This is a genomic window from Acinetobacter sp. 'aerobic (ED)' (assembly GCF_904886855.1).
Lineage (GTDB): Bacteria > Pseudomonadota > Gammaproteobacteria > Pseudomonadales > Moraxellaceae > Acinetobacter > Acinetobacter courvalinii.
Genome location: NZ_CAJHGI010000001.1, coordinates 1 through 461,373 on the forward strand (window position 1 = coordinate 1; position 461,373 = coordinate 461,373).

At 42.3% G+C, this 461,373-nt stretch carries 435 protein-coding genes, 2 tRNA genes, 2 pseudogenes and 1 riboswitch (1 of these 440 only partly in view); of the genes and pseudogenes, 233 read left to right on the top strand and 206 right to left on the bottom strand.

Annotation, left to right across the window (positions count from 1 at the left end; genetic code table 11):
* Positions 1-103: 103 nt before the first annotated feature.
* The 15 genes from gspL (at position 104) to ahpF (ending at position 16,691) form a co-directional block, all read left to right on the top strand.
* Positions 104-1,243, top strand: coding sequence for a type II secretion system protein GspL (gspL, locus tag JO943_RS00005; protein WP_005229816.1), 1,140 nt, complete (start codon positions 104-106; stop codon positions 1,241-1,243).
* Positions 1,243-1,722 carry a type II secretion system protein GspM gene (gspM, locus tag JO943_RS00010; protein WP_005285055.1) on the top strand — a complete coding sequence of 160 codons (480 nt, stop codon included), beginning with the start codon at positions 1,243-1,245 and terminating at the stop codon, positions 1,720-1,722. Before gspL ends, gspM begins: the two co-directional genes overlap by 1 nt.
* A 431-nt stretch (positions 1,723-2,153) precedes the next feature.
* Positions 2,154-3,161, top strand: coding sequence for a quinone-dependent dihydroorotate dehydrogenase (locus tag JO943_RS00015; RefSeq protein ID WP_202739628.1), 1,008 nt, complete (start codon positions 2,154-2,156; stop codon positions 3,159-3,161).
* A gap of 1 nt (position 3,162) precedes the next feature.
* Complete coding sequence (locus JO943_RS00020; protein WP_005229822.1) at positions 3,163-3,756, top strand: CvpA family protein; 594 nt, start codon at positions 3,163-3,165, stop codon at positions 3,754-3,756.
* Positions 3,757-3,780: 24 nt separating this feature from the next.
* Positions 3,781-5,319: an amidophosphoribosyltransferase gene (gene purF, locus JO943_RS00025; RefSeq protein WP_005229824.1), complete on the top strand. Its 1,539-nt coding sequence runs from the start codon at positions 3,781-3,783 to the stop codon at positions 5,317-5,319.
* A gap of 101 nt (positions 5,320-5,420) precedes the next feature.
* Positions 5,421-7,310, top strand: a complete 1,890-nt coding sequence (locus JO943_RS00030) for a M48 family metalloprotease (RefSeq protein WP_165569296.1) — start codon at positions 5,421-5,423, stop codon at positions 7,308-7,310.
* A 124-nt stretch (positions 7,311-7,434) separates the two neighbouring features.
* Entirely contained in the window at positions 7,435-8,235 is an 801-nt protein-coding gene (locus JO943_RS00035; protein ID WP_032867200.1) for an undecaprenyl-diphosphate phosphatase, read from the top strand.
* 108 nt (positions 8,236-8,343) lie between these two features.
* A complete protein-coding gene (locus JO943_RS00040) occupies positions 8,344-9,141 on the top strand; it encodes a PaaX family transcriptional regulator C-terminal domain-containing protein (protein WP_005229829.1) in 798 nt (265 codons plus the stop codon).
* 125 nt (positions 9,142-9,266) lie between these two features.
* Positions 9,267-10,250 carry a fatty acid desaturase family protein gene (locus JO943_RS00045; RefSeq protein ID WP_202739629.1) on the top strand — a complete coding sequence of 328 codons (984 nt, stop codon included), beginning with the start codon at positions 9,267-9,269 and terminating at the stop codon, positions 10,248-10,250.
* 63 nt (positions 10,251-10,313) lie between these two features.
* A complete protein-coding gene (locus JO943_RS00050; RefSeq protein ID WP_005285065.1) occupies positions 10,314-10,736 on the top strand; it encodes a PaaI family thioesterase in 423 nt (140 codons plus the stop codon).
* A gap of 174 nt (positions 10,737-10,910) precedes the next feature.
* Positions 10,911-11,882: a putative solute-binding protein gene (locus JO943_RS00055; RefSeq protein WP_227614394.1), complete on the top strand. Its 972-nt coding sequence runs from the start codon at positions 10,911-10,913 to the stop codon at positions 11,880-11,882.
* 175 nt (positions 11,883-12,057) lie between these two features.
* Positions 12,058-12,834, top strand: coding sequence for a hypothetical protein (locus JO943_RS00060; protein ID WP_005285071.1), 777 nt, complete (start codon positions 12,058-12,060; stop codon positions 12,832-12,834).
* A 12-nt stretch (positions 12,835-12,846) separates the two neighbouring features.
* Positions 12,847-13,971 carry a toxic anion resistance protein gene (locus tag JO943_RS00065; RefSeq protein ID WP_202739631.1) on the top strand — a complete coding sequence of 375 codons (1,125 nt, stop codon included), beginning with the start codon at positions 12,847-12,849 and terminating at the stop codon, positions 13,969-13,971.
* Positions 13,972-13,999: 28 nt separating this feature from the next.
* On the top strand, positions 14,000-14,914 hold the full coding sequence (locus JO943_RS00070) for a hypothetical protein (protein ID WP_202739632.1): 915 nt from the start codon (positions 14,000-14,002) through the stop codon (positions 14,912-14,914).
* A gap of 211 nt (positions 14,915-15,125) precedes the next feature.
* On the top strand, positions 15,126-16,691 hold the full coding sequence (gene ahpF, locus JO943_RS00075) for an alkyl hydroperoxide reductase subunit F (protein WP_047432685.1): 1,566 nt from the start codon (positions 15,126-15,128) through the stop codon (positions 16,689-16,691).
* A gap of 47 nt (positions 16,692-16,738) precedes the next feature.
* On the opposite strand, the gene JO943_RS00080 is transcribed toward ahpF, so the two are convergent.
* From JO943_RS00080 to dnaE, 5 genes are all read right to left on the bottom strand, one after another.
* On the bottom strand, positions 16,739-18,763 hold the full coding sequence (locus JO943_RS00080) for an alpha/beta fold hydrolase (protein ID WP_202739633.1): 2,025 nt from the start codon (positions 18,761-18,763) through the stop codon (positions 16,739-16,741).
* A gap of 124 nt (positions 18,764-18,887) precedes the next feature.
* Positions 18,888-19,787, bottom strand: a complete 900-nt coding sequence (locus tag JO943_RS00085) for an ABUW_2363 family tetratricopeptide repeat lipoprotein (protein WP_005229843.1) — start codon at positions 19,785-19,787, stop codon at positions 18,888-18,890.
* A gap of 112 nt (positions 19,788-19,899) precedes the next feature.
* Positions 19,900-20,712, bottom strand: a complete 813-nt coding sequence (gene cysE / locus JO943_RS00090; protein WP_005229844.1) for a serine O-acetyltransferase — start codon at positions 20,710-20,712, stop codon at positions 19,900-19,902.
* A complete protein-coding gene (locus JO943_RS00095) occupies positions 20,705-21,544 on the bottom strand; it encodes an RNA methyltransferase (RefSeq protein WP_199950151.1) in 840 nt (279 codons plus the stop codon). Before JO943_RS00095 ends, cysE begins: the two co-directional genes overlap by 8 nt.
* Before the next feature lie 13 nt (positions 21,545-21,557).
* Entirely contained in the window at positions 21,558-25,121 is a 3,564-nt protein-coding gene (gene dnaE, locus JO943_RS00100) for a DNA polymerase III subunit alpha (protein ID WP_202739634.1), read from the bottom strand.
* A gap of 215 nt (positions 25,122-25,336) precedes the next feature.
* On the opposite strand from dnaE, the gene JO943_RS00105 reads away from it, so the two are divergent.
* Positions 25,337-26,239 carry a tetratricopeptide repeat protein gene (locus JO943_RS00105; RefSeq protein WP_032872060.1) on the top strand — a complete coding sequence of 301 codons (903 nt, stop codon included), beginning with the start codon at positions 25,337-25,339 and terminating at the stop codon, positions 26,237-26,239.
* Between the two features lie 38 nt (positions 26,240-26,277).
* Here the strand turns inward: JO943_RS00105 and JO943_RS00110 are convergent, their stop codons facing one another.
* Complete coding sequence (locus JO943_RS00110; protein WP_032872062.1) at positions 26,278-27,708, bottom strand: pyridoxal phosphate-dependent aminotransferase; 1,431 nt, start codon at positions 27,706-27,708, stop codon at positions 26,278-26,280.
* A 241-nt stretch (positions 27,709-27,949) separates the two neighbouring features.
* Between JO943_RS00110 and msrB the strand changes: the two genes are divergently transcribed.
* The 4 genes from msrB to JO943_RS00130 all read left to right on the top strand — a co-directional run bounded on the left by msrB (position 27,950) and on the right by JO943_RS00130 (position 30,420).
* On the top strand, positions 27,950-28,369 hold the full coding sequence (gene msrB, locus JO943_RS00115; protein WP_004771736.1) for a peptide-methionine (R)-S-oxide reductase MsrB: 420 nt from the start codon (positions 27,950-27,952) through the stop codon (positions 28,367-28,369).
* Complete coding sequence (locus tag JO943_RS00120) at positions 28,366-28,854, top strand: glutathione peroxidase (protein ID WP_005229853.1); 489 nt, start codon at positions 28,366-28,368, stop codon at positions 28,852-28,854. Before msrB ends, JO943_RS00120 begins: the two co-directional genes overlap by 4 nt.
* Before the next feature lie 66 nt (positions 28,855-28,920).
* The gene (locus tag JO943_RS00125; RefSeq protein WP_202739635.1) at positions 28,921-29,724 is read left to right on the top strand and encodes a helix-turn-helix transcriptional regulator; all 804 of its coding nucleotides are present in this window, start codon (positions 28,921-28,923) and stop codon (positions 29,722-29,724) included.
* Positions 29,725-29,796: 72 nt separating this feature from the next.
* The gene (locus tag JO943_RS00130; protein WP_202739636.1) at positions 29,797-30,420 is read left to right on the top strand and encodes a LysE family translocator; all 624 of its coding nucleotides are present in this window, start codon (positions 29,797-29,799) and stop codon (positions 30,418-30,420) included.
* A gap of 43 nt (positions 30,421-30,463) precedes the next feature.
* Here the strand turns inward: JO943_RS00130 and JO943_RS00135 are convergent, their stop codons facing one another.
* The 3 genes from JO943_RS00135 to JO943_RS00145 all read right to left on the bottom strand — a co-directional run bounded on the left by JO943_RS00135 (position 30,464) and on the right by JO943_RS00145 (position 35,356).
* Complete coding sequence (locus JO943_RS00135) at positions 30,464-33,616, bottom strand: efflux RND transporter permease subunit (protein WP_202739637.1); 3,153 nt, start codon at positions 33,614-33,616, stop codon at positions 30,464-30,466.
* Position 33,617: 1 nt separating this feature from the next.
* Entirely contained in the window at positions 33,618-34,808 is a 1,191-nt protein-coding gene (locus JO943_RS00140; RefSeq protein ID WP_202739638.1) for an efflux RND transporter periplasmic adaptor subunit, read from the bottom strand.
* A 95-nt stretch (positions 34,809-34,903) separates the two neighbouring features.
* On the bottom strand, positions 34,904-35,356 hold the full coding sequence (locus JO943_RS00145) for an Lrp/AsnC family transcriptional regulator (RefSeq protein WP_005229861.1): 453 nt from the start codon (positions 35,354-35,356) through the stop codon (positions 34,904-34,906).
* 152 nt (positions 35,357-35,508) lie between these two features.
* Between JO943_RS00145 and JO943_RS00150 the strand changes: the two genes are divergently transcribed.
* Both JO943_RS00150 and JO943_RS00155 read left to right on the top strand, forming a co-directional pair.
* The gene (locus JO943_RS00150) at positions 35,509-36,126 is read left to right on the top strand and encodes a LysE family translocator (RefSeq protein ID WP_150953587.1); all 618 of its coding nucleotides are present in this window, start codon (positions 35,509-35,511) and stop codon (positions 36,124-36,126) included.
* A 192-nt stretch (positions 36,127-36,318) separates the two neighbouring features.
* Positions 36,319-38,523: a TonB-dependent receptor gene (locus tag JO943_RS00155; RefSeq protein WP_202739639.1), complete on the top strand. Its 2,205-nt coding sequence runs from the start codon at positions 36,319-36,321 to the stop codon at positions 38,521-38,523.
* A gap of 45 nt (positions 38,524-38,568) precedes the next feature.
* On the opposite strand, the gene dapC is transcribed toward JO943_RS00155, so the two are convergent.
* From dapC to JO943_RS00175, 4 genes are all read right to left on the bottom strand, one after another.
* Complete coding sequence (gene dapC, locus JO943_RS00160; protein WP_202739640.1) at positions 38,569-39,738, bottom strand: succinyldiaminopimelate transaminase; 1,170 nt, start codon at positions 39,736-39,738, stop codon at positions 38,569-38,571.
* 25 nt (positions 39,739-39,763) lie between these two features.
* Positions 39,764-42,427, bottom strand: coding sequence for a [protein-PII] uridylyltransferase (glnD, locus tag JO943_RS00165; RefSeq protein WP_005229869.1), 2,664 nt, complete (start codon positions 42,425-42,427; stop codon positions 39,764-39,766).
* A 24-nt stretch (positions 42,428-42,451) separates the two neighbouring features.
* The gene (gene purT, locus JO943_RS00170; protein WP_171070947.1) at positions 42,452-43,669 is read right to left on the bottom strand and encodes a formate-dependent phosphoribosylglycinamide formyltransferase; all 1,218 of its coding nucleotides are present in this window, start codon (positions 43,667-43,669) and stop codon (positions 42,452-42,454) included.
* Positions 43,670-43,790: 121 nt separating this feature from the next.
* Entirely contained in the window at positions 43,791-44,180 is a 390-nt protein-coding gene (locus JO943_RS00175; RefSeq protein WP_202739641.1) for a tautomerase family protein, read from the bottom strand.
* A 186-nt stretch (positions 44,181-44,366) separates the two neighbouring features.
* Here JO943_RS00175 and JO943_RS00180 point away from each other — a divergent pair, with 186 nt between their 5' ends.
* Positions 44,367-44,831 (top strand): hypothetical protein, encoded by a 465-nt coding sequence (locus JO943_RS00180; RefSeq protein ID WP_202739642.1) that lies wholly within the window; start codon positions 44,367-44,369, stop codon positions 44,829-44,831.
* Between the two features lie 64 nt (positions 44,832-44,895).
* On the opposite strand, the gene JO943_RS00185 is transcribed toward JO943_RS00180, so the two are convergent.
* The gene (locus JO943_RS00185) at positions 44,896-45,213 is read right to left on the bottom strand and encodes a hypothetical protein (protein ID WP_032869199.1); all 318 of its coding nucleotides are present in this window, start codon (positions 45,211-45,213) and stop codon (positions 44,896-44,898) included.
* 203 nt (positions 45,214-45,416) lie between these two features.
* The gene (locus tag JO943_RS00190) at positions 45,417-46,121 is read right to left on the bottom strand and encodes a Crp/Fnr family transcriptional regulator (protein ID WP_202739643.1); all 705 of its coding nucleotides are present in this window, start codon (positions 46,119-46,121) and stop codon (positions 45,417-45,419) included.
* Between the two features lie 106 nt (positions 46,122-46,227).
* Here JO943_RS00190 and JO943_RS00195 point away from each other — a divergent pair, with 106 nt between their 5' ends.
* The 7 genes from JO943_RS00195 to JO943_RS00225 all read left to right on the top strand — a co-directional run bounded on the left by JO943_RS00195 (position 46,228) and on the right by JO943_RS00225 (position 53,681).
* Positions 46,228-46,761 (top strand): DUF962 domain-containing protein, encoded by a 534-nt coding sequence (locus tag JO943_RS00195; RefSeq protein WP_202739644.1) that lies wholly within the window; start codon positions 46,228-46,230, stop codon positions 46,759-46,761.
* A 263-nt stretch (positions 46,762-47,024) separates the two neighbouring features.
* Positions 47,025-49,889 carry a type VI secretion system Vgr family protein gene (locus tag JO943_RS00200; protein WP_202739645.1) on the top strand — a complete coding sequence of 955 codons (2,865 nt, stop codon included), beginning with the start codon at positions 47,025-47,027 and terminating at the stop codon, positions 49,887-49,889.
* Positions 49,886-51,529, top strand: a complete 1,644-nt coding sequence (locus JO943_RS00205; protein WP_202739646.1) for a glycoside hydrolase family 19 protein — start codon at positions 49,886-49,888, stop codon at positions 51,527-51,529. Before JO943_RS00200 ends, JO943_RS00205 begins: the two co-directional genes overlap by 4 nt.
* Positions 51,526-52,236, top strand: coding sequence for a hypothetical protein (locus tag JO943_RS00210; RefSeq protein ID WP_202739647.1), 711 nt, complete (start codon positions 51,526-51,528; stop codon positions 52,234-52,236). The genes JO943_RS00205 and JO943_RS00210 overlap by 4 nt, the downstream gene beginning before the upstream one ends.
* Positions 52,233-52,769: a hypothetical protein gene (locus JO943_RS00215; RefSeq protein ID WP_227614376.1), complete on the top strand. Its 537-nt coding sequence runs from the start codon at positions 52,233-52,235 to the stop codon at positions 52,767-52,769. The genes JO943_RS00210 and JO943_RS00215 overlap by 4 nt, the downstream gene beginning before the upstream one ends.
* A 35-nt stretch (positions 52,770-52,804) precedes the next feature.
* On the top strand, positions 52,805-53,119 hold the full coding sequence (locus JO943_RS00220; protein WP_227614378.1) for a lysozyme inhibitor LprI family protein: 315 nt from the start codon (positions 52,805-52,807) through the stop codon (positions 53,117-53,119).
* Between the two features lie 37 nt (positions 53,120-53,156).
* Positions 53,157-53,681: a hypothetical protein gene (locus tag JO943_RS00225; RefSeq protein ID WP_032868804.1), complete on the top strand. Its 525-nt coding sequence runs from the start codon at positions 53,157-53,159 to the stop codon at positions 53,679-53,681.
* A 119-nt stretch (positions 53,682-53,800) separates the two neighbouring features.
* Here JO943_RS00225 and ychF read toward each other — a convergent pair whose 3' ends face one another.
* The 7 genes from ychF to JO943_RS00260 all read right to left on the bottom strand — a co-directional run bounded on the left by ychF (position 53,801) and on the right by JO943_RS00260 (position 61,427).
* Entirely contained in the window at positions 53,801-54,892 is a 1,092-nt protein-coding gene (gene ychF, locus JO943_RS00230; protein WP_005229883.1) for a redox-regulated ATPase YchF, read from the bottom strand.
* Positions 54,893-54,986: 94 nt separating this feature from the next.
* The gene (locus JO943_RS00235; protein ID WP_009515246.1) at positions 54,987-55,646 is read right to left on the bottom strand and encodes a methionine ABC transporter permease; all 660 of its coding nucleotides are present in this window, start codon (positions 55,644-55,646) and stop codon (positions 54,987-54,989) included.
* Entirely contained in the window at positions 55,627-56,697 is a 1,071-nt protein-coding gene (locus JO943_RS00240; RefSeq protein ID WP_202739975.1) for a methionine ABC transporter ATP-binding protein, read from the bottom strand. The genes JO943_RS00235 and JO943_RS00240 overlap by 20 nt, the downstream gene beginning before the upstream one ends.
* Positions 56,698-56,708: 11 nt before the next feature.
* On the bottom strand, positions 56,709-57,539 hold the full coding sequence (locus tag JO943_RS00245; RefSeq protein WP_199972654.1) for a MetQ/NlpA family ABC transporter substrate-binding protein: 831 nt from the start codon (positions 57,537-57,539) through the stop codon (positions 56,709-56,711).
* A gap of 27 nt (positions 57,540-57,566) precedes the next feature.
* Positions 57,567-58,979, bottom strand: a complete 1,413-nt coding sequence (locus tag JO943_RS00250; RefSeq protein WP_202739649.1) for an LLM class flavin-dependent oxidoreductase — start codon at positions 58,977-58,979, stop codon at positions 57,567-57,569.
* The gene (locus tag JO943_RS00255) at positions 58,979-60,202 is read right to left on the bottom strand and encodes an SfnB family sulfur acquisition oxidoreductase (protein ID WP_202739650.1); all 1,224 of its coding nucleotides are present in this window, start codon (positions 60,200-60,202) and stop codon (positions 58,979-58,981) included. The genes JO943_RS00250 and JO943_RS00255 overlap by 1 nt, the downstream gene beginning before the upstream one ends.
* A gap of 13 nt (positions 60,203-60,215) precedes the next feature.
* Positions 60,216-61,427 (bottom strand): SfnB family sulfur acquisition oxidoreductase, encoded by a 1,212-nt coding sequence (locus JO943_RS00260; RefSeq protein ID WP_202739651.1) that lies wholly within the window; start codon positions 61,425-61,427, stop codon positions 60,216-60,218.
* A gap of 359 nt (positions 61,428-61,786) precedes the next feature.
* Between JO943_RS00260 and JO943_RS00265 the strand changes: the two genes are divergently transcribed.
* Positions 61,787-62,557, top strand: coding sequence for a glutathione S-transferase family protein (locus JO943_RS00265; RefSeq protein ID WP_202739652.1), 771 nt, complete (start codon positions 61,787-61,789; stop codon positions 62,555-62,557).
* 457 nt (positions 62,558-63,014) lie between these two features.
* The gene (locus JO943_RS00270; RefSeq protein WP_004771770.1) at positions 63,015-63,485 is read left to right on the top strand and encodes an Lrp/AsnC family transcriptional regulator; all 471 of its coding nucleotides are present in this window, start codon (positions 63,015-63,017) and stop codon (positions 63,483-63,485) included.
* Positions 63,486-63,529: 44 nt separating this feature from the next.
* Here the strand turns inward: JO943_RS00270 and JO943_RS00275 are convergent, their stop codons facing one another.
* Together JO943_RS00275 and JO943_RS00280 are read right to left on the bottom strand one after the other, a co-directional pair.
* Positions 63,530-64,279: a YebC/PmpR family DNA-binding transcriptional regulator gene (locus tag JO943_RS00275; protein ID WP_005285173.1), complete on the bottom strand. Its 750-nt coding sequence runs from the start codon at positions 64,277-64,279 to the stop codon at positions 63,530-63,532.
* A 142-nt stretch (positions 64,280-64,421) separates the two neighbouring features.
* The gene (locus JO943_RS00280) at positions 64,422-64,967 is read right to left on the bottom strand and encodes a 1-acyl-sn-glycerol-3-phosphate acyltransferase (RefSeq protein WP_032873151.1); all 546 of its coding nucleotides are present in this window, start codon (positions 64,965-64,967) and stop codon (positions 64,422-64,424) included.
* A 278-nt stretch (positions 64,968-65,245) separates the two neighbouring features.
* Between JO943_RS00280 and JO943_RS00285 the strand changes: the two genes are divergently transcribed.
* Both JO943_RS00285 and JO943_RS00290 read left to right on the top strand, forming a co-directional pair.
* Positions 65,246-65,322, top strand: a tRNA-Ile gene (locus JO943_RS00285).
* A 246-nt stretch (positions 65,323-65,568) separates the two neighbouring features.
* Positions 65,569-65,970, top strand: a complete 402-nt coding sequence (locus tag JO943_RS00290) for a hypothetical protein (protein WP_202739976.1) — start codon at positions 65,569-65,571, stop codon at positions 65,968-65,970.
* Between the two features lie 457 nt (positions 65,971-66,427).
* On the opposite strand, the gene JO943_RS00295 is transcribed toward JO943_RS00290, so the two are convergent.
* From JO943_RS00295 to JO943_RS00315, 5 genes are all read right to left on the bottom strand, one after another.
* Complete coding sequence (locus tag JO943_RS00295; RefSeq protein ID WP_032868923.1) at positions 66,428-66,721, bottom strand: hypothetical protein; 294 nt, start codon at positions 66,719-66,721, stop codon at positions 66,428-66,430.
* A 353-nt stretch (positions 66,722-67,074) separates the two neighbouring features.
* Complete coding sequence (locus JO943_RS00300; RefSeq protein ID WP_199972662.1) at positions 67,075-68,091, bottom strand: fimbrial protein; 1,017 nt, start codon at positions 68,089-68,091, stop codon at positions 67,075-67,077.
* The gene (locus JO943_RS00305) at positions 68,088-70,661 is read right to left on the bottom strand and encodes a fimbria/pilus outer membrane usher protein (protein WP_227556569.1); all 2,574 of its coding nucleotides are present in this window, start codon (positions 70,659-70,661) and stop codon (positions 68,088-68,090) included. Before JO943_RS00305 ends, JO943_RS00300 begins: the two co-directional genes overlap by 4 nt.
* 63 nt (positions 70,662-70,724) lie before the next feature.
* Entirely contained in the window at positions 70,725-71,459 is a 735-nt protein-coding gene (locus tag JO943_RS00310; RefSeq protein WP_032868925.1) for a molecular chaperone, read from the bottom strand.
* Between the two features lie 80 nt (positions 71,460-71,539).
* Positions 71,540-72,073 carry a fimbrial protein gene (locus JO943_RS00315; protein ID WP_032868926.1) on the bottom strand — a complete coding sequence of 178 codons (534 nt, stop codon included), beginning with the start codon at positions 72,071-72,073 and terminating at the stop codon, positions 71,540-71,542.
* A 500-nt stretch (positions 72,074-72,573) separates the two neighbouring features.
* Here JO943_RS00315 and JO943_RS00320 point away from each other — a divergent pair, with 500 nt between their 5' ends.
* Both JO943_RS00320 and JO943_RS00325 read left to right on the top strand, forming a co-directional pair.
* Complete coding sequence (locus JO943_RS00320) at positions 72,574-72,921, top strand: hypothetical protein (protein WP_005229912.1); 348 nt, start codon at positions 72,574-72,576, stop codon at positions 72,919-72,921.
* A 135-nt stretch (positions 72,922-73,056) separates the two neighbouring features.
* The gene (locus tag JO943_RS00325; protein ID WP_202739653.1) at positions 73,057-73,269 is read left to right on the top strand and encodes a hypothetical protein; all 213 of its coding nucleotides are present in this window, start codon (positions 73,057-73,059) and stop codon (positions 73,267-73,269) included.
* 45 nt (positions 73,270-73,314) lie between these two features.
* On the opposite strand, the gene bioB is transcribed toward JO943_RS00325, so the two are convergent.
* A complete protein-coding gene (gene bioB / locus JO943_RS00330; RefSeq protein ID WP_202739654.1) occupies positions 73,315-74,304 on the bottom strand; it encodes a biotin synthase BioB in 990 nt (329 codons plus the stop codon).
* A gap of 79 nt (positions 74,305-74,383) precedes the next feature.
* The gene (queG, locus tag JO943_RS00335) at positions 74,384-75,508 is read right to left on the bottom strand and encodes a tRNA epoxyqueuosine(34) reductase QueG (RefSeq protein ID WP_202739977.1); all 1,125 of its coding nucleotides are present in this window, start codon (positions 75,506-75,508) and stop codon (positions 74,384-74,386) included.
* 23 nt (positions 75,509-75,531) lie between these two features.
* Here queG and JO943_RS00340 point away from each other — a divergent pair, with 23 nt between their 5' ends.
* Complete coding sequence (locus JO943_RS00340) at positions 75,532-77,025, top strand: NAD(P)H-hydrate dehydratase (protein ID WP_202739655.1); 1,494 nt, start codon at positions 75,532-75,534, stop codon at positions 77,023-77,025.
* On the opposite strand, the gene ruvC is transcribed toward JO943_RS00340, so the two are convergent.
* A complete protein-coding gene (gene ruvC / locus JO943_RS00345; RefSeq protein ID WP_005229920.1) occupies positions 77,022-77,567 on the bottom strand; it encodes a crossover junction endodeoxyribonuclease RuvC in 546 nt (181 codons plus the stop codon). The genes JO943_RS00340 and ruvC overlap by 4 nt on opposite strands.
* A gap of 320 nt (positions 77,568-77,887) precedes the next feature.
* Here ruvC and JO943_RS00350 point away from each other — a divergent pair.
* The 10 genes from JO943_RS00350 to JO943_RS00395 all read left to right on the top strand — a co-directional run bounded on the left by JO943_RS00350 (position 77,888) and on the right by JO943_RS00395 (position 84,247).
* Positions 77,888-77,964, top strand: a tRNA-Met gene (locus JO943_RS00350).
* A gap of 189 nt (positions 77,965-78,153) precedes the next feature.
* A complete protein-coding gene (locus JO943_RS00355) occupies positions 78,154-78,387 on the top strand; it encodes a hypothetical protein (RefSeq protein ID WP_005229922.1) in 234 nt (77 codons plus the stop codon).
* Between the two features lie 107 nt (positions 78,388-78,494).
* Positions 78,495-78,704 (top strand): cold-shock protein, encoded by a 210-nt coding sequence (locus JO943_RS00360; RefSeq protein ID WP_004661816.1) that lies wholly within the window; start codon positions 78,495-78,497, stop codon positions 78,702-78,704.
* Positions 78,705-79,182: 478 nt separating this feature from the next.
* Positions 79,183-79,392: a cold-shock protein gene (locus tag JO943_RS00365; RefSeq protein ID WP_004771798.1), complete on the top strand. Its 210-nt coding sequence runs from the start codon at positions 79,183-79,185 to the stop codon at positions 79,390-79,392.
* 478 nt (positions 79,393-79,870) lie between these two features.
* A complete protein-coding gene (locus JO943_RS00370) occupies positions 79,871-80,083 on the top strand; it encodes a cold-shock protein (RefSeq protein ID WP_005229924.1) in 213 nt (70 codons plus the stop codon).
* Between the two features lie 528 nt (positions 80,084-80,611).
* A complete protein-coding gene (locus JO943_RS00375) occupies positions 80,612-82,030 on the top strand; it encodes an NAD(P)/FAD-dependent oxidoreductase (RefSeq protein WP_202739656.1) in 1,419 nt (472 codons plus the stop codon).
* Positions 82,031-82,210: 180 nt separating this feature from the next.
* Positions 82,211-82,372, top strand: a complete 162-nt coding sequence (locus JO943_RS00380; protein ID WP_005229928.1) for a hypothetical protein — start codon at positions 82,211-82,213, stop codon at positions 82,370-82,372.
* Positions 82,373-82,544: 172 nt separating this feature from the next.
* Positions 82,545-82,901 carry a hypothetical protein gene (locus JO943_RS00385; RefSeq protein WP_227614380.1) on the top strand — a complete coding sequence of 119 codons (357 nt, stop codon included), beginning with the start codon at positions 82,545-82,547 and terminating at the stop codon, positions 82,899-82,901.
* A gap of 152 nt (positions 82,902-83,053) precedes the next feature.
* Entirely contained in the window at positions 83,054-83,488 is a 435-nt protein-coding gene (locus JO943_RS00390) for a DUF333 domain-containing protein (protein ID WP_005285230.1), read from the top strand.
* 186 nt (positions 83,489-83,674) lie between these two features.
* Positions 83,675-84,247 carry an FxsA family protein gene (locus tag JO943_RS00395; RefSeq protein ID WP_005285233.1) on the top strand — a complete coding sequence of 191 codons (573 nt, stop codon included), beginning with the start codon at positions 83,675-83,677 and terminating at the stop codon, positions 84,245-84,247.
* A 46-nt stretch (positions 84,248-84,293) separates the two neighbouring features.
* Here JO943_RS00395 and JO943_RS00400 read toward each other — a convergent pair whose 3' ends face one another.
* The gene (locus JO943_RS00400; RefSeq protein ID WP_202739657.1) at positions 84,294-84,476 is read right to left on the bottom strand and encodes a hypothetical protein; all 183 of its coding nucleotides are present in this window, start codon (positions 84,474-84,476) and stop codon (positions 84,294-84,296) included.
* Positions 84,477-84,718: 242 nt separating this feature from the next.
* Between JO943_RS00400 and JO943_RS00405 the strand changes: the two genes are divergently transcribed.
* Positions 84,719-84,976 carry a hypothetical protein gene (locus JO943_RS00405; RefSeq protein ID WP_005229937.1) on the top strand — a complete coding sequence of 86 codons (258 nt, stop codon included), beginning with the start codon at positions 84,719-84,721 and terminating at the stop codon, positions 84,974-84,976.
* Positions 84,977-85,029: 53 nt separating this feature from the next.
* Here the strand turns inward: JO943_RS00405 and metK are convergent, their stop codons facing one another.
* Positions 85,030-86,196: a methionine adenosyltransferase gene (metK, locus tag JO943_RS00410; RefSeq protein ID WP_004771809.1), complete on the bottom strand. Its 1,167-nt coding sequence runs from the start codon at positions 86,194-86,196 to the stop codon at positions 85,030-85,032.
* A 383-nt stretch (positions 86,197-86,579) separates the two neighbouring features.
* Between metK and tkt the strand changes: the two genes are divergently transcribed.
* On the top strand, positions 86,580-88,568 hold the full coding sequence (gene tkt, locus JO943_RS00415) for a transketolase (RefSeq protein ID WP_199950180.1): 1,989 nt from the start codon (positions 86,580-86,582) through the stop codon (positions 88,566-88,568).
* 182 nt (positions 88,569-88,750) lie between these two features.
* Positions 88,751-89,023: a hypothetical protein gene (locus JO943_RS00420; RefSeq protein ID WP_202739658.1), complete on the top strand. Its 273-nt coding sequence runs from the start codon at positions 88,751-88,753 to the stop codon at positions 89,021-89,023.
* A 169-nt stretch (positions 89,024-89,192) separates the two neighbouring features.
* Here JO943_RS00420 and JO943_RS00425 read toward each other — a convergent pair whose 3' ends face one another.
* A complete protein-coding gene (locus tag JO943_RS00425; RefSeq protein WP_199972683.1) occupies positions 89,193-89,603 on the bottom strand; it encodes an OsmC family protein in 411 nt (136 codons plus the stop codon).
* Positions 89,604-89,828: 225 nt separating this feature from the next.
* Here JO943_RS00425 and JO943_RS00430 point away from each other — a divergent pair, with 225 nt between their 5' ends.
* Entirely contained in the window at positions 89,829-90,407 is a 579-nt protein-coding gene (locus JO943_RS00430) for a YceI family protein (RefSeq protein WP_202739659.1), read from the top strand.
* A 136-nt stretch (positions 90,408-90,543) separates the two neighbouring features.
* On the opposite strand, the gene JO943_RS00435 is transcribed toward JO943_RS00430, so the two are convergent.
* Positions 90,544-91,221 carry a LexA family protein gene (locus tag JO943_RS00435; protein WP_202739660.1) on the bottom strand — a complete coding sequence of 226 codons (678 nt, stop codon included), beginning with the start codon at positions 91,219-91,221 and terminating at the stop codon, positions 90,544-90,546.
* 136 nt (positions 91,222-91,357) lie between these two features.
* Here JO943_RS00435 and JO943_RS00440 point away from each other — a divergent pair, with 136 nt between their 5' ends.
* The 5 genes from JO943_RS00440 (at position 91,358) to JO943_RS00460 (ending at position 95,074) form a co-directional block, all read left to right on the top strand.
* Positions 91,358-91,762, top strand: coding sequence for a hypothetical protein (locus JO943_RS00440; RefSeq protein ID WP_202739661.1), 405 nt, complete (start codon positions 91,358-91,360; stop codon positions 91,760-91,762).
* Between the two features lie 162 nt (positions 91,763-91,924).
* Positions 91,925-92,473 (top strand): hypothetical protein, encoded by a 549-nt coding sequence (locus JO943_RS00445; RefSeq protein ID WP_032872198.1) that lies wholly within the window; start codon positions 91,925-91,927, stop codon positions 92,471-92,473.
* A 202-nt stretch (positions 92,474-92,675) separates the two neighbouring features.
* Positions 92,676-93,890 (top strand): hypothetical protein, encoded by a 1,215-nt coding sequence (locus JO943_RS00450; protein ID WP_202739662.1) that lies wholly within the window; start codon positions 92,676-92,678, stop codon positions 93,888-93,890.
* A 179-nt stretch (positions 93,891-94,069) separates the two neighbouring features.
* Positions 94,070-94,465: a hypothetical protein gene (locus JO943_RS00455; protein WP_005229953.1), complete on the top strand. Its 396-nt coding sequence runs from the start codon at positions 94,070-94,072 to the stop codon at positions 94,463-94,465.
* A 60-nt stretch (positions 94,466-94,525) separates the two neighbouring features.
* Positions 94,526-95,074, top strand: a complete 549-nt coding sequence (locus JO943_RS00460; protein ID WP_202739663.1) for a hypothetical protein — start codon at positions 94,526-94,528, stop codon at positions 95,072-95,074.
* Positions 95,075-95,156: 82 nt separating this feature from the next.
* Here the strand turns inward: JO943_RS00460 and JO943_RS00465 are convergent, their stop codons facing one another.
* Both JO943_RS00465 and JO943_RS00470 read right to left on the bottom strand, forming a co-directional pair.
* On the bottom strand, positions 95,157-95,663 hold the full coding sequence (locus tag JO943_RS00465; RefSeq protein WP_202739664.1) for a GNAT family N-acetyltransferase: 507 nt from the start codon (positions 95,661-95,663) through the stop codon (positions 95,157-95,159).
* Between the two features lie 139 nt (positions 95,664-95,802).
* Positions 95,803-96,336, bottom strand: a complete 534-nt coding sequence (locus JO943_RS00470) for a lecithin retinol acyltransferase family protein (protein WP_199972699.1) — start codon at positions 96,334-96,336, stop codon at positions 95,803-95,805.
* 170 nt (positions 96,337-96,506) lie between these two features.
* Here JO943_RS00470 and JO943_RS00475 point away from each other — a divergent pair, with 170 nt between their 5' ends.
* Positions 96,507-97,244 (top strand): phosphodiester glycosidase family protein, encoded by a 738-nt coding sequence (locus JO943_RS00475; RefSeq protein WP_005229960.1) that lies wholly within the window; start codon positions 96,507-96,509, stop codon positions 97,242-97,244.
* Positions 97,245-97,288: 44 nt separating this feature from the next.
* Here the strand turns inward: JO943_RS00475 and JO943_RS00480 are convergent, their stop codons facing one another.
* The 4 genes from JO943_RS00480 to putA form a co-directional block, all read right to left on the bottom strand.
* Positions 97,289-97,516: a hypothetical protein gene (locus JO943_RS00480; protein ID WP_004653128.1), complete on the bottom strand. Its 228-nt coding sequence runs from the start codon at positions 97,514-97,516 to the stop codon at positions 97,289-97,291.
* 249 nt (positions 97,517-97,765) lie between these two features.
* The gene (gene trmA, locus JO943_RS00485) at positions 97,766-98,851 is read right to left on the bottom strand and encodes a tRNA (uridine(54)-C5)-methyltransferase TrmA (RefSeq protein WP_005229962.1); all 1,086 of its coding nucleotides are present in this window, start codon (positions 98,849-98,851) and stop codon (positions 97,766-97,768) included.
* 83 nt (positions 98,852-98,934) lie between these two features.
* Complete coding sequence (locus tag JO943_RS00490; RefSeq protein ID WP_199972703.1) at positions 98,935-99,417, bottom strand: GrpB family protein; 483 nt, start codon at positions 99,415-99,417, stop codon at positions 98,935-98,937.
* A gap of 119 nt (positions 99,418-99,536) precedes the next feature.
* Positions 99,537-103,298, bottom strand: a complete 3,762-nt coding sequence (gene putA, locus JO943_RS00495) for a trifunctional transcriptional regulator/proline dehydrogenase/L-glutamate gamma-semialdehyde dehydrogenase (protein ID WP_202739665.1) — start codon at positions 103,296-103,298, stop codon at positions 99,537-99,539.
* Between the two features lie 120 nt (positions 103,299-103,418).
* On the opposite strand from putA, the gene JO943_RS00500 reads away from it, so the two are divergent.
* Positions 103,419-103,910 (top strand): Lrp/AsnC ligand binding domain-containing protein, encoded by a 492-nt coding sequence (locus tag JO943_RS00500; RefSeq protein WP_005229968.1) that lies wholly within the window; start codon positions 103,419-103,421, stop codon positions 103,908-103,910.
* A 43-nt stretch (positions 103,911-103,953) separates the two neighbouring features.
* On the opposite strand, the gene putP is transcribed toward JO943_RS00500, so the two are convergent.
* The 5 genes from putP to JO943_RS00525 form a co-directional block, all read right to left on the bottom strand.
* Positions 103,954-105,450, bottom strand: a complete 1,497-nt coding sequence (putP, locus tag JO943_RS00505; protein ID WP_005285301.1) for a sodium/proline symporter PutP — start codon at positions 105,448-105,450, stop codon at positions 103,954-103,956.
* Positions 105,451-106,107: 657 nt separating this feature from the next.
* A complete protein-coding gene (gene gcvH, locus JO943_RS00510) occupies positions 106,108-106,482 on the bottom strand; it encodes a glycine cleavage system protein GcvH (RefSeq protein WP_005229972.1) in 375 nt (124 codons plus the stop codon).
* 87 nt (positions 106,483-106,569) lie between these two features.
* The gene (locus JO943_RS00515) at positions 106,570-107,595 is read right to left on the bottom strand and encodes an AraC family transcriptional regulator (protein WP_202739666.1); all 1,026 of its coding nucleotides are present in this window, start codon (positions 107,593-107,595) and stop codon (positions 106,570-106,572) included.
* A 128-nt stretch (positions 107,596-107,723) separates the two neighbouring features.
* Positions 107,724-108,164 (bottom strand): MaoC family dehydratase, encoded by a 441-nt coding sequence (locus tag JO943_RS00520; RefSeq protein WP_005229976.1) that lies wholly within the window; start codon positions 108,162-108,164, stop codon positions 107,724-107,726.
* Positions 108,164-110,011 carry an ABC transporter ATP-binding protein gene (locus JO943_RS00525; protein ID WP_202739667.1) on the bottom strand — a complete coding sequence of 616 codons (1,848 nt, stop codon included), beginning with the start codon at positions 110,009-110,011 and terminating at the stop codon, positions 108,164-108,166. Before JO943_RS00525 ends, JO943_RS00520 begins: the two co-directional genes overlap by 1 nt.
* A 195-nt stretch (positions 110,012-110,206) precedes the next feature.
* On the opposite strand from JO943_RS00525, the gene JO943_RS00530 reads away from it, so the two are divergent.
* The 9 genes from JO943_RS00530 to JO943_RS00570 all read left to right on the top strand — a co-directional run bounded on the left by JO943_RS00530 (position 110,207) and on the right by JO943_RS00570 (position 115,886).
* On the top strand, positions 110,207-110,401 hold the full coding sequence (locus tag JO943_RS00530; protein ID WP_202739668.1) for a hypothetical protein: 195 nt from the start codon (positions 110,207-110,209) through the stop codon (positions 110,399-110,401).
* Between the two features lie 94 nt (positions 110,402-110,495).
* Complete coding sequence (locus tag JO943_RS00535; RefSeq protein WP_202739669.1) at positions 110,496-110,801, top strand: hypothetical protein; 306 nt, start codon at positions 110,496-110,498, stop codon at positions 110,799-110,801.
* Between the two features lie 316 nt (positions 110,802-111,117).
* Positions 111,118-111,447 (top strand): four-helix bundle copper-binding protein, encoded by a 330-nt coding sequence (locus tag JO943_RS00540; protein ID WP_079281804.1) that lies wholly within the window; start codon positions 111,118-111,120, stop codon positions 111,445-111,447.
* A gap of 261 nt (positions 111,448-111,708) precedes the next feature.
* On the top strand, positions 111,709-113,571 hold the full coding sequence (locus tag JO943_RS00545; RefSeq protein WP_202739670.1) for a phage capsid protein: 1,863 nt from the start codon (positions 111,709-111,711) through the stop codon (positions 113,569-113,571).
* A 206-nt stretch (positions 113,572-113,777) separates the two neighbouring features.
* On the top strand, positions 113,778-114,110 hold the full coding sequence (locus tag JO943_RS00550; RefSeq protein WP_005229988.1) for a hypothetical protein: 333 nt from the start codon (positions 113,778-113,780) through the stop codon (positions 114,108-114,110).
* Between the two features lie 108 nt (positions 114,111-114,218).
* Positions 114,219-114,503 carry a hypothetical protein gene (locus JO943_RS00555; protein ID WP_199950199.1) on the top strand — a complete coding sequence of 95 codons (285 nt, stop codon included), beginning with the start codon at positions 114,219-114,221 and terminating at the stop codon, positions 114,501-114,503.
* Between the two features lie 81 nt (positions 114,504-114,584).
* Entirely contained in the window at positions 114,585-115,034 is a 450-nt protein-coding gene (locus tag JO943_RS00560; RefSeq protein ID WP_202739671.1) for a hypothetical protein, read from the top strand.
* A gap of 141 nt (positions 115,035-115,175) precedes the next feature.
* A complete protein-coding gene (locus JO943_RS00565; RefSeq protein WP_005229994.1) occupies positions 115,176-115,457 on the top strand; it encodes a hypothetical protein in 282 nt (93 codons plus the stop codon).
* A gap of 177 nt (positions 115,458-115,634) precedes the next feature.
* Positions 115,635-115,886 carry a hypothetical protein gene (locus JO943_RS00570; protein WP_032868964.1) on the top strand — a complete coding sequence of 84 codons (252 nt, stop codon included), beginning with the start codon at positions 115,635-115,637 and terminating at the stop codon, positions 115,884-115,886.
* Positions 115,887-115,920: 34 nt separating this feature from the next.
* Here the strand turns inward: JO943_RS00570 and JO943_RS00575 are convergent, their stop codons facing one another.
* From JO943_RS00575 to JO943_RS00620, 10 genes are all read right to left on the bottom strand, one after another.
* Positions 115,921-117,171, bottom strand: coding sequence for a mechanosensitive ion channel family protein (locus tag JO943_RS00575; RefSeq protein WP_199972712.1), 1,251 nt, complete (start codon positions 117,169-117,171; stop codon positions 115,921-115,923).
* 118 nt (positions 117,172-117,289) lie between these two features.
* Positions 117,290-117,829: a DUF2058 domain-containing protein gene (locus tag JO943_RS00580; protein WP_005285344.1), complete on the bottom strand. Its 540-nt coding sequence runs from the start codon at positions 117,827-117,829 to the stop codon at positions 117,290-117,292.
* Positions 117,830-117,832: 3 nt separating this feature from the next.
* Positions 117,833-118,513: a YoaK family protein gene (locus JO943_RS00585; RefSeq protein ID WP_202739672.1), complete on the bottom strand. Its 681-nt coding sequence runs from the start codon at positions 118,511-118,513 to the stop codon at positions 117,833-117,835.
* A 6-nt stretch (positions 118,514-118,519) separates the two neighbouring features.
* Positions 118,520-119,722 (bottom strand): serine/threonine transporter SstT, encoded by a 1,203-nt coding sequence (sstT, locus tag JO943_RS00590; RefSeq protein ID WP_032868968.1) that lies wholly within the window; start codon positions 119,720-119,722, stop codon positions 118,520-118,522.
* Positions 119,723-119,919: 197 nt separating this feature from the next.
* Entirely contained in the window at positions 119,920-121,620 is a 1,701-nt protein-coding gene (locus JO943_RS00595; RefSeq protein ID WP_202739673.1) for a SulP family inorganic anion transporter, read from the bottom strand.
* An 85-nt stretch (positions 121,621-121,705) separates the two neighbouring features.
* Entirely contained in the window at positions 121,706-122,017 is a 312-nt protein-coding gene (locus JO943_RS00600) for an ArsR/SmtB family transcription factor (protein ID WP_005285354.1), read from the bottom strand.
* A 562-nt stretch (positions 122,018-122,579) separates the two neighbouring features.
* Positions 122,580-123,146 carry a TetR/AcrR family transcriptional regulator gene (locus JO943_RS00605; protein WP_202739674.1) on the bottom strand — a complete coding sequence of 189 codons (567 nt, stop codon included), beginning with the start codon at positions 123,144-123,146 and terminating at the stop codon, positions 122,580-122,582.
* Between the two features lie 478 nt (positions 123,147-123,624).
* Positions 123,625-124,137, bottom strand: a complete 513-nt coding sequence (locus tag JO943_RS00610; protein ID WP_202739675.1) for a hypothetical protein — start codon at positions 124,135-124,137, stop codon at positions 123,625-123,627.
* A gap of 25 nt (positions 124,138-124,162) precedes the next feature.
* Positions 124,163-125,218 carry a linear amide C-N hydrolase gene (locus JO943_RS00615; RefSeq protein ID WP_202739676.1) on the bottom strand — a complete coding sequence of 352 codons (1,056 nt, stop codon included), beginning with the start codon at positions 125,216-125,218 and terminating at the stop codon, positions 124,163-124,165.
* Between the two features lie 209 nt (positions 125,219-125,427).
* Entirely contained in the window at positions 125,428-126,588 is a 1,161-nt protein-coding gene (locus tag JO943_RS00620) for a cupin domain-containing protein (protein WP_202739677.1), read from the bottom strand.
* A 192-nt stretch (positions 126,589-126,780) separates the two neighbouring features.
* On the opposite strand from JO943_RS00620, the gene dnaX reads away from it, so the two are divergent.
* The gene (gene dnaX, locus JO943_RS00625; RefSeq protein WP_202739678.1) at positions 126,781-128,802 is read left to right on the top strand and encodes a DNA polymerase III subunit gamma/tau; all 2,022 of its coding nucleotides are present in this window, start codon (positions 126,781-126,783) and stop codon (positions 128,800-128,802) included.
* Between the two features lie 49 nt (positions 128,803-128,851).
* Here the strand turns inward: dnaX and JO943_RS00630 are convergent, their stop codons facing one another.
* From JO943_RS00630 to JO943_RS00640, 3 genes are all read right to left on the bottom strand, one after another.
* Positions 128,852-129,295 carry an acyl-CoA thioesterase gene (locus JO943_RS00630; RefSeq protein WP_202739679.1) on the bottom strand — a complete coding sequence of 148 codons (444 nt, stop codon included), beginning with the start codon at positions 129,293-129,295 and terminating at the stop codon, positions 128,852-128,854.
* Positions 129,292-130,452, bottom strand: a complete 1,161-nt coding sequence (locus tag JO943_RS00635) for an iron-containing alcohol dehydrogenase (protein ID WP_202739680.1) — start codon at positions 130,450-130,452, stop codon at positions 129,292-129,294. The genes JO943_RS00630 and JO943_RS00635 overlap by 4 nt, the downstream gene beginning before the upstream one ends.
* A gap of 323 nt (positions 130,453-130,775) precedes the next feature.
* Positions 130,776-131,033: a PAAR domain-containing protein gene (locus JO943_RS00640; protein ID WP_202739681.1), complete on the bottom strand. Its 258-nt coding sequence runs from the start codon at positions 131,031-131,033 to the stop codon at positions 130,776-130,778.
* Between the two features lie 296 nt (positions 131,034-131,329).
* Between JO943_RS00640 and JO943_RS00645 the strand changes: the two genes are divergently transcribed.
* From JO943_RS00645 to arsB, 3 genes are read left to right on the top strand one after another with little or no spacing between them, the layout of a single operon-like run.
* Complete coding sequence (locus JO943_RS00645) at positions 131,330-131,653, top strand: ArsR/SmtB family transcription factor (protein ID WP_199947916.1); 324 nt, start codon at positions 131,330-131,332, stop codon at positions 131,651-131,653.
* Between the two features lie 5 nt (positions 131,654-131,658).
* Complete coding sequence (locus JO943_RS00650; RefSeq protein ID WP_202739682.1) at positions 131,659-132,132, top strand: arsenate reductase ArsC; 474 nt, start codon at positions 131,659-131,661, stop codon at positions 132,130-132,132.
* A 7-nt stretch (positions 132,133-132,139) separates the two neighbouring features.
* Positions 132,140-133,192, top strand: coding sequence for an ACR3 family arsenite efflux transporter (arsB, locus tag JO943_RS00655; protein ID WP_202739683.1), 1,053 nt, complete (start codon positions 132,140-132,142; stop codon positions 133,190-133,192).
* 214 nt (positions 133,193-133,406) lie between these two features.
* Here arsB and JO943_RS18470 read toward each other — a convergent pair whose 3' ends face one another.
* Positions 133,407-133,742: a hypothetical protein gene (locus tag JO943_RS18470; protein ID WP_227614383.1), complete on the bottom strand. Its 336-nt coding sequence runs from the start codon at positions 133,740-133,742 to the stop codon at positions 133,407-133,409.
* Positions 133,743-134,289: 547 nt separating this feature from the next.
* On the opposite strand from JO943_RS18470, the gene JO943_RS00660 reads away from it, so the two are divergent.
* Positions 134,290-134,739: a BLUF domain-containing protein gene (locus JO943_RS00660; protein WP_032872253.1), complete on the top strand. Its 450-nt coding sequence runs from the start codon at positions 134,290-134,292 to the stop codon at positions 134,737-134,739.
* A gap of 39 nt (positions 134,740-134,778) precedes the next feature.
* Positions 134,779-135,246 carry a BLUF domain-containing protein gene (locus JO943_RS00665; RefSeq protein WP_032872255.1) on the top strand — a complete coding sequence of 156 codons (468 nt, stop codon included), beginning with the start codon at positions 134,779-134,781 and terminating at the stop codon, positions 135,244-135,246.
* 46 nt (positions 135,247-135,292) lie between these two features.
* Here JO943_RS00665 and JO943_RS00670 read toward each other — a convergent pair whose 3' ends face one another.
* The 4 genes from JO943_RS00670 to JO943_RS00680 all read right to left on the bottom strand — a co-directional run bounded on the left by JO943_RS00670 (position 135,293) and on the right by JO943_RS00680 (position 137,221).
* On the bottom strand, positions 135,293-135,553 hold the full coding sequence (locus JO943_RS00670; RefSeq protein WP_005285392.1) for a hypothetical protein: 261 nt from the start codon (positions 135,551-135,553) through the stop codon (positions 135,293-135,295).
* A 214-nt stretch (positions 135,554-135,767) separates the two neighbouring features.
* On the bottom strand, positions 135,768-136,562 hold the full coding sequence (locus JO943_RS00675) for an alpha/beta fold hydrolase (protein WP_202739684.1): 795 nt from the start codon (positions 136,560-136,562) through the stop codon (positions 135,768-135,770).
* 142 nt (positions 136,563-136,704) lie between these two features.
* Positions 136,705-136,830, bottom strand: a complete 126-nt coding sequence (locus JO943_RS18595) for a hypothetical protein (RefSeq protein WP_005285396.1) — start codon at positions 136,828-136,830, stop codon at positions 136,705-136,707.
* Positions 136,831-137,050: 220 nt separating this feature from the next.
* Complete coding sequence (locus JO943_RS00680; protein ID WP_202739685.1) at positions 137,051-137,221, bottom strand: hypothetical protein; 171 nt, start codon at positions 137,219-137,221, stop codon at positions 137,051-137,053.
* Positions 137,222-137,642: 421 nt separating this feature from the next.
* Between JO943_RS00680 and JO943_RS00685 the strand changes: the two genes are divergently transcribed.
* The 7 genes from JO943_RS00685 to JO943_RS00715 all read left to right on the top strand — a co-directional run bounded on the left by JO943_RS00685 (position 137,643) and on the right by JO943_RS00715 (position 143,412).
* Positions 137,643-138,152, top strand: a complete 510-nt coding sequence (locus JO943_RS00685; RefSeq protein ID WP_202739686.1) for a low molecular weight protein-tyrosine-phosphatase — start codon at positions 137,643-137,645, stop codon at positions 138,150-138,152.
* Positions 138,153-138,165: 13 nt separating this feature from the next.
* The gene (gene murB / locus JO943_RS00690; protein WP_202739687.1) at positions 138,166-139,200 is read left to right on the top strand and encodes a UDP-N-acetylmuramate dehydrogenase; all 1,035 of its coding nucleotides are present in this window, start codon (positions 138,166-138,168) and stop codon (positions 139,198-139,200) included.
* 8 nt (positions 139,201-139,208) lie between these two features.
* Positions 139,209-140,342: a YdcF family protein gene (locus JO943_RS00695; protein WP_202739688.1), complete on the top strand. Its 1,134-nt coding sequence runs from the start codon at positions 139,209-139,211 to the stop codon at positions 140,340-140,342.
* Entirely contained in the window at positions 140,342-141,370 is a 1,029-nt protein-coding gene (locus JO943_RS00700; protein ID WP_005230055.1) for an alpha/beta hydrolase, read from the top strand. Before JO943_RS00695 ends, JO943_RS00700 begins: the two co-directional genes overlap by 1 nt.
* 81 nt (positions 141,371-141,451) lie before the next feature.
* Positions 141,452-141,970, top strand: coding sequence for a DUF4124 domain-containing protein (locus JO943_RS00705; RefSeq protein ID WP_202739689.1), 519 nt, complete (start codon positions 141,452-141,454; stop codon positions 141,968-141,970).
* A 59-nt stretch (positions 141,971-142,029) separates the two neighbouring features.
* Positions 142,030-142,758 (top strand): hypothetical protein, encoded by a 729-nt coding sequence (locus JO943_RS00710; protein ID WP_032872263.1) that lies wholly within the window; start codon positions 142,030-142,032, stop codon positions 142,756-142,758.
* Positions 142,759-143,412, top strand: coding sequence for a hypothetical protein (locus JO943_RS00715; protein ID WP_202739690.1), 654 nt, complete (start codon positions 142,759-142,761; stop codon positions 143,410-143,412). It begins immediately after the preceding gene.
* Between the two features lie 56 nt (positions 143,413-143,468).
* Here JO943_RS00715 and JO943_RS00720 read toward each other — a convergent pair whose 3' ends face one another.
* A complete protein-coding gene (locus tag JO943_RS00720; RefSeq protein WP_005230063.1) occupies positions 143,469-145,139 on the bottom strand; it encodes an FMN-binding glutamate synthase family protein in 1,671 nt (556 codons plus the stop codon).
* Between the two features lie 294 nt (positions 145,140-145,433).
* Here JO943_RS00720 and JO943_RS00725 point away from each other — a divergent pair, with 294 nt between their 5' ends.
* The 3 genes from JO943_RS00725 (at position 145,434) to JO943_RS00735 (ending at position 147,307) form a co-directional block, all read left to right on the top strand.
* On the top strand, positions 145,434-145,886 hold the full coding sequence (locus tag JO943_RS00725) for a hypothetical protein (protein ID WP_202739691.1): 453 nt from the start codon (positions 145,434-145,436) through the stop codon (positions 145,884-145,886).
* Positions 145,887-146,042: 156 nt separating this feature from the next.
* Positions 146,043-146,522, top strand: a complete 480-nt coding sequence (locus JO943_RS00730; protein ID WP_202739692.1) for a hemerythrin domain-containing protein — start codon at positions 146,043-146,045, stop codon at positions 146,520-146,522.
* A 239-nt stretch (positions 146,523-146,761) separates the two neighbouring features.
* Complete coding sequence (locus JO943_RS00735; protein ID WP_005230070.1) at positions 146,762-147,307, top strand: glycine zipper domain-containing protein; 546 nt, start codon at positions 146,762-146,764, stop codon at positions 147,305-147,307.
* 164 nt (positions 147,308-147,471) lie between these two features.
* Here the strand turns inward: JO943_RS00735 and JO943_RS00740 are convergent, their stop codons facing one another.
* Together JO943_RS00740 and JO943_RS00745 are read right to left on the bottom strand one after the other, a co-directional pair.
* The gene (locus JO943_RS00740; protein WP_005230071.1) at positions 147,472-147,939 is read right to left on the bottom strand and encodes a hypothetical protein; all 468 of its coding nucleotides are present in this window, start codon (positions 147,937-147,939) and stop codon (positions 147,472-147,474) included.
* A 247-nt stretch (positions 147,940-148,186) separates the two neighbouring features.
* On the bottom strand, positions 148,187-148,369 hold the full coding sequence (locus JO943_RS00745; protein ID WP_005230073.1) for a hypothetical protein: 183 nt from the start codon (positions 148,367-148,369) through the stop codon (positions 148,187-148,189).
* Between the two features lie 325 nt (positions 148,370-148,694).
* On the opposite strand from JO943_RS00745, the gene JO943_RS00750 reads away from it, so the two are divergent.
* From JO943_RS00750 to JO943_RS00770, 5 genes are all read left to right on the top strand, one after another.
* Positions 148,695-148,856 carry a hypothetical protein gene (locus JO943_RS00750; RefSeq protein WP_005230075.1) on the top strand — a complete coding sequence of 54 codons (162 nt, stop codon included), beginning with the start codon at positions 148,695-148,697 and terminating at the stop codon, positions 148,854-148,856.
* A 91-nt stretch (positions 148,857-148,947) separates the two neighbouring features.
* Positions 148,948-149,139, top strand: coding sequence for a hypothetical protein (locus JO943_RS00755; RefSeq protein ID WP_032869019.1), 192 nt, complete (start codon positions 148,948-148,950; stop codon positions 149,137-149,139).
* Between the two features lie 58 nt (positions 149,140-149,197).
* A complete protein-coding gene (locus tag JO943_RS00760) occupies positions 149,198-149,464 on the top strand; it encodes a hypothetical protein (protein ID WP_032869020.1) in 267 nt (88 codons plus the stop codon).
* A 273-nt stretch (positions 149,465-149,737) separates the two neighbouring features.
* Positions 149,738-150,166, top strand: coding sequence for a hypothetical protein (locus JO943_RS00765; protein WP_032869021.1), 429 nt, complete (start codon positions 149,738-149,740; stop codon positions 150,164-150,166).
* A 58-nt stretch (positions 150,167-150,224) separates the two neighbouring features.
* Complete coding sequence (locus JO943_RS00770) at positions 150,225-150,452, top strand: hypothetical protein (RefSeq protein WP_005230079.1); 228 nt, start codon at positions 150,225-150,227, stop codon at positions 150,450-150,452.
* A gap of 71 nt (positions 150,453-150,523) precedes the next feature.
* On the opposite strand, the gene JO943_RS00775 is transcribed toward JO943_RS00770, so the two are convergent.
* The 4 genes from JO943_RS00775 to JO943_RS00790 form a co-directional block, all read right to left on the bottom strand.
* The gene (locus tag JO943_RS00775) at positions 150,524-151,201 is read right to left on the bottom strand and encodes a DUF421 domain-containing protein (RefSeq protein ID WP_005230081.1); all 678 of its coding nucleotides are present in this window, start codon (positions 151,199-151,201) and stop codon (positions 150,524-150,526) included.
* A gap of 101 nt (positions 151,202-151,302) precedes the next feature.
* On the bottom strand, positions 151,303-151,623 hold the full coding sequence (locus tag JO943_RS00780) for a hypothetical protein (protein ID WP_005285422.1): 321 nt from the start codon (positions 151,621-151,623) through the stop codon (positions 151,303-151,305).
* Between the two features lie 94 nt (positions 151,624-151,717).
* The gene (locus JO943_RS00785) at positions 151,718-151,924 is read right to left on the bottom strand and encodes a hypothetical protein (RefSeq protein ID WP_005230085.1); all 207 of its coding nucleotides are present in this window, start codon (positions 151,922-151,924) and stop codon (positions 151,718-151,720) included.
* A gap of 242 nt (positions 151,925-152,166) precedes the next feature.
* On the bottom strand, positions 152,167-152,643 hold the full coding sequence (locus tag JO943_RS00790) for a CinA family protein (protein WP_005230088.1): 477 nt from the start codon (positions 152,641-152,643) through the stop codon (positions 152,167-152,169).
* Positions 152,644-152,873: 230 nt separating this feature from the next.
* Here JO943_RS00790 and JO943_RS00795 point away from each other — a divergent pair, with 230 nt between their 5' ends.
* Both JO943_RS00795 and katE read left to right on the top strand, forming a co-directional pair.
* Entirely contained in the window at positions 152,874-154,283 is a 1,410-nt protein-coding gene (locus JO943_RS00795; protein ID WP_032869229.1) for an iron-containing redox enzyme family protein, read from the top strand.
* Positions 154,284-154,293: 10 nt separating this feature from the next.
* Entirely contained in the window at positions 154,294-156,483 is a 2,190-nt protein-coding gene (katE, locus tag JO943_RS00800; RefSeq protein WP_320407882.1) for a catalase HPII, read from the top strand.
* Between the two features lie 57 nt (positions 156,484-156,540).
* Here katE and JO943_RS00805 read toward each other — a convergent pair whose 3' ends face one another.
* The 3 genes from JO943_RS00805 to JO943_RS00815 form a co-directional block, all read right to left on the bottom strand.
* Positions 156,541-157,509 carry a methyltransferase gene (locus JO943_RS00805; protein WP_202739694.1) on the bottom strand — a complete coding sequence of 323 codons (969 nt, stop codon included), beginning with the start codon at positions 157,507-157,509 and terminating at the stop codon, positions 156,541-156,543.
* Between the two features lie 54 nt (positions 157,510-157,563).
* Positions 157,564-158,442: an SDR family oxidoreductase gene (locus JO943_RS00810; protein ID WP_202739695.1), complete on the bottom strand. Its 879-nt coding sequence runs from the start codon at positions 158,440-158,442 to the stop codon at positions 157,564-157,566.
* A 147-nt stretch (positions 158,443-158,589) separates the two neighbouring features.
* On the bottom strand, positions 158,590-159,018 hold the full coding sequence (locus JO943_RS00815) for a hypothetical protein (RefSeq protein WP_199972738.1): 429 nt from the start codon (positions 159,016-159,018) through the stop codon (positions 158,590-158,592).
* 378 nt (positions 159,019-159,396) lie between these two features.
* On the opposite strand from JO943_RS00815, the gene JO943_RS00820 reads away from it, so the two are divergent.
* A complete protein-coding gene (locus JO943_RS00820) occupies positions 159,397-160,518 on the top strand; it encodes a KGG domain-containing protein (RefSeq protein WP_202739696.1) in 1,122 nt (373 codons plus the stop codon).
* 258 nt (positions 160,519-160,776) lie between these two features.
* Here the strand turns inward: JO943_RS00820 and JO943_RS00825 are convergent, their stop codons facing one another.
* Positions 160,777-161,991: an iron-containing alcohol dehydrogenase gene (locus JO943_RS00825; RefSeq protein ID WP_202739697.1), complete on the bottom strand. Its 1,215-nt coding sequence runs from the start codon at positions 161,989-161,991 to the stop codon at positions 160,777-160,779.
* A gap of 548 nt (positions 161,992-162,539) precedes the next feature.
* Between JO943_RS00825 and JO943_RS00830 the strand changes: the two genes are divergently transcribed.
* Positions 162,540-162,740, top strand: coding sequence for a hypothetical protein (locus JO943_RS00830; RefSeq protein ID WP_227614385.1), 201 nt, complete (start codon positions 162,540-162,542; stop codon positions 162,738-162,740).
* A gap of 46 nt (positions 162,741-162,786) precedes the next feature.
* On the opposite strand, the gene JO943_RS00835 is transcribed toward JO943_RS00830, so the two are convergent.
* Positions 162,787-163,020, bottom strand: a complete 234-nt coding sequence (locus JO943_RS00835; RefSeq protein ID WP_005285444.1) for a hypothetical protein — start codon at positions 163,018-163,020, stop codon at positions 162,787-162,789.
* Between the two features lie 186 nt (positions 163,021-163,206).
* Between JO943_RS00835 and JO943_RS00840 the strand changes: the two genes are divergently transcribed.
* The 3 genes from JO943_RS00840 (at position 163,207) to hppD (ending at position 166,419) form a co-directional block, all read left to right on the top strand.
* Positions 163,207-164,172, top strand: a complete 966-nt coding sequence (locus tag JO943_RS00840; RefSeq protein ID WP_202739699.1) for a 5'/3'-nucleotidase SurE — start codon at positions 163,207-163,209, stop codon at positions 164,170-164,172.
* Positions 164,173-164,183: 11 nt separating this feature from the next.
* Positions 164,184-164,828 carry a hypothetical protein gene (locus tag JO943_RS00845; RefSeq protein WP_199972743.1) on the top strand — a complete coding sequence of 215 codons (645 nt, stop codon included), beginning with the start codon at positions 164,184-164,186 and terminating at the stop codon, positions 164,826-164,828.
* A gap of 535 nt (positions 164,829-165,363) precedes the next feature.
* Positions 165,364-166,419, top strand: coding sequence for a 4-hydroxyphenylpyruvate dioxygenase (gene hppD / locus JO943_RS00850; RefSeq protein WP_005230119.1), 1,056 nt, complete (start codon positions 165,364-165,366; stop codon positions 166,417-166,419).
* 65 nt (positions 166,420-166,484) lie between these two features.
* Here the strand turns inward: hppD and JO943_RS00855 are convergent, their stop codons facing one another.
* The 4 genes from JO943_RS00855 to fahA all read right to left on the bottom strand — a co-directional run bounded on the left by JO943_RS00855 (position 166,485) and on the right by fahA (position 170,025).
* Positions 166,485-167,264, bottom strand: a complete 780-nt coding sequence (locus tag JO943_RS00855; protein ID WP_150953777.1) for an IclR family transcriptional regulator — start codon at positions 167,262-167,264, stop codon at positions 166,485-166,487.
* Positions 167,265-167,533: 269 nt separating this feature from the next.
* Positions 167,534-168,082: a VOC family protein gene (locus JO943_RS00860; protein ID WP_005230124.1), complete on the bottom strand. Its 549-nt coding sequence runs from the start codon at positions 168,080-168,082 to the stop codon at positions 167,534-167,536.
* Between the two features lie 19 nt (positions 168,083-168,101).
* Positions 168,102-168,734, bottom strand: a complete 633-nt coding sequence (gene maiA, locus JO943_RS00865) for a maleylacetoacetate isomerase (RefSeq protein WP_005230126.1) — start codon at positions 168,732-168,734, stop codon at positions 168,102-168,104.
* The gene (gene fahA, locus JO943_RS00870) at positions 168,721-170,025 is read right to left on the bottom strand and encodes a fumarylacetoacetase (protein ID WP_005230128.1); all 1,305 of its coding nucleotides are present in this window, start codon (positions 170,023-170,025) and stop codon (positions 168,721-168,723) included. The genes maiA and fahA overlap by 14 nt, the downstream gene beginning before the upstream one ends.
* Positions 170,026-170,378: 353 nt before the next feature.
* On the opposite strand from fahA, the gene JO943_RS00875 reads away from it, so the two are divergent.
* Positions 170,379-171,767: an amino acid permease gene (locus JO943_RS00875; RefSeq protein WP_032872289.1), complete on the top strand. Its 1,389-nt coding sequence runs from the start codon at positions 170,379-170,381 to the stop codon at positions 171,765-171,767.
* 294 nt (positions 171,768-172,061) lie between these two features.
* Positions 172,062-172,997: a dihydrodipicolinate synthase family protein gene (locus JO943_RS00880; protein ID WP_202739700.1), complete on the top strand. Its 936-nt coding sequence runs from the start codon at positions 172,062-172,064 to the stop codon at positions 172,995-172,997.
* A gap of 72 nt (positions 172,998-173,069) precedes the next feature.
* Here the strand turns inward: JO943_RS00880 and JO943_RS00885 are convergent, their stop codons facing one another.
* Positions 173,070-173,984 (bottom strand): DMT family transporter, encoded by a 915-nt coding sequence (locus tag JO943_RS00885; protein WP_202739701.1) that lies wholly within the window; start codon positions 173,982-173,984, stop codon positions 173,070-173,072.
* Positions 173,985-174,404: 420 nt separating this feature from the next.
* On the opposite strand from JO943_RS00885, the gene JO943_RS00890 reads away from it, so the two are divergent.
* The 6 genes from JO943_RS00890 (at position 174,405) to JO943_RS00915 (ending at position 179,609) form a co-directional block, all read left to right on the top strand.
* Positions 174,405-175,088, top strand: a complete 684-nt coding sequence (locus JO943_RS00890) for a GntR family transcriptional regulator (RefSeq protein WP_005285464.1) — start codon at positions 174,405-174,407, stop codon at positions 175,086-175,088.
* Positions 175,089-175,275: 187 nt separating this feature from the next.
* Positions 175,276-176,208 carry a 4-hydroxyproline epimerase gene (locus tag JO943_RS00895; RefSeq protein ID WP_202739702.1) on the top strand — a complete coding sequence of 311 codons (933 nt, stop codon included), beginning with the start codon at positions 175,276-175,278 and terminating at the stop codon, positions 176,206-176,208.
* A complete protein-coding gene (locus tag JO943_RS00900; protein WP_202739703.1) occupies positions 176,205-177,308 on the top strand; it encodes an NAD(P)/FAD-dependent oxidoreductase in 1,104 nt (367 codons plus the stop codon). The genes JO943_RS00895 and JO943_RS00900 overlap by 4 nt, the downstream gene beginning before the upstream one ends.
* Positions 177,309-177,539 (top strand): 2Fe-2S iron-sulfur cluster-binding protein, encoded by a 231-nt coding sequence (locus tag JO943_RS00905; RefSeq protein ID WP_009515608.1) that lies wholly within the window; start codon positions 177,309-177,311, stop codon positions 177,537-177,539. It begins immediately after the preceding gene.
* Complete coding sequence (locus JO943_RS00910) at positions 177,539-178,801, top strand: FAD-dependent oxidoreductase (RefSeq protein WP_202739704.1); 1,263 nt, start codon at positions 177,539-177,541, stop codon at positions 178,799-178,801. The genes JO943_RS00905 and JO943_RS00910 overlap by 1 nt, the downstream gene beginning before the upstream one ends.
* A gap of 46 nt (positions 178,802-178,847) precedes the next feature.
* Positions 178,848-179,609 carry an AraC family transcriptional regulator gene (locus JO943_RS00915; protein WP_009515404.1) on the top strand — a complete coding sequence of 254 codons (762 nt, stop codon included), beginning with the start codon at positions 178,848-178,850 and terminating at the stop codon, positions 179,607-179,609.
* Positions 179,610-179,651: 42 nt separating this feature from the next.
* Here the strand turns inward: JO943_RS00915 and JO943_RS00920 are convergent, their stop codons facing one another.
* A complete protein-coding gene (locus tag JO943_RS00920) occupies positions 179,652-180,926 on the bottom strand; it encodes a DcaP family trimeric outer membrane transporter (protein ID WP_202739705.1) in 1,275 nt (424 codons plus the stop codon).
* 252 nt (positions 180,927-181,178) lie between these two features.
* On the opposite strand from JO943_RS00920, the gene JO943_RS00925 reads away from it, so the two are divergent.
* Complete coding sequence (locus tag JO943_RS00925) at positions 181,179-181,979, top strand: inositol monophosphatase family protein (protein WP_202739706.1); 801 nt, start codon at positions 181,179-181,181, stop codon at positions 181,977-181,979.
* Between the two features lie 46 nt (positions 181,980-182,025).
* Positions 182,026-183,348: an MFS transporter family glucose-6-phosphate receptor UhpC gene (uhpC, locus tag JO943_RS00930; RefSeq protein ID WP_202739707.1), complete on the top strand. Its 1,323-nt coding sequence runs from the start codon at positions 182,026-182,028 to the stop codon at positions 183,346-183,348.
* A 310-nt stretch (positions 183,349-183,658) separates the two neighbouring features.
* Here the strand turns inward: uhpC and abaF are convergent, their stop codons facing one another.
* From abaF to JO943_RS00945, 3 genes are all read right to left on the bottom strand, one after another.
* Complete coding sequence (abaF, locus tag JO943_RS00935; protein WP_202739708.1) at positions 183,659-184,951, bottom strand: fosfomycin efflux MFS transporter AbaF; 1,293 nt, start codon at positions 184,949-184,951, stop codon at positions 183,659-183,661.
* A 170-nt stretch (positions 184,952-185,121) separates the two neighbouring features.
* Positions 185,122-186,702, bottom strand: a complete 1,581-nt coding sequence (locus JO943_RS00940; protein WP_202739709.1) for an aldehyde dehydrogenase (NADP(+)) — start codon at positions 186,700-186,702, stop codon at positions 185,122-185,124.
* 190 nt (positions 186,703-186,892) lie between these two features.
* The gene (locus tag JO943_RS00945; RefSeq protein ID WP_202739710.1) at positions 186,893-188,464 is read right to left on the bottom strand and encodes an APC family permease; all 1,572 of its coding nucleotides are present in this window, start codon (positions 188,462-188,464) and stop codon (positions 186,893-186,895) included.
* Positions 188,465-188,819: 355 nt separating this feature from the next.
* On the opposite strand from JO943_RS00945, the gene JO943_RS00950 reads away from it, so the two are divergent.
* A complete protein-coding gene (locus JO943_RS00950) occupies positions 188,820-189,989 on the top strand; it encodes an MFS transporter (RefSeq protein ID WP_202739711.1) in 1,170 nt (389 codons plus the stop codon).
* 1 nt (position 189,990) lies between these two features.
* On the opposite strand, the gene JO943_RS00955 is transcribed toward JO943_RS00950, so the two are convergent.
* Positions 189,991-191,481: an amidase gene (locus tag JO943_RS00955; protein ID WP_202739712.1), complete on the bottom strand. Its 1,491-nt coding sequence runs from the start codon at positions 191,479-191,481 to the stop codon at positions 189,991-189,993.
* A 202-nt stretch (positions 191,482-191,683) separates the two neighbouring features.
* Here JO943_RS00955 and JO943_RS00960 point away from each other — a divergent pair, with 202 nt between their 5' ends.
* On the top strand, positions 191,684-192,163 hold the full coding sequence (locus tag JO943_RS00960; protein ID WP_032869232.1) for a hypothetical protein: 480 nt from the start codon (positions 191,684-191,686) through the stop codon (positions 192,161-192,163).
* Between the two features lie 47 nt (positions 192,164-192,210).
* Here the strand turns inward: JO943_RS00960 and accC are convergent, their stop codons facing one another.
* From accC to JO943_RS00985, 5 genes are all read right to left on the bottom strand, one after another.
* Positions 192,211-193,575: an acetyl-CoA carboxylase biotin carboxylase subunit gene (accC, locus tag JO943_RS00965; RefSeq protein ID WP_005285498.1), complete on the bottom strand. Its 1,365-nt coding sequence runs from the start codon at positions 193,573-193,575 to the stop codon at positions 192,211-192,213.
* Between the two features lie 17 nt (positions 193,576-193,592).
* Positions 193,593-194,015, bottom strand: coding sequence for an acetyl-CoA carboxylase biotin carboxyl carrier protein (accB, locus tag JO943_RS00970; RefSeq protein WP_004771941.1), 423 nt, complete (start codon positions 194,013-194,015; stop codon positions 193,593-193,595).
* A gap of 27 nt (positions 194,016-194,042) precedes the next feature.
* The gene (gene aroQ, locus JO943_RS00975; protein ID WP_009515629.1) at positions 194,043-194,492 is read right to left on the bottom strand and encodes a type II 3-dehydroquinate dehydratase; all 450 of its coding nucleotides are present in this window, start codon (positions 194,490-194,492) and stop codon (positions 194,043-194,045) included.
* A 725-nt stretch (positions 194,493-195,217) separates the two neighbouring features.
* On the bottom strand, positions 195,218-196,240 hold the full coding sequence (locus JO943_RS00980) for an ABC transporter substrate-binding protein (protein WP_202739713.1): 1,023 nt from the start codon (positions 196,238-196,240) through the stop codon (positions 195,218-195,220).
* Positions 196,241-196,831 carry an ANTAR domain-containing response regulator gene (locus JO943_RS00985; protein ID WP_004771946.1) on the bottom strand — a complete coding sequence of 197 codons (591 nt, stop codon included), beginning with the start codon at positions 196,829-196,831 and terminating at the stop codon, positions 196,241-196,243.
* A gap of 534 nt (positions 196,832-197,365) precedes the next feature.
* Here JO943_RS00985 and JO943_RS00990 point away from each other — a divergent pair.
* From JO943_RS00990 to JO943_RS01010, 5 genes are all read left to right on the top strand, one after another.
* Positions 197,366-198,718, top strand: a complete 1,353-nt coding sequence (locus JO943_RS00990) for an MFS transporter (protein ID WP_376746133.1) — start codon at positions 197,366-197,368, stop codon at positions 198,716-198,718.
* A 28-nt stretch (positions 198,719-198,746) separates the two neighbouring features.
* The gene (gene nirB / locus JO943_RS00995; protein WP_202739715.1) at positions 198,747-201,293 is read left to right on the top strand and encodes a nitrite reductase large subunit NirB; all 2,547 of its coding nucleotides are present in this window, start codon (positions 198,747-198,749) and stop codon (positions 201,291-201,293) included.
* 11 nt (positions 201,294-201,304) lie between these two features.
* The gene (nirD, locus tag JO943_RS01000; RefSeq protein ID WP_202739716.1) at positions 201,305-202,924 is read left to right on the top strand and encodes a nitrite reductase small subunit NirD; all 1,620 of its coding nucleotides are present in this window, start codon (positions 201,305-201,307) and stop codon (positions 202,922-202,924) included.
* A gap of 316 nt (positions 202,925-203,240) precedes the next feature.
* On the top strand, positions 203,241-206,021 hold the full coding sequence (locus tag JO943_RS01005; protein ID WP_202739717.1) for a nitrate reductase: 2,781 nt from the start codon (positions 203,241-203,243) through the stop codon (positions 206,019-206,021).
* A complete protein-coding gene (locus JO943_RS01010) occupies positions 206,018-206,626 on the top strand; it encodes a molybdenum cofactor guanylyltransferase (RefSeq protein ID WP_202739718.1) in 609 nt (202 codons plus the stop codon). Before JO943_RS01005 ends, JO943_RS01010 begins: the two co-directional genes overlap by 4 nt.
* A gap of 15 nt (positions 206,627-206,641) precedes the next feature.
* On the opposite strand, the gene JO943_RS01015 is transcribed toward JO943_RS01010, so the two are convergent.
* Complete coding sequence (locus JO943_RS01015; RefSeq protein ID WP_202739719.1) at positions 206,642-207,796, bottom strand: YbfB/YjiJ family MFS transporter; 1,155 nt, start codon at positions 207,794-207,796, stop codon at positions 206,642-206,644.
* A 258-nt stretch (positions 207,797-208,054) separates the two neighbouring features.
* Between JO943_RS01015 and JO943_RS01020 the strand changes: the two genes are divergently transcribed.
* Positions 208,055-208,954, top strand: coding sequence for a LysR family transcriptional regulator (locus JO943_RS01020; RefSeq protein ID WP_202739720.1), 900 nt, complete (start codon positions 208,055-208,057; stop codon positions 208,952-208,954).
* 110 nt (positions 208,955-209,064) lie between these two features.
* On the opposite strand, the gene JO943_RS01025 is transcribed toward JO943_RS01020, so the two are convergent.
* Positions 209,065-209,514, bottom strand: coding sequence for a hypothetical protein (locus JO943_RS01025; protein WP_005230165.1), 450 nt, complete (start codon positions 209,512-209,514; stop codon positions 209,065-209,067).
* A gap of 598 nt (positions 209,515-210,112) precedes the next feature.
* Between JO943_RS01025 and JO943_RS01030 the strand changes: the two genes are divergently transcribed.
* From JO943_RS01030 to JO943_RS01045, 4 genes are all read left to right on the top strand, one after another.
* A complete protein-coding gene (locus JO943_RS01030) occupies positions 210,113-210,328 on the top strand; it encodes a hypothetical protein (RefSeq protein ID WP_202739721.1) in 216 nt (71 codons plus the stop codon).
* A 169-nt stretch (positions 210,329-210,497) separates the two neighbouring features.
* Positions 210,498-210,947 carry a hypothetical protein gene (locus JO943_RS01035; protein ID WP_005230167.1) on the top strand — a complete coding sequence of 150 codons (450 nt, stop codon included), beginning with the start codon at positions 210,498-210,500 and terminating at the stop codon, positions 210,945-210,947.
* Between the two features lie 344 nt (positions 210,948-211,291).
* The gene (locus JO943_RS01040) at positions 211,292-212,746 is read left to right on the top strand and encodes a SulP family inorganic anion transporter (protein ID WP_202739722.1); all 1,455 of its coding nucleotides are present in this window, start codon (positions 211,292-211,294) and stop codon (positions 212,744-212,746) included.
* Positions 212,747-213,188: 442 nt separating this feature from the next.
* Positions 213,189-214,379, top strand: coding sequence for an MFS transporter (locus tag JO943_RS01045; RefSeq protein ID WP_202739723.1), 1,191 nt, complete (start codon positions 213,189-213,191; stop codon positions 214,377-214,379).
* Between the two features lie 60 nt (positions 214,380-214,439).
* Here JO943_RS01045 and JO943_RS01050 read toward each other — a convergent pair whose 3' ends face one another.
* On the bottom strand, positions 214,440-215,876 hold the full coding sequence (locus JO943_RS01050; RefSeq protein WP_202739724.1) for a trehalose-6-phosphate synthase: 1,437 nt from the start codon (positions 215,874-215,876) through the stop codon (positions 214,440-214,442).
* Positions 215,864-216,724 carry a trehalose-phosphatase gene (gene otsB, locus JO943_RS01055; protein WP_202739725.1) on the bottom strand — a complete coding sequence of 287 codons (861 nt, stop codon included), beginning with the start codon at positions 216,722-216,724 and terminating at the stop codon, positions 215,864-215,866. The genes JO943_RS01050 and otsB overlap by 13 nt, the downstream gene beginning before the upstream one ends.
* Positions 216,725-216,977: 253 nt before the next feature.
* On the opposite strand from otsB, the gene JO943_RS01060 reads away from it, so the two are divergent.
* The 9 genes from JO943_RS01060 (at position 216,978) to JO943_RS01100 (ending at position 225,769) form a co-directional block, all read left to right on the top strand.
* Positions 216,978-217,166: a hypothetical protein gene (locus JO943_RS01060; protein ID WP_202739726.1), complete on the top strand. Its 189-nt coding sequence runs from the start codon at positions 216,978-216,980 to the stop codon at positions 217,164-217,166.
* Positions 217,167-217,642: 476 nt separating this feature from the next.
* Positions 217,643-218,518 (top strand): MaoC/PaaZ C-terminal domain-containing protein, encoded by an 876-nt coding sequence (locus JO943_RS01065; protein WP_202739727.1) that lies wholly within the window; start codon positions 217,643-217,645, stop codon positions 218,516-218,518.
* A 26-nt stretch (positions 218,519-218,544) separates the two neighbouring features.
* Positions 218,545-220,821 carry a molybdopterin-dependent oxidoreductase gene (locus JO943_RS01070; protein WP_202739728.1) on the top strand — a complete coding sequence of 759 codons (2,277 nt, stop codon included), beginning with the start codon at positions 218,545-218,547 and terminating at the stop codon, positions 220,819-220,821.
* Positions 220,822-221,110: 289 nt separating this feature from the next.
* Complete coding sequence (gene moaA / locus JO943_RS01075; RefSeq protein ID WP_202739729.1) at positions 221,111-222,142, top strand: GTP 3',8-cyclase MoaA; 1,032 nt, start codon at positions 221,111-221,113, stop codon at positions 222,140-222,142.
* A 24-nt stretch (positions 222,143-222,166) separates the two neighbouring features.
* A complete protein-coding gene (locus tag JO943_RS01080) occupies positions 222,167-222,418 on the top strand; it encodes a MoaD/ThiS family protein (RefSeq protein ID WP_202739730.1) in 252 nt (83 codons plus the stop codon).
* Positions 222,419-222,420: 2 nt separating this feature from the next.
* Entirely contained in the window at positions 222,421-222,936 is a 516-nt protein-coding gene (locus tag JO943_RS01085; RefSeq protein ID WP_032869059.1) for a molybdenum cofactor biosynthesis protein MoaE, read from the top strand.
* Between the two features lie 17 nt (positions 222,937-222,953).
* Positions 222,954-223,877, top strand: a complete 924-nt coding sequence (gene moaCB, locus JO943_RS01090) for a bifunctional molybdenum cofactor biosynthesis protein MoaC/MoaB (RefSeq protein WP_202739731.1) — start codon at positions 222,954-222,956, stop codon at positions 223,875-223,877.
* Positions 223,877-225,106: a molybdopterin molybdotransferase MoeA gene (locus JO943_RS01095; RefSeq protein ID WP_202739732.1), complete on the top strand. Its 1,230-nt coding sequence runs from the start codon at positions 223,877-223,879 to the stop codon at positions 225,104-225,106. The genes moaCB and JO943_RS01095 overlap by 1 nt, the downstream gene beginning before the upstream one ends.
* A gap of 180 nt (positions 225,107-225,286) precedes the next feature.
* Positions 225,287-225,769, top strand: a complete 483-nt coding sequence (locus JO943_RS01100) for a winged helix-turn-helix transcriptional regulator (RefSeq protein ID WP_009515465.1) — start codon at positions 225,287-225,289, stop codon at positions 225,767-225,769.
* Here the strand turns inward: JO943_RS01100 and JO943_RS01105 are convergent, their stop codons facing one another.
* Positions 225,770-227,161, bottom strand: a complete 1,392-nt coding sequence (locus JO943_RS01105) for a PLP-dependent aminotransferase family protein (protein WP_202739733.1) — start codon at positions 227,159-227,161, stop codon at positions 225,770-225,772. It abuts the gene before it with no gap.
* Positions 227,162-227,283: 122 nt separating this feature from the next.
* On the opposite strand from JO943_RS01105, the gene JO943_RS01110 reads away from it, so the two are divergent.
* Complete coding sequence (locus JO943_RS01110) at positions 227,284-228,147, top strand: DMT family transporter (protein WP_202739734.1); 864 nt, start codon at positions 227,284-227,286, stop codon at positions 228,145-228,147.
* 6 nt (positions 228,148-228,153) lie between these two features.
* On the opposite strand, the gene JO943_RS01115 is transcribed toward JO943_RS01110, so the two are convergent.
* The 4 genes from JO943_RS01115 to tusD are packed head-to-tail and all read right to left on the bottom strand — an operon-like array spanning position 228,154 to position 229,563.
* Entirely contained in the window at positions 228,154-228,465 is a 312-nt protein-coding gene (locus JO943_RS01115) for a TusE/DsrC/DsvC family sulfur relay protein (protein WP_199948067.1), read from the bottom strand.
* A 39-nt stretch (positions 228,466-228,504) separates the two neighbouring features.
* Positions 228,505-228,789 (bottom strand): hypothetical protein, encoded by a 285-nt coding sequence (locus tag JO943_RS01120; protein WP_202739735.1) that lies wholly within the window; start codon positions 228,787-228,789, stop codon positions 228,505-228,507.
* Between the two features lie 11 nt (positions 228,790-228,800).
* Positions 228,801-229,151: a hypothetical protein gene (locus JO943_RS01125; RefSeq protein WP_202739736.1), complete on the bottom strand. Its 351-nt coding sequence runs from the start codon at positions 229,149-229,151 to the stop codon at positions 228,801-228,803.
* A 43-nt stretch (positions 229,152-229,194) separates the two neighbouring features.
* Positions 229,195-229,563 (bottom strand): sulfurtransferase complex subunit TusD, encoded by a 369-nt coding sequence (tusD, locus tag JO943_RS01130; protein ID WP_005230196.1) that lies wholly within the window; start codon positions 229,561-229,563, stop codon positions 229,195-229,197.
* A 67-nt stretch (positions 229,564-229,630) separates the two neighbouring features.
* On the opposite strand from tusD, the gene JO943_RS01135 reads away from it, so the two are divergent.
* The 4 genes from JO943_RS01135 to JO943_RS01150 all read left to right on the top strand — a co-directional run bounded on the left by JO943_RS01135 (position 229,631) and on the right by JO943_RS01150 (position 234,409).
* Positions 229,631-230,638, top strand: coding sequence for an SDR family NAD(P)-dependent oxidoreductase (locus JO943_RS01135; protein ID WP_202739737.1), 1,008 nt, complete (start codon positions 229,631-229,633; stop codon positions 230,636-230,638).
* A 114-nt stretch (positions 230,639-230,752) separates the two neighbouring features.
* Positions 230,753-232,147: a class II fumarate hydratase gene (gene fumC, locus JO943_RS01140; RefSeq protein WP_005230200.1), complete on the top strand. Its 1,395-nt coding sequence runs from the start codon at positions 230,753-230,755 to the stop codon at positions 232,145-232,147.
* Between the two features lie 119 nt (positions 232,148-232,266).
* Positions 232,267-232,758, top strand: coding sequence for a hypothetical protein (locus JO943_RS01145; RefSeq protein ID WP_202739978.1), 492 nt, complete (start codon positions 232,267-232,269; stop codon positions 232,756-232,758).
* A 137-nt stretch (positions 232,759-232,895) separates the two neighbouring features.
* A riboswitch (glycine riboswitch) is annotated at positions 232,896-232,985 on the top strand.
* A gap of 179 nt (positions 232,986-233,164) precedes the next feature.
* Complete coding sequence (locus JO943_RS01150) at positions 233,165-234,409, top strand: D-amino acid dehydrogenase (RefSeq protein WP_202739738.1); 1,245 nt, start codon at positions 233,165-233,167, stop codon at positions 234,407-234,409.
* Between the two features lie 52 nt (positions 234,410-234,461).
* Here JO943_RS01150 and JO943_RS01155 read toward each other — a convergent pair whose 3' ends face one another.
* A complete protein-coding gene (locus tag JO943_RS01155) occupies positions 234,462-235,109 on the bottom strand; it encodes a hypothetical protein (protein ID WP_202739739.1) in 648 nt (215 codons plus the stop codon).
* A 98-nt stretch (positions 235,110-235,207) separates the two neighbouring features.
* On the opposite strand from JO943_RS01155, the gene ispF reads away from it, so the two are divergent.
* Positions 235,208-235,699, top strand: a complete 492-nt coding sequence (ispF, locus tag JO943_RS01160; protein ID WP_202739740.1) for a 2-C-methyl-D-erythritol 2,4-cyclodiphosphate synthase — start codon at positions 235,208-235,210, stop codon at positions 235,697-235,699.
* Here the strand turns inward: ispF and JO943_RS01165 are convergent.
* From JO943_RS01165 to glnL, 5 genes are all read right to left on the bottom strand, one after another.
* Positions 235,687-236,211: a protein tyrosine phosphatase family protein gene (locus tag JO943_RS01165; protein WP_032872355.1), complete on the bottom strand. Its 525-nt coding sequence runs from the start codon at positions 236,209-236,211 to the stop codon at positions 235,687-235,689. The genes ispF and JO943_RS01165 overlap by 13 nt on opposite strands.
* 145 nt (positions 236,212-236,356) lie before the next feature.
* Positions 236,357-237,277, bottom strand: a complete 921-nt coding sequence (gene argF / locus JO943_RS01170; RefSeq protein WP_005230210.1) for an ornithine carbamoyltransferase — start codon at positions 237,275-237,277, stop codon at positions 236,357-236,359.
* A gap of 112 nt (positions 237,278-237,389) precedes the next feature.
* Positions 237,390-238,031 (bottom strand): TetR/AcrR family transcriptional regulator, encoded by a 642-nt coding sequence (locus JO943_RS01175; RefSeq protein WP_202739741.1) that lies wholly within the window; start codon positions 238,029-238,031, stop codon positions 237,390-237,392.
* A 138-nt stretch (positions 238,032-238,169) separates the two neighbouring features.
* Positions 238,170-239,663 carry a nitrogen regulation protein NR(I) gene (glnG, locus tag JO943_RS01180; RefSeq protein ID WP_005230213.1) on the bottom strand — a complete coding sequence of 498 codons (1,494 nt, stop codon included), beginning with the start codon at positions 239,661-239,663 and terminating at the stop codon, positions 238,170-238,172.
* Positions 239,650-240,759: a nitrogen regulation protein NR(II) gene (gene glnL, locus JO943_RS01185; protein WP_005230214.1), complete on the bottom strand. Its 1,110-nt coding sequence runs from the start codon at positions 240,757-240,759 to the stop codon at positions 239,650-239,652. Before glnL ends, glnG begins: the two co-directional genes overlap by 14 nt.
* A 328-nt stretch (positions 240,760-241,087) precedes the next feature.
* On the opposite strand from glnL, the gene rimO reads away from it, so the two are divergent.
* The 12 genes from rimO (at position 241,088) to lpxA (ending at position 253,427) form a co-directional block, all read left to right on the top strand.
* Positions 241,088-242,431, top strand: coding sequence for a 30S ribosomal protein S12 methylthiotransferase RimO (gene rimO / locus JO943_RS01190; protein WP_005230215.1), 1,344 nt, complete (start codon positions 241,088-241,090; stop codon positions 242,429-242,431).
* A gap of 52 nt (positions 242,432-242,483) precedes the next feature.
* Positions 242,484-243,212, top strand: coding sequence for a UMP kinase (pyrH, locus tag JO943_RS01195; protein ID WP_004772000.1), 729 nt, complete (start codon positions 242,484-242,486; stop codon positions 243,210-243,212).
* A gap of 77 nt (positions 243,213-243,289) precedes the next feature.
* Positions 243,290-243,844 (top strand): ribosome recycling factor, encoded by a 555-nt coding sequence (gene frr, locus JO943_RS01200; protein ID WP_004653307.1) that lies wholly within the window; start codon positions 243,290-243,292, stop codon positions 243,842-243,844.
* 4 nt (positions 243,845-243,848) lie between these two features.
* Positions 243,849-244,598: a polyprenyl diphosphate synthase gene (gene uppS, locus JO943_RS01205; RefSeq protein WP_005285589.1), complete on the top strand. Its 750-nt coding sequence runs from the start codon at positions 243,849-243,851 to the stop codon at positions 244,596-244,598.
* A gap of 2 nt (positions 244,599-244,600) precedes the next feature.
* Positions 244,601-245,425, top strand: a complete 825-nt coding sequence (locus JO943_RS01210) for a phosphatidate cytidylyltransferase (protein WP_005230217.1) — start codon at positions 244,601-244,603, stop codon at positions 245,423-245,425.
* Entirely contained in the window at positions 245,426-246,622 is a 1,197-nt protein-coding gene (gene ispC, locus JO943_RS01215; RefSeq protein WP_199972777.1) for a 1-deoxy-D-xylulose-5-phosphate reductoisomerase, read from the top strand.
* Positions 246,623-246,627: 5 nt separating this feature from the next.
* Positions 246,628-247,983, top strand: coding sequence for an RIP metalloprotease RseP (gene rseP / locus JO943_RS01220; protein ID WP_202739742.1), 1,356 nt, complete (start codon positions 246,628-246,630; stop codon positions 247,981-247,983).
* 34 nt (positions 247,984-248,017) lie between these two features.
* On the top strand, positions 248,018-250,531 hold the full coding sequence (bamA, locus tag JO943_RS01225; RefSeq protein ID WP_199948088.1) for an outer membrane protein assembly factor BamA: 2,514 nt from the start codon (positions 248,018-248,020) through the stop codon (positions 250,529-250,531).
* A gap of 44 nt (positions 250,532-250,575) precedes the next feature.
* Positions 250,576-251,076 carry an OmpH family outer membrane protein gene (locus JO943_RS01230; protein WP_202739743.1) on the top strand — a complete coding sequence of 167 codons (501 nt, stop codon included), beginning with the start codon at positions 250,576-250,578 and terminating at the stop codon, positions 251,074-251,076.
* Positions 251,077-251,079: 3 nt separating this feature from the next.
* Complete coding sequence (gene lpxD / locus JO943_RS01235; protein WP_202739744.1) at positions 251,080-252,150, top strand: UDP-3-O-(3-hydroxymyristoyl)glucosamine N-acyltransferase; 1,071 nt, start codon at positions 251,080-251,082, stop codon at positions 252,148-252,150.
* Between the two features lie 6 nt (positions 252,151-252,156).
* The gene (fabZ, locus tag JO943_RS01240; protein WP_004772011.1) at positions 252,157-252,642 is read left to right on the top strand and encodes a 3-hydroxyacyl-ACP dehydratase FabZ; all 486 of its coding nucleotides are present in this window, start codon (positions 252,157-252,159) and stop codon (positions 252,640-252,642) included.
* On the top strand, positions 252,639-253,427 hold the full coding sequence (gene lpxA / locus JO943_RS01245; protein ID WP_005230223.1) for an acyl-ACP--UDP-N-acetylglucosamine O-acyltransferase: 789 nt from the start codon (positions 252,639-252,641) through the stop codon (positions 253,425-253,427). Before fabZ ends, lpxA begins: the two co-directional genes overlap by 4 nt.
* 42 nt (positions 253,428-253,469) lie before the next feature.
* Here the strand turns inward: lpxA and JO943_RS01250 are convergent, their stop codons facing one another.
* Positions 253,470-254,408: an AraC family transcriptional regulator gene (locus JO943_RS01250; RefSeq protein WP_202739979.1), complete on the bottom strand. Its 939-nt coding sequence runs from the start codon at positions 254,406-254,408 to the stop codon at positions 253,470-253,472.
* A gap of 189 nt (positions 254,409-254,597) precedes the next feature.
* Here JO943_RS01250 and JO943_RS01255 point away from each other — a divergent pair, with 189 nt between their 5' ends.
* Positions 254,598-255,842, top strand: a complete 1,245-nt coding sequence (locus tag JO943_RS01255) for an alkane 1-monooxygenase (RefSeq protein ID WP_032872372.1) — start codon at positions 254,598-254,600, stop codon at positions 255,840-255,842.
* Between the two features lie 158 nt (positions 255,843-256,000).
* Complete coding sequence (gorA, locus tag JO943_RS01260) at positions 256,001-257,353, top strand: glutathione-disulfide reductase (RefSeq protein WP_202739745.1); 1,353 nt, start codon at positions 256,001-256,003, stop codon at positions 257,351-257,353.
* Between the two features lie 820 nt (positions 257,354-258,173).
* On the opposite strand, the gene JO943_RS01265 is transcribed toward gorA, so the two are convergent.
* From JO943_RS01265 to paaZ, 4 genes are all read right to left on the bottom strand, one after another.
* On the bottom strand, positions 258,174-259,373 hold the full coding sequence (locus JO943_RS01265; RefSeq protein WP_032872381.1) for an acyl-CoA dehydrogenase family protein: 1,200 nt from the start codon (positions 259,371-259,373) through the stop codon (positions 258,174-258,176).
* Between the two features lie 15 nt (positions 259,374-259,388).
* Positions 259,389-260,675, bottom strand: a complete 1,287-nt coding sequence (locus JO943_RS01270; RefSeq protein ID WP_202739980.1) for an acyl-CoA dehydrogenase family protein — start codon at positions 260,673-260,675, stop codon at positions 259,389-259,391.
* Between the two features lie 268 nt (positions 260,676-260,943).
* Positions 260,944-261,234 (bottom strand): DUF1330 domain-containing protein, encoded by a 291-nt coding sequence (locus JO943_RS01275; protein WP_199948093.1) that lies wholly within the window; start codon positions 261,232-261,234, stop codon positions 260,944-260,946.
* An 87-nt stretch (positions 261,235-261,321) separates the two neighbouring features.
* Positions 261,322-263,424, bottom strand: a complete 2,103-nt coding sequence (gene paaZ, locus JO943_RS01280) for a phenylacetic acid degradation bifunctional protein PaaZ (RefSeq protein WP_202739746.1) — start codon at positions 263,422-263,424, stop codon at positions 261,322-261,324.
* 265 nt (positions 263,425-263,689) lie between these two features.
* Here paaZ and paaA point away from each other — a divergent pair, with 265 nt between their 5' ends.
* From paaA to JO943_RS01340, 12 genes are all read left to right on the top strand, one after another.
* A complete protein-coding gene (gene paaA, locus JO943_RS01285) occupies positions 263,690-264,628 on the top strand; it encodes a 1,2-phenylacetyl-CoA epoxidase subunit PaaA (RefSeq protein ID WP_005230232.1) in 939 nt (312 codons plus the stop codon).
* A gap of 34 nt (positions 264,629-264,662) precedes the next feature.
* Entirely contained in the window at positions 264,663-264,953 is a 291-nt protein-coding gene (gene paaB, locus JO943_RS01290) for a 1,2-phenylacetyl-CoA epoxidase subunit PaaB (RefSeq protein WP_005230234.1), read from the top strand.
* A gap of 12 nt (positions 264,954-264,965) precedes the next feature.
* A complete protein-coding gene (gene paaC / locus JO943_RS01295) occupies positions 264,966-265,721 on the top strand; it encodes a 1,2-phenylacetyl-CoA epoxidase subunit PaaC (RefSeq protein WP_202739747.1) in 756 nt (251 codons plus the stop codon).
* A gap of 16 nt (positions 265,722-265,737) precedes the next feature.
* On the top strand, positions 265,738-266,238 hold the full coding sequence (gene paaD / locus JO943_RS01300) for a 1,2-phenylacetyl-CoA epoxidase subunit PaaD (protein WP_009515472.1): 501 nt from the start codon (positions 265,738-265,740) through the stop codon (positions 266,236-266,238).
* A 23-nt stretch (positions 266,239-266,261) separates the two neighbouring features.
* Positions 266,262-267,323, top strand: a complete 1,062-nt coding sequence (locus tag JO943_RS01305) for a 2Fe-2S iron-sulfur cluster-binding protein (RefSeq protein ID WP_202739748.1) — start codon at positions 266,262-266,264, stop codon at positions 267,321-267,323.
* Between the two features lie 10 nt (positions 267,324-267,333).
* On the top strand, positions 267,334-268,107 hold the full coding sequence (locus tag JO943_RS01310) for an enoyl-CoA hydratase-related protein (RefSeq protein ID WP_202739749.1): 774 nt from the start codon (positions 267,334-267,336) through the stop codon (positions 268,105-268,107).
* Complete coding sequence (paaG, locus tag JO943_RS01315) at positions 268,107-268,898, top strand: 2-(1,2-epoxy-1,2-dihydrophenyl)acetyl-CoA isomerase PaaG (RefSeq protein WP_202739750.1); 792 nt, start codon at positions 268,107-268,109, stop codon at positions 268,896-268,898. The genes JO943_RS01310 and paaG overlap by 1 nt, the downstream gene beginning before the upstream one ends.
* A 2-nt stretch (positions 268,899-268,900) precedes the next feature.
* Entirely contained in the window at positions 268,901-270,439 is a 1,539-nt protein-coding gene (locus JO943_RS01320) for a 3-hydroxyacyl-CoA dehydrogenase (RefSeq protein WP_202739751.1), read from the top strand.
* A 12-nt stretch (positions 270,440-270,451) separates the two neighbouring features.
* Positions 270,452-271,663: a 3-oxoadipyl-CoA thiolase gene (gene pcaF, locus JO943_RS01325; RefSeq protein ID WP_202739752.1), complete on the top strand. Its 1,212-nt coding sequence runs from the start codon at positions 270,452-270,454 to the stop codon at positions 271,661-271,663.
* Positions 271,664-271,710: 47 nt separating this feature from the next.
* Positions 271,711-273,000 (top strand): phenylacetate--CoA ligase PaaK, encoded by a 1,290-nt coding sequence (gene paaK, locus JO943_RS01330; RefSeq protein WP_005230251.1) that lies wholly within the window; start codon positions 271,711-271,713, stop codon positions 272,998-273,000.
* A gap of 62 nt (positions 273,001-273,062) precedes the next feature.
* A complete protein-coding gene (locus JO943_RS01335; protein ID WP_005285641.1) occupies positions 273,063-274,028 on the top strand; it encodes a PaaX family transcriptional regulator C-terminal domain-containing protein in 966 nt (321 codons plus the stop codon).
* Entirely contained in the window at positions 274,009-274,608 is a 600-nt protein-coding gene (locus JO943_RS01340) for a gamma carbonic anhydrase family protein (protein ID WP_202739753.1), read from the top strand. The genes JO943_RS01335 and JO943_RS01340 overlap by 20 nt, the downstream gene beginning before the upstream one ends.
* 122 nt (positions 274,609-274,730) lie before the next feature.
* Here the strand turns inward: JO943_RS01340 and pobR are convergent, their stop codons facing one another.
* Complete coding sequence (pobR, locus tag JO943_RS01345; RefSeq protein WP_202739754.1) at positions 274,731-275,546, bottom strand: IclR family transcriptional regulator PobR; 816 nt, start codon at positions 275,544-275,546, stop codon at positions 274,731-274,733.
* Between the two features lie 142 nt (positions 275,547-275,688).
* On the opposite strand from pobR, the gene pobA reads away from it, so the two are divergent.
* The gene (gene pobA / locus JO943_RS01350; protein ID WP_202739755.1) at positions 275,689-276,894 is read left to right on the top strand and encodes a 4-hydroxybenzoate 3-monooxygenase; all 1,206 of its coding nucleotides are present in this window, start codon (positions 275,689-275,691) and stop codon (positions 276,892-276,894) included.
* Between the two features lie 84 nt (positions 276,895-276,978).
* Here the strand turns inward: pobA and JO943_RS01355 are convergent, their stop codons facing one another.
* A complete protein-coding gene (locus tag JO943_RS01355) occupies positions 276,979-278,352 on the bottom strand; it encodes an ABC1 kinase family protein (RefSeq protein WP_202739756.1) in 1,374 nt (457 codons plus the stop codon).
* 193 nt (positions 278,353-278,545) lie between these two features.
* Positions 278,546-278,851 carry a hypothetical protein gene (locus tag JO943_RS01360; protein WP_032872430.1) on the bottom strand — a complete coding sequence of 102 codons (306 nt, stop codon included), beginning with the start codon at positions 278,849-278,851 and terminating at the stop codon, positions 278,546-278,548.
* A gap of 167 nt (positions 278,852-279,018) precedes the next feature.
* Between JO943_RS01360 and ybaK the strand changes: the two genes are divergently transcribed.
* Positions 279,019-279,486, top strand: coding sequence for a Cys-tRNA(Pro) deacylase (gene ybaK / locus JO943_RS01365; RefSeq protein WP_202739757.1), 468 nt, complete (start codon positions 279,019-279,021; stop codon positions 279,484-279,486).
* 98 nt (positions 279,487-279,584) lie between these two features.
* Here ybaK and JO943_RS01370 read toward each other — a convergent pair whose 3' ends face one another.
* Positions 279,585-281,813, bottom strand: a complete 2,229-nt coding sequence (locus JO943_RS01370) for a TonB-dependent receptor (protein WP_202739981.1) — start codon at positions 281,811-281,813, stop codon at positions 279,585-279,587.
* A 495-nt stretch (positions 281,814-282,308) separates the two neighbouring features.
* On the opposite strand from JO943_RS01370, the gene JO943_RS01375 reads away from it, so the two are divergent.
* The 20 genes from JO943_RS01375 to JO943_RS01470 all read left to right on the top strand — a co-directional run bounded on the left by JO943_RS01375 (position 282,309) and on the right by JO943_RS01470 (position 307,172).
* Positions 282,309-284,093 carry an IucA/IucC family protein gene (locus tag JO943_RS01375; protein WP_202739758.1) on the top strand — a complete coding sequence of 595 codons (1,785 nt, stop codon included), beginning with the start codon at positions 282,309-282,311 and terminating at the stop codon, positions 284,091-284,093.
* On the top strand, positions 284,086-285,519 hold the full coding sequence (locus tag JO943_RS01380) for a lysine N(6)-hydroxylase/L-ornithine N(5)-oxygenase family protein (protein WP_202739759.1): 1,434 nt from the start codon (positions 284,086-284,088) through the stop codon (positions 285,517-285,519). Before JO943_RS01375 ends, JO943_RS01380 begins: the two co-directional genes overlap by 8 nt.
* A gap of 22 nt (positions 285,520-285,541) precedes the next feature.
* Positions 285,542-286,981 carry an MFS transporter gene (locus JO943_RS01385; RefSeq protein WP_202739760.1) on the top strand — a complete coding sequence of 480 codons (1,440 nt, stop codon included), beginning with the start codon at positions 285,542-285,544 and terminating at the stop codon, positions 286,979-286,981.
* Between the two features lie 10 nt (positions 286,982-286,991).
* On the top strand, positions 286,992-288,833 hold the full coding sequence (locus JO943_RS01390) for an IucA/IucC family protein (RefSeq protein ID WP_202739761.1): 1,842 nt from the start codon (positions 286,992-286,994) through the stop codon (positions 288,831-288,833).
* 8 nt (positions 288,834-288,841) lie between these two features.
* Positions 288,842-290,758: an IucA/IucC family protein gene (locus tag JO943_RS01395; RefSeq protein ID WP_202739762.1), complete on the top strand. Its 1,917-nt coding sequence runs from the start codon at positions 288,842-288,844 to the stop codon at positions 290,756-290,758.
* Between the two features lie 6 nt (positions 290,759-290,764).
* Positions 290,765-291,526 (top strand): (2Fe-2S)-binding protein, encoded by a 762-nt coding sequence (locus JO943_RS01400; protein ID WP_202739763.1) that lies wholly within the window; start codon positions 290,765-290,767, stop codon positions 291,524-291,526.
* On the top strand, positions 291,523-292,140 hold the full coding sequence (locus JO943_RS01405; protein ID WP_202739764.1) for an RraA family protein: 618 nt from the start codon (positions 291,523-291,525) through the stop codon (positions 292,138-292,140). Before JO943_RS01400 ends, JO943_RS01405 begins: the two co-directional genes overlap by 4 nt.
* 93 nt (positions 292,141-292,233) lie before the next feature.
* On the top strand, positions 292,234-294,525 hold the full coding sequence (locus JO943_RS01410) for a TonB-dependent receptor (protein WP_202739765.1): 2,292 nt from the start codon (positions 292,234-292,236) through the stop codon (positions 294,523-294,525).
* An 81-nt stretch (positions 294,526-294,606) separates the two neighbouring features.
* The gene (locus tag JO943_RS01415) at positions 294,607-294,900 is read left to right on the top strand and encodes a hypothetical protein (protein ID WP_202739766.1); all 294 of its coding nucleotides are present in this window, start codon (positions 294,607-294,609) and stop codon (positions 294,898-294,900) included.
* Position 294,901: 1 nt separating this feature from the next.
* Positions 294,902-296,425: a PepSY-associated TM helix domain-containing protein gene (locus JO943_RS01420; protein ID WP_202739767.1), complete on the top strand. Its 1,524-nt coding sequence runs from the start codon at positions 294,902-294,904 to the stop codon at positions 296,423-296,425.
* On the top strand, positions 296,422-296,754 hold the full coding sequence (locus JO943_RS01425) for a hypothetical protein (RefSeq protein WP_202739768.1): 333 nt from the start codon (positions 296,422-296,424) through the stop codon (positions 296,752-296,754). Before JO943_RS01420 ends, JO943_RS01425 begins: the two co-directional genes overlap by 4 nt.
* 147 nt (positions 296,755-296,901) lie before the next feature.
* Complete coding sequence (locus JO943_RS01430) at positions 296,902-297,540, top strand: GNAT family N-acetyltransferase (RefSeq protein ID WP_202739769.1); 639 nt, start codon at positions 296,902-296,904, stop codon at positions 297,538-297,540.
* 234 nt (positions 297,541-297,774) lie between these two features.
* Positions 297,775-299,085 (top strand): MFS transporter, encoded by a 1,311-nt coding sequence (locus JO943_RS01435; RefSeq protein ID WP_005285688.1) that lies wholly within the window; start codon positions 297,775-297,777, stop codon positions 299,083-299,085.
* A gap of 342 nt (positions 299,086-299,427) precedes the next feature.
* Positions 299,428-301,557, top strand: coding sequence for a bifunctional mannitol-1-phosphate dehydrogenase/phosphatase (gene mtlD / locus JO943_RS01440; protein ID WP_202739770.1), 2,130 nt, complete (start codon positions 299,428-299,430; stop codon positions 301,555-301,557).
* Positions 301,558-301,822: 265 nt separating this feature from the next.
* Complete coding sequence (locus tag JO943_RS01445; protein ID WP_202739771.1) at positions 301,823-302,446, top strand: 2'-5' RNA ligase family protein; 624 nt, start codon at positions 301,823-301,825, stop codon at positions 302,444-302,446.
* Positions 302,447-302,448: 2 nt separating this feature from the next.
* On the top strand, positions 302,449-302,967 hold the full coding sequence (cobU, locus tag JO943_RS01450) for a bifunctional adenosylcobinamide kinase/adenosylcobinamide-phosphate guanylyltransferase (protein WP_202739772.1): 519 nt from the start codon (positions 302,449-302,451) through the stop codon (positions 302,965-302,967).
* A 1-nt stretch (position 302,968) separates the two neighbouring features.
* Positions 302,969-304,039 carry a nicotinate-nucleotide--dimethylbenzimidazole phosphoribosyltransferase gene (gene cobT / locus JO943_RS01455; RefSeq protein ID WP_202739773.1) on the top strand — a complete coding sequence of 357 codons (1,071 nt, stop codon included), beginning with the start codon at positions 302,969-302,971 and terminating at the stop codon, positions 304,037-304,039.
* Entirely contained in the window at positions 304,029-304,634 is a 606-nt protein-coding gene (locus JO943_RS01460; protein ID WP_202739774.1) for a histidine phosphatase family protein, read from the top strand. Before cobT ends, JO943_RS01460 begins: the two co-directional genes overlap by 11 nt.
* A gap of 111 nt (positions 304,635-304,745) precedes the next feature.
* Positions 304,746-306,329 (top strand): histidine-type phosphatase, encoded by a 1,584-nt coding sequence (locus tag JO943_RS01465; RefSeq protein ID WP_202739775.1) that lies wholly within the window; start codon positions 304,746-304,748, stop codon positions 306,327-306,329.
* 99 nt (positions 306,330-306,428) lie between these two features.
* Positions 306,429-307,172, top strand: a complete 744-nt coding sequence (locus JO943_RS01470) for an adenosylcobinamide-GDP ribazoletransferase (RefSeq protein ID WP_202739776.1) — start codon at positions 306,429-306,431, stop codon at positions 307,170-307,172.
* A gap of 60 nt (positions 307,173-307,232) precedes the next feature.
* On the opposite strand, the gene JO943_RS01475 is transcribed toward JO943_RS01470, so the two are convergent.
* From JO943_RS01475 to JO943_RS01495, 5 genes and pseudogenes are all read right to left on the bottom strand, one after another.
* Positions 307,233-308,696: a PepSY domain-containing protein gene (locus JO943_RS01475; protein ID WP_202739777.1), complete on the bottom strand. Its 1,464-nt coding sequence runs from the start codon at positions 308,694-308,696 to the stop codon at positions 307,233-307,235.
* A gap of 3 nt (positions 308,697-308,699) precedes the next feature.
* Positions 308,700-310,811 (bottom strand): annotated as a pseudogene (locus tag JO943_RS01480) (TonB-dependent receptor).
* Between the two features lie 75 nt (positions 310,812-310,886).
* Positions 310,887-311,390: a hypothetical protein gene (locus JO943_RS01485; RefSeq protein ID WP_202739778.1), complete on the bottom strand. Its 504-nt coding sequence runs from the start codon at positions 311,388-311,390 to the stop codon at positions 310,887-310,889.
* A gap of 128 nt (positions 311,391-311,518) precedes the next feature.
* Positions 311,519-312,610 (bottom strand): 3-deoxy-7-phosphoheptulonate synthase, encoded by a 1,092-nt coding sequence (locus tag JO943_RS01490; protein WP_005285707.1) that lies wholly within the window; start codon positions 312,608-312,610, stop codon positions 311,519-311,521.
* Between the two features lie 118 nt (positions 312,611-312,728).
* On the bottom strand, positions 312,729-313,616 hold the full coding sequence (locus JO943_RS01495) for a sulfite exporter TauE/SafE family protein (protein WP_202739982.1): 888 nt from the start codon (positions 313,614-313,616) through the stop codon (positions 312,729-312,731).
* A gap of 214 nt (positions 313,617-313,830) precedes the next feature.
* Here JO943_RS01495 and JO943_RS01500 point away from each other — a divergent pair, with 214 nt between their 5' ends.
* Complete coding sequence (locus JO943_RS01500) at positions 313,831-314,205, top strand: hypothetical protein (RefSeq protein WP_202739983.1); 375 nt, start codon at positions 313,831-313,833, stop codon at positions 314,203-314,205.
* 36 nt (positions 314,206-314,241) lie between these two features.
* The gene (locus tag JO943_RS01505; protein WP_202739779.1) at positions 314,242-314,430 is read left to right on the top strand and encodes a hypothetical protein; all 189 of its coding nucleotides are present in this window, start codon (positions 314,242-314,244) and stop codon (positions 314,428-314,430) included.
* A gap of 55 nt (positions 314,431-314,485) precedes the next feature.
* Here JO943_RS01505 and JO943_RS01510 read toward each other — a convergent pair whose 3' ends face one another.
* From JO943_RS01510 to JO943_RS01520, 3 genes are read right to left on the bottom strand one after another with little or no spacing between them, the layout of a single operon-like run.
* On the bottom strand, positions 314,486-314,764 hold the full coding sequence (locus JO943_RS01510) for a DUF1634 domain-containing protein (RefSeq protein ID WP_202739780.1): 279 nt from the start codon (positions 314,762-314,764) through the stop codon (positions 314,486-314,488).
* On the bottom strand, positions 314,761-316,320 hold the full coding sequence (locus JO943_RS01515) for a PepSY-associated TM helix domain-containing protein (RefSeq protein WP_202739781.1): 1,560 nt from the start codon (positions 316,318-316,320) through the stop codon (positions 314,761-314,763). The genes JO943_RS01510 and JO943_RS01515 overlap by 4 nt, the downstream gene beginning before the upstream one ends.
* Before the next feature lie 2 nt (positions 316,321-316,322).
* Complete coding sequence (locus JO943_RS01520; RefSeq protein WP_202739782.1) at positions 316,323-316,616, bottom strand: hypothetical protein; 294 nt, start codon at positions 316,614-316,616, stop codon at positions 316,323-316,325.
* 248 nt (positions 316,617-316,864) lie between these two features.
* Between JO943_RS01520 and lpxB the strand changes: the two genes are divergently transcribed.
* Positions 316,865-318,043 carry a lipid-A-disaccharide synthase gene (gene lpxB, locus JO943_RS01525; protein ID WP_009515397.1) on the top strand — a complete coding sequence of 393 codons (1,179 nt, stop codon included), beginning with the start codon at positions 316,865-316,867 and terminating at the stop codon, positions 318,041-318,043.
* Positions 318,044-318,085: 42 nt separating this feature from the next.
* Here lpxB and JO943_RS01530 read toward each other — a convergent pair whose 3' ends face one another.
* Positions 318,086-318,955, bottom strand: coding sequence for a DUF2797 domain-containing protein (locus tag JO943_RS01530; protein ID WP_005230343.1), 870 nt, complete (start codon positions 318,953-318,955; stop codon positions 318,086-318,088).
* Positions 318,956-318,993: 38 nt separating this feature from the next.
* Here JO943_RS01530 and JO943_RS01535 point away from each other — a divergent pair, with 38 nt between their 5' ends.
* Positions 318,994-319,455 carry a DUF6231 family protein gene (locus tag JO943_RS01535; protein ID WP_202739783.1) on the top strand — a complete coding sequence of 154 codons (462 nt, stop codon included), beginning with the start codon at positions 318,994-318,996 and terminating at the stop codon, positions 319,453-319,455.
* Between the two features lie 150 nt (positions 319,456-319,605).
* A complete protein-coding gene (locus JO943_RS01540) occupies positions 319,606-320,226 on the top strand; it encodes a YidB family protein (protein ID WP_005285721.1) in 621 nt (206 codons plus the stop codon).
* Positions 320,227-320,319: 93 nt separating this feature from the next.
* Here JO943_RS01540 and JO943_RS01545 read toward each other — a convergent pair whose 3' ends face one another.
* From JO943_RS01545 to speB, 3 genes are read right to left on the bottom strand one after another with little or no spacing between them, the layout of a single operon-like run.
* Positions 320,320-321,825 carry a purine-cytosine permease family protein gene (locus tag JO943_RS01545; protein WP_202739784.1) on the bottom strand — a complete coding sequence of 502 codons (1,506 nt, stop codon included), beginning with the start codon at positions 321,823-321,825 and terminating at the stop codon, positions 320,320-320,322.
* A 52-nt stretch (positions 321,826-321,877) separates the two neighbouring features.
* Positions 321,878-323,194 (bottom strand): MFS transporter, encoded by a 1,317-nt coding sequence (locus JO943_RS01550; RefSeq protein WP_202739785.1) that lies wholly within the window; start codon positions 323,192-323,194, stop codon positions 321,878-321,880.
* A gap of 54 nt (positions 323,195-323,248) precedes the next feature.
* Positions 323,249-324,211 (bottom strand): agmatinase, encoded by a 963-nt coding sequence (gene speB / locus JO943_RS01555; protein ID WP_032872497.1) that lies wholly within the window; start codon positions 324,209-324,211, stop codon positions 323,249-323,251.
* A 135-nt stretch (positions 324,212-324,346) separates the two neighbouring features.
* Between speB and JO943_RS01560 the strand changes: the two genes are divergently transcribed.
* Positions 324,347-325,264, top strand: a complete 918-nt coding sequence (locus tag JO943_RS01560) for a LysR family transcriptional regulator (protein ID WP_376746148.1) — start codon at positions 324,347-324,349, stop codon at positions 325,262-325,264.
* Between the two features lie 53 nt (positions 325,265-325,317).
* On the opposite strand, the gene JO943_RS01565 is transcribed toward JO943_RS01560, so the two are convergent.
* From JO943_RS01565 to JO943_RS01580, 4 genes are all read right to left on the bottom strand, one after another.
* Positions 325,318-326,409 (bottom strand): porin, encoded by a 1,092-nt coding sequence (locus JO943_RS01565; protein ID WP_005230350.1) that lies wholly within the window; start codon positions 326,407-326,409, stop codon positions 325,318-325,320.
* 253 nt (positions 326,410-326,662) lie between these two features.
* On the bottom strand, positions 326,663-327,076 hold the full coding sequence (locus JO943_RS01570) for an HIT family protein (RefSeq protein ID WP_009515446.1): 414 nt from the start codon (positions 327,074-327,076) through the stop codon (positions 326,663-326,665).
* Positions 327,077-327,171: 95 nt separating this feature from the next.
* The gene (locus JO943_RS01575; protein WP_005230352.1) at positions 327,172-327,441 is read right to left on the bottom strand and encodes a YARHG domain-containing protein; all 270 of its coding nucleotides are present in this window, start codon (positions 327,439-327,441) and stop codon (positions 327,172-327,174) included.
* Between the two features lie 707 nt (positions 327,442-328,148).
* Positions 328,149-328,526: a hypothetical protein gene (locus JO943_RS01580; protein ID WP_202739786.1), complete on the bottom strand. Its 378-nt coding sequence runs from the start codon at positions 328,524-328,526 to the stop codon at positions 328,149-328,151.
* Between the two features lie 403 nt (positions 328,527-328,929).
* Here JO943_RS01580 and JO943_RS01585 point away from each other — a divergent pair, with 403 nt between their 5' ends.
* The 5 genes from JO943_RS01585 to JO943_RS01605 all read left to right on the top strand — a co-directional run bounded on the left by JO943_RS01585 (position 328,930) and on the right by JO943_RS01605 (position 331,357).
* A complete protein-coding gene (locus JO943_RS01585; protein WP_202739787.1) occupies positions 328,930-329,190 on the top strand; it encodes a hypothetical protein in 261 nt (86 codons plus the stop codon).
* A gap of 388 nt (positions 329,191-329,578) precedes the next feature.
* Entirely contained in the window at positions 329,579-329,773 is a 195-nt protein-coding gene (locus JO943_RS01590) for a hypothetical protein (protein WP_202739788.1), read from the top strand.
* A gap of 69 nt (positions 329,774-329,842) precedes the next feature.
* The gene (locus JO943_RS01595; RefSeq protein ID WP_032869159.1) at positions 329,843-330,082 is read left to right on the top strand and encodes a hypothetical protein; all 240 of its coding nucleotides are present in this window, start codon (positions 329,843-329,845) and stop codon (positions 330,080-330,082) included.
* Positions 330,083-330,425: 343 nt separating this feature from the next.
* Positions 330,426-330,626 carry a hypothetical protein gene (locus tag JO943_RS01600; RefSeq protein WP_005230359.1) on the top strand — a complete coding sequence of 67 codons (201 nt, stop codon included), beginning with the start codon at positions 330,426-330,428 and terminating at the stop codon, positions 330,624-330,626.
* A gap of 137 nt (positions 330,627-330,763) precedes the next feature.
* Positions 330,764-331,357, top strand: a complete 594-nt coding sequence (locus JO943_RS01605; RefSeq protein WP_032872503.1) for a lysozyme — start codon at positions 330,764-330,766, stop codon at positions 331,355-331,357.
* Positions 331,358-331,398: 41 nt separating this feature from the next.
* Here JO943_RS01605 and JO943_RS01610 read toward each other — a convergent pair whose 3' ends face one another.
* The 3 genes from JO943_RS01610 to JO943_RS01620 all read right to left on the bottom strand — a co-directional run bounded on the left by JO943_RS01610 (position 331,399) and on the right by JO943_RS01620 (position 332,898).
* Entirely contained in the window at positions 331,399-331,833 is a 435-nt protein-coding gene (locus JO943_RS01610) for an N-acetyltransferase (protein WP_202739789.1), read from the bottom strand.
* A 109-nt stretch (positions 331,834-331,942) separates the two neighbouring features.
* The gene (locus JO943_RS01615; protein WP_032869162.1) at positions 331,943-332,260 is read right to left on the bottom strand and encodes a DMT family transporter; all 318 of its coding nucleotides are present in this window, start codon (positions 332,258-332,260) and stop codon (positions 331,943-331,945) included.
* 194 nt (positions 332,261-332,454) lie between these two features.
* A complete protein-coding gene (locus JO943_RS01620) occupies positions 332,455-332,898 on the bottom strand; it encodes a BLUF domain-containing protein (protein WP_005285742.1) in 444 nt (147 codons plus the stop codon).
* 496 nt (positions 332,899-333,394) lie between these two features.
* On the opposite strand from JO943_RS01620, the gene JO943_RS01625 reads away from it, so the two are divergent.
* Both JO943_RS01625 and JO943_RS01630 read left to right on the top strand, forming a co-directional pair.
* Positions 333,395-333,676 carry a hypothetical protein gene (locus JO943_RS01625; protein WP_202739790.1) on the top strand — a complete coding sequence of 94 codons (282 nt, stop codon included), beginning with the start codon at positions 333,395-333,397 and terminating at the stop codon, positions 333,674-333,676.
* A 75-nt stretch (positions 333,677-333,751) separates the two neighbouring features.
* Entirely contained in the window at positions 333,752-334,300 is a 549-nt protein-coding gene (locus JO943_RS01630) for an isochorismatase family protein (protein ID WP_202739791.1), read from the top strand.
* Between the two features lie 81 nt (positions 334,301-334,381).
* On the opposite strand, the gene JO943_RS01635 is transcribed toward JO943_RS01630, so the two are convergent.
* Both JO943_RS01635 and JO943_RS01640 read right to left on the bottom strand, forming a co-directional pair.
* Positions 334,382-335,254, bottom strand: coding sequence for an NAD(P)-dependent oxidoreductase (locus JO943_RS01635; RefSeq protein ID WP_202739792.1), 873 nt, complete (start codon positions 335,252-335,254; stop codon positions 334,382-334,384).
* A gap of 3 nt (positions 335,255-335,257) precedes the next feature.
* Positions 335,258-336,343, bottom strand: a complete 1,086-nt coding sequence (locus tag JO943_RS01640) for an alpha/beta fold hydrolase (protein ID WP_202739793.1) — start codon at positions 336,341-336,343, stop codon at positions 335,258-335,260.
* Between the two features lie 135 nt (positions 336,344-336,478).
* Between JO943_RS01640 and JO943_RS01645 the strand changes: the two genes are divergently transcribed.
* From JO943_RS01645 to JO943_RS01660, 4 genes are all read left to right on the top strand, one after another.
* Entirely contained in the window at positions 336,479-337,666 is a 1,188-nt protein-coding gene (locus JO943_RS01645; protein ID WP_005230372.1) for an O-succinylhomoserine sulfhydrylase, read from the top strand.
* Between the two features lie 12 nt (positions 337,667-337,678).
* Entirely contained in the window at positions 337,679-338,008 is a 330-nt protein-coding gene (locus JO943_RS01650) for a YbaB/EbfC family nucleoid-associated protein (protein WP_004772118.1), read from the top strand.
* Positions 338,009-338,079: 71 nt separating this feature from the next.
* Positions 338,080-338,676, top strand: a complete 597-nt coding sequence (gene recR / locus JO943_RS01655; RefSeq protein WP_005230374.1) for a recombination mediator RecR — start codon at positions 338,080-338,082, stop codon at positions 338,674-338,676.
* Between the two features lie 297 nt (positions 338,677-338,973).
* Positions 338,974-340,116, top strand: coding sequence for a ribonuclease D (locus JO943_RS01660; protein ID WP_202739794.1), 1,143 nt, complete (start codon positions 338,974-338,976; stop codon positions 340,114-340,116).
* A 24-nt stretch (positions 340,117-340,140) separates the two neighbouring features.
* On the opposite strand, the gene JO943_RS01665 is transcribed toward JO943_RS01660, so the two are convergent.
* The gene (locus tag JO943_RS01665) at positions 340,141-340,875 is read right to left on the bottom strand and encodes a class I SAM-dependent methyltransferase (RefSeq protein ID WP_202739795.1); all 735 of its coding nucleotides are present in this window, start codon (positions 340,873-340,875) and stop codon (positions 340,141-340,143) included.
* 170 nt (positions 340,876-341,045) lie between these two features.
* On the opposite strand from JO943_RS01665, the gene JO943_RS01670 reads away from it, so the two are divergent.
* The 7 genes from JO943_RS01670 to aroC all read left to right on the top strand — a co-directional run bounded on the left by JO943_RS01670 (position 341,046) and on the right by aroC (position 347,306).
* A complete protein-coding gene (locus tag JO943_RS01670; RefSeq protein ID WP_005230383.1) occupies positions 341,046-341,351 on the top strand; it encodes a YcgL domain-containing protein in 306 nt (101 codons plus the stop codon).
* The gene (locus tag JO943_RS01675) at positions 341,344-341,730 is read left to right on the top strand and encodes a hypothetical protein (RefSeq protein ID WP_005230385.1); all 387 of its coding nucleotides are present in this window, start codon (positions 341,344-341,346) and stop codon (positions 341,728-341,730) included. The genes JO943_RS01670 and JO943_RS01675 overlap by 8 nt, the downstream gene beginning before the upstream one ends.
* 35 nt (positions 341,731-341,765) lie before the next feature.
* A complete protein-coding gene (locus tag JO943_RS01680) occupies positions 341,766-342,617 on the top strand; it encodes an AAA family ATPase (protein WP_009515407.1) in 852 nt (283 codons plus the stop codon).
* A 12-nt stretch (positions 342,618-342,629) separates the two neighbouring features.
* Complete coding sequence (locus JO943_RS01685; protein WP_005230389.1) at positions 342,630-343,817, top strand: vWA domain-containing protein; 1,188 nt, start codon at positions 342,630-342,632, stop codon at positions 343,815-343,817.
* 42 nt (positions 343,818-343,859) lie between these two features.
* A complete protein-coding gene (trpB, locus tag JO943_RS01690; protein ID WP_202739985.1) occupies positions 343,860-345,065 on the top strand; it encodes a tryptophan synthase subunit beta in 1,206 nt (401 codons plus the stop codon).
* A 125-nt stretch (positions 345,066-345,190) separates the two neighbouring features.
* Positions 345,191-346,201 carry a 50S ribosomal protein L3 N(5)-glutamine methyltransferase gene (gene prmB / locus JO943_RS01695; RefSeq protein WP_009512939.1) on the top strand — a complete coding sequence of 337 codons (1,011 nt, stop codon included), beginning with the start codon at positions 345,191-345,193 and terminating at the stop codon, positions 346,199-346,201.
* Positions 346,202-346,214: 13 nt separating this feature from the next.
* Entirely contained in the window at positions 346,215-347,306 is a 1,092-nt protein-coding gene (gene aroC / locus JO943_RS01700) for a chorismate synthase (RefSeq protein ID WP_005230392.1), read from the top strand.
* Between the two features lie 110 nt (positions 347,307-347,416).
* On the opposite strand, the gene JO943_RS01705 is transcribed toward aroC, so the two are convergent.
* A complete protein-coding gene (locus JO943_RS01705; RefSeq protein WP_005230393.1) occupies positions 347,417-348,646 on the bottom strand; it encodes a GGDEF domain-containing protein in 1,230 nt (409 codons plus the stop codon).
* A 297-nt stretch (positions 348,647-348,943) separates the two neighbouring features.
* Between JO943_RS01705 and JO943_RS01710 the strand changes: the two genes are divergently transcribed.
* A complete protein-coding gene (locus JO943_RS01710) occupies positions 348,944-349,690 on the top strand; it encodes a TenA family transcriptional regulator (protein ID WP_199972844.1) in 747 nt (248 codons plus the stop codon).
* 106 nt (positions 349,691-349,796) lie between these two features.
* On the opposite strand, the gene JO943_RS01715 is transcribed toward JO943_RS01710, so the two are convergent.
* The 3 genes from JO943_RS01715 to JO943_RS01720 all read right to left on the bottom strand — a co-directional run bounded on the left by JO943_RS01715 (position 349,797) and on the right by JO943_RS01720 (position 353,137).
* Positions 349,797-352,025 carry a phosphocholine-specific phospholipase C gene (locus JO943_RS01715; RefSeq protein ID WP_202739796.1) on the bottom strand — a complete coding sequence of 743 codons (2,229 nt, stop codon included), beginning with the start codon at positions 352,023-352,025 and terminating at the stop codon, positions 349,797-349,799.
* A 26-nt stretch (positions 352,026-352,051) separates the two neighbouring features.
* A complete protein-coding gene (locus JO943_RS18600; RefSeq protein WP_265102652.1) occupies positions 352,052-352,186 on the bottom strand; it encodes a hypothetical protein in 135 nt (44 codons plus the stop codon).
* A gap of 252 nt (positions 352,187-352,438) precedes the next feature.
* A complete protein-coding gene (locus tag JO943_RS01720; RefSeq protein ID WP_202739797.1) occupies positions 352,439-353,137 on the bottom strand; it encodes an NAD(P)H-dependent oxidoreductase in 699 nt (232 codons plus the stop codon).
* 128 nt (positions 353,138-353,265) lie between these two features.
* Between JO943_RS01720 and JO943_RS01725 the strand changes: the two genes are divergently transcribed.
* The 5 genes from JO943_RS01725 (at position 353,266) to JO943_RS01745 (ending at position 361,770) form a co-directional block, all read left to right on the top strand.
* Positions 353,266-354,282, top strand: coding sequence for a helix-turn-helix domain-containing protein (locus tag JO943_RS01725; RefSeq protein ID WP_202739798.1), 1,017 nt, complete (start codon positions 353,266-353,268; stop codon positions 354,280-354,282).
* A gap of 317 nt (positions 354,283-354,599) precedes the next feature.
* The gene (locus JO943_RS01730) at positions 354,600-355,763 is read left to right on the top strand and encodes a DNA cytosine methyltransferase (RefSeq protein ID WP_265102653.1); all 1,164 of its coding nucleotides are present in this window, start codon (positions 354,600-354,602) and stop codon (positions 355,761-355,763) included.
* A 32-nt stretch (positions 355,764-355,795) separates the two neighbouring features.
* The gene (locus JO943_RS01735) at positions 355,796-358,771 is read left to right on the top strand and encodes a sensor histidine kinase (protein ID WP_202739800.1); all 2,976 of its coding nucleotides are present in this window, start codon (positions 355,796-355,798) and stop codon (positions 358,769-358,771) included.
* Between the two features lie 11 nt (positions 358,772-358,782).
* Entirely contained in the window at positions 358,783-360,594 is a 1,812-nt protein-coding gene (locus JO943_RS01740; RefSeq protein WP_202739801.1) for a response regulator receiver domain, read from the top strand.
* Between the two features lie 6 nt (positions 360,595-360,600).
* Positions 360,601-361,770: a restriction endonuclease gene (locus JO943_RS01745; RefSeq protein WP_202739802.1), complete on the top strand. Its 1,170-nt coding sequence runs from the start codon at positions 360,601-360,603 to the stop codon at positions 361,768-361,770.
* Between the two features lie 145 nt (positions 361,771-361,915).
* Here JO943_RS01745 and JO943_RS01750 read toward each other — a convergent pair whose 3' ends face one another.
* From JO943_RS01750 to JO943_RS01765, 4 genes are all read right to left on the bottom strand, one after another.
* Positions 361,916-362,152: a VF530 family DNA-binding protein gene (locus JO943_RS01750; RefSeq protein WP_003651786.1), complete on the bottom strand. Its 237-nt coding sequence runs from the start codon at positions 362,150-362,152 to the stop codon at positions 361,916-361,918.
* A 525-nt stretch (positions 362,153-362,677) separates the two neighbouring features.
* Positions 362,678-364,843 carry a TonB-dependent siderophore receptor gene (locus JO943_RS01755; protein WP_202739803.1) on the bottom strand — a complete coding sequence of 722 codons (2,166 nt, stop codon included), beginning with the start codon at positions 364,841-364,843 and terminating at the stop codon, positions 362,678-362,680.
* Positions 364,844-364,996: 153 nt separating this feature from the next.
* Entirely contained in the window at positions 364,997-365,377 is a 381-nt protein-coding gene (locus JO943_RS01760; protein ID WP_202739804.1) for a Fur family transcriptional regulator, read from the bottom strand.
* 141 nt (positions 365,378-365,518) lie between these two features.
* Complete coding sequence (locus JO943_RS01765; RefSeq protein WP_202739805.1) at positions 365,519-367,510, bottom strand: TonB-dependent receptor plug domain-containing protein; 1,992 nt, start codon at positions 367,508-367,510, stop codon at positions 365,519-365,521.
* A gap of 498 nt (positions 367,511-368,008) precedes the next feature.
* On the opposite strand from JO943_RS01765, the gene dsdA reads away from it, so the two are divergent.
* Complete coding sequence (gene dsdA, locus JO943_RS01770) at positions 368,009-369,334, top strand: D-serine ammonia-lyase (RefSeq protein WP_202739806.1); 1,326 nt, start codon at positions 368,009-368,011, stop codon at positions 369,332-369,334.
* Between the two features lie 75 nt (positions 369,335-369,409).
* Here the strand turns inward: dsdA and JO943_RS01775 are convergent, their stop codons facing one another.
* Complete coding sequence (locus tag JO943_RS01775; protein ID WP_202739807.1) at positions 369,410-371,236, bottom strand: DUF1302 domain-containing protein; 1,827 nt, start codon at positions 371,234-371,236, stop codon at positions 369,410-369,412.
* Between the two features lie 214 nt (positions 371,237-371,450).
* Entirely contained in the window at positions 371,451-372,044 is a 594-nt protein-coding gene (locus JO943_RS01780) for an RBBP9/YdeN family alpha/beta hydrolase (RefSeq protein ID WP_202739808.1), read from the bottom strand.
* Between the two features lie 300 nt (positions 372,045-372,344).
* Here JO943_RS01780 and JO943_RS01785 point away from each other — a divergent pair, with 300 nt between their 5' ends.
* On the top strand, positions 372,345-373,361 hold the full coding sequence (locus tag JO943_RS01785) for an AraC family transcriptional regulator (protein WP_202739809.1): 1,017 nt from the start codon (positions 372,345-372,347) through the stop codon (positions 373,359-373,361).
* Positions 373,362-373,436: 75 nt separating this feature from the next.
* On the opposite strand, the gene JO943_RS01790 is transcribed toward JO943_RS01785, so the two are convergent.
* The 12 genes from JO943_RS01790 to JO943_RS01845 all read right to left on the bottom strand — a co-directional run bounded on the left by JO943_RS01790 (position 373,437) and on the right by JO943_RS01845 (position 386,061).
* The gene (locus JO943_RS01790) at positions 373,437-374,441 is read right to left on the bottom strand and encodes a YeiH family protein (RefSeq protein ID WP_202739810.1); all 1,005 of its coding nucleotides are present in this window, start codon (positions 374,439-374,441) and stop codon (positions 373,437-373,439) included.
* A complete protein-coding gene (locus tag JO943_RS01795) occupies positions 374,434-374,760 on the bottom strand; it encodes a Rieske (2Fe-2S) protein (protein WP_070075411.1) in 327 nt (108 codons plus the stop codon). Before JO943_RS01795 ends, JO943_RS01790 begins: the two co-directional genes overlap by 8 nt.
* Positions 374,761-374,765: 5 nt before the next feature.
* Positions 374,766-375,413: a DsbA family oxidoreductase gene (locus tag JO943_RS01800; protein ID WP_202739811.1), complete on the bottom strand. Its 648-nt coding sequence runs from the start codon at positions 375,411-375,413 to the stop codon at positions 374,766-374,768.
* The gene (locus JO943_RS01805; RefSeq protein WP_202739812.1) at positions 375,410-376,750 is read right to left on the bottom strand and encodes an MFS transporter; all 1,341 of its coding nucleotides are present in this window, start codon (positions 376,748-376,750) and stop codon (positions 375,410-375,412) included. Before JO943_RS01805 ends, JO943_RS01800 begins: the two co-directional genes overlap by 4 nt.
* A 121-nt stretch (positions 376,751-376,871) precedes the next feature.
* Positions 376,872-377,924 (bottom strand): 3-keto-5-aminohexanoate cleavage protein, encoded by a 1,053-nt coding sequence (locus JO943_RS01810; RefSeq protein ID WP_202739813.1) that lies wholly within the window; start codon positions 377,922-377,924, stop codon positions 376,872-376,874.
* 60 nt (positions 377,925-377,984) lie between these two features.
* Positions 377,985-378,833: a TauD/TfdA dioxygenase family protein gene (locus JO943_RS01815; RefSeq protein ID WP_199972864.1), complete on the bottom strand. Its 849-nt coding sequence runs from the start codon at positions 378,831-378,833 to the stop codon at positions 377,985-377,987.
* A gap of 11 nt (positions 378,834-378,844) precedes the next feature.
* Positions 378,845-379,831 carry a quinone oxidoreductase family protein gene (locus JO943_RS01820; RefSeq protein WP_202739814.1) on the bottom strand — a complete coding sequence of 329 codons (987 nt, stop codon included), beginning with the start codon at positions 379,829-379,831 and terminating at the stop codon, positions 378,845-378,847.
* A gap of 368 nt (positions 379,832-380,199) precedes the next feature.
* Entirely contained in the window at positions 380,200-381,093 is an 894-nt protein-coding gene (yddG, locus tag JO943_RS01825; protein WP_413814521.1) for an aromatic amino acid DMT transporter YddG, read from the bottom strand.
* Between the two features lie 160 nt (positions 381,094-381,253).
* Complete coding sequence (locus tag JO943_RS01830; RefSeq protein WP_202739815.1) at positions 381,254-382,054, bottom strand: SDR family NAD(P)-dependent oxidoreductase; 801 nt, start codon at positions 382,052-382,054, stop codon at positions 381,254-381,256.
* 150 nt (positions 382,055-382,204) lie between these two features.
* The gene (locus JO943_RS01835; protein ID WP_005230450.1) at positions 382,205-383,368 is read right to left on the bottom strand and encodes a zinc-dependent alcohol dehydrogenase; all 1,164 of its coding nucleotides are present in this window, start codon (positions 383,366-383,368) and stop codon (positions 382,205-382,207) included.
* Between the two features lie 293 nt (positions 383,369-383,661).
* The gene (gene gltS / locus JO943_RS01840; protein ID WP_202739816.1) at positions 383,662-384,882 is read right to left on the bottom strand and encodes a sodium/glutamate symporter; all 1,221 of its coding nucleotides are present in this window, start codon (positions 384,880-384,882) and stop codon (positions 383,662-383,664) included.
* Positions 384,883-385,161: 279 nt separating this feature from the next.
* The gene (locus tag JO943_RS01845) at positions 385,162-386,061 is read right to left on the bottom strand and encodes a LysR family transcriptional regulator (protein WP_005230452.1); all 900 of its coding nucleotides are present in this window, start codon (positions 386,059-386,061) and stop codon (positions 385,162-385,164) included.
* Positions 386,062-386,169: 108 nt separating this feature from the next.
* Here JO943_RS01845 and JO943_RS01850 point away from each other — a divergent pair, with 108 nt between their 5' ends.
* The 3 genes from JO943_RS01850 to JO943_RS01860 all read left to right on the top strand — a co-directional run bounded on the left by JO943_RS01850 (position 386,170) and on the right by JO943_RS01860 (position 389,169).
* Entirely contained in the window at positions 386,170-387,537 is a 1,368-nt protein-coding gene (locus JO943_RS01850) for an MFS transporter (protein WP_202739817.1), read from the top strand.
* Positions 387,538-387,633: 96 nt separating this feature from the next.
* Complete coding sequence (locus JO943_RS01855) at positions 387,634-388,275, top strand: SOS response-associated peptidase (RefSeq protein ID WP_005230456.1); 642 nt, start codon at positions 387,634-387,636, stop codon at positions 388,273-388,275.
* Between the two features lie 540 nt (positions 388,276-388,815).
* Positions 388,816-389,169: a hypothetical protein gene (locus JO943_RS01860; RefSeq protein WP_005285847.1), complete on the top strand. Its 354-nt coding sequence runs from the start codon at positions 388,816-388,818 to the stop codon at positions 389,167-389,169.
* Here the strand turns inward: JO943_RS01860 and JO943_RS01865 are convergent.
* From JO943_RS01865 to JO943_RS01885, 5 genes are all read right to left on the bottom strand, one after another.
* On the bottom strand, positions 389,156-389,626 hold the full coding sequence (locus JO943_RS01865) for a BLUF domain-containing protein (RefSeq protein WP_202739818.1): 471 nt from the start codon (positions 389,624-389,626) through the stop codon (positions 389,156-389,158). The two genes, JO943_RS01860 and JO943_RS01865, sit on opposite strands and share 14 nt — an antisense overlap.
* Positions 389,627-389,766: 140 nt before the next feature.
* Positions 389,767-390,411, bottom strand: coding sequence for a glycosyltransferase (locus JO943_RS01870; protein WP_005230462.1), 645 nt, complete (start codon positions 390,409-390,411; stop codon positions 389,767-389,769).
* Positions 390,408-391,007 (bottom strand): class I SAM-dependent methyltransferase, encoded by a 600-nt coding sequence (locus JO943_RS01875; protein WP_202739819.1) that lies wholly within the window; start codon positions 391,005-391,007, stop codon positions 390,408-390,410. Before JO943_RS01875 ends, JO943_RS01870 begins: the two co-directional genes overlap by 4 nt.
* The gene (locus tag JO943_RS01880; protein WP_227614389.1) at positions 391,000-391,776 is read right to left on the bottom strand and encodes a PIG-L deacetylase family protein; all 777 of its coding nucleotides are present in this window, start codon (positions 391,774-391,776) and stop codon (positions 391,000-391,002) included. Before JO943_RS01880 ends, JO943_RS01875 begins: the two co-directional genes overlap by 8 nt.
* Positions 391,764-392,777 carry an acyl-CoA/acyl-ACP dehydrogenase gene (locus JO943_RS01885; protein WP_202739821.1) on the bottom strand — a complete coding sequence of 338 codons (1,014 nt, stop codon included), beginning with the start codon at positions 392,775-392,777 and terminating at the stop codon, positions 391,764-391,766. The genes JO943_RS01880 and JO943_RS01885 overlap by 13 nt, the downstream gene beginning before the upstream one ends.
* A 262-nt stretch (positions 392,778-393,039) precedes the next feature.
* Here JO943_RS01885 and JO943_RS01890 point away from each other — a divergent pair, with 262 nt between their 5' ends.
* Positions 393,040-393,273 (top strand): DUF2171 domain-containing protein, encoded by a 234-nt coding sequence (locus JO943_RS01890; RefSeq protein ID WP_005230470.1) that lies wholly within the window; start codon positions 393,040-393,042, stop codon positions 393,271-393,273.
* A 113-nt stretch (positions 393,274-393,386) separates the two neighbouring features.
* On the opposite strand, the gene JO943_RS01895 is transcribed toward JO943_RS01890, so the two are convergent.
* The 3 genes from JO943_RS01895 to JO943_RS01905 form a co-directional block, all read right to left on the bottom strand.
* Positions 393,387-394,319, bottom strand: a complete 933-nt coding sequence (locus JO943_RS01895) for a lauroyl acyltransferase (RefSeq protein ID WP_202739822.1) — start codon at positions 394,317-394,319, stop codon at positions 393,387-393,389.
* A 274-nt stretch (positions 394,320-394,593) separates the two neighbouring features.
* Positions 394,594-396,264, bottom strand: coding sequence for an SEL1-like repeat protein (locus tag JO943_RS01900; RefSeq protein ID WP_202739823.1), 1,671 nt, complete (start codon positions 396,262-396,264; stop codon positions 394,594-394,596).
* Between the two features lie 328 nt (positions 396,265-396,592).
* Complete coding sequence (locus tag JO943_RS01905) at positions 396,593-397,765, bottom strand: benzoate/H(+) symporter BenE family transporter (RefSeq protein ID WP_262753647.1); 1,173 nt, start codon at positions 397,763-397,765, stop codon at positions 396,593-396,595.
* Positions 397,766-397,859: 94 nt separating this feature from the next.
* On the opposite strand from JO943_RS01905, the gene JO943_RS01910 reads away from it, so the two are divergent.
* Positions 397,860-398,429, top strand: a complete 570-nt coding sequence (locus JO943_RS01910; protein WP_202739824.1) for a helix-turn-helix domain-containing protein — start codon at positions 397,860-397,862, stop codon at positions 398,427-398,429.
* Positions 398,430-398,458: 29 nt separating this feature from the next.
* On the opposite strand, the gene JO943_RS01915 is transcribed toward JO943_RS01910, so the two are convergent.
* Positions 398,459-399,133, bottom strand: coding sequence for a YjjG family noncanonical pyrimidine nucleotidase (locus JO943_RS01915; protein WP_199972873.1), 675 nt, complete (start codon positions 399,131-399,133; stop codon positions 398,459-398,461).
* A gap of 174 nt (positions 399,134-399,307) precedes the next feature.
* Entirely contained in the window at positions 399,308-400,564 is a 1,257-nt protein-coding gene (gene mhpT, locus JO943_RS01920; protein WP_202739825.1) for a 3-(3-hydroxy-phenyl)propionate transporter MhpT, read from the bottom strand.
* Positions 400,565-400,727: 163 nt separating this feature from the next.
* Between mhpT and JO943_RS01925 the strand changes: the two genes are divergently transcribed.
* Positions 400,728-401,162: a hypothetical protein gene (locus tag JO943_RS01925; protein WP_202739826.1), complete on the top strand. Its 435-nt coding sequence runs from the start codon at positions 400,728-400,730 to the stop codon at positions 401,160-401,162.
* A gap of 87 nt (positions 401,163-401,249) precedes the next feature.
* Here the strand turns inward: JO943_RS01925 and JO943_RS01930 are convergent, their stop codons facing one another.
* From JO943_RS01930 to JO943_RS01975, 10 genes are all read right to left on the bottom strand, one after another.
* A complete protein-coding gene (locus tag JO943_RS01930) occupies positions 401,250-401,699 on the bottom strand; it encodes a YbaN family protein (RefSeq protein WP_199972876.1) in 450 nt (149 codons plus the stop codon).
* Positions 401,700-401,724: 25 nt separating this feature from the next.
* Positions 401,725-402,324 (bottom strand): biliverdin-producing heme oxygenase, encoded by a 600-nt coding sequence (locus tag JO943_RS01935; protein WP_150953153.1) that lies wholly within the window; start codon positions 402,322-402,324, stop codon positions 401,725-401,727.
* Positions 402,325-402,356: 32 nt separating this feature from the next.
* On the bottom strand, positions 402,357-403,271 hold the full coding sequence (locus tag JO943_RS01940; RefSeq protein WP_202739827.1) for an energy transducer TonB: 915 nt from the start codon (positions 403,269-403,271) through the stop codon (positions 402,357-402,359).
* A 9-nt stretch (positions 403,272-403,280) separates the two neighbouring features.
* On the bottom strand, positions 403,281-404,771 hold the full coding sequence (locus JO943_RS01945) for a surface lipoprotein assembly modifier (protein WP_376746234.1): 1,491 nt from the start codon (positions 404,769-404,771) through the stop codon (positions 403,281-403,283).
* 77 nt (positions 404,772-404,848) lie between these two features.
* Complete coding sequence (locus JO943_RS01950; protein WP_005230513.1) at positions 404,849-405,640, bottom strand: Slam-dependent surface lipoprotein; 792 nt, start codon at positions 405,638-405,640, stop codon at positions 404,849-404,851.
* A 188-nt stretch (positions 405,641-405,828) separates the two neighbouring features.
* The gene (locus JO943_RS01955; protein ID WP_320407883.1) at positions 405,829-408,990 is read right to left on the bottom strand and encodes a TonB-dependent receptor; all 3,162 of its coding nucleotides are present in this window, start codon (positions 408,988-408,990) and stop codon (positions 405,829-405,831) included.
* Positions 408,991-409,185: 195 nt separating this feature from the next.
* Entirely contained in the window at positions 409,186-410,196 is a 1,011-nt protein-coding gene (locus JO943_RS01960; RefSeq protein ID WP_202739828.1) for a FecR family protein, read from the bottom strand.
* Positions 410,197-410,715 carry a sigma-70 family RNA polymerase sigma factor gene (locus JO943_RS01965; protein ID WP_032872596.1) on the bottom strand — a complete coding sequence of 173 codons (519 nt, stop codon included), beginning with the start codon at positions 410,713-410,715 and terminating at the stop codon, positions 410,197-410,199.
* A gap of 297 nt (positions 410,716-411,012) precedes the next feature.
* Positions 411,013-413,421 (bottom strand): TonB-dependent hemoglobin/transferrin/lactoferrin family receptor, encoded by a 2,409-nt coding sequence (locus JO943_RS01970; protein ID WP_413814522.1) that lies wholly within the window; start codon positions 413,419-413,421, stop codon positions 411,013-411,015.
* Between the two features lie 107 nt (positions 413,422-413,528).
* Positions 413,529-414,221, bottom strand: a complete 693-nt coding sequence (locus JO943_RS01975; protein WP_202739829.1) for a type 1 glutamine amidotransferase domain-containing protein — start codon at positions 414,219-414,221, stop codon at positions 413,529-413,531.
* Between the two features lie 89 nt (positions 414,222-414,310).
* On the opposite strand from JO943_RS01975, the gene JO943_RS01980 reads away from it, so the two are divergent.
* The 3 genes from JO943_RS01980 (at position 414,311) to JO943_RS01990 (ending at position 416,863) form a co-directional block, all read left to right on the top strand.
* Positions 414,311-414,730: a MerR family transcriptional regulator gene (locus JO943_RS01980; protein ID WP_202739830.1), complete on the top strand. Its 420-nt coding sequence runs from the start codon at positions 414,311-414,313 to the stop codon at positions 414,728-414,730.
* A gap of 112 nt (positions 414,731-414,842) precedes the next feature.
* Positions 414,843-415,646: a type 1 glutamine amidotransferase domain-containing protein gene (locus tag JO943_RS01985; RefSeq protein ID WP_202739831.1), complete on the top strand. Its 804-nt coding sequence runs from the start codon at positions 414,843-414,845 to the stop codon at positions 415,644-415,646.
* Positions 415,647-415,825: 179 nt separating this feature from the next.
* Positions 415,826-416,863, top strand: coding sequence for an acetoacetate decarboxylase (locus JO943_RS01990; RefSeq protein ID WP_202739832.1), 1,038 nt, complete (start codon positions 415,826-415,828; stop codon positions 416,861-416,863).
* Between the two features lie 309 nt (positions 416,864-417,172).
* On the opposite strand, the gene JO943_RS01995 is transcribed toward JO943_RS01990, so the two are convergent.
* Both JO943_RS01995 and JO943_RS02000 read right to left on the bottom strand, forming a co-directional pair.
* Positions 417,173-418,411, bottom strand: coding sequence for an NADH:flavin oxidoreductase/NADH oxidase family protein (locus JO943_RS01995; protein WP_202739833.1), 1,239 nt, complete (start codon positions 418,409-418,411; stop codon positions 417,173-417,175).
* A gap of 173 nt (positions 418,412-418,584) precedes the next feature.
* Complete coding sequence (locus JO943_RS02000) at positions 418,585-419,415, bottom strand: alpha/beta fold hydrolase (protein ID WP_202739834.1); 831 nt, start codon at positions 419,413-419,415, stop codon at positions 418,585-418,587.
* Positions 419,416-419,841: 426 nt separating this feature from the next.
* On the opposite strand from JO943_RS02000, the pseudogene JO943_RS02005 reads away from it, so the two are divergent.
* The 3 genes and pseudogenes from JO943_RS02005 to JO943_RS02015 all read left to right on the top strand — a co-directional run bounded on the left by JO943_RS02005 (position 419,842) and on the right by JO943_RS02015 (position 423,104).
* Positions 419,842-420,737: pseudogene (locus tag JO943_RS02005) on the top strand (acetoacetate decarboxylase).
* A 35-nt stretch (positions 420,738-420,772) separates the two neighbouring features.
* The gene (locus JO943_RS02010; protein ID WP_202739835.1) at positions 420,773-422,017 is read left to right on the top strand and encodes a saccharopine dehydrogenase family protein; all 1,245 of its coding nucleotides are present in this window, start codon (positions 420,773-420,775) and stop codon (positions 422,015-422,017) included.
* A gap of 97 nt (positions 422,018-422,114) precedes the next feature.
* Positions 422,115-423,104 (top strand): NAD(P)H-quinone oxidoreductase, encoded by a 990-nt coding sequence (locus JO943_RS02015; protein ID WP_202739836.1) that lies wholly within the window; start codon positions 422,115-422,117, stop codon positions 423,102-423,104.
* A 58-nt stretch (positions 423,105-423,162) separates the two neighbouring features.
* On the opposite strand, the gene JO943_RS02020 is transcribed toward JO943_RS02015, so the two are convergent.
* Positions 423,163-424,140 (bottom strand): NAD(P)H-dependent flavin oxidoreductase, encoded by a 978-nt coding sequence (locus JO943_RS02020; protein ID WP_202739837.1) that lies wholly within the window; start codon positions 424,138-424,140, stop codon positions 423,163-423,165.
* 279 nt (positions 424,141-424,419) lie between these two features.
* On the opposite strand from JO943_RS02020, the gene JO943_RS02025 reads away from it, so the two are divergent.
* Positions 424,420-424,722, top strand: coding sequence for a DUF3817 domain-containing protein (locus tag JO943_RS02025; protein ID WP_005230555.1), 303 nt, complete (start codon positions 424,420-424,422; stop codon positions 424,720-424,722).
* A gap of 70 nt (positions 424,723-424,792) precedes the next feature.
* Here JO943_RS02025 and JO943_RS02030 read toward each other — a convergent pair whose 3' ends face one another.
* From JO943_RS02030 to JO943_RS02045, 4 genes are all read right to left on the bottom strand, one after another.
* The gene (locus JO943_RS02030; RefSeq protein WP_202739838.1) at positions 424,793-425,824 is read right to left on the bottom strand and encodes a M20/M25/M40 family metallo-hydrolase; all 1,032 of its coding nucleotides are present in this window, start codon (positions 425,822-425,824) and stop codon (positions 424,793-424,795) included.
* A gap of 185 nt (positions 425,825-426,009) precedes the next feature.
* Positions 426,010-427,473: an indoleacetamide hydrolase gene (gene iaaH / locus JO943_RS02035; protein WP_202739839.1), complete on the bottom strand. Its 1,464-nt coding sequence runs from the start codon at positions 427,471-427,473 to the stop codon at positions 426,010-426,012.
* A 68-nt stretch (positions 427,474-427,541) separates the two neighbouring features.
* On the bottom strand, positions 427,542-428,273 hold the full coding sequence (locus JO943_RS02040) for a response regulator transcription factor (RefSeq protein WP_202739840.1): 732 nt from the start codon (positions 428,271-428,273) through the stop codon (positions 427,542-427,544).
* Positions 428,274-428,399: 126 nt separating this feature from the next.
* Positions 428,400-429,419, bottom strand: coding sequence for an AraC family transcriptional regulator (locus tag JO943_RS02045; RefSeq protein WP_199972894.1), 1,020 nt, complete (start codon positions 429,417-429,419; stop codon positions 428,400-428,402).
* A gap of 114 nt (positions 429,420-429,533) precedes the next feature.
* Between JO943_RS02045 and JO943_RS02050 the strand changes: the two genes are divergently transcribed.
* From JO943_RS02050 to cueR, 4 genes are all read left to right on the top strand, one after another.
* Positions 429,534-431,066: a flavin-containing monooxygenase gene (locus JO943_RS02050; protein WP_202739841.1), complete on the top strand. Its 1,533-nt coding sequence runs from the start codon at positions 429,534-429,536 to the stop codon at positions 431,064-431,066.
* Positions 431,067-431,909 (top strand): SDR family NAD(P)-dependent oxidoreductase, encoded by an 843-nt coding sequence (locus tag JO943_RS02055; RefSeq protein WP_202739842.1) that lies wholly within the window; start codon positions 431,067-431,069, stop codon positions 431,907-431,909.
* Between the two features lie 295 nt (positions 431,910-432,204).
* Complete coding sequence (locus JO943_RS02060; protein ID WP_202739843.1) at positions 432,205-434,691, top strand: heavy metal translocating P-type ATPase; 2,487 nt, start codon at positions 432,205-432,207, stop codon at positions 434,689-434,691.
* 11 nt (positions 434,692-434,702) lie between these two features.
* Positions 434,703-435,161 (top strand): Cu(I)-responsive transcriptional regulator, encoded by a 459-nt coding sequence (gene cueR, locus JO943_RS02065; RefSeq protein WP_202739844.1) that lies wholly within the window; start codon positions 434,703-434,705, stop codon positions 435,159-435,161.
* Between the two features lie 98 nt (positions 435,162-435,259).
* Here cueR and JO943_RS02070 read toward each other — a convergent pair whose 3' ends face one another.
* The 5 genes from JO943_RS02070 to JO943_RS02090 form a co-directional block, all read right to left on the bottom strand.
* Positions 435,260-435,448, bottom strand: a complete 189-nt coding sequence (locus tag JO943_RS02070; protein WP_004653564.1) for a heavy-metal-associated domain-containing protein — start codon at positions 435,446-435,448, stop codon at positions 435,260-435,262.
* Positions 435,449-435,553: 105 nt separating this feature from the next.
* Positions 435,554-435,895 carry an ISC system 2Fe-2S type ferredoxin gene (gene fdx / locus JO943_RS02075; protein ID WP_202739845.1) on the bottom strand — a complete coding sequence of 114 codons (342 nt, stop codon included), beginning with the start codon at positions 435,893-435,895 and terminating at the stop codon, positions 435,554-435,556.
* A 107-nt stretch (positions 435,896-436,002) separates the two neighbouring features.
* Positions 436,003-436,314 (bottom strand): DUF305 domain-containing protein, encoded by a 312-nt coding sequence (locus JO943_RS02080; RefSeq protein WP_202739846.1) that lies wholly within the window; start codon positions 436,312-436,314, stop codon positions 436,003-436,005.
* Between the two features lie 282 nt (positions 436,315-436,596).
* Positions 436,597-438,801, bottom strand: a complete 2,205-nt coding sequence (locus JO943_RS02085) for an OsmC domain/YcaO domain-containing protein (RefSeq protein ID WP_202739847.1) — start codon at positions 438,799-438,801, stop codon at positions 436,597-436,599.
* 247 nt (positions 438,802-439,048) lie between these two features.
* Complete coding sequence (locus JO943_RS02090; RefSeq protein ID WP_202739848.1) at positions 439,049-439,921, bottom strand: LysR family transcriptional regulator; 873 nt, start codon at positions 439,919-439,921, stop codon at positions 439,049-439,051.
* A gap of 89 nt (positions 439,922-440,010) precedes the next feature.
* Between JO943_RS02090 and JO943_RS02095 the strand changes: the two genes are divergently transcribed.
* The 3 genes from JO943_RS02095 to JO943_RS02105 all read left to right on the top strand — a co-directional run bounded on the left by JO943_RS02095 (position 440,011) and on the right by JO943_RS02105 (position 441,803).
* Positions 440,011-440,910: a DMT family transporter gene (locus JO943_RS02095; protein WP_202739991.1), complete on the top strand. Its 900-nt coding sequence runs from the start codon at positions 440,011-440,013 to the stop codon at positions 440,908-440,910.
* A gap of 85 nt (positions 440,911-440,995) precedes the next feature.
* Positions 440,996-441,355 (top strand): ArsR/SmtB family transcription factor, encoded by a 360-nt coding sequence (locus tag JO943_RS02100; RefSeq protein WP_202739849.1) that lies wholly within the window; start codon positions 440,996-440,998, stop codon positions 441,353-441,355.
* Positions 441,333-441,803 (top strand): SRPBCC family protein, encoded by a 471-nt coding sequence (locus JO943_RS02105; RefSeq protein WP_202739850.1) that lies wholly within the window; start codon positions 441,333-441,335, stop codon positions 441,801-441,803. Before JO943_RS02100 ends, JO943_RS02105 begins: the two co-directional genes overlap by 23 nt.
* Positions 441,804-441,865: 62 nt before the next feature.
* Here the strand turns inward: JO943_RS02105 and JO943_RS02110 are convergent, their stop codons facing one another.
* The 6 genes from JO943_RS02110 to JO943_RS02135 all read right to left on the bottom strand — a co-directional run bounded on the left by JO943_RS02110 (position 441,866) and on the right by JO943_RS02135 (position 449,547).
* A complete protein-coding gene (locus tag JO943_RS02110; protein WP_202739851.1) occupies positions 441,866-443,029 on the bottom strand; it encodes a hypothetical protein in 1,164 nt (387 codons plus the stop codon).
* Positions 443,026-444,363 (bottom strand): TolC family protein, encoded by a 1,338-nt coding sequence (locus tag JO943_RS02115; RefSeq protein WP_202739852.1) that lies wholly within the window; start codon positions 444,361-444,363, stop codon positions 443,026-443,028. Before JO943_RS02115 ends, JO943_RS02110 begins: the two co-directional genes overlap by 4 nt.
* Positions 444,360-445,946: a GH3 auxin-responsive promoter family protein gene (locus JO943_RS02120; protein WP_005230586.1), complete on the bottom strand. Its 1,587-nt coding sequence runs from the start codon at positions 445,944-445,946 to the stop codon at positions 444,360-444,362. The genes JO943_RS02115 and JO943_RS02120 overlap by 4 nt, the downstream gene beginning before the upstream one ends.
* Complete coding sequence (locus JO943_RS02125) at positions 445,943-446,731, bottom strand: hypothetical protein (protein ID WP_199948509.1); 789 nt, start codon at positions 446,729-446,731, stop codon at positions 445,943-445,945. Before JO943_RS02125 ends, JO943_RS02120 begins: the two co-directional genes overlap by 4 nt.
* Positions 446,732-446,917: 186 nt before the next feature.
* Positions 446,918-448,465 carry a DHA2 family efflux MFS transporter permease subunit gene (locus JO943_RS02130; protein ID WP_202739853.1) on the bottom strand — a complete coding sequence of 516 codons (1,548 nt, stop codon included), beginning with the start codon at positions 448,463-448,465 and terminating at the stop codon, positions 446,918-446,920.
* Positions 448,466-448,485: 20 nt separating this feature from the next.
* Entirely contained in the window at positions 448,486-449,547 is a 1,062-nt protein-coding gene (locus tag JO943_RS02135) for an HlyD family secretion protein (RefSeq protein WP_202739854.1), read from the bottom strand.
* 720 nt (positions 449,548-450,267) lie between these two features.
* On the opposite strand from JO943_RS02135, the gene JO943_RS02140 reads away from it, so the two are divergent.
* Positions 450,268-451,140, top strand: a complete 873-nt coding sequence (locus JO943_RS02140; RefSeq protein ID WP_202739855.1) for a bile acid:sodium symporter family protein — start codon at positions 450,268-450,270, stop codon at positions 451,138-451,140.
* A 54-nt stretch (positions 451,141-451,194) separates the two neighbouring features.
* Here the strand turns inward: JO943_RS02140 and JO943_RS02145 are convergent, their stop codons facing one another.
* The 8 genes from JO943_RS02145 to atzF form a co-directional block, all read right to left on the bottom strand.
* The gene (locus JO943_RS02145) at positions 451,195-452,196 is read right to left on the bottom strand and encodes a 2-dehydropantoate 2-reductase (protein ID WP_202739856.1); all 1,002 of its coding nucleotides are present in this window, start codon (positions 452,194-452,196) and stop codon (positions 451,195-451,197) included.
* Between the two features lie 155 nt (positions 452,197-452,351).
* The gene (gene hchA, locus JO943_RS02150; protein ID WP_202739857.1) at positions 452,352-453,227 is read right to left on the bottom strand and encodes a glyoxalase III HchA; all 876 of its coding nucleotides are present in this window, start codon (positions 453,225-453,227) and stop codon (positions 452,352-452,354) included.
* A 108-nt stretch (positions 453,228-453,335) separates the two neighbouring features.
* Complete coding sequence (locus JO943_RS02155) at positions 453,336-454,340, bottom strand: NAD(P)H-quinone oxidoreductase (RefSeq protein WP_202739858.1); 1,005 nt, start codon at positions 454,338-454,340, stop codon at positions 453,336-453,338.
* Between the two features lie 4 nt (positions 454,341-454,344).
* Positions 454,345-455,223 carry an AraC family transcriptional regulator gene (locus tag JO943_RS02160; protein ID WP_032872661.1) on the bottom strand — a complete coding sequence of 293 codons (879 nt, stop codon included), beginning with the start codon at positions 455,221-455,223 and terminating at the stop codon, positions 454,345-454,347.
* A 171-nt stretch (positions 455,224-455,394) separates the two neighbouring features.
* Positions 455,395-455,898: a hypothetical protein gene (locus JO943_RS02165; protein ID WP_202739859.1), complete on the bottom strand. Its 504-nt coding sequence runs from the start codon at positions 455,896-455,898 to the stop codon at positions 455,395-455,397.
* A gap of 123 nt (positions 455,899-456,021) precedes the next feature.
* A complete protein-coding gene (locus JO943_RS02170; protein WP_202739860.1) occupies positions 456,022-456,714 on the bottom strand; it encodes a GntR family transcriptional regulator in 693 nt (230 codons plus the stop codon).
* 6 nt (positions 456,715-456,720) lie between these two features.
* Positions 456,721-460,326 carry an urea carboxylase gene (uca, locus tag JO943_RS02175; RefSeq protein ID WP_202739861.1) on the bottom strand — a complete coding sequence of 1,202 codons (3,606 nt, stop codon included), beginning with the start codon at positions 460,324-460,326 and terminating at the stop codon, positions 456,721-456,723.
* A gap of 19 nt (positions 460,327-460,345) precedes the next feature.
* Positions 460,346-461,373, bottom strand: the 3' portion of a protein-coding gene (gene atzF, locus JO943_RS02180) for an allophanate hydrolase (protein WP_202739862.1). The gene runs 811 nt beyond the window's last position; only the last 1,028 of its 1,839 coding nucleotides appear in the window; the start codon falls outside the window, past its right edge; its stop codon occupies positions 460,346-460,348.

Sequence of the window (461,373 nt, forward strand, 5' to 3'; positions counted from 1 at the left end):
GGTTTACAATAAAAAGATGGATAAAAAGATTAAGTGTTGGAAAGTATAAACACCAAATCTACACCAAATTTATTTAAGTTATTAATTTTGTTGGTTTAAATTTATGCTGTATTTATGGATGCCCGAAACCAATGGAACATGGTATTGGTCGGCTGGGGAAAACTGGTTGCAGGCAGACAGTCTTGAGCAACTGATTCAAGACTTGCAGGCGCATAGCGGAAAAGAGACTGTGGTTTATTTTCCAAGCCGTCATGCGCAGATGTTGCAACAGGCGATGACCAAGGTACATTACAAGCAACTGGGTCAAGAAGGGATTAAATATCTTCTGGAAGAGTTTGTAAGCTTGCCGATTGACCAGATGAAAGTGGTCCATCATTTTCAGCAGGATCAGGTCAGTATTCTGGGGGTAGCACAGTCAACTATTGAAACCTGGCAACATGCACTTAGTCTGTTACCTGTCCAGATCAGTGCCTTCTTGCCTGACTTTTTGATTTTGCCTGAACCCGCACAGCATGAAGTGGTGCTGGTCAATCTCTATGATCAATTATTGGTCAGGGAAAATGCATGGTTGGGGAACTCGGTGGATGATCTGGGTTTATTTCTTGAGTTCCAGCCAGCTGAAACGCAGTTTAAGTTTGCCAATTTAAATGCTGCCCAGATGGACAGTCTGGCAACGGCATCCAGCAAAGACCAGCGCACGGAATTCAGTTATCAATTTCAGCCGCTGTTAAAAGCAAAACAGCATCCGTTTAATGTTTTGCCGAAGTCAAAACATGCCGAAACCCAATGGTCGGGTTATTGGAAAGCTGCAGCGGCAGTACTGTTGGCTGTGATCGTGGTGCAACTAGGCTATGATGCCTTACGCTGGTCGAAACTGAAAAAAGTCGCGGATCAGACCGCTGCTCAAGCCATTGACCAGTATAAATACTGGTTCGGCGAAAATATCAGGGTCACTGAACAAAATATCAAGAGCCAGTTTGAAAGCCAGTTACGGATGAGTCAGCTGGGCGATACTCAGGCACTTTCATTGTTGAGTCGTGTCGGGCCTATCCTGATGCAAAAACAGATTGTGGCCCAGCAAGTCAGCTATGAGGCTTCAACACTGGCCATGTCACTCAAGGCAAAATCGGCAGAAGATCTGCAAGGGTTGACCCAGCAATTAAATCAACAAGGTTTTCAGGCTGAGTTAGGTAATGTGCAGGCGGACAGTGTCGGCGCAATCGGGGTGGTAAAAGTAAAATAATGAAAGCACTAACACGTTTACAAAACAGCTTCGACCAGAAAATTGAAGCGCTTAATGACTATCTGCAAGGTTTATCTGTACGTGAGCGCGTGATGGTTATTTTTACGACCATCTTTGTGATCGTGACTGTGATTGGTTTTTCCTTGTGGAAAATGCACGCTTTGGCCGACCAACAGCAAAAACGTTTAAATGAACTCAAGGATCTGACCGTCTGGATGCAGAGTAATGCTGCTACCATGAAGCCTGCCAATGATCTTGCACTGTCCGCTGCGGACAAGATTCAGCGTACCGCGCAGCAGCAGGGCCTGGCTGTCTCCTCCCAGCAAAATGGGGAGCAGATTCAACTGGTGGCAGAACATCAGAACTATGCCGTTTTAGCTAACTTTTTAATGCAGTTGTCACAAATGGGTATTAGCATTCAAAAAATGGATATGGTGTCAAACAACAATCAGATTAAATTGACTGCAACAGTGCAATAAGATCAGGGTTTTGGATTTTTTACACAGTATGAGGGCTCAGCCTGAATGCGTAGCCTTTTTGTAATACATGGTCTTTCTGAGCAGGCGACACGGGAACTCAATCATAAACCGTAAACAAAGTCAGGGAAGGTCGGTTGTATGAGGAATAATACTGCATAGCTTCCTGTCTAGAGTAGATGGGCATATCTTTTCCTGAATATAAATAGGTTGTTGGGACTAAAGCAAAAAATCAGCAAACTGGCTTATAAAGTTTGCCAACGGGGTCTCCTTATCTACATTTGAGGTCTCGTTTGAATGGTTTTGTAGAAGTCAGGCAATATATGGCTGAAATGTCACCAGACCTTAAAAAATAACCCTATGTCAGGCATGGTGTTTTGATACGCCTATGCCTATAATATGCCTACTTGAAAAAACAGTAGACTGTGATTGGTATGTTATATTCATTGGCTCGCCCTTTGTTGTTTACTTTAGCGCCAGAGCGTGCACATGAACTTACACTTTCAATGTTGGATAAAGCCCATAAAATTGGCTTCATGCATCAGAAAGTAGCAGCAAAACCTGTGACATGTATGGGCATTGAATTCCCGAATCCTGTAGGTCTTGCCGCTGGTTTGGATAAAAATGGTGCGCATATTGATGCTTTAGCAGCTTTAGGCTTCGGTTTTATTGAAATTGGAACCATTACCCCACGTCCACAAGCAGGTAATCCTCAACCGCGTTTATTCCGTATTCCTCAGGCAAAAGCCATTATTAACCGTATGGGTTTTAATAATGATGGTGTGGATAAACTGATCGAGAATGTCAAGGCGGCAAAATTTAAAGGTGTGCTAGGCATCAATATTGGTAAAAATGCCGATACGCCTGTTGAAGATGCAGTTTCTGATTATCTGATCTGTCTCGAAAAAGTTTATAATTACGCTTCTTATGTTACGGTGAATATCTCATCGCCAAATACCAAAAACTTACGTAGCTTACAAAGTGGTGACGCACTGACAGAGTTGTTACAAACATTAAAAGATCGACAACTAGAGCTGGCAAATCAATATAATCATTATGTTCCTCTGGTGCTTAAAGTTGCACCTGATCTCACTGCAGAAGACATTGATTTTATTGCAGCACAATTATTGCAATTCAAGATCGATGGTCTCATTGTGACCAATACCACGCTGGGCCGTGAAGGCGTCGAAAACCTGGAAAACGGTAATGAAGCGGGTGGTTTGTCTGGTGCGCCTGTATTTGAGAAAAGTACCGAATGTTTGCGTCAGTTTGCGCAAGTACTTGCGGGTCAGATTCCTTTGATTGGTGTCGGCGGTATTCTGGCAGGCGAACATGCGGTTGCGAAACAACAGGCAGGAGCGAGCCTCGTTCAGGTCTATAGCGGACTGATTTATACTGGTCCAACCCTGATTAAAGATTGTGTTAATGCGATGACATTGTGAAATGAACACGCTTGATATCATTATTCTGGTCATCTTGCTCATTGGAGGGCTGAACGGTTTGCGCCAAGGATTTATTAAAGCCTTTGCCAACTTGATCGGATGGATATTTGCATTGATCATTGGAGCAAAATACGCTGTGTTATTGGCCCCTGCGATGAGCAGTCTGAGCCAAGACCCGGTTGTGCAAAAAATTGCAGCTTTTGCTTTTATCGTATTGATCATCGTGGTGTGTACCTGGATTGTTTCGGCATTACTCAACGGGCTCTTGAAAAGTTTAAAACTGGGCCCATTAAATCGTTTAGCAGGGGGCGCTTTTGGTTCGCTCAAAGGCCTTTTGATTGTGCTGATCACCATGCAGGGGCTTGGACCATGGGTTGAAAGCTCACCGCACTGGAAACAGTCTAAATTCGTACAAATTTTATTACCTTACGCACCTTTGGCAACTGAAATGTCCAAAGATGCGGCAAATCAAGCCTTACATCAAATGACATCCGAAGGTGCGCTATTACATCGCCCTTCACCAGAAATGGACGAATCGGAGCGCGCATCAGTCACTGAGCGTTCTGATCATTCGACGAAAAATCCTTTTTATTAATCGCTAGCTTGTCGCGAGGTTGCTATGTGTGGAGTTGTTGGGATAGCCGGTAAATCACCAGTGAACCAAATGTTATTTGATGCCTTAACGATGCTGCAACATCGAGGACAGGATGCCGCAGGGATCGTAACCTGCCACCAAGGGCGTTTATTTCTCCGCAAAGATAACGGTATGGTACGCGATGTATTTCATACCCGTCACATGCGTGCATTGCTTGGCAACTACGGGATTGGACATGTGCGTTACCCAACCGCAGGTTCATCCAGCAGTGCTGAAGCACAGCCGTTTTATGTAAACTCTCCTTACGGGATTACCCTTGCACACAATGGTAACCTGACCAATGCCGCAGAAATTCATGATGACCTGTTTAAAACAGATTTACGTCATATGAATACGGATTCCGATTCAGAAGTCCTGCTCAACGTATTTGCACATGAACTGCAAAAGCTTCGTACTTTAAATCCAACTCCGGACGATATTTTCCACACCGTTTCTCGCGTACATGAGCGTTGTAAAGGTGCTTATGGCGTGGTTGCCATGATCACAGGCCACGGTCTGGTCGGCTTCCGTGACCCGAATGGTATCCGTCCGCTGGTCTACGGTTCTCGCGAAACTGAGCAAGGCACTGAATATATTATCGCTTCTGAGTCAGTTGCGATTACCGCACTCGGTTTTAAAGTTGAGCGTGATATTGCCCCAGGTGAAGCGATTTTCATTGATGAAAATGGTCAGTTGTTTAGCAAGCAATGTGCTGCAAACCCAGAATATCGTCCATGTATTTTCGAATACGTGTATTTTGCACGTCCAGATGCCACGATCGACGGCATTTCCGTGTATAAAGCCCGCTTGAAAATGGGTGAGAAGCTGGCGTACAAGATTTTGAAAGAATGGGGCGAGCAGCACGATATTGATGTGGTGATTCCAATTCCGGATACCAGCCGTACTTCCGCTTTAGAGTTGGCGAATATTTTAGGGGTGAAATTCCGTGAAGGGTTTATGAAAAACCGTTATATCGGACGTACCTTTATTATGCCAGGTCAGCAACAGCGTAAAAAATCGGTTCGTCAAAAACTGAATCCGGTCGAACTTGAGTTTAAAGACAAGAATGTATTACTGGTCGATGACTCGATTGTACGTGGCACCACCTGTAACGAAATTATCCAGATGGCACGTGATTCGGGTGCGAAGAAAGTATTCTTTGCTTCAGCCGCGCCAATGGTGAAATATCCAAACGTCTATGGTATTGATATGCCAGCCAAGGCTGAACTGATTGCATCAGGACGTACCGTGGAAGAAATCCGTGAAAATATTGGTGCAGACCGTCTGGTTTTCCAGGATCTGGAAGATTTAAAAAATGCCGTGCGTACCAGTAAAGTGCCAGATCTGACTGAATTTGACTGTTCAGTATTTGATGGTATTTATGTCGCAGGTGGCATTGACAAGGCTTACCTTGATAACCTTGAGCAAAAACGTAGCGACTCTGCCAAAAATAAACTGGATAGCTATATCGATGTGAATATTGATGCCGCTTCGGTAGATTTAACCGGTATCAAAGAAATGTAAACCTTTTGGTCCATAGAAAAGCGGGAATTTCCCGCTTTTTTATTTTATGATAGCGGATACGGAAGTCCTTAATAGAAACAATGTAATCAGGAAAATTTACATTGAGAGAAATGAGCCATTACTTAATCGAAAATAAGAATATTGCATGGTCAATGAGCTTTTGTTGGCTGGCAATGTTATTGACCGTTTTTATTCTTAATCTAATTTTAGGTTTGGTGGTTCATTTTTTTGATTATACCCAGCCCATCTGGTGGCATGCGCTCAGCCCCTATTTCATTTTATTGCTGATTTGTGTGCTGTTCTGGTCGGTCGGCGCAGAATTATATGTACTCCGTGAAGGTGGGCATTCACTTGCCAAGCAATTAAAAGCCAGACGTCTGGTATTTGATGAAAGTACACCGGAAGAAAGTACGGCATTAAAAATTGTCGAGCAAGTTGCCAAAAGTTTTTCCATCGATCCTCCTGCTGTCTATGTATTACCGGATGAAGTCGGGGTAAATGCCTTAACCGCAGGCTTCAGATCACAGGATATTGTAATTATCCTGACCTGGGGGGCTTTGCAAAATCTGGATGAACTGGAACTGTATGGCTTGCTCAGTTATGAGTTTAACCAGATTCTATCCGGTGAAGCCGTCGAAAATACCAAGCTGAAGCTGTTATACAGTGGCTTAACCACATTTAGCCAATGGGGCAGTAAGCTGGCTCAGGCGGGTTATAGTCCCTATGCAACCTCTTATCGCAATAAGTTTGAAACCATTTTTGTCGCAATAGGGGGCGTGATCTGGCTGATTGGTAGTTTAGGTATTTTGATTACTCGTGCAATTAAATATCTTACCTTGAGTGGGCGAACCTTTCGCAATGATCTCAAGACCATGCGATTGATGAATAATAATGCCAATATTCAAACCTTATTACGGATTTACGTGCATCATTCCGGTTCGCAAATTCATAGCGCCTATTCTGAATCCATTTCACATATGTGTTTTGCCAATTCATTGAGCCCGCAAAGCTGGATGAATATTCATCCCAGCATTAAAGATCGCATCTATGAATTGAACCCGACCTTATTGCAAGATTTACAGTTGGAAAATCTCAGAAAACTGCGTAATCGTCCTTTGTTTAGCCTGTTTCGTTCGCTGGAAGAAGAAACCACCGACATTACCACGCCGTGGAGCTCACCGCAGCCTTTGCCGCTATTGCGTTTATCGCCGATTAGTTTTGCCTTGAACGATGCGATTAAGCCGCTTAACCCAGAGATACGTAAAAATAAGAAACGCCCTGAATTGATTCAGCGCGCCATGCAAACCGCAACGGGTTCGCGTGAGGTGATGGTGGCGATTTTGATGATCCGTCAATATCGCGAATTTATTCCACAGGATGCACCGGTCAGCCATGCCATCGTCGATGCCTTACTGAATCTGGATGGCCGTATCCATGTGCAGATTTTCCATGATGCCTGCAAGAATATTGGGCACATGCCAGCCAGTATCGCCCGTCAATTTCTTACCAAGCTGGCCTGTATTATTCAGGAAGATGGGGAAGTGGGCTTGCTGGATGCTTTGTTGCTGGAACGCGTCAAACATGAACTGAATTTAATGCCGGCCCATTTACCTGCGGCTTTTGAAGATGTGAAATCCCAGATTGTGCATTTGATTGATGCCTTGCTGCATGTTCAGCAAATTAACAGTCCGAATCAGCTTGAGGTACGGGAACGTATCTTGCAATTGCTGTTGACTGAAGATGAAATGCAAACTTATGCCGATATTTCGGATGAGCCATTGGATCTGGCGGAAATCCTGAATGACGTGTCAGGGTTATTATTGCGCGATCGTCTTAATATTTTGTCGATTGCAGAAAGATGTCTGTGGAACGACCGGATTATTACCCAGGATGAGCTGGATGTTTTAGAGCTTTTATATTGGCGTCTGGGTTTTGATACACATGAAGTGGTTGAGCAAATGCAAAAGAAAAATAGTCTGATGATTATTTAAAAGACATTCGCTTGCACGTGTTTTTTTGATAAAAACGTTACGTGACAAACACATAAAATGCTGCCATTTCAAGGTAAGCTTGCCATTTATTTTTATTCTTGTATTACCTGCTTTTGAGTAATTTATGGAACATATTGAAATTTTAAAAGCCTTGTTTTTAGGCTTTATTGAGGGTTTAACCGAATTCCTGCCCATTTCAAGTACCGGTCATTTGATTTTATTTGGTCATATGATCGACTTTCATTCCGATGATGGTCGGGTGTTTGAGGTGGTGATTCAACTGGGTGCAATTCTGGCGGTGTGCTGGTTATATCGACAAAAGATTTTTGACCTGATCAAAGGATTTTTTAGTGGCGATGCAGAAGCACGGCATTTTGCTTTTAGCGTTTTACTGGCATTTATTCCAGCGGTGGTGATTGGGGTATTTGCAGTCGATTTTATTAAGAGTGTCCTGTTTAGTCCGCTGGTGGTTGCAGTCGCTTTAATAGTTGGCGGTCTGATCATTTTCTGGGTGGAATCGATTAAGTTTGAGCATAAAACCACCGATGCAACCAAGATTACTTATAAGCAGGCATTTCTGGTGGGTTGTGCGCAATGTGTGGCCATGATTCCGGGAACTTCGCGTTCAGGTGCGACCATTGTTGGGGGGATGTTCTCAGGCTTGTCTCGTAAAGCCGCAACCGAATTTTCATTCTTCTTGGCGATGCCGACCATGTTGGGCGCAGCGGTATTTGACTTGGCACGTAATGCGGATGTATTGACACAAGACAATATGCTGAATATTGCGGTGGGTTTTGTGGCGGCCTTTATCTCGGCACTGTTTGTGGTCAGCGCCTTGGTAAAATTTGTTGAACGCCATACCTTACGTGTATTTGCCTGGTACCGTATTGTACTCGGTATTATTTTACTGTTTGTTTTCCTATAAATAATAAAAAACTCTTCCTTTTGGCACATGCCAAAAGGAAGATTCTCAGTTAAGATTTCAATCTCTTATATCTCATCTTTCATATTTCCAGATCGGTTCAACTGCAACATGACAATAGCTAAAATGAATGCGCGTGATTTAATAATAGATTTACTACTGGGCTTACAAGGTGGTGCAATTTCAATTAAGCAGATTATTGTGGCGGCCAGACTATTTGACATTAGTGAGAACAGCATTCGCGTCGCAGTGACCCGCTTGTCCAGTGATGGTGTGATTGAAGCAATTGAGCGCGGTATCTATCAGTTTACGGTGCAGTCGCATGAATGGGCTGATGTCATGCTAAACCGTAAACAAGGCATTAAACAGACCAAGAACTGGAATCATCAATATCTGGCAGTATTAACCGGAGCGTTAGGGCGTGTTGACCGTACCGCTTTAAATCGGCGTGAAAGAGCACTCAAGCATTTTGGTTTTAAAGAGCTGGAACAGGGAATTTATATTCGTCCGGATAATCTGGCTATTGGTTTTGATGCGCTTTTTTCCGAACTGAAGTCTTCGGGGTTGGAAGAGTCTGCCAAGATCTGTCAAATCAATCATTTTGATGCGACAACTTTAGCGAATTTGCCAAAACTCTGGGCAACCCAGACCTTAAACCAGAATTATGAAAAATATGCCCAGATGATTCAGCAGTGGTTAGCGACTGTATCGCAACTCTCCTTAGAGGATGCTGCTCGAGAGTCTTTATTGCTTGGGCGACAGACCATTTCTTTATTGATGAATGATCCCTTATTGCCAGAAGATTTTGTAGATGTGCAACTGCGCCAGCAATTCGCTGCAAGTGTACAACAGCTGGATCAGACCGGACTGGACGCATGGCGCAAATTTTATGAAAGCCATGTCGAGTAAATTCTGATTACAAATATTACGATTATTTTAATTTTAATTTATTGACAGAAATATTACCAAGTTTAGAATAAAAATATAAATTGTGTAGTTTTATAAAAATAGACAGCTCCAGGCAGGGTAAACAGATGAATACACGTGTTGCAATTAGTGACTTATTCAGTAGAGAGGAAATTACTGAACTCACAGCAAAATCAGATTTGCATGGCGGTTGGGCGGTGTTCTCGACCTGGGCCGTGATTGGCGGAACTTTTGCTGCCGTAGCCAGTTCATGGCAATATTTGCCCGCTTGGGGTAAATTACTGATGTGCATAGCAGCACTGGTCATTTTGGCAGGGCGTCAGCTGGCCTTGGCGATTATCATGCATGATGCCTCACATCAAAGCCTGTTTAAAACCAAATGGCTGAATAACACATTCACTGACTGGTTGTGCGCGCGTCCGATCTGGAATGATTTACATAAATACCGTGCCCATCACATGCGCCATCACAGCAAAACCTCGACAGTAGATGATCCCGATCTATCACTGGTTGCGGGTTTTCCCACCTCTAAGAAATCATTGATGCGCAAATTTATGCGTGACTTAACCGGAGTGACCGGATTTAAGTTTGCGGTCGGTCGTGTGCTGATGGATATTGAGAAAATGGAGTGGACAGTTTCCAATGACCGTCGCTGGATTTCTCAGGAAGGCAAACACTGGACTGATTATCCCAAAGTCTTTTTAAAGAATAGTGGTGGGGCAATTGCCACCAATGCCGCGCTATTTTCAGCATTATGGGCGGCAGGTCATCCTAAACTTTATGCATTGTGGGTGGTGGCCTATTTAACCCCATTTCCTTTATTTCTCAGAGTCCGTTCAATGGCAGAGCATGCTGGCATGGAGACCAGTCACAGTGCCTTAACCAATACCCGGACCACCAAAGCGGGCTTTCTGGCACGCGCCTTGGTTGCTCCGATCAATGTGAACTATCATAAAGAACATCATTTGATGGCAGCGGTACCTTACTTTAAACTGCCAAAAGTGCATCAAATGCTACGTGAACGTGGACATGTGGCTGAACCGCCAAGCTATTGGCAGGTATTAAATCAGCTTTCCAGCCAGACGGATTAAATGAGCGTGACAAGCATGTCAGTTTCAATCAGGGATCAAACCACAGGAGCAAGGGAAGAACGCATGGCAGCAACAAAAGACCAAATCATGGGATTTCTGGCACAAGAATTTCCGCAAGCGCTAATGAAAAGTAGCATTGAGGAAATTACACCCAGAGGAGCACAGCTGCTTTATCGTGTCGATACAGGTGATTTACGGCCTGGTCAGACGGTTTCTGGGCCGACCTTAATGCTGGTCGCGGATTACGTGCTGTACATTGCCATTTTGGGACATTTAGGTCTGGTTGCGATGGCCGTGACCACCAATATGACTATTAACTTTTTTCGTAAACCAAATGGCAATCGCGATATCCGAGCGGTGTGCAAACTCATCAAAGTTGGTAAAACCTTGGTTACGGGCGAAGTCTGGTTATATTCACTGGATGATGAAGAACCTGTCGCCCATGTGATTGGCACTTATGCACTGCCACAAAAATCATCTGACTGAATAGCTAGAACGGGCCAATGAATCAGCTGATCTGAAGGATCTACTCGGTTTTTATTGACTGCAAATCACTTAAAAAAATAAAACATGTCATAGGATCATGCAGCTCAATCAGGTGTGATCAATAGATAACCAATCTGATTCGGGAAGAACGGAATGATCATTAAAAACGGTTTGATGGCTTTGGCATTGCTAGGATGTGCAGTCGCTACACAGGCCAAGCAAACAGTGTGTGTATTCGATCCTGTGGGTAAATCGGGCGATGCTTTTGCATTGGCAAAGGATTATGCGCTTGAAGCCAAGAAATGGGGGGCTGATATCGATTTACGTGCTTATGTCGATGAACGTGTGGCTGCAGAAGATCTGAAGGTCGGGCAATGCGATGGGGCGATTATCAGTGGCTTACGGGGGCGACAGTTCAATAAATATGTCGGTTCTCTAGATGCGATTGGTGCGCTGACCGATTTAAAAACGGCAATTTTAGCCTATCAAATTTTGTCCAAGCCCCAAGCTGCAAAAAGCATGATCAATGGACCTTATGAGATTGCCGGGCTTGGTACCATTGGGCCTGCTTATCTGTTTGTTTCTGACCGTAGTATCAATACCTTAGCTAAGGCTGCCGGAAAGAAGGTCGGGGTATTTGCCTATGACGAGGCACAGCCGAAGCTGGTGGCTCAGGTCGGTGCCCAAGCGGTTTCAGTTGATGTGACCAATGCCGGTGCCAAATTCAATAATCACCAGATTGATATTGTGCCTGCACCGATTGTGGCCTATAAGCCTTTTGAACTTTATAAAGGTTTAGGCGATAAAGGCGGCATCGTAAAATTTCCGCTCACACAAATCTCGGCAAATTTTATTATTCGCAAGGATAAGTTTCCGGCAGGATTCGGGCAAAAGTCACGAGAATGGGTGGCAGGTCAATTGGGCCGTACCTTTAATATAATCGCCAAATATGAGAAGGAAATCCCAGCCAGATACTGGATGAATATATCCCCTGAAGAGCAGGTGAATTATATGAAAATGATGCGTGAGGCACGTATTTCCCTGACCAAGGCCGGGATTTATGATCCGAAAATGATGAACTTCTTGAAGAAGGTGCGTTGCAAGCAAAATCCAAATAGTTTTGAATGTGCACTGAATGATGAATAAATCATGAATTAAGCTTGTTAGAATCCTCTTTATTGTTTGTAATTTAGAGGGTTTTTGCTTTCTAATCAGGCCATATATTTTAAAAAACATAACAACAATGCTGTAGGCGAAACTGTCAGAACATGCTACAACTAAAGCTGTCCAAATTTATTTGTACCCACGATTTTTAACTTATATGACGATACCGCCCGACTTGATACCTTTATCGCAAATTGAGTCAAATCAAGAACATATTTTAGCGATCAAGCGTAATGATTTAGTGCCTTTGCTGAACGATCCACATCGTTTAAATCATTATGCAGATCATTTGGTACAAGCCCAGAGTGTTTTGCTCAATGGGGTTGATCCCAAACTGAATCAGCAATTGAGCGAAGTGATTAGCCAGATTATTCAGCAGCTTTCGCTTTCAAAAAAATATCTGGGTGGACGTCGCTTCAATGCATTGCAAAAATGGTTGGGGATTGATGTCGAATATGATGCGGGTCAAGTCAAATATCTCAAAGATTTAGATCGTCTGATTCATGAAGCGAATCACCTGAGTCAGCGTTTGCAGATAGAAATCCAGAAATCGCAGTCACGTCTGCAACAGGCATTGGGTTTGCGTGAGCAGATGGCAGCCTATATTCAGGCCGCGGATGAGTTTTTAAAAGAATATCCTCAATTTAGCAAGCAGCAAGTGCTGGACCATTTTGTCGAGCGCCTGTCAAAAAAAGTGAATACGCTACAAACCTTACAGAGCAGCAATGATATTGCGATGAAGCAGATGCAATTGTCCCAGCATTTGTCGTTTAGTCTGTTAGACCGTTTTAAGGAAGCGCAACAGGTGTTAATTCCTGCATGGCAATATCATTTGAAGCAAAGTCGTGAGTCCGGGTCATCGTCGACCATTGAGCAACTGGACAAGAGCCGAGAAAACCTGATTCAAAATTTGAAAAAATCATTACAGAAATAAGAGGGGAATACCATGTCAGATTCAGAACTTAGCAAAGTAGCTCATGAACTTGAACTCAAAACCGAGCAACGTTTCGAGCAGCTTAACCTGAAAGAGCTGGGTTTACAGCCACACGACTTAGCCGAGGTGATGGATGCGCATAAAGAGCTGGCAGAGATGAGTCCGACTGTTGTGGCGGAATATGGCAAAAATATTGCCAACAAGACCTCGACCTATACGGATGAATTGCTGAGTCTGGTGCAGAATAAAGATTTGGATAACACCGGTCAAAAACTCAATGAAGTGGTGCAGGTCGCCCAGCAGCTGAATACGTCTAGCATTCTGAATAAATCAAAAAGCTCGGGTTTTTTGGGCGGTCTACTCAGCAAGTTTAAAAGCGCCAAGCAAAATTTTGATCAGCATTTTAATACTACCAAAGAACAGATTGATGTGTTGGTTAAGGAAATTGAAAGCTCGCAATCTGGCTTGAAGGCACGGGTTGGTACGCTCGATAAAATGTTTGATGCCGTACAGGATGAATACAAGCAGCTAGGTGTGTATATCGCAGCAGGTCAGTTGAAGCAACAGGATATTCAGCAGCAGATTTCGGCTTTGACGGCTCAAGAGCAGGACCAGCAGACCACACAACAGATTTATGATCTGAATCACTTAGCCAATAATCTGGAAAAACGGGTCAGTGATTTACAGGTGTTACAACAGTCTGCGATGCAAACATTGCCCATGATCCGCATTATCCAGTCGAATAACCTAATGCTGGTCGATAAATTCTATGCGATTAAAAACATCACTTTACCAGCTTGGAAAAACCAGATTAGTCTGGCAATTTCATTGCAGGAGCAAAAGAATAGCGTACAGCTTGCCAAAGCCATTGATGACACCACCAATGAGTTATTACGCCGTAATGCAGAGTTACTTCATCAAAACTCGGTTGATACGGCTAAAGCCAATCAGCGTTCAGTGATTGATGTGGAAACCCTTGAACATGTCCAAAACACCCTCATTAAAACAGTAAATGATGTGATTCAGATCCAGAAAGAAGGCATGCAGAAACGTGCGGAAGCCACGACACGGTTACGGGCCTTACAGGATAGTCTGAATCATCTGGTGCTGGAGAATAGCCAGCCACCTCAATCTTGATACGATTAATTTTTTGAAGGAAAGATCATTGTCACCGATAGACGATTTTAGTGTACAGCCGCTTGGCCAGCGTTTAGATGTGTTAAAAAAACGTCAGCGTCATTTAATGATCTGGTTTTTTCTAAGCAGTACTCTGGCGCTTGTTACCATTGCATCGCTATTTTTTCAAAAAGAATTGATCTATCGTTTCTTCGATCTTTCCATGCATGTTCAGGTACTCGATTTGCCTTATCATGTCCAGGAGCTTGTTCCTTTCAAGCAACCTGTCGATTATTTATTTAATTTACTGTCATGGGTCGGCTGGCTGTTCCTGAAAATCCTGGTTTCATTTGTTGGGGCATTTTTTCTGGTCAGCTGGGCAAAAAAACTCAGGTTTTTTCAGCAGCGTTTTCAGGCTTGGACGCAACGCTTTCTGGCATGGATCATTGCATTTATCTTACTCTGGTCTGGTTTAAGCTACATTCAATATGACTGGAAAGATGAAACCAAACAGGCTTATCAGCAGTGGATGAGTTATCAAAATAATATTGTGGAAAGCCAGATTGCTCAGGATTTGCAACAAGCCGAAATTTCTTCGACTGAAAAAGCGTATGTGCTGGCCCAAGTGGCCTTATTGCATCAGCCCGCCGATCGTAAGACCGCCAATGTCTATATGAATCAGCTGATTGATGCAGAAAAGAATGATCCGCTTTTATTTAAAAAATACGATTTTAAAGCTGAGCAGTTGTGGGTCATGCAACAGCAGCTTTACGGTAAAAGCATTACCGCACTTACACAACCGCTGGATTTACGGGCCCAGCAAGCTGAGCGTATTTCTCAGATTGTGAATGTGATCTTGTGCGGAATCGTTATTCTGGTTTTGGCTTTAACTGCCATTTTGTACATGCTCGCCAAGCATTTAAAAAATCGTCGCAATCGAATTAGTCAAAAGCTTGAGTATTAATCTGTTTTTATGTTCAGAACGCCTGACAGCGTACCGCACCGCGTTAACCTTCGGCGTTGCCGTAGTATGCTGTGCCGGTCGATTTGTTTTTGATAGATTTATTCGATTGAACTCATAAAAACATACTGTTTTACCTATTTATCATTTTTACGTAATATAGCCTTATTGAATGAATTGACCGATTTAAAAGTCTTAGGGTTTGGAGAAATACATGTTAGATCAAAATATCAAAACTCAATTAAAAGCTTATTTAGAACGTTTAGAAAGTCCGATCGAACTGGTTGCTGCTTTGGATGACTCAGACAAAGCAGAGAAAATCAAAGAACTGGTGACTGAAATCGCAGAACTTTCTGATCAGGTTACGGCGCGTTTTGACGGTTCAAACGCTCGCCGTCCTAGCTTTGGTGTCGCCAAAGCAGGCGAACAACCGCGTGTGTTCTTTGCTGGTTTGCCAATGGGCCATGAGTTTACTTCTTTGATTCTGGCATTGCTGCAAGTGTCTGGTTATGCGCCAAAAGTCTCTGATGAAGTTTTAGCCCAGATCAAAGGCCTCAACCTGACTGCCAACTTTGATGTGTTTGTATCACTAAGCTGCCACAACTGTCCAGATGTAGTGCAGGCACTCAACCTGATTGCAATCAACAACCCGAATACCACGGCAACCATGATTGATGGTGCTTTCTTCCAGGATGAAGTGGAAGAGCGCAAAATCTTGGCCGTACCAATGGTGTTCCAGGACAATGAACATATCGGACAGGGTCGTATGACTTTGGAAGAAATCGTGGCCAAGTTAGATACCAATTCTGCTGAGAAAGATGCAGCGGCCATCAATGCCAAAGATGCATTTGATGTGTTGGTGATTGGTGGTGGTCCTGCCGGCGGTACTGCGGCAATCTATGCCGCGCGTAAAGGCATCAAGACCGGTATCGTGGCTGAACGCTTTGGCGGTCAGGTGATGGATACCATGGACATTGAAAACTTCACCACGGTACAGAAAACTGTCGGTCCGAAGTTCGCTCAGGACATGGAAGCACATGTCCGTGAATACGGCGTGGATATCATGAACCTGCAACGTGTCAGCAAGATCACAGGCGCAGATCAAACCGCCAACGGTCTGGTTGAAGTTGAACTGGAAAATGGTGCCAAGCTTGAATCGAAAACCATCATTCTTTCCACCGGTGCACGCTGGAGAGAGATGAATGTGCCGGGTGAAGCAGAATACCGTACCCGTGGTGTGGCTTACTGCCCACACTGTGATGGTCCTTTGTTCAAAGGCAAACGTGTTGCAGTGATTGGCGGCGGTAACTCGGGTGTAGAAGCAGCGATTGACCTTGCCGGTATTGTTGAGCATGTCACATTGGTTGAATTCGATACCAAACTTCGTGCCGACCAGGTGTTGCAAGACAAGTTAAACAGCTTGCCAAATACTACCGTGATCATGAATGCATTGAGTACCGAAGTGGTCGGTGACGGTGCTCAGGTGACAGCATTGAAATATAAAGACCGTGCTACTGATGTTGAACATACAGTTGAGCTGGCAGGGATCTTTGTACAGATCGGCTTATTGCCAAACACTGACTTCCTGAAGAACAGTGCGGTTGAGTTGAGCAACCGTGGCGAGATCGTGATTAATGATCGTAACGAAACCAGTGTCAAGGGTGTATTTGCCGCAGGTGACTGTACCACTGTGCCGTACAAGCAAATTATCATTGCTACCGGTGAAGGTGCCAAAGCCTCACTGTCTGCCTTTGATTACATGATCCGTTCAGGTGTCTAAATAATCTGATAAAAAAGCCCCAATGATTTGGGGCTTTTTTATTGGGTTTAGTTTTTAGTCGGTTTATATAAGCCATGATCAACCAGATGTTCACGTAAAATACGGCGAAGTTCCAATACGGCTTCAGGTGTTTCCTGAATGGAGTGGCCACCGGTGAAAATCTTTTCCGATACCGCACCATCCAGATGGGCACTTTTATAAGGCACAATGCCATCGGTGATAAGCTCTGGATCATTGCTTTTGGTGACATTTCCCATAATGGAATGGAAAACCAGCCCTTTTTCTGGCGGAATGGTAGCCGTTAATTCCATAAATTTGGATTTTTTACTCAGATCACTTGGGCCATTCTGGATCACGTCATTGGTCAGGGTTTTGACAAACTCCTTAAGGTCCATGTCATCGCTGGTAAGTGTATCTGCCAAAGTGGTCAAGAACGTCGCAGGGAGCTTGATAATCTTTCGGGCTGCCAAGGTAAACCAGCGATCGGCATAATCTGTACCACGATGCGGGGAGGCCAGGAAAATGGCACGATCAAAATTGGCAATCGGTTCCATTTTCAGTCGCTCGCCAATCACCGGATGTTTGCGCAAACGTGCCTGCTGGCGGCTATTCATCATGGTTAGAGCCTCTTTGGAAATATCCGCATTGCTCACTAAAAGCCGGCTGATAATCCCACCCATACTATGACCGATTAAAACTGCATCCTGTGCAGCTGCATCTTTCGGGTTCAGTGAAGCAAAGGCTTGCTTTAACAGGGCATAGATTTGAAAACGGCTTTCCAGAATCGGCATATTGGTGGAGTAGAACACTTGCCAGACCTGATAATGCTCACGTAATACAGGGTCGCCCATAATATCGTTAGTCACTGCAATCCAGGCTTCAGGACTACTGGCCAGACCATGCACCAGTACAATCACTTTCTTATTTGGATTATAAGGTTCAAGCATGTAGAGATGCGGCATGGTCAGATGCTGATCGCGGTCAATCAGGGTCAGGTAGGCAGCAGTGCCTAAGTTATTTTCAGCCAGCCAAAGCCCATAAGGTGCAGAGAAATTGGCCGCCAGTGAATATTCTTTTCCAGCAATACTTACTTTCTCGACACTATAGGGATCATAAACTTTGACTTCAAAGTTTGGATTATTTAAAACATCATTAATCGTTGCAGCTGCATTCTTAGGTTGAGCAATAATGGTGGCAGCCAGATAACGGGCTTTATGAATGTTCGGGTTAACACCATTGGGGTAGTCAAAGCTTAACGGATCAAGAATATATTTATTGTCTCCGTGGGCAGTATTCTCTGAGGAAGGGAATACCGCAACGAAATCCGAGCCGAAACCATCCCGACGGTTAATCGCTCTTAAGCCGGAAAAGTTCATGTTATAGCTGGAAATAAACTTTTCAAGCTGCATGTTTTGCAAGCGCTGATAAGACTGGATATCAATTGTATAGGTACTTTTACCAATTTTAATGGTCGGGGTAATGGTTTTAGCCGGATTTCTTAAGCTATGGACATTGACCAGTTTGGTCAAGGCCTGATTATAGAAATCCCGGATCTGAACTTGTCTGTTATCGAAAATACGCTCTTGCGGCTGGCGAGCAGTTTTAAATAAATAAGCATAACTATAACGGATGCTCTTATCGAGGGCTTCAAGCTCTTGATCCAGACACTGTTCATAGGTTTTCTGAATTGTTTTTTGTTCTTCTTCACCCTTATGTTTGCTGAGCTTGCTGACTTTACATTCAGACGAGTCAGACAGATTCATCGCTTTGGAAAGGTATAATTCACTGGCAGTCGATAACAGCTGCTCATCCTGAATCTGCGGAATTTTATGCAGATCTGCAATACATTCATCTGGGGTCTGCATGCAGACTTTTGCTTCTTTGCCTGACATTGACAACACATTGAGACTGGCTTCGCTCAATTTCTTCTGGGTCAGAATACTATTACGCTCGTTCGCAATCGTGACATTCAGGTCTTGCTGTTTCAGACTGACAACTTGGCAGCCACTCATTACCATCGCACTGAGTAGGCCAATCGCAAATAAACGTTGATTCGGGGTAAATGCTAGCATTATAAATCAGCAAGTTGGCTGGGAGATGATAGCTATAATACGAAAATCGAATGTTTTTTCAATCATCCATAAAAAAATAGACTGTACACGACAGTCTATTTTTTACTACAGCATGGGCGAGTAATTAGTTCAATACTTGCCACACATTCCAGCGTTTTCCAGATTCAACTTCCTTGATCAGACGATCAGTGACTTCAGCTTCATCTGGGTAATTGATTTTGTAGTTCTTTAAGGTTTGAAGCGCATTTTTCTTTTGCTCTAACCAGAGGTAGTTGTTGGCAGCAGAAAGATAAGCTTCCTGAACACCGCCTTTCATCGCCTTATCTAAATAAGGAATCGCTTCACGTTGACCGCCACCTTCAGACAGGCCAAAACCGAACCAGAAGTTTGTTTCAGCATCATTCGGGTTCATTGCCAGAATACGTTGCGCATAATTCAATGATTTGGTGGTATAAGCGGTACCCAAATCCATATTACGTGCCATTACACTTGCTTTAAAAGCACGTGTCAGAACGTCAATAGACGCATTTGGTTTTTCTGCCAAAGCATCCAGTTTTTGCGTGGTTTCTTTTAACTTGGCTTCATAGCCCTTGCGTTCTTGACGATCAGGGAAGCGAGGTGGATAGTGACGCGCTTTACCTTCAACCAGTTGTAAGAAGTCATCAATCTCGGTCACGTCGACTTCGTTTTCACCAGCAAGAACCGCATATTTAACATTACGTTGTTTACTGTCGATGGTCGGAACGATCAGTTTATTGATATCTAGTGTGGTTGTTTTTGACGGATCATTCTGTAATGACACCACCATTTTAGTCACAGGCTGGGCTGCAGCATCTTTAAGTGCAACTTCAAAGCTTGGCGGCGCATCATATTTGATTGGATTTAAAGCATAGAACGGTGCGGTTGGTTCTGGCTCTTTGAATACAAATGGCTCAGAAGCTTTATCTTTTTTGACAGGGGCGACGCCACAAGCGGTTAAAAAAGAAGTTGAAAGTACAAGTAATGCCAAAGGCTTAAAATTCATGCTTACATCCATTAATTTTAGTTAAATGAGAAGTAGATCGTTGGTTTCACCAGTCTAGGAAAAGCAAAACCAACTTGCAATGATAAGCTTGTTACATTTCTTATATATCTGCTTATGTTGCCGAAGTTTTGTTCTGTGCTTCGCACTCGCGTCTAACTTCTTCAATAATTTTCAGTTCTTCTTTACTCAATGGTTGATTTTTAGAACTTTGCGGAGCGAAACTCGGATCCAGTTCTGACAGGCGCTGACATAGCACATTCATCCGCTTTTCATTTTTTTGCATACGGTCCAGAAGGACACGAATACCTTCTAAAATAGGATCAGACTGATCCTGAGTGGTGGCATAAGGCTGGAAGCCAATACTTTCAGCATAGTCACGGCGACTGACTTCATCCTGTTCAACCTGACTTTTATCTTTGAAGATATATCGGGCAGGGTTACCAACCGCAGTCACATTTTCAGGCACTTCTTTCGTTACGACAGCATTTGAACCGACTTTGGCACCTTTATGCACGGTAAACGGTCCCAGAATTTTTGCGCCAGCACCCACCACCACACCATCTTCCAGCGTCGGATGGCGTTTGCCTTTATTCCAGGTGGTGCCGCCTAAGGTCACACCATGATAAAGCGTGACATCATTACCAATTTCAGCGGTTTCACCAATCACCACACCCATGCCGTGATCGATAAAGAAACGTTTGCCAATTTTTGCACCCGGATGAATTTCAATACCTGTAGCAAAGCGGCTAAATGAAGAAAGCAGGCGAGCCGTACCCTTATATTCTTTTTTCCACAATTCATGTGCCATACGATGCATGATCAGCGCATGGATACCCGGATAGGTGGTCAGCACTTCCAGCGTGTTTCGAGCCGCAGGATCACGCGCAAACACAGCCTCGATATCTTCTTTAAGCTGTTTAATCATTTGAACGATCCTCCGTGTTTGTCTTTTTCCATGAACCATTGGCCAGTGCCTGAACGCGACTGAAAATGCCGCGTAATAAATGATACTCCATACGATCTAATTGTATCCTGCCAAATAAACGACGCAAGCGTAATGGCAATAAACGCGGATTATTCGGGTCCAAAAACTCGATTTCAGTCAGCATTTTTTCCAGATGAGGATAGAATTCTTCCATCTGTTGCTGTGTCACCAGCGGTTCATCCCATTCCATGCTTTGCTGTTGTTTCAGTTGCATATGGTCATCTGGTGTATCTGTAACTTGAGTATTTTGTTCAAGTGCAGCCATTCTCAATTCATAACAGACCACCTGAATGGCTTGTGCGACATTCAGCACCCCATACTCAGGATTGACTGGAATGGTTAAGTGGTAATTGGCCAAGGCCAGTTCTTCATTGGTCAGGCCACGATCTTCACGACCAAACACGATGGCAATATGTTGTGCTTTGCTTGCCGCCTGTAAGGCTTCTTTTGCTGCAGGGCGAACATCGAGCAATGGCCATGGAATAGTACGACTACGGGCACTGGTGCCGAATACAATATGACAATCCTGAATGGCCTGTTCTAAAGTCTCAACAATTTCAATCTGTTCAATCAAATCCTGTGCACCCGCTGCCAAAGCATCAATATCGGGATGTGGATAGGTTTTCGGTGCAACCAGTACCAGCTTGGACAGGCCCATGGTTTTCATTGCACGTAAAGCACTACCAATATTGGCGGGTAGGGTGGTATTGACCATGACAATACGGACATGATCCAAATGTTTGGACACGTTATTTGAGTCAAACTGGTTCATATAATATCCAGAATTAAGAGTATTGAGAGACTTCTGCCTGATAGAGATCAAGCGCTTCATCCATTGACATATTATCCGGCGGCGGTGCGATATTTGCCACTTTCGGCGCTTCAGCCACTCTGGCCGCTTTAGACTTCACCTGATATTCGATCGCAATGGCTTCTTTACCGAAATAATCACGCAGCTTGCTGAGCAACTCATCCAGTGGTGCAACTTTCCATTGTGGACCGAGGTGTAACTCGGCGGTTGCAAAGCTCTGGTCCAGCTGGATGTGCAGTCCGATATGCTGGCACATATCCACATTACAATAAGGTAGAAGAATGGCCTGCAAATCTTTCGCCAGCGTTTTGCTCATCAGCTCTTGAGCCAGTCGAACCTGAATGCTTTGGGCACGTTTCTGGCGAATTTCATTCAAACTGAATGCCTTACTTAAGCGTGCCATTGGACGGTCAAAACCTTCACGTTCGTAGATTTCACCTTCAATCACCACCACTTGTTCTAAGCGAACCACCTCTTTATAGCGCTGGAAGCGCTCATGGTTGCAACTGATTTCGACACGGGCTGTACCATCATCCAGTGTGATCATAATGCGGTTCGGGAAGTTGGCAATATCAACCACTAAACCTGCAAAAACAGTGGTCACACCACGACGGGTCGGGGTCAGTTCATTCAGTTTTGCTGAAATGAATGATTTTAATTCAGGACGATAGACGTCAATCGGGTGACCTGTGAGATAAAGTCCAAGCGTATCTTTTTCACCTTTAAGACGAACTTCGTCTGACCAAGGTTTCACGGGTTTGGCTGGTTTACGTTGAACTTCTTCAACTTCACCAAACAAGTCCATAATTCCTGTTTCACGGTTACTACGTGCTTGCTCGGCTGCCTGTACGGCTTCTGGCAATTGTGCCATCAAGCTGGAACGTTCAATGCCGAGACAATCCAGCGCACCCGCACGGATCAGGGCTTCCAGAGTCCGTTTATTGATCTTTTTCAGATCAATACGATGACAGAAGTCGAATAAGTCCTTATACGGACCTTCGTTAATGCGTGAGTCGATGACCGATTGCATGGCCTGCTCACCGACACCTTTAATGGCACCCAGACCATACACAATGGTGGCTTCATCGCTGGCATGGAAATGATACAAAGACATATTCACTGAAGGTGGCAGTACTTCCAGTTTGTTATTACGGCAGTCATCAATCAGGAACACGATACTGTCGGTGTTCTGCATTTCCGAAGATAAAACCGCCGCCATAAATTCAGCAGGATAATGTGCTTTTAACCAGGCCGTGTGGTAGGCAACCAGAGCATAGGCTGCGGCATGCGATTTGTTAAAACCATAGCCTGCGAACTTTTCCATATAGTCAAAGATATGGTTGGCGGTGGCTTCATCAATATCTTTTTTCGCAGCACCTTCAATAAAGATCTGGCGCTGTTTAACCATTTCTTCAGGTTTCTTTTTACCCATGGCACGACGAAGTAAGTCTGCGCCACCAAGGGTATAACCTGCACAGAACTGTGCAGCCTGCATCACCTGTTCCTGATAAACCATAATCCCGTAGGTCGGTTCCAGCACGCCTTCAAGTAGCGGATGAAGATACTCAAATTCCCCACCATGCATACGATGGATAAAGTCGGGAATCAGGTCCATCGGACCCGGACGATACAAGGAAACGAAGGCAATAATTTCTTCAAATTTGCTTGGTCGTGCTTCCTTCAACATCTTTTTCATGCCGACGGATTCAAACTGGAATACCGCAGTGGTATTTGCTTCAGCAAATACCAGATAAGCATCTTTATCGTCTAAAGGGACATTGGAAATATTCAGTGGTGTCTCGGATTTAATCCGTTTATTGATATTCTGTACGGCATCTTCAATGACCGTCAGGTTACGTAAGCCCAAAAAGTCGAACTTAACCAGACCCGCGGCTTCAACATCGTCCTTATCATATTGTGCAACACGGTTGGTCCCATCAGGATCACACAGCACTGCTGAATAATCGGTAATTTTACCCGGTGCAATGACCACACCACCGGCATGTTTACCGGTATTACGTGTAATCCCTTCCAGTTTGAGTGCCATTTCCCAGATTTCGGCAGCATCATCGTTGTCCGGATTGGACGGGTTGGTGACGATATCCTTGAGCTGCGGTTCCATATCAATGGCAGTGGCCAGATCGACACCCAGTGGCTTGGTCGGTACCATTTTGGAAATGCGGTCAGCCAGACCATAAGATTTACCCAAGACACGAGCGACATCCCGGATTGCACCTTTTGCCGCCATGGTACCGAAGGTAGCAATCTGTGAAACCGCTTGACGACCATAATTTTGTGCCACGTATTCAATTACACGGTCACGGCCTGCAATACAGAAATCGACGTCAAAGTCGGGCATCGAGACACGTTCCGGGTTTAAGAAACGTTCAAACAGCAAGTCATAACGGAGTGGGTCAAGATCGGTAATTTTTAAGCTATAGGCCACCAGTGAGCCTGCACCTGAACCACGGCCCGGACCAACAGGCACACCATTATTTTTGGCCCATTGAATGAAGTCCATGACGATCAGGAAGTAACCCGGGAATCCCATCTTGAGAATAATGTCGACTTCATATTTGATTCGCTCATCATACGGTTTGCGAATCTCAGCCCAGTCTTCGTCACGTTCAGCAACTGGATAAAGTACATTTAAACGTTCTTCTAAACCTTCACGAGACAAATGCTCGAAATAGGTGTCGATGGTATAGCCATCTGGAATCGGGAAATCAGGTAAGAAATAAGTCCCGAGCTGTAAAGCGACATTACAACGTTTTGCAATATGGTAAGTATTTTCAATCGCACTCGGAATGTCTGAAAACAGCACAGACATTTGTTCGCCCGTTTTAAAATATTGTTCAGGGCTATAGTTTTTGGGGCGTTTAGCATCGCCAAGGACATAACCATCTGCAATACAGACACGCGCTTCATGCGCGTCAAAATCTATTTGTTCGACAAAGTGAACATCGTTATGGGCAACAACACCAATCTGATATTTGGCAGCTAGTTTGACCGCTTGCTGAATAAAATCTTCTTCACCGACACGTTCAGTACGGGTTAAGGCCAGATAGACCCGATTACCAAACTTCTCAATCCATGCTTCCAGTAAAGGTTCGGCTTTTTGTGGATTGGAAGAGCAGAGCATTTTGCCCACATCGCTATGTTGACCCAGCATGACAATCAGGTCTTCAGCCTGTTCAAGTATCCACTCTTTTTGTACGCATGGAATACTTAACTGTTGGCCTTCGATAAAACCGCGAGACACAATTTCAGTCAGGTTACGCCAGCCGGTATTGCTCATGGCCAGCAGGGTGGCACGATGTTCGGCATCGTTGAGGCGAATGACACTGCCTAAAACCGGTTTAATGCCTTTTTTTAGGCAGGCTTCGTAAAATTTTACTGCGGCATGCAGGTTGGATAAGTCTGTGAGTGCCAGCGCAGGCATCTCATCTTTTACGGCAGCCTTGACCAAATCAGGTATGCGAACAATCGATTCCGTGATCGAGAATTCTGTATGGATACCGAGATGAACAAACCGCATAGAAGGACTATCCTTTTTCAAACCAACGCATAGTTTAGCATGCAAACCGAAAATGGCATGCTTAATATTTTGGCAAACCGTATCTTTGCTTTGTTATTTCGCTGAAAAGATAAAAATTAGTTTTTGATTTCCTTACATATATCAATATCGATTTACATCATTGGTTTTATCGCTAGAATGTGATCGCATAAAAATATAGCAATATGAGTTAGATAATGAGATTTAAAAATATTGTGCTTGCAATATTGTTGACCAGCAGTTGGGTAAATTTAACTTATGCCGATGACGCGCCAGCCCGACAAGCTTTAATGGTACAGGCTCAGTCTGGTGATATGAATGCGCAATATGAGCTGGCCAAAGCCTACTATTTTGCTGAAGGCTTAGAATGGAATTATGATGAAGCCTTGACGTGGTTTAAAAGAGCTGCTGCACAAGGAAATGCGGATGCAATGTACCAGGTCGGTTATATGTATGATCTGGGAGAGGGTATTGAAGAAGATAACCTGACTGCCATGAAGTGGTATGTCCAAGCTGCAGAAAAAGGGCAATTACGAGCACAATATAGTTTGGGTTATCTTTATCTTTCTGATGAAGACGGGGTGGTAACCAACCTTAAAAAGGGCGTGGAATGGATTGCGCGAGCAGCAGATGCCGGATTTGATGTGGCTCAGACGACGTTAGGGCGTATGTATGAGGCAGGGCTGAAAGGTCTGCCGCAAGATCTTGGGAAGGCAAGACACTATTTACAGTTGGCTGCTCAGCAAGGTGACGCTACGGCAATGAATGCCTTGGCCTTTTTTTATATTGAAGGGACAGGAGGCGTCGAGAAAGATAATAAAGAGGCTTTGCGGTTATTTAGCTTGGCTTCTGAGGCATCCGGTCTTGCTTCTTTTAGCGCAGGACTGATGCATGAGTATGGTAAAGGAACCATTAAAAACTATAAAAAGGCAGCCGAGTTTTATGAACGTGCCTTAGAGCAGGATAATGAAGAGGGCTGGCAGGGACTTGCGCGTCTATATAAAACTGGTGGTTTCGGTCTGGCCAAAAACCTGAAAAAATCGCAAGAATATGAAAGGATATGGCGAGAAGCTCAAAGCGAGAACAATGCATCGGAATAAATATAAAAAATCCCCCTTTACTGAGGGGGATTTTTTTATTAACGCATTTTTGCCAGGAAGCGACCGAGGCGATTGATCGCTTCGCGCAGCTCATTTTCAGCTGGCAGGAACACCACACGGAAATGATCTGGCGTTGGCCAGTTAAAGCCGGTGCCTTGTACCAATAATACTTTTTCAGCTTTTAACAGATCCAGCATCAGTTTCTCGTCATCTTCAACTGGATAAACCGCTGGATCAAGTTTAGGGAAGCAGTACATTGCGCCATCAGGCTTCACACAGCTGAGGCCGGGAATTTCATTCAGCATTTCCCAGGCAATATTACGCTGCTCATATAAACGTCCACCCGGGCGAATCAAGTCATTAATCGACTGATAACCGCCTAAGGCTGTTTGAATTGCATATTGTGCTTGGTGGTTGGCACATAAGCGCATTGAAGCCAGCATATCCAGACCTTCGATATAGTCTGCAGCACGTGCTTTATTGCCTGTAATTGCCATCCAGCCCGCGCGATAACCGGCAATCCGGTAAGCTTTGGACAAGCCATTGAATGAGATACACAACTGCTCGCCCGCCAATGCTGCGACAGCGACATGTTCAATGCCGTCATACACGATTTTGTCGTAGATTTCGTCAGCAAATAAAATCAGGTCGTGCTTTTTCGCCAATGCCACAATTTGCTCTAATACATGGCGTGGATAAACTGAACCGGTCGGGTTGTTCGGGTTGATAATCACGATACCACGAGTATTCGGCGTGATTTTGCTTTCCATATCCGCGATATCTGGATACCAGTAGTTCTCCGAATCACATTTATAATGAACTGCGGTACCGCCAGACAGATTTACCGCTGCCGTCCATAATGGATAGTCGGGCATCGGTACCAGCATTTCATCGCCATCATCCAGCAGACCTTGCATGGCCATCACGATCAGTTCGGACACGCCGTTGCCAACATAGACATCATTCACATGCATATCGAAGATGCCTTTCTGCTGGTAGTACTGGCAGATGGCTTTACGTGCAGGGAAGATCCCCTTTGAATCGGTGTAGCCAATCGCATTCGGCAGGTTTAACGCGACATCATTAATAATTTCTTGAGGGGCTTCAAAGCCAAACGGGGCAGGATTACCGATATTCAGTTTGATAATCTTGTGTCCTTGCTCCTCCATTTCATTGGCGGCTCGTAGTACAGGTCCACGGATGTCATAACAAACATGCTCAAGCTTAGATGATTTTTTAATTTCTCGGCTTGATGGATGAGACTGGGGAACAACTGTACTTTTAGACATAGCAGGATTCACTTTTGCATATCGGTATAAATAACTTTTAAAGGTTTCCACTGTGACCAGATTGAGATCATGCTGATCTCTCAGCAATTCAACAATCTTTTCATGGGTAAAACCCGATTGTTGATATTGTCTGATGGTTGGTAATAAGTTCTGGAACACCACACTTTTCTTCTGAGACATTTCTTGTCCTATACAACCGTGCGAAACAAGAATATCACTATATTTGCTCACGCAAAAGACAATATTGTTAAAATTTGCTTACTTTGAATATTTAAATTGCTTTCTTTTTGCTATTTCTAGGTTTGGATGCTTAAACTTCAACAAATTATACGATCTGAGACTAGAGTTTTTTTTGCGAATGGCGTAAATATAAAATCTGATCATCAAGATATTTTTAACATCAGAATAAAAGGTGCAGGTTATGGGAAAAGTGAATAAAACAGACCGAGAATGGCAAAGAGAGTTATCCGCAGAAGAATATCGCATCACCCGTCAAAAAGGCACTGAACCGGCATTTACAGGACAATATTGGAATAACAAGCAACATGGTACCTATGTGTGCCGTTGTTGTGGTGCGGAATTGTTTTCTTCCGATACAAAATACGATAGCGGCTGTGGCTGGCCAAGCTTCTTTAAGCCGATTGATAGTGTTGCAATAGAAGAACATGAAGATTTATCGCATGGTATGGTCAGAACAGAAATTGTCTGCCATGATTGCGATGCACATTTGGGCCATGTGTTTGAGGATGGCCCACAGCCGACAGGACTGCGTTATTGCGTGAATTCGGCATCATTACAACTTAAAACAGATGAGAAGAATGACGAGGAAACTTATCCATGAGTAACATTTATCAGTTTGAAGCTGAGTTGTTAGAGGGAGAAACAAAAGCGCTCGCTGATTATAAAGGCAAGGTCATGCTGATTGTAAATACTGCAAGTAAGTGTGGCTTTACCCCGCAGTTTGCCGGATTAGAAAAACTTTATGAAAAATATAAATCTCAGGGACTTGAAGTATTAGGATTTCCTTGCAATCAGTTTGGAGGACAGGACCCGGGGACCAATAAAGAAATCGGGACCTTTTGCCAGCGTAATTATGGTGTCAGTTTTCCCATGTTTGCCAAGGTAGATGTCAAAGGACCTGAAGCCCATGTGATTTTCCGTTATTTAACCCGTGAGGCAAAAGGGCTTTTGGGTAGTCGTAATATCAAATGGAATTTCACCAAGTTTCTGGTTGGCCGTAATGGTGAGGTGTTGGAGCGTTATGCCCCAACCACTAAACCAGAGGCCTTAGAAGCAGATATTGAAAAAGCTTTAGCGCAGAAATGATCGGGATACCGGTTAAAGGTATAAGTTATTTTGAACTCAAGCGTTGAGTTTTGGCGCCATCCTGACATGCCGTACGTTGAAACACGTAGGGCATGTCAAAGCCGGATCTGTTATAAATCTCATAGCCATCCTACCTTTTCAATCGGGGCTGTTGATGCGGGGCAGAGTCATTTTTCCAGTTCTTTTGCTTCCGAACAGTTGATTCAGGCGGGTAGCATCGTGGTTATTCCAGCCCATGTAGAGCATGCTTGTAATCCTTTACCGCAACAGGCTTGGAGTTACCAGATGATGCATCTTGATGCAACATGGTTCGCTGGGCTGCTTGATGAGCTTCAACAGGAAATGGATCTGCATTTGGATTTAAATACCTCCTATGTGCCGCAATTAAGACCCACGATTCTCCATGACCTCCATCTTTACACTGCATTTACTGCATTAAATCAGCTGTTATTTGATCCTCAGATTTCACGCTTGGAAAAAGAACAATATTTGATTAACACCTTAACCGAAATGTTAATACCGAATTTTCATTGGGAAAATATTGGGGAGGCAGGTTATTTTCAGTCCTATTTACCCTGTTTGATTGAGTGTCTGGCGAGTGATATTGAGGATTTATCGCTCCAGCAATTGGCTGATGAATTACAGATCAGCCGCTATGCACTGATCCGGCTGTTTAAACAATATTTGGGTTTAACCCCCCATGCTTACCAATTAAATCAAAAAGTCAATCAGGCGCGTTTACGTTTGCGTCAGGGCTGTGATCTGGCCCAGCTGGCACATGAGTTAGAGTTTACGGACCAAAGTCATTTTCATCGTGTATTTAAACAATATACGGGGGTAACCCCAAAACAATATGCTAAAAAATCTTAGTGCTCGCAATTTTATACAAGAATAAAGCTTTAAGCTTTTTTAAGCTGACTCTCCTTTATCTGGAGAGAGGCTATGGAGCTATTTTTAACCATTGTTGTGACGCATTTTATTGCTTTGCTGACGCCTGGGGCTGATTTCTTTTTAATTTTAAAAACCTTGATGCAAAGCCAAATAAAGGCAGCACGCTTGACGTGTATGGGGATTGCATTGGGGAATGCCATTATTCTGCTGGTGATTTATAGCAGTCTGTTCTTGCTGGGCAAAGTCAATACCGAACTACTGGTCGTCATGAAATGGTTGGGTGTGCTTTATTTTGCTTATCTGGCAGTTCAATGTTTTCGCGCTGCACGTTCTGCACAGATATTGACTAAAGCCGAACCGGAACATGATGCTCGACTACCAAAACAAGCACCGTTCAGGCACTTTTTACTGGGTTTAGGTTCAAGTCTACTCAATCCCAAGAACCTGATGTTTTATTCGGTGTTGGTGATCCTGATCTATCCTCAATACAATCTGATGCAAAATATTCTGGTCTGTGGCTGGATGGTGGGCGTGGTGCTGATCTGGAATCTGGCGATGGTGAAATTGATGAGCGCAACCATGTATCTGTCATGGTTAAATCAGCAGATGCATTATTTGTATTATCTGGCAGGGGGCAGTTTTATCTTTTTTATGCTGGCGCTGATATTATCCTGAACATAAAAAAGACGATCATTTGACCGTCTTTTTTAACTCCGACCTATTGAGAGGGTTCAATCGATGGAGGCTGGGTTTTCCTGAAACTGTGGATTTTGCGATTAATATCATCAATAAAGGTATACACCACCGGAATCACCAGTAAGGACAAGAAGGTACTGGTAATCAAACCGCCAATCACCGAAATCGCCATCGGTGCACGGAAACTCGGATCAGTGCCAATGCCTAAGGCAATCGGCAACATCCCTGCACCCATGGCCAGCGTGGTCATGATAATCGGACGTGCCCGTTTATGGCAGGCATCCAGCAAGGCATTGAAGCGGGAGTAATGTTTTTCATCTCTGGCAATAATGGCGTAATCCACCAGTAGAATCGAGTTCTTGCTGGCGATCCCCATCAGCATAATCAGACCGATCAGGCTTGGCATCGAAAAACTGCTTTTCGCCAGTAGCAGCATCACAAATGCACCGCCAAGCGACAAAGGTAAGGCCACCAGAATGGTAATCGGTTGCAGGAAGTCTTTGAATAACAGCACCAGCACCACATAGATACACAATACGCCGGTTAACATGGCCAGTCCAAAGCTTGAGAACAGTTCCTGCATGACTTCGGCATCACCAATATTGGTACGTTTCACCGTCGGTGGCAGATTCTTCATGGTGGGGAGCTGGTCAACTTTTGCGGCGATATCACCCAGCGGCTGATTATTCAGCTCGATGGTAAAGTTGATGTTGCGTAGGCGGTTAAAGCGGTCAATCTGCGATGGACCACTTTCAATATTGACATCGGCAATGGTACCTAACATGACAGGGCCATGACTGCCTTTGACCATTAAGCGTTTCATCAATTCCTGATCCTGGCGTGCGGATAGCGGTAGCTTGATCACCACAGGAACCTGACGTTGCGACAGGTTTAACTTGGCCAGATTCTGGTCGAAATCACCTGCCGTCGCGATACGCAAAGTCTCTGCAATATCATAGGTGGTGACGCCTAAATCGGCTGCTTTGGCAAAGTCTGGACGAATCACCAGTTCAGGACGAATCAGGGCAGCACTTGAAGTGATACTTCCTACATTGGGAACAGTTCGTAATTCACGCTCAAGACTCCGTGCGGTTGCCATGAGTGTATCTGGATCATCCCCAGACAGTGCGATCTGGTATTGGCTATTGTTACCTGCAAGCCCGACCTGTATACGTGCACCAGGAAGTGGGGCAAGGCGTTGGCGCAGTTCATCTTCAATGTCTTGCAAACTGGCACTACGGTCAGAGCGTTCGGTGGTCTGAATTGTGAGGGTGGCTTTACGCGGTTCACTCGATGCGCCACCTGAAAATGGATCTGATCCTGCAGCACCGCCACCAATGGTGGTATAGATACTTTTGATTTCAGGATGGTCTTTAATCAGGTTGCGTGCATATTCGGCAGTTTTAAGCGTATCTCCAAATTGAGAACCGGGGGTTAGCTCCAGACGAACCTGTGTTTGCCCGGTATCCGGTGGCGGCACAAATCCTGTCGGTAATAAAGGAATCAGCATGACCGAGGCAATAAAGAAGGCAATTGCACCGCCTAAGGTGATCCAGCGGTGATTGAGACACCAGGTCACCAGACGCATATAACCACGCATGACTTTGCCATCTTTGGCGCGGTCTTGGGCTAAACGGGCTGTGCCTTGATCTGCCGCCGTTTTGGCATCTGAAGTATCGTCCTGCTGTTCAACTTTGCCGATCCACGGTTTCAGGATATAGGCAGACATCATCGGGGTAAGCAAACGTGCAACCAAGAGGGAAGCAAAAATTGCCAATGCTGCAGTCCAGCCAAACTGAACAAAGAATTTTCCTGCAATACCACTCATAAAGGCAGTCGGCAGGAATACGGCAATCAGGGTGAAAGTGGTTGCAATCACGGCCAGACCAATTTCATCGGCAGCTTCCATCGCAGCTTCATAGGGGGTCTTGCCCATGCGCAGATGCCGTATGATATTTTCAATTTCTACAATCGCATCATCGACCAGAATCCCCACCACCAGTGACATGGCCAGTAGTGTTACGGTATTGAGGGTAAAGCCAAAGAAATACATGCCGATCATGGCAGGTAAAATGGACAATGGCAGGGCAGTTGCGGCAATAATCGTGGCACGCCAGTCACGTAAGAATAACCACACCACCAAAATCGCCAGAATAGCGCCTTCATACAGCAGCGACATTGAGCCTTCGTAATTGTCAATCACAGGATTGACGAAGTTAAACGCTTCGGTGATCTTGATATCCGGATGTGCCGTTTTCAGTTTATCCAGTGCTTCAGCGACACCTTTTTGAACATCAACCTCACTGGCCCCTTTACTGCGGGTAATTTCAAAACCAATGACGGGCTGTCCATTTAACAATGCAGCTGAACGTCTTTCGGCAATCCCGTCACGAACCGTGGCCACCTGATCCAGACGAATATGCCGACCATCACTTAAGGCAATATCCATTGCACCAATTTCATCTGCTGTCTTGACCGTGGCAATGGTCCGAATCGATTGTTCACTGCCCCCAATTTTGGTTTGGCCACCGGAAGCATCTTGCTGGACTAAACGCAGTTGACGGGTAATATCGGTCGCCGTTGCATTCAGTGCCAAGAGTTTTTCAGGATCAAGTTCAACATCAACCTGACGTGTCACACCGCCAACACGTGCCACTGCACCAACCCCTTTGACCTGAAGCATGGCACGGGCAATGTCGTAATCCACAAACCATGACAGTGCTTCTTCATCCATTTTTGGCGACTGGATGGTATAAGTCAGAATCGGAGAGCCAGACAGGTTAATCTTGCTGACAATGGGGTCGCGTAGATCAGCGGGTAAATCGGAACGAACCTGCGACACTGCATTACGCACGTCATCCACCGCTTCCTGCAGGGGCTTTTCCAGCTGGAATTCTGCGGTGACCGTCACTACACCATCCTGAATATTGGTGTACTGGTTTCTGAGTCCTTGCAGGGTGGCAATCGAGTTTTCGATTTTACGTGCCACTTCGGTCTCAAGTTGTGGCGGCGCAGCACCGGGAAGGGCTGCGGTGACCGTGACCATCGGCAATTCAATATCAGGGAACTGCTGGATCTTCATCCATTTAAAGCATAATAATCCAGCCAGACCCAGCATGATAAATAACAGAATGCCGGGAATAGGGTTACGGATCGACCAGGCAGAGAAATTCATATCATTTCTCCTGTGTGGCCACGAGCTGTTTGGTGAGTGGTGTGTCTGGAATATCTTTGGCAATACTGACCAGATCACCATCTGCTAAGAAACCTGTACCAGAAGACACTACTTTGACATTCGGAGCCAAATCTAAAATTTCGACCCGATCGCCCAGACGGCGTCCCACACTGACTTTCTGTTGAGTCACACGATTGTTGTCATTGACAATAAACACATAAGAAAAACCATCACGTAACAACAGCGCAGTTTGCGGAACGGTTAATGCGGCTTTCTGGCCTAAATCAAATTCACCTTTAACAAACATGCCCATGCGTACAGCCTGCGTGGTTGGAATATCCACATACACCAGTCCATAACGGGTCTGTGGATCAATCACGGGTGCGATCATTCTAACTTTACCTGTCACGGCAGGTTGAGCTGGATCGGGTGAAATGATATGCGCTGTCATGCCTTGTTTGAGCTTATACAAATCAGAGGTGGTCACTTCTGCGCGCCATTCCAGACGGTGGTCGCGAATCAGGCGGAACAGTTCCTGTCCGGTTTGTGCCAAAGAACCGACCGTGGCAGTACGTGCCGAAATGACACCATTGTCAGGCGAGACCACTCTGGTTTGAGCTAAACGTAACTGATTACTTTCAATCTGTGCCTTGGCTGCATCCAGCTTGGCTTGCGCAGTGGATTGGGAGGTTTGATATTGGGTGGCTTCCTGAGCCGAGATTGCACCTGTATTTTTGAGTTGCTGAATACGTCTATTATTGGTCATGGCATCGGCAAGCACTGCCTGTGCTTCGGCATAACTGGCTTTCGCTGCGGCAAGGTCGGCACGAATGGTGTCGCTGTTAATCTCTGCCAGAACCTGACCACGTCGTACCTCATCACCGACATTGACATTGACCTGAGTCAGACGCTGGCCTGAGAGTTCGCTGCCAATGACTACTTCTTGCCATGCCGCAATATTGCCATTGGCGGTAAATGTCTGTTTCCAGTTTTGCTGTTGAGGTGATACCACCGTAACGGTCAGCGCAGCTTTTTGTGCAGTCGTATCGGCATTTTTTTGCTGATTCGTCGCTGTAGATTTTTGAGCAGTTTTAGTCTGCCAAACCACAATTACAATAATTAAAAGTACAACCACGATTGCTAAAATGAGCCAACCCTTTTTCTTTATTTTCTTGGGATTTTGAGAAGTCATCTTTCCATAGTCATCAAGTCTTGATGGCTAATAAGTATAGTGTGAGTTTATTCACATTGATACATTTTAGGTTCACCCAAGAGGATAATGCCTTTTTATAAAGGCAGAAGCCGGTTAGACACCACATTTTTCATGACAATGGTTGAGGTCAGGCGTTGCACATTGGGTAGGGCGGAGAGGCTGTCATCATAGAGCTTCTGGAAACTTGCCAGGTCTTTTGCAACCACATGCAGTAAATAATCCGGATTGCCAAATAAGCGCTGTGCCTGAATGACATTGGGAATGTCGATGACTTTTTCTTCAAAGCTGGATAGGGCGGTTTTATCTCCGTCTTTTAAGGTCACAAATATAATTGCCGAGAAATTAAGGCCGATTTTTGAGGCTTCAAGATCGGCATGATAGCCTTTGATCACGCCACTTTCTTCCAAAGCTTTGACGCGACGATGACAAGGAGACAGGCTTAAACCGATTCGTTCGGCCAGTTCTGTGATAGATAATCGTCCATTGGCCTGTAGTTCAGCAATAATTTTCTTATCAATGCGGTCCACTTGGAAGAATCTCCCTGTTGGCTTAAAAGAAATAGAAGTATTTAGAATAACATTTTCACCATTAAAGCATATCCTTTCTCAACAATCTTCACCGAATGGTGAAAAAGAAGGCGATTAAAAATAGCGTTAACGATGCAGGAAGGGCTTGGCGTATGGAACTTAGTGTGATTTTTGCATTCTGGTGTGTTTCGATCTTATTTGTGCTAACACCTGGTGCAGACTGGGCCTATGCTATCCTTGCGGGCATTCAAGGTAAATTCGTACTGAATGCCGTGACGGGCCTGATCTTGGGGCATTCTATCGCCATCTTGTGTGTGGCCGCTGGGGTCGGTGCATTACTCCAACATTATCCGATACTGTTAACCACGATGACGATCTTAGGTGCCTGTTACTTATTATGGATGGGTGCAAATTTATTACTTCATCCTGCTACCATTTCCAGTGATCACGAAGAAACGCAAACACTCGATTCGGCACGTTCGTGGTTACTAAAAGGCGTGGGGATTAGTGGATTAAATCCTAAAGTCTTGCTGTTGTTTTTTGCTTTATTGCCACCGTTTATTCATCCGGAAATGAATTTTGCACCGACTACCCAGATTATGTTACTGGGCATGATTCATCTGTTGAGTTGTGCGGTGGTTTATGTGCTGGTGGGAATTGCCGCCAATAAATTGTTGGCAACGCGCCCACAGGCTGTAAAAGTTGTGAGTCGGGTTTCTGGTAGCTTGATGATAGGCATTGCAGTCATCTTATTTGTTGGGCAAATTTGAAAGCATAGGACGCTTTGAACTGAAAATCAGACATTAGAATTTATATTGATTGAATTCAGTCTGTTAATTTTAATAGCCTTAAATCCGGAAAAATCATGAAATTATGGAATGGCACATATAGATAAAAAATAGTGTAAATCGTATTAATTCTCATTTATTATGCGGTTTTTTTAAAGCCGGCTGAAATAAATCATGGGTAGAAAACTTAAACCATTAGTATTGATGATGACATGCGCTTCGATGGGGACAACGGCCGTTTTTGCAGATGAACTACAACAGGGGCAAACAGCGGATGCAAGCGTGACATTAAATACAATTCGTATTACTGCCAGTGCGGATGCATCAGCAGACGGTTTAATGGAGCCTTTTGCGGGTGGGCAAGTTGCCAGTGGTGGTCGGGTCGGGATCTTTGGTAATCAGAAGAATCTGGCTACACCATTCAACTTAACCAGTTATACCAATGATTATATTCAGTCCAAGCAAGCCAAAAGTGTAGGGGATGTCTTAAAGGCTGATCCAAGCGTTCGTGTTGGGCGTGGTTTCGGAAACTTTCAGGAATCCTATTACATCCGAGGTTTTAATTTAGGCTCGGATGATACGGCTTATAATGGTCTGTATTCGATTCTGCCACGCCAGTATATTCCAACCGAACTATTTGAACGTGTCGAAGTGCTTAAAGGCGCTTCATCTTTCTTAAATGGGGCGATGCCGGGCAATGGCGGAATTGGTGGGGCAATTAATCTATTGCCGAAACGTGCAGGTAATGAACCATTAAACCGTATAACAGTTGGTACGGATTTTAACGGTGGCCAAATTGCCAGTGATATCTCGCGTCGCTTTGGCGAAAACCAAGAGTTTGGTGTACGTGTAAACACCGCTTATCATGGTGGCAATACCAGCGTTGATGATGAAAAAAACTCATTAGGTCTGGCTGCAATTGGTCTGGATTACCGTGGTGATCACCTGCGTTTATCAGGAGATATGGGCTATAGCAATAATCGTTTAACTGCGACACGGCCTAATATTTCACTTGCAGGTTTGACTGAAGTACCTGCTGCAATAAAGGCGAGTCGTAATTACGCACAAAAATGGACCTATTCCAACGAAGAAGATGTGTTCGGTAGTTACCGGGCAGAATATGACTTGAATGATGCAGTAACCGCTTATGCAGCTTATGGTTTCCGTCATGGCGAAGAACAAAATCGTCTGGCAAATCCGACTTTAACCAATGCCTCTAATGGTGATGCGAAATATTCACGCTTTGACAATGGCCGCGTTGATATGGTGAATACCGGTGAAATCGGTGTGCGCGGTAAATTACAGACAGGTTCTATCCAGCATAATCTCGTATTATCAGGCTCCGCATTCCAGCAAAATACCCGTAATGGCTGGGCCATGAGTGGAAGTAACACCACCAATATTCTTCATCCAGATTATAGCAATGCACCTGAATTGACGATTGGTAATCCAGAGCGTGTCAATGATCCTAAGCTTGGCACACGTACCCGCCTAAGAAGTATCGCGATTGGGGATAATATTTCTGCGCTTGATGATAAGCTGATTGTGATGCTTGGTGCACGTTATCAAAAGATCATGCAAGAAACTTATAACTATCAGACCGATGGAAGTAAAATTAATCCAGCCTATAATGAGGCGAAATGGACGCCTGCTTTAGGTGTGACTTATAAACTGACGCCAGAATTTTCTGTCTATGCAAACTATATCGAATCATTGGCGAAAGGGTTAAGTAATACCACTGCGGATGCAACCACTACACTTAAACCTTTTGTTGCCAAGCAAAAAGAAATGGGTGCTAAATACGAAAATGATCGTTTAGGTGCGAGTATCAGTTTATTTGACATTAATAAGCAGCGTGGTGTCTTGCAAGATGGGGTATTTAGTGATGCAGGTGAATACGTACACCGTGGTGTCGAACTAAATACCTATGGCAAGCTGACTGATTCGATTACGGTATTAGGCGGTGCGTCGTGGCTACATGCCAAGCAAAAAAATACAGGATCTGCCTTATATGATGGCAATAATGAAGTTGGCGTACCAAAGTTCCAGGCCAATTTAGGTGCTGAATGGGCATTGCCAGTTCCGCAAGAGATTTCCCTAAATGCACAATTGACTTATACAGGCTCGACTTATGCAAGTCTGGACAATAAGTTAAAAGTGAATGACTGGACGACGCTGGATATCGGTGCAAACTATAAAACCCAGCTTGGACAAACCCCAACGACGTTCAACTTTAAAGTCAATAATGTCTTCAATAAAGACTATTGGTCTTCTGTAGGTTTATCTGACAATATCAATAGCACTGCAAACACCAATAATGGTTATGTGGTTGCAGGTCTACCGCGTACCTTTATGCTCAGTGCAAGTTTTGACTTCTAATTTATAGCGCTAAAAAAATCCCCGAATATTCGGGGATTTTTTTATTTATAGAATGGCTTTGAGGCGTTTCACCACTTCTTCACACTGACTCAAATCTGCAACCAGTGCCATACGCACATGGCCTTCACCCGGATTGCCTTGTTCTGTTTCACGAGACAGATAACGACCCGGCAATACTTTAATATGCGCTTTTTCCATCAACATCTTGGCAAAAGTTTCATCATTATCCACTTTTAACCAGTAATAGAAACCCGCATCCGGTTTTTGTAATGGCAATACATGACCGAGTTCTGACTGGAATAAATCAAATTTGGCACGGTATTGCTGACGGTTTTCTTCAACGTGCGCTTCATCATTCCAAGCTGCAATTGAAGCCAGTTGATTTTGTACCGGCATGGCAGCGCCGTGATAAGTACGGTATTGCAAATAAGGTTTTAATAAAGCCGCATCACCAGCAACAAAGCCAGAGCGCATGCCCGGCAGGTTTGAGCGTTTAGAAAGTGAATGGAACACGATACAGTTTTTATAATCGTCACGGCCCATTTCGGCACAAACTTCGAGTAGACCAACCGGAGCCTGATCAAACCAGAGTTCTGAATAACATTCATCTGATGCAATCACAAAATCATATTGATCAGACAGGGCAATCAGCTTTTTAAACTGTTCTTTTGACAGTACAGTACCCGTTGGATTGCCGGGAGTGCATACAAATAGTAATGCTGTTTTTTCCCACACTTCCGCAGGAACAGCATCGAAGTCACCTAAGTACCCATTTTCTTCGGTGCAATTAATAAAATAAGGCTTTGCACCTGCCAGTAAGGCTGCCCCTTCATAAATCTGATAGAACGGATTTGGCATCACCACGTAAGGTGCATCTTCACGCTTAATCAAGGCTTGTACAAAAGAGAAAATCCCTTCGCGTGTGCCAGAAACGGGCAGAATATGATCCTCTGCACTGATCTGGTTCAGTTTAAAGCGATTGCTGAGCCATTGTGCAATACTTTGGCGCAGCTCTGGTAAGCCTTTACTGTTTGGGTAGGTCGATAAATGGGCAAAATTATCAATAATTGCCTGCTTCACAAACTCTGGCGCCGGATGTTTCGGTTCACCAATTGACAGAGGAATCAACGGTAAATTGGCAGGTTGTATCTCTTTAAACAGTTGGTTTAACTTTTCAAAAGGATAGGGATGCAATAACGACAAGCTAGAGTTCATTTAAACAGTTACCAAACAATAAAATTTAAGATGGATTACAAATTTGATTTGATGCTTCGTCTAAAGCCGCTTTGAGGGTTTCCACAAAAGTTTTGACTTCTTCATCGCTGAGCAAGACACCATTTTTCTTGGTGACAAAGAAAATATCTTCTGCACGTTCACCCAAGGTGGCAATTCTGGCCGAATGGATATCCAGGCCTTGCAGCATGAACAAGCCACCGATACGCGCCAGCAGTCCGGGTTGATCCAGTGTGGAAATCTCGACCATATGTTGCTGTAAGGTCGGGTTCAGCACGATATCCACGGTATTTTGTACATCAAAGTGACGTAAATGACGTGGGATACGGCGTTGCATGATCCCCGGATACTGGTCGGAATGACTTAAGGCATCGACCAGAGCGGCTTTCACTTTGCGTTCACGTTCTGGGTCAGTCAACAAGGTGCCAAAACGATCCAGTACCAGATAAGTGTCCAGGCTGAATGAGGTTGAGGCGGTAATAATACGCGCGTCCTGAACATCCAGATTCATACGGTCTAATACGGCCACCGTTGTGGCAAATAGGTTGGGCTGATCACGGGTATAAATAAAGATCTGCACCGCATCATCTGCTGCATTACGATGCGCACGTAATAACACCAAAGGTTCGGGATTATCGCCGTGTTGCAGAATGGCTTGGGTATGCCATGCAATTTCATTGGCTGATTCTTTGACGAAGTATTCATCGCCCAGCTCTTGCCAGACTTTCTCTACTTCAGCAAGGGAGAAGTCATTGACCAGAAGTTCGCTGGCCGCAAATTTGGTGTCTTCAATCAGCATTTGATAGTCGACTGGACGACCCAAGCCCGAACGGATGACATCACGTGCATAGGTATACAGCTGACGCATCAATGAGGCACGCCATGTATTCCAGAGTTTAGGATTCGTGGCATTAATGTCGGCCACCGTCAGGGTATAGAGATAATCGAGATGCTCCATATCACCGACTTTTTCAGCAAAGTCTTTGACTTCATCCGGATCGGAAATATCTTTTTTCTGAGCCGTCAGTGACATCAACAGGTGATTGTTGATCAGCCATGCCACCAGCTTGCATTCACGTTCGGTAAAACCATGCGTGCGACAGAATTCAATGGCATCGATCGCGCCGAGTTCACTGTGATCACCGCCACGGCCTTTGGCAATATCATGGAAAATCGCAGCCATATACACGATGTCATGGCGGGCAATACGCTGGAACACGGAACTGACCACCGGAAATTCTTTGGCAAATTCAGGTTCTTTGAAGCGGCTTAAATTACGGAGTAACAATAAGGTATGCGCATCGACCGTATAAATATGGAACAGGTCGTATTGCATCAAGCCGGTGATCTGTCCAAATGCGGGAATGTAATTGCCCAACACACCGTAACGTTTCATTGCCACCATGGTGTTATACAGATGCGGTGAACGGATAATCGACATGAACAGGGCCTGATGTTCCGGATTATCGCGGAAACGCTGGTCAATCCGTTTGGCAGCCAATACCAGCAGACGCAGGGTACGGGCACGAATCCCGGTAATTTCAGGACGATTTGCCAGCAGATAGAATAATTCCAGGATGGCAATCGGTTCTTCTGAAAAAACTTTATGATGCTGAACCGCAAGTTTGCCGTCGACAATTTTAAAGCGTTCATTAATGTCGATAATGTGGCGTTCATAATCCGGCAGACGAGGCGTAATCACCGATTCATTGAAATAGGCCAGTAGCATTTCATTCAGGGTGGAGACCTGTTGCGCGGTACGGTAATAGCGCTTCATAAACTGTTCAACGGCAAAATTAACCGGTTGACCTTCTTCACGCACATAGCCAAATTTTGCGGCAATATCGCGTTGGTATTCAAACAACAGGCGGTTTTCATCACGTTTGGCTAGACGATGTAACTGGGTACGGATTTCCCATAAAAAGCTTTCTGCTTCTTCAAGTACCCCAAGTTCAAACTCGGTAATAAAACCTAAATGCACCAGATCATAAATGCGATTGACACGGAAATGACGTTTGGCAATCCAGCCGATCTGGTTGATATCGCGAATACCGCCCGGGGCATTTTTAATATCAGGTTCCAGATTGCTTTCCGTGTTGTTGTGTTGTGCGTAGCGTTTGGCCTGTTCAGCCATTTTGGCATCATAGAAAGTTTGATCCGTCCATGTCTGTGCCACGATACGACGCGGCCACTTTGCCAGTTGCGGATTGCCTGTAATGAGACGTGCTTCAATCAGCGTGGTCGCAACGGTCAGGTCATTAATCGCCTGTTCGACACAGTTTTGAATGGTCCGAACGCTAATGCCGGGTTTGAAATTACCGACATCCCATAAAGAAGAAATAAAGGTTGAAATGAGTTTTTCTTGTTCTTCACTGATTTCATCCTCAGACAAAATCATGATATCGGTATCTGAATAGGGCAGCATTTCATGACGGCCATAGCCACCCACGGCAAAGAGTCCCAATTCAGTCTGGTTTAAACCTGCATGATTCCATAGAAAGATCAGTGCTTCGTCAATCGAGTCGGAACGCGCACCAATCACTTCACGAATGGGTTGCCCATTTTCATAACTCTCCTGTAATTGCTTTTCTACATCCGTTCGCCATTGATTAATGGCTTGAATATCATGATGACTGGTGACGTAGTTCAACAAGGGAGATGTATTGATCATGAAAATGGGTCTACTCAATTCAGGTTAAGAGTTAGTGTGTACGCTCACTTGGTCTGCGGCATGTTGGGCCAATTCACGCGCAAGATCTGTGGTCTCAGCACGTGCAGTGGCAACACCCATACGACGGCGCTTAAAACCTTCCGGTTTTCCAAATAGGCGTAAGTCTGTATCTGGATTAGCTAAAGCAAGATTCAAGCCAGCAAAGCTGAGATTTTTGGCATCCACACCCGCATAGATGACTGCACTTGCCGCCACACTGTGACGGGCAGTGTTCACAGGCAAACCTAAAATGGCACGGGCATGCAGTTCAAATTCGCTTTGGAATTGTGAAGCCAGCGTCACCAAACCGGTGTCATGTGGACGAGGGGAAACTTCACTGAACCAGACTTTATCGCCCTTAATGAATAACTCAACCCCGAAAATACCACAGCCACCTAATGCAACAGTGACTTTATTGGCAATACGCTTGGCTTCTTGTAGCGCAGCAGGCGTCATCGCTTGGGGCTGCCAGCTTTCGACATAATCACCTGCATCTTGACGATGTCCAATCGGATCACAGAAATGCGTTTCAACTTCGCCTGTTTCCGGATTTTTGGCTCGGACAGTCAGTAAGGTAATTTCAAAATCGAAATCAATTTGCGATTCAATAATCACGGTACCCTGATTCACGCGGCCGCCTTGCATTGCATACTCCCAAGCGGCATCCACCTCATCGAAGCTTTTTACACGAGACTGGCCTTTACCAGAAGATGACATCACCGGTTTAACAAAGTTTGGATAACCAATATCGTCACAGGCAGCGCGGAAACTTTCTAAAGTGCTGGCAAAGCGATAAGCCGAAGTCGGGAGGCCAAGCTCTTCAGCAGCTAAACGACGAATCCCTTCACGGTTCATGGTCAGGTTGACCGCTTTAGCCGATGGGATAACCGTAGCCGTTTTATTTTGTTCAATTTCAAGCAAGACTTCAGTGGCAATCGCTTCAATTTCAGGAACAATCAGGTTCGGTTTGATGTTTTCAATCAGTTGTTTTAATTCGGCTGGATCGGCCATATTCAGGGTATAAGCATAATGAGCGACTTGCATGGCAGGCGCATGATCATAACGGTCTGCAGCATGAACTTCGACACCCAGACGTTGTAAAGAAATCACTACTTCTTTACCCAGCTCTCCAGAACCTAACAGTAAAACCTTAAATGCAGAAGATTGAAGTGGAGTTCCAAGAGTGACGCTCATGCGAATAATCCTATCCTGAGTAATTTGTGTTTAAGCATAGCAGAACTTTTTACGGAATTAAGCCCATATATCACAAAAAAACCTGCTTTTTGTCAGACAAAAATAACGGTTAAACAGCCCTTTGATTGATTTAGACATTGACTTGGTAATTTAGTTTTAATTCATCAGCATGTTGTCCACGAATGCCCCAGTTCACTTTGGGTGTCTCAAAAATGGTGATTTCAACGTCGTGGGGAGAGATTCCGCAGTGATGTTGAATATAAGTAAAAAGTAACCGGATTAAACGTTTTTTTGCTTCATTGCTGCGGCCTTCAAACATGGAGATTTCAATAATCAGGTAATTTTCACTGCGATCTTGCGGATAAATAAAATCACTGGTCGCAAGACTGATAAAACGCTGAAATTTCTTTTCGACGGGGTAGTTCAGCCCATCTACCAGCGCTTGATGAATGGCATGGGAAAGCTGGTTTCTAAACTGCTCAATGGTTTGTTGTAATGCATAAATTTTAACTTGCGACATGAATGTTTTGCTTCCTGATGTATTGTTTATTTGACTGATCACAATATAAAGCAAATAGGTCGCGAGAAAACCATGCCTCTGCATTGAATCAGCCCGCGTGCTATGCGTGATTAAAATGTCACAATGATTGAGAATTATTCCCAAATTGACTAGCATAATGGCCTTATGTTTCATCGGCGATCTGATATGACGAATCTAAATACGCGTGTAACAGCAATTCTGTTGTGTAGTGCCTTTTTATTGGCAGCTTGTGGTAACTCAGGCGATGAACCAAAACAGAAGGTAGAGATCAAGCCAGCGCCAAAACTGAATAATGATGCAACCAGCTATGCCAATGCCGCATGGAAACTGATTAATGAAATTGATCCAATTGTTTATAACAAGCAAACGGCTGAAATTGAAGAGAAGGTCAGAAAGCCATTACGCCAGCTCAGTACCGATTGGCGGATTAATGTCAAAATGACCGATTCGGTGACTGAAGGGAAATATGCGTTGTGCCGTAAGGCATTGACCAGTCTGGATACCTGGGCGCGTGATGTTAAAGATAAAGACAATGTATCTGCCCAAAAGCAGACAGACTATGAGCGTGATAAAGCACAATGTAAAGATGCGATTGATAATCCGGCTTTAGGGAATACCTCTCCTAAATAAGCAGATAGAGATAAAAAAGCGAGATCATTGATCTCGCTTTTTTATGGTTAAAGTCATCAAACGGTTATGAGGTTTTGACTGTTTTTGCGGCTTCTTGTTTAGCTTTGCTTGCTGTGGTGCTGGCTACTTTTTTCGTATCTGTTGCTGCCTTCATTGCATCATGTTTGGTCGTATCTTTCATTTTCGTCATGTCATGTTTGGCGGTTTGAGTGGTTTTGGTTGCTGCTTTCTTGGTTTTTACCACACTTGTTGCAACACATTTACCACCTTTGTGATTTGGTCCTGTACCGCCCTGGAGTTGAGTTCCTTTCGGGCAGGCAAATGCGCTAGCGCTAAGTACGGTAAATAAGCCTGCTGTTAGAATCGTTGCAATTTTTCTCATGATTGTCATCTGCATCGGGTAAGCGATAGTGCTTAGGCTTAATGTAAGCGTGTTGATGAGAGGAAAGCAGACTGATTTTGTGAAATATTTTAGAGCATGCGTAGCATTTTATAGTGAGAGTTTGTCTTTTAATTTAGGTTTAAGTTTAAAAGCATATTGCAAAAAATGCGGTGCTTATCAATTTAAAATACAAAAGTTCAGGTTTACTCTTTTAGATAACCGACCTTTGCCAGTTTCCTGAGACCTTCTAAATCGAGTACTACAATTTTTTTAAAGCCCAACTGAATCACACCTTGCTTTTCAAACTGATTCAGTTCGTGATTGATGGTTTGTCTGGAAACGGTCAGCATATTGGCCAGCTGGTCCTGTGAGATCTGAATGTTAAAGTCCTGAATCGATGAACGGTTACCATAACCTTCCAAAATGAATAACAGCCGCTGCGCCAGACGCTGGCCAATACTTTGGGTTTGAATCGCAATATGTTCTAAAAATACATAGCGTAATTTTTGACTGGTGAGCAGGGCAAAGTAATACCAGTAATAGGGGTTTTGTAGCAAGAAATCATGAAGTGGCTGTGCAGGTATTTGCAGTACCACACTTTTCTTCAATGCAATCGCGTCATGCGAGCGGGGTTGCCGGTCAATCAGGGAAATTTCGCCAAACCACATGATCGGTTCAGCAATTGCAGCGATGGCTTCGTTACCATTGACATCGATATAACCCAGACTAATCGAGCCTTCCAGCACGCCATAGACCCCATCAAAACGATCTTGTGCGCTAAAAACAGCCGCATTTTTCTCAACAGTGTATTTTTTGCCATGTTCAAGAATAAAATTTTGAAAAGGCTCTGCTAAGTGGCTAAACCATGCGTTCTGTTTTAAATGCTGAATATAAAGCGGGTCTAACACGATTGTTCCTTGTTTAAAAAGATATCCATTTGTCAGCTACGTGACAACTTGCTCACGCTATTTGTTATAGATTAACAGCATAAACGAATGATATGAGGAAAGAAAAATGACAAATCTGGAACGTCTACTCAGCCAGTATGCAGCTTATCATCTGGATCGAAATAATATTGTGACCCATTTTGTAGGTATTCCTTTGATTGTTTTTTCTATTTTGTGTTTAACGGCACGTGCAGGTATCGAAATTTCTGGCTTTTCAATCACATTAGCCATGCTGCTTATCGTAGTCAGTAGTATTTACTATATTTCACTTGATAAGCTGTTTGGTGGCCTGATGTTGATTCTTTTTGTCTTGGCTTATCCCTTGGCCGTAAAAATTGCGACTTTATCGATGTGGAGCTGGCTAGGGGCCAGTATCGGTATTTTTGTGGTGGGCTGGGTGTTCCAATTCGTGGGGCATTATTTTGAAAAGAAAAAGCCTGCTTTTGTTGATGATGTGATTGGTTTAGCCATTGGACCGTTATTTGTGCTGGCTGAATTCGTCTTCTTGCTTGGCTTTCGTAAACCGTTACACCAGCGGATTTTAAAAGAAGCCCACATCAAGCGTGCTGAAATGGATATGAAGCCGCAGACAGTTGCTTAAGCAAATAGATCGCTTTATACAATTCAAACCTGAAAGTTAGACAGAAATTGTCTAACTTTCAGGTGTTTTTTAGATTTTATGTATTTTAATTTTAATATGCTTGATCGCTTAAAAAATCAAAAATGATCTCGAAGGGCCTATTTATCTCTGTTGAATAGAATAAAGGCATAAACTGCTATTTAATATGATCTAAAGTGGTAAATAAAACACTGTTCCCTCATTTAAAATAAACAATTAAATCGTTTCATATAAAAAATATTAGGATGAAATTAAACAATATTGAGTATCTATTAGAAAAAATAGGACTAACCACCCAAAAGCGTGCGCTGCATATTCAGTTTTCAAATCCGAATTTAAATACAAAGGTATTCCTGCAACGTATTGATGGTCAACACCAACTCAATGCTGGATTCAAGGCAGAGCTGATCTGCCTATCCACGGATGCGGCCATTCCCCTGAAACGATTTATCGGCAGCCAAGCAGCGGTTGATATGGTGACGGATCAAGGTCAATTCGCCCGCGTCACAGGGATCATTACTCAGGCACTGCAAGGGCAATCGGATGGTAGCCTGACGCTGTATAAGCTCACTTTAGAAGATCCAACCGCGCTATGGAAACAACGCCGTAACAGTCGCGTATTTATGAATAAGTCTGCGGTTGAGGTTATAGAAATATTGTTCCGTGAGTGGCAGCTACGTAGTGCTTTATTTGCTTCCAGTTTAAGTCTTGATTTGAGCGGGCTCACAGGAAACTACGATATTCGGCCATTTATGATGCAGTCGAATGAGCTGGATAGCGAGTTTATTCAACGGTTGCTCTGTTCGGAAGGAATTAGCACCTTAATAGAGGAAGCAGCGCTTACTGTTCCGAATAGCAATCGCCCGATCCAGCCACAAATACTTCGCCTTATTGATGACAATGGTCAATACCAAGCTTTAGACCGAAGAACAATTCGTTACCATCGCAGCAATGCCACGGAACAATATGACAGCATGACCAGCCTGAGGGCTCAACATCGCCTACAGCCAACCGCTGTACATATCCAGCGTTGGCAAGCTCATGCACTGGAGCAAGAAGATGGTGCGGGCAGTGTTCAAACCAAACATCAGCATAGCCAAGACCATGATGCAGCTTCCCTTGCACTCGAAGATGCATGGCATTTCAGCCCGGCATGGATGCAGGATCTCAACGGTGAAGATGGCGCAACTGAGTCGGGCAATGCGCAGATTGAAAAACTCACCCAGAACCGAGTGCACTATCATGATCTGCAATCAAAACATTTTGTCGCCCATACCACCGTTCGCGACGCGCATGTCGGATACTGGTTTGAGCTTGCAGAACATCCTGAAATTAATCTGCACCAAAGCGGTGATCAGCAATTTCTGATTACAGCCAAACAGTTTTATAACCAGAATAATTTGCCGAAAGACTTAAAACAACAGATCAACCAGTTATTAACCGAAAGTGACTGGCATATTGAAGATGGTCAGGAACGTCAGGCGAATCAACTGACCCTGCAGCGCCGTAGTATCAAAATCGTACCTGAATATCATCCCTTCATGCATAGACCGGCTGCTCATCCCATGCGGGCAAAAGTGGTTGGGCCGGAAGGTGAAGAGATCCATGTGGATGAGTGGGGACGGATTAAAGTTCGCTTCCTGTTTACCCGTGCAGAGGATCATCAGCATGATGGTGGCGCAGGCGCCAATGATAATGATACCGACTCTGCCTGGGTGGATGTGCTGACGCCTTGGGCTGGTGAAGGTTATGGGGCACGCTTCTTGCCACGCATTGGCGAGATTGTGGTGATCAACTTCTTTGATGGCAATATTGACCGACCATTTGTTGTTGGACGAATTCATGAAGCCCATCGCAGTCCGACTAAATTCGATCATATAGGCAAGCTGCCTGACACCAAGAAACTGGCAGGAATCAAGTCCAGAGAATACCAAGGTAGCGGCTTTAACCAATTGAGATTTGATGATACTCAGGGGCAGATCAGTGCCCAACTACAAAGTAGCCATGCTGCGAGCCAACTCAATCTCGGCAAGCTTAGTTATCCGAAAGACACGGCTGAAAGCGATGACCGTGGCGAAGGATTTGAACTACGGACGGACCAATGGGGCGCTGTGCGTGCAGGTGAAGGTTTATTATTTTCGACGCACAAGCAAGAGCAGGCGCAAGGTGAACATCTGGATGCACAACCTGCCAAGCAGCAGCTCGAAGACAACCTCAGCAATGCGATAGCACTGAGTGAAGTGGCCAAACATCAGCAGACCGATGAAATTGAATCATTAGCACAACTCAAAGAATTCGCTGCACAGATTGAAGCAAAGATTGCCAAGTTCAATAAGGCGTTGCTGTTACTGAGTTCACCCGATGGCATTGGTTTGAGTAGCCATGCAGATATTCATGTTTCAGCGGATGGTCAGATCAATCAAATTGCGGGCGAGAGTATTAACTTGAGTACACAAAAAAACCTGATTGCCCATGCACAAAACAGGATCAGTTTGTTTGCTGCCCAAACAGGTATTAAACAGGTTGCGGCGAAGGGGAAGTTTGAAGTCCATGCACAAACGGATGGCATAGACTTGTTCTCCAAACAAGGCATTCAAATTATTTCGACTGAAGACCGGATTGAAATCATCAGCCCCAAAGAAATTGTATTTACCGCAGGGTCCTCACAAATCAAGCTGAATGGTTCAGGGATTTTCCCAACTACAGGCGGCAAGTTTGAGGTGAAGGCGGGACAGCATCTGTTTGAAGGTGGGGCGAATATTGTGGTTCCAAAATTGAGCCTGCCAACAGCCAAGACACTGTTTAGCAATCAGGTGAGCTATAACTGGAATATAGAGTCTGAAGGAAAAAAAGAAATCTTTATTTTAGACCGAAAGAGTAACAACCTCATAAAAACAAAAATGGATCAACTTGATTCTGAAAATAAAGTGAGTTCACTACGCTTCTACACACCGCAAACAACCGACTTTACAGCACTCATCTTTAATTCAGATCTTCCACGCTTAAAGCTGGATCTGCCTGATAGTGAAAATATTGATGAACTATTAGAAGAAGCACTTTATGAACAAGAAAGTGATGAAAGAGATACGGAAGAGGATGCCGACCAATGAGTAACTTAGTCACCATTACAGCCAAATTTTATGATAAATCTGGACAGTCTTTTGGTCACTTGGATGTTCAGTCTCGATATCAAGGTTCCTCTAAAGCCAATACTCAAAAAGCTGATTCTAATGGTTTATTTGTTTTTCAGGCATCTCCACACAGGAAGGTGGAATTATTAGCCAAACCGCAGAATCAAAAAGATTATAAGGTATTCAAAACCATAGATTCCTCTATTACGTCGTCAGCAGAGAATCCAGTTAAAGTTCAACTGCCTAAAACAATAGAGGAATATAAACAAAGTAGACAGCCTTCGTCAGCTAAAGGAATTGTAAGTACATTTTTTAAAGTAGTGGATAGTAATGGGAAAATTATGAAGAATTTCCCTGTTCAGTCCAGACCGAAAGGAAAAGGAAACTCACCAGATAAATTCACTGATGATCAGGGAATTGTAGAGGTGAAGTCTTCTCCTAATCGGGATATAGAAGTTTTAGTACTGACATCCAGTGATCAATTTGTCTTAAAAAGTTCTATGAATTCTGGTAATGGGAATGAGGAGCCGATCCTCATCAAACTGGATGAACCATATGCAAAATTTTTAAGTAGCTCTATGATCAAGATTTTAGATCGGGATGGTAATGACTACGTTATAGAGAAAACGAATGTAGAAATGTTAATTGTCGAGAGTGGTAGAAAGCAGTTGTATAGTATCTCGAATGGGAAGTTAGCTCTACAAAGTATGGTCGGGCAAAAACTGGAATTTATCGTATATAAACCTGATGGTAAACCATTGAAACCTCAGCCTTATATGGCGACACGAATAAAAAATAATCCTGCTGAGTTACATTTGGATGTTGATGTAACTAAGGGAACGACAGCAGCTAATGATCCAGAGATCAATAGAGCAATTCAAGGCAAGGTATTATGTAAAAAATGTGGGAAATCTCTAAATATTGATCTTGATTTTATAAAAGATATAGCTCCTAAAGCTAAACCTAATTTTCAAAAAGCATTACTTTTATTACCTATTTATCTTAAAAAATATTCAAGTAATACTTGTAAAGATCTAGTACATATTTTAGCGCAGGGGAAAATTGAAACACAGGATTTTATTGCACTTATCGAAAGCATGAAATATACAAAAAAATCTTATACAGGGAAGTCACTGTATAATATGATGAAAACTAATTTTGAGAATGCATTTAAGAGGCATGGGATGGATAAATATAGTTTGGAACAAAGATATAAATATGTGGAAGACAATTTTATATCTAATGATCCAGCTATAGCACAATTTCTATATTCAGTTCCAGAACATCCAAATAAGAATTATAGAGGTAGAGGGCTTATTCATTTAACTCATTTTTCTACTTATGTAAAATGTGCAAAAGAAACAGGGTTAGATATAGAAAATAATCCGGAATTATTACAATATGATTTTAATGCTGCGATTGAGAGTGCTACATGGTTTTGGAATGAAAATCGTATTAATAAAATAACTACTTTAGATAATGATAAAATAGATGATGTGCAAATTACAAATAAAATTACAGTAAAGGTGAATATTGGAATGAAGCAAGCAACAGAAAGGAGAGTGGCAAAAATAAAAATAGCAAATAAATTTATAAATAAATATGGAGAGTGTAAGTGAAATATTTCATTATTTTATTGTGTTTTGTTTCTATAATTTCATGTGCAGATGATAAAAATTGTACTAGTGTGAAGAAGAATTTTAGTGATTATAAGAATGAGGAAGTATATGATTTAGATTTTTATATAACTGATTGTAAAGGTAAAAGTAAAAAAGTAGATACTTTTGGTTATTTTGGTGATGTGCCTAAAATAAACTTTTACTTTTTTGAAAATATAGGTTCAATTAACAGGTTGTTTGTGTCTACTTATGTCTATACTAATATATATGAAGAAAATCCGAAGTATATATATCAAAATGGTAAATATAATTTTATTTATGTCTATGATTGTAATGGTTTAAATTGCAAAAAGAATGAAAAAATTAGTAATTTTTTTGGGAACGGAGGGAACTTGGTAAATGTAAATGGTTACAAGATTGTTAGCAATTACCCTTATGATTCTATAGTAAAAATTAAAGAAGAAGTAAATTCTAATTTATTTAAGAAATGGTTGGCTAATCAATTAAAAAAAGGGCATATTTTAAATAAAACAAATATCTATCAAGAAAATGGAGTTAATTCTAAGAAATTAGGTTATCTTATTCAGGGTGATGAGTTTTTTATTAAAGATATAAGCTTAAGATGGTTTAATATAATTTATAAAAGGAAAAATGGTGAGAAAATAGAAGGTTGGATAGATTGTAGAGATACAGACTTATGTTTATGAAAAGATTTCGTATGCATTTTCTGTTTATTTTAATATTTTTATTCTGTTATAAGAATGCATCGGCAAAAGAGCACTGTCATGTTGATGAAGAGGTAGCGTTAAGTATTTTTAAGAAAAATGATGCTAAATTTATATCAAATAATTGTGAGATAGCACTTGATAATCAATATGTTGAAAGTTTTTTAATTATACAAAACAAGAAATTGTTTCTTAATAGAGTTAAAGGTCGAGTAGGGAATGGTGAAGGTGCTGAATTAGTTGCAGTTAGTTTGTATAGAAAAAAAAGCAAGTTGCCGGTATTGATAACTTTATACTCAGAAACTTATTGTTGCTATCCTCAGCCTAGTGGAAAGCTATATAAAGTTGATTTATATAATATTGTTAAAAACGGAAACAATATATCCTTGAAACCGATTACTGATATTTTGGGTGATAATAGTTCAGGACTTGAAGGTGTTTCTGATGACTATATGCACTTTAAATTTAAAGATATTGCTTCGATTAAGAAATGGCTGGATAAGAATTATAAATGAGATTCTTTATTGGATTGTATTTAGTATGGTTGGCCATGTCTGCCTATGCAGATAAAGATGTTGTTACTTGTAAACCTGATAGTACTTTTTTTAATGATATATTGAATTGTTATTTAATTGAATACAAAGAAAATGACAAAGAGCTAAACTCAGTTTATAAAAATAAAATATCTAAACTTTCCAAAAATGAAAAAGAAAAGTTAAAAACATCCCAAAGAAACTGGGTTAAGAAGAAAGAAAAGCTATGTATGGCAAATGAAGATGGATTTGGACGAGAAAGTCATTTTGAAGCTATAGCATGCCAAACTGAAATGACAAAAGAGCGGATTTCATTTTTAAGAAAATATTAAATTTGAAATTAATATGCGGACAATATGGAATCGTTAAATGAAAAAGAACCTTATGCATTTTCTGTTTATTTTAATATTTCTATTCTGTTATAAGGATGCATGGGCAAAAGACCAATGTCATATGCAACAAGTCATAGATTTGAGTATTTTTAAGAAAAATGACTATAAATTATTTAATTATACGTGTTCATCGGAGCAAGGTGAGACCTTAAAAAATTATATGGGAAATTCAAAAAAGAAGTTTCTTGTAAATAAATATTTTGATTTTGCTGCTAAAGAAAGTCCTAAGCTTTTAGCCGTTAGTATTTATAGACCAAAAATGAAGCAAATCCCATTACTTATAACTCTTCACACATCATATTATTGTTGTACCCCTCAAATAGAGGGTAGTTCTTATGAAGTTAATCTTTATCAGATAGATAAAAATATGAAGTTAACAGAGTTAACAAGCCTACTAGGTGAAGATTCAGTAGGTTTTGAAGGACAGGTAGAGGGACGGGTTTATTATAGATTCAAAGACATTGCTTCTATTAAAAGATGGCTTGATAAAAATTATAAATGAGATTCTTTATTGAATTATTATCTATAGGCATTGATAAAGTGTTTATTTAACATGAATATTTTAAATAAAAAAACCGCCAATAAATTCCTCATTGGCGGTTTAGCTATCAGAACACTGACTTAAACGTTAAAACGGAAGTGCAAGACATCACCGTCCTGAACGACATAGGTTTTACCTTCCAAACGCCATTTACCTGCTTCTTTAGCACCATTTTCACCGTTGAATTGAATGAAGTCATCATAGGCAACACATTCAGCACGGATAAAGCCTTTTTCAAAGTCAGTGTGAATCACACCAGCTGCTTGTGGCGCAGTTGCACCCACTTTAACTGTCCAGGCACGAACTTCTTGTACACCCGCAGTGAAGTAAGTTTGTAGACCAAGCAGTTTATAACCAGCACGAATTACTACGTTTAGACCTGGTTCTTCCATACCCATTGCTTCAAGGAATTCAGCACGATCTTCATCTTCAAGCAATGAAATTTCAGCTTCGATCTGGTTACAAAGTGGCACAACAATCGCATTTTCTTCAGCAGCGAGCTTTTGTACTGCTTCAAGATGCGGGTTGTTTTCAAAACCGTCTTCAGCTACGTTGGCAATATACATCGTTGGTTTAAGGGTCATTAAACCAAAACCACGTACTGCTTTACGCTCATCATCAGAAAGGTCAGCGGCACGTGCCGGTTTACCTTCATCAAGTAAAGGCTGGATTTTTTCTAGAACTGCTTTGGTTGCAAGCGCTTCTTTATCGCCACCTTTTGCCGCTTTAGTTAAGCGTAACAATGCTTTAGCAACGGTATCAAGGTCGGCTAGTGCAAGTTCGGTATTGATGGTTGCAATATCATCTAATGGATCAATTTTACCATTTACGTGAATGACGTTCTCATCTTCGAAGCAACGGACCACGTGTGCAATCGCATCTGTTTCACGGATATTGGCAAGGAACTGGTTACCCAAACCTTCACCTTTAGATGCACCTGCAACCAGACCGGCGATGTCAACGAATTCCATCGTGGTTGGTAAAATACGTTGTGGTTTTACGATTGCAGCAAGTTTATCCAAACGTGGATCTGGTACGGGTACGATGCCTGTGTTCGGTTCAATGGTACAGAACGGAAAGTTTTCAGCAGCAATCGCTGCCTTTGTTAATGCATTAAATAATGTAGATTTACCTACGTTTGGCAGACCAACAATACCGCAATTAAAACCCATGAAACCACTCACAAATGTGTAATATAAAAATTGCTGCTGATTTTACATGAAAGCCATGACAAAGTCATGGCTAGAGTAGAGGATCCATTCGGGCTTAAACTTTGCGTTTATCCAGTTGTTGGGCAATGTGATCGCCAGTGGCCTGCACCAACATGACCAAAACGATGAGGACCAAAATCACAGCAAGCATCACTTGCATATCAAAACGCTGGTAACCATAACGATAGGCAATATCGCCTAGACCGCCTGCACCTATTGCACCGGCAATGGCAGAAGAGCTGATCATGGTGACAATAGTCACGGTAAAACCTGCGATAATTCCGGGTAATGCTTCCGGGAGCAGCACGTGCCAAAGAATCTGCTTGCGATTACAGCCCATTGCTTGTGCTGCTTCAATCAGCCCTTGATCGACTTCGCGTAGGCTGACTTCGGCAATACGGGCAAAGAACGGAATCGCGGCGATAGTCAAAGGTACAATTGCGGCGAGCACACCATAACTGGTGCCGACGATCCAGCGGGTAAATGGAATCAAAGCCACCATTAAAATCAGGAAGGGGACTGATCGAGTGATGTTAATGATCCAGCCTAAGGACTGATTGATTCTCCTGGACGGATAAATGCCAAAATCGGCGGTGCTGACCAGAATCAAGGCAATCGGCAAACCAATCAAAAAGGCGAGAATCGCAGAAACACCAACCATAATCAGGGTATCGGTGGTGCCTGTCAGTAACAGATCAATGAGTTGATTGTACATAACCGATCACCTCAAGTTGTGTTATGGCTGGATGTTTTGCAAATTGGGGGCTGTTCAGATCAAATTCGAGATTGCCAATCCCAATGACTAAGCAACCAATGCTATGCTGCTGAATAGTATCAATCTGACTGTAATACACCTGAACGGGGCTGTTAAATCCATCCAGTAATTCATATAAATTAGGCACCGATTTCGATTCACTGACATATTTCAGTTTTAAAAGCTGATGGGTACTCTGAGGCAGAATGGTTGGGCTCAGTTCAAAAGGTAAATTTACCTGCTCAAAATTGAGTAATTCCTGTGTGATCTGTTGTTGCGGATTGGAAAATACCGACCAGACCTGCCCTGACTCAACGATTTCACCCTGATCAATCACGACCACCTGATCACAAATCTCCTGGATGACCTGCATTTCATGGGTGATCAGGACAATGGTTAAACCAAGATCCTGATTAATCTGTTTCAGCAAAGCCAAAATATTGGCGGTACTTTCCGGGTCGAGTGCAGAAGTGGCTTCATCACAGAGCAGGATTTCAGGTTGCGACACCAAAGCACGTGCGATACCGACACGTTGTTTCTGTCCTCCCGACAGTTGCGAGGGATAATCATGTCGTTTTGCATCCAAACCTACCAGTGTCAGGACATCACTGACCCGTTGCTCAATCTCAGCCTTGTCATAAGCTGCGATCCGCAGTGGTAGAGCCACATTTTCCCACACCGTTTTGGCAGACATTAAATTAAAATGCTGAAAAATCATGCCAATTTTCTGTCTGGTCTTGATCAACTCGGCATGGCTGAGTTCAGCAATATTTTGCTGATGAATCAGGATGCTGCCGGTATCAATTGACTCCAGCCCGTTTAAGGTACGCAGCAGGGAAGATTTACCTGCTCCGCTTTTTCCGATAATTCCGACAATCTGTGCTTTGGGAATATCGAGATGAATGTCTTTTAAGGCATGTAAGCGTTGGCCCTGTACATCATAAAACTTGTTTAAACCGCGTATTTTCAGATGTGGAACTGAAAAATCGACTTGTGAACCAAAACTCACCATCATTGTTCTCCTTATTTCCAGCCAGGGAACCACAAGGTTGGACCGAAATCGCTATCCAAGGCCGCTTTCACTTTTGGCGAGTTTTGATAAATCTCGACAAATTTCTGTAGCTTGTTGTCTTTGTCCTGATAGTCATCACGCACCACAAATAAAATCGCATAACGCTTATTGGTGTTGTCATCAAACAACAAGGCACTTTCAGGATCAGCCGTTTTGGCCAAACGTAAGTAGTGTGGATAACCAAAAGCGAGATCAACATCGTCAATGGCACGTGCAGTTTGTGGTCCTTCAACTTCAGTAAATTTCAGGTTCTTCGGATTTGCGGTAATGTCTTTCAGTGCTGAAAGATGATTATTGCTGTCTTTCAGTTCAATTAACTTGGCTTGCTGTAAAAGGAGTAATGCGCGCCCCTGATTAACGGGATCATTCGGAATGGCCACAGTGGCGCCATTTGGCAGTTCCTCAAAGCTTTTATATTTTTTTGAATACAGTCCAACATGTGACGCCGCACCCGCAGCAAATGACTTTAACTTAAAGCCAGTTTCTTTAATGGCATTATCCAGAAAGGGCTGATGCTGGAAAAAGTTCGCATCAATATCGCCATGACTTAAGGTGATATTCGGGGTATTCCAGTCGGAAAACTCGACCAGTTTGACATTTAATCCCTGTTGTTTGGCTTCATCCGCTGCGACTTGAAGCGGATGAGCAAAAGAAGGACTTATTCCAATCACCAGTTCACTATTACTGCTTTGTCTGTGTTTATTCCAGATCAATAAGGCAATAATCGCAACAACAACGACCAGGCCAATACCGAGCCATTTTTTAGAGGCTGTTTGAGCCATATATTTCTCCAATTCTTTTCTTTAATGTTAAGCACTAATTTCTTCAATTATTTTTAGGGTATCTGTGTTGTTATGCGATCTACATCGGAACTGATCGGCAGGATGGCTGGCAGCTAAATGGTCCCCTTGGGCAAAAAGCTTATTGCGTAATGAACCTGTGGCATATTCAGTTTTATAACGTCCACGTTGTTGTAACTCTGGAATGACCAGCCGAATGAAATCATGGTGTGATTCAGGTGCAACCGTACGCGTTAGGTTAAAACCATCAATACCGGTCTGATCAAGCAGATCAATCAGGTATTCTGCAACCTCAGCACCACTGCCAACAATGAGCGGATAGCGTCCACCCAGCACATGTTGGGCTTTTAGATCATTTTTGCTGATGCGCTGTTCTTTAAATTTCTCATTGACGGAAGCAATGCTATTGCTCTTTTGATACGGAATCGCTTCATCATCTGCAAACTTGGCAAGATCAATACCGACTGAACTGGCATAATGTGCTAAACCTGCTTCTGGGCTGGCATATTGACGATATTCAGCCAGTTTTTGCTGGGCAAGTTCATGTGTTTCAGCCACAACCACGGTAATGCCGACAAAGATTTTAATTGCATCTTCATCTCGACCTTGTTGCTGTGCTTGTAGTCGTATTTTATTGACTTGCTGACGAATCTTTTCGGGTTGATCACCGCCAATAAAAATACATTCTGCATGACGCGTGGCAAATTGTAGTCCTTTCGGTGAAGCCCCAGCCTGAAAAAGTGTTGGTGTGCGCTGTACCGACGGCGCAACCTGAAATACCCCTTGGCTTTGGTAATATTGCCCTTGATGATTGATCGAGTGGACTTTATTGGGGTCAGTAAAAACGCGTTGTTGTTTATCTTTCTTTAAGGCGTCATTTTCCCAGGAACCTTCCCAATATTGATAGCAAAGCTGTAAGAACTCCTCGGCTTGATCATAACGCGCATCATGATCTTTTAAGCCTTTTTGTCCGATCAGGCGTTCGGCACTGTCCAGATAGCCAGTGACAATATTCCAGCCCAAACGACCTTGGGTTAAATGATCGAGACTCGCAAAACGCCGTGCAAATTGATAGGGCTGCTCATAGCTGAGATTGACCGTAACACCAAAACTCAAATTCTTTGTGACCAAAGCCATGGCTGAAATCAGGGTAGAAGGGTCATGGCTTGGCAGTTGGATCGATTCTTTCAGGGTCAGCTCGATACCATTCTGATAGACATCATAAATACCGGTAATATCGGCGAGGAATAGGCCATCAAACAGACCCTGTTCCAAGGTCTGTGCCAATTCAGTCCAATAATACAGCTCATTAAAGCGATGTGACTGATCACGCGGATGTGTCCATAGGCCATGATTGATATGACCGACGCAGTTCATATCAAAGGCGTTCAGTAAAATTTTCTTTGCTGTGGTTTGCGTCATTACAATGTCCCCCGACGTGGAGGCAGAATGTCATTCAATACATAATTACCGATGAAGTAATATTTCCAGCGTGCAGCATCATGCAAGGTATGTACACGCGCATTACGCCAGTGACGGTCCAGCCCATCGGCACGTTGACTACCACGACTGCCCGCCAGTTCAATCAGTTTCGATGAGGCCTTTAATGCAGTTTCGCTACTATGCGCACGAACTTTGGCAACATCTATTGAGGCTTTGGCTAAGCTTTCTGGATTGAGCTCCTGTTTGGCAGCATCAACAGATCGAGCCGCCTGTTTGAGCAGTAATTCGCTGGCTTTAACATCGGTTGCCACACGACCAAGCTCAGACAGGGTTAAGGGATCTTGCGTAGCGGAATCAATATTGGCATCAATCCAGGGGCGAGCGACACGCACGCGTTGCAAGGTTTCCTCAAAGGCCGCACGGGCAATCCCGACTTCAATTGCGGCATGCATGATTTGCGCAAATGGGCCGACCAAAGACAGTTGCTTAAAGGCAGTATCAAACGGAATCACATCCTCTTTGGCAACGTAGACCTGATTAAACTTGACTGTGCCGCTGCCTGTAGTCCGTTGCCCAAAGCCAGACCAGTCATCAATTAGCTCCAAACCTTGACTGTCTCGTTGTACAAAAGCCAAAAATTCATTACCTGTTTCATCCACCACTAAGGTTGGAATACGATGGGCAAACAGGCTACCCGTACAATAAAACTTTTCTCCTTGAATCAGATAACCATTTTCGCTTGAGATTAAGGTGGTCTGTTTATGTGCTGAGGTGCGGGTTTTAAACTCAGCCAGCGCATTACCAAACCGTGCACCTTGTAATACTTCCTGATAGAGGCGCTGCTTTTGTGATTCGGTACCGGTATTGCGTAATACTTCCAGTGCATAAAAATGGTTTTGTGGAATTTGACCGATTGAACCATCCGCACCACTAAATAGGGCAATCACTTTGGCAACGGTAAGACTGGAAACCTCTGCACCGCCATACTGTTTAGGTACAGTAATCGCCCATAAACCTGACTGGCTATACGCTTCGATTTCGGTAAAGGGCAAGTCCCGATTGGCATCACGTTCAACCGCAGATTGTTTAAATTGCTGACTGAGTTGTGTGGCAATCTCCAATGCTTCTGCATCGCTTTGAATGATATGTGCCGCTTTTAGATGCGGCTTGGCAAAACCTTGTAATTCTTGATATGAGGTCATGGTGATTTTCTCCTTAAATCCAGGCATGGCGGGCAGGGTGAGTACCATTCAGGTAATAGTCACCAATCGCATGGAATTTCCAACGCACAGGATCGTGTAGGGTATGCACACGGGCATTGCGCCAGTGCTGATCAAGATTATGTTGGCTCAGGCTGGCTCGGCTACCGCCAAGTTCAAGTAGTTTTTCGGAGATGTGCAGGGCCGCATCATTGGCATAGATTTTTGCCTCCGCGACCAAAATCGAAGCGCGGGCGGCTTGCTCGGCAGAAATCTCAGTGACTTGATCCAGTTCATCCAGATATTCTGCTGCCTCATCCAGCAATAAAATAGCTGCATCGAGCAGGATATTGAGCTTGCCGACCTCTTGCAGGGAGTAATGTTCCTCACTGGCTTTTTCTACGCCTGCATCAATAACCGGACGCGCTTTACGCACGCTGGACAAGGTATCATCAAAGGCAGCCTCGGCAATGCCCACATCAATCGCGACTTGCAACAGTTGAGAATAGGCACCACGGACATTTGGAGTATCCGCGATAATGCGTTCATCAAAAAATAAGGTCGGATCAGCGATGACGTTGTGAAGTTTTACTGTTCCACTGGCTGTGGTGCGTTGCCCAAAGCCATTCCAGTCATTAATGACCTCAACGCCCGCCGCATGTCGGTCAATGATCGTCAATACGGTATAACCATCTGGATGTAAGGCACGAATCGCTAACCAATCTGCAAAACTGGTGCCAGTCGAGTAAAATTTTTCCCCGTTTAAAAGATATTGACCATTTTGCAACGTTAATGTGGTTTGAATCGCTTTGGTATCTTTAGCGTTTTTTTCAGGCCCGCCATTGGCAATCCGTTTACCTGCAAGAATTTCATTATAGATAAACTGCTTTTGGGCATCTGAACCGGTGATATTGATAAAATTGAGTAGCCCGAACTGGTTTTGAGGAATCTGTCCGACATTGGCATCGGCTTTACTTAAAATACGGAACACGTGGGCCAAGGTTTTATTGGAAACAAAAGCCCCACCATACTGCTGTGGTACACGGATACCACCAAGACCCTTTTGGCTAAACTGGATGATTTGTTCTGTGGGTAATATACGGTTTTGATCACGTATATTGCGCTCTTCTAAGGCAAAGTCAGCAACTTGATAGGCAGCATTAAGGGCCTGCTGATCATTTGAAATCAGTTGTATTTGCGCGTGGATCACTGATTGATTACTGGACATGTGAGCACCTCTAATAGATAAGAGGAACTTTACAAAAGTTTTACTTTTCCACTAAACCATCAGTTATGGCTTAATTATCACAATAATTATTAAGCATTTTTTATGAGAAAAATAACAGAAAAATAGATATGTAATGTTGATTAAAAACAGATGCTTAGTCGTGTTTGATTTTTTATTGCTCAAAGGGAAACCGTATTTTCTATGAAAGAAATGAATAATCTCAACAGGAATATTTATAAAGCAAACTCGCCAAAATTAAAAAAGATCGAGCAAAAAGGACATTGTATTCATTGGCTTTTACTTCTAAAGTATGAAAAACCTTATGTTTGATCGAGTAGAAAAATAAATCTGGAGAGTCTATGCGGGTTTTATACCAATTTCCTTTATCTCACTATTGTGAAAAAGCTCGCTGGTTGTTAGATCATAAGGAATTGGACTATGTTGCACATAATTTGATTCCTGGTTTTCATCGCGCCTTTACCTTCCTTAAATCGGGGCAGTATTTACTGCCGATGTTGAAGGATGATAAACACTGGATTGCTGATTCAACGCAAATCGCTTTATATCTAGATAGTACCTATCCTGAACATGCATTACTCAGACGTGATGAACAATTGCGTGAACAGGCCTTGGAGATTGACAAGCTGGCTGATGAGCTGGGTGTACATGTCCGGCGCTGGTCTTTGGCGCATGCCTTGTCAGTGGGTGATCATCCACTTGAAATCATGATGGGGGAACAGGGCTATTTACGACAGTTTGAAAAAATTTCCAAGCCGATCTTAAAAAGTCTGGTGTCAACCAATTATAAGTTAAGTCCTGAAAAAGTAGCGCAATCCAAGTTACGCATGACCGAGCTGATTACCGATCTTAACCAGCGTCTGATTGATAATCAAGGGCGTTATCTGGTGGGTGACCGTCTGGGGCTGGCTGATATTGCAGTCTGTTCAATTCTCGCCCCTTTACTGATGGTCAAAGGCACCCCTTGGGAACTGGAGAATGATGATGTTGAACAGTTCAGTGGTGAGTTGAAACAATATTATGACGATTTGTCCAATTTACCGATTGGACAATATGTACAGCGTATTTATGCCACGGAGCGTAATGCACGCGTCGATTGGCGTGGGTTATAAGTAAATGATGCTGTAAAAAAGCCCTGATGCAATCATCGGGGCTTTTTTTGAGAAAGAAAATAGAAAAACTGTCAAAAAAGTAAAAAATTATTGGTGAATAAAATTAATTTTTAAAAGAAAATTCGTTTTAAGCTGAAAATAGTAGAAATTATTGCCAAATTTACTTTAAAAAAACTGAAAAGAGGGAAATAATTATAAAACGGCTTTGTTATCTTATGTTTCAGGGTGTGATGGGGATCGAAACGAGTTGTTCAGCTATTGGGAGATCAGTTGAACAGTTGCTCAAAAGGTCTTGTTTCGGCTTTGAGACAAAGATAAACCACAAGTTTATCGGAATCATGTTTGCGTTATCCATGCAGCATTGTCAAAAGTTAAACGAATGTTTTCCCTTGACCCTTAAAAATTACTGATCGTAAACAGTTCCGTAAAAACCGAGATAACACATGAGGACTGTAAAATGGAATTGGACCGTTTTGATAAACAAATTCTTGAAATTTTGACCCATGAAGATGTCAATCTGAATGAGCTATCAGAACGTATTAACCTTTCGGTTAGTTCAGTGCATAGACGCATTAAAAATCTGATCGAATCACAGGTCATGGGACAACTCAAACGAGAAATCAATTTTAATAAACTGGGCTTTAGCCTACATATTCTTTTGCAGGTTTCATTGAGCAAACACGATAGTGAAACTTTTGATAAATTCTTGCAGGAACTAGAAGATATTCCGGAAGTGACCAACGCATTCCTGGTGACTGGACAGAGCGCTGATTTTATCCTGGAACTGGTGGCCCGCAATATGGATGACTATAGTGAAATTCTATTACGCCGTATTGGAAAGATCGACAGTGTGGTGGCACTGCATTCCAGCTTCGTGATTAAGGAATATAATGTCTTTAACTGTTATAAACTTTTAAACAAGCTATAAAAAAATGCATCTAAACAGATGCATTTTTTACTCGGCAGAAAGGTTTAGGCATCAAGTTGCGCTAAAACCTCTTCAGAGAATTCAACGTTGGTATACACGTTTTGAACATCATCAAGGTCTTCAAGCATATCAATCATTTTCATGATTTGTTTAGCTTGATCAATATCGGTGATTTCAGCTTTAGTCGATGGGCTCATCACAACTTCAGCGTTGTCAGATTTTAAACCTGCAGCTGTAAGTGCATCCTGAACGTCACCAAAGCTTTCTGGGCTGGTAATTACCAAGATACTGTCTTCATCAATCTCGATATCGTCAGCACCTGCTTCTAAAGCAACTTCCATGACTTTATCTTCTAAAGACACATCGTCAAAAGAAATTTCACCACGTTTGGTGAACAGATAAGCCACTGAACCATTGGTACCCAAGTTACCATTGGTTTTTGAGAAACAGTGACGAACATCTGGCACGGTACGGTTCAGGTTGTCGGTCATGGTTTCAACAATAACAGCCACACCGCCAACACCATAACCCTCATAGGTTACTTCTTTTAAATCATCATTATCTTCGCCGCCAGCACCACGCTGGATCGCACGGTTAATGGTGTCACGTGTCATATTGACTGAAAGTGCTTTTTCGACAACAGCACGTAAGCGTGGGTTGCTTGCAGCATCTGGTCCGCCTAAACGCGCAGCAGTTACGATTTCGCGGATGTATTTAGTAAAAACCTTACCGCGACTTGCATCTTGTTTAGCTTTACGATGCTTAATATTGGCCCATTTAGAATGACCCGCCATGGAAGTAACTCCAAAAAATTAAAACTCAAAAAAGTGCAGGAATATTAGCATAGCCAAGGTTTTGTTGAAAACTGCCCGAACTGATATTCAAAATTTAAAATCTTGCTCAAGTATCAAAGATTGAACAAATAGACAGGGTCCATTAGCTAATTTTTACATCTATGTCGTATTCCGCATACAGTGCTTTGATCTTTTCCAGATCCTGTTGCAGTTCGGTCGGATAGATTTTACCCAAAATGCCGCCTTGCTTGGTTCGGGCATTGGCATACATCAGAATGATCGGCACATTGGCTGCTTTGGCGATATGCCAGAAACCGGTACGGATCGGTTTACGCGCTTCACCATCTTTAGCACGGGTTGCTTCCGGTGCAATCACCAGATTAAAACGATCATTCTGGTTAAATAGCTCCACCATTTGCGTGACAATATCTTTACTGGCTTTGCGGTCTACAGGAATACCACCTAAACGTTGTAAAATTGGTTTTAATGGACCTTTAAATAATTCTTTTTTAATAAGCGTATGAATTTTAATCTCTAAAATTTCAAATAAAGCCAGAGAAAGGATGGTATCGAGATTAGAGGTATGCTCAAAACCGATAATGACTTGTTTATTCTCTAAGATTGCTGGATCAACATTATATGTCCAACCTGTTGCTTTAAAAATAGATTTTCCTAAAAACTTTTTCATATCCATGATCATTGGCTGTGCGTGGTCGCAGTTTAATACGAGTTTTGAGGAAAATACATATCCGAAAACACCAGATAACAGCAATTTGGATGGCTTTAAAATGATCAAAACAGTGCAATATTTACTTTACTCATTATAGGGAGATCAGATAGAATCAGCGCAGTTTATGATTTTTAACACTTTTTTAGGTGGTTTGATAAAATCATCTGCTTGTAATTGAAGTTAAATTTGACTAAGATCAGGCAGCATTCATCATATCAATATGATTGAAATATATAGGGCCTATAGCTCAGTTGGTTAGAGCAGCGGACTCATAATCCGTTGGTCCACAGTTCAAGTCTGTGTGGGCCCACCATATATCAAGCACTTACATGTATTAACTGTAAGTGCTTTTTAATGTCTAAAAATTAATGGTCGCAATAGAAATAAAACAACAGGGCAAGACCTGTAGTATCTTCTTGAATTATCTTAAGACTATATAAGTCCCATCATAATTATGCTCAGGCGGATATATTATCCTTTGTCATATTTCATTATTTTTGATATCTTATAGTTTTTATTCTTATAGATTATTAAAGTGAAGAATGTCTTAGCTTTCACCATGATGTTATGTTTATTTGGGTGTGAAAGTTTGGAAGATTATAAGAGTAAAGACTCTAATATAATGACGGAGTTTGATTCTTATATTATTGAGAATGATAATCAAAAAAATGTCAGGGATTTGAGTAAAAGCTCTTCTTATATTCGAAAATCTGAAATTAATTTAAATAAAGAAAAACTGATCCAAAAGTGCAAAAAACTTGTGCTTGCCAACGTGATAAAGAAAAAAAGCGTGAGTTTTAACGATAATTTGCGTGGGAATTATTATATAAATCAAAAAAGTGGAGACGTATATCTTTATCTGGAGTTCTGCGCTGAAAATGAGCTGGGGAATGCACAAGAATTTAAAGGCAAATGTATATTTTCAATAGATGGCCAGACTCAAGTGAGTATTTTTGAGTAGAATCGCGCTTGAAGACTTGTATATGGTTTAGCATTGATCGCAGAGTAAAATATCGTGAGAAATAGATCAGAGCATCCCAGCTATTTCTTGAGCTTAAAGGACTAAACTAAGTAAGGGAATGCCATATTGTAGAAGAGGAAGGCTACAAAAATTGTTTAGATCAGTTGTACTAAAACCGCTGAGCTATATGATTGCTTGGGATTTGTTAAAGTATCCGCCATTTTTGCTTTCTATCTTCAATCTACCCAAGTAAGAACGTGGAGAGTAGATGTCTGTTCGTTATGCCCGCAACTCAATCAGACTATTGAATAGCACATTTTTCCTGCTGATAAAAATGCAATAAATAAATTTTAGGCATTGAATTATCATTTAAATCTAAAAGTGTTTTTGATTATTAAAAAGATGTGAATCTGTTATTAACGTTAACTGAATCACATCTTGATAATAAATATATTAACTAGTAGTAGTTTGCAATAATAATAGCGTTTTTATGATCTGGAAGTTGCTCGAAGCTAATCTCAGTCATGGTGTTTTTTTGAGGTGAAGTATTTAAATCGCTTAATGAAATAGTTTGGGATTCAATTTTTTGCCGTAACATGTTCAATTGTTCGCATTCATTGATTTGCAGTTGTTGAGAACAGGTATCTTCTACAATACTTCCATTCAACTGGATTGTGCTTGCAGCATAACTCACCGAAGCAAATGCCATTAATGATAAAAGTAGGGCAGATTTATAAATATAGTTATACATATTTATTGCCTTTTATAAATGTATTAAGTATTAATTAACATGGAATTTATTATTGGGGCAATATTTAAATAAATTTTTAATTAAATATTTATTTAAAGTGTGATCTATTTAAGGTTTTATTTTTAAATTGATAATTAATATAATAAATTGATTTTGTTAATTCTGTCACATATTTTTATTATAATGTGGATTTAAAAAATTAGAGTAATTTGCTTAATTTTAGGTATATATAAAAAGGGATTTGATTACTTAAACATGGAAGTGTTACAGGGACAGATGCAGTTAAATGATGCGTTGCTATTGCATATAGAATAAAAAAGCCTCTTTGGGGGAGAAGAGGCCTGGTAAAAAGTTTAATCGTATTGGATGGTTACGGTTGCCATGGCTCGCACAGTACCAGCAGTGACATTGGTTGCTGTTTGATAGTACCGAGCAGACAAAGGAATGTTGTATTGTACAGTCTGGTTGGAGTTGACTGTACCGACATCTAGTTTTTCACCTTTGCGAATGACCTGATTTTTATTTTGATATTTCCAAAGTAATTGAACGCCAACACCATTGGCTTTGGTTGAGTTTGGTGCTGTATTGGACATGACTTGGTTATTGGTACCATCTTGTGGAAAGTCAAAATCTAAACTGATTTGGTTCTTCTCTTCATATCCGGTTGGATTTTTACCTCCATTACACAAGATATTTAAGTCAAAGCTTTGCTCACCTTGGGTTGAACCGACACCCGTAAAACCTGATTTCATCACAGTAGGAAGCTGCACAACTTTATTGATATTTCCCTGTAATTCACAAGATGAAGAGGCAATGGTAATGGCATTGGCAAGTACTGTACTCGTCAAGAAAGGTCGTGTGGCATATCCTTGTATATAGTAACTACTGTATTGGCCTGGAACTAAGGCACCAGAGCCTGTCTGTTCGGCGATTTTAATAATTTCAACGACAAAATAGCCAGGGGCTAAGTTATATGTTGTCCCATATCTTAACCCACCCCGTGTATACGGATAATAGCCAGAGAAATTACTGGCATTTTCAGCTTCTCGGTACAGACGGATACCAATACCTGGAATATTGGTGGTGTAAATACTATTGCCGAGCGGACTTAAGGGATAAGCTTGATTAAGTTCTGCAATTAGACGATCACTTGAATCACAGCGATCAGCACGGGTTCCTTTGTCCGTGATAGCAAAAGTTGCTTTACGCAAAATTTTGCCAACCTCATCACTTGGACGTACCACAACTCGGCCAACTGACATTTGTACATCATTCGGCGTGTAGTTATACAAACGACACGCCGCATTTGCTTCACTGTAAATGCCTAGGCCTGCGGTAAGCAAAACACTATTTAAGAGTAATTTTTTCATTTGCATACGGCCTCAGACATGATCATGCTTTGCTGATCTTTAGAAATTTGTGCGCTAACATCATAACTGAAGTGGCACTGTTCATTGGCTTCTTCGCCCCATTTTACATACAAATCGCCTTTTGGCTCTTGGGTACGTAAATACACCATGCTGCCTTGGGCAACAATACCAACAGATTCATCTTTAGCGTTAAAAACTTGCGATGCAAACGGTAAGCTTTCACCTGTTGCTGTTTTGGTATTGATATAGATGGCATAGCCTTTCTTGGTCGAGAAATCAACTTTTGCAATCGCACCCGCAAATGGGGCAATACGTTGGCTGGTTTCTTCCAATTCGACATTGGTTGACATTTCTTGCGGATCAAGTGTGATGTCATTCAAACGGTAAGGTGTGACATAAGGAATCACGGCATAACCAGCCTTATTTACACTGAGTCCAACAGTATTGTTGACTTTGGCACCTGCAGCATCTGGTGCATAGACCAGCACCATAGTTTGCCCTTGTTCCGGGCCAAACAGGATACCTTTTTCATGTGCAACGATACTGCCACTTACACTGAGCATCGCCTGTTGATAAGCATCAGCGATGCTATATGAACCGCCTACGGTCGCAAAGTTCGTGCGATAACGGCTGTTCACGTTAAAGCTCGGGTTTTGTCTATCTTGATGAGATACAGAAGCACCGTAGTTAAAACGATCACCGACCATTCCGCTCATACCCACGGTACGGCTGTTTTCAGACGCGGTCGCATTGACGTTGACAGAGCTCTTTCTGAAATTAATCGGGAAAGAAAGGGTCATCAAATATTCAGTATCACGGGTTTGATTTCTTGAACCGTATTCAATCTCACGATTGGTCGCAGAAAGACCATAGGTCAAACCATGGTAATTATTGCTGTAACCGATTTGATATTGGCGACTGGTCTCATTACGGTTCCAGTAATCATTCCAGGAACCGACCATATAAACATTACCCCAGCCCTCAGGCAGGCCTTGGTTCAGGGTAATCTGGAATTCACTGCGTTGTTTACCTACCGCAAAGGTATTCACACCTTTATCTTCAAGGTCACGAATGAGCAGGGCATCACGTAATTTATAATAGTTTTCCGTCGAATAACGATAGGCTGCCAAGGTTAAGTTGGTATTGGTCGGTGAGATCAGTTTGCTATAGCTGAGACGGAAACTTTGTCCGGATTGTGAACCTTGCTTGTCAAAGTCAGTATTGGACTGGGTCACGTCAAAAGAGACCGCACCAATAGGTGTTGCTACCGCGGCACCTAATAGTAAGGCACTGTAGTCTTCAGCCAGTTGAAAGCCGGTATAGCCAGTCAAGTAGTTGTTAATACCACGTTGGTATTTACCTTGCGTCACCCACGGCGTTAAATCAATATCACGATCACGAAATTCACCGGCAGTGATCGAGTAGCGGCTGAGTCCGGGGCGTAGCATTTGCACAACAGACGCATAAGGAACCGCTAGCTTTTGTATTTCACCATTCGATTCAATAATCGAAACTTCAAGTTCACCACCAAAACCTGTCGGGTAGAGATCATTGATTTCAAAGCTACCTGGTGCAACCGTAGTCTGGTAAATCAACTGACCCTGTTGACGAACTTCTACTTTCGCGTTGGTTTTGGCATTACCACGAATACGGGGCGCATAGCCGAGCATACTATTCGGCAGCATGCGGTCATCGCTCGAAAAATCTAGTCCGCGATAACCGAATGAGTCAAATAACTCACCATTGGTAAAGCTATCACCTAAGGTTAAAACCCCACGATATTGAGGAAAGGCACGTTGTAAATAAGTGCTGGTAGACTCGTAGTTTGATTTCTTCTTATTGGTTGGGTCTAGTTCACTTTGAGCACCATCTTGCCATTGCCACTGACCGTTATGGCGAAGTTGCCATCCTGCAATGTTTGCACCCGCTGTAATCGCCATAAAGGCATTGGTAGTCTCTTTATTATCATTTAAACGGTTAAAGGTTTTGTAAGCACTACCGCTATACGATAAAAATCCGGCATTAACACCACGATCCCAGATACTTGGGTCTACATAGCCTTGGGCATTTTTTTGTAATGCAATTTGTGGAATCGAAATGTCGATACGCAGGCGTGAGGTATCGAAATCGTAATAGGCATTTTCAATCCATTCTTCGATTTTATAGCATGCATTTGGCGCATTCGATTCAGTACGGTTGACCAGAACTTCTTGCTTTACACCATATTCAAGTAAAGAACCTGAAGTAAAACAGGTAAAAGCATTCTGGTTCTGTTCAGATGAACGAAACATCATTCTTCTTTTACCGAACCAGTTGCCATTGATGTAGACATCAACGTTATATTCACCCGGTAAAACAGGGTTGCCGTATTTAAAGCGGGAAATATCGACTTTTTGCGCATCACCGATTAAAAAAACAGAGTCGAATTCCGCTTCCATGGGTGCTGCTTGTTCTGTTGTCTGTTCTACTGCATAAACAGCCATAGGCAGCGTTACGGTGATTACCCCTGAAGTCAGGTAATAACAGATACGACGCTTCAAGAATTTAGCTGTTGCATTTTTCTTTGACATAATCGGTTCGCCTATTCAATGATAGGTACAAAATCATTTATGGATTGGGAATAAATTTATTTGTTATTGAAGCTTGATCTGGTGTTCGATACGACCGCCATAATCATTAATGCTGACATAGCTCATCTTTTCAGTATTTCCCGTTTTTAACTGGACTTTGTCTTCTGAAAAAGGTGCAAGCATTAAACCTTTGGGTAATAGATCCACCGGCTTTCCTGCATTTTGCTGGTAAATCGCCGTCATAGTGACGTGAAACGGTGTTGGATTTTTTACAATCAGCGTTTGTCCGCTTTTAATCCATTGCAATTTTTCACCTGCAAGATTGGCATCAGTTTTAATACTCGCCGGGCGATAGAAAAATTTAATGCGTGAACGAATCGCAAGCTGTAAAAAATTATCAGGAACAGCATCTTTGCTATTCGCTGTTGGTCGTGGTGGAATATCCAGAACATTCAGCCAAAAAACGGTTTCTTGTTTTTGATTTAACTGAGCTGCATTAGGTAATGCCGTAATACGAAGGGATTGACTCTTCGTTGGATCAACACGCGAAATCGGTGGGGTAATCATAAATGGAACTTTTGACTGGTCCGGTGTACTTTTAGCATCACCTTCATCAATCCAAGCCTGAACAAGGGATGGTTTAGAACCGTTGTTACTCACTTGCAAAGTTACTTCACGTGCATCAGACGGGTAAATCACACGAGTGCCGTGCAAAATAATTTCTGCATGGGTATGAGTTGCGATAAATGCTGATGATAGTGTTAAACCAAGCAAAAAATTGTAACCGTTCAGTGCCATTTAAATTTACTCTATGATTGCGTGAAATTTACAATTGCGAATTCCTAGAAGTCTAGAAACCCGCAAAGTCTACCAATAGATTATTGATAAATAATTGTATATTGAACTGAAGTGTTTACTTCACCAGCAGATGAAGCGCCAGTTGCATAATATTCAGCATAGTAGTTAAGGTCAGCAGTACCGCCTTCTACCACATCAACCCATTGAGAGTTTGCTTGAGCACCGTTACTGCCAGCAGCAAGTACTGGAATAACTTGGTTGTTGCTACCTAAAAGTTGAACATCAACGTTTTTAGCACCAGCAGCGTTTTGGTTAAGTAAACGGCCAGTGTTAAAATCAACAGTTGCACCTGGCTCGAAGTAAGTCGCAACTTTACCCGCTGAACATTTATCTAGGTTGATTTGGAATGGGGTACGACCAGCAACATCACCTGATTTTGCAAGTGTTTGTTTAGATACAGTTGGAAGTGTTACGGTAAAGTCTTTACCTGCTGGAGTTACGATGTCACAAGTTTTGTCTGTCACTAGACCATTAATTGTAATCGTTCCATCAGCAGCTTGAGCGTTAGCAATACCTACAACTGAAAGAGTAGCGATCAAAGCAAGTTTTTTCATAATAATTTCTCGAATACATCAGCTAAAAGTTTGAATTAAAATTACTTTTCAGTTGAATTTTTGCGCTGAACAAGTAATGCGCAAAATATATCGCAATTAATTTAAAAAGTGCAAATTACGTCACATTTTAGGTATTTTTTTAATCTAAAATTCCGATTTAAAATAAGTTTATGATATAGATTATATTTTCATATTTTATAGAGTAAAAATTCAATTTTTTTAATCATTTTTTTTAATATTTCTAAAGATTGATTGATTTTTCCTTTAGAAAAAAACAACAGATTGTTTATTTTTTATACAGAATTATGGGGCTAGCTGAAAAATGCTTTGCCGAGAAAAAATGTAAAACAAATACTTTTTTGTAGTTTTTGATTAACAATTTTGAAGAAAAATGACAATCCGTTAACAAAATATGCGTACTGGTTTTAAGAATTTTTTAAGGTTCAATCTTTAGTTTTTTAGTCATGATTAGATGAAAAAAACCTCAAGAGGAGCTTTCAATGAACATGCTTTATACCCATAAACCGAATTACTATTTCTTTGCCCATAAATTGGTTTTATTTCTGGAAAGTCATTTGAAAAGCCATCCGTTGGAAAAACAAACCAGCTTTAATCTGCAAACCATCTATGATCTGTTTGGTCACGACCGTGCGTCAAGTACGACCAATCTGGAAGGGATTTTAAATATTGCCGATGAATATGTGCTTGAAACAGATGAAGGGCAGCAGTCATTGATTCGTTCGTATCACGTCCACTTAGACAATCACGTGTTGACTCTGGAGTTTAACCCGAAAGCAGTTGATAGTTTGAAATCAGGTCAGACGATAGTGAATCCAAAGGCTGCTTAAACCCAAGCTTAAAACGACCAAGCCTTATTGAGACATTTAGCGAGCATTGATATCGCTAAATGTCTTTGACTTAGCTGATTTAAAGCTGTCTATTCGCTATGATAGCGTCATGTATTCAATGATTAGATTGGCTTAATGAATAAGGATTTTACATCAGAGACCTATACTGTCGATGACAATATGGCAGACACAATGACTTGGTTGGTGCATCATCAGGAGGTTTTCGATTCATTACATTTTGATGTGCATACTCAGGAACTATCAGTTTCACATGCAGCAGGCGTGGATATTATTCGAGTCGGCATGTATCTAACTGCCAAGTATGGCATTCTGGTGACATCCATCTGATTTTTCATCTAAAAAAAGCCTTGTCATTTGACAAGGCTTTTTCATTTATGCACTCATGGCATCGATCGAAAGTTCTGCAACGGTCGGTTTTGGCTTTTCTGCGGTTAAACCTAATTTAGCAAACAGGATCTGATCTTTGCCTTCGCCGGCATTTGGTGTGGTTAATAATTTGTCGCCAGAGAAGAGCGAGTTTGCACCCGCCATAAATGCAAGTGCCTGATCAGAATCACTAAGAGATTCACGGCCTGCTGAAAGGCGGATATAACTGTGTGGCATGATGATACGTGCAACTGCAATGGTACGGATCCATTCAGTAACATCCAGTTTTTCGACATCAGCAAGTGGCGTACCTTCGATAGGGACCAGCATGTTGATTGGCACTGATTCAGGATGGACAGGCATGGTTGCCAGTTCATGTAATAAACCAATACGGTCATTACGGCTTTCGCCCAACCCAACAATACCACCACTACAAACTTTCATGCCTGCTTGACGAACGTGATCTAAAGTATCCAGACGATCATCAAAAGTACGCGTGCTAATAATATGAGAATAATATTCGCGGGAAGTATCCAGGTTGTGGTTGTAATAATCCAGACCCGCATCTTTTAAACGCTCGGCTTGTGACTGGTTCAACATACCTAAGGTCATACAGGTTTCAAGGCCTAATGCTTTTACTTCACGTACCATTTCAAGCACATAAGGCATATCACGTTCATGCGGATTACGCCATGCAGCGCCCATACAGAAACGTGAAGAGCCTGATTCTTTGGCAGACTGTGCTTCACGAATGACTTTATCAACCGCAATACGTTTTTCAGCTTCTAATTTTGAATCGTAATGCGCCGATTGCGAACAGTATTTACAATCTTCAGGACATTTACCCGTTTTAATTGAAAGAAGGGTACTGACCTGAATCGAGTTGGCCTGGAAATGTTGACGATGTACGCTTTGCGCTTCAAAAACTAAGTCTAGAAAAGGTTGATCATATAGAGCTTGGATTTCATCACGAGTCCAGTCATTACGTAAGGTCATTGTTATATCCATGATGATTGATGACAAACATTGAGACTAATCATACAGAAATCGTGCCAAAGCCAAAGGGCAAAAAACATCATTTTTCTATTTGCGGCATATCGGCCTGTTGCAATTGCTGTTGAATTGCCCAGTCAATATGCACATTGACAATCTCGTCGTGCCACGTTTTTGCATCTTGCAAGGCCGTGACAATTTCAGCTGAGTATGGAGCATTTCCAAGGCCGATTGCAATATTACGTTTAAAGGATTGATAGCCGGTACGGCGGATCGGGCTACCTTCGGTATTGGCAAGAAAAGTGGCTTCATCCCAGCGCCAGATCTCCAGCAGGCTGATATTATCCAGACTGTGCCTTGGATCAAAATCCGGAATGGAGGCAGTTTTGGCAAAGCTGTTCCACGGGCAAATCAGTTGACAGTCATCACAGCCGAAAATACGGTTACCAATACCCGAGCGTAATTCTTCAGGAATGATGCCTTTATATTCAATGGTTAAATAAGCGATACATTTTCGTGCATCCAGCATGTAGGGCTCAACAATGGCTTGGGTGGGACAAATGTCGATACAGGCGGTACATGAGCCACAATGTGCAGTTGCAGGTTGGTCGAAAGGTAGTTCCAGTGACGTAAACAGTTCGCCTAAAACAAAGAAAGAGCCTGATTTTTTATGAATGAGTAGGGTATGTTTCCCGGTCCATCCCATACCTGCACTTTCAGCCAGCGATTTTTCAAAGATCGGAGCAGAGTCAGCAAAGGGGCGCGATTCAAAATCCCCGACTTTTTCCCTGATCCGCGTGGCTAAAGTCTTTAGCCGTCCACGCATGACTTTGTGATAATCACGGCCCCGTGCATAACGCGCAATAATGGCTGAATTTGGTTCAAATGGAACGTAACGGGGCTTCGGTGATGCCACAAGATAGTTCATGCGCACACAAATAATGCTTTTTGTACCGGGCACAAGTAAGGTTGGATCTGCACGTTTTTCCAGATTTTCTTCTAAATAGTGCATGTCTGCATGGTATCCGCGTTCTAAATATTCTTTAAAACGCGGCATTTGATCTTGAGCATCTGGTTTGGCAATGACACAATCAGAAAAACCCAAATCCAAAGCTTGTTGTTTAATCCAAGCCTTCAGTGCTTGTGGATCGAGCTGCTGTAGTTCAATCTTTTGAGATTGCGTCTGAGATGAAGAGGTTGAAGCCATAAACCAAGAATGAGGGAGAGAACATGCAAGCTGTAGTTTACCATAGCCAGAGTATCCAAGCATGGGAACAGCGTTGGTTTGCTCAGCAAAATTCATCATTAGGGCTTATGCAGCAAGCCGCTTGGGCGATCTCACAGCAGTTAATTCCGCAATTTAAGTCAAAGAAAATTCAAAAGATCGCAGTTTGGTGCGGACAAGGCAATAACGCGGGAGACGGCTACTATATGGCTGCCTATCTGAAGCAGCAGGGAATAAAAGTGACCGTGTTTGCGACAAAACTCGGACAATCAGCGGATTTACAACAAGCTGCAGATTATGCGCAGTCTTATCAAGTCGATATTCAAACCATCGATTATGTATTGTCAGAAACAGCAGTCCGTCAAGAAATTCCAGGTTTTGATTGTCATATTGATGCCTTATTTGGCATTGGCTTGAATCGGGAACTCGACCAACATTGGCAAGAGATTATCCAGCTCTTTAATGCCCAGGCAGGGTTAAAAATCTCGATTGATATTCCGAGTGGTTTGCAGGCCAACATAGGCCAGGCTTTACCTGTTGCGATACAGGCAGATCAAACTTTTACAATTTTGGGTTATAAGGCTGGCCTATTCACAGGTCAAGGCAAGCAATATGTTGGCGATTTACAGTTAGTCAGCCTGATTCCGCCAGATACGCAATTAAAAGCGCTGGCTTATCTGTCTCCCGAAACAGTGATCTTGCCCAAGCGGCAAGCCTTTGGACATAAAGGCAGTTATGGCCATGTATTGGTGGTAGGCGGTCATGCCGATATGGGTGGCGCCGTTATCATGTCGGCTGAAGCGGCTTTTCATGCTGGAGCTGGCAAAGTCAGTGTAGTCTGTCATGCCAAACACCATCAAGCTATTCTGGCACGTTCACCTAATATTATGATTAGAGACATCAATAGCTTAGATCAAGAACAGATTGAGCAATTACTTGAACATGTCGATGCGGTAGGTTTGGGGATGGGCTTGGGGAGGGATCAATGGGCTGAACAAATTTATCAGCAATGGTTTGTGCGACTGAATCAAAATTCTCATTTAGACGTGGTACTTGATGCCGACGCGCTCTGGTTTTTGGCAAAAGATCCACAAAAGTTAAATAATCATGTTTATGCCACCCCGCATCCCGGTGAGGCGGCGACCTTGTTAGGTTGTAGCGCCAAGGAAATTGAACAGGATCGCATTGCAGCAATTCAGCAGTTGCAACAAAAGTACGCTGGTCAATGGGTACTTAAAGGCGCGGGCAGTCTCATTTTAGAGAAAGAATTAGTCATTTGTACCCAAGGCAATGCGGGCATGGGTACAGGTGGAATGGGTGATGTACTGGCAGGCATGATTGCCAGTTTAAAAGCGCAGTTCCATCAGCAGATTGCTTTGCATGAAATCGTGAGCTTACATGCACAGGCAGGCGATCTGTTGGCTGAAAAGGGGATGCGCGGATTACAGGCACATGAAATGGGCAAAATGATTTATCAGGTAGTCAATCAAAATGACTAACGGCGTCTGCTGCTGACACGGCTGCGGCCACGAGCCATGCCACCTAATGCATTAAGCACAGCCATTTTGCTCATACTGCCCGAAGCATGGGCATGGCAAATGGCGGCAGCTAGGGCATCGGCAGCATCAGACTGTGGTTTGATACTCAAATTCAGTAAACGCATCACCATCATCTGGACCTGTTCTTTATCTGCTGCGCCGTAACCGACCACAGACTGTTTAATTTGTCGTGCGGTATATTCAGCCACCTGTAAATCCAGATTAACTAGAGCGGCAATTGCAGCACCACGTGCCTGACCGAGTTTCAATGCCGAATCAGGATTCTGCGCCATAAAGACTTGCTCTACCGCAGCTTCAGTTGGGCCATGAAATTTAACAATCCGTTCAACCCCGGCAAAGATACGTTTTAAACGTTCTGGCATTTCTTGGGTTTCGGTACGAATGGTGCCTGCATCGACAAAACGTAGTTTATTGCCATCTTTTTCGATAATTCCGTAACCTGTTAAGCGTGAGCCGGGATCAATACCAATAATTAATGACATGTCGAACTATAACAATAAAAGATTGTTGATATTGTTACATAGCAGGCTTTTCGATGCATAATATTTTTGTAGGATTTTGAATTATAACAAAATAGCAGATTTATTAAGCAAATTCGGTTTGTTCGGTTAATTATCCTGCAATTCGGTCTCATTTCAACAGTTCGATCGATATGGCTTAATCTGAGGGGATTTTGATCAATTTGTGTTTAATTTGAGCGTTAGAACGTAAATTATGTGATTTTTCTAAAAAAAATTTGCATTGTGGGGGAGATGGGCGTATAAAGCATCTCATTGATCGAAGATGTTGATCAATATGTTGTTGCGGGATGGAGCAGTCTGGTAGCTCGTCGGGCTCATAACCCGAAGGTCGTTGGTTCAAATCCAGCTCCCGCTACCACTTTTAAAGTTAATTGAATATTAGCTCTGTGATTATTGAGTTGTTGTTATCTGAAAGATTAGACAGCAATTAAGTTAGCTGAAATAACCCTAAAGAAAGCTAAAAATTATTAGATTCTAGAATTGTAGTTTGCCTCTCTCCATATATCTAGCGTTATAGTAAATCCAAATCGATCACTTGAGCTCAGGAATGAGTGATTTTGTGTTGAAAATTATTAATGAATGGCGTGTAGCCAAAGCCAGCAATGGCAATGAAATTTGTGTGCAAATTATCCCGATGAAACGTCAGCAAAATACGTTGGATGGTTTCAAATGGGTAGAAGTTGGAAAGAAAATCCAGCTAGAGTCAGGTCGGGAAATCGATTTTAATCTAGATGGTAAAAGCTTCTATACCGATGTTAATCAGCTTTATCGATTAACATAGATGATTTACGCACTTGAAGTATCTATTGGTTAAAGATAGATTGAGTTAAATCAATATTAATAATTTGATTTAACTCATAAATGAACAAAGTTTAAAGGTTTAAAAGTATGTCTGATACAGTTACTGGTACTGTTAAGTGGTTTAACGAAACTAAAGGTTTTGGTTTCATTCAAGCTGATTCTGGCCAAGATGTTTTTGCTCACTTCAGCGAAATCCAAAGCAATGGTTTCAAAGTATTAAACGAAGGCCAACGCGTTTCGTTTGTACTTGGTCAAGGTAAAAAAGGACCACAAGCAACAACAATTAAAGTTATCTAATAAGATTGCTTGAAAATGAAGCTCACTTTAGGTGGGCTTTTTTTATATCTGAACAAATTGCCGTTTGGGTCTTTACCCATAGCTGTGCTGAAGTGAATTGTAGGGCTAAAAGTTGAATTTTGCATAAGAAACCAGGCTTAAATTTAAATCTTGATGCAAAAAAATATTTTGAGCAGAAAAAACAAAAATATTTTTTATTTGGCTAAATCTCAGTTTTTAGATGCTAGATCGCTTAGCCTCTACAGGTAATTTTTTGATTTAGCAATGAATGTTATTTACAAATGATTTGGTTTATTAAAGTCCAACCTCATCTATTTAGGGGATAAAACTATCTATACTTCTCTCAATCTACTATCTCGTATGGCTTAAAGTTTGGTATGCTTGCAGTATCTGTCAAATAAAGATAGATTAAGTTAAATCATGATTAAAAAATTTTGATTTAACTTATAAATGAACAAATTTTAAAAGGTTTAAAAGTATGTCTGATACAGTTACCGGTACTGTTAAGTGGTTTAACGAAACTAAAGGTTTTGGTTTCATTCAAGCTGATTCTGGTGAAGATGTTTTTGCACACTTCAGCGAAATCCAAAGCAAAGGTTTTAAAGTATTACAAGAAGGCCAACGCGTTTCTTTCGTACTTGGTCAAGGTAAGAAAGGACCACAAGCAACCCTTATCACTGTTATCTAATTTTTAGACCAGTAAAAAAAAGCTCACACACGTTGTGGGCTTTTTTGTGAAGAAAAATAGTGTGGAGTGAACGGTCTCAGCATTTGCTAATAGGCTGCTTGCTTCTATTTGCACGCTAAAATTCGATGAAATAATATGTTAAGAATTTATATCATTATTTTAAGGTATAATTTTTAAAGCAAAACAGGCTTATAATTATTTGAAATGTATTATAAAAGTTATAGGGATGGCGGTAGGAGAATCGCTGTGCCGATCAATAAATCAGGCTATCTTGGTGTGATCAATAAATATTCATTGTGCCTAAAAAGTAAACTGGTGTATAGTAAATTACAACGAGAAGAATAACGCTGCTGATTCAGTAAATCTTGCATTTCATCATTTGAATAAACCTTTCGTTTTATCAGATCTAATCTCAGAGTTTATGATTCCAAGTTACGTGCTAGCAAGCACTCCAAAATTTATTAAATAGGTTAAATATATGTCGAATACTGTGACGGGTACAGTGAAATGGTTCAACGAAACCAAAGGTTTTGGCTTTATTCATGCTGATTCTGGACAGGATGTTTTTGCTCATTTCAGCGAAATCCAAAGTAGCGGTTTTAAAGTTTTACATGAAGGTCAACGTGTGACATTTACCATTACCGATGGTAAAAAAGGCCCACAAGCAACAGGGATTACGGTTGTTCCTTAGAACACTAAAAAACTATATAAAAAAAGCTCACCTTCGTGGGCTTTTTTTGTGTCCCTATTTTTGCATTGCTTTAAATTAAATATTTAATTATTTTGAGTTAAGCGCCTATTTTTGTCATAAAACAACTTTTTTGTGCAAAATTTGTGCTAGTCAGGACTACGACTTTTTGCTAATTTTATTGTGTTAATTTATTAGGCAAATTAACAAGTGCAGTACATTTAATGAGCGTTAGGGTTATGGAAAACTTGGAGTCGTATGCTCAAGGGTTTGAGCAGGAAGTTCATGTACATTGTAAAAGATCTTTAGGCACGTTGTTGTTTAGCTTTATGGTTCTAATTGCAACCAGCCTATAGAAATGAAAAGCACCTTCGGGTGCTTTTTTAATGTTTTAAAAATTGTCGCCATAGCGCTTTTCTAGAGAATAAACTATCAAAAATATTGAAAGATTCTGGTTTTATTAATCACTGTTTTGACGGTAACCTTATCTTATTGTGAAGTAAGAAAATTTATTTTTTGGGTGAATTTCAAATGTTTAACGGTATTAATAAACCAATCCATTTAGATGATGTGGTCTTTAAGGAAAGTAAAGCATCTCAAAATTCGAATGAGTGGAGCTGGGTCAATCCTAAGCATGGGGAATTTGAACATCCAGCCAATTATTATGAGAGTTCTTTGGACGACTGGCATATCTTTGATGCACTCAATTCGGACCAAGTATGTGATGTTGTGGTGATTGGTGGGGGCTTATTGGGCGCTTCGGCAGCATTGCATTTGTCGGAACAGGGCGTGGATACGATTCTGGTGGAGAAAAACCGCATCGGTTCATCTGCATCTGGCCGAAATGGTGGGCAACTCACACCTGGTTTGGCCCGTTGGGAAGCTGAAGAAATGATCAAGCGTTTTAACTATGAAGATGCGAAAAAGCTTTGGCATTTTACCTCTACCGAGGCAATGTCATTAATTGACCAGATCAGTGAAAAATATGATGTTGAGCTGGCGCGTAAGCGTGGACATATTACCGCTGCGGTACATGAAGGGCATCTTATTGCTTTGACGCAAGGCGCAGACGCCAGAAAGTATTTAGGTGAAAACAACACCACGGTGATGGGCGAATATGAACTGAAACAATTGATTAAATCTGACCTGTATAAAGGTGGACTGGTCGATGATTTGGGTGGTCATATCCAGCCGTTGGCTTTAAACCGTGCTTTGATACATGGCTTTTGTAAAAATGGCGGTCAAGTATTCGAGCAGACCGAAGTATTGTCTATTTCTGAGCAGGCTGACGGGGTCTATGTCAATACGAGCGGCGGTACCATCAAAGCGCGTAAAAGCGTTGTGATTGCCGTGCATCATAATGCTTTTAAATTGCTGCCTGAGAAAAAACAGACAGCGGTTCCATTTTATACTTATATTGCGGTGACCGCACCTTTGGAGGTGCCGTTGACCGAGTTATTACCTCAGGATCATCCGGTCTATGATACGCAGTTGCAGATTGACTATTATCGTGGCGTTTCGAAAAACCGTTTATTATTTGGGGGGCAAGGAACCGGCACCAGCTGGAGCGTAGGGCGTATCAATCAGTATTTGCTGGGCCGAACTCATAAAGTATTTCCGCAGCTCAACCAGGTAGAGATGGACTTCTGCTGGAGTGGTGTCAGTGATCTGACCGTAAACGGGGCGACGGATAACCGTAAATTTGGAGAAAAATATCCAATTTATGCAGTGCACGGCTGGAGTGGTCATGGTGTGGCTCAAACCGTAAGGATCGGTAAGGCCATTGCGGATGATTTTTCTGGTTTAAATACCGATTATGCAATGCTCACCAAAATCCAGCATAGCGATATTTTATTTGGGCGTTTGCTGGCACCGCTGGCGATTCCAATGTCAAAAGGCTGGTATGGTATGACAGGCATGTTGAATCCCGGGAAAATGGTCTCTTTCTAAATATTGATCTATCTTGTCCCTAAAAAGTGCCTCTTATCTAGAGGCACTTTGCATCTTGGTTTTGTAATGTTGGGCTATGGAACAGGGCCGTATAAAAATCCATTAATGAATCTGGCTAGATTTTATGCTTTAGTAAAATGCACTGGGTGTGCTAGGCTTGATAAAAAAAGAGATCAGCTCATGGATATCATACAAGTCAAAGATTTTCCGGCATTCACTGGCTATACTGAAGCGATTCTGGCAATGGACGCGTGGATTAATACGCGACCTTATTTCTATATCATCAAAGAGCACTATTTGGTCGATGAGGCGATTCGGTTGGAATATATTATTATCCAATAATCATAATCAGGATTTGAGAAAAAGGAGATTCTGTTTTGAATCATGATGCAAGAATAGATTCATTCTGGGAGGATGTGAACATAGCTGATCAAAACAAAGTGACGTATTTGTTAGAAATGTTTGAGGTGGTGTTCAGCAAAATGAGACGGATACACTTGAATTTGTAGTCGATGTGGCATTTAAAATAGAGAATCTGGAAATCAGAGCTTCGGCACTAAATCATTTATTATTGTTGGATGGACATGACCAGCACCAAATGATAACCAAAGAATTGCAAGGTCTTGCTCATCCATCAAGCGTCGCAATTATTGCCAGAATCCTTGAACAGGATTTTAAGCGTTTTGAATATACTGCTTCTGACGATGGTGTTATTGCAAAATGGTTTAGTCATGCTTTAGCAGATATTGGTACGCTAGATGCAATGGCTGTGTTAAAGCGCTATGCACAAAGTCAAAATCAAGACATTGCGCAGGAAATGCAATATCGCTTAAGAAAAATAGCAAATAAACAAAAAATTATAGGCAGATGAGTAGGCCGGAAAGTTAAAGCCTTTAAAAGGCTTATAAGTACTTTTAAAAAATTATGAATCGAATATAAGTTTGCATCTTGTTTCAAATCATTGACATAAAAAGTTAAGTTATTTTGTTATCTTTGCTTTTTCACTTTATCAGAATTCAAATTATGAAAAAGATCTTACTTTTAGGTGCAATTGTGGCTTCATTAGCAGCGTGTTCAGCAACTCCAAATAAAGATATGACGCCACCAAAAATTGGTATGCCTAACCCAGCAAGTAAATTCTGCGTAGACCAGGGTGGACAACTGGAAATCCGCAATGAAGCCAATGGTCAGGTGGGTTATTGCAAATTACCAAATGGCCAGGTGGTTGAAGAATGGGAACTGTTCCGTGCAAGCCAGCCAAAATGTATCGCTGACGAAGCAACCAAGTTAATCGGTCAGTCGGGTTTAACAGAAGCACAGATTAAACAAAAAACCAAATCTGAAATTGTTCGCAGTGTGGGTCCAAACCAGCCTGTTACCATGGATTACCGTGAAAATCGTGTGACCGTAACGATTGATCCTCAATCGAAGAAAATTACCCAAGCAACTTGTGGCTAATTTTTAAAGACGCTTTGGGCTCTCAATTAGATCAAATTTAATTGGGAGCTTTTTTATACAAGCTTTTTTACAAGACTTGATAAATTTGAAAATGTACCCATCATTAACTTTATTGGGTTTATTTTATTTGTTGTGTCAGGATTGATTCATCAATATTGCACAAGGTTTTAATTTTAGAGATTTGACATGAATCTACTTCTTATCGTGGTATTTGGCACAATTGCCGAGGTTTTAGTCTGGATTGGCGTGGGTGACCTCGTTGGAAGTATGTGGTATGTCTTTTTCTGGTTCATCATCGCATTCTTTATTGGTTTAAACCTGTTGCGTTCAAGTGCTTCAACGATTATGCCGCAATTACAGCAAATGCAGATGACAGGTCAGTTGGGTGGTGATCCTGCTGTTACCAAGAAACTGGCACTTGCGATGGCAGGTTTCTTATTGATGATTCCTGGTTTGATTTCTGATGTGTTGGCAGTATTGGTCTTGATTCCACCAGTTCAAACCGCATTCCGCAATGCCTTGATGAAAACTATGGCCAAACGTCAGCAAGCCATGATGGATAAAATGATGGGCGGTATGGGTGGCATGAGCGGTGGTGCAGCAGGGCAAAATCCGTTTGCTGATCTAATGCGCCAGATGCAAGATATGCAAAACCAGCAACAAGGTGGTGGTCAGCATCGGGACTCAACCATTATTGATGGTGAAGCACGTGAAGTAAAACCGGATCAGAAGCAAATTGAATTTAAAGATGTGAATTAATTCATTTCATTTTTATAAAAAGCACACTTTATTTGGTGTGCTTTTTTTATGTTTGATCTTTGGAGGTGGCTGGATCGGGTGATTCTGGATTGGTAGACGTAGCTGTTTCTTTGGAAGGCGGCTGATATTGGCTCGGTGGCAGGGTGGTCACCTCGTTTTCTGACTGTTGGTACTTGCGACTACGATTGGCGCGTTCGCGAAATCCACCTTTATTGATCAATTGGGCCATGCGTTACTCCACACTGCGTAAAATCTTATTTTATCAAATTACATGAAAGATCAAAATAAAATGAACAGCTTAATCATTGAGTCAAACTTAAGATTCTAATCAAATTGTCATAAAAATTTGTTAATTTGAATGTGTAGGTCAGAAAACGTGATTGAATTATGGTTTTTTTTCTCATAGGATAAAAGTGTGACATATGAGTATTTGTTGTAAAAAGAAAATAAAAAAATAAAGAGGAGGTATGAATGATGTTATATCAATATCATTGTGCATGTTGTGACAAGGTCGTTGCATCAACAGATAAAGAGTGCCCTTATTGTGGTTCTCAGCATATTCGCAGCCCGTATGGCATGTGGATGTTTTGTGTTGCTGCCTGTCTGGCAGTGGTGGTTGTGATTAAACTTGCACATTTATATAGTCAGCATCATCAAGAAGATCAGCCAGTGCAAAGCAATTCGCTACTGGAGATGTTCAAACAGGACAATACCAATTCGAATAAATAATTTCTGGGGCAATAAAAAAGCTCGCCATGGCGAGCTTTTTTACAGTAGCGGAATTACAGTCCAGCAGCATCCTTAAGGATGTCAACTTTATCGGTTTTTTCCCAGGTAAATGCAGAATCAGAACCTTCACGGCCAAAATGACCATAAGCTGCTGTTTGCTTATACATAGGTTGAATCAGATTCAACATACGGGTAATGCCGTATGGACGTAAGTCAAAATGTTCACGTACAAGTTGAACAATCAGCTCATCCGATACTTTACCGGTATTAAAAGTATTGATTGAAATCGAAGTCGGTTCAGCAACACCGATTGCATAGCTGACCTGAATTTCACATTTATCTGCCAAACCAGCTGCAACAATATTTTTTGCTACATAACGGCCCGCATAAGCAGCTGAACGGTCAACTTTTGATGGGTCTTTACCAGAGAAAGCACCACCACCATGACGCGCCATACCGCCATACGTATCTACAATAATTTTACGACCTGTTAAGCCACAGTCACCTACAGGACCGCCAATGACGAACATACCTGTCGGGTTGATATGGAACTTCGTGCCGGCATGGAACATTTCAGCAGGAATGATCGGTTTAACAATTTCTTCAATCACAGCTTCTTTTAACTGGATTTGAGAAATTTCAGGATCATGTTGCGTTGATAATACAACTGCATCTAAACGAACTGGTTTGCCATTTTCATAAGCAAAGGTCACCTGGCTCTTCGCATCTGGGCGTAACCACGGTAATGCACCTGAACGGCGTAATTCTGCTTGACGCTCCATTAAACGGTGTGCATAAGAGATTGGAGCAGGCATCAGCACATCAGTTTCACGGCTTGCATAACCGAACATCAAACCTTGGTCACCTGCACCTTGATCTTCTGGCTTCTGGCGATCAACACCTTGTGCAATCTCAGGAGACTGTTTACCGATCATGTTGATCACGGCACAAGTTGAACCATCGAAACCTAAATCAGAATGGTGATAACCGATTCCATTGACGGTTTGACGTACAATCGCTTCAAAGTCCACATTTGCTGTCGTTGTGATTTCACCAGCAAGAACAACCGCACCTGTTTTTACTAATGTTTCACAAGCGACACGCGCATACGGGTCTTCTCTTAGGATTGCATCTAAAATTGCATCGCTAATTTGGTCAGCCATTTTATCTGGATGACCTTCGCTTACAGATTCTGAAGTAAAAACAGCATACTCGCGCATGAACGTCCTATCATTGGTATTTTCAAAAAGACAGAGTATGTTACATCGACTTGGCGCATAGGACTAGCACAAGCTGACTAAAAAGCGTGAATTTATTTCATTTTCATGATGTTTTTATTGATATGTGTATCAGGGAAATTGATATTTATAGTTTTTGATATGAATAAATCTGTAATTTACTGTTTAAATTTTTTACAAGAAAGCACAGGCGCCGCCTATCGTATGAACATTTACACATTTAATGTTAAATGATTGCGTGAAAAACAAGAAATATCGTGTATTGGACTTTACCCCTTGGCGTTTTTTTAAGACAATAGTCTCAGTTTTTGAAAGATGATTTCTCATCTTCTCTCATCTTATTTGATTTAATCGGATTCTGACTTATGACAACCCCTTTAAATGAACGTCGTATTGCAAACGCAATTCGTGTCTTGGCAATGGATGCTGTGCAACAAGCAAACTCAGGGCATCCAGGTGCACCAATGGGGATGGCAGATATCGCTGACGTAGTTTGGCGTGAATTTTTAAATCATAACCCGACCAACCCGCAATGGGCGAACCGCGACCGTTTTGTGTTGTCGAATGGTCATGGCTCAATGTTGCAATATGCCTTATTGCATTTGACTGGTTATGATTTATCTATTGAAGATTTAAAACAGTTCCGTCAATTACATTCTAAAACACCGGGCCACCCTGAATATGGTTATGCACCTGGTATTGAAACTACAACTGGTCCATTGGGTCAGGGGATTGCCAATGCAGTCGGTTTTGCGCTGGCTGAAAAAACGTTGGCTGCACAGTTCAACAAAGATGGCTTAAATGTTGTTGATCACTTCACTTACTGCTTCCTTGGCGATGGCTGCTTGATGGAAGGTATTTCTCACGAAGTATGTTCACTTGCAGGCACATTAGGTCTGGGTAAGCTAATCGCATACTACGATGACAATGGTATCTCGATCGATGGTGAGGTTGAAGGCTGGTTCAGCGATGATACCGAACAACGTTTTAAAGCTTATGGTTGGCAAGTGCTTCGTGTAGATGGTCATGACGCTGATGCAATTCGTCAAGCCACTGTAGAAGCGAAAGCTGAAAGCAATAAACCAACTATCATTATCTGTAAAACAGTGATTGGTTTGGGTTCACCAAATAAACAAGGTAAAGAAGACTGTCACGGTGCACCACTCGGTAAAGACGAAATCGTTTTAACCCGTGAAGCATTAGGCTGGAAAGAAGATTCATTTGTTATCCCAGAAGATGTTTATGCAGCTTGGGATGCAAAAGCAAAAGGTCAAAGCTCTGAAGCAGCTTGGAATGAATTGTTTGCTCAATACCAAGCAAAATATCCAACTGAAGCAGCAGAATTATTACGCCGTATCAATGGTGATTTACCTGCTGAATTTGCTGCTCAAGCAGATGCTTTCATTGCTGAAACCAATGCTAAAGCTGAAACCATTGCAACACGTAAAGCAAGCCAAAATACGCTACAAGCGTTCGGTCCATTACTTCCTGAATTATTAGGTGGTTCGGCTGACTTGGCGGGCTCTAACCTGACACTTTGGAAAGGTTGCCAAGGCGTTCAAGAAAACCCAGCGGGTAACTACGTGTACTATGGTGTGCGTGAATTCGGTATGACTGCAATCGCGAACGGTGTGGCTTTACACGGTGGTTTCGTTCCTTACGTTGCAACATTCTTGATGTTTATGGAATATGCGCGTAATGCAGTACGTATGTCTGCATTGATGAAGCAACGTGTGATTCATGTGTATACGCATGACTCAATCGGTTTGGGTGAAGATGGTCCTACGCATCAGCCAATCGAACAAATTGCATCATTACGCGGTACACCAAACTTAAATACTTGGCGTCCATGTGATACGGTTGAAGCAGCTGTTTCTTGGAAATCTGCACTTCAACGTAAAGAAGGCCCATCTGCGTTAATTTTCTCTCGTCAAAACTTGCCATTCCAAGCACGTAATGAAGCTCAAATTCAAAACGTGGCGAAAGGTGGTTATGTACTTGCTGAAGAGAAAGGTGAGTTGAAAGCAATCATTATTGCAACAGGCTCTGAAGTTTCATTGGCAATGGAAGCATATGCACAACTTGAAGGTGTGCGTGTCGTGTCTATGCCATGTGCCGAAGAGTTTATGAAGCAAGATGCTGCATATCGTGAAGCGGTATTGCCTGCGCATATCCGTGCACGTGTAGCGGTTGAAGCGGCTCATGTAGACTACTGGTGGAAGTTTGTTGGTTTAGACGGCAAAGTGATCGGTATGACCACTTACGGCGAATCTGCGCCAGCAAAAGACTTGTTCCAGTTCTTCGGTATTACCACTGAAGCGGTTGTTGCTGCAGTTAAAGAATTGACTGCTTAATTGAATTAAGTGGTATAAAAAAGCGTCCTGATTCAGGGCGCTTTTTTTATGATGTGACACAGGAGTAAAAAGAAAAATGAGACGATTTGCTTGGTTGAATATAGTTAATTAGTTTAATTAATTATATTGAATCTATATAACCTAATGAAAATATCAATAATCCGTCGGAGGAAAATAATAATATGAATTTATTCGAAGCTTTAGTACAGATAGAAAAATATTCTGATGAAGAAACAATTTACTCAGCAAAACCATGGTCACTAAATTCAGAGACAATCATTATGATTGAACCAGATGAAGGGGGGCTCGAATTTACAGTGGATGGACGAGTATATAGTTACTTTCTAGAGATTTTCTTAGTTAAAGAGCTTTTAAGTGATTTAGCTGCAGAAAATTGCCTGTCTGCGGAAGGAATGGTATTTCGTATCATTCAATATGCTTATAATGATGCATAATTTTTTAAAAGCACACTAGCGAAAGTGTAGTTATCCTCAACTAAGGCAACATATTCTTTAAACAAAGTTGACTCTAGGTCGCAATTCTAGACCGGTTTAGGCCTAACCTGTTCTTGTGAAGAGAGGACTTGCTGAAACCTAAATTGACAACAAGTCTATTGATATAAGTTTACTCAATATTTAATTCACTCTGAATTGAAATATTTGAGGTCAATAATTTATGAATCGGGCAGCTTTCCGCAACTTTTAACAAACGTTTGTGCTGGTCTTCGGTAAATTCACCTTTTAAGATAATTTTACGTTCAATATTATTTTGACCTGATTCCGGTTCACCATTGGGATTTAAGGCTAAATCCACCTGCACATGCTCAAGCTTGATGCCTTTGTGATTGGCATACATTTCTAAGGTAATGGTCGTACAGGCACCTAAAGCCGAAAGTAACAGCTGAACTGGGTTCGGTGCAGTATCTTGACCGCCTTTATCGGCTGGCTCATCTGCATACCAGCTATGTCCAGAAGAATCTGTCAATGTAACGCGATAAGGTGTTGAAGTACTGAGTGCTTGAGCTGTATGTGTCATATTCTACCTTGTTGTTTATCTTTGAGAATTTAAATCTATATATGAACTGATCTTGTTATTTCTCAGATCAATTGTCGAGTAGCGGATAGTCTTATGATAGGCGTTTTACATAATAACTGTAACGCTTTTATTGTTGCATGGATGAAACATATCGTTTTATAAAGACTAGTGAATAAAAATACTTGATCTATACACTAATGGTTATATCAAACAAGGATACCAAAAATGCAATTTAAAACATTAAGCCTCGGTTTAGCAGTCGCTTTAGCTAGTTCTATAACGTTGGCTGCACCAGTCGATTATAAAATTGATCCAACACATACTGCGACCGTATTCAGCTGGAACCACTTTGGTTTCTCTACACCAAGTGCAAACTTCACTGATATTCAGGGTACAATTAAAGTTGATAATGCAAAACCTGCAAACTCATCAGTTGAAGTGACGATTCCTTTAAGCAGTGTCAATACTAATGTGCCTGCTTTGGACAAGGAGTTTCAAGAAGAAGCATGGTTTAATGCTGCAAAATATCCAAACATTACTTTCAAAAGTACTAAGGTAGAAACCAAAGACAAGAAACACTTTAAAATTACAGGTGATTTGACTGTGAAAGGTGTAACTAAACCTGTGGTATTAGATGCTGTACTGAATAAACAAGGCGAGCATCCAATGGCAAAAGTACCTGCAATTGGCTTTAATGCAACGACCAGCTTTAACCGTTCAGCATTTGGTATTGGAAATTATGTGCCTAATGTGGGTGATAAGATCACTGTGAATATTACAACTGAAGCAACTGCTGCAAAGTAATATCGAAATTGATCAAAAAGCCTGAATGACCAGCTCATTCAGGCTTTTTTATTTGCTTATTATTCATGTTTTATTATTAGTTTTCTAATATTTATTTATTATCAGAATACTAATTTTTTATACTAATACGTGACTATTAACTGTGTTTTATCTTTGAACGACGTTTGGATTGGTAAATATAACGAATCGAGTCGACCACTTCACCCACGAAAATACATTCTTCATCCAAGGGAATAATATTCGGTTTAAATTCCGGATTAAGCGCCTGTAAATATCTCGAATTATCAGGCTCGATCACCAGTTTCTTGAAGGTGGCATCTTCATGTTTTCTCACCACAATCATGTCACCTGACTGCATATCACTATACTGAACGGTTGGATCAACCAGAATGTAATCACCTTCATGAAATACAGGGTAATTACTTAGACCTTGAACTTTAAGGTAAAAACACTGATCACAATCATCGGGTAGTGGTAACCATTCTTCAACCTGAGCCATATCAACAGCTTGCACATTGGTAAAAATACCGGCTTGTACCCATGACAATACTGGTGCCATCTTGGCCTGAACCGGAGAAATATTAATTGCATGTTCGGGCTGGGATGGATCTGGATCGGCTTGTCCTTGACCAGTTTGCAGCCAGTAAGCATCGACACCTAAGTATTTGGCGATAGAGGGAAGATGCGAGGATGAACTCACTAATCCTGTTTCCAGTTGACTCAAAGCGGACTGGGTTATTCCGACAGCGGCAACCACATCTTTTTGAGACTTCTTTGCTCTTTTTCTAGCTTCTTTGAGCCTATCTTTTAGCATTTCAATCGACCTGAATATTATTAAATTCAGAATATTAGCAAACTAATGTGAAGTCAAATTAGTATTCTTATTGATTTAATATTAGTTTGCTAATATTATGGTCATATTACTTAAATTTCAATGTGAGAGGTGGCGTATGAGCAAAGCAATAACTCCAAACATGCATATCAAACAAAACTTAAATGCTGAAATTGAAGCCTGGTTGGCAAAAGGCAATGCAATCACCCAGATTCAAACTAAATTTCAGCCACGAAGAGTGGAATACAGTAAAAAACTAAAAGCAATGCGACTGGAAGATGAGCAGAAACAGCTCAAAAAACAAAAGCGTATCGACAATCAAGCAACGCAGCAACAGATTACGATGCTCAGCAACTGGCTCAATCAACACAAGGGTAGAGCCAAGGCCTTGGTTGAAGTGCTCGGCTGTGCGCATAGCTATATTTCTCAAATCAAGAGCTTTACCCGGCCATGTAGCAAGAGCCGATTTGAAGAAATCAAACAGGCCATGCACTGTGTGGAGCAAACAGAAAAATATCATTAGTTCAAAGATGGAAAGAGACAGCAAGGTAGCGTCAGGTCGTAAATAAAGTCATTGAATGCTAAAGCAAGCATGAACATGATAATTCAAGATGGTAAAGGATCTATTACTTGAGGGACAACATAGATCATGCCAGAAAAATAAATAATGTGATGAGGTGAAAATATGAATGCGATGGTAACTAAATTTGAAAAATTTGAATGGTTAACACATGGTTTAACGGTAAGTTCTCCAGGTTTTGATCCTTATGTGCGTGGCACAGGCGAGCGTTTAAGCTATCAGGATCGTTTAGGTGCGATTGCTGCAATGGATACGCAGTTGGCCAAGTCCGTGACCGCATTGATTGTGTTTGAAAATAAGTCAGCTACAGATTATGACTATGTCCGTCAGCATTTGGCAGATATTTTTATTAAACAGGCTGAACGAGATAAAAAGCGTGAACCAGAACGGATTGCCATGTATCACTTGGCCTGGTTGGTATCTCGAATGGTGCTGGATTTCGTTTTAAACCCGGAACTGGAAGAAAATTACACAGCGAAAGGACGTTTGGCCTATGCTGGAATTCATCGCCATCAACTTAATGTAGAGAGCTATCGAAAGACCTGGAAAACTTATGAAAATCTGATGGTTAAAGCATTAGAGTCAGCTATTGAAGAAGCAGAAATCGTGATTGAACAATATCGTAAAAACACTTACAAAAATATGCATAACTAAGGATTCCATTATTTCGGAAAGCACGCTATAGTTTTACTATACTGGTCGTATTAAAGATTAAATATGACAAAGCTTGAAGCTCATCAATAGATGGGCTTTTTTGTTGCCTAATGAAAACTCGGTTCCGTCATGGAGACCGAGTTTTTTATGTCTAAAACCTGGAATTGGTTTGAAATTTATAAAGAATTTGAGGTATTTGAAAATGAAGAGTACAAATAATATTAGCTATTTAAACCAAGATTTAACGCGTTTTTCTCCCGCTGCTATTGTCCCGTCTTGTATGCAGATCACACCAGATGCGGGGGGTGTGTCCTTAATGGAATCTAATCCATATCTAGGTACCTTAACAGTAGTCGAAGATATGCAGGAACCCGCTCTTAGTTATGATGATTATCAGCTCATCCAGTCAGGCAATATGCTTGCTGTGTCTGAAGCTAGATTTATACCGGATATTGCGCTCATTCGACCTGTCCGCATGCAGGGTCTTATTGCACCGCTACAGGGCAATCGTGATTACAAAATCAGCATCGGTGAACAGGCAGAAACTTTAATCCTTTTTAAACACGGACAAGATCATGTCACGATCAGTATAGAGGGCAAAAGAGTGTCAATGTTCAGTAGTACTGATTTACCCATCACCCTAAATGATTTTAATAAAATCGAGAATCTGGTGATTCGGGTAACAGCAAACGCTGTACAGTTGTTAAAAATCAATGATAAGACTGTCCATACACAGGCCTATCATTTAGATATGGATTTCGAATATGTGCAACTGGAGGCAACTGAACTACCTTATGATCTGTCCAATGTCTTTATCCAGTTTGGATGGGCCGAACAACTCACCAAGGCACCGTTCTTATCGGCCTATTTTCAGGTATGTCAGGGGAAATTTTCCTTGAGTAACTCAAATGCATCTCAGCATGCTTTTATGCTTGCTGGACTTGCCTATCCACCAGAAAGAAAGCTGATTGCTGATCAGGTGAAACAGGGATTTGTCATTTACAGTTTGTTTGTGGATGAGAAGTTCACGGTGATATTAGGGGATTATGGCAGTATGGATAATGTCACTTTTACGCAAGATGAGCCTTGTTTAAATCCAGTTGTCACTTTTGAAATCACAGGCAAGCATTCGATGAATGTCTATATTGATGGAAAACTGATGGGGAGCTGGGTTTCAAGTCATGGATTAGAGTTACCAGAATTTTATCAAGTTATTGCATTGGATGGACTGACTCAACTGGATTTTGACTTAAGAGCAGCCTATGCAGCAGTTGGAAAAGAGATCTATGCTGTAAACACAAACAATGCAAAAAATTATGACACAGTGCATAAATACAAGCTTTCGCCTAAGCGAATGAGAACAGGTCATTATTTACCTTTTTCTCATTCGCAGTATTTGCCGCTTTATCCATTGTGACTTTTTTAATGAGTTGGCCTCCCACACGGGAGGTTTTTTTATAGATAAAACATGTGCTGTGATAGGAAGTGAATAACAAGAGTGATGACTTCAACAAGGATAAGTCGGCTGCTTGATAAAATTATCTTATTTAAATAATGCCCTGCATCGCTCAGGGCTTTTCTTTTTGGAGGAGGAAAATGGTAGACCTCGTTTCAGCGGGTGCAGACATTGCAGCCGCAATAAAATCTTATGGTGTGTTTTTTATTATCTTGATGGCACTCACTTTCATGCTTTTGGCCTGGATTGTTGTTGTGATGACACGGTTGCCAAAATCTAGGCGTGAGTGGGTGGTTTCATTAATTTCTACTTCGGTCGGAAGCATTGCGGGTGGTGGTTTTGTGATTCAGCATTTTGATTTGCAAGACTGGAGTAAGAATATGTTTGGCGCATTTGCCCTGGGTGGCTTGTATTTCCTATGTGGCTTACCTGTGTGGGCACTCATTCGCTGGACTTTTAACTACATCAACGCAAGAGAGGATTCAACGATTCTAGATGTTGCAAGAGAAGTAAAAGACTTTAAAGACAAATTTTAAATAATAACTTCAGTTCAATGCCGCCTTCGGGCGGTTTTTTATTATAAAGAGGAAAAGAACATGACAATTACACAAGATGGTTTTGATATTTTACGCGAAAAATTTGGCAAGTTGGCACAATCTCAGGTCGATGGCATTAACTTTCTTGTCTCGGTACTGGCTGAAGATACGGCCATTATAACCACGCAGGCGGCTTATATCTTGGCAACGGCTTGGCATGAAACAGCGAAAACCATGCAGCCAGTGATCGAGTACGGCTCTGAAAAATATCTAAAGTCTAAGCAATATTATCCCTATATTGGTTATGGCTACGTGCAACTGACATGGTTGGCAAACTATAAACGCATGGGCGATTACTTAAAAATTGATTTAGTCAAAAATCCAAAATTGGCTTTACAGGCTGATATCGCGGCCCGTGTCATGATTGTCGGTATGAAAAAGGGCATGTTCACAGGTAAAAGACTTTCTGATTACATCAATCAGCATAAAAAGAATTATGTGGGCGCACGCTATATTGTCAATGGAACAGATAAAGCTGAACTGATTGCGAGCTATGCCGAAATCTTTGAACAGGCTTTAGAAGCTTCTGAAGAGCTTGTTTGTGATTAAGTGACTATTCAATCTATTCGCTTTGGAATTCTATAATCACAAATAAAAGCGCTCAGCTTTAACTGAAGCTGAGCGCTTAAGACTATGCGGTCGCATTAAATGCTTCTGCATAAACCACATCGCCGTGAGGCATTTTATCCGTGAAACAAAGGATCTGGAAATACACTGAAGGAACACCTTGCAAAACAAGTTCTGGCTTCGCTTTAAAGCCGAAGCGAGCATAATAGTCAGGATCGCCGAGTAAAACACAGCCAGCAGCTTTTAACATTTTCAATTTGTCTAAACCCGCATGGATCAGTTGAGAGCCAATCCCTTGATTTTGAAATTCAGGTTGTACAGAAACAGGGCCTAAACCGTACCAATCCGTTGTTCCATCCGAGATCGAAACAGGAGAAAACGCAATATGCCCAATAATTTGGCCTTCATATTCAGCGACTAGCGATACGGTCAATTGTTGAGAATTGCGTAAAGCATTCACAATAAACTGCTCTGTATGACTGGAGTATTCTATATCTTTGAAAGCCGCTTGAGTGAGTTTAAAAATATGGGGAATATCAGATGGTTGTTCATTTCGAATCGATATATTCATTATGATCTCTTGCGGATTGTTGAACCAAAAGCTTGAGCTTAATTTAAGCTGGAATGATTTGGTGATGGGTACGAGATAGCTTAAAGGGAACAGTTAAAAATCAATAAGGTACTCTACCTACAATGTTTTAAAAATCATTTTATTTCTTGGAATGCTTTTCTTTGAGCTGTAAGTAAGCTGGAACCGATTTTTTGGCTTGATGGCGCAGCAGTATTTTAATGTATAACACGATTGCAAAGCATGCAGTTGCTACAGTAAGCATCAACCCATTCATATAACTCATGACCGAGCTGACATAACCGATCGTGGCTAAACGGCGTTGCATGCGTTCGACCTGAGTACTGGATTCAACACCAGTAATCGCCCAGGTACATAAGTGTTCACAGTTGTTAATGATGAGATGGTAGTGATTTTCATGCATGCGTGAGCGCATACGCCGTACTACGGTTCTGGCCTTGTAGCGCGGGGAGTGATAGTCCCTGATATAAATAGGCTTTCCTCGCGCAAAACGCTGGATAGAGGTCATTTCAATCGGATGCTTTTTAAAGATATGGGCAAAACCGGAATAATGAATGACTCGGCCACGTCCTGCATAAATGCCGTGGTGACTATAACCAAAGTGTTTTACGATCAGATGGGCGCCAATTGGAAAGCGCGGATGTTTTTGCTGCATGTTGATACAAGGTTATTGTATTTACACGCTTATTTTAGTGAAAAAATGTGAATCAATCGAGCTTATTTATGCACTCAATCCGATGATTATGTGTGGAGTTTGTATCCGTCATTCAGCATGATTTGCTGTTGTGAGAAAATAGCCAGATCTCATCTTAAATATATCGAATAATGAAAAGCTGGTTACTGTTCGCCTTTACATTTTTAGCTGTTCCTTCCGCATATGCGATGCAGCAGCAAGCCATTCAATTTAATCAAAACAGCTACGATGTCATTAAAGTCGACCATCTGGATCAACTGGAATTATTTTTAAAAAATCCTGAAAGCAATCACTACTATCAAAAGTTTGCAACTTTACAAAAAGCATTACCGGCTTGTGCCCAACTCAATTTTGCCATGAATGCGGGAATGTATCATGCTGACTTTCAGCCCGTCGGATTATATGTCGAACAGGGCAAAGAGCTGCGTCAGTTAAATCAGGCGAAAGGTTTTGGTAATTTTTTTATGCAACCGAATGGAGTTGTGGCGTGGAATGATCGCCGTGCCGTCATCAAAACCACGACTGATTATGCACATTCAGGTTTTCAGGCACAGTTTGCGACCCAGTCAGGGCCGATGCTGGTCTATCAGGGTAAAATCAATGATCAATTTTTACCAGACTCAACTTCACTTAAAATCAGAAATGGGGTGGGCATAAAAAATAATGAGCTGTATTTTGTGATTTCACAACAACGGGTGAGTTTTTACCAGTTTGCGCAGTTTTTTAAGCAACAGTTGAAAATAGATCATGCGTTATATCTGGATGGGTCGATTTCAAGTGTGTATTCAACACAGAGCAAACGCCATGATAAGCGATTTAATCTGGGACCGATGGTGGCAGAAGTGAATCGGGAACAGTGTAAATCTTGATGACACCCTCATCTCCTGATTTTAAGGAGATGAGGGGCTTATTTTTATTGAATCGGTGGTTTGATCATCGCAAGTAATTCTTTGCGGCTATAACCCCGAGAAATCAGTACTTTCTTAATGCCTTTAATGACATCCTCATCTGTTGCTTTGACTAAAGCATCGAGTAGCTGTTCATTGGTTTTGCAAGAACAATCGTTTTCCACGCAAGAAGTCTGGTTCTTGTGTTCGTTATATTGTTCGTCTGCATTGAACAATTTTTGCCAAAAACTCATAGAGCCTTCATTAACAACCTAACATAGCTCGAAATATAGCCACTTTAAAATAAAATACAAGTCAGCTTAAGTGATAAAAGCAGCAGTTGAACTTCAATTTTTTCGATGAGTCTGCTCATCTCAAACGAAATTATGACGGTATCATGACTTGACCTTTGAAAAATATCACTTTTTTATCCCTATACTTTGAGCAAAAATAAAGGGTTATTGAAACCCTTTATAATTTATTGTTACGTTGAAATAATTTGTTTAAATCTTCTCAAGTAAAACACCCGACTCAACATGATGGGTAAAAGGGAACTGATCGAACATAGCGAACTTCACAATGCGATGGGTTTGAGTCAGTGTGTTGAGGTTGTCATGCAGGGTGTCCGGATTACATGAGATATAGAGAATACGCTTGAATCCCTGTAGCAGTTTCAGCGTTTCATCATCAATGCCTGCACGTGGCGGATCGACGAAAACTGTATCGAAGTCATAGCTTTGAATATCAATTTCAGCTTCTTGCAGGCGTCTAAACTCACGTTCGCCCTGATACGCTTGGGTAAACTCTTCCGCAGATAAACGCGCCACCTGAATATTCTCAATCTGGTTTTGCTCAATATTCCATTGCGCCGCATAAACCGAAGATTTTGCCAGCTCAGTGGCAAGGACACGATTGAATTTTAAAGACAACGGTAGGGTAAAGTTACCATTACCACAATACAATTCTAAAAGATCTTGTTGAGATCCTTGTGCAGCATCACATGCCCATTCCAGCATATACTGGCACACTTGTGCATTCGGCTGGGTAAAACTGCTTTCAATTTGTTTGTATTTAAAAGTACGACCATGAACATTGAGCTGCTCAACCACATAGTCATCGCCAATAATCACTTTTTGGCCACGGCTACGGCCCATGATCTTGATATTCAGTTTTTCTGCTAACGTTTTTGCTGCCGTTTCCCATTCTGCATCCAGTTTACGGTGATAAATCAGCGTAACCAGCATTTCTCCGCTTAATGTTGCAAGAAAATCCGCTTCAAAAATACGTTGCGATAGAATCGGTACTGCTTTTAATTCTTCTAATAGACGCGGCATCAAGTCATTGATGCTTTGATCTGCAATCGGAAACTCATCTACACGAACAACTTCTTTTTGCTTTCCATCTTCAGCACGTTCAAACATGGCATAGAACAGATCATCTTCGGTATGCCAGAGACGGAATTCGGCACGCATACGGAAATGTTGTTCGGGCGATTGAAACACTTCTAAAGCTGGTGGATTGAACGGGGCAAATTGTGCGGTGATTCGTTCAACTTTCTCTTGAAGTTGCTGCTGGTAAGAGATGGTCATAAACAAGAAAACTATAGGTGAAATCTAAACAGGAATGGTATCAAAAAAAGTGCTACAAGGTGCAGGGAAATTATCAAATTTGCTTATTTGTAAGCTGGATGGGGATTCAGCACATTCTGTATAAATAATGCTTTAATCTGACGATACTGCTCTGGTGAAGTACCTGAACAACTTTGTTTGAGTTGATTGTATTGCTGAACCAGCTCTGGGTGACGTTGTAGTTGATCCCGAAAAGTAAGAAAATTTTGAAATTCCGAGCCCGTCACAACGATTTGCAAGGCGACATCATGCGCTTGTGACTGCAGCATACATAGCTCATGGGTACGTAATGTATCAGGCTTTTCTTTAAAATTAAGTTGTTGTAAATCTTTAATGGCATCTAAAAACTGTTGAGCGGGGACTTCAATATAAATATCCAGATCACCCTTTGAAATTGTATTGGGGATCGCGGATGAGCCAATATGTTCAACAATGGCAAAAGGGATAAGCTGCCTGATCTTTGTTTTATAATCTTCAAAAAGCTGGTCACAGTGAGGTTGATATTCAGTAGCGGGGAAAAATTGCATCTCCAAGTTCTCATTTTTATAATTGCAATAAAGATCAACTAAAACATATTAAAAAACCCGAACCATGTAAACATGATTCGGGTCAGTGAGAGACTTAATATCTCTCGAAAAGGCGAATATTAGTCTTCAGATAAAGTCATCAAGCTTGCGTTACCGCCAGCTGCAGCTGTATTCACGCTGATGGCACGTTCAATCACAAGTCGCTCTAAAGGAATCTGCTCATTGGCTTGCAGCTGGGTAATGCCAACAATCGCACCTGAACGGGCAGCAACTTTAGTTTGCAAATCTTGCAACTGTTCAACAGAACCATGATGAAGCACGGCATCAAAGGCATCTTTTTCAACACTTGAAATCACAGTGATTGCGTCCAAGACATCTTTTGGTAAAGACGCTTTGTGTTTTACCAAGAATGCATTGTCTTTCAATACCGCAGCTGTACTGCTCACTGCGAAAATCGCAAGCAATTGTTGAAGCTGGCTAGCATCATCATTGGCAATCGAAAGCACACGATGACGAGGCAGGATAATGTACTGGTTACTTTCGCCAGTCGGACCTTGCAACTCGTAGAATTTACCTACGCCAAATGCTGGAATTGTCGGTACTGCTTGAGCCATGTGTTGTTTTGCCCAAGCCAGCAAGCTTTGGTAAGCCACATTGGATACGGCATCAAACTGAGAGATTTCAGCTTTCACCGCAAATGGGGTTGCCAATACTTTCTCTGAACAATGCTCCATCAAACGGTACATATAAAGTGGACCACCAGCTTTCGGACCAGTACCAGACAAGCCTTCACCACCAAACGGTTGTACACCTACCACTGCGCCGACGATGTTACGGTTGATGTATAAGTTACCCACTTCAGCACGTTGAATCACCGTATTAATGGTTTCATCGATACGGGTATGTAGACCCATGGTCAAGCCGTAACCTTTGGCATTGATACGATCGATCAACTGCTCAAGTTCACCGTACTTATACGTGATGATGTGTAGTACAGGACCAAATACTTCACGCTCAAGGTCATCAAGGTTTGGTAATTCGATTGCTGTTGGCGGAACGAAAGTACCTTGTGCAAGTGCCTGTTGGCTTGCAGCATCGTTGAACATCAATTGATGAACAGGGTAACCCTTAGATTTCATCTTTTGAATGTGCGTATCGATGGTTTGTTTCGCTTCAGTATCGATCACAGGACCAATGTCGGTTTTTAAGATCGCAGGGTTGCCGACAATCAACTGTTGCATCGCACCTTTCAACATTTTGATGACGGTTGCAGCGCTGTCTTCTTGTACACATAAGATACGAAGTGCAGAACAACGTTGACCGGCACTGTCGAATGCAGAACTGACAACATCGAGAACCACTTGTTCAGTCAGTGCAGAAGAGTCTACGATCATCGCATTTTGACCACCGGTTTCCGCGATTAACGGAATAGGTTGACCATTTGGAGATAAACGTTTTGCCACCGTTTTTTGCAAGATTTTTGCAACTTCAGTCGAACCTGTGAACATGATGCCTTGGATGCGGTCATCCTGGCTCAATTGCGCACCGACTGTTTCACCACGGCCTGGAACAAGCTGTACAGCGCCGTGTGGCACGCCAGCTTCCCAAAGCATTTGCACCGCTTGTGCTGCAATGAGTGGTGTTTGTTCAGCCGGTTTGGCAATAACACAGTTACCGCTTACCAATGCAGCTGCAATCTGACCAGAGAAAATTGCAAGAGGGAAGTTCCATGGGCTGATACACAATACGGTACCTAATGGCTTCACCTGTGCATTTGCAGGCAGGTTTTCAATTTGAGTTGCATAATAGCGTAGGAAATCGACCGCTTCACGAACTTCTGCAATCGCATTGGCATAGGTTTTACCACTTTCGCGGCAAAGTAAAACCATCAACTCTTGAATACGGGCTTCCATCAAGCCAGCAGCACGTTTTAAGCAAGCAGCACGCTCAACTTTATCAGTTACAGCCCAACTTTGTTCAGCTTGTACCGCAGCTTCTAAGGCCAGTTGTACATCAGCGCTGGTTGCTTCATTGACATATCCGACAACTTTACTGTTTTGTGCAGGGTTTGTAATTGCAAGCGCATTACTTTCATCGTGTACTGCTGATTCAAAACCAAGTAAAGGGCCACTTTTCCAAATCTGGTTACGTAACTTCTGTGCGGTCGCATCCAAGTCTGCTAATGGTTGATCATTATTGAGATCAAAGCCACTTGAGTTTGGACGTAATGGATAAAGATCATGCGGAAGCGGAATCGCTGGGTGTTTTAAACCAAGCTGACCTTCATCTTTCGCTGAAGTTTGAATATCTTTGATTGGAGATTGAATTAAATCTTCAACTTTTAAAGTTTTATCCGCAATACGGTTGACGAATGAAGTGTTGGCACCATTTTCGAGTAAACGACGAACCAAGTAAGCCAATAAAGTTTCATGGTTACCTACAGGTGCGTAAACACGACATGGCACACCAAGCTTATTGTCTTCTTTAGAGCCAACCACTTGCTCGTACAATGGCTCACCCATACCGTGCAAGCATTGGAACTCGTATTGGCCAGGGTAATACTTGCTTGGATCAGCCAAGTTGTAAATCGTTGCAAGTGATTGTGCATTGTGCGTCGCAAACTGCGGATACACTTGATCTGGAGCAGCAAGTAATTTTTTCGCACACGCAATGTAAGACAAGTCAGTGTGAACTTTACGGGTAAACACAGGGTAGTCGGTCATGCCATCGATTTGCGCTTTCTTGATTTCGCTATCCCAATACGCACCTTTCACCAAACGGATCATCAGGCGTTTGTTACTGCGTTTTGCAAGATCAACGATGTAATCAACCACATAGAAACAGCGTTTCTGGTAGGCCTGAATCACGAAACCAATACCTTTCCAGTTGGCAAGTTTCGGTTCGAAACATAGGCGTTCAAGCAATTCAAGCGAGATTTCCAAGCGCTCAGATTCTTCAGCATCGATGTTTAAACCGATATCGTATTGTTTTGCCAAGCACGCCAGTTCAAAAACTTTGTTGTAAAGTTCATGATGAACACGGTCAATTTGCGCACGTTGGTAACGTGGGTGCAATGCAGAAAGCTTGATTGAGATACCGGGGCCGTCATAGACACCACGACCGTTCGATGCTTTACCAATGGCATGAATGGCTTGGGTGTAGTCGTTGTAATAACGCTCAGCATCATGTTCAGTTAGGGCAGCTTCACCCAACATGTCGTATGAGTAGCGGAAACCCTTGTGCTCAAATGGTTTCGCATGTTCAAGCGCTTCGCCAATAGTTTCGCCGGTAACGAATTGCTCGCCCATCATACGCATAGCAACGTCAACGGCTTTACGGATGATACCGCGACCACTGCGTGCCAAGAGGCCAGTTAAGACACTTGATAAACTGGTTTGCTTCGGCGTTTCCATCAACTTACCAGTTAACATCAAACCCCAGGCAGCGGCATTGACGAACATCAGGTTACTTTGACCAACGTGTTCTTTCCAGTTGCCTTGGTTGATTTTGTCACGGATCAATAAATCACGCGTTGCAGTATCTGGAATACGAAGCAAAGCTTCTGCCAAACACATCAGTGCTACACCTTCTTGTGAAGAAAGTGAAAATTCTTGAAGTAAACCTTGAACGATACCAGCTTTACCCGCTGAACTTTTACGCTCACGCAAATTGTGCGCTAAGCTAAATGCGAGCTCATAAATTTTATGGTCAAGTTCAGGGGAAATGTTGGCTGCTTCAGCAAGTACAGCGACTGCTTCAGGCTCTGCACGGCGCCATGCCGTATTGATGCGTTGCTCAAACTCACTTTTTTCTTTAAATTCGGTGATATAACCGTCTGCGTGAGCTGTGTCCATTTGTGCGGGAGTATCCAATGTATTCATGCTAAATTCCAATAACAATCTCTAAAACATATTGAGCAGAGAGGTTTAGATAATTTATGATTACAGAATAAATCCCGAGTAACTCACTATAATTTGCTTATTTTTTAGAGGAAAATTCAGTTGAATGGCCCTATTTATACATTAGATCGAACTGATCTGAAAATTCTGGATATTCTTCAAACAGATGGAAGGATTTCCAATAGTAAATTGGCGGAACTCGTTAACCTGTCACCGACTGCAGTGATGGCGCGCGTGCAGAAATTGACGAAGGATGAGTTTATCTTGGGGTATGAGGCGAAACTGAATCCGAATAAGCTCAATGCCAATTTTCTGGTCTTTGTGGAAGTGCTGTTGGATAAGACCACACCGCATGTACTGGATGATTTTATTGACGCAGTCACGCAGTATCCTGAAATCGTGGAATGTCATATGGTCAGTGGCGGTTTTGATTTTCTGATTAAATTGCGTAGCGCGGGGATGGAGGAATTCCGTCGCATTGCAGGACAGATTTTATGGCAGTTGCCAGGGGTGAAGGAAACCCGTAGTTATCCGGTGATGCAGGTCGTGAAAGACAGCTCGAAAATAAAAATTAAATCACGGACAAAATTTTAAATAAAAAAAGGGGCTCGAAAGCCCCTTAAATTTTTCAGCAAAATTATTTCATTTCGCGTGCATAAATTTCATCAGCTTGTTCGAAGCGGCTGGTTACAGCAGCATTTGGCGCTTTACCAAGCAAGCTCACCACCACAATACTGATCAAGGCGAAAACGAAGCCCGGAATAATTTCGTAGATGCCTGTAGCACCGAAGAAGTTTTTCCAAAGGATAACGGTTACAGCACCCACAACCATACCTGCCAATGCGCCGTTCAGGGTCATACGCTTCCAGAACAATGAAAGAATAATCAATGGACCGAATGCTGCACCAAAACCAGCCCAGGCGTAAGCAACGAGACCAAGCACTTTACTGTCTGGGTTCTGAGCAAGCACCAGTGCAAGCATTGCAACTGCAAGTACCATGGCACGACCAATCCAAACCAGTTCTTTTTGTGACGCGTTTTTACGGATAAAGCCTTTGTACAAATCTTCAGTTAACGCACTCGAACAGACCAGTAACTGACAGCTCAAGGTACTCATGACTGCCGATAAAATTGCAGCAAGAATGACGCCTACAACCCAAGGGTTGAATAAGATCTTGGTTAATTCCATGAACACAGTTTCAGGGTTAGCTGTTACTGCTGCCGCAAATTCAGGATGCATTTGGAAGTATGCAATACCGATAAAGCCTGAACCGACTGCACCCGCCAAGCATAAAACCATCCAGGTCATACCAATACGGCGAGCCGCTGGAATTGATTTCACAGAATCAGCAGCCATGAAGCGAACCAGAATGTGTGGTTGACCAAAATAGCCTAAGCCCCATGCAGCTGCAGAAAGAATCGCAACAACACTTAAGTTTGTCGCAAAATCAAAAGCATGTGGGCGAACACTTTCAACAACAGCGGTAAATTCTTCCATGCCGATACCTAAAGACATGTAGGTCACAATTGGCAGGAGTAATAATGCGAAAATCATTAAGCCAGCTTGGAAGGTATCGGTCCAGCTGATCGCAAGGAAGCCACCGATACAAACATAGCCGATGGTTGCAAATGCACCGATCCATAATGCTGTGCTATACGGCAATTGGAATAATGTTTCAAACAAACGTGCGCCAGCGACCATGCCAGAAGCACAATAAATTGCGAAAAATACCAGAATAATCAATGCAGAAGTGACGCGTAAGATTTTCTTCTGGTCATCAAAACGACCAGTAAAATAATCAGGTAAGGTGAGGGCATTGTTTTGTACTTCGGTATGGACACGTAAACGCCCAGCCACCAAATACCAGTTCAGCCATGCACCGATAATCAAACCGATCGCAATCCACGATTCAGATAAACCCGTTAAGTAAATAGCGCCAGGTAGGCCCATGAGTAACCAACCGCTCATGTCTGATGCACCCGCAGATAATGCGGTTACAAAACTGCCTAAACTTCGGCCTCCAAGAATATAATCATCAAGATTTTTAGTAGAAAAATAGGCGTATAAACCGATGCCAAGCATGGCCAGGATATACACCACGAATACAACAACTGTGGGATTCGAAAAATTCATAATGGATGCCTGTCCTTACATATCCATAATTTGCAATCACAACTGAATAGCTAAAAAAATGAATGACTATTCTTGGGATTGATAAGGTCACAGATTCAAGCACAAATGATTTTTAAAATACTGTTATGTTTATGTATTTTATTTGTATATTTTATGTAATTTAAAATAACTCTATGAATATTAATTTTTTTATTGAAAAAAGCGCGTTTTTTTTCATCAAAAATGCTCGGGTTGATGATTGAAATTTACGCACAATGTTTTCAAAAGTTACAATTTATAAAAAGTACAGATGTAGATTAAATTGAAGCAGTCAAAAACTAGGCAAAAATATTGACACATGATGTTACAAAGGTAATCAGCCAGAGAAATTTGACATTAAAAAAATATAATGTTGAGCCCTTTTCTACACAAAAAAGTAGCAGAAATTTTGATTATTTATTTATCGAATTTTCAAGATGACGGCTTGGCTAGAAAAGAAAAAATGATTCAGTCAATTGTCCGGAAAGAGGGTTGAAGGATTAAGCTGTGACTTGATCGGATTTGTGTCGTCAAATTCAGATTTTAGACGCAAGTATGAGCGCTGCAAGGTACGACTACGTGCATTCATTTAAAAAAACCCGGTCAAATTAGCCGGGCTTTTTCTCAAGATCTATTCGATTATAAACCTGATTCGTATTCACTATTTGAAAGTAGTTTTTCTACATCTGCGATATTGTCCGGTTTGATCTTGTAAATCCAGCCTTTGCCATAAGGTTCATCATTGACAAAATCAGGATCATCTTCAAGATCGCTATTCACTTCAACCACTGTACCTGAAACAGGTGCATGAATATCTGATGCAGTTTTGACTGATTCAACAATACCGGCCTGTTCAGTTGCCGTGACATGACTGCCCACTGCTGGGGTTTCCACGTAGACCAAATCACCCAACTCATCTTGTGCATGGTCGGTAATACCAGTCACAACGAGGTCACCCTCGATTCTTACCCATTCATGCGTACGTGCATATTTCAATTCTGCTGGATGATTCATGACAACTCCTTAACAATCTGTCGTATCATTTTTATTTGGTTTATACATGCTTTTCAATAAAAACAAAAGCTTTCGCCGTTGAACTTATTATAAGTATGGATCTTTGCGCCAGTTACTTGGGCTACGGCCACTCCAGCGTTTAAAGGCACGACTGAAGTTTGCCACGTCAGAATAGCCAAGCTCATCTGCAATCTGTTCCAGACTATAATCGGTGCGGGAAAGCAGGGAGGTGGCATGACGATAACGTACTTCATCCACTAAAGTGGAAAAAGAAGTACCTTCTGCTGCCAACTGACGCTTCAAGGTACGGTCGGACATATGCAAACGTTCAGCCACACTTTCGATACTGAGATAATGCTGTTCTGAATTGGTCAGAATATCCCGCACCCGCATTGCTAAACGCCGACGTTCGCCCAGTGCTGATAGTTCTGTTTCACACTGGTTAATAGCAATCTGGCTGGCAATGGGATCGGCATTGACCATTTTCAGGCCCAGATATTTTTTATCAAAGCTTGAGATTAAATGCGGTTGATTAAAACGAATGCTGCTGCTGAGTTTGTCCCGATATTTTTCAAAGTCTGCCGGTTCAGGGAAATCCAGATCTACCTCACCACTTAAATCTTCTATTCCGGTAAGCGCTCTGGCCATGGTCATGATGCCAATGGTCAGACCTAGAATAATTTCGGTGCGCAACGGTTCGACTTCGATATCACACTGCAGTTGTAAAGTGGCTTTAGGGCCGAAGGTCGAAAAATATAGCTGTAGAAAGGGTAGACGTAATTGAATAAAGCGGCTGGCCAGTGCAATGGCATCGGTAATATCATGCGCCGTCATAATGGCATAACCGATAAATCCATGAATGGAAATCCGCATTTGCGTACCGAGATGAAAACCCAGTGTACTTTCACCAGTCAGGCGCAAAGAATGCTTCACCAGTTCATTGGCAATCGGTGTTGGAATTCGATAGTTCGGATCAGCCAGCTGTTCACTCGTTAAATGAAATGGAGCAAATAAAGTTTCATCGCTATATCCCCAGCGAGAAACTACATCCAATAGCAATAAGCCATAGACGCCTGGTATTCCTTGATCTTGACGAGTTGTGCTTGTTTTCATGGGCTTTCCGTGGCGCTCATCAATTTTGCCAATATCTTTTAAACATTAAAGTCTTAAACATCTTTACATGAAATAAAATAATCAATCATAAAAATTGTTGGACAAAACAGTCATTGAATGTCCAAGTCTTAAGCTGCTTTTCTAAACACCAAAATTTTAGTTGTCGATATTAATAGCACATCACCGTGCTGGTTCAAAGCTTGGGTTACGTAGCTGACGATACCGCGATCTGGTTTGGTTTTAGACGGAACGATTGCGGTAATTTCAACTTCAACGTGAATTTTATCTCCTGCACGTGTTGGTCTTGGCCAGCGTAAACTCGATTCTGTTCCCAGTAAGCCGCCAGCAACCGGAAAACATTCCGTCCAAAGTCGCATGGTGACGGCTGAGGTGTGCCAGCCACTTGCTGCCAATCCCTGAAAAATAGGGTGTTGCGCAGCAGCTTGCTCATCGGTATGAAAGGGTTGTGGGTCGTATTGATTGGCAAACTGCTTGACTTCTTCTAGTGTCATTTCATATTCACGGCTGATGAAACGATCGCCAATATTAAGGTCTTCTAAATACAACATTATTCTGTGTCCTGCGTTACCCGTTGTTCAACCAAAAAACCGCCTGTCTGGCGTTTCCACAGTTGAGCATATAAACCATCTTGAGCAATCAGCTCCTCATGTGTGCCTTGTTCTGCGATTTTGCCCTGATCCAGCACAATGAGACGATCCATTTGAGCAATAGTAGATAAACGGTGGGCAATTGCAATGACCGTTTTGCCAACCATCAAGTCATTTAAACTGCTTTGAATTGCGGCTTCGACTTCGGAATCAAGGGCACTGGTGGCTTCATCCAATATTAAAATCGGTGCATCTTTCAGGAAAACCCGTGAAATGGCAATACGTTGACGTTGTCCACCCGACAGTTTCACCCCGCGTTCGCCCACATAAGCATCAAAACCAACACGACCTTTCATATCTGTTAGCTGCGGAATAAACTCTTCCGCTTTGGCTTTTCTGACCGCCTGTTGAATTTCAGCTTCAGTTGCATTCGGCCGACCGTATTTAATATTTTCAGCGACGGTACGATGTAGCAGCGAGGTATCTTGCGTTACCAAGGCAATATTGGCACGTAAACTATCTTGGGTCACATCATGAATATTTTGACCGTCAATCAAAATACGACCTTGGTTGATGTTATAGAAGTGCAGCAGCAGTTGAATCAGTGTCGATTTCCCGGCACCGGAACGACCGACAATCCCAATTTTCTCACCCGGTTTGATGGTCAGGTTAAAATGATCAATGACATTCTTCTGGTTATAAGCAAAGCTGACATCTTCAAAACGAATCTCGCCGTGCTGTACCTGTAACTCAGTGGCATTTTCCTTGTCCTGAATCTGGACCGGTTTGCCCAGAGTTTTCATCCCGTCCTGAATGGTACCGACATTTTCAAACAGCATGGTAATGTGCCACATGATGAATTCGGCCAGACTGTCCAACTTCAATACCATCGCTGTGGTTGCAGCAATCACCCCGATTGCTGCCTGACCTTGTGTCCAAAGCCAGACCGAGGTTCCAATCACACTAATAAACAGGAATGCGCTGAGTACACGAATACTGATCTGGTATTTCACCCCCAGACGCATTTGCTTATACACCGTCACCATAAATTCCTGCATCGACTCTTTGGCATATTGGCTTTCACGACCCGCATGAGCGAAGAGCTTTACTGTCTGGATATTGGTATAGGCGTCGGTAACTCGACCGGTCATGACAGAACGTGCGTCGGCCTGTTGCTGGGAGATTTTGCCAAGTCGTGGAATAAAATAGCTGGCAATACCAATAAATAAGGCTAACCATAAAATCAGCGGCACAATCAACACCGGCGAAATTGCACCCATGACCAGACTAATGGTCACAAAATAGACCAGTACATAAACCAGCATGTCCCCAAGAATCATCCAGAATTCGCGTACCGCCAGTGCAGTCTGCATGACTTTGGCAGAAAGACGTCCAGCGAAATCGGTATGGAAGAAGTCCAGGCTTTGTTGCAGTAATAAATTATGGAAACGCCAGCGCATACGCATTGGAAAATTACTGAATAATACTTGGTGTTTAATAATCGATTGCAGGCTGACAAAGAAAATATTGGCAAACAGAATACTGATCAGAATGGTTAAGTTCTGTTGATTGGTTTGTAAAAAGGTGCTGGGTTGACTTTTGGTGAGCCAGTCGACCAATTTACCAATATAGGAAAAGAATAAAGCTTCAAAACATGCTGCTGCGGCAGTACATGCAATCAGTAAAAATAGAAAAGGGCGAATGCCTTGAGTCGATTGCCAAACGAAAGCAAAAAAGGTCGTAGGTAATGGTTTGTTTAAGTCTTTGGTGGGGTATGGATCGACTAGCTTTTCAAACCATCGCAGCATTTCGGTTTCCTCTAATATCAAGTACTAATTCAGCTTGTTCTGTAGCATAGCAGAAAATCAGCAATAGAGAGGAGAAAAGCTCAGGTGCAAGGATGGGTGCTTATTGTGATGTATCGGTTGTATAAAAGCAGGTATCTTGATCGAAATGCTAGGCGTATACTGATGAAGTGTACTGACAATTATATAGGATCAAAAATGCTGATTAAATTTGCAGTTCGATTCATGGGTGTATTGTTGAGTGTATTGGCGTTGGTGGCCATGGCCATCCATTTCTTCTTTTCAAGTCATTTAACAACCGATTTATGGATCATTATGGTCCCGGTGATCTTGGGTATTCCGATGCTCACTTCGGTCGTGATTGCCAAAGATGAAGAGTTAAGCCTGCATTAGTCATACCAATTTAATACTATAAAAGTCCATCAAAAGGTGGGCTTTTACTGTTTTCTATGCGATAACAGGTGTTCCAATAATAAAGGAGTCTAAAGTGGTTATTTCCCAAATCATGACACGTTTAGATCAAGAATATGATTTATTCCTTCAGTCCCAAAGTTATCAGGCGCACAAGAATAGTGAGATAGCGCTTAAAGCCTTGTTCTTTAGCGAAGCGCTAAAAACGCTCAAATATCCACACAGCGATGTGGTTGCTTTAGGCGGCGGGAGCTATAAATTTATTAATTTTAATCATTTTGAGTTGAATGTAAATTTATTCGATACTCCGCAGTTTAAGAATAAAACAGGCTTTATCCACTGGCTTTCAGACACCTTGCACAAAAATATTTATGGGCACTGATTATTTTTTTATAGAGTGACCCGGCTTAATATAAAGCGCTCATCTTCATTGCTGATTTTGAGCGTTTTTTATCCGCATAAATAAAATAATCCCATAGAAAAAAACGCCCGGACTATTCTTAATTTTTTCCGCAGATATCTACCGCATATAGCGACTGCTTCTTTCGCTGAAAAGTCAGATCGAGAGACCTTTGCTTCATTCGATTACTTAAAAAAACATGGCTTACTTTTTATAACCGAATCCTTATGTTTTGCAGCACTTTATCTGATTAGCTTATTTAGTAAGCATTTTTGATGATTTAGCTAAGGAGAATAAGATGGACTCTATCCAGTTTTCAGATTGCGCCAAAGCTTGTCTGGTTTGTTCATTGGCCTGTACCACTTGTGCATCCGCCTGTTTACAAGAAGAAAAAGTCGAAATGATGCGGGAGTGCATTACCCGATGTCTGGAATGTTCGGATATCTGTATGTTATGTGCCAAAGCTCATCAACGAGAATCAATCTTTCTGGCGGATATGTGCCAGATCTGTGCAAAAATATGTGACTGGTGCGCTGAAGAGTGTATCAAACACGCTTCTGAACATTGTCAACAGTGTGCCGAAACCTGCCATCAATGTGCCATAGAATGTAGACGAATGGCGGCTTAAGCTGTTCACTGTCTAGCTTGAGATAAGCAGCTTATTTGAGCTGCATATAACAATACCGGGCTGGCAAGGAAAGGTATCAAAATAAGGCTGTTGTTGGAAAGCTTATCAATAGATAAGCTTTTTTTTATGCATTCAAAAATTCAAGTTACATAAACTCTATGTAAGTGCTGGGTTTTTGATCAATGATTACCGATACAAACAGCCAAAAATAACAAGATTACTTAACATGAAAACTTAATTATTAAATGAGAGCATTAGCAAATGACGAATAACTTTGAAAAAAAATTTAAAAAATCTCCTAGCGTAACTGTTACAACTTCGAGTATTGATCGGTTTAGCCCAAAGTTTTGGCGAGTTGATGGCCCGCAAACCATGTCTTTTGCCATTACCAATTTTGCTAACGGTTTTGAAGCCTTTTTCCGTTCCCGCACTACTACTGACCTGGTAGGGATTAGTTGGGATTCTTATGATGCAAAAGATCATCAGTTTCTTGGCTATGAGACCAAATATGATTACAGCGGTACGATTTGGGATTTTGATATTGAATTGTCGGCCAGTATGCCAACGTTAAATAATCCCGCTTTAACCCCGACCTTGACTGTGCAATATTATGAAAATGGAGTAGATAAGGTCGCCTATATCGTGCTGTTTAATTATGCCGATCAGCCTGCTTCACGATCAGCCCATATTCATATCAATTGGGATAGCGTCAAGGCGGGCTTCTCTGCAACAGATCCATTTCCTGTTAGTAACATTCAGCGTATTTCTTTCTCTGGATTTACCCTGAGTTATAACGGGCATTCAACCCTGCCATTAGCACAGGCAGAAGAGGGGTACATTCGGGTAACCAACTCCGTAACTACCGGCCCGAATGCCAAGCTGGCTTTAAATCGGGTCTCAGTACCTGCGCATGAGTATGGCCTATGTACCAGTTATGATGATCATTATGATCTCAACCCACAGCGACTGGTCGATAATATGGCGGCTTTGGGTTATCACGGTCTGATCAATCACTATTGTGGCATGTCGAAATATCCTGAAATGGCATGGAATGCTGATATCAATAAATGGCAGATTCCTGATCCGTTACTCAGCAATGCCAACGTCGTTAATCCATGTACCCGAAAATGGCACGAACATTTTGCCCAGGCACTCCATTGTGCCGATATGCAGCCTATCTTTGGGGTGAGCTTTGAAATGTATTCCTTGGGTGCCAATGAATACTGGGCTCAGCGGGACTGGAATAATAATCTGGGTCGAACAGGCTATGAGCCACCAAGTTACTTCTTTAGTCCATGTGATCAAAATGCGCAGGCTTATTTACATAAAGCCTTTATTGAGTTTGCCGATACCCTGGTTGCCAGTGGCTGTGAAGTGAATATGCAGATTGGCGAACCGTGGTGGTGGTATAACCAGGGTACAGATCTGCCATGTGTCTATGATTACCCAACCAAACTGGCTTTTAATGCGGATACCGGTTTATATGCGCCAGATCTGGGCACCATTTATGAAGCGATGAACAAGACCGGAACGCCGTATGATCAGTTTAAAAGCTGGTTAAGAAACAAGTTAGGGCAAACCTGTCAGGATATTCGGTCGGTGGTTAAGACCAAATACCCACAGGCAAAAGTATCTCCGCTGATTTTCTTCCCGACCATTCGCACCCCAATTGAAACTTTGGTGACGGATATCAATTATCCACGTGAATATTATGCCTATCCGAATTTTGATTACCTGATGACGGAAGCTTATGACTGGATTTTAGAAGCGCGTTTGGGATTAGCACATCAGGCTGTGGCTGAAATTCCAACTCAGGATTTGAACTATCCGGAAGATAAGGTTGCGTATCTGGCTGGGTTTGTGCCTGACTCGTCCATTGCACATTTATATGGATTTGACGCGAGTAAACCTTACCAAATACCGATCTGGCAGCGTATCTTTGGTGATATGCAAAATAATCAATCCTTGGGACTGATGAAACAGTTCATCTGGGCCTATCCTCAGGTTATGGCCGATTCAGTCACCATTGATATTGCACAGGCTCCAAACGGTTTCTTTGTAGGTCAGAGCTTATATTCCCCAATTAGTGACGATACGCCGTATCCACCTGAAATTTATTTATAAAATTAATCTCATAACGAAAAAGGCTTTGAGCTGCAAAGCCTTTTTTTGAGATAGATGAATGACAAATATAAATAGAATGGAGCCAACAAAAGCCGAAGACTAAACTTTACGAAATAGACAAGAAACTGAAAACGAAATTGTCACTTATTCAAATGAAAACTGATATACACTCACTTGTATTACTTTCCAGAATTTAAAAGATCCTTATGAAAAACAAGATTCTATTCTTTGGTTTGATTACAATCCTTTTTACAGGTTGTAATAAGCAGCCTGAAGTAAAGAGTGAAAAGGCTCAGGAAAGCTTCGAGAGCGTAGACAATAAAATTTCCGAGTACATGGATATTCTGGATAATCCTGACACACCTAAACAACAGCAGACCCAAGTGCTTTGTGAGGACTATCCGAAGTTATATGAATCGAAATATATTCCAGCCTTGTTAAAGGTGGCACCAAAAGATTACACCAAAGAAAAATTGATGAATGATTTGAAGATTTCGACAGATTACTATGCTGAAAAGCTGGATATCATCTGTAAATAAACAATAACGAACTGCAATAAAAAAGCTCCAATATGGAGCTTTTTCTCTGCATAAAATTTGATATATTCACCTCATAATGAGAACCATTAGACTTATTCAGGGGACAGTATGAGCGAAACCCAATCCCATTTGAGGGAAAGCACAACCAATACCTTTATTGCTTGGATTGTCATGATATTAGGTTGTATCGCTGGCCTTGCCTTTATTGTACTCTTTGGGCAAATCGAAGTCAGAAATGAGAATCTGGATATTGTTCAAGTCTGGTCTGGAAAAATTATTGCTGTTGGGCTCGGCATTATTATGAATGGATTATTGTTTGGGTATTTGCTGCTTAAGGTGAGTAGTATTTTGCAATATTATGAGCAAAGAAAAATAACAAACATTGCAGACTAAATGCGATCCGTATACAAACCATAGAAATTTACCATCATTTACACATGCTATATCTACCTCTAAATGTTGGGGGAGATATTTATGTGGACAATAATAATTACGCTGGTCATTGGTTTATTGATCATATTATTTGCCAGAAAATTTCAAAATAATGAGAGTTTATCTACCTCTGCTTCAGAAGATGCCTCATTTGTTGATAATGTCTTATATACGTTCGAGATTGTGAGTGAATCTTCTTATCAGACAAATTTAAAAACAATTGTAGAAAACATAGCTCCTGCATCCAAATTGATTGAAGTCGCGGCAAGAGTGTTGTCTGAACCTTCCAATCCATCTGATCGGCATGCCATAAGGGTGGACGTTCAAGGTTTAACGGTCGGTTATCTCAATAGTCAGGATGCAAAGCAATTGGCTGGGCATAATATTGATAAAAAAGTGTCAGCAGCAATCACGTCTCGAAAACAAACTAATCCTGACCAGATAAATTACACGGTAAAACTTGCTTTAAAACAGTTAGATGATTTGCGTTAAGCTGTACTCATCAATCAAGCTGCATACAGAATTTCTTGATATGCGCCAAAATATGTCGTTTAGTTCAATTTTAACACTTGAAAAAGTGGAAATAGAACATATTATATTTTTTTCTTATTCTGATATCACAGGCGGAATACAGTGAACGAAGAAATTTTGTTACCTGCATCAAGAGCTACTGCAATTTCAAATGCCAATGTTAAAAAATTAACTGTAGATAAAATTCTCTCCAAGATTTCAAGTACCATTAAATTAAGAGCCAATGACGGCGATCGCGATGCCTTACAACAATTTTCCAAGCATGAAGTCAGTAGTGAGGACGCAGACATCGTAGTCTCTGAGTTAAAAGCCGCAGGTTACCGCGTGTTTTTGAATCCTAATTTTACCAATACCAATATCCAGTTTCAGCTTGAGTGGGACTGAATAAAAAGAGCAAAAAAGCCCTAAATTTTTAGGGCTTTTTTTATGTGATTTATAAAATATTGCTGGTTATATAATGCGAGATAGGAGCCTGAGTTCATTGAGAAGATAAGATTCTTTTATCCTAAAATGTTAATAAAATATGATTATAATGTTGAAAATAGGCCATAGAGCAGAACAATGAGCTTAAAAGGGGTGATGCTTGTAATTTTGGGGATCCTATTATTATGTATGGGCTACCTGTATCTGGATTATAGACAAACAGGAGGCTATCAGCGCAATAGTGATGGTTATTATGGTTATTCCTTTCCAGCGGACAATGGCTTAAAGAAGGTAGAAGATTGTAAGCTGGCAAATACCGAATACCCCCGTGAAGCACCTGTGTCTAAAGAATGGATGGAAGGGTGTAAGAAGTACTTCGAAATCCATTAAAAAAGCACCCGAAGGTGCTTTTTTAATATTTTATTTAAACTTTGTTTTCATGCTCTGGCGTAAGTAATTGAAAATCATGACCTGATGGTGCTTGATAAATTCTCAGACCAAACTCCGGAATAATCGCAATCAGATGATCGAAAATATCTGACTGGATGGCTTCATAAGCGGCCCAGGCAATGGTATTGGTAAATGCATAGATCTCTAATGGCAGACCTTCGCTTGTTGGCTGCATTTGACGTACCAGAATGGTCTGGTTTTGTGCAATGCCTTGATGCTGACGTAAATAAAATTCAACATAAGCACGGAATGTACCGAGGTTGGTTAAGCGACGCTGGTTATAACGCGACTGGTTACTCAAGTGATTATTGAACTCTTCAATTTCAGATTTCTTAGCATCCAGATATTGATCAAGTAATAGAAAATCTTTTAGCTTTTGCTGTTCTTCATCACTCATGAAGTGAACGCTACTTTGATCGAGGAAAAGAGAGCGTTTAATACGACGACAACCTGACTCACTCATACCACGCCAGTTTCTAAAGGTATCTGTCACCAGTTTGTTGGTGGGGATGGTGGTAAAAGTCTTGTCAAAGTTCTGTACGGTCACCGTATGTAATGACATATCAATGACATCGCCATCCGCATTTAAAGATGGCATTTCAATCCAGTCCCCGATACGTACCATGTCATAAGAGGCAATCTGTACGCTGGCAACTAACGAAAGGATGGTGTTCTGGAATACCAGCATCAGCACTGCGGCCATGGCACCAAAACCGGCAAGCAGGGTAAACACATCTTTCTTGAGGAAAGTTCCCAAGATCATCAAGCCACACACCACAAACAGGATCAGCTTAACCAGTTGTAAATAGCCTTTGATGGGTTTGTTTCTTGATTTTGGATTGCGTTGGTAGATCAGGTTAAAAATATTTAAAGCTTCACTGACCGTAAGGGCAAGTGTAAGGAAAATGAATGCTTGCGCGCCCATTTGTACCAGACTTATGATTTTCGCAGGCAGATGAGGAATCGTGCTGATACCATTCATGATGACGATGGCAGGAACAATATTTGCAAAACGGCGGGAGACACTGTGTTGTGCAAATATAGATTGGTTTGGAGACTTAAATTTTGTAATTAGATGGCGAATGCCACGAACAATAATTCTTTTCGCAATAAAGTTCGCAAGTGCTGCAAATAAAATTAAAACAGCTAAGGACAATATCATCTCAAGCCAGGGATAATGACTTAACTCAACCCGAATATCACGGATAAAACCTAAATAATCCAAACGAATACACCTTACATTTCTTTTAAGACAGAATTGTAAGGTGTATTTGATATTTATAATAATCTGATCACAGTTTATATACGTTCTGTAAGGCGTTTTTACATAACGCCGTGGTGTTTTACCACATCAAGTCATCAGGAATGACATAAGCTGCGTATGGATCTTCCTCATCGGTGGCCTGATCATTGTTTTCGCTATTGTTATTCACCAAGATAAAACCTGACATTTTCTGGTCAATCTTGTCAGCCAGTGCTTTAGGCAGATAAGCATAACTGTCCTGATCTTTGGCAATCACCAGTGAACCTGAAACAAGTGCGTTATAAACCTGTTGTGAAAGATAGACTTTCTTGATTTTGCCTTCATCAATAAATTGATAGGTCACATCACCCTTAATATCCTGTACTTTATGCTGCTTGATCATCTGGATAATCGAAGCTTTTAGGGCTTTCTCTTCCAGAATCTTTTGCTTTTCCAGATTCAGCGCCTGATCTTTGGCTAATTTTTCTTGTTTGGCACGATCAATCTCCGCCTTAAGAGTTGCATCATCATTTTGTCCGGTCCGTTGCCCGTGTTGAGCCTGTTTGGTCAGTTTTTTCGCTTTTTTATTATCCACCAAACCAGCTTTTAATAATTGGGCCTGCAATGCATTTTTAACCATAATTCAATCCAGATGTGAGTTTGATGAAGAACGAAAATAAAAAATCCAGTATGTCATACTCATCCCCAGACTTAAGCCGGCAGGGATGAGAAAACTATTTAATTTTAAATAAGGATAAAGTGCACTCGCAATGAGTCCACCCAATAAAAAACCGATAAAGATAAGCAGATGTAGAAAAATCCGGCGTTTTTCTACATGTAAGCCACGGGCTTTATATCCTAAAGCCAGACCTATATCGGTGAGAACGCCAGAAAGGTGCGTTGTCCGGATAATCGCACCTTTGTAGTGACTGACCATGGCATTCTGCACGCCCATGGCTACACACGCCCAGAGCAGGCCATAACGGGGGAAGTAAGGCAGCAACAACCAAGTCAGGAACAAAAAGATAGCCACTAGGCTGAGAGAAAGGCCGTAACGACGACCAAAGGCCAGATTGCCATTTCCCAGAATTAGGCCACTATAGAATGACCCTGTGATAAAGCAGAGAATGACTAGGCTGAGATAGATAAAATGTTCAGGCTGCCAGTCCAGCAAACTCATGGCCAAAATGCTGACATTGCCTGTCATGTGTGAAACAGATTGATGCAACACGGTAAATAAGCCTAAAACGTTTACCATTCCGGCATTCAGTGCAAGAAAAAAAGCACCAAGTTGAATCCAGTTGGGTAAACGTTGAAGTGGCATATATACCTATGGGTTTTGACGGTCTCTAAAATCTACAGCAGCGGTAAAGAGGACATCGGTTGATGAGTTTAGCGCTGTTTCTGTTGAATCCTGCAATACACTGATAATCATACCAATCGCAACGATCTGCATTGCAATTTCAGATGATATACCAAACAGGCTACAAGCAACAGGGATCAGGAGCAAAGAGCCACCCGCAACGCCTGAGGCACCACAGGCAGAAATAGCAGCAACCACAGATAAAATAATCATGGTGCTTAGGTCAACAGGAATACCCAAAGTATGCACGGCCGCAAGGGTAAGTACCGTAATGGTCACGGCAGCACCTGCCATGTTAATGGTCGCACCGAGTGGAATAGACACACTTGCAGTGGCTTCATGTACACCCAAACGGTGAGCCAGATCCAGATTCACCGGAATATTGGCTGCAGAGCTACGGGTAAAGAATGCGGTGATGCCACTTTCTTTGAGGCAGGTAAATACCAGCGGATAGGGATTGGCTTTCATAGTAATCGCAACCAGGATCGGGTTGATCACCAGCGCGACAAACAACATGGTCCCAATTAACACGAACAGGAGATGTGCATAGCTTTGTAATGTCGCCAAGCCTGCATCGGCAAAGGTCACCGCAACCAGACCAAAAATACCGATTGGGGCAAAGCCAATCACGGTATGAATGATCTTATTCACCGCATCGGCCACATCAGTCAATACCTGTTTGGTGGCATCCGAACTATGACGTAAAGCCAGGCCTAAGCCGATTGCCCATGCCAGAATACCAATAAAGTTGGCTTCACCAATGGCTTGAACAGGGTTGGCAATAAAACTTAAAAGTAAATTCTTTAAAATTTCTGCCAGGCTACCAGGCGCCTGAAGTCCACTTTCAGCAGGTAAGTGTAAAAACAGCTGGCTTGGGAACATGATACTTGCAGCTACCGCACTAAATGCAGCCAACAGCATTCCCACCAGATACAACACCAGAACAGGTCTGATATTAGAGTGCTGTCCGATCTGGAAATTTGCAATCGAAGAAAGGACTAAAACAAAAACTAAAATCGGTGCAACAGACTTTAATGCTTTAATGAATAATTCACCCAATAAACTTAAATAGGGTGTAAAGTTAGGAAAGAGCAGAGCTACTCCGATCCCTAGAAAAATAGCGATAATAATTTTGCTAACTAAACTCAAGCGAGACAATACATTAAACATATAAAGGCCTTATAAACCTATGCACGGTTTAAGGTTAAACAAGCGCGGTATTCTATACCTAAGAACCGTGAATAATAAAATTTTTTTTGCAATTCAATTACTTTAAAAATATTGAAAAAATTAAGACAATGTTTTTAAAAAAAAATTAGGAAAACATAACACATCCTTTTGTATAAAAAATAATCCGGTAAAATTGTTTATTCTACAAGCATATCAGGCGAAAGTGTTTGTATTGCTTGATAATGTGATAGAAAAATCTGGCCTGTGAGTTGCGTGGTCAGTTCAGATTTAACCAAGCGATCCATCACAAAACTTTTCACTTCTGACAAATGCAATTGAATATTTAACTGTGCCAATTCACGGTTAAGATCTTCCAGCATTTCTAAAGCACTCAGGTCAATATTGCTAATACTTGAGCAATTGATCACCACATGTTGTAGATCTACATTTTGACTGACTTCTGTAATCACATGACCTTTTAACACATGCGCGTTTAAAAAAGTCAGATTTTCATCTACCCGAAAAGCCACCACGGTTGGGGTCGTAATGACATCATAGCGTGACACATTTCTGAAATGCTGGGTCCCTTCAATCAGACCAATCACTGCAATATGCGGTCGGCTAATTTTCCAAAGTAATAGAACAAAGGTTAAAATAATACCAATAATCAATCCTGTCGAGATATCAATACAGGTGACGCCAAAAAATGTTGCCCACATGGCGAGACCATCGGCTTTTGAATATTTCCAGGTTTCAATAAAAGGGCTCAGGCGAACCAGTTTCCAGATGGAAACAAAAATGGTTGCAGCCAGCACAGCTAAAGGTAAATTCTGGAAAAACCCCGTAAAATATAAGCTCACAGCGATCATGAACAATGAAGAAAGTACACCCGCAATCGGGGTCTTTGCACCTGCATCGGCATTGACCACAGTACGGGATAAGCTGCCCGATACCGCAAAACCGGAATTTACACCAGCAACGATATTTGCCAGACCTAAAGCAATCAGTTCCTGATTACTATTTAAATCATCGCGTTTTTGCAAAGCGGTGGCCTGAGCAATGGCCAGTGATTCAACAAAACTAATCATGGCAATCATAAAAGCGCTTGGTAACAGTTGCTGGACTAAACTGAGGTTCCATGTTGGAAACTGTAAGCCGGGTAAACCTGTCGGAATAATCCCTACGGTTTGAATGCCCAGATTATTTTCACTCCAAAGGCTGAGTAAGATAATGGAGCCGACGACCAGAAGCAGAGGCAGGACTTTGTTGAGGAATTCCGAGCGGATAAATTTGGGAAGCAAAAAAAGTAACAATACCGAGAGCAGGCCAAAGCTCATTCCTGAAACTGTGATCCGGTGAAAATTTTGAGATAAGCTCAGGATAAATTCTGGAATATTTGTGGCTTGTAGCGGAATATCGAGCAGAAACTTGAGCTGTCCCAATGCAATTAACAGGGCCGATGCAATGATAAAACTCTGAATCACCGGATGACTAATTAACTGGATTAGGAATCCGAATCGTAATAGCCCCAGAATCATCGAAATGATGCCCACCAAAAGCGCTAATAAGCAGGCAGCTTCTATATAAGCGGTAGAGCCCACGGGAAATAATGGATTTAATGCAGCAAAGACCATCATGGAAATAATGGCAACGGGGCCTATGGACAGCGTGGTACTGGTTCCGGTAAAGGCATAAACAATCATGGGCAATATACTGGCGTATATTCCCATAACCGGTGGCAACCCAGCCAGCATGGCATAGGCCATACCTTGGGGTACCAGCATTGCCAGCACAATAAGCGCGGCAATTAAGTCCGACTTAAAGCTTGAAAACTGATATTCACTTAGCCATTTTCGTGCAGGAAAAAGTCTGGAAACATTTTGGTTGAACAATTTCATGCATCATAGTCTAAATCATAAATTCATATATATTATGCAGAAAAAATGCTAAAGAAACTGATGCTGATTGTATTTTCCTCAAAAATTATGCTTGAGGGCAATAATGTTCATACAAGGTATTTAAAATTGCTTTTAATTTCGGATCGAGAATGGAGTAAAAAATTTGTTTACCATCACGGCGGGTAGACACTGCATTGCTTTTCCGTAGCATCATTAGCTGTTGAGACAGGGTAGGTTGGAAGATTTGCGTAATCTCCTCAATCTGTGAAACATTCAGCTCTTGTTTAGCTAAATGACACAAAATAATTAACCGATCGGTATTGGCGAGAGATTTAAGTACATTGACGATTGTACCTGCTGATTCTCTCATTGCGTCGATTTCAAAATCCTTTTGCATACTTACACTCGTTACGTTACAGCCGTGGCTAGTATAAAGTCAGCATAGGAGAAAATTGTAGTAAAACTGCATAATTGCAATGGTTTTTAATGAAAATACATATAAGTAAAATTGATAAAACAATTCAAAATGTGGTGCTTTTCTTGATTCTTGAGAATAGTGTGCTTTAGTTATTTTTATGGTGATTAAATGTGGTTTTTGTCGCATTTTGAGAATCAGGCCAGTTTTTTAGGCCAAGCTATTCTTTAGTTAAACTGTAAAATAAAATTAAGTGCTTAATATATTTAATAAATATAAAAATATTGAAAAAAAGATTGTGCTTTAATAGAAAGTATATATAATAGAAAACAAGACAGAACGATCTGTCTGCATAAGAAGGATTGGGAGTGCGAAAGTACAACCGCCAGAGGGTAATAATACTTATTATTCTTTTTACACTCAGACGCAAGCGTGAGCCACAATAATAATTATAAATCACGCTTTATTTTTTTCAATTCTTTATTCAGATTCTGCTTAAATTTAATGAATGATTATCCCCTTATTCATAAAGGGATAACCAGGCTTATGCAAATTCTTTTTCAAAATTGATCAGATGCTCAACACGTTTCCAGTATTCATTCATCTCAACGGAATGTCTGTTGACATGGGCTTGAATCGTCATCCCATCCAGAATACTGACAATCAGCGTGGCGAGATGAGTCGGATTGTGAATTTCGAGATTGGTCAGCAAGTTTTGCACCAGTGCAGTTAACCAGATCTTGTATTGGGTTGCAGGTTGCAAGGTCGATGGATAGATTTTGATGACTTCTTCTAAAGCTTTCTGGAACATGCATCCATTGAAGTCTTCACTATTGAACCATGCAGCATACCATTGAAAAATCGCCTTAAGCTGGCTCAGGTAATCTGACTGGTCACACTCCGCCAAAGTTGCATTCAAAGAGGCCTGAAGGTTGATATTACGTTGTATCAGACACTCTTCAATCAGCTTTTCCTTTGATGGAAAGTATTTATAAAAAGTCATCTTTGCAACGCCAGATTCACTGATAATACGATCGACGCCAATCGAGTTGTAACTGTGCGAATTAAAAAGTCTTAATGCAGTGTTAATAATATCTTCTTTTTTTGACATATAACGCCTCAAGTTAGCCCATCACCAAGAGCACCAAGTTGCATTTCATCATGCAATTTTCGCTGGGATTCTACATGGTATTTAAAAAATATCATAGGGAAAAATAATATTATTTATTTAATTGATCCTTCAGGCTTTCTTTTCAAGGGCAGTATAAAAATTAAAGATATGAATATTTAAGAAATAATCTGGAATTAGTTTATTTAGACGAAGTTTTAAATAAAATCAGGGAGAGTAATGAATGGATGATAATTCATCTAATTGTTTTTACAAGATATGTGCTGTGATGCAAATAATCTTTATCGTTTGGAAAATAATGAGAAGAGTTTAATTGTTGTTTGCTATGGCTTATTTAATTCTCATAGAGATCTTTTTGAAAATTGATTCTAAATCCGGATTTTTAATAAAACTGTAATATTTAAAAGTCAGTTATTTTAGTTAAAATAAATAACTGACTTTAATCGTATAATTTTCTTTTTTACGATTTGTTGGTAGGCGCTGATAGACCAGCGATCAACTTGACAAAATTTTGATAGAGCATTGATGGTTGGTTTGGCGCATAAACTGAACGCTGAATATTTCCTTTGTCGGTTTCGATTGAAAGCTCGACCTGTTGAGCTTTGCTGAGTTCATATAGAAACGAGCTTGGAACAATAAAACTATTTGAAGAGCGTCTTGGAATCAGGCGATTAATATTTTTCTGCTGGGTTGGGCTAGTCGCCGGATATGAAAATGCTTTGCCATCAAGCAGGAAGGTAATTGCTTTAATATCATAGTAGTCATAGCTGCTGTTGAGCACCGTTTCAACTCTTAATTGCTGTTTCTGCTGCTGATCCCATTCCACAAAAACATTGGGGCAAAGTTCGTTGGTTTTACAGTTTAAAGAGCCTGCTGTCGCCAAATTACCTGCTGATTGTGTCGCAGACTCGGGCAAGGTCGAGCATCCGCTCATCACAAGACAAAGGCTCAGTAAACTTAAGGTTTTTTTCATGTTTTTCACTCTCTAGGGTTCAGTGTTAATGGTGTAGTTGTGGACCAAGAAACTCAAATGGTTTTGATATTTTAAATTGATTGGTGGCATCACCAGCAAAGGTATTTTGTTGATCTTTTCCAAGATCAAGTTTACGCGTTAAACCATCTTTAAAGTTGATTTTCTTTAAATCTACCCAGAATACATTGGGGGAAACCGCAGATTCAAAGAAGTAAAGTTGCTGTTTATGGTCCGCGACCGTTCTCCAGCGGGTAGAAGAAATATTCGGTTCTTCTGCGGTATTTAGTCCATAAGGCACGGAGGCATTACGGATGACACTAAATACCGAGGCAATGGCATCTTTAGGATTGTCATTTTTGGGAATGGCATTGATATAAAAAGAGGTACGGGCAAAACGGTCAGCTGCGCGGTTAGTACCAGGTAGCATCACGGTTCCACCAATTTGCTGCCAGTAGCTGTTTAATGCAAGTTGCTGATCAAAGGTGGGTGAATTGGTCATGACCTGATATTTTTTATCATGATGAATTACTTGTTTGCCACCAATGTACTCAATGATTGCACTGTCTCCGGTCTTATCTGAAATGGATAAATGCAAGGTAGCAAGACGCTGTTCACCCGGCACACTGTCGGTAATCAGGTCAAAAGGTTGTTTTTCTAAAGCGCTGACAGCCTCTGCGACAGTCGCATAATTGTCCAGCACATATTGCGCCCAGGCAGAAATGCTCAGCTGCGGTTTACTCGAGTGTTTGGTATCGGGATATTGAGACTCAACCAGCCATAAAACATTAGCGACCAATCCGGCTTCATTCATACCGTCTGTAGTGGAAATATCATAGCCTGTGGCAATCACGCTGCCATACTTGGCTTTCCATTTCAGCGATTTAGGGCCGGCATTGCTGTCTCGAACTACGCCACTGGGTAAAATCCACAGGTTGGTACCCACATCCACTTTCCAGTCCATCGATCGGGCAGTAATAATATGATCATTATTTCCGAGATAAACCGCACGGGTACAGGCATGGGTGGTTTGCAGGATCAGGGAAGTGGCGAGAAAAGAAAAACCTAATATTTTTTTAAACACAAGTGATACTCCTTGCAGTTATATAAGCATGATTTCTATTCAATATTTTTTGTAATGAATTAATTTGAGTCTATTTAAAAAACGACTTTATTCAAGCAGTAAAATGTAATCAATATAAAAAGTAGGGATTTATTTTAGGGGCTTTCGTTGGCGTCGCCCGAAAGAGAAAAGGCTTCTCTATCGGGCCAGAATATTTGAGGAGATATGGATTAATTTGGCGGTAATAGCATTACAATGGCATTGTTGAGCAAGAGTGCGATATCTTCCAGAATATCCGCTTCATTAAAACGTTCATCCAGTAATAGGCTTTCACCATCTGCAATTTGTTTTAAATAAGGCATGAACGCTGCCGAGATACAAACCGTATCACCATTGGCCCAAAACTCGAAAGAATCGCCCTGTTTTCGGTAAAGCAATCTTGAAGCAGGTTCCAAAATGATCTGGTAATCTGCACCAATCACTTCAGCTACATCATTCGCATCTACTTCTTCAGGTTCCGGAATGTTATTTGGATAGCTTGCTTCACTCATGTAGGCCATGATGGCTGCATCAAACTCGGGTGCTTGAGTGAGGTAGTCTAGGAGTTGGGTTTTTAAATAAGCAAACTCAGTGCTATTAATTTCACCTAGATGTGCTGTCTGTTGACGTGAGATATCTGCCAATGGATTCTTGAGCAGGGTGTTTTCTGCAAATTTATCGCTGACCTGATCAATCATTTCAGAAAGATTTGGCATACGGAAACCAAAGGAAAAGGTTAAGCAATCATCTTCAGCAACGCCGTAATGTGATAGACCGGGTGGGACATAAAGTAAGTCGCCTGGCGCAAGTACCTCATCAAAATGCACATCCATGTCAGCCAAAAGCTTTAATGGCTGGTCAGCAATGAACTGGGTTGATTCGTCACACATCTGACCAAGTTGCCAGCGACGGTGACCGTGACCCTGGATCAGAAACACATCATAAAAATCGAAGTGTTTTCCAACTGAACCGCCTTTGGGCGCATAAGACACCATGATGTCATCACGACGCCATTGCGGGATAAACGGAAATTTTTTCCATAACTCAGCAATATCGAAGGAGTAATGATCAACAGCTTGAACCAGTAGTGTCCATAGATTAGGTAATTTCTGGAAGTCGCCTTTGGTGAGTGGTGAAGACTTCACATGCCATTCATTTGGATTCTTGTTTTTTTGACGAATCAGACGGGCCGTGACATGTTCTTCCAGCGCCAGCTCTTGTACGTCCGCTGGTTCTAATAGGCCAATAATTTCAGGCATGGCATTACGAACCAGTAAAGGTTTTTTTTGCCAATATTCATTAAGAAACTGTTCTGCGGTAATGCCGCCGAGTACCGCTAAAGATTGAGACATGGGAAATGAAACCAACAACATTTAAATTGGTGTGTATTGTCCCTTGAGTTGAAAGTTGGTGCAAGTCTTGTATGAAAGTGATGAAAACCACAGAAAAGATCAGATAAAGTACTTAATCTTGATCAATTGAACGCGTATTCGTTCACAGTCTTTCAAAAAAACAGTATGCTTAACAGGCGAAAAGGAGCATACATGTATCAAGTACTGGCAAGAAAATACCGTCCACGTAATTTCAATGAGTTAGTGGGGCAAAACCATGTTTCTCGTGCGTTAACCAGCGCATTGGAACGCGGTCGTTTGCATCATGCTTACTTGTTTACAGGAACGCGTGGCGTGGGGAAAACCACGATTGCCCGTATTTTGGCCAAATGCTTAAACTGTGAAACCGGTGTCACTTCGACGCCGTGTGAAGTATGCACCACATGTAAGGCGGTGAATGAAGGCCGCTTTATCGACTTGATCGAAATCGATGCGGCATCACGCACCAAAGTGGAAGATACCCGAGAGTTACTCGACAATGTTCCTTATGCGCCAACGCAAGGTCGTTTCAAGGTCTACCTGATCGATGAAGTGCACATGCTTTCAACGCATTCGTTTAATGCCTTGTTAAAGACCTTGGAAGAACCGCCTGAACATGTCAAATTCCTGTTCGCGACCACAGATCCACAAAAATTACCGATTACCGTGATTTCGCGTTGCCTGCAATTTACCTTGCGTCCGTTAGCTGTCGATGAAATTACTGAACATTTAACCGCAATTCTGAATAAAGAACAGATAGACGCGGATCAGGATGCGATTTGGCAAATTGCCGAGTCTGCCCAAGGCTCCTTACGTGATGCCTTGTCATTAACAGATCAGGCAATTGCCTATGGTCAAGGCGCAGTCCATCACCAAGATGTCAAAGACATGTTGGGCCTGATTGACCGAACCATTATTTACGACCTGATTCTGGCGATTCATCAAAATCAGCAAGCGCGTGTGAGTCAGCTACTTCTACAATTTAGACAGCAAGCTCTCGATGTGTCTCTGGTGCTGGATCAACTAGTTTCAACCTTACATGAACTGGCATTGTTGCAATACTTGCCAGATCTTGCGCTGAAGTATAGTGAAGAAATCAATCAGAAAATTTTACAGCTTTCTAAGACAGTTTCCGCTCAGGACTTACAGCTTTATTATCAGATTGCATGCAAAGGGCGGGCAGAGTTACAGCTGGCAGTGACGCAAGAGCAAGGCTTTGAAATGACAGTGTTACGCTTATTGGCATTTAGACCGATGAGCTTGAATGAAGTCACTGTAAGTGCAACGCCTGTTACCCAGATTGCAGCAGAAGTTCAGCAACCAGTACAACATGTAAATACAGAAAATCAACTTGCAGTTCAGCAAGAAGCGGTTAATGCTGAACCTGAACCTGAACCTGAACCTGAACCTGAACCTGAACCTGAACCTGAACCTGAACCTGAACCTGAACCTGAACCTGAACCTGAACCTGTTGCGCAAAAACCAGACAACAATCTGATGGTGTTTGATGCAGAAGCGGGTCAGTTGATCGGACTGGAAACTTCAGTACAGACAGAAATCGTTCAATCGAGTATTACCGATTCGGAAGAAGTTCTGATTTTCCCGGTTGAAGAAAATGTTGAAACTTCTGCTCCTGTAGATGAGCTGCAGCTTGAACCACAACCTGTAGTGGAAGCAGAGTCTTCAGTTGCTGTTATCAAGCAACAGGTTGTAGACACTGTGGTTGCAACAACCACAAGCGTAATGACTGCTGCTCCAGCAATATCAGACGATTTAATGCCACAAGACATTCTCAAGCTGCGTGAGCAGACTTTGGAGGGCGAGTGGAATCTGGAAAAATGGGAATACTGGTTTAGAACCAGCCAGCTTTCACCTGCCGTACAGGAGTTGGCACAGCACGGTGTGATGCAAGGGCAAATTAACGGCACCTGTGTTCTGGTGATTCCTCAGGAGTATGAAGGCATGCTGTCACAGTTACAGCATGGTCTGGAAGATGCCTTAAAAGCGCAATGGCCACAAACCCATTTTAATGTGCAATACGGTGCAGTGGACTCAAATACGCCGTTGTTGATGCAAAATCAACGTAAGCAAAAAGCCTTTAATCGTGCTGTCGAGTTGTTACATCAAGAACCTACAATTAAAAGTCTGGTAGAAACTTTTGATGCGGAATTGCACAATATTCAATTGAAGCCTTAAGTTTTAATAAAAAGGCAAAGCTTAATCGCTTTGCCTTTTTATATTAACTTTATTCACTAGGCAGCAAGTATTGCTCGAGAACTTCCCGCATTTTCTCTGGAATGGCAGTACTTTTTCGATTTTTACGATCAACGAAGACATGCACAAAATGACCTTGAGCAGCCGCTTGTGGCTGACCCTGCTTAAAAATCGCCAGCTCATAGCGAAGTGATGAATTTCCTATTTTGCCAATCGCCACACCCACTTCAATGATTTCCGGAAATGAGAGTTCCTGTAAAAAGCTACAAGCCGAATCGACGACCAGACCAATAATTTCACTGTTGTGAATATCAAATCCGGTTTTTTGAATCAGGAATGAATTGGCAGCGGTATCGAAATAACTATAGTAAGTGACATTATTGACGTGACCATAGATATCATTATCAGCCCAACGGGTCTGGATTGGGAAAAAGAATTTAAATTGTTGCCGGGTTTTTAAAACGGGTTTGCTCATGCATAAATCGCCTGATAAATCTGTAAAGCATCTTGTTCGGTCATTTCTCTTGGATTATTTTGCAAGAGGCGGGTTTGTAGCATGGCATCTTTCGCCAATTGGGCCAGTTTGGCCTCTGGAACATCCAGATCTTTTAATTTCAGAGGCAGGCCACTTTGGTCTAAATGATTCTGCATATGATCAATAAACAGGTCACATAAGCCATCGGTACATCCCGTACTTCGTGGATCTAACAGTTGCATGAGCTCGGCATAATGTTGTTTGGCTTTGGGCGCATTGAATTTTAACACTTCTACCAGAACCAACGCATTGGTATGCCCATGCGAAAGATGAAAATGTCCACCTAATGGATAAGCAAGCGCATGCACTGCGCCAACGGGTGCATTGGCAAAAGCCTGACCTGCCAGCATTGAACCTAGCAGCATATTCTGGCGTGCTTCCAGATCGGCACCATTCTTGAGGACTTTCGCCAGATTCTGATTCAGTAATTTGAGTGCATTCTTCGCCAGCATATCGGCATAAAAGTTTTTCTTAATATTCGAGGTATAGGCTTCAATCGCATGCACCATGGCATCGATACCTGTTGCCGCCGTGATATGGGCAGGGAGTCCTTGTGTGAAAGTAGCATCTAAAATGGCAACATCGGCATAGAGAATCGGAGAAACCACGCCCATTTTGGTGGTGGCTCCTGTGGTGACAATCGAGATGGGAGTCACTTCTGAACCGGTACCTGCCGTGGTTGGAATCAAGATAAGAGGTAAGCGCGGCGCTTTTGCCTGATTCACGCCATAGATTTCACTGAGCTGCTGTTGCTGCGCTGGATGTGCAAGCAAAGCGATAATCTTGGCCACATCCATGGAACTGCCACCGCCAAAACCTATGATGACATCGATCTTTTCCTGTTTGGCAAAATCCACGGCTTCCAGAACAATATGTTCAGGTGGATCGGCCTGAATATCTGAATAGATGAGATATGCCAGATCAATTTCTTTTAAAATCTCAAGAATAGGTTGATGCAACTGATGCTGAATCATGCCGGCATCGGTCACGATCAGGGCATTATGATAGTTGTGTTGGGTTAAAATATTTTTAAGTTCTTGTATCGAACCTAGCCCCGCAATGATGTTGGGAACGGTTTGAAATTGAAACGGGTTCATACATACATCCTTATTTTTTCATCATACATACATCATTTTTTATAATGTGACTCTAGGTCATTGCTCTAATAAATTAACATAAGATGCGTTTGAACAGTATAATTTTAAGCGCTATCGGTCTTCCCGAATAAGGGAAGGGTTTTATAAATTTATTATTTTAAGTAATTGAAAAATATATATTTTAGTCTTATGTTTGTTTCTCTGATTGAGAAACTGACTGGTTTGAATAAAAAGTAGTCTATTCGATAAATGAGAGCGATAAGCGCATCTTGTTCAGGATCTTGCTTGGTCGTGAAATTGAGAGAGGTATCAGCGCCTTTACATCAAGATGAGGCATTTTCAAGCTGAAGCAACTTACAACCGCAAGAGAGTGAGTCATGAATACGAGCAACCGATCGGCCACCAAGCTGAGTTGTAGCGTCACCTGTAATAATGATAGATACACAACTGTGTTTGGGGCAGGTTGCCTCATCGCCAATACAGGCAATCGCATGGCCGTTGATTGAAAAGTTTTGATTGCCTGTGATGACTTTACCGCCACCAGTTGTAGGACACCCTACAACGATATATTGCGTTGGCATAATAAACTTTACTCACAGTGGCAATTTTCCACGGCATATTATCAAATAAATATAGACAGTTCTGTCTATTGACCAGCCAGTCTAGAACATTCTGATGCGAGTAGGTTTGAGGTTGATGGACTGTAATCGGGTAAATAGCTGAGATTTAATCATTTAACTTTTTAAAAGAACATAAATTTAAAAAATTAATGTTAAGCAGTGGGCATTTTATGAAAGCAAAATATTTTAGTTTAAATGAGTTGTTTATATATATGGATATGCGTATATTTATATGAAAGTATGTATTGAGCTTAAAAATGAATCAAACTGATTTTTTTAAATGCCTTTCAGATCAAACCCGCTTGAATATTTTGAGGTTAGTTGTTGCTAAAAACAGTATTTGTGTCTGTGAACTCACAGAACAACTTGAACTGAGTCAACCAAAAATTTCTCGACACTTAGCCCTATTAAGAAACCTTTCCATATTGCTAGACGAAAGAAAAGGGCAGTGGGTGTATTACAGCTTAAATCCGGATCTGCCTGAATGGGCAATGTCTGTTCTAAGCATTATTGCGAATCAGGAGGGTGAGAAAATGATGAATACAAACGTTAATTCGCCTCTTTTAATTCAATGTGAGTAAACATAATGAATTTTTTATTTCTATGTACCGGTAACAGTTGCAGAAGTATCCTTTCAGAAGTTTTATTTAACCACCGCGCAGCTGATGGTTGGAAGGCATTCAGTGCCGGCAGTAAACCATCCGGACAAGTTCATCCCCTAACAATCGAAACGCTTGAGAATATGGGACTTTCCACACAGGGATTGTGGAGTAAAACCATAGATGACTGTGAGCAATATCAAGCTGATGTGGTCATCACAGTTTGCGATGCAGCAGCACAGGAAGCTTGTCCGCTTTATTTGGGTGGGGCAATCAAAGCTCATTGGGGCTTGGTTGATCCTTCACATTTGGATTTACCGAAAGAACAAAAGCTAAAAGCATTCCAAGTGACTGTGGATCATATCAATCGTCGTTTAGATGCTTTATTCGCACTGGACACAGCAAATATGACACGCCCTGAATTGATTTCCGCAATTAATCACATCTCAGATATTGAATGAGAATCTCATGGGTCAACCCAGATTATCATTTTTAGATCGTAACCTTACGCTATGGATTTTCATTGCCATGGCAATAGGGATTGCGATAGGTGTGTTGTTCCCACAAGCTTCCGTTACTTTGGATCAAATGAGTGTGGATTCAGTCAATATCCCGATTGCAATAGGGTTAATTCTGATGATGTATCCACCTTTGGCCAAAGTGGACTATGCCGCTCTACCACAGGTCTTTAAAGACAAGAAAACATTGACACTCTCCTTGGTACAAAACTGGGTGATTGCTCCTGTTTTAATGTTTTTATTGGCTGTCCTTTTTTTGCATAGTTATCCTGAATATATGACCGGCTTAATTCTTATTGGATTGGCACGTTGTATCGCCATGGTTCTGGTATGGAACGGTTTGGCCTGTGGTGATCATCAATACGTCGCTGCCTTGGTGGCTTTTAATAGTATCTTCCAGATTTTATTCTTTAGTACATATGCTTGGTTGTTCTTGACGTTGTTACCACCTTATTTTGGTGTGGCAGGACAAGTGATCAATGTTGATTTCTGGACAGTCACCCATGCGGTATTCGTGTATTTAGGAATTCCATTTTTCCTTGGCTTTATAACACGATTGACTATGGTTCGAGCTAAGGGCTTAGATTGGTACCAAAATGTCTTTTTGCCTAAAATCAGTCCACTGAGTTTATTGGCTTTATTGTTTACGATTGTGGCGATGTTTAGCTTGAAAGGTGGGGAAGTTGTGAGTCTGCCTTTAGATGTCATTCGTATTGCGATCCCGCTCACAATCTACTTTGTGATGATGTTCTTTATCAGCTTTTTTATGAGCAGGTGGATGGGGAATGACTATGCTAAAACCACAGCAATTTCGTTTACTGCTGCTGGGAATAATTTTGAACTGGCTTTGGCTGTCGCAATTGCTACCTTTGGTTTAGCTTCGCCAGTTGCTTTTACCACGGTGATTGGCCCACTAGTGGAAGTGCCTGTGCTGATTGCATTGGTTAGCATATCGCTCTGGTTAAGAAAAAAATATTTTAACGGGGATGAAAACATAAATTAAGGACTTTAAATTCATTGTTTAAACGCTATTTTCAATCTTATAAGAGCGTTTTGATTTTAATTATTGATGTTCAACAATTCGCCCCATCTACATGGATTTTTATTTAATTTATCTGTATACATACACCACTTCTATTGGCTGCGAAGTAGCGGGTCTTTATCCATCTTTAGCTAATCTTAGGGTAGACGGGATCGTGATTGACATGTGGATAAATTTATAAGCTATTGGTCTTATAAAACGATATGAGGACATCTTTCTTGAGTTTCGGCATTACAAATTCAATTAAAATGCATGTCGAGAGTGAAGTTAAAAGCATCCAAAAAACTTCTAATGAATCAGTCAGTAGGAATAATAGCGAGTAATATGCAAACACACATAATAAACTGATGGCAATATGCTTAAAATACAGAGTAATAAAAACTGAATATAGAACAGATGAAAATAATAGATTGAAGTTTTTATTCATTCCGATTTTATCAAACAAGATGATCAATACAGAAATAACGATTACCGAAACAACAAAAATAAAAAAATTCTTGATGATATTCATCGTTTTGCCTCTATTGCTGAGCATAAGGAAATCCCTACCTTTAAGGTCCTCATCTCAAAGGTAGGGCGTGGGTCTACACCATTATTTAAAGTAAGCCTTTATATGGGTTTTTATCGTTTAAAATGATCATGGCTATTATCTTAAACTCAATAAAAATAATGGATTATCGAAATGCTGGTGTATGAGAAAATTATAGGGATTGGAAAATGGATCGGTATAAGCTTTGGCGTACATGATTATGAGAAATATCGTACACTTGATTAAAAAACAACCATAATGTTTCAGCAAATATTCATTAATTCATAGTGAAATCAATTTTTTATTTTTAATCGATAAATTTCAAAAAATAATCGATTAATATTTTTTAACAGAAGGCTGGTATATGACATACAGAAAGCTGGAAAAAATAAAAATAGCATTAAAAAACAAAAGCCTGTATGGTGGTTATTAAGCTTTGTATACGTGGACATAAAACACTATAACTCCCTCATTTAAGTGAATTATTTGTCTATCTCCCTTTAATTTTTTAGATGTGAGCACGTCCCAGATGGAATTCGTTAGAGTTTTATATGCAAGTAAGGCGACAAATATCTATCCTGACCTGAAACAGGATTTATTAACAATTCTTGATACAGCAGTTGATTTTAATTCTCGTAATGATATTACGGGTGTTCTTTACTATGGCCATGGATATTTTGTTCAATGCTTGGAGGGGCGTAAAAGTAAAGTAGATGAACTTTTTTATCAGAAAATTTTAAAAGATGATCGCCATAAAAACTGCGAAATTTTGTTTTATCAAAAATGCGATTTCGGACTATTTAAGCACTGGAATATGAAATTTGCACCCATCAATAAAAGATTGAGTGATTTTTTCCTGGAACATCATAGAGACGATTTTAATCCATTTTTACTGACCACAGACTCAATATCTTCATTCATAACGCTTCTTGCTGCCGAATATGCAACCGAACCCTATGCCTTTGAGTTAAACGATTAAAAGTCAATTGATTCATAGCATGCAATAGGTGAGAAAAATATGAAAATTCAATTGTGCTATGCAAGTTCACGACAAGGTCTGGCTGACGATTTGATTGATGATCTCAGTAATATCCTGACCAAGGCCAGAGACTTTAATGCAAAAAATCTGGTGTTTGGAGTACTGTATTATGCAAATAATGCATATTTCCAATGTCTGGAAGGAGAAGACTTTATTGTTTTACCTCTATTTGAAAGCATCAAAAGAGATCCAAGACATCAGGATGTTGTTGAATTTGAAATCAAAAAAATTAGGAAGTACAGCTTTAAGAACTGGTCGATGAAGTATGTTCAAAAAAGCTCAAAGGTCGATATTTTCTTTCATGGTTTAGGCTGCGAAGAATTCATGCCTTCAATGCTGAATGAGCAAAATGTGCAGGGCATGCTAGAAGCACTTCTGCATGAAAATCAAAGTTATATTCGTAAAAGAGTAGGACTAAACCAGCGCGGTATTCATCCTTATCTTTAAGGTGATTTTTATTAAAAGCCGGGAAGTTTCCGATCAGATAGAGGGTTCAAGAATAACGGACCTTATCTGTCGGGTCGATTTCAATCACTTTGTAAAACTTGTTTTTATAATGAATGACTTTATTGAGATAAGCATTGTCCAGCTCTTCCCAGATATGGAAATTGAAAAATTCTGCTGTTTCAGCATAGATCCATAGCCAGGTTGAGACTTTGCTCTTTTTGGCAGAATCATAAACTGAATCTTGAACTTTCCGGAGTTTATGTAATTTTAATTCTTCGTCCTGAAGAACAACGGCTTTAATCTTCAAAAATAACACCTTTAACAATAGCTGAGCTGCTTAGTTTGTATTTTATACAATTCAAACGGCTGCTCACATTTCAGAATGTAAAGTTAATCTAATAAAAGTTAATGCTACACACTATTTTATGCTGCACATACTTTAATAGATCAGATCAAGATTCATCATTGCTAGTGTGTAGTCAGTCATTTGATGTTTTAACTCTAGATTCTGTTTGAACTGATCATGAATCCTGAGTGAGGGTGTTAAGGAAATTATTTAGGACCTGATTGACCTGTTCGGCATGGGTCAGATTCGCTGCATGCCCAGCTTCCGGAATCACGGCCAGTTCTGAATTTAAGCGTAAAGCCATATCTTTAGCGCGGTCTAGTCCAATTGCGATATCGTTTTCTCCATGAATAACAATTGCGGGCAGCTTAAGCTTTGCAATATCTTCAGAAATATCTTTGCGATCTAGCAGCGCATTAAAGGCAGCGGCTAAATTATGCGGTTGCCAGCTTTTCCACTTTTCCTGCCATACAAATCTTTCAGGTGCATCTGCTCCGAGTATGACACGGGCGATAAAGTCAGCGATATCTTGCGTCAGGCCATGATCGATCCACTGCTCAAACAAAGGTTTGTAATACATTAATTTTTCAGGGTCTTCTAACTGGGCCTGTGTATCTATCAACACCAGAGCACTTACCCGATCACGATGCTTTAAAGCACAGCGCAGTGATAGATAACCGCCCTGGCTCATGCCAACAAGGATGGCTTTCTGTATATTTAATTCATCCAGAATAGCAACCAGATCATCTGCCGAATCATAGTAATTGAATGCTTCAATTGAATCACTGGCTGTTTGACCATGCGCTCTTTCATCCCAGGCTATACAACGGTATTTATCTTTAAAGAATTCAATCTGCTGATTGAACATTTCATTGTCCATCAATAAACCGTGGGAAAATATCAGGGTGATCGGATCGCGGCCTGAATCTGTATAGTATAACGATTGGCCATTGTGTATCAGCTTTGGCATGGTTAATTCTCTTGGTGGCTAGATCATATATAAATAAATGAAATTTATGCTTTGATTGTCTTTTTTGATTTTGACGAGTGGTAAAAGCCCTCTAATGAGGGCCTTTACTGGCTGTGCTGAGGTTGTATATTAATTTTAGATGTTAGTGGCCACAGCTAAAGCCACAACCACCGCCGCGAATCGTGTCATGCTTCGGACTGAGATCAGTTGCCATTGCACCAGTAGAAATTGCCAGTAATGTAGTGAATGTAAGCAGTATCTTTTTCATGGGAAAACCCTCAAGTTTAGATTTTTAAAGTAATAATTAGATTTATAAAAAGGTATAAATCATGTGATATATATTGCAATTAAAATGAAATTGTATTGTTACATTTTATGGTAATTGATGATTGGGTTTGTATACAGACCTGTATGTATATTTAATGATTTAGTCAGGGCTTTACTTCAACTTTAATCTTATAAATGCAAGAGCAGGACATTTTTAGTACTTATCTTAGATAGAAACCAATTGCCAAGCTCAATACGCTGGGCAGCATACATAAAAAGCTCATGGCTTTGGCTTCCTGGATATTTGTTATGTGCTTAGCAAATAGATGCGGTCCAAAGATCATTCCGGACAAAGCCAGAATAAATCCAATAATAATTAAAAATGCTGACATCTCTGTTATATCCTTTAAGTTTTTTCTGATCAAAATAAGAACTCAAAGACCTAGCCTTATTTGGCTTAACTCAAGAGATATTTTATGAGCATAAAAGTGATTTCTTGAGCTTTCAGATGAGCATACCCGATCTTTAGAAATAAAATTGGTTGATCTGTCTGGTGATTATGAATGGCTTATGCAGACTGGTTGATTGCGATTGTGTATTACTCATTCCGAAAAAGAACATATTCATACAGAATATTCAAAAGAGATCAACACTATTTCCTTTCAAATCAACGCAATTTTTGACAGAATAGCCTGAGATCAACGTGGTCAACTCATGCAGAATCACATTGAACAGGTTTGCCTTTATTTTGCAGGAATTTTGCATGCAATATTTTAATCTCCTTATACAACAGTATGTTGGAATGTATAGCTAATGACAGCACAATATAAGGTGTTATGTGTCTGTTTAGGTAATATTTGCCGATCTCCCACTGCAGAGGCAATTCTCAGACATTATTGTCATGCCCATGGCTTGGACGTGGTGATCGATTCGGCAGGCACCAGTAATTATCATCCCAACAAGGCACCTGATGCACGCAGTCAGCAACATGCAATGCAACGTGGTTATGATCTGTCAGCATTGCGTGCAAGACAAATCCAGTTGAATGATTTTGTGGAGTTTGATCTGATTCTGGCAATGGATCATGAGAACTTTGATGATATTCAGGCACTCATGCAAAAAGCAACCCAGCAATTTGGTGCAGCGCAGATTCGGGCAAAAATTGCCTTGATGAGTGAACATGATCCTCAATTTGGCCAGCAGGCAGTTCCAGATCCTTATTATGGCGGTACAGACGGTTTTGATCGGGTACTGGATCAGTGTGAATCGAGCAGCAAAGCATGGGTTGATATTTTTAAAAAGCAATTAAAAGCAGGGTTATAGGATTTAATTTAACATGCAAGTACGACAGCAGGTTTCGCTTAAGCGTTTAAATACATTAAATCTTAATGCTATTGCTTCACATTATGTCCAGATCAATCAGGCCGATGACATCATTGCAGCGCTGGATTTTGCTGAGCAGCACGGGCTCAATGTGCTGGTACTGTCTGGCGGAAGTAATGTATTACTGCCACAGCATATACAGGCCTTGGTGGTTCATTTGAATATTCAGGGTATTGAAGTCGTTGCTCAGGATACCGATACGGTTAGCGTTAAAGTGGGTGCAGGTCAGGTCTGGCACGACTTTGTTTTATATAGCACCGAGCAGCAGTGGTTCGGTTTACAAAATCTGGCTTTGATCCCGGGTCTGGTCGGTGCCTCGCCAGTCCAGAATATTGGTGCTTACGGGGTTGAAGCCGGAGAGTTTATTGACTCTGTTCAGGTTTACGATCGTCAACTGAAGCAGTTTGATTCGATTCCGGCTCAGGCATGCCAGTTTGCCTATCGTCATAGCATTTTCAAAGATGATCCTAACCGTTACATCATTGTGAGTGTCACTTTTAAATTACTGAAAAAAGCAGATCTCAGATTGAATTATGGGGATTTAAAACAGGCAGTAGGTGAACAACTCAGTGCAGAAAATTTGCAAAATCAGGTCATCCTGATTCGTCAAAGCAAATTACCCGATCCTAAAGAATTCCCAAATGTGGGCAGTTTTTTCAAAAACCCGGTCTTGTCGCAAACCGAATTTGACAAAATTACTCAACAATTTCCAAACATACCGCATTATCCACAGCCGAACAGCAATGTTAAAGTGGCAGCAGGCTGGTTGATTGACCAAACAGGCTGGAAAGGTAAGCAATTAGGGCCAGTTGGCATGTTTCATAAACAGGCCTTGGTCTTGGTCAATTATGCCGACGCCGCACTCACTGATGTACAAAAAACCTATCAGGCTGTACAAAGTGATGTAAAACAAAAGTTTAGTATTCAGCTAGAGCCTGAACCTGTGTTATATAGTGAATGTGGTTTGATTCAAGCCCATCGTGGATGAGGAGATTTATGGCTAAAGTGCATTGGATGGTCAGTTTAGTACGGGTAATTACCATACTCTTCGTGCTATTGGGCTGTTTTGTACTTTTTTTATATTCGCCTTTTTATTCACAACTGGTGGTGAAAGGGCTGAACCGCTTTGTGCCTGTCGACGTGAATGAAGTCGCTGCACAAAGCCAAAAGCCGGCCGCTTTGAGTGAGCATGAGACTTTGGAACCGGGTTCGAATCTGTGGATTGCGCGCCAAGCCTACCTCAAGCTGATGGAAAAGTCCTTTCAGTCTGAACAATCTGAAGATTTAAGACTAATTCAGGCCCGTTATAAATTGCTTCAACAGCTGATTGCTGAAGAGCAGGAAAAAGAAAGTGCTGAAGAAAAGAAGCAGCCAGCTATTCCATTGATGGGGGAGCGAGCTGATCAGGATCAGGCCAGTTCAGCGGTGACCATCACTACACCATTAGACTTTTTACAGTGGAATACCTCGGACAATCAGGCGCTGATGGGTAAATATATGGCTTTTCTTGAGACCTATCCTATTGAGTTACCCGTCAATGAAGAGGATAAGGATGAAACCAATAAAGATCTGGTTGAGCTGAAAAAGAATAAAGACGGTGTATCTGAACCACAAAATATGTCTCAGCCCAATGCAATTGTGGTGCTGGGCGGTGGTTTAACACTCGGCGCGAACGGTAAAGATATTGTGGTCAACAATTACACCCGTTTGCGTCTGGAGAAAACTCTTGAAGTCGAAAAGCAATATGCTCTACCAATTGTCTTGAGCGGCGTTGAAGCTCCCTATATGCAGGCATGGCTCAAAGAGCGGGGTATAGAAGCCAAGCTACTTGAAAATAGAAGTATGAATACCTGTGAAAACACCAGATTCAGTTCGTTATTGCTGCAAAAGAAAGGCGGAGCGCCAACGGTGATTCTGATTACCGATGAATATCATATGCCGCGTACCCGCCGTTTATTTGCCTTAAGCGGTATTGAAACTGTTCCTGTGATTGCCCCTATGCCAACCACCTTGACCGACTGGCGTCCGAGCGAACAAAACTATGATCACAGTCGCCGAGCGAACTACGAAATGCTGGCTACAATTCGTGATATGTTGATTGGTTCAAGTGATTGTCGAGAGATACCCTAATGTCCAATATTCCATTTTTAAATCCGACAATTCTAAAACAACTGGATTTACCTGTACCAAATCGGGAAACCACGCCGCAGGTGCTTGAACCCTTGGATTTATCCGTTATTGCTGAACCCTCTAAACCCTTACAAGCCTATCGTAAACTCTATGGTTTAAATGTGCTGGATTGCGAGCATTGGCAGGGTTATGTGGAAATGCCGTTGTTCCGTTTACATGTACAGGTGTTCCAGCCGAAGCAGCAAAAGATTCAGGGTACTGTTTGCCTGTTGCATGGTTATCTGGAACATAGTGGCATCTATCAGCCGATTATCAAGGAAATTCTGGATCAGGGCTTTAGCGTGCTGACCTATGATCTTCCTGGGCATGGGCTGAGCAATGGTTCACCGGCCAGTATTCAAAACTTTGATCATTATCAGCAAGTCTTGCATGCAGTCTATGATGCAGTGCGTGGCGCCAGACAATTACCGAAGCCGTGGCTGGGAATCGGTCAAAGTACGGGGGGTGCCATCTGGATGCATCATTTACTAGAATTTGCTGAACGGCGTGAAGACCCGATTGTTGATCGGGTGCTATTGCTTTCTCCGTTAATTCGGCCTGCGAAAACGGCATGGTGGCATAACTCGGTCGGGCTGGGCATTATTCGCCGTATCAAGAGTCAGGTACCACGACATTTCCGTCGTAATAATCATAATCCCGAGTTTTTGCGTTTTATCCGTTTAACCGATCCTTTACAGCCTCGTATGATGGGTATGGACTGGATTCTGGCGATGTCGAAATGGATGCTGGAAATGGAACAGCGTCCTGCTTGCCGTATTCCGGTATGGCTGGCGCAGGGAGCGCTCGATCAAACTGTGGACTGGCGTTATAACATTGAATACATCCGCCGTAAGTTTAGACTACAGACCTTGTTGATGTTGGAAGAAGGCTCACATCAGCTGATCAATGAACGGGCAGATATTCGTGCCGCACTCACAGGGCTGATTCCGGCATTTTTGCATGCCAAACCTAACCATTATTATTATTGATTTCGCTTTTTTAGCCATTATTTAAGTGATAGAATCTCGAATATTATAAAAATATCAATGAATTAGATATTCGGGGAAATCATGAAAAAAGGTACATTAAGGGGTTTTTGTGTCTTGATTCTGCTCGGTACTACCTTTCCGGCTGGTGCCCAAGAGCTGTATAAATGTGTAACCCATCAGGGTACAGCCTATCAAAGTCGGCCATGTGCGATTCAGGCAAGCCAGAAAACAGCATGTACCGGTTCGGCGGCTGATGGCTTTAGCGGTGATTGCCGTCAGCTGCAACAACAACGGCAGCAAGCCATCACGCATGAGAACAATGCTTATACGCAGGATCTGGCAAGCAATACAACCAGAACAGTGACCTCTAGATCCGAATTTCAAAAAACCATACTTGAGTTCAGCCAATGTAAACAACGCATTCAGGCATTGCAGAGATTCGCCCGTTATACAGATCGACCAGCGCTATTACTGGAAAATAATCCTCAGCGGTATGCCGCAAGCGTGTGTACTGAAGATGGGGGAATTTATCTCAGTTGCATTGCCGCTACCAATACTTTGGTGACGCAGACCAGTTCCACCTGTTCAATTAAACGTTAATGACGTTTTGATCTTAAAGTAATTTATTTTCACATATTAAAATAACAAGGAAATGCGCAATGAGAGCAGCATTGATTTTAATTGGGATAATTTTCGCCGTTTTCTTTTTGTTAAATCGTTGTTCACAGCACGAGTTAACATCAGGACAAGTTGTACAGAACAATCCAGTTGAACAACGTCAGAACCTTCTGGATCAGATTGTTTTACTACAACCGCTTAAACAACATGCAATTAAAGATTACGAAACGATTCAGCAAACGGCCAATGCGGCCGTTCAACCCGAAGAAATGCTGGCTGCAGTCAGCAGCACCTTGTGGTGGAAGCTTCGAGAAATAGTTGAAAAGCAGGCAGATGATGAAGGGCAACGGTTATGGACAAAAGCTTATTTACAGCAACTTTATGATGCCAAACGCAAGGGTAATTGCTTTCCTATCGCATTTCCGCTGTATGCTAAAACCACAATCGATGAACGAAGAAATTTACTCAGTATTGCTACGCAGCAACAGACTGCTGCCGCCCTGAATTATATTTTAACCCATCAAGGTTCACGTTCAGTGGTCGATCGTATGCAAGCGCCACCAGAATGGACTGAAATTGCAGAAAAGTTAAGACAGGATTATGCGGCTGATGCCGATCTGCTCAATGCCGGTGAGACTGCACCAGACAAAAATAAACAGTGTGAAGTCGTGATACGAACGTTCGAATATATTTTGTCTTTACCTGTGGAAAAACAAGGCCCGGTGATTCGCTGGATGCTGGATCGTCATATTGCAGTGAGTGTATTTTAAATGCAAAGATTTGGTAAAAATGCTCATCTCAATTTGCATATGAATTGGATTCGAATTTTATTAATAGTGAGTATCAGCGTCATTATCACCGCATGTGGTCAGGTGAAGCATGCGCCTAAAGCTGGAGAATATGGCGAAAAGCTGGTGAACTCGTTCCTGCTCACCCCGAGTGAGATTCAGGCCTTAAACAAGGCAGTCGTTGATCCTCCAAAAGACACCTTTAAAAGACCGAATGTCGGAATCAGCTTTCAGGCTGATGCAGCCCAAAATCCTTATCGTTTTGTGCTGGTTGTGAAAGGTAGCACCCTGCAAGCCGGAGAAACCGTGTTGAAGTGGATCGGGGGTGTTCAAAGTGAAAGTTCAAATGGCTATCATCCTGAAGTCTTTCAAAGCAATGATTCGCATCATTACGATGCAAATGAGCCGGTGTTGCTGGTGGTGAGCTCAGATCCATTTTCAGTAAGTGAGTCAAATAACGGAAGCAATTATGCGGTGCATGCTGAATTGATGGAAGCCTCAAACCTGCAGTTCCAGTCTGTAGAAGTACAAATCTGGCAGGGTAAGGGCTCACAATACAACTGGACTGCTTATCTGAAATTTCTGCTGATCCTGATGCTTGCAATCTTTGGCATTTATCGCTTGATTAGTCGGTAATTGATTTTTATACAAGCCATAAAAAAGCCACTTTACAGTGGCTTTTTTTACATAGATTAGAAATGATTTGGGTCGGCAAGTTTCCACATCCGATAGTAGAAATTGTCTTCATCTTTCAAATCGCCCAGCAACAACTCGTTTTCTTTTAAGAAGAAATGGATCTGTGCATAGTTTTTAATTTCACGATCATTCATACGTTGGGCTAAATGGTGTGCCTTGATTTCTGAAGGGTGATTTAGGCCGGCAGCTGCAATCATTTCAGAAAGAGCATGCAGGGTATTTTTATGGAAGTTAAAAACACGTTCGGCTTTACTTGGTACATCCAGTGCTTTTTGACGGTCTTTATCTTGGGTGGCAACGCCAACTGGACATTGGTTGGTATGACAGCTTTGTGCCTGAATACAGCCTACCGCAAACATGAAGCCACGAGCAGAATTGACCCAATCTGCGCCCAAGGCAAAAGTGCTGGCAATATCAAAGGCACTGATCATTTTACCACTGGCACCGATCTTGATCTGATCACGTAAACCGGCACCGACCAGGGTATTATGTACAAAACGCAAACCTTCTCTTAACGGTGTACCAATATAGTCGCTGAACTCGATTGGTGCGGCACCGGTACCGCCTTCTGAACCATCAACCACCACAAAATCAGGAACAATTTTAGTTTCCAGCATGGCTTTGACAATGCTCATAAATTGCCACGGCTGTCCGATACATAGCTTAAAGCCAACTGGTTTACCACCCGACAGTTCACGAAGCTGCTGGATAAAATGCATCATTTCAATCGGGGTGTTAAAGCTTGGATGCTTAGATGGTGAAATACAGTCATGCTCACGCGAAATACCACGGATTGCAGCAATTTCCTCAGTAATCTTATGCTTTGGCAAAATACCACCATGACCCGGTTTTGCACCTTGAGACAGTTTCACCTCGATCATTTTGATCTTCGGATTTTTTGCCTGTTCAGCAAATTTTTCCGGTGAAAACAGACCTTGTGGAGTACGGCAGCCGAAATAGCCGCTGGCAATTTGCCAGACAATGTCACCACCATTTTCTAAATGATAAGGACTTAAGCTGCCTTCGCCTGTGTCATGATAAAACTTACCCAGCGCGGCACCTTTATTGAGGGCACGAATTGCATTGGCACTTAAACTGCCAAAACTCATCGCAGAAATATTCATAATCGATGCGCTGTAGGGCTGGCTACATTGTGCATTACCAATCTGTACGCGGAAGGTCGCTGGATCAGAGGGAGGGCAAGGTGCAATCGAGTGAACAATAAAACGGTAATTTGGATCATACACATCAATGATGGAACCAAAGGGTTTATCTGCATTCTCATTCTTGGCACGTTGATAGACCAGACTACGTTGCATGCGTGAAAAGGGTAATGCATCCTGGTCGGACTCAATAAAGTACTGTCGGATTTCCGGGCGGACATCTTCAAAAATAAAGCGGAAATGCCCAAGAATCGGATAGTTTCTTAAAATGGCATGTTTCTTTTGTAATAAATCATGCAGGCCGACCAGGCTGAGTAAACTGCTTACCAGCCAGAGTCCGTTTAATAAGGTGTCTGAAATAAAATAATAAATACTATGCGGGGTATAAATTGTTTTGAACCAGGTAATACTTAAAGCAATGAAAATACAAAGAAACCAAACAGAATGTCTTGAAAAGAAAGTGTTAAGTAATTTATGTCTTATCGCTTGTGCTGGACTAGCCATTGGCAGGAGATTCCTAAAAATAAAGCAACTGACAAACGATGCCAAGAACCTGCCTGAACCACAAGTAACGAATTGTTAGATATGAGAATTATTCTCTTATAAAATAAGTGCGATACCTCTTTATTTGAAGATAAAACGCAAGCTTTAGTAAAGCTAAGATGACTTATTTATGACAAAATATGAATCTGTAGCAAAGCAGCAATAAACAACACAATAAATGTAAGAATGATTACAAATAGAAAAACTGAATTTTAGATAATAAGCAAGAATACAAAAAAGTGGAGGACCCTCGAAATGCCACAATATTTGCGTATTGCTGAAAAAGTTTATAAGAACCTTAAAGACGAAAAAAAGTTTACGCAAGCCCCAGTCGAATATATCAATGATTTACTCAAACAAATCCGTAAAGAGCTGAAGGGTACCGATATGAAGCTTATTTACAATTTTATTGAGTTTAATTCTGGTTTTAAGAACCAGCTTATAGATGGTTACCTGAATATCGATGTCAGTCTGATTCCAAATTATAAATATCAGGATGAATATGTGCTCTGGCTGGCAGGATTTATTGAAAAAATTACCGTCGGTGGGAAAAAAAGGATTCCTCCTATCGTCGATAATATTCCGCCCGAATTTACCGTGACTAGTGATCTCAGGCAGATCGATGTGATAAGCACAGATAAAAACAGTGAGCAAATTATCTCCTATTTTAATAGTGGAGATTTTCTAAATGGCTTCAATCAACACTAACTTAAGTGTTACGATCATCAAGGAGTATTGAATCCGTTCAGTACTCCTTTCATACATAAAAATCAGTTCCAGATAAGAAATAAAGTAAACTTGTAGAATTTTATATCTGGCTGATTTTTAGTGTAAATTTTTCACTATAGCCCAAAGAGACCAACAATGCCAAAACGTGAAAAAGTATTAACCATATTTGAAGCTTTACGAGAAAGCCATGAAAAGCAAAGAGAGTTTTCTGAAAAGTTAGTGAAAACTTCGGGCGATAGCCCTGAAAGAAGAGAGCTTTTTGATTTATTAAAAAATGAACTATTTGCTCATGCGGTTGCTGAAGATCGCTATCTTTATATTCCATTAATGATGTCTAATGCGGGGCTGAATATTACGTGTCATGCTTTAGCAGAGCACCATGAAATGGATGAGTTGCTCGAACAGCTTACAGAGACCGAGTTTAGTAATCCGGGATGGCTGGCGATTGCCAAGAAATTATCTGAAGTGGTTCATCATCATCTTAAAGAGGAAGAACATAGTTTTTTCCAGCAAGCGGGTAAAATTTTAGCAGATGATCAAAAACTGGAGCTGGCAGAAAAATATCAGGCCGAATATATAAAATATTTAAACAAAGACAAAGATAGTCTGACCTAAATGTAAAAAGTTAATATATGAAGACCCTCTTTATGAGGGTTTTTATTTCATTAAGTTTCTCGATCTATTTCAATATATTTCCTGCTTTACTTTAAATCATCGTCATTAACTTAAAAAAAATTCTTATAACGGTTTTTAACAAAGAAGTTATCTAGTCTAAAACTGTAAAGCGTACATGAATTGAAACTTCTATTTAAGCATAAGGTTTCAAGTAAATTATTTTTTTAAGGAGAATAACCATGACAAATAATGACCAATATGATCGTGAGCGTATTAAGAACTCATCTGATGAAGTAAAAAAAGAATTAAATGCTGATCCAATTACCGGTGAACCAGGTTCGCATCCGGTTGGAACAGGTGTTGGGGCAGCAGGCGGTGCGGTAGCTGGTGCCGCAATCGGTAGTGCAGGTGGTCCTGTGGGTACACTGGTAGGAGGTGCCGTAGGTGCCTTTGTTGGTGGTTTAACCGGTAATGCGGTGGGTGAGGCGATTGATCCGACTGTAGAAGATGCCTACTGGCGCGAAAATTACCTGAATCAGCCTTATTATAATGAGGCCAAAGCCAAGTATCCTGATCTGGACTATGATCGTGATTATCGTGGCGCTTATCGTGTGGGCTATGAAAAACGTTATGGCTATGAGCCAGACGTGGCCTTTGAAGATGTTGAACCAGAATTAAGAACACACTGGGATCAAGAAGGCAAAGCGGACTCGCGCTTATCTTGGGATGAAGCACGCCATGCTTCACGAGATGCGTGGAACCGGACGACAGATCTATCCAAATAATGGTTTAAAGTTGAAGTCTCCAAGCCCTGTTCTTTAAGAACAGGGTTTTTTTTATGTAGTAGTATGCGTAGAAAAAAGAAAACCGCCCGTACAGGCGGTAGCTGAAACTGGTCAGCAAATCATAGAAGTGTGAACGGTCAAGAGCCCACTTCTATTTTCTTGAATTAGTGGCTTTTATTAAATGCTTCCATAAATTCATCTGATTTAAAATATGAATTAATCAGCTCGCCACTTTTAGAGTATTCTGGCTGGACAGGTGCAGTTTTCTGCGGTGCTTTGGGTAAGGTATATTTAAATTCTGGAGGAATCTCTTTACGAATAGGCGGGAGCTTTCTCTTTCCATCCGTGGTAATTCTCTGAATAAAACCTGCTAACCACAAGATGAATTCACCTTCATTTTTTATCGCCGGAATAAGGCTCACATCCAGTTTAACCTTGCATTCAGCATTAGGCCTGTTCAGACATTCTTCAAAGTCAATAAAGTTATAAAGTAATTTTAATTTAGACCCTTTGAGTTCTTTTCGAATCTCAATCATTAAATTATTTAAATTTTCTAATGGATCCTGCTGGAAGTCTTTATTTTCCTTCACTTGTCGATAAACTGTTTCAGCTATACGTAAATATTGTGGCATATCTTACTCTCCCGAAATCCAAGCTATGTAGAGATTATGAAGAGTTTTAGGTTTTTTATTGTGAGTGTTGTGCCTGTTCTTGTGAGTAATAGGAGCTTTATGCAACTAAATAGCAGTATTGGAAGAATAACTTAGGTTTGCTCAAGGTGCTGTTCTGTTTTTATCTGTTATGTAGCTTTTTATAATATATAACCCAACAAGATCCAATATTATTTTTAAAAATATTAGACCTTGCGTTTGTGCTTACTTAGCAATATTCATAAACAATTAATGCTGTAAACTTTTGGTCATTTTCACTGCCATACGAATGACTCATAAATTTAATATTGACCTGATGATTATTCTGGGTAAGTTCATTTCTCAGCCAGTCATTGATGGTGTGTTCTAATGTTTGAATTGAACCCGCTTCAAAAGCTTTGATTTTAGCCATTATTATTTCTCCTTTCCCAAATAATTATGAAAGTATGAGCATATATGCATCGAAATTAATTTCTTTATATCATTTGTCTTGGTTTTGAAAGTTGTTATACCTTTCTATTAACTTGTTTCGAGATATATATTGAATAATATCGAAACACATAGGTGCTAAATTTAAGATATATTTTTCAATAAGTTAAAGAGATATTTAATCGTTAGACGTATTTTTTATAATTACATAAGATTGCATTTCTTAAGAAAAGTAAAAAAAGTAACAGGGAAATTTACATGATTAATCTTCAGTATAGAGGTTGCTTAAATACATTAAGAGGTGCCACATGTTAAAAACGATTTTGACTTTAGGAACTGGTGTTGCTCTAGGTTGTTATTATAAGTCTCATAAAGATAAAAATAAATTATCTGATGAGAAAAAAGATGATGATCTGAGCATGGACGATAGTGTAAAAGGCAAGAAAGTGCTGAGCAAGTTCCTGAAATAATTTGAAAGGGAAGCTTGTGATCAAGCTTCCCTTATATTAAGCCTAAATTTTGCTAAATATAAAGTCGAGTATAAGTATAAGGAAATAATAGATGAGTACCAAAGATAATCAATTGATCGGTTCCAAGCCCCATTATAACGCTGAATATGTCCTGGACAGCATGATGGATATTGATGAGTGGGAGCGAGATTCAGCTAAACATCACAAACATTTATCTGAGCGTCGAAAAAGCCGATTGCAGCAGGAACGTAAAAAGAAGTGTGTGTGGATGATGGATGAATAGAGCAGTTCTTTAAGATTCATCTGAGTTACTCAATTAACCAAGTGAGAGGTAATGAAAAATGAAGAATTTATACGTGAAAAGTCTAGCATTATGTTGTGTATTTGCCTTTGCTGGCTGTGATAAAAACCGGGATGCCGATGATCCAATGACCAAAGGTGAAACCACCACACCTCATTCTATGGAGGCAGCACCTGTAAGCCCTAATAATGACATGCATGATGATATGCAGCATTCATCAGCACCAGCAATGATGAACGATCAAGGTACATCAGGTGTGCAGACAGGTAATACGACTTCAAATTCAGGACAATCCCCAGCCTCATAAGTTAAAAGACCCGTTGGGAAAAATGACTAAAGTATCGAGCTCATACTTTAGTCATTTTTATTATTTATAGCGGATCAAAAAATAAATAATAGCCTAGATAGTTTTTAATGTGATTTTAATCACATTAAATTAGGGTAATGCATTTTAAATCACTTATCATGTAGTGTTTATGTATATGAAGCTTAAGGGATATTTCATAACTTAAAACAATATTAACAATTGATTACTGTAAATACTGCAAAATTCCTAAATAGAATATAAAGGAATAATGTCATGCATCAATATTTAAAAATAGCAGAACAAATTTATGATCAGGTTCAAACAAAATATGGGTTTACTGACGATCATGTAGAAGATCTTAATAATTTAATGATTGAGTTAAGGAATGCTGCCAAAGATTCAGATTTTAAAATGCTTTATAATTATATTAATTTTGAAGACTTGTTAATGAAGTCCAAAGCATTATCGATTGATCTGGATGTGAGTATTTTACCGAAAAGTAAAAATAAAGGTGAATACATACTGTGGCTATCAGGCTTTGTGGAAAAACTGGTCGTTTCTACCAAGAAGACTGAAACAAAACTAAAAAATAAGGTAGTGATGCCGAATTATTATTATGATGATTCAGGCAATATTGTGAGTAAAACTAAAAATAGTGGTGAAGAAATTATTTCATACTTTAAAGATAAAGAACCGATTTAATGAAATAAAATAATCTTTCGTATTTTGCCACGATTATTTTGAAACAGGAGTTTTTAAGATGTCGAAACAATATATGTTAAAAGAAGTTGATGCGAGTAGTGAAGCAGGAGATAAAATTATTGTGGAGCAGATTTATGAAAAGCTGCCCCCGCTAGATGTAAATATAAATGATTTTTCCTGGTCACCTTTATTTAAAGTGGTCATTACCGATAAAGTGATCCCGCTGAATGATGACTTAACCTTTACCCATCCACGGACTGGAAAAGTTTTTCGTATTGGCAGCTGAAAACATGTGCTGCCCCGTACCGCAAACAAGGCGCCATATTGCAAGTTGCACGCCAGTGTGAAGGTTCTTCGCTAGTTGATGTGAGGCGTGTTTAAAGCCTCTGCCCAATCTTTTCCTTTGCAACGTGGGCATTGTTGCTGCAGATGATTTAAATGTTGGGTCATACCACAGTACATACAAGAATAAAAAAGTGCCGGATTTAATTGATCTGTCTTTTTATAATGGTTTGGAAAGAGTGGCAATCCCCATTTTGTGTCGTCATTGGCATAGAACAGCAGACTTAAACAGCCATCAGTTTCAAGCAAAGCGACTTTGACTTGTCCGAGATGTTCAACACTTTGCTGGCGCATTTCTGCAAAAAATTCATCATGGGAATATTTTTCTTTTCTCATATCCTGTATCACCATCAAGCCATCTTCGACAATACAAAGTGGTTTTCCTTCCAGCAGGATTTCCACTTTCTTGCTTTTCATCATGGCCCACGTCACCAGGCGATATAAAATAATGATAGTACACATGACCACGAAAGCTTGGGCAATCGGTGCATCATCAACAAACATCGGATCGCCAGCGGCACTGCCTAAACTCAGAATGATAGCGACCTCAAAGATTGAAAGTTGTCGGATGCCGCGTTTTCCGGATAGCTTCAAAAAGATCAGGATAAGCAGAAACATGACACAACAGCGAATGATGATTTCTACGACCAGTTCCCAAGTCGTATCGTGGATGAAAACACCGATAAGATCCATTATTGATTTACTCTTTCTTATAATTTGTAAGTGCTTATATTCTACGCAATAAAAATGAGCTTATGTTTTAAATAAGCTCATTTTTTATAGGAGAGCAGGGACTACATTTTATCCCAGGCATCTTTGATGGCTTGTTTGGCCTGTTCCCATTTTAATCTTGATTCGGCTTTCAGTTCTTCCCAAGATTCTTTAAGATTGCCTTCTACATCTTCGAACTGGGTATTACGATCGTGTTCAGATCGTGCGCGACTGCCTAACTCATACGCTTTGGAAAAGTCCCGGTCGTAATCGAGGTCTGGTGTATCCAGTGAAGCTTCCTGATAATAAGGACGAGTCACATAGCTTTCACGCCAATGATCATTTGGATCGATACTTACACGTGAACCTTGATTATTTTGATCAGTAATATTCTGATTTGTCATTATCGTTCTCCAGCAAATTTTCCAATGTATATAAAATTTAGGAGAATATTAATTTATTCTCCTAAATATTTACGGAACTCAAAATAATCAAAGCTTATTTCTGCTGATTATTCTGGTTTGATCCTTGGTTGTTAGAATCTTTTTGATTAGATCCTTGTTGCTGACGGTTGTCATTTTGCTGCTGTTGCTGCTGACGGTTGTCATTATTTTGGTTTTGCTGATTTTGCTGATTTTGCTGATTTTGTTGCTGTTGCTGTTGGTTATTGCGCTCTTGATTGCTTTGATTATTTGTATTACTCATGATCGTACACCTCATTTGGTTGTTGATATTATCTGAGTAAATCAGATGGTTTAATTAAAACATATTTTTATCGGAAGAATAGGGTAAGCCTGTTTCACTTTATTTAAATGTAATATACAAATTTTCATTAAATAATGCTTTTTTAAGAGCTTAATGGTTGTAATCAAGTTTTAATGAAAACAGTATTAATATAACTTGATATCAAAGTAACATAAAGCAACATAAAATGAGGTTTCTCCTTTTTATATATCTTTTTTCTTGATAATTTTAACAAGATTCGTGCATATGTCTTTGAGTAATCTTTCCAGCTTTTTTTCAGGGCTGCCTTTATATAGGTTTCTGAAATTATAGTTTTTATTTTTATAGTTTATGCAGTAAAAGAATGTTCCGACTGGCTTTTGTTTGGTTTCAGATCCTCCTGGCTTAAGCAAGCCTGTACAGGAAATATAAATGTCAGATTTAAAGATATGTTTGCCTTTATTAATCATTTCTTCAGTAATTTCACTTGATTCGGCGCTATATTTTTTAATCATCGCAGGAGAAATTTTAAGTACTTTTTCTTTTACTTTGAGATCATAGCAAACCAGACTTCCGCTCAGAATATCTCCAGAAAATGGGCTCAAAGAAAACTGGTAAGATAAATAACCAGCTGACGCACTTTCTAGAAAGAAGATAGAAAGTTTTTTTTGCGCGAGTAATTCGCAGGATTTCTTAAACATGGCTTTCTCGAATAAAAATCATTCATTAAATTATTAATTATTTTGAAATCTATTTTATGGATAAATAATTCAAAATATTAAAATGTAAAAATATACTTTTTATATGTGGTTGATATGAAAGGTTTTTAAATTTTACGTGTTTCAATATTAACCTGTTTTAACAAAATGTTGGTAGGAATAAAGGATGAGCAAAGTAAGGTGATTTTATAGTTTCGATTCGGAGAATGGAAATGTCTGTTGTCGTAAAAAAAAGATTACTTGATTTGTTGCAGGACGATCATAAAAATTATTACGAGTTAGTTTCTTTCTTCCTCGATGGGGATATATCTAACTTTGAAAAAGAGAAAAAAGCCGTTAATTTTTTAAAACAAGAATTTGAGATGATGAAACCGAGCAAGATTTCTTTGCCCAATCAAATTGAAGAAATCCGTGCTTGGTATAACAATGAAAATCGAAAAGTATGTCAAGACTATCAGGAATATTTGAGCCAGCGTAATGCGGGAGGCGAGCGAGAATATTTTAAAAATATCGGGCAGGCGTTTGAATTTCTACTTAAAGTTGCCCCAGTTAAAAAGGTAGACGGTTCCTGGCTATACAGCATTGTCAATTACTGGAATGATCCGGTCTTTCATGATCTGATTCTGATCTATCTGGAAGAGCTTGGCTTGGGGCAGGCAAAAGCCAATCATGTCTGTATCTATGATGATTTATTGCGTGTATTGGGGCTGGATGATTTTGAGCTGTTTCTGGATGATGAATACTACCATCAATCTGCGGTTCAACTGGCACTCGGTTATGCTCCGCCAGAGTATATTCCTGAAATCATTGGCTTTAATCTCGGCTATGAGCAGCTGCCTTTACATCTTCTTATCACCAACTATGAACTTAAAGAATTAGGAATTGAAGCCAAGTATTTCAATTTACATATTACCATTGATAATCTAGACAATGGTCATGCACATAAATCTCTGAAAGTCTTTGAAAATGTTTATAAAAAATATAAAGATAAAGATGTTTTCATGCAGAAGGTAAAACGTGGTTATGCACTCAATCAGCAAGGCATATCCTCCCGGCAAATTATTAAAAACCTGAATCTAGAAAACTTTGTTTATAAAATCTTGAAGCGTAAGGCACTCATCGGACAACTGGTACATAACGAAAAACAGTTTATTGGATGTAAATCCATTAATCAGTGGTTGGCCAATCCTCAAGAAATTGGCAGCTTCATCAATCAACTGGTTGAAAAGCGGTGGATTAAATTTAATTGTGATCCGGAAGAAAGTGTGTTCTGGCGCATGATCAGCCATGAAGACGGAAAAATGTATGGGGTGTTTACCCCAGCCGAAAGACAGATTATTCACGACTGGATTGCAGGCGAACAATACGAAACCCATGTATTGCCGTATAAGAATAGCCTAAGTAAAGAACAACCCTTACATGACTATTTATTTAGTTATATCTCGGATGGCGAACTGGAACATTTACAAAACAGAGTCAGCCAGACAGACAATTTTGCACTCAAGCTTTGTAAATTGACGCCTTTTCTCGCCCCCGAATCCCATCACAAAAGCATCGGTTTATGGAGTACGCAGAAATATGCAGAACTTTTATTTCCTTATCTAACCGCTTCACCGCGTTAAATAAGGAAACATGAGCAAAACATCTCATCATTTTTATATAGCCAACAATAAACAGGGTAGCCCAATGAATGACGATCTTAAAGAGAATAATAGCCAAAGTGCTTTAGCTGGGAATACACCAGACAAAATGAATCAAACTGACAAGACCAGACAGCTTGATCAGGTCAGAAGTGATGCGACCAATGAAGCGCTCACCACCAATCAAGGGGTCAAGATTTCAGATAACCAGAACAGTTTGAAAGCGGGCGTACGTGGTTCGACTTTACTTGAAGACTTTATTTTACGTGAGAAAATTACTCACTTTGACCATGAGCGCATTCCGGAACGGATTGTACATGCACGTGGTGTGGGTGCGCATGGCTATTTTCAGGCCTATGAAGGTAATGAACGTTTTACCAAAGCCGGCTTCCTGACTGATCCAAGCATACAGACGCCTATTTTTGTGCGTTTTTCTACCGTTCAGGGACCTCGTGGTTCAGCTGATACAGTACGTGATATTCGCGGTTTCGCCATCAAGTTCTATACCCAAGAAGGTAACTTTGATCTGGTGGGAAATAATGCCCCGGTATTTTTTGTTCAGGACGGGATTAAATTTCCGGATTTTGTTCATGCGGTTAAACCGGAACCACATAGAGAAATTCCGACTGGCGCCACTGCCCATGACACCTTCTGGGATTTTGTCTCACTGGTGCCTGAATCTGCGCATGCAGTCATGTGGGCCATGTCAGACCGTGCGATTCCGCGCAATTTACGCTCGATTCAGGGCTTTGGTGTACATACTTTCCGTCTGATTGATGCACATGAAAAAGCACGCTTTGTGAAATTTCACTGGACGCCTAAACAAGGTTTAAGCGCGCTGGTCTGGGACGAGGCACAAAAACTGGCAGGTAAAGATCCGGATTTCCATCGACGGGATCTGTATGAAGCCATTGAGCAGGGCCTGTATCCTGAATGGGAACTGGGAGTGCAGATTGTTGAAGAAGAAGATGAAATGAGCTTCGATTTCGATCTGCTGGACCCGACCAAGATTATTCCCGAAGAACTGGTCCCGATTACCCCGATTGGCAAGTTCGTATTGAACCGTAATGTCGACAACTTTTTTGCGGAGACCGAGCAGATCGCATTTTGCCCAGGTCATATCGTACCAGGACTTGATTTTACCAATGATCCGTTGTTACAGGCGCGCTTATTCTCTTATACCGATACCCAGTTAAGTCGTTTGGGTGGACCGAATTTCCATCAGATCCCGATTAATAAGCCAGTCTGCCCATTCCATAATAACCAGCGTGATGGGATACACCAGCATCAAATTCATAAAGGTCAGGCCTCTTATCAACCTAATTCGATTGATAATAACTGGCCAATTGAGATTCCGCCTGCTGCGCAGAATGGAGGATTTGAGAGTTATCAGGAGCGTATTGATGGACATAAGATTCGCCAGCGCAGTGAATCTTTCTCGGATCATTTCTCACAAGCCCGTTTGTACTATCAAAGCTTGGCACCGCATGAGCAAAAACATGTGGTAGATGCCTATACCTTTGAATTGAGCAAGGTACAGCGCCCACACATCCGTGAGCGTGAAGTACAGGAAGTGCTGGCCAATATTGATACTGATCTTGCCAAGCAGGTCGGGCAAAATCTCGGGATTGAAGTGCCAGACTTAAAAGAAAACTTCAAGCATGCCAGCATTGAAAAATCTGAAAAACTGTCTATGCAGGCATTTATTCCAGAGGATATCAAGGGCCGTAAAATAGCGGTACTGATTCATGATAAAGTCCATGCCGAGAGCTTACGTACAATTATCAACTGGTCAATTCAGGAAAATGCCATTGTGCATTTACTGACCCCAATGCTGGCGCCTGTAAAAGGCTCACGTGATGAAGTGATTCCTTCAGACGGTATGCAGAAAGCCGAACCCTCGATTATCTATGATGCGGTGGTGATTGCCGATGGTGACAATCTGGATGCCGTTTTAGCCGATGGTGTGAGCAAGCATTATTTGCTGGAAGCCTATAAACATTTAAAACCGATTGTGTTGCTGGGTGACAAAGTTGAGTTACTGGATCAGTTGGGTTTAAAACCGGATGAAGGCACGCTATTGCAGGATGATTTCCTGCAGGTGGCCGACACGCTTAAACACTTACTACGCCACCATCGTGTTTGGGACAGGGAAGCCGTGGCCGAAGCCATACCTGCCTAATACTAAAAAAAAGCTCCTATATGGAGCTTTTTTTATATCCGTTTAATAAAGTATTGCTCAGGCAGCAGAAAGCTTGACCAGGACTATGGCAATGCGCTCAATATGCTGATAGGCAGGTTGTTCCAGCTCTTCTCCGAACACATCCGGATCAATTTCTTCATAACTGTATTTAAAGTCTGGATAATGTTGCATCCAGTGATCGACGGCTTGTAAAAATTTATTGCCGTCTTGGCTGATTGCAATTCCTGTATATAAAAATAACGTGCCTTGAGGCGTAAGCCTTTTTATGCCTTCTGTGAGAATATTAAAGGATAGGTCCGTGCCATCCAGTGTATTTCCGCCGTGGCGGTATTGACGTTCATGCAGATCCATCAGATAAGGTGGATTGGCAAAAATCAAATCGAAATCACCTTCCAGAGCAGAGAACAAATTGCTGTGGATGGGAAAAATATTATCGATACCTAAAAACTTTTTATTTATCTGGCTATAAAACAGGGCTTTGGGATTGATGTCGGCCGTGAAAATTTCTGTCGTTTCAGGAAATAAGCGGGCAACCGCAATAGCCACCGGAGAAGCACCACAACACAGTTCTACACTGCGTTTTACAGTCTGGGGCTGAGTGAGCAAATATTGTTTAAGATGATAATAAAAGCGATAGGTGTCGGGACCAAAGAACACCGCATCGGTTTCAACGGTTGGAAAAGCGGAATGAATAAATAATTGATCATCCAGAGAGGCGACCCGAACAAGACTCAACCACTGCTGGTTTTCAATACGGATCAGGTGGGCATTTTTTAATATCAGAAAAAGGTGTTGATCAAGATCTTGTGGATAAAAGGGCAGATTCCAGCCAAAGATATCTTTTAAACTTCGAAGTTCATTGGGTAAATTTTGCTTACGCATAAAAATCCGTTCATGGCTGAGCGGAGTAATCACAGTAAAACGGTAATGTTTTTGTTTTAGAAAATTAAGTAAATACAGTAAAGCCCTCTGCTGTACAAGTTCCATATTCACGTGCTGATCCATGTTTTAGCCTCTTGTTTTTATTAAAAAACCTCCCGAAGGAGGTTTTTTGCTCACTTAGCCATTCACGATTTCACCACCATTGACATGGATGACCTGTCCGGTGATATAACTGGCATCATCAGACGCCAGAAACAAGTAGGCTGGCGCAACTTCACTCGGCTGGCCCATTCGTCCCATTGGCGTGTCCTGACCGAATTTTGCGACAGTTTCTGCATCGAAACTACTTGGAATCAGGGGCGTCCAGATCGGGCCAGGTGCAACACCATTGACTCGGATGCCTTTTTTCTGCTTCATCAGATTATTGGATAAACTACGGGTAAACGTGGTAATTGCGCCTTTGGTACTGGCATAGTCCATTAATTCATCATGTCCATGATAACTGGTAATACTGGTGGTATTAATAATGCTGTCTCCTTCTTTTAAATGAGGCAGCACGGCTTTGGTTAAATGAAACATTGAAAATATATTGGTTTTAAATGTTTTTTCCAGTTGTTCGGTACTAATATCGCCAAGATCTTTTTGTTGATACTGTACACCGGCATTATTAATCAGGATATTAATCTTTCCGAACACCTTAAGGATTTCTGCGACACATTTTTCTGAACTTTTGGGATCGCTAATATCTTCCTTGAGCAGTAAACAATGCTGACCTTCTTGTTCAACCAGTTGTTTGGTTTTTTCAGCATCTTGTTGTTCTTCAAGATAAATAATTGCGACATCTGCACCTTCGCGGGCAAATAACACCGCGACGGAACGGCCTATACCGCTATCGCCACCACTAATCAGCACCACTTTATCTTTAAGCTTATGACTGCCCTGATGACTTGACTTAATGATTTCAGGTTCTGGATGCATAACTTGTTGCTCTCCAGGCTGGTGTTGTTGTTCTTGCGCCAGTGCAGCTGTTGGATATTGATTCGGGTTATTACTCATCTCTAACGTCCTTTGCTTCGATTACTTTTCATCATCTTGGAAAAAGATGTTATTTTCGGTAAGGACAATGTTTTGATTAGTTGGAATTGTATTTTTTCCGTAGAAGGTGGTAAAAAAATATAAATTCTAACGATTATAAAATGACATTTAGACAATCGCTAAAATCTTAATATGGTTACTGGCAATAATATCTTCAACAAGTGTTCTGTTTTCTGTATCTTGAGTCCAGTTTTCAATGGGTGTGGTATCTGCCAAGTTGAGGATTGCTCGAATTATTTTTTCAGCTGTTGCTAAAGTACTGTTACTGACAGCAGCTTGTTGAACGTCTAACGCCTTGGAATACTCCTGTTCATTACTGCAAATTTCAATATTTTTCATATTGTTGGTCATGTACAGGATGCGCTGGAATGGCAAGGCAATATCTTTTTTTTCTACCTTATAAAACCAGTCCGAGTCATAGGCAATCCAGTCATTATGATTAATGTCGAGATGAGCCAGCAAAATTTCAGGACTGAGCAAACGGATAAAGGTCGATTGCAGTTCTATCACTGAATCTGTCTCTTGTTTTTTATTCATTTTAACTCTCCTAAAATTTTTTCTCTGCTCAATTTTTAATGTCTTCAATTCAATTGTTTTTTTAAACATATGCTTTGTATTTTTTTATGTAAACTTTAACTATTTAGATGAGGGTTGTAAATGAATGTTTATTTGTTGACTTTATTAATGCTTTTATCTCTGTGTGATTTAAAGCGTAAAAATCATCGGGTAATTTAAAAAAATATAACTTAAAAAAATCACAGATAACATGAAGATATGAATTTTAGAAAAATATAACTGAGAAACATTTAAAAGTATTGAAACATAGCGGGGTTAGAGCAAAAGCATTTTATCTCTTATGGTGAATATAGCCGCTATATAACGGCCTATATAATTTTAATAGAGGAAGAGATAATCATGGCTAATCAAGATTCTAGAAACGATGATCAAGATAATAACTCAGGTACCTCAAACCGTGGATTCGCGAGTATGGATCCCGATCGATTACGGGAAATCGCAAGTAAGGGCGGACGTGCAGCCCATGCAAGCGGAAATGCGCATGAATTTACCACAGAGGAAGCCCGGGAGGCAGGACGTATTGCCCATTCCCGCGGCAATGCGCACGAATTTACCTCTGAAGAAGCACGTGAAGCAGGCTCTTTAAGTCACAGAAATGGTCGTCGTTCTAGCAGTCGTGACGATGAGGACGACGATTATGAGGATCGCGGTGGTCGCGGCCGAGGTCGCAGCCGTCGTGATGATGACGATGAAGATGATCGTGGTGGTAACCGTTCTGGTGGCCGAGGCCGCAGCCGTCGTGATGATGACGATGAAGATGATCGTGGTGGCAGCCGTTCTGGTGGTCGTGGTCGCAGCCGTCGTGATGATGACGATGAAGATGATCGTGGTGGCAGCCGTTCTGGTGGTCGTGGTCGCAGCCGTCGTGATGATGACGATGAAGATGATCGCGGTGGCAACCGTTCCGGTGGCCGTGGCCGCAGCCGTCGTGATGACGATGATGAAGATGATCGTGGTGGCAACCGTTCTGGTGGTCGTGGTCGCAGCCGTCGTGATGATGACGATGAAGATGATCGCGGTGGCAACCGTTCCGGTGGTCGTGGTCGCAGCCGTCGTGATGACGATGATTATGATGATCGTCGCGGCAACCGTTCCGGTGGCCGAGGCCGCAGCCGTCGTGATGATGACGATGAAGATGATCGCGGTGGCAACCGTTCCGGTGGCCGTGGTCGCAGCCGTCGTGATGACGATGATGAAGATGATCGTGGTGGCAACCGTTCTGGTGGCCGAGGCCGTAGCCGTTATGATGACGACGATGAAGACGATGATCGTGGTGGCAACCGTTCCGGTGGTCGAGGCCGTAGCCGTTATGATGACGACGATGAAGATGATCGTCGTGGTGGCAGCCGTTCTGGTGGCCGAGGCCGTAGCCGTTATGATGACGACGATGAAGACGATGATCGTGGCGGCCGTGGGCGCGGCAATCAAAAACGCGATGAATATGGGCGCTTTACCAGCTAAACCCAGCGCTTTGATTGCATTCAATAATGGTCAGCGCTTTTTTAGCCTAAACTATTATTGAGTCACTCTTAAGGGATATTGAGTAAGTCTTTTACTCAATATCCTTTTTTAATGGCTATTTCAATTTTTTGGTCGCTCAACAGTTTCTAGCAGCTGTAAAACATTTGATAGACCTCAAGATTCGCAGATCAATGATTGATCGCTTATTGTATAATCGTGTGGCAGATAAGCGATCATGGTCAGCCTTTTAGATCAGTTCTATGTGTAGCTTTTTTCGGTAAGTTTATTCTCGTAAATCAGTGCTGGTTTTGGTTCTTGCCAAAGTTGTTGATAAAGCGTGATGATCTGTTCAATCGTGGGGACAACAGGATTATTTAACGGTGAACCTGAAGCCAATGCTTGCTCAGCCATAGTCTGTACCACCTGATCAAAATCACTTTTACTGACGCCAAATTCAGCTAAGCTGGGTACCGCCAAATCTCGATTAATTTCAATGAGGGTATCAATAAGCTTTTGATTGGCGACCTCATCCGAGTCATCATAATCCGCACAGCCGATCGCTTTGGCACATTCTGCATAGCGCTCAGGTGCGGCTTGAATTGAAAATGCTGTGACGCTAGGTAATAACATGGCATTCGACAAACCATGAGGGACATGGAAAAAAGCACCAATTGGGCGGCTCATGCCATGCACTAATGCAACAGAGGCATTGGAAAAGGCAATGCCTGCCAACGTTGAGCCAAGCATCATCTTTTTACGCGCAGATTCATTGTCAGGCTGGTGATACACTTTTTGCAAATTTGGTCCGATCAGTTTCATTGCAGCGATTGCTTGCGCATCACTATAGGGACTGGCTTTTTTACTCACATAGGCTTCCATGGCATGGGTCAGTGCATCAATTCCTGTATCTGCCGTGGTTCGGGCAGGCAGTGACATCGTCAGTTCATAATCGATAATCGCTGCAACAGGTAAAAAACCTAAACCCGCACAGAGCATCTTTTCGCTGGTCAGGTCATTGGTAATGATGGTGAAACGTGTACATTCTGAACCTGTTCCTGCTGTGGTCGGGATGGCAATAATCGGAAGACCTATTTCATTGACTTGGCGGGGAAATTTATAATCAGCGATGACACCACCGTGTTTGCTTAAAATGCTGATTGCTTTTGCACTGTCTATCGGGCTACCGCCACCAATCGCGATAATGGCATCATAAGCATGGTTTTTGACATGCTCAACACCTGCTTCAATCGAGCTCGAGGTGGGTTCGGGAATGGTTTCATCAAAGTAATCACTGTCGATCTGTTCGGCCTTTAATATCGCTTGAATCTGTGCGATGTATCCTAGTGAAACCATCATCTTATCGGTAATGATCAGTGGTTTTTTTGCACCTAAACTTTTCAGAATCAGCGGAAGCTTGCTTCGTGCATTTTTGCCAATTTCCATAATCCTTGGCAGATTAATTTGATGAGACATTGTTATAAATCCTATTCTTGATTCTTGTATTTTTATATCGTGATACAACCTGTATCATTATTTATGTATATATTTTACCCGTACGCAAGTCAAACAAAAAAAGGCGTGGACTTTTCAGAAACCAATCCTATGTACTCACTTCTATTTTTGACTTCGTGATTCAATTATTCATTATCTCGATCATCTAAAGCTGGAAAAATTCGTCTCCAACTGCCTTATAGCAAAGTAATTTATCTGGAAAAGAGTCATCAATGACCTCATCGCATACCCATCAAAAATGCTCAACAACATCGTGTAGAAAGCTAAGCTGATGAAAAGGGAATGGAAAGGCATCTGATCCGTCATAGAACTGTCATCACCTCCGACTATGCTGGTTCTACAACAACAAGAAATGGTTGGTTAGAGCATAAAAATAATAATTTTGATGTTTTCTAACACAACATTCTGATGGCTTCTGAACCCACTTCGGTGGGTTTTTATTTCCGAAGGAGTAAGGTCTAAAGTATATGTTTGAGCTAGAAAATAAAGTGTGCTTGAGAAGGCAAAAAATGCGTAAAAGTGAGCAACTGTTTATCGCATATAAAAAGTTCCTGCAAGAAAAGAAGCGTCAGAATGATGAAAACAGTCGCCTGATTTTTATTGTCAATTATCTGGAAAAAATCAATTTTGCATTCTATGGCATGGATGGCAAAGAACAGTTGATTACTGAACTGGAAAAATATTATAACGAAAATGAAATTCTGATCTAAGCCCATACATTATAGATAGAAACACCTGCCTTTTCAGGCAAGAACATTATTCCAGCTCAAGTTGATAGTCATCTTTGGTGACTTTGATTTTTATCTTTTTATATCTTCTTTTATTTGGATTTAAGGCTGAATCGGTGACTTCTGTGGCGAAGTTTGAATTTCCCATAAGATGATAATAGGCCTTATAGCCAATTAAAATTTTTTGCGGTCGGGCACCATGTTCATGACTATACGCATCCAGCAGTTGGGTCAGTTTTTCGAAGGTTGATATCTCGGTCATGGTTAATGCTCTGTTAAGGCCTCATTCATTATTTATTTAAACTAATCGAACTTTGTTAAGAATTTAAGACAGTCACTCACATTTGAAGCCGCTTGTTTTCTAAAGCATTTAAGAGGGCTGGGTCATAAAATTTTCATATTCCGGCACTATTGTTTCTAGCAAATATTTTTGAATAGTGATCGAAGGATGAACAAGCATTTTTGGGGTGGATTAATTTTAGCGGGCTGTAGCATGCAGACCTTTGCTTTAAATATTTTAATTGTTAACGATGATGGTTTAACCAGTAATGTCAAAGCGCTGTATGACGAGTTAAAGGCCAATGGTCATAGTGTGCTGGTCTCTGTGCCATGTTCACCGCAAAGTGGGCGTGGCGGGGCGATCGTGATGTACAGTGCCAGCGTAATTTCAGCAGACAATGATAAGCAGATTGCGGCTGAAAATGGCTGCCATAATGGAGCAGCAGCGATTGGCGCACCAGCCGCAGGCCCATTTAGCAAAGCCGGTTATAACAATGGCGACTGGAACTATGTGCACGGTACACCGGTTATGGCCACTGCGTATGGTCTGGATGTGGTTGCCAATAAGCGCTGGGGCAAAGCCCCAGATCTGGTCCTGTCTGGACCCAATGAAGGGCAGAATGTTGGTCGGGTGGTGGTTCATTCTGGCACGATTGGCAATATACAATTTTCGGCAGCCCGAGGTATTCCATCGATTGCCTTAAGTGCAGACTCCAATACGGTGGATGACAAGACCTTAAATAATGCCAATTCCGTGATTGTGGCAAAACAGACAGTCGTATTATTGAAAGAGCTGCAAAATAAAGCCGGACAGGGTGCTTTGTTACCGAAAGGCATTACCCTGAATGTCAACTTTCCAAAGAACTTAAGCAATAGCACGCCGTTCGCGTTTTCGAAAATTGGCAGCTATGACCTGTACAACTTTAATTTTAAAGTCAGTAAAGATGATAAAGGTGCCAATCAATACGGTTTAGGTTTTGGCATGAATTCCAGTGCCCCGACAGCAGCTCAAGCAACAGATGAAAGTGCAGTGGTGCAAAGCAAGATAGCAGTGACTGCAATGCAAGTGGCCTATGACCATCGTCCTGCAGCGCAACAATGGCTCAAGATCCGTCTTAAAAACCTGTTTAAATAAGGGGAAGGCCAATGCAACGTTGTTTATGGATATTACTTCTTGGCTTAGCCTTGAGCGCTTGTCATGATGACAACCATGACCGGCAAGAACAGCCCGTCGAGAAGCCTGAGCCAGTGCCTGCTTTAGCGGTGGGTACTTATTCGGTCAGTATCGAAACCGATCAGGAATTGCCGACAGTGGGTAAATACTATTCAGGTGCGGATGGCAGCAAGCTGGTGGTTTTGAATGATGCGCAAGATCGTGCTCAGATCGTAATGCATTATGATGTAGCAACTAACACATGGCATAGCAATCAAAGCGATAAAAATCTTAGGCTTGAGTTTGCCCACTATGAAAAAATTGCTGATCAAAAGCTAAGTGTGAATGAGCTGGTGGGACGCTATGCCTTATCTTTGGCTGATGGCAGTTCGATTCCAGTTGAAGTGAAAGCGCAAGGGCAAATGCTTTCACTCGATCAAAACTGTCGCTTTACAGCAAAAATCAGTGAAAGCCTATTGGCAAATATCGCGAGTTATCAACTCACTGAAAATAAATGTTCAGCCTTAAAGAATAATGAAAAAGGCTATATCGTGGTCGATCAGGATCTGGAACCGGCTGCTTTCAGATTGTTATCAGATCGCATCGGTGCTCAGGATCTTTGGGCATTTCCATCCTAAAATGCGAGCATACCGATAAATGTGTGTTATCGGTATGCCTTCATCTTCTATATTCCTTATTTCTAGACCTTCTTGATTTTTGTTCAAAATAATATTCTGCTTCTGAAGCGCTGATTTTCTGCTCTTGAGACCAATGTCTGATTTAGTTCATGGCATTTTTCTTTTTAAATTCTGTCTCCTGCAAGAATTAGCCCGAATGGAGCTTAAAACAGCTGATGTTAGATAAGAAAAAACCTATAAAATTACACATAACATAATTTAATTATGTATTGCATAAATTCAATCTTTCTTGTAGCATGAATTTATGGTTGAGGGCCTATGCAGAAAAAGTTCATACTTTACGATTGCATGGGCTTACTTATGGAAGGAAAGGTTTCAACACGGATGCTTTTGACATACTTATAAAAACACCGGTGACCTTTTCTAAACGTAATGCATCGTAGTACCAGTTTGTTGAGTCAGCTTAGATTAGCCAACACAAAACATGGGAATTTGCATTCACAACGGATGAATTAATCTAAATAAGGGAAACTAGATGGACATTTTAGATAACCCATTAGAACTATGTGGTTTTGCTTTTATTGAATTTGTTTCGACGGAAAATGGATTAGACCAGATCTTTGAAACAATCGGCTTTACCAAGGTGGCGAAGCATAAATCTAAAAAAGTTTATTTATGGCGCCAGGGTAATATCAATATCATTTTGAATTACCAGCCAGAATCCTATGCTTCATTCTTCTTTAAAGAACATGGTCCATCTGCATGTGCAATGGGCTTTAGAACCCGTGATGCAGCCAAGGCATTTAAAAATGCAATTGAACTGGGCGCAGAGCCGATGTACTCACAAGCGGGTCCAATGGAATTGAATATTCCTGCAATCAAGGGTATTGGTGGTATGCCAATCTTCCTGGTAGACCGTGATATTTATGAAAATGACTTTGTTTTCTTTGATGATGTCGAGCGTAATCCAAAAGGCGCAGGCTTAAATGAAATCGACCATTTAACCCATAACGTTTATAAAGGACGTATGGAATACTGGGCGAACTTCTATGAAAAAATCTTTAATTTCCAGGAAATCCGTTACTTCGATATTAAAGGTGAATATACCGGTTTAACCTCGAAAGCCTTGACTGCGCCTGATGGCATGATCCGTATTCCATTGAATGAAGATTCAGACAAGGGTAACGGTCAGATTGCCGAGTTCCTTGCGGACTTTAATGGTGAAGGCATCCAGCATATTGCCTTTATTACCGATGACCTGATTTCAACATGGGACAAGTTAAAAGGTTTAGGCATGGAGTTTATGACAGCACCGCCTGAAACCTATTATGAAATGTTGAAAGAGCGTTTACCGGATCATGGCGAGCCAACTGAAGAGCTGCAAAAACGCGGTATCTTGCTGGATGGCAACACCAAAGATGGTCAGAAAAAATTGTTATTACAGATTTTCTCGCAAAACATGCTGGGGCCTGTCTTCTTTGAATTTATTCAACGTAAAGATGATGATGGCTTTGGCGAAGGTAACTTCAAGGCACTGTTTGAATCAATCGAGCGTGATCAGATTCGCCGTGGTGTATTAGAAGCCAAATAAGCTAAAACTTGAAGAAACGAAAAAGCCAGAAAGTTCACTTTCTGGCTTTTTTTGCTGCCTAAAAATTAACGGGTTTGAATATATTGATTGATGGCAGCCACTTCGCGTTTAAACAGTTCCAGTTTTTCACTGCCTTCCTGCACCGAGAAGAACATTTCACTGTCCAGCGCCACGATACAGAACTCCATCGAGTGATGTGCATTAAAAATTGGTAAACCCACCGCATTGATGCCGACCAGCAGATCGCCTTGTGCTATGGCCATACCGTGTTGCAGTGTCGTTTGTTTAAGGGTAAGGAACTCATCCCAATTGCCCGGTTTGATCGGGTAATGGTTCTGTGCAGCTTTATCCCATTCAGCCAGCATCAGCGGCTTAATGATCGCCTCTGGCATATAAGACGCAAATACCCGTCCCGCAGCGGAGTTGATTAGAGGCATAACCGAACCCACTTTGGTGACAATTGAAATCGGGTGGTTTGACTCAATGGACTGCACCACGAGCGGGCCTCTAGGCGACCATTTACTGATCTGGATGCCGCATCCAATCTTGTTTTGTAATTCGTAAATCAGATGCTGTACCAGTTGTAATACATCGGTATGCTGAATACAGTTTAGACCCAGACGCCATGCCTGATCACCCAAGGCATACTGACCATCTTCAAGCTGTTTGGCATAATTCATGCGGATCAGGCTGACCAGATAACGGTGAACCTTGGCAGGGTGCATATCCAGTCGGCTAGACAGTTCTTTTAATATAATCGGTTTGTTATGTTCCAAAAGGGCATTGAGTACGGCTAAACCGACCTCAAGTGATTGAACCCCACCAGATAACTTTTCTTCAATCATTCACTAACCCTTAATCTGCATACGTTCGCGATCCGTATTTCGTTTTACTGCAGTACATAATGCCTGAGCATAAGCTAAAATAGAAATCACCTTTTTAAATGATTCAAATAGGTGAATTGTATAAGCATACAATTGTTTTTAATCAGCTTACACGATATTTGTATGACAAGCATCGATCAGCCATGAACAGCCGATACCTGACTTAAATTCAGACAATAAAAATCGGCATTGAAGCGATAGATCCCCAATGCCGAGCGCTTGAACCTGAATTAGGCGCCTAATTCATCTTCATGCAGGAAGTGCGTATGATGTGGGGCACGTTTGGTTCGGCTCCATTCGTCCAGCATTTCCAGTTTCATTTCTTCGGTAATGCGTGCAATTTTTGCATCAGCATGGACATCATTGTAGGTCAGCTCCAGACGGTGACCATTAGGATCAAAGAAATAGATCGAATGGAAAATACCATGGTTGGTGACACCGAGCACCTTGACCCCGTTTTCTTCCAGATGTGCTTTTGCTGTCATCAATGCATCTAAGTCTTCAACTTCAAAGGCAATATGTTGCACCCATTGTGGTGTATTTTCATCACGTCCCATTTCAGGCTGGGTCGGGAGTTCGAAAAATGCTAGTACATTGCCTTGTCCGGCATCGAGAAAGAGATGCATATAAGGATCAAAGGCTTTGGTAGACGGCACATGGTCTTCTGCAAAGGCCAGAATGAAATCCATGTTGAGCATTTTTTTATACCATTCCACGGTTTCTTTGGCATCTTTACAGCGATAGGCCACATGGTGAATTTTTTTAATTGCAAAGCTCATGATAAAACTCCTTTTATCGCTATTCCCAATCTGGTTGTTGTTCTGGTGCAGCATGTAAAAATGCTGGAAGGGTTAGACAATGTTGATAAATCGATTCAATTTTTGGAAAAGCGCTTAAATCTATTTTGAAGCGCTTGGCGTTATAGACCTGAGGAATCAGGCAACAGTCAGCAAAAGTGGCTTGTGTGCCAAAACAGAATTGCCCATTGGAATGCTGCAACTGTTTTTCCAGACTTTTAAAGCCTTCAATAATCCAGTGCTGATACCATTGATTTTTTTGCTCATCGCTGACCGCAAGATCATTCTTGAGATATTTCAACACTCTCAGATTATCCAGCGGATGAATGTCACAGGCGATGACCTGAGCAAAGGCCCGTACTTGAGCGCGCTCAATCACATCTTTAGGCAACAGTGGCTTTTCCGGATACTGTTCTTCCAGATATTCCAAAATACTGAGTGACTGGGAAAGCGCATGATCCTGATCAATCAGCGTAGGAACAAGTTGGCTCGGATTCAGTGCAACATAATTTGCCTGTTGCTGTTCATTTTTGACCAAATGAACAGGCTGGGTTTCATAGGCAATCTGTTTCAGGTTCAGCGCAATACGGACACGGTACGCGGCCGAGCTACGAAAATAGCTATACAGTTTCATAGCGCTCGTCCTTTTGTTCATTAAAAGCAAAGTGACGTGCGGGTAAAATGGTATTGGCAACTTCGCCAAAGCCCACGCGAATGCCATCTTTTTCACAATAACCTTTCATGACCACACGATCGCCGTCTTCAAGGAAACCACGTGTTTCACCGTTGGATAGCTGAAGTGGCTTGGTGGTATTCCAGGTCAACTCAAGCAAGCTGCCGTAAGAGTTTTCAGTTGGCCCTGAAATGGTACCAGAGCCCATTAAATCGCCAACCTGAACATTACAGCCTGCAATGGTGTGGTGGGTCAGTTGTTGTGCCATCGACCAGTACATATATTTAAAGTTGGTCTGGCAAATCACTTCTGCTTGTTGTGTTTGAGGGGTTTGCACTTCAACACTCAGATGGATGTCATAGCTGTTGGCAACATTTTCCTTTAAATAAGCAAGAGGTTGCGGTTGTTGTTCAGGGCCTTGCACTTTAAATGGCGCTAAGGCTTCCATGGTGACGATCCAAGGAGAAATCGCGCTGGCAAAAGTCTTGGCATTGAACGGGCCTAGCGGAACATATTCCCATTGCTGGATATCACGTGCTGACCAGTCGTTTAAGAGCACCATCCCAAAGATATGATCCCATGCATTTTCAATCGCAATCGGTTCACCCAGTTCAGTCGCTTTACCCACCACAAACGCCGTTTCCAGCTCAAAGTCGAGCTTGCGTGTTGCTGAAAAAACAGGACGTTCTTCATTCGGTAACTTGATCTGACCAGAAGGGCGGACAATATCTTTGCCACTGACGATTACAGAGCTGGCACGACCGTTATAGCCTACTGGCAGTTCACTCCAGTTCGGGAGCAGTGCATTTTTCGGGTCTCTAAACATGGTGCCCACATTGGTGGCATGTTCTTTAGATGAGTAGAAATCGGTGTAACCAGGCACATGCACAGGTAAATGCAGGGTAATGCTGTCTTGTTTGAATAAGGCTTTCTGGCGTAAATCTGCGTTATCGCGTAATGCCGGATTTTCAGCAGACAGTAAGCTTTGTAAGGTTTTACGAACGGCTTGCCAGTTTTGCTTACCGGTCTCGATAAATTTATTCAGTGTGGTTTGATTAAAACAGTTCGGCACACTGCTGTGGAGTAGGCCATCTGCTTCCAAAGCTGCAAGATCGAGTACCCAGTCACCAATCGCAACACCAACACGCTGATTGCCTTGTGCTGTTTCGCTAAAGATACCGTACGGCAAATTATGAATTGTGAAATCTGATTGCGGATCAATCTCAAGAAAACAGGTTAATTGTTGTGCCATGCTGTACCTTCCTTGTTTCTCATTCTGTAAAAACGATTAAATTTTTCATCTTGCTTGGTTCAAGTTTTTGAAAAAACGACAGATATTTTTCGTCTTATCTATTGAGCAGCTTGGGCTCAAACAAGAAATATTGACTTTATGATTTCTATCATACTGAAAATAATTAATTACGCAATACATAATTTAATTACATTATTCATAATATTTGTTATTTATTGAATTTTCTGTTTATATGCGCGGTTATCTGAAAAGTAAATCAATTATTTTTTGATTTGAGGTAGGCATTGGTGATTAATTTATGATATACGTAATTTTAGACAAAAAAATTACGCGACAAGGACGAGAATAATCATATGTCAAATCAGGAGCAAGGAAACCTGAAACATGGTCTGAGCAATCGGCACATCCAGCTTATTGCGCTAGGTGGTGCGATTGGTACAGGTCTGTTTCTTGGAATTTCCCAATCAATCAAGCTGGCGGGTCCCTCAGTCATATTGGGTTATGCGATTGCAGGACTGATTGCATTTCTTATGATGCGTCAGCTAGGTGAAATGGTGGTGCAAGAGCCAGTCAGTGGTTCATTCAGTCATTTTGCCTATAAATACTGGGGCTCATTTGCAGGCTTCATGTCGGGCTGGAACTATTGGGTACTCAATGTTCTGGTGTGTATGGCAGAGTTAAGTGCAATTGGCCTGTATATTCAGTATTGGTGGCCTGAAATCCCGACCTGGGTTTCGGCACTGGCTTTCTTTATTTTAATTAACGGTATCAACCTGTTACACGTCAAATTTTTTGGCGAAATGGAGTTCTGGTTTTCCATTGTCAAGATTTTGGCAATTTTGGCCATGATCGCCTTTGGTTCCTATTTGCTTGCAACCGGCACAGCAGGACCACAGGCCAGCATTAGTAACCTTTGGGCATTGGGTGGATTCTTCCCGTTTGGTGTTGAAGGTTTAGTCATGGCGATGGCAGTCATTATCTTTGCCTTTGGTGGAATCGAGTTGTTTGGTATTACTGCGGCTGAAGCGCGTGAACCAGATAAAACCCTGCCAAAAGCCGTCAATCAGATTATTTATCGTATCTTGATTTTCTATATTGCGACACTTTTCATTCTGTTTGCATTATTCCCTTGGAACCAGATGGCACAAGGCGGAAGTCCATTCGTGATGGTGTTTGCCTCACTGGACAGTCAAGGTGTGGCGACTTTGCTTAACTTTGTGATTCTGACTGCAGCCGTATCAGTTTATAATGGGACCAGCTATTGCAGCAGCCGTATGCTGTTAGGTCTGGCTCAACAAGGCAATGCACCGAAATTCCTCAAGCATATCAATAAGCGGGGGATTCCAACCAATGCCGTTTATCTTTCAGCTTTCGTGACGGTTTTATGTGTATTGTTGAACTACGCATTTCCTGAAAAAGCATTTGGTCTATTGATGATGCTGGTGGTGGCTGCCATTGTGATTAACTGGGTGGTGATTTCGTGGACACATCTCAAGTTCCGTAAAACCATGCAGGCTCAAGGTGTTACAACCAAATTCCCAAGTATTGCCTATCCATTTAGTAATTATCTTTGCATGATCTTTATGCTAGGAATCTTGGTAGTGATGTCATTAACACCAGATATGCGTATTGCGGTGATGATGATTCCTGGCTGGATTCTGTGTTTAATGCTGGCGTATTATTTGAAGCAGCGTAAGTTGAAAAATGCGCAACCCAGTGTTGCCTTGAATACAGATGCATAAATTTTGAATAAATGATGTAAATAAAAGGGCTGAATTTTCAGCCCTTTTTGTTAAGAAAAATAAGATTGAATTTAAATTATTTTTAGAAAATTCTCTTTGCAAATAACAGATCAGGTCCTGTTGATGGATAAATGAGTGAGATTCTTTTTTAGAAAGGGCTTTTTTTATACATGTATATCGTATACGATATTCAAAATGTAGAGTAAGCCAATTTATCTAATATTCGTTTTTAAATTGGAAGCACACGAATGCATAACCATGAATGGTTTTAATCTTGATGATAGAGGAATAATTATGAGCAATATTTTTACAGGATGTATCCCGGCGTTGATGACTCCATGTACACCTAACCGTGAGCCTGATTTTGATGCGCTTGTGAAAAAAGGGCGCGAACTGATTGAAGCTGGAATGAGTGCGGTTGTATATTGCGGCTCAATGGGGGACTGGCCGTTATTGACCGAAGCTCAGCGTCAGGAAGGTGTCGCTCGTCTGGTAGCTGCGGGTATCCCGACAATTGTGGGAACTGGTGCAGTGAATACTAAAGAAGCAGTCTCTCATGCGGCACATGCTGAAAAAGTGGGTGCACACGGATTGATGGTTATTCCTCGAGTGTTGTCACGTGGCGCTTCTCCAGCCGCACAAAAAGCCCATTTTTCTGCCATATTAAAAGCTGCACCAAATCTGGCTGCGGTCATTTATAATAGCCCATATTATGGCTTTGCTACTCGCGCTGACTTATTTTTTGAGTTACGTCGTGAATTCCCGAATTTAATCGGTTTCAAAGAGTTTGGCGGTGCGGCTGATATGCGCTATGCGGCGGAGTTTATTACTTCGCAAGATGAGTCTGTCACCTTGATGGCGGGTGTGGATACCCAAGTCTTTCATGGTTTTGTGAACTGTAATGCAACAGGGGCAATTACAGGGATTGGCAATGCATTACCGAAAGAAGTTTTACAGCTGGTGGATTTAAGCAAAAAAGCTGCAGCAGGTGATGCGAAAGCACGTCGCTTGGCTCAAGAGCTGTCTGGTGCTTTAGAAGTACTTTCATCATTCGATGAAGGAACAGATCTGGTTCTTTATTATAAGTACTTAATGGTACTGAATGGGGATAAAGAATACAGTTTGCATTTCAACGAGACAGATGCATTAAGTGAATCTCAGCGCAAGTATGTTGAAACGCAATATGCATTGTTCCGTACCTGGTATCGTAATTGGTCTGCTGAGATCTGAGTAAGCTCTGTTAATTTTAAAAAAAGGCTAGGAAATCTAGCCTTTTTTAGTTCTGATAAGCTGGTTTAGATCTCAGTCCTTTTTTTTGGTCAGCACGATCACGCATAGCAAAATCAAGACTAGTCCTAAATAGCTATTAAACGTCAAGCTTTCCCCGACTAAATGGACAGCCAATAAGGTGGCCACTGGAATTTCTACCAAAGCTAAAGTCATGGCTTGGCTGGCAGGAATACGTTTTAGTCCAAAGCTAAAAAATAAATAACCCAGAAACATGGGAACAAGGGGAATATAGAGTGCTACCCAGATATTCGTTGCATAATCGAATAAGTGAGTTGCTGTAATGAACAGGGTTGGAAATAAGAGAACCGCTGAAATACCAAAAATAACGCCCATCGCAGCCCTTGAATCCACTCCCTCATGAATGAGATTTTTCATGATCCAAGAGTAAGTCGCATAGCTGAGACTGGAAAGCAGTCCAAAAAATATACCTAGAATATGCTCAGAAGAAATAACCTGATCTTGAGGGGGATGTTCACTGGAAAAACAAAGAAAAACAATTCCAGTGAAACCGAGAACAAAGCTGATGAACCATTGCAGAGAGAGCTTACGTTTGTCGAAAAACCATTCCAGCAAAACTGAAAATAAAGGAGCGCAACCAATTGAAATGACAGTTCCGACCGATACACCCGCCAAAGAGACAGAGGAATAAAAAGCAAAGGGGCAAAGGATTGAAACAATAACGGCGATGCAAATCTTGGTCTTGAAATTAACCAGTTTTAGGTAATTTTTTTGAATTGCTTTAAAACTGAGACATGCGTGAATTAAGCCGCCGAAACATACTGAAAGGCTAGCGATGACGATTGGGCTGATCCCCTTAGCAAAAGAAGCTGCTGTGCCTGCGCTTCCCCATAAAAAAGCAGCAAATAATACAGATAGGAAACCAGTGTAATAATTGAGGGAAAAAGCTGGTTTGGTTGGCATATTCATAAAGATTGGCTCAAACGTGAAAGCTTTTACGCAGACATTGTTGTACAGGGTAAAATGGTTTACCGTGCATAATTAAAGACTGAGTTGAGTGCTAAGAGAGAAGTTGACGTTTTCCCGTCATAAGAAATTAGAGTATGCCTGTGTATTACGATTTTAACTTGAATAAAAACTTCATCTTGATGACGATTTCAGCATAGTGAATAGTCATTTTGTCAATAAAATTGTATAAGGTATACTTTAACCAATGGTTCATTTTTTAAAATATCTGTTCATGTCGCAGGTCAAAATGATTAATAAAATTGATTTGATCAATGCTAAACTAGATTGAATAAATATGTTTATAAAAAGCTATGATTTCAATATATTGGATGAGTTCAAAGCTTTTCTTTTTTGTCATATCTTGAGGTAAAGAGAATATCCGTGACGCTACCATCTTTTAATGTATCGGATTTAGGTGCACTACCTTCAGTGTCTGAAGTGATTGTGAAATATATTAGAGAGGCAATTATTGCTGGACATATTGCTGAAGGTGAACCAATTCGTCAGGATGAAATTGCCAAGCTTTTTAATGTCAGTAAAATCCCGGTTCGTGAAGCTTTGAAGCAACTTGAGACAGAAGGTCTGGTTGAGTTCAAAAAGAATCGTGGTGCTATTGTTACCCGTATTTCTGAAGAGGAACTGGCACAGATTTTTGAGGTACGGGTGATGCTGGAAACCAAACTGATCCAGTTGGCTGTGCCGAACATGACCGAACAGACTTATCGCAAAGCAGAAGAAATTTGTAATGCTTTTATTGACACGATGGATATCGGAAGCTGGACCACACTAAACTGGCAATTGCATGCCTGTCTGTATGAACCAGCACAACGTCCCTATATGCTCAGTTTGATCCGTTCGATTTACGACAAGATTGAGCGTTATCTCAGGCTACAAATGAATGTCTCATCCGGTAAATCCAGAGCCAATGATGAACATAAAGAAATTGTGAAAGCCTGCAAAGCGAAAGATGTTGATTTGGCGGTCAGGTTGATTGAAGAGCATATTAATGGTGTGTGTCAGTCATTATATGAACATCTGCCACATTACAAGGCGAACAAAAAATAAGTGTAGTTGATGTTTGTCCCTTATTGCTATGAGTTAAATTAGGTCCAATGACCTAATTTTTTTGTCTTTGATTTTTAAAAAAGTTCTCGTCTAAAACTATGCTGATTTCGTCATATTTTAAGTCGAAAATGATCAAGCCTGATATGTTCTGTTGAGTCATCCTAGAAAAAAATGAAAGGATATTCAGATGAAAACAGTAAAGGTTTTGGATTCACATACAGGTGGAGAACCGACCCGATTAGTGCTTGAGGGTTTTCCAGATCTGGGCTCAGGCGATATGGAAAGCCGCCGTAAGATCTTGTCAGAACAATATGATCATTTCCGTACAGCGACCATGTTGGAACCACGGGGTAATGATGTTCTGGTTGGTGCTTTATTATGTAAACCTGTTAACCCTAAAGCCAGTGCTGGCGTGATTTTTTTTAATAACACAGGTTACTTGGGCATGTGTGGTCATGGAAGCATTGGCTTGGTGGCTTCCTTGGCACACCTGGGACAAATACAAGTAGGCACCCACTTAATCGAAACACCTGTAGGAGATGTTGAGGCGACCCTGCATGAGGATGGTTCAGTCAGTGTCCGCAACGTACCTGCATATCGTTACCAAAAAGCAGTCGAAGTTGAAATAGCACAGTATGGAAAAGTGACTGGCGATATCGCTTGGGGGGGAAATTGGTTCTTCCTGATCAATGATCATGGTCAAAGTGTTACAAGTGATCATCTAGAACAACTGACTGAATACGCATGGACCGTGAGACAAGCACTAAACGCGCAAGGGATCACAGGCAAGGATGGACAGGAAATCGACCATATCGAGTTATTCACAAGTGATACCGAGGCGGACAGTAAAAATTTTGTGTTGTGCCCTGGAAAAGCTTATGACCGTTCACCCTGTGGAACCGGAACCAGTGCAAAAATTGCGTGTTTAGCGGCCGATGGCAAACTCGAGCCAGGAACGTTATGGAAACAGGCCAGCATCATTGGAAGTCAGTTTGTTGCGTCTTATGAACAGGCTGGGGAATATGTGATTCCGACGATTCGGGGTGAAGCTTATATGAGTGCCGAAGCCATTTTGTTTATGGATGAAAAGGATCCATTTGCCTGGGGCATTCAGCTATGAGCACCGATGTAATTGTCATTGGTGCAGGTATTGTCGGAGCGGCCTGTGCTTATGAGTTGGCACGGCAAGGACTAAGTGTCCTTGTTTTAGATGCGCGTATAGGAGGTGCGACAGCCGCAGGCATGGGGCATTTGGTGATTATGGATGATTTGGAAGCCGAACTCCAACTCAGTCATTGGTCGGTTCAGTTGTGGCATGCATTGGGAAAGCAGCTTTCAGAAGAATGTGCCTATCGTCAGATTCCAACCTTGTGGCTTGCGAGCGGCGCTGAAGAAATGCAGGTTGCCGAAGAAAAATACCAACGACTTAGCGCACAAGGCGTCAGGTGCCAGCTCCGGTCTAGCGAAGAAATTCGCCAGCTTGAACCTCATTTGAAACAGGGTGTTTATGGTGGATTAGAAGTGTTGGATGATGGGATTCTATATGCACCCTGTGCTGCCGAATGGTTACTAAAACAATTTCCACAGCAGATTCAGTACCAACAAAGCAAAGTGACTGTCATTGAAGAAAATCGGGTTCAAGTGAGTGATGGAATCTGGTTGGAAGCAGAACATATTATTCTGGCAAATGGCATTCATGTGACAGATTTTTTCCCCGAGTTACCTATTGAGCCTAAAAAGGGGCATTTGGCTATTACCGATCGTTATCCTGAATTAAAGGTACAACATACACTGGTGGCCTTGGCCTATGCTGCCAGTACACAAGCCACCAGTGGTATCTCAGTTGCTTGTAATATCCAGCCTAGGCCGACAGGCCAGCTGTTTATTGGCTCATCGCGCCAGTTTAATACTGTCGATCCGACAGTCGAGCCAGAAGTTTTTACTCGTGTACTTAAAGAAGCGGTGGACTATTTTCCAGCATTGGCCGATCTCAATATTATTCGGGCATGGACGGGTTTTCGTGCAGCAACACCAGATGGCATCCCAGTCATTGGGCGGCATCCGGCTTTTCGGTCCGTTTATTTAGCCGTAGGTCATGAAGGACTCGGGGTGACCACGGCTACAGGTACGGCAAAGCTGATTGCTTCACATATCTGTAGATTACCTTTCGGTATTGATCCTGAACCTTTTTTACCTGATCGTTTTATTGGAGCTGTATAAATGATCCAGCTTTTTATTAACGGCAATTGCTTGACTGTGATGGATGGAATGACCGTTGCTGCTGCTCTGGCTCAGGCAAAATCCTATAGCCGTGTGTCTGTTTGTGGGGAGCAACGTACTCCTTTTTGTGGTATGGGCGTTTGTCAGGAGTGCCGTGTCAAGATTAACGGGTTTAGAGTATTGGCTTGCCAAACATTGTGTCAGCAAGGTATGCAGGTGGAAACGCACTAATGAAAACAGAATATGATATTGTGATTGTCGGTGCCGGTCCCGCAGGCTTATCCGCTGCCATTGCAGCTGCTGAAAGCGGGGAGCGTATATTAATACTGGATAATAATCCTCAGGCCGGCGGTCAGATTTGGCGGGCAGGGCCGATTTTTCCAGATCCAGAACTGGCGCAACAAACATATAGGCAGATCCAAACCAAACCTAATATTGAGTTTATGTTTGGTGCCAAGATTGTCGCAGCACCTTTTACTGGCCAATTACTGGTTGAGCGCGCGCATGACAGTCTGAATGTGACTTATCGCCAGTTGATACTATGTACAGGTGCCAGAGAACTCTTCTTACCTTTTCCCGGCTGGACATTGCCGGGCGTAACAGGCGCAGGTGGTTTGCAGGCTTTGGTCAAGGCCGGTACGCCTGTACACGATGAGCGTATTGTTATTGCCGGATCAGGCCCCTTGTTATTGGCTAGCGCAGATACAGCTAAAAAAGCTGGAGCGCAGGTATTATATGTCGCTGAGCAGGCGAATCATTCGACAGTACGAAAGTTTGCTCTACAGCTTTGGCGTTGGCCTGCAAAAATCTTTCAGGCATTGTCATTACCTCATCGCTTATATCAACCTGACAGTTATGTTGTGGAGGCCATTGGACAAGAACGCCTTGAACGCGTACGACTGCAAACTCCAAAAGGCATTATCGAGGTTGAGTGTGATCGTCTGGCTTGTGGTTTTGGCCTGATCCCAAATATCCAACTCGGACAGTTGCTGGGATGTCAGATCAAAGATCAGGCCATCGTTGTCGATGAATATCAGCGTAGTTCACAACCACAGGTTTTTGCGGCAGGTGAGTGTACCGGTTTTGGAGGGAGTGAATTGGCTATAGTTGAAGGGGCTATTGCTGGTTATGCTGCAATTGCTCAATATGAAAAAGCAAGGCAGTTCTTTGCCAAAAAACAGCGTTATCAACGATTTGCCACTTTGCTTCAGAAAAGTTTCAAGTTACGTTCTGAGTTAAAAACATTGGCCCGTCCAGAAACGATTTTTTGCCGCTGTGAAGATGTAAGGTTTGATCAGGTTGCTGAAAGAGCGAACTGGATCGATGCAAAGTTGCATACACGTTGTGGAATGGGTGCTTGTCAGGGAAGTACCTGTGCGACTGCAGCAGCTTGCTTATTTGACTGGCCACTTTCTAGTGCTCGACCACCCTTACTGCCGACACGGGTAAAAAGCTTAATGTCGATGACGACATGTTCTTTAAATCAAAAATAAAATGTTCTAGAGTAGGACAGTGATTATTTCGGTTCTGCTCTAGCTCATGTCCTTGGCTCATATTCCTCAACTCACTTCAACATTAGACGATTTTCTAAAGAATCTGGAAAATATAGAACCTTTATTCGATGCTTTGTCTTCAGTGGTTTTTTTTATTAAAAATACGGAAGCACGCTATGTGTTTGTCAATCGAACTCTGGTCAATCGGTGTGGGTTAAAAGAGAAAGCAGCCTTGCTGGGGAAAACTTCGGAAGAGGTTTTCCCCCATTCACTCGGTAAAATATATACATCACAAGATCTGCAAGTGATTCGCCGTGGTAAAAAACTTTCTGAGCAGCTTGAACTTCATTTGTATGCGAAAAACCAGTCAGGATGGTGTTTAACCTATAAAGAGCCTTTATTTGATCCTGCTGGCAAGCTGGTGGGGATAGCTGGAATTTCCAATGATTTGAATGTGCCAGAAAATACCCATCCCGCATTTTATAAAATGGTGCAGGTTGAGGAATATATCAAAAAAAATTATGCTGAAACAATTACTTTGGCTCATTTGACTGCAATTGCCGGGGTGTCGGTTGCACAGTTGGAACGGTACTGTAAAAAAATTTACCATTTAACGCCACGGCAAATGATTAGCAAGATTCGTTTGCAAGTCGCAACAGAACTATTGGCAACAGATTTAGCCATTACCGAGATTGGCTTACGCTGTGGTTATACCGACCATAGTGCATTTTGCCGTCAATTCAAACTACATACAGGCATGTCGCCGACTTTATTTAGAACGACATATAGAGCGAATATAATGAAATAACCCTAAACTGGTCAGGATTATTTCATTTAGAGGCTCACGATTTTAAAAATTATAACGCACCATGGCTTCCAGACGGTTGTCTATGCCTTTCTGATCATTAAAGGTCTTACGTTCACCATAGATATACTCCAGACCGAATGTGATCGGAGTAATAGGGCTATACATCATATACAACCAACCTTGTTGTAAACGCTTGTTCTGATTTTGATCTAAAAGAATATCCTGTTGGGCAAAAGCATTATTATCTTTTGCAAACATAGCACCGTAGCCTAGGGTTCCCTTGATCTTAGGAGTAAACTGATACGAAACCCCTGTAGTAAAACTGTCAAATTCATTTAAATAAATCTGTGTCTTGTTATCATTCATGAGATAGGCATTATTGGTATAAAGTAAGAAACGATCATCACCTTTTACATGTGAATAATCACCCATCAGTTTTAATTTTGGACTTAATTGATAACTGGCGCCAATTGCGGCTCCCCAGCTGAGTTCCTTTTCATTGTTTGCATCAGGTGCACGTAACTCTTGAATCATGGCTCTTGTAGAAATAGACCCATCTTCAAAATCATATTTTAGTTTTCCTGACAGTGTCGGAAGACGGTTTTCATCACGACCTTTTTCTAGGCTTATGAAATATTCTGGTCCAGCGCTAAGCTTATTGTTATAGCGAACGAGTGGTGTACGAAAAGTACCGATCCCTAAAGGAGACCCGAAATCCAGCATGTCTGGCTGTAAATCAGTTGCCAAGAAACTAGAGGTGGTTTGTCCAAATAACCAATTGTTATAGGTCAGGTAAACATGGCGTAAGCGTAGGGTGTCATTATTGACTCCTCCACGAAAATCCACTTCTAACTTCCCACCAATTTGTTGTCCTTCTATAGGTGTTTTAAAGTCCAGACCAAAACGAGTTGTGGTTACTGTATTATAAAAGCGATCCGTGTTTGTTTCTTGGCCGTCTAGATCCACTTTGTGGATACGGTTAAAAATACCATTCCCCCCTTTAAACTGGTAAGAAGAGTCACCCCGGATAAAGCCATAAAGCTGGAATTCTGCTCCAGATTTTGTGGTTAATTTGAGTGATTTTGAGGCAGTGTTTTCTGCCGCTCCTGCCTCAGTGGGAGTCTGATATTCAGAGCTTTTGACAGCTGATATATGCTGTTGCCGAATTAAAGCTTTTAATTCATTTACTTCTTTACGAAGCTGTTCAATTTCTAATGAGCTCTCCAGACTGGCTGAATGTCCACAGAGTGGAAGAGCGACGCTTAATGCAATAAATATGCATCTCGAAACCCTCGTTTTTTTAAATAAAAAAATCATATACCTATCCTGAGTATCTATATTGCTGATCCCTCACCATGACGAACGCTGGTGTTCAGCTATTTGGAAATAATTATTGGAAAACAAAAGCGATCTAAGCTTAGATTATTTTGCTTGATAAAGAATATCGTATACGATATTCTTTTGTCAAAATGTATTATCATTTTTAGGGTTAGGGGGAAAATGTTCTTGCTTGAATATTTTTTCTATGTAGAACAATAACTAAGATTAAAATTTAATGGAGAAATTGTTATGGACTACTCAATTTTCTTAGATACGGCGCATATGGCAGCAGACAGAGCGCGTTATATATTAAATGAACATCGTCAGAATTTTCGCTATCAGCATATACTTTTTGAAACCAAAGACGATGAAAGTCCGGTGACGGAAGTTGATCAATATGTTGAGCGGGAAATCCGAAAGATTATTGAAAAATTCCATCCTGATCATGACATTCTGGGGGAAGAGTATGGGGGAGAAAATCATCAGGCTGAATTTGTCTGGGTGATTGATCCGATTGATGGAACAAAACAGTTTATTTCAGGCTTTCCAACCTTTGGAACATTAATCGCACTGTGTCATAACGGTGTTCCGGTGCTTGGGATTATTGAACATCCTGCTGTGTCTGAACGTTGGGTCGGTGTCAAGGGACATAAAAGTACCCTGAATGGTCACGAGATTTCTACCCGTAACTGTACGACACTTGAAGCTGCATTGATGTCGTCAAGTAATACCGAACCTGTTTTAGCTGAGCACCGCAATGGTTATCAAAATATCATTTCCACGACCAAATGGCGTGTTTATGGCGCTGCTTGTTATGCCTATGCGTGTCTGGCGACCGGAAAAATTGATTTAAGTATCGATAGTGGTGGCATGCGAGAAGTAGACTACTGCGCATTAGTTCCTGTGATAGAAGGAGCGGGAGGCACAATTTCAGATTGGGAAGGCGCGCCCTTGACGATTCATTCTGGAAAAACAGTTGTTGCTGCCGCAACCAAAGAATTACACGAGCAAGCGATTCGATTTTTAAAACAGCATAAGGCTGAACAATAACAATAAACGGATTAAATATCCCAGTGTATTGGATATGGAGATTTATATGTTTTCCTGGATGAAAAGTGCCCCACCTCAGCCTGTATTAACCGATCAGAAAGAAATCGATGCGCTTTATAAATATTGGCGTATTCATGTCATGATTGCCTTATATCTGGGATATTCCACGTTTTACCTAACCAGAAAAAGCTTTAATTATGTTATGCCCGAAATGATTAAAGATTTGGGTTTAAGCCTTGCCGATGTCGGAATTTTAAGTACTTCTTTTTATTTGGTTTACGGGATTTCAAGATTTGCATCGGGGGTGATGAGTGACGCGGCTAATCCACGTTATTTTATGGGTCTGGGGCTAATTGTAACGGGCATCCTGAATATTGTATTTGGGATGAGCTCCACTTTATGGATTTTTGCCATTATATGGATTCTTAATGCATTTTTCCAAGGTTGGGGCTGGCCACCGTGTTCAAAAAGTTTAACGACTTGGTATTCTCGCAACGAACGCGGTTTCTGGTGGGCTTTGTGTAATACCTCTCACAATGTCGGTGGTGCTTTAATTCCTTTACTGGCGGGTGGCCTTGCTGTGCATTACGGTTGGCGTTATGGCATGTATGTTCCGGGTGTCATTGCTATTATTATGGGAGTTATTGTCTGCTTTCGCTTGAGAGATAAGCCAACCAGTTTAGGGCTGCCTTCTGTAGGAGAATGGCGTAATGATGAGTCAGAGTTAGCACAAGAAGCCAGAAGTAAAAAAATGAAGGTATGGGATATTCTCGTCACCTATATTTTTACCAATAAATATATCTGGCTGTTGGCCATGTCATATGTTTTGGTCTATATCGTGCGGACGGGTTTAAATGATTGGGCCAATCTGTATTTAGTCAAAGAGTATGGCTGGGGATTGGTGAAGGCCAACTCGGCATTAACCTTTCTAGAGATTGGTGGCTTCATCGGTACAATCGTTGCAGGTTGGGGGTCTGATGTTTTATTCAAAGGAAATCGTACCCCAATGAATATTATTTTTATGATCGGGATTGGCGCTGCTGCGGCTATCTTATGGTTTTTTCCCAATATTGGTTATGCGCTCACTGCGGGTTGTTTTTTCTTTCTCGGTTTCTTTATTTTTGGTCCACAAATGTTGATTGGGATGTCTGCTGCCGAAGCTGCCCATAAAGATTCAGCTGGTGCAGCAACAGGTTTTGTCGGTTTATTCGGATATCTGGGTGCTGCTTTATCAGGCTATCCTCTTGCCAAGATTATTGAATGGGTCGGGTGGAATGGTTTCTTTATTACCATGATTGTTGCGACTTTGGCCTCCGCAATTCTACTCTTACCTTTACTTTCATCAAAGAATCCGAGTAGAGCGAAGTAAGCTAGAAAATTAAAAAGATAATTTATAAAAAGAGAGTTCACGATTTAGGTGAACTCTCTTTTTATTGGATCACAAATTAATATCAATCGAACAATTTGGGTTTTATGCCAAAAATTAAATTCTATTAAGCTTGAAGATAGGATGTTGTTTAAATTATTTAATCTCTTTGAGCTTTGACTTAGAGAATACTGATTTCAATCAGGAACATTCAGATTGGGGAAGAAAATGATGATATTAATACTTAAAAGAATTCAAGTAGGCCAAATTATATTCTGGCCTACTGTGTGAAGGAATACAGGCTATAAGGCAGTTACTTGCTATCCTCGAATGCCAAAGAGCGACCTTTTGTTTCTTTAACCAACAGAATTGAAATAATGGAAATTAGACTGGCTGCAACCAGATAGAGTGAAATTGGAGTCGAGCTATTAAATTCTTTCAATAAACTAAGGGCAATCAGTGGAGCGAGTGAACCCGCCATGATCGGGGCAACCTGATAGCAAAAAGACAGTGCGGTATAGCGAATATGAGTGGGGAACAACTCTGTCATGAGAGCTGAATAGGGTGAGTAAGTCATTGATTCAATAAACAGGCCAAGCACAATCGCCAGCATAATGAGCCAGTCATTACCCGTATCCATTAAAGGAAAACCGATAAATCCCCAAAAGGCGGTGAGAACCGCGCCAATCAGATAAATCGGTTTACGTCCGAAAACATCACTTAAATGTCCCATCAATGGAATAATGAAGAAATGAATCAGATGTGCCCCAAACATCAAGAGTAAAATCTGGGAAGTGTCTTTATGGACGACCAGCTTTAAATAACTGATCGAAAAGGTCACCACCATATAGTACAAGATGTTTTCAGCAAATCTGGCTCCAATCCCCGCAATCACTGATTTCTTATGATATTTTAAGACTTCAATAATCCCCAGTTGCTGATTCTCAATAAGTTGCTGTTTTGCTTGTGCCTGCTTAAATACTTCGGCATCGTCAACATTCTTACGAATCCATAGACCAATCAGTACCACCACGGCCGAGAACCAGAAGGCACAGCGCCATCCCCAATCTAAAAATTGTTCTGGGGACAGGTTTTTAGACAAAAGTAGGAGCACCAGCGTTGCAACCAGATTTCCCAAAGGAACTCCGGTTTGGGGCCAGCTAGCCCAATATCCGCGTCGATCATCAGGACTATGTTCGGAAACCAGAATAACTGCGCCGCCCCATTCACCGCCAAAAGCAAAGCCCTGGATTAAGCGTAGGATCACCAGTAGCGTCGGAGCCCAATAACCAATTTGATGAAAACTTGGAATGCAGCCCATTAAAAAAGTGGTTATGCCAACAATAATCAGGCTGATTTGTAATAGTTTTTTTCGGCCAAATTTATCACCATAATGACCGAATACTAAACCACCAATAGGCCTAGCCAGAAAGCCAACAGCGTATAAGGCAAAGGCTGCCAAAATACCATCAATAGCGCTGCCTGTTTGTTGAAAGAACAGTTCGCCAAAGACCAGGGCTGAAGCTGTGCCGTAGAGAAAAAATTCGTACCATTCTGCAACGGAGCCAACCATAGAGGCGGCAACCACCTTTTTTAAAGTTGTCATAGATTAATATCCTTATTCAAACGCTTCTCTACTGATGAGAGCTGTATGGGTTTGAGTCTCTTGTTTTGTATTTTTTATTTTTATTGGTATACAGATGAATCACCTGTAATTCAGATTTTTAGATTGAAATAAAAAGGAGTTCATTGTCGGCAATGAACTCCTGAATCATTTTAAAGTGCAGCTGCGGTCATTGCTCCATTGACTAAACGCAGAATCCCAAGCGGATTGGCATTTTGCAGGGCAGGTGGCAGTAAATGATCAGGGTAGTTTTGATAACACACCGGGCGAAGGTAGCGTTCAATAGCCAGAGTACCGACTGAAGTTCCGCGTGCATCTGAAGTGGCTGGATACGGTCCGCCGTGTACCATGGCATCACAAACTTCAACACCCGTTGGATAACCATTAAGCAGCAGACGTCCAGCCTTTTCTTCTAACAATGGAATAAGTACGGAGAGGTCATTGAGATCTTGTGCTTCAGCAATTAAAGATGCGGTAAGTTGACCGCGCAAACCAGCCAGAGCAAGGCTCAGTTGTTGGGCAGTTTCAACTTCAATTACAATCGTTGTTGGTCCAAAGATCTCTTCTTGTAATAACTCATCCTGTTCAAGTAACAGGGATACATCTGCTTTAAACAGCTGAGGATGGGCCTGGTTTCCCTGTTGTGCCTGCCCCGCTAAATGTTGGATTTTAGCATGGGCAAGTAATGCATCCAGTCCCTGGTGATAGCTCTGTAAGGTACCTTTGTTCAACATGGTTTGTGCCGGCTGCTGTGCCATATGCTGAGTGAACTGGACTAGGAACTGACTAAATTCAGGCGATTTTATACCAAGAATTAAACCCGGATTTGTACAGAATTGACCGCAACCTAAAACAACCGAAGCACTCAGCTCTGCCGCAATTTTATCACCACGGACCTTTAGGGCCTCAGGTAGCAGAATCATCGGGTTAATGCTCGACATTTCTGCGAATACTGGAATCGGCTCAGGGCGTGCAGCTGCAAGATCACATAAAGCTTGCCCTCCTTTTAAAGACCCTGTAAAACCCACAGCTTTAATCAGTGGATGTTTAACCAAGGCCTCACCTACACCTTGCCCATAGATCATGCTGAATATCCCGTCTGGTAAGGCACATTTTTTAATTGCAGTAGTAATGGCCGTTGCAATATATTCTGCAGTTGCCATATGGCCGCTGTGCGCTTTGACAATAACAGGACAACCTGCGGCAAGCGCCGAGGCAGTATCTCCGCCAGCTGTCGAAAATGCCAGTGGAAAATTACTTGCGCCAAATACCGCAACCGGGCCAATACCAGTTTTGTATTGGCGTAAATCTGGACGGGCTAAGGGTTGGCGTTCTGGCAAAGCCTGATCGATACGTGCTCCTAAATAGTCACCACGACGTAGCACTTGGGCAAATAAACGTAACTGGCCTGTGGTTCGCCCGCGTTCACCACGGATACGCGCTTCAGGTAGGGCAGTTTCCTGACAGACGATGCTGATGAACTGATCATCTAGTGCATCTATTTCATTGGCAATGCTTTCAAGTAAATGGGCACGTTCAGCGGGAGAGGTTTGTTTAAATACGGCAAATGCGACATATGCGGCTTGAACTGCTTGATTCACTTCTTCTGCTGTAGCCTGAGCAAACTGATAAGGTAGGCGCTCACCAGTACTTGCATCATAACTGAAAACAGCTTTCTCGCCTGCGCTTGAGCGTTGACCTGCAATAAAGTTCTGACCTGAAAGATTAAACATATTCTTCCTCATGTGATGGAAATGAAAATTAATACGAGGCCTTCTTTTAAGATAAGTTTGAAAGAAGGCTGTGTTTATGTTGACGAATCGATTGAAAATTTTTGAGAGGCAGGGTTGCTCAGCGTATTTCATATACAATGCTTGGCAGCTACAACATCTCGACAATTGGCTTTCTCAGTAAGGATCGTTATTAAGCTTCGTTGTCATCTTTAATCATGGCTTTTGGCAAACCTGAATTGATACCCCAGTAGTAACAAGTGATCGCAATCACCATAACCAGTAGGGTATCCATAGGTGCTGCAAGCACATGGGAAGCACCTTCACCAAAACTACCTAAATAGGATGCAACGATCATTAAAATGTAATAGCTAATGAGCCAGCCAGAAGATTTCAATTGTTGAGCCAAACTGACTTCATGTGTTGGTACATAGCGTTTAAAGAGCACATAAAGAACAAACAAGACAATTTGTGAACCAAGTAACCACGAAATCACATTCCAGCCAGACCAATACACAATAAATGAGGCAATGATGAAAGAAACCGGACCCAGAAATGTAAAGCCTTTTACGAAGAATGGGCGTGGTAAATCTGGTGCATTACGGCGTAAAGCACCGACAGTAATAGGGGCAAGCGCATAACTGAGAACCAATGCGGCTGAAACTACAGAGATAAGCTTTTCCCAAGAAGGAAATGGCATGGTCCAAAACAGTGATAATGCAAAAGTCAGCCATAATGCATAACGCGGAATACCTGATTTCGGGTCCACTCGAGTAAAGATACGGAAAAATGTATTACTGTTTGACCAGGCATAGATGACCCGTGGCGTGGCTGCCATATAGATATTACCGCAACCGGAAGGTGAGATAATGGCATCGGATACGACCAGTATGGCTAGCCATCCTAAACCCAGTAACATGGCAATATCACGATAGGGAAGCGGGAACTGATTGCTTAGGCCTTGCCAACCATGATTTAACATTTCTGTTGGTACTGCCCCTAGGAAAGCAACTTGTAAGACCACATAAATCACGGTGGCCAGGACAACAGATAAAATCAAGGCAAATGGAATGGTGAATTGTGGGCGTTTTACTTCACTTGCAACAGAAATAATAGGCGTGAGACCGAGATATGCAAAAATAATCCCACCTGCTGAAACAGCGCCTTGTACGCCTTGTGCTCCCATTGGTGCAAATTCAGTCATGCTAAAATTTGCAGGTTTAAAGTGATACAGGAGGGCTACAATGACTAAAACTGGGACTGCAAACTTTAAAATACTAATAATATTATTGGCGACAGCAAAAGTTTTGATACTGAAATAATTGAGCGCAAAAAACAGACATAACAGTGCAAATTGAAATAGCCAACCGATAACACTCGGTGAGCGGATACCATCATGGATAACTGTCAGTGAGGGAAACCAGGCGGCTGCATATTCGCGGGCTGCAACCACCTCAATGGCGATCAGGCTTGAAAATGCAATGACCGTAATTGAACCAAGCAGATATCCTTGCAAGGGGCCATGGGAAAATACCGGATAGCGGATAATCCCTCCAGCTCTAGGCAGAGCTGCGCCGAGTTCACAATAGATAATCCCTAAAATGAGAACGGCAAAACCGCCAATCAGCCAGGAAATAATACCTGCGGGACCGGCTTGTGCCGCGACATGGCTAGCAGAAAATAACCATCCTGAACCAAATATGGCACCTAAACCAATGAAGGTGAGATCCATGAGTGAGAGTTGTTTCTTAAATTGACCTGACATCACGTTTTCCTTAACGGTATCGCTCTAGTTATTTTGAATATCGTATACGATATAATTTTAATGGTAAATAGAAATGTATTACATTTTTGAATTTGATCATTAATAAATCATTAAGCAATTGAAATTTATTGTTAAATTTACAAGTAGATCAGAGTAAGGTGAATCGGCTAAGCTGGTGTTTTAGGGCAATGGCAAAAAAGACAAATAAATTTGCTGTAGCAAAAGTTTATAAAGAATCTGAAAGAGATATGGCATCTAGCGTATTTCAAGGTATCATGCATTTCCTGAAGCCGATTAAAAATAAAAGCATTTTTATTTCATTGGCTGGAATTTTTAGCTTAGTGTACCTAGTTCAATGCCATCACTTACAATCAATACTCGGCTGTCAGGCTTCTATTTTTTCTACTATGCCATCGTTGGGACTTTCATGCCGTATTGGAACCTGTATCTGCAAGATCAGGGGTTCAACTATCAAGAGATTGGCATTCTTTCTTCCATCGCCATTATTACCCGTTTTTTTGCACCGCTGATCTGGGGCTGGATTGCCGATAAGTCTGGCAAACGCATGCTACTGGTACGTATTGCCACCTGGATGGAAGCCTGTATCTGGTTCGCTATATTTGTGATTCCAAATAGCTTTCAATCGGTTGCATTATTGATGCTGATTTTTAGTTTCTTTCAAAATGCCATTCTGGCGCAGTTTGAAGGCGTGACCTTATTCTGGCTGGGCGAGAAACGGGCTGAACTGTATGGCAAAGTACGGAAGTGGGGTTCAGTCGGGTTTATTGTCGGGGTATTTGTGATTGGCGCCTTACTGGAGATTATTCCGATCTCCATGCTGCCAATATTACTTTTAGCGATTTCATTTCTGGCCTTTCTCTGGTCATTTAGCATTAAAGAACCAGAGCATGCGCCGAGCTCGCAAAAAAAATTACAACCCTTGTGGCCTGTTCTAAAAAAACCTGTTGTGGCCGCATTCTTTAGCATTGAATTTATTTTATTATTTTCATTGGCGCCATTTTATAGTTTCTATAGTAATTTCCTTAAAGAGATTGGATTTAGTACCACACAAATCGGTAGTTTATGGGCGATGGGGGTGATCGCTGAGATTGTCATGTTTGCGGTCGCGCAAAAAGTCTTTTTTACCCGCTTTTCTTGGCGGACACTGGTGGTGGTTTGTCTGTTGCTCACCAGTCTGCGCTGGTGGCTGGTGGGGATATTAGAGAGCAATTATATTGGACAATTACTCACGCAATGCTTACATGCCTTTAGTTTTGGCCTGTTCCATCTGATCGCCATGAAAATCATTTTCCAGAATTTTTCGGCAGAGCAACAAGGCCGTGGACAAGCGCTGTATAGCACCATGTGGGGCTTAGGTGTAGCGTCTGGCAGCTTATTGGCAGGGCACTACTGGCAGATGCTTTCAGGCATGACCATCTTTTTCTGTGCCAGTGCTGTGGTGTTGCTGGGGCTATTATTGGTGGTATGGCTACCGAATCAGCTTGAAACGGCAGCCAAAAGCTAGTCTAGAGCCGGATATGCTGATATTGAAGCATCCAGGGTTGTGCCTGTTCAAGCTGTGCTGCCAGTTGTAGCAAGCGATCTTCCCGTCCAAACGGCGCGATAAACTGACTACCCAGTGGCAAGCCTTGTTTATTCCAGTAGAGGGGAACTGACATGGCCGGCAAGCCGGTGACATTGGCTAACTGGGTAAAAGGGACCCAGCTCAGGTTGTCCTGTACCATCTTTTCGACCAGTTTACCTTGAGCGAGATAATGCGCTTTGCCCAGTTTTAACAAGCCTTTCAATATCGGTTTCTGCCAGGCTGGGGTCGCAACTTCACCGTTCTTTGGCGCCACCGAAGCAGTGCTAGGGGTAAGATACAGGTCATATTGTTCAAAGAAAATATTCATCTGGGTGCTATAGAGGCCCCAATTATCAAGGGTATGAATATATTCTGTTGCCGTAGTTTTGGCTCCAAAAGCGGCTAATGCGATTGAATCCAGTTCAAAGTCTTGATCGGTTGCCCCATATTGCTGTTTGATTTGTGCCTGCATATAAGAAAACTGGCTAAACCATGTGGTCACGAAGTCTTTTGCCAAGGCCAAACCATCAATTTTGGGTTGATCTTCCACCACCATATGTCCCAATGATTCCAGCAGTTTTGCGGTTTTCTGCACTGCTTGAATCGCATCTTGAGAGACTTTGGTGCCAATTGGGGATCGGGTATTAAACGCGATTCTGAGCTTTTTAGTAGGTTGTTGAATGATGTCGCTGTATTTTTGTGCTGGCGCTTCAATTCTAAATAGTGAGGTTTGTTCAGGGCCTTGCTCGGCATCAAGCATGGCAGCACTATCACGTACAGTTTTGCTTAGAACATGCTGCATGGCTGCGCCGTGCATGGCTTCACTAAATTGTGGTCCCCACGGCGTACGTCCGCGACTTGGTTTTAAGCCAAAGAGACCGCAATAAGAAGCGGGGATACGGATTGAACCACCGCCATCACCTGCACCCGCAATCGGGACAAGACCTGCCGCTACCGCAGAGGCTGAACCGCCTGAAGAACCGCCGCTATTATGCTTTAAATTCCACGGGTTATGACATGCACCCCACGCATCAGGTTCGGTAATGCCTTTTATGCCAAACTCTGGCGTGTTGGTCCGGCCAAAAGTGACAATACCGGTATTTTCCCAGCGATTGACAATTTCAGCATTAAAATCAGGGACGTAATTTCGATTTTTAAGGGCATGGCTACCATAGGAGGTCGGGATGCCTTGGTATTCCTGAAACAGATCCTTCACCAGAAACGGAACACCTGCAAAGGCGCCAGAACGTTGTTGGCTTGCGCGCTGTTTTGCATGTTCGTACATGGGAATAATCACAGCATTGAGCTTGGGATTGACCTGTTGGGTGCGTTGTAGTGCAATGTCCAGCAATTCGGAAGCCTGGACTTGTTTTGTTTTGACTAGTTGGGCCAGTCCAAGACCATCGTATTGCACATATTCTGAAAACTTCATGGCTTTTATCCCTAAAGCTAAATTGTTATAAAGTAAAAATAAATATAAGTTGTAAAATAGAATACCTGAAAAAATAACAGAACAATCAATTAAATTACATGCCAAAAATATTGTGTTTATATGGTTATGAATGCGTGTTTTTATCAAAAAATATGCTAATTTAAGCGCATGCACCGTTTTAGATGACGACTTAATTAAATCTATGAAAAATATTTATATTATTGGATTATTATGGGCTTGCTCAACATGGACTATGGCCGAGACGGTCGTAAATAACAAGACAGCACCAACGCCTCAGCAAGTGGCTAAAGCGAATGCGATTCGTGTAACCACGCGCCCTGAAATTATGGGGTTATGGGGAATGGAAATTCCAAATAATAAGAAATGCGTGGAATACTATAATTTTCGTGGTTCCAGCGATGTAGTGATTAAAAGCGGACAGGAGTGGTCGTACGGTTTATATGATTATCAGCCTTCTGAAGATCATCAAGAGCGCTTACCCGCGCTGATCTTGCAGATCAAGTATGACAATAATGAAAAAGATTGTTCTGGCCAAGCTCAGGATCAAACAGGCGAGGTTTCCCAATATTTCGTAAAATGGTCAAACGATCACACCATTGATTTCTGTGCCAGCGAGAAGGGCGATAAATGCTTTGCAACCTTACGCCGCGTATTGCCTTAATCAATAAACAGATATAAAAAAGCCTCTTAAATAAGAGGCTTTTTTATTTAGGCTTTTTCAGCTTGCGGTTCAAGCTGTTTGAGCAAGTGTTTTTCGAGGTAATGAATATCCATTGCCTGTTCACAGAAGTTCTTATCTTGCAGGATAAGATCTTTATGCAAAGGAATATTGGTTTTAATTCCTGTCAAAATCATTTCATCTAAGGCTTGGCGCATACGGGCCAGAGAGGTTTCACGATCTTTACCATGGGCAATCAATTTTGCAATCATTGAATCATAGTAAGGCGGAATGCTATAACCTTGATAAATATGTGAATCTAGGCGAATGCCCGCACCACCCGGTGCATAGAAGCTTTCAATCTTGCCTGGTGAAGGCAGGAATGTAGTTGGATCTTCGGCATTGATACGACATTCAATCGCATGGCCTTTGACTTCGATTTGTTCCTGTTCAAGCGCTAAGCCTAAACCCGCAGCAATACGAAGTTGCTGTTCAATAATGTCCACGCCTGTCACCATCTCAGTCACAGGATGTTCAACCTGAACACGTGTATTCATTTCAATGAAGAAGAATTCACCGTCTTCAAACAAGAACTCGAATGTTCCCGCGCCACGATACTGCATCAATTTACACGCATTGACACATGCTTCCAGAATATCCGCACGCGCTTGTTCTGGTAAGTTTGGCGCAGGTGCTTCTTCTAGCACTTTTTGATGGCGGCGCTGTAACGAGCAGTCACGATCATATAAGTGAATCGCATGACCATTCCCATCACCGAGAACCTGTACTTCAACATGGCGAGGTTTCTGTAAGAAACGCTCCATATACACGGTATCATCACCGAACCACATTTCAGCATCACGCTGTGCAGCCTGAACTGATTCCAGCAGGGTATCGACACGTTCGACAATACGCATACCACGACCACCACCACCAGAAGCGGCTTTTACGATCAATGGAAAGCCAATTTCTTTGGCTTCAGCAAGTGCGTTGTGAATGGTAACCGCATGATCACAACCTGGTACGGTTGGAACACCCGACTTTTTCATGGCAATAATGGCAGAAACCTTATTTCCCATGAGGCGGATATGTTCAGGGCGAGGACCAATGAAAATGAAACCTGAGCTTTCTACAATTTCAGCAAATTCAGCATTTTCAGACAGGAAGCCATAACCAGGATGGATTGCATCTGCACCTGTAATTTCTGCAGCAGTAATAATTGCAGGAATATTTAAATAGCTTTCACTTGTGGTACCTGGCCCAATACATACTGCTTCGTCAACGAAGCGTAAATGCATCAAGTCTTTGTCGGCATCTGAATAGATACCTACTGTTTTAATGCCAAGAGTTTTACAAGCCCGAGTAATTCGTAAAGCGATTTCACCACGGTTTGCAATTAATACTTTTTGCAACATCGGAATCCCCAGACAAATTAAGCACGGTAGCGGAAAAGTGGTTGACCGAATTGGATCACTTCGCCATTTTTCACTAAAATTTCTTCAATGACACCGCTCTTGGTTGCTTCGATCGGGTTCATGATTTTCATCGCTTCGATGATACCGAGTGTTTCACCCGCAGAAACTGTTTGACCTACATTTACAAATGGTGCTTCACCCGGGCTTTGTGCGGCATAGAACACACCTACCATTGGTGAAGTTTCAACTGCACCACGTGGTGTTTTTGCTGCTGGCGCTGCTGGGGCAGATGCTGCTGGTGCTGCTGCAACCGGTGCTGCTGCATAAACAGGTGTAGGACGAGTTAACGAGATGGACTGGTCACCTTCCTTAACTTCAATCGCCTGTAAGTCAGATTCAATCATCAAGTCGATGAGCTTCTTGATTTTACGGATATCCATGAGTGAGCATTCCTAATGTGTTTAAAATTAGTTAGAAGATTGAATTTTTTCGATAGCGTAATCGAGTGCAAAGGAATAACCCTTCGCACCTAAGCCACAAATCACGCCAATGGCCTTATCTGATAAATATGAGTGATGACGAAATGCTTCACGCGCGTGAACATTTGACAAATGAACCTCAATAAACGGGATCGCAACGCCGAGTAGGGCATCGCGTAAAGCAACCGATGTATGGGTCAGGGCAGCAGGGTTGATAATGATGAATTTCACCCCTTCAGCTTGTGCCTGATGAATGCGATCGACAATCGCACCTTCCCAATTGCTTTGAAAAGAATCTAGTGTGAGTGATGCGTGTTTAGCCTGAGCAGTGAGTTGCTGGTTAATATCCTCTAAAGTGAGATAACCATAAACTTCTGGTTCGCGCTTTCCTAGCAAGTTCAAATTCGGTCCGTGAATCACCAAAATGGTTGAGCTCATTCAGCCTGCTCCAATTCTAAAACTGCAAATGTTTTTTGCAAGATGTCTGCAAAGTTTGCTTATTATGGCATAAAATTCTGCAATTTTTTTATAATTTGTTTTAATCGATGAAGAATATTGCATACCAAGCATGGTGCATATAATGAAAACTTTGCAAGGAATTGGCAATGTTAAAATATGACAAATTTCAGCGTATTTTCGTTTTTTTGTATTTTAAACTGAATTACCCCATTTCGTTCATGGGATTTGTGTAACTCAGCAGTCAATCTGGCGGCTGGCTGTTGATTTTTATATCGTATTTTAAACACTAAGGGATGGTCGGGTTGCTTTGAAAAGCTGAATACAGCTTTGGCTTTTATTTGTATAAGCTTATGTTTTTAAAATATTTAATTTGGGTGTTTGGTCGTGCATTTTCCTGCTATGGGATCAGATAAAGATTGATTTTTCATATAACCAGCTGTGCCTGATCAAGTTGGAGATAAAGGCTGGATTGTTGGTAGGCATACTGCTTATGGATTGAACATTAGGGTTGTGATGACCATTGGCAAAAATGATGAAAACACGGGTTTTAGATGGCAGTTAATGACATAAAAATGTCCGAAAAAGATATGCATGAGTTCCATATCATAACAATCACTTAAGAGCTGACTTTTGATTGGCGTCTGCTCTTATGGGTCTTTCAATGCTGTCTTGGAACTTCAAGACAGCTTTTTTTTGTCCTAGATTTAACTTGCTTGGGCTGCCTGATAAATCGATCCTAAGATACAGTGCTGTGCCTGCTCAAGATAAGTGCTTGGTTTCGGCTCCAAATCATTCCATTTATGCATTTGCTGAAACAGCCATTCAAAATCTTCTACTTTAGGTTCAGCGCTGTTTTGCACTAAATTCCGGATAATCTTCTGAATGCTGAAATATTTCTCGACATGAATCTCCGCTGAACATGGAAATTGAATCACATCAAACTCCACCAGCATTTGCCATACCTGCCTAAAGTCTTGCAGTTCCCGTAATTCCTGTTGGGCTTTCAGAATGGCACGACTGAGTGCAATTAACGTATTAGGATGTTGTCTGGCCCAGTCCTGTGTCACGGCAAGCACCTTATCTGCAACACTCGGGATGATTTGTTGGCTGGAGCAGACCATATGGCTCAGGCCCTGAATTTCAGCTTGTGTATTCCAGGGTTCGCCCACACAAAATCCATCGATCAGATGATTGCTGATGGCTTCTACCATATACGGTGGCGGTAAGATTTTCAGCTGAATGGATTGTGCCAATTCAGGACTGGCTAGGGCCAACCATTCTCTTAAGCAGTAATGATGAATTGAATACTGAAATACATGCGCGAGGGATAAAGGGTGATTATTCTGGATATATTCAACGATTTTTTGTGCAGAAGACTCGGCCGAATCGTGAGAATCAATATTCAGTTGATAGCAAAGTTTCTGGCTGATGCTAATGAAAGCGCGATTTTCACTCAGTACCAAAGGTGTTTGCAGTGGGATACCAATCTGGTCAGCCCCGATGGCCGCCGCAGGAAGCATTGCCGATAAGCAATGCGCTGCATCCAGCAGGCCAAAGGCCAGTCGATCGCGTAAACTGGCCCAAGAAGCTTCTTTGACCAGATTTACTTCTAAGCCGATTTCAGCAAAAAAACCACGCTGCTTGGCCCACAGCAGGGCAACACAGTCGAGTAAAGGAATATAGCCCAGTTGTAATTCAGTTTTTTCTAATGCGACAGAATGAATCATTTACTCATCCTTTAATTGATTATTTAACAGTTGCTGGGCATCGAGCAGGCGCCGTGCCATTTCTCCGATGGTCATACGATGGCTCATGGCATTTTTTCTGAGCAGTTGAAAGGCGGTATCTTCAGTCAGCCCATGCAATTGCATCAGCAACACTTTGGCTTTTTCAATATCTTTACGATCAGCCAGTTTGGTCTTGGCATCTTTGAGGTCACCTTCCAGTTTTTTATGTTTCTTATATTGCTCAATTGAAATATCCAGAATGGTATGTAAGCGGCTTGGATCAATACCATCGACAATATAGGCGGTAATGCCCGCGTCAATGGTTTGTTTAATGGTGTCCTTATCTGCATTTTTGGTGAACAGCACGGTTGGAAGGTCAAAGTTGCTGACACAACTTTCAATCACATCACGATGTGGATGATCCATATCCAGCAGAATCACATCTGCTTGCAGGTGTTCCAGTTTAAATAGATTGAAGTGATCCAGCGTAAAACAAGCCACCACATCAAAGTCATGTTCAATCAAGCATGCTTTTAGGTATTCAGCCCGAGCCTGGTCGTCATCAATAAGAGCGATCTTGAGTTTCGGCATAAGTATAAAGGTCAAAGGCTAAGTCAAAGCACATCTAAAGTCATGTGCGGTATAGGGTAGAGACGATTGTTTTGAAGCAAATTTAATGCCAGTCAATAAAGGGTTAAATCTGGAAATGCATTCATCGCCAGATGCTTAATAGATAGGAGTGTACTGCAATTAATACAAAGAAAAATGAAAAAGCATTGACCCGCTAATACAAAATAAATTTGCGCATTCTTGGTGCAAAAAAAGAGTTTTTTTGAAGCAATTGTGATTTTGCCTTAAATCAGATTATTTCCTGTTTTTAGTCCCCTCATTAGTAAAAAGCCTAAGTGTTTAATATGCTTATTCTGTATAGATTTTATATAAAACAAATGGTTATTGGTTTTTTATTTAATCTTTTAAAAAGTTGGCATAGCAATTGCTAAATATTCCATGAGTCAAAGATGACTTAGAAATGTTTAAGACGGCCAACGATGTCCGATCTGATCGATTTGTTGACACAACCTGATGTGTCAGCAAAGCAAATTACGTTCAGTATGGGAGATGGCAATGTCTATAGATTTATCTGCTAAAAAAGCAACTTCAATCAAGTTATTTAACTTTTCTGCACCAGCAATGCGGGCATTCCACATGAGCTGGCTGGCTTTCTTTGTTTGCTTCTTTGCCTGGTTTGCCTGTGCGCCGTTAATGCCAGTGATCGCAGGTGAATTCCATTTAAGCAAAGACCAGATCGCAAATATCAATATTGCTGCTGTTGCAATCACGATTGTAGTCCGCCTTATTGTCGGGCCGCTCTGTGATAAATATGGCCCACGTAAAACCTATACTGCTTTGTTGCTGATTGGCAGCATTCCAGTATTTGGTGTGGCCGCTGCTAACAGTTATGAGTCTTTCCTGTTCTTCCGGCTACTGATTGGTGCCATCGGTGCCAGCTTCGTGATCACGCAATACCATACCAGCATTATGTTTGCGCCCAATGTGGTGGGAACCGCCAATGCCACTTCAGCGGGTTGGGGGAATGCCGGTGGTGGTGCTACACAAGCTTTGATGCCATTGCTATTGGCTGCATTGGTGATGTTTGGTGTTGAACAAGCCATGGGTTGGAGAATTGCGCTGATCGTCCCGGGTGTGATGATGGTGATTGTCGGTATCCTTTACTGGAAACTGACCCAAGACAGCCCTCAAGGCGACTTTAAAGCATTGCGTGCACAAGGTGTGGTGGTTGGAAATGATAAAAAAGGCGGTGTTGCGATCTTGATGCATGCTGCACGCAACTATCGTGTCTGGATCTTATTTGCCTCTTATGCCGCGTGTTTCGGTATCGAAATTTTCATGCACAACATCATTGCGATGTATTACGTCGAGCACTTCAATTTTGGCTTAAAGGAAGCGGGTCTGGCTGCGGGAATCTTTGGTTTATTGGCGCTGTTTGCCCGTGCGCTGGGTGGGCTGGTTTCAGATAAGGTTGCTCTGAAAAAAGGACTGGATGGTCGTACTAAAGTGCTGTTTATCCTGATCTTGGGTGAAGGCTTATTCCTGATGCTGTTTTCACAAATGAATAGCGTTGCGCTTGCCATGATCAGTATGACGGTTTTTGCGTTGTTTACCCATATGGCTTGTGGTGCAACTTATGCTTTAGTGCCATTCATTGATCGTGATGCTTTAGGCGGTGTGGCAGGCATTATTGGCGCAGGCGGCAATGTCGGTGCAGTTGCAGCGGGCTTCTTGTTAAAAGGTATGGTCGATATTCAAACCTGCTTGATGGTGTTAGGTGGTCTGGTGGTGTTTGCCGCATGTTCAGTCATGTTGATCCGCTTTTCAGTCGAACATAAAGAAAAAGAACAACGCCTGTTTGAACAGGCCGTTTTAGAACGTGGCTCAGAACACAGCAGCATAGCTTAATCATTGGACAGATTTTGGGAGAAACACAATGAAATTAGTGATGATTGGTCACGGTATGGTGGGGCATAAATTCATCGAAGCCATCCTGGAAAAAGCGGATGATGAACTGGAAATTACCATTCTTGCTGAAGAACCACGTATTGCCTATGACCGAGTTCATTTGACTGAATACTTCTCTGGTAAGACAGCAAAAGACTTATCACTGGCGCGTTTTGACTTTGCCGATGCGCATGGGATTGACCTCCGGTTAAATACTAAAGCGGTTGAGATCAATCCTGCTGAGCAAACGGTGACCACCAATTTAGGCGATGTGATTCATTATGACAAACTGGTCTTGGCGACAGGTTCATATGCCTTTGTTCCACCAATTTCAGGCAATGATCGTGAAAACTGTTTTGTCTATCGTACCATTGAAGACTTGGATGCGATTCGTGCAGCAAGTCAGAATGCGAAGACAGGTGTGGTGATTGGTGGGGGTTTATTGGGTCTGGAAGCAGCTAAAGCGCTACGTGATTTAAATCTAGAAACCCATGTGGTGGAATTTGCGCCGCGTTTGATGGCGGTACAGATCGATGATCTTGGCGGTAAAGTATTGCGCCGTAAAATTGAAAATCTTGGGGTTAAAGTCCATACCCAAAAAGCGACGCAATGTATTGAAGCGGGTGAAAGCGCAACCCATGTGATGAAATTTGCTGACGGTAGTGAACTGGAAACAGATATTATTTTATTCTCAGCAGGTATTCGCCCACGTGATGAATTAGCGCGGGTGAGTGGTTTAGCGTTGGGTGAACGTGGCGGGATTAAAATCAATGATTATTGCCAAACCTCAGATCAACATATCTATGCGATTGGTGAATGTGCACTGTGGGACAATAAAATTTATGGCTTAGTCGCACCGGGCTATGACATGGCACGTATTGCCGCAAAACATATTCTAGAAGAAGAAACCCATTGTTTCGCGGGTGCAGATATGAGCACCAAGTTGAAGTTGATGGGGGTTGATGTGGCATCTGTGGGTGATGCGCATGGCATGACCCCAAACTCACTCAGCTATTTCTATGCGGATGAGGATGCACTGGTTTATAAAAAGATCGTGGTGGATGCAGACAAGACCAAATTGCTTGGTGCGGTCTTGGTCGGTGATGCCAAAGAATATAATGACCTGCTACAAATGATGCTGAATGGGCTGGCACTCCCGGAAACCCCTGAAAGCTTGATTATGCCTGGCTTTGCCGATTCAGGTGCCAAAGCAGGCGGCAGTGGTGTCGATTTATTGCCTGATAGTGCCACCATTTGTTCATGTAATAACGTTTCTAAAGCTGATATTTGCCAAGCGATTTGTGACGGTTCAACCTCACTCGGTGCTTTGAAAAAATGTACCAAAGCAGCGACGGCGTGTGGCGGCTGTGCGCCGTTAGTGACGCAAGTGTTGAAGTCCGAGTTACAGCGCCAAGGCGTAACGGTGAATAACCATGTCTGTGAACACTTCCCGTACTCACGCCAAGAAATTTATCACCTGGTTCGTGTCAATGAAATCAAGACCTTTGATGATCTGATTCAGCAACATGGTCATGGTCTAGGCTGTGATATTTGTAAACCGATGGCAGCCAATATTCTGGCATCCTGCTGGAATGATTTCGTACTTGAACCCAGCCATGCAGGTCTACAAGACAGTAATGATTACTACTTGGGTAATATCCAAAAAGATGGTTCTTACTCGGTGGTGCCGCGTATGGCAGGTGGCGAAGTCACGCCAGATGGCTTAATTGCTGTCGGTCAAATTGCCAAGAAATATAAGCTCTATACAAAAATTACCGGTGGACAACGTGTTGACTTATTTGGTGCGCAAATCCATCAACTGCCGTTTATTTGGGAAGAGCTTAACGCAGCTGGTTTTGAATCAGGTCATGCTTACGGTAAATCCTTACGTACCGTGAAATCATGTGTCGGTAGTACCTGGTGCCGTTATGGCGTCGATGATTCTGTGGGCTTGGCGATTGAGCTCGAGAACCGCTATAAAGGCCTACGTTCACCGCATAAACTAAAAATGGCGGTGTCGGGCTGTACCCGTGAATGCGCCGAAGCGCAAGGTAAAGATGTCGGGGTGATTGCCACCGAGAAAGGCTGGAACCTATATGTTTGCGGCAATGGCGGCATGAAACCACGTCATGCAGAATTATTGGCTTCTGATCTTGATACCGAAACCCTGATTCGTTATATCGACCGTTTCTTTATGTTCTATATCCAGACTGCCGATCGTTTACAACGTACTAGTGTCTGGCGTGACAATATGGAAGGTGGCCTGGATTATCTCAAATCAGTGATTGTCGATGACTCCTTAGGATTGGCTGAAGAACTCGAAAGCCGTATGAGTCATGTGATTGGGACTTATCAAGATGAATGGCGTACCGCAGTTGAAGATCCTGAAATCCGTAAACGTTTCCAAACCTATATCAATGCCAGTGCAGAACAGCAAGCTGATCCACATATTCAATTTACTCAAGTACGTGATCAGATTCGCCCATTAAATGACGCTGAACGTTCAGTCGATCGTATCCCCATGGTTGAAGCATAAGGAGAACTCACATGACCAGTTTAAAGAACATCAATATGCTGCCAGAAAATCAATGGGTTGAGGTCTGTGCGTTGGAAGATATCACACCAAATACAGGTGTCGGCGCATTGATTGAAGGTCAATCGGTGGCGCTGTTTCGTGTCGGTCACGAAAAGCGGATTTATGCGCTTAGCAATAAAGATCCATTCAGCCAAGCCAATGTAATGTGTCGCGGCATCATTGGCGATTTACAAGGTGAACGCGTGATTGCATCGCCGATTTATAAGCAACATTTCAGTTTAGCGACGGGTCGTTGTTTGGAAGATAAAGATCAAAAGCTGTTAGTTTTTCCAACCAAAATTGAAAATGGTCGGGTGTGGGTCGGGGCTGTTCCGCAAAAGACTTATATTACCAACAATGGTGTTGCTCAAGAAAAGCTGAAACTGGTGTTGATTGGTAATGGTTTGGCGGGGATGCGCTGTCTGGAAGACTTACTGGATATGGCTCCAGAGCGTTATGACATCACCGTGATTGGCGAGGAACCTTGGGGCAATTACAACCGTATTATGTTGTCGCCCGTACTTTCCGGTGAAAAAACCATTGACGACATCATGCTGCATCCACATGCATGGTACAGCGACAAAGGCATCAAATTTATTGCCGATGACCCTGCAATCAAGATTGATCGTACTCGCAAAGTAGTACATACCGAGAAAGGTGAAAGTGTTGATTATGACCGTCTGATCATTGCCACAGGTTCATCGCCGTTTATTCCACCTGTGCAAGGTGTAGACCTAAAAGGTGTGATCAGCTTCCGTGATATTTATGATGTGAATACCATGATCAAATATTGTGAAAGCAAGAAGAATGCTGTGGTGATTGGTGGCGGTTTATTGGGTCTGGAAGCGGCATATGGCTTGAAACAACGTGGCATGAATGTGACCGTACTACACCTGATGGATCGCATCATGGAACGTCAGTTGGATGGCCGTGCCAGCCGTATGTTGCGTCATAGTATTGAGCAAAAGGGCATCAATATTATTACCGAAGCCAATACTGAAGCATTGCTTGGTGTAGACGGTCATGTCAGTCAAGTCCGACTTAAAGATGGAACGGTATTGGATGCCGATTTGGTGATTTTTGCGGTTGGGATTCGTCCAAATATAGCTTTGGCTCAACGTGCAGGACTGCGTTGTAACCGTGGCATCTTGGTGAATGACACCATGCAAACTTTTGACCCAAGTATTTATGCGGTAGGTGAATGTATCGAGCATCGTAATCAAACCTTTGGTCTGGTTGAACCGCTATGGGGACAAGCCTTTATCTGTGCAACGCATTTGGCTGAACATGGCAGCTTAACCTTTAAATCACCGACTGTACCAACGCAGTTAAAAGTCAGCGGTGTCGATGTGTTCTCTGCCGGGAACTTTGAGCCGAAAGAAGATTATGAAGACATCATCCTCAATGATGACAAGCGTCAAATTTATAAACGCATCATTATCCAGAAAGACAAAGTGATTGGTGCGGTTCTGTTTGGTGATACGGAAGATGGGATGTGGTATGCCGAGTTGATTGCAGATCAAACCCCTGTTTCTAGCTTTAGAAATAAGCTGTTATTTGGTAAGGATTTTGCAATGAAAAAGGCAGGGTAAAAGCTAACTTTTTCGTGAAGAATAGGTTATGCATTAATGGCATTGCCGCATATTTCATGTATGGGCTGATGTTATTTGTAAAGGCATTGCCTTACTTTTCAAGGATGAAAAGTAACAAAAATCCTTTGTTGAACTGACGGTACGTCCTTGCTACCGCAGTTCAACAAGGCGGCATCCATGCCGCCTGTCACGGTAGTGTGTGATGAGAAAAATCTAGTTTTAGAAAGATTGTTTAAGCTGAAACTGGAGAAGAACTCAGAATGATTTTTTAGTTGACTGTAAAGTTCAGCGGATTAACTAGGTAAAAGGGGCAGTCATGAACAGTATTCAAAATTTAGAACACAGTCGCTCCGATCAAGCAGAAACAATTATTACCAAAACAACCTGTCCTTATTGTGGTGTGGGTTGTGGTGTGGATGTCAGTGTCCAACATAAAACGCATGGCACAACAGTACAAGTTGCAGGAAGTCTGGATCATCCTTCCAACTTCGGACGACTCTGCATTAAAGGCAGTAATTTGGCCGATACGCTAGGCTTGGAAACCCGTGTCTTGCATCCGATGTTTGGCCGTAAAAACCATCGTCAAGTGACGACATGGGATCAGGCGATTGAAAAAATTGCAGACCAGTTCCAAGCGTGTATTGATCAATATGGCGCTGACAGCGTTGCATTTTATGTTTCAGGTCAGTTGTTGACCGAAGACTATTATGTGGTGAACAAGTTTGTAAAAGGCTATTTGGGTACTGCCAATATTGATACCAATTCACGCCTATGTATGTCGTCTGCAGTTGCAGCGCATAAACGTGCTTTCGGTGAAGATATCGTCCCTGCCAGTTATGAAGATTTTGAACATACCGATATGGTGATTCTGGTTGGTTCTAATACGGCATGGTGTCATCCTGTTCTGTATCAACGCATCATGCAAGCCAAGAGCAACAATCCTGATTTGTTTGTGGTGGTGGTCGATCCCCGTTTTACCAGTACTTGTGAGCAAGCGGATTTGCATTTGCCGATTCTACCTGGTCAGGATGTGGCCCTATTTAATGGCCTGTTTCAGCATCTTTATCATCATGATTACACCGACCATCATTTTGTAGAGACCTATACCGAAGGTTTAGCGGCATTGGTAGCTGCAAGTGAAAGCGAGCAAAATGTTAATGCTTTGGTGAAACGTACCGGAATTTCTGCAGAAAAATTACAGCTGTTTTTTGATAAGTTTGCTCAAACAGAAAAGGTGATCACCTTGTTTTCGATGGGGGTCAATCAATCTTCTCAAGGCGTGAATAAAGCCAATAGTATTATCAACTGTCATTTACTCACTGGAAAAATTGGTAAGTTAGGTGCAGCGCCATTTTCCATGACCGGTCAACCCAATGCCATGGGCGGTCGTGAAGTGGGAGGATTGGCCAATATGCTGGCAGCACATCTGGATCTGGATAATCCGTCACATCAACATCTGGTGCAAAGCTTCTGGAACAGTCCTGTGATAGCCAAACAAGCGGGCTTAAAAGCAGTGGATCTATTTCAAGCGGTAGAGAGTGGCAAAATCAAGGCCATCTGGATTATGGCGACCAATCCGGTGGTGAGCCTGCCCGATGCAGATCAAGTCAAATGTGCCTTGGAAAAATGTGAGTTTGTGGTGGTCTCGGATATTTGTGTAGATACCGATACCACGGCTTATGCCGATGTATTATTACCCGCGCTAGGTTGGGGTGAAAAAGATGGCACAGTCACCAATTCTGAGCGCCGTATTTCGCGGCAACGTGCCTTTTTAAATCCACCCAAGCAAGCCAAAGCGGATTGGTGGGCGGTGGCACAGGTTGCAAAAAAACTCGATTTTACGGGTTTCGAGTTTAGCAATGCTTGTGACATTTTTAATGAACATGCGGCTTTATCGGCCTATCAAAATGCCAGTGTTGATCAACGTGAGCAAGTTGAAAATTTCCGTTATTTCAATTTAAAAGGCTTAATGAATTTAAGTCTGGATGAATATAACCATTTACGTCCAACACAATGGCCTGTGTGGGAGAAAGGGCAAAGCATCGCGGTGGAACAGTTATTTGATCGTGGCAGTTTTAGTCATAAAAACCAAAAAGCTAAACTGATTCCAACCGTTGCCATCGATCCAGTGCATGCGATCTCCGAAGATTATCCATTGGTGTTGAACACGGGACGGATTCGTGACCAATGGCATACCATGACCCGTACCGGTTTATCGGCAAACCTGACTACGCATCGTGCGGAACCATTCTGCGAGATTCATCCGAATGATGCGTTAAAATTCGGTATCCGTGATAAAGCTTTGGTCGAAGTTCGCTCGGAATGGGGCCGTTGCGTGCTGCGTGTGACCTTGGCACAAGGTGTGCGTCGTGGCCAAATCTTCGCCCCGATTCACTGGACTGAGCAAGTCGCTTCTGATGCGCGGATTGGTAAAGTGGTCAATCCTGTGGTGGATGTGATTTCAGGTGAGCCAGAGTTTAAACATACCCCTGTAGCCATTCAGCCCTTCCATACCACTTGGCAAGGGGTGCTTTATGTCCGTGAAGGCTTTGAACATCAGATTAAAGCATCCTTACAACGTTGTGCTTGGTGGACCAAGATCAAAACCGCAAAAGCCATTCGTTATGAACTGGCCGATCGCCAAAGTCTTGACCAAACCCAAAAGAATTTAAAAAGCTTTTTGCCTTTTGTCGATGAAACCTATGAATGGTTAAGCCTTGAAGATATTTCATCGCAACTCAGTCATAGTGTGATTTTAAAAGACGGTATCCTGATTGCCAGTTTATATATTGCACCGGCTGAGTTATTGCCAAATCGGGATTGGGTGGCGAGTCTGTTCAAACGTGAACGATTAAGTGCCTTGCATCGTAAAGCCTTGCTGGCGGGTATGCCGATGTCCGCTGCAAATAATGATGGACCACTAGTTTGTAGTTGCTTTAAAGTGGGTAAAAATAAGATTATCGAAGCCATCAAGACGCAAAACATCAGCCATGAAAAACAAGTCACGGCCTGTTTAAAAGCGGGTGGAAATTGTGGTTCTTGTTTACCTGAGATACGCGGCTTGATTAAAATCTGTCAACTGGAGGCAGAAGCATGAATATCGAATATCCCGCTACAGATTTGGTGATCTTGGCGGGGGGGCAAGCGCGTCGAATGAATGGCGTGAACAAGCTGTTGCAACAGTTTGATGATCAGATTCAGCTGTTAAAAATTTCTGAGCACTTTAAGCATCAAGTCCAGCAAATCTGGGTGAATAGCCATCGTGACCGTTCGATTTATCAACAGATTGAACCAGATATTCAATGCTATGCCGATGATCAGCAGGGTTTTTTAGGCCCATTAATGGGTATGAAAAGCGCATGGTCGCATATTAAAGCTGACTATGTTTTATTTATTCCCTGTGATGTGACTTATATTCCCAATCAGGTTTTAGCCAAATTGCATCGAGCTTTGCACAAGACTCCTCAAGCACAGGTGGCCTACGTCACCATCAATGGAGATGGGTTATATCCATTTTGTTTGCTAAAGCGTGACAGTCTGCCCGTGCTGGAACAAGCAATCACTGAGAATAAACTCAGCTTGCGACCTTGTTTCCAACAACTAGAGGCGCAGACGGTGGCATTTCAGAAGCAGAGCCTGTTTTGTCATAGCATTAACTCCTTGGATGAGCTACAACAATACAAGCAGATGAAGGTTTTTTAAATCCTCTGTTTCAGCTTAATGAATCGTCTTAGTTGATTTAAGACTCATCAGTGTTGCAATCAATAATGCAGTCGCTGCGGTGATGAGTGAACTGTTGAGCGTATGGTAGATGGTGAATAGGGCATTTGCTGTGATTGGCCCAATGATCTGACCGAGGCCATACACCACGGTCATGATGGCAATTAAATTACTTTTGCTTTGTTTTGTGATTCGCTGTGCTACTGGCATGGCAATGGTCACCGTTCCCATAAAGGTTCCACCCACCAGTAGCGCGCTTAACAGATAACCCCATGCGGTTGGGATAATGATGGGTAATACTACACCGATGGCCTGTAATCCCAGATTAGAAGATAAAGCGACTCGTGTCCCCAGTCTGTTATGGAGATAATGCCAGAAAAAACAGGAAGGAATCGCACCCAAACCGAAGATTGCCCAGATGTGTGCTGCCTCAATATTTGGTAAGGCCTGTTTCACTAGCAAAGGTAAATAGGTCGCTGTGATAATGTAGCCAAAGCCTGCCAAGGCATAGATCATAATCAATGATATAGCTTTGGGTGTTTTAGCATAGTTATGAGATAGATTCGATTCGAAAGCTGGTTGGGGCTGAGCTCGGGATAACCCTGCAATAGCAACCAAACCCAGTATCAAACTCGATGCGCCAAGAAATAACCATAAGCTTTTACTCTGCCAACCCAGTTGTGTACCAAAAACCAAAAGTTCAGCGGACAAGGCAATCCCAAGCCCTACACCAGCATATAAAATAGGGGCTTGATGGCTTTGTTTCTGTTGTTCTAGCAGCCATAACGAGGCTGAAACCATGGCGAAAGCACTCAATACACCGGCAAGACCACGAATAAAAATAATCACCGAAGCTGAATCCACATAAGCAAGCAGGATGAGGCAAAGTGTCGTACCTATAGTGGCAAATACTGTGGTGGCATAGCTATGCTGTGACTGAATCTTAATTGCGAATAAAGCCCCGAATAAATAGCCTGCGTAATTGGCCGATGCCGTGATACTGGCACTATGCAAACTCAAGATGCCTTCCGCAATCATATGTGGATAGACTGCCGTAAATGCAAAGCGGCCAAAACCCATGCCAATCGCCATTACCAGTGCTGCACTGAATGCTGATTTAAGCGGGCCTTGCTTGGAGATTGTTGTATTCATCGTGCTCATTTTTTCAATATCACGATTTAATCACGAGAGTTGAGGTGATCTAAGGGCCGTGCTTTGCCAAACACTTTGGTGTCCACTAAAAACAGTCCATAGCTCAAACCGCTTAAAATACAGATTAAAAATATAAGTTTAGAAGCGTTCATTCTGTATCTTCTCTAGATCCCGAAAAATTCAATAAGATTTAAACAACAGATGTTAATCATGTAAAATGATTTGAATTGATACCAACTATCTTTAATAGTGATAGCGATGCAGATTAAGTCTTTAGAAATATTTATGCGGGTGGTAAAGCTAGGTAGCTTTTCTGAAGCGGCGAAGGTCCTGCATACGGTGCAGTCCAATGTCACCAGCCATATCAAAAAACTGGAAACAGAACTGAAGGTTGAACTGTTACATCGGCAAAATCCGGTGCAGCCCACCCGAGCAGGTATGCAGTTATATGGCTATGCAGAAAAAATGCTCCACTTACAAAAAGAGCTGCTGGATACATTTGCTCATCATCAGCTTGCTGCCAATTTCCCTTTAGAGATTGGCAGTATGGAGACAACGGCGGCGGTCAGGCTTCCTGCCTTGTTTCGTAATCTGCAAGAATCAACGCCTGATTTTCCTTTTGCATTATCAACTGCACCCAGCAGGGAGCTGATTGATTTGGTGAAAGCTTCAAAGCTGGATTGTGCATTTGTTGCCAATCATGCCCCGATTGAAGGCATGTTTAATTTTCATGTCTGGACCGAGAAGCTGGTGTTAATTTCTTCAAAAAAAGCACCCCCACAACTTTCTAAAGAATATCTACTGCAAAAGAAATTTATTGCCTTTAAGCAAGGTTGTAGCTATCGCAAAGCAATAGATTTATTTCTGTCTTCATACCATCTTCCGGCAGTCAACATCATTGAAATGGGGAGTCTGGATGGCATTGTGAGTTGTGTCAGTCTGGATGTGGGACTTGCGATTTTACCGATCAGTTATGTACAGCAATCGCATTTTGCCCAGCGGGTGCAAATTCACGCTATAGATTTGCTTGAAGACATGCACACTTATCTTATTGCCGATCTTGATACAAACAAATGGGCAAGCAATATGCATCAATTCTTTGAGCATTTACAAATGATGTCTTTGCCGGATCAGCAAAGTGAAATAGTTCACTCTTAGCCTGGCGTTGATATTTGTTTTTAATCAGGCTTTGAATAAGTTGAGGGTTATTCGAGTATAAAATAACATCATCTCGTTTTATACTCGAATCACTTATTTGAAAGTTCGAGCTATTTTCTTTCCAGATATTTTACCACCTGGTCATAAATAGACTGTAAGTAAGGATTTAATGGAATCAAATCCTGTCCCGATTTACTGCGAACATATTTAAAATAAGGGGTTAAAGGATACTGTGCACTTTCACAAACAATCACTTTAGGGAACCATTCTTTATGAAACTGATCGGCGGTAAGATCAAGAATGACCCCATTAACCACTAGGTAACAGTGCGCGATTTCTGGTGTGCGTGAAGAAATCTGAACTTTTCCCACCCGATAATCAGACTTAATATAATGGACATTAAGTAAATAATATTGCAACAGATCACAAGCATCCGAACCACATTCCTTGGGAAATTTACTAAACGCACCGGTAATAAAGCCATTGGTTACGTGATCCAAAGCTTCGCGAAAGGTGGTAGCGAGATGGGTTAAAGTCTGTATTTCATTTTGATACGTCATTGGAACTTATTCTTCAAGTCATCAGCATTATCTCTAGTAAAACCTGAATAAATGTAAGATTTAACTAAATTTATTTATTAAATTGTTAACACTATTATCACATGTAACTTCAAAGTTGTTCCGGCAAATTCTTTGTTAGGTGCTACTCAGCATTGAGCGAGAATTAGCTTGGTTGTCTCATCTCTATAAAAGCTATACGCTTCACCATTTGTTTCACCCAGATAGGAGCGGGTTTGCTTTAGTTCATCCTTTGCCAAAATTTTTGCTGATTTTAGAGCAGCTGTTGCAGGTACTTCAACAGTGGCAGTAATCGGGTTTTAATAAATGTATTTATTATTAATCTGGCTTTACGAATATAAATTATGTTTATAAAAAATTAAAATCGTTATCGTAGTTTCGTTGAGGCTTTCTTATGGCCGATTTAAACAAATATAAAAATTATTGGACTGAATTATTTAAAAATGTTTTTTTGTAAAGTTACACGTCCTATTGATTATACTTGAATATGAGTTGTTAATAAAATGTATAAGCCGTATTTTTAATTGATCTCTTTGTCCTATTATATAAAACAGCGCTGGTTTATGGATTGGAGAGGACAATGAATAATATACAAAAGCTTAAACAGAGTATAACCCGGCTGGGTATAGGTGAGTTTTTATTCATCGGATACGGCTATGGCATCGATGAGATGCAAAATATTCTTCATTTTCTAAACAATTTAGAAAGTCAGCAAATATTACAAATTGTTTATCAACATAAAGAACAGGAAAGCGGAAATAACCTAACCGATATCATAAAGATCCAAAAGTGTTAAAAGAGTCACTGTTTAAAGTGTGGTTCTAGCCGAATCCTGAGTCAGCCGCTCAGGATTTTTCTTATACATTACAGTTACATAGTAAAAATAAAACTAAACAATCATTACAAATGATAACTAGGATATCTCCATAATTTACCCTGTGTAGAAAATATGGAGGAGATAACAAATGCCACAATATTTGCGTATAGCGGAAAAAGTGTATAACAAGTTTAAAGATGAAAAAAAGTTTACGCAAAAACCTGTTGAGTATTTAAATTTTTTAATTAAAGAAGTGCGCGAGGAAATCAAGGGGACAGAAATGAAATTGCTGTACCAGTATATCGATTTTCAGGAAGGTTTCCAAAAGCCGCTACGTGAAGATGCCCTGAATATTGATGTTAGCCTTGTGCCACATCATCAACATCGGGATGAATTCATTTTATGGTTAGCAGGTTTTATTGAAAGAATCACCATTGGCGGTAAGAAAAAGCTACCTCCAATTCTGGAAAATATTCCACCTGAATTTACGGTTCATTATGAAATTCAGAAACCGGTTCGTCCGCAGCCAGAGGATTGCTATGACGAATTGGTCTCCTATTTTAAAAGCGAAGAATTCAAACAACATTCAATGAGTTAAACAAGTTGTGCTAAAGAAGTATGAGGCTCCGAACCCCTCATACTTCTGCAATCGCTGGACTGCAGCGTACCGTCTTTATAGGCGGTATTTTTTTGCTTAAATAGACAGGAGATGGTCATTTAAGGATGTGAAGATACGGTTAGACATCATTTTATCCCTATGTTAGGCTAGCGCCACAATTCATTCTGATCTGTTCATTCATCTTATGCAGCTTACGCCACCCTAGTTGATTTTTCTTGCTTGAAAATTAACTCATCACTTTGACTAGTGATGTGGTGTAGTCGTGTGCATGTATATATCACATCACTGGCCTTTATTTAAAAATATACCAATAGGCTATTTCTATGTTATCCAATGTTCGGGAACAGTGGTTCTCCAATATTCGCGGGGATATTTTGTCCGGGCTTGTGGTCGGTCTGGCACTTATTCCAGAAGCGATTGCATTTTCCATTATTGCGGGTGTCGATCCAAAAATTGGCCTGTATGCTTCTTTCTGTATTGCGGTGGTGATTTCATTTGTTGGCGGTCGTCCAGCCATGATTTCTGCTGCAACAGGTGCCATGGCTTTACTGATGGTCACGTTGGTCAAGGAACACGGACTGCAGTATTTACTGGCAGCCACCATTCTGACAGGTGTATTCCAGATTATCGCCGGCTATCTCAAACTGGCCAAGTTGATGCGCTTTGTTTCAAAATCTGTGGTTATCGGTTTCGTCAACGCCTTAGCCATTCTGATTTTTATGGCTCAGTTACCGGAACTGATGCATGTGACATGGCATGTATATGCTTTTGTTGCCCTCGGTTTAGCCATTATCTATTTATTTCCCCTGATTCCGAAACTCGGAAAGCTGCTGCCATCGCCGCTGGTGTGCATTATCATCATTACCCTGATGGCAATGTCTATGGGGCTGGATCTCCGAACAGTTGGTGATATGGGCGCATTACCGGATACGTTGCCGGTGTTTTTGTTACCTGATATTCCTTTAAACCTTGAAACATTGTTGATCATCCTGCCTTATTCCATTCCCATGGCGGTGGTCGGCCTGCTGGAATCGATGATGACCGCCACGATTGTCGATGAAATGACCGATACGCCCAGCGACAAGTTTCAAGAGTGTAAAGGGCAGGGTATTGCCAATATTGCCTCGGGCTTCATGGGCGGCATGGCCGGTTGTGCCATGATTGGTCAATCCATGATTAATGTAAAATCAGGTGGACTGACCAGATTATCGACCTTTTGTGCGGGTGTGTTTTTACTCATTCTGGTGGTGTTTCTGAGTGACTGGCTCAAAGTCATTCCTATGGCGGCTTTGGTGGCTGTGATGATCATGGTTTCGATCAGTACCTTTGAATGGAAGTCGATTACCCAGTTCAGTACCAATCCAAAGAGCAGTAATGTGGTGATGATCGCAACAGTTGCCGTAGTGGTGGCCACGCATAATCTGGCTTTAGGGGTATTAACCGGTGTGCTGCTATCGGCATTGTTCCTGGCCAACAAACTGGAAAATGACATTCATGTGAAGACCTCATTTGAAGGTCCGGCACGTTTATATGCACTGCATGGACAAATCTTTTTTAGTTCATCCGAAAAGTTCTTACACTGTTTTGACTTTAAAGAAGGGGTAAAACAGGTGGTTATTGATTTAACCCATTCGCATATCTGGGATGTGACTTCAGTGGCAATGCTGGATACTGTAGTGAGTAAATTCCAGAAAAATGGCGTCGATGTCACCGTTCGCGGATTGAATGATGCCAGTTCAATCATGATTGATCAATATGGCACCCATTCCAAAATCTAAATGGGTGTGGTTAAAATAAACAAATAAAACCTCTGCGCTGGCAGGGGTTTTTGCTTTTCAGCGGCAGATTTTTATCTTTTAGAAAAATAAAGCTTTGTAAGGTTGATCTGAAACTTTTCGTATACAAACAACATGCTTCGCAATTTTATATAAATGCTAATTAAGCCATGAATATGCTTCGATTTATTATTGAAATTTTTTTGAAAAATCAAAAAGACCTTAGAAATAAGCAGTTTAATTTTATTGTAAATATGAAATTAAGTAATTGAAATTTAATAATTTTATATTTGTAAAAAAAGATGTTTTTCATGTAATTTTGTGTATAATTTCGCCATAAAAGCCTCTGTGAATTTATAGAACTGCTCTATAGATCCACAGGGGTTTTTCTATGGAGATTTATCTGAGATGGAAGATCTGAGTTAATTTGTGTGGATGGTATTAAATGATCCTTTTTTCCAGAGCTGCCCTTGTTGATCCTGAAATTCAATTAAGTGCTCAACGTCTTTCAACTCGTTTCAGCTTTTTCGGCTTGGGTTTTGCTACGGCTGCCTGGGCACCGCTGATCCCTTTTGCGCAACAGCGTCTGCATTTTAATCATGCAGATTTCGGCTTGTTGTTGTTATGCGGTGGCTTAGGTGGCATGCTGGCTATGCCTGCGACGGGCAAAGTCGTCCAGCGTATTGGCTGCCGTGTACCGATTGGCTTCGCTTTATTGTTGCTCGCCGTTTTGCTGCCAAGCCTGAGTTTATGCAGTACCCCTTTAATGATGGCCATCTCTTTATTCTTATTTGGCACGGCCTCAGGAAGCTTGGGTGTTGCGCTTAATATCCAGGCTGTGGTGGTCGAGAAGAACAGCCTGAAATCGCTGATGTCCGGCTTTCATGGGATGGCCAGTCTGGGCGGATTGGCTGGCGTACTGACCATTACTGCATTACTGGCCTTGGGTGTTTCACCGCTGGTGAGTGCGCTGGCAGTGAGCTTGCTGTTGGTACTTATCGCCGTTCTTTTAGCGCCACTCAGTATCAAAGCGGTGGAAAATACAGTACCAGAAGCATCCTCGACCGTTAAAAAGTCGCTTCTCCAGCGTTTGCCACAACCTTTGATTGTGCTGATCGGGTTGGCTTGCTTTATCATTTTTATGATGGAAGGCGCAGCAATGGACTGGAGCGGGATTTATTTAACCCATGAATATGGGGTAAATGCTGCCTTTGCAGGATTGGCCTATACCTTTTTTGCGATTGCCATGACCACAGGACGTTTTACCGGACACACTCTGATCCGCTACTTCGGTGAGAAAAAACTGCTCAGCTATAGCGCGATTTGTGCCGCCTTGGGTTTGGCGCTGGTCAGTATTGCACCGCATTGGTGGCTGGTATTACTGGGCTATACTTTAGTTGGTGCAGGATGTTCCAATATCGTACCGATCATGTTTTCACGTGCCGGGCGTCAGACCGTCATGACAAGCGCAGTCGCACTGTCTTGTGTGTCAACATTGGCCTATACAGGCATACTAGTCGGGCCTGCTATGATAGGAATGATTGCTGAGCTGTTCGGGTTAAGTACGGTTTTTATGGCTTTATCAGGCGTATTATTGCTGATTGTGGCATTAAATCGTTGGACTTACGTGAAATAAGATACAGGTAAAATTGAACTGGCAATATCTGGATATTGCCAGTTGCTTGCTAAATGGCTGTTATAAATTTTGATAAATCGGATTAACGTTACGCATTCCCATAAATCTGAAATCTTGTAAAGCGGTTTTGTACTGTAAGTCACTAAGAAATGCATTGCGCCAGTCATTAATATCAAAATCTTTTAAACCTTTCATTAGTTGTTTGTAGCGTGAAATACGTTCTTGACGCGGCATTTCCAGCGCGGTTTTTAAGGCATTGACCATCGCCGTTTTATCGGTCGGGTCTACCAGAATTGCTTCTGACATGTGTTCGGCGGCGCCTGCATATTTAGACAATATTAATACGCCTGGATTAGACGGATTTTGTGCCGCAATATATTCTTTTGCGACCAGATTCATACCATCACGAATTGAACTGATCCAGCATACATCGGCCTGACGATAGATTTGCATCAAGTGATGATGTTTCATTGCATCATAGATACATTCCACCGGTTGCCAGTCTTCTTGGGCAAATTCCTGATTAATCATCTCGATCTTAATTTTAAAACGCTCAAATAAACGTTGATAAGCAGGGACTTCCAGACGACACGGGCAAGCAATCTGCAAATGTTGAATATGTTGATGATATTCAGGATATTGCTCTAAAAATTCTGCATAGGACAGGAAACGTTCCAGCAAACCTTTTGAGTAATCGATCCGGTCGACGCCAATAATGGTTTTCGCGGCATTCAGTTCCACAGGACGGGTAATGAAATCCTGAACATCGATAAACTGTTGGGCTGCTTTTTGGATGGCTGTTGGATTGACCCCGATCGGATAGCATTTAATCAGGGTCAAACGTTGATGGTAACTTAATAAAGTTTGCTGAATCTTTTGTGCTTTCAATAAGGATGTGCAGACTTGCATACATACTTTCTGATCTTTTTCGGTTTGCAGACCCACCACATCGTACTGACACAAGTCTTCAATCAATACTTGTGCGCATGGAATTTTTTGCCAGATAAATAAAGGAGCAAAAGGGATATGCAGGAAGAATCCAATCTTGTTTTGCATACCCAATTCACGGCAATATTTTGCTACGCTCAAGAAATGGTAGTCATGCACCCAAATGGTATCGTCGGGTTCTGCAATTTCTGCAAGTTTTTGAGCGAATAAATAATTAACTTGCTGATAACCTTCATACTCCGATGATTTATATTCAATCAGGTCAGAACGATAATGCATGGCTGGCCAAAGTGTATTATTGGCAAATCCGGCATAATAATCTGAATATTGCGACTCAGTTAAAGGGCAGGTGATATATTCAACGTCATCTTTACGAAGTAAATTAAACTGTACCTCATCTGGTGTATTGACTCTTTCTCCGTTCCATCCGAGCCATACACCGCCAATGTCATCTAAAGCATCCTGTATCGCCACAGCAAGTCCACCTGCCGAAGCCTTTTGCCCGTTTGGAATACTGACACGATTGGATAAAATAATTAATTTAGACATATTTTCTCTCCACCTAAGTTGTTGTTGCCCTTAATGTTGTTGATATTGTTGTCATGGTTTTGAACATGCTCTAAAAATAATTCTAAAAAATCATGAACTTGTTTTGTGTCTTCAAGTTGGTATCTGGCATGGGTCAATCCTTGGCCTACTTTGATTGAAATGCCTTGTTCAATCTGATTGACAACATAAAAGCCATCTTCATCCGTAACGTCATCGCCAATAAAAATGGGTGCATAAGCATCTTGTTGCTTGAAGTGCGCCAAAACTTCCTTAATTGCCTGTCCTTTATTGGCTTGTGCGGGAATTAACTCATAAACGAATTTGCCTTGAATTAATTTCAGCTGAGGAAATACTTGCTGGGTTTCCAATATTATTTTTTTTGCAATATTTTCCAGTTCAGGCGCTTTTCTATAATGTAAAGCGATTGAAGAGCTCTTATTTTCAATCAGTAAGTCAGGATAAGAGCTACATGCTTTAGTTAACATATTATAAATATAAGAAATTTCTAAAAAATTCTTCGATGTTTTTAATTGTTTTTCTTTACCTAGATATATTTCTAAGCCATGTAATGCAGCAATCGGAAGATCAATCGTTTCAAATAGTTTACGTGCAGATTCAATGTCTCGTCCCGTTACTGCGACCACTGGAATTTGTTCTAATATTATTTTATTTATAATATCTAAAGTACTCGATGGAATATAGCAATCATTAGGATCTAATTGGAAATCCGATAAAGTCCCATCTATATCCAGAAACAGGCATGGCTTATTATTATTCGAGCTAAGCTTATCTCTCAGACAGGTTAAATAATCTGATGCTGAACTTATTTTATCTGTTCTATTGTTCAATTTTAATATCTCTTATTACCATTTTATTTTATTATAGAGCGATAAAAAATTTATAATAGTTGAGTTGTCAATAAGCAAACATAAGCAGAACGTAATTTACATTAGTAATGTTTGTAATACATCGTAAATTTTTCTTACATTTCTCATATAGAATGTTTGGGTATTTAAGATTTATATAGTGCATGGCTCTGTTGTAGTACATACTTCAATATATTAATTTTTAATAAACTGTATTGAGTCTAAGGAGATGAATATGCAAAAAGTATCTGACTATTATGATGATTTTCCTGAATTTAATCCTGCCAATTATGATCAGGAAGGAAATTACAAACCTGAATATATGATTAAAAGAAGCAAAATATTTCAATCAAAAGATATTAATGAGAAGTTATATAACGAGAAAAAAGACCTCTTGGTAAAACATAAGAAGTTAATATATTGATGAGTATTTTGTGATTGAGTAATCATTTTTAGGTCAGTTTGTTATTATATGTCTCATATAAAAGGGCTTTTACATAAAGATGAAAAGCCCTTTTTATTTTGGATTAAAATACTTTTGTGAAAGTGTAATCGTATGAATTTTAATAAAATTTTATTTCTATAATGCTGGGTTGAGTTTTATTTCATTTAAATTTTTATAAAAAACAATAAACCTCAATATATTAATGCGTGCTTTGTTATCATAATTGTAACTTAAATTGTCTTATATTAAGTTGTTATAAGCTTGTCATCTCAAAGTCATGCGGCTATCCATAGATTTTTTTAATTCAGATAAAAGGTCTTGACCTTCAGCTTATCGGGTTCTATTTTAGAACCTGATTGAAATTTAAGCACGGCGAGAGTATTGCAATTCAGATCATCTATTGCCTTATTGTCGTCTACCTCATGAAAAAAAATAACAGGAATAAGGAGTTGGAGATGCGGACAGTTCATTATCAGCAGATTCCATTGCAATTTTTATTTGAGCATCAGGCAACCTTGTCTGGGCTTGGAAAAATATTCTTACGAAGCTTTAAAAAAGCCAAAGCACCGCAAAGTGATTGGCAAGCCCTTGCATCCATTAAAGAAATTATTAAAGCGCCGAGTGATGAATTGGTGAATCACTACATTCAATGGAGCGGCGCGCCGCTCAGTAAATATTCCAATACAATTCCGGCACATATGGTGTCCCAATGGGGACTGTCATTTGCAACCCGTCTACTGCTACAGACTGCTTATCCGCTCAGTCAGGTGATTAATCAAGGGGTGAGTTTAAAAATTTATGGTGATATTCCAAGAAATGAAAAGCTGCTGATTCAGGCCAAGATCGCCACTGTAGATGAACGAAATGGTCTGGCACGTCTTTCCGTGCAAATCATTACCGGGACTATTACCCAGCCAGAATTAGTCGAAACGGTATTACACATGGCATTTATGTTGCCGCATTTTAAGAAAAGCAAACGTACAGAATCTCGCGATGAAAAAAACTGGCAAGCTGTGGGAGAGTGGTCTGCGACAGCGGATGATGGTTTTAAGTTTGCCTTGCTGACGGGTGACTTTAATCCAATTCATTGGATCGGGCCGTTAGCGAAAATGTCGAGCTTTGGACAAAAAGTTTTACATGGCTTTGGTATGTTTGCACGCAGCTTTGAATTACTTCCTGAACCGATCCAGCAAATTGATGTGCGCTTTTTAAAACCGGTTAAATTGCCTTCAGAACATAACCAAGTCGAAATCAGCAGCGAGCAGGGGCAGAATCATGTCCGTTTAGTGGGAGCAGAAGGACAAATCTGCTTAACAGGTCAATATTCATAAAACAATAAATATTAAGGTGGAAAATAATGACTGGCATGGTACCCAGACAGGATGTCACAGCTTGCATATTATGTTCACGTAACTGTGGGCTGAGTGTGGACATTGAAAATAACCAGTTTAAAAAGATCAAAGGTGATGTAAACCATCCTTTTTCACAAGGTTATATCTGTCAGAAAGCAGCGCGATTGCAACATTACCAGCAACATGCAGACCGTTTGACAGCACCATTAAAGCGTCAAGCTGATGGTTCCTTTCAGCAGATCGGCTGGGATCAGGCGATTCAGGAGATTGCCGAACAGCTGGTCCAGATTCGCGATACCCATGGTGGAACTGCATTCGCTACTGTCGGTGGCGGTGGGCAGGGCAATCATTTGGGCGCTGCTTATGGCCGGCAACTGTTATATGCCATGAAAAGCTTTTATGCTTATAATTCCTTAGCCCAGGAAAAAACAGGAGATTTCTGGGTTAATGGTCGTTTGTTCGGTAGCCAGGCCTGTCATACCACCGAGGATGTGGAGCATGCCGATTATGTGCTGTTTATTGGAACCAATCCCTTTCAGGCACATGGCATTCCCAATGCCAGAGACACCTTGAAACAGATTAAAAAAGATCCGGATCGCACCATGGTGGTGTTCGATCCGCGTGTCACCGAAACAGCCAAACAGGCGGATATTCATGTACAACTGAAACCGGGAACGGACGCTTATTTGATGTCTGCCATGATTGCGATCCTGTTGCAGGAAAATCTTTATGACCAGCAGTTTATAGATCAACATACTCATGGTTTTGATGAAGTAAAGCAGGCTTTTGCGGCGATTCCGATAGAACAATATATCCACAAAGCAGATGTTCCGGTTGGGTTGATTTATCAGATCGTACGTGACTTTGCTCAAGCCAAACGTGGTTGTGTACGTATTGATTTGGGAATTCAACATACCTTAAATACCACCTTGAATGGCTATTTAGAGAAACTTCTATATCTCCTGACAGGACATTTTGGACAGCAGGGAAGCAATAATCTGCATAGTATGTTTATTCCAATCCTGAGCCATACCGATGAGCGCAATCCCAAGTATCGGCGTACAGTTCACCATAAAATGTTTCCTATTTCCGGTTTCTTTCCCCCGAATATCTTGCCAGATGAGATCCTAAAGGCAGGAGAAAAACGGATTCGTGCCGTATTTGTGGATAGTTGTAATCCTTTACTGACCTATCCTGATACGACCGCTTATGAGCAAGCCTTCCGGTCACTGGAGCTTCTGGTCGTGGTGGACGTTGCGATGACAGAAACTGCACGTCTGGCCGATTATATTTTGCCGGCGCATAGTCAGTTCGAAAAATGGGAATTTACCGGATTCAATTTGGAATTTCCTAAAAATGGCTTTCATTTACGCCATCCACTTTTTAAAGCCCAAGGGGATACTTTGCCTGAGGCCGAAATTTATACCCGATTACTGGAAGCCATGCGGGTGATTCCGCGACAGTTTCCCATCCTGAGCAAAATTGCGCAAAAAGACAGTGCAAAAACGGCTTATCTTGCCTATTTCGGAGCGCTGGGGGCCAGTTTTGTTCAACATAAGCAACTGATTCTTTATGCTGCCTCTATCGTTTATCGAACTCTAGGTAAAACATTGCCGGATGATGCCGCCTCGACCGCTTTATTGTTGCCCTTATGCATGCAATATGCGGCACAGCATTTTAAAGCGGTGAAGCGGGCGGGCTATGCAGGCAATCGTCTTAATCTTGGGGTCAAGCTGTTTCAGGCCATTTTGCAACAGCGTTCAGGCGTGGTGCTGTCGCAGCATGATTATGCCGATGTTTGGGAGCTAATCGCCTATAAAGATAAAAAGATCCGTTTAGCAATTCCGGAAATGTTTATCGAGCTGGCGCAGTTACAGCATCAGAAATTTGCAGCCACAGCAGACTATCCTTTTATCTTGCTGGCTGGTGAGCGACGTAGCTACAATGCCAACCAGATTTATAGAGATCCCGCGTGGCGTAAAGTCGATGCAGAAGGGCGTTTAAGAATCAATCCTGATGATGCCGTGGCGTTAGGCGTTGAAACAGGGCAAATGCTGCAATGTATTTCTGAGCATGGCCAGATTCAGGTAATGGTGGAACTGGATGAAGGGATGCGCAAAGGCGTGGTGTCATTACCGCACGGTTATGGTTTAAGTTATGCTGGCGCTGCTCCGGTTGGACCACAATTGAACCGTCTGACCTCGACACGGCATTGTGACCCGTTATCCAAGACGCCCTACCATAAATATGTACCTGTACGTTTGCAGCTAGTAACGGTTTAGACCATCAGGGTATTGATTTTATTATAATGATGCACCAAATTTAATCACTGCTGAGCAAATTGCCTGAAAATAGTGCATGCAATTTTGAACAAAAATATGCAAGACATCAGATATTTTTATGCGTAAATTGAATGTTTTGCTGATTTGTAAGAATCAGCAGCAGCAAGCTTGAACACAGGATGTGATTGGAATAATTATTGCTGTAATAAAAAATACTTTGATTCAATACATCAACAGGCCTGCACAGAACCTGTGCTGGGCCAGTTAAAAGATCTACAAATGAGTGCGTATGATGAAGCATGAAAAACTTGAAACGACTTTACCGGTTCTTCAGGACCAGTATGGTCGTATTAAGCGTAAGTTACGGATTTCCGTGACCGATCGCTGCAATTTCAAGTGCATTTATTGTATGCCTGAGCATCCTGAATGGATGAAAAAACAGGATTTGCTCAGTTTCGAAGCCTTATTCGCCTTTTGCCAATATATGGTCGGGCAAGGGATCGAGAATATTCGTATCACGGGTGGCGAGCCGTTAATGCGTCAGGGCGTGGTGCATTTTATTGCTGATTTACAACGGCTAAGAGCGTTCGGCTTAAAACGGATTTCAATCACCACCAATGCCCATTATCTGGCGAAGTACGCACAAGCTTTGAAACAGGTGGGTTTAGACGATCTTAATATCAGTCTGGATAGCCTGAATCCGGCCCAGTTCAAGCAACTGACCAAAAAGGAACTTGCACCCGTACTCCATAGTATAGAGGCCGCAAGAAAGGTTGGACTGCCTTTTAAACTCAATTGTGTGTTAATGAAAGGTCAAAATGATGACCAGATTGTGCCGATGGTACAGTGGGCAAAACAACAGAACATCCCATTGCGCTTTATCGAGTTTATGCCACTGGATGGTGATCGGCACTGGACGAATGATGCGGTGCTCACTGAAGCGGAAATTTTAGCGCAACTCCAGCCACATTATGAGGTTCAGCTTTTACCACAGCAGCATGAGCCTGCACGGATCTATCAACTCGATGGCGATTATCCGCTTGGCATTATTTCGACCATTAGCCATTCATTTTGCGGCGATTGCGATCGAATCCGTTTAACGGCTCAAGGTGAACTGTATAACTGTCTATTTGCTCAACAAGGCTTAAATATCAAGCCTTATTTACAGGATATACTTCAACAGAATAATGAGTCAAAGCAGCTTGCGTTATTGCAACTCGAACAACAGCTTAAGCCTTATATCTGGCATAAAGCCCAAGGATATCATGCTATACAACAGCAAAACGCCCGTAAAATCAGTATGCATATGCTGGGTGGTTAAACCCGCATGTGATCTGGAGTAAATATGCAAACCATTGAGATTAAAATTGAAGCTTTTGGCGCAATTGAACGATTGTTACCTAAGTCGCTAGCATTCGAGTTTGCAGAACATCAAAGTGTCAAAGATGTATTGACCCGGATAGTAAAGCTTTATCCAGCAGCAGATCAGGCGATGGAAAAATGTGCCTGCGCAATAGGAGAAGATATGGTGACGCGTCAAACCGCATTAGATAGATCTTGTACTTTAGTACTGTTGTCGCCAGTAGCAGGAGGCTAAATATGCGTGAATTTGCCCGAGTACAGGATCAGGCGCTAAGCCTTGACAGCTTTGATCCTATTCAATCCTTTCCTGAATGTGGGGGGATTGATATTTTTATCGGCACAGTGCGTAACCATCATGAAGGTAAAGCGGTCAAGGCCTTGAAATATACCTCCTATACGCCCGTTGCTGAAAAGATGATTCGTGAAATCGAACAGCAAGTCAAAGACAAATATCAGGTTTCTTATGTTCGGGTGATGCATCGTATCGGTTATCTAGAGGTCAGCGAAACTGCAATTATTGCCATTGCCTATGCCGCGCATCGCCGTGAAGCTTTTCAGGCCTGTGAAGAAGCTGTAGAACGGGTCAAACATGAGGTTCCGATCTGGAAAGAAGAGTTTTTCATGGATGGCACCAGTCACTATGTGGAAGGCTGTTGTATCCGCAAAGATACGGCTGAATCAACGTCTCAGGCTGAGCGGCATCAACATGTTCATCATTCAGAAAATTGCACACATGCGCATACACACGAATAAAGTCTCAGGAAGTTAAAATGAAAAATGTTGGGATGAAACCCGAAAGTTACCGTGTAGCAGAAGCACAAGCAATTTTACATGCACCCGCCCATTGTATTCAGTTACTTCGTGATGGAAATACCGAAAAAGGCGATGCCCTAAAAACCGCGCGTATTGCGGGCATCCTGGCAGCGAAACGCACAGACGAGCTGATTCCGCTGTGTCATCCCTTACCGATTTATCGTGCTGATGTGGAATATGAGCTGCAGGATGATCATGTAGTGATCTTAACCACAGTTGAAACCATCGGACCAACAGGTGTTGAGATGGAAGCTTTGACGGCTGCCAGTCTGGCCGGATTAACCCTGTATGACATGCTGAAACCGCATTGTGAACCTGAAGAGCTGTGTCTGGATCAATGCAAATTGCTGAAGAAAAAGGGCGGTAAATCCCACTTTAAACGCACCTTGCGTCAGCCTGTTTCTGCAGCTGTGATAGTGCTTTCGGATACCGTGTCTGCGGGACGTAAACCGGATACGGCCGGTAAGTCCGTGGTTGAGACCTTGACCGAAGCGGGCTTTGATCCGATTCATTATCAAATTCTGCCTGATGAAGCTGACCAGTTAAAAGATCTGGTTCTAGAACTCACTCAATCCTATGCCTGCATCATGACGGTTGGCGGAACAGGAATTGGCAAGCGTGATATTACGGTGGATACGCTTGAGCCGCTGCTGGAAAGAAAACTGGATGGTCTGATGGAAGCGGCACGTTCATTTGGTCAGAAGCGTACGCCTTATGCGGCGATGTCACGTGGTGTTGCAGGGTTTATTGATCGTTCGTTGGTGGTGACTTTGCCGGGCAGTCGCGGCGGTGCCAGTGAGTCCATGGCAGCGATTTTACCTGCATTGGTACATATTTTTGATGTCTGCCGAGACTTACCACATCCGGGAGGTTATGAATAATGTCTGGATGTGGTGCTGAAAAAGGCTTGATCAGTATTGATGATGCATTCGCACTGATTCAAGCTCAAACCAAAATCTTAGCCACTGAGACCTTGCCTTTGGGCGAGTGTCTCAATCGTTATCTGGCTCAAGTGATCACTTCTCAGGTGAATTTACCGAGCTTCTCACAAAGTGCAGTGGATGGCTATGCAATCCATAGCGTTAGTGAAAACTTGCAAGATGCGACTTTCTCGGTGATTGGCGAAATTAAAGCGGGCAGTGAGTCTGATGTAGAGCTTAGGGATGGACAAGCCGTTCGTATTTTTACTGGCGGGAAAATCCCGGAAGGAACCACTCATGTGGCTCGACAAGAAATTGTACATGTTGAAAGCGAGCATCTGATCCGTTTGACTGAGCATATCAAGGCTCAGGCCGATATCCGTTTTACCGGAGAAGAAGTGCAGTGTGGGCAACAACTGGCGGAGCCTGGTCAACGCATTAATATCGGTGCTTTGGCAGCTTTAAGTATGGCAGGCGTGAAAACACTTGAAGTATTTAAACAGCCCAAAGTTGCTGTGGTGATTACCGGTGATGAAGTTGCTGAAACTCCCGATGATCTACAGGCGGGCAAAGTGTTTGATGCCAATGGTCCGCTGTTAAAAGCCTGGTTGCAAGACTATGGGCTAGCGGTAGAAATACGTCATATAGCGGATGAAGCAGAACAGGTGACACAATGCTTTGAACAGCTCAAACCGCATTATGATGTGATTATTACCACAGGCGGTGTTTCTGTAGGGGACTATGATTTCGTCCGTCCTTGTGCCTTTGAAGCAGGCTTTGAGCAGGTGTTCTGGAAGGTCAAGCAAAAACCAGGCAAGCCTTTATTTTTTGCTGAATATACGGCTCCCAATCATCACTGCTATATACTCGGTTTGCCCGGTAATCCGGCAGCCGTGTATGTGTGTATGCAAATGTATGGCAAGGTTCTATTCGATGCCTTACAAAACCAGACTCAATCACTGGAATGGTTTAACGCAATACTGACCCATGATTTGAAGTCGGATGCACGTGAGCGATTCTTACGCATGCATGCCTATTTTGAACAAGGCCAACTCAAACTAAAAAGTCTTGCCAAGCAGCAATCGCATATGCTGAGTAATCTGATGCAGGCCAACTGTCTGGTACGTATTCCTGCGCATATCCAACCTGAAGCAGGAATGGAAATGAACGGAGTATTCATTCGTAATTAAAGGTTCAGCAGAAATGATTAAAATTTGTGAATATTGTCACTTTTCGCCAAGTGCCAATATTGCATCTGATGGATAAGGTAGTTTAGTGTATATTTTATATTGTTTAGTTTCTAAACATGACGGTTCAAGACATAGATTCCATGTCTGCAAAAACTTTAAAAAAATGATTAGGTGATAATAATGAAATGGGAAGAAATTGGCGATCAGCCATGTTCAGTAGCTCGGACGCTTTCAGTATTAGGTGATCGTTGGACAATGCTCATCTTACGTAATGCATTTATGGGTGTACGCCGTTTTGATGACTTTCAACGAAGTCTGGGCTTAACCCGTCACGTCCTTTCAGAACGTTTAAAACGTCTGGTCGAGCACGAGATTTTAATCAAGGTCCCGTATGTCGACCGACAGGAACGCTTTGAATACCAACTGACTGAAAAAGGTTTAGATCTGTATCCGATCCTTCTGGCGATGGTGCAATGGGCAGATAAATGGATGGATATGGGACTGGGCAAGCCGCTTGAATTTACGCATAAAAGCTGTGGCAAGAAAATTAGCCCGAAAGTGATCTGTTCAGAATGCGATGAGCCGATCCATGTCAAAGATGTGCGGGTGGCTGCTGGTCCGGGCTATTTTGCTTTTATCGAACAGAAACAAAAAAGTGCATAATCAACCATGCTGATGTGCTATCTGAATTGCATGAGATAGCACCTCGAAAATTTTTGGGTTCTGGCATTGCGTCACATTAAAACGAATAAAATTTTTAAACTTCTGGCTTTGGCTAAAAGCATTGCCAGGTGCCAGAATTACACCTTGTTCCAGACAGTATTGAGCAATTCGTGCGGTATCCAGATGTTCAGCTAATTCACACCATAGAAATAGACCTGCCTGAGGTTTCACCCACGGCTTGATGCCCAGTTTCTCTAATTGTTTGAGGGTTGAGTCCATGGCTTTTGCCAGATCTATTTTCAATTCATCCAGATATTTACGATAGCTGCCATCGGTTAAAGCTGAAAATAAAATTTCTGCGCAAAGGTTATTGCCGCCAAAGCTGGTCGCAATCTTGATGTCCGTTAAATCCTCGATCCACTCTGGTTTGGTTGCGATATAACCGGTGCGGACTGCACCCGATAAAGTTTTAGAAAAACTGCCAATATGAATGACGCGAGACAGACCATCCAGTGCTGCGAGTCGTGGCGCCGTGTGGAGTTCCAGATCTGCAAAAATATCATCTTCAATCACAATCAGGTTGGACTGCTCAACCAGTTTTAACACCTGATAGGCTTTGGATGCGGTGAGTACGGCACCGGTCGGATTATGAATGCCTGAATTGGTAATGTATAAGCGGGGATTATGCTTGTGAATCGCTTCCGAAAATGCCTCAATATCAGGTCCGGTTTGCGTATAAGGCACACCAATGATCTGAATCTGGTGAACTTTGAGTAAGGCGTGAAAATTAAAATAACAAGGATCATCCACCAGTACCACATCATTGGGTTTCAGGAAATAGCGGCAAATTAAATCAATGGCCTGGGTGCCGGAGTCTGTCAATAGAATCTGATTAGGAGTCGCTTCAATTCCTTTGGTCAAAATTTTACGGGAAAGCAATTCACGTAACGGTGCCAACCCTAGAGGAGTTGAATAATCAGTCAGAATACTTGAATGAGCTCTGGAGACTTTGCGCATTGCTTTGCGTATATTTTCATGCGGCATCCAGTTATCTGGTAACCAGCCACAGCCTGGTTTGAGTACCCCTTGTTTTGCTTCCAGTGCTTGTCTGGAAATCCAGAGCGGGTCAATATTGCGGTCAATTTTAGGGTGAATTTCCGAGATTGATAACGGCGCCAGTGGCCCGGCTACAAAGAAGCCTGAACCTGTTTTTGCTTCGATCAGGCCTTGTGCCGCCAGACGTTCGTATGCTTCTACAATGGTCGATACAGACAGATTCAAAACAGCAGCCAATGCACGCACGGAAGGAAGACGCGAGCCAGGCATCAAAGAGCGATTTTTAATCTGATCATGAATATGTTGTATCACAGAATCAATTTTCGTACTTTTCATAGGTTTGAGCCTGACTGTAGTGGATTTCATACCAGTACAGTTATTTAAAATTGTACTGTAGTGTGTATGGTGCATTCACCTTAGCACAGTTTAAATTCTGCATATAGATCTGGAGAATTTAAATGAAGTCTTTAAGCAGTGGCTGGATCAATGGCTTTATTGGCGTGATCATATTTGCAGGTTCTTTACCTGCCACCCGTGTGGCGGTCATGGATTTTAGTCCGACCTTTTTAACAGCGGCAAGGGCTGCGATTGCAGGACTTTTAGGCTTGGCACTGCTTCTATTGTCACGACAAAAATTGCCTGAGAAAAAACACTGGCTGCCCTTATTTTATGTCGCCCTTGGCGTGGTGGTTGGATTTCCATTATTTACTGCGCTAGCTCTTCAATATGTCAGTGCTGCCCATACCATTGTATTTGTTGGGTTATTGCCGTTGGCGACTGCGATTTTTGGTGTATTGCGGGGTGGAGAAAGACCCAACCTCGCATTCTGGTTATTTGCGATATTAGGCGGAGTGCTGGTTTTTGGTTTTATGGTGTTTCAGACCGGTGCCTGGTCATTTGGTTATGGTGATGTTTTCATGCTATGTGCCATATTACTCTGTGGTTTTGGCTATGCAGAAGGTGGGCAGCTATCAAAGTATTTAGGGGGCTGGCAAGTGATTTGCTGGGCACTGATCATAACCTTACCGATCATGTTGTTACTTTCCTATCTCTACTTACCAGTCAACTTTGCACAGGTTTCAGCTTCTGCAAAGCTGGGCTTAGCCTATGTCTCGTTATTCAGTATGCTGATCGGTTTCTTTTTCTGGTACAAAGGTCTGGCGCAAGGCGGGATTGCCACTGTAGGCCAATTACAACTCCTGCAACCGATATTTGGCCTAATCATTGCTGCGGTACTGCTGCATGAACAGGTCAGCATCGCCATGTTTGCGGTTACGGTTGCTGTAATTATATGTGTAGCCTGTGCCAAGAAATTTGCTTGAAAGTGATTATAAACAGTTTGCAGGTTTGGGTACGCCCGCTAAACGGCTTAAATGGCGGGCAACCAGACCGGTATTAAATCGTTGCTGTAACTCGGCATTATTAATCTCGGGACCGACCGTCTTTATTAAAAACTTAATCAATGGGCGGGTCGCGGGTGAATGCCCAAATTGCTGATAAAACTGACGTACGGCATGGAGGACCTCAAAATGCCAGTCAGTCAGTTCCAAATCCAGTGTTTTCGCCAGCTCCTGAGCCACTTCAGGGTTCCAAATGGTGTAATCGACCAGATGACCGTCTTGATCTAACTCTAATTGCATAAATAGCCTAAGTAAAATTTAAATAAATCTGATTAAAAATTATTTTAAGGTGATACAGCGTTTAAATTGCAAAACTAAATCTGCAAATGCTGCGTAATCAATCACTTTAATAAGTTCGCGATTCTCAATACTCAACAAGCCCAGCTCATTTTCAAGACAGTAGAGATGAGCATGACTACTAAAAACTGTCGCTGGAATAGCCAAGCTAGCATCACCCATAATCACGATATGGTCATCAGATTGTGCCATTTGTGCTAACTGCTCCCAGATTTTATCGAGATTGTTATAGGACGATTGGATTAAAAATAAAGCACTATTTTCCATAGTAAAAGTCCTTACCAATACAAGACATGATCAAAAGAATGGATGAATTCAGGGCTCATATTGATAAATTCAATTTCCTGATCGGTGTTTTCCATGATACTAAGTTGTTGATTTTTATATTCAACCAGAATTGGGGTTAAATCATAGAATTCAAAACTGTCGACCATGTTGGCGGCGATTTTAAAGGCGTGTTTGAGCTGATCAAATTCTAATTTATTATTCAATAAACTCAATCCGGCGTCTCTTAATAATACTTTGACAGAAATACCAAAGGTTGCTAAAACCATAGTTGCAGACAGACTTTCATTGGTCTGCAAATTCGTTAAATTAGGCTGCGTTAGGATGACAAGTACAGATTTCACACAATTTACCTTTTTAAAGCAACACTCTATTAAAGAACTTAAATTAAAATTGAATTAAACGAGAACAGCTTTGCACTGCATCAGCAAGCTCTCCAAGCCCAACCAGCTCAAAACCTTGTGCCAAGTTGTGATGTTGAAGTGAATGACGCTGTGCATTGCCAGCATCAGTGATACCCCGAGCAAGGGCAGCACTGACACAGACAGGGAGTCGAATGCTCAGTTTTTGCCATTCCTGTTTCAGGTTGCGTTGATCGTCAGGAAACCACTGTAAATCGTTCGCAACGTGAACACCGTCTTGGTAAAAGAAAACACGAAAATCTTCATGCTTATTTTGTAATGCTTGGGCTAAACCGAATGCATGCCATGCAATCACAGACGTAGGCGGAGAAGTAATTAACAGTAGTGTACTCATTGAACATTCACTATGGTCATAGTAGGCAAAATGATGATGGACAGATTAAAAAGAAGGTAAGTATACAATGATTTTGGTGACAGGTGGTTTAGGCTTTATCGGTTCACATATTGCCTTGAGTTTATTGGCTCATGGGCAAGAGATTGTCATTGTTGATAACCTGGCTAACTCAACTTTACAAACTCTGGAACGTCTGGAGTATATTTCAGGCATGTATATTCCTTTTGCGAAACTGGATGTACGGAATACGCCTGCATTAAATAAAGTATTTGAACAATATTCAATTGATACCGTCATTCATACGGCAAGTTTTAAGTCTTTGGAAGAATCTACATTAAAACCACTCGAATATTATAATGATAATGTCAGTAGTATCATGAGCTTATTACGTGCCATGCAACGGATGGGCGTGAGACAGTTAGTCAATATTTCCAGTCTAGCCGTCTATGGTCAGTCTGATCCAGCACTTTCAGAAGAAACAGCGTTTAATCATAACTCTGCCAATCCTTATATCCGCTCGCAGCAAATGGTCGAAGATATTATTGCGGATACCTATAAGGTCGATCCTGAATGGAAGATCGTCAATCTACGTTTATCTAATATTGTGGGTGCATTCGAGCATGGTGTTTTGGGGGAGTATGTCACCCAGTTACCTAAGAATATTGTACCTTTGGCGCTACAAGTCGCTGCTTTACAACGTGATTGTATTGAACTGCAAAATCAGGCTCAAACGCAGGATGGCACCGTTGAACGTAGCTTCTTACATGTTCTGGATGCGTGTGATGCGATTTTAATGACCTTGAATTGGCTAAAAGCTCAGTCTGGATGCCTGGAATCATTCAATATTGCGCATACACAACTGACCTCAATTCAACGTTTGCTGGACGAAATTTCCACGGTCACTCAGGCTGAGGTCCGTGTACAGCCTGCAATCTATCAACATGATGAATTAGCTCAGCTGGGTGCCAATATCGAGAAGGCGCAGCGTATTTTAAACTGGACACCGAAACGGTCTTTGGCACAAATGATTGAAGATGAATGGCGTTTTTATCTAAATACTCTAAAAGGTAATTAAGATAATGATTCTTATTTACATATTTGACTGGTTTGATTAGGATAAGTTGACCAGCCAAAGCATTACTTTGCTTCAGCCCGTGAAAATTTTAACCAGATAGAGCAGAGGTTGTTTATGCAAATGCGAATTGAACACGACACCATGGGTGAAATCGAGGTTCCGAACGAAGCCTTATGGGGTGCGCAAACGCAAAGAAGTTTACAGAACTTTAAGATTGGTCAGGAGCGTTTGCCACGTCCGATGATTCGTGCGATGGGCTTAGTCAAAAAAGCGGCCGCGATCACCAATGCTGAATTAAAGCAACTTCCTGAAGATTTAAGCCAATATATTGTCGGTGCTGCGGAAGAAGTAATTGCTGGGCAGTGGGATTCACAATTCCCACTGGTGGTCTGGCAAACCGGTTCGGGTACGCAAAGCAATATGAACTGTAATGAAGTGATTGCCAATATTGCCAACCAGAAATTAGGACAGGTATTGGGTGCACAAAAACCCGTTCATCCGAATGATCATGTCAATCGTGCGCAATCAACCAATGACTCTTTTCCGACCGCGATTCATGTGGCTGCCAGTCTTCAGATCAATGAACTCCTGATTCCTGCGGTTGAAAAGTTGAAACAGACCTTACAGCGCAAATCAGAAGAATTTGATGATATTGTCAAAATCGGTCGTACGCATTTACAAGACGCAACACCTTTAACTTTGGGACAAGAGTTTAGCGGCTATGTATCGCAACTGGAACATGGTTTAAAACGCTTGCAACAGGCATTGGCTGGACTGTACGAGTTGCCTTTAGGCGGTACCGCAGTCGGAACCGGTTTAAATGCCCATCCTGATTATGCGGTGAAAGCGGCTGAGCAATTGGCCATCTTGACGGGTTTACCGTTTGTGACCGCGCCAAACAAGTTTGAAGCTTTGGCTGGCCGTGATGCAGCGGTATTTGCATCGGGTGCGTTGAAGACATTAGCTGCAAGTTTAAATAAGATTGCCAATGATATTCGCTGGTTAGCGAGTGGGCCACGTTGTGGTTTTGGTGAAATCCGTATACCTGAGAACGAACCGGGCTCGAGTATCATGCCGGGTAAAGTTAATCCCACCCAGAGTGAAGCCATGACCATGGTGGTTGCTCAAGTTCTAGGCAATGACACCACCATTAACGTTGCGGGTGCATCCGGGAACTTCGAGCTAAATGTGTTTATGCCCGTGATTGCTTATAACTTATTGCAATCGATTCAGTTGCTGGGCGATGCATGTAATAGCTTTAATGATCACTGTGCAGTGGGAATTGAACCGAATCGCGACAAGATTGATCACTTCTTACATAACTCTTTGATGCTGGTGACTGCGCTAAATCCTGTGATCGGTTATGAGAACTCTGCCAAAGTGGCGAAAACTGCTTATAAGGAAAATAAAACCTTGAAACAGGTCGCTGTGGAGCTGGGTTTGGTCACTGCAGAACAATTTGATGAAGTGGTTAAACCTGAAAATATGGTTTCTCCGAATAGTAAATAAAAATCTTTAATCGGTAAGATAAAAAATCCTTCTGCTCGTGGAAGGATTCTTTTATGAGTAGTTTTTATAAAGTGAACTGCGTACAATATACTTTTGATTTATCTGACTGTTGCTTCATTATGCTCAATATTTATTTAACGGATACTAAAACCAACATCCAGTTTTCTGATTTACCCAATGAAAATCCTGTTAAGTTTCTGTTGAATTTAAAGAAAATTTTTCCAAGTACCGCTGATTTACTATTACCGGTATTGCCAGAAGACAATAATCTAGAAAATGTAACCTGGGAAGCAACCTCAAAAGATTTTGACGTGTTTAAAAAGTTACTGGAAGGTTGGGGTGTGATTGAGCTTCGTCTAAGTGCAATTACCACCTATAAAGATAAGAATTTTGCCAATGAGCTGGTGAAAAAAGCACAAGTTAAGCGTAAGCAGATTGCCCAGACACAACCCCAATTGTCTTTGATTGCACTGGATTATGTGCTAATGCATGAGATTCATGCCTTGATTGATGCTGAACTGGTCATGATTGGTGAAAAATTCTATTTGCCAACATTGCGCGAACTGTGGAAAGCTCAATTCTCCGAGCAAATTTTGCAATGTAAATTCTAAGATTTAAAAGCAGACTTCGAGTCTGCTTTTTTATACTCGATGAATAAATGCAGACGTATAAATCTTGATCTACAAACATTTACAAGATTTTAGTGTGCGTATTTTGGAGCGGCATATATATTGCTTATAGGAATATAAATATTATTGCGGGAGAGAAGTTCTTCAATGAACTCGCCGAAGGAGCAACGACCCCGGAAACTCTCAGGCAGAAGGACTGTAATAATAGACATAAAATCTGGAGAGCAGTGCTCAATTTGTAGGAACACAGGACTAATTTCTTCTACGATAAACACTCACCGAAGGGGAAGGCTTCATGATTAATTGGTAATCATCTGCCGAAACTCTCAGGTACCATGACAGATGGGGCTAAGCATTATGAAATGTTATGCATTTCAGGGAGTTTGCTATGCCACATGTTGTTGTAATTGGTGCGGGGATTACGGGTGTAACGTCTGCTTATGAATTAATTAAACTGGGCTATGAAGTGACGGTGATCGATCGCCATCTTTTTCCGGCCATGGAAACTTCATTTGCCAATGGTGGACAATTGTCTGCCTGTAATGCAGAAGTCTGGAACCAGAAAGCCACAGTGCTGAAAGGCATTAAATGGATGAGTAAAAAAGATGCACCATTATTGCTCAACCCATCCTTTAGCGCCCATAAATATCGCTGGTTGATTGAGTTTTTAACCCATATCAAAAATTATAAAGCCAATACCATTGAAACCGTGCGTTTGGCATTGTTGGCCAGACAACGATTATTTGAAGTGGCTGAAAAAGAAAGTCTGTCTTTTGATCTGGAAAAACGTGGCATTTTACATATGTATCACACCAGAGAAGACTATGAGATTGCCAAGAAGGTCAATGATGTGCTGGTTGAGGGCAAACTGGAGCGCAATGCGATTACTCCAGAGGAAATGAAGGCGATTGAACCGACTTTAACGGGTGACTATTTCGGTGGTTATTATACCGCGGGGGATGCAACAGGAGATATTCATAAATATTCCGTGGGGCTGGCAGAACGGACGCAACAATATGGGGCAAAGTATTGTTTTGGCCTGGATGTGGTTGATATTCAATTCAATCAAGATAAAGCAATTGTTCACTGTAAGAACAGTTCAGAAAATGTAAATCCAACTGCGGATGGGATTACCGAAATTATTGCAGATGTTGTACTGGTCTGTGGTGGAGTCGGCAGTTATCAATTGGCAGATATGTTAGGCGATAGTGTCAACGTTTATCCGGTAAAGGGTTACTCGATTACAGTGCAGCTTAAAGATGAGCGCAGTGTCAATAATGCTCCATGGGTCAGCTTGCTGGATGAGAGTGCAAAAATTGTTACCTCGCGCTTAGGTGCAGATCGCTTACGGGTTGCCGGAACAGCTGAGTTTAACGGTTATAATCGTGATATTCGTGCTGACCGTATTCAACCGCTGATTAATTGGGTCAACCAGAATTTTGATATTTCGACTGAACATGTGGTGCCATGGGCAGGATTACGTCCAATGATGCCGAATATGTTGCCTGTGGTTAAACAAGGCAAACAACCAAGTGTATTTTATAATACCGGACATGGGCATTTAGGCTGGACCTTATCGGCTGCAACGGCAGTGCTGATCAGTCAGGAAATTGCGCAAAAATTTCCAAGCTAAAACTAAAAAAGCCGGTGTGATCACATCGGCTTTTTTTTAAACGGTTGATAGCTTAGTCGTAAGGACGGTAAATCCCGGTAAAACGTTCACAGCCTTTTTGCGCAGATTTGATCACCAATAATGCTTTTTGAAAATCAAACTGATATTGGCACTTTTTTTCATTATCGGTGATCTGGTTGCGTTGTTCTGTCGTGCTATAAGCAAGTAATGATAAGGTTTGTGTTTCTGGTCGGTTATTCGGATTGCGGTAAGCGATCCCTTCAATTTTTAACTTGTCTTTATCCAGTTGATGAATTTGCAGATGAACAGGTTGAGCTGCGATTTTGCCATGTTCATATTTTAAATAATGTTGGGTCAGGGTCTGGTTCATCGAGGTATAAAAATTCAGGTCATCCAGACGCACCTCAAATTGCTGTTCATAGCAGGCTTTGCTTTTGCATTGCTGAATCTGGGTGAGCCACTGGGTCTGTGTATCGTGTAACAATTGCAAGGGCGCATCCGTCACCAGATACGCCGTTAAGAATTTGCTATTCAGCTTTTGGCGCTGTTCTTTGTATTGCTTGGTGCATATTTTTTGTGCTTGCAAAGCAGTGCTATTGCAGTCAATAGATTCCGCATAGGCAAATGTTGAGCAAAAACAACTCAATGTGATGATATAACCAGATTTCTTTAATTGATTTCTTACAGTGTTAAACAGCATAATCACTTATACTTTCAGTCTAATTTGCTCAACGTACTATAGCGAAATAGAAAGCCTGAATACAAGATTAGTTCGGTATATTGTAAAAGGAAAATCATATGGTTGCTCAAATCCGTATTGGACAAGGGATTGATGTACATGCATTTGAAGACGGTGACTTTGTTACTTTGGCTGGGGTTAAAATTCCGCATACGCATGGTTTAAAAGCGCATTCAGATGGAGATGTGGTATTGCATGCGTTGAGTGATGCCTTACTGGGTGCTTTGGCGCTGGGTGATATCGGACAGCATTTTCCAGATACAGATCCAGAATATAAAGGCGCAGACAGTCGTGTGTTATTGAAACATGTATACCAGTTGATTTTAGATCGTGGTTATCATCTCAATAATGCAGATATAACAGTGGCTTGTGAACGTCCGAAGTTAGCAAAACATAATCTGGAAATGCGTCAAAGTATTGCAGATGTATTAAAAGTGGATGTGACTCAAATCAGTATTAAAGCCACAACCACAGAGAAACTTGGGTTTACCGGCCGTCAGGAAGGCATCCTGGCAACGGCAACCGTATTGATTTCACATCAGGCAAAATGATTACTATTGATGAGTGACTGTTCTAATTCTTGTGTTGCTTTACGGCCTTGCAGTTGTAAAGTCAGACTATGAATGAGTCCAGTCCAGGTCTCGTTCGGCTCCCAGATCTGGTGAAGTAGTTCTTGCGCGCTAGGCAGATCCACATTCATATAAAACTGGCGATATAAATACATCAAGCTACTGACCCGCTTGTTTTTCGCACAGTGCAGCCAGACGATCTCGTTTTGAACCAGATGGTCAATCAAGTCCAGAATCAGCAAGCATTGTTCAGAGCAGGGCACATCCCAGTCAATCGGGATGTGAATATAGTTCAGGCCTAAATCCAGACAGATTTGATCCTGTTTGGCCAAGTAATTTTCTGATTTGCTGGTTGCAAGGTTAATGACCGTACTGCAGCCATATTCCTTGATCTGTTGCAGTTGTTCAGCCGATGGTTGAGCTGAGCTAAACAGATGCTCATGCACCAAAGAGAAACTTGGTATTTGAGATAATGCTTGTTCGAGTGAAGTCATGACGTCCGCTGTGTATTGAGTGAGGTTCTCATATGATGAGAAACTTATTCTAAAAGGCTTAGCCTACTATAATTGTTTTTATTTCACTGTTCAATTTGGAATACATAAATAAAAACAGCATCATTTGATGCTGTTTTTGGATGACTTAATCTTTTTTGAGATTCTCATTGAGTAAGAATTCCATCAATGCTTTTTGTGCATGTAAGCGGTTTTCAGCTTCATCCCAAACCACAGCATTTTTATGATCCAGCATATTTTCTGAAATTTCTTCACCACGATGCGCTGGTAAGCAATGCATAAACAGGCAGTCAGGATGTGCCAGGTCCATCAGTTTTTCATTGACCTGAAAATCTGCGAAGGCTTTCTCACGCAGCTTTTGTTCTTCTTCCTGTCCCATGCTTGCCCAGACATCAGTCACGATCAAGTCGGCATTGACAGCGGCATCTTCGGCTTTATTGAAGACTTCAACACAGTCTGCAAATTCAGCTAAAAATTCAGGTTTTGGTTCATAGCCTTCAGGCGAAGCAATTTTAAGTTTGAAACCCATTAAATGTGCAGCTTCAATATAAGAGTTACACATATTGTTGCCGTCACCAATCCAGGCAACGGTTTTGCCTTCGATGCGACCACGATGTTCTTGGAAGGTTTGCAAGTCTGCGAGTAACTGGCAAGGATGATGGTCATCAGTTAGACCATTGATGACAGGAACTTTTGAATATGATGCAAAACGTTCGACGATGTCATGGCCGAAAGTACGGATCATCACAATGTCTAGCATGCTTGAGATGACACGAGCCGAGTCTTCAATTGGCTCACCACGTCCTAATTGTGTATCACGTGGAGAAAGAAAGATCGCACTACCACCAAACTGGCAAATACCTGCTTCAAAAGAAATACGGGTACGGGTACTCGATTTCTCGAAAATCATTCCTAAAACTTTACCTGCAAACGGCTGATACAGCGTATGACTATGCTGCATGCGTTTCAGTTCTTGCGCACGGTCTAAAATGCGTTGCAGTTCTAGAGTGGATAGGTCACGTAAAGTTAGGAAATGCCGAAGCGCCATAGCTACTCCCACAATAATTATTGAGAGAAATCAATAATTAATTGTTGTTTGACGAGTGGTGGATAAAAAAGAATTGACTACTATACTATAGCTTCAGAAAAATGCAAAAGAATTAGACCTTCTGATGAGCCTTTAAAAACAGGTCTACAGAATAATCAATATAATCAATTATTTCGATATCATCTTCTGGTACATCCAAGCCCATTAAATTGCGCCATTCAACATCTCTAAGCGTGCCAAAATACATCATGGCAGAGAATTTGGGTTGGGCACAGAAAATTTCATTGTTGACGTGGGCATGCTCTAAGGCATAGGCAATGGTATTCTGAATATTTAAGGCGCATTGATCATAGAAATAATGAGCAAGCTGGATATCTTTTTGTGTTTGTTCGGTAAACATGCGCATAAAGGCAATGTTTTCAGGCTGAATAATATGTTGATAAAACCGGTATAGGGTCTGGGTCAGATAAGTCCTGAGATCGGTTTTTTCCGGGGTGTAGGGTAAGCACACGCCCTTAAAGAAAACTTCACGACGATAATCACAAATGGCAGTGAACAGCCCTTCTTTATTACCAAAATATTTATAAATCGAGGTTTTGGAACCTCCGGCATGATTGACAATATCATCCAGAGACACTGCCTCATAACCTTTCTCAAGAAATAAATCGGTTGCGCACAATAACAGGGCAAGACGACGTTCTTCTCCACGACGAGTTTGAGGTTTGGCACAGCCTGGATAGCAAATATCAGTCATTATCTACTTTGAGGTAATCGGGTTGTGCTTAGTATAACAAAAACCATATCACTTGTATGGCTATGAAATTTCGGAGTGTTTCAAAAGATCTCAAAATGATTAAAAAAGCGAGTCATTTTAGACTCGCTTTTTAGGGGGTTAAGCCGTGCGACTTTCTTCTTCTTCATCGTCATCCGCAGAATCCATACCCAGCTCTTTGAGTTTTCGGGTCAGGGTGTTACGTCCCCAGCCCAATAGCTCTGCTGCATGGCGTTTACGACCGCGGGTCTGCTGGAGTGCTGCATTAATTAGCGTGCGTTCAAACATGGGGGTGGCAATATCAAGAATTTTCATTTCGCCATTTTTAAGTTTCTGGATGGCCCATTGACCTAATAATTCATCCCAATGATGGACTGCAATGCGTTCAACGAGTGCAGGGCTCGAGCTTGGTGCAGCTTGAGCATCACTGGTCTTGTGGACAGAGGCTTGCTTAAGTTCTGCTGGCAGGTCTTCAGGGTAAACTTCACGCCCCGTAATCATAACGGTTAACCAGCGACAGGTATTCTCTAGTTGACGCACATTTCCCGGCCAAGGCAGTTGCTGCATATAGTCAGTGGTTTCAGTACGCAAGATTTTTGGACTGACACCAAGCTCTTTGCCTGCGCGTGCCAAGAAATGCTGCGCCAGCATCGGAATGTCTTCGCTACGATGCGACAGTTTTGGAATGTGAATGCGAATCACATTCAGGCGGTGGTAAAGATCTTCACGGAAACGACCTTCATTAACCAGTTTCTCAAGATCTTGATGGGTTGCCGCAACGATACGTACATCGACCTTAACTGGAATATGTCCGCCGACACGATAGAACTCACCATCTGCCAAAACACGAAGCAAACGTGTCTGGGTTTCAAATGGCATATCACCGATTTCGTCCAGAAATAAGGTACCGCCATTGGCTTGTTCAAAACGACCTTGATGTTGGGTGTTAGCACCTGTAAAGGCACCTTTTTCATGGCCAAATAATTCGGTTTCGATCAGGTCTTTGGGGATTGCCGCCATGTTCAGCGCAATAAAGGGTTTGGCCCGTCGCGGTGAATGCTTATGTAAGGCATGCGCCACCAATTCTTTACCCGTACCGGATTCACCATTAATCAGGACAGTAATATGTGATTGCGACAAGCGACCGATGGCACGGAACACTTCCTGCATGGCAGGTGATTCACCGATGATTTCGGTCGACTGCAATGGTGAAGCGGCTTTGGTGGCTTCTTGTTGCTGTAATTTATTAATGTGCAAAATGGCACGATTGACCAGCGCCAATGCTTCATCAATATCAAAAGGCTTAGGTAAGTATTCAAATGCACCAGTTTGGTAACTTGAGACAGCAGACTCTAGATCTGAGTGTGCAGTCATGATAATGACAGGTAAGTCAGGATGGGTATTTTTAACCTTCGATAAGAAGGTTAGACCATCAATCCCTGGCATGCGAATGTCGGTCAAAATGACATCCGGTGCATCGTCATGCAAGCGTTCAAGTGCAGTTTGGGCTTCTTCAAAGTTGGTGACATCGAAACCTTCCTCTTTAAAGGTTTTCTCCAGTACCCAACGCATGGCACGATCGTCATCTATTACCCAAATTTTATTTCGTGACATGGTTTAACTCCCAAGGTAGATATAGGCTAAATACGGTTTTTCCCGGAACTGACTGACACTCAATCATTCCGTTGTGTTGATGCATAATATTTTGAGCAATACTGAGTCCCAGTCCTGTCCCTTTAGCACGCCCTGTGACTAATGGATAGAAAACCGATTCCAGAATACTTTCGGGTACGCCAGGGCCATTGTCTTCAATATCAATACGGACGGTTGAGCGATTAAGGACGCCATTAATGGTCACAAGGCGCTGGATGCGGGTTCTCAGCAGCAGTTCTGGTTCTGAGTCGGTAAAAAAGTCTTTATTTTCGGTCATGGCCTGTACGGCATTGACGCTAATATTCAGCATGACCTGAATCAGCTGATCTCGATCAGCCATCACGTCCGGTAAAGACAGGTCATAATCACGGGTAATCTTGATTTTCTTTTTGGTCTGGTTGGCAATCAGCGAGCGAACCCGTTCCAGTGGTTCATGTACATTGACATGTTCATAGCTCGGTAATTGACGTGAACCGAGCATGGTGTCTGCCAGATTGGTCAAACGATCGACTTCACTAATAATAATGTCAGTAAATTCGCCGTAACGGTCATCATTTAAGCTGCGTGCCAGTAACTGGGTTGCACCGCGGATGCCCGCTAATGGATTTTTGATCTCGTGCGCCACGCCACGGACCAGTTGACGTGCTACCTGATGTTGTTGTACCAGATTTTCTTCTTTGGAAATCTTTAACATGCGGTCAATCGGATTCAGTTCAATCAATAAAAGCGGGTGATAGCTTTTGCCTGCATTCAGTTGAGAAGCCGTATAATCCACATGAATCGCTTTAAAGTTTACATTGATGACAGCCTCACGTCGGGTATAGTGTTGGCCGCTTTCTAAAGTGTTTAATAACGCTTCATGTGTGTTGAAGGTATCGTCGTGTGCATGTAACAAGTTAAGAACAGGCTGGCCTGATGCGCGCAGCAGACTGATATCAAATAATGCTTCACAAGCAGAATTTAAATAAAAAATATTCAGCTGACTATCGACCAGTAAAATGGCAGTGCTCAAATTATCTACTAAGAGCCGATAGTCGATAATGTTCTGTTGATCCATTTGTGAATCATCCTGTTTTAAAATGGCGCAATAAATATAAATTTTAATGAATAGCCATTAACTTCTAAAATGTACTTTATGCAAAATACAAGCCAACTTTGTATTAATGAAATTTCAACAACTTAATTCTTAAAAAAGGGATTTATGCAGTATTTTTCACATACATGCAGGGATTTCAATAAATTATTATGCTCCAAAATAGTGCGCTTGTGGATTTTATTTAAAATTTTGGTCGTATTTTGGTGCATTACACAAAGAGATGGCTTTGCAGCTATGCGTAAGCCAAGAAAAGTCATACAATACGCCGATTCAAGTGGAGCGCAGATTCATGAAGACCCCCAAAGTCGGTTTTGTATCTTTAGGTTGTCCTAAGGCATTGGTAGATTCTGAACGAATTTTAACTCAGTTAAAGACTGAAGGTTATCAAGTTGCATCAGATTATGATGGTGCGGATCTGGTCGTTGTAAATACCTGTGGTTTTATTGAATCTGCAGTACAAGAGTCTTTAGATGCGATTGGCGAAGCCATGAGCGAAAATGGCCGAGTTATCGTTACAGGCTGTTTAGGTAAAGATGAAGACAAAATTCGCCAGATGCACCCAAATGTCCTTAAAGTGACAGGTGCAGCAGCCTATCAAGATGTAATGGAAGCAGTACATGAATATGTACCGGCACCGCCAAAACACAACCCATTTATTGATTTAGTCCCTGAGCAAGGTGTTCGTTTGACACCAAAGCATTATGCTTATTTGAAAATCTCGGAAGGCTGTAATCACCGTTGTACATTCTGCATTATCCCAAGTATGCGTGGCGACCTTGTGTCTCGTCCGGTCGGAAAAGTGCTGGATGAAGCTGCTGCATTAAAACGTGCCGGTGTAAAAGAAATTCTGGTGATTTCTCAGGATACCTCAGCTTATGGTGTAGACACCAAATATAAGCTGGATTTCTGGAATGGTCAGCCGGTTAAGACCAAATTCTATGACATGTGTGAAGCGCTGGGTCAGTTAGGCATCTGGGTGCGTTTGCATTATGTGTATCCATATCCACATGTGGATGCTGCTATTGATTTGATGGCGCAAGGTAAAATCCTGCCTTATTTGGATATTCCTTTTCAGCACGCCAGTCCGCGCATCTTAAAATTGATGAAGCGACCAGCGCATAGTGAAAATACCTTAGAGCGCCTTAAATTGTGGCGTGAAAAATGCCCTGAATTGGTGATTCGTTCTACATTCGTGGTGGGTTTCCCGGGGGAAACTGAAGAGGATTTCCAAATCTTGCTGGAATGGTTAAAAGAAGCGCAGTTAGATCGTGTCGGCTGCTTTACCTATTCACCAGTTGAAGGTGCAACCGCAAACGATCTTCCTGATCATGTACCAGAAGAGATCAAACAAGAGCGTTATGAACGCTTCATGGAAGTGCAACAGGCCATTTCAGCAGCAAAGCTGCAAAAACGTATTGGTCAGAAAATGACAGTACTGGTGGATAGTCTGGAAGATGAGTTTCCAGTTGCAGTTGCCCGTTCTTATGCAGATGCCCCGGAAATTGATGGCAACGTTTTTGTTGAAGATATTGATAAGAGTGTGATTAAAGCAGGTGATCTGCTTGAAGTCGAAATTACCGATGCAGATGAATACGATTTATTTGCAAAGTTAATCCAGATTAAATCTGCTTGATGTTGAATTAAATTTAAGAAAATTTTGAGATTGGTCGGTTTGGAGTAAAAGTATGTCAGCTTCTAAAAATCCACGTTATGCACGAATCTTGCTCAAGCTTTCTGGTGAAGCTTTAGCAGGTAATAAAGATATGGGTATTGATGCCCAAGTATTAGATCAGATGTCACTTTCAATTGCGCACCTGGTTGGTTTGGGCGTGCAGGTCGGTATCGTTGTCGGCGGTGGTAACTTATACCGTGGTAGCCAGCTTCAAAAAGACGGTCTGGTTGGACGTGTAACTGGTGACCAGATGGGTATGTTGGCAACTGTGATGAACGGTTTGGCAATGCGTGACGCATTGGTGCGTCGCAATATCAAAACTCGTTTAATGTCGGCGTTATCCATTGGTACAGTGGTTGAGCCATACTCAAGCCGTGACGCAATTCGTCATTTAAGCCAGGGTGAAGTGTGTGTGTTTGTTGCGGGTACAGGCAATCCATTCTTTACCACAGATACTGCAGCATGTTTGCGTGGTATCGAGATTGAAGCGAACCTGATCTTGAAAGCGACTAAAGTTGATGGCGTTTATAATAAAGATCCAAGCAAATACGATGATGCAGTTAAATATGACAATTTAACTTTCGACCAGGTGCTTGATGAAAAACTTGGTGTAATGGATCTTACGGCAATTTGTTTGTGCCGTGACCACAATGTGCCATTACAAGTTTTTGATATGAACAAATCTGGCGCATTACTTTCTGTCGTCATGGGCGAAAAAGAGGGTACTCACGTAACGAATTAATGTACGTGAGCCAGAAAGCTCTTTATACTATTGTTTAAATATTTTGTAATACCTAATGAATAAGTAAGGAAGATCATATGATTAACGATCTCAAACAAGATAGCGAACAGCGCATGCAGAAGTCGCTTGACTCTCTAGAGTTAGGCTTTGCCAAAGTTCGTACAGGTCGTGCGCACCCATCTATTTTAAATGGTGTGATGGTTTCTTACTACGGCTCTGATGTTCCATTGAATCAAGTGGCAAATATCGGGCTTGAAGATTCACGTACACTGTTGGTTCAACCATTTGAACGTTCAATGGTTGCTGCGATAGATAAAGCGATTCGTGAAGCAGGTTTGGGCTTGAATCCTATTACTGCTGATGCAATCCGTGTACCAATGGCTGCGTTAACAGAAGAAACTCGTCGTGATATGCAGAAAGTTGCGCGTGCCGAAGCTGAAAATGCCAAAGTTGCGATTCGTAATATTCGTCGTGATGTATTAGGTGATCTCAAAGCATTGTTGAAAGAAAAAGAAATTTCTGAAGATGATGATCGCCGTGCATCGGATGATATCCAGAAAATCACTGATAAATATGTTGCAGAGGTTGATAAACGTCTTGCAGCAAAAGAAGCAGAATTGATGAAGGTCTGATTTTATGACCTCGCAAGAAGAACAGCTTCTTCCTCAACATGTTGCCATCATCATGGATGGCAACAATCGTTTTGCCAAAAAAAATCAAATGCAAAAAGGCGATGGGCATCGTGAAGGCAAGAATGTCTTGGATCCGATTGTCGAGCATTGCAAGAAAGTTGGCATTCGCGCTTTAACCGTTTTTGCATTTTCAAGTGAAAACTGGAACCGTCCTCAATACGAAGTAGATTTGTTAATGAAATTGTTGGAAGAAACAATTCATGAGCAACTGCCGCGTATGGAAAAGTTCAATATTGCACTGCGCTTTATTGGTGACCGTTCTCGGTTATCCAGCCAACTACGTGATCTGATGCAATATGCCGAGCAAAAAACTGCAGCCTATGGCTCCATGACCCTGACCATTGCGATTAGTTATGGTGGAATGTGGGATATGGCGCAAGCTGCGAAAATGATTGCTCAAGATGCGCTTGCAGGAAAGCTTCAAGCAGATCAGATAAATGTTGATTTATTTGATAAATATGTCAGTCTAAATGATCTTCCAGCGGTGGATTTATTGATCCGTACCGGTGGGGATTATCGTTTGTCTAACTTCTTACTCTGGCAAGCTGCTTATGCAGAACTGTATTTTACCGATACTTTATGGCCAGAATTTAGCATAGAAGAGCTAGATCATGCCTTTCGTGTTTTTTCAGGACGTGAACGACGCTTTGGCAAGACATCAGAACAGATTCAACAAGCGAAAATAGAGAATTAATAATGTTAGAGCGGATTATTACCGCATTGGTGTTAGTTGCTGTTGTTTTAAGTTGCATGTTTGCAACGCAATCACATTATCCAATGTTTATGCTTATGATTTTAGCTGCAGGGGTTGCAGGCTACGAATGGTTTAAGCTTATGCCACGTAGTGTAACCGCTGTTTCAAAGCCGAAGGCTTGGGTATATGGGGGCTGTGTTGCAGCAGTATCAACACTGGCATTATTTTTTGATGATGTTGCGCTTTTACTTTGGGCAGCATCGATTCTTACTTGGCTGGGAAGCATCTATTGGGTCAAGAACTATCCTGAATCGGATAACTGGTACAACCCGTCTCTACATCTGATTGGATTTATCCTGATTTCTGCTGCTGTCACTTCGCTCTATGCCGTCTGGCATAGTTCGCCTTGGTGGCTCATGTATCTATTCCTGCTGGTATGGGGCGCGGACAGTGGTGCTTATTTTGTTGGACGTAAGTTTGGCAAGAAAAAACTTGCTCCTTCTGTGAGCCCGAATAAATCGGTTGAAGGCTTTTATGGTGGTGTGGCAACAACCGTGATTATTATGCTGGTTGTGCAATATTTCTATTTAAACTTAACCGCAATACAGCTAATCTTATTCTTAATTCTTTCGATCATTACCGTGTTCGCATCTGTGCTGGGCGATTTGTTTGAGTCCATGATTAAGCGCCGCGCTGGAATTAAAGATTCTGGTCGCGTACTTCCAGGACATGGTGGTGTGCTTGATCGTATTGATTCTTTACTTGCTGCTGCACCGATCTTTGCAACAGGTATGTATATATTAAAACTTATTGGTGTAGATCTTTAAATGACTCAAGCTGTTTGTATATTGGGTGTTACTGGTTCAATTGGTCAAAGTACTTTAAAAGTGTTGGAACAGCACCCAGACCAATACACCGTATTTGCAGTCTCTGCATATAGTCGTTTAGATGAACTTTTAGAAATTTGTAAAAAATATCATCCAAAAATTGTTGTTGTTCCCAATGAAAAAGCACTGGAGTTGCAACAACGTCTCAAGCAAGAAAAATTAAACCATATTGAAATCCTCACAGATGAGGCTGGCCTAATTGCAATTGCCGAGCATGCTGATGTTGATATCGTCATGGCTGCTATTGTTGGTGCGGCTGGTTTGTTACCAACGTTGGCAGCAGTAAAAGCGGGTAAACGTGTCTTATTGGCCAACAAAGAATCATTGGTGATGTCGGGTGACATCATGATGCAGGCAGCACGCGAGCATCATGCGTTATTGTTGCCGGTGGATTCTGAACATAATGCGATTTTCCAGTCTCTACCGCATGACTATCTCAATGCAGAACGGACGGGGCAGCCACAACTAGGCGTGTCCCGTATTTTGTTGACGGCATCAGGCGGACCTTTTCTCAATCATTCTTTGGCACAATTGCATGAGGTTACACCACAACAGGCATGCAAGCACCCAAACTGGTCAATGGGACAAAAAATCTCGGTTGATTCGGCGACCTTAATGAATAAAGGTCTGGAATTGATCGAAGCTTGCCATTTGTTTTCAATATCAGAACATTTTGTTACAGTTGTTGTTCACCCACAAAGTATCATTCATTCCATGGTGCAATATGTGGATGGATCAACTTTGGCACAAATGGGTAACCCAGATATGTGTACGCCGATTGCACATGCATTGGCATGGCCAAAACGGTTGGCAACAGATGTGCCTGCACTCGATTTATTTGAGACGGCTCAACTGAATTTTCAGCAACCGGATATTGTCAAGTTTCCAGCATTAGACCTGGCGCGTCAGGCTATGCGGGCCGGTGGTTTGGCACCGACGGTATTAAATGCGGCCAATGAAATTGCAGTTGCTGCTTTCTTGCAACAACAGATCCGATTCACCGAGATTCCTCAAGTGGTGGATCATACTTTGCAAGCTGTACAAAATGCTAAAGCAGAAAACATAGACATCATTTTACAGACTGATATGATCGCTAGACAGATTGCAGAAAAGTATATTGTGAGTAAGGGAGGCTAAATCGTATGAATGCACTATTTATGATTGTTGCAGCGATTTTATTGCTTGGTCCTTTAATCGCAATTCACGAATTTGGTCATTATTGGGTGGCACGTAAACTTGGTGTCAAGGTTCTGGTCTATTCAATTGGTTTTGGTCCAACTTTATTAAAATGGCAGTCTAAAAAATCAGGGATTCAATACCAGCTTTCTGCTTTGCCACTTGGTGGCTATGTCAAGATGCTGGATGAGCGTGAAGGTAATGTTGCTGAGCAAGATTTACCGTATGCCTTTAACCGGCAGTCTCCGTGGAAACGCATCGCCATTGTTGCTGCGGGCCCATTGATTAATCTGTTTTTTGCAGTGTTTCTGTTCTGGATTTTGTTTCTGCCGGCACAAGAGCAGTTGAATACCCGTATTGGTAAAATTATGCCAAATACACCGGCTGCTCAAGTTGATCTGAAGGTGGGTGACAAGATTGTCAATGTTGATGGTCAAACAACACCAACCTGGGAAAAACTGAATTATGCGCTGGTAAATCGTGTCGGTGAAACTGGGCGGGTTTCGATCATCGTTGATCGTGCGGGTATTGAAAAGCAGGTGAGTCTACCGATTAAAGATTTCCTGAAAGACCAAAGTCAGTCTCCTTTGGATGTGCTAGGTTTCTTGCCTTACCGTCCGGTTATCCCGGCTAAAGTCAAAGAACTGAGTGCAGATGGTGCAGCAGTACGTCAAGGCATGAAAGTGGGTGATCAGATCGTTGCAATCGATAATGTTGCAATGAAAGACTGGTTTGATGTGGTTGATGTTGTTCAAAGTTCACCAGAAAAGTTGCTGAATATTGATGTGTTGCGCCAAGGCCAGATTGTGCATTTGCAGGTCATGCCGCAAGGTCAGCGTGACAATATGGGCAATACCACGGGTGTACTGGGTGTGAAGAGTGATGCAGGCAAGATCACGATTCCAGCTGAATATAAACAAACCATTCAATACTCACCGATTGAAGCTTTAGGTGTTGCCGTTGATAAGACCACTCAGCTCTCAGGCATGATTTTTAATTCAATTATCAAGATGGTACGTGGCTTAATTGGTCTGGATAACCTGTCTGGTCCAATCACCATTGCTAAAGTGGCTGGTCAAAGTGCGGAAATGGGATGGCAAACCTTTATCTCATTTATGGCGTTGATGAGTGTCAGTCTAGGAATCCTGAATTTGTTGCCGATTCCGATGCTGGATGGTGGTCACCTGGTGTACTACTTTATCGAAGCAATTCGTGGTAAACCTGTTTCTGAACAAATACAGATGTTTGGTCTAAAAGTTGGTATGGTACTGCTCGGTAGCATGATGCTTTTGGCTTTATTTAACGACTTCATGCGTTTATAACAACGCAAATGGAATTTAACTTACTGGAAAATATATGGGCATGCGTCACACACATTTATTAATGCCTTTGGCACTGGTTAGTGCGATGGCAGTGGTACAACAAGCATACGCTGCAGATGAGTTTCTTGCGCAAGATATACGAATTGATGGCTTAGTGCGTTTAACACCTGCAAGTATCTATTCTATGTTACCAATAAATAGTGGCGATAGAGTAAGTGATCCGATGATTGCTGAGGCAATTCGCACTTTGTATGCTTCTGGTTTATTTGATGACATTAAAACTTATAAAGAAAATAATGTTTTAGTCTTTAAGGTGGTTGAACGTCCAGTGATTTCAAAGCTGGAGTTCAAAGGTAATAAACTGATTCCAAAAGAAGCCTTGGAACAAGGCTTGAAGAAAATGGGAATAGCGGAAGGTGAAGTTTTCAAAAAATCTGCTTTACAGATTATTGAAACTGAGCTGGAGCAGCAATATACCCAGCAAGGTCGTTATGATGCTGACGTCACTGTTGAAACAGTTGCACGTCCAAATAACCGTGTTGAGTTGAAGTTAAACTTCAATGAAGGTACGGCTGCTAAAGTATTTGATATTAACATTATTGGCAATACGGTCTTTAGTGATAGCGATATCAAGCAGGCTTTCGCGGTAAAAGAAAGCGGCTGGGCTTCTGTGGTAACCCGTAATGACCGTTATGCACGTGAGAAAATGGCTGCCAGTCTGGAAGCTTTACGTGCTTTATACCTAAACAAAGGTTATATCAATTTTAATATTATCAATTCACAACTGAATATCAGTGAAGATAAAAAGCACATCTTTATCGAAGTTTCAGTAGATGAAGGCAGCCAGTTCAAGTTTGGTGAAACCAAATTCTTGGGTGATGCACTTTATAAACCAGAAGAGCTCACGGCACTTAAACTGTATAAAGATGGCGAAACTTATTCGCAAGAAAAAGTGAATGCAGTTAAACAACTTTTGCTTCGTAAATATGGTAATGCAGGTTATTACTACGCTGAAGTGAATGTTGTACCTGAAATCAATAATGAAACAGGCATTGTTAACCTGAATTATTATATCAATCCAGGTCAGCAAGTGACTGTACGTCGTATCAACTTCACAGGTAACAGCAAAACAGCAGATGAAGTGTTGCGTCGTGAAATGCGTCAAATGGAAGGTGCGTTGGCGAGCAATGAGAAAATTGATCTTTCCAAGGTCCGTTTAGAACGTACCGGTTTCTTTAAAACAGTTGATGTCAAACCGGTTCGTGTACCAAACTCTCCTGATGAAGTTGACTTAAACGTTAATGTTGAGGAACAGCATTCGGGAACAACTACACTGGCTGTCGGTTACTCACAAAATGGTGGTGTAACCTTCCAGGCGGGCTTGAGCCAAACTAACTTTATGGGTACAGGTAACCGGGTTTCGGTAGACTTATCCCGTTCAGAAACTCAAGATTACTATAACTTGAGCGTGACTGATCCGTACTTCACCATTGATGGGGTGAGCCGTGGTTATAACGTTTACTATCGTAAAACCAAGTTAAATGAAGACTATAACGTTAACAACTATGTAACCGATAGTATTGGTGGTAGTTTAAGTTTTGGTTATCCGATTGATGAAAATCAAAGTTTAAGTGCCTCTCTAGGGGTTGACCAGACTAAGGTACGTACAGGTCCAAGTGTTTCGACTTATATTCGTGATTATTTATTGGCCAATGGTGGTAAAGCAACAGGTACTGGTACCTGGTGTCCGTCAGGCGTAAATGAAAAAGACGATGATCAGAAAGATATACCAGGTACGTGTAAGGATGGGTTCAAGCCATACGATAATGCTTTTGAAGGCACATTCTTAACCTATATGTTAAACCTTGGCTGGTCTTATAATACGCTCAATCGACCAATTTTCCCGACATCGGGTATGTCGCATCGTGTAGGGTTAGAAGTTGGTTTACCAGGTAGTGATGTTGACTATCAAAAAGTTACTTATGATGCGCAAGCGTTTAAATCGTTAGGCGCCGGGTTTGTATTACGTGGCTATGGTAAATTGGGTTATGGTAATGACCTACCATTCTATAAAAACTTCTACGCTGGCGGTTATGGTTCAGTGCGTGGTTATGATAACAGTACCCTGGGCCCGAAATATCCGAGTGTGATTTTCCAGAAAACGGATAAAAACGATCCAGACCCAGAAGAAGTCGGTGGTAATGCACTGGTTCAGTTTGGTACCGAGTTGGCCTTACCTTTACCATTTAAAGGCGATTGGGCACGTCAGGTTCGTCCAGTATTATTTGCTGAAGGTGCACAAGTCTTCGATACCAAGTGTGATATCGCAACTGGAACAATGAAGATGAATGGCAGCGATATTGATATCAAACAATATTGTAAAGACAACTATAATTTTGATTTCGGTAATATGCGTTATAGCGTTGGTGTCGGTTTTACCTGGATTACCATGATTGGACCATTATCACTTAGCTATGCATATCCGTTAAACGATAAACCTGGCGACGATACTAAATCGATCCAATTTGAAATCGGTCGTACTTTCTAAGTACGGCCTCGCTTAGCGCTGTAAAATATATAAAGGATGCAATAATGAAAACATTAACAAAGCTGATGTTAGGTTTGGGATTAACAGTTTCTGTGACGGTCAATGCTGCAGGACTGGCTGTAGTTGATTTGGCTAAGGTTGTAGAAAGTAGTACTTATCTTAAGCAACAAAATGCAAGTTTGAGCCAGTCGGTAAAACCGACTTCGACCCGTCTTGAGCAATTAGGTAAAGAGCTGGAGTCTTTACAACAAAAAGCACAGACTGATGGCCAAAAAATGAATCAGGCCGATATTCAGAAGTTAACTGCTCAATATCAGTCAAAATTGAGTGAATTCAATTCAACTCAGCAAGGTTTACAAACCAAAGTTCAGTCGAGTTTGCAGGCGATGAATACAACTTTTGAAACACGTGTGAAGCAAGCTGCTGAACAATTGCGTAAAGAGAACAACTTAGACTTTATTTTGAATAAAAATTCTACGATTGCCTCTGACGCTCAGTATGATTTAACTGATAAAATGATTCAAAAGGTTAATTCAATTAAATAATCAATGAATAGACGTAGTTATCGTTTAGAAGAAATTGCTCACCTTGTCAAGGGTGAGTATTTCGGTGCACAAGATTTTCAGATCTCGGGCTTGGCAAGTTTAGAACATGCGCAAGAAAATCAGATCTGTTTCGTGAATGGCGAAAAATATCTAACTCAGGCTGAAGCCAGTCAGGCGGGTGCCTATATCGTCACAGCCTCGCTGAAATCACAACTGATCGATAAACAAAACTTTATTGTTGTCGATAATCCTTATCTCGCATTTGCAACTTTAACGCATATATTTGAAAAAAAGATTAGCCAACGCGGTATTGAAAGCACCGCCAAAATTCATCCCTCTGCAATGATTGCCGATGATGTATATATTGGCCATTATGTTGTAATTGGTGAGAACTGTGTGGTGGGTAACAATACAATTATTCAGGCACATGCTTTTATTGATGATGACGTCGAGATTGGACAAGATTGTTTTATTGATGCACATGTCACCATTACCGGTGCTGCAAAACTGAAAGATCGCGTGCGTATTCATGCCAATACGGTGATTGGTACAGAAGGTTTTGGTTTTGCACCCTATCAAGGCAAGTGGCATCGTATTGCACAACTGGGTTCGGTTCGGATCGGAAATGATGTGCGAATCGGTTCAAATTGCAGTATTGACCGTGGTGCACTGGACGATACAGTTCTGGAAGATGGTGTCATTATTGATAACCTTGTGCAAGTTGCTCACAATGTGCATATTGGTGAAAATACCGCCATCGCAGCGAACTGTGGAATCGCTGGCAGTGCACGGATTGGCAAAAACTGTATCATGGGCGGCGCCTCAGGGGTGGTTGGACACCTTACAATTGCAGATAATGTGACACTTACTGCAATGTCAATGGTCACAAGAAATATTTCTGAGCCTGGAACGTATTCTTCTGGCATGGGACTTTTTGAAAATAGTCACTGGAAAAAGACGATTGTGCGTCTTAGACAATTAGCAGATGTGCCATTGACCCAAATCACTAAAAGGCTTGATCATATGCAAGCTCAATTAGAGTCCCTTGAATCAACCTTTAAGTTACGTAAATAATTTATTATGACTGAGTCTACATCTCCAGCATTTACGATGCCTGAATTACCCATGGATATTCTTACCATTCGTGAATATTTACCCCATCGTTATCCATTTTTATTAGTTGATCGCGTTACGGAAATAACTGAGAACAGTATTGTCGGTTATAAGAACGTCTCGATTAATGAAGAGTTTTTCCAAGGGCATTTCCCGACTTATCCAATTATGCCTGGTGTTCTAATGATTGAAGCATTAGCACAGGTTTCTGGAATCTTGGGTTTTGTCTTAACTAATCAAAAGCCGAAAGCAGGTTCACTGTTTTTATTCGCAGGTGCAGAAAAAATCAGATTTAAAAAACAGGTTGTTGCAGGTGACCAGCTTGTCTTAAAATCTGAACTTGTGATGCAAAAACGTGGCATTTACAAGTACAATTGTACTGCTAGCGTTGATGGCATTGTTGCTGCAACGGCAGAGATTATTATTTCACACCAGAAAATAGAGCAGACATGAGTAGTCAAAATTTAATACATCCCACAGCAATTATTGACCCGTCTGCAGAAATCGCATCTGATGTACAAATTGGTCCGTATTGCGTTGTGGGTCCAAATGTAAGTATTGACTCTGGTACAAAATTACATTCACACGTTGTTATTGGCGGTTTTACGAGAATTGGTAAAAATAATGATATTTTCCAGTTCTCGAGTATTGGGGAAATTTGTCAGGATTTAAAATATCAGGGCGAAGAAACCTGGTTAGAAATCGGTGACCACAACTCGATTCGCGAACATTGTACCTTGCATCGCGGTACGGCTCAGGATCATGGCCTGACCAAAATTGGTAGCCATAACCTGTTAATGGTAAACACGCATATCGCGCATGACTGTGTGATTGGGAACCATAATATTTTTGCCAATAATGTCGGTGTTGCCGGACATGTCCATGTTGGCGATCATGTGATTGTCGGCGGTAATGCGGGCATTCACCAATTCTGCAAAATCGATTCATATAGCATGATCGGCGGCGCAGCGCTCATTCTTAAAGATGTACCGGCTTATATCATGGCTTCTGGTAATCCAGCGCGTGCTTACGGTATGAATATCGAAGGAATGCGTCGTAAAGGATGGTCTCGTGACACCATTCAGGGTTTACGGGAAGCTTATAAACTGATTTATAAATCGGGCTTAACCACTGAACAGGCGATTGAACAGATTCGTAATGAAATTCTGGTTAAAACACCCGAAGCCCAGCTGTTCATTGATTCATTGGAACAATCCACACGCGGTATCGTGCGTTAACCAATGACGAGAAGCAAAAAAAAGACACATGAGTGTCTTTTTTTATGCCTGATTTTCTTCCTCGACAAATAACTGCCGATATTGTTTGGGCGAATGTTCGAAAGTACGTTTAAAGGCCTGGCTAAAAGCAGTTTCTGAGGAGTAACCGACTTTATTGGCAATCTGCTGAATTGAGTAGTTACTTTTACGTAGGTATTGGCTGGCCAGACGCATACGATGTTGCTGCAAATAGGCCAGAGGTGATTCATCAATTACCTCATGGAATAAGCTGGCAAACTTGGAACGTGACATACAGCATTGTTCTGCCAGTGATTCCACTGTCCAAGCATACTCAGGATGGTTATGGATTGCCGCCAGACTATTACTGAGTTCTGGGTGATTTAATGCACTAAGCCAGCCATGCTGGCTTGAGATTTGCTGGATATGATCACGGATACATTTAATGAGCAGGATATTGACCAGATGATCGATAATAATATCCCGACCGGCCTGAATATTCTGTGTTTCTAAAGCCAGGAAATGTAAGCCGATTTGTAGCCATTCCGGTGCATTGGTATCGCCATGCTGCAGATGGATTATTGGCGGCAAGGCCTGAATAAAAGGGCGTGCCATAATGGTATCAATCTGACAGCGTATTGTCAGAATCAGATTTTTTTCAGCGGAATCAGTACCAAATTCGATAGCGTCTTCTTGATGTCCATCAAACAGTTTTGATATATCTACCGCATCGACCAGTTTGGTAATGGCATTGTCTGCTCCTGTATGAGCTTTACCTGAAGGAATAACAACAATTTCACCCGCATGGGCAGTTAAACTATTTTGTGCATCAATTTGAATAAAAACAGAACCTACCAGAACAATATGAACAAGCAAAGCCGTTTGATCTTGGCAAATGAAACTCCATTCTCCTTGGGTTTTCAAGTAGATATATTCAGTGTGGTTTAAATGAATATCCGCAAATATTTTACTTAAAGCATCCATATGATTTTTTAACGATGTATTCATTTAAATTATAGAGAGCTGCGCCAATAACTCAATATGTGTTTATAGGACAAAAACAGGGGGGATGATGCCAAAGACTTTGACATAGCTTTTTTGGACGCTTGCAACTGTCATGAATTCCATAATTCATCAAAATATACTTATATATACAAAGACATGGATAAGATGATGAATGCGCCAGTAAATGTTGAGCAAGAACTTACGCCAGTAAGCATTCCAAAGTCAAAAACTCAGTTGGATCGTAAACGTTATTTATGGGCGATTAGCCCGGCTTTACCTGCCATTGGGATTGGTATTTTAGCAGGTTATCAATTTGCACCACGTCCATTGAAAAAAATCTTTGCTTTAGGTGGTCCAATTGTTTTACACATTGTGATTCCAACAATTGATACGATTATTGGGAAAGATGCCAATAATCCAACAGATGAAGATATTAAGCTGCTGGAAAAAGACCCGTATTATTCTCGTTTGGTGAAAAGTTTTATTCCCTTACAATATGCCGCCAATGTCTATGCCTGTTATTTAACCAGCCGTAAAGAAACCTCATTCTTAGACAAAATCTTATTGGGTATTTCAATGGGAGCTGTCAATGGGATTGCAATTAATACCGCACATGAGCTGAGTCATAAACATGATCGTATTGATCATATCTTGTCACATCTTGCATTGGTGCCAACGGGATATAACCATTTCCGTATTGAACATCCTTATGGTCACCATAAGCGTGCTGCTACGCCTGAGGATCCAGCATCTTCACAAATGGGTGAAACCTTCTATGAGTTTTGGCCACGTACCGTAATCGGATCTTTCAAATCTGCAATCGAGATCGAAACCACACGTTTAAAACGTAAAGGCAAAGAGTTCTGGTCAACTGAAAATGAATTGCTCCAAGGCTGGGGCATGAGTGCTGCATTTCATGGTTCAATGATTGGCTTGTTTGGTAAGGGGGTAATTCCTTATTTGGCCACTCAAGCGTTCTATGGCATTAGTTTGTTTGAAATTATTAACTATATTGAACATTACGGCCTAAAACGTCAAAAAGACAAGAATGGTAAATATGAACGTACCATGCCTGAGCATAGCTGGAACAATAATAATATTGTGACCAACCTGTTCCTGTATCAATTGCAGCGTCATTCAGATCATCATGCTTATCCAACCCGTCCATTCCAGGCATTGCGTCATTTTGATGAGGCGCCAGAGTTGCCAAGTGGATATGCGAGTATGCTATTGCCTGCCTTGATTCCACCACTATGGTCAAAAATGATGGATAAGCGCGTATTTGATCATTATAAAGGTGATTTGAATAAAGCGAATATTTATCCAAAGCGTCGTGCCAAACTATTTAAAAAATTTGGTGTAGTGGATCAATCTTTACAACAACTTTCGGTTGTGACTGAAACGACTGAATAATTCAAAAAGTATCTTCAAAGCAAGGCACTGATGAGTCATCATCAGTGCCTTTTTACTTTCTTGTATTAAAACTTTAACCAAGTACGGATTTTACATATTCTTGCTGTATATCTATGTATAACTTAAAAATAATCTTATCAGCGATGTATGAGGCAAAGATGACAAAACATTATGATTATATTGCGATTGGTGCTGGAAGTGGCGGAATTGCCTCGGTAAATCGTGCCGCCATATACGGAAAAAAGTGTGCCTTAATTGAAAAAGCCGAGCTTGGGGGAACCTGTGTCAATGTAGGCTGTGTACCTAAAAAAGTGATGTGGTATGCGGCGCATGTAGCTGAGGCCATCCATAAATATGGCCCAGATTACGGTTTTAACAGCAAGATTGAATCTTTCGACTGGCACACCTTAATAAAAAATAGACAGGCGTATATCGATCGTATTCATCAGTCCTATCAAAATAGCCTAAGCACTAATAAGGTTGATCTTATTCATGGCGCGGCTCATTTTATTGATAAGAATACCATTGAAGTCAACGGTGAGCAATTTACTGCAGATCATATCCTGATTGCAACAGGCACTCAGCCGTCATTACCCAACATTGAAGGGGTTGAGTATGGTATTGATTCCAATGGATTCTTTGAACTGACCGCTTTACCAAAGACCACTGCAGTGATCGGTTCGGGCTATATTGCGGTTGAGCTGGCGGGTGTACTCAATGCTTTGGGCTCACACGTCGCATTGTTTATTCGTAAGGATTTACCGGTAAGACGTTTTGATGCATTTGTGAGTGAAACCCTGGTCGAAGTTATGCAAACAGATGGCATTGCGGTTCATACTCAAGCTGTGCCAACGAAAATCACAAAAAATGCCGATGATTCCGTTACCTTATATTTAGAAAATGGTGAAAGCCATACGGTGGATTGCTTGATCTGGGCTACCGGACGGGAACCGAATACGACCAGTTTGAATCTGGAGAATGCCAATGTGCTGCTGGATGATCGCGGCTATATTCAAGTCGACAAATACCAGAATACCTCACAGCAAGGAGTTTATGCGGTGGGCGATATTACCGGGAAAATGGAGCTGACACCGGTCGCTGTGGCTGCGGGGCGTAGACTGTCTGAACGTTTATTTAACCATAAACCGGATGAGCATCTGGACTACGACAATATTCCGACCGTGGTGTTTAGCCATCCACCTATCGGCACCGTAGGAATGACTGAAAAAGAGGCGATTGAACAATACGATCAACAAGCGGTAAAAGTCTATAACTCATCTTTCACTGCGATGTACAGTGCCATTACCCAGCATCGTCAGCCAACCAGAATGAAACTGGTTTGTGTCGGTGAAGATGAAAAAATTGTCGGTATTCACGGGATCGGCTTTGGCATGGATGAGATTTTGCAAGGCTTTGCTGTTGCCTTGAAAATGGGAGCCACCAAGCAAGATTTTGATAATACTGTTGCGATTCATCCTACCTCTGCCGAAGAATTTGTGACGATGCGGTAAATGGCTGGAATCGAACATCATGCTTGAGATCGGAATCTGGTTTGGCTCATGCTTAAACTGGATTTCGAATTTAGGATTTATTTGGTTAATGTCATTTCTATAAATAACTGTTTTTCTTGGCTATTAAGTCTGATATCCACCTCATTAAAATGAATATTATGGGGTTGATTAAACGATTCCAGCGTCCTGAGTAATTGTTGCTGATCTTGATAGATATATAAGCTTTGGGGCTTTGCACATACTGTTTCTATTTGCCTGATATATTTATTTGTTCCATACACGATAAAGGAATCGTGCACTTTGTAATCATAGTGGTGCTTAAACATCTCAGGTGGGTGAACATAATGAAAAGTCAGATAAGGAAAACGCCATCTGGTTTTAATCGTCGGGTTTATACAGTTAAACATTTTATTTTCAAAAAAATAGGCTGGGTTTTGTTAGAAATTGAGCCTTGAATTGGCTGGTTGTCGATGTATCGAGTCGATAGATGGTAATAAATTTTCGAATACTGACATCTTGTTGCGTATATTGGATAACCGGATCATTCAATTTGATAGGCAGAAAAATATATTGATTGATTGAGGTCATTTGCCTAAATGCTGCCTTAATATAGTCAGCTTGCTGATAGCGATAAGACATATATAGGCTTAAACAGGCAAAAAAAATCAAAGAACAAATAACCAAGATAATAATCAATATATTTTTTATGATTAGAATTAAGAGGTCTTCAAATCTTTGCAGTTTCGGCATAGCAAGATATTTTTATTATAGAAGTTAAAAGCTGGAAAAGACTTTAACGCCTTTTCCAGCTCAAGCAAAGTTATTTCAATTCACTTGATGATTTGCCTAATTCACGACGGGCAATGATCAATTGCTGGATCTGTTGTGTACCTTCAAAAATATCCAGAATTTTTGAGTCACGTGCCCATTTTTCCAGCAATTCATCTTCGCCATAACCGACACTGGCAGCCAACTCGACACATTTCAGCGTAATTTCATTACCTACACGGCCTGCTTTGGCTTTGGCAATCGATGCTTCTTTCGAGTTCGGCTTTTTATTGTCTGCCATCCAGGTTGCCTTGATCATCAATAAGCGCGCAGCTTCCCACTCGGCTTCCATACGATAGATTTGTGCAGCTAGGTTTGAGGTCTGTAAGTAGGGAGTTGCATAGTCAGGATCAAGCTGATCTTTAAAAATTTCCTTGATACGCTCTAAAGAGGCTTTGGCACACCCAATTGCCATTGCTGCGACCAGTGGACGGGTGTTGTCAAAGGTTTCCATTACACCAGCGAAACCTTTAGCCACATCAATTTCAGGGTTGCCCAACAAATTGGCAGCAGGCACACGACAGTCAATAAAGCTGATTACCGCTGTATCTGAGGCTTTAATCCCCAGTTTGTGCTCAAGACGTTCAACTTTCATGCCTGCTGTGCCTTTCGGTACCACAAAAGACTTGATCGCAGCACGACCTAATTTTTTATCCAAGGTTGCCCAGACCACAACAGAATCTGCACGTTCACCCGAAGTGACAAAGATTTTTTCACCATTCAGGATATAGTCATCGCCATCTTTGGTCGCCGTGGTGCGGATTGCGGCTGAATCTGAACCACAACCCGGCTCGGTAATTGCCATTGCTGCCCAGGTTCCTTTGAAGCGTTCAAGTTGTTCATCATTGGCGACTGCCGCGATGGCAGAGTTCCCCAAGCCTTGACGCGGCATACTCAGTAACAGGCCTGTATCGCCATAGCACATTTCAATAATGCCGAGCGCTGCTGACATATTGCCACCATTCACAACCGTATCTGGGTTTACCGTACCACGTTTGCTGGCATTGGCTGCACCGACACCTTCACCACTTTCATTCATACCATCCAGCAAAGCTGCCAGCATATCCAGCTCTTTAGGATAGGCATGTTCAGCTTTATCATATTTACGTGAAATAGGGCGTAAAACATTCAGCGCAGTTTCGTGTGCCTGATCTACCAGCATTTTGAATTTTTTCGGATTTTGTAAATTCATTATTGTTCTCCAAAATTAAGCATGTAGGCCAGAATGCAGGATTGCAGTCGCACGCAGGTCACGATACCAACGCTCAACAGGATGCTCTTTGGTAAAGCCATGACCACCCAGAATTTGTACGCCATCCGTTCCGATTTTCATTGATTTTTCAGCACAGAGCAGACGTGCCAGATAGGCTTCACGATGGAAAGGCTGTCCGGCTTCTGCCAAGCTTGCAGCATTGAGCACCAGCATACGCATGGCATCAATTTCGATAGCCATATCTGCAATCATAAAAGCGACACTTTGACGATGTGAAATGGGTTCACCGAAGGCAGTACGTTCATTGGCATATTTAATACAGTAGGCTTTAATTGCTTCACAGGTTCCAACTGCCATGGCACACCACATCAGGTTGCCCAGATCAACAAAAGCAGTGTAATCAAAATCAGCATCGCCTAAACGTAATGCTGGGGTCTGATTGAATTGCAGCGTCGCCGTTTCAGCAGCTTTTAGGCCCATTGCAGGATTGGCTTTGATTGCGATTGTTTCATTGGATTGCACTACAAAAATGTCAGGCTGGCCGTTAAACTCTGCACTGACCAAGAAAACATCAGCAATATCACCTAAAATGACCAAGCTTTTTTCACCGGTGATATAGAACTGCCCATTGGCCTCAGTGGCCGTGGTTTTTAACTGGTATGGATTAAAAGCAGGAGTTGCCTCCTGAAATGCGAAAGTCGCCGTAACATCAGTATCTTCTGCAAAGACCGGTAAATACATCGATTGCACTTGGGTTGAGCCCCAGCGGGTGATTGCATTGATAACACTAAAGGTACTGAGCAAACCTGCGGTTAAACTGAAATCACCTTTAGCCAGATTTTCTGCGATCAGGATATTGCTGACAATGTTTTGTTCTGCTGCCACACCGCCCAATGCCTCTGGCAAAGCGTAATAGTTAAGTCCTAAATCAACCAGATGTTGCCACAACTGTTCAGGGAATTGGGCCTGATGATCTGCCTCATGCGCCAAGTTGTATAGGACTTCTTCAGCAAATTGTGACATCGCGTCAACCGTCATTTGCTGTTCTTCAGTCAGGCTCAGATCAAACAGATTCTTGTTGGTCTGGTTGGGGAGACGCTGTTTATCGAGTGGTTGCGGCTTAAATGCTTTTTGTGTTTTATTCAGTACCTTAAAGCCTGTTTTTGAACCCTGATATAATGATTTTTCTACAAATTTTCTTAATTTGAGTTGATCAAGCATTTCGCTTCCTGCGAGTTTGGTGATCAAAGATAGCCCAAGCCCTTGAGCCTTATTCATCATGTTTGACATGGTTATATCCTAGAGGATGGTTGTAAATTTATGCTGACATGCCCAAGCTTAAAAGACTATGTCTTGTGTGACGGGGGAAGTGGAGAAAGATAAAGGGTAAAATGAGACTTTAATGTTATTTATGTAGTTGTTTTTTATTATTTAAAAAAAACAGGAAGAAAATAATTTTTTATAAAATTGACTTAAATGACAGGGGACTGAGTCAGCCTGAATCGCTTTATTGTTCAGTCGATTCAATCCGTTATTGCTCGGTTAGGGTTTAATCCAGACCTTCGGTTAAGATGACGATATAGTCACCAGCCAAATCACGATGCTTTTTGGCTTGCTGATAGGCATCGCTGTGATACCAGTCCTGAGCTTCCTGCATCGTGCCAAATTTAATGATGGCAACGCCGTCGCTTTCAATATTTTCCAGCGCAATTGATTGTCCATAAAAAACAATCGGTTCAGCTGAAAAACCTTGACTGGCCTGGCGTGCCAAAGTGGTGTAGGTTTTCATTTCATCTTTATTTTTTAATTCTTTACGAATAAGAATGATATAAGCGCTCATGGATTTTCCTGCATTAAACTGAGGGTGAACATAGCCTATTTTGAATGGGCTTGATGGATCGTTAAGGGGACCCATCAAGCACTAATTTTAAGCTGCGCGGGCAACCAAAGTTAAAATATCATAGGTTGCCACCAATTCATCTCGTTGATTTTTCACCTTGATATCCCAGACCACTACACCGTGTTCAGATTGAGATGGATCTTTTTGAGGTTTAGGTGTTTTCTGCTTACAGGTCAGTTCAACACGAATCGAATCACCAATTTTAACCGGCTCAACAAAACGTAAGTTGTCCATACCATAATTGGCAATCACAGGGCCTTGGGCTGCATCGACAAATAATCCCGCTGCTGCCGAGACAATGAAATAACCATGGGCGACACGCTCACCAAAGAACGAATCAGCCGCAGCAATTTTATCGGTATGCGCATAAAAATAGTCACCGCTGAGGCAGGCGAAATTGACAATATCTGCTTCGGTCACGGTACGGCGTGCAGTCAGTAAACGCTCGCCAATCACCAGCTCATCAAATGATTTTTTGAATGGATGAACGCGGTCTTGATTGATATTTGCACCTGCAGTCCATGAATGCGTGACTTGAGTCAGGCTATTCGGTGAACCTTGAATTGCGGTACGTTGCATATAGTGTTTGACTGCACGAATGCCACCCAGTTCTTCACCGCCACCAGCACGGCCTGGGCCGCCGTGAACGAGGTGAGGTAGTGGAGAACCATGTCCGGTACTTTCTTTGGCAGATTCTTCATCCAGAATATGGACACGCCCGTGCCATGGCGCAATTTTCTGGATGATCTGTTCAATATTTTCATCCGTATTTTTTACTACTGAGGCCACAAGACTGCCTTCACCACGAGCCACCAGATCAGCCAGTTCATCGATGGATTGATAAGGCATCAAGGTACATACCGGGCCGAATGCTTCCGTGGTATGCACTGAGACGGCTTCTAATGGTTTTTCGCATCGTAAAAGTGTTGGTGGAAAGAAGGCACCTTTTTCTGGATGGTCCGCATTAAATTTGAATGCGCTATCTCCTCCAAATACAATTTGGGCTTCTTTTGCCAGTTCAGCTACTTTGGCGGCCACATCCAGCTTTTGTTTCGGGCTGGCCAATGCGCCCATCGTCGTATCCGGTTTTTGTGGATCACCCACCACGACTTTTGCCAGTTTAGCGCTCAGTTTTTGCTGGACCTGTTCAAGCAAGGCCTGAGGTACAAAGGCACGGCGAATGGCGGTACATTTTTGTCCAGCTTTGGTAGTCATTTCACGGAACACTTCGCGCACAAACAGATCCAGCGTCGCCTCATTTGCTTCTGGACTGAGAATCGCGCTATTGACTGAATCCGCTTCCATGCTGAATGGAATTGAATATTTGTTTAAATGTGGATGATTACGCAGCTTTTGCCCTGTATAGGCCGAGCCGGTAAAGGTCACACAGTCCTGCGGGCCTAAATAATCAAACAGATCATTAATTTGACCACAGATCAGTTGTAGTGAACCTTTCGGCAAGATGCCTGTTGCAACAATCGCCTCAACAACTGCTTGGGTCAGTTGGGCACCCTCAGTCGCGGGTTTGACAATACATGGCACGCCAGCCAATAAGGTTGGTGCAATTTTTTCCAGCATGCCCCAGATCGGGAAGTTAAAGGCATCGATATGAACAGCAACACCGGCTTTAGGGCTTAAAATATGCTTGGCACCAAAAGTGCCATTTTTAGAGAGCTGAATCCAGCTATCTTCGGTAATGATTTTTTCATCATTCAGTTCACGGCGTACCAGACTTGAATAGGCGAATAAGGTCTGAATCCCGCCTTCGATATCAATCCAGGCATCTTTACGGGTTGCACCAGTGGCATGCGCCAAGCCGTAGAACTGTTCTTTTTGTTCAAGTAAATGCTGGGCGATTTGTTTTAAGGCATGGGCACGTTGATGAAAAGTCCAGTTGGCCAGTTCAGTACCATTCTGCTTGGCATACTTGACCACTTGCTGCATGTCGATGCCATGACTACTGACGGTATAGATCGGCGCACCTGTAATCGCATGGACAACCGTACGCGTATCTTCATGGCTGGAATGCCAGGTTCCATAGACATAAGACGCCAGTCTGGTTAATGGCTGGCTTGAGCTTTGTTCATCAATATCCTTGGCTGTTTCTTCTTGGTGTGCTTGTTCAAGCATGATCAAACTCCATTTTTATGTGATATATCAATTCTAGAAATATTAAAAATATGATTCATAATTTCATATTGAATGCGTTAAAAGTCAACCTTATTTTGTTTTCAAGTCGAAATAAAATTTTTAATAATTTAATTAAAATTAAATAAATCAATATTTTGAATCTTGTTTTATGGTTGATTTTAATTTGATACAAAAATATTGATTGACTTTGTTTTATGTGTATCGAAAAATATATTCATGGATGAACTCCTCAAGGAATTGACATATGGAAAATAATTATCAGAAATTTGAGCACAATATTGCCAATGACATCACCATCGAAGCCAAGGATGCAATGCCTGAGGCCTATCGTAAAACTTTGATTCGCCAGATTGGACAACACGGTCATTCGGAAATTGTAGGCATGCTGCCAGAAGGTAACTGGATTACCCGTGCACCGACCTTAAAACGTAAAGCGGTATTACTGGCGAAAGTTCAGGATGAGGCAGGACATGGTCTCTATCTTTACAGTGCGGCTGAAACCCTGGGTGCAGACCGTGATGAGATGATGGAAAAACTGATTGATGGGAAAATGAAATATTCATCGATCTTTAATTATCCAACGGTGAGCTGGGCTGATGTCGCGGCGATTGGCTGGTTGGTGGATGGTGCTGCAATTGTCAATCAGGTGGCCCTATGTCGTACTTCTTATGGGCCGTATGCGCGTGCCATGGTGCGGATCTGTAAAGAAGAAAGTTTCCATCAGCGTCAGGGTTTTGAAGCCATGATGGCATTGGCCGCTGGTTCACCGGAACAAAAACAAATGGCGCAAGATGCGGTGAACCGTTTCTGGTGGCCAGCTTTAATGATGTTTGGTCCAAGTGACGAGCATTCCCCAAATAGCGCACAAAGTATGGCCTGGGGAATCAAGCGTTTCAGTAATGATGAATTGCGCCAGAAGTTTGTTGATAACACCGTGCCACAAGTATTACAGCTTGGCCTAACAGTGCCTGATCCTGACTTGAAATGGAATGAAGCAACGGGTCATTACAGCTATGGCGAGATTGACTGGCAAGAGTTTAATGAGGTGATTGCGGGTCGCGGGCCTTGCAATCATGAACGCATCGAGGCACGCCGCAAGGCTTGGGAAAATGGCAAGTGGGTGCGTGATGCAGCCGTGGTCTACGCCAAAAAACAGCACAGCCAAGTCGGTAAAGTCGCTTAAAACAGCATTGATGGAAAAATTTAAGGATATCGCAATGGAAAATAAGAATAACTGGTCGCTTTATGAAGTGTTCGTGCGCAGTAAACAGGGTTTGAGCCACCGTCATGTGGGCAGTTTACGTGCACCGGATGATGAGATCGCACTGCAACATGCCCGTGACGTTTATACCCGTCGTAATGAAGGCATCAGTATCTGGGTGGTTCGTTCAGAACTAATCAAATCATCACAACCGGATGAAAAAGCCGAGTTTTTTGAACCTGCACTGGACAAAGTCTATCGTCATCCGACGTTTTACCATATCCCTGACGGTATTGAGCACATGTAAGGGAGTATGCAAATGAATAACCCGATTTTATCGAAGTTTTTATTACATATTGGCGACAGCCAACTGGTGTTGGCACAACGTCTGGCCGAGTGGTGTGGTCATGCGCCAGAGCTGGAGATTGATATTGCATTGGCCAATATTGGTCTGGATTTACTGGGTCAATCCCGAAATTTCCTGACCTTGGCTGGGCAATATGAAGCCGAAAAGCGTGATGAAGACCAGTTGGCCTATTTTCGTAATGAACGTGAGTTTCTGAACTTACTATTATGCGAACAACCGAATGGTGATTTTGCGCAAACCATCGTGCGTCAATGGTTAATGGATCATTACCATGTGCTGTTATTAACCGCTTTAGCTGAATCGGCAACGCCAGAAGTCGCGGCATTGGCGGTGAAATCCTTAAAAGAGGCCAAATATCACATTCGTTTCTCTACCAGCTGGATGGAGCGTTTAAGTCTCAGCACAGCAGAGGCGCATCAACGTGTGCAACAGGCATTAGACAATTTGTGGCGCTTTAGCGCTGAACTGTTCGAACTCACTGCGGAAGAACAGCTACTGGTTGAGCAGGGCATCATTGCTGATTTATCCGGCGAAAAAGTGCAATGGGACCAGGTCGTAGCTGCCGAGCTGAAGCGTTTTGAACTGAGCATTCCTGCAAATGGTGCCTACCGCCGTGGTGCTAAACAAGGTTTGCATACCGAACATCTGGGTTATCTGCTGGCTGAAATGCAATCCATTCAACGCAGTTATCCTGAAATGACCTGGTAAGGCAAGGAGTGTCGCCATGCATATGATTCGTCATTGTATTGACCAATGTTGGGATGTTTTACACAAGGTCAGCGACCCAGAGATCCCAGTGCTGTCGGTGGTGGATTTGGGCATGATCCGTGGGGTGGAGTTGAATGAACAGCAAGAAATTATTGTTCGATTGACACCAACTTATAGCGGTTGTCCAGCTACTGACCTGTTAAAAGCACAGATTGTCGAAGCACTGACAGCAGAAGATTTGATCCCTGCAAAAGTCATCATTGATCTATCAGAAGCATGGACCACGGACTGGATGTCGGACGCAGGCAAACAGAAACTGCAAGCCTATGGTATCGCCCCACCAGAAGGTACGGCACAACAGTGCGGAACGCATGTGCATCTGAGTGATGGTGTGGTTTGTCCTCATTGCAAGAGTCGAAAAACCCGACTGTTAACCGAGTTCGGCTCCACTGCTTGCAAAGCCTTGTACAAATGTCAGGACTGCCTTGAACCCTTTGATTATTTTAAATGCATTTAAAGTCTTGGATAAGGAAATCAGCCATGAGCCAATTTATTCCATTAAAAGTAAAAACAATTACACCACAGACCGATCAGGCAATTTGTATTGCCTTTGATCTGGCCGTAGAACAACAGCAACAGTTTCAGTTTCAGCCAGGACAGCATCTCACCATTCGCCATTTAACCGAAGCTGGGGAAATTCGCCGTTGTTATTCAATCTGTAGCTATGCACCAAAAGAAGACATCAGTATTGCGGTGAAAAAGATTGAGCAGGGCCAATTTTCCAACTGGGCCAATGAACATTTAAAAGTAGGTGATGTGCTGGAAGTCATGCCACCGCAAGGGGTGTTTTTTCAGAAAGCGGCGCGAACTGGCGGTCAGGCGTATTTAGGTATTGCTGCGGGTAGTGGCATTACACCGATTCTGTCAATTATCAAACAGGTGCTGTTCGAGCAAGACTCGGCGAATTTTACTTTGTTATATGGCAACCGTTCGTGGAAACAGACTATGTTTTCCGAGCAGATCATGGACCTGAAAGACCAGTTTAAAGAACGTTTTCAGCTCATCAATATTTTCTCACGCGAATTCAATGACAGTGAGTTATTGAATGGCCGGATTGATGAAGACAAGCTCAAGCAGTTATTTGAACATGACGTGTTAGAACCAGACTTTGACCATGTCTTTGCCTGTGGTCCTGATGACATGATGGACACAGTTGAACGCCTGTTACCGGATTACGGGGTGGCTAAAGAGTGCATTCATACCGAGCGTTTTAATACCGGGCATGTCCGTAAACGGTCAGCGGAAGTCGATGCCAATCGTAAGGAAGAAAAAGTCAATATCGTACTCGATGGACGAGAGTTGATTGTTGCGGTTGGACAAGAAGACGAAAGTATTCTGGATGCTGCCTTACGTGCAGGTGCAGATTTGCCTTATGCCTGCAAAGGTGGCGTCTGCGCAACCTGTCGCTGCAAGGTACTGTCAGGTGAAGTGGATATGTTCCTGAATTATAGCCTTGAACAGGATGAGGTGGAAAAAGGCTATGTGCTGAGCTGCCAGACCTTACCCAAAGGCGCGAATGTGCGTTTAAGTTTTGATGAGTAGGGAAACAGCGATGCAAACATTAATTCAGGTTGAAACACTACTTGAGGGTGTCATGCTGCTGAGCTTAAACCGTCCAGAAAAACGCAATGCCTTGAACAATGCCACCTTACAGTATCTAGGTGATTTGCTGGAACAAGCAGAACAGAATCCTGCCGTGAAAGCGGTTGTGCTAACCGGCAATAGTAATTGCTTTGCTGCTGGTGCAGACCTGAATGAATTGGCAGTAATGGATGCGGTGTCCTTACAGCTCGATATTCGTCCAAAGCTGTGGCAAAAAATTGACAGCTTTAGCAAACCTATTATTGCGGCAGTGAATGGTTATGCCTTAGGTGCAGGTTTTGAACTGGTGTTGCATTCGGACATGGTGATTTGTGGTGACAATGCCAAATTTGCCTTGCCGGAAATTGGTTTAGGCATGTTACCCGGTGCGGGCGGAACACAGCGTTTAGCCCGTCTGGTGGGACAGCAACTGACCATGCGCTGGGCCATGACGGGTGAAATGATCTCGGCTCAGGAGGCACAGCAATATGGTATCTGTAGTGAGGTGGTACCGGCTGCGCTCACCGTGGAATATGCCATTCAACTGGCAAGCAAGATTGCCAAACAGGCGCCTTTGGCAATTCGGGTGATCAAGCAATCGATCAAAAGTATTCATGAAACCACATTAAGTCAGGGACTGAAATCCGAACGGCAAAACTTTGTCTGGTTGGCAGCAACCAAAGATCGAAATGAAGGCATTAATGCATTTTTTGAAAAAAGAAAACCAGTGTTTAGAGGTGAGTGATGGACTATAACAATATTATCGTGGAAGAAAAAAATGCGGTGGGTTACTTAACCTTTAACCGTCCACAGGCCTTGAATAGCTTTAATGTAGACATGCACCGAGAAGTCGCAGAAGTTTTGAATCTCTGGGCGAAAAAAACGGAGGTTCGCTGTATTGTGATCAGCGGCGAAGGTCGTGGTTTCTGCGCAGGACAGGATTTGGGGGATCGTGTCGTTGATCCGAACGCTGCGGCACCCGATCTGGGATATTCGATTGAAACTTACTATAACCCGCTGATTAGAACCCTTGTGAATATGCCGAAGCCGGTGATCTGTGCCGTAAATGGCGTGGCGGCGGGTGCCGGAGCAAATATCGCCTTGGCCTGCGATCTGGTGATTGCGGCCAAATCTGCCAACTTTGTGCAAGCCTTTTGCCGTTTAGGTCTGGTACCTGATTCGGGCGGAACCTGGTTCCTGCCACGTGCAGTCGGTCATGCGCGTGCTATGGGGCTCGCGTTGCTGGGTGATAAATTGCCAGCGGAAACTGCCAAAGAATGGGGCATGATTTGGGATGTCGCTGAAGACAGTGAATTAAAAAGCCAGGTCACAGAGCTGGCGGAACGTCTTGCCAAGCAACCGACTTTTGGTCTGTCACTGATCAAAAAAGCGCTGCATCAATCCAGCAACCATAGTTTTGATGAACAGATGCATTTAGAACGCGATTTTCAGCGTATTGCTGGGCGTTCGGAAGATTATCGTGAAGGGGTTCAAGCCTTTATGAATAAGCGCGAGCCAAATTTTCAGGGGCGTTAAGCATGATGAGTTTCGATTTATCCCATGCCAAAATCGCCGTGATTGGCTCGGGGACCATGGGAATTGGGATTGCCCAGTTGGCAATCATCAATGGTCACGCTACGATTCTGTATGATCTCGATCGCGAAAAGGCTCAGCAGGCGGTTGATGGATTACATCAGACTTTTGCCAAACTGGTTGAAAAAGGCAAGATAACGCATGAGCAGGCTCAGCAAGCATGTTCCCGTCTAAGCATTGCCAACGGTATAGACGATTTAGCAGATGTGGATTTAGTGATTGAGGCCGTGGTTGAAAAACTGGAGGTCAAGCAGGCATTGTTTCAACAGCTTGCAAGCATTTGTACTGAACAGACTGTTTTTGCCACTAATACCTCTTCAATCTCAGTCACTGCCATTGCAGCAGGGATTCCACAGCCTGAACGTGTGGTGGGTTTACATTTTTTCAATCCTGCACCAGTAATGAAACTGGTCGAAATTGTCCAAGGTTTAAAAACGCCATTTGCCTTATGTCAGGCCTTAAAAGCCTTGATGCTGGTTTGGAAAAAAATCCCGGTACTGACCAAATCGACACCTGGTTTTATTGTGAACCGGATTGCCCGTCCATTTTATGCAGAAGCATTTCGTGCCTTGCAAGAACAGGTCACCAGCTATGATCAGCTGGACTATGCCTTAAAGCAGTGTGGTGGTTTTGCCATGGGGCCATGTGAGTTAACCGATCTGATTGGGCAGGATGTGAATTTTTCTGTGACCCAAAGTGTGTATGAAGCATTCTTTTATGAGCCACGCTACCGTCCGAGTCTGGTACAGAAGGAACTGGTCGATGCTGGCGCATGGGGACGCAAATCAAAACAAGGTTTTTATCATTACGATGCAAGAAACCAGTATTCGACATTTCAACCTCAAGCCCTGAGCACCAAGCCTTTTCAAGCACAGATACAGGTTAAAGGTACATGGTCTCAGTTACCTGAGTTACTCACACGCCTGGCACTCAATAGCGGGACTGAACATGAACAAAATATCATTCAGATAGACGATATTGATCTGCGTTTAAGTCAGGGTGAATCTGCCCACCTGAACTATCTAAGCCGTAAAACGGTATTGATGGACTGGCATCATGATTTTGCGCAGGCGCAAGCGGTGGTTCTGAGTCATAACCCGTTATGCCAAGCCGATGATCTGGCAAAAGTTGAGGCATTTTTTGCCCAATATCAGTTTCATGTGATCTGGATTACCGACCATCCTGCATTATTAACTTTACGTACCCTTGTCCTGTTGATCAATGAAGCCTGTGAGGCCAGCCTGCACGGGATTGCCACTATGGAAGATATTGATAATGCCATGCGATATGGGGTCAATTATCCTAAGGGGCCGTATCAATGGATGATGCAATTGGGCGCAGCGTATGTGCTACAAACCCTCAATAATTTATATGCCATTTATGGCGAAGAAAAATATCATGCAAGTCTTTATCTCAAGCAATACGTGGCAAAGCAACAAAGCCTAGCGCTCGATGATTCAAAAGATTTAACCGCATGTGCATAAAAAGGAGTGATCATGGAAGACGTGTTAATTTGTGATTTTATTCGCACCCCGATTGGCCGCTATGCTGGTGCGCTCAGCTCGGTACGTACGGATGATCTTGCGGCATTGCCTATCAAACATTTAAAAGAAAAACATGCGCATCTGCCGTGGCAAGATTTAGATGAAGTCTATTTGGGGTGTGCCAATCAGGCGGGTGAAGATAACCGTAATGTGGCACGCATGGCAACTTTGTTGGCGGGATTACCAGAAGCAGTTCCTGCGATGACCGTGAATCGTCTTTGTGCTTCGGGTCTGGATGCAGTGGGCTTGGCAGCACGTTCGATTAAATCGGGCGAATCACAATTTGTACTGGCGGGCGGGGTCGAGTCGATGAGTCGGGCACCTTTTGTGCAAGCCAAGCCAACCGAAGCTTTTGGTCGTAGCCCTGAAATTTTTGATACCACCATTGGCTGGCGTTTCATCAACAAAAAGATGAAAGCTGACTATGGGACGGACAGCATGCCTGAAACCGCTGAGCATGTGGCTGAAAAATACCAGATCAGTCGTCAGGATCAGGATGCATTTGCGCTTCGGAGTCAACAAAAAGTGGCTGCGGCACAACAAGCCGGCTTTTTTGAGGGTGAAATACTGCCTGTTGAACTGGCCGATCGTAAAAAGAACATCACTGTCTTTTCAAAGGATGAGCATCCGCGTGCCGATACCAGTCTGGACAGCTTGGCAAAACTGAAAGCTCCATTCCGTAAAGAAGGTGGTTCGGTGACGGCGGGTAATGCATCGGGTGTCAACGATGGCTCGGCCTGTGTCTTGCTCACCAATCGTCAGTTTGCCGATACACATGGCTTAAAGCCCTTGGCACGTGTGGTGGCGATGAGCAGTGCCGGGGTTGAACCGAAATATATGGGTATTGGACCAGTGCCTGCAGTACAAAAATTGTTGAAACAAACGGGGCTCAGTCTGGATCAAATGGATGTGATTGAGCTGAACGAGGCTTTTGCCGCCCAGTCATTAGCTTGTATGCGAGAGTTAGGTCTTCAGGATGATGATACGCGTGTTAATCCGAATGGTGGTGCGATTGCACTCGGCCATCCGCTTGGGATGAGTGGCACGCGTTTGGTGATGACCGCAACCAGAGAACTGCAAAGACGCCAAGGTAAATACGCGCTTTGTACCATGTGTGTCGGTGTTGGGCAAGGTGTCGCCCTGATTTTAGAAAATATAGCTTAATTTAATTGAAACGGTTCGAATAATATAACGAAACAGGAGAGACGGCAGTGGATAGCCTCATCACAGAAGACGTAGAAAAAATGACGCTTGCGGAGTTGCGAGCGCTTCAAACCCAACGGTTAAAACAGACATTGACTTATGTTTATGCCAATAGTCCGGTCTATAAGAAAAAATTTGATGATGCAGGTGTGCATCCCGATGATTTCGTGACACTGGATGATCTGGCCAAGTTTCCATTTACCACCAAACAGGATTTACGTGACAACTATCCCTTTGGCATGTTTGCAGTTCCGCAAGAGCAGATTGTTCGTTTACACGCATCTTCAGGTACGACAGGAAAGCCAACAGTCGTGGGTTATACCCAAAAGGATATCAATACCTGGTCGGATATTGTGGCGCGTTGTTTGCGTATGGCGGGCTTGAGTGCCAAGGACATGATTCAGGTGGCTTATGGTTATGGCCTGTTTACCGGTGGTTTAGGTGCACATTATGGTGCTGAACGCTTGGGTGCCACCGTGATTCCGATGTCAGGTGGTCAGACTGAGAAACAGGTACAACTGATTCAGGACTTTAAGCCAACCGCAATCATGGTCACACCATCGTATTGTGTCAGTATTATTGAAAAACTTGAGCAGCAGTTAGGCAGTGCGCGTAATACCTCGTTAAAGGTGGGTATTTTTGGTGCAGAACCCTGGTCAAAAGAGTTACGCCGTGAGATCGAAGAGCGCCTGAATATCAAGGCACTGGATATTTATGGCCTGTCAGAAATTATGGGGCCAGGTGTCGCCATGCAATGTCTGGATGAAGGCGAAGGGCTGACCATCTGGGAAGATCATTTTTATCCTGAAATCATCAATCCTGAAACCGGTGAAGTGTGTAAGGATGGCGAACTGGGTGAACTGGTATTTACCACCATTACCAAAGAAGGTTTGCCGATTATCCGTTACCGTACCCGTGATTTGACCCGTTTGCTGGCAGGCCAAAATCTGGCGATGCGCCGTATGGATAAAATTGTAGGACGTAGCGATGACATGCTGATTATTCGTGGTGTAAATGTATTCCCGACCCAGATTGAAGAGCAGATTTTGCAAGTCCCAAGTCTGGTGCCGAACTATGAAATTCTGGTTGCCAAGCAAGGCCATATGGATACCTTGCATATTCGTACCGAGATGTGCCATAACTGCGACTTACAGGCGCAACAACTGGCTCAGCAACTGATGCAGCGGATTAAAACCATGATTGGTATTTCCGTGACAGTCGAAGTGGTGAATGAACTGACCTTACCGCGCTCGGAAGGGAAGGCAAAACGGGTCATTGATATGCGTCAGATTGCTTAACATTATGATCATTCAGGGTATAGTATCGTCTATATCCTGAATCTAAACGCCAAGATAAACCTATGAGTGTAAAGTTACAGCAAATTATTGATTCGATCATCCAGAACGAAACCTTAAGTGGCACGTCTCTGATTACAACCATTTTTGGGGATTCAATCCTGCATCGTGGCGGTAATATTAGTCTTGCCAGCTTGATCCAGTTGATGGAGCTGTTCAATTTTAATGATCGTGCTGTCAGGACTTCGGTTTTTCGTTTGGTCAAAAATGAATGGTTGGGTTCAGATAAAATTGGTAGAACCAGTTTTTACCGGATTACAGATGCTAGCCGTTTCAAATACTTACAGGCTGAGCAACGGATTTACAATGACCAGATGAAGGAATGGGATCATTGTTGGGATCTGATCCTGATGTCGAGTCTGGATACCGACAATAAGGCTTTTCTCAAGAAAGAACTGGAATGGCTGGGCTTTGCCAATATTTCGACCAACCTGATGGCGTACCCGGGTTCGAATCGACTGCAATTGCAAAAACTGCTGGTTGATCTCAACATGAGTGAGCAGGTGGTGGTGTTTAAGGCTGAGACCTTACAGCTGTTTAATAACTCGACTGACACCATCAGCCGTATGTTGGAGACCAACTGGCCGATTGATGAGCTGCGTCAACGTTATTTACAATTTCTGGATATGTTTCGGGAGATTGGCGCAATTTTGATGCAAGAGGATGAACGTATTGAACCAATTCAAGCCTTCCAGATCCGGACCTTGCTGATTCATTATTATCGCCGGATTTTACTCAAGGATCCTGCTTTGCCGTTAGAGCTGTTATCGACAGACTGGCCTGCAGTCAAGGCACGAACTTTATCCATGAATATTTATAAAAAAGTCTTTGAAGCTGCAGATGAGTATTTCTTGTCGGTTGCGGCAACCTCGGAAGGGCCTATGCCCAATGCGACTGCACATTTTTGGCGGCGTTTTGGTGGCTTGAGCCAAAATAATGAGAGAGTGGCTGATGCCTTGTTACAGTATTGATGGGGTAATTCCTGTCGTTCATCCTGATGCATTTGTGCATCCAACCGCTGTTTTAATTGGTGATGTCATCATTGAAGCCGGCGTCTATATTGGTCCTTTTGCCTCATTACGTGCTGATTTTGGCCGGATCCATATCAAGCAAAATGCCAATGTCCAGGACAATTGTATCATTCATGGTTTTCCGCAAAGCGTCACCCTGATTGAAGAAATGGGACATATTGGTCATGCTACGACCTTGCATGGCTGCCGTATCGGCAAGAATGCCTTGATCGGCATGAACAGTGTGATACTGGACTATGCCGAGATTGGTGAAAACAGCATTATCGGTGCCAATAGTCTGGTGAAAACCAAGGATCATATTCCAGCCAATGTACTGGCTATGGGCAGTCCTGCAAAGGTTGCACGTGATTTATCAGAACAGGAACGTGCATGGAAAATCAAAGGTACGCAAGAATATATCCAGCTGACACAGCGCTGTTTACACAGCATGACCGAGGTTATGCCCTTAACAGCCGATTCATCTGAACGTAAAACCTATCAGGATTTTCAGTCGGAGCATCAGATTAAACCCGGTACCTAATTAGCCTGAGGTGAAGATAGTCAGACATGGTTATTATTGGTGTCAGGGGATGGGCTATGGGTTCACATTCTAATTCAAACTATCTAAGCATCTAGATTGAAATAGCCAGCCGAACATTTCTTTTAAATCACATTGCGCAGCTCATTGGCGGTATTACGTAACAAAGGCAGAATTTGCTGAACCAGATAATCCTCTTGCACCCGATTGGTTTGCGACATGCAGTTAAGCGCCGCAATGGCTTGACCTTGGGCATTCAGTACCGGTACTGCAATTGCAATCACACCCAGCTCATGCTCTTCTTTCGATAAACAATAGTCTGACAATGAAATGCTTTTCAGCACGTCTATAAAGGTTGATTCATCGATAATGGTGAAAGGCGTTAAGCGCTTTAAGCCATAGTTTTTGACCCAATCGCGCTGAGCCTGCTCAGACAATGCCGCCAACAACACCTTTCCTGTAGAGGTGGCATGTGCGGGTAGGCGGTTGCCTAGATGCATGCCATAAGGACTGACCCGCAGGTTGTCATGTTGGGGAAGATAGCTACGGGCAATCGGAACTACCTCATTATCATCCAAAACGACCAAAGAAAAAGTCAAAGAGGTCTGGGCACATAAAAGGTTGAGAAAAGACTGGGCAATTTTAGGCAGATGGGCAGAACTCAGATAAGAGCTGGAAAAACGTAATACCCGATGGGTCAACCAGAAATAATGCTCATCGGTGTCTAAATAGCCTAAGTACTTTAAGGTTTTTAAATGTCTACGTGTGGCTGTGCGGCTAATACCTGCCCGTTCTGCGACCTGTGTGACATTCAAACGTTGACGATCAATGCCAAAGGCTTCAAGTAAAGCCAGACCTTTGGCCAAACCCGCAATATAGTCTTCCTGACGAATACGTTCATGAGAACTCGGGTGCTCTAAAAAAGCATCGGTAGAGGACATCCTTTCTTCCTTGTTATTTTGTATGTTTTGTCCGCTAATCGGACAAGTTGAATGATAAACGGTTCTTTTCGATTTGCATACATCGTATCCATAATTGAAAAGCAGTAGTTTAAAAGTCAGGACATATAACAAGGAAGATGTAATGGATATTTTAAAGACACAAGTTGCAATTATCGGTTCTGGCCCAGCGGGTTTGTTACTGGGGCAACTGTTATATAAGGCTGGCATTGAACATGTCATTATTGAGCAACGTAGTGCTGAATATGTCGCTTCACGTATACGTGCAGGCATTTTAGAGCAGGTATCAGTTGACTTACTCAAACAGGCAGGTGTCGATCAACATTTAAAAGAGAAAGGCTTACCACATTCAGGGATTGAGATCCTCACCAATGGGCAGAAACATCGTGTTGATTTGTCTGCACTGACAGGCGGTAAACAAGTCACGGTTTATGGACAGACCGAAGTCACCAAAGACCTGATGGCTGCGCGTGAAGCTGCACAGCTGACCTCGTATTATGAGGCGCAAAATGTGCAGGTGCACGGTTTTTATGATGCGCCAGAAGTTCATTTTGACTATCAGGGCAAAGCCTTTCAAATCCAATGTGACTTTATAGCCGGTTGCGATGGCTATCACGGTATTTGTCGAGCCAGTGTGCCTGAGGACAAGATCAAAACTTTTGAAAAAGTCTATCCATTTGGCTGGTTAGGCGTATTGGCCGATGTACCGCCAGTGGCAGATGAACTGATCTATGTACAGTCTGAACGTGGTTTTGCTTTATGTAGTATGCGTTCAGAAACCCGTAGCCGTTATTATTTACAGGTGCCATTGACGGATCATGTCGAAGACTGGTCAGATGAGCGATTCTGGGAAGAATTGAAATGTCGTCTAGATCCCGAAAGCCGTGAACATTTAGTCACTGGCGCATCTATCGAAAAAAGTATTGCGCCGTTACGTAGTTTTGTGACTGAGCCAATGCGTTTTGGTAAAATGTTCTTAGCTGGAGATGCGGCGCATATTGTTCCGCCAACCGGGGCCAAGGGTCTTAATCTAGCTGCTTCGGATATTGCCTATCTATCGAATGCATTGATTGAGTATTACACTGAGGGTTCAAGTCAGGGGATTAATGAGTATTCAGAAAAATGTTTACAACGCGTCTGGAAGGCTGAACGTTTTTCTTGGTGGATGACCCACTTGCTGCATCGTTTTGAAACCGAAAGCGAGTTTGACCATAAAATTAAGCAGGCTGAACTCAGTTATATTCTAGGATCGACAGCGGGCAGAACCACTTTGGCAGAAAACTATGTGGGACTGCCATATGAAATTAAAAAAGTAGCAGAAACCGCTTAACAGCATAACTTTTAATAAATAGCGATAAAAAAGCCTGTGCATAAGAATGGACAGGCTTTCTATCATGTCACTGGAAATGATCGATCACGTAAATTGACGAATCATTTTGCGGACATTGGTTTTTGCATCAATCACAGTCATAAAGGTGTAGGCACCAATGAATTTACGGCTAATGAACATAAACTCTTTCGGTGGAACCGAGAAATAACGGGATGCCATCGATTGCCCAGCCTGTTGCATCACACGGCTATGCAACTGACTTTTTTTCCAGTCATAACGGTCTTGATTATCCATAATCCCCGCAGGCATATCAGGATTATTTTCTGGACAGCTAAAGGCTTCCGTTGCAATCAGGAACACATCTGCCATACCCGGTTTGACGCTTTCTGGCATACCATCAAAGAATTCATAACCCTTCATAGCTTTGACCATCGCAGTTTTGTCGTGATCATAACCCGCCTGAATCAGGTTGCGCGCCACAGTCAATAAATTATTGTCAAACTGACGAATTGCACCGAAGTCGAGTAAAACGATTTTATCGTTCACTTCATTGCCATCACCCAAACGAACCAGATAATTACCAAAGTTCGGATCGGTTTGCATTTCACCCCATTCAAACAATTCACGCACTGCAATCTCTAAAGAAGCTTCGCCCAACTTGTTTCGGCGTTCTTGCGGGAGAGAAAGCATCACTGGACTATTCACAGGGACGCCACGTTCAAAAGTCATACACAGTACTTTTTCAGCGCAGAATTCATCCACAATCTGTGGAACGATATAACGCGGATCATCTTTCAAACGTTCAGCAAAACGACGCGTAGTCGCTGCTTCAATCGCATAATCCACTTCGCGATGCATCATGTCGCGAACTTCGTCAAACCATTGATCAAACTCACGGGTTTGCGGCACCATCCGAGTCAGTTTCAGCATATTCTTGAACAGATTCATGTCTGAGTCGATCGCTTCTGCCACACCAGGATACTGGATTTTAAGCACCAGTTCCTGACCATCTGATTTACGGGTCGCACGATGAACCTGAGCTAGTGAAGCGGTGCCAATCGGTTCATGATCGATGGTTAAATCATCAAGTTTTGAACCTAACTGATCTTGCAAATGTGCCTTGATTGCAGGCCAAGCAAGGGCTACGGTCTGATTATTCAGGGTATTTAATGCTTGGGTAATTTCTTCAGGCAAGAAATGCTCGCCATATAAGGCCATCATCTGGCCAATCTTGACGATTGAACCTTTAAGTTTGCCGATTTCAGAAACCAAATAATGCGCCTGTTCAGCCATGGCTTTTTTACGTTTCTTCTCTTTTTCTTCTTCACTGGAGAAAAGAGAAGTTGCACTTGCAGTTGCCCAACGTGTTCCAGCAAGTAAAGATGCTTTTGCGATAGATAAGCGACGATCCACCGAGGAGGTTTTTAGATTCTTAAGCTTATCGTTCTGATCTGACATGAAAGAAAAATCCTATGCTGAAATCGGAGGGTTGAAAGCCGAGATATGAATTGTAGCGGATATTACCGCTTTTGAACGTATTAAAACAGTTCAATCTCTTGAATTATCAGTCTAAATTTGTGAAATAGGGTAATTGTATACAAATAGCCTAAGCATATATCTTATTCCTATTTGGTATTCATATACATATGTCCTAAATTTTAAACTGAATTTTTAATGTTGCCCGTTTCATCAGTGCGGCTCGATGAGTATGAATATGTTTAATCAACATTCGTTTAACCTGACTGTTGTGAAAACCGAGTGCATACGCTTTCACAATAATAATACTGGGCAGGGTAAAGAAAAAATACTTGGTGTCATCCGGCGTTGCTTCTTTAAACACACCTTCTTCTATCAGTAGATCCTGCAAGAACTGTTTTTCAGCTTGCACTGTAGAAGAAGATTCGTCATCCCAATAATTCTGGCGCATGGCCATCAAATTGTTATGTTTATAACTCATGAATTATTTGAGCCTGTTCATTTCATCTTTAGCCAATATATGAGGTTGTCTCAGGATTTATCAAGAAGAGATTTATATCCGAAATAGCCTAAGCAAATTTAAACTTTTATTTTTAAAGTGCTACACTTATCCTAATTTTATTCCGAAAGCAAAAATACTGAATAGATATGACACCCGCTTGTAAATTACTGGAAAAAAATAAAATACCATTCTCAATTCATGAATATGAACATGATGTCAATGCAAAAAGTTTTGGACTGGAAGCCGCAGAGAAGTTAAATCTCAAGGTTGAAGAAGTATTCAAAACCTTAATGGTGACAGATGAAAAAAATTATTTCATCGCCATTTTACCGGTCCATCATCAACTTAATCTGAAAAAAGTAGCAGCAGCAGTCGGTTGTAAGAAACTGCAAATGGCAAATCCAAAAGATGCCGAACGTTTAACTGGCTATCTGGTCGGCGGGATTAGTCCATTGGGACAAAAGAAACGTCTTAAAACCGTGATCGATGCCACGGCGCAAAGTTTGGCAAAAATTTATGTCAGTGGGGGCAGAAGAGGACTGGATATTGGATTAAATCCTCAGGATCTGGCTCAATTACTGGGCGCTGAATTTGCTGATATATTGGATGTTTAAAAATAAGGCTATTCGCAATTTAAACATTAAAATGGGTTAATGCTTGGAACAACGATAGATATCAGCCGATATCTATCGTATTTATTTGATGTTGAAAATTACCACTTGTGCGTATAAGAGACTTTCGCGGTTACGCCACTCGCTAATAGGTGACTGGTGTTGTTACTATTTCTCATGAGCTGGCTATAGAGCGGATAGTATTCACGATTGAACATATTTTCGATACCAATCGTCATCGTATCCTGTTTATTGATGGCAAAACTGCTGATTAAATCCGCTGTGGTATAGGATTTGACATCATAGCGTCCAAAACCATTGTTACCATTGAGGCGGTAATCTTCTGCGCCGAAATATGTCGCCTGTATACGGTTAGTCCAGGTATCGGTCGGGCTATAGGAAATATAGGCGGTCACTTTTAACGGCGGAATACGGAAACCTGTCATATCCTGTTCAGTATGACTATTTTGCGGGGTTTCACGTCCTTTCATCCAGGTTACACTTCCGCCAGCACCCCAGACTTTGGCATCTTCAAGATAATCCAGTGTCGCTTCTACACCCGTTACTTTTTCCTTGGTTCGGGTCAGAATTAACCCGTTACCAAAGGATTGCACGCCACCAAGATCGGAAGTTGAGTGGAATACGGCTAGACTGGAACTGAAATTGTTGAAATGGCCATTCCAGCCCAGTTCATAATTATCCACTTTGACGGGTTCTAAGAATGACGAGCTTAAGTCAAATTTTTTTCCTGCATTACGAATAACCACACCCACATCAGGTAGCTGGAAGCCTTGATTAAATGAGGCATAAATCGAATGTTCATCGCTGGCTGCAAAGGTAAGATTGGCATTGTAGAGCCATGCATCCGCTTTTACTTTTCCACCCTGAACGGTATAAGGAACAGATTCTTTTAACTGGGACAAGGGTACAAAGCTGTTAATTTTGGCAAAACTGTCTTCATAGCGTGTGCCAACTTCAGCCGACCATTGATCGTTAAAACGATGCTTCAATTGCACAAATCCACCCACGCTCTGGGTGGTGAGTTCAGGTAAATAAATCAGCTTTCCATTTTTGACGAATTCCAGCCCACCAGATTGATCATAGATATCTTGATCGAAAGTATCTAACGGCATTTCACTCTTTTCACGGCTAAAATCACCACCCCAGACCAGTGAACTGTCACCCAGAAACTCGAGCGGCGTTGTAACGGTTAAGCGACTACCCAATACATTATTGTTTTGGTAAACCTGATCGACCTGTCCTCCGCGTGTCGGTACTTTACGCGCATCAAAGGGTGCAAAGCGGGTGAAAAAGTCGCGGTAATAAATCTGGGCATCAAGTTTATGACCAAATAAATCTTTATGGCTATAAGTCAGATTATAAATCTGGTTTTCATTTTTATTTTGTTGTTTTAATTTCAATCCTTTAATGGCTTTTGCCGGGACACTACCAGGCGGTAATTGGGCTACACTCGGATCGGAAGCATAGTCGGAATCCTGTTCGGCATTATAATAGTTTGCAGCCAGTTGTAGATACTGATTATCGTCCAGGTGATAGCCGAGTTTAGTACCGATACTATAGGCATCGGCATCAAACAGATCACCCTGACTAGGTTCGGGTGCAACCCGTTTTCCTCTTGCATCATAGGGGCTACCAATTCTTTGATAGCCAAAATCCAGAGCATAATCGAAGTCATTCAGACTGCCTGAAAAATATTGATGAATATCGCCACTGAAAGCATCGGAACGGATATTGGTGAGTGGACTCTGTAAGCCGATCACGGTTTTAGCAGCAGGTTCACCGCCAGCCGCTTTAGTGGTAATTGAAATGGTGCCACCCGCTGCGCCGCTGCCATAAATCGCATTACTGCCGCGTATGACTTCAATACTACTGATACTTTGCGGATCAATCGCAGAAAGTCCTCTGGATGTGTCCCGCGTTAAATTCATCGGCACGCCATCGACCAGAATCAATGCATTACGTCCACGCAGGGTTTGTCCGAAATCGGTAATGGTGCGGCTTGAATCGGATAAGCCGGGGACTGCCTTGGCCAGCACAGTCGCGAGATTGCCTGATGAAGCATTTTTTAAAAGTTCAATTTGCTGTTCATCCAGTCGTGTGACTTGTTTGGCAGAAGAGGAGAGCTCATCGGAACGTGAGGCTTGCACGGTAATGGTCGGTAGTTGCTCTGGTTTTCCGCCAGAGAGAGTTGCTTCAGTGGAAGCCGCTGCAAAAGATGCATTGGAAAATAAAATGAATCCCCCGATCGATAGAAAGGGAATAATACCTTTTGCATCTAAATTTTTATCTAAGCTTTTATAGCGCTTCATCATCGTTCCTGTGATCTCAGCCTGAGATTGTTTTTAAATTTTCGGCATTATAGTGGAGAGAATAGTGACCAGCGCAATAGGCGAAATCATCATTTTATTCTTTAACGTTGTTAGTGGGAGTTGTTGGATCTGCGGAACACAGTTTTTGATAATACAGGCACACAAATGCATCATTTTGGGATGTATTTCTCTAATGTGCTGTAATTTAAGAAATTTTAAAATCACAAAAAACTATCAATATTGAGTGAATCATCATTTTATTAAATGAAAACGATTATTATCTTTTTGTATCTGATTTCACTTGAGATTAATAAAAAGCAAATCATTTCAATGCATTGAATTGTTTTATAGTGGCAAAATATAGAATTGAAAATATAAATGATAATAATTATCATTAGCTACATCTTAAACGGACCTAAGTTCCGTTCAGGATATGTTTATGGCCTAAAACATTTCGAAAAATAAATCAGATCTCTGGATAGAGGATACAATCGGATGCAATCACTTGCCAATCGGTTGGCGATACAACATTTCGTCAACGCCTACACGCAAGAAACAGGCAAAGGTCACTTGCTTAATAAAAATCAGCAGAGTCCACAACAGCAAGCGTTTAGCCAAGGTTTGACGCTGTTAACCATTCCGATCCACTCCATTCAAGCACAATGCTATTTCCCGTTGGCCTATGTCAGTCGAGTCGGGCGACATCGCTTGGCCGATTTTCCGCAAATTATTGTTCATGGACAAAGTAGAGCCTTTAGTTCCGTTGCCATTGTCGGCCTGTTACTGGAAGAACTGGTTTTTGAGTCCGAGCTTGCATTAGATGCAGCTTCTCTAGTGGAAAAATGGATTCAGAGCCGCGATGCTTTACAGCAGTTTTTAGTCCAGCGTGAACATGACTTCGATGATCTGGTCAAGGCAGGACAGAATTTCATTGAATCTGAACAGGCTTTAGTCCTTGGGCATAGCATGCATCCTGCACCAAAGAGCCGGACGGGTTTCGTACATGAGGACTGGTACAAGTTTTCTCCGGAAAATAAGGGACAAACTCAACTGCATTACTGGTTTGTGCATCAGGATTATATTGCTGAAGGTAGCGCGACTGATGAGGCTATTTCAGCCCAGCTTAAAAGCGCGTTGCAATGGTATTTATCGGAACAGGATCTTAAGCTGCTCAATACCCATACCGAATATAAATTACTGCCTTTACATCCTTGGCAGGCACGTTATTTGCAAAGCAAGCCGTGGTTTGAGCGTTTTAAACAAACTGGACAGCTGATTGATCTGGGTTTACGTGGCTGGCAATTTGCACCGACCACTTCAATTCGGACGCTGGCAAGTTTTAATGCGCCGTGGATGGTGAAACCGTCACTGTCGGTGATGATTACCAATTCAATCCGTGTCAATCTGGCAAAAGAATGTCACCGTGGTGAACTGACCCATCGTTTATGGCACAGTGAGTTTGGCCAGAATATCTTAAAAAACTGCCCAACTCTGAAAGCGGTCAATGATCCTGCATGGATGGCTTTGCAAATTGATGGTGAAGTAGTCAATGAAAGTATCTGTATTTTCCGTGATCAGCCTTTTGGTCCACAACAGCAAGTGACCTGTATTGCCTCATTGTGTCAGGACCATCCGGGCAAGGCTTTAAATCGTTTTAATGCGCTTTTCGCAAACATTGCCAAAGCACATCCTGAAATGGATCTTTCCGAGATTGCACTGGACTGGTTTAACCGTTTCCTTGAGGTGAGTTTGCAGCCATTGATGTATCTCTATCACCGTTACGGCATGGCATTCGAATCGCATCAGCAAAATGTGTTGCTGGAAATGGAGAACCATTTTCCCAAGACCCTGTGGTTACGTGACAATCAGGGCTTTTACTATATTGAAGAATTTGCTACTGAAATTTTAAAGGCCTTACCTGAGCTGAAAGAAAAAGCATTTGCAGTGGGGCCGAAAGATTTCGTTGATGAGCGTTTCAGCTATTATTTCTTTGGCAATACCTTATTCGGCATTATTAACGCAATTGGTGCAACGGGCCATATGAGCGAAGATGTGCTGCTTGAGCATTTGAAAGTGTTCTTGCAGGATTTATTGCAGCAGTATCCTGATAGTACCTTGTTACAGGGTTTATTGTTTAATGAAACCTTGCCATATAAAGGTAATTTGCTGACACGCTTGCATGAGCTGGATGAATTGATTGCGCCTGTTGAGCATCAATCTGTGTATGTGCAATTGCAAAATCCGCTGTTTATTGAGCAGAAGGATGTGAGCTATGCTTGATTTTATCGGCATTGGCTTGGGGCCTTTCAATTTAAGTCTGGCCAGTTTGCTGCAAAACAAAAGTGACCTTCAATATCGCTTTTTTGAGCAGAAAGATGGTTTTGACTGGCACGCGGGCATGCAGCTACCCAATGCTTTACTGCAAGTGCCGTTTATGGCGGATCTGGTCAGTCTGGTTGAACCGACTAGCCCTTATAGTTTTCTCAATTATTTAAAGCATCAGCAGCGTTTATATAAGTTTTACTTCCGTGAAAACTTATATATTCCACGTCAGGAATATAACCACTATTGTCAGTGGGTGGTGCAGCAGCTCGAGCATATCCGCTTCAACAGCCGTGTTCTGGATGTGCAACCGATCCAGGGCGGTTTTGAGGTTGAGGTGTTGAGTAACGGCGAAACGCAACGCTACCAGACACGTCAATTGGTACTGGGAATCGGCACAGTGCCACATTTACCTGAAAGTTTGCAGCAGGCCTATCCAAAAACAAAGCAGTGCTTACATTCGGCTGAATATTTAAAGCACTGCCCAGCACAGTTAAAAGGCAATGTAGTATTGATTGGTTCAGGCCAGTCCGCGGCAGAAATTTTTATTGACCTGTTCGATCGCCAATATGCGCAAGGGAAAACAACGCCTGATTTCCATTTGCATTGGCTGACACGCTCTGCGGGGTTTTTCCCAATGGAGAATACGCCATTAGGACTAGAGCATTTTAGTCCTGACTATATGCAGTATTTCTATCATTTACCTGCAGGATTAAAGGCTACATTACCTGCGCAACAAGCCAATCTGTATAAAGGCATCAGCAGTAAAACCATTCGTGATATTTACGAACGACTGTATCACCGGAGTATCGGCGGTCAGCAGACTGATGTGAGCTTGGCTGGACATCACCAGTTGCAACATGCGGAAGTGCTGGAAAACCAGAAAATCCGTTTGCGTTTCGAGCACCAACAGCAGGGCGAGCATTATGTACTAGATGCAAATAGTGTCATCGCGGCCACAGGTTATCGTTATCCTAAACCTGCTTTCCTGGACAACCTGCAAAACTTGATTCGCCTGGATCAAACCCAGCGTTGGCAAGTCAGTGCCGATTTTGAGGTGGACTATCAGGGCGATGGACGAATTTTCCTGCAAAATATGGAAGTTTTCCATCATGGTGTCGGGACGCCAGATCTGGGTTTGGGGGCGCATCGGGCCGCTACCATTGCCAATCAGTTATTAGGTGAAGAGCTGTTTAAGCTGGATCAGGCCCAGTCTTATCAGCAATTTGGTGTAGCACCTATTGCACAGTCAGATCAACCTGTGCGAAATCCTGTGCAACTGGCCGATTCAGGATTAACCCGTGTTATGCATAAATCTGGTCAGCTTCGGCATACTTCTCCCGCTTTTTATGCACAAGTAAAGTTGTCAGAGCACATTGACTAAGGTCAACAGAGGAATCGCACATATGGAACGGTCTTCTGTACCCATCAATCAGGCGGCACACGCGGGCTTGCAGCGTTATGTTTTACTCACGGTCATGTTAGGTACTGGTACCGTCAGTTTAAACAACAGTAGTTTTAATCCTGCCATACCTCAACTGATGCAGTATTTCCAGATTGGTGAAGTGTGGGCAAGTTGGGTGGTGGTCGCATTTTTACTGGCGATGAGTATCAGCTTGCCACTGGCGGGGTATTTCAGCCAGCGTTTTGGCAAAAGAAAAACTTATCTGACGGCGTTGTTATGTTTTGCCTTGGCATCAACACTCGGCGGCTTATTCAACCAGTTTGAGTCGGTCCTGATTGCAAGAGCGCTGCAAGGTTTTTGTAGTGGCCTGATGATTCCATTGTCACTGGGGCTGATTTTTTCAGTCACGCCAAGCCAACAACGGGGTGGGACCACAGGTTTGTGGGGCGCCATGATCATGCTGACTTTGGCGATTGGGCCGATGTTAGGCGCACTGGTTCTGGTCTGGCTCGACTGGCAGGCTTTGTTCTTTATTAACCTGCCAGTTGCCTGTGTCGCATTATGGTTGGGATATCTGTACCTGCCTAAAGAACAAGGCGATATCAACCAGTCTTTTGACTGGATCGGTTTTGGTTGCCTCAGTCTGAGCATTATTTTGTTATTAGGTACTTTGAGCCAGATTCATCGACTTGAAGATATCGCACAGCCGTTCTATTGGTTATTACTTGCATTGAGCATCTTAACATTCTGGCTATTCGCCAGAAGGCAAAAAAATCAGACCAGTCCATTGATTGAGCCGGCATTGTTTGCGGCAACAGGTTTTCGCTTTAGTTTGATGATCTGTGTGGCGCAAACGGTGGGCCTGTTTATTGGTATGTTGCTGGTGCCGTTATGGATTCAGCAGAGTTTGCAACTTAGCCCACTCTGGACAGGGTTTGCCTTGATGAGTAGTGCCTTGGTGACCGGTTTATGCAGTCAGCCCGCAGGTAAATATCTCGATCGTTACGGCGCTGCAAGAATTATGAGTCTGGGCTTGCTCATTACCGCATTGGCTTTTGCCTTGCTGGCATGGGCACCGGTCAAAAATGTCTGGTTCATTATCTTCTGCATGATGTTGCATGGTCTGGGCATGGGACTGTCCTATATGCCATCGACCACGGCAGGGCTCAACAGCTTACGTCAGCAACAACAGCATCTGGTTACTCAGGCGGCGGCCTTAAACAATCTGTTCCGTCGGATCTTTGCCGCAGTTGCCGTGGTACTGGCTGCCTTGTATCTGCAATTACATCAGGATCTTTTGCACACCACTCCTCATACCGCACTGGATTCATTTAAGGGCATTCAGGACATCTTTATTTTTTGTACGGTCCTGATCCTGTGCGCTTTGCCCTATGCATGGCGCTTTCCAGATCAACACAAAATCAATGAATTCAATAATTAGGAAGACAAATATGGGACAATTACATCCAGTTTTATCCAATACACATATGCTTCAAAATACCTTTCAAGCCTGGCAACAGCCGCAACCGGAGCAGGCGAAAGAGATTGAACAACGTGTGATCAAGCAACTGTTACAAGCTTTGATTTTTGAAGAAATTATTTACGCTGAGCATGATGGTGAAAATTTCGTGATTCAGGTACAGGATCGTCAACAGCAAGCGGTTCAGTATATTGCCAAAGGGCAACGCCAATACAGCTATAAGCTGGTGCGACTGGCAAGTGATCAGGAGGTACTTCGTCAGGATGCCCAAGGCAATACACAGCCAGCACGTCTAAATCAGGTCATTGATGAGATCCTGCGCTCGATTGCCGATGCTGCCAAAGTGGAAGATTTTATTTTTGAATTAAAGCGTACCTATATTCATGACGTGCAATCACAAGTCTGTTTTGAAAACTACAGCTTGCCTGCAATTCAGTATCCATACGATATTCTGGAATCTTATTTGATGGATGGGCATCCTTATCATCCATGTTACAAATCCCGTGTCGGTTTTAGTCTGCAAGACAATGTCCGTTATGGGGTGGAGTTTGCCCAGCCGATGGCTTTGGTCTGGTTAGCCGTACACCGGAAGCTGGTAGCACAAAACCATTCCAGTCACATTGAAACAGAGGCATTCTTTAAAGAACAATTGAATGAATCGGACTTTATCCAGTTTCAGCAACAGTTGAATGAGCAAACTCAAAATGCCGCTGAATATGTCTGGATTCCAGTCCATCCTTGGCAATGGGAAAATCACCTGATCTCGATTTTTGCACAAGAAATTGCCGATCAGGACATCATTTATTTAGGGCATAGCCATGACCGTTATCTGGCCCAGCAATCATTGCGAACTGTCACCAATTTACAGCACCCGGAAAAACCGTACATCAAGCTTTCCATGAGCTTGACCAATACCTCAAGTTCACGGGTACTGGCAAAACATACGGTTATGAACGGGCCCATCATTACCGACTGGCTGCAACGCCTGATTGATCAAAGTGAAACGGCGCAACAGCTCGATTTTGCAGTGTTGCGTGAAGTCTATGGTTTGAGCGTTGATTTCACCCGTTTACCTGCTTCGCATGCGCAACAGGCCTATGGCACCATTGGTTGTTTATGGCGTGAAAGCGTGCATCAATATTTACGTGAAGGTGAAGATGCGATTCCACTGAATGGGGTGAGCCATATTCAAAAAGATGGACAGGCCCTGATTGCACCGTGGTTACAGCACTACGGGGTTGAGCAATGGACACGTCAATTGTTGAAAGTGGTCATTACACCATTGATTCATTTGCTGTTTGCCGAAGGGATTGCGACTGAATCGCATGGGCAGAATATTATTCTGGTGCATCAACAAGGTTGGCCAACCCGTGTATTGCTTAAGGATTTCCATGATGGCGTACGTTATAGCCCGTCACATCTGGCTCATCCGGAACTGGCACCTGAACTGGATCAGTTACCACCTGAACATGCCAAAACCAATAGCATGTCCTTTATCTTGACGGATGATCTGGACGGGATTCGTGACTTTAGTTGCGCCTGCCTGTTCTTTGTGGCCTTGACTGATATTGCGATTTTTCTCAATCAGACCTACGCCATTGCTGAACAGGATTTCTGGCAATGGGCTGCCGAAGTCATTCTGGACTATCAACAACAACATCCTGAACATCATCAACGCTATCAAATCTTTGATGTCTTTGCCGAAAAGTTACGGATTGAATCATTAACCAAACGCCGTTTGTTTGGTGATGGTCGTATGCAAATCAAGTTTGTGGATAACCCGTTGGCGCCGTTTAAAGCGCAGGGCAAGTGAGGTTATTGATGAATGCACTTCAACCTGTCTATCAATTGACTGACAGAACCATTTTACAAGACTTTGTAAATGCCTTACTGGTGGAAGCCCTGATTCCTGAACAGTATATTGTGGATGATTCAACCGCACAGTCCAAACTGGATGTATTCGATTTTGACTTAAAACAGCAGTTTAATCATAGGCCTGAGCAGCAGTACGTGGTGCTGTTGCCTGAGCAAACATCACACTACTGTGTTGTTTTTGCTGTACAGTCAGGCATTACCCAAGCGTGGTCTTTTGCGGCTGAGTCGGACATTTTACGAATTACAGCAGGCAATCAGCACACGCAAGTTCACCCGATTGAATTATTTGAGCTGTTTGAATGTCTGCAACAGACCGGACTGTTTCAACACTGTCAGGCCGATAAGCTGCAGGTCTTTTCTGAGCAAATCCAGAAATGTTTAACGCAATATCGTTTGCTGCAACAGCATCAAGTCGATGCCCATGATCTGATTCATCGAAGCCCGGCGCAGGTGTTTCGTGTTTTAGAGCAATATGCGGGCTATCGGGATCGGCCATATCATCCTTTATCCAAGTTAAAGGAAGGATTGAGTCAGCAGGAATATTTGCAATATTGTCCTGAATTTGCTCAAGAACTGAGGATTCACTGGGTGGCTGTGCATAAAGACAAAATGATGTTTGGTGCGGGTGTCGAGGATATTTTTACCCAGCAGCCGAGCCAGATTTTCATTAACCGTGCCGAACGCTATCAACTGAAACAGGAAATGTTCCAGCGCGGATTGAGTGATACGCATATCGCCATGCCTGTGCATCCGTGGCAGTTCCAGCATTTATTTCAGCAATTCTTTGCTGAGGATATTGCGTCAGGTATCTGTCAGCCATTGAACTTTGTTTCAAAAGGCATGTATGCCAGCGCTTCGATGCGTAGTCTTTTGTCTGAGGATATTCCACAGCAAAGCCTGAAACTGCCAATTGGCATTAAGGCGCTGGGTTCATTGCGTTTTCTGCCGATTGTAAAAATGATTAATGGCGAAAAAAACCAGAAGTTATTGCAGCAGGCACAGCAAAAAGATCCCGTTCTGCAGCAAAAGTTATGGCTGTGTGAGGAGACACAATGGTGGTCTTATTTGCCAGAAAAACAAGATGATCGAAGTGCGGACAATGAATGGCTGTTCGTAGAGAAGCCGACTCATCTGGCCGCTCAACGCCGTCATATTCCAGCTGAACTGCTGCAACAGCCTTATCAACTGATTCCGATGGCTAGTCTAGGACACATTATTCCAGGGCAACCTGCCGTGTTTGATTATATTTTACAGCTGCAGCAGCTGGAAAATCATCCGGAACATGTGCTTGAGCAATTTGCCCAATTATGTGCCTGCTTCTTTGAAGTGAATTTACGCCTGTTCCGTCTCGGCTTGATGGGCGAAATTCATGGTCAGAACCTGTGTCTGGTGCTTAAACATGGTCAATTTGATGGCCTGATGTTCAGGGACCACGATTCATTGCGTATTTACCTGCCGTGGCTACTGCACAATGGTCTGGATGATCCGGACTATTTAAGCCCGCATGATTTCAGGAATACGCTTTATCACGACTCGGTTGAAGCCTTGCTGTTTTATATCCAGACGCTGGGGATTCAGATCAATTTAGGCTGTATTGTCGAGGCACTGGCAAAATATTATCAGATTGCAGCAGATCAACTCTGGTATGTCTTGGCTGAACAGTTACAGCTGGTGCTAAACAGTCTGGATATTGAACCTGAAATTCTAAGTCAGTTACAGGCCTTACTGTTTGAGTCACCAAACTGGCCTTATAAACAGCTGATCCGGCCTTTGCTTGAGCAGGATACCCGTATTGGCAGTATGCCATCAGGAATCGGAGAGACCCGAAACCCACTTTGGCATGTTTTAGCTCGATCCGCATAAACTGCAATGAAGATGTGTCAGTATTTTCAAGCAGAGTTGGAAACTTCTTTTTCAGTGCTGCAACAGCACCTGAAACTGGAAATACATGGTTCCAACCAGCAGGCAATCACACTTGCTGACCTGTTCGACGACTCGATCTGTCGGCAGGTGCTGCAGGATTTTGCGACACGTATTCATGCTACGAACCAGAGATGTGCCACCTCATTATTTATCAAATACTGGGCCACGCTCTGGGTGTTGCCTTTTTTATACTGTCAGGCGGCATCGCTTCCTTTTGTGAAATGGCAACCTTCGATCTTTATCGTAGAGCTACCTGAAACATGGAACTGGGAGCGACGAATCCAACTGGCTGATTCAGCGAGTTACGCCTGTCACAGCATGTCTCTGCCGGAGCTTGATGCCATGTTGCTACAGTTCAATGGCCTGTTACAACAGATTGCCCGCGTGGGGCGTGTGTCGTATGCCTTGCTCTGGGAAAATGTTGCTGTGCGCATGCTGCAGTTTTATCGTTCTTTAGCGCAGCAAGATTTAGACAATGACATGCGTAATCGGTTGCAACAGCAACAACAGCGGTTAAAAGCAAAATCGGCACAAAGTTTTAACCTGCCGGAAAATCCCTTTCTCAAGTTATGCAATAACTGGCATCCCGAATACAACACCTATATGCGACAAAAGTGCTGCTTCTATTTTCAACTAGAGGAAGCCAGTGGGGAGCTATGCCGAAATTGCCCCTTGCAGCTGAAAAAAACAACAGAGATGAAATCATGAATCAAGTTATCCAGCCCGAATGGCTGGTTCAAGCCTATAAAAACATTGCCACCTCGACCATCGGGCATGTACTGGATTTGGGACATGTCCCACAGATTTTTCCGATGTCCCCACAACAGCATCTGGTGGGTCTGGTCAGAACCGTGCGCGTGCAATCCAAGAATGCCAGTCAGTTGCGACAGGTATTGCTGAGCTGCCAGCCCAATGAAGTTCTGCTCATCGACGCCAGATATGACTTGCAACGGGCATGCTGGGGAGAGCAGCGAAGTGTCGCCGCGATTCATTGCGGTTTGGCTGGTGTGGTGGTGTTGGGTGCGGTCACGGATCGTCAGGCATTACTGCAGCTCAAATTGCCGGTTTTCGCTCAATCCGTGAGTTGTCTCACCACACGAAATGAAGGAGAAAGTCTGGTCGAAATGGATATCGGCATCGAGCTCAATCAGTTTACGGTGCAATCCGGTGACTTACTGATTGGTGATGCAGATGGAGTTTTTATTTTAAAACCAGACATGGCGCAAGCCTATCTGGAACAGTTCCAGCAACTGGAGCAGGCAGAAAAAGACAGGAAAAACAATTTTTTTAAACAAGAGAGGAAAGAAGATTATTATTTTTAATAAAAATCATTCTCATTAAAAATTAAATTTAGTATGATGGCGTGCCTTTTGGATATTTTTTGAGTGATAGAAGGGCTCTGGAGAAAAGAGAAAATGAAAGTCAATAATGAGTTTAGGGCAAAACAAGTACTGTTTAAAATGACACCATGTTGCCTTGCTGTTCTGGCCATGTTTGCACAGCATGCCCATGCTGAAACTGCTGTATCGGGGGATATTGCAGTAAGCGCAGCGCCCACACAGAAGCCTGTTGCACAATTAGAAAAGATTGTCGTCACAGCAACGCGTACACCAAAAAATATTGCAGAAATTGCCGGTACGGTTCAGACCATTGACCGTCAGCAGATTACGCAACAGGCAACCGCGGGACGCAAGGTTGCCGATGTTTTGGCACAGCTGGTACCGTCTTTGGCACCCAGCAGCGGGACCACCAGTAATTATGGTCAAACCATGCGTGGCCGCAATGTACTGGTCATGATTGATGGGGTATCACAAACCGGTTCACGTGATGTCTCCCGTCAGTTGAACAGTATTAGCCCAAGCATGATTGAGCGGATTGAAGTAATCTCTGGTGCAACCAGTATCTATGGTTCTGGCGCAACGGGCGGCATTATCAATATTATTACCAAACGTGCAGATACTTCAAAGCCACTCAGCTTTGAAAGTAAAGTGGGCATTACCTCTTCAGATACTTTCCGTGGGGATGGATTGGCGTATGAAGTTGGACAATCGGTGTCGTTTAAACAGGGCAATGTTGATGGTTTTCTCGGGGCAAACTTTACCAGTCGTGGTTCTCAGTTTGATGGCGATGGTGACCGCATTTCTCTGAGTCCTTGGCAAGGCAGTACCATGGACAGCGATACGATTGATGTCAACGGACGTTTGAATGTTAATCTGACCGATCAGCAAAGCCTGAGCTTTGGTGCACAATATTATAAAGATAAGCAAGATACAGATTACGGCCCGGACTATTCATATTTGCCGACCACGGGCACAAGTAATGATATGGGAACACCAAGCTATAAAGCCATTAAAGGTTTAAAGCTGAGTAATCCACTATTTACTGAACGCTATGCAGTGAATTCACAATATCAGAATCAAGATTTCCTAGGTCAGGTATTGAATGTGGAAGCCTACTATCGAAATGAAAAATCAAGATTTTTCCCCTATGGTTTAACCACTAAATCAGTTAAGACGGTAAACCAGTCGCAATCTGAAATCGAAGTTGCAGGCCTGCGTTCGACCATGCAATCAGACTTTAATATTGCCGATCGAGCGCTGAAATTAACCTATGGCCTTGATTATGACTGGGAAAAAGACAAGCAATATATTGATATTCTGGCAACCGAATATCCTTATTTAGTCTATACCCCAACAGGTCAGCGTAAAGGTTATGGGCCAAACACCGAGATCCAGAATATTGGTGCTTTTGCCCAAGGTGACTATGCTATTAATGATCAGTTGAATATTCAGGCCGGCGTTCGCTATCAATATATTCAAGCAGATACTGACGCATATATTCCAAGCCGTGAGTCGAATATGGTACCAGCAGGTTCGACCCATGATGATAAACCGCTATTTAATTTAGGTGCGGTGTATAAACTGAATGATGCACAGCAAGTCTATGCAAATTTCTCACAAGGTTTTAGCTTCCCGGATGTGCAGCGCATGCTGCGTGATGTTTCGACCTTTACGGTTTCAACTTCGAACTTGCAACCCATTACGGTCAACAGTTATGAGTTGGGCTGGCGTTTAAATCAGGAGGATGGTTTAAATCTGGGTTTAACAGGTTTCTATAATAGCTCTGATAAAACTGTTCAGTTTAATAATCGGGCAGCGAAAATTGTCGATACTGACCAGCGTGTTTATGGAGCGGAGGCCACTGTAAGTTATCCATTCATGGATAATTACAAAGTGGGCGGAACACTGGGCTATACCCGTGGTCAATATAAAGATGCTGCAAACCAGTGGCATGAACTTAATTCATTTGCAGTCGCGCCAGTAAAAGGGACTTTATTTGCTGAATGGGACAACGATGAAGGTTATGGTCTTCGAGTACAGATGCAGGCAATTAAAGGGACTAATAAAGCCTATAATGATGATCGTGACTTAGCTGCGCGTGCCAATGCCAGTCAAGACGATGCATTTAAAGCAGCTGTAAAAGCAGATGCCAATACCGCGGCAAAAATTAAGGGCTACGCCACTATGGATGTATTGGGACATGTGCCTGCCGGAAAAGGTCGTGTAGATTTTGGGGTATATAATGTGTGGGGTCTGCAATACAACACGGTATTCGCCCAGCAGGCAGCGGTTTCAAACGGGAATCCATTATTGGCGATCCCAGCGGAAGGCCGGACCTATGGTTTAAGTTATACCATCAGCTATTAATTGGAACATCGGAAGAAATATCTGTGCATATGCTGATATTTCTTCATTTTATTTTGGCTTTTACAGATTAAGGCAATACCGATGCGCCGTACAGAACAACAAGAACCTTTTAACTTAACTTATCGCAGCGTTTTTTTTATCTGCCTGGCTGCCTATTGTTATAGTTCCTGGCTCAGTCTGGTTTTAGCGGATTGGCTTCCTTTTGCCAAAGCTGAAAATGTCTATTTTGCAGTTTTTATCAGTTTCATCTTTTTTATCGTTTACGTGATAGTGGGCAGTGCAATTGTGTCTAGACGTTGGTTCTGGATCATCAATAGCTCAGGCATATTATTACTGGCAAGCTACTGGCTCATGCGCAAGTGGGGAATCAGTTAAGATGGGTTTTCGTCAAATACAGGCCATTCTGCATCGCTGGTTTGGCATTATGGTGTTATGGGTCATCTTTTTTATTTTCTTAACCGGGTCGATTGCCTATTTTCGTACAGAAATTAATGTCTGGGCACAACCTGAGGCGCTCAGCCAGATTCAGAGCCTACCGACTCCCCAGACTTCGGCACAAACGGCATTTAACTATCTCAACCAGCACGCCGCTGATGCAAAAAGATGGCGTGTGACTGTTGCCAGTGAACGTATGCCGGTCAATTTACTGCAATGGCAGGATCAGACAGGCAAACACCAACAATTACAAAATCCCGTGACAGGAGAATTACTCCATCCCGTACGGCAGACTCTGGCGGGAGATTTCTTTTTTAAATTGCATTACACCTTATATCCTCTGCCGAGCAAGATCGGCAGTTTCATCGTGGCCATTGTCGCCCTGATCTTATTAATCAGTTTGATTACAGGGGTGATCACGCATAAAAAGATCATTAAAGAATTTTTTGTGTTTCGTGCCTTCAAAGGTCAGCGTTCCTTGCTTGATCTGCATCATATAACGGGAGTGATTACATTTCCTTTTTATCTGGTGATGGCATTTACCGGGCTACTGATTTTATTTTATCTGGTCTTGCCGTGGGGGCTATCCAAACACTATGCGCAAGACGGTATACCCCAATTCTATAATGAGATGCAGTTTGTAAAGATGGCAAAGCCACAAGCATCTCCGTCTCAGCACAACATGCAGCCATTTGAACGCTTTATTCAACAATTGCCCGCGCAGGCACAAACAGGCGCAATACTCGATAAATTTGAAGTACAGAAACCCAATACGCCAGAGGCGATGATCACTTTTGATTATAATTATAAAAATATTATTACCTTAAATACGCCACAATATATTTTTGCAGCCCATAGTGCCGAACCACTGGCTCAACCCCGAAACTTATCTGCCATAGCTCAACTGGCTTCATCTTCTTACGGAATTCATCTGGGTTATTTCGCCTCGTACTGGATGCGTTTGATCCTGTCGGTGATGGGGATTATGGGATGTGTAATGTTGGCTGCAGGTGCCTTGCTGTGGCAGAAAAAACGCATGAAAGAAGCCCATGCTTTTAGCTATACGCTGGTCCAGCATCTCAACTTTTTTACTTTCCTTGGGCTGCCGCTAGCCTGCGCCAGTTATCTATTGGCAGGAAGACTGTTACCTGCAGCATTTGAACCGAGGGAGAGTTATGAAGTCTCTGCCTTTTATCTCACTTGGCTGTTGAGCTTGCTTATCAGTCTGCTGCTGCGTACCCGAATGGCTATGTTACTGGTATTGGCAATGACAGCGGCGGTTCTCTTCCTGATTCCTCTTAGTAGTTTTGTGAGGGTACCAGAGGCTGCTTTATGGCAGAGTCTCAGCCATTCGCGTTGGTCACTGGCTGGGGTAGATTTGGTGTTGCTCGTTATGGGTGGACTTTATCTCGGTGCAATTCATTTTTATCTGTCCAGATTTAAACCTGCAGGAGCCTCAACATGAGTTTTGCAGCACTTTGCTGGGCCTTGGTTGCTTTTATACAAGGTTGCATGCTGAGTCAGTATGGTCAGAAGCAACTGCAATATGCCTGGTTGAATGCAACCAGGAGAAAGTTGTTAGTTTTTTCGGCCATTATTTTTCTAGCATGCTCTTTGGGACTGAACTGTTGGTCTGAAGGCAGCTCGGTTGGGCCACTCAGCTGGGTATTTGTGATCTTACCTGCAGCCTTCTTTTTACAGGTGCTGGGTTTTTATCTGTTTAGAAAATACTTTGTACAGATCTGGTGCTGTGCAATGCTGGCTGCGCTTATTTTTAGCTTAACTGGCAATTAAAGGTGTGGCGTATTCAATGACCGAGGGCTATTTAACGATTTTTTTACTGGGTTCAGTTCATTAACAAAAAACAAGAAAAACAACGGTTGTTGTCTTAATAAAATTGATTATCATTATCATTTAATATTAAAGGCAAGGAATATCTGCATGCTTACATTGTCACAAAAACTTCCTGATTATTTTGAGTATTATGAAGACGGGACACAATATTACTTACGCCAGGTTCAATATCCGCAGGATATTCCTTTATTGCATCAATGGATGCATGAACCACATGTGATTCCACAGTGGCAACTGAACAAGACTGAACTTGAGCTGCAGGTCTACTTTGACAAAATGCTGGCCGATGACCATCAACGCTTACTGATTGTCGGTGTCGATGGGAAGGATGTGGGTTATACCGAAATTTATGAGGGGAAGCGTGATCGTTTAGGCCGTTACTATGAAGGTGATGATACTGATCTGGGCTGGCATTTATTGTTCGGTGATAAGTCGGTTTTTGGTAAAGGCTTTTTAAGACCAACCATCCGTTTATTGAGTTTCTATATTTTTGAAAATTCGCCTGCACGCAAAATTGTAGGGGAGCCAGACCACACGGTAAAACCTTATGCAGCGGTTGTTGCTGATCTTTGTTATGAAAGTCAGCGCCTCATCCCGATGCCTGAAAAAACAGCCATGCTTTATTACTGTTTTAGAGAAACGTTTTATGACAAGTTTGGCGAGTATTATACCGCCTCAAAACAACAGCATAGCCTGCAGCAGTCTCAAGATTTAAGCCTGACTTAAACTGAATTTAAGCGTTAAATTGAAAATAAGCCTCAACGGATGTTGAGGTTTTTTATGTGGAAAACATCATCTTAAAAATAAACAATATATTGATATATAAAATTAAAAAGTATTTTTGATGAATAAAACAACATATTGTCATTTGCTGAATTTACGAATATCATAACTAAATTACGAATAAAGTAATAATGGATTGAAAAATTATAGTTAAAGCAACATGGAGAAGGAATCACCATGAAAGAAGTTGCATTAAATGATTTGATTGACCAGCAACGTGTCGGACCTTATCAAAAATTTATTCTATTTACCTGCTTATTGCTGATGATCATGGATGGCTATGACATTCAGGCCATGGCCTATGCCGCGCCGATGATTATCGAGGCGTGGGGTGTCGAAAAAACCATGTTGGGTGTGGTGTTTAGCGCCAGTTTGTTTGGATTGTTTGTGGGTTCATTTGTTTTAAGTTCACTTTCGGACCGTTATGGCCGCCGTCCAATCTTGTTGATCTCAACGCTAGTATTCTCTGTACTGATGTTATGGACACCCCATGTTGCCAATATTGAACAACTTGCGGTCATACGTTTTATTACGGGCATTTTCTTGGGCGGCATCATGCCGAACGCCATGGCCTACAGCTCTGAAATTGTGCCCAATAAATATCGTATTTTGACCATGATGGTGATTTCTTGTGGTTATACAGTCGGTGCCATGCTGGGAGGAGGGATTTCTGCTTTACTTACGCCCATAGGTGGGTGGCAGGCCATTTTTTATTTTGGCGGTATTATTCCGCTGGTCATTTTCTTTATCATGCTGTTTAAGTTACCAGAATCACTGTATTTCTTAGGCGAAAATAAAAAGAATGAGCAAACGATTCTATTCTGGCTGAAGAAGTTTTATCCGGCATTGGAACTCAATACAGCAACTCAAATAATTGGCAATAGCGGCCCTAAAATCAAAAAATCACCATTAGAGTTATTTAAAAATAAGCGTGCTTTTTTTACCTACTCGATCTGGGTGATCAGTATCTTGAATATGATCAGTCTGTATTTCCTTGCCAACTGGTTACCGACCTTATCCAAAGAGTCAGGACTCTCCTTGAACCATGCCCTGATGATTGGTTCAACCTTGCAACTGGGCGGGACCATTGGCAGTATTGTGATGGGCTTAAAAATTGACAAGATCGGTTTTTATAAGGTTTTAGTTCCAGCCTTTCTGGTCGCCGCTGTCAGTGTGGCCTTGATTGGTTATTCGGTTACTCATATTGCCTTACTCTATGTGGTTATTTTCATTGCTGGTTTTGCCATTGTCGGCGGACAACCTGCCATTAATGCCTTGTCTGCCAGCTATTATCCAGTTTCATTGCGCACTACAGGTGTGGGCTGGAGTATTGGCATTGCCCGTTTAGGTTCAGTGATCGGGCCTTTATTCGGTGGATATCTGGCTAAATCACTGATCATCACTCATTTATTTGTGATTGCAGCCGTTCCATCTGTCTGTGTGATTGTGATGTTACTGGTTCAAGCCAAATATCGGGTAGAGGTCTGAATTTTGAGGCCGCCTTGTGCGACTTTTTGTTTCCCAACTGAATCCGGTTATTTGGAGCAGGGTTAAATCTTTATCACTCATAAGCAATATTCAACGTTCTGTATCTCATGGTTGAGTGGTGATTGTTTTGGTGGAAGTCATCTTATAAAACAAGGTGAATAAAAAACGATCACTATTTTGTAGCGGATGCAAGTAATCTTTACAAATTTAGTCAACAATACGCCGAAAAAAATAACTTTAGGTTGATTTTTAATCAAATTTATTTCATTTGTTTACCATCGCTAATTTGTCATGTTTTTTTGGTTAACCTAAGGAACGCAAGAACAAAACAAAGGAGTAAAGATGCTGATTTTTCACGATTATCCTGTTCAGGGAGCACTTTTTGATATGGATGGCACAATGTTTGATACTGAGCGATTACGCTTTCAGACATTGAAACAGGCCTCTCAAGAGCTCATTGGACAGGAATTTTCCGATGAATATTTAATGCAGTGTCTTGGACTCAGTGCACAAACAGCCGAACAGCTTGCCCAAAGCTTTTATGGTGAAGATGTTCCGTATAAAGCCATCCGAAAACGAGCAGATGAACTCGAACTGGAATCGGTTCGTCATAATGGTGTACCCATTAAGAAAGGTCTGATTCAGGTACTGGAACGACTACGCAAATCTGGCCTGCGTATGGCTGTAGCGACATCCAGTCGCCGGGCAATTGCCGAAGAATACCTGATCAATGCCAATGTCTATAAATTTTTTGATCTGCTGGTCTGTGGTGATGAAGTCGAAAAAGGCAAACCACATCCTGAAATTTTTATCAAAGCTGCACAAAAATTAAATTTGCAACCGCAACAATGTCTGATGTTTGAGGATTCGGAAAACGGGATCTGTTCAGCCTGTGATGCGGGCGGCATCACCATTTTATTTAAAGACATCAAAGAACCGAATGACAGCATGCTGGCCAAAGCAAATTTCTATTATCAGGATATGTATGAATGCCTGAATGCGCTGGACCAGTATATTCCTGAAATGGGCATGCCGCAGTTGCAAGAACCATTTCCGCAAAGTATCAATCAACTCACTGTCGGGATTCATGGTTTTGGCGCGATTGGTGGCGGATATATCGCACAGGTATTGTCACATTGGGATGGGTTTACCCGACCCCAGCGTATTCTCGCTTCGACCAGAAACCGCCTATATCTGGAATCGGTCAACAGCTTTGGCAGTTACAGTATTCGTTATGGACAGTCCTCTTATGATGAACGGATTGAAAACCTGACGGTGATTGATGCTGACAATGAACAGCACATGCTGGAGATGTATATGCATTCCAGCCTGATCGCGCTGTGTTTGCCTGAACAGGCCATTGCATCCGAAGCCAGAACAATTGCGAAGGGGTTATTGGCACGCTTCATGTCGCAAGATACGCAGCAGCATGAGCCGATTACCTTTTTGATTATTTTGAATAAAGTCTGTGCAAAATATCTGGTATTGAAAAATATCCGTGAAGCTTTGCTTGAAATTACCGATGAGGATATCGCAGAGCACATCCTCAGTGAGCACTATTTTTGCGATACCGTAGTCAACCGAATGGTTGCCAAGCTTTCTGATCAAGCCCTGTATCGTCAGCTGAATATCAAGCATCGTTTATTCAAACAATACCAATCTGACCTGAATGAAGAAGCCATCGAACTTTCAGATGAAACTGCACTGACCGAGAAACAGGAACAGCAAATGACTGACTGTTTATCGGATATGCGTGGACAGTTTCAGGCGGGGCAGTTTTTGCAGAATATGGATCTGATCCTGTTCCATAGCGAAACTGATATGCCGATTTATGTGGAAAACCGTAGTCCGATCTTGAGTAAAATGCGGCAAATGATTCTGGTGGAGCAAATTTCTGATATCCAGATCATTAAAAACCGCTTATGGAACGGCTGCCATGCCATGACCGCCTGGTATGCCAGCATGCATGGCCATGACATGATCGGGATTGCGCTGGCAGATGCCAAAATCAAGAAATATGTAGAACAGCTGGTTGAGGAAGTCAAACTCGGTTTAGCCAATATTGTGCCCAATCAGGCCAAAGAGCTGGACCGGATGGCGGAAAGTTTTCTGCATTCCTGTCGCTCAGCCTATAAAGATACCTGTGAACGGGTGGCACGTGATCCGCTTAGAAAACTAAGCTTTAATGAGCGCGTATTCGGTAGTCTGGAAAATCATATTCAGCAGCAATTGCCCTATCAAAAGATTGTGCAAGGTGCAATCTATGGATATGTCTATGCCTTAAAACAGCTAGAAATTGAGGAGCTGGAGATTGTGCAGCATATTCGTAAAAATATTGAAATGATGGATATCAATACCAGTCAAAAGAAAGCAGTATTAGATATGTTGTATCAAGGTATTCAGGCTGAATTGCATGACGATACCTTTAGCTATGATCTAAATGAAAACCAAGCTAAGTCTGCGCTGGTTTAGCATTGCAATCCATAGACATAGACAAGCCAAGATCGTGAGCCCTAACACAGCTTTAAACCTATAAAGTTGTGTTAGCTCTACGGTGCTAGCATTGTCAATTTGAACGTTGGGCCAGATCATTCAACTGATTGCGCATGCAAATATGCTTGATTGACGTTATTCCTAATAAAAACTGGAACAATATTGAAAGAGATGTACAAATATTCCATTTTTTCCTAAGCTTATGTTTTAATCCTAGACTCTATATTCTTGACTGCATATTGTTGTGTTATTGCAATCCGCTACCCAAATATGTCCGACCATAGTTCGGGATTATCCTGAATGGCATCTGGGACGTTCAGACTATGCAATTTGGTATATTGAAGTTGATCAGCCCGAGCTAATTCAATATTTAGATGAAATTCAAACCCGGTTTTCAGACCTGCTTCTGCCGAAACAACAACGCCAATATCATATTACCTTATTCGTCTGCGGTTTCTTGCAGCCTGCTGTTAAACAATACAATGACGATTTTCAGATACAACAATTACAACAGCAGATCAAACTGCTTGAAGCCTTACCGCTCACAGCTTTTCAGCTGGAAATCGCACAGATCGATAGCTTTAGCAGTGCTTTGTTCTCACAGATCCAAGATCAGCAGGGCGTACTGGGCCAAATTCGTCAACAATTTGCTCAAGTCTCCGCAGAGATCGCAGCACTTGAATATTGTCCGCATATTACTTTAGGTTTGTATCGTGAAGCGTGGCCGATTGATAGAGTATTGCAGCGGATACAACAACTTCCGCTCAAAAGCATCAAGATTCAGGTCAAAAAACTGACTTTCGGCTATTATAAGGCACAGATTTTACAAGGATTACTGTATCCTTATCAGCAAATTGAACTAGGTTAGATATGTTGCAACTGATTTTAGGTGGGGCACGCTCAGGTAAAAGTCGTTTGGCAGAACAAATCGCCAAGGATTCGGGATTATCCGTTATTTATATGGCGACAGCGCAAGCCTTAGATGAAGAAATGCAGCAGCGGATTGCCCATCATCAACAACAACGTCCTGATCATTGGCAAGTGCTTGAAGAACCGATTTATCTTGCCGACCGGCTTTTGCAATTGGACCAGCCCAATCAGCTGATTTTGGTGGATTGTCTGACTTTATGGTTGACCAATCTATTGTTGGCTGAAGATCACGCCTTGCAGCAGCTACAGATGCAAAAATTATTCGAGGTCTTACCGCAACTCCACTCGCAAATTGTTCTGGTCAGTAATGAAACCGGGCTTGGGGTTGTACCGATGGGAGAAATCAGCCGCCGTTTTGTTGATGAAGCAGGGCGTCTGCATCAGACCTTGGGGCAACTTGCCAATAAAGTCATGTTTTGTGTGGCAGGCTTTCCAATGATTTTAAAAGATGAGAAATAACATGACTGAACAAGCACAATGGTTTTTAGCTGTAGTACAACAACCAGATTTAGATGCCAAACAACACGCTGAACAACGTCAACTGCAATTGACCAAACCTACAGGGGCTTTGGGGCAACTTGAGCAGCTAGCCATTCAATTGGCGAGCTTACAGGGCACGGGACATCCTCAGATTCAACAACCTTGGATTACCATTTTTGCAGGCGATCATGGGGTGGTTGCAGAAAATATTTCGGCTTATCCGCAAGCGGTAACCCGTCAAATGCTGCAAAATTTCGCCTCAGGCGGTGCAGCCATTAGTGTCATTGCCAAACATCATCATGCACATTTACAGGTTGTTGATTGCGGAACTGTAGGTGAAGCCTATGATTATGTCGGTGTTGAGCGGCATTGTATCCGTGCAGGTACTGCCAATTTTGCAAAGCAGGCTGCAATGACGGAACAGGAATGCTTAGCAGCCTTGCAACTGGGTAAAGACAGTGTTGACCGGGCCAAAGCTCAAGCTGCCGATATGTTTATTGCAGGTGAAATGGGGATTGGAAATACCTGTTCAGCTTCAGCACTGGCGTGTTTATTGTTGAATGAAGATGCCGCACAACTGACGGGTGTGGGGACAGGCATTACGAATCAACAGTTGCAACATAAAATCTCGGTTATTGATCAAGCAGTGAAACGACATCAAGCAGATGTTGCTGACGATGCTTTAAAAATCTTGGCTGCTGTTGGTGGTCTGGAAATTGCTGCAATGACGGGTGCTTATATCCGCTGTGCACAACTTGGTTTGCCAGGCGTGGTGGATGGTTTTATCAGCTCGGTTGCCGCTTTATGCGCGGTACGCATCCAACCGCAAAGTCGTGCATGGATGTTGTTTGGACATCAATCGGCTGAATATGGTCATCAGCGTGTGCTGAAAGCCTTAGAAGCTCAGCCTATTTTAAATATGAATTTGCGTCTTGGTGAAGGTAGTGGTGCCGGAGCTGCATTGTCGATGCTGCAACTGGCTTGCGTGTTGCATAACCAAATGGCAACCTTTGCTGAAGCTGCTGTAACAGGTGATAAAGTTGCACCTTGATTTACTGCGGCACGGTGAAACCACACTGAGCCATACCTTGCGTGGGCATCTCGATGATGCCTTGACTGAACATGGTTGGTTGCAAATGCAATCCACCATTCAGCAGTATCTTGATGCTCAGGTACACTGGGATGTGATTATCAGCTCGCCTTTGCAACGCTGCCAAAACTTTGCGGCAGCATTAGCCGAACAACTCGAATTGCCCTTATTACTCAAGGCTGAAATCAAGGAAATGTATTTTGGTGATTGGGAAGGCAGGTCCACTCAAATCATTTATGAAAATGAGCCTGAGTTATTGGCAAATTTCTGGCAATTTCCAACGCAATATCATGCGCCGAATGGGGAATCGTTGAATCAATTCCAGCAACGTGTCCTGCATGGTTTTAATGAAATTTATGTTCAAATGCAGCAACACAACTGGAACAAGGCATTGATTGTGACACATGGCGGGGTGATTAAGTTGCTGACTTGTCTGTCCCGTCAGCAAAAGCTGGATGATCTATTAACCATGCCCGCAGAGTTAGGCAAACTGTATGCTTTAAATCTAACTCAGGTTGACGCTCAACTTCATTTTTCTGAACGGATAGCAACTTAGTAGTCATAAAGTCTTATTTTATTTCCAGTATTTGCTTGGTTGATGTAATCGAACTGTCATTGCCACTGCCTATGATACAGGACAATTTCTTGAGCAATAAACTAATCATCCATGAAGATATTATTAAAAAGCAGTATGTTATGCACGAGTATTTTATTGGCAGCCTGCAATAACGATGACCAGCAACACAACCCGACATTCTCTGAAACCAGTATCCCATCAAAATATTATCAAACTAAAACCCCTTATCAGCCTCAGCAAGACCTAAACAAATACCAAGCGACTCCACCAGGCTTTCAGCCTGTATTTACTGAATTGGTTGCACGTCATGGTTCGCGCGGTTTATCCAGTATTAAATATGATTTAGCGTTGTATAACCTTTGGAAACAAGCCAAAGCTGAAAATGCACTCACACCTTTAGGTGAAAAGCTGGGGGCAGATTTAGAAAGCATGATGAAAGCCAATATTCTGCTGGGTTATGGGGTAGAGGGCATTCGTCAGTTTGGCTATGGTAACGAATCCATGACCGGTATTCAGGAGCATCGTGGAATTGCAGATCGCTTATTAAAACGCTTACCCGATCTATTTAAAGCTGCCTCGACCCAACCAGCTTCAATTTTAGTGCAAAGTTCAGGCGTAGACCGTGCGGTGGACAGTGCAAAGTTCTTTACTGCTGAACTGATTCAACAGCAACCACAATTAAAGACCCACCTCACCCCAATTTCATACACCAGTTTAGCCAGTAGTAGTGTGCCATCAATTGAAGATGGCGGGGTGGACCGTTTTAAGCTTTATTTTCATAGTTTGAATAAAGAACAAGATTTAGTACAGCCTTTATCAGCACAACAACAGGCCATTTACGATGCCAGTCAGGCGTATCAGCATTTTGAAGAAGATGATACAGATCTGGCCAATAAGCTGGATGAACTTGCGAAAAATAGTCGTGCTGAACAGGTGGCAAAGAGTGTATTAAATCCATTGTTCAAAGCAGAATTTATTCAAAAACTGGGAAGCACAGGCTATGTGTTTAGCAATACCGGTTCATATAGCGTCATTTCACCTAAAGGTGAAACCATCACTGAAAAAGGTAAGGGCAAAAATAGCATTGCCAGTGCCGTGGATGCTGCGGCCTATGTATATGAGTTATATTCAATATCAGGCAGTATGAAAACCGAACTGAAAGGTGTGGATTTTGATCGGTATATGCCTGTAGATGCAGCAAAATTTTATGCTGAATATAACGATGCCAATGATTTTTATAGCAAAGGGCCAAGTTTTACCGAATCGAACAGCGTCACCAGTGCAATTGCGCGGGGTCTAAAGCAGGACTTATTTAAACAAGTCGATGCGATTGTAGATCAGCAGCAAGCACATCGTGCAGTATTACGTTTTGCGCATGCCGAAATCATCATTCCATTGGCGACCAGTTTAGAGTTGCACAATATGATGCAACCTTTGCCTTTACGTCAAACCTATAGCTACAACAGCAGTACTTGGCGAGGTGAGGTGGTGTCACCCATGGCAGCGAATCTACAGTGGGATATTTATCAAAACAAGCAAGGTACAACCTTGGTGAAAATGTTCTATAACGAGAAAGAAACCTTATTTAAGTCGAGTTGTAACTACGCACGTTATAGCAACAACAGTTTTTATTATGATTATTTGAAGCTTAAACAATGTTATCAAATTCAATAATTTAAAATATTCAACCTTTTCATTTGGGAATCGCTTGCTATTCCCAATTTTATTTCTTCATAATTCAGGCATGAAAACCCGTTGTCATTGAGAGGTTGCATGACGCCTTTTTGGATTGCCTTGCAGTTTTTGACTGTTTTACCCATTGAACTCAAAACGATGCCAAGCGCAAAGCAGAATGGTCAGGCCATGCTGTTTTATCCTTTGGTGGGTGTATTACTTGGACTCATTTTGTTTGCATCTGCCATGTTATTGGCAAAACTTCCGATCATCTTGAGTGCAGCACTGATTCTCGTACTCTGGATTTGGCTGACCGGTGGCTTACATCTGGATGGTTTAGCGGATACGGCAGATGCATGGGTCGGTGGGTTTGGTGATCCTGAACGAACCTTGAATATCATGAAAGACCCTGCATGTGGCCCAATCGGGGTGCTGAGTTTAGTTGTGGTCTGCTTGCTAAAATTTGTGGCCTTATACGTTTTGCTTGAACAGCACATGGCTGCTTTTTTAATTGTCTTGCCCATGCTTGGGCGCAGTGTGCCGCTGTTTTTATTCCTCACCACACCTTATATCCGTGCTCAAGGCTTAGGGCGATCTATCACCGATTTTATGCTAAAAAAGCGACTTTGGATGGTTTTTGTCATTACAATTGCATTGCTTTGTATGTTTAAATGGCTTGGCTTAATTGCCTTGCTGTTTTTTTTATTGATACTTTTCTACTTGCGATCATTGTTTATTAAGCGAATTGGCGGGATTACTGGAGATACTGTAGGTGCTGCAATTGAGCTGGCTGAAACGGGTGTGCTCCTCAGTACTGTGATAGCCTCGTTCTATATCATTTAAAAAATTACTTGCCTGAAATGGCGTGATCCTGCCTAAAAAAGAAGGATCACTTGAGTAATATTAGCGTTTACGCAATTGAACTCGGAAACCAAGTACAGCGAGTAAGGCAACCAGTGCCGCGATCGTAGCCAGAATGATATCTCGAAGCGTTTTATCTATCGGTAGCCATGTCCATTTATGCAAATAAGCAAAACTAAAGCCTTCCAAAGCATCCTGTTGCGTGACCTGAGCTGCAATCACACCGCTGCTCGGTTCAATATACAGTCTGAGTTGATTCTCTAACCGAGTTTCAACCTTAATCACTGGTAGCCGTTTGTTGATAAACCCATATTCTCCAGCAAAACTTGTCACCCATGAGGCCTGTTGAACCTGTTCGGGTTGTAAAGCTAAATAGCTTGCGGCTAATTGTTTGCTTTGTTCAAGGATATCAAGCCTTTTCCCATGAGCAGCATCGACAAACTGAATCGCGGGAGCTGCTGTATGAGATGCGTGATGATCATGTACTTTGCTTGCCGCCGTCATGCTACCTTGTAAAGGGCTTTGTCCGATGGCTTGAATCATCCATGCAGCATGAATATGTGTCTGGTTAAAGGTGGTTGGAACCAGATCCAGACGCTGAATGGGCTGCTGAGAGACCTGCTGCCAAGCCTCAGTACTTAAATCGGCAGTATGGAACACCGGTTGAAGATTTTTTATATCAGGCTTTTTTTGCCAGATATGATAGAAACCACTGAGCACCCAAAGCAGAATAAATACGCTTAAACTGATGCCTAAATAACGATGTAGAAAGCGGACCGGTTTTTGCCCTAGACGGTGATTGCGCCGATTATGAATCTTAAAGAATAGGCCAATGCCCATAACAAGCATGCACAGTATGCCAATCAAGGCGATCTGCATGAGGAAAGCTTGGCCAGTCCAGGCCTGATCACCCCAGGTCCAGGTATGACCTAAGCGGAAGATTTTTGCCATCCACATCTTTTGATCATTAGACAGCGTGGCCAGTCGTGCTTGTGCAGGATCGACATAGGCACGTAAACCGTTCTGAAAATCAACACGCCAAACAGGCAGTAAACGATTGACGTTCGGATAATCATCACTGAATGCGGTGATGATTTGGCTGGATACAATTTCCTGTTGAGATAGACCTGTATACCAGCGTGCCAAACGCTCGGCATCTTGTTTTTCCGCATCACTCAGCAATTGGCCGGTCTGACTATCATAGTATTCCGCCATCTTTTGATTGGGCTGTAATATGCGATAGGCAATCTGCTGAGCTTCTAATTCAATCACCTGTAAGGCCGAAAATTGCGATATGTGATGTTGCTTCAGAACATCAGTTGCTGCTAGGGCGTGTGTTAAATCCAGTTGTTGAGGTGGCGGCATTCGTTTTACAGGCTGGGGTTGTGTTGCACTCATGATTGGATGCAACACACCTGTTAAAGACCAGAGTAAAACGAGAACGCCCAACACCATCCCAAAACTACGGTGCAATGACAGTAGTTTTTTCAGTTGTTTGGCATTCATTGCTTATTTCCCAAAATGGTAACTTAAACCTAATAAATAGGTGCGTGGTGCAGCCGGGGTATAACTGACCTGGTTATTACTAAACGACGTACTTTCCGCATAATGCTGATCTGTGGCATTGAGAATTTGCCCATAGATTTCATAAGCATTTTTACGGTAATTGGCACGTAGATTGAGCAAAGTATGACCATCGTACTTTTCCGTGTTGGCATCATTGATCCAGTAAGCGCCGACATAAACTGCTTCCGCAGAAAGCAATAGCTCAGGTATTGGCTTGATCTGATATTCAAGCGTACCAAATGTTTTCGGCGCACTTGGCATGGTGTTGCCGCTATAATCTAAAACACTCGACGGTTGAAACTGCTGATACTCATGTTTGGCCACACTGCCTGAGAGCTTTAAGCGCTGATCATATAAATCACTGAGCTTCCAGGTTCCTCCAATTTCAATTCCTTGATGTAAGGTTTTACCTGTGTTGCGTGGTTCGCGTGTGTTATCTGGCTTGGTATAGCTCATCACTTCATCTTCGCCTTCTAAGCGATATATGGTGATTTCACCATCTAAGCGATCATCCAGTAATTTAAAGCGCAGACCTGCATCGATATTATTAAATGTGGCTTCTTTCAAGTCCGGTGTGACCAGATTCGCCCCATATAAACTGCTGACTTCGGGTGGTACAAAACCTTGTGACCAATTGCTATAAAGGTCAATCGCAGGCGTCAGGTTCCAGACAAAACCGAGTTGAGGACTGGCTTTATGAAAATCGCGTTTCTCATTCGGTGCGCCTGTGGTTTTTGACGGAGTTAATTTGTTTTCATAGTCATAACTGATCCAGTCATAGCGTGCACCACCGACGAGATTTAAAGTCGGTAAAACTTGCCAATTGGCTTGTGCATAAACCGCCTGATTATTGACGTCTACATTAAAGTCACGTAAGCGCTGGCGTTGTTGATATCCGGTATACACCAAGCTATTCGGGTCACGAAATACTTGGATATCATTGGTTCTAGCTTGGTTGGGAGAATGCTCAGCCATCGCCCCAACAATCAGTTTGACCTGATCCAATGTTGCCGAATGCTGGGCATTTAAACCATAGGACTGAAAGGCGTTATAGGTGGTTTGTCCGCTATAGGTGCCAGTCGGTTTGCCATTTTTAACATCGGTACGGATGTTATAACTTGGGTTTTGCTCGGTAGTGTTGTCTCGATAATACAAGGTGACTTGGCTTTGTTGCTGATCATTCTATTGATGGTTAATTTGAGAAGAAAGCCGCGTAGCATCCACTTCACGATAGGTAAAGGTTTGATAGCTGTATCCTGGACGTTTGCGGTAATCATCCAGATTTAAGCTACCGGTCATATCCGCTTTTAAATGATTATAGCTGAAGATATTTTTGATTTGGGTGGTATCAGAGATGCGCCAGTCATGTCTGAGCGTCACACTCTGTTTATTGCTTTCAGCATGATCTTGCCAGCTATCACCACGATCACTGGCATAGGCTGAAACTCTTAACCCATGCTCGCCCCAGTCGCTATCAAAGCTATTGGATGCACCGATATCGACACGGCGATATCCTTCAGAACTGGCACTGATGCCAAGATCGGCCGTGGGCGTAGCACTTGGTGCTTTGGTGAGAAAATTAAGGGTTCCGCCAATCGCATTGCTGCCATATAAGCTACTGGCCGGGCCGCGTAAAATTTCGATGCTATCAATGCCCGCCAGATTTACTTCATATAAGGCATTGTGGTTAAACACACCCACAGGGCGAATCGAGACACCATCTTCTAGATATTGATAAACGGCTGCTGTGGTCATCGGTTGGCGAATGGACATCATATGCTGTTCATTGCCCAAGTCGTTCATTAACACACCTGGAGTTTGATTCAGCACCTGTCCAATAAAGGTTGCATGTTTATCTTCGATGTCCTTGCTGTTAATTTTACTAATCGCAGCAGGGGTATTATTAATCGATTCACCTTCACGACTTGCGGTGACCACAATGGTGGCTAAGGTTTTGGTGGTCTCAGAAGGCGAAGTTTCAGCAAAAGCAGCGGAACTATAGCCAACAGACAGGCATGCAGCCGTTAATACAGACAAACGGAATTGAGTATTCATGTTGAACTCTATAAAAAAAGCAAGAACTAAGGACGTACCAACGTTATTTACGGGGCACGAAGTAAAATTTGCGATTTATAAAGCGAGTGGCGGGGCTTGTTTGATTGGAAAAATATAGAGGATGCGGGCGATGTGCAGATCTTCTGTCCACGAATGGCACAGGCTGCGAACGCGACTGAACCAAGCCAGTAGAAATATAATAATGAATGCAATCAGCGGGACGATCGCAGCAGCATCGAGGCCATGGGAACATAAAGGACAATGCTTCATGATCTGGCTTGCAAGCGCAAAAACTTGCTGTGCATATTCACTCAGTTGGGCATGTTTTGCATGCTGGAGCTGCGGTCCGTGATGCATGTCGTGCATGCTGTGTTGATGATGACCGGAATGGGTTTGAGACATCAACGAGACATTTTGTATTTCTGTGACCTGGCAATGGCTTGGCATTGCATAAAGTGCAGGTACGATGCCTGTATGGACCATCGTTGGTAAGAAGATATGCCAGAGTAAACATAGCAAAGTCACCGCGCCAAAATAGGCACGCCACTTAAGCAAATGTTGACGAAAACTGGACTTCATATCAGCGATACGTCGTAGGAGAAATGTGGCTGCAGTATAATGAAAATAAGAGCTTAGTTCAAAACATATCCGTGTAGTTCAAAACAAAAAACAGGCTCATAAGAGCCTGTTTTACATCTATTTAAAGATTAACGATTAGGTAAAACATCTTTTAATGCTTCATGCATTTCGAGTAGGGCTTTTTCTGTAGTTTCCCAGTCAATACAGCCATCAGTCACTGATTTACCGTATTCAAGGTCAGATAGGTTTTCAGGAATATCCTGACGACCACCTTTTAAGTGACTTTCAACCATAATACCAACAATGGATTTGTTACCATCCAGAATTTGCTCTGTAATGTTTTTCAACACCAAAGGCTGTAAGTAAGGGTCTTTGTTTGAGTTGGCATGACTGGTATCAATCATGATCTTGTTGCTGACTTTGGCTTTTGCCAAAGCTGCTTCAGCTTCTGCAACAGATGTTGCATCATAGTTCGGCTTGCCATTACCACCACGTAATACCACGTGTGCATAAGGGTTGCCTTTGGTATTGATAATCGCAACCTGACCATTTTCATTCAGGCCCAAGAAGCTGTGACCATGTTTAACTGACTGCATCGCATTGGTTGCAACGGTTAAGCCGCCATCAGTACCATTTTTGAAGCCGACAGGAGAGGAAAGGCCAGAAGACATTTCACGGTGAGTCTGGCTTTCAGTGGTACGTGCGCCAATCGCAGACCATGAAATCAAGTCTTGATAATATTGTGGTGAGTTCGGATCAAGTGCTTCCGTCGCGCAAGGTAATCCTTTTTCATTCAAATCAATCAATAAGCCGCGACCAATATGCAAGCCTTTTTCAATATTGAAAGAGTCGTTCATGTCAGGGTCATTGATTAAACCTTTCCAACCTACTGTGGTACGCGGTTTTTCAAAATAAACACGCATCACCAGATATAAGGTATCTTTTACTTTTTCGCTCAGGACTTTCAGGCGATCAGCATATTCATGTGCAGCTTTAGGATCGTGGATTGAGCATGGGCCAATCACGACAAACAAACGTTTGTCATTGCCATCTAAAATGTTGCGTACAGTTGCACGTCCTTGTAACACAGTTTGAGACGCAGCCTCAGATAATGGAAGATCAGCTTTCAATTCTGCTGGTGTAATCAGCGTTTGAATGCTTTTAATGTTTACATCATCGATATCGGGCTGAGAAACTGGATTTGACTGTAGAGTATTCATTGCTGTCACAAATTCAATCGAAAAAAGAGGTTATTTTGTCTGCGAATATAGCATGAAATGCCGACCGGTTAACTAGCAATAACGATAATTTATGCAGAAAGCAGCGGCATTTGTTCGCTTAAACAATTGTTGTTGAATGACTTGTCTGCTGTACAACGACAGCCTGATGCGTCTCAACTGGCTTCGGTTTGGTTTTTACCGGGTTCACAATAAAGTTCACGCCCAAAGCAAATAAGGTAATCCCTAAAATTTTACGAATCAGTCTTTCTGGCATCCGTGAGCTGATTAAAGTCCCGACAATAATGGCCGGGATCGAACCGACCAATAACCACGTCAACAGGCTAAAGTCGACATTACCTGAAGACATGTGGCTAAGGCCTGCAACTGCTGTCAGTAATACCGCATGAACCACGTCAGAACCAATGATACGGATCATGGGTAAATTCGGGAACATCAGGACCAATGCCATGATACCAAAGGCACCGGCACCCACGGATGACAGGGTAACAAAGATACCTAATACGATTCCCATAATGACAATGTAATGACGTTTGTGTTGCAAAGCATGTTGCTCGCTTTCCATATTCGCTTGCTCACGGTTACGGAAACGGTCAAACAGCTTTTCAATTTTTGCACGGAAAACAATTGAAATACCCGTCAACGTCAACATAAAGCCCAAGACCATGGTCAGCACAGCTTTATAATGCGTTGATTGGCTTAAGTAATGTTCGAGTACCCAAGACGTCGCAAATGATGCAGGAATACTGCCTAAGGCAAGCCAGAGGACAATAGGCCAGACAATATTCAGTTTTTTGGCATGAACAACTGAACCGCAGAATTTAGAGATTGAGGCATAAAGTAGATCGGTACCAATGGCAATATGAGGTTCGATCTTAAACAGACTGATCAGGATAGGGGTCATGAGTGAACCACCGCCGACACCTGTGATACCGACACAGAAGCCAACCAATACCCCAGCCATAATAAATTCTATAGGACCAAACATCGACAATATGCCTAAATATGCAAAAATCAGCATATCTTATGCTTTTTTGAGATAACTCGTTGTGATGAATAATGATTTGCTTATGCAAAAAAAAGCTAAAGAAAGCTAATTTTCTAGTTTTTAGGCCATCTTTATGCTGATCAGCTTGCGTTCTGAACTGCGAGTGGTTTATTTTGAGATTTATACACGGATTGTATGTTTGATCATTTCGCTTATGTCTATTTTCATTCGAAGTCTTATTTCATTGCTGATTGCTATGGGTTTAATCACCAATAGCTATGCGATGGCTGTGTCTATGAATGAGGTGAATCAACCTGTCGTAGAGCACGTCATTGCAAATCACGATGCAATGTCAGATTGTGGAATGTCTAGGATGACGGAGCATGACCGGATGGACAGTGGCAAAATGGATACATCACACTGTCAAAAGAGTCTGTGCTGTGTTGCTGCAACATTTGAATACAGCCATCATTCCATTGAACGAAGCATACAATCCATTAAAACAGCAAATTCAGCCTATGTAGATCAATTGACTTTAGGCATTTATCAGTTACCTTATCGCCCTCCAAATCATGTCCTGTTTTTATAAATTCAAATTTCTTATTTTTATTTCAAGGACATGACCATGTTTAATATTAAAACCGTATTGCTTTCAACACTATTATTGGCCACGACTGTACCTGCTTTTGCTGCAAGTGATTGCTGTAAAGAAAAACAGGCCACCACAAAAAAAGATTGCTGTGAAAAGATGAAATGTTGTGATGACAAAGATAAAACGGCTGCTCAGCAAGAGCATAGCCATCACGGGCATTAATTTTTAGCCCTAACGCTATCCTTGGCAAAAGTTAAGGATAGCTGTTGTATCAAGATTATTTAAATTTTTTAGCCGGTTTAAGCTCATTAACCCACAACACCAATAAAAAAGTGACGGGGGTCGCGAAGATCCACCAACTGATAAAGCCAATGGAACTGCCATAGGTAAAGCAGAGCAAACTACCTGCAGTCAAGAAGCAGGCATAAGCTAAGACTCTCAACTGGGTTTTATAGCGAATGAAAACCTGTTGTTTGGCTTTAGTGATTTGCTTAGCGCTACATTTATACAGCAATAACATCCCGATCAGGGTCAATACAAGGCTCAACAGAATCATGCGTTGACCTCTTGTTGTTTCGCTAACTTGGTTTTGATTTTCTGGGCAGATTTGGCTTGAATCGGCTGAATATTTCTAAAAATAAACATGGCAAATAGGGCACAGACCAGTAGGAATAAATCAATCCGTAGAAATAGCCAGTAACTTGGCCAATCCGTAATGAGCTGGTGATTGATTAGATAAATCAGGTTATAGATCGGTAGAAGCAAGGCCACTAATCCAAACATGAAAATCTGTGATTTCCATAAATATTGCTTTTGGGTGAATAAGGCGATGATAAAGCTTAATCCCCATACGCTAAAAAACGTATAAATTTCATAATTGGGTGAGGTGTTGCTCACCTGTACAAAGCGATTGGCAAATAGATAGCCCAGCATTGCGGTTGGAAGACCGACAAAAGCTGCAATATTTAAGCGATCCACCAGATAGTAGCCCAAATGGAATTGATCCGATTTATTTTGAATCTGACGTTTTAAGCTCCATAACAATAGGCCAGACGCAATCATCAAACAACCTAAAATGCCTGAACAGAAGAAAGCAAAGCGTAATAACGGTTGTGCAAACGTCGCCATATGCAGCCCATAAACACCCGCATTTAAGGTTGCAACCGTACTTTCATTTCGGGTATTGGCCAATATCTTACCCTGTCCATCAAAGGTAATTTGTGCCTGATTCAAGGTAATCGAACGATCTTCCAATTGTTTAAAGGTAATGATGGCCTGGTCTGTATTAGGATTTTTGACCTCAATGGATGCTAAGGCTTGATCTCCCCATTGTTGTTTAACTTGTTCTAATACAGTGCCAATCGGCAACATCTCCGCCTTTTGCGGTTCAGCTTGATGAGGCGTGCTTTTTTCCGTGGTTCGAATCTCGGTAAAGTATTGAAAAGGATTGTCTGGATAAAGTTTCTGCATGCCCCACGGCAAATACAGATAAAAGAAAATCGCCAATCCGGTAAAGGTAATGGTCAGGAAAAAGGGTAGTGCCAGTACCGAACACACATTATGAAAGTCCAGCCAGGAACGCTGCGATTTAAAGGTTCTGAGGGTAAAGAAATCGGTAAAGATCTTTTTATGGGTAATGATGCCAGAGACCAAAGCGATCAGCATAATAAAGGCAGCAAGACAGGCAATCAGCCGTCCAGCCATAATAGGAACACCATACAGTTGAAAATGGAAGTTATAGAAGAAATCCCCGCCTTGGGTTGCCGACAATTTTAACTCTTGCCCGGTATTGGCATCCAGACTACGGCTTTCATAAGCCCCACTGACTTGTTGCCAGTACATTTTATTGACCGGTTCTTCGTGATTGGCCACCTTGAGATACCATGATTTGGCATCTCCCGCATGCGTTTGCAGATAATTGGCCGCTGTAGTGATGGCGGTATCCTGATTGACTTGAACCTGCGCCAGTTGCGGTTGCATCCACAAATTAATCTGGTGACGATAGTATGAACTTGTTCCCATTAAAAAAATAGCAAACAAAAGCCAGCCAAAAATCAGACCCGTCCACGCATGTAACCATGCCATTGATTGGCGAACACCTTTATTTTGCATTTTTAATTTAAACCCACAGATAAGCCAAACATAGCGCCGGTCAACACCAGACTGGTCAAGCTGAGTTTCCACAGCGAATGTGCGCAAAAACTCAGAATGATAAAGCCCAGATAAAACAGAATCGAAATAAATGCGGCTAGATAGATTGCTTCTGCCTTGTCTAATATGTGGCTAAATAATGCGCCGAGTCCGAGGCTTAAATACATCATGCACAGATAACCCACCACAAAGCTCAGTACAAAGCGATAAAAAATGCTCAGTCGGTAGACAAGCGAAACAGATGCAGATTTAGCCATAACAGGTCTTGAAGCAAAAGGAGAGAGAAATAAATCACATATGGAAATGATTCTTGTTTATATTAAGTCTTCGTTCCATCTCAATCAATTCTTCATTCATCGTAAATCTAGATTGTGTTTTTAATAATAAATGTCATCTTAGATCAGAATTGATTTTCACCAATCATGAACAATTTGCATGGTTTGGGGTGATTCGATGTAAAATCATTCTGTTAGAATCTTTTAAACATTTCTGTGGGGCGTGGGTCTTGTTAAAGCAAAAACTAAAAATTGGTATCGTGGTGGGGGAAGTTTCTGGAGATACTCTAGGCGTGAAACTCATGCGCAGTTTTCGCGAACAAGGCATCGATGTCGAATTTGAAGGGATTGGCGGCCCACAAATGATTGCGGAAGGTTTCCATAGTTATTATCCCATGGAAATCCTGTCGGTCATGGGAATTGTGGAAGTTCTCAAAGACCTGAAAAAATTATTTGCTGTGCGTGATGGTCTGGTCGAACGCTGGAGCGAGCATCCGGTTGATATATTTATTGGTATTGATGCGCCAGATTTTAATTTACGTTTGTCCAAAACCATTAAAGAAAAGAATTTACCGATAAAAACCGTGCAATACGTCAGTCCATCGGTGTGGGCATGGCGTCAAGGCCGTGTACATGGGATTAAACGCAGTATTGATCTGGTTCTTTGTTTATTTCCATTTGAGAAAACCTTTTATGAAAATTATGAGGTTGCCGCTGCATTCGTCGGGCATCCTTTGGCGAAACAATTACCGTTAAAAAATCCAATTGCAGAAGCCAAACATCAACTGGGATTATCGGCACATAGCACCCACATTGCGTTATTACCGGGTAGCCGCCGTGGTGAGATTGAACGATTACTGCCGCTATTGACGGGTGCTGCAGAAATCCTGCATCGCAAGCATCCTGAGCTCGAGTTTTTAATTCCTGCAATTAATGATGCGCGCAAGCATCAGATTGAACAGGGCATTCAAAATCTAGATGCGAGCCTGAAAGCTAAAATTCATGTGCTGGAAAATAGCGACGCAGAATCCAAGATTGGCCGTATGGTCATGAATGCCAGTGATATCGTGGCATTGGCTTCTGGTACGGCAACACTTGAAGCAATGCTATTGCACCGTCCAATGGTGACTTTTTATAAGTTGAACTGGTTGACCTATATCATTGCCAAATTGCTGGTCAAAATTCCCTATTATTCTTTGCCCAACATTATTGCCGGCAAAAAAGTGATTGAGGAGCTGATTCAGGCTGACGCAACACCTCAGCATTTAGCCACTGAAATTGAACGTCTTATGGATCATGAAACGGCGCATATTCAGATGATGCAACATTTAAGCATGCATAAGCAGTTGATCTCGGGGAATACCGAGGATCCGGTACAGGCAATTTTGAACTGTTTAAAAACTGGATAAACAAAAAAGGTGGCAATCAAGCCACCTTTTTTATAGTGCGGATTATGCGCGAAGAATGAGCTCATAGCCTGTGTACTTACGGATATTGATCACCCCAATATCCATTAATAAATACTGGCCTTTGATGCCTTGCAATACACCACGAATTTTAGGCGTTTTATCCAGATTCAGCGATTTAATCTTTTCAGGATAAGCTTCGACTGGATAAATGAATTCCTGCTGTTTTTCGTTCTCCAAAAACTCCAGATTTTCATTGAACTCAAGATTCTGGTTAAACTCCTCACGAATACTTTGAATCTTTGGTGCAAATTCTTCCAGAATCTGGTCACGTTTTTCAATCAGGTTTAAGGGTTCAGCTTCCCCTTTAAGGAGTTTACGCCAGTCGGTTTTATCTGCAATCTGGGTACCAAACAAGGTTTCCAGATGACCAGACAGGCGGCGCGATCCGACTTTTAAAATCGGTAGCGCCTGAGTTGCACCCTGATCCAGCCAGCGGGTCGGCATGTTGACGATACGGGTGATGCCGATTTTCAAGGCGCTGGAGTTGGCTAAATACACGATATGCGGCTGGAAGCAAACGCTATGGGCAAACTCATCTTCACGGCAGGTGCCCAAGTGATAATGGCAGGTTTCTGGCTTCATAATGCACAAGTCGCATTCGGCCTTGGTTTTAAAACATTTAAAACAATGTCCTTGTGAATAAGACTTCGGTGTTTTTGAGCCGCACGAGGTACAAAAGATATTACCGGTCCATTCGATCTCGATTTCCTGTCCTAACACAAATGGTAGGTCAGTTTCTGTACGATCTAATATAAATTTATATTCAACATTTGCCTTGCTTGTTGATTGATCAGTTACACTATGCGTTTTGAGCGCTGCATGCATTTTATGACAAATGCCTTGTAGTTCCATGAATAAACTCTCATCTTTCTCAATCAAGGGTTGCAGTTATGGCTGAACAAAATGTCATCACTTCTATGCTAGACGATTTATCTCAAGAACAGCCCATTCATACTGCACTTTGTATCGGTCAGCAGATTGACCAAAATGCTTCAATTCAATGGCATTATTTTAACGTAACTGACTTTTTAAGTCTGCCATTTACGCAACGTTATGATTTAGGTTTTGTATTATTTGATACAGAAGAAATGCAAAATCTGACCGAAACGCAAAAAGCACAGCTGTTGGTGAAGTTACGTGACCTGATGGCAAAGCGAATCGTGGTGGTGAGCAAGCGTGAAGATGAAAAGCTGTTACGTTCGCTCGGGTTTACCCAACTGATTGATAAGACGACGCATGACAATGACTTTGCACTGTGGCAATTTAATATCCTGACTTATAAGCATGTGCCGGACTGGTTCAATTCCAAATTCTGGGCCAATCCGGAAAACTGGGATAAATTCCGCTGGTAAATGACCAAAGCCGAACTTTCAATCCGATTGATATTTCAGAGCAAAGATCAGCGGCAAAGCCTTGCAAAATTTAACAATTTATCTTTGTGCTGTATTTTCAAAGCAGCGTATGCTTTTGGAATAAATAATTCCAAAAGGAACGTTTAGGTTATGACAGATTTAACCAATATTGTTGAAATTTTAGCGAAGCAAGCTTTAGGCGGTGGTCAGCAACAGTCAGGTCAGGCTGGTGGTTTAGGTGGGATTTTAGGTTCGGTACTGGGTCAACTGGGTGGACAACAGCAGAATACGCAAAATCAGCAAGGTGGCTTAGGCGGTATCTTAGGTTCGGTGCTGGGTCAATTGGGCGGTGCGTCAGGTTCAACCCAAAGCAATGCAACCGGTGGCGGTAGTACCGCACAAACTTTATTGATTGCCGTGTTACCTCTGGTTTTAGCCTGGATTCAAAAACAAGGTGGTTTACAAGGTGCCTTGGATAAACTGAAAAATGCCGGTCTAAGCAATCAGGTACAAAGCTGGGTCGATCCACAACAGCAAAATGCCGAAGATGTTCCTGCGCAGAATATTCAAAGCTTATTTGATGATCAGGATGTCGAGCAGGTTGCTCAGCAAACCCAAGCGCCTAAACAGGCGATTTACGGTGCGATCGCTTCGGTTCTACCACAAGTGATTGATTCATTGACGCCTCAGGGCAGCAATACCAATCCTCAAGAAGCCAATCAGGATATTCAGCAAGTGCTGAATCTGGTGAGTGGTTTTTTAAAGAAATAATTTTTCCTTCAAAAAAAAAGCCTGCTTGATCTAAGCAGGCTTTTTTCTGGCGAAAAGTTTATGAATTCAGCTTCTATATCCACTGAAAATGGCTTAGTTTGAAATAAATGATGAATGACATTGCTGCTTTGAACTGTCAGTCGCGAATGTGGGGCCATATACCGAGCTTGGTTCAGGAAACAGTTTGAGCAGTAAAGTATAAAGGAGTGCTGCAAGTACAATACTAATGGGTAGACTGAGATCCAGACCGTTGAAAAAATTCCCCCAGATCCCAATAAACTGATCCGGTAAATGCACAAAGCATAAGCCAATCAGGGCACTTGGAATCCATGCAATGATGCCACGCCAGTTCCAGCCATGATGAAACCAATAGGCACCGCCTTTTATAGCAGTTGCAAATACATGTAAATCATCATTTTTATAATACCCTCGACGCGATATAAATCCGATAATCATAATGATGATCCATGGACTGGTACATACCACAATCAGGGTGGCAAAAGTCATGACGCTTTGAGTCAGATTCGCTGCAAAACGGCCTATAAAAATAAACAGGATCGAGAGCAAGCCAACACAGATGGTCGCTTTAACACGGCTGAGGGTTTTTGGAAAAATACTCGACATATCCAAACCTGTACCATAGAGCGCCGTGGTGCCTGTAGATAAACCGCCAATCAGCGCAATCAGACATAAGGGGATAAAATACCAGGCCGGTGCAATCTGAATCAGCCCGCCAATGTAATTATTCTGCTGCATAAACATCGGTGCATGAGTTGCGACAATGGTGGCTGTCATAAGACCAAATAAAAAGGGAATAAGGGTTGCAAGCTGAGAAGCAAAAACTGCGACCATGATTTTGTGTGACGGAGTCTCTTTAGGGATATAACGTGACCAGCCACCCAAAAAAGTTCCAAAGGAAATGGGATTGCTAAATGCAATCAATGACGCACCAATAAAGGCAGCCCAAAAACCAGCTTGTCCTAATTGGATTTTTCCTGCATAGGCTGAATCGAATTGTTGAGAAAAAGCAAAAATACCTAAAAAGAACAATAGGCTTGAGGCAATCACCGCAATTCGGTTTACCAGTAGCATAAAACGGAAACCATAGATACAAATCACCAGTACCAGTAAGGCAAAGCCACTATATACCAGCGCGTAAAGCCAGTTGCTTTGAGAAGAATGATCGAATAAGCGTTGCGTGGCCCCAATCAGCGCGTCACCGGAGCTCCAGACCGATAGTGAAAAAAATGCAATGGCGGTAAGTAAGGACAGGAACGAACCGACAATTCTGCCGTGAACACCAAAATGGGCAGCTGAGGCTACGGCATTATTGGTTCCCGTACGCGCACCAAAAATTCCCATGGGTGCTAAAATACATGCGCCAAATACAACGCCACATAAAATTGCTAATAAACCTGCCTGAAATGAAAGACCCAGCATAATCGGAAAACTTCCTAGTACACAGGTCGAGAAGGTATTGGCACCGCCAAAACTCAGGCGGAACAGATCGAATGGTGTCGCCGTACGGGCATATGCGGGTATTTCTTCGATACCAAAACTTTCAATGTGTGTGATTGATTTAGAATTCTGTTTGTTCATATTGTTTTTCCTGCTTTATCTAAGGAACTTCCCTGGTCCTAAAATTTATAATTTAGGCGGCATCTCTTGAAACCTGCTGTTCTTGAGTCGATAAAGAGCTACGCAATTGCTTCTTCCTGAGATATGTAATGCCACAAATACCAATCAGAGAAAGCAAGGATAAAAAACTAAACAAAAGCGCCAAAGGTAACCATTCACCAGCATAGCGTTGTGCAAGCAAAGTCCCAATTAAGGGCGTAGTGCCACTTGTGATCGCTGCAATCATTTGATAGGAAATGGAAATACCGGAATAGCGTACTTGTGCAGGAAAAGCTTCAGCCATAAAACCAGCCACAACGGAATATAATGAAGACAGCGCAATCACAGCCAAGGTAATGCCTAAAACGATCAAATAAATATTTTTAGTACTGACCAGCATGAACATGGGATAAGGAACTGCGATACATAAAATAGCCGCCCAGAATAAAAAACGATGCGAACCAATTTTGCTGGCATACCATGCAGCCACTGGCATAGCAATAAATTCAAATACAGTTACCCAAAATAAGGCATCCAGAATGGTTGGGCGACTGATCCCTACATATTGGGTGACATAGGTAATCATAAAGGTATTGGTAAAAAAGAAACCCGCGGTGCCGATCGTGATTGAGAGCCCTGCAAAAAGTACCTGAGGCCAGTAATGCTTGAGTAACTCCTTGATGGGAAATTTTACAATTTCCTGTTTTTCCTGCATTTGTTTAAATTCTGGCGACTCTTCGACACCTAAACGTATTGCAAGGCCGATCAACATAAAAACGAAACTGAGCAGGAAGGGAATACGCCAACCCCAAGTGAATAAGTCCTGTTCATCTAATGAAGTAATGGCCCGAAAGACTAGCAGGCAAAGGATCAGGCCCGCTGGACTACCCATTTGAGCAAAAGAAGCAAAAAAGGTTTTCTTGTGTGCAGGTGCATGCTCACTGGCCATTAACACTGCGCCGCCCCATTCACCACCTACGGAAAGTCCTTGTAAAAAGCGCAGTACAATTAACAGTACCGGTGCCCATATTCCAATATGGTGATAACTCGGAATCAAGCCGATTCCTGTAGTGGCCAAACCCATTAACAGCATGGTAAATAGCAGCATCTTTTTACGGCCCACTTTGTCGCCCAAATGTCCGAAAATGACCGCGGCCACAGGTCGGGCAATAAACCCAACCGCAAAAGTGGCAAATGCAGCCAGCGTACTGGTTACCGGGTCGGTTTCAGGAAAAAACACCAGACCCAGAACCAGTGCGGCGGCAGTGGCATAAACATAAAAGTCATAAAATTCGATGGTTGTACCCACGAAAGCTGCAGCAGCAGCCCGTTTTGATTGATCTATTTTCATCCTCTGAAATCCTTGAGTCTGTCTTTATTTGATTCCTATCTTTTGTGAATACAATTACTTATGTATGGTGACTCCGGGTAGAACACATAACATTTCATACAGGAGATTGGCACCTAACAGAGAGGTATTGCCCGTCGTGTCATAAGGTGGAGAGACTTCAACTAGATCACATCCCACCAGATTTAAACCTTGGCAACCGCGGACAATTTCCATGGCCTGGATGGTGGTCAAGCCGCCAATTTCTGGTGTGCCTGTACCAGGTGCCCATGCAGGATCAATCCCATCAATATCAAAGGAGAGATAGACCGGCCCGCCATCGACTTGCTGTCTGACTTCTTCCATCAATGGTGCAAGTGATTTGTGCCAGCATTCTTCGGCTTGTACCACGCGGAAACCTTGTCGTCGGCTCCAGTTAAAATCATCTGCACTATAGCCTTGAGCCCGTAAGCCAATCTGGACAACGCGCTGGCAATCGAGTAAGCCTTCTTCGGCTGCACGGCGGAAGGTGGTGCCATGCGCAATTTTTTCGCCAAACATTTCATCATTGACATCGGCATGCGCATCAATATGAACGAGGCCAACAGGGCCATGCTTTTTATAGATAGATCTGAGAATCGGTAAGGTCAGGGTATGATCGCCGCCAAGTGTCAGGGGAATAATCGGATGTGCCAGAATACGATCATAATGTGCTTCAATAATGCGTACGGCTTCAGCCAGATTAAAGGTATTAATCGGAACATCCCCAAGATCGGCGACATTCAACGACTCGAAAGGCGCAGCGCCGGTTGCCATGTTATAAGGACGAATCATCACGGACTCAGCACGGATTTGACGAGGGCCAAAACGGGTACCGGACCGTAATGAGGTACCAATATCTAAAGGGATTCCGATAAAAGCGGCATCAAGGTCTGCAAGTCCTGCATCATTGTCTACCACGGGCAGACGGAGCATGGAGGCAATCCCCCCGAAACGAGGCATTTCATTTCCACCGAGAGGCTGGTTTAACATCTTGTTCATGTATTTCTCCTTTTTCTTATTTATTCACCACCCGCAAACCGGGTTAAATCCTATTTTTAAAAAACTTAGTTCAGATTTTTCTAAACTAATCTGATCATGGATGTTTTAAAATAAGGCGAGGAAATAAGGAAAAATATGATGGAAGACGTGGCCTATTCTGATATTAAATTAATTCGGATTTTTGTCAGTGTGGTAAGGAATAAAGGCTTTGCCAATGCCCAGCAGGATTTAAATCTTTCCACCTCTGCGATTAGTACCTATATGACTCAACTTGAACAAGTCGTGGGTTTTAAGTTATGTGAACGGGGACGAGGCGGCTTTTCGTTAACAGAAAAAGGAGAGATGTTTTTACAGGAGGCTAAGCGTATCCTGCATGAACTGGAGAACTTTTCCAGACACACGGCCCAGATTAAGGGAGAGTTAACCGGGACGCTGCGAATCGGCATGTTGGATTGTATGGTAACCGATCAGAATATTCCTCTGGATCAGATGATTAGCCAATTTTCAAAACAATATCCGCAGATCTATATCAAAATCCAGGTGCAGTCGCCGTATGAATTGCAAATGGGGATTCTGGAAAACCGTTTTGATGTTGCGATTGGTTCATTCTTTATGAAAATGAATGGGGTCATGTACCAGCCTCTGCATCAAGAACAACAATGGTTATTTTGCAGTGATCAACATCCCATGTTCGCACAACAGAACCTGACTGCGGACGTTATCCGGCAGGGCAAAATGGTCAGTCGGGGATACTGGAGTCATACCGAATTGGCAAAACAGGGATTTAAGCATTCATTTGCGACAGTTGACTCCATGGAGGCTCAACTTATTTTGATTTTATCTGGACAATATATCGGTTATTTACCGGAACATTTTGCCCAGCACTGGGTGGAACAAAAACGTTTAAAAGTTTTACTGCCTGCAACGTTTGGCTATAACGCGCCATTCTCGCTTATTTTTAGACGCGGCAGAACACAGGAGCAAGTGATTCAGAATTTTCGTAAAGTGGTAAAAAGCTTTTTTAATGATCAGCCGGTCCGGCCCAAAAAATAAAAGGGCAGATCCATTGATTGCCCTTTCATTTTTGATTAAGAACTAACTTCAGATTAGAAGTTATATTCCATACCTAAACCGATGGTTGTTTTCTTATCATCTTTTACTAACCAATCACGTTTTTGTTGACCTACCACACCGTAGAAACGTGTTTGTTTGTTGATTTGATAGTCAGCACCTACACCATAAAGATCTTGTTTACGATCATCACGGCCATTAACTTCAGTTGTAGAAGAAATATATTCTGCTTTTAACTTCACCGGGGTTGAAGGGATGGTATAGGCTGCTGTTACACCATAAGCATCTTCTTGTAAGCCCTTGTATGAAACGGCTGGTGAGCCTACCATTACTGTATCATCTGTTGGTTGAGCTGTTTGCCATAATGCACCAAACACAAGACCGTCAACGCCAGCTGGTGTCAGGTCGACAGAACCTGTAACACGGATTGCATCAGAATAAACACTGTTGTCGCCGCTCAATTCACTATAAGCATTGTATTTAGAAGCAACACCAAAGTTACCTGCAACTGCTGCAGCTAGACCCCAGTCTTTATTTTCATAAGTTAAAGAGGTTGACACACCATCGCCAAATCCATCACGGCTGCCTTTTTGGCCCTTAACATCGTTCTTAACAGCTGATGATTCTTCACCTTGCTGGAACATGATGTTAAATCCTAAACCACCCAGCAGTTTTTTATCTGTTTCAAAACCAATCACGTTCTTTAAACGATCTTCACCCACAAGAACTTTGGTCATATCCAATTCATTGTGATCGTTAAAAATATCCTGATTATTGCCGGCAGCAGTTTTGAAGTATGAGTCAAACTGACCTACTTTTAAGGTACCGATCCCATCAGATTTAAGACCTACAAAACGGTTACGGTTGCTGAACACATCACCGTCACCATCTGCACTTACTTGCCATTCAATCAAGTACACTGCAGAAAGTTTATCAGTCAGTTTTTCTTCACCTTTTACACCAATACGAGAAGCGTTTGAATTTACTTTAGTTACGCTTTCGTCTTTAAAGCCATTTTTATCAATTTGATCCAAAGTCACATTGAGCTTACCATACAATGTTGGTGCTGCTTGCGCTGCGTTCATGGCTAAAGTTGCTACAGTAGCAGCAAGAAGCAATTTTTTCATTGATATTTCTCCAAAACACTTTTTTGTAAATGGCCGATGCCTTAGTTACTGTTATAAGCTTGCTTGTGTACATAAAGTTACACAGCTCACTGACTTGTATGCAGTATCGGTAAACTTTGTGACAGAGAAGTGAAAGAAAAATGACAGTTTGATGACGATTCATATTTGGTAATAATTATATTTCTTTTTTATTTTTAACGAGTTAGAAAATAAAAAAACGGAGTAATAACTCCGCTTTTGACTAAACTGACATTTAAAGCTCAGCTTTGATCTTTTCAGCAAATGCTTTGATTTTTTCCTGATCACCCATTTGTGCCGCATGGCGACCCAGCTCATGCACAGAACTTGGAATCAGATGAAAGTGGACATGGGGTACGGTTTGACCCGCTGCGGCGCCAGACAGTTGCATCAGTACAATACCTTCAACATCCAGAGCTTTTTCAATCGCTCGTGCAACTTTTTGTACAACTTGAATGGTATAAGCCGCTGCTTCTGCAGGCAAGTCGAGTAGGGTAACTGCAGGAGTTTTTGGAATAACTAAAGCATGACCATCAGCTTGAGGCATGATATCCATGAATGCGAGTACCTGATCATCTTCATAGATTTTGATTGCAGGTAATTCACCACGCAAGATACGTGCGAAAATATTTTGGTCATCGTATGCCATAATTCATCCTTAAATAGGGAGTAGGTGCTTTAATATTGAAAATGCAGACTCTTGTTTAGAGTAAAGCGGAGTGCTTACACTCCGCGCAAAAGTGCTTATTTACAGTTCAGTTCTTTTTGACGCGCCTTGATGTCATCTAGACGTTGCTGCTCTTTATCAGAAAACTTTGGCTTAGTGGTATGGCAGTTCTCGTTACCATATTTTGCCTTTGCATCAGCATCTTTAAAACAGAATCCTTTAGATGCATAGATGAGATTATAGTCATCTTGTAACTTTTTACATTCTTGTTCTGGGGTTGCAGCGTGTACACTAACACCAGTAAGGGTAATTAGGCCTGCAAAAACTGCAACTGTTAACTTATTCATGAGGTGTTCCTCTAATCAAAAAGGTATAAACCAGTGCTGTATGAGAATAGATTCATATGGCTATTGGTCGCTACGTATATACCAATATAAGGTTTCTTAATAAAATTTCAATAAAACTCTATTATTTGAGTGTAATTTTACTCCACAATTTATCCTTATATTGATAAAAATCCTTTAATATCAAAGGTTTTTGTGTAATACCATATAAAATAAACAATTATGAGGATATTAATCGAACGTTATTACACTTAACTGAGTGCTATATAGCTATTTTTATTGAACTATTTTGATATTTGCCCAGACACCGATGTATTAACAAATCTAATCCTAAATATTGAATGAAGTATTTATTCAGATCACGATGAAAGGCTATAAAATCATTCAATCTATCGTTTTCAGTCATCTGAAAAAATGATCTATCCGTGGATAAACTGTTTGGGTGACTTTCTATGCATGGACTTAGAATATAAATCAACAAAAGAAAATTAATCTTAAAAAATGGCCTGAATGGTCAATAAAAACTGAATTACCCAACACATTAATATCGAAATGAGAAGGTGCTGAATATTCATTCAAGAGATTATATCCGTTGTTATTTTGAACAGTGCCCATCTGACATGATGATGATACTCCCAAAGGCTGCAAGTACAGCCTTTGAAAGGAAAATGGTTAGGCAAGGACGAGATACGCTACTGCCTTGATCGGGCTTAAGTCGCATTATATTGCGCATTACGAAAGTCGATACGCTGTTCTTTGCTGTAGCGCATTGTTTGGCTGTCAGCATTGCGTTTGATGGCACGGTGGTAGTTGATAATCCTTTTCAGATTACTCTTGAGCCATTTCATGGCCAGTTCATTTGAGTGAATCGGGCGGGGCTGACTGTCTATGGTATCTTTTACCAGCACCGTATTCCAATCAAAAGGCGCAGCCTGAATCCCACCAAAAAACTCGGTATCAAATTCAGGGGTGTAGTTCAAAGAAACTTTGAGCAGATAAATTTTGGGACCTAATCGAACATTAAAAAACCCATTTACATCTTTGCCCATATATTGGGCGAAAGGGGTTGTATAGCGTTGCTTTTGCATCACATGCTCCACAAAAATAAATTTTGAGCGGTGTGAGTTCGAGAAATGATGTCTTAAAGAAAAATAAAGTAGGGAGAGAGGAATATATTTCAGAACTCACCTTATTGATATGGTGATGAACTGGTCATATTTGCAGCACTTTGAAGTGATAGTGCGTCATAACTTGTCGGTTAGATTTTATCCAGTTGATAGTAAAATTGTCGGGCTAAAACATTGAATTTGAAGTTTCATATGGTCTAGGTCAATAGAAAGAAATTATAATTTATCTTATTGAAATAAAATAAAAAACATTTCATACTTTGGGGTTAAACAAATCTTATACGTCTATTTTTAGGCTATAATGATGCCATGCTCATTAAAATGAGTACGCTATCAAACACTCAATTTCATCAAGAAATTAAAAATGCTGACATATATTAAAAATAACTTTCCTGTTTTTATACTGCTGGTCATTGTTGTTGCAGGGTTGGGTTCTCCTTTTTTCACCGGACGATGGATTCTGGCTCCCAGATTAGTGGAAGTGGATAGTGAGTGCTACGGTGTAGATGTTCCGCAAAAGATTGAATATTCTAAAGTACTGCATTTTTGTTCATGTATTCATACCATTGCCATTGAAAATAAAGCAGAAAAGTATCGATACTGCACTCATTCCATAGAAAAATAATGCAATAGCGCTTAAGTGATGAAATGATTGGCTTGATGGTTTATCATAAGCTAAGTATTTATTTAAATTAGAGTTTATCTATGTATATTGTATTTATTATTTTAACGATATTTCTGGTCCTAGGCTGGATAGCGAAGATGACTAGAAAAAAATAAGCTTTGCTAGGAATCGACTAGGCAGTCAAAGTTTATATTGTGTAGCTGGGCTTTAAAGTTGCAGGCTTATTTGCATATTTTTGTTGATATGCGTCACACTTTGCTCTATATTCGCTTTGTTGTTTCATTATAACTAAACAACAATAACCCTCATTCAGCGCAAAAGAATAAAGGGCAAGCCTACTCCTCTGGAGTGGGCTTTTTTATTGATCAAAATAGATTAGAATATGGGGATGAAAAGATCCCGCCTTAAACCGACACCCGTCACCTCAAACTGGACCACCGAACAGGACTGTTTTCTGATTGAAAATAGTGGCTTGCCTATGGAGAAATTAATTTTAGATTTACCTTTTTCGGAGGACGAAATTTGGGCACGTAAAGCAGTGCTGGGATTGGTCCGTAGACAGAGACAAATGCAAAGAATCTAAAATAAATATTTAATTTATCAGTATTTTTTTATTGTATATGCTATAACAGCTCTTTATCAGGGGATGGATATGGCAATTATCACATTAAGAGATATCGAGACGAATAATAACCTCCGGGTCAAGTCAGTGATTGATCCGGGGATCAAGTTTGACGCCAGTGGGAAATTTGAAATTATTAAGAATATCAAATGGATGTTTGAAGATACAGAACTTGAAGTGCCCACAGAATTTCATGATACCTTGAATCACGCCAAACTCGACCAATATGTAGGTTTGCAATATGTGATAATCAAGATTGAAACAAACTGATTACTGTGTTTTTCATCTTCTGCAAGCCGTACTTTTAGCCCGGGCAGCCAAAAAGTCAGCTTGTTTATCAAATTAAGCATTCGCTAAATTAGCCGCAAGCTTAGGACTAGCTAAGTAATTTTATAAATCAGCAAGGCGAATGGTCGATATATACAATTTTCTATCCACCTGTGAATGTAACAAACTTATAGCAAATACAGTAAATCAGGCGCGCAGGCGCCTTTTTTATCGCTTAAACATACATTCTGAAGCATTGGTTACACAAATGATGTGTGTTCACTGTTGAATCTCCTGATCAATTATTCAAGCATGACAGGGTGAGTGTTAATAAAGGATAGAGGTCATGATTGATGAAAATAAGCCTTTGAATTTTGATGACGATAATGAAGCGCTGGATTTTGAAGATGAAGAATTCATTGATGATAAAAAAGAGGATGAGTTATATAACAGCATTACCAAAGATGGTTCGAGTGTAGATCCGGCAGATGACGGTGAAAAACATATTCGTCCTGAAGATGGTGATCCGATTGAAATTGAGGAATAAACGGGCCCGCTTCGGCGGGTTTTTCTTGGGTTATTTACCTCGCTAAGCTGTTGTTCATGTTGGGCATGAACGTTAATTATAAAATTTTTAGTATTGAGCTGAAGCAAAAGATGGCGTCAAAGCGTGGAAAATGCAGCATGAAAACAATTTTTGATTATTTAAAAAAGATTTTTGATTACAGGTCAGTCCAACATCGTCATCACAATCCAAGTCAGGGTTCTAATATTGCTACAGCAGTGGATGTTGATGCATCAATTGGTGTGGCGGTCGATCTGGATTATTCGGAAAGATCTATAAGTCAGGTGGGCGTTGATTTAATTACCGGTTTTGAAGACTTGAAATTAGCAGCCTATGATGATGGAACCGGGACATGGACCATTGGTTTTGGTACGACAGTTTATCCTGACGGCATTCGGGTCAAACCCGGTGATCATTGCAATAGAGAACAGGCAAAACTGTTTTTCCAGCATGATTTAAAACGTTTTCAGACTAGTGTAAATAATGCGGTGCTAGTCCCTCTATCTCAAAATCAATTTGATGCATTGGTTTCCCTCAGTTATAACATTGGCCAAAATGCGTTTAAAAGCTCTACACTGCTCAAGTGTTTAAATACTGGAGATTATCAAGCCGCAGCAGAGCAGTTTCTCGTCTGGAATAAAGGCGGAGGACAAATTCTCAAGGGACTGGTACGCCGCCGTGAGGTGGAAAGGGCGCTTTTCCTAAAAGGATAAAATCAATTTTAGATCACCGCTGCCAAACGTTCATATAGATTCTATGACTTCTCCCAAACCATGACATATTCCTTTGAATCTGTGGCTGTATCTAAGCTTTCATTTAAAATCCTGAACCCACGGGCTTGATAGAATTTCACACTATTTTTATTGTCTTGATATACATTTAATTGCAGGCGGTTTCTTATTTGTTGGGCGTATTGAATCAGTTGTTTGCCTATACCTTTGGCCTGATATTCAGGGGAGACAAAAATTGCGGCGACGGTATGGTCTAGCAATGCAATAAAACCATAAATATTGTGTATATCTTCAGCTAGATAAACTTCAGACATGGGCAGATAGGTGTCTTGCATTCTGGAACTATTACTTTGCCAATAATCTGCAGGAATAAAATGATGCGCCTTGATGGAAGCGGCTAGCCATATTTCTGTTAATACGCCGAAATCATGCGCGCTTGCTTTGCGAATCTTATACAACGTATTGCCTCTGCTAAAAGATATAAAAGACCTTTTAGCATAACATAGCTTGAAAAATGCAATTAAATGTCGTTAAAAAAGCCCTAAAAAGGGCTTTATCAAATAAGCATTAATTGGTGGTGATTTTCATCAGTACCACACCAAATACGATTGAAGCTGCTGCCAGAAGACGTAACAAGCCCATCGGTTCGTTTAAAAAGAATATTCCAATCAGGAATGCACCAACTGCACCAATTCCGACCCAGACGGTATAGGCCGTACCCAAAGGCAAGGTTTTCATTGCCACGGCGAGCAGTCCAAAACTCAGGATCATAAAAACAATGGTAATGATGCTTGGCGTGAGTTTGGTAAATCCTTCGGACATTTTCATGGAATATGCCCAGATGATTTCAAAAATACCCGCCAAAATAAGATAAGCCCAAGCCATTACAGACACCTCTTTAATAATATTTTTAGGTCGTCCTAAAGCTTGAAAAATGAAAAAAAGAGGTCGTCCTCTTTGTTTTATATATAAGCACTTCTCAGAAAATGCTGCAAGTAATTTTGAATTAAAAAAGTGTTTCGATCCGTTAAATGGCATTCCTGATCAAGAATGCCATCTTGCTAAAAAAGTAGATTTATTTAAGACACATACGCTTGTACATCGTACTCGGGTTCGCCGGCCAGAACCGCCACAAATTTCTCTACAGTTTCAGCCGTTAACAGGTAAGGATTAAACTCTTCTAAATGATATTTCATGAAAAAATCAGTAATATTTTGATTAATCGGTGAAAATTTCATAGACCATTGAGAGAAAAATTTATCTTCACATTCAATGTAATAGAGAATTTCACAATTGACATGACGTTCATCTTTGACAATGCTGTTATAAAACAGGTCATCAATAGCTGTTTTTGCACCTTCCAGACATTGTACGAAATAACCATGACCATAATATAAAACGCCCGTAATATTATGGCGGTAATTAAAGTCTACAGCCTCATCAAGGATTTCAATCAAAGTTGTTTTTAAGTTTGAGTCAATATTCTTAATTTTACTCACGTATAAAAGTCTGACAGACTCCATGACTGATATGCTCGTTTGTTAAGGATGAATACCTCTTATATAGAAAAAACAATGATTTGTATATTCTGTTGTGTAATGAACCGCAGTCTTTTGTAAGGGTAAATTGACAAGCAAACACAGGTCTGAGCCGTTTTAAATTTCTAATGGGTTTTAAAGTTTCAGTGTCTTAAATGAAGCATTTTATAAAGAGTGGTTATAAGTTGTGCTTGAAATGAGGTGCTAGAAATTGTGATTTTTATAATAGTTAATGCATTGCATCGAAATGTATTGCTTGCAGTCATAGCTGGAAGAAGCCGGGCAGACTATTCTTCAATGAATGATGACTCATAGCACACGAAGCAATAACTTAGGCCCAAGTATTTAAGGAAAGGCGATAACTGAGCGTTGGAGCAACGGATTATGAGTCCGCTGCTCTAAATAACCTTTTCATACTTTTGTAATGACTTTATTTTAACCATTTGGTAAATTATAACCATGAATAAGAAAGGTTTATAAAATGAAATACATCATAATTGGCATGCTTTCAATATTAATATCAACAACAATCTTTGCCAGAGAAACCAATTCAATGCGCTCCTCTGGTGAGCTGGTTAATGTCGGGGATAGAGAAGGTGATTTGCTCAGGAAAATGGGAAAATCCTACCCGAGATATTTTATTCATAGAGAAGGGCGTCGCTCATGTGAAGCAACAGAATATGTCTACGAAATTGATTTGCAAATTTACACGGTGCTCGTCTGTAACGGAAAGATTTTTAGAATTGATGTGAATAATAAATAAGATAAACTCAAATAATGAACTCTGTTCAAGGCTCAGGAGGCCACTATCTCAACTCAACAGAATAATGCAGATGCTTTGATTGTGATCGATGTACAACGGGCATTTGTTACCGGTACAGAAGCTGTTCCTGCATCTGAGTCATTGATTGCTGCCCTGGATCTTTTAATTGCTAAAGCGAGAGCTGCAAATGCCCCCGTGGTCTTCCTGCAAAATGATGGGGAGGTTGGATCGGTAGATGAGCCCTATCAGGCGGGTTGGGAATTATTTTTTGCGCCTCAGCCTAATGAATACGTGGTTCGAAAAAGTGAGGACAATGGTTTTGATGGAACCTCACTCCAGCATATTCTGGATGAGTTAAAAATTCAGTCATTAGCCATTTGTGGTGTTTTGTCAGAAATGTGTGTGGCTGCAACAGCCCGTGCTGCTTTAGCCAAAGGTTATTCGGTATTGTTGCCCCATGATGCTCATGCCACCTATGATGTGCCGGCTGGGCCCGGATCAGAAGCTGTTCCTGCTGCTATGGCAGCCAGAGCAGCGGAGTGGTCGCTGGGTGATGAAATCAGGATTTGTGCAACAGCGGATGAGGCGGGTTTCATTCAGCGTAGCGCATGTAATCGCCGGTAATTAAAACATATGGCTATTGTGTGATTAAAAAACCGCTCTTTTGAGCGGTTTTAACATTACTTTTTACTCTGAATTTTTTCCTTATTTCAGCGTAATTTTACTCCACGACTCATATAGTTTTGCTGCTGCAGAGAAATCGCTATTGGGTTCCGCAGTTAAATTTGCAGTTTGAATCAGGCTCTGCGTTAAAGCGAGCAGAGGTGCCGGTAATTTGGCATCCTTGACCAGATCCAGTGCAATGCCAGTATCCTTTGCCAGTAATGGCAGACCAAAGGTCACTGGAAATTCACGGCTCAGGACACGTTGCGGGAAAATATTTTCGGTCACAAAGCTTTTACCGCTAGAAGCATTTACGCAGTTCAGTGCTGCATCCAGGTTCACGCCATGTGCTTTTAAGGTACTGAAACCTTCGGTCACTGACCATAAATTTACGGCAAGCAGCATATTATTAATGGCTTTTACCGCAAACCCAGCGCCAGGTTCACCGACGTGCTGAATCAATTTACCTAATGCTGCCATGGCAGGATAAGCACGTTCAAAAGCCTCCACATCGCCACCGACCATAAAGGTCAAGGTTGCATTTTCAGCACCGACTGTTTGACCACTTACGGGTGCATCCAGAAAATCAATATTTTGTGCTTTCAATTTTTCAACCAGACGGCGGGCTGAATCTGGTACACCACTGGTGCAATCAATCCAGATTGAACCTGATTTAATCGCAACACTTTCAATCAAATTTTCCACGTCATCACTGGTGGGTAAACAGGAAAAGATAATGTCGGCTTGTACTGCCTGAGCAAGTTCTACTGCGGTGGTGCCATATTCTGCTGCATGTTGTTCTGCTTTGCTAAAATTTCGGTTCCAGACCAGAACTTTCTCAAAATATTTAGGAAGATGCGCCGCCATGCGATAGCCCATAGCGCCTAAACCGATGAATGCAACAGATTGAGTCATACTTTACCTTTTTATTTGCGTCGATCGTTCGGCTAACCATGTAGTTAAAGTTGGCCAGAACTCAATTGAACTGTTTTGACTGGACATTAAACCTAAGTGTCCACCCGGGATAAGAGTAAACGTGACATCCTGACTGCTTGTCAACTGGGTCAGCGGAAAGGCAGACTCGGAAGTTACCAATTGATCACCTTTGCCTGCACCGACAAGAAGTGAGCAATTAATATTTTTAAGTTCAATGGTTTTATTCTTGAGACGAATCGCGCCATGTTTTAAAGGATTTTGCAGCCAGACATTAAATAACATGTCCTGATTTACGCCGCCCGGGTAATCAATCATATTATTCAAGAAGTGACTGAGTGTGGCATCTTCCTGTACCAGCTTCAAATTATCCAGATTTTTCAACAATTGAATATTGCCATCAATCCAGCCTTTGGGGTCCAACAGCTTGAATCCTAAAGAATTAAGGAAGCCTGGTGAATGGATCATCAGTTTGGGCAAACGGTTATAGATATAGTCTTTAATGGTTGGGTTACGGTTGGTGAGATAAGCCAAGGTTTTATACAGTTTGCCGATATAACCTGAAGCGTAACTGTCGATTGGGCTACCCAAAACCACCAGATTTTTCACGACACTTGGTTGATGGCGTGCGGTATAAAGCGTGACAAAAATGCCTGCCATACTCCAGCCATGCAATGAAATTTTTTCCGATTGGGAATGCTGTTGAATGGCTTCAATACATTTTGGAATAAACTTATCAATAAAAGATAGAAAGTTAATCTGATAGTTTTTATAAGTAAGCTTGCCCCAATCAATCAGATAGACATCAAAACCGCTGTCCTGAAAATGTTTGACCAATGAACGGTAAGGATAGAGGTCATAGATATCCATATTAATCGCTAAGGGGGCAACGAAAACCAGTGGCTCTTTATAGCGCTTATTCTCTGCAGCGTAGAAACGCACACGGGTTTGTTTAAATTGGGCAATCACTTGATAGGGCGTTGATTGAGACAAAACCAGTTTGTCGGCATCGAATACACGCATAGTCAGATGTTTAAAATTTATTTTTTGCTGTTCCACAAGCGATTTCATCTTATAAAGTCTCGTCATGAGTCAAGATTGCACGAAGTCTAAGCGATAATTTCATCTTACGCCTTGACCTTAAATACCTTAGGCGATCAAAATATTGGCATATTTCCTCATTATGATCATAAGGCATACAAAACGATGAATCCAAGCGATGATTTAGAATACCAATTAGAAACACTGGCAATTCGCACAGGGCATGATCGTACCTCGGAAGGTGAACATAGTGAGCCGATCTTTTTAACCTCATCATTTGTGTGTGACAGTGCGGCGGATGCTGCTGCAAAATTCTCTGGACAAATTGCAGGCAATACTTATTCACGTTATACCAATCCCACCGTTCAGGCTTTTGAAAAGCGTTTAGCGGTTTTGGATGGTGCAGAACGTGCCGTCGCGACCAGCTCAGGCATGGCGGCAGTCCATGCCATGTGTATGGCGTACTTAAAAGCGGGCGACCATGTGATTTGTTCTCGCGCAGTGTTTGGTTCAATCATTGCGTTATTTGAAAAATATGTGGCGAAATTTGCGGTTGAAGTGACCTTTGTTGATCTGGGTGATCTTGAAGGCTGGAAACAGGCGATTCGTCCAAATACCCGTATCTTATTTATCGAAACGCCGTCAAATCCTTTGGCACAAGTCGGTGATATGCAGGCAATTGCCGATATTGCCCATGCCAATGGTGCTTTATTTGCCGTCGATAACTGTTTCTGTACCCCTGTATTACAACAACCGATTAAGTTTGGTGCGGATTTAGTTCTTTACTCTGCAACCAAATATATCGATGGTCAGGGCCGTGCGCTTGGTGGTGCGGTGGTTGGTAAGCATGACTTGCTTGAAGAAGTAAACGGCGTGATTCGTACTTTGGGTAATTCCATGAGTCCGTTTAATGCATGGATTTTCTTGAAAGGCCTTGAAACGCTTAGCATTCGTATGAAAGCCCATTGTGAGAGTGCACAGAAACTAGCTGAATGGTTACATCAGCACGAAAAAGTGGAAAAAGTCTATTACGCAGGTTTACCTGATCATCCTGGACATGAACTCGCGAAAAAACAACAAAAAGGTTTTGGCGGTGTCGTATCCTTTGTGGTCAAAGGCGAACGTGAAGGCGCGTGGACAGTGATCGATAATACGCGCTTCTTGTCGATTACCAGTAATCTGGGTGACGTTAAGTCAACAATTACACATCCAGCAACCACCTCGCATGGTAGAATGTCGGCAGAAGCTAAACAAGCTGCAGGAATTGAAGAAGGTTTAATTCGTGTGTCTGTTGGTTTAGAAGACATTGATGATATTATTCGCGACTTATCACGCGGTTTAGATTTAATTTAACGAGAGAAACTTATGAACATTAATATGCTCATGCAGCAAGCTCAGCGCATGCAAAAAGATATGGAAACTAATCTTAAAAAAGCCAAAGAAGAGCTTGCAAATACTGAAGTTCATGCGGAAGCAGGCGGTGGTTTAGTTAAAGTGACCATGACGTGCCGTAATGTCGTTAAGCGTATCGAAATTAGTCCTGACCTGTTACAAGACGAAGCAGACATGATTGAAGATTTGATTGCTGCGGCAATGAATGATGCTGCACGTCAGGCAGAAGCAATTTCAGAAGAAAAACTTCAAGGTGCCAACTCAGGTATGGGCTTACCACCAGGTTTATCTGGCTTATTCTAATTGAGTATTCCTCAAGCACTCGATCCGGGTGCTTGGGGAATCTTTTTTTCTACAAATAATCGAGTTAATTAGTGTTTAGTGAACGATTTGAACAACTGGTTCAAGCATTACGTATTCTGCCGAGTGTTGGTCCAAAATCAGCACAGCGTATGGCATTGCATTTATTAATGAAAAATCGCGAAGGTGCTTTTGCACTGTCTTATGCTTTACATGAAGCTTCCAGCCATATTCATGAATGTCGTATCTGTCACTCTTTAACAGAACATGATGTCTGTGATATTTGTGCCTCGGTAGAACGTGATGAGCAATTACTGTGTGTAGTTGAATCACCAGCAGATGTTATGGCGATTGAGCAAAGTGGTAGTTTCCGCGGTAAATATCATGTTCTGGGCGGACATTTGTCACCTCTAGATGGCATTGGTCCGGAAGAAATCGGGATTCCTTACCTGATTCAGCGTTTGAGCGAAGGACAGATTCAGGAAGTCATTCTGGCGACCAACGCGACAGTAGAAGGTCAAGCAACCGCACATTATCTGGTTGAAGCGACCAAACATTTACCGATTCAGATGACCCGAATTGCACAAGGCGTACCGCAAGGTGGTGAGCTGGAATATGTCGATAGTCATACCTTAAGTCAGGCTGTACACAACCGAATGCGCATGAAATAACAGCTTTCTTGGCATTTTCTTATATTTATTTTAAATTCATGCTGTTAATTTAAACAAATAATTAAATTTTACATTTTGTCTAACATTATCGTAGATCTATTTACGATGATTTGTGGCACTATGAGCTGGCGAAAAGGATTTTCGTTTTTTGATGAAATGGAGAGAGGAGTAATTTCATGTTTTATATGTGGAATACCAATTAATTTTTTTTTGTATTTTGTTTTTAGTTAAGCAATGCCTGATCTTGGTTAGATCACTCTATTGCGTATGGTTCTATATTATTTTACTTGAGCACACATGTTTCAGTTTATCCAGCAGCAACAAGATTTAGCTGTTCTCCTTAGCCAGATGGAACAGTGTTCTGTCTATGCACTTGATACCGAATTTATCAAGGTCGATACCTTATATCCCAAACTTGGTGTTTGCCAAATCAATTTAAATGGCCAGATTCTGTTACTGGACGGTGCGGCATTGGATCTGACCCATTTCTGGCCAAAGATTTTTGCTGCTCAACAGAACATTTTCCATGCCTGCAGTGAAGATATTGACCTGATCTATCATTATGCAGATCAGAAACCCTTGAATAATGTGTTTGACACCCAGGTCGCAATGGCATTTCTGGGGCATGGTTTACAGGTCAGTTATCAGAATGCATTAAAGACCTGTCTTAATATCGATATTGAAAAAGACCAGACCCGTTCAGACTGGCTGGCAAGACCCCTGTCGCAGGAGCAAATGAGCTATGCGGCAAATGATGTCATCTATTTAAGCAAGCTAGCAGATACCCTTAAAACTGACCTGAAAGCGAAAGGACTGTATCAATACGTACTGGAAGACTGTCAGAATCTCACCAAAGAGATTGCAACGGAAACACCACTGCCAGAACTTTATACCGATATTGGTAACTACCGCCATTCACGCCGTGAGTTGATGCAACTGCAGCAGTTGAGTATCTGGCGAGAGCAGATTACCAAGGCCTTAAATCAGCCACGCAGCTTTATTCTTCGCAATGGCACCATGATTGATCTGGTTGAAAAAAATCCGCGGAATACCTTTCAGCTTGCCCAGATCAAGGATATCCGGCCGAATGTGATCCGTGAGCATGGTAAAACCATTCTGGATTTATTGAAATTCTTACCGCCTGAGAATGAATGGCCTTTACGCATGGCACGTCCCGTCAAGAGTAATTCAAAAGAAGTGGCACCTAAAATCGATGCTTTAATTACAGATGTCGTGCTTCAGACCGGAATCCCGAAAGAAGTATTGCTACGTAAGAAATGGATGAATGCCATTTATGAGCATGTGGTCTTTCATCGGGATGAGCAGAGCTTGCCGAATTATCTGATGGGCTGGCGCTATGATCTGCTGACTCAACCCTTGATTGCCTTATTGCGGGAAGATATTGAGTATCTGGCTACTCAGATGAAAATTGCCCGTTAGTGTTTTGAAAAAAGAGCTAAGTGATTAGCTCTTTTTTTTGGCCTTGATGATCAGCATCATGGGCCGTCTTCGTTCATCCTGCCAGCCCATCTTTTCAATCATTTCATCGCTAGGCAGTGGTTCAATCAGGGCGGTGATTTCAAAACCTGCTTTGAGTAAAGCCATGACATGGGTTTCGATGGTGCGGTGATATTTCACCACATGGGTACCTAGGAACTGTGTTTCTCTTTGGCCTTCTACAAAATAATGGTCCACCGGCCAATACAGTGGCTGTTTCTCATGACTATAAATCCAATCTTGCTGCGCACGTGCGGTAAAAATCGGGTGCTCAACAGAATAATAGAGTTCGCCCTGTGGCACGAGCAGTTGAGCCGCTTTTTCGAATACAGCATCTAGATCTTGCACGTAATGCAAGGCTAGTGAACTGATGATCAGGTCAAATGACGCTGCTTCAGCGATAAAAGTTTCAATCGAGCTATGTTGGTAAACCACATTTTTTGCTGTATTTAACTGACGTGCTTTTTCTAGCATTTTAGTGGATAAATCAATTCCGGTCACAGAGCTCGCACCTTGTTCAGCAGCATGTTGACAATGCCAGCCATAGCCGCAGCCTAAATCCAAAACCGTTTTATTGTTTAACTCTGGTAGGTGTGCTTTAAATGCCGACCATTCACCAGCAGCGTGCAAGCCATATAGCGAACGAGGAATTTTTGAATATTCAGTAAAAAATGCAGGATCATCATATTTGTTTTGTTGCATGGCTGTTCCACCGGAAAATCAGTGTTTGATTATGGCATTCTAAGACACGGCATGGAAATAAGGGCTAAGGTGGCGAAAGAAAAAAGTCGACTCTGGCGTTAACAATCCTTAATGTATCCATTTTTATTTTCATGTATGCTGTCTTTGATTGTTAATAGATGTGAGTAAACATGCACTGCGATATTTATAGATCGAGCAAAAAAGATGAAATGTATATGTACATTGCTCGTCCAAATTATCCTGATGACAAGGAACAAGAGAACCCGTTTGAAGGTGTTCCAGAAAGCGTTTTACAGGCCTTCGGCAAAGCCACCTTTGTGATGCATTTAGAACTTCATAATGAGCGAAAACTTGCACGTGCCAACGTTTTACATGTTTTAGATTCATTGAATACCAAAGGCTTTTTCATTCAAATGCCGCCTGAAGGACTCATCAATCCGAATGCGGTAGAACCAGAGGGCTTACGCGGTGCTTGAAACTTTAACAGCAATCTGGTCGAACATTCTCTCGGTACTGGATCAGTTTCCTGAAGAAAATGTCGCGATCATTGTTTATGTTACGGGGACGCTCATTGCATTGTGGTGCTGGTATCGTTTGATGTCACGTTTGCCCAATCCGATTGGTGGCATCCTGTGGATCGTGGCATTTGCAGTTCTTGCAACGCCAACGATTTCAGAAGGTCCGAATTCAGCCCTTGCCCCTGCAATTTTTGGTCTGATTTTTGGTGTGCTGACCAAAGAGCATGTCTTGATCTGGTCAAATCTATCATTGATTTTATTCGTCATTGGTACAGGGCTACTGATTGGCTTCTGCTGGTCAAAATACACGGCAAATAAAACTGCACGTTCAGTTTAGATACTAAGTTAAATATAGAAAAATAAGGTTTTTAAATGTCTGCTGATACACAACACTTCACCGGTACAGATCAATATATCGCGACCGATAGCTTAAAACTTGCAGTGAAAGCTGCGCGTGCCCTACAAAAACCATTGCTGGTCAAAGGGGAGCCGGGTACAGGGAAAACCTTGCTTGCAGAACAAGTGGCTGCCAGTCTGGGTTTAAAGCTGATTACCTGGCATATCAAATCGACCACCAAAGCCCAGCAAGGTTTGTATGAGTATGATGCGGTGTCGCGATTACGTGATAGCCAGTTAGGTGATGATCGTGTCTATGACATTAAAAACTATATCAAGCCGGGTAAATTGTGGGAAGCATTTACCAGCGAAGAGCGTTGTGTCCTGTTGATTGATGAAATTGACAAGGCAGATATTGAATTCCCGAATGACTTGTTGCATGAACTCGACAAAATGTCGTTTTATGTCTATGAGACAGGCGAGACCATTACTGCCACACAACGCCCGATCGTGATTATTACCTCGAATAATGAGAAGGAATTGCCAGATGCTTTCTTGCGTCGTTGTTTCTTCCACTATATCGAATTCCCTGATGAAGCGACCATGCGCGACATCATTGCAGTCCATTTTCCGAATATCTCCAATACACTGGTCAGTGAAGCGTTGCAGGTGTTCTTTAAATTACGTGAAATCCCGAATTTGAAGAAGCCACCATCAACTTCAGAGCTGATTGACTGGTTAAGCTTGTTGATGGCGGATGATATGCCAGAAGATGTATTGCGTAATCATGACAAATCGAAAGCGATTCCACCATTATATGGTGCCTTGATCAAGAATGAACAAGATGTGCAATTACTTGAACGTTTAGCCTTTATGTCACGTCGTTAAGAGTACTGAGCAATGTTTGTGCGACTGTTTTACACCTTACGCAAATATGGCGTACCGGTCACGACACGTGAGCTCATTGATCTCAATCAGGCAGTAGCTTCAGGTCTTGTGTTTGCAGATCAGGACGAGTTCTATCAGTTGGCGAAAACGGTTTTAGTCAAAGATGAACGCTTCTTTGACAAGTTCGATCGTGCCATGAAAGATTACTTTGATGGCATCGAAACCTTTGATCTGGATGAATTGCTGAAACAGGTTCACAAGTTACCGAAAGACTGGTTCGATCTTGAACTGCTGGAAAAGCATCTGACGCCTGAACAACGTGCGGAATTACAAAAAGCCGGTTCTCTGGAAGAACTGATGAAAATGCTGGAAGAGCGTTTGCGTGAACAGCATAAGAAACATCAGGGCGGCAACCGTATGGTTGGCACAGGTGGTACTTCACCTTTTGGCGCCTTTGGTGATCATCCTGAAGGTGTTCGCATCGGTGGGCCTGGGCGTAAACGTTCGGCGGTGAAAGTGTGGGAACAGCGTAAATACCAGAATCTGGATGATGATCAGGTACTGGGAACCCGCCAGATGCAAATCGCCCTGCGTCGCTTACGCAAGTTTGCCCGTCAAGGGGCTGCTGAAGAGCTCGATGTCGATGGCACCATCCGTGAAACCGCCAAACAGGGCATTCTGGATGTACAACTGGTGCCTGAGCGTCGTAACCGCATTAAAGTGTTAATGCTGTTTGATGTTGGCGGTTCGATGGATGCCTATATTGCTGAATGTGAAAAGCTGTTTAGTGCAGCCAAATCCGAGTTTAAAACCCTCGAATACTTCTATTTCCATAACTGCCTGTATGATTATGTCTGGAAAGACAACCATCGCCGTAGCGCAACCCGCATGAATACCTGGGATCTGTTCCATACCTATGGACGTGATTATCGTGTGATTGTGGTGGGTGATGCCAGTATGGCGCCGTATGAGTTAAAGTCGGTCGGTGGTTCGGTTGAGTATATGAATGATGAAGCGGGTGAAGTGTGGCTGAGACGTTTACGCCAGCATTTCGATAAAACCGCTTGGCTGAATCCTGAAATGGAAGGCTATTGGCATTACACCCAGACCATTCACTGGATTAAAGATATTTTTGAAAATCATATGTTTCCGATGACGCTGAAGGGTATCGAAGACATGACGCGCTACTTATCGCGTTAATATTTATATTAAGACGACAACTTTATAAAAACAGGAATAATGATGGAACATCAAATCAATGGGGTAGCTTTACCTAATGAAGCAGGTTTCTTTGGAAATTTTGGCGGTCAGTTCATTCCACCTCACTTAAAAGAGGCGATGGATGAGATCAATGCGGCTTATGAAGAGATTCGCCATACGGCCGAGTTTCAGGATGAGCTGAATGAGCTATTCAAAAATTATGTCGGTCGACCAAGTCCATTGTTTCATGCCAAGCGTTTATCAGAACAATTGGGTGGCGCACAGATTTATTTGAAACGTGAAGATTTAAACCATACTGGTGCACATAAGATCAATCACTGCTTAGGTGAAGCTTTACTTGCCAAGTATATGGGTAAAACCAAAGTCATTGCCGAGACAGGTGCAGGACAGCATGGTGTGGCGCTGGCAACGGCTTGTGCCTTGGTCGGTATTCCGTGTGAAATTCATATGGGACAAGTGGATATCGAAAAAGAGCATCCCAATGTTGTAAAGATGAAAATATTGGGTGCAAAACTGGTTTCAGTGACTCAAGGAACAGCCACTTTAAAAGATGCAGTCGATAGTGCCTTTGAAGAGTATTTAAAAGATCCGAAAAACTATATCTATGCGATTGGTTCAGTAGTGGGTCCACACCCATTTCCAAAAATGGTACGTGATTTCCAGTCAATTATTGGCAAGGAAATCAAACAACAATCCAATGCGCATTTTGGTCAGCATCCTGATTATGTGGTGGCCTGCGTCGGTGGGGGCTCAAATGCGATTGGTGCATTTACCGCATTTTTAAATGAATCTGATGTCAAACTGGTGGGTGTTGAGCCGGCAGGTCATGGTCTGGATACCGATAAGCATTCTGCAACACTGACTTTGGGTAAGCCGGGGCAGATTCATGGTATGGCATGTTATGTACTGGAAGATGAGCACGGTGAGCCATTGCCAGTGCATTCGATTGCATCAGGACTGGATTATCCAGGTGTCGGGCCACAACATAGTTTCCTGAAAGAGCTGGGCCGTGTGCACTATGAAACGGCGACCGATCAAGAATGTCTTGATGCATTTATGACACTTTCACGGGTGGAAGGGATTGTACCGGCACTGGAAAGTTCACATGCCGTGGCATGGGCTTTACGTGAAGCCCCTAAAATGGAGAAGAACATCAAGATCGTGGTCAATCTTTCAGGTCGTGGTGATAAAGACTCGGACTATGTGGCAGAAAAGCTAGGCCTATAAGTTCTGACTGAATATCTCATGTTAATAGGCCGCTTCTTGTAGAGAGGCGGTTTTTTTATTGTTAAATCAATCTTAATCCCGTTAGAATAAAGCGTTTTGCAATTAGCACTTTTGGAGACGCCTAAGTGGAGCGACCGACAATCAGCCCTGAACATTTACAAGAAGCGGCTGAAAACCTAGTAACCATTCGAGATTTTATCCGTTTTGGGGTAACCGCAATGCGTCAATATGACGCACACTTAGGTCAAGGCACTCAGGACTATTTTGCCGAGAGTGCTGCATTGGTACTACAAACATTGTCACTTGAGTGGAAAGCGGATGCTGAAATTCTTGATGCGAAGTTACTGCCAAGTGAAAAAGCGGAATTCCTGAGCTTATTAGAACGTCGTATTAATGACCGTATTCCAACCTCATATTTATTAAACCTGGCGTATTTCTTCAATAAGCCATTTTATGTCGATGAGCGCGTGCTGATTCCACGTTCACCCATTGCCGAGTTGATTGAACAGCGTTTTGCACCATACTGCCTTGATGAGAATGGTCGTATGCTGGAAGCGTTAAACAACTTACCTGAAAATAATAATCCAAAAACACCGCAACGTATTCTGGATATGTGTACGGGTTCAGGTTGTATCGCGATTGCCTTGGCTTATGCTTATCCGGATGCCGAAGTGGATGCAACGGATATTTCCAAAGAAGCGTTGGAAGTGGCTTCAATTAATACCGAGCATCATGATAAGCAATATCAGGTGGCTTTACTTGAATCTGATTTATTCTCGAAAATTCCAGCTGAAAATCAATACGACCTGATCGTGAGCAATCCGCCGTATGTCGATGCTGAAGATATGGCGGATTTACCAGAAGAATTCTTGCATGAGCCTGAGCTTGCCTTGGCTGCGGGTCAGGATGGTCTGGATCTAGTCCGTAAAATGCTCGCTCAAGCGGCAGATTATCTAACAGAAGATGGCTTGATCGTGATTGAAGTGGGTAATTCTGAATGGGCAATGCGCCAGAACTTCAATACCGTTGACTTCCATTGGCTGACTTTCCAGAAAGGTGGTTCTGGTATTTTTGCTTTAACTGCTGAACAATGCCGTCGTTATAAAGAATTATTTCAGCAATCCGTTCAAAATTAAGAGGCGATAAAACATGGCAGGGAATAGTATTGGGCAACTGTTTCGAGTAACAACCTGTGGTGAGTCACATGGTGTTGGCTTGATGGCAATTGTCGATGGGGTGCCACCTGGTCTTGAGCTTTGTGAAGCCGATCTGCAAAAAGATCTTGATCGCCGTAAACCGGGAACGTCAAAGTTTGCGACGCAACGAAAAGAACCGGATCAGGTCGAGATTATCTCGGGTGTGTTTGAAGGTAAAACCACAGGCACATCAATCGGTTTGTTGATCCGGAACACCGATCAGAAATCCAAAGACTACGGCAATATTGCCCAAACATTCCGTCCGGGCCATGCGGACTATACCTATACGCAAAAATACGGCTTCCGTGACTATCGTGGCGGTGGTCGTTCAAGTGCGCGTGAAACTGCCATGCGTGTTGCTGCGGGTGCGATTGCCAAGAAATATCTTGCTGAAAAGTTTGGTATTGATATTCGTGGACATGTCACCCAAATTGGTAATGAAGTTGCAGAAAAACTGGATTGGGCGGAAGTACCAAATAATCCGTTCTTCTGTGGTGATGTAGATGCCGTTCCGCGTTTTGAACAGCTGGTCACTGCTTTACGTGAGCAAGGCACCAGTTGTGGTGCCAAACTTGAAATCGTGGCTGAAAAAGTACCTGTGGGTTGGGGCGAACCTGTATTTGATCGCTTAGATGCAGATATTGCCCATGCCATGATGAGTATCAATGCAGTTAAAGGTGTTGAGATTGGTGACGGCTTTGCAGTTGCCGGGCAGTTTGGTCATGAAACCCGTGATGAGCTGACCACAGACGGTTTCCTTGCCAATCATGCTGGCGGTATCTTAGGGGGAATTTCCAGTGGGCAGACCATCCGTGTTGCGATTGCTTTAAAGCCGACCGCAAGTATTACCACGCCAGGTAAAACCATTACCATTGATCGTGAAAATACCGATGTATTGACCAAGGGTCGTCATGATCCATGTGTGGGTGTACGTGCAACGCCGATTGCTGAAGCGATGCTGGCGATTGTATTAATGGATCACTTTTTAAGACATCGTGCTCAAAATGCCGATGTGGTTGCTCCATTTAAACCCATCGAACCCTAATATAAAAAGATTAAGCCATACAAATAATTTATTATATGTGTGGCTTACGTCTCATTATCATTCAGTTTAAAATTAAAGTAATTTAACCTGTGTTTAATAATATACATCCATTATAAAGTTTCGGAAATTATATTATTAGTTGACGCAATATGATATTGATTGCGACCATTACTTTTCGCGATATATAACGCATGATCCGCTTGCGCAATAAACTCTGACAGGCTATCTCCAATTTTCGGCATCATGGTAGCAACCCCCACACTGATGGTCACATATTTGGAAACCTGACTTTTGGGATGGGCAATCCCGATATTATTAATAATTTCCATCAATCGCTTAACCTGTACCAGTGCCTGCTCACGATCCGTCATGGCAAACAGTAGCAAGAACTCTTCTCCACCATAACGCGCTGCCAGATCACCACTACGTGAGGCGATAGAGCCGAGCATAATCGCAATGCGCCGTAAACATTGATCACCCTGGATATGCCCCAGCGTATCGTTATAGAGCTTAAAGAAATCGATATCGATCATCATGATGGTGATTGGTAATCCATGGCGTGTGGCACGTTTCCATTCATTCTCTAGCACCTCATCCAGATAGCGGCGATTGGCCAGACCGGTTAAGGCATCCTGTTGAGACAGAATCGAAAGCTGCTGCGCCTGTCGCATCAGCTCTAAACGGTTGAGTTCAATCATGCAGTTTTGCAGATAGTTTTCACGGTGTTGCCGATCCGTGGCGTAGGCGAGTGCCATGCCTAGAAAACTGCTGAAGGTATAAGTACGGTTCAGGAAGGTCCAGTCGATGGCACCACTGAGCCAGGTACTGGCAATAATCCCGATCAAACCGCCGACCCAGCCGGCAATAATCGCCGTATAGAAGCGCATACCGACGAAACCATAGATGATCACCACGGCATACATCATGGCGGCATGGAACAGAACGTTGTTTTGTCCTTGCTCGAGTACGTTAATGATCGTAAATGAAATGGCCACGGCGCCCATGGAACCGATACAGACATAGTGATCAAACCATTTATTCATCATGGGCAGGAAAGACAGCATCCATGCCAAGGTAATAATGATCCCAACCCAGCCATAGGTTGCCATCCAGGTGATTCGCAGGTCTGTCGGTAGGACCTGATAGATACCGAAGCTTAGAAATAGATATAAACCTAAAATAATAGGGGCGCGATAACGGAACTCATGCGCAGCCTCATTTCTGTACTGATCACGATAGATCACTTCTAATTCTTTAGGAAACCAAACTAAATTTAGCCCGCGAGAAATTAACAAGTCGATTTGTTCTTGTCCCAATATATTGGAAGCTTTCAACTTCATCTTATCTCTCACCACTCCCAAAAATGTTCTTATAAATGTCAAAATAGGGATTATTTTTTTACTACGTTACACTGATTTAAAAGGAATGTGTATTAGATTATAAAAAAATATTAATTTTTAAATAATAAGCATTGCCTAAAATAATGATTCAAGCTTAAATTAGATTCAAGAAATAAAAAGCTGTTACAAATTAAACGGCAATCGATTGTATCTTGCGGGTATTGAGCTACAATTTATAAAAAAGCATCGATCATGGTCAATGATTGAATTAAGTCATACGAAATAGGATGCATCGCAATGACTGCTATGAATCAATATGGAACAAAACTGGAAATCACACCTCACTCCGAATGGGCGCAACAGTTCTGGGATGACCTGTTACCTGCGAAAGAGCGAGTAAGCAAACACCCACTATTCACGGATATGGCCAATGGCTCATTAAGTCTGGAATGTTTTCGTTCGGCCTTATTGAATTTCTATCCTTTGGTGGCCCATTTTCCGTCCTATATGGCCGGATCATTGGCGAAGGCCACCTCATTTGAACTGGATGGCGTGACTGAAACCCGAGACTGGCTGATCCAGAATATCAAGGTGGAAGAACGGCATTTAAACTGGTATCAGGACTGGGCGGGGGGCTTTGGTCTGACTGTTGAGATGTTGAATCAAGTAAAGCCACCTGTGGCCATGAACGCGGTCAATCACTTTTTGTGGGATGTTAACTTCCGGGGGACACTGGCCGAAAGTATTGCAGCAACCAATCTTGCGATTGAATGGGCAACAGGCGACTGGACCATTCAGGTCTATAAAGGGATTCAGGCGTATACTCAACATCCAGAAGTCAATATCAACAAGCGCTCTTTGGCGTGGTTAAGAGCGCACGCCCATTATGATGATTTGCATCCCTATGAAGCGATGGAGCTGATTAAACGGCTATGCGATAAAGACCCTGTACTGCAGCAAAAGGCTTTTCTGGCTGCTCAGGAGGGTCTGGCCTATTATGAGCTGGCTTTGGATGAGTGCTATAAGTTACAGCATAAGAATTAAAGGCCGTTGAGTATTCAGTTTTTATAAATGATGGATATCCAGAAGTGCAACCTCCTCGGTTTTGCCTACAACCGAGGAGATAGCCGTCATTCTTCGAGGAAAAGTCTTAAACCATCGCAGGGTCACTGACCGAGTCTTCACCTGTTTCGACCCGACCCGCAAAGCGACGATAGAACTTGACTTCCTGTGTGCAGGTTACAGCGAAGTCGTACCAGTGTCCGGTATCAGCCAAGTCCCAGTGTTGAGTTGAGCTCTGTCCTGCTTTTACGGCGATTTTGAGGGCAGGGTCAGTGCGATATGCCACAGGGCTAATCACCAATTCAATATCCTGCGTTCCTGAATTATTCAGGTCGACATAAACATTGCCATTGGCAATATCATAGCAAACCCGAATCTCGGGATTGATGTGTAAATCCTGATTACGATTCAGGTCACCTTTGAAATGTCGATGAAAGCCATTGGGTCCCAGTACCCACAGATCATATCGACCTTGATTGTCTTTTTGCGCATTCCAAACATCATCCAGACTTTTACCTGCTTCTACAATATAACGGCGCGGAACCCGATTTAAATTTAATGTGTCGTAGACATGAAAGACCGCACCTTGGCTGCCTGTATTTGAAAATAGCAGCTTGACCGTTCCATCATTCAGGCAACGTGCACTGGTATGTAGTTCATAAGGGAGTGCTTTAGAACGACGAATACCGCTGGCCTGAATCGGCAATTGTAAATTGCTGGGAATAGGTACATTAGGTAGTTTTTGTTGTGCATCACGGAGTTGATCGGCTTGCTCTCTGGTTTGTTTGCCGTTGAGTTGAGGCAACACATCTTCATTCGGCGTTTTAAAGTTAAATGCGGAACTGAGATCACCACAGATGGCTCGGCGATACGGGCTGATATTGGTTTCTTTAACACCAAAACGTTTTTCCAGAAACATCAATACCGAGGTATGGTCAAATACTTGAGAGTTCACAATTCCCCCACGACTCCAGGGTGAAATCACAAACAGGGGAACACGAGGACCTGGCCCATACACCCCCTTGTCTTTTTCAGGCTGGCTAGTACTACCCAGTGGAGCATCATGCACATAGTATTCATAACGCATATCGGTCTGGCTTAGCGTTGATTTACCTGCATACGTGTTATCCGCTTGCAATGTCGGTGCGGATGGAGATGGAACGTGGTCAAAATAACCATCATTTTCATCAAAATTGATCAGGAATATGGTTTTGCTCCACACTTCAGGCACGGCGGTTAACGCATCTAAGATTTCCTGAATAAACCACGAGCCTTGTACTGGGCTAGATGGGCCAGGATGTTCACAATAAATGGACGGGGCATTGATCCAAGACACCTGTGGCAATTTTCCAGTTTTGATATCATTTTTAAATGCATTTAAGAATTCTTCTGGGGAGTTACCCGGCAAGGTATTGGCAATGCCTTTATACAGTGGATTTTTGGCATTATCGGTTGTTGCATCATAGGCTTTGTACGGCAGTTTTTGTGCAGCCTTGTTATAAGGACTATTGGGTGCGCCGCCACTGGAAACCGGATAGCCCGACTCGATATTGGCTTTTCTAAAGGTGCGGAATGCACCTAACATGTTATCGCCCCATTCATCAGGCATATTTTGATAACAAATCCAGTTGATGCCCGCTTCTTCTAAACGTTCCGCATAGGTTTTCCATGTATAACCGACATCAACCGTTTTGGGATCACCATCAATCCAGTCCCATTCATTATTCACAAATGCCGTGCCGGTTGGCACTGCACCATTGGTTCCGGTCAAATGGAACGAACGATTGGCATCTGTACCTGTATGCATGGAACAATGGTAAGCATCACAAATCGTAAACGCATTGGCCAAGGCAAACTGATAAGGAATTTCCTGTTCCTTAAAATAACCCATGGCATAGTCCGTTTTATAGCTTGGCCAGTTGGTCATACGACCATTGTCCCATGCTTTCTGGCTATCCACCCAAGTATGGTGGGTGCCGGGCGCACGTTGGGCGTTATTGCTGGAGCCATCTAAATGGAATGGAGTTAACAGTGCACCATTACTGCGTTGTTGCTGCCAAACTGTACGACCATTCGGCAAAGGAATGGTAAGGCGATCAGCAAAGCCCCGAACCCCTTTCAGTGTGCCAAAATAATGGTCGAATGAGCGATTTTCCTGCATCAGGATCACTACATGCTCAACGTCCTGAATCGTTCCGGTTTTATTGTTGGCTGGAATCGCTAGCGCTTTTTGAATACTTGCTGGAAAAGTGGTTAAAGCGGCAGCACCAAAACCTGTTTTAAGTGTGTTTGCTAAAAATTGACGGCGGTTAATCACGCGTTTTCCTCTCATTGTTTTTATGGTTATGGTGCACAGCGCATCACAGGTTTTTTTGCATCATCAGGTGTCGCTGCGACCTGATCGTCATTTGAATCATTACAGGCGGTGAGTGCCAATAGCATGGGAACTATAGCGAGGCAGGAGAGCCATCGTTTCATTTTTTGTAACATCTGCTTTATCCAGAATAAAGATGTCAACACTCTAGGCAGTGCTGATGACAGCATGGTGTCATCCAGATGAAGATTCCTTGACGTTTCATCGCTATATGAATGAGGAAAAGAAGATGGAGCATGTGAATTTAGATGCGGGAAAATACCCACCCATCTAAAGCGATAGGGATTTGATCAATGCTAGCCATATTGATGGACAGTCAACTACTTTGACTGTCCATGGAGAGCTGAATTTTTGAATTAAAGCGGATGCATCTTGTCATCAAAATTTTCGAGTATTGGAAACTCAAGCGGCTGTAGCGCATCGAGTTGAGACAAATAGCACTCAAAATCAATTAACAGCTTTTGTCGGGCTTCGTTGCTGATATAGGGTACGTGATAAGCGATAAAGGGAGGTAACACCTCAAACCCGGCATAAGCCAAAGTCCCTCGCTGGATCGGTGCAAGATAATGTTCAATCGGCCCGTGAATGGCATTTTCACCAAACATATGCTCACGACCCCCCAGCGTTAAACACAGCATGGCTTTTTTCCCACGCATGCCGCCATGGTTGTAAAAGCGTTTTCCCCCATAAAATAGTCCTGATACAAATACACGGTCAATCCAGCCCTTTAAGATGGCGGGAACGGAAGTCCAGTACAAAGGAAAGCTCAATATCAGTAGGTCCGCACGTTGTACTTTTTCAAGTTCGGTCTGGATATCCGGTGAAAATTGCTGATGCTTGAAGGCATGACGCTGCTCCAAGGCATAATTTAGGTAATCAGGCTGGTTTAAGCTTTCAAAATCATCTTGAGAAGCCACAGGGTTAAAATTCATGGCATACAGGTCAGAAAGTTCAACGCGATGGCCGAGTTTTTCAAATGTTTCCTGTGCTTTATTCTTTAAGGCTGCGGTAAACGATAAGTTTTCTGGATGGGCGTGAACAATCAGTATATTCATTGGTAAGTTACATTCATAAACACATTTTAGATAAATGAACTATGCCGAAAAGCGTAAAACTGGCATAGTTCATAAGCTGCCAATATTTACCATTTCACGCCAATTTATCCTTAAGTCATGGAACGAGAATGAATCCAGAATTACCCGGAAGCTACGTCAACTTATTGGTTGATGTCGTAGGAAAATGGAATGTTTCACCGCAGCAAATGCTGGCGGGTACAGGAATTAAGGTCCAAAAACTGGATGCGCCATTTTGGTATGTTGACCTGAATATCTTCAATTACTTACTAGAGAAAGCAGCTGCATTAACCCGGGAACCTGCAATTAGTTTATACCTTGCCCGAGACATGCGGGTGTCTTGCTATGGCAATGTAGGAATAGCGGCGACCACCGCACCTACCTTAGGCGATGCGATCGAGATTTTAGAGCAATTTATTGGTTTACATTGCGCCGTTTTTAAACCTCGGCTTAGGATTGACGGGGAGAGGGTGCATTTATATTTTGCGCAGCCTTTATCTCAGGAGCGATTAAATCAGCATGCCACTTGTTTTCTGATATTTGGATTTGGACAAATTCTGCAAAATCTGGCTCAAGTTAATCTGGAAATTGATTATAAATTTCAGCAAGACCAGCCTGATTTTTATAAAAGAATTCATCCGGACAAGAACTTGAACGTAGTGTTTTCTGCTGAAGCGGATTACCTGACTTTTAAGCAAGCATACTTATACTTACCCCTCAAAACTGCAGATGCCATGCTTGCGCGTTTAAGCAGACAACAGTGCCTGCAGGATGCACAGAAACTGGCACAAAAAAGGAGGGATAAGGATCGTCTGGATGCTGTGATTAAAGCCATGATTTATGATGAACATGAGGGCTTTTTATCGATCAAACAAGTTGCAGGGAAACTGCATATTTCAGAAAGATCATTACAACGGCAATTGGGACAGCAGCAAACAACGTTTCAGACGTTATTGGCTGAAGTGCGTAGACAGCAGGCCGAGTATTTATTAAAACAGCCAAAGATCACTATTCAAGAGGTGGCAGATCGTTTGGGCTATGCTGATATTTCTCATTTTTCACGTGCATTTAAACGCTGGACCAATGTGACGCCTAGGTTCTATCGAGAAGTAAACAAAGTGCTTTAAATTGAGTTTTAAGCTATGGCGGGGGCTACTTTAGTTTGTCATATCTTTTAGTAAATATTTATTTTATAAAAATATAATTTAAATTTTATATCATTATTTGATATGTAAGAATTTTTATGAGCTTTATTTTAAGCTACTTCATATTTGCTATCAATAGAAGAATTTTTAGGTGATTACTATAGCAAGTTAAGTAGAATAGAATGTGGAAGATTATTTTTTAAACTGATGAGTTTGGATATTTAATTTAATCTTGTAAAATCATGATATTATTTAATGTTATATAGATTAGAGTGCTTCGAAAGAAGTTTGAAATGCCAATGAAAGCAATTGACTTATTTGCCGGCGCAGGAGGATTTACATTAGCAGCTTTTCAAGCTGGTATTGATGTCGTGGCTGCTATTGAGTGGGACAAAGCAGCAGCTGAGACATATCGTCGAAATTTTATAGAGCAAAAATCAATTGATATCGAGTTAATTAATGATGATATAAATCAAGTTAATTTAACCAAATTAAGAGAAAAACTAAATTTAAAAGTTGGTGAGTTAGACTTAATTTTAGGAGGGCCTCCATGTCAGGGATTTTCTACCCATAGAATAAGAGATGCGGGAGTAGATGATCCAAGAAACTTACTACTTTTACGATACTTTGAATTTGTTCATGAGTTTAGACCTAAGTCATTCTTAGTTGAAAATGTTTCTGGCTTATTATGGCAACGGCATGCTGATTATTTGAAGAAATTTTTAAATTTAGCAAAATCTGAAGGATATGAAATTCAGTTCTGTGATATTTTAAACGCTAAAGACTATGGTATACCTCAAAATAGAAAGCGTGTTTTCATATATGGAGTTAGGAGCGACTTAAATTTTTCAGATATTAAGTTTCCTCCAGAGCCAACACATTTTGCTCCCAATTCAGGAAGGAAATCGATCTGGAAAACCTCTTCATCTGTTTTTGAACCGATGCCAAAAAGTATTATGAAGAGATACGTAGAAGAATATTTTGTTCCAAAGCTAAAAATTTCTCAGGAAGAAGCATATAGAATTTTAAGTACATTAGAGTTTGGTACAGAATTAGATATAAATGATCCATGTAATGTTCATATGAAACCAAGCGAGAATATGATGATCAGATTTGCTGATACCAAACTGAATGGGAGTCGTGAAGATGCGGGGGAAAAGCATCGTTTAAAATGCCATTCAAATGGTTATAAAGGTCATAAGGATGTATATGGGCGTGTAATTATTCATCAACCTAGTAATACGATTACAGCAGGATGTAATAATCCATCTAAAGGCCGGTTTGTACATCCTTGGTTAAATCACGGTATAACGTTAAGACATGCAGCTAGATTACAATCATTTCCAGATGATTTCTTTTTTTATGGTAATGCTACTGATCAAGCAAAACAAATTGGTAACGCAGTTCCACCAAGATTAGGATCTATTTTAATTAAACAAATTAGTTTAAACTTAAAAAAATAGATTAAAGCGAAATTTGTCTTGAGAATCTAAGTATGGATGAAAAATATTCATTTTTTAAAACAAGAGCTAGAACAATTGACCATTTGGGGCGAGAACAAATTGCAGATTGTCCAACTGCAGTTTCGGAACTATGGAAAAATGCTTATGATGCATATGCTAGAAATGTAGCATTACATATTTTTGATGGAGAGATTCCGGTTGCATGCGTAGTAGACGACGGGCATGGGATGGATATTACTGAATTCAAAAATAAATGGTTAACCGTTGGTACCGAATCTAAGACTGACGGTTTTGAAATAGCTATTGAAGATCGTAATGGCCTACCTCAACGACCAAAGCAAGGACAAAAAGGTATAGGTCGTTTATCTAGTGCTGCTTTGGGGGCATTGTTATTATTAGTTTCGAAAAGAAAAAATGGAAAATTTGTTGCAGCTTTAATCGATTGGCGTTTATTTGAGAATCCATTTATTTATTTGAATGATTTAAGAATTCCTATTAAGGAGTTTGAAAATTTTGATGAGATATATAACTTACTGCCTGAACTATTTGATACCTTGATGGGTAACATTTGGGGAGAAAGTGATGATCACAATAGAAATTTAAGACTTGCTCAAGCTTGGGAAAAATTTACGCAACAAGAGTTAAAAAATGATATTACTAAAGAAGATACTACAAAAGAAAAGATAGTTAATACATTAATTTCTGAAGTTTTTTTTGAAAAGCATTTTAAGGTTTGGTCCGTAGCATTAAATGAAATGTCGCATGGAACAGCGATGTTTATAGCTCAACTGAATGACGATCTTATTTATCAGTTATCAACAATACCTTTATTAGATGCTTCAGATACAGAAAAATTAGCACGTGAGCGTTTTTTCCAAACTTTATCTAATTTTACAGATCCATTTTGTAAAGAAAATGAATCTTCTGTTAAAAATTTTGAGTATCTTGTCCAAGCCTGGACGGGAGCATATTCCAAAACTATACTTGGAGACCTAATTGAGTTCGATATAGGAAAATTAGAAGATCTAGAACATATCCTTGAAGGAGAAGTTGATGATCAAGGTTATTTTAAAGGGAGAGTTAAAGCATTTGGTGAATGGATAGAGGATTTTAGAGTATCTCCAAAAATAATACATAAAACACGTAAAGATACTTTTGTTGGAGGATTTCATATACGGGTTGGGACATTTGAACAGCAAATTGGTAGCAGTTCACTTACTGATGAACAACATGCACATTTCATAGAGCAAGCCGAGAAATATGCTGGGTTTCGAGTATATCGAGATGGGCTACGAATTATGCCTTATGGGAGAGAAGATAATGACTATTTTGAAATTGAATATAGACGTACAAAAAGTGCGGGTAGATATTTCTGGTCGAATCGACGTATGTTTGGTCGTGTTGCGATTACGAGAAATGATAACCCTAATTTAAAAGATAAAGCTGGTCGAGAAGGCTTTATTGATAACAAAGCTTCTAAGATTTTTCGAGAAATTGTTCAAAAAATTCTTTTAGATGCGGCAGACAAATATTTTGGATCAAAATCAGAATTAAGAAAACCAACTATTGCAGCTATAAAAGAAACTAAAGCATTGGAAAAAGCAGAAGAAGATAAGAAAAAATTACAATCTAAAGAAAAATCAAGATTCAGAAAGTCTATAAAGGAAAAAACTGAGCCACTGTTACAGCATGTTAAAAATTTAGAGAATTATAGAAATTCTATTGGTCATCATTTAGAAATGAGTAATTTGGACGAGCTTCAGCTTTTAAAGAAAAAAATTGATGATTTAAATGAAATTACACAATCTTTCTCTTTAAGTCCTATTCCTACTAACCTAGGGCGACTAGCTGATGATTATAGAGCGTATAGAAAGCATGAATTATTAGCTAAAGATTTAGTAAAAGAACTGATTAACGTAGTCAATCAAGCTATTTTAGACTCAAAAGATAGAAGTGATTTTGAAAAAATTTCTGAGATTTATAGGTCTAAATTATCGAGTGTAAATAATAAAATTACTCATTTAGCCTCCCAAGGCAAGAGCATGCTATCTAAACAGTCTAATGAGCTAGATGATTTAATAAAAACTTGTCGACAACAGTTTAAAGTATTAGGTGAGTCTATAATTGAAGATGTAAAGCTTCAACGGATTACTATTGAAGACGCATTGCAAAAGCTGGAAGAAGGTCAAGAAATAATACAAGTTGATAACGCACAAAAGTTAACGCCATATATTACAGCGTTAGAGCGAATTAATGAGCAGATAGACCTTGAAGGTGTTGCTATTCATAGTTTAAATGAATCAGAAAAATATAAAAGTGAGTTGTCAAGATTTTATAGTTTGGCTCAACTCGGTATTACTGTTGAAATAATCGGCCATGAACTACAAAGTCTAGATAAAACTGTTACTGGTAATTTGAAATTACTAGCTAAGGAAGACTTGACTGATAAACAAAAAAATATTTTACAAGTAATAACTGATACACATAGTTCATTAATTAATAAGCTACAGTTTTTATCACCACTTAAATTATCCGGTGAGCAAATTGTTAGAGAAATTACTGGAAAAGAAATATATAATTATATAAATGATTATTTCTCTGAGTATTTTGAGAGTCAAAATATTAAATTAGATGTGTCTAGTGATTTTCTGAAAATCAGGATAATGGATAATGTTTCGCGTATTATGCCAGTATTCATTAATTTAATTAATAATGCTCAATACTGGACACAGTTCAGTGAGCAGACAAGAAAAATACTATTAGATGTTAGAAATGGAGAAGTAATTATTGCTGATAGTGGGCCAGGTGTAGAACTAGATGATATAAATAGTTTGTTTTCATTATTTTTTACTCGTAAACAAAGGGGTGGTCGAGGTGTGGGCCTATATTTGTGTAAACAGAATCTTCAAGCAAGTGGTCATCAAATTAGATATGAAACTATAGACAACAAAAAGTTGTTATCAGGTGCAAATTTTGTAATTCAATTTAAGGGAATGGGGAACCATTAAGGTTTTTTATAATGACAGCTAGTATCGAATATAAAGATTTAATAGAAGAAGCTTTTATTAAACCAATTAGAAGTGTAATGGTTATAGATGATGAATATCCAACCTTAACTAACCTTATATCTGTAATCCAAAATCAGGGGAATAATACCTATAAAGCGGAAAATCTAGACAGACTCCAAAATATTATAAAAATGTGTCATCAAGAAAAAGAATGGGTGGTGGATGTCTTTGATGGAAAAACACCCCATTTAGATGATAATACTAATCATATTCCTGATAGGCTTAGACATAGTGATTTAGTTATTTTAGATTATCATCTCGATGGAAATGTGACTAATGATGGAAGTAAAGCAATATCTGTATTAAAAAAATTAGATAATAATAAACATTTTAATCTTGTTGTTGTTCATACTAAAGGATATATAGATGATATTGAGACGGTCTTTAATGAGATTCTCTGTGATTTAATGTTATTCCCAGAAGAGCATATATTTAGACCAGCTGAAGAACTTCATGATAAAATTAGTGAGTGGGAAGATGACAAGGGAAGTAATATATTTAAGATAAACTTTGATATAAAAGAGATTATTAAACTTGTAAGTAATAAGGATTGTAGAAAAGCGCTTAACAGCTCTAATCCAAAACACTTATTTAATAGCCTTTCTTCTGATATTAAAGTTATTGCAAAAGATTTAAAAATTAGCCCTTTAGAAGTTGTTAGGTGGCTAGGTGCTGAAATTCTTAATAATAATAAACTGAAATTTAAAGGTTATCATACTAATGATACTCTAAAATGGTATTGGGATTCTGAAAAAAAAGTTAATTATATATGTAGCGGAAGTATTTTTATTACCGTAATGCAAAAGGAAAATGGTCATCCAGATATTGACATACAAAGCAAACTGATAAGTGCATTAGAAAAATTAGATCCATCTCCTATGCATTTATTAATTGCAAAAATTCGTCATCATATAGATGAGATTGGATTAGAGCAAGCCAATTTAATTACACAAAATAAATTAGCTCAAGCTGGGTGGTTATATAGTTTATTATCAAATTCGAAAAATAATGAATCAGAACATGATAAAGCTATTGATATTCATTGGGAACAGTTAGGACGTGCCAGTAAAAAAGATCTTAGAGAATTCTCCAAGAAATTATGTAATAGCCTTAACATTGCAGCTGATCCAGAGGATATATGTAAGCGATTTTTTCGAGTTACTAAACAAGATGGTTTTCAAGCACTTTCTAATCTTAATGCATTTTCTTGTACTATTCCACCTACTAGTTCTCATTTAACAACTGGTACTATTTTAAAGTTAGATGATAGTTCTCTATGGTTATGCTTATCACCAGCATGTGATCTTGTGCCGGGACAAAGAGCAAATGCTTGGAAAGAAAGAATAGGAACAGACTACACAGTAATAAAGGCAGTTAGATTGAAAACTGCGAAGATTATTGAGGCAAATATAAATTCAAATACTAATGAATATTTGTTTGTTAAACATGATGATGGAACGGTAGAAGCATATTATATAGCTTTAGCAAACGGCAATCCCACTTGGGATGTTTTCTATGCGGATAACTCAGGTCGCCTGGATGAAGAATATCAGGTAAAACTAACTTGTATCAGAAAAGATAATGATTCTTCGGAAAAAGTACTACTTACAGCTAAAAATTATGATGCAAAGGTTGTTGCTGAGTTGAGATATGAGTATGCGTTAAATTTTTTACAAAAACTAGGGAATAATCAAACACGTATCGGACTCGGTTATACTAATAAGATGTTTGGGGTTGAAATGCCTATACAATCTAAATCGTAAAATATAATGAAAATTATTACCCATGATCATCTTACCATTTCAGATCTCTTTGTAGATTGTTTATATCAAGGAGGACGAAATGGTAATGCTTCGGATGATCCTTTGCATCTTTTATTACCCGTGAGTAATCAAGGCGGCTTTCGCATAGTTGGTAAAAAAACAGAACCTAAGTTAGTAGTCCTTACGACAAGTATGAATGACCCAGATTGGCCGGATGAGGTTGATAAAGAAACGGGTATTTTTACTTATTTTGGAGACAACAAAAAGCCTGGTCATGAGCTTCACGATACACCACGATATGGGAATCTTTTACTAAAAAATATGTTTGCACTAGCTCATGGTAAACTTCAGGATCGTTTAAAAGTTCCACCTATATTAATTTTTGCTAAAGGTGGTGGTTGGCGTGATTTAGTTTTTATAGGCTTAGCGGTTCCGGGTGCTCCACACCTAGATTCTAACAGTGATTTAGTTGCTGTTTGGAAACTACGTAATAGTAATAGATTTCAAAATTATCGTGCTCAATTTACTATATTAAATGAATCCATGATTAAACGAGAGTGGATTTCTGACATTGTAAGAGGTGAGCCTTTGAGCTCAGCATGTCCTTCAAGTTGGAAAACATGGGTTGAGCAAGGATTATTTTTACCCTTAAAAGCCCCTAGAGCACTTGAATATCGAACACGTGATGAACAATTACCCGATACCCAATTGGGTCAAACTCTGATTAAAAGAATACATTCTTTTTTTAAAGAAGACCCATATAGTTTTGAGAGATGTGCAGGGAAAATAGCTGAAATGATGTTGCCAGCTATTGCTGGTAATATGGACTTTACACGTCGAACACGAGACGGTGGCAGAGATGCAATTGGTTATTACCGAATTGGGGAGGGTGCTTCTGCGGTTCTTGTTGAGTTCGCTCTGGAAGCAAAATGCTACTCACTGAAAAATTCTGTTGGAGTAAAAGAGATATCTAGATTAATTTCAAGGCTAAGGCACCGGCAATTTGGAGTTCTGGTTACAACTTCATTTGTTGCTACACAGGCTTATAAAGAAATAAGAGAAGATGAGCATCCTATTGTCATCATATGTGCTAGAGATATTAGTAAATTGCTCATGAGGCATGGTATTAATGATTTATCAGCAATTGATAAATGGTTAAATTCTTTAAAATTATAACTTATAAAATATTTGGTTCAGGAACATAGCTATGAATGCATATTTTACTTCCTACTAAAAAAAATCTTAAGAATAGACTAAATTTTTTTAGGAGAGTGGTGGCAGTCCACCACTAATTAAAATGCTAAAGTCATAGCTTTGATAGCTACGATTTCTGTTTGGCTTTTTGGCGTAAGACATACAAATATAAGCTTTCTACTTTTTCACGTGCCCATGGTGTGGTACGTAAGAATCGTAACGATGACTTAACACTTGGATCTATACAAAAACATCTAATTTCAATTTTGCGACTTAAACCTTCAAAGCCACCGTAATAATCCAATAACTCATCCAAAATGTCAGCAAGTTTTTTGCCATGTAGAGGGTCATTGGAGGCATTCATAATAGATCAACTATATTTGGGGAGACTATCATTATAACCTGAGCTCGTTGAAAAATGAGAGGGTTAGCATTTAAGCGTAATTTACATAGAAAATTACAGCTTATCTTTCTATTGATGTGTACTGAAATAAGCAGGAGACATTCACTTGAGAGATTCTAGTCAGCCGACTTGTAAAAATCTTCTGCCATTTGATTTGGTGTCTTAAAACCTAGACCTACTTTTTATGGTATGAGAACTTGAGGTCAGTAAGGTGAATTATGATCGTAGAGATTCACGTTGCTGAGCTGTAGCTACAAACAATGACTTGCGTAGCAGTGCTACTCAGGCTACAGCCTTTAGATATTCTATTTAACATAATATACATTATGCGAAATAATATTAATTTATTAAGACCACGACTTGTTCCTCACCAAACTTCAGTTTTGCAGCTTCAAATGTTCTTATAAGCATCTAAATAAAACGGCGTAAACTTAAATGATTTAGAGTTTACACCGTGATGTATCTTTCCAGTTTTTCTATCTCAAGTTAAAAATTAACAGTCCATGACAGCTGTGCTGTACGTGGCGCACCTAGGAATAAATAATCATCCCCAAGAAAATTGCCGACATCGCGCCAGTATTTCTTATTGAATACGTTGTCTACATTCAATCTCAGTGTGTTGTCATAACCATAGGCATGAAAATTATATGCTGCACCAGCATCAAATACGCTATAACCTGACACCTTCACTGTACCGGTTTTATTGGCATATTTACTGCTGCTGTACTGCATACCTGCCAATAAACGTAATCCATCAATTTGCGGCACTTGATACGATAAGTGGCTGGCAAAACGTACATCTGGTACATTTTGAGTCTGATGTCCTTTATATTCAGCTACTTGAACATCTGTGAGTCGTGAACGTGTCAATGCCAAACTTGAGGTAATATCCAGATTATCACTTAAACGACCTTGTAAGCCGAGTTCTAATCCCAGGTTGTGCTGTTCACCTTCAGCCACATAGTTATTGGCTGCATTGGTATACTGATTGTCCTGTTTTAAATCAAATATTGCTGCGGTAAAAAGTAAATCCTGCCATTGTTGTTTAATACCCAGTTCATATTGAGCTGAATGGATTGGGGCTAGCGTTACAGAGGCATTGTCGGCAAACCACGGCGCTTGACCACCATCACTTAAACCTTTGGCATAAGACGCATAGACATGTGTATCTTCCCAAGGCTGATACATCACTGCAACTTGCGGTAAGAAACGGTTAAAATCGGTCTCCCGAATGCGCGAACCATCTGTTTGATAAGCATTTTCATCTAAATGTAGCAGTTTTCCACCCGCTAAAACTGACCAAACTGCATTGAAATCGATCTGGTCGATCAGCGTTAATGCGGTTTGCTGGCTTGCTAAGGATTTATAGTGATTATCCAAACGCTTATCAGTGGGTTGATACGCTGGGCTATCCTGATAAATATTGCCTGAACCAACCATTTCATTTATTGGATCATATTGTGAATGACGTTTAGCTGTGTGTGACAATTCTGCACTGAGGTTGTGTAGCCATGCACCGGTCTTAAATTTACCGTTTATGCCTGCCTTAAACTGATCGGTCAGATAGCTGTCATCCGGGTTACGGAAGTCATAAATATCGTAATTACCATTCGGGTCAAAACTATTACCTTTGGTCTGACAAGTTTCACTATAACAACCCCAAGCAAAGGATGAATAATCATCGACCACCACACGGCTTTGTGAAGCACTTAAATACGATGTCCAACTATCATTGATCTGATAAGTATATTTTAATCCGGTATTTAAGCTGTCACTGCTTATAGGTTGACTCCAGCTTTGATAACCCAGTAAACGATCCCGTTTCACACCATCGGGTACGGCGTTGCCACCCAATAATTGATAACCTGGTACAGAACGCTGACGCTGATGCTGTGATTCAAGGTCAAACTCAAGCTTGGAACGATCAGAGATGTTCCAGTCTAAAGCGACGGAGCCAAATAAACGACGTCCATTGGCATGTTCAACATAAGGATGAATTTCCTCACTGGCCAGATTAATCCGGTAACCCAATTGTTGCTGCTCACCCAATAGTCCACCCAGATCTGTTGCGATACGATAGCCCCCTTCACTATCTGCGCCCACGGTCACTGACCGTATATCTTTAGGGCGTTTAGTGACGTAATTGACCACACCACCGGGAGTTGACATACCACTTTGAATCGCACTGATTCCTTTGAGGATTTCGACCTGTTGTTTATTTTCAAGCGCTACATTCTGCTCACCGCGAATCACATTGCCATTGAGCAAATAACTTGAACCCAGATTCAGGGCAAAACCACGCATCACAAAGTTTGGATAATAGCCAATCGGTGCATAGCCGTCCCCTACTGCTGCATCATTCTTTACCACATCGGTGAGTGTTTTTGCATGTTGATCTGCAATACGTTCAGCCGTAATGGTACTGATTGATGCAGGTATTTCAGCCAGATGATGTTGATTAAAACCGGTTAAATTGACTTTTGGCTGATAATACGCATTTTCTGCGGCCTGAGCATTGACTGTAATGGTGGCAAGCCGAGTGGCTTCACTTTCAGTTTCGGCCTGTGCCACTGTGGAAATCAGCCCTAGACACGAAAATGAGCCAACTGCCAGTAACGCTGTTTGTAAACGAGAAAATGGAAAGGTTTTCACAGTATTTGCCGAGTCCTAAAAATTAATTTTACAGTCCGAATTTGCGGCACGAGTATTCACAATTTCTTCCGATTGGACAAGCATATTTTCCATCTATCTACGACTTTTTCATATTTAGCTGACAAATTGAATTTAACTTGCGATCCAAAGGTCTTATTTATACAAAATCAGTTCTGCCGTTGAAAATTCATCTCCAAGTTTGTCCATGATTTGTTCAAGTAAAGTGTTGATTTCAGGATTACTGTAGGGATGCATATTTCCGTTAACGGTTTCTCGCACATTACAATTAATTCTATGTTTAAGTAGCTTATAGATACTTTTATTGCGACCAAACAGGATTCGTTGAATCAGGTGATGCTTTTCCAGATCGGACAGGACTCTATAAATGGTGCCTATTTTGAGACCACTCTGTTTATTGGCAATCATATAGATATCATCTGCGGTAAGACCGTTATGTTGCGCAAGGACTTCCAGTACAGAAACTCGGGCAACGGTTGGCGTTAAGCCTTTATTGATTAATAATTTTGCGTACATAAGAAACCTGTCAATTAAAATAATAACAACAATATTTTTATAAAAATAAATAACTTGGAATTGAGTAAATGTTTAAAATCGAAGTGAACAATGCCTTGAAAATGATTTTTCAAGGCATCTTGTTGCGGTCAATATTCAAAATTAGAAGGTATAGGTCACACCAACATAATAGTTACGTCCCAGTTCTTTTTCATTGAATTTAACTCCCGCATCTTTACCCTTTTCTTCCAGATCGACATCGGTCAGGTTACGGATGCCTGCTCGTACAGTCACTGCGGGATCTACTTTGGCTGAGAGACCAAGATTGACCAAGGTATAATCAGGTAATTTTTTCTGGTTAATGACCTGATCACCGATATAACTTGCCCCTGCAGTCAAGGTGAGCCATTCCAGTGGTTTCAGGTTCATGTTGGTATTGGCTTGCAGACGTGGACGTTCATCCAGGCGTTTATGTGTTTCACTGTTTTTAGCATCAAGATAAGTAGCATTGGCATCGACAGAAAGCATAGGCAGTAAATCTGCTTGGGCTGCCAGCTCTATCCCTTTGATTTTGACCCGGCCTAAATTCACCCAGGCAGCGCCCGTGGGGCTGGATTCACCATTCGGATCAACGCTATAGCGAATATCCCGACTGATCATATCCTTAATTTCATTCTGGAATACGGTGACACTACCGTTCCAGCTTGATTTACGGATGGATGCACTAATTTCATAGTTATCACTGGTTTCAGGCTCAAGGTTTGGATTGCCCCATAAGGTACACCCACCGCCACAACTGACAATGCCATAATCTTTGGTCATTTGTGCCAGAGACGGCGCCTTAAAAGCTTGCCCATAGCCTCCCTTAAGCACAATATCATGCGGTAACTGATAAACCAGATAGGCTTTTGGACTGAAATGCTGACCAAACACCTCATGATCATCATAACGGCCAGACAAGGATAAGGTCAGCGGATCGGTGATATGGATGTCATCCTGTACAAACACTGAAGATGTGCCAACTGAAGCCTTACCGGAGTTTTGATAGCTTACGCCGTCTTTGATTTCCTGATGATTGTATTCAACACCCGCAACAATGCCGTGAAGACTGACATCAAAATTACTATAGGCACGCAAGTTGGTATTATTTTCTTTCAAAGTACGATGCTTGGGCTCATCAAAGTCTGAATCATAGTCATTAATTTTACTATTTTCCTGTTGCGCTGAAACGGTGGTTTTTCCCCAGCTCCAGTCACCACGATGTGTTAGGCCAACGGAATGGCGTTCAATCTCCTGACTGGCAAAGCCCTCATTTAAACGACCAGTAGCGGGATAGTACTGATAATCCGTCTGACCATACGGACGTTTATCCGTGTTATATCCTAAGTCAAGATCAAGATTTTGCTGATCATTGAGCTCATAGCTCAGGGTTGAACGTAAGTTCTGGGTTTTCTTGCCTTCGATATAATAAGCTGGTGTAGCCTGTTTGCCTTGTGAGAACCACGCATCACGGTCATATTGCTCTGCTGAAACCGATAAACCCAGTTTGTCGGTCAATGCACCAGAGGCGGAGGCGCCCAAGCGATATTGCTGTTTCCCTGTACCGCGATCGACCAGATGATATTCAGCATTGATTGCCCCCTGCCACTCATCCGTTGGCTTTTTGGTAATGATGTTAATTACACCGCCAATCGCGTCCGAACCATAGAGCGCAGACATCGGTCCTCGAATCACTTCTACCCGCTCAATACTCGACAATGCAATCGAGCTAATATCCAGATCGGCATCACGCCATAAGGCACCTGTAGAAGAAATGCGTTTGCCATTGACCAGAATCAAGGTATATACCCCGTTTGATTCACGTACTCCACGGATGGTCAGTTTCTCACGGCCCCCGCCATTATAATTTTGTACCCCGACCGTTTTACCCAAGACTTCCGCCAGACTATTTGCCGCGGATTGTTCAATCTGTTGTTTACTGACCACTGTGATTGAAGCAGGCGCCGTATCAGGGCTCTCCTCTGCCAGACTGGCAGTGACCACGATCGTGGGTAAGCTTGTGCCTGCTTGCTCGGTCTGATGCTGTTCTGCCCATACTGCAAACGGCGTCAAGGCAGCAATTGCAAGCACTAATTTGTTCTTTGCCAAGACCATGTTGTCGCATTCTCCTTATTAATAACAATTTTCATTTGTTAGTTGTTATCATTTATAAAGTTTGCGCATCATAGCCATTTATTAATCATCATTCAATAGTTGAAATTAATAATCATTCTTATTTGTAGCTTTGTTTATCATTGACCATTTGAATCGAGGGGTCTTCCCCTATTGTTTAACTTGTGTTTTAGTCGGTAAAAATAATGCTCTTGCGTTTTTTTATTTATCCGCTTGTTTTGTATGGGGATCGTGGTTTTTATACTGTGTTCTTAGCTTGGCACCAGTGTATCGCATTGCTAAATATGCAGTTGAGTGATACGAATATCGCGTGCTAGAGGCAAACTAAACCACGATGATGATGCCTTTTTATAACTTTCATTATTTTTATCGCTTAAAGCTCTGTTTATTGCTTTAATCTGAATTTGACTGAAATCATGCTCCAAACAATAAAATGACTTTGTACAATGACGCTTACAACCAAACTTTATGAGAAACTGAATGGATTCGAATCAAATTCAAGACCTTGTTACGCATTATCCGATTGTGAAAGACCTGATTGAACTGAAAGAGACAGTCTGGTTTAACCCATCATTCACTACGCTCGAGCAAGGCTTACCCTATGTCGGATTAACGCAAGCGGATATTGATGATGCGCGTGACCGGTTACAACGTTTTGCCCCCTACCTCATGGCAGTATTTCCAGAAACCCGTGTCAGCCATGGCATTATCGAATCGGAGCTAAGCGCCATTCCAGAGATGCAGCAATCGCTTGAAACGCACTTCGAGCAAAAAATTGCAGGCAAACTCTGGTTGAAAAAAGACAGCCATTTGCCTATTTCAGGATCAATTAAAGCACGTGGAGGCATTTATGAAGTGCTTTTCCGCGCGGAGCAGCTCGCGTTACAAGCCAATCTACTCAGTCTTGACGATGATTATGCCAAATTGAACAGTGCAGAATTTAGAAAATTTTTTAGTCAATACAGCATCGCAGTGGGTTCAACAGGTAATCTTGGCCTCTCCATTGGGATCATGAGTGCAAAGCTCGGCTTTGATGTCACGGTGCATATGTCAGCCGATGCACGACAATGGAAAAAAGACAAGTTACGTGCTCATGGCGTAACCGTGATTGAGTACGAACAAGACTACGGTATTGCGGTGCAAGAAGGCCGGAAAGCAGCGTTAAAAAATCCGAACTGTTTCTTTATTGATGACGAAAATTCTAAGACCTTGTTCCTGGGCTATGCTGTTGCGGGTGAACGCTTAAAGAAACAGCTGGATCAACAGCAGATTCGCGTGGATCAGCAACATCCCCTCTTTGTTTATTTGCCTTGTGGCGTAGGTGGTGGGCCTGGTGGTGTAGCATTTGGCCTGAAAATGGCGTTTGGCGATCACGTCCATTGCATTTTTGCCGAACCTACCCATTCCCCGTGTATGTTGTTGGGCGTTGCCACCGGGTTACATGATGAAATTTCGGTTCAGGATATTGGGATTGATAATATTACGGCGGCAGATGGTCTCGCCGTGGGCCGTGCCTCAGGCTTTGTCGGCCGTGCCATGCAACGATTGTTAGATGGTTTTTATACACTGGACGATCAAACCATGTATCGCTTGCTCGGCATGCTCAACCAGTCTGAAAATCTTAAACTTGAACCGTCTGCACTGGCAGGTATGCTAGGGCCAGTTTTAGTCAGTAAGTATCAAGATTATAAGAGTCTACATCAATTGACTGAGCAGCAGTTACAGCATGCCAATCATATTGTATGGGGAACAGGTGGCGGCATGGTACCTGCAGAAGAAATGCAAAATTATCTGGCAAAGGCTTAAAGCCCTTTTTAAAGTATTCCAACAGCGTGACGCAAGCCGCGTTGTTGGAATCCTGATATGATCTATTTAAATGAATTAAAAACTATATTTAAAGGCAAGTGATATAAAGTCTCTATCATCAATGGTACTAAACTCATTTGATCCAAAAAAGTTTTGATAGATTACTTCTGCCGAATACTTTTGTCGAAAATTGGCTGAGACTGCCGCAGCCAGACTCATTTGCCCTTGCTGAAAGTTCTGGCTATAGCCAGATAGATCATGGCGAAAAGTTAAACTGGGGCTAATTACTGTTGCAGGTAAAAGGTCTTGATAACTTAAGGCCGCGCGTAGGCGATAACCATAGGACCATTCACTAAAAAAACCGTCTTTATTGCAATAACGTTCATTCAAACGGTCAATTGCAGCATTAGGCAGGTTTGCTGTGCCATAAGGCGTACACTTAAAGTTTCCTGTTTCCGAATCATAAGCTCCGGTTGATAGTTCACTGCGGCCAAAAACCCCAACCCGCCCAAAACGATGATTGCCAATATTGGCGATATGATTCACAGCAAATTCAGCACTCCAAGACAAGCTATTTGCTTTAAAAATATCTGTCATAGAATCACTGGCGCCGAGGGAGAATTGTGTGACAGGCAGCCGTACATAACCTTGCAAATACTCTCCCAACTCAGCAGCAACTCCCGCAGGTTTGAGCGGAGTTTCTTTGGAGAGTACCTGAGCATAGACAATATCAGTTCCATTCAGCTGTAAGGGTTGATTGGGCTTGTAACTCAATTCACCAAACAGCTGCGTTGTGCCTACCTTTCCACTCAGGCTTAGACCGTACATTTTGATATTTTCAGGATAAATAGAGAAAAACCGTGCCGTTTTAAAGTTATCAACGCCAGCAGCAGTCACGGCGGTCCCATCGAAGTTTGCATTACGATGATGATAATTGGCGAAATAAATACCTAATTCAGCTTGATTCAGGCTCGATAAATTTCGCTTTAGCGCAATACCATATTGCCCACGGTCTTTTGCATAATGACTGGCTGAGCGAGGGATATAGGTTTGCGCTTTGGCAGCAGTTTCCGTTAATTTATCCCCCGGTGTCACGGTTAGCATAATCGGGCCACAATTTTCCGGAACAAAATCCGAAATCGCAAAAAAGGTCCCGCAACCATCCACCACAGAAGGCCTAAACTTGAATTGATAGAAACCTTCTAATTTTAAGTCAGGCTGAATCGCGGCTTCAAAAGACAACATCTCGACCGGAATGACGCGCTCTTTGGCTTCACTGGCAGATCGATTGATGGTAGCAAAATCAAAGGCGCTGACCGAGTTCAAGCCATTTTGGAAAAATTGGGATTTGCCCCAATTCAAGCGATGTTTACCCAGTTTCAGGTTGAGAGACTGCTTGGAATCAAATTCGATATTTTTCCAGAGATAGGCATCCCATAGTTCAATCCCCTTAAACTTAACCAGACCAGGCCACTCGGCATCATCGAAAGGCTTTAAATCGCCTTGCCCAGTTTCATAGGCATGGTCATACCAGTATTTGGCGCTCAATACCGCACCTTGCTGTACCCCGTTTAAACGGAATTCGGTTAAACCTTTAACGATTTGTGAAATGGCATCACCACGATTGAAGTTGGCACGCCCATCATCACCGTTAATATCTACACTCAAGCCATGTTTACCCATATGATTGGCATCGGGTTTATATAACAATGCGGCTGATGGCGCTTGGGTACTCCAGCTGGCCCCCAGAGCAATCGTGGTATTGCTCTCTAAACTCCAGTCTTCATTGATTTTATAAGGGGATGCTGAAGCATCTGACAGTGAACATAGCAGTCCCAACAGCATTGTTGTCTGAGCTAAAACAGCTGTGCTGAGTTGTGAATTTTTAACATGACAAACCATACCATCTCCATATCGATATGATGTATGAATAATTGACGCCTGATCCATTCATTCAAATGGAATAAGTTCAGGCCGTTTTTTTTGTTTTAAGCAAAGGGAGGTAAAGCCTTACCTTGCGATGGGGTGGTTGATGCGTTAAGGCATGTTGTACTTAGATATGAAATCAAAAAAAGTCGCCAAATTCGGTTTGGAGAGTTGATCTATACATCATCGATTAGGCAATCAGGCTGGGTTGATCTGCCTGCCCATCCAATTGCTGAATTAACTGTTCTGCCTGAGGCCAAGGACCAAATCCGGATGCAGGATTGAGATGTCCGACGGCACCTAGATTGATGAATACACTGCCCCAGGTTTTCGCCATTGCCGCCACTGCATTAAAATGGGCTAGTGGATCATTAACACTAGCAGCGACAATACTTGGAAATGGCAGCACTTGATCGGGCAATGGCGACCATCCTGCTTGTCTGAGCATTTTGGGTGAAGGATAATGTTCTGGCCAAATGTCATTCAAGTCAGGTGGTGTCACCAGCAATGCCCCTTGAATAGCGTGTTGATATCGCGCGGCCCAATGTATCGCCATCAGTACTCCTGCACTGTGTGCCACCAGAATCACTGGACCTTGTATTTTTTCCAGTTCAGCCTGTATTGCAGCCACACGTTTTGCACAGTTCAGCTTATCTTCTTGCAAAGGTGGTACTGAACGGACCTTGGCTAAGCGGGTTTCCAGAATGGTTTGCCAATGCGAAGCCACATGGTCACGCAAACCGGGGATAATCAAAACCGTCGCTTTTGTTTGTATTTTTTCCATCTCTACACCTATCAACCCTTCTTTTAATAAAAATAACGAGGATGTATCACGTCATATTCAACATAGAGGGACAGTAGAGTGTCTGATATACATGGCGCGACAGCCACTTTTCATTTGATGACAAGGCGATTGAAACGATCTCATATATATCAATATGCTTTGCAGAAAAAGTCGTATCAAAAACAATAATCATCATGCCAACATGGATTTATGTAAGCCTTGGTACTTTTCGAAACACCGTATTTTAGTTATAAATAAAGCATAACTAGGAAGGTTATTTTTAAAATTTGGGAGATCAGCATGGTGCCTCTTGCCCACACTGCTGTGCTTAAAAATTATTTAGTTGTCAGCCAGCAATTAGAACTGAATCCATACCAGCTTTTGTCTGATGCAGGCATTTATCCTGCACAGCTACAGGACAGTACGCAGCGTATACCAGTCGATAAAGCCGTGGCATTGCTCGAACAGTCAGCACAATTGAGTGGTTGCGAATCCTTCGGTTTGCATATGGCAGAACAACGCCAACTCGCAGATTTTGGAGAGCTGAGTTTATTGTTGAGTTATCAGCACACCTTGCGTGATGGCTTATCTACCATTGTGCAGTATCGAAACCTGATCAACAATGCACTGGAAATGTATATCGAAGAAGTCGGCCATACTGTCATTATTCGGATAGACGTGATTACGGCATCGACAGAATACAGCCGCCAAGCCATTGAACTTGCTTTAGGCATCACCCATCGTTTCTGCGCAGCTTTATTGCAAAAATGGCAGCCGTTGAGCATTCATTTTACCCATGATGCTCCGCATGATACGGGCATGCACCAACGGATGTTTGGTTGCTCGCTTGAGTTTGGCAGCGAATTTAACGGTATTGTTTGCAATGCCACGGAGCTGGATAAAACCAACCCCCATGCCAATACCACGATGCTGGCACATGCCAAACGTTTTCTTGAAACGGATCTATTGCATCGGGAAAGTGAATCTTCGATTATTTTTGATATTCGTAAAAGTATTCATCTGCTTCTGCCTATGGGGCGTGCTACCATTGATCAGGTCGCCCATACCCATGGCGTCAATGTTCGTACCTTGCAGCGCCGTCTGGAAGCAGCACATACCAACTTCAGTGTGTTGATCAATGATGTGCGTCGCAATCTGGTTTTCCGCTATCTCAAAAATCTGAATTATTCGCTCGGACAAGTTTCGGATATTTTAGGCTATTCGATGCCAAGTTCGTTTACCCGCTGGTTTAGCAGTGAATTTGGTATGTCACCCACCACTTGGCGTAATAACAATAAGACGGTTATGAAGTCCTAATCATAAGACTTTGAGATCCAAGCTGATTTAATCATCTTTGATCTCAAAAGTCGCATGTTGCTGAGACAATAGTCTCTAGAACATCCAATGCATCAACAGTAAAACCAGCACGACCAAGAAAATGGTTTCACCAAGCATCAGCAAAATTGGCTTGATTCCAACAGAAGCCAGCTCCTTCAATTGTGTTTTCATGCCTAAAGCACTAATTGCAATCACCAAACACCATTTCGATAATTCATTCACCCCTTGCTGCAGCATACTTGAAACCCAACCGGTGCTGTTGATACAGGCAAACATTAAAAAACCGACCGCGAACCAAGGTAATAAAGGTGGATGTTTTCCTGTCGCATCTCCGCCTTGCATACGTGTGATCATGGCTGCGCAGATAATGACAGGCAATAACATGGCAACCCGCATCAATTTGACCACGGTTGCAGTATCCCCTGTTTCTGGCGACATGCTATATCCTGCCCCTACAACTTGAGCAACATCATGGATGGTTGCCCCTAAAAATACCCCTGCCTGCTGTGGTGATAGTTCAAGCCATCGTGCAATCATCGGATAGACAATCATCGCCAGTGTCGACAGTGCAGAAACCCCAATCACGGTGAATAGTGTGGCTTTCTCTTTTTGGGGATGTTGCGGAAATGCAGCAGACAAGGCCAAGGCTGCTGATGCACCACAGATTGCAGTTGCACCGCCTGTCAACATCCCGAAAAGTTTTTTAAACCCCAGAATTTTAGCCGTTATCACGGAAACTGAAATCGTCACGATCACCAATGTGATCACCAGTACAATCGGTTGCCACCCCAAAGCGGTAATTTGTCCTAACGTAATCCGCATCCCCAGCAAGGCAATCCCGATACGTAACACTGTTCGTGCCGTAAATTCGATGCCTGCTTTACATTGACTTTCACTGGAAAGAAAGTTCAAGCCCATTCCCAACAGCAAAGCAAATAACATCACGGGTGCGCCATAATGCTCTGATAAAAAACAGGCTGCTGCTGCGACAACGCTACTGACAATGAAGCCAGGCATCAACTCACGGGTGCGCAGACGAAAATCCATGAATTTAGTCATTGTTTTCTCCTGAACCGATCAGGATAAATAGCTGTTCTGCATCGACTTCAACTGGATATGCCGCCACTTTTAAATGCTTCGAATTCAACATATATCCTGTCGCCAGATCGAAAATCAAACCATGGGCACAACAACGAATCGCTTGTCCTTCTAATTTGCCAGAAAATAAAGAAGCACCTTGATGCGGACAGCGATCCTCAATCGCATAAAACCGTGTACCGATATGAAACAGTGCAATATTCTTTCCCTCAATTTGCAGAAAGGCTCTTGCACCTGATGCCGGGATTTTTTCTTGTGGAACCTGAAAACGAACAGTCATTGCATTTATCCCTGTACCACCAAGGCTTCTAACATGGCCTGATAAAGCACATCGACCGAATGTGCACCTGCCAGAGTCAGATAACCATCAAAAATAAAATAAGGAACGCCGTTTGCCCCTGTATAGGTGGATTGAATCACTGGATTGCACTCCGTCCATCCACGACCTTGTTCATTCACCGAATATCCAGATTGTTTGAGGATCCTTTTCAGCACAGTGCTATCCCCAAGGTTTTCACCTGCTTCAAAATAGGCAGCAAAGAGCTGTTCCAGTAAATGCTCGGCTTGCTGCGCTGTTCCCAGCTTAAAAACGCTTTGAAACATATGATGGGCTTGGGCTGTGTTTGGCATCCATTGGATCTTTTCAAAATGCAGTTCGACACCAACCGTCTTGGCAGCCTGACGAACTTGGGTTTGCCGTTGTTTTACCGCCTCCAGACTGCCCAATCGTTTTTGATAAAACTGTTTGAAATCGACACCCTCGACCGGAATCTCAGGAAGCAACTGCATACTGTGCCAGTGCACATTCACCTCAACCTCTGGATCACTCTGTTGCAATTGCGCAATTGCAGCCTGTAACTGACGTTTGCCGATCAGACACCAAGGACAAATAAAATCAAAAAAGACATCAATATTTAATTCACGCATCATCATTTTTCTTCCGTATGACATGAACGGGTGCTTTCGAGGCCGGGTAAAATGGCCTGATCAGTCAGCCGTGCAATATCTTGCTGATAGTGTTTTTTGGCATAAAGAAACACAGCTGCTGCAACAATGCTGATCAACGGCATCAATTGAAAAGCTGGATGTAGGCCAATCACATCGGAGAGCTTGCCGATAACCAGAGGACCAAGTGCCAGTCCCAATAGATTATTGGCCAGGGTTAAGGTCGCAAAAGCTGTACTGTGTACGCTGTTATGCGTCAGATTGGCCACCATCGCACTGGATGGGCCATTGGTTCCCAACGCAATAAACATGCCCATGCATATCAGCAACAATTGAGATTTTCCCGCAGGCATTGCAAATGCAATCGAAAGAAGTAAACAACTCCCGAGACAGTAGCCAATCGCTAAACTCACCTTACGGTCTGGGCTGTTTTGACCAAAGCGATCACTGAGCATGCCGCATAGAATGCTCCCGACCGCACTACACAGTACAATCACGGCGGCCAATACACCTGCGGAATCGGTATTCATGCCGTAATAACGATTTAAATAACTCGGCATCCAGACAATGACCGTGCCGCCAACAAACAGTTGAAAGCCACTACCGATATAAGTTGCGAGCACTGATCGACTTGAATAAATCGTGCTTAAACATTGTTTGCTCTGTTGCTGTTTCTGAGTGTTGTGGGATGTTTTTCTGCTTTGATTGACTCTTTTTTCTCTAACCACCATGGGATAAAGCAAGGCCAAGATCAAACCAAACAACGCCATGCCACCAAATGCCCAGCGCCAGCCAAAATGCTCAGCCATCACACCGCCCAGTGCCATGCCGAGAAATGAGCCGAATACCCCACCTGCCATAAAAGCACTGGCTAGCGTGGCTCTCATTTCGCGTGGAAAAATCGCCACCACCACTGCAATGCCAACACTGCCATAAGCAGCCTCACCCACACCGACCATAAAACGAGCCACAAACATTTGCTGATAATTTTCAGCAACAGCACAACCCAAAGTCGCCAAACTCCATAGCACTGCCATAATGACCAAGCTTTTCACACGTCCAAAACGGTCCGCCAGTAAGGATAAGGGCAAGGTTAAAATACCCACCATCAGGGCCACAATGCCGCTTAATAAGCCAAGTTGGCTATCGGTCAAGGCCCATTCAGTTTTAATCAATGGAAATACGGCATTCAGTACTTGCCTAGACATATAGTCTGAAATCAACAAGCCAAATGTCAGCGCAAATACCAGCCACGCATAACGGCGCGGGACCTTCATTGAGGTATCAACATGATCCGTATGCACGGTATATGGATGAGCACCCATAGGGACCTCCTTGTTGTCTTGTTATCATTGCTATTTTTAATTGCAGTACGTGGCTTGCTATTTGAATACGCTTGCTGCGTACTGCATTTTATTTTCACGTTCAATCCCTTGCTGCTCTAGCTTAATGGCGCTGAGGCACACCTTTCTGTTTTGGTTGACGGTTTGGCGACATGCCATTGGCCTGCAAAGTTTCTTCAATACTTTGATATTGCACTCCAATCCGGTAGATTTCTCGTGCCTCTGGGCCTGTTGCCACTTCACGGCCCAATTCATGTGCAATACGTACAGTTTGCTGAATTTGCTGTACAGATGAGAAACGCTGACCACGATGATCGATAATGGTATCTTCATTACCAACCCGTGCATGAAAACCCATCGCCATCGACATGGTATTGAATGGCAATACATTTTTAAGCAATGATTCCGAAGTCAGTGTGCAGCCATCTGGTACACGGTGAATAAAATTAAAGAAGTTAAATGGATTTGGTCCATCGAATCCGCCACCAATGCCAATCCAAGTTAAATTCAATGGTCCCATGTATAAGCCTTTACGTATCATCCGTTCCAGGGTCTCTAGGCCATGCATTCCTGTCAGTTGAAAATGTGGTTGAATATTATTTTGGCAAAGGCGCCTTAAATGCTCTGCCACCCATGCTGGTCCAGCTGGCACAGTCATTTCAGCATAAGCCGCTTGAATCGCAGGATGTGCCAATGATGTGCCTTCCAGATATTCTGGATAGAGCAGCTCCATAATATTCATTTGGGTGGTATTAATTGCGACCGTGACCTGATCTGGTTTTGGTGTTAATTCAGCCAGCATATGACGGGTATCATCACTGAGCCATAAAGCCGCCTCACCTTCACTTTCAGGTGCAAAGGAGATCGAGCCACCCACTTGAATAATCATCTCGGGTACAGCTTCGCGTACCCCGGCAATGAGTTCATTAAACTTGGACAAGCGTTTAGAGCCTTTACCGTCCAGTTCGCGTACATGCAAATGCAGTACTGTCGCACCTGCCTCATAGCATTCCACCGCTTTCTGGATCTGCTCATCCATGGTCACCGGAATGTCTTCCGGAAAGTCCTCTGGCATCCACTCGGGGCCATATGGCGCAACGGTAATGACCACTTTTTCCATATTTTCCGGGTGCAAAGAATCGTCAAAGAATTGCATGTGCATCTCCTGTTGGTATTTTATAAAACGGTATTGAATTAAAAAGTTTGGATCTGAAATTTAATAGGTTGCATCACCGACGATACCTGCCCGTTCCATTTTGCGATGGCACGGTGGGTAATCCATCACGGCATAATGTTGGGTACTACGGTTATCCCAAATGGCGATGCTATTCGGCTCCCAACTCCAGCGCACCTGATATTCAGGAATTGCTGCCTGAGTAATTAAGTAACGAAGTAAATCTCCAGCGCCCGGATTGGCATCCTGCCCAAAACGCACGCGATCTTTAGTGTGGTAGTTGCTAAAATGGGTGGTGAATGCATTGACATAGAGAATCTTCTCGCCTGTCTCTGGATGCGTTCGTACCACAGGATGCTCGGCGTCGGGAAACTGGGCCTTCAATGCCAGACGTTTTTCGATGGGCATGGCAGCCCCAAAACTGGCTTCGATACTGTGATAGGCACGTAAAGGTGCGATTTTTTCCTTGATATCGTCAGGCAGATTTTCATAGGCCATGACCATATTGGTCCACATGGTATCGCCGCCAACGGGTGGGCATTCCACACACCGTAATACACAGCCCATCGGTGGAATTTTGCGCCAGCTGGCATCGCTATGCCACGCATTCTCATACCGGTCAATCGGACTGTCAGGATGCTTGTAAATTTGTACCAAACCCGGGTGATCAGGGTGACTACCCACCGCAGGATGATCCTCCAACGGTCCAAAGCGTTCGGCAAAAGCCACATGCTCGGCCCGTGACATCTGCTGGTTACGCAAGAACACTACGCGATGTTTTAGCAATTGTGTTCGGATCTCAGTGAATAGCCCATCATCATGAATCGCATCGGCCAAACGGACACCACGTAGTTCTGCACCAATATTGCAAGTTAACTGTTCAATTTGCATCAGAAATCCCTTCAAATTACAAAAATGGATGAGCCTATGGTTTTGCGTGCTTCCAGATCACGATGCGCTTGTACGGCATCCTCAAGCGCATAACGATGGTTAATCTCGATCTTGATGCGACCGCTGCTGACATGATCAAACAGCTCCTTGGCCAAGGCTCTTTTTTCTTCTGGATCGGCAATATAATCGGCCAAAGCAGGACGAGTGATAAATAACGAACCTTTCATTGCTAGTAAAACAGGATTAAAGTCAGGAATTGGCCCTGATGCGGTACCCACGCAAACCAACAAGCCCCGGCGTTTGAGGGAGTCTAATGAGGCCATAAAGGTATTTTTGCCCACACTATCGAAGACCACATTGACTCCGATGCCATCGGTCAACTCACGTACCCGTTCAGCCACATTTTCATGGCTATAATTAATCACATGATCACAGCCATAGGCACGTGCCACGGCTGCTTTTTCATCCGTAGAGGTGGTTCCGATCACGGTTAAGCCCAACAGTTTGGCCCACTGCGAAACGATTAGCCCCACACCACCTGCGGCTGCATGTAATAAAATGCAATCACCTGCTTTAAAGTCATAGATCCGACGCATCAGGTAGGCCGCCGTTAAACCGCGCATGGTCATTGCAGCCGCAGTTTCACAGGAAATATCGTCAGGGAGTTTGATTAAGGCATCAGCAGCAATAAGCCGTTCGGTGCTATAAGCGCCAAGCGTATTCAGAAACCCTGTATAGGTGACGCGATCGCCCACCACAAAATCGGTTACGCCGTCACCCACTGCTTCGATAATGCCGGAAGCTTCGACACCAATGCCATTCGGCAAGGGAATCGGATAAGTGCCATTGCGGAAATAGGTATCAGCATAATTGAGGCCTACCGCTACGTGGCGTAGACGTACTTGACCCACTGCAGGCGCACCGACTTCGATGTCCTCATAGCGCATTACTTCGGGTGTCCCTGTTCCGTAGAACCGTATCGCTTTATTCAACGTCATTTTCCTGTCCATCTTGTATTTTTATTCAGTGCCGAAGCAACATGACTCAAAAATACAATAGTCAGGAAAGCGTCGACTTTACTTAACACGACACACATATCACCTTTGACGACACATTGATTTTTTTTAATTGTGATTTGATTGGGGTTAAAGACGGAAGTCGATACAAATATTATTTTATTTCTTCTTAATCCAGCGCTTGAGCGCAAATCGTTTTTATACAAATTCATCTGATGAAAAGATGTAGATAGAGCAGAGCTTAGCCACTTATTGCAAAGCACAGACCTGTTCTGCTCTATCTACAATTCACTGTGAGTAGCAGGATCAACTGCATAAGTCTTTCAACTTAAATCATGTGTTTTCGGCAATTAAGCTGAATGCTTTGGCCGTGTTGCTACCCAGCACAGCACGGAACCGATACAAACCATGGCTGCACCTTGCCAGAACGACAAGGAAAGAGAGGTTTGTAAAACAAGGGCTGCCAGTGCGGCTGAAAATACGGGAATAAAGTAAGACGCACCCGCAAGCAATGTGACATTGCCATGTAGAATCCCGACGTTCCATGCAGCATAGCCAAAGCCCATCGCGGCAGCAGCAAGCACAAGATAAATCAGGGTGTGCAGATCAAACTGCATCGGTTCGGCCCCCATGAGCACATATTTGACCCATAATGTCGCTGCCGTCAGCATAAAGAAAAGCGTGACACCATTTTTGCCATTGGCAATTCTGGCGGTGACTGTACAATACGCAGCCCAGATCAAAGCACCCATAAAAGCCAAAGCATAGCTCAACGGATTATCTTGAATATTGGCTGTGATACTGGCGAAATCAAGTCCCCGCTCACCTCCAAGTACCCAGCAAATTCCCATCAGGGCAATGATAAAACCAGGAATAATCAAAAAATTTGTTTTTTGATGATTAAAGACAATTGCACAGACCATGGTCAGTGCGGGCCATAAGTAGTTCACCATACTGACTTCAATCGCTTGCTGACTGCTATTGGCATAACCAATAGATAAGGCCAGACAAAGTTCATAAGACACAAACAGTAAGCTGCCCCAGAACAGGTAGGTGCGCGGAAATTCGCGTAGCTTGGGAAATCCGACACTCAATAATAAAAACACCGAAGCCACGCTATATATCATGGCCGCTCCACCCGTTGCGCCCAGACTTTCACTGACACCACGAATTAGCCCGACAATCGAACTCCATAACAGCACCGCCATGAGTCCTATTAGGGTTGCATTTCTTTTGCTTATCATCCACTTAATCACTTATCAATTTTCATATTCTAATCAGGAAGAGCTCAATATTGATTCTTCACTTGAATATTAGAGTGTATAAGGATTCACTTTTTAGCATGACTGGTCTGTTTTGCACAGCAATCATGCTGAATTACTTAGAAATTCTATCAATCATTTACTATGAATTTACGGTCGTACCCGCAGTCACATTGACAATTGTGGCGGTCATTGCACTGGCATGATCAGAGGCCAGAAATGTCACCGTTTCGGCAATTTGAGCCAGTGTTGGCAATCGTTTTAACATGGTACTTTGCGCAGCACCATTGAGCCATTCATCCAGGGTGATGCCCATTGCTTGTGCTTTTAAACTAAATAACTCACGCGTATAAGAGCCTGCATGAACCGCATCCGCAATGGCATGGGAACGTACCCCAAGCACCCGAATATTCTTTGGACCCAGTTCACTGGCGAGCGCTTTGATAAATACTTCGCTGCCTGCACAACCGACAATATGTCCCAAATGACCCGGGATTGCCATTGCGCCAGAGGGTGCAATGACGCTAATCATTGCCCCGATCGACTTTGTACCCATATAGGGGACCACGGCTTTTGCAATATTAAATTGAGCAGTTAAAAAAGGTGTGATGCCCTGCATAAATTCATGCTGGGTGAGTTCTGAAAGTTCCTTACCTTGGTTATGCATAAAACTTGTGGCATTGATCACAACATCGATACCCCCCATTAGCTCAGCCAACTGTTTTATCGCTGTTTGAGTCGCCTGTTCATCCAGTACATCCACAATAAAGGTTTTTACTCGACCTTCTACATTATGAATATGTGCTGCAACCTGATCCAGTGTGTGCTGGTGTCGGGCGCCTAAATAGACAAAAGCACCTTCTCGGGCCAATGTATCAGCGATCGCGTGACCTACTGCACCACTGCCTCCAAAAATCACAGCAATTTTATTTTTAACTAACATGGAAGATGCTGCCTGTATTTTTTATTGATTATTTATTGTACGCCTTTTAATTATCTACAAGTGATTTCGAATTCTTTCTTATTTAAAAGTTAGTTGGAGTAAAAAAAACCTCTAATATGACTTAGAGGTTTTTTTTACGTTTAATCAGTTTTAAGGCGTAAGAATAACCTTACGACATTCTTGTTCCCTGTTATCGAAAATACGATAACCTTCAGCTGCATCTTCTAGCTTCATCCGGTGGGTAATAATCGCTTCAGGCGCGAGTTTACCATCCTCAATCAATTCTAAGAGTTGAGGTAAAAAATGATGGACATGGGTTTGTCCCATCTTAAATGTCAGACCTTTATCAAAAGCATCGCCAAACAGAAAACCGTGAATAGGCCCTGCATATACTCCCGGTACACTGACGACGCCTCCACGGCGCACAGCGGCAATACATTGGCGTAGTACCACACCACTTGAGCCTTCAAGTTTTAGATTGGTCAACAGCGTTTCAATCACACTTCCCTTTGCCTCAAATCCAATCGCATCAATCACGGCATCAACACCACGATAATTGTCGGTATGCTGGATAATGTACTCAGCAGCATCAACTGCTTCAAAATCGACAGGAATGGCGCCATAGGCTTCTGCGGCATATTTCAGTCGATATTGATTATGATCAACCATGAAGATCTTTTCTGCGCCGAGCATTTTCGCGCAGGCTGCACTGAGCAGTCCTACCGGTCCGGCCCCATAGATGGCCAGCGTGGAACCTTTGCTGACTTTTGCATTGGTTACTGCCTGCCATGCGGTGGGTAGAATATCGGTAAGAAAAAGCACTTTTTCATCTGACAATGAACCTGGCACTTTAAATGGACCTGCATTGGCCTTAGGGACACGTACATATTCTGCCTGACCACCGGGAATGCCACCATAGAGATGGCTATAGCCAAATAATGCAGCACCTGAAGGAATCTGCTTTTTATTGACGATCGCACCTCGTCCGCTATTGGTGGTTTCACAGGCCGCGGTCAGATTTAACTGGCAAAAGAAACATTCGCCACAGGCAATCACGAAAGGAACGATAACCCGATCCCCCTTTTTGACCTGAGTGACAGCCGAACCCACCTCTTCAACAATGCCCATGAATTCATGACCAAAAATATCACCCTGCTCGGTTTGAGGAATTTTTCCCCGATACAAATGCAAGTCTGAACCACAAATTGCAGTAGCGGTCACCCTTAAAATAATATCGTCAGCTTCCTGAATGATGGGATCTGCTACCGTTTCAACACGGACATCTTCAGCACCGTGGTAAGTAAGCGCACGCATGGTTATTCCTTTAATTTATAAGATGTCATTTGATTATGGGCAGTGTTTTTTTACCGTTTGCAATAATTGTTAGCACTCACGTAAGCCATATTATGAATATGCAAAAGGATTTAAGGGTTTGTAACCAAACATGAAAAATAAAGGCGAACATTATAGGGAGGGTATTCGTCTCTCTTGCTTTTAAGACAATAAAAAATGCCAGTTGATCAACTGGCATTTTCAATATGAATTATGAATAATGAAGTTTCGGCAGAAATGCTCTTTAAACCAGCAAATGAAGTTACAGCACCGTGCTAGAAAAAATTAATCAGGGTCTGGATGACCAGCGCATTAATAATATCCACAAAAAATGCCCCCGTCAGCGGAATAATCAGGAAGGCTTTATGCGAAGGACCATAACTATTGGTGACGGCCTGAATATTGGCAATCGCCGTAGGTGTGGCCCCGAGGTTGACGCCACATTGTCCCGCACAAAGTACTGCTGCATCGTAATTTTTACCCATAACTTTAAAGGTGACGAAAAACAGGTAGAGTGCCAGAAACAAAGTTTGAGCAATCAGAATAATCAGCAAGGGACCTGCCAGTCCTGCCAATAACCAAAGTTGTAACGACATTAATGCCATCGACAGGAACAAGGCTAAAGAGGCATTTCCAAATACGTCAATACAGCGGTCAAACAGCTTGATATTAAAGACATATTCCAAGGTATTACGGATGAATACACCACAACCTAAAGCCCAGACAAAAGTCGGTAATTCAAACCAGTAGCCTTTGGCAAAATCGGTCATAAAGTTGGCAAAGAAGATACACAGCGCAAACATGCCCAGGGTTTTTACCGCATCGTCTGCAGTAATCAGTCGTGTTTTTTCCGGATATTCAAACGGCGCTGTTTCATTGGCAGGAGGCGCTTCAGTGCGTTGCTGTGTTGGTGCAATTTCTTCAGCCAATTGATAGCGGCGAATCAGAAGTTTGGCCACAGGACCTCCCATCATGCCACCGATGACCAAACCAAAGGTTGCACTTGCCATACCCAACACTACTGCACCCTGAATGCCATATTCATTTTCGAATATACTGCCCCATGCGCTTGCAGTACCATGACCACCGGTTAAGGTCACCGAACCGGTAATCAGGCCAATCAATGGATCAAGACCTAAAGCAGTTGCCAGACTTATGCCCAAAACATTCTGTAGTATTACAAATATAACCACACAGAACATAAACATAATCAGTGTTTTTCCGCCTTCTTTAAGTTTTGACAGGCTGGCACTTAAACCGACCGAAGTAAAAAACACCAGCATGAAACTACGCTGAATGTCAGTATTAAAGTTCACCGTAATATTGAGCTGTGTGAACAGAAAATACGTGACAATTGCCGCTACAAGTCCCCCGATTACAGGTTCAGGCATATTGTAGCGTTTTAAAATACTCACTTTATTTACGAGGAAATAACCGATAAACAGTACAAAGACTGCAGTGACAATCGTACCAAAGATGTCAATATCAAAATTCATTGTTCACCAAATCAAAAACCTTGAGCAATGGGGCTGACGAAGGAAAACCTTGCCGTAAAGATAAAGCGAGCGATGGTAAAGCAATTATCCTGCTTTGTTTGTTACGCTTAGTAATTATCTGGCATTTTTTGAATTAAAAAAATTGATATAAATACAATGATTTAATAACTTTAAAAGTTACGAATGGAGAAACTTTTAAATCCATTCATAAAATATCCCCTTTTCTGGCAGTTTCTGTAAATGCATTATCACCATGAGATAATTTTCGAAAGCGACCCTTTATGTAGAAAGTCTTAAGTTCATCTGCTCAACCAGATAGTCCAGTAACACCCTAACTTTAAGAGCCATTAATTTATTGTGGGTAAATAAAGCATACAGTGGTCGTGGTGGCATTTCATATTCAGGCAGTAATATCTGTAATTGTTGCTGTTTAATATTTTTCTCTACATACCATAAGGGCGTCATTACAATCCCTGCACCGTTGATGGCTGCATAGACCACACCATCCAGCGTATTTGATCGCATTCTGGCTGGTACTTTGATTTTAAGCGTTGTGTTGTGTGCTTTAAATATCCATTCATGAACAGAGGAATGCTGGCTATACACCAGACAATGATGTTGCAGTAAATCGACAGGTTTTTGGGGCTGTTTTCTTCCCTGTAGATAATTCGGGGCAGCACAAAGTACCCAATGGATATCAGCTAATTTTCTGCTTAAAAGTGACGAATCTTCTAGCTCTCCTACTCTTAACGCGATATCAATGCCCTCATCCATTAAGTGAACAGGTCGATCGAGCAGTGTCACCTCAACATCTATCTGAGGATAAATCATTAAAAAATCAGCCAGAATGGGCAGCAGATGATGACGTCCTAACAACGTGGGCGCACTGATATGTACACGTCCGACAGGTTCTTTTGCGGTTTCAATTAAATTCAGCTCAATCTGTTCTAGCTCACTTAAAACATGTTTGGCTGAACTGTAATAGGTATTGCCTGCTTCAGTGAGTACTAACTTTCGTGTAGAACGGATAAGTAAACGATTTCCAAGTCTTTCTTCCAAAGCTGTGAGTTGGCGGCTGATGGTAGAAATGGAAAGACCTGTTTGACGTGCAGCCCCAGATAAACTGCCCGATTCAACAGTGGCTACAAACAAGGCCAGTGTATCAAAACGTTCTTTCATCGCCATCCTATCTTTGCATATATGCAAAAGTACTCTGCAATTTAGCTTATTATCACAATAATCCTAGCATGATAATTTGAATATGACATAGGCTATTCGTATCTAGGTATGAAATCTTTCCTGCAAAAATTAAGTGTTCCTGAACGTAGACAGAAACTCTCGTTTTATCTTTCGGTTTTCAGTCTATGTCTTGCGGCTTTTATCGCAAGTCTCGATGCTTCGATTACCAATGTCGCTTTACCCAATATTAGTACTGAGCTCAATATTGCCGCTGCTACAGCAGTTTGGATCGTAAATAGTTATCAGTTGGTGATGGTGGCTTTGATTCTGCCGATTGCAGCGTTTGCCGATCAGATCGGCTATAAGAAAATCTTTATTTATGGGCTGATCATTTTTACCCTAGCTTCCTATTTATGTGGGCATGCAGATTCCATCAATCAATTGTTAGGAGCACGTGCAATACAAGGTCTGGGAGCAGCCGCGATCTTGGGAAGTAATCTTGCGCTAGTTCGTTTAACGTATGACCCTACTCATCTCGGTTTAGGCTTGGGTATGAATGCTTTTGTGATCGCGATGGGACTGGCGGGTGGCCCTGTTCTTGCTACTCTTATTTTAGCAATCTCTAGTTGGCAGTGGTTATTCCTGATCAATATTCCAGTTGGAATGCTGGCCTGTCTATTTGCAATGAATCTACCCCATCAAGAAAACAAAACGGTTAAACATTATAATTTTTACTCAGCTGTGCTGTGTATGCTGATGTTTAGCTGCCTCATCTATGCTTTGGGAAGTTTCACTTTAGCAGTTCCTAAAGCTCTAAGCGTTGTGATTTTATTGCTGGGTATGGTATGTGGCTGGCAATTATTTCGTCGTGATACACGCCATCCTGCCCCCATTTTTCCTTTTGATTTGTTCAGCCATGCTGTTTTTTCACTTTCTATTTTTACAGCTTGTGCAGCATTTATTGCGCAGGGTTTGACAATGGTTGCTCTGCCTTTCCTTTTTCATCAGGCCGGTTTTTCTCAGAGTCAGATTGGTTGGCTGATTGCGCCGTGGGCCTGTATGGGGGCAATCACAGCACCTTTTGCAGGAGTATTTGCCAAAAGAATATCTCCTGCAGTATTAGGTTTAACTGGATTATTGTTACTCAGCGGTGGACTGATGATTTTAGCTTTAACCCTAAGCCATCTGTCTTATGTCGTTATTATTATAATCATGCTTTGTTGTGGTTTAGGCTTTGGCCTATTTTTAACCCCTAATCAACAAATGGCGATTGCAAGCAGTTCCTTAAACAAAAGTGGCGCTGCTGGTGGCATGCTCAATATGGTAAGAACTTTGGGACAAGCCATTGGTGCAACATGTGTGGCCCTGTCTTTTAGCTTGGGTTACAGCCATTACGTGTTATGGATAGGTGTAGTTTTTGCTTTTCTGGCAGCTTTTTTAAGTCTCATACGCTTAGCATTAACCACCAAAACTTAACGCAGAGATGCAATCAAAATACAAAAAGTGCCTCATAAATAACCTGAGTTTGATGAACACTGAATGGATGTTTATTGATCATATTTGGGTGGAGATATGTGTGCGAATTATCGACCTCTTCATAAAAGCCGGGCTCACTTATTGGATTTATTCGAACCGACATTTGATTATAAAATGGATATTTATCCCGGAGACAGCAGTCCAATCCTGATCTCATCGAATGAAAAAGTACAATGGCGCTCTGCCCGTTTTGGACTCATTCCTTTTTGGGCCGAAGACTTGAAGCTGTCTCAACATACCTATAATGCACGCGCTGAAACCGTGGCTGAAAAAAACAGTTTTAGACATGCCTGGAAGAAAAATCAATTTGCTTTGGTCCCTGTGGATGCGATTTTCGAACCTAAATATATTGATGGTCAGGCACATTGGTATGCTATTTATCGGCAGGACAAAAAGCCTTTTACCGTTGCTGCCCTTTATGAACATGCGAGTGTGGACGGTCAGGAAATTCTCTCCATGACCATGCTGACCACCAACGCAGATACTCATCCTTTAATGAAACAATTTCATTCGCCAGAACATGAAAGAAGATCTGTTGTGATCATTCCGGAAGGTCATCGTCTCGATTGGCTAAATACACAACATGCACAGGCTGTAGAACTGATTCGTGAGTTTTCAGCTGATGAATTTACTGCTGCACCGAAACACCAGATCGATAACTTTTTCTTCCCTGACTGAGGATAAACTTAATTAGAATTTTGATGGTTATTTGGTTTTTATTAATAAGAGGAAATAAAAATATAATAACGTATTGAGGGTGAAGATAATCACTTAGCCGATTTTAATTATTTTTTTTGATAATCCTCTCTTTATTAGAAAATACTGTATGTTGCGTTTTGTTAAAAATGTAAATTTAAGGGAAATACTAAAAATAAGTAAGTGATTGATTTTAAACAAATATAATAAATGTGAAAATGTAAATTTTGAGCAAAAAATATGCATTTGTAGGCGATATCTTACAAGTGTGTAAGCCAAAAGCTTATACATCAACTATTTGATTTTTTTAATAATTAGCTCGGTACATTTAAACGCTCTTTACTATTCAATAGAAAGCTGAATATTAATGAAGAGATCCCGTAAAATAAAAAAGGCATCTTTATTAATATAAGAAATCTGAATAATAGAAAAGAATCTCAAATAACGTCTAAATATGTACTAATCTTTCCTCTGGTTACAGAGGAAAGATTTTTAAATTAACTTCAGGATAGGAAATAGAATATGTTTATTGCAAAAAATATCTTTGTCTTTTTACTATCAATGCTAGCCTTATGCCTGGTGATCATTTTCTTTAATTATCTCGGCTTCAATGAAACAGTTAATCTGATACTGTCCTCGTCCTTATTTGGCATGTTCATTACCTGGTATTTTAAAGGTACGGAATTATGTCTGGCCTTATTTAGTTTTTTCTATTGCGCCATGTTAATTATTAGCCAGAGTATGGAAGTGATCCTGATGTTTGGTACTTCCATCTCTGTCTATTTGTTCATGAGCAAACTGTTACCTAAGCTTAAAAATCTGAATTTTAAACTTGGCAGTAAACAGCTAGATAGTGATTCGCTTAGAACGGATTAACACCACGATTGACCATCCCCACTTTTTTAGCGACCGGCAGCGTGGTCTGTTCTGCGAGCAGCAACTCCTCGAGAAAAGCATTCAGGCTATTTGGCTCTAGACAGCCTGGATTAAAACTATTTTCTCCCAAGTTCAGAAAGAAAGTCTCAATATTGGTATTTCGCTGTACATATTTCATTGACCAGCGCTTAAACGTATATTGGTCAATGGGATCTGTGCCGAAATGTTTAACTTCAAGATGTCTGGCATCGGTTTTTATTTTTTCAAATAAACTTTCAACGATGGTTTGCTCTCCTTCCAAGCATTGAAAAAAAGCATTATCGGCATAGTACAACACCCCATAGATACAATGTTGAGTATTGAAATCCCGGGCTTCGGTAAGAATGTCGCGTAAATCTTGCAGCAAATCGTCGCTATTTTCATTGCGTTTGCTGGCATAACACAGTCGTATATTCATTAAGATTTCCGCAAACTATGAAAGTTTTTGTGAAGAAGAATTTTAAAAACTATCATATATTTACAGAATCACGAATATTTAATTTTTTTATTTTCTCATTTTATTTTTTACCGTTTGATCAATTTTATCTTAAATACCCATTAGAGTTGTTTTAAAAAGTGCGATAAGCCTTGTGGTGCACGGCCATGCAAGCGGCTGCTGGTGGTGACCCGAACCAGATTACTCCAGGTGATCTTGCAACATTGGGTCATGAATTTTTCAATTAAGGATACATCCTCATGGCAAGGAATCGGCTCAAATCCGCCAGCCTGAAGATAGGCATCTACACTAAAGCTTAAATTTGCCCCATGAATATGTTGATGATCCATGCTGTCCTGATAATGAGCCAGATATTTTTGCTGTTGTGATGCGGATAAGGGATCGAGATCATCCAGCACCACGATTCCACAAATTGCATCTGTAGGCTGATGTTGCATCTGGCACAATAACCAGTCTGGATCAACAATCGTATCTGCATCTGTACAGGCAATCCAGTTCGCACCCTGCTGGATCAGATGACGGATTCCCAGATCCCTGGCCTTGCCTACACAGGCATAATCACATTCAATCCAGTTCACCTGATGTGCTTGGACAATTGAGCGGGACTGATCCGTACAACTGTCTAAAACCACCAGGATGTCGACCTGATCTTGCGGTATATGCTGAGTTGCCTGTTGAATGGATTGCAAACAGGCCGATAAAAACATTTCTTCATTATGCGCTGGAATTACAATACCGATTTTCATATTAATCCCTGTTGTTTGGCTAGAGAAGAAGGATTCACTGTCCAGATATCAATCATGAAATCCGGATCATTCAGACTTAAATAATGAGAGAACGGTAAAGACTGTTTTAAATGATGGTGAACTTGCAAGGCGTCCAGTTCAAAATCCCGAATCTCATGCCGCCAGTGGCAACACAGGATTTCCCCTTGTGGCGTCAGGCTATGTTTGAGCTGACCGATCAACTGTTTTAACTCTACAGATGATAGATAATAGGCCACTTCACTGATCACAATCAGGTCAAACTTCTGCTCAGGAAAATTTTCGGGTATTTTGTGCTGTTGAACACTGACATGGTCCAGGTTCTGTAAACGTTGGGTAGCCAGTTGAACCGCATGCGCAGAAACATCTACACATAACAGCTGATTGCAACGTTTCGCCAGATGGATACTTAAATGGCCGTTGGAGCAGCCGATTTCCAGTACACTGGGATAATGTTGCTGGGTCAGGACAGCCAGACAAACCTGCCTTTTACGTGCTTCATACCAGTGTTGATCGTAGCCCCAAGGATCATTACTCTGGTGATATAACACTTCAAAATATTGACTGAAATCATTCACAAAGATAAACCTCCCACGGCATCAACAACCGGTCGATGATCGCTGGAGATAGAACGGCCGCCTGACCGGTACTTTCATCCGCCTCAATCTGGCTTTTAAATTGCATAATGGCCTGACCTTTTTTGATTAATTGCGGCTCGGTTAAACGGTAAGCACGAGCCTTTTGCCAATCGATACGAGGGTCCAGAGGCCGAGCCCAGTGCCAGGCCCAGATCAGCACATGTAAACAGCACTGCTCATGTGCTGAAGCAAAGGCTTGTACGGTTTTACCAACGGCTTCGTGATCGGGATGCCCATCCTGTGCATAGCTACAAATCAGGATATCTTCCGCTTGAACCAGCTTGTCCAGTTGTTGCCACAGTTGCTGCTGGTGCAAATGAACCTGTCCATCGGGTAAATTGAGTGCAATGCGTTGAGCATGTTCAGCAACACCCAAACAGTCTAAAGCCGCTAAACTTTCTTGCGGACGAATCTGATCCAGTTGTTCTGGAGTGTACTTGGTAGAGTGTGGATGACTTTGTGTGCCATTGCTCACTGCGAGGATCAGCAGACGGCAATTCAGTGTGATCAGCTGTTGCATTAAGCCCCCACAACCCAGAATTTCGTCATCAGGATGCGGTGCAACAATCACGATTCTTTTGGATTGAAATTTTTCAAGATTGAGCGGCGATAACGGTTGTTGTTCAAAGCTGTGTAGCCATTGTGCTTTTGAAGTTCCTAGTCCTTCAATGATGCGATCTTCAACCAAAGGTTGATTTAGAGTTCCCACGACACCTGCTCCTCTAAACATCGTTCAGCAATCTGCTCATTATCTAATGCCGCATGACTTTGCCGAATAAATACTGGTAAATCTGCCATTAACCGAGCAAAGCTTGCCTGTTCACAAAACGGCCGTGCTCCCAATGCCTTGCCAACGCCTTCTATAACGGCCAGACAACACTGTTCGGTTTGCGCACGCAGAATACGTACTTCGCGTTCATGACTAAGCTTTGGCTGACTGTCGATCAGTTGTGCCACGTGTTGAAAATATTGTCTGGTCACGCCCAGTTGAGCTGCTAGTTGACCCAAATACATTTTTTTAAAGGGATTGGGCGTGGTCAGGCAACTGTGTTGCAGTTCGGCCATTAAGCGGATTGCTGCCCCATACCAGCAAGCTGCAACACCGGCAGCCCCGTGCCAGAAACCTGGCCGGTCAAGATAGGCATTGGGGCTAGCGATCATGTTGACTGGGGTGTCCTGAAAGGTGACTCTGGCTGTCTGTGTGCCTTGCATGCCTACAGCGTGCCATTGGTCTAGCTCAACCTTGAGCGAGACATGATCTAATTCAGCAACGCAAAGTTGGGATTGTCCCTGTTGATCTTTAAAGCTGATTAATGCTTTTTGAATAAACTCGGCACCAGAGCACCACGGTTTAATGCCATGACAGCGCTCATTTTCGACCTGTAACGGTGCCGGCCCACCCTCTGCAGCCCAAATAGCCCACATTTCTTTATCATTTTCTTGCGTATAACCCAGTTCATGCAGAATGCTTAAGGCATCACAATGTGATTCAAACAGCTTGGCTAAACTTAAATCACATCCCGCAATCTGGGCAAAGATTTGCCAGCGTTGATAAGTCTGTCCTGAAGCGGGTTCTGGCAAGCGCCCTAGTGTTTGAATCAACTGCTTGAGTACTTGTGGACGTTGCTGTTGTTGCGCTTCAGCTGTGTACTGCGCAAAGCAATTTAATATGTCAAAGGTTGATCTTTTTATCGATATTTTACTATTCATTGTTAAAATATTAATTCATGACAGTTTATTTAAAAGTAAATGAAAAGTTACGTTTATTTAAATAGATGAATTGTAATAAAAAGATAATTCTTCATTAGTATTGAACTATTTATTTCGTTTTGTTTCATTGTTAACTAAAAGGTAGGTTTAGGTGAAACTATAAAACCATCCTGTAAGGTTTATTTAAAACCCAACAATTACCCGAAAATATGCAGTAGCTTAGTGACTACCGTGTTGTGATACTTATAGAAGAGGTTTAGAAATGAGTACTTTAAATATTCAAGATATTAAAAAACATTCTGATGTAATTGCGTCTTGTGGCACCAAAGTGGGAACAGTTGACCATCTCGAGGGTGACAGCCAACTTAAATTGACGCGTGATGAAAATGATCAGCATCACCTGATCCCGACAGCCTGGATTGGTGAAGTCAAAGATGACAAAGTCATTCTGATTAAAAACTCTGAAGAAGTTAAGCAGCAGTGGCAAGCAATATAAGCCACTCGATGATCTAAAGTATTTGAGTGTGCTTATAAAAAACCGACCGCCATAATCGATTGGCGGTCGGTTTTTTTATTGTTGATATCAATAGTAAATTAGAGGTGACCCGATTATGAATATAACGCAGCCTCGCCTAATGCTCTGGTTTTAAATCTTCGGTGAAACCACATATACTGGGTCGGATACATGCTGATCTGGTTCTCAATAATCAGATTCACTTTGGTGGCATCGGCAACTTCATCCCGACTCGGAAAATTTTCTAAGCGAGGTTCAAGTAAAATGTGATATTGAGGATTACGAATATCACCTTTTCGATAGAAAAATAAAGGAATCGCGGGGACTTTGGAAATATTCATCAGACGGCGATGCGCCGTTACGGTCGCGGCCTGAACATTAAAGAATGGTGCCATTACGCCTTGTTTTAGACCGAAATCCTGATCTGGGCTATACCAGATTGCCCGTCCCTGTTTCAGATTGCTAATCAAACCTTTCATATCATTTTTGGAGATTTGATTTTTATAAATGGTGGCACGTGAGCGGCTGATCAGCATATCTAACAAAGGATTGTTTTGTGGACGATACACTACATCAAGATCGAAGAAGCAACTGCTGACATAACCTCCTGCATCCAGCAAGGTGGTGTGCGAACCCAATAACAGAATACCGGTCTCTCGTGCTTTTGAAATGTGCTCCAAGCCATGAATATGAATACGGTTTCGATACCACTTCGGGCTATACCAGGCATTCAGGGCCTCAAACAAGCCGATCATCATATTGAAAAACACCTGCTTCGCTTCAGCTTCTCTTTGTTGCTGGCTTTTTTCAGGAAAGCAGAGCTCGAAATTTCTTAAGGTGGTTTTTCTTCTGGATTTTAAAACTTTCCAGGCCAGTTTTGATAAAGCGTCAGCGAGTCGCCATTGTACCGCCCAAGGTAATATTGCAAATAACATTAAAATAGTCAGGCAAATCCATATCACCCAGTATCGCGGTAATAAAAATGACCAATAAAACCGGCCTGTTTCATACTTCTGCTTTAAATCCATTTGAACACATTTCTTAAGAAAAACTAAACAGCCTAGCATATAAAATATTTTTATGTCGGACTGTTGCTACAAATACAACAATTCAGTTGCTTTAATTTATATAGGTACTGCAAAATGATATGAAAACATCAATAAGATATTGATTGTATGAGATAAAATAAAATAAGCAAGATGATATACATAATTAAATTATTGTGTGAAGCAGGTCTTATTTAAGCTCTTTATATTATAAACTATGATAATCGGGTTAATTGTATATAGTCTCTTATAAAAATTATTTTTTAACGAGTTGTCCAGTAGATTTTTTATACCATTGTTCTGCTTGAATTTTATTTTGTGGTACACATATACCTTTAGCATATAAATCTCCCAAATTATACATTGCTCTACGCTCTCCAAGATCAGCTGACTTATTAAACCAGCCTAAAGCTAGTTCACAATTTTTTTCAACACCTATCCCCTCTAAATAAGCCATTCCCAAATTATTTTGCGCAAGAGAATGGTTTTGCTGCGCCGCTGCGAGCCACCACTTAACTGCTTCAACATCATTATTATAGTTTTTTTTAGAATTATTTGATTGATGATAAACCATACCAAGCTGAAATTGCATATCGGCATTGCCTAGCTCAGCAACTTTGCGAAACCATTTTATTGCTTCGGAATAATTCTGAGCTACCCCTTCACCATTTAAATAAATAGCTCCCAAAAAATATTGAGCATCTATGTTGTTTTGTATAGCAGCTTTATTTAACCAGCGTAGGGCCTGGATATAGTCTTGGGTTATACCAGCGCCTTTGAAATACATTACTCCTAAGAAATATTGCGCTTCTACATGGCCTTGTTCAGCAGCTTTAATAAACCATTTTTGTGCTTCAGGATAATTCTGAGTTATATCTTTTCCATTAAAATACATTGCCCCCAAAATGTATTGCGCATCAATATCATTCTGTTTTGCGGCTTTACGAAACCAATGTAAAGCTTGGGTATAATTCTGACTTACCCCTTGTCCTTGAGCATATATTAATCCTAAATTTTTTTGTGCTTCAGCATTACCTTGTTCAGCTGCTTTCTGATACCAATAGATAGCCAGAGAATTATCTTGAGTTACTCCATGACCTAGCCTGTACATTTGCCCAAGATTGTATTGTGCAGTTTTTTCACCCTGTTCTGCAGCCTTCCGAAACCAACTGGCTGCCTGTATATTGTCTTGATGTGTGCCCTTTCCTAATCTGTACATTTCTCCTAAATTATATTGTGCATCAACATTATCTAGCTCAGCAGCTTTATGAAACCAATTTAATGCTTGTATATAGTCTTGTGTTACACCTTGCCCTGAAAAATATAATAAACCTAAAGTAACTTGTGCTTTTGATTCTCCTTTTTCTGCAGCCTTGTGATACCAATGGATAGCTTGGGAAATATCTTTAGTTACTCCATATCCAAGCCTGTACATTTGCCCAAGATTGTATTGTGCAGTGCTATTACCTTGTTCTGCAGCTTTGTTAAACCAATTTAAAGCTTCTGAATAATTTTGGCTCACCCCTTGTCCTAAGCCATACATGAAACCTAAAATGTTTTGCGAATCACTACTACCTTCTTTTGCAGCCTTATGGTGCCAATAAATAGCTTGGGAGTAGTCCTGCGGTACGCCGGGATCGCCCAATCTATACATCTCTCCTAAATGATATTGTGCATCAGCACTACCTTGCTTAGCGGCTTTTTTAAACCAATTTAATGCTTGTGTATAGTCTTGGGTTACCCCATGTCCTGTTAAATATACCTTGCCTAAAATAACTTGTGCTTTAGCATCGCCATGTTCAGCTAATGAATTAAATTCTTTAATCTCAGAAATATAGCCTGATTGATCCTTATCAAAGATTGCCCATACTCTTTCACTGCTTAAGAATAAGCTACTTATTAATACAATTAGTCTTATTTTCTTCATGTATTCTTCTCTCTAATAATATTGTAAGAATCATCAGGTGTATAGCTTGGTATTAGATAGCCCTTCAACAAAATAAATATTAACTTGATGTTATAAAAATGAAGTGTTTTTATTGCCTGCTTATATAACAACAAAAGTTAATAAGTTAAAATGTCATTTATCTTTATGGAATAATATGATTAATTATTGTGATTAAACTGTTTAAAAATACGATTTAAAAAAGGAAGTGCGTAAAATAAAAAAGCCAATTGAAGTTTTATAAACAATTGGCTTAATGGTTTTAGCTGTGTTAAAAATAAACTTCCCTAGGCGTTATTGTTATAGTCCCCTATTTACGTTTCACCAGAATCTGATAAGCCAGAATCCCGCCGACCAGGCCCCAAAACGCTGAACCAATTCCTAGTAAGGTGATACCTGACGCGGTGAGAAGAAAACAGATCATTGCTGCATCGCGGCCCTGTTCGTCTACTAATGATTGATGCAGACTGTTCATCAAGGTTGTCAATAATGCCAGTCCAGCCAGAATATGGATTAATACGCTTGGTAAGCCATTAAACAATATAAAAATAGCGCCGCCAAAAATCCCGGCGATTAAGTAAAAAATACCGGCCCAAGTCGATGCAATATAACGTTTTGCCGGATTAGGATGAACATCAGGCGCCATACAAAGCGCTGCGGTAATGGCTGCGATACAGATACTAAAACCACCCCACGGCGCTAAAATAATCGCGGTTAGAGAGGTACAGACCAGCAACATAGAGGTTTTAGGTGTATAACCACTGGCCTGCAAGATCGCAATACCCGGTGCATTTTGCGATGCCAGCGAAACGATAAAAAATGGAATCCCCACACCAATCAGCGTGGTCATGGTGAACTGCGGCTGGACGAAGGTGGGTAGCGTGAAGACATTACCGGTCTGGGTAAAATGCAGGTCTCCGCTGATCCCTGCCACAATAATACCTGTAATCAGCGTTGCAATAATGGCATAGAGTGGAAACCAGCGTCGGGTCAATACAAACGCCGCCAGCATGGCAAGACACAGGATAAAATTGACCTGTAAGGCTTCGAATGTACTTAAACCAAAACGTAACAGGATGCCTGCCAGCATGGCAGAAGCAATCGAGCGTGGAATATAGTTCATCAGCTTGGCAAAAATACCTGTCGCGCCACATAACAGCATCAGACCTGAAGCAAAGATAAACACACCCACCACTTCATTGATACTGACACCAGTCAGGCTGGTGGCAAGCAAGGCAATCCCGGGTGTCGACCACGCCGTTAAAATCGGGGTACGATAATAGAGTGACAATCCGATACTGGTGATGCCCATGCCGATGCCCAGCATCATCAGCCAGCTTCCTGTTTGCGAAGCATCCAGTCCCGCCCTTTCCAGCGCCTGTAAAATAATGGCCAAAGAACTGGCATAGCCGACCAGCACTGCCACAAGCCCGGTCATAATCATGGCTGGTGAGGAAGACCTAAAAAATGCTAAGTTACGCATAGGGAATACTTTACTGAAGAATGAAGGTAGAGTGACTAAAGTATCATCGTCTGTTATAACGGACAATCATTTTTATTCAAGAAGACGTCTATTTATGCAAGATATTCCACCCAATGTTGCTGAAGCTTTAAAAAGCTTGAGAACCGAGCGCGGTTTGAGTTTAAGCCAGACTGCTGAATTGACCGGTGTGAGTAAAGCAATGCTGGGCCAAATCGAGCTGGGCAAGTCGAGTCCGACGGTGGCAACGCTCTGGAAAATCGCGACCGGCTTCAATGTTGCATTTTCGACTTTTCTTGAAGGTGGACGAGCTCAAACAGTACCGGAAATCCATCATTTTAGAGACTTACCTGTTTTTGAACAGGGTCATTCAGGCATGCGGGTCAGTCCCCTGATTGCTTTTGATGAGCAACTTCGCATGGATGTGTTAAAGATTGAATTACTGCCCGGCGCAAGCAGTGAATCCAGCCCGCATGAAGCAGGCGTGATTGAACATATCATTGTATTTGCTGGGGTATTGCAACTACAGCTTGAAGGGATTAATCACATGGTGGCAGCTGGAGAATCGATCCGCTTTCACGCCGATATTCCACATACCTATGCCAATACGGGTGAGCAGAGTGTGATCATGCACAATATTATTCACTATCCACACCCTGCCCCTTGAACCTTTAACAACAATGGCAAGTTTTTGTTTTATAGAATCTGAGTCAGGTCGGACAGATGTTGAATGGTATAAGTGATATTCAGATCCTGTTCATTCTTGATTTGTTTGGGATTGTACCAGCAGGTTGGAATTTCACATGAAGAGGCACCCTTGATGTCTGCTTCAAGACTGTCACCAATAAAAAGAATTTCTTCTTTGGCAATCTTACTTCTGGCTAAACAGGTCTGGAAAAAACGCTGATCAGGTTTTTCATAACCGACATCATCAGACACATACAGATCAGAGAAATGTGGCAATAAACCGGCCAAGTGTAAACGTGCTTTTTGTTGATGCAAAATGCTATTTGAGGCGGCGAAGAGTTTATATTTTTGGCTCAAATATTGAATTGCTTCTGCTGCACCCTCTTCAAGGGTATGTTCTTTTGCCAGATTGCCTTGAAAGGTATCGCGAAAATGATCATGATTAATATCCACTTTCAAAGCGCTAAATAGTTGTTTAAAGCGGTTATTAATTACGTCCTGTACCGTAATTTCACCTAACTTCTGTCTTTCCCATAAAAGATGGTTAATGTGTTTATAGGTGGTATAGGTCAGATCATCATGATGTAAATTAAATTCTCCGAAAGATTTTACAAATGCCGAGCGATTGGCCACGCTAAAATTCAGCAAGGTATCATCAATATCAAAGAAAATCGCTTTATACATCCTACTCTTCCTATCGGTTCATCCTAAAATCGGCATTATTTTATTATACCGATACGCCAAAACACAATGTAATGCCGCATTATCGAGGGACTGCAATTAAACGGGCTACAATAAAAAAGGAAATAGCATGGCTATTCCCTGATATTGCGGTGATAACAAAGTCTAAAAATCAAATCACGGGGTCACGACCTTAAGTGCGTCTTTGTCTTCGGTTGAATGTGTCGGTTTACGAAGTAAGATCAGTGCCGAGATGGCAGCCAATAAAATCATCGGAATACTTGAGGCAATCACCACAATTTCACTTTGCCCAGTTCCCAATAAATAGCCCGCAACTAATGGGCCGGAAAAGGCACCGATCCGGCCAATCGCAACAGCAGCACCGACGCCGGTTCCCCGCATTTCTGTTGGATAATACTTGGCTGCCAAAGTATATAAAATCGACTGGCAACCAATCACAAACATACCGCATCCACTGGCGAATAAGGTGAAGCTAAATGCACTATTGGAATAAGCCAGTCCGATCAGTGAAATCAGAATGCCGGTATAAACACCTGCAACAATCAGGAATTTATTTAACCGGTCCAGCATAAAGCCCAAAATCAGGATGCCAATCGAACCGCCCAGATTAAAGCCAATCTGGATATAACTGGCCTGTTCTTTATTCAGACCTAAGCCTGAAATTAAAGTCGGTAACCAGTTCTGGAATAGCGCTAATACCAAAAGTGTGCCGAAGAAACTCAACCATAAACTGGACGTAATCAGTATACGGGGTTTTGCAAATAAGACCGTCACCAAACTTGGGCGTGTTGCCGGGCTGTTTGCTGTTTTATTCAGATAGGCTTTCGATTCAGGTAAAAAGACAATCAGAACAGGGACAAGTAATAAAGGTGCGATGCCACCGAAATAAAAGATATGCCGCCATTCATGATCTGCAGTCAACAATAAAGCGACTACGGAAGTGAGCACTCCACCAATCGGCATACCACAATACATGGCACTCACTGCTGTGGCCTTATATTTTTCACTCACCGCCTCGGACACCATGGTAATTACAAGCGGTAATGCCCCACCCATGCCTAATCCGGTCAGAAATCTCACCAGAAGCAAGCTGTTCAGTTGTTGGGTAAAAGGTGTCAGTAATGACATCAGGCCAAAAATCAGAATACAGCTAATGAATACTTTCTTACGCCCAATTGAATCGGCCAGTCTTCCTGCAAGCATGGCGCCAGGTAAAGTACCAAGCACCGCTGCACTAAACACCCAGCCCATCTCGGTACTGCTCAGTAACATTTCTGTTTTCATTCTGGGTGCGGCAACGCCCATCGACTGCAAATCAAAGCCTTCGATAATGGCAAACAGAAAACAAAGTAGTAAGGTGATCACTGCTGCTTTTTTTGAGGAATGCAACGTGGCGTGCGTATCCTTGAACATGTCCATATTCCTTATGATTATTCGATTTTTTAATCTCTTGTATATTATCCTGAGTTGACATATTTTGAGAGAAAGCGAAAAAAGACTAGCAGAGCAAATGGCGTTACGCAATATGTATTAAAATTATGCAATACGTAACCTTGAGGCGATCGAGGGTGTTTGATTGAAATATAAGACAAAGACCATACTCTATGCGCTTTTATTGGCGCCGATTCCTTTATTAGTGTTTATGGCCTTGCTGTTTATCTTGCTGAATAGTGAATTTAAACCTTATTCGCTATTTATGATTCTGGTTGGACATTTTCTGGTTTATCTCGCCTATTGCATTTTAACCGTTCCTTTTTCCTTGTTATTGTCACTCGGCTTAAACCACTATCGGTGCCTGAATTTTTTTACGATTTGTCTGAGTGCATTATTGATTGCAGCCCCTTTGTTTATTGTTCTGGAATGGAGCCATACCGGCCAACTGCCAAAACAATGGGGCGTGCTCTATGATGATATTTTTGCGTTCTTTATCGCCTTGATCCCCGCAGTGTGCTACTGGTTGATATTAATTAATCTGAAACCGAATCACTCGGTAAACGAGTTAGACCGATAAAATTATGTCGAAGCAGCTAAATGCTGCATCCTCTGAGCCAGATGTTATTTCCTCAGGCCAGATAGAACATTTGGATAATACACAGGATTAGCGACCATGATCCCTGCTCCACATCCAGATCAACACCGCAGCCATACAGGCAATTAAAGGATAGACCAGCCACGGATGTGGAATGGTCCAGAGCATAATGACTGCAGCAATGCTCATACTCACGGTTGACATGTATTTTGCTTTTTTGGGAATGCGTCGGTTGTGTTGCCATTCTTTGAGCATAGGCCCGATAAAGCGGTGATTAAGGAACCATTGATGCAGTTTTTCTGAGCCTCTGGCTGCAAAGAAAACCGCCAATAATATAAAATCAACCGTCGGCAGACCTGGAATAAAAATTCCAAGTATGCCGAGTGCAATACATAACCAGGCCAGACAGATAAAGAGTAATCGCCACCAGACTGAGCGTGCTAATTTGCTTGCCGGCTGTGAGGGTTGTGGCAAAACCTTGCTATTCACATCATGATTCATGCGATCAATATTCTCCATACCTGCTCATCCTTAAGTCACCTGCTTATTTCAATTCGTCCAGCTGGTTTAAGGCCTTTCCAAAATAGCCAAATGCATCCAAAGCACCTTGCACCACGCGATCCTGTAATGCCGGGTCAAAATCCGCATCGTCAAGTGCCTGAACAAAACGTTTCCAAACCTTGGCACGTCCTTCCGGATAAGCAGCCAGATTACGGGCTGCAAAGGTTTCAGAGAAGCCTAAGCGTTTTTGCGCTTCTTTAAATAAGAAAGCGGCGCCCAAGGTTGACCCTTCCGAGACATAAATCCAGCCTAAGGCTTCAGGTAATTTGACGGCTGCACTTTGTAGTGCTTGTCCTGCCGGTTGAATACCCAAGTCCTGCAAATCTTCGAAAGCCTGTAAAGAACGACCACGAATACCGAGGTCTGGAATAAGCCCAGCCACACCTTCCTGTTCAAAAAGATGTTCAATTTCCTGCTGGAAATAGTATTGTGACAAGGTGAATTGCGCATATTTTTCCTTGTTGGCAAATACATCGGCCTGCGCCATCAGGCGATGCATCCGTTCATGCTCTGCTGCCGTTTCTTGCTTTAAACGCTGCGAAAGGCTGTTGGCGACCATTGGTTCTGTGACTGCGTTCATGATCATTCTCCTGAAGAAAGAATATTGCTCATCGGTTAACGATCCCGACTGAGTTTAAGTTGCACTGGAAAATCGACGACAATAGCCACTGTTCGGCCATTGACTGTATAGGGTTTGAATCTGGACTGACGGGCTGCGTTTAGAACGCGCTGATCTAAACTGGCGATACCTGAACTTTGTTTTAATTGAATATCGATTGGCTGCCCGTTTTCATTGATGTGTAAACGTAACTCCACCATGCGGGTTTGTTGTCTCAGTTCCCGGTCGTCGTAGGCAAACTTGCCAAAACTGAGAACCTCGACATGACTGACTTGCATGGGTGCATCACGTTCAATCTGGTTGTCAGGTGCCCGGCTAAGCTGCAGTTGTGCTGCAGGCGCTTTTACGCCACCAGAGAGCTCGTGCTTTTCTCCCGCATCTGCTTGAGGTATTTGCTGATGTGAATTAACGGCAGCAGAGGATGGTTCAGTCTGTAAATGTGATTTCGCCGTTTTATTTTCTACAGTTTGAACAGCAAGCGGTTGTGTTGGTGGGGATGCGTCAGCATGTTGTTGTTTATTCAATTGTTTGTTGGACACGCTATGCGAAGCATTATGACTGAGCAGAATCTTCTGCTCGTTGCTGTCCTGTTTATCTATACGAGGACGGGTAGATTGTAGTTTTACCTGTTGCGCTGCTGGTGGTTGAGCACGCGCAATTTGAGCCGATGTATGAGGCGACTCTTGTTCTGCCGGTGACAAGGAGACGAAATGCACCTTGAGCGCATTCACTTTGGGTGAAGTTGCCAAGCTATAAGGTTCAATAAAATGGCTGAGAAACCATATGGCTAAAAGATGCAGCGCAATGACTAATAAGCTAATGACTGATTTAGGGTATGAATGAATCAAGGCCGCTCTGGAGGCGAATGTTGAAGTCCATGCATAAGAGAGTGACTCGGATTTTGGTTTCATCACGCTCTCCTAAAAACGATGTTCCAGCTTTAAGCTGATATTGTGTTTATCGTAGGAATAGAGCCAGTCGACATTACTGTCATTATAGTTGTAGCGATAGGTCAAATTCGGCGTCATACCATAAAACTTAAACCGTGGCATTTGTACAACCAGGGTATAGTTCTGTTCAAAATCATGGCGACGTGCAGCAAAGGTCTCGACATAGCGGTCAAACTGCCGCCAGCGGTATGAGGTTAATAGCGTGGTATTCAAACCTGCTTTCCAGGATTTGCTCAGTCCTAGACGGATGCCTTGTTGCTGATAAGCCGCCATATATTTTTCCTGGGTGTCATGATCCAGTACATCCAGTCCGCTAAAAAGTGTCCATTGCTGCGGTAGAATTTTCCAGAATGTAAACATTGCCGAGCTTTCTTTACCATCTAGGTTTTTATATTTTTGATAACCCAGATCTTTGATTTCAGCTTCAAGCTTGAAGGCTTGGTCTGGCGCTAGAAATCGCATCCATTCAGTACGTGCCCCCCATGCATTGTATAAACCATCATTGGCATAACGTTTATGTTCAAATAGCGGTGCAATGGTGATTTGATTTTTTAAATCAAAAAAACTATAGCCTGCATTGATATTCAGGGTGGATTCGTTATAGAGCGCATGATCAGCATAGGATTGCCCAAATGCTAAACCGCGTAAGGAAATGCCATGATTGCCCGAAAGCGAAAAGCGCTTGATTAGACTGGCCTCATAGTCAACCCCTGTTGCTGATGCTGCTTTGGGGCTGCCACGGGTAATTTCCTGAATTGGGGTCGCATTGCCCTTGTCATCAATGCCATACAAGGTCCATGTTTTACTTTGTTCCGAAGAACTATTCAGATTTGTGGCATAGGATGGGCCAATTGCGACACTGCCTTGCCACGAATCCCGCTGATCAAGTGCTTTGACGAATAGATCAACCGTTTGTTGCACTTCTGGTGGGATCATTGCCCCATTGCTCTGCCCTAGCTTGTCCTGAATCGATGTAAAAAGGCGTGCTGCTTGTTTATTCTTCTGCTGTTCAAACAGCACGCGCGCTAACTCGAGTTCACAAATCAGATTATTCGGTTGTTGATTAAGACTGCTTTGAAATTTTTGTTCGGCTAATTTGAGCTTTCCCTGAGCGCGCGCCAAAGCCGCTTCGGCAAAATCGGTTAAAGCCTGATCATAGCCTTGATATTGCTGATAATGCTTTAAATAAACCGCAGCATTACTCCATTGCTTTTGCATAACCGCCAGATATAGCGCTTTGGCTAGATCATCCGGATTCTGCTCTACCGCGTAAATTTGGCCATTAATACGGATACTGGGTAGTTTCTCGGCGTCACGAATGGTGCCTTGTTGTTGTAATTGATGCTGTTGCTGGAACAGATTCTGATCCAGACTCTGATTAAGGCGGAGTTGTGTCTCATCATCGGCATAGAGTGATGAAGCAGCCAGTAAAATCACACAGCACAGCAATGTTTTGTTCATAACAACCGTAAAAAATAAAAGCCTTTGTCCTTAAACAAGAAAAAGGAATCTACAGCTGTAGATTCCTTTTGCCACCATTAGTTCTTCGCACCGCCAAATGCCGTGTTATAAGACACATTGTCAAATTTCGCGATACCCGCTAAAGCAGCCGCATTTGCGCCAAAGAAATGTCCTTGAACCGCCCCGGAGTCATTTAAGCCAGCGGTACCATTTGCAATTGCAAAGCCGCTAAATGCAGCCGAACCCGGATTAAAGGTCACGCCATCCAGTGTTAAGTTTGAAACGCTAGTACCGGTTCCGGTTAATGATCCTTCGAGCGTGCCTGCACCGAAGTTTGCAGTGAAATTACCAGTTAACAGATTGCTCGCTGAACCATTAATCCCTGCAACGGTATAGGTTGCCGTCCCTGCGGTAGGTACTGTGGTATTGGTATTGTCACCAGCGTAATAAACCGTATGGCTTGCGCTTGCAGGCGTATCACCTGCTTTCCACCATTCACCGAAATAAACTTCCTGTGTGCCGACCTGGCCAAAGTTAAAATTACCTAAAGCGCTATGTGAAGGCGGCATTGCAGAGACAGGAATGTGAGAGATATTAAAGCTCTTGCTACCCACTGTTACATTACTATTGCTGGTTCCTTGTGCAGCAAATGCCTGCGCTAGACCTTTGAGTGAACTAAAACCGGTGAATGCATTATAAGGTGCACCTGCCGCCTCTACTGAAACGGCAGCTGTTCCACCGCTATGACTGGCATTTGCTGCCGCACCGACTTTGATATTTGCTTCGTTGCTTGAAGCGCCTTCAATTGCTGCATGGCTGAATACCGCAGAACATGCAACCAGAGCGATGAACAGTTGAGAGATTTTCATTTATTGTTACTCCATTTTTCTAAAGCTAAGTTATTGTTTCAATAAAGATAACGATTTCGTTATCCATGTAGTTGTATGCGCAGTTGGATCGATCACTACGCCTTGATTTTGTAAATAATAATCATTCAACTCTATTATTTACGATTATCTAATTCCCGCTGATTTAAAAGAGGAAATTAAATTCGGTGTTAAAACTTGGTGGTCCAGCTGACTTTCAAAGTACGGCCGGGTGCGGCCATGGCACTTCGCGTTAATGGATCGATATAGAACTGGCTGGAAAGATTGTTGCCCACAAATTCAACCGTGTTATAGGTATCGATTTGATAGCGGGCATAAGCATCAAAAAGCCAGGTATCATCCCAGGCCAAAGGCACATTGAGGTAATAGCCTTTGTTGATCCCTGCATCATTATTTTTACGCAGCGGACTTTCATAGCCTTTGTAGAAGGTTGCACGCGCACCCAACTCTAATCTCTCATCGAGAAAACGTGCGCCTAACAATGCATGGGCACTCAGCTCGGGAGTCGACATGGTAACCAGATAGCCATTCGGAAAACCATCATCGACACAACGTTTATAGGCATCACGGAACTGCATCCCCTGATCCGTTTGCACCGTGCCGCTGTTAATCATTTTATCGATGGCACTATTGCTGTCACAGACTTGATTCTTCAGGTTATAAGCCAAGCTCAGATCGGTGAAGAAAGCGCCATTATCAAAACGGCTTTGCAGTTCCAGCCCTGAAAGCTTTTGCTCATCCATATTGGTGAAAATCAGGTTCTGATTGCGCTCGATCACGTTTTTGGTTTTATTGTAGTAATACGCCAGTTTAAGGTCGGCATTTCGTGCTGAACTCAACCAGTCACGCATGTCGTAGACATATCCCACTTCATAATTAAATGCATGTTCGGGTTTGATCGCTTGATAAGGCATCAGGGCGGAAAAGCCAACCGTGCTTTCAAATAGGCTAGGTAAGCGATACTCTTCTGCATAACGGACATAGAGCCGGTTATTGTCAGTTAAATGCAGGGAGGCGCCAAGCTGAGGTGCCCAGCCACTGTCTTTTACTTTTTGCGCCGTTTCAATCGGAACCTGTTCAATCACTGCCGGGCTCAGATTGCCACTGCCGGTAATCACATATTTTTGACCTAAGGCATTCAGTCGTTCTAATACATTATCGGCCAATTTTAGCTGACCGTTGTCATCTGCTTTCCAGGTAAGCGTATTTTTCTGTGACCAGATCAGGTTATATAATGTACTTTCTGATGCAGGAACTGTTTCCAGTTTGCCATCCCAGTCTGGATTTCTGCTGGCATAACGTTGAGTGAACCGGTCCAGCATGCGTTGCTGCTGAGCGCTATAACTTTCAGGCATGGTCTGATATTCAAAACTGTATTCCTTGAGCTTGCTTTTCTTGGTAAATAATGGATTTAACGAAGGATCGACCCCCTCTCTCAGGGATTTATTCAAGAAATCATCAAAAGCCCAGTAGGAGCGATAACGCATCCCTGCGTCAAAACTTAACCATGAAGCGGGACGATAGTTAAAATTAAAATCAAAGGTCTTTTCTTCACGGCGGCCTGCACGGGGTAAGGCTTGATATAAGGAATAGCTTGGGCCATATTCACCGTAAATATCATCAGAACTGAGTTTTTCTTTTAAGAAACTTCCACCCAGTGTTAAATCAAGTTGTTGGGACAATCTGGCTTTGTTACTGATCGTGATGCCCTGGCGCCGGTTATCAGAATGACTAATCGCGGTATTGATAATGCGGTTGTCTCGAAAATCAATCGTGGTTGGCCAGCCACCGCGTGTATAGGTCTGACTTTCGGTATCGGTCTGCCAGATATTGGCATAGAAATCGACCCACTGAATATTTTCGGGTTTAAATTTATATTCCAGACTATAGGCTTTAGAACGAATGTTGCTGAGTGGCCACTGCGGTACCCCAATATCAGGTGTTAGCCCCCATTCAATCCGTGATGGCATGATTTCACCAAATCTATTTTTGGTGTCTCGATAGGTCAGTTTCAGTGCCTGATCATCAGTTGGGCGATAGTTGGCTTTGAATAACCACGATTCCATTTGGCTTGAGGTGTTCGGTACTTCATCGCCCGGTTTGTATGAATGTGCAAAATAAGGAATAAAATCAAGGCTATTACTCGGTTCTGCCCGTTTATAATAGCCTGCCCCATGTGTACCTGAAAAATAGTTGCCGCGTTCGCGTACTGCATAAACTGCCAATAAATCAAATTTGTCCTGCTTCATTGCCAGTGCCAGTCGGCCCGCGAGATCATCGCCAGAGAAGTTAGAGTTATCATTTCTGCTGCGGTTCTTTTTATAGATATCCGGATCGTACTTTTTCCCGTTTACATCGTTCCACGGCGTCGTATCATCATAATTTTTGCCGACTTTGCTCATGTCCGGAAGCAGTGGGTCGATTGAGTTGTTTGAGCCTTCAACTTTGAGCTCGGCACCAAATATTTTACCGGGGCGAACGATATCATCCGCTTCCAGGGTTTTGACCACTACACCGCCACCGACTGAAGTCGTGGTATTACGTTCTAAGGACGGGCCTTTAATTACTTCAATGCCAGCGATCAGGTTAGGATCGATATAATTTCGGTTATTTACGCCATTATAGCCACGCCATACCGCAATTGACTGTTCCGTTCCATCAATGGTCAAGGGGACTCGACCCACGCCCTGCACACCACGTACACTCGGGTCCAGTGCGCCGCTATTTCGGGCATCGCCACTATAAACACCGACCATCCCTTGTAATACATCAGCAGGATTGGTGCCTTTGAAGCGCTCGATATAGTCTTTGCCTGCATAGACTGAAGAGCGGTTGGCATCATATACCCTGTTGCTGCCCTGAGTATCACGATTTTCCTGACCAAAGACTATAAGCGGAGTCAAGCGAACGGCTACTTCATCATTCTGAATTTGCTGAGCGCTTGTATTATTGATTAATGTCGTTGTGGGCGCAGCGATACGATGGGTATTTTGAGTCGTGTTAGGCGCCAGCGTATAGCCTTGGCCGACTTTTAGGGCATGAAATGTTGAAGAGGCTAAAATGTGTTGAAAGCCTTGTTCCAGCGCAAAGCTACCTTTTAAACCTGAACTGCTTTGTCCTTTTAACTGTTGCGCATCAATGGCAATTGAAGTACCGGATTGTTCTGCAAACTGGTTCAATACATTGGCCAGGGATCCTGCCGGAATATCGTAGGTCTTTATATCCGCAGTTTCCGCATAGGCGTGTTGTAAAGGCAAAGTCAAACTACCTATACACACCGTATGTATTGCAAATGCGAGTGTTGAAAATCGAAATAAGTTCCGATTTTGCATTTTCCCTTTTCCAGTGTTGTTCATTGTACCGCCCCGGTAAATCGAAATAAGAATCATTTAACCTGTTTAAATAAAATGATCCAAATGAATTGCTTCTACTTACTATGACGAACAGCTTTGAAAAAAGTGGAACCTGAATTTAAAAAAAATTTAATTTTTTTGAAAATGAATAGATAAATGCCCGCCATATTTCGGTCATCGGGTATTTTTTGTGGTAACGACAACCAGATAAGGCGTAATTTGATACACCTCTATCTCTGGAAAAACGCTTGCCAATAATTTGAGTGAATTCTGGGTCTGGTCCAAAGGCAAAACGGCATTGACTTGAATCTTATGTAATGCCGCTGAGTTAAATAGAATTTTGCCCTTATAGTTTTGATCCAGTTGTTTTAACACCTGATCAAGTGGCAAATTTTCTACCATCAGCTGATGTTTCTGCCATTTTTGTTGTTCATTATAAATATTGACTGTGGACAGTGCTTGTATGCCGTGTTGATTCAGGCTTACAGCCTGCCCTGCGTTGACAATGACGGAGGGTTGGGAATATGTATTGGCTGCATGTACCCGTACCCGGGAATGTAACATTTTTAACTGCGTCGCTTCAGTTGAGTAGTCCACGCTGAACGCCGTACCTAGCGCCTGAATCTGGCCATGCGGCGTTTTGACAATCAATGGCCGGTACGGATCTTTGGCTACATCGATATAGATCTGTCCTTGTACTAATTCGATCACACGTTGCTTGCCCTGAAAATCGACGTTGACGGCGCTCTTTCCACGTAAAATCAGACGAGAACCATCTGCCAGGGTTTGATCGGTCCATTGGGCCGTATCCCCTTGAATATCTGCCGTCAAATAAGCCACAGAATAATTCGTTAAAAATAATATTCCGCAACTGAATGAAAATAAGGCAAGCGAAAAAACACTTCCTGCACGCAGATATTTATAGGTTTTGCTAGAGCCCAACCCTGCCTTAAGCGCAGATTTAACCAGCTTTTTATCAGGCGTGGCTTGAGATACGATCTGAATCGAATGGATGCATTGTTCAATATCTGCTGCTATTTTCTGATGATGCTGACTGCGCTGTTTCCATTGGTTAAACTTCAATTGAGCATGATGGCGTGTCGATTCGTCATCTGAGCTGAGTTGCACAATCCAGAGTGCCGCTTCTTCTACCAGTTGACGCTGATCAGGTTGATCTATCGCCATTTATACCGCATCCATAAGCAGTCGTGCCTGATAGCACTGGACCAGACAGCTTGCCAGATACTTTTGGATCATTTTGCTTGATACACCCAGTTGCTGTGCGGTTTCTTTATGGGTGTAGCCTTCCAGATAGTGCAGAATAAACGCCTGTTGGGCTTTGGCAGACACCCCTTCCAGTGCCTTGCACAGTTGTTCAAGCGCCTGAATAATCTGCATCTGGTCTTCTGGTGAAGCAACGGCGTCCAGCATGTATTCCATCTGGCTTAAACCATCCAGATATGCTTGCTCGATACGCTTGCGGCGCACCTGATCAATCAGTAAGTTCTTGGCAATAGAGGTTAGATAGGCACGCGGTTCTTTGATCCCTAAAAGTTCATCACGGGTCTGTAGAAGTTTAATAAATGTATCCTGAACCAGATCAGCCGCTTGCTCGGTATTGCCTAGTTTTTGCCTCAACCATTGGTGAAGCCAGCCACGATGGTTTTTATATAATTCATCTATAAGCAGCGGGGTTCTGTTCACAATGATCTGACTCAAACAATGTATATTTAAATGATAATAATTATCATTAACAAAAGTCAAGATGGATTGATGCTTTCTCTGATTTTTATGTTAAATAATTGATATGTTGATGGAAATATCGGCAAAAACTAAAATTACTAGTGGATTTTAAAAAAAGTAAAAATCTTGTCTAGTGGTTAATTAATGGTTTTAAGCCGGCAACCACTTCATCTGATTTATACAGCGCCACATGCTGGTTGAAGCGCTGTACGGTTGAGTGATGCATTCAGCTTTAATGAATTTACTCTACAGAGACGGTTAAAATTTCTGGGAAATACTGAATTTATAATCCCGGCCTGTGCCGGTCATATATTCACCCAGATACATCTTGTAGTCTCGATTAAACAGGTTATCAATCGACATATTTAAGGTAGGCCCTTTCTGTCCTACAGGTTGCCAGTCCACATAGACACCATGCAATGAATAGCCCTTGGTTTTCGGCAGTGAAAATGAAGAAGCGGCAATGGATTTTTCATTGTCCGAAAGACTACGGTCTTGTGCCGCCACAAAAATCCCGCGCCAGCCCATTGTCAGGTGATGCTCTGGCACATTCACGCCCAAAGTTGCTGTGGCTTTCCTCGGCGGTATATCGGTCATCCAGGTTTTCTGATCAAACCATGGGTTGACCGGGGAGTTATCACGTTGTCCACGAATATAAGAATAGGTTAACCCGGTAAACCACATGGGCTGGTTATAGAAAAGCTCGGCTTCATAGGCTTTGATCGTATAATCATTCACATTACGATAAAAACCATGATGATATTTTCCGTTACAGTCCTTAATGCTGCCATTACCGCCATTGGCCTTGTTTTCAGCTTGGGCCTTACAAAAGGTTGAAAGATTACGGAAGATTTCATCCGATCCACGATTACGATGATAGGTCAGGCGAACTTGTAAATGGTCATCTTCGGCAAATACATCATCGAAGTTCATTTCATTGCCTAAGCGAAGCGCCAGCATTTTTTCAGGCAATAAATAACGACTGGTAGATGGCACAGAGGTGATCGCGGATTGTACATAATATTGTTCATCGACACGCGGTGCACGCCAGGTTTTGCTGATATTGGCAAACCAGGTCAGATAATCGGCCTGTTTCCATGCCAAGGCTAAACGCGGCGACCAGCCAGTATAAGTTTTGCTTGAATAATCATGTCCTGCTTCAGGGTTGTTATAGCGTGACGCACGGTTCGGTTTACCCGTGTTGGTAATATGGTCGTAGCGAATAGAAGGCGTAATGGTGAAATCATTGATCTGATATTGATCCTCTACAAAGGCACTCAGCATCTGCTGATTCCCAGCCGGCATATAATAGGGTTCATAATAACCAAAATTATAATCTGGCTTTTTCGAGTTGGTTTTATCGTAAATCAGGGAGTTCTGTTCCATTTTCTGATATTGCGCACCGATTTTTAATTTATGTGTGCCATAGTCAGTCTCAAAATCACTGAGGTTACTGAGCTTAAGGGCCGTGTTGGTATAAGTGACCCAGCTTTCATTGCCCAAGGTTGCAGCTGATCCATTCACACTCGGTAAGCGCTGGTCATGTTGATCTGTCTTGGAATACGAAGCCGTGGCTTTAAAGTTCACATAAGGATTGGATGCCGGATTGAACTCATAGCCGATGGAATAGCTACTATCTTTCTGGTCACGATAAACCAGTCGGCGTTTCCATGCCTCTTCATAGCCATATTTCTTAATATCGGCTTCGGTTGGTACTGCATCCTGATCACGCATGGCAGCAAAAGGTTCCCAGCCATCATGCCCGCTTTGCATGGCATTGAAAGTGATTTTCTGACTGTCGGTTGGATGGAAATTCAGCTTGGCCAGATAGGTGTTTTGTTCTTGGGCGGAGTATAAAAATTTTGTGCCGTCTGGGCGGGTCACATTGCCACTATCACGATTGGTGTAATAAAACATGCCATCGACCAGGCCATTGTTGCTTTGAGCATAAACCGCACCGGTATAAGTATTTTGCTGGTTATTGGAAAAACGCGAATACTTTAAAAATGCACCGACCTGCTGATCACCTTCAAGTAAATCCGTTGCATCCTTGGTTTCTAGCGTTACTTTACCGCCAAAACCACCATTACCGACTTCAACATTATGCGGCCCTTTATCGACCGTAATTTTCTTTAAAATTTCGGGTTCAATAAACACTGAGCCCTGCCGATATTTATCAAAACTTTTGACCGAGTCATCCAGTGTAATCGGAACATCCTCAACACCGCCCATCCCTAAAATATTAATGGTCTGCCCACCTGGTCTTGGAGAACCCGCAGATCCTACACTGGGCATATGATCCAGCAATTGTGCGACATTATTGGCTTGATAACGGTCAATGGCTTTCTGGTTTAATACGCTCTGACCAAACTGGATGGTATCATCTTTTTCGGCCTGTACCACGATCGGTGTCATCTGATAAATCTGGTTCTGGGCATTACTTTGGGCCGAACTCTGAAGTGATTTATTTGATAATGACGCTGTGCTTTCGGCATGGCTTAACGCCTGCACTGCAACGCTTTGGCCCGCATTTAAATTCATGGATAACGCTATTGCAGTTGCCAGCAACAACGGTTTACATACCATACCCTGTGTAAGGGGCTGATTCAGAGGTGATTCACCAAGAATTGCACTGTGTTTCTGGGTGAAATTAAGGGAGTGTGTCATTCAATTAAAAAAATGTTGCTTAATTGATAATAATTATCGTTTACATTTGCGGTTTTGTAAACAAAATCATGTTATTTTTCTATCAATTAAGCTGTTTATCCGCTCATTTAAGCTTTTTCTAATGCTTCAATGATGGCTAAAGCAGTCACACGTGCTGAAAAAGGATTCTGCCCCGTAATCAGCTTGCCATCCTGAACCACATTTGGCATAAACGGAATCAGTTTCTTTTCATATTTCGCGCCACGTTGTTTAGCAAGTTGTTCGGCATTATAGGGTACTTTTTTCGCTACCCCTGCCAGTACTTCTTCACACCAGGCAAAACCGGTCAGTTTTTTACCCGCAATCAAGTATTGTCCATTTGCAAGCTGAACATTGAGCAATCCACAATAACCATGACAGACACTGGCAACGATGCCCCCATGTTCATAAATATTGCTGGTGATCTGTTGCAATTCAGGATTGTCTAAAAAATCCCACATCACGCCGTGCCCACCGGTGTAATAGATCACATCGTAATCTTGCCAGTTGATCTCAGCAGGTTTTTTGGTGGTTTCCAGCAACTGCATAAAGGCAGGATCATTTTTGCGCTTTAAGACAGATGCATCCGCGACGAAACGCTCCAGTGATTTGGGTTCAATTGGAGAATGACCTCCCAAAGGGCTTACAATATCCTGAATATAACCCTGTTTTTCAAATTCATCGTAGGCATGGGTCAACTCCCCGAGCCATAAACCTGTGGGACGATCAACTGTTTCATATTGAGCAATATTGGTCACCACATGCAGGATACGTTTAGACATTTTTCACCTCAGCTTTTACATTATTTTTAGTCTTGCTTTTAACCCACTATAAGTCTAAAGTTAGCTTTAATGTCAAGAGGAAATCAGTAATGAATATTAGCGAATTATCAAAACAAAGCGGTTTAAGTACGCCTACGATTCGTTACTATGAACAGATCAAATTGTTACCCAAGGCAAAACGTAAATCTAATGGCTATCGGGAATATAGTGAAAATGATCTGAAACAATTGTTCCTGATCCAGCAAGCACAACAGGTTGGCTTTTCCCTGACAGAGATCAAGGCTTTTTTACCGTCGAATGTGACGACTTGGGATCATGATATCCTGATCGGTTTGCTGGAAAGTAAAATTAAGGATATTGAAGAATTAGAACAGAAACTGGCCATAAGTAAACTCAATCTTCAAATGATGATTACAGCGATTAACAACAAGCCAGATGAGATTACCTGTGAAGAAAATGCACAACGCCTGCTCAATCTTTATTATACCGCTGATAAAGCTGAAAAATAATAATCATCATCTTTTCTAATGGTTTTTCGCTGAGCAACGGATAGGAAGCTATTGACCTTAAAGCCTACTTTAAGCATAGGATAATTGACAGGTGATTGATGAGGAACCTGTCATGTTGCAACGTTGGAATCTTCAAAAGTGGTGGATCAGCCTATTTATGCTGGTCTTTTCGGTTAACCCAGTCTTTGCTGCTGAACTTGGGCAAAATGTACACGCCACGTCCTTAGGCAAAATTCTGGTGGTGATGACCAACCACTCAGCTTACCCCACCCGTTCAGACCATACTGGCTTATGGCTAACCGAACTTACCCACTTTTATGACATTGCCCAAGCGGCTGGTTATGACATGGATTTTGTCAGTCCGCAAGGTGGTGCAGTTCCACTGGATGAGCGTAGCTTAAAACCAATTTATCTGGATAAATCTGCCAAAGCTCATTTAGCCGATCCTAAGTTTATGCAACGTTTAAACACCACGCTTGCCCCGAAAGCGATTGATCCATCCCGTTATAAGGCCATTTATTATACTGGTGGTCACGGCACCATGTGGGATTTTCCAAACAATGAGGGCCTGAAACAAATCAGTGAGCAGATTTACCAGCAAGGTGGCGTGGTCTCTGCTGTTTGTCATGGTGTTGGAGGCTTGTTGCCACTACAGGACAAAAATGGCAAAGCTTTGATTGCGGGTAGAAGCGTGACCGGATTTGCCAATATTGAAGAAACCCTTTCAGGGATCAAGTCCCAAGTCCCTTTTTCCTTAGAAAATGGATTGGTCCAGCGCGGTGCAGACTACAAGCGTGCCTGGGTTCCATTTACGTCTTATGTGGTTGAGGATGACCGCATTATTACCGGACAAAATCCACAGTCGAGTAAGGAAATTGCGGAAGCTGTGGTCAAACGTCTCGCTACTTTAAAATAAATATCGCTTAAAAAGCCAGATTCAAGAATCTGGCTTTTTTAATATCCCCTATTCAGTGAACTGATATCTCCCTACTGATCGATTCTTCCCGTGCATGGTTTGCATAAAATCTTGCAAAAATGCTTGACCTTAAAGTGAACTTCAATCTTAGCATTTCAAATATGAACCGGAGGAATCTCATGAATTTTAATCATCGTTATTTAAATCGCTCTATCTCGGCGATAGCCGCAAGTGTGTTACTCAGCACTGCAACTTATGCCATTGAGCCGAAGCAACCTGCCAATACCGCACAGGACACAGCGCAAACCACAGTGGTCGAATTTGGTCCGTACAAAGTCAATGTACCTAAAGGTGGTTATTACGATCGTTTTCGCATGAATCCGGATCTAGATGAAGTGGCGAAAGACCCGGCAGCAGGAAATATTGATTATTTCCGTACTATTCCTAAAAAGCTGGTGGAAACCCGTGTGGGAAAAGTCTGGTCACCGAATTTTTATTATCGGACCAGTAATGTGCAATTGTTGATGCTTGCCCCAATCGCAAAACTAAAAGCCAAGCTTCCTGCACCACTTGAACCTTTACAGCCTTTTCCTGGTTATGGTCTGGTTTCACTGACCTTCTTTTCTTATGCTGTGGGTGATGTTGATCCATACGATGAAGTTTCGGTTGCCATTGTGGTTCGTCAGCCCGGTGCACATCATTTCAATAGCACCGAACTATTGAGCTCAATGCGCAGCCATAAATACTATGGTCATGTATTGGCTTTACCTGTCGATACGGAAATAGCCCGTGTTCGTGGTGTCTATGGCTACCAGTTGCCCAAATGGCTGACACCGATTGACCTGAATATTGGCAGTCAAACACTGAAAGCCCAGATTTTTAATACCGATGGCACCCCAGATCTAAGCCTCAACGCAGCTTTGCCAAAAATTAAAACAGTGAAGCCACAGTCAAGAATTGAAACCAAGACCATGTACCAACTGGTCGACGGGAAATGGCACAGCACCTCGGTCCAATCAAATACACTGGCATTTGGACAAAAGTTATTTCCAAAGGATGTGCAACTGGTGCGTAGCGGCGGCCCATTGACGAAGCTTCTGGATGATTTAGGTGCAGCGAAGATTTTACGTCTGGATGTGGTGAAAGATGCCCAATTGGCACTGAATATGCCAGTTGCTTATCCTGCACTGGATCAAGCCAGTCAGCATAAAAAATAAATGTATTCCATAACTGACACCCGCTTTCAGACTGAAAGCGGGTGTTTTTTTATTTGAGTTAAGCTAGTTATCGTTCTAAGCAGAAAACAAACTTGAGAATTACCATTTTAGTCCATGATTTTTCTTTAGTTTTAGGTCAAGCGAATCATCTTATACACGACAGCATAGGTTGTAGCGCACTTGCTTTGATCTCATTGTCTGCCTGTAGGGTGCAAAAAGAACCATAACTAAAAAAGCCAATGGCAGAGGGACTGTCATTGGCTTTAGCTTCAGGATGTAACCGATAAAAACATGTCCAAGCTGTATCTTTTAACAGGCTGCACTATAGTGACGCATCCGGTTTTTATAGAGACGGGTGCGGCGTGCCATCGCAGCTTGTTGCAGAATCAATGCCCAGGCTGGAGAAACTTTAGGATTCGGACGTTTTCCAAGGCTGAGTTTACGCAACTGAAATTTTACTGTTGCCATATTGGCCAGAGATGCCAGCGTTTTGTTTTTCCAGTGGATAGGCTTTAATTCAGGTGCCGTGTTCTGCCCTTGCTGCCATTGATGAGGAAGATTCGGCTCGATAGCCAAAGCAGTGGCAATCCCGACCATATCCACACCGCTTTCAATCACCTGTTCCGCCACCTGCTTACGGCGGATTCCCCCGGTGACCATCACTGGCATCTTGGCGACCTTACGGATCTCCTGTGCAAATTCCAGAAAATAGGCTTCACGGGCCAAGGTGCGACCATCGCGTGCCTGACCTTGCATGGCTGGTGCTTCATAGCTACCACCAGACAACTCGACCAGATCTACAGCCAATCCATTTAGCATCTGCACCACTTGCTGCGCATCTTCGGCACTAAAACCACCACGCTGGAAATCTGCCGAATTGAGTTTTACTGCAACAGTAAAGGTATCAGCAACCACAGCACGTACTGCTTTAACGATCTCGATCAGAATGCGTGCCCGATTTTCCAGAGAACCACCCCATTGATCCTGACGTTGGTTGCTCAGGGGGGAAAGGAACTGGCTGAGCAGATAACCATGCGCTGCGTGGATTTCAACCCCGGTAAAGCCGGCTTTTTCACCCAGACGTGCGGTATTGGCAAAACGGTCTATCACTTCCTGAATCATGGCCTGATTCATTTCAATCGGTGTATTAAAACGATCTGACATTTTGCCCAGATCTAATGCAACCGCCGAAGGTGCCCAAGTCTCTTGACCTAAATTGGATTGCATCTGACGCCCCGGATGATTGATCTGCAACCACACTTGGGCGCCTTTAGAACGACCGATTTGTGCCCAGCGTTTAAAGCTTTCCAGATGCTGTTGATCTTCCAGCACTACACCGCCAGGTCCGGTCATGGCACGGCGATCGACCATCACATTACCGGTAATGATTAAACCAACGCCGCCATCCGCCCAGGCCTGATATAAACGCATCAGTTCTTCCGACGGTGCATGATTTAAGTCTGCCATATTTTCTTCCATAGCAGCTTTGGCAATGCGGTTAGGAATCTCGGAACCATTCGGGAAAACCAGTTTTTCAAATACTTTCATTATTGTGACCTCATTGAGTATGGATTTACTTTAAGATTAAAGCTCACTTTAATGTCAATAGGTTTATCAAATGGAATAAGATATTTTTTATAAATATTTTTAGATTCAGTTATTTAGATCATAAAAAATAGAGGCACGTAGGCCTCTATTTTAATTGGGTTGAGTAAAATAGATTATTGACGGATAAATGCCAGCAAATCAGGATTAATCACATCCGCATTTACGGTGAGCATACCGTGTGAAAAACCTTTATAAGTCTTCAAAGTACCGTTTTGTACCAATTTGGCTGACAATGCGCCCGAATTTTCATAAGGTACAACCTGATCATCATCGCCATGCATCACCAGTACGGGCACTGAAATCTTTTTCAGATCTTCTGTAAAATCGGTCTGGGAAAAAGCCACAATGCCATCATAATGTGCTTTGGCACCGCCCATCATGCCTTGGCGCCACCAGTTCCAGATCACAGGCTCAGATGGTTTGGCATCAGGACGATTAAAACCATAGAAAGGACCGGCAGGCAAATCGTAATAAAATTGCGATCTATTCTTGAATAACTGGTTTTGCAGGTCATCAAATACTTCTTTTGGTAAACCGTCAGGATTATTCGGCGTTTTTACCATAATCGGCGGCACGGCACTGACCAGCACGGCTTTGGCAACATTTTCTTCGCCATGACGCGCGATGTAATGCGCTACTTCCCCACCTCCGGTGGAATGTCCGATATGAATGGCTTTCTTGATGCCGAGATGTTGCACGACTGCAGCGACATCATCGGCATAATGATCCATATCATGTCCATCCCAAACTTGACTGGAACGACCATGCCCACGACGATCATGCGCCACCACACGGAAACCTTCGTTTAAAAAGAACAGTAACTGGGCATCCCAATCATCTGAGCTCAGTGGCCAGCCATGATGGAAAAAGAGAACCTGTGCATCTATTGGGCCCCAGTCCTTATAAAAAATCTCTACACCATCTTTAGTTGTAACGTATGCCATCTTTGTTTCTCCTGTGTAAGCTTTACACTGTCGAGTCATGATCTATGTTGTAATTCATGTCAGTAAAATCACATTATTTTTCAGACTATCTGTATGGATAGCCACTCTATACTAAGATTAAAGTTCACTTTAAGGTCAATGATTTTAGTCCCATTCTGATCATAAAAATGTAATTTTACAATTTAGAAATAAAAGACAAAATCGAAGATGAGCTATTGAAATTCAATATTTTATTAGAAATTAAAAAATATTTATCTGCCTATTCTGTTTACATACATCTAACGAATACAGCGTCTGTTTTTCGAAACAGAAATTTTAGGGCTTGACTTTAAAGTTAGCTTTAATCTTATAGTGATCTCAGTTGAAAAGTGCTTTGGGTTGCATACAGGCATTTTGAATGACTCGATCAATCAAAGGTTAACCAATATGAACAGTGATAAACAGTTTACTGCAGTTGAGTTTGGCGCACATAGGGTAAGCGTTCCTAAAGGGGCTATTATGACCGTTTTAGGATGAACCCGAACCTTGATGAAGTTGCTCAGGATCCTGCTGCCGGGAATATCGATTTTTTCCGTAAGATTCCAAAACAGCTGGTGGAATCGAGAGTGGGTCCGGTCTGGGCACCGAATTTTTATTATCGTAGCAGCAACGTGCAGGTTCTCATACTTGCACCACTGAAGCAACTCAAAAAACAACTACCTGCCCCTTTGGAACCGTTACATGCCTTACCAGGTTATGGATTGGTCGCACTCACCTTCTTCCATTATTCTGTTTGTGATAACGACCCTTATAATGAAGTTTCGGTGGCAATAGTGGTGCGTAAACCAGAGGCGCATGGTCCACATGTTTTAGAGCTGGCCAATTCGATTCGACAACGACACTTTTATGCCCATGTATTGGCATTGCCTGTCGATACCGAAATCGCACGCGTGCGTGGTGTCTATGGCTATCAACTGCCGAAATGGCGCACCGAGATTAATGTCGAGATCGGCCCCGAGCAAATTAATGCCAATCTGACCGACACTCACGGTAAGGTTGATCTCAGCCTGACTGCGGTGACACCGCCTTTAAAACGGGTGAAATCTGAATCCCGAATGACTGAAGCGACCATGCTACATCAGGTTGATGGCAAATGGCATCAGACACTGGTGCAATCCAATCCGCTCTCGTTTGCACAGCAGTTATTACCAGAAAAAGTCGAACTGATTCGTCATGGTGGACCTTTAAGCCAGTTACTGGATCAACTGGGTGCCTCCAAGATTCTTCGTCTGGATGTGGTGGAAGATGCTCAGGTGGTACTGAATTTGCCAAAACCGCTTTAAATTTCAAACAACTTAAAAATCAAGGAAAATAAACAATGACACAAAGCAATTATGATCTTGTGGTATTCGGTGCGACCAGTTTTGTCGGGCAAATCCTGACCAAATATCTGGCAGAATATTTGTCGACTCAACATGAACAATTGCGCTGGGCCATTGCTGGTCGCTCTCAACAAAAATTACAAGAACTGAAAAATGGTTTAGGTCGTTTGGGTGAATCTTTACCCATCCTGATCGCGGATGCGGGCAATCCAGCTGAACTGAATGCCCTGTGTGCACAGACACGTGTGGTGGTTTCAACAGTTGGGCCTTATGCGTTATATGGTGAACCGCTGGTTCAGGCCTGTGTTAACAACGGTACAGATTATTGTGATCTGACCGGCGAAACCCAGTGGATCAAAAAAATGATCGAGAAATATGAATCTCAAGCCCAACAGTCTGGCGCCCGTATTGTGCATTGTTGCGGTTTTGATTCGGTTCCATCGGATATGGGGGTTTATTACTTACAGCAACAGGCACAAAAACAGTTTGATGCGCCTGCAACCCAAGTCAGCATGCGGGTCAAGACCTTAAAAGGCGGTGCATCCGGCGGTACGGTTGCAAGTCTCATCAATGTCATTCAGGAAGCTGCAGCCGATTCTGCCCTGCGTAAAGATCTGGTTAATCCTTATGTGCTTTGTCCACCTGATCATGGCAACAGCCAACGACAAATTTATATTAAAACCGCGAAATTTGATCCTGATTTTAATGCATGGATTGCGCCCTTCGTGATGGCAGCGGTCAATGAGCGTGTCGTGCATCGTTCTAACGCTTTATCGGGTAATGCCTATGGTCGCAATTTTAGTTATAACGAAGCCATTTTAACGGGCGAAGGCTTAAAAGGACGTTTCAAAGCCTTAGGCGTGGTTTCTGGCTTGGGCGTCTTCATGCTTGCAGCAGTGACGAAACCGGTAAGCCAGCTCATGGAACGTTATATGTTGCCAAAACCAGGTGAAGGCCCTACACCACAACAGCAGCTTGCAGGACATTTTGATTTATGTTTTATCGGTAAAACCGAAGGAGGTCAAAAACTTAGGATCAAAGTGACGGGCGACCGTGATCCGGGCTATGGGTCGACCGGAAAAATGCTGGGACAAGCCGCCTTGAGTCTTGCACTTGATCATTATAAAGAAGGTCAAAAGACTGGGCGTTCAGGGGGCTTCTGGACACCAGCCAGCATGTTTGATGATCGGTTTATTCAACGTTTGACTGAGCATGCTGGACTTGCCTTTGAACAGATTTGAATGATCTTTCCTCCTATAGGGGGATATTCCCTATTTTTAACTTGAACATAAAGCGATTGAATCAAGTTCCCAACATGATCATTAAGGAAATAGCTACATGAAATGTATTACCTTTAACGGTGCGGGTGGCCCCGAAGTTATTACGGTCAGTGAAAGACCGATGCCAGAACTGACCGATGACGGCGTTTTAATTGAAGTGGTTGCTGCCGGAATTAATGGGCCTGATGTCATGCAACGTCAGGGGTTATATGCACCGCCACCGGGCGTGACCGATATTCCTGGACTGGAAGTCTCAGGTATTGTCAAACAGGCAGGGAAATCGGTCAGCAAATTTAAAGCGGGTGACGAGGTCTGTGCACTGGTACCTGGCGGTGGCTATGCTGAATATGTGGTTGCTCATCAGGACAATGTGCTTTTTATTCCCGAAGGACTGACTTTGGTAGAAGGCGGTATTTTACTTGAGACCTTTATGACAGTCTGGTCGCATTTATTCCAGCATGCCAAATTCCGTCCGAATAGCTCGATCCTGATTCATGGCGGAACTTCCGGTATTGGCACAACAGCCACCATGTTGACCCGGGCGTTTGGTGCAACGAAAATTTTTACCACGGTTTCAAGTGCTACACAACAGAAGGCAAGTCTGAGTATTGGTGCCGATGTTGCCATTAATTACAAGGAACAGGATTTCGTTGAAGAAGTCAAAAAACATACCGATGGTAAAGGTGTGGATTTTGTTCTGGATATTATTGCAGGTGATTATATCCAGCGGAATTATGAAGTTGCTGCGATGAATGGTACGATTTTACAAATTGGTGTCTTAAAAGGCCTCGCACAGAACCTCAATATTTTTCCGATGCTGGCAAAACGCCTTACCCATACCAGCGCAACTTTACGTTCACAATCACCCGAAGCCAAAGCGGAAGTCATGTCAGCCTTGCAGGAAAAAGTCTGGCCTCTAATTTCTAAAGGCCAAATCAAACCATTACTTTATCAGTCTTTTGATCTGGAACAAGCACGTCAGGCACATGAGTTTCTAACCCAAGGACAACACGTAGGTAAACTGGCATTAATTGTTAAAAAACAATGATGATATTGCTTTGAAAAGCGCTAAAATTATGATTTTCAGCGCTTTATTTCATCAAAGGCTAACCCAGCATTAAACGTTGTCTGGCTGCCAGATATTCTCTTTCAAGACGATCAACCAGCTCGGCAACTGAAGTGGTTGCTTTCACTGCATTTAAACCTTGACCACATCCCCAGATATCTCGCCATGCTTTCACTTTATGCTGTGTACCATCCTCGCTGGAGGTGCTAAAGTCCATGTCTTTTAGGTTGCCTTCTGGCAGATTGGCTGGATCAAGCCCCGCTGCACGAATACTGGGGGCCAGATAGTTTCCGTGTACGCCGGTAAACAGGTTGGAATAGACAATCTCATCTGAGTTATGGTCTACGATAGCCTGTTTATAAGCAGCTGTTGCATTGGCTTCATGGGTTGCAATAAATGCAGAACCGATATAACCAAAATCAGCGCCCATTGCCTGCGCGGCCAAAATGGCATCCCCTGTCGAAATTGCGCCTGATAAGGCCAAAGGTCCATCAAACCATTCCCGGATTTCCTGTATCAATGGAAATGGATTTTTCACGCCTGCATGTCCGCCTGCGCCAGCAGCCACCGCGATTAAGCCATCTGCGCCCTTTTCAATCGCCTTTTGGGCAAAGCGATTGTTAATCACGTCATGCAAGACTACGCCACCATAGCTATGCGTGGCCTCATTAATTTCGGTACGGGCGCCTAGAGAGGTAATCACGATCGGCACTTTATATTTAACGATCAGTTCCATGTCATGTTCGAGGCGATTATTACTTTTATGCACAATCTGGTTAATCGCAAATGGCGCCGCAGGACGGTCAGGATGTAAGGCATTGTGCTCCGCAATTCCGTCAGTGATTTCTTTGAGCCATTCCTCCAGTTTTTCTGCAGGTCGTGCATTCAAAGCTGGCATTGACCCCACCACACCCGTTTTACACTGGGCGAGCACCAGTTGCGGTGTACTGATGATAAATAATGGAGAGGCAATCACAGGAAGTCTGAGGTTGTTGAACACTGCTGGAATTTTTGACATGACTTCTACTCTTTTAACGATACATTATTATTTCCATAGACTCAGCCATTCATAATCATGAAGGCTTCGTTGTTGATTCAGTTGATCATATCGGGACAGTAATTTTTATGCAACAAGTTGCATAAAATCAATTGATGAAATGATTTTATCAATCCTGCTGGAGCATCGTGAATGAAGTTATCTCCCAAGCAAGTTATTTAGTTGCGCAAGCGTTATGAACGATAAAGATGTTATGCTTCAGTCATTTTTACGTTTTTATTCTTCTCCTGAGACGATGTTATGAGTATTACCACCCAAAAACTGCAACGTTTGCGCTTGGCTTCCATCCTTGAAGCGGTAACTTTATTACTTCTGTTTGTGGTTGCCATTCCTGTTAAATATGCTTTTGATCTGCCTGTAGCGACCAAAATTATGGGCCCAATCCACGGCGTGGCATTTCTTTTCTATTTGTGGAATCTGATCAGCACGGCTGCGGTATGGTCGAAAGCGGAATTACTGAGATTATTTATTCTGGCATTTATTCCTTTGGGCGGTTTCTTTAATGAAAAGTATATCGCCCAGCGACAAGCCAAGCTTAAATAGGACTAGATGCCCTGACATAAAAAAGGAAATCCTGAGATTTCCTTTTTTATCATCCACAATAATTTTAGAATTATTTTTTATCGAGTGACTGGAGTAAGTAAATTACCGCATCACCTGCCATTTGCATCGATTTTGGATCGACCTGCTCAATGGTATCACATGCTTTATGGTAGCACGGCGCGAACTCAAGCTCATCACCTTTCATTTGTTCATTAAACAAGATGACAGAGGTCACAGGCACTTTACCTAAAAATGGAGCCGTATCACTGGCGGTTAAGGTGGCGACATCCTCTTTAATTTTTAAATTTTTTGCTTTAAAAAATTCTTTGAGCGTATTCTCCAAGGCTAAATCACCGCTATGGCTTGGTATACTGCGTAAACCATCGAGTAATGGCTTATAGTCCTGCTCCTGCATGCCACGTTCTTTTAACATTTTTTCCATCTCGTCTACTGATGACTTATCGCCATCTGCAATCAGGATTTCAGGGTCTTTGGTGCCCACCATATCCACATTGATATAAGCCTTAATCGCCTTTAACTGTTCAGCAGTCAGTTTTTTCACATAGGCTTGAGACCCTGCGATTCCTACTTCTTCCGAATCCCAGAATGCCAGATGAATGCTATGCTTGGGCTTTATTTTCTGTTGAGATAATTGTGCCATTAACTCAAGTAACAAGGCGACGCCGGAGGCATTGTCATTGATTCCGGGCCCCATTTTGACCGAGTCATAATGGGCTCCCAGTAGAATAATGTCTTGTTTCGATTCACCCGGAATCTCTACAATAATATTCCGCCCTTTGGTCTTTTCACGATTTTCGAAAGCCTGAAGCTCTGTCGTAAAGCCTGCTTTCTTGGCGTGATCTAAAATATAATCTGCACTCGCTAAACCACCTTGCGTCCCCACTGCGCGATTGCCACCCTGCTGTTTGGCAATTTGTTCAAAAGCATGTAAATGCGTCATCATCTGTGCCGCATCCATTTTTAAACCAGATTGACTAACATCTTCAATTTTTTCTTTGGAATCTTGCTCGTTTTTTTGACAGCCACTGATTGCAAACATGCTACTTAACACACAAACAGCTAAAATTTTCTTTAAAAACATAAAATAAACGTAAACCGATTCTTATAAAGTCAGTCTAATACTAGGGTTGAGCACGCGGATTTGCCATTTCATTTTGTATCCTTTGCAGTTATTGATTGAGTCAGCGTAGGTTACTAGTAATTTCAAAAATGACAGACCAAGCCCGTTTTCAATGCAACGGGCGATGTATTGCGGCTCTGGTTATTTTAGTGAAGATTTAAATTACTTAAAATCTGTTCCAAGACCTGTCCCATGGCTAAGAGTTGATGATCCGTATACGGTAGTCCATCGATTTCCAGCCCTACAGGAAGTTGTGATTTTTTTCCTAAACCAATTGGTAAACTGAGCCCAGGCAAGCCGATATTACTGCCCGGATCGGTATTGCGGATCAGTCTCTGGAACTGACCAATCGAACTGACCTGCTCATCCACGAGTGGCGCCACAATCGGCGAGGTGGGAAAGATCAAGGCATCAAGTTGGTGCTCCTGAAACACTGTCTGGTAAAGCGCCAGTAGTTGTGGTCGAGCTTCCTGTATGGCTTTTTGATACAACGTTTGCACGGGTAGCGATTGCCCCGTCTCATCCATGAGCATTTCCGGCAATATATTCTGCTGAAAGATATGTTTTACATCTGGACTTGAAATCTGCTCGACCAGTGCTTCCAGACCGAGATTGATCTGCTGGTGTTTTAAATAGTCAATCAGGTCATATTTACCTTCATAAATCACCAATGGGAATGAAATATGCTGGTTGAGTTGAGCTAAATCCGGCATATTTACGGGAACAATTTCGATGCCTGCGGTTTTTAAGCAATGCAGTGCCGCATGTGCCTGTTCATGCACATCCTCATCCAGATCCTCCCAAAAATAGGCATTGACTCCAAGCCTGATCGGTCGGGTCGGCAATGCAATAGGCTGAGCTAATGGTGCAATCAACTGGTCAACCAGAATAATATCGGCTATACAATGTGCCATTGGCCCTGCGGTGTCCCGTGTATGTGAAATTGGGGTGATATCTGCTTGAGCATAGCGTCCAACCGTTGGGCGAAAGCCAACACAACCATTTAAGGCACTGGGTAATCGAACCGATGCACCTGTATCCGTCCCCATTGCAATCGGCACCATGCCAGCAGCGACTGCAACGGCACTGCCAGAAGAAGAACCACCCGCAATATGTAAAGGATTAACCGCATTACGCGTACCGATCACATCGTCAATATGCATTGCGGTGTTATAACCCGTCACCCCGAATGCCAATTCATGCATATGGGCTTTGCCCACCACAATTGCACCTTGATCAATCAGGGCCTGAATCACGGGAGCCGTCGTTTTAGGCCGGAAATCAGTCAAGGCTGGCGTTCCTGCCGTATTCGGAAAACCAGCAACATGGATATTATCTTTCACCGCAAGCAATACCCCAATCAAGGCGGGGCAAGCTTTCCCATCCGCCATATGTTGATCCCAGGACTGCGCTTGTTCAAGGGCCGCTGCTTTATCGACATTAATAAAGGCATTTAAGCCTTGCTGCTGTTCAATCTGGTCAAAATGAAAATGGACGAGCTGTTCACAGCTGACTTTGCGCTCACGTACCAAACGGGTAACTTGGTCAATGCTGGCTTTATTGAGGTGAGTAATCTGATCCGAATGTAGTTTTTTATTGATGTTGAGCATGATGACTTAAAATCCATTTAAGTAATTGTTGTGCTAATTTAGTACAGATATAAAGTCACGTGATATCCTCAAAATTGAGGAGTTGATTGACAATGGATGAGCCGTGCCATTTCGGTACGATTATGACAGCCCATTTTTTGCATGGCATTTTTAAGATGGGTCCTGACCGTGGTAAAACCAATCTCAAGTAAATTGGCAACCTGTTTATCGCTTAGTCCCTTCGCGACTAACATTACGACCTCCTGCTCGCGTGGCGTTAAAACATCAGGGCAAGATAAATCCATGGCTAAGGCTTGGGTCAGATAAGGTTCCAGCAGGTTTAAGATCCTTTTCTCACGTTCACTGAACATGACTGAATCTTTGGCGCGCCAGATACGCAGGTCTCCAAGATCCATGCCATTTCGTACAAAATAAACATTCAGGCCATGATAGAGACTATAAGGCCGTAAAAATTCATTGTAGTAATCTGTTTTTTTAAGCGCGCTTGCAGAAATGATTTCATTCACAAAGGTGGGATGTTGCCGCTGGCGAAGCTGTGCCGTGATCGGATCATTGTGCTGCCAAATGGTGTCATATTCCAACATGGCTTTGGGATCAATTTGCCACATGATGCCTTTTCTGGACAAACGCTGTTTTGCATCCCAGATATAGGATGCTGCAAAATCTGCACGTAACAAGGTCGCAATATCAGCAATAAGGCTTTCGCGTAAGTTTTGCTGTCCTTTTCCCGAGCCTAATTTCCACAGTATTTCGGAAAAAAGACTAAACTCCGCTGGACTTAAATCCTGTTCTAAAAGCATGGCCTGCTACCCTTTCTATCTTCCTGATATCTGTCCACGCTTCAATCAAGCTGAACAGTGATTCCCTTTTGTTTATTTCGCTTTCCTCTGTCTTTTATATGCCACGGAATCGTTATTTTCTACACTTTATTTTTTTAATCGGCTTGCATGGGGTGTTTTGCCATACCAGCGTTTGTAGGCATGAATGAAACTGGCAGGCTCAGCATAACCCAGCCATTCGGAAATTTGCTCAATAGACGTTTGGGTTAAAGACAGATAATAGTCTGCAAGAATTTTTCGTACCTCCTCTCTGATCTGGAGAAATGTCACCTGCTCTTGGGCCAAATAACGACGCAAGGTCCGTGAGTTTAAATGCAAGCAATCCGCAACCTCCTCCATCGACGGAATTTCACCTTGGTTATTCATCAAGACTTGCTGAACCTGATGGGTATATTTCTTTTGGGCTTGTCGTTTATCCAGCGTCTGTCGGCATTGTTGTTCCGCAGCCTGTAGCACCAGCTCATTGGCCATACTGAGTTTCTGGTCTATTTTTCCGGCATTTAATACAATCAGGTTTTTTAATGCACCAAATTCCGGGCTAATTCCAAATAGCTCAACATAAGCCTGAGTTTCTCCATGAGCTTGAAATGAAAACATGACCTTTTGACAAAGTTGATCCTGAATTAAATCGCGTTGCACAGTCATCAGTGCAGCGACATCTCGCTGAATAATAAACTGCCATAAATTTTGTGGAATCCCTTGATCCACCACGATCTCGATTTGGATATCGTGTGTATCCGGATGTTCTGATAGCACAAACTGGCTAAATGCAAAGGACAAGGGAAAATAGGCCAAGGCAAAATTTAAGGCTTCACGTATATTGGCACTGCTGATCAAAGCCAGTCCTAATGAACCAAAGGTGGTAAAGTGATAACGGGTTCCGATTTCCAGCCCGAGCAAAGGTCGATGTCCGAACAGTTCTACCAGATTACGGATCAGTTGCAATTCCTGTTGACCTGTTACCAGCATATTCGGATCAAGTAACTGGTGTTGTTCTATACCAGTTCCGGTCAGAATCTGGCTATGACTAGTTCCGAGCTCTGCGGCAAAATCAGCCATCAGGCGAACACTATGGATACTTCGTTCATAAGTCCATAAGTACTTCAAGCGTCTTCTCCATGTCCGCTAATCACAATATTTTGTCCTGATCCATCCTCTAAATCAATGCATGAAACGATTATTCTGCATGCAGTACATGATATTTATTCACTTGAGTCGGTTATGTCTAAACAACAATTATCTTCAAACAACAATATACGTATCGCCATTATTGGAACAGGCTTTGGTGGCTTAGGGCTGGCGATTCAGCTCAAACGTGCCGGTTTTGAACAGTTTACCTTATTTGAAAAAGCCGGTGATATCGGTGGTGTCTGGCGTGACAATACCTATCCCGGTGCTGCCTGTGATGTGCCTTCCCATCTATATTCCTTTTCCTTTGAGCAAGAACTGGGCTGGAAAAACCGTTATGGTTCATCACAGGAAATTCATCAGTATTTGAAGCATTGCACAGAAAAATATCAGCTCTATCCACATATCCAGTTTAATACTGAAATTGCCAGCGCTGATTTTGATGCCACCCAAGGTGTCTGGCAGATTAAGAGCTTAACCGGAGAAAAATTTGAGGCAGAATTTCTGATTGCCGCCGTTGGTCAGCTCAATCGACCTGCTTATCCCAAAATTAAAGGTTTGGAGACTTTTAAGGGTAAGACTTTCCATTCTGCACGCTGGGATCATGACTATGACTTAAATAACAAACGGGTGGCAGTCATTGGGACTGGCGCCAGTGCGATCCAGTTTGTTCCTGAGATTGCCAAGCAAGTGGTGCATTTAGATATTTATCAACGTTCTGCTCCTTATGTGATTCCTAAACCAGACCGTATTTATACCAGTCTGGAACGCAAAGCATTTCAAAAGCTTCCGGTTTTACAAAGCCTTGATCGCGTATTTCAATATAGTTATAACGAAATTCGCCTCAAGAGCTTTACCGCTACGCTGAATGAAATTCCTTTGGCCGAATATATTTTTCAACGGCATATCCGTGAGGAAATCAAAGACCCTCACTTCCGTCATCGTTTGATGCCTGATTATCCGATTGGCTGCAAACGTATTCTGATTTCAAACCATTGGTACCGTAGTCTGGTCCGTCCAAATGTCGAGGTTATTAATACTGCGATTCAAGAAGTCACTGAAAATGGTATTGTTGATAAAGATGGTAAATACCGTGAAGTCGATACCATTATTTATGGAACTGGTTTTGCGGCAACCGAGTTTATGGCACCCATGCAAATTACAGGACTGAATGGCAAAAGATTGAAAGACCAATGGGTCGATGGCGCAGAAGCGTATTTAGGCTTAACCGTTAGTGGTTTCCCCAACTTCTTTATGCTGTATGGCCCCAATACCAATCTTGGGCATAACTCAATCGTGTATATGATTGAAAGTCAGGTGAACTATATTCTGGATGCCCTTCAAGCCCATATCCAAAACAATTTAGCCTTTACAGATCTGAAAGCTGAAATCCAAGTACAGTTTAATCAGGAAATTCAGGAACGGATGAAGTCCACCATGTGGTCGCAAGGCTGCACCAGCTGGTATCAAACTGCGACAGGAAAAAATACCAATAACTGGCCGGGTTTTACACTGGAATACCGTCAACGCACCCGTCGTTTTGATCTGGAAAACTATCATCAGTTGACCCGGTCATCCCATCCTCAAGTGCAGACACAAGCTTTAGAACAACAAATGGCGGTTTAAATGAAAACATTCAAGAATAAGGTGGCTGCGATTACAGGTGCGGGTTCAGGTATTGGTCAAGCCCTTGCCGTTGCGTTGGCAAAACAAGGTTGTCATCTGGCTTTATCAGATGTCAACGAATTGGGGCTAGCCAAGACCCAAAACTTGTTAAAAACCTATCCTGTCAAAGTCACCACTCAGGTGGTTGACGTGGCCAAGCGTCAGGAAATGGCAGATTGGGCGAAAACGATTGTCGAGCAGCATCAGCAAGTCAATCTGATCTTTAATAACGCAGGCGTTGCCATGGGCAGTACCGCAGAAGGTGTCAGCTATGAAGATCTGGAATGGCTGATCGGGATTAATTTCTGGGGTGTCGTGTATGGGACCAAAGAGTTTTTACCTTACCTGAAACAAAGCGGTGACGGACATGTGATCAATGTCTCCAGCATGTTTGGGCTGACCGCACAACCGACGCAAAGTGCTTATAATGCCAGTAAATTTGCAGTTCGCGGTTTTACCGAGTCCTTACGTCAGGAACTGGATCTACAAGGTTGTGGAGTCAGTGCAACCTGTATACATCCGGGAGGCATCCGCACCAATATTGCCAAAGCAGCGCGTATTAACAACAGTGTTGAGATTCTGGGAATGGACCCGCTAAAAAGTCAGGATGCTTTTGACAAGATATTGAGAACCCCTGCAGAGCAGGCAGCCCAACAGATTCTCACTGCTGTGCTGAAAAATAAACGTCGTTTACTGATTGGTACTGACGCAAAAGCAGTCGATGTATTGCAACGAATTTTACCACAGGGATATCAGAAGATTTTTGCGACAGCCACTGCCCTACAAGCCAGATTCTTGTCATAAAGCCTAATCTAGGGTGATCGACCATTTGTTCAATAGCCAAATGGTCGATCGATGATTGCACAACCTTTTTCCGATTTTTTTTATTCAAATCCTTTCGCTGACGATAAAATATTATCATTTAAAACAGTCGGTTTTATTCCAACATCACTTCGCTTGCTTGTTAAATTTTGATCAAAACGAATAATTTGTCTGGCTTAAGCAATAAAACAGTCCATATTGAAAATCCCCTCTTGACCTTCCCATAATGTTAAGGTCTATGCTTGAAGCAATCAGATTAGCGCTATAGGTATAACTTATGGAAACGCAAACAAATACAGATGCTCAAAATATAAAAGTTTCACTTCAGGTAGAAGGCATGACCTGTGCCAGTTGTGTTGGACGTGTCGAAACAGCACTCAAAAAAGTCGACGGCGTTCAGTCTGCGTCAGTGAATCTAGCCACAGAACGTGCCGATATCACACTTGCCAAGCCCGTAGACCGACAAGTGCTGATTCAGGCCATTGAACGAACAGGTTATGATGTTCCTGCATCGACAGTAGAACTCTCTATTGAAGGCATGACCTGCGCTTCCTGCGTCAGTCGGGTAGAAAAAGCCTTAAATGCGGTGAATGGCGTAAGCACTGCCAACGTCAATTTAGCAACAGAACGCGCTACTGTAACAGGTACAGCCAGTATTGAAAGCCTGATCGCCGCAATTGATAAGGCGGGTTACGATGCCAAAGCAATTCAGGCTGCTACGCCAGACCAAACTGAACAACTGGAGAAAAAGGACCAAGAACGTGCAGAACTCAAACGCGACCTGATTATTGCCACAGTTCTAGCATTGCCTGTGTTTATCTTGGAAATGGGTTCGCACTTGATTCCGGGTGTGCATCAACTGATTGAACAGACTATTGGCATGCAAAATAGTTGGTACTTACAATTCGTTTTAACCAGCTTAGTCCTGTTTATTCCGGGGCGTCGTTTTTATCTTAAAGGGCTTCCCGCTTTAGTCCGTTTAGCCCCAGATATGAACTCCTTGGTGGCAGTCGGTACCTTGGCAGCTTACCTATTTTCACTGGTGGCTACTTTTGCACCAAAGTTCTTACCTGCAGGCACGGTCAATGTTTATTACGAAGCTGCAGCAGTGATTGTAGCCTTGATTCTACTCGGTCGTTTTCTCGAGGCCAAAGCCAAAGGACGGACCTCGGAAGCCATTCAGCGCTTGGTCAGCTTACAGGCCAAAGTTGCCCATGTTTCTCGTAATCATCAGGTTATTGATATTCCAATCGAACAAGTGGTAACGGGTGATCTGGTTATCGTGAAACCGGGTGAACGAATTCCTGTCGATGGTGAAGTCATTGAAGGCCAAAGCTTTGTGGATGAATCGATGATTACGGGTGAACCGATTCCTGTTGAGAAAAACATTGGCAGCCAAGTGGTGGGTGGAACCATTAACCAGAACGGAACTTTAAGTTTTAAAGCCGTCGCTGTCGGTGGTGACACCATGCTGGCACAGATTATCCGTCTGGTCGAGCAGGCACAAGGTTCTAAAATGCCGATTCAAGCTGTGGTCGACAAAGTGACCTTATGGTTTGTACCCGCAGTGATGATTGCCGCTTTACTCACTTTTCTGGTCTGGTTGGTTTTCGGCCCAGCACCTGCGCTAACTTTTGCACTGGTCAACGCCGTAGCTGTACTAATTATTGCTTGTCCATGTGCTATGGGCTTGGCAACTCCGACCTCGATTATGGTCGGTACTGGACGTGGTGCAGAACTGGGTATCCTGTTCCGTAAGGGGGAAGCACTACAGCTGTTAAAAGATGCCCAAGTGGTTGCTGTTGATAAAACAGGCACTTTGACCGAAGGTCATCCCGTACTGACTGATTTTGAAGTGGCATCCGGCTTTGAACGTAATGATGTGCTCAGTCTTGTTGCCGCAGTGGAGTCACTGTCTGAACACCCGATTGCCAAAGCAATTGTCGATGCGGCAAAAAATGAAAGTTTGGATTTGCCAAAGGTTGACCGCTTTGATTCAGTCACTGGGATGGGTGTTAATGCCACTGTAAACGAAAGCCAGAATATCTATATCGGTGCAGACCGTTACATGATCCAACATGGCCTAGATATCGGCTTTTTTTCCCATACAGCACAACGTTTGGGTGATGAAGGCAAATCTCCGCTTTATGTGGCAATTGATGGCGCTTTGGCAGGGATTATTGCAGTTGCCGATCCAATTAAAGACACCACACCTGCTGCCATTCAAGCCTTACATCAACTGGGCTTAAAAGTGGCAATGATTACCGGTGATAATGCCCGTACCGCACATGCCATTGCCAAACAACTTGGGATTGATGAAGTGATTGCCGAAGTGCTACCTGAAGGTAAAGTTAATGCCGTGCAGGAACTGAAAGCAAAATATGGCAATATTGCCTTTGTTGGGGATGGGATCAATGATGCACCAGCACTGGCTCAAGCAGATGTCGGCCTTGCAATTGGCACTGGTACAGACGTGGCGATTGAGTCTGCGGATGTGGTATTGATGTCTGGCAACTTGCAAGGTGTTGCAAATGCAATTGCCTTATCTAAGGCAACCATTGGCAATATTCACCAGAACCTGTTCTGGGCTTTTGCCTACAATACCCTATTGATACCAGTGGCTGCGGGTGTGTTATACCCTGCTTATGGTACCTTGATGTCACCGATTTTTGCCGCGGGTGCGATGGCACTTTCAAGTGTATTTGTGCTTGGGAATGCCCTACGTTTACGTCGTTTTCAACCACCATCTGTGCATAAAGGCTAATGGAGGATCTTATGAATATTGGTAAAGTTTCTCAAGCTTCAGGTGTAACCGCCAAGATGATTCGTTATTACGAGCAAATTGGTTTGATTCCTGCGGCAGGACGCAGCAATGCAGGCTATCGTTCTTATTCAGACAATGACGTGGAACGTTTGAAATTTATCAAACGCAGTCGTGAACTGGGTTTCTCGGTCACGGAAATCACCGATTTACTGGATTTATGGAATAACCGCAATCGACAAAGTGGCGATGTAAAACAACTGGCTCAGGCACATATCCAAAAGTTGCAAGAGCGTATCCAGGACCTGCAGCAAATGGCACAGACACTCCAGAATTTAGTCGATTGTTGTGCGGGTGATAATCGTCCCGACTGTCCGATTCTGGAAGGATTAAAAGAGCCTAGTCATGAAATCAAGGACATCCATCATCATAATGATCTGCTCTCGCTGTCTCCACTCACTGGGCGCAAGTAGAACACAATAAAAGGCGATCTTGTGATCGCCTTTTATTTTTTTCCATTCTTTTGACACAAAAAAGCGGCTGTTTTAGCCGCTTTTGATTCCAGAACAGATTAACGTGGTGGAAAACCTGCTTCAGATAAAGCCTCGACCACTTGTTGTTGTGAGGCTGTCGTTTCAACCTTAACACTACGATTTGGTGGATCTGTAATGACTTTTGCATTGGCATCTACCGCTTGGATTGCACGGGTTACGCCACGTGCACAGCCACCACAAGTCATATTTTCAACGTGAAATTCCATTGCAAAACTCCATTCAGTTATTTAAGAAGATAAACACACTATAAAGGTTGCCATAATGGTAAGGTCAAGCCTTTTACACATTAAAATAAACAATACTTCATCTAATCATTCCTTCTTTTCGGAAACATAATTGATGGTGTATTTGGGGATTTCTATTTCTAAAGGCTGATCCTGAATATTCACCTGACAGGACAGTCTAGACTCTGGACTTAACCCCCAAGCACGATCAAGCAGGTCTGCTTCAACATCATCCATTTCCTGCAAACTTTCAAAGCCGTTTCGAATAATGACATGACAGGTGGTACAGGCTCCTGAAAGGTCACAGGCATGTTCAATTTCAATCCCATGATCGAGTAAAGTTCTACACAGGTTTGCGCCCTTTTTAATGTCTAGAATACTGCCTTCTGGGCAGATTTTTTCATGCGGGAGCACGGTTATCTTCGGCATAATCGCTACCTTTCTATCTAATTACGAAAAGCTGTAATCCATAAAGGGCTGTTTAGATTCAGCCTTTTATGGATGGAACTATCAAATCAAGAATAAGATCGAAAGCTTTATAATAGATGCCGTTGTAACCAGGCATTGATCACTTTAATTTCAATATCTTGAGCCAAAGTAATATTTTTTGCCAACATGCGAACTTCTGAATCATAACAATATGTCAAGGCAACCTTGGCCATATCTATGACTACTTGATGATGTGGAATCATTCCACGCATAAAGTCGATGTCGGCATTGCCTGTGTAATTGATTTGCATATCAACATGCATACGGCTGGTTAGTTCCATATAAGCACGCGTAGAGGGGCTATAAATATCACTTGTATTATTTAGGTTAGGCGTTATTGCCGATTGTTGTTCACTCATTATTGTTTCCTTTCTATTCAGCAGCATCACATTCATTTCAGATGTGATTAACATGCTATATTGATGAAAATAAAGGAATTGACACCATCAATAGATCAGAGTTTCTATCTCCTGTGGCACAGTTACCTTTATGAAAGACACTGTAGTCCTTCCAATAATTGCAAGGTCAAGCCATCAATTTATTAAAATTTTGAGTGATTCAAATTACAAACTTTTATAAGTTCTAAATAAAAAAAGTGCATGATCAACATGCACTTTTTTAAAAACGATACTTATAGTGTTTTAGTTATTTAAGCCGACTGTCTTAGCACGTGCTTTATGCAATTTCTTATAGCTATCGATGAGACGTAAATGACGGTCAAGCCCTTCCAGTTTCATACTGGTTGGTGTGAGGCCATAGAAACGGACCGTACCTTCAACAGAACCAACCACAGCATCCATACGCTCATTACCAAACATACGGCGGAAATTAGTTTCGTAGTCTTCAAGCTCCATTTCATCATCAAGTAAAACTTCTAACACTACATTCATGCATTGATAGAACAAACCACGTTCTACCGTGTTGGTATTGTATTGCAAGAAAGTCTCAACTAATTCTTTCGCTTCTTCAAACTGCTCTAAAGCAAGATAGATCAACAGTTTTAATTCAAGCAGAGTTAACTGACCCCATACCGTATTGTCATCAAACTCAATTCCAATCAAGGTGGTGATTTCGGTGTAATCATCCAGTTCGCATTCTTCTAAACGCTCAACCAAAGCTTCCAGTTGCTCGTTATCTAAACGATGTAGATTAAGAATATCTTCACGGAATAAGATCGCTCTGTTGGTATTGTCCCAAATCAGGTCTTCAACCAGATAAATTTCAGAATAATCCGGCACCAGAATACGGCATGCGGTTGCTCCTAAGTGCTCATATACCGCCATGTAGACTTCTTTGCCCATTTCTTCAAGGATGCCAAACAATTCTGCTGCTTCTTCAGCATTGGAGTTTTCACCGTTATTGGTGAAGTCCCATTCCACAAAGTCATAATCCGATTTGGCACTAAAGAAGCGCCAAGAGACCAAGCCGCTTGAATCAATGAAGTGTTCAACAAAGTTGTTTGGTTCAGTGACTGCATTGCTTTGGAAAGTTGGTTGCGGTAAATCGTTTAAACCTTCAAAACTACGGCCTTGCAACAATTCAGTCAAACTACGCTCTAATGCTACTTCAAAACTTGGATGTGCACCAAATGAGGCAAATACACCGCCTGTACGTGGGTTCATTAAAGTTACACACATCACCGGGAATTGACCGCCTAACGATGCATCTTTGACAAGGACTGGGAAGCCTTGCTCTTCCAAACCTTGGATACCTGCCACAATACTTGGATATTTCGCCAATACTTCTTGCGGTACGTCTGGCAATGCAATTTCACCTTCCAGAATTTCACGTTTAACCGCACGTTCAAAAATTTCAGATAAGCATTGAACTTGAGCTTCTGCCAAGGTATTGCCCGCACTCATCCCGTTACTGAGATATAAGTTCTCAATCAGGTTTGATGGAAAATAGACAATTTCATCATCGGATTGACGTACGAATGGCAATGAACAAATACCACGTTCTGTATTCCCTGAATTGGTATCGTATAAATGCGTACCGAGTAACTCATCATCCGGGTTATAAATTTCTAGACAATATTCATCCAAAATTTCTTTTGGTAATTCGCCATTTGGACCCGGTTTAAACCACTTCTCATCTGGATAATGTACAAATTCTGCATTGGCAATGTCCTCACCCCAGAATTGATCGTTATAGAAAAAGTTACAGTTTAAACGTTCAATGAACTCACCTAAAGCCGATGCCAAAGCACTTTCTTTGGTTGAGCCTTTACCATTGGTAAAGCACATTGGCGATTGTGCATCACGGATATGCAACGACCAGACATTGGGTACGATATTGCGCCAAGATGCGATTTCAATCTTCATGCCTAGGCCTGCCAAAATCCCTGACATATTGGCAATGGTCTCTTCTAATGGCAGGTCTTTACCTGCAATATAGGTGCTGCTTTCCGAAGCCAGGCTTGGCATCAATAAGGCTTGTGCATCCGCGTCAATGCTTTCAACTTCTTCGATCACAAACTCTGGACCGGTCTGGATCACTTTCTTGACGGTACAGCGATCAATTGAACGCAAGATGCCCTGACGATCTTTTTCAGAAATATCAGCTGGCAATTCAACCTGAATCTTAAAAATCTGTTTGTAGCGGTTTTCAGGATCAACAATATTGTTCTGAGATAAACGGATGTTGTCTGTTGGAATATCACGTGCAGCACAATACACTTTGACAAAATAAGCTGCACACAACGCAGATGAAGCAAGGAAATAATCAAATGGGCCTGGTGCAGAACCATCGCCTTTATAACGAATCGGCTGATCGGCGATTACCGTAAAGTCATCAAACTTCGCCTCTTGTCGAAGATTGTCGAGATAATTAACCTTGATTTCCATGCGAGCACCTAAATATTCTTATGTGTTGCAAGTACATAAGATTGAAAATAATAATCGATAAGCCGAATCGTGGATCACAAATAGACTTAAAAAACTGTGGCTAAGGTCGTCTTATGACTCTATCTAAACACTGACCTTAGTAATGATGGGCGCTATTATAGAAGTATTTTGTGTAATTGATAACTTTTGTCTGTTTTTCTAGCCTATTTATGAACAATTAAGCAGGTTTTAGCATACTGACCCAAAGCTAGAGTTGCACGGCAAGCTCAACAAAGGCTTTTGCAGTCGGTGACATCTGCTGTTTATTCTTTACTGCCAGGCCAATAGAACGCTTGATATTGGGAGATAATGGGCGTTTGACCACATTGGGGTAAAGCGAAAGAATATTTGTGTCGAGTGCTAAATCCGCCACGATCGAAACGCCAGCCCCCTGATTGACCATATTTAAAATCGACAGGATTTGCGACAAGTTATACTTAATCTGTGGGGTGAGTTGTGCAGCCTTAAACAGTTCCATGACATGGTTTTGACTACCCGCACTGGTTATAATAAAAGGATGATCAAGCAGCTCTTGTAATTGTACCGCTGGCTTTTGTGCGATCTCTAAATCGTTGGGCAATAAAGCAACAAAGATATCCTCCAGCAAAGCAAAACTATCAAAGCGGGTTTCAGGCAGTACCACAAACCCAAGATCAACTTTGCGTTCATTTATCCATTGCAATACGTCTTTATCCGTACCTTCCATCACCAATACCTCAACCTCAGGATATTGCTGCGCAAAATTTTTTAAAATCAGTGGAATCAGTACATTGGAAGATGATGCACCAAAGGAACCAATCCTTAATATTCCCGCTTTAAGACCTTTAATATCCATCACTTCTTGCTGAATCATGTGAGCAACATTCAGGATTTCATTCGCATAAGGTAGTAAGCGTTGTCCTGCAGCGCTCAGCTCAACTTCATTATTATTTCGATAAAACAGTTGGGTGTGCCACTTCTTTTCCAATGCTTTAAGTGCATGCGAAATCGCTGACTGCGAAATATTTAGTTGTTGTGCAGTATGGGTAAAATTTTTTAGTTCCGCGAGCTTGGAAAATATTTCAAGTTGAGTCAGGGTCATCACAATGCATTCATGAGTAAAAGCTCATTTTACTATAAAAATAAATTAGTTTTAGGATTTGATTCAATTCCATGTTGATTGAAAATTTCATGCGTCACTTCGCCATTTCTCTTTCGAGTTCCACTGTTTATTTGAAGCTGATCTGTGTTGCCTTAATGTGGGGTGGTACCTTCATTGCAGGACGCATTGTTACAGCGGAACTCTCCCCAACCCTCTCTGCATTATTACGCTTTGGCTTTGCTGCGGTCTTACTGGTCTTGATCTTATTGAAAAGCACGGGAGGATTTCCCCATCTTTCTGTACAACAACATGTCTATGCTATCTTGATGGGATTGACGGGGGTATTTGCTTATAACTTATTTTTCTTTGCTGCTTTGTCCAGAATTGAAGCAGGCAGAACTGCACTATTTGTGAGCTTATCCCCTATTTTAACGATTTTAGTCATGCGGATTTTCTTTCAGGAAAGGCTACTAAGAATAAATTATTTAGGTGTATGTCTCGCTTTAATCGGCACACTCATCGTGGTAAGTAGAGGTGAATTTTTTGCTGCATTCACTCAATCTTTTGGCACGGGTGAAATGATGATGTGCGGTGCAGTCTTGAGCTGGGTCATTTATACGATTTGTTTTAAACAGACCCAAGCCCCGGCCTTAACCATGACCACCTATTCGGTACTGTGGGGAACATTTTTTCTCTTTATCAGTCTTGTGCCTGAATTTATGCAACTTTCGATTCTACATATTTCTCTATACAGCTGGTTGTCCATTATCTTCCTCGGCGTCTTTGGCACAGTTCTGGCTTTTATCTGGTATGCCGAAGCAATTCATCACATTGGAGCATCTCGAACCATTATATTTAATAATCTGGTGCCTGTATTTGCAGTCTTACTGGCATTTCTGATTCTGAAGGAATCCATCACCTGGTCTATGCTGCTTGGTGGTAGTCTAAGTTTTATTGGGGTTATTTTAACCAATAAACAAGAAAAATAGAGCAATAAAAGTTGCAATGGAAACTTAGCTTTTTAGCTAAGTTTTTTGTTGACAGCTGTCTATTTTGTGCGCAATACTTAGCTCTATGGCTAAGTATGATTCTAAACTCGATATGTTATTCAGTGCTCTCAGTGATCCAACGCGTAGAGATATCTTAACGCGATTGTCTTTTGGGGCAGCATCGATCACCGAACTGGCTGAACAACATGACATGGCCCTGCCTTCTTTTCTAAAACATTTAAATAAATTAGAACAAGCAGGACTTATTCATTCAGAAAAAAATGGACGAATCAGAACTTGTGCTTTGACACCCGAAGCTTTCACCCCCATGCAAAATTGGTTAAGTGAACAACGGGCAATCTGGGAACAAAGACTTAATCAATTTGATCGTTATGCACTCGAATTAAAAAGGAAAAGAGAAAATGAAACTGGATCCAAAGACTGATTTAAAACTGGAAAGAGTGATAGATGTTCCGCGTGAGCTGGTTTGGGAATGCTGGACCACACCTGAACATATCCAACACTTCTTTATTCCTCGCCCTCACTCGATTAAAGCCTGTGAAATTGATTTACGAGTGGGTGGAAAGTTCAATACCATCTTTGATGTTGATGGTAATGAAATCAAAAATGAAGGGGTTTATCTGGAAGTGATTGATGGCAAGAAATTGGTCTTTACCGATACCTATACCGAAGACTGGAAACCTGCTGAAAATCCATTTATGACCGCAATTCTGTTGCTTGAAGATGCAGGTGATGGCGCAACCCAATATACCGCAATTGCCCGTCACCGTACTGCTGAAACTCGTCAACAACACGAAGACATGGGTTTCTTTGAAGGTTGGGGAACGGTGATTGATCAACTGGTTGAGTATGCTAAAGGTCTGAAAGTATAATTTACACATTACACCTAGAAAATTCCTCAAGCTTTAAATCGCTTGAGGAATTTTTTTATGACTCAAATGCGTCCAACTTCTAAATACGGAATTAGATGCTTATTAAATTTGGGCCGTGGATCACCCTGAAAACTAATAAAACCGTGCATGCCTGTTAAGCGTTCACCTTTGTAAAACTGATTGAGCTGAAAACGAGGATCTTGATGCGACAAGGTAAAGCTCACAACTCCTACACCTCGCTGCTTAGAGATTTTCTGCGCATCTTCAAGCATTGAATGATGCAGTGCTAACTGCTGGGGATGGCACAACAGGCTATGTAACACATGATATCTCACCGAGTCGCCAAGTTTAGGCAAAGGCATGCCTTTAGTCACTTTGGTCAATACATTATAGATTGGACGTATAAGGCCAATCGCTGAACTGTAATGCAGGATTTTGGTCTGTTTAATGGTATGTTGATCCCATAATCCAAACATCCCCACAAGTTTTCCATCTTGAAAATAAAGCTGAAAGTCCGAGAGTTGTAGACCCGAAAAATAAGGGTGCCCTGCATGCAACTCTGCGAAATTATAAGCCGGGATAAAATTATAATGCTGCGACATTTCGGCAATAAACCGGTTCATTGCGGTAATATGTTCGGGTCGAGCCTGACATGTTTTAATCTCACTCATCTCAGTTTCAATCCTGTGATTTAAAAAGGCTTTAATTGTTCTTTTGTTTCCCAAATGCGTTAGTGTCAGTGTTTCGATTAAGCCTTCATCATAATAATCAGGAATCCCGCTTTTTCCAGTTTGTATGGCTGCTCTTGCTGCATAGTTATCATTAAAGATAATCATCTGGCTAAAATCAGGTTGATGCAGGGTCTGCTTGACATGCGCACCCAATACTTTGACTAAGGATTTGCCACGATAGTTTGGATCGACACGCAAATCACTGGCATAGCGCACATTCTGTATTGCCTTATCGACATAGCACGGGCGATGACCATTGCTATAACAGGCAACATTCTTTTGATGTTCAGTATCTTCAATGACCACATGTAGCTTATGTCGATACAGAATATCTGAAGCTTTAAAATAGCTCGGTTCACGCTGAAAACTGATTTGTACGCCTTTGGTGGTCATTGGCACCGCAATCAGTGCACGCAAGGCCTGATCGTCAGCCAAGGTTGCTTCACGGGTAATCAAGCTGTTTTGATTAGGGGATGTCGGTGGGTTTGTTTTCATTGATTATTCACCTGTGTAGCCGTCTGGTCTGGAACCAGCTGATTTAATTGTCCCATCTGATCCAGGAGTTGATAGACATACACGACTTCGTCCTGTTCATTGACGGTTTTTTGGGTCTGTACGTCTAATAATTTTTGTTCGGTATTGAGCAGATCAAAGGTGGTTTTGGTGCCTAAGTCGAACTCTTTTCGGGTGTAGACAAATGCAATCGATGCTGCATCTATGGCATTTTGCAGTGCCTCTTTATTTTGTCGAATGCTTTGCAGCTGTGCATATGTGGTTCGTGCCCGCTGATTTAAATCAAGCTCAAGCGTCCGGATCTTTTGCTTAGCCAGATCGACATCGGCCTGCGCTTTACGAGTATTGGCCCGGTTCAGACCATCATCAAACAAAGGCACATTCAGTTGTACGCCCACCATGTAATTGTTACTTTCAGAACCGATATAACTTGCTTCATGCTGCTTGCCTGCTCGGCTGGTCAGCATAACTGTTGGCCAGAGTTCCCGTTTGGTTAGGGCGTATTGTTTCTCGGCAGCCTGTTTTTCATATTTGCCGCGCATCAATGCAGGATGGCGGTTAGTTCTCGCTAAAACTTCATCCACGCTGTTTGGAATTGCTGGCAACTGTTTGATGGCAACAAGATTATCTGCGGTTAAACCAGTAATTTGATAAAACTGTGCTTCACTCACCGTAAGATTAGATTGAGCCTGTGTAATATCAGCTTGGCCTTGGGCCACTTGGGCCAAAACCTGAGCCAGATCGGCACGGGTAATCATGCCCACGTCAAAACGCCGTTGTGATTCATAGAGCGAGCGTTGCAGATTCGACATGGTCTTTTTCCGTAGCTCTAAAATCGCCTTTTTCTTTAATACATCGGTATAGACCATCACCGTATTCAGGATGGTTTCCGATCTTTGGTCAGATAAACCCTGCGCCTGTGCAGATAACTGGTTCTTCGCTACTTCAACGCCCAAACCATGCCGTCCGGACGTATAAACGGGATAGTCCAGCTGTAATTGCAGACTTCGGCCTTTGCGGTTGCCTTCGGTTGGAAACATGACCTGAGCAGGTGTTTCCACCCGCTCATAATCAAGTTGGCCGACCAGATTAACTTTTAAGCCATCCCGCTGTTTAGCCTGCTCAAGCATGGCAGTAGACTGACTGACACTTAAACGGCTGACTTCGAGTTGACTTTCATGCCTTAAACTTGCTGACAAAGCCTCGTCTAAGGTCATGGCCATAACTGTATTTGAAACGAATAGCAGTCCCGTACACAGTACATGGTACGTGGGCGTTAAAAACGGATGATGAAACTGTTTGATCCCTTTCTTCATAGTTGTTCCAAACTATTCAGGGTAATTTTCTTTAAGGGTTCAGGCTTGATATTGCCTTCGATAATGCCATCAAACATCACCAGCTTTTTATAGGCATTCCAGCCATTCGGCGCTTGACGAATCTGTGGTTGATCTAGCTGACCTAAGTTACGGGCAAGTTCATAATGAAAATTCTGACGCAAAATACGATCAATATATTCATCGTTAACACTGTGATGAATTTCCCCTTCAAACAGAACGCAATAAAATGGTTTAACCTGCTGCTCGGTATCAATCGCCAGCAAGGAGATGGCTTTAGAGTCGGTTTCGTTCAGTTGTGAAAGCAGTTGCTGTGCTGTCTCTGGAGCAAGCTTTTCACCGACCAGATCGACACCAAAACGGCGTCCCTGAAACTCAAAGCAAGGAATCTGTTGCAGAAAACCGGTGACCCGTAAACAATCATCAAGACAATAACGTAGTAAACCATTCCCCGATGTGATGATTGGACTCACCACATCACCCACTTTAAGTTGCCATGACGGGATAATCTGGCCCTGTTTCTCTCCCTCAAGATATTCAAACTCATAAAAATGACTCTGATAAGCAAGCGGATATTGATCATTATACGGAATGGTCACCACACCTTCAGTTGCCCACAGACCTTTGCCCTCGAACTGCACATCAGGCAGTCTCTGCTTTAATTTTTCAGCCCAGGCTTTAGAGCCTGCAGTATCCCAACTGGAGACCAGACTTAATTTTGGCCAAAGCTGCTTAAAATCAATGTGCTCGCCATTAGAACTGTTAATTAAGGCCTGTGCACTTTCAGGACTATAAGGTGCTGTGACGTCTTTCAACGAATTTTGGCGCATACCCCATAATCCACTTTCCAGCACTTCAATCACTTCCTGTTGCAGCGCTTCCAGACGTTCCAGCAACTGTAGTGCAAAGGTTGGACTCCATACCGAGATCATGGCTAGATTTCGATTAGCCACCAGATAACAAATGGTTGCAAACAATGCATCATCGGCATTTGCAGCAAAGGCCACATTACTTGGAACAGCTTGGGTAAACTTGGATAAAATCCGTTTACCCATGCCTAATAATGCACTGTCATCATTCAGGTTTTTGTCTTTTAAAACTTCACGCTGGCTTTCCGGCAACCATGACACAGACCAATAGTGAGTTCCTGCGCGCAATTGAGGACACTTGCGGTACATGCTGGCTAACCAGGGAGCAATGGCATGATCGAGCTGATCTAAAAACAGTTTGGTATAAGGAATAAACTTAATCTGTTCACTTGAACCACTGGTTGGCTGAAAACGCACCAGCTTGCTGCTGGAAAGTGCAAGCTTTTGTTCACGATAGCGCTGGATATCTTCTCGCCAGGCGCCGTAACGTGTAGCTGGAAATGATTTTACAAACTGTTCATAATTTTGCACTTTTTTATCTTTAGCAAAGGTTGAGGTCTGTAAAATCGAATGCAAAATTTGACGCTGAGTCGCTTCTAAAGCATTAAAGCGTTTGGTAAAGTTACGATCAGAGGCATCACACCATTGTTTTAAAATAAGATGCGAGCCGGTTGTCAGCCATTCAGCAGCTTTCATTGGATCGCCTCCCGACGGTTGGTTTTAGAGAATGAAAGCGCCTCGCATTTGCCTTTACTGGTCGGCTTTGTCATCAGCTTTACTGGAAAACGGGCAATATCTTTCCAACCCATACGCCCAATACATGGCAGCTCGGTACCCATTGTCCAGGTCGGATTTTTCTGCTCAAAGAAATCAATATTTGGATTTTTCTCTCTCATTTCAGCCGTAATCGGGGCAATTTCGCCTTTTAATGGCTGATAATCCTCGCCAAAATTTAATAATCCTGCTTCTTTATCATAATATTCGCCAAAGAAATTTTCACAATAATGCTCAATCACTGAAGAGAGATGCTGGTTTTCATCTTTAATATTGGGGTAATACACATAATAATTATTGGCAAGTAGCAAGTAGGTCTTATAACCTTTAGAAATCAGTAACCAGTACAGTTCATTAAATGGGTATCTGATTCTGAGTTTGATCATTAGCTTGAGCATGGCACTTTGAAGTGAGCGCGTTCCCCAAAACTCTCTTAAAACAACAGTATCGCCACTAAATAAAACGGTATAGTCCTTGCCATTCAAATAGAAATGTTGCACCACGACGGTAGAGAAACCAACGATCTCATTAGTCTGTGCATTAAAAATCAGGATAGCACCACTTTTCTTTTTAAAATCATCCACAAAAATAGAAAATCTGGTGTTTTCATAATATTGCTCATAAATCGAGTACATCACTTTTAAGCGATCAAGATCGATTTGCTCTTTTTCAAGATATTGACCATAGGTACGTTCTTTCTGGTTCAATTTTGAAATTAGTTTATATGTGGTATTAATCATAATACTTCACCTTCTACATCTAGATATGCGAGTTCCCCGATCTCATACAGAGATATTCAAAAACTCATCTAAGTGTTGTTTTTATAAAGGGATCTTTTTTATATAAGCCCTATTGTTTTTGATTGTTTAAAATTACCCTCTGTTTTTGGATTTCTACATATTCATTTTTTTCCCCCGATCCATAAATATGGTTAAAAATGCGGTCACAAACATAATGATTGCGAGCATACGTAATAAATCATTAAAACTTGATGTCAGCGCCTGATAATGAATGTCACGATAAATCACGCTCAGCGCAATTTGCTGTGCGTTTGAACCAACCTCCTGATATTGCGCCGTAAGCTGATCCAGTCTTTCGATGAAGATCCAGTTCTGGGGATTCATATACTGATTAATTTGAGTGACATGTAATGCGGTCAGCCAATCCAGTGAAGAATTAATCAGCGCCAATCCCACTGCTCCGCCAATATTACGCATCAGGTTGTAAATCCCGCTGGCATCAGCAACCTTACTTAGCGGTAAAGTACTCATGGCCAGATGCGAAACTACAATCAGGCAGATCATCAGGCCTATTCCGCGATAAATTTGCGGCCAGAACATAAAGTCATAATCGCTGTGAATGCTAAGATGTGAATTCAGCCATACACCAAAGCCCGCCAGAATCATGCCGACGAATACGGTTTTACGGGTATCAAAATTAGGAATCAGCCAGGCAAGGAATGGGGCAAAAAAGAACATCACTACGCCGGTAACCATCATGACGTGACCAATCTGGCTACTGTTCATTTCTCTTACCTGCCCAAGAAAGACCGGAATCATATAGCCCAAGCCATACAATGCCATGCCGATCACAAAGGTGGTAATCGCACTGAGGGTGAAATTCTTGTTCCTGAATACGCTTAAATCGAGTAAAGGTTTAGGCTGAGTAAAGCTTCTGGAGAAGAAAATCATGCCACCGATCAGACAGACCATAAAGGCGATACGCACACCCGAGTCTGCCAGCCAATCATGCCGTGCACCTTCATCCAGAAAATATTCCAGTCCACCCAAGAACATCGCCATACCCAGCAGGCTCAGCCAGTCCATAGTTTTAATCAGTGAATAATTAGCGCGGTCAATATTGGGCCCTGAGTAAATCACGGTGGCAATGATAATCCCGGGAATGATGTTGATCAGGAACATCCAATGCCATGAAAAATTATTGGTGAGCCAGCCGCCTATGGTTGGACCAATTGCTGGACCTAGAGTACTGACCATGCCAAAGGTCACCAACGGTAAGGAACGCTTTGCCTCAGGGAACAGCAGATATAATGCCGTCATTGAAGTTGGAATCATGCCACCGCCCATAAAGCCCTGAATCGCACGAAACACCAGTAAGCTTTCCAGATTCCATGCCAGTGCACAGAGTAAGGAACTGATGGTAAATCCCACTGCACAAAGGGTGTAATAGACACGGGTCGAGAGAACGCGCGAGACAATACTCGACATCGGAATGGCAATGATCTCTGCAATCAAATACACCGTTTGAACCCAGGTTACTTCGTAACGGCTCGCACTCATCCCTGCCTGAACTTCGTTTAAAGAACTGGCAACGATCTGAATATCCAGAATTGCCATAAAATTGCCAAAGATCATGGCAGCGAAAATGGCCCATGCGGTTTTCGGGGGGAATTTCCACTCATTTTCAACAGCCTGATTCATCACTTATACCTGATTTATGCTTAAGTTCTGAGATCAACGGTCGCACTGACCGACATGCCTGGCTTAATCAGATCGATGTGCGGGCTTGAATCGATGCTGATGCGTACCGGAATACGTTGTACGACTTTGTTAAAGTTCCCTGTTGCATTGTCAGGAGGCATCAGTGAAAAAGTTGCTCCTGATGCTGGTGAAAAGCTTTCGATTTTTCCGGTATAAGTCAGGCTTGGATAGGCATCTATTTTGAGTTTAACTTGCTGTCCAATATGCATTTTTTCTATTTGTGTTTCTTTGAAGTTGGCCTGCACATATAAGCTTTTGTCAGGAATGATCGCCATCAAACGCGTTTGCGGTGAGACACGCGATCCCTTCTGGATTGCAAGACTGCCAACTTTACCGGTCACAGGACTGACTACTTTGGATGAAGCCAGATCAATCTGATAAAGGTCCAGACTGGCATTGGCATTTTCAATATCGGCTAAAATCTGGGCACGACTTGCCTGCAAGCTGCCCAGTTGTGCTTCTGCGGCATTGACCGCGGCTTGTGCCTTGCTTAGTTGTGCCTGTGCGGTCAAATATTGGGATTGAATACCTTCAAAGTTTTGTCGGGTAATCACCCCATCTTTTAACAGGTCTTGATAACGTTCAAAATCTTTTTTCAAGCGCGATAAATCAGCTTGCGCTGCAATAACACCACTATTTGCTTCACTGATGGATGACTTGGCTGATTTTTCATTTTGTTGCTGCACTCCAAGTGCTGCTTGTTTTAAGGTCACCATAGAACGGGCCTGATCATAACGGGCCTGATAATCGCGATGATCCAGTATTGCCAAGGTTTCCCCTTTTTTAACAACCTGATTGTCTTTAATAATCAACTCAATGACTTCACCTGATATCTTTGGCATCACCCAGGTCAGATCTGCCTGAACATAGGCATTATCGGTAGACTGATAATGTCGATATACAAAAAAATAATATATAATGCCAATGAGAAGTAATAACTGCAGCACGCTAAAAACTGCTCCTGTTATTTTTTTTCGACTTTGGAAATTAGTGTCAGTTTCTAGCTGAGCGACGTTATCCATATTGATTCCGCTTATTTGTCATACTCAAATTTTTATTCTCACCAATAAAAATATTGGGATCTTTTTTACTTAACTTTTCACCTGTTTTATTCAATAAATCGTCACAGGATAAAATTGGTGCTGATTATCATTCTTAAGTCAAATAAATATCATTGACCGTTTTGACATGCATTTTTTCTATTTATGTCAGTAGTACGAATCTTATAAAAACTATATTTAAAAATGATGTAATTTAAGATATGGCCTATTTTGTTGATCTAAATTTGTTTTTTATAATGTTCTACTCTATTGTTAATGCTATATATATTTACTATAAGTGAGTTAAGGAAAAATTTTCTGCTGAACAGAATAGGTCTATGCATTTGCTTATTTCGCATACACAATCTGCTTTTTGTAACTGATTTAAAATAACGTTGTAAAAATGTAAAGATATTGGGAATAATTTTTATATCTTATTTTCTTATAATGTAATTTTGGATCATTTGACAGATTTATGGCAGAAAAAAATAAATTGTTTAATCGGTATAAATATTTAGAATTAATAAAATAAATTCATTAATTGGTTATTTATAGTTGATAATGATTGGATTTATTTGTGTGGTAATTGTTGTATTGGCTTAATTATGCCAAATGCATCAAAAAAATATAGAGTGGATACTTTTATAGTCAATAATATATAAATTTTTTTAATATAAATTTAACCCAAAGGAATAAATAGTAATGGATTCTGGATTAATCACCCTTTTCTTACCCATCGCACTTGCGATTGTCATGGCTGGTTTGGGCTTGGAACTCACTTTAAAAGATTTTGCCCGTGTCACCAAACACCCCAAAGCGGTCATCATCGCCCTATTTTGCCAGTTGGTTTTATTGGTCGGGATTGCATTCCTGATTTGTAAACTACTGGCGCTTCCTCCACTACTTGCTGTCGGTTTAATGCTGCTGGCTGCCTCGCCAGGTGGATCGACTGCGAACCTGTTCAGTTACTTATATAAAGGCGATATTGCTTTAAACATCAGTTTGACCGCCATTAATGCATTAGTGGCAGCCCTGTTCTTACCTTTTATTGTCAACTTCTCCATTTTGCACTTTATGAATGAAGGCCAGCAGCTTGGACTACAGTTTTCTAAAATTCTGCAAGTTTTCCTGATTATCTTGGTACCAGTAGCAATTGGTATGCTGGTACGTCATTTTGCGCCGCATATCGCAGAAAAATTAAATCGCCCAGTCCGCATTTTTGCGATTGTTTTCCTGCTTATCATCATTGCTGGAGCGATTTTTACAGAAAGAGAAAATCTGCTGGCGTATTTGGGAAAAATCGGTTTCGCCACCGCATTATTCTGTGCCATTAGTCTGACGGTCGGTTATTTTGTTCCCCGATTGTTTGGCATCAGTTCCTATCAGGCTCGTGCCTGTGCCTTTGAAATCGGCATTCATAATAGTACTCTTGCCATGACTATCGCGCTTACCGTCATGGCCAGTACAACCATTGCAATGCCAGCCGCGGTGTATTCTATTTTTATGTATATCTTCGCGACGATCTTTGGCATTTTGATCACCCGCTTTGGTCCCTCCGTGACTGAAAAGTCTTAAGTACTTATTATCGTCACTAGCGTATGACTGATTTTCAGTGATACGCTATTTTAATTACGCGACTTCTAGCTGTTGTTTAAGCGCTTGTGCTGACCATGCCTTGGGCGATGTTTCAGTCTGTTTAATCAATTGAATCAATCTAGCATTGACTGGTGCTTTCAAATTGAGTTGTTGTGCTAAATCAACAACTTCACCATTAATCCAGTCAATTTCTGTGCTTCGGCCTGCCCTGAGATCATCGGCCATCGATGAACGTGCCAGCGGATCAATCGCTAACATATTTTTGCTGACAACATTAAAAATAAAATCTGGCAGGCTTAATACTCTAGGAACAATCTGCGCTGGCAAGGCCGTTAGCTGGGCAGGTTTAATTCCTGCAATTTTAAGCAGTTTTAACGCTTCCATTTGTGCCATTGCCAGACATTGACGATATCCCCGAATAGAAAGCTGTTGCTTTAAAGGAAGTTGTGACAAGGCATTCACTGAATTATTCAGATTAAGAATTAACTTGGCCCATTGTACTGCCTGCATATCAGATGCAAGTTTGAGTTCCAATCCAGCAGTTTTAAATGCACTTATCAATTCATGCATTGGCTCGTGCTGCTGGGTATATAGAGTTCCTTCTGTACCTTGATGAAATCTACCATTTCCCAAAGCCGCGACATTAAAAGGAACCATGCCTGCAAGAATGATTTGGTTGGGCAGAATCTGTTTTAAAATCTCCGCATTTCTTAAACCATTTTGAAAACTGATCATCAAGGTCTTGTTTGTTAAAACAGATTTTAACTCATGCGCAACTTGCTCAGTGGCGGCCGATTTAACACAGACAAAAATAATATCTGCTTGCGCTGCAAGCTGTGGATCATCACTCAGTTGCAATTGTTCTGCTGCAATAGCGTGTTGATACCCAAGATAGTCCGAAACGGTCAGGCCATATTGTTGTAATTGCTGGCGAATTTTGGGGCGGACAATTAACTGGACATTGCATCCTGCAGCGACCAGTCGACCGCCCAGATAACAACCAATATTACCCGCACCATAAATACATATTTTCATTTAACCTCCTGTTCAGTTCACATCCATGTGAGTGACTTTAACCTTAAGTCATAATAGAGATTGTCAGTAAATTGACAATTGATACAGCTATGTAGATTTAAAAGTTAAAAAAGCCCAACATTAGATGTCAGGCTTTCATTTTTGATCTCAAGCAATTAACCTAGCTCTGGATCAGCCAATAAAGTGCTTGCTGCCAATTTGCCTAGGTTATTGGAAGCCAGCGGACTATCACCCGTCAGTAATTTCCGGTCCTGGTGCACCTGACCTGTAATCCCTGTATTCAAGATTTTAACGCCAAGTTTTTGCAGATTTTCACCGACCAGCCATGGCAGTTGTCCTGGCATATAACCAATATCAATATTCGCGCCTTTATCTAAGGAATCTGGGAAAACACAAAGCTGATAGTCTTTGAAAATATAGTCTTGTGGATTTTCATCAACCGCTGCGGCAAGTAAAGCTGCTGGTCCATGACATAGCGTAATTACATATTTATCGTTGGCAAGGGCCCACTTTAATAATGCTTTGACTTCGGTGCTTTGTGGAATCTTCGCCAGTACACCATGCCCACCGGGAATAAAGAGACCTGCATAAGGAGAATCAGCGCTTAAGGCTTGCTCGAGTACATCAGCAAGTTTTAAGGGGGCTTTGAGCTGTTTCTCATATTTTTTATAGGTGTCTAGTACCACTTGTTCTTCATTGGGCATCGCCCACATTTCCAGCTTGACCGGATTGCCTGACAGTGTTGCCACGTCAAAGGCAAAACCTGCATTATCCAGATGGAACATGGGCAATAGCATTTCCACTGGGTGATTTCCGGTAGAAAAGAATTTTTCATTTTGCATCAAGATATAACGTTCGTCTGTCGCGATCATCAGAATCTTTTTATCGCCCTGATACGGCTGTGGATAGGTTGTACCATCATAATCCGTTTTAGAAGAAGTATACTGACTCAATGAATACGGCGATGGAAAGAATGCGTTATCTTCCGCACGGTCTGGTGTTGGATTACGATCATCGGTATTTGTTGTCATTTCAAGTTTCCTCATTGCATCGTTTTATTTATAAGCATATTGCGTGAGCAACCTGCCATACTCAAGGACTGAGTACGAACAGGCATGGAATGAACATAATCAGGCAAATTAAGACTTAATTTCGAGTACCACCTTGCCAGTATGCTGACTACTTTCTAAACACTGATGTGCCTGCGCGACATCTTCAAAGGCGAAAGTTTTATAGATGATTGGCTTACATTGCCCTGCTTCAATCAAAGGCCAGACAAACTGTTCAAGATCCTGAGTAATCTTAGCCTTTTCTTGATTGGTTCTGGCACGCATGGTTGAGCCAGTAACCACGGCACGTTTGAGCATTAATTCCTGTATATCAAAGCCATCAACTTTACGCCCACCCATAAAGCCAATAATCACCAGTCGACCGTCACGCTTTAACAATCTCAGGTTTTGGTTGAAGTAAGACGCACCGATAATATCCAGAATCACATCTACGCCCTGCCCATCGGTCAGCGCCAGAACTTCTTTTTCAAAATCCTGAGTTTTGTAGTTAATGACCTGTGACACAGAAGATAATTTTTCAACCTTATCATCACTCCCCACCGTGGAGAAGTTTTTAATGCCCATGGCATGACACAAGCTGATTGCCGTTGAACCAATCCCGCTGGCACCGCCATGAATCAGCACGGTTTCATTTTTCTTTAATTGACCAATCTGGAACAGATTTGCCCAGACGGTGAAATAAGTTTCGGGAATCGCAGCAGCCTCAACAAAACTGAGATTTTTGGGAATCTTCAAGCTTTGATTGGCGGGTACAGCACAATATTCAGCGTAGCCACCACCGTTGGTGAGTGCGCAGACTTTATCACCTACTTTAAACTGAGTGACTCGAGCACCTACTTGTGCGACCACTCCTGATACTTCCAGTCCGGGAATAGGCGTAACGCCTTTGGGCATCGGGTATAGACCTTGACGCTGTAAAATATCTGGTCGGTTAATTCCAGTTGCGTAGACTTCAATCAGGATTTCATCTGCTGTAATTTCTGGGCGTGCTCCCTCGGCAAGCTGTAACACTTCAGGACCGCCTGCTTGAGTAATTTCGATATATTTCATTTGTTCTACGCTATTTTGGTTCATCTGATCATGACTCCGTTTCAGTATTCGATTCAGCATGTTTGGGCGGAAAACCAAACTGCTTTTTAAATTCTCGGCTAAATTGAGAAGAGCTCTGATAACCAACAGCATAAGCTGCCTGAGCCACACTTTGGTCTGCGTTTTGCAACAATTGTTTTGCCTTATGCAAACGGACGACTTTTAAATATTGCAACGGCGAATGTTGTGTTACCTGTTTGAAGGCTTTATGAAATGCAGAAGTGCTCATATTGGCTTGCTCTGCCAGCATGTCTACAGTGAGCTTTTCTGTAAAATGGTGCTGGATATATTCGCAGATTTTATAGATGGGTCTGAGATTGCCTTGTGCCACCAAACCTTTTAAGGCATCTGCGCCTGCATGTTGTATCACTCGATAAAGCAATTCTCGTTTAATCTGCTCGCCTAAAACCAGCACATCCTGTTCCGAGGTCAATGTCTGTAACAAACGATTCAGCACACTCGAAATGGCCTGATCATATTCGATCACACTCATTCCTGTGGTGAGTGGCTTAAACTGGTAATTTTCAAAATAGGTTTTAGCCAGTAGCTCATTCACAGTGTCTGCGTCCAGTTTCATACTGATCGCTATCATCGGTGCTTCCGCACTGGCAATGGTGTCACAGTCAAAAGGCATTGAAACCGAGACAATCAGGCATTGACCTTGTTGAAAGGAATAGGTTTCGGTACCGATATAACCGCGCTTTTGGCCTTGTAAAACAAATACTAGGGTTGGTTCCTGTAATACCGCGATCGGTGGCGTATTGTGATCTACGCGCATTAGCACAATGCCGTCAATGGCTGTGGCAAAAAAGCCTTCTTTCTGCACCAGTTTTAGAAATGAGTTGATCAGTGTTTGGTCATTCATCATGTGTCATCTGATGATTGGAAATGTGATTTTTATTATTAAATAGCAAACAGATAAAAACTGTTAGTTTTATGCAGAATTAGGCATGGAAAAGAGAGTTTTGTGAAGCTCAGCGGATGTAAGATTGAATGTATTTCCTAATTTAACTGAACATTTCTACTTATTTTTATTATTTTACGGCTGTGATACAACCGTATATTTACCTATTGGTAAATTCCATTTAGAAAGAAAAGCAGTATAACTACAAGATTTTTGGAAATATCCTACTTTAAGCTCCTCTCCTATACCATTTTTTTCACAACGAAATACGGCCTCATAATTGCCATGAGTTGCATTTGAATACTCTAATTTGACCAGTTTCATGTCTTTAAAACAGGATTTACCTTCAGGTGGATGAACCCATGTAATAGAATGATTTGAATCACTACTAGAACTTATAGCCATTTTTGAGTATACAGCTTCGATATATTCATCCTTTAATTCTGGATAACTCTCAAATGAAACACGATCACAATCACGATAAATTATATCTCTTTTGATCATGTCATTCCCACGATCCAAGATATCTTTTATTTCAACAAGTTCCTGAGTTTCCTGAGAGTGAAATAAAAAATAATTCAAAAGGATGGAAGCTATTATAATCAGTAGAATCTGATACTTTTTTTTAAATTTTTTCATCTTATTTCTATAGATATATAATTTACGATATATAAATTAACAGCATTTACCTCTATTAGAAATACACTCATGTCTAATAATCTTTACCTCATAATCAATTGAGAGTATTCGGTTAATTTAATTTTAATAAAACTGACTCGAATCCAACATCTGTAGAGTAATTTTTTTCACTTCATCACGACTTTGCATGATATGCGCTTCGATCGCGCTGATCGCTTGCTCGGTTTGTCTTTCAAAAATAAAACCCAAGATTTTTTGATGTTCCTGATAGGTTGCATCAACCCGATAATCTTTGGAAAAGTCCAAACGGCGGATAATCCGGATCCGTTCACTCAAATCACGATGAATCCTTGCCATTTCATTGTTTCCCGAAGCACGGACCAAGGCACAATGAAAATCTTCATCTTGTTGAGAGAGCTGCTTAATATCCTTTAAATATTCCGAAGGTTGTATCAACCACAGCGCTTTTAATACCGACAACTCAACTGAATGATGGTGCTCCATCTGACAGAGTTTTCGAATCGAATCTTTTTCCAAAACAATCCGCACATCATACAGTTCTTCATAATAACGAAAATTGAGCGGTCGAATCTGCCAACCGCTCCGAAAGCTCACATCGACATAGCCTTCTTGTTGCAGACGATACAAGGCTTGTCGGATGGGGGTACGACTCACCTCATAGGCCTTAGCAACTTCAGACTCAGTGAAGCGTTCACCTGGCATCAACTTGAAATCAAAGATGTCATTCTTGATGCGCTGGTAAACCAGCTCAGACAAATTGTCTGAGCTTTTTGTTGTTATTTTTGTTTCTTTCATTCAACACTATTCCATATATACCAATGGTTCACCACTGTGTACGGTTTGTCCTGCCCTGCAAATAATGGCTTTGACGATGCCATCTTCCTCTGCATAAACTGGCAGTTCCATTTTCATGGCTTCAATAATAGCAATAGTCTCTCCTTTTTTGATCTCTTGGCCATGTTCAACAAAAATTTTCCAGATATTGCCAGTCATTGATGCATTTAAAGCAGAAAGATGGCTGTAGTCGGCCTGACTGGCTTGTTCTACCTGCTGTTCAGGTTGCACTGCAAACTCTTCTTTCCAGCGGCTGACTTCGGTACTAAAAGCCTGTTGCTGTTTCTCTTTAAACGCGGCAATGCTTTCTGCTTCATCCTGCAAGAACTGTACATATTTGGCATAGTCGAACTCGGTTTCTTCAATCTGAATTTGGGCACGGCCATTTTCAAAATCTGCACGCCATTGATTGAGTTCCGCTTCAGTGACAGGGAAATATTTAATCTGGTCAAAGAACTGCAAGAACCATTGTTTATCACCAAATTGCTTGTTCTTTTTAAACTTGTTCCAGATCGGCAGCGTTCGCCCAATCAACTGATAACCACCCGGTGAATCCATGCCATAAATACACATGTACATGCCACCAATCCCCACCGTACCTTCTGCGGTAAAGGTCCGTGCAGGGTTGTACTTGGAGCTGAGCAAACGGTGACGTGGATCGATTGGCACAGCACAAGGTGCTGTCAGATAAACGTCGCCTAAACCCAGGACCAGATAGTTAGCATCAAAAATGATATCTTTGACTTCATCACGATGTGATAGACCATTAATACGTTGGATAAAATCAACATTATTCGGTAACCACGGCGCTTTGGCGCAGACACTTTCCTGATAGCGCTCCACTGCACCTAAAGTTGCACTATCTTCAAATGCCATTGGTAAATGTACAATACGTGATGGAATTTTAAGCTGGCTTAAATCTCCCATTTGCTCTTCAAGTTTAAGCAATTGTTGAATGAGCTCGGCTTGAGTAATCACCAGACCATCATATTTAATCTGTAGTGAACGTACACCGGGTGACAGTTCTAAAACTCCAGCAAGGTTGGCAGCGCGAATCATTTGAATCAATTGATGCACACGTAAACGTAACGCTAAATCCAAAACGTTTTCACCATATTCGAGCAAGATATAGCTATCTCCAGCTTGGCGATAAACCGTTTTTGGCGATAATTCTGTTTGTTCACGTTGTGCCAGAATGGTGGTAAAGACATCTTGAGCTGGCTCAATGGTTTCAACGACTTTGGCAGCGGCAGCAAAGTTCTGGATATTGTCAATTTGCTTACGTTCTAACTCGTTGGCCTGCTCGACTGTAATTGGATAAAAACGGATTTTATCATCGGCTTTCAACTGGCCTACTTTCCACAGTTCTGCTTTGGCAATGGTCACAGGACACACGAAACCACCAAGGCTAGGACCATCTTTTGCTAAAATCACAGGGAAATCGCCAGTAAAGTTGATCGCACCAATTGCATATTCACAATCATGCACATTGGATGGATGTAGACCTGCTTCACCGCCATTTTCTCTTGCCCAGCTCGGTGTAGGCCCTGAAAGTCTGACGCCTAAACGGTTTGAATTAAAGTGAACAGTCCATTCAGAGGCAAAAAATTCTTCTACATATTCAGGTTTAAAGAAATCAGGCGCGCCGTGTGGTCCATACAGCACTGCAATTTCCCATTCATTGCTATATTCAGGAATGAGGTCTTTGGATAAGGCTTGAGGCTCAGCAATCGCAAGCGGTAATTCCGCACTTGTAAGTTCTGCATCAACCATTTTGATCATATCGCCAACACGTAAAGTACGCCCTGCATGACCACCGAAATTGCCCAATGCGAAGGTTGAACGGCTACCCAAATATAGGGGGACATCCAGCCCATTACGTACCGCCAAGTACGTACGGCAACCAGATGCCACTTGTCCTATTTTTAAAGTCTGACCTGCTTTGACTTTAATCGGTTGCCAAAAGGCAATAAGTTGATCATCCAACACGGCAGTACAACTTGCACCTGTCAATGCAATGGTGGTATCGGCATGGAACTTCAAGCTTGGGCCCACCAAGGTAAATTCAAACCCCGCTGCTTTAGCGTCATTACCTACAATTCGGTTAGCCAGTTGGAACGCATAATCATCCATAGGACCCGATGGCGGCACACCGATATCCCAATAGCCTGTTCGTCCCGGATAGTCTTGAATTGAGCTCAATGTACCCGCTTGTACCACTTCAATGACTTTTGGTGAATAATCAAAATCATCCAGCATGCGTGTCCAGATTTGCATAGATTCAAAACGTTGGTCTGAGACTATCGCACGTGCATAATCCAGATTGGTGCTGATACCATTTAAACGGGTTTCAGCCAAAACTGCTTTTAACTTTTCGATTGCAGTAGCACGATCGTCAGCATGCACAATAATTTTGGCAATCATTGGATCGAAATACTGGGAAATTTCAGTCCCTGTTTTCACCCAGGTATCGACACGAATACCTTCGGGAAATGACACTTCCGTGAGCACACCTGGGCTTGGTTGGAAATTTTTAACAGGATCTTCGGCATAGATCCGAACTTCAATCGCAGCACCTTGCGGTTGGATATTGCTGAGGTAGTCCCAATCCAACGCATCGCCTGCTGCGACTTTGAGCATGCACTCAATCAAGTCGAGACCTGTCACCATTTCCGTTACCGGATGCTCCACCTGTAAACGGGTATTCACCTCAAGGAAATAAAATTCATCCCGCTTGGCATCATAAATAAACTCAACCGTTCCTGCACTGCGATAATTGACGGAACGACCCAGTTCAACTGCAGCTTGATGGAGCTTTTTACGGGTTGCTTCAGGCAAGTTTGCTGCGGGGGTTTCCTCAACCACTTTCTGGTTACGGCGTTGCAAGGAGCAATCACGCTCACCAAACGCGACCACTTGACCTTTGCCATCGCCAAAAATCTGTACTTCGACATGACGTGCTTGATCAATAAAGCATTCAATAAACACACCTGCATCTTTAAAGAACTGCTCACCTAGGCGTTTTACACTTTCATACGCTTCAGTTAATGCTTGCGGGGAGTCACAACGGGTTAAGCCAATTCCACCGCCACCTGCAGTGCTTTTGAGCATGATTGGATAGCCAATCCGTTCAGCAGCTGACAATGCTTCTTCAAGGCTATCAAGCAGTCCTGTGCCCGGTGTCATTGGAACATTCGCCGCCGCAGCCAATTCACGTGCGCGATGTTTTAGGCCAAACTCCAGAATCTGTTCTGCAGTTGGGCCCATAAAGGCAATGTTGTTTTCTTCACAGGCACGAGAAAAATCGGCACTTTCGGACAAAAAACCATAGCCCGGAAAAATCGCTTCTGCCCCAATTTGTTGAGCAGCTTGAATCAATTTTTCGATACTTAAATAGGTATCGGCAGGTTTTAAACCTTCCAGTGCAATGGCAATATCGGCATCCTGCACATGTTGTGCATAACGATCGCTGTCTGAATAAACCGCGACACTGGTAATACCTAATTTTTTCAGTGTTCGAATTGCCCGAACAGCAATTTCACCACGGTTTGCAATAAGTACAGTCTTAAACATGATGATTTCCCCCTAAAAATTAATTGGCTGCATTGGCGAGTTGCTGATCTGCTTGACTGTTCCGATGCTGGATATATGCTCTCCAGCCGCCAAAATGGCTGATATTTTCGGCATCGCCTAAGCCATAGGGTTCACAAATAAAGCCTTTCACCCAACGGCCATCTTCAAGTTCGACATTGCCCATGCCCAATGGGGTTGGAATTTCTGCCACAAACTCACCGAAGCGTGCTGCAGGTACATCCCAAAGCTCGACAATGATGCTTTGCCCATCTTGCTGACGAGCCAAACCCGGTTTTGGTGGAACGGTGCCATTCAATGCATACAGTGCATAATTTTGAGAAGTCTTGGTGGTTTCTACATGCACTGCACCACGCGTGGTGAGTTGGAAATTTAATGGCATCCCGGTTAGATGCGCCCCTACAACCGCGACCCGAATATGGTGAGGAGACAGTAAAGTTGCTGTATTTGTAGATAAAGGCTTATCTACAGCGCCGAGTTTCAGTGCCAGATAGTTCTGCCAGGCTTTGCCGAAGTGCACCAGCGCTGCGTCATGCCAAGCCGGTGCAATCAAGCTGATACCAAAGGGTAAATTGTCTGCTCTAAAGCCGGCAGGTAATGCCAAGGCAGTTAAATCAGCGAGGTTGGTGAAATTGGTATAAGTCCCGAAATGTGCGTTATATTCAATCGGGTGCTGTTGCATTTGTTCAATGCGATAAATCGTCGGTGACGTTGGCACGATCAAGGCATCAAACTCAGCCAAGCTCGTTTGAATTTTTCGGCTTAAGTCCTGCTTTAAATATTCAGCATTGTAGGCATCCACCGCAGAATATTTTTCACCTTGTTGAATGATCTCTAAAACGGTCGGGTCAAAATCAGCTGCATTGGTTTTGAGTAGACTGGCAGCCGCAGCGGTACGCTCTGCCACCCAAGCGCCTTGATAAAGTTGCGCTGCAAGTTGCTCAAAAGCAGAAAAATCAATCGGCGTGATTTCTGCATTTAAACTTTCCAGTAATTGGATGGTGTGTTGAAAGGCTTTCTCTGACAACT

Excerpts from the sequence above, each read along its gene's own strand:
- JO943_RS01815 (WP_199972864.1), bottom strand. The coding sequence starts at position 378,833 with ATGCAAATTGAACAGTTAACTTGCAATATTGGTGCAGAACTACGTGGT.
- JO943_RS00250 (WP_202739649.1), bottom strand. The coding sequence starts at position 58,979 with ATGACGCAAACCACAGCAAAGAAAATTTTACTGAACGCCTTTGATATG.
- JO943_RS00105 (WP_032872060.1), top strand. The coding sequence starts at position 25,337 with ATGAGATTTAAAAATATTGTGCTTGCAATATTGTTGACCAGCAGTTGG.
- JO943_RS01410 (WP_202739765.1), top strand. The coding sequence starts at position 292,234 with ATGAAAGTCAATAATGAGTTTAGGGCAAAACAAGTACTGTTTAAAATG.
- JO943_RS00630 (WP_202739679.1), bottom strand. The coding sequence starts at position 129,295 with ATGAGCAAACCCGTTTTAAAAACCCGGCAACAATTTAAATTCTTTTTC.
- JO943_RS00060 (WP_005285071.1), top strand. The coding sequence starts at position 12,058 with ATGACGATACCGCCCGACTTGATACCTTTATCGCAAATTGAGTCAAAT.
- JO943_RS01625 (WP_202739790.1), top strand. The coding sequence starts at position 333,395 with ATGAAATACATCATAATTGGCATGCTTTCAATATTAATATCAACAACA.
- JO943_RS01850 (WP_202739817.1), top strand. The coding sequence starts at position 386,170 with ATGAAATCTTTCCTGCAAAAATTAAGTGTTCCTGAACGTAGACAGAAA.
- JO943_RS00985 (WP_004771946.1), bottom strand. The coding sequence starts at position 196,831 with ATGCCGAAACTCAAGATCGCTCTTATTGATGACGACCAGGCTCGGGCT.
- JO943_RS01915 (WP_199972873.1), bottom strand. The coding sequence starts at position 399,133 with ATGTATAAAGCGATTTTCTTTGATATTGATGATACCTTGCTGAATTTT.
- JO943_RS01100 (WP_009515465.1), top strand. The coding sequence starts at position 225,287 with ATGAAATGGGAAGAAATTGGCGATCAGCCATGTTCAGTAGCTCGGACG.
- JO943_RS00845 (WP_199972743.1), top strand. The coding sequence starts at position 164,184 with ATGCAACGTTGTTTATGGATATTACTTCTTGGCTTAGCCTTGAGCGCT.
- glnG (WP_005230213.1), bottom strand. The coding sequence starts at position 239,663 with ATGTCACGAAATAAAATTTGGGTAATAGATGACGATCGTGCCATGCGT.
- JO943_RS00825 (WP_202739697.1), bottom strand. The coding sequence starts at position 161,991 with ATGTCTCATCAAATTAATCTGCCAAGGATTATGGAAATTGGCAAAAAT.
- nirD (WP_202739716.1), top strand. The coding sequence starts at position 201,305 with ATGACCAGTTTAAAGAACATCAATATGCTGCCAGAAAATCAATGGGTT.
- JO943_RS01600 (WP_005230359.1), top strand. The coding sequence starts at position 330,426 with ATGATTGATGAAAATAAGCCTTTGAATTTTGATGACGATAATGAAGCG.
- JO943_RS00085 (WP_005229843.1), bottom strand. The coding sequence starts at position 19,787 with ATGAATTTTAAGCCTTTGGCATTACTTGTACTTTCAACTTCTTTTTTA.
- JO943_RS00455 (WP_005229953.1), top strand. The coding sequence starts at position 94,070 with ATGGTAGACCTCGTTTCAGCGGGTGCAGACATTGCAGCCGCAATAAAA.
- JO943_RS02105 (WP_202739850.1), top strand. The coding sequence starts at position 441,333 with ATGAAACTGGATCCAAAGACTGATTTAAAACTGGAAAGAGTGATAGAT.
- JO943_RS01025 (WP_005230165.1), bottom strand. The coding sequence starts at position 209,514 with ATGACGTATCAAAATGAAATACAGACTTTAACCCATCTCGCTACCACC.
- JO943_RS01250 (WP_202739979.1), bottom strand. The coding sequence starts at position 254,408 with ATGGATGCTTTAAGTAAAATATTTGCGGATATTCATTTAAACCACACT.
- JO943_RS00240 (WP_202739975.1), bottom strand. The coding sequence starts at position 56,697 with ATGGTGAGTTTTGGTTCACAAGTCGATTTTTCAGTTCCACATCTGAAA.
- JO943_RS00840 (WP_202739699.1), top strand. The coding sequence starts at position 163,207 with ATGAACAAGCATTTTTGGGGTGGATTAATTTTAGCGGGCTGTAGCATG.
- queG (WP_202739977.1), bottom strand. The coding sequence starts at position 75,508 with ATGGCTTCAACCTCTTCATCTCAGACGCAATCTCAAAAGATTGAACTA.
- JO943_RS01495 (WP_202739982.1), bottom strand. The coding sequence starts at position 313,616 with ATGTTTGGTCCTATAGAATTTATTATGGCTGGGGTATTGGTTGGCTTC.
- JO943_RS01540 (WP_005285721.1), top strand. The coding sequence starts at position 319,606 with ATGACAGATTTAACCAATATTGTTGAAATTTTAGCGAAGCAAGCTTTA.
- pobR (WP_202739754.1), bottom strand. The coding sequence starts at position 275,546 with ATGTCCTCTACCGATGCTTTTTTAGAGCACCCGAGTTCTCATGAACGT.
- JO943_RS00860 (WP_005230124.1), bottom strand. The coding sequence starts at position 168,082 with ATGAGCTTTGCAATTAAAAAAATTCACCATGTGGCCTATCGCTGTAAA.
- metK (WP_004771809.1), bottom strand. The coding sequence starts at position 86,196 with ATGCGCGAGTATGCTGTTTTTACTTCAGAATCTGTAAGCGAAGGTCAT.
- rimO (WP_005230215.1), top strand. The coding sequence starts at position 241,088 with ATGAAGACCCCCAAAGTCGGTTTTGTATCTTTAGGTTGTCCTAAGGCA.
- JO943_RS01390 (WP_202739761.1), top strand. The coding sequence starts at position 286,992 with ATGGGACAATTACATCCAGTTTTATCCAATACACATATGCTTCAAAAT.
- pcaF (WP_202739752.1), top strand. The coding sequence starts at position 270,452 with ATGGAAGACGTGTTAATTTGTGATTTTATTCGCACCCCGATTGGCCGC.
- accC (WP_005285498.1), bottom strand. The coding sequence starts at position 193,575 with ATGTTGCAAAAAGTATTAATTGCAAACCGTGGTGAAATCGCTTTACGA.
- JO943_RS01615 (WP_032869162.1), bottom strand. The coding sequence starts at position 332,260 with ATGGCTTGGGCTTATCTTATTTTGGCGGGTATTTTTGAAATCATCTGG.
- JO943_RS01020 (WP_202739720.1), top strand. The coding sequence starts at position 208,055 with ATGCAGATTAAGTCTTTAGAAATATTTATGCGGGTGGTAAAGCTAGGT.
- JO943_RS00375 (WP_202739656.1), top strand. The coding sequence starts at position 80,612 with ATGTTTAACGGTATTAATAAACCAATCCATTTAGATGATGTGGTCTTT.
- JO943_RS01860 (WP_005285847.1), top strand. The coding sequence starts at position 388,816 with ATGTTTATTGCAAAAAATATCTTTGTCTTTTTACTATCAATGCTAGCC.
- pyrH (WP_004772000.1), top strand. The coding sequence starts at position 242,484 with ATGTCAGCTTCTAAAAATCCACGTTATGCACGAATCTTGCTCAAGCTT.
- JO943_RS00540 (WP_079281804.1), top strand. The coding sequence starts at position 111,118 with ATGGACTCTATCCAGTTTTCAGATTGCGCCAAAGCTTGTCTGGTTTGT.
- JO943_RS01040 (WP_202739722.1), top strand. The coding sequence starts at position 211,292 with ATGTTATCCAATGTTCGGGAACAGTGGTTCTCCAATATTCGCGGGGAT.
- glnD (WP_005229869.1), bottom strand. The coding sequence starts at position 42,427 with ATGATCAATACATCTCCCTTGTTGAACTACGTCACCAGTCATCATGAT.
- JO943_RS01665 (WP_202739795.1), bottom strand. The coding sequence starts at position 340,875 with ATGCAACAAAACAAATATGATGATCCTGCATTTTTTACTGAATATTCA.
- JO943_RS00925 (WP_202739706.1), top strand. The coding sequence starts at position 181,179 with ATGGACTACTCAATTTTCTTAGATACGGCGCATATGGCAGCAGACAGA.
- JO943_RS01120 (WP_202739735.1), bottom strand. The coding sequence starts at position 228,789 with ATGGAAAATAGTGCTTTATTTTTAATCCAATCGTCCTATAACAATCTC.
- JO943_RS00610 (WP_202739675.1), bottom strand. The coding sequence starts at position 124,137 with ATGAAAAAAACCTTAAGTTTACTGAGCCTTTGTCTTGTGATGAGCGGA.
- JO943_RS01405 (WP_202739764.1), top strand. The coding sequence starts at position 291,523 with ATGAATCAAGTTATCCAGCCCGAATGGCTGGTTCAAGCCTATAAAAAC.
- JO943_RS01310 (WP_202739749.1), top strand. The coding sequence starts at position 267,334 with ATGCAAACATTAATTCAGGTTGAAACACTACTTGAGGGTGTCATGCTG.
- JO943_RS00125 (WP_202739635.1), top strand. The coding sequence starts at position 28,921 with ATGCCGTACGTTGAAACACGTAGGGCATGTCAAAGCCGGATCTGTTAT.
- JO943_RS01270 (WP_202739980.1), bottom strand. The coding sequence starts at position 260,675 with ATGATGAATAAGGCTCAAGGGCTTGGGCTATCTTTGATCACCAAACTC.
- JO943_RS02120 (WP_005230586.1), bottom strand. The coding sequence starts at position 445,946 with ATGAAAGCTGCTGAATGGCTGACAACCGGCTCGCATCTTATTTTAAAA.
- JO943_RS01420 (WP_202739767.1), top strand. The coding sequence starts at position 294,902 with ATGGGTTTTCGTCAAATACAGGCCATTCTGCATCGCTGGTTTGGCATT.
- JO943_RS00990 (WP_376746133.1), top strand. The coding sequence starts at position 197,366 with ATGTCTATAGATTTATCTGCTAAAAAAGCAACTTCAATCAAGTTATTT.
- JO943_RS02110 (WP_202739851.1), bottom strand. The coding sequence starts at position 443,029 with ATGAAAACAAACCCACCGACATCCCCTAATCAAAACAGCTTGATTACC.
- JO943_RS00425 (WP_199972683.1), bottom strand. The coding sequence starts at position 89,603 with ATGACACATACAGCTCAAGCACTCAGTACTTCAACACCTTATCGCGTT.
- JO943_RS02160 (WP_032872661.1), bottom strand. The coding sequence starts at position 455,223 with ATGATGAATGACCAAACACTGATCAACTCATTTCTAAAACTGGTGCAG.
- JO943_RS02040 (WP_202739840.1), bottom strand. The coding sequence starts at position 428,273 with ATGCTTTTAGAACAGGATTTAAGTCCAGCGGAGTTTAGTCTTTTTTCC.
- JO943_RS01750 (WP_003651786.1), bottom strand. The coding sequence starts at position 362,152 with ATGAATGCCTCCAATGACCCTCTACATGGCAAAAAACTTGCTGACATT.
- JO943_RS02060 (WP_202739843.1), top strand. The coding sequence starts at position 432,205 with ATGGAAACGCAAACAAATACAGATGCTCAAAATATAAAAGTTTCACTT.
- JO943_RS01685 (WP_005230389.1), top strand. The coding sequence starts at position 342,630 with ATGTTTGTGCGACTGTTTTACACCTTACGCAAATATGGCGTACCGGTC.
- JO943_RS01155 (WP_202739739.1), bottom strand. The coding sequence starts at position 235,109 with ATGCTGTTTAACACTGTAAGAAATCAATTAAAGAAATCTGGTTATATC.
- JO943_RS01355 (WP_202739756.1), bottom strand. The coding sequence starts at position 278,352 with ATGTCAGATCAGAACGATAAGCTTAAGAATCTAAAAACCTCCTCGGTG.
- paaA (WP_005230232.1), top strand. The coding sequence starts at position 263,690 with ATGGAAAATAATTATCAGAAATTTGAGCACAATATTGCCAATGACATC.
- JO943_RS00130 (WP_202739636.1), top strand. The coding sequence starts at position 29,797 with ATGGAGCTATTTTTAACCATTGTTGTGACGCATTTTATTGCTTTGCTG.
- JO943_RS00710 (WP_032872263.1), top strand. The coding sequence starts at position 142,030 with ATGAGAGCAGCATTGATTTTAATTGGGATAATTTTCGCCGTTTTCTTT.
- JO943_RS01275 (WP_199948093.1), bottom strand. The coding sequence starts at position 261,234 with ATGAGCGCTTATATCATTCTTATTCGTAAAGAATTAAAAAATAAAGAT.
- JO943_RS01565 (WP_005230350.1), bottom strand. The coding sequence starts at position 326,409 with ATGAAAAAATTGCTTCTTGCTGCTACTGTAGCAACTTTAGCCATGAAC.
- JO943_RS00620 (WP_202739677.1), bottom strand. The coding sequence starts at position 126,588 with ATGTCTCAATCTTTAGCGGTACTCGGCGGCATTACCGCAGAACAGTTT.
- JO943_RS01805 (WP_202739812.1), bottom strand. The coding sequence starts at position 376,750 with ATGGGTGCTCATCCATATACCGTGCATACGGATCATGTTGATACCTCA.
- JO943_RS01575 (WP_005230352.1), bottom strand. The coding sequence starts at position 327,441 with ATGAATAAGTTAACAGTTGCAGTTTTTGCAGGCCTAATTACCCTTACT.
- JO943_RS01740 (WP_202739801.1), top strand. The coding sequence starts at position 358,783 with ATGACAGCTAGTATCGAATATAAAGATTTAATAGAAGAAGCTTTTATT.
- JO943_RS00235 (WP_009515246.1), bottom strand. The coding sequence starts at position 55,646 with ATGTACAATCAACTCATTGATCTGTTACTGACAGGCACCACCGATACC.
- ispF (WP_202739740.1), top strand. The coding sequence starts at position 235,208 with ATGGTTGCTCAAATCCGTATTGGACAAGGGATTGATGTACATGCATTT.
- JO943_RS00585 (WP_202739672.1), bottom strand. The coding sequence starts at position 118,513 with ATGCCACTTCAACGTTTACCCAACTGGATTCAACTTGGTGCTTTTTTT.
- JO943_RS00775 (WP_005230081.1), bottom strand. The coding sequence starts at position 151,201 with ATGGATCTTATCGGTGTTTTCATCCACGATACGACTTGGGAACTGGTC.
- JO943_RS00730 (WP_202739692.1), top strand. The coding sequence starts at position 146,043 with ATGCCAAAACGTGAAAAAGTATTAACCATATTTGAAGCTTTACGAGAA.
- JO943_RS01430 (WP_202739769.1), top strand. The coding sequence starts at position 296,902 with ATGCTTACATTGTCACAAAAACTTCCTGATTATTTTGAGTATTATGAA.
- JO943_RS01470 (WP_202739776.1), top strand. The coding sequence starts at position 306,429 with ATGACGCCTTTTTGGATTGCCTTGCAGTTTTTGACTGTTTTACCCATT.
- JO943_RS00580 (WP_005285344.1), bottom strand. The coding sequence starts at position 117,829 with ATGGTTAAAAATGCATTGCAGGCCCAATTATTAAAAGCTGGTTTGGTG.
- JO943_RS01595 (WP_032869159.1), top strand. The coding sequence starts at position 329,843 with ATGGCAATTATCACATTAAGAGATATCGAGACGAATAATAACCTCCGG.
- JO943_RS01800 (WP_202739811.1), bottom strand. The coding sequence starts at position 375,413 with ATGATGATGCGTGAATTAAATATTGATGTCTTTTTTGATTTTATTTGT.
- cysE (WP_005229844.1), bottom strand. The coding sequence starts at position 20,712 with ATGATTAAACAGCTTAAAGAAGATATCGAGGCTGTGTTTGCGCGTGAT.
- JO943_RS01745 (WP_202739802.1), top strand. The coding sequence starts at position 360,601 with ATGAAAATTATTACCCATGATCATCTTACCATTTCAGATCTCTTTGTA.
- JO943_RS00305 (WP_227556569.1), bottom strand. The coding sequence starts at position 70,661 with ATGTCAAAGAAAAATGCAACAGCTAAATTCTTGAAGCGTCGTATCTGT.
- JO943_RS01305 (WP_202739748.1), top strand. The coding sequence starts at position 266,262 with ATGAGCCAATTTATTCCATTAAAAGTAAAAACAATTACACCACAGACC.
- JO943_RS00120 (WP_005229853.1), top strand. The coding sequence starts at position 28,366 with ATGAGTAACATTTATCAGTTTGAAGCTGAGTTGTTAGAGGGAGAAACA.
- iaaH (WP_202739839.1), bottom strand. The coding sequence starts at position 427,473 with ATGCTCAACATCAATAAAAAACTACATTCGGATCAGATTACTCACCTC.
- rseP (WP_202739742.1), top strand. The coding sequence starts at position 246,628 with ATGAATGCACTATTTATGATTGTTGCAGCGATTTTATTGCTTGGTCCT.
- JO943_RS01605 (WP_032872503.1), top strand. The coding sequence starts at position 330,764 with ATGAAAACAATTTTTGATTATTTAAAAAAGATTTTTGATTACAGGTCA.
- JO943_RS00175 (WP_202739641.1), bottom strand. The coding sequence starts at position 44,180 with ATGTCGCAAGTTAAAATTTATGCATTACAACAAACCATTGAGCAGTTT.
- moaCB (WP_202739731.1), top strand. The coding sequence starts at position 222,954 with ATGAAAAATGTTGGGATGAAACCCGAAAGTTACCGTGTAGCAGAAGCA.
- tkt (WP_199950180.1), top strand. The coding sequence starts at position 86,580 with ATGACAACCCCTTTAAATGAACGTCGTATTGCAAACGCAATTCGTGTC.
- JO943_RS01510 (WP_202739780.1), bottom strand. The coding sequence starts at position 314,764 with ATGATTCTGTTGAGCCTTGTATTGACCCTGATCGGGATGTTATTGCTG.
- JO943_RS00310 (WP_032868925.1), bottom strand. The coding sequence starts at position 71,459 with ATGGCACTGAACGGTTACAATTTTTTGCTTGGTTTAACACTATCATCA.
- mhpT (WP_202739825.1), bottom strand. The coding sequence starts at position 400,564 with ATGTTCAAGGATACGCACGCCACGTTGCATTCCTCAAAAAAAGCAGCA.
- JO943_RS01960 (WP_202739828.1), bottom strand. The coding sequence starts at position 410,196 with ATGGCGATAGATCAACCTGATCAGCGTCAACTGGTAGAAGAAGCGGCA.
- pobA (WP_202739755.1), top strand. The coding sequence starts at position 275,689 with ATGGATATTTTAAAGACACAAGTTGCAATTATCGGTTCTGGCCCAGCG.
- JO943_RS00205 (WP_202739646.1), top strand. The coding sequence starts at position 49,886 with ATGAGTAACTTAGTCACCATTACAGCCAAATTTTATGATAAATCTGGA.
- JO943_RS01080 (WP_202739730.1), top strand. The coding sequence starts at position 222,167 with ATGCAAACCATTGAGATTAAAATTGAAGCTTTTGGCGCAATTGAACGA.
- JO943_RS01070 (WP_202739728.1), top strand. The coding sequence starts at position 218,545 with ATGACTGGCATGGTACCCAGACAGGATGTCACAGCTTGCATATTATGT.
- JO943_RS01110 (WP_202739734.1), top strand. The coding sequence starts at position 227,284 with ATGAAGTCTTTAAGCAGTGGCTGGATCAATGGCTTTATTGGCGTGATC.
- JO943_RS01680 (WP_009515407.1), top strand. The coding sequence starts at position 341,766 with ATGTCTGCTGATACACAACACTTCACCGGTACAGATCAATATATCGCG.
- JO943_RS00420 (WP_202739658.1), top strand. The coding sequence starts at position 88,751 with ATGAATTTATTCGAAGCTTTAGTACAGATAGAAAAATATTCTGATGAA.
- JO943_RS00140 (WP_202739638.1), bottom strand. The coding sequence starts at position 34,808 with ATGACTTCTCAAAATCCCAAGAAAATAAAGAAAAAGGGTTGGCTCATT.
- bamA (WP_199948088.1), top strand. The coding sequence starts at position 248,018 with ATGGGCATGCGTCACACACATTTATTAATGCCTTTGGCACTGGTTAGT.
- JO943_RS01085 (WP_032869059.1), top strand. The coding sequence starts at position 222,421 with ATGCGTGAATTTGCCCGAGTACAGGATCAGGCGCTAAGCCTTGACAGC.
- JO943_RS02000 (WP_202739834.1), bottom strand. The coding sequence starts at position 419,415 with ATGGCATACGTTACAACTAAAGATGGTGTAGAGATTTTTTATAAGGAC.
- JO943_RS00295 (WP_032868923.1), bottom strand. The coding sequence starts at position 66,721 with ATGTATAACTATATTTATAAATCTGCCCTACTTTTATCATTAATGGCA.
- JO943_RS02130 (WP_202739853.1), bottom strand. The coding sequence starts at position 448,465 with ATGAATCAGGCTGTTGAAAATGAGTGGAAATTCCCCCCGAAAACCGCA.
- JO943_RS00755 (WP_032869019.1), top strand. The coding sequence starts at position 148,948 with ATGAGTACCAAAGATAATCAATTGATCGGTTCCAAGCCCCATTATAAC.
- JO943_RS00055 (WP_227614394.1), top strand. The coding sequence starts at position 10,911 with ATGGCTTTGGCATTGCTAGGATGTGCAGTCGCTACACAGGCCAAGCAA.
- fahA (WP_005230128.1), bottom strand. The coding sequence starts at position 170,025 with ATGGCACAACAATTAACCTGTTTTCTTGAGATTGATCCGCAATCAGAT.
- JO943_RS01520 (WP_202739782.1), bottom strand. The coding sequence starts at position 316,616 with ATGGCTAAATCTGCATCTGTTTCGCTTGTCTACCGACTGAGCATTTTT.
- JO943_RS00905 (WP_009515608.1), top strand. The coding sequence starts at position 177,309 with ATGATCCAGCTTTTTATTAACGGCAATTGCTTGACTGTGATGGATGGA.
- JO943_RS00835 (WP_005285444.1), bottom strand. The coding sequence starts at position 163,020 with ATGACCGAGATATCAACCTTCGAAAAACTGACCCAACTGCTGGATGCG.
- JO943_RS01720 (WP_202739797.1), bottom strand. The coding sequence starts at position 353,137 with ATGAATATACTGATTGTTCACGCCCATCCAGAAAACTTATCGTTTACC.
- fumC (WP_005230200.1), top strand. The coding sequence starts at position 230,753 with ATGCAAATGCGAATTGAACACGACACCATGGGTGAAATCGAGGTTCCG.
- JO943_RS01505 (WP_202739779.1), top strand. The coding sequence starts at position 314,242 with ATGTTTAATATTAAAACCGTATTGCTTTCAACACTATTATTGGCCACG.
- JO943_RS01230 (WP_202739743.1), top strand. The coding sequence starts at position 250,576 with ATGAAAACATTAACAAAGCTGATGTTAGGTTTGGGATTAACAGTTTCT.
- argF (WP_005230210.1), bottom strand. The coding sequence starts at position 237,277 with ATGGCGCTTCGGCATTTCCTAACTTTACGTGACCTATCCACTCTAGAA.
- msrB (WP_004771736.1), top strand. The coding sequence starts at position 27,950 with ATGGGAAAAGTGAATAAAACAGACCGAGAATGGCAAAGAGAGTTATCC.
- gltS (WP_202739816.1), bottom strand. The coding sequence starts at position 384,882 with ATGAATTTTGATATTGACATCTTTGGTACGATTGTCACTGCAGTCTTT.
- JO943_RS00045 (WP_202739629.1), top strand. The coding sequence starts at position 9,267 with ATGAATACACGTGTTGCAATTAGTGACTTATTCAGTAGAGAGGAAATT.
- dapC (WP_202739640.1), bottom strand. The coding sequence starts at position 39,738 with ATGAACTCTAGCTTGTCGTTATTGCATCCCTATCCTTTTGAAAAGTTA.
- JO943_RS02015 (WP_202739836.1), top strand. The coding sequence starts at position 422,115 with ATGAAATGTATTACCTTTAACGGTGCGGGTGGCCCCGAAGTTATTACG.
- JO943_RS00605 (WP_202739674.1), bottom strand. The coding sequence starts at position 123,146 with ATGTCAAAAAAAGAAGATATTATTAACACTGCATTAAGACTTTTTAAT.
- JO943_RS01590 (WP_202739788.1), top strand. The coding sequence starts at position 329,579 with ATGAAAAGATCCCGCCTTAAACCGACACCCGTCACCTCAAACTGGACC.
- JO943_RS01570 (WP_009515446.1), bottom strand. The coding sequence starts at position 327,076 with ATGGCATACGATGACCAAAATATTTTCGCACGTATCTTGCGTGGTGAA.
- JO943_RS00320 (WP_005229912.1), top strand. The coding sequence starts at position 72,574 with ATGAACATGCTTTATACCCATAAACCGAATTACTATTTCTTTGCCCAT.
- JO943_RS00155 (WP_202739639.1), top strand. The coding sequence starts at position 36,319 with ATGGGTAGAAAACTTAAACCATTAGTATTGATGATGACATGCGCTTCG.
- JO943_RS00640 (WP_202739681.1), bottom strand. The coding sequence starts at position 131,033 with ATGCCAACGCAATATATCGTTGTAGGGTGTCCTACAACTGGTGGCGGT.
- JO943_RS00015 (WP_202739628.1), top strand. The coding sequence starts at position 2,154 with ATGTTATATTCATTGGCTCGCCCTTTGTTGTTTACTTTAGCGCCAGAG.
- JO943_RS01500 (WP_202739983.1), top strand. The coding sequence starts at position 313,831 with ATGTCTATTTTCATTCGAAGTCTTATTTCATTGCTGATTGCTATGGGT.
- JO943_RS00470 (WP_199972699.1), bottom strand. The coding sequence starts at position 96,336 with ATGCAGCAAAAACATCCGCGCTTTCCAATTGGCGCCCATCTGATCGTA.
- JO943_RS01985 (WP_202739831.1), top strand. The coding sequence starts at position 414,843 with ATGTTGCAACGTTGGAATCTTCAAAAGTGGTGGATCAGCCTATTTATG.
- JO943_RS01710 (WP_199972844.1), top strand. The coding sequence starts at position 348,944 with ATGACTGCTATGAATCAATATGGAACAAAACTGGAAATCACACCTCAC.
- arsB (WP_202739683.1), top strand. The coding sequence starts at position 132,140 with ATGGGTCAACCCAGATTATCATTTTTAGATCGTAACCTTACGCTATGG.
- dnaE (WP_202739634.1), bottom strand. The coding sequence starts at position 25,121 with ATGCGGTTTGTTCATCTCGGTATCCATACAGAATTCTCGATCACGGAA.
- JO943_RS00340 (WP_202739655.1), top strand. The coding sequence starts at position 75,532 with ATGCAAGCTGTAGTTTACCATAGCCAGAGTATCCAAGCATGGGAACAG.
- JO943_RS00480 (WP_004653128.1), bottom strand. The coding sequence starts at position 97,516 with ATGAGTTTTTGGCAAAAATTGTTCAATGCAGACGAACAATATAACGAA.
- JO943_RS00195 (WP_202739644.1), top strand. The coding sequence starts at position 46,228 with ATGACAAATCTGGAACGTCTACTCAGCCAGTATGCAGCTTATCATCTG.
- JO943_RS01550 (WP_202739785.1), bottom strand. The coding sequence starts at position 323,194 with ATGAAAATAGATCAATCAAAACGGGCTGCTGCTGCAGCTTTCGTGGGT.
- dnaX (WP_202739678.1), top strand. The coding sequence starts at position 126,781 with ATGTATCAAGTACTGGCAAGAAAATACCGTCCACGTAATTTCAATGAG.
- JO943_RS02025 (WP_005230555.1), top strand. The coding sequence starts at position 424,420 with ATGAGTATTACCACCCAAAAACTGCAACGTTTGCGCTTGGCTTCCATC.
- JO943_RS01015 (WP_202739719.1), bottom strand. The coding sequence starts at position 207,796 with ATGAATACAACAATCTCCAAGCAAGGCCCGCTTAAATCAGCATTCAGT.
- JO943_RS00810 (WP_202739695.1), bottom strand. The coding sequence starts at position 158,442 with ATGAGTAATAACCCGAATCAATATCCAACAGCTGCACTGGCGCAAGAA.
- JO943_RS02030 (WP_202739838.1), bottom strand. The coding sequence starts at position 425,824 with ATGTTTTTAAAGAAAATTTTAGCTGTTTGTGTGTTAAGTAGCATGTTT.
- trpB (WP_202739985.1), top strand. The coding sequence starts at position 343,860 with ATGGAACATCAAATCAATGGGGTAGCTTTACCTAATGAAGCAGGTTTC.
- JO943_RS01990 (WP_202739832.1), top strand. The coding sequence starts at position 415,826 with ATGAATTTTAATCATCGTTATTTAAATCGCTCTATCTCGGCGATAGCC.
- JO943_RS00080 (WP_202739633.1), bottom strand. The coding sequence starts at position 18,763 with ATGCTAGCATTTACCCCGAATCAACGTTTATTTGCGATTGGCCTACTC.
- JO943_RS00595 (WP_202739673.1), bottom strand. The coding sequence starts at position 121,620 with ATGAAATTGTTCAACCAAAATGTTTCCAGACTTTTTCCTGCACGAAAA.
- JO943_RS00560 (WP_202739671.1), top strand. The coding sequence starts at position 114,585 with ATGTGGACAATAATAATTACGCTGGTCATTGGTTTATTGATCATATTA.
- JO943_RS00785 (WP_005230085.1), bottom strand. The coding sequence starts at position 151,924 with ATGAGTAATACAAATAATCAAAGCAATCAAGAGCGCAATAACCAACAG.
- JO943_RS01995 (WP_202739833.1), bottom strand. The coding sequence starts at position 418,411 with ATGAAAGTATTTGAAAAACTGGTTTTCCCGAATGGTTCCGAGATTCCT.
- JO943_RS01910 (WP_202739824.1), top strand. The coding sequence starts at position 397,860 with ATGCAAGATATTCCACCCAATGTTGCTGAAGCTTTAAAAAGCTTGAGA.
- JO943_RS01035 (WP_005230167.1), top strand. The coding sequence starts at position 210,498 with ATGCCACAATATTTGCGTATAGCGGAAAAAGTGTATAACAAGTTTAAA.
- JO943_RS01950 (WP_005230513.1), bottom strand. The coding sequence starts at position 405,640 with ATGAAAATCTCTCAACTGTTCATCGCTCTGGTTGCATGTTCTGCGGTA.
- JO943_RS00400 (WP_202739657.1), bottom strand. The coding sequence starts at position 84,476 with ATGGCCCAATTGATCAATAAAGGTGGATTTCGCGAACGCGCCAATCGT.
- JO943_RS00920 (WP_202739705.1), bottom strand. The coding sequence starts at position 180,926 with ATGATTTTTTTATTTAAAAAAACGAGGGTTTCGAGATGCATATTTATT.
- JO943_RS00895 (WP_202739702.1), top strand. The coding sequence starts at position 175,276 with ATGAAAACAGTAAAGGTTTTGGATTCACATACAGGTGGAGAACCGACC.
- nirB (WP_202739715.1), top strand. The coding sequence starts at position 198,747 with ATGAAATTAGTGATGATTGGTCACGGTATGGTGGGGCATAAATTCATC.
- ybaK (WP_202739757.1), top strand. The coding sequence starts at position 279,019 with ATGACACCCGCTTGTAAATTACTGGAAAAAAATAAAATACCATTCTCA.
- hppD (WP_005230119.1), top strand. The coding sequence starts at position 165,364 with ATGGACATTTTAGATAACCCATTAGAACTATGTGGTTTTGCTTTTATT.
- putP (WP_005285301.1), bottom strand. The coding sequence starts at position 105,450 with ATGAATTTTTCGAATCCCACAGTTGTTGTATTCGTGGTGTATATCCTG.
- JO943_RS01465 (WP_202739775.1), top strand. The coding sequence starts at position 304,746 with ATGAAGATATTATTAAAAAGCAGTATGTTATGCACGAGTATTTTATTG.
- JO943_RS00600 (WP_005285354.1), bottom strand. The coding sequence starts at position 122,017 with ATGCAAAAGGATTTTGAAATCGACGCAATGAGAGAATCAGCAGGTACA.
- JO943_RS01475 (WP_202739777.1), bottom strand. The coding sequence starts at position 308,696 with ATGAATGCCAAACAACTGAAAAAACTACTGTCATTGCACCGTAGTTTT.
- JO943_RS00220 (WP_227614378.1), top strand. The coding sequence starts at position 52,805 with ATGTCTGCCTATGCAGATAAAGATGTTGTTACTTGTAAACCTGATAGT.
- JO943_RS00315 (WP_032868926.1), bottom strand. The coding sequence starts at position 72,073 with ATGAAAAAACTTGCTTTGATCGCTACTCTTTCAGTTGTAGGTATTGCT.
- JO943_RS00150 (WP_150953587.1), top strand. The coding sequence starts at position 35,509 with ATGGAACTTAGTGTGATTTTTGCATTCTGGTGTGTTTCGATCTTATTT.
- gorA (WP_202739745.1), top strand. The coding sequence starts at position 256,001 with ATGACAAAACATTATGATTATATTGCGATTGGTGCTGGAAGTGGCGGA.
- gcvH (WP_005229972.1), bottom strand. The coding sequence starts at position 106,482 with ATGAATCATCCAGCAGAATTGAAATATGCACGTACGCATGAATGGGTA.
- JO943_RS00300 (WP_199972662.1), bottom strand. The coding sequence starts at position 68,091 with ATGAAAAAATTACTCTTAAATAGTGTTTTGCTTACCGCAGGCCTAGGC.
- JO943_RS01640 (WP_202739793.1), bottom strand. The coding sequence starts at position 336,343 with ATGAAATCGCTTGTGGAACAGCAAAAAATAAATTTTAAACATCTGACT.
- JO943_RS00705 (WP_202739689.1), top strand. The coding sequence starts at position 141,452 with ATGAAAAAAGGTACATTAAGGGGTTTTTGTGTCTTGATTCTGCTCGGT.
- JO943_RS01890 (WP_005230470.1), top strand. The coding sequence starts at position 393,040 with ATGAGTACTTTAAATATTCAAGATATTAAAAAACATTCTGATGTAATT.
- JO943_RS01830 (WP_202739815.1), bottom strand. The coding sequence starts at position 382,054 with ATGTTAGTTAAAAATAAAATTGCTGTGATTTTTGGAGGCAGTGGTGCA.
- JO943_RS00945 (WP_202739710.1), bottom strand. The coding sequence starts at position 188,464 with ATGTCAGGTCAATTTAAGAAACAACTCTCACTCATGGATCTCACCTTC.
- JO943_RS01165 (WP_032872355.1), bottom strand. The coding sequence starts at position 236,211 with ATGACTTCACTCGAACAAGCATTATCTCAAATACCAAGTTTCTCTTTG.
- JO943_RS01670 (WP_005230383.1), top strand. The coding sequence starts at position 341,046 with ATGCACTGCGATATTTATAGATCGAGCAAAAAAGATGAAATGTATATG.
- JO943_RS01810 (WP_202739813.1), bottom strand. The coding sequence starts at position 377,924 with ATGCAATTCTTTGACGATTCTTTGCACCCGGAAAATATGGAAAAAGTG.
- JO943_RS01395 (WP_202739762.1), top strand. The coding sequence starts at position 288,842 with ATGAATGCACTTCAACCTGTCTATCAATTGACTGACAGAACCATTTTA.
- JO943_RS00255 (WP_202739650.1), bottom strand. The coding sequence starts at position 60,202 with ATGACCTCATATCAAGAATTACAAGGTTTTGCCAAGCCGCATCTAAAA.
- JO943_RS00830 (WP_227614385.1), top strand. The coding sequence starts at position 162,540 with ATGCGTAAAAGTGAGCAACTGTTTATCGCATATAAAAAGTTCCTGCAA.
- JO943_RS00325 (WP_202739653.1), top strand. The coding sequence starts at position 73,057 with ATGAATAAGGATTTTACATCAGAGACCTATACTGTCGATGACAATATG.
- uca (WP_202739861.1), bottom strand. The coding sequence starts at position 460,326 with ATGTTTAAGACTGTACTTATTGCAAACCGTGGTGAAATTGCTGTTCGG.
- aroC (WP_005230392.1), top strand. The coding sequence starts at position 346,215 with ATGGCAGGGAATAGTATTGGGCAACTGTTTCGAGTAACAACCTGTGGT.
- JO943_RS01785 (WP_202739809.1), top strand. The coding sequence starts at position 372,345 with ATGGTGCCTCTTGCCCACACTGCTGTGCTTAAAAATTATTTAGTTGTC.
- JO943_RS02070 (WP_004653564.1), bottom strand. The coding sequence starts at position 435,448 with ATGGAATTTCACGTTGAAAATATGACTTGTGGTGGCTGTGCACGTGGC.
- JO943_RS00820 (WP_202739696.1), top strand. The coding sequence starts at position 159,397 with ATGGCTAATCAAGATTCTAGAAACGATGATCAAGATAATAACTCAGGT.
- JO943_RS01650 (WP_004772118.1), top strand. The coding sequence starts at position 337,679 with ATGAACATTAATATGCTCATGCAGCAAGCTCAGCGCATGCAAAAAGAT.
- JO943_RS01865 (WP_202739818.1), bottom strand. The coding sequence starts at position 389,626 with ATGAATATACGACTGTGTTATGCCAGCAAACGCAATGAAAATAGCGAC.
- JO943_RS01645 (WP_005230372.1), top strand. The coding sequence starts at position 336,479 with ATGAATCCAAGCGATGATTTAGAATACCAATTAGAAACACTGGCAATT.
- JO943_RS00180 (WP_202739642.1), top strand. The coding sequence starts at position 44,367 with ATGACGAATCTAAATACGCGTGTAACAGCAATTCTGTTGTGTAGTGCC.
- JO943_RS02010 (WP_202739835.1), top strand. The coding sequence starts at position 420,773 with ATGACACAAAGCAATTATGATCTTGTGGTATTCGGTGCGACCAGTTTT.
- JO943_RS00020 (WP_005229822.1), top strand. The coding sequence starts at position 3,163 with ATGAACACGCTTGATATCATTATTCTGGTCATCTTGCTCATTGGAGGG.
- JO943_RS00960 (WP_032869232.1), top strand. The coding sequence starts at position 191,684 with ATGAAAAATATTTATATTATTGGATTATTATGGGCTTGCTCAACATGG.
- JO943_RS00795 (WP_032869229.1), top strand. The coding sequence starts at position 152,874 with ATGTCTGTTGTCGTAAAAAAAAGATTACTTGATTTGTTGCAGGACGAT.
- JO943_RS01360 (WP_032872430.1), bottom strand. The coding sequence starts at position 278,851 with ATGAGTTATAAACATAACAATTTGATGGCCATGCGCCAGAATTATTGG.
- JO943_RS01065 (WP_202739727.1), top strand. The coding sequence starts at position 217,643 with ATGCGGACAGTTCATTATCAGCAGATTCCATTGCAATTTTTATTTGAG.
- lpxD (WP_202739744.1), top strand. The coding sequence starts at position 251,080 with ATGAATAGACGTAGTTATCGTTTAGAAGAAATTGCTCACCTTGTCAAG.
- JO943_RS01105 (WP_202739733.1), bottom strand. The coding sequence starts at position 227,161 with ATGAAAAGTACGAAAATTGATTCTGTGATACAACATATTCATGATCAG.
- JO943_RS01730 (WP_265102653.1), top strand. The coding sequence starts at position 354,600 with ATGAAAGCAATTGACTTATTTGCCGGCGCAGGAGGATTTACATTAGCA.
- JO943_RS01705 (WP_005230393.1), bottom strand. The coding sequence starts at position 348,646 with ATGAAGTTGAAAGCTTCCAATATATTGGGACAAGAACAAATCGACTTG.
- JO943_RS01320 (WP_202739751.1), top strand. The coding sequence starts at position 268,901 with ATGATGAGTTTCGATTTATCCCATGCCAAAATCGCCGTGATTGGCTCG.
- JO943_RS01375 (WP_202739758.1), top strand. The coding sequence starts at position 282,309 with ATGCAATCACTTGCCAATCGGTTGGCGATACAACATTTCGTCAACGCC.
- JO943_RS18600 (WP_265102652.1), bottom strand. The coding sequence starts at position 352,186 with ATGAAACGATGGCTCTCCTGCCTCGCTATAGTTCCCATGCTATTGGCA.
- maiA (WP_005230126.1), bottom strand. The coding sequence starts at position 168,734 with ATGAAACTGTATAGCTATTTTCGTAGCTCGGCCGCGTACCGTGTCCGT.
- JO943_RS01790 (WP_202739810.1), bottom strand. The coding sequence starts at position 374,441 with ATGACTAAATTCATGGATTTTCGTCTGCGCACCCGTGAGTTGATGCCT.
- JO943_RS01775 (WP_202739807.1), bottom strand. The coding sequence starts at position 371,236 with ATGGTTTGTCATGTTAAAAATTCACAACTCAGCACAGCTGTTTTAGCT.
- JO943_RS02095 (WP_202739991.1), top strand. The coding sequence starts at position 440,011 with ATGCGTCACTTCGCCATTTCTCTTTCGAGTTCCACTGTTTATTTGAAG.
- JO943_RS00525 (WP_202739667.1), bottom strand. The coding sequence starts at position 110,011 with ATGCTGCGATGGTTTGAAAAGCTAGTCGATCCATACCCCACCAAAGAC.
- JO943_RS00065 (WP_202739631.1), top strand. The coding sequence starts at position 12,847 with ATGTCAGATTCAGAACTTAGCAAAGTAGCTCATGAACTTGAACTCAAA.
- JO943_RS00275 (WP_005285173.1), bottom strand. The coding sequence starts at position 64,279 with ATGGCGGGTCATTCTAAATGGGCCAATATTAAGCATCGTAAAGCTAAA.
- JO943_RS01620 (WP_005285742.1), bottom strand. The coding sequence starts at position 332,898 with ATGGAGTCTGTCAGACTTTTATACGTGAGTAAAATTAAGAATATTGAC.
- JO943_RS01010 (WP_202739718.1), top strand. The coding sequence starts at position 206,018 with ATGAATATCGAATATCCCGCTACAGATTTGGTGATCTTGGCGGGGGGG.
- JO943_RS01135 (WP_202739737.1), top strand. The coding sequence starts at position 229,631 with ATGATTTTGGTGACAGGTGGTTTAGGCTTTATCGGTTCACATATTGCC.
- JO943_RS01955 (WP_320407883.1), bottom strand. The coding sequence starts at position 408,990 with ATGCAAAATCGGAACTTATTTCGATTTTCAACACTCGCATTTGCAATA.
- JO943_RS00900 (WP_202739703.1), top strand. The coding sequence starts at position 176,205 with ATGAGCACCGATGTAATTGTCATTGGTGCAGGTATTGTCGGAGCGGCC.
- abaF (WP_202739708.1), bottom strand. The coding sequence starts at position 184,951 with ATGACAACTTTAAAAAAGGTGGTTGCCGCCTCTATGGTTGGCTCCGTT.
- JO943_RS00050 (WP_005285065.1), top strand. The coding sequence starts at position 10,314 with ATGGCAGCAACAAAAGACCAAATCATGGGATTTCTGGCACAAGAATTT.
- JO943_RS00445 (WP_032872198.1), top strand. The coding sequence starts at position 91,925 with ATGAATGCGATGGTAACTAAATTTGAAAAATTTGAATGGTTAACACAT.
- JO943_RS01030 (WP_202739721.1), top strand. The coding sequence starts at position 210,113 with ATGAATAATATACAAAAGCTTAAACAGAGTATAACCCGGCTGGGTATA.
- JO943_RS01400 (WP_202739763.1), top strand. The coding sequence starts at position 290,765 with ATGAAGATGTGTCAGTATTTTCAAGCAGAGTTGGAAACTTCTTTTTCA.
- JO943_RS01660 (WP_202739794.1), top strand. The coding sequence starts at position 338,974 with ATGTTTCAGTTTATCCAGCAGCAACAAGATTTAGCTGTTCTCCTTAGC.
- JO943_RS00440 (WP_202739661.1), top strand. The coding sequence starts at position 91,358 with ATGAGCAAAGCAATAACTCCAAACATGCATATCAAACAAAACTTAAAT.
- JO943_RS00940 (WP_202739709.1), bottom strand. The coding sequence starts at position 186,702 with ATGTTTAATCTTTCAGGTCAGAACTTTATTGCAGGTCAACGCTCAAGC.
- JO943_RS00135 (WP_202739637.1), bottom strand. The coding sequence starts at position 33,616 with ATGAATTTCTCTGCCTGGTCGATCCGTAACCCTATTCCCGGCATTCTG.
- murB (WP_202739687.1), top strand. The coding sequence starts at position 138,166 with ATGCAAGTACGACAGCAGGTTTCGCTTAAGCGTTTAAATACATTAAAT.
- JO943_RS00450 (WP_202739662.1), top strand. The coding sequence starts at position 92,676 with ATGAAGAGTACAAATAATATTAGCTATTTAAACCAAGATTTAACGCGT.
- gspM (WP_005285055.1), top strand. The coding sequence starts at position 1,243 with ATGAAAGCACTAACACGTTTACAAAACAGCTTCGACCAGAAAATTGAA.
- aroQ (WP_009515629.1), bottom strand. The coding sequence starts at position 194,492 with ATGAGCTCAACCATTTTGGTGATTCACGGACCGAATTTGAACTTGCTA.
- JO943_RS00685 (WP_202739686.1), top strand. The coding sequence starts at position 137,643 with ATGACAGCACAATATAAGGTGTTATGTGTCTGTTTAGGTAATATTTGC.
- JO943_RS00550 (WP_005229988.1), top strand. The coding sequence starts at position 113,778 with ATGAAAAACAAGATTCTATTCTTTGGTTTGATTACAATCCTTTTTACA.
- JO943_RS18470 (WP_227614383.1), bottom strand. The coding sequence starts at position 133,742 with ATGAATATCATCAAGAATTTTTTTATTTTTGTTGTTTCGGTAATCGTT.
- JO943_RS00750 (WP_005230075.1), top strand. The coding sequence starts at position 148,695 with ATGTTAAAAACGATTTTGACTTTAGGAACTGGTGTTGCTCTAGGTTGT.
- cobU (WP_202739772.1), top strand. The coding sequence starts at position 302,449 with ATGTTGCAACTGATTTTAGGTGGGGCACGCTCAGGTAAAAGTCGTTTG.
- putA (WP_202739665.1), bottom strand. The coding sequence starts at position 103,298 with ATGAATACATTGGATACTCCCGCACAAATGGACACAGCTCACGCAGAC.
- JO943_RS00380 (WP_005229928.1), top strand. The coding sequence starts at position 82,211 with ATGGATATCATACAAGTCAAAGATTTTCCGGCATTCACTGGCTATACT.
- JO943_RS00855 (WP_150953777.1), bottom strand. The coding sequence starts at position 167,264 with ATGATTGAAGAAAAGTTATCTGGTGGGGTTCAATCACTTGAGGTCGGT.
- JO943_RS00760 (WP_032869020.1), top strand. The coding sequence starts at position 149,198 with ATGAAGAATTTATACGTGAAAAGTCTAGCATTATGTTGTGTATTTGCC.
- JO943_RS02135 (WP_202739854.1), bottom strand. The coding sequence starts at position 449,547 with ATGGATAACGTCGCTCAGCTAGAAACTGACACTAATTTCCAAAGTCGA.
- JO943_RS00245 (WP_199972654.1), bottom strand. The coding sequence starts at position 57,539 with ATGGCTCAAACAGCCTCTAAAAAATGGCTCGGTATTGGCCTGGTCGTT.
- JO943_RS00765 (WP_032869021.1), top strand. The coding sequence starts at position 149,738 with ATGCATCAATATTTAAAAATAGCAGAACAAATTTATGATCAGGTTCAA.
- JO943_RS01780 (WP_202739808.1), bottom strand. The coding sequence starts at position 372,044 with ATGGAAAAAATACAAACAAAAGCGACGGTTTTGATTATCCCCGGTTTG.
- JO943_RS01835 (WP_005230450.1), bottom strand. The coding sequence starts at position 383,368 with ATGCGTGCGCTTACTTACCACGGTGCTGAAGATGTCCGTGTTGAAACG.
- ruvC (WP_005229920.1), bottom strand. The coding sequence starts at position 77,567 with ATGTCATTAATTATTGGTATTGATCCCGGCTCACGCTTAACAGGTTAC.
- JO943_RS01940 (WP_202739827.1), bottom strand. The coding sequence starts at position 403,271 with ATGAAACCAAAATCCGAGTCACTCTCTTATGCATGGACTTCAACATTC.
- JO943_RS00735 (WP_005230070.1), top strand. The coding sequence starts at position 146,762 with ATGACAAATAATGACCAATATGATCGTGAGCGTATTAAGAACTCATCT.
- JO943_RS00370 (WP_005229924.1), top strand. The coding sequence starts at position 79,871 with ATGTCGAATACTGTGACGGGTACAGTGAAATGGTTCAACGAAACCAAA.
- JO943_RS00555 (WP_199950199.1), top strand. The coding sequence starts at position 114,219 with ATGAGCGAAACCCAATCCCATTTGAGGGAAAGCACAACCAATACCTTT.
- JO943_RS00430 (WP_202739659.1), top strand. The coding sequence starts at position 89,829 with ATGCAATTTAAAACATTAAGCCTCGGTTTAGCAGTCGCTTTAGCTAGT.
- JO943_RS00915 (WP_009515404.1), top strand. The coding sequence starts at position 178,848 with ATGTCCTTGGCTCATATTCCTCAACTCACTTCAACATTAGACGATTTT.
- JO943_RS01735 (WP_202739800.1), top strand. The coding sequence starts at position 355,796 with ATGGATGAAAAATATTCATTTTTTAAAACAAGAGCTAGAACAATTGAC.
- JO943_RS00720 (WP_005230063.1), bottom strand. The coding sequence starts at position 145,139 with ATGGCTAGTCCAGCACAAGCGATAAGACATAAATTACTTAACACTTTC.
- paaC (WP_202739747.1), top strand. The coding sequence starts at position 264,966 with ATGAATAACCCGATTTTATCGAAGTTTTTATTACATATTGGCGACAGC.
- JO943_RS00545 (WP_202739670.1), top strand. The coding sequence starts at position 111,709 with ATGACGAATAACTTTGAAAAAAAATTTAAAAAATCTCCTAGCGTAACT.
- JO943_RS00955 (WP_202739712.1), bottom strand. The coding sequence starts at position 191,481 with ATGAAGTTTTCAGAATATGTGCAATACGATGGTCTTGGACTGGCCCAA.
- JO943_RS00770 (WP_005230079.1), top strand. The coding sequence starts at position 150,225 with ATGTCGAAACAATATATGTTAAAAGAAGTTGATGCGAGTAGTGAAGCA.
- JO943_RS00725 (WP_202739691.1), top strand. The coding sequence starts at position 145,434 with ATGCCACAATATTTGCGTATTGCTGAAAAAGTTTATAAGAACCTTAAA.
- JO943_RS00635 (WP_202739680.1), bottom strand. The coding sequence starts at position 130,452 with ATGAACCCGTTTCAATTTCAAACCGTTCCCAACATCATTGCGGGGCTA.
- JO943_RS02140 (WP_202739855.1), top strand. The coding sequence starts at position 450,268 with ATGGATTCTGGATTAATCACCCTTTTCTTACCCATCGCACTTGCGATT.
- JO943_RS01255 (WP_032872372.1), top strand. The coding sequence starts at position 254,598 with ATGAATGCGCCAGTAAATGTTGAGCAAGAACTTACGCCAGTAAGCATT.
- JO943_RS01335 (WP_005285641.1), top strand. The coding sequence starts at position 273,063 with ATGAGTGTAAAGTTACAGCAAATTATTGATTCGATCATCCAGAACGAA.
- JO943_RS00280 (WP_032873151.1), bottom strand. The coding sequence starts at position 64,967 with ATGAAAAAGTTTTTAGGAAAATCTATTTTTAAAGCAACAGGTTGGACA.
- JO943_RS01930 (WP_199972876.1), bottom strand. The coding sequence starts at position 401,699 with ATGGAGAATATTGATCGCATGAATCATGATGTGAATAGCAAGGTTTTG.
- JO943_RS00290 (WP_202739976.1), top strand. The coding sequence starts at position 65,569 with ATGATGTTATGTTTATTTGGGTGTGAAAGTTTGGAAGATTATAAGAGT.
- JO943_RS01845 (WP_005230452.1), bottom strand. The coding sequence starts at position 386,061 with ATGAAAGAACGTTTTGATACACTGGCCTTGTTTGTAGCCACTGTTGAA.
- JO943_RS00645 (WP_199947916.1), top strand. The coding sequence starts at position 131,330 with ATGAATCAAACTGATTTTTTTAAATGCCTTTCAGATCAAACCCGCTTG.
- JO943_RS01535 (WP_202739783.1), top strand. The coding sequence starts at position 318,994 with ATGGCTGAACAAAATGTCATCACTTCTATGCTAGACGATTTATCTCAA.
- JO943_RS00980 (WP_202739713.1), bottom strand. The coding sequence starts at position 196,240 with ATGATTCATTCTGTCGCATTAGAAAAAACTGAATTACAACTGGGCTAT.
- JO943_RS01560 (WP_376746148.1), top strand. The coding sequence starts at position 324,347 with ATGATGGAAGACGTGGCCTATTCTGATATTAAATTAATTCGGATTTTT.
- JO943_RS01970 (WP_413814522.1), bottom strand. The coding sequence starts at position 413,421 with ATGACACACTCCCTTAATTTCACCCAGAAACACAGTGCAATTCTTGGT.
- JO943_RS01895 (WP_202739822.1), bottom strand. The coding sequence starts at position 394,319 with ATGGATTTAAAGCAGAAGTATGAAACAGGCCGGTTTTATTGGTCATTT.
- JO943_RS01095 (WP_202739732.1), top strand. The coding sequence starts at position 223,877 with ATGTCTGGATGTGGTGCTGAAAAAGGCTTGATCAGTATTGATGATGCA.
- JO943_RS01115 (WP_199948067.1), bottom strand. The coding sequence starts at position 228,465 with ATGCAATTAGAGTTAGATCAAGACGGTCATCTGGTCGATTACACCATT.
- JO943_RS00815 (WP_199972738.1), bottom strand. The coding sequence starts at position 159,018 with ATGAATAAAAAACAAGAGACAGATTCAGTGATAGAACTGCAATCGACC.
- purF (WP_005229824.1), top strand. The coding sequence starts at position 3,781 with ATGTGTGGAGTTGTTGGGATAGCCGGTAAATCACCAGTGAACCAAATG.
- glnL (WP_005230214.1), bottom strand. The coding sequence starts at position 240,759 with ATGGATCAACAGAACATTATCGACTATCGGCTCTTAGTAGATAATTTG.
- JO943_RS01765 (WP_202739805.1), bottom strand. The coding sequence starts at position 367,510 with ATGGTCTTGGCAAAGAACAAATTAGTGCTTGCAATTGCTGCCTTGACG.
- speB (WP_032872497.1), bottom strand. The coding sequence starts at position 324,211 with ATGAACAAGATGTTAAACCAGCCTCTCGGTGGAAATGAAATGCCTCGT.
- moaA (WP_202739729.1), top strand. The coding sequence starts at position 221,111 with ATGATGAAGCATGAAAAACTTGAAACGACTTTACCGGTTCTTCAGGAC.
- JO943_RS01885 (WP_202739821.1), bottom strand. The coding sequence starts at position 392,777 with ATGAATAGTAAAATATCGATAAAAAGATCAACCTTTGACATATTAAAT.
- paaG (WP_202739750.1), top strand. The coding sequence starts at position 268,107 with ATGGACTATAACAATATTATCGTGGAAGAAAAAAATGCGGTGGGTTAC.
- JO943_RS01530 (WP_005230343.1), bottom strand. The coding sequence starts at position 318,955 with ATGGAACTACAAGGCATTTGTCATAAAATGCATGCAGCGCTCAAAACG.
- JO943_RS00885 (WP_202739701.1), bottom strand. The coding sequence starts at position 173,984 with ATGAATATGCCAACCAAACCAGCTTTTTCCCTCAATTATTACACTGGT.
- JO943_RS00475 (WP_005229960.1), top strand. The coding sequence starts at position 96,507 with ATGAAAAGCTGGTTACTGTTCGCCTTTACATTTTTAGCTGTTCCTTCC.
- JO943_RS01150 (WP_202739738.1), top strand. The coding sequence starts at position 233,165 with ATGCCACATGTTGTTGTAATTGGTGCGGGGATTACGGGTGTAACGTCT.
- JO943_RS00360 (WP_004661816.1), top strand. The coding sequence starts at position 78,495 with ATGTCTGATACAGTTACTGGTACTGTTAAGTGGTTTAACGAAACTAAA.
- frr (WP_004653307.1), top strand. The coding sequence starts at position 243,290 with ATGATTAACGATCTCAAACAAGATAGCGAACAGCGCATGCAGAAGTCG.
- JO943_RS02145 (WP_202739856.1), bottom strand. The coding sequence starts at position 452,196 with ATGAAAATATGTATTTATGGTGCGGGTAATATTGGTTGTTATCTGGGC.
- JO943_RS00465 (WP_202739664.1), bottom strand. The coding sequence starts at position 95,663 with ATGAATATATCGATTCGAAATGAACAACCATCTGATATTCCCCATATT.
- JO943_RS02090 (WP_202739848.1), bottom strand. The coding sequence starts at position 439,921 with ATGACCCTGACTCAACTTGAAATATTTTCCAAGCTCGCGGAACTAAAA.
- JO943_RS01905 (WP_262753647.1), bottom strand. The coding sequence starts at position 397,765 with ATGCGTAACTTAGCATTTTTTAGGTCTTCCTCACCAGCCATGATTATG.
- JO943_RS00740 (WP_005230071.1), bottom strand. The coding sequence starts at position 147,939 with ATGCCACAATATTTACGTATAGCTGAAACAGTTTATCGACAAGTGAAG.
- JO943_RS01380 (WP_202739759.1), top strand. The coding sequence starts at position 284,086 with ATGCTTGATTTTATCGGCATTGGCTTGGGGCCTTTCAATTTAAGTCTG.
- JO943_RS00265 (WP_202739652.1), top strand. The coding sequence starts at position 61,787 with ATGCGGGTTTTATACCAATTTCCTTTATCTCACTATTGTGAAAAAGCT.
- JO943_RS00790 (WP_005230088.1), bottom strand. The coding sequence starts at position 152,643 with ATGTTTAAGAAATCCTGCGAATTACTCGCGCAAAAAAAACTTTCTATC.
- fdx (WP_202739845.1), bottom strand. The coding sequence starts at position 435,895 with ATGCCGAAGATAACCGTGCTCCCGCATGAAAAAATCTGCCCAGAAGGC.
- JO943_RS01515 (WP_202739781.1), bottom strand. The coding sequence starts at position 316,320 with ATGCAAAATAAAGGTGTTCGCCAATCAATGGCATGGTTACATGCGTGG.
- JO943_RS18595 (WP_005285396.1), bottom strand. The coding sequence starts at position 136,830 with ATGAAAAAGATACTGCTTACATTCACTACATTACTGGCAATTTCTACT.
- JO943_RS00515 (WP_202739666.1), bottom strand. The coding sequence starts at position 107,595 with ATGAAAACAAGCACAACTCGTCAAGATCAAGGAATACCAGGCGTCTAT.
- JO943_RS00040 (WP_005229829.1), top strand. The coding sequence starts at position 8,344 with ATGACAATAGCTAAAATGAATGCGCGTGATTTAATAATAGATTTACTA.
- JO943_RS00650 (WP_202739682.1), top strand. The coding sequence starts at position 131,659 with ATGAATTTTTTATTTCTATGTACCGGTAACAGTTGCAGAAGTATCCTT.
- hchA (WP_202739857.1), bottom strand. The coding sequence starts at position 453,227 with ATGACAACAAATACCGATGATCGTAATCCAACACCAGACCGTGCGGAA.
- JO943_RS00665 (WP_032872255.1), top strand. The coding sequence starts at position 134,779 with ATGAAAATTCAATTGTGCTATGCAAGTTCACGACAAGGTCTGGCTGAC.
- JO943_RS01795 (WP_070075411.1), bottom strand. The coding sequence starts at position 374,760 with ATGACTGTTCGTTTTCAGGTTCCACAAGAAAAAATCCCGGCATCAGGT.
- JO943_RS00875 (WP_032872289.1), top strand. The coding sequence starts at position 170,379 with ATGTCAAATCAGGAGCAAGGAAACCTGAAACATGGTCTGAGCAATCGG.
- JO943_RS00490 (WP_199972703.1), bottom strand. The coding sequence starts at position 99,417 with ATGCAATTTTTCCCCGCTACTGAATATCAACCTCACTGTGACCAGCTT.
- JO943_RS01980 (WP_202739830.1), top strand. The coding sequence starts at position 414,311 with ATGAATATTAGCGAATTATCAAAACAAAGCGGTTTAAGTACGCCTACG.
- JO943_RS00225 (WP_032868804.1), top strand. The coding sequence starts at position 53,157 with ATGAAAAAGAACCTTATGCATTTTCTGTTTATTTTAATATTTCTATTC.
- uppS (WP_005285589.1), top strand. The coding sequence starts at position 243,849 with ATGACCTCGCAAGAAGAACAGCTTCTTCCTCAACATGTTGCCATCATC.
- tusD (WP_005230196.1), bottom strand. The coding sequence starts at position 229,563 with ATGAGTACACTACTGTTAATTACTTCTCCGCCTACGTCTGTGATTGCA.
- JO943_RS01060 (WP_202739726.1), top strand. The coding sequence starts at position 216,978 with ATGCAAAAAGTATCTGACTATTATGATGATTTTCCTGAATTTAATCCT.
- JO943_RS00270 (WP_004771770.1), top strand. The coding sequence starts at position 63,015 with ATGGAATTGGACCGTTTTGATAAACAAATTCTTGAAATTTTGACCCAT.
- cobT (WP_202739773.1), top strand. The coding sequence starts at position 302,969 with ATGACTGAACAAGCACAATGGTTTTTAGCTGTAGTACAACAACCAGAT.
- JO943_RS00200 (WP_202739645.1), top strand. The coding sequence starts at position 47,025 with ATGAAATTAAACAATATTGAGTATCTATTAGAAAAAATAGGACTAACC.
- lpxA (WP_005230223.1), top strand. The coding sequence starts at position 252,639 with ATGAGTAGTCAAAATTTAATACATCCCACAGCAATTATTGACCCGTCT.
- JO943_RS01175 (WP_202739741.1), bottom strand. The coding sequence starts at position 238,031 with ATGACTGATATTTGCTATCCAGGCTGTGCCAAACCTCAAACTCGTCGT.
- JO943_RS01005 (WP_202739717.1), top strand. The coding sequence starts at position 203,241 with ATGAACAGTATTCAAAATTTAGAACACAGTCGCTCCGATCAAGCAGAA.
- JO943_RS01435 (WP_005285688.1), top strand. The coding sequence starts at position 297,775 with ATGAAAGAAGTTGCATTAAATGATTTGATTGACCAGCAACGTGTCGGA.
- JO943_RS01760 (WP_202739804.1), bottom strand. The coding sequence starts at position 365,377 with ATGTACGCAAAATTATTAATCAATAAAGGCTTAACGCCAACCGTTGCC.
- JO943_RS01370 (WP_202739981.1), bottom strand. The coding sequence starts at position 281,813 with ATGAAGCGCTATAAAAGCTTAGATAAAAATTTAGATGCAAAAGGTATT.
- JO943_RS01415 (WP_202739766.1), top strand. The coding sequence starts at position 294,607 with ATGCGCCGTACAGAACAACAAGAACCTTTTAACTTAACTTATCGCAGC.
- JO943_RS00520 (WP_005229976.1), bottom strand. The coding sequence starts at position 108,164 with ATGTTGTATTTAGAAGACCTTAATATTGGCGATCGTTTCATCAGCCGT.
- gspL (WP_005229816.1), top strand. The coding sequence starts at position 104 with ATGCTGTATTTATGGATGCCCGAAACCAATGGAACATGGTATTGGTCG.
- JO943_RS00435 (WP_202739660.1), bottom strand. The coding sequence starts at position 91,221 with ATGCTAAAAGATAGGCTCAAAGAAGCTAGAAAAAGAGCAAAGAAGTCT.
- JO943_RS00365 (WP_004771798.1), top strand. The coding sequence starts at position 79,183 with ATGTCTGATACAGTTACCGGTACTGTTAAGTGGTTTAACGAAACTAAA.
- JO943_RS01945 (WP_376746234.1), bottom strand. The coding sequence starts at position 404,771 with ATGAACAAAACATTGCTGTGCTGTGTGATTTTACTGGCTGCTTCATCA.
- JO943_RS01265 (WP_032872381.1), bottom strand. The coding sequence starts at position 259,373 with ATGAATTTACAAAATCCGAAAAAATTCAAAATGCTGGTAGATCAGGCA.
- JO943_RS00805 (WP_202739694.1), bottom strand. The coding sequence starts at position 157,509 with ATGGATCAGCACGTGAATATGGAACTTGTACAGCAGAGGGCTTTACTG.
- JO943_RS00405 (WP_005229937.1), top strand. The coding sequence starts at position 84,719 with ATGATGTTATATCAATATCATTGTGCATGTTGTGACAAGGTCGTTGCA.
- mtlD (WP_202739770.1), top strand. The coding sequence starts at position 299,428 with ATGCTGATTTTTCACGATTATCCTGTTCAGGGAGCACTTTTTGATATG.
- JO943_RS01145 (WP_202739978.1), top strand. The coding sequence starts at position 232,267 with ATGCTCAATATTTATTTAACGGATACTAAAACCAACATCCAGTTTTCT.
- katE (WP_320407882.1), top strand. The coding sequence starts at position 154,294 with ATGAGCAAAACATCTCATCATTTTTATATAGCCAACAATAAACAGGGT.
- JO943_RS01900 (WP_202739823.1), bottom strand. The coding sequence starts at position 396,264 with ATGAAGAAAATAAGACTAATTGTATTAATAAGTAGCTTATTCTTAAGC.
- JO943_RS01210 (WP_005230217.1), top strand. The coding sequence starts at position 244,601 with ATGTTAGAGCGGATTATTACCGCATTGGTGTTAGTTGCTGTTGTTTTA.
- JO943_RS01855 (WP_005230456.1), top strand. The coding sequence starts at position 387,634 with ATGTGTGCGAATTATCGACCTCTTCATAAAAGCCGGGCTCACTTATTG.
- accB (WP_004771941.1), bottom strand. The coding sequence starts at position 194,015 with ATGGATATCCGTAAAATCAAGAAGCTCATCGACTTGATGATTGAATCT.
- JO943_RS00880 (WP_202739700.1), top strand. The coding sequence starts at position 172,062 with ATGAGCAATATTTTTACAGGATGTATCCCGGCGTTGATGACTCCATGT.
- JO943_RS02020 (WP_202739837.1), bottom strand. The coding sequence starts at position 424,140 with ATGTCAAAAATTCCAGCAGTGTTCAACAACCTCAGACTTCCTGTGATT.
- cueR (WP_202739844.1), top strand. The coding sequence starts at position 434,703 with ATGAATATTGGTAAAGTTTCTCAAGCTTCAGGTGTAACCGCCAAGATG.
- dsdA (WP_202739806.1), top strand. The coding sequence starts at position 368,009 with ATGGATTCGAATCAAATTCAAGACCTTGTTACGCATTATCCGATTGTG.
- sstT (WP_032868968.1), bottom strand. The coding sequence starts at position 119,722 with ATGTTTAATGTATTGTCTCGCTTGAGTTTAGTTAGCAAAATTATTATC.
- JO943_RS01050 (WP_202739724.1), bottom strand. The coding sequence starts at position 215,876 with ATGTCTAAATTAATTATTTTATCCAATCGTGTCAGTATTCCAAACGGG.
- JO943_RS01870 (WP_005230462.1), bottom strand. The coding sequence starts at position 390,411 with ATGAAAATCGGTATTGTAATTCCAGCGCATAATGAAGAAATGTTTTTA.
- JO943_RS01975 (WP_202739829.1), bottom strand. The coding sequence starts at position 414,221 with ATGTCTAAACGTATCCTGCATGTGGTGACCAATATTGCTCAATATGAA.
- JO943_RS00530 (WP_202739668.1), top strand. The coding sequence starts at position 110,207 with ATGCTGATTAAATTTGCAGTTCGATTCATGGGTGTATTGTTGAGTGTA.
- JO943_RS02100 (WP_202739849.1), top strand. The coding sequence starts at position 440,996 with ATGGCTAAGTATGATTCTAAACTCGATATGTTATTCAGTGCTCTCAGT.
- paaD (WP_009515472.1), top strand. The coding sequence starts at position 265,738 with ATGCATATGATTCGTCATTGTATTGACCAATGTTGGGATGTTTTACAC.
- JO943_RS01340 (WP_202739753.1), top strand. The coding sequence starts at position 274,009 with ATGCCTTGTTACAGTATTGATGGGGTAATTCCTGTCGTTCATCCTGAT.
- JO943_RS02050 (WP_202739841.1), top strand. The coding sequence starts at position 429,534 with ATGTCTAAACAACAATTATCTTCAAACAACAATATACGTATCGCCATT.
- uhpC (WP_202739707.1), top strand. The coding sequence starts at position 182,026 with ATGTTTTCCTGGATGAAAAGTGCCCCACCTCAGCCTGTATTAACCGAT.
- JO943_RS01425 (WP_202739768.1), top strand. The coding sequence starts at position 296,422 with ATGAGTTTTGCAGCACTTTGCTGGGCCTTGGTTGCTTTTATACAAGGT.
- JO943_RS02170 (WP_202739860.1), bottom strand. The coding sequence starts at position 456,714 with ATGAAAGAAACAAAAATAACAACAAAAAGCTCAGACAATTTGTCTGAG.
- JO943_RS02055 (WP_202739842.1), top strand. The coding sequence starts at position 431,067 with ATGAAAACATTCAAGAATAAGGTGGCTGCGATTACAGGTGCGGGTTCA.
- JO943_RS00460 (WP_202739663.1), top strand. The coding sequence starts at position 94,526 with ATGACAATTACACAAGATGGTTTTGATATTTTACGCGAAAAATTTGGC.
- JO943_RS00780 (WP_005285422.1), bottom strand. The coding sequence starts at position 151,623 with ATGACAAATCAGAATATTACTGATCAAAATAATCAAGGTTCACGTGTA.
- JO943_RS01485 (WP_202739778.1), bottom strand. The coding sequence starts at position 311,390 with ATGAAGTCCAGTTTTCGTCAACATTTGCTTAAGTGGCGTGCCTATTTT.
- JO943_RS01490 (WP_005285707.1), bottom strand. The coding sequence starts at position 312,610 with ATGAATACTCTACAGTCAAATCCAGTTTCTCAGCCCGATATCGATGAT.
- JO943_RS01820 (WP_202739814.1), bottom strand. The coding sequence starts at position 379,831 with ATGACGTTGAATAAAGCGATACGGTTCTACGGAACAGGGACACCCGAA.
- JO943_RS00570 (WP_032868964.1), top strand. The coding sequence starts at position 115,635 with ATGAGCTTAAAAGGGGTGATGCTTGTAATTTTGGGGATCCTATTATTA.
- JO943_RS01585 (WP_202739787.1), top strand. The coding sequence starts at position 328,930 with ATGCTGACATATATTAAAAATAACTTTCCTGTTTTTATACTGCTGGTC.
- ispC (WP_199972777.1), top strand. The coding sequence starts at position 245,426 with ATGACTCAAGCTGTTTGTATATTGGGTGTTACTGGTTCAATTGGTCAA.
- ahpF (WP_047432685.1), top strand. The coding sequence starts at position 15,126 with ATGTTAGATCAAAATATCAAAACTCAATTAAAAGCTTATTTAGAACGT.
- JO943_RS01545 (WP_202739784.1), bottom strand. The coding sequence starts at position 321,825 with ATGAACAAACAGAATTCTAAATCAATCACACACATTGAAAGTTTTGGT.
- JO943_RS00910 (WP_202739704.1), top strand. The coding sequence starts at position 177,539 with ATGAAAACAGAATATGATATTGTGATTGTCGGTGCCGGTCCCGCAGGC.
- paaB (WP_005230234.1), top strand. The coding sequence starts at position 264,663 with ATGGAAAATAAGAATAACTGGTCGCTTTATGAAGTGTTCGTGCGCAGT.
- JO943_RS00745 (WP_005230073.1), bottom strand. The coding sequence starts at position 148,369 with ATGGCTAAAATCAAAGCTTTTGAAGCGGGTTCAATTCAAACATTAGAA.
- JO943_RS00695 (WP_202739688.1), top strand. The coding sequence starts at position 139,209 with ATGGCTAAAGTGCATTGGATGGTCAGTTTAGTACGGGTAATTACCATA.
- JO943_RS01580 (WP_202739786.1), bottom strand. The coding sequence starts at position 328,526 with ATGCAAAAGCAACGCTATACAACCCCTTTCGCCCAATATATGGGCAAA.
- JO943_RS01385 (WP_202739760.1), top strand. The coding sequence starts at position 285,542 with ATGGAACGGTCTTCTGTACCCATCAATCAGGCGGCACACGCGGGCTTG.
- JO943_RS01045 (WP_202739723.1), top strand. The coding sequence starts at position 213,189 with ATGATCCTTTTTTCCAGAGCTGCCCTTGTTGATCCTGAAATTCAATTA.
- JO943_RS00675 (WP_202739684.1), bottom strand. The coding sequence starts at position 136,562 with ATGCCAAAGCTGATACACAATGGCCAATCGTTATACTATACAGATTCA.
- JO943_RS00950 (WP_202739711.1), top strand. The coding sequence starts at position 188,820 with ATGCCATCACTTACAATCAATACTCGGCTGTCAGGCTTCTATTTTTTC.
- ychF (WP_005229883.1), bottom strand. The coding sequence starts at position 54,892 with ATGGGTTTTAATTGCGGTATTGTTGGTCTGCCAAACGTAGGTAAATCT.
- fabZ (WP_004772011.1), top strand. The coding sequence starts at position 252,157 with ATGACTGAGTCTACATCTCCAGCATTTACGATGCCTGAATTACCCATG.
- yddG (WP_413814521.1), bottom strand. The coding sequence starts at position 381,093 with ATGATAAGCAAAAGAAATGCAACCCTAATAGGACTCATGGCGGTGCTG.
- JO943_RS00110 (WP_032872062.1), bottom strand. The coding sequence starts at position 27,708 with ATGTCTCAGAAGAAAAGTGTGGTGTTCCAGAACTTATTACCAACCATC.
- JO943_RS00715 (WP_202739690.1), top strand. The coding sequence starts at position 142,759 with ATGCAAAGATTTGGTAAAAATGCTCATCTCAATTTGCATATGAATTGG.
- JO943_RS02155 (WP_202739858.1), bottom strand. The coding sequence starts at position 454,340 with ATGAACCAAAATAGCGTAGAACAAATGAAATATATCGAAATTACTCAA.
- JO943_RS00035 (WP_032867200.1), top strand. The coding sequence starts at position 7,435 with ATGGAACATATTGAAATTTTAAAAGCCTTGTTTTTAGGCTTTATTGAG.
- paaZ (WP_202739746.1), bottom strand. The coding sequence starts at position 263,424 with ATGCTTGAACAAGCACACCAAGAAGAAACAGCCAAGGATATTGATGAA.
- JO943_RS00215 (WP_227614376.1), top strand. The coding sequence starts at position 52,233 with ATGAAAAGATTTCGTATGCATTTTCTGTTTATTTTAATATTTTTATTC.
- JO943_RS00185 (WP_032869199.1), bottom strand. The coding sequence starts at position 45,213 with ATGAGAAAAATTGCAACGATTCTAACAGCAGGCTTATTTACCGTACTT.
- JO943_RS02115 (WP_202739852.1), bottom strand. The coding sequence starts at position 444,363 with ATGAAGAAAGGGATCAAACAGTTTCATCATCCGTTTTTAACGCCCACG.
- JO943_RS00390 (WP_005285230.1), top strand. The coding sequence starts at position 83,054 with ATGAAAAAGATCTTACTTTTAGGTGCAATTGTGGCTTCATTAGCAGCG.
- JO943_RS02080 (WP_202739846.1), bottom strand. The coding sequence starts at position 436,314 with ATGAGTGAACAACAATCGGCAATAACGCCTAACCTAAATAATACAAGT.
- JO943_RS00395 (WP_005285233.1), top strand. The coding sequence starts at position 83,675 with ATGAATCTACTTCTTATCGTGGTATTTGGCACAATTGCCGAGGTTTTA.
- JO943_RS02085 (WP_202739847.1), bottom strand. The coding sequence starts at position 438,801 with ATGGAAATCAAGGTTAATTATCTCGACAATCTTCGACAAGAGGCGAAG.
- bioB (WP_202739654.1), bottom strand. The coding sequence starts at position 74,304 with ATGACCTTACGTAATGACTGGACTCGTGATGAAATCCAAGCTCTATAT.
- JO943_RS00700 (WP_005230055.1), top strand. The coding sequence starts at position 140,342 with ATGTCCAATATTCCATTTTTAAATCCGACAATTCTAAAACAACTGGAT.
- JO943_RS00680 (WP_202739685.1), bottom strand. The coding sequence starts at position 137,221 with ATGTCAGCATTTTTAATTATTATTGGATTTATTCTGGCTTTGTCCGGA.
- trmA (WP_005229962.1), bottom strand. The coding sequence starts at position 98,851 with ATGACCATCTCTTACCAGCAGCAACTTCAAGAGAAAGTTGAACGAATC.
- JO943_RS02165 (WP_202739859.1), bottom strand. The coding sequence starts at position 455,898 with ATGAAAAAATTTAAAAAAAAGTATCAGATTCTACTGATTATAATAGCT.
- JO943_RS01725 (WP_202739798.1), top strand. The coding sequence starts at position 353,266 with ATGAATCCAGAATTACCCGGAAGCTACGTCAACTTATTGGTTGATGTC.
- JO943_RS00355 (WP_005229922.1), top strand. The coding sequence starts at position 78,154 with ATGAGTGATTTTGTGTTGAAAATTATTAATGAATGGCGTGTAGCCAAA.
- JO943_RS00095 (WP_199950151.1), bottom strand. The coding sequence starts at position 21,544 with ATGAACCAGTTTGACTCAAATAACGTGTCCAAACATTTGGATCATGTC.
- JO943_RS01635 (WP_202739792.1), bottom strand. The coding sequence starts at position 335,254 with ATGACTCAATCTGTTGCATTCATCGGTTTAGGCGCTATGGGCTATCGC.
- JO943_RS00260 (WP_202739651.1), bottom strand. The coding sequence starts at position 61,427 with ATGTCCAGTAATCAATCAGTGATCCACGCGCAAATACAACTGATTTCA.
- JO943_RS00660 (WP_032872253.1), top strand. The coding sequence starts at position 134,290 with ATGGAATTCGTTAGAGTTTTATATGCAAGTAAGGCGACAAATATCTAT.